This window comes from Cellulomonas sp. Marseille-Q8402, from assembly GCF_965119525.1.
Map to the genome: position 1 here is coordinate 791,677 of NZ_CBCPLX010000001.1, position 461,373 is coordinate 1,253,049.

The 461,373-nt window shown below is 75.2% G+C and carries 396 protein-coding genes, 3 rRNA genes, 1 other RNA gene and 2 pseudogenes (2 of these 402 cut by a window edge); 125 read left to right on the top strand and 277 right to left on the bottom strand.

Annotated features, from left to right (window positions below; translation table 11 throughout):
* From sufU to ACWPWW_RS03755, 7 genes are all read right to left on the bottom strand, one after another.
* A protein-coding gene (sufU, locus tag ACWPWW_RS03725) for a Fe-S cluster assembly sulfur transfer protein SufU (protein WP_454049000.1) crosses the window boundary here: on the bottom strand, positions 1-283 show its 5' portion. It extends 236 nt beyond the left edge of the window; 283 of the gene's 519 nt are visible here — the first part of the coding sequence; its start codon is at positions 281-283; the stop codon falls past the left edge of the window.
* 28 nt (positions 284-311) lie between these two features.
* Positions 312-1,637, bottom strand: a complete 1,326-nt coding sequence (locus ACWPWW_RS03730; RefSeq protein WP_454049001.1) for a SufS family cysteine desulfurase — start codon at positions 1,635-1,637, stop codon at positions 312-314.
* Positions 1,638-1,738: 101 nt separating this feature from the next.
* A complete protein-coding gene (sufC, locus tag ACWPWW_RS03735; protein ID WP_454049002.1) occupies positions 1,739-2,503 on the bottom strand; it encodes a Fe-S cluster assembly ATPase SufC in 765 nt (254 codons plus the stop codon).
* A 21-nt stretch (positions 2,504-2,524) separates the two neighbouring features.
* Positions 2,525-2,857: a non-heme iron oxygenase ferredoxin subunit gene (locus ACWPWW_RS03740; protein WP_454049003.1), complete on the bottom strand. Its 333-nt coding sequence runs from the start codon at positions 2,855-2,857 to the stop codon at positions 2,525-2,527.
* Entirely contained in the window at positions 2,854-4,212 is a 1,359-nt protein-coding gene (gene sufD / locus ACWPWW_RS03745; RefSeq protein ID WP_454049004.1) for a Fe-S cluster assembly protein SufD, read from the bottom strand. The genes ACWPWW_RS03740 and sufD overlap by 4 nt, the downstream gene beginning before the upstream one ends.
* Positions 4,212-5,657, bottom strand: a complete 1,446-nt coding sequence (sufB, locus tag ACWPWW_RS03750) for a Fe-S cluster assembly protein SufB (RefSeq protein WP_454049005.1) — start codon at positions 5,655-5,657, stop codon at positions 4,212-4,214. Before sufB ends, sufD begins: the two co-directional genes overlap by 1 nt.
* A 59-nt stretch (positions 5,658-5,716) precedes the next feature.
* A complete protein-coding gene (locus tag ACWPWW_RS03755; RefSeq protein ID WP_454049006.1) occupies positions 5,717-6,499 on the bottom strand; it encodes a helix-turn-helix transcriptional regulator in 783 nt (260 codons plus the stop codon).
* Between the two features lie 154 nt (positions 6,500-6,653).
* Here ACWPWW_RS03755 and ACWPWW_RS03760 point away from each other — a divergent pair, with 154 nt between their 5' ends.
* The 6 genes from ACWPWW_RS03760 to ACWPWW_RS03785 all read left to right on the top strand — a co-directional run bounded on the left by ACWPWW_RS03760 (position 6,654) and on the right by ACWPWW_RS03785 (position 12,420).
* Positions 6,654-7,604 (top strand): ABC transporter ATP-binding protein, encoded by a 951-nt coding sequence (locus ACWPWW_RS03760; RefSeq protein ID WP_454049007.1) that lies wholly within the window; start codon positions 6,654-6,656, stop codon positions 7,602-7,604.
* Positions 7,601-8,380: an ABC transporter permease gene (locus ACWPWW_RS03765; protein ID WP_454049008.1), complete on the top strand. Its 780-nt coding sequence runs from the start codon at positions 7,601-7,603 to the stop codon at positions 8,378-8,380. Before ACWPWW_RS03760 ends, ACWPWW_RS03765 begins: the two co-directional genes overlap by 4 nt.
* An 86-nt stretch (positions 8,381-8,466) precedes the next feature.
* The gene (locus ACWPWW_RS03770; protein WP_454049009.1) at positions 8,467-9,405 is read left to right on the top strand and encodes a COX15/CtaA family protein; all 939 of its coding nucleotides are present in this window, start codon (positions 8,467-8,469) and stop codon (positions 9,403-9,405) included.
* Positions 9,406-9,614: 209 nt separating this feature from the next.
* Entirely contained in the window at positions 9,615-10,493 is an 879-nt protein-coding gene (locus tag ACWPWW_RS03775; RefSeq protein ID WP_454049010.1) for an EamA family transporter, read from the top strand.
* A gap of 146 nt (positions 10,494-10,639) precedes the next feature.
* Positions 10,640-11,614 carry an ATP-binding cassette domain-containing protein gene (locus ACWPWW_RS03780; RefSeq protein ID WP_454049011.1) on the top strand — a complete coding sequence of 325 codons (975 nt, stop codon included), beginning with the start codon at positions 10,640-10,642 and terminating at the stop codon, positions 11,612-11,614.
* The gene (locus ACWPWW_RS03785; protein ID WP_454049012.1) at positions 11,614-12,420 is read left to right on the top strand and encodes an ABC transporter permease; all 807 of its coding nucleotides are present in this window, start codon (positions 11,614-11,616) and stop codon (positions 12,418-12,420) included. Before ACWPWW_RS03780 ends, ACWPWW_RS03785 begins: the two co-directional genes overlap by 1 nt.
* 1 nt (position 12,421) lies before the next feature.
* Here ACWPWW_RS03785 and ACWPWW_RS03790 read toward each other — a convergent pair whose 3' ends face one another.
* The 28 genes from ACWPWW_RS03790 to argC all read right to left on the bottom strand — a co-directional run bounded on the left by ACWPWW_RS03790 (position 12,422) and on the right by argC (position 47,245).
* Positions 12,422-13,375 (bottom strand): GGDEF domain-containing protein, encoded by a 954-nt coding sequence (locus tag ACWPWW_RS03790; protein ID WP_454049013.1) that lies wholly within the window; start codon positions 13,373-13,375, stop codon positions 12,422-12,424.
* 98 nt (positions 13,376-13,473) lie between these two features.
* Positions 13,474-14,085 (bottom strand): NUDIX domain-containing protein, encoded by a 612-nt coding sequence (locus ACWPWW_RS03795; RefSeq protein WP_454049014.1) that lies wholly within the window; start codon positions 14,083-14,085, stop codon positions 13,474-13,476.
* Positions 14,082-15,779, bottom strand: a complete 1,698-nt coding sequence (locus ACWPWW_RS03800; protein WP_454049015.1) for a CTP synthase — start codon at positions 15,777-15,779, stop codon at positions 14,082-14,084. The genes ACWPWW_RS03795 and ACWPWW_RS03800 overlap by 4 nt, the downstream gene beginning before the upstream one ends.
* 198 nt (positions 15,780-15,977) lie before the next feature.
* Complete coding sequence (locus ACWPWW_RS03805) at positions 15,978-17,066, bottom strand: glycosyltransferase (protein ID WP_454049016.1); 1,089 nt, start codon at positions 17,064-17,066, stop codon at positions 15,978-15,980.
* A complete protein-coding gene (gene murJ, locus ACWPWW_RS03810; RefSeq protein ID WP_454049017.1) occupies positions 17,063-18,727 on the bottom strand; it encodes a murein biosynthesis integral membrane protein MurJ in 1,665 nt (554 codons plus the stop codon). Before murJ ends, ACWPWW_RS03805 begins: the two co-directional genes overlap by 4 nt.
* Complete coding sequence (locus tag ACWPWW_RS03815) at positions 18,724-19,617, bottom strand: hypothetical protein (RefSeq protein WP_454049018.1); 894 nt, start codon at positions 19,615-19,617, stop codon at positions 18,724-18,726. Before ACWPWW_RS03815 ends, murJ begins: the two co-directional genes overlap by 4 nt.
* Positions 19,614-20,678 carry a copper transporter gene (locus tag ACWPWW_RS03820; protein ID WP_454049019.1) on the bottom strand — a complete coding sequence of 355 codons (1,065 nt, stop codon included), beginning with the start codon at positions 20,676-20,678 and terminating at the stop codon, positions 19,614-19,616. The genes ACWPWW_RS03815 and ACWPWW_RS03820 overlap by 4 nt, the downstream gene beginning before the upstream one ends.
* A gap of 70 nt (positions 20,679-20,748) precedes the next feature.
* A complete protein-coding gene (gene steA, locus ACWPWW_RS03825) occupies positions 20,749-21,939 on the bottom strand; it encodes a putative cytokinetic ring protein SteA (RefSeq protein ID WP_454049020.1) in 1,191 nt (396 codons plus the stop codon).
* A 6-nt stretch (positions 21,940-21,945) separates the two neighbouring features.
* Positions 21,946-23,676, bottom strand: coding sequence for a DNA repair protein RecN (recN, locus tag ACWPWW_RS03830; protein WP_454050389.1), 1,731 nt, complete (start codon positions 23,674-23,676; stop codon positions 21,946-21,948).
* Positions 23,677-23,681: 5 nt separating this feature from the next.
* On the bottom strand, positions 23,682-24,590 hold the full coding sequence (locus tag ACWPWW_RS03835) for an NAD kinase (RefSeq protein WP_454049021.1): 909 nt from the start codon (positions 24,588-24,590) through the stop codon (positions 23,682-23,684).
* The gene (locus ACWPWW_RS03840; protein WP_454049022.1) at positions 24,587-25,405 is read right to left on the bottom strand and encodes a TlyA family RNA methyltransferase; all 819 of its coding nucleotides are present in this window, start codon (positions 25,403-25,405) and stop codon (positions 24,587-24,589) included. Before ACWPWW_RS03840 ends, ACWPWW_RS03835 begins: the two co-directional genes overlap by 4 nt.
* A gap of 5 nt (positions 25,406-25,410) precedes the next feature.
* A complete protein-coding gene (locus ACWPWW_RS03845; RefSeq protein ID WP_454049023.1) occupies positions 25,411-25,554 on the bottom strand; it encodes a hypothetical protein in 144 nt (47 codons plus the stop codon).
* 86 nt (positions 25,555-25,640) lie between these two features.
* Positions 25,641-26,714 (bottom strand): HAD-IIA family hydrolase, encoded by a 1,074-nt coding sequence (locus tag ACWPWW_RS03850; RefSeq protein WP_454049024.1) that lies wholly within the window; start codon positions 26,712-26,714, stop codon positions 25,641-25,643.
* Positions 26,711-27,571, bottom strand: coding sequence for a hypothetical protein (locus ACWPWW_RS03855; protein WP_454049025.1), 861 nt, complete (start codon positions 27,569-27,571; stop codon positions 26,711-26,713). Before ACWPWW_RS03855 ends, ACWPWW_RS03850 begins: the two co-directional genes overlap by 4 nt.
* A gap of 2,220 nt (positions 27,572-29,791) precedes the next feature.
* Positions 29,792-29,909, bottom strand: a 5S ribosomal RNA gene (gene rrf / locus ACWPWW_RS03860).
* 101 nt (positions 29,910-30,010) lie between these two features.
* A 23S ribosomal RNA gene (locus tag ACWPWW_RS03865) occupies positions 30,011-33,135 on the bottom strand.
* A 373-nt stretch (positions 33,136-33,508) separates the two neighbouring features.
* A 16S ribosomal RNA gene (locus ACWPWW_RS03870) occupies positions 33,509-35,031 on the bottom strand.
* The 16S, 23S and 5S rRNA genes sit together here, the layout of an rRNA operon.
* A 794-nt stretch (positions 35,032-35,825) precedes the next feature.
* The gene (gene tyrS, locus ACWPWW_RS03875) at positions 35,826-37,097 is read right to left on the bottom strand and encodes a tyrosine--tRNA ligase (RefSeq protein WP_454049026.1); all 1,272 of its coding nucleotides are present in this window, start codon (positions 37,095-37,097) and stop codon (positions 35,826-35,828) included.
* A 53-nt stretch (positions 37,098-37,150) separates the two neighbouring features.
* Positions 37,151-37,915, bottom strand: coding sequence for a DNA-3-methyladenine glycosylase (locus ACWPWW_RS03880; protein WP_454049027.1), 765 nt, complete (start codon positions 37,913-37,915; stop codon positions 37,151-37,153).
* The gene (locus ACWPWW_RS03885; RefSeq protein ID WP_454049028.1) at positions 37,912-38,508 is read right to left on the bottom strand and encodes a uridine kinase; all 597 of its coding nucleotides are present in this window, start codon (positions 38,506-38,508) and stop codon (positions 37,912-37,914) included. The genes ACWPWW_RS03880 and ACWPWW_RS03885 overlap by 4 nt, the downstream gene beginning before the upstream one ends.
* A gap of 8 nt (positions 38,509-38,516) precedes the next feature.
* Positions 38,517-39,932, bottom strand: coding sequence for an argininosuccinate lyase (argH, locus tag ACWPWW_RS03890; protein WP_454049029.1), 1,416 nt, complete (start codon positions 39,930-39,932; stop codon positions 38,517-38,519).
* Complete coding sequence (locus ACWPWW_RS03895; protein ID WP_454049030.1) at positions 39,925-41,163, bottom strand: argininosuccinate synthase; 1,239 nt, start codon at positions 41,161-41,163, stop codon at positions 39,925-39,927. Before ACWPWW_RS03895 ends, argH begins: the two co-directional genes overlap by 8 nt.
* Before the next feature lie 56 nt (positions 41,164-41,219).
* Positions 41,220-41,768: an arginine repressor gene (locus ACWPWW_RS03900; protein ID WP_454049031.1), complete on the bottom strand. Its 549-nt coding sequence runs from the start codon at positions 41,766-41,768 to the stop codon at positions 41,220-41,222.
* Entirely contained in the window at positions 41,765-42,700 is a 936-nt protein-coding gene (gene argF / locus ACWPWW_RS03905) for an ornithine carbamoyltransferase (RefSeq protein ID WP_454049032.1), read from the bottom strand. Before argF ends, ACWPWW_RS03900 begins: the two co-directional genes overlap by 4 nt.
* Positions 42,697-43,983 carry an acetylornithine transaminase gene (locus ACWPWW_RS03910; RefSeq protein ID WP_454049033.1) on the bottom strand — a complete coding sequence of 429 codons (1,287 nt, stop codon included), beginning with the start codon at positions 43,981-43,983 and terminating at the stop codon, positions 42,697-42,699. Before ACWPWW_RS03910 ends, argF begins: the two co-directional genes overlap by 4 nt.
* The gene (gene argB, locus ACWPWW_RS03915; protein WP_454049034.1) at positions 43,984-45,000 is read right to left on the bottom strand and encodes an acetylglutamate kinase; all 1,017 of its coding nucleotides are present in this window, start codon (positions 44,998-45,000) and stop codon (positions 43,984-43,986) included.
* Positions 44,997-46,178 (bottom strand): bifunctional glutamate N-acetyltransferase/amino-acid acetyltransferase ArgJ, encoded by a 1,182-nt coding sequence (gene argJ, locus ACWPWW_RS03920; RefSeq protein WP_454049035.1) that lies wholly within the window; start codon positions 46,176-46,178, stop codon positions 44,997-44,999. The genes argB and argJ overlap by 4 nt, the downstream gene beginning before the upstream one ends.
* The gene (gene argC / locus ACWPWW_RS03925) at positions 46,175-47,245 is read right to left on the bottom strand and encodes an N-acetyl-gamma-glutamyl-phosphate reductase (protein WP_454049036.1); all 1,071 of its coding nucleotides are present in this window, start codon (positions 47,243-47,245) and stop codon (positions 46,175-46,177) included. The genes argJ and argC overlap by 4 nt, the downstream gene beginning before the upstream one ends.
* Before the next feature lie 66 nt (positions 47,246-47,311).
* Here argC and ACWPWW_RS03930 point away from each other — a divergent pair, with 66 nt between their 5' ends.
* From ACWPWW_RS03930 to ACWPWW_RS03940, 3 genes are read left to right on the top strand one after another with little or no spacing between them, the layout of a single operon-like run.
* Positions 47,312-48,100 (top strand): alpha/beta hydrolase, encoded by a 789-nt coding sequence (locus ACWPWW_RS03930; protein ID WP_454049037.1) that lies wholly within the window; start codon positions 47,312-47,314, stop codon positions 48,098-48,100.
* 40 nt (positions 48,101-48,140) lie between these two features.
* Positions 48,141-49,124, top strand: a complete 984-nt coding sequence (locus tag ACWPWW_RS03935) for a quinone oxidoreductase family protein (RefSeq protein ID WP_454049038.1) — start codon at positions 48,141-48,143, stop codon at positions 49,122-49,124.
* Positions 49,121-49,852 carry a DsbA family oxidoreductase gene (locus ACWPWW_RS03940; RefSeq protein ID WP_454049039.1) on the top strand — a complete coding sequence of 244 codons (732 nt, stop codon included), beginning with the start codon at positions 49,121-49,123 and terminating at the stop codon, positions 49,850-49,852. The genes ACWPWW_RS03935 and ACWPWW_RS03940 overlap by 4 nt, the downstream gene beginning before the upstream one ends.
* A gap of 70 nt (positions 49,853-49,922) precedes the next feature.
* Here the strand turns inward: ACWPWW_RS03940 and ACWPWW_RS03945 are convergent, their stop codons facing one another.
* The 3 genes from ACWPWW_RS03945 to pheS form a co-directional block, all read right to left on the bottom strand.
* The gene (locus ACWPWW_RS03945; protein ID WP_454050390.1) at positions 49,923-54,053 is read right to left on the bottom strand and encodes an ExeM/NucH family extracellular endonuclease; all 4,131 of its coding nucleotides are present in this window, start codon (positions 54,051-54,053) and stop codon (positions 49,923-49,925) included.
* A gap of 456 nt (positions 54,054-54,509) precedes the next feature.
* Positions 54,510-57,092 (bottom strand): phenylalanine--tRNA ligase subunit beta, encoded by a 2,583-nt coding sequence (gene pheT / locus ACWPWW_RS03950; RefSeq protein WP_454049040.1) that lies wholly within the window; start codon positions 57,090-57,092, stop codon positions 54,510-54,512.
* Positions 57,092-58,156 (bottom strand): phenylalanine--tRNA ligase subunit alpha, encoded by a 1,065-nt coding sequence (gene pheS / locus ACWPWW_RS03955; protein WP_454049041.1) that lies wholly within the window; start codon positions 58,154-58,156, stop codon positions 57,092-57,094. The genes pheT and pheS overlap by 1 nt, the downstream gene beginning before the upstream one ends.
* Before the next feature lie 299 nt (positions 58,157-58,455).
* Here pheS and ACWPWW_RS03960 point away from each other — a divergent pair, with 299 nt between their 5' ends.
* Positions 58,456-59,211, top strand: a complete 756-nt coding sequence (locus ACWPWW_RS03960) for a DinB family protein (protein WP_454049042.1) — start codon at positions 58,456-58,458, stop codon at positions 59,209-59,211.
* A 10-nt stretch (positions 59,212-59,221) separates the two neighbouring features.
* Here ACWPWW_RS03960 and thpR read toward each other — a convergent pair whose 3' ends face one another.
* The 5 genes from thpR to infC all read right to left on the bottom strand — a co-directional run bounded on the left by thpR (position 59,222) and on the right by infC (position 62,813).
* Positions 59,222-59,851 carry an RNA 2',3'-cyclic phosphodiesterase gene (gene thpR, locus ACWPWW_RS03965; protein ID WP_454049043.1) on the bottom strand — a complete coding sequence of 210 codons (630 nt, stop codon included), beginning with the start codon at positions 59,849-59,851 and terminating at the stop codon, positions 59,222-59,224.
* A gap of 40 nt (positions 59,852-59,891) precedes the next feature.
* Positions 59,892-60,809: a TrmH family RNA methyltransferase gene (locus ACWPWW_RS03970; protein ID WP_454049044.1), complete on the bottom strand. Its 918-nt coding sequence runs from the start codon at positions 60,807-60,809 to the stop codon at positions 59,892-59,894.
* A gap of 186 nt (positions 60,810-60,995) precedes the next feature.
* Entirely contained in the window at positions 60,996-61,382 is a 387-nt protein-coding gene (rplT, locus tag ACWPWW_RS03975) for a 50S ribosomal protein L20 (protein ID WP_454049045.1), read from the bottom strand.
* 61 nt (positions 61,383-61,443) lie between these two features.
* Positions 61,444-61,638 (bottom strand): 50S ribosomal protein L35, encoded by a 195-nt coding sequence (gene rpmI / locus ACWPWW_RS03980; protein ID WP_454049046.1) that lies wholly within the window; start codon positions 61,636-61,638, stop codon positions 61,444-61,446.
* An 89-nt stretch (positions 61,639-61,727) separates the two neighbouring features.
* Positions 61,728-62,813: a translation initiation factor IF-3 gene (gene infC / locus ACWPWW_RS03985; RefSeq protein WP_454049047.1), complete on the bottom strand. Its 1,086-nt coding sequence runs from the start codon at positions 62,811-62,813 to the stop codon at positions 61,728-61,730.
* Positions 62,814-63,142: 329 nt separating this feature from the next.
* On the opposite strand from infC, the gene ACWPWW_RS03990 reads away from it, so the two are divergent.
* The 3 genes from ACWPWW_RS03990 to ACWPWW_RS04000 all read left to right on the top strand — a co-directional run bounded on the left by ACWPWW_RS03990 (position 63,143) and on the right by ACWPWW_RS04000 (position 65,666).
* The gene (locus tag ACWPWW_RS03990; RefSeq protein WP_454049048.1) at positions 63,143-63,574 is read left to right on the top strand and encodes a Fur family transcriptional regulator; all 432 of its coding nucleotides are present in this window, start codon (positions 63,143-63,145) and stop codon (positions 63,572-63,574) included.
* A 107-nt stretch (positions 63,575-63,681) separates the two neighbouring features.
* Positions 63,682-65,184 carry a catalase gene (locus tag ACWPWW_RS03995; RefSeq protein ID WP_454049049.1) on the top strand — a complete coding sequence of 501 codons (1,503 nt, stop codon included), beginning with the start codon at positions 63,682-63,684 and terminating at the stop codon, positions 65,182-65,184.
* 125 nt (positions 65,185-65,309) lie between these two features.
* On the top strand, positions 65,310-65,666 hold the full coding sequence (locus tag ACWPWW_RS04000; RefSeq protein ID WP_454049050.1) for a DUF1844 domain-containing protein: 357 nt from the start codon (positions 65,310-65,312) through the stop codon (positions 65,664-65,666).
* Positions 65,667-65,717: 51 nt separating this feature from the next.
* Here ACWPWW_RS04000 and ACWPWW_RS04005 read toward each other — a convergent pair whose 3' ends face one another.
* On the bottom strand, positions 65,718-67,031 hold the full coding sequence (locus ACWPWW_RS04005) for an MFS transporter (protein WP_454049051.1): 1,314 nt from the start codon (positions 67,029-67,031) through the stop codon (positions 65,718-65,720).
* A 150-nt stretch (positions 67,032-67,181) separates the two neighbouring features.
* On the opposite strand from ACWPWW_RS04005, the gene ACWPWW_RS04010 reads away from it, so the two are divergent.
* From ACWPWW_RS04010 to ACWPWW_RS04020, 3 genes are all read left to right on the top strand, one after another.
* Positions 67,182-67,868 (top strand): hypothetical protein, encoded by a 687-nt coding sequence (locus ACWPWW_RS04010; RefSeq protein WP_454049052.1) that lies wholly within the window; start codon positions 67,182-67,184, stop codon positions 67,866-67,868.
* Entirely contained in the window at positions 67,865-68,614 is a 750-nt protein-coding gene (locus tag ACWPWW_RS04015; protein ID WP_454049053.1) for a trypsin-like peptidase domain-containing protein, read from the top strand. The genes ACWPWW_RS04010 and ACWPWW_RS04015 overlap by 4 nt, the downstream gene beginning before the upstream one ends.
* Positions 68,615-68,689: 75 nt before the next feature.
* Positions 68,690-69,286: a hypothetical protein gene (locus ACWPWW_RS04020; RefSeq protein ID WP_454049054.1), complete on the top strand. Its 597-nt coding sequence runs from the start codon at positions 68,690-68,692 to the stop codon at positions 69,284-69,286.
* Between the two features lie 7 nt (positions 69,287-69,293).
* Here the strand turns inward: ACWPWW_RS04020 and ACWPWW_RS04025 are convergent, their stop codons facing one another.
* The 6 genes from ACWPWW_RS04025 to ACWPWW_RS04050 all read right to left on the bottom strand — a co-directional run bounded on the left by ACWPWW_RS04025 (position 69,294) and on the right by ACWPWW_RS04050 (position 74,073).
* Positions 69,294-70,112 (bottom strand): SseB family protein, encoded by an 819-nt coding sequence (locus ACWPWW_RS04025; protein WP_454049055.1) that lies wholly within the window; start codon positions 70,110-70,112, stop codon positions 69,294-69,296.
* The gene (gene priA, locus ACWPWW_RS04030; protein ID WP_454049056.1) at positions 70,109-70,849 is read right to left on the bottom strand and encodes a bifunctional 1-(5-phosphoribosyl)-5-((5-phosphoribosylamino)methylideneamino)imidazole-4-carboxamide isomerase/phosphoribosylanthranilate isomerase PriA; all 741 of its coding nucleotides are present in this window, start codon (positions 70,847-70,849) and stop codon (positions 70,109-70,111) included. The genes ACWPWW_RS04025 and priA overlap by 4 nt, the downstream gene beginning before the upstream one ends.
* A gap of 81 nt (positions 70,850-70,930) precedes the next feature.
* Positions 70,931-71,578, bottom strand: coding sequence for an imidazole glycerol phosphate synthase subunit HisH (gene hisH, locus ACWPWW_RS04035; protein ID WP_454049057.1), 648 nt, complete (start codon positions 71,576-71,578; stop codon positions 70,931-70,933).
* Between the two features lie 76 nt (positions 71,579-71,654).
* The gene (locus tag ACWPWW_RS04040; protein ID WP_454049058.1) at positions 71,655-72,341 is read right to left on the bottom strand and encodes a hypothetical protein; all 687 of its coding nucleotides are present in this window, start codon (positions 72,339-72,341) and stop codon (positions 71,655-71,657) included.
* Complete coding sequence (gene hisB, locus ACWPWW_RS04045) at positions 72,338-72,952, bottom strand: imidazoleglycerol-phosphate dehydratase HisB (protein ID WP_454049059.1); 615 nt, start codon at positions 72,950-72,952, stop codon at positions 72,338-72,340. The genes ACWPWW_RS04040 and hisB overlap by 4 nt, the downstream gene beginning before the upstream one ends.
* Entirely contained in the window at positions 72,949-74,073 is a 1,125-nt protein-coding gene (locus ACWPWW_RS04050; RefSeq protein ID WP_454049060.1) for a histidinol-phosphate transaminase, read from the bottom strand. Before ACWPWW_RS04050 ends, hisB begins: the two co-directional genes overlap by 4 nt.
* A gap of 102 nt (positions 74,074-74,175) precedes the next feature.
* On the opposite strand from ACWPWW_RS04050, the gene ACWPWW_RS04055 reads away from it, so the two are divergent.
* On the top strand, positions 74,176-76,344 hold the full coding sequence (locus ACWPWW_RS04055; protein WP_454049061.1) for a RecQ family ATP-dependent DNA helicase: 2,169 nt from the start codon (positions 74,176-74,178) through the stop codon (positions 76,342-76,344).
* A 96-nt stretch (positions 76,345-76,440) separates the two neighbouring features.
* Here the strand turns inward: ACWPWW_RS04055 and hisD are convergent, their stop codons facing one another.
* Positions 76,441-77,763, bottom strand: a complete 1,323-nt coding sequence (hisD, locus tag ACWPWW_RS04060; RefSeq protein WP_454049062.1) for a histidinol dehydrogenase — start codon at positions 77,761-77,763, stop codon at positions 76,441-76,443.
* 63 nt (positions 77,764-77,826) lie between these two features.
* On the opposite strand from hisD, the gene ACWPWW_RS04065 reads away from it, so the two are divergent.
* The gene (locus ACWPWW_RS04065; protein ID WP_454049063.1) at positions 77,827-78,054 is read left to right on the top strand and encodes an RNA-binding S4 domain-containing protein; all 228 of its coding nucleotides are present in this window, start codon (positions 77,827-77,829) and stop codon (positions 78,052-78,054) included.
* A gap of 10 nt (positions 78,055-78,064) precedes the next feature.
* Here the strand turns inward: ACWPWW_RS04065 and ACWPWW_RS04070 are convergent, their stop codons facing one another.
* The 22 genes from ACWPWW_RS04070 to mraZ all read right to left on the bottom strand — a co-directional run bounded on the left by ACWPWW_RS04070 (position 78,065) and on the right by mraZ (position 104,165).
* Positions 78,065-78,607: an SRPBCC family protein gene (locus ACWPWW_RS04070; RefSeq protein WP_454049064.1), complete on the bottom strand. Its 543-nt coding sequence runs from the start codon at positions 78,605-78,607 to the stop codon at positions 78,065-78,067.
* Positions 78,600-78,977 (bottom strand): ArsR/SmtB family transcription factor, encoded by a 378-nt coding sequence (locus ACWPWW_RS04075; protein ID WP_454050391.1) that lies wholly within the window; start codon positions 78,975-78,977, stop codon positions 78,600-78,602. Before ACWPWW_RS04075 ends, ACWPWW_RS04070 begins: the two co-directional genes overlap by 8 nt.
* Before the next feature lie 345 nt (positions 78,978-79,322).
* Complete coding sequence (gene dnaE, locus ACWPWW_RS04080) at positions 79,323-82,904, bottom strand: DNA polymerase III subunit alpha (protein WP_454049065.1); 3,582 nt, start codon at positions 82,902-82,904, stop codon at positions 79,323-79,325.
* 86 nt (positions 82,905-82,990) lie between these two features.
* Positions 82,991-83,926, bottom strand: a complete 936-nt coding sequence (locus ACWPWW_RS04085; protein ID WP_454049066.1) for an RluA family pseudouridine synthase — start codon at positions 83,924-83,926, stop codon at positions 82,991-82,993.
* A complete protein-coding gene (locus ACWPWW_RS04090; protein WP_454049067.1) occupies positions 83,919-84,554 on the bottom strand; it encodes a signal peptidase II in 636 nt (211 codons plus the stop codon). The genes ACWPWW_RS04085 and ACWPWW_RS04090 overlap by 8 nt, the downstream gene beginning before the upstream one ends.
* Positions 84,555-84,648: 94 nt before the next feature.
* Positions 84,649-85,107, bottom strand: a complete 459-nt coding sequence (locus ACWPWW_RS04095) for a TraR/DksA family transcriptional regulator (protein WP_454049068.1) — start codon at positions 85,105-85,107, stop codon at positions 84,649-84,651.
* A gap of 120 nt (positions 85,108-85,227) precedes the next feature.
* Positions 85,228-85,908 carry a DivIVA domain-containing protein gene (locus tag ACWPWW_RS04100; RefSeq protein ID WP_454050392.1) on the bottom strand — a complete coding sequence of 227 codons (681 nt, stop codon included), beginning with the start codon at positions 85,906-85,908 and terminating at the stop codon, positions 85,228-85,230.
* 157 nt (positions 85,909-86,065) lie between these two features.
* On the bottom strand, positions 86,066-86,356 hold the full coding sequence (locus ACWPWW_RS04105; protein WP_454049069.1) for a YggT family protein: 291 nt from the start codon (positions 86,354-86,356) through the stop codon (positions 86,066-86,068).
* 24 nt (positions 86,357-86,380) lie between these two features.
* Positions 86,381-86,866: a cell division protein SepF gene (locus ACWPWW_RS04110; RefSeq protein ID WP_454049070.1), complete on the bottom strand. Its 486-nt coding sequence runs from the start codon at positions 86,864-86,866 to the stop codon at positions 86,381-86,383.
* Between the two features lie 123 nt (positions 86,867-86,989).
* On the bottom strand, positions 86,990-87,742 hold the full coding sequence (gene pgeF, locus ACWPWW_RS04115) for a peptidoglycan editing factor PgeF (RefSeq protein ID WP_454049071.1): 753 nt from the start codon (positions 87,740-87,742) through the stop codon (positions 86,990-86,992).
* Positions 87,743-87,747: 5 nt separating this feature from the next.
* Positions 87,748-88,989 carry a cell division protein FtsZ gene (gene ftsZ, locus ACWPWW_RS04120; RefSeq protein ID WP_454049072.1) on the bottom strand — a complete coding sequence of 414 codons (1,242 nt, stop codon included), beginning with the start codon at positions 88,987-88,989 and terminating at the stop codon, positions 87,748-87,750.
* Between the two features lie 149 nt (positions 88,990-89,138).
* On the bottom strand, positions 89,139-89,957 hold the full coding sequence (locus tag ACWPWW_RS04125; protein WP_454049073.1) for a cell division protein FtsQ/DivIB: 819 nt from the start codon (positions 89,955-89,957) through the stop codon (positions 89,139-89,141).
* A 308-nt stretch (positions 89,958-90,265) separates the two neighbouring features.
* Entirely contained in the window at positions 90,266-93,091 is a 2,826-nt protein-coding gene (murC, locus tag ACWPWW_RS04130; protein ID WP_454049074.1) for a UDP-N-acetylmuramate--L-alanine ligase, read from the bottom strand.
* A 74-nt stretch (positions 93,092-93,165) separates the two neighbouring features.
* A complete protein-coding gene (gene ftsW / locus ACWPWW_RS04135) occupies positions 93,166-94,398 on the bottom strand; it encodes a putative lipid II flippase FtsW (protein WP_454049075.1) in 1,233 nt (410 codons plus the stop codon).
* 11 nt (positions 94,399-94,409) lie between these two features.
* The gene (gene murD, locus ACWPWW_RS04140) at positions 94,410-95,879 is read right to left on the bottom strand and encodes a UDP-N-acetylmuramoyl-L-alanine--D-glutamate ligase (RefSeq protein ID WP_454050393.1); all 1,470 of its coding nucleotides are present in this window, start codon (positions 95,877-95,879) and stop codon (positions 94,410-94,412) included.
* Entirely contained in the window at positions 95,876-96,952 is a 1,077-nt protein-coding gene (mraY, locus tag ACWPWW_RS04145) for a phospho-N-acetylmuramoyl-pentapeptide-transferase (protein WP_454049076.1), read from the bottom strand. Before mraY ends, murD begins: the two co-directional genes overlap by 4 nt.
* The gene (locus ACWPWW_RS04150; protein WP_454049077.1) at positions 96,949-98,454 is read right to left on the bottom strand and encodes a UDP-N-acetylmuramoyl-tripeptide--D-alanyl-D-alanine ligase; all 1,506 of its coding nucleotides are present in this window, start codon (positions 98,452-98,454) and stop codon (positions 96,949-96,951) included. Before ACWPWW_RS04150 ends, mraY begins: the two co-directional genes overlap by 4 nt.
* Positions 98,451-100,064 (bottom strand): UDP-N-acetylmuramoyl-L-alanyl-D-glutamate--2,6-diaminopimelate ligase, encoded by a 1,614-nt coding sequence (locus ACWPWW_RS04155; RefSeq protein WP_454049078.1) that lies wholly within the window; start codon positions 100,062-100,064, stop codon positions 98,451-98,453. Before ACWPWW_RS04155 ends, ACWPWW_RS04150 begins: the two co-directional genes overlap by 4 nt.
* A gap of 82 nt (positions 100,065-100,146) precedes the next feature.
* Positions 100,147-102,018, bottom strand: a complete 1,872-nt coding sequence (locus tag ACWPWW_RS04160) for a peptidoglycan D,D-transpeptidase FtsI family protein (protein WP_454049079.1) — start codon at positions 102,016-102,018, stop codon at positions 100,147-100,149.
* On the bottom strand, positions 102,015-102,446 hold the full coding sequence (locus ACWPWW_RS04165; RefSeq protein WP_454049080.1) for a hypothetical protein: 432 nt from the start codon (positions 102,444-102,446) through the stop codon (positions 102,015-102,017). The genes ACWPWW_RS04160 and ACWPWW_RS04165 overlap by 4 nt, the downstream gene beginning before the upstream one ends.
* Entirely contained in the window at positions 102,443-103,525 is a 1,083-nt protein-coding gene (gene rsmH / locus ACWPWW_RS04170; protein ID WP_454049081.1) for a 16S rRNA (cytosine(1402)-N(4))-methyltransferase RsmH, read from the bottom strand. Before rsmH ends, ACWPWW_RS04165 begins: the two co-directional genes overlap by 4 nt.
* A gap of 205 nt (positions 103,526-103,730) precedes the next feature.
* Positions 103,731-104,165, bottom strand: a complete 435-nt coding sequence (gene mraZ / locus ACWPWW_RS04175) for a division/cell wall cluster transcriptional repressor MraZ (RefSeq protein ID WP_203669252.1) — start codon at positions 104,163-104,165, stop codon at positions 103,731-103,733.
* A 455-nt stretch (positions 104,166-104,620) separates the two neighbouring features.
* Here mraZ and ACWPWW_RS04180 point away from each other — a divergent pair, with 455 nt between their 5' ends.
* The 3 genes from ACWPWW_RS04180 to ACWPWW_RS04190 are packed head-to-tail and all read left to right on the top strand — an operon-like array spanning position 104,621 to position 109,076.
* On the top strand, positions 104,621-105,625 hold the full coding sequence (locus ACWPWW_RS04180; protein WP_454049082.1) for an AAA family ATPase: 1,005 nt from the start codon (positions 104,621-104,623) through the stop codon (positions 105,623-105,625).
* Positions 105,625-106,845, top strand: a complete 1,221-nt coding sequence (locus ACWPWW_RS04185; RefSeq protein ID WP_454049083.1) for a DUF58 domain-containing protein — start codon at positions 105,625-105,627, stop codon at positions 106,843-106,845. The genes ACWPWW_RS04180 and ACWPWW_RS04185 overlap by 1 nt, the downstream gene beginning before the upstream one ends.
* Positions 106,842-109,076 (top strand): transglutaminase family protein, encoded by a 2,235-nt coding sequence (locus tag ACWPWW_RS04190; RefSeq protein ID WP_454049084.1) that lies wholly within the window; start codon positions 106,842-106,844, stop codon positions 109,074-109,076. The genes ACWPWW_RS04185 and ACWPWW_RS04190 overlap by 4 nt, the downstream gene beginning before the upstream one ends.
* A 235-nt stretch (positions 109,077-109,311) precedes the next feature.
* Here ACWPWW_RS04190 and ACWPWW_RS04195 read toward each other — a convergent pair whose 3' ends face one another.
* The 3 genes from ACWPWW_RS04195 to ACWPWW_RS04205 are packed head-to-tail and all read right to left on the bottom strand — an operon-like array spanning position 109,312 to position 111,514.
* A complete protein-coding gene (locus tag ACWPWW_RS04195) occupies positions 109,312-109,695 on the bottom strand; it encodes a DUF3040 domain-containing protein (RefSeq protein ID WP_454049085.1) in 384 nt (127 codons plus the stop codon).
* Between the two features lie 32 nt (positions 109,696-109,727).
* Entirely contained in the window at positions 109,728-111,086 is a 1,359-nt protein-coding gene (locus ACWPWW_RS04200) for a DNA polymerase IV (RefSeq protein ID WP_454049086.1), read from the bottom strand.
* Complete coding sequence (locus ACWPWW_RS04205; protein ID WP_454049087.1) at positions 111,083-111,514, bottom strand: SAV_6107 family HEPN domain-containing protein; 432 nt, start codon at positions 111,512-111,514, stop codon at positions 111,083-111,085. The genes ACWPWW_RS04200 and ACWPWW_RS04205 overlap by 4 nt, the downstream gene beginning before the upstream one ends.
* Before the next feature lie 225 nt (positions 111,515-111,739).
* Here ACWPWW_RS04205 and ACWPWW_RS04210 point away from each other — a divergent pair, with 225 nt between their 5' ends.
* Positions 111,740-112,528 (top strand): spermidine synthase, encoded by a 789-nt coding sequence (locus ACWPWW_RS04210; protein WP_454049088.1) that lies wholly within the window; start codon positions 111,740-111,742, stop codon positions 112,526-112,528.
* Between the two features lie 90 nt (positions 112,529-112,618).
* Here the strand turns inward: ACWPWW_RS04210 and ACWPWW_RS04215 are convergent, their stop codons facing one another.
* The 3 genes from ACWPWW_RS04215 to ACWPWW_RS04225 form a co-directional block, all read right to left on the bottom strand.
* Positions 112,619-112,822: a cold-shock protein gene (locus ACWPWW_RS04215; RefSeq protein WP_146833414.1), complete on the bottom strand. Its 204-nt coding sequence runs from the start codon at positions 112,820-112,822 to the stop codon at positions 112,619-112,621.
* Between the two features lie 314 nt (positions 112,823-113,136).
* On the bottom strand, positions 113,137-114,438 hold the full coding sequence (locus ACWPWW_RS04220) for an MFS transporter (RefSeq protein ID WP_454049089.1): 1,302 nt from the start codon (positions 114,436-114,438) through the stop codon (positions 113,137-113,139).
* Between the two features lie 72 nt (positions 114,439-114,510).
* The gene (locus ACWPWW_RS04225; protein ID WP_454049090.1) at positions 114,511-115,440 is read right to left on the bottom strand and encodes a proteasome assembly chaperone family protein; all 930 of its coding nucleotides are present in this window, start codon (positions 115,438-115,440) and stop codon (positions 114,511-114,513) included.
* A gap of 251 nt (positions 115,441-115,691) precedes the next feature.
* Between ACWPWW_RS04225 and ACWPWW_RS04230 the strand changes: the two genes are divergently transcribed.
* The 4 genes from ACWPWW_RS04230 (at position 115,692) to ACWPWW_RS04245 (ending at position 122,066) form a co-directional block, all read left to right on the top strand.
* Entirely contained in the window at positions 115,692-117,935 is a 2,244-nt protein-coding gene (locus ACWPWW_RS04230) for a HelD family protein (RefSeq protein WP_454049091.1), read from the top strand.
* Between the two features lie 75 nt (positions 117,936-118,010).
* Positions 118,011-119,207: a phosphoglycerate dehydrogenase gene (gene serA, locus ACWPWW_RS04235; protein WP_454049092.1), complete on the top strand. Its 1,197-nt coding sequence runs from the start codon at positions 118,011-118,013 to the stop codon at positions 119,205-119,207.
* A gap of 29 nt (positions 119,208-119,236) precedes the next feature.
* Positions 119,237-120,286: an aldo/keto reductase gene (locus tag ACWPWW_RS04240; protein ID WP_454049093.1), complete on the top strand. Its 1,050-nt coding sequence runs from the start codon at positions 119,237-119,239 to the stop codon at positions 120,284-120,286.
* 85 nt (positions 120,287-120,371) lie between these two features.
* Positions 120,372-122,066 (top strand): AMP-binding protein, encoded by a 1,695-nt coding sequence (locus ACWPWW_RS04245; RefSeq protein ID WP_454049094.1) that lies wholly within the window; start codon positions 120,372-120,374, stop codon positions 122,064-122,066.
* Between the two features lie 67 nt (positions 122,067-122,133).
* Here the strand turns inward: ACWPWW_RS04245 and ACWPWW_RS04250 are convergent, their stop codons facing one another.
* The 3 genes from ACWPWW_RS04250 to ACWPWW_RS04260 all read right to left on the bottom strand — a co-directional run bounded on the left by ACWPWW_RS04250 (position 122,134) and on the right by ACWPWW_RS04260 (position 125,487).
* The gene (locus tag ACWPWW_RS04250) at positions 122,134-124,164 is read right to left on the bottom strand and encodes a S9 family peptidase (protein WP_454049095.1); all 2,031 of its coding nucleotides are present in this window, start codon (positions 124,162-124,164) and stop codon (positions 122,134-122,136) included.
* Positions 124,165-124,227: 63 nt separating this feature from the next.
* Positions 124,228-124,746: a transcriptional regulator NrdR gene (nrdR, locus tag ACWPWW_RS04255; protein WP_454049096.1), complete on the bottom strand. Its 519-nt coding sequence runs from the start codon at positions 124,744-124,746 to the stop codon at positions 124,228-124,230.
* Positions 124,747-125,181: 435 nt separating this feature from the next.
* Positions 125,182-125,487, bottom strand: coding sequence for a LysM peptidoglycan-binding domain-containing protein (locus tag ACWPWW_RS04260; protein WP_454049097.1), 306 nt, complete (start codon positions 125,485-125,487; stop codon positions 125,182-125,184).
* A 371-nt stretch (positions 125,488-125,858) separates the two neighbouring features.
* Between ACWPWW_RS04260 and lexA the strand changes: the two genes are divergently transcribed.
* Entirely contained in the window at positions 125,859-126,659 is an 801-nt protein-coding gene (lexA, locus tag ACWPWW_RS04265) for a transcriptional repressor LexA (protein ID WP_454049098.1), read from the top strand.
* A gap of 69 nt (positions 126,660-126,728) precedes the next feature.
* Here lexA and ACWPWW_RS04270 read toward each other — a convergent pair whose 3' ends face one another.
* The gene (locus tag ACWPWW_RS04270; protein WP_454049099.1) at positions 126,729-127,835 is read right to left on the bottom strand and encodes an aminotransferase class V-fold PLP-dependent enzyme; all 1,107 of its coding nucleotides are present in this window, start codon (positions 127,833-127,835) and stop codon (positions 126,729-126,731) included.
* Positions 127,836-127,916: 81 nt separating this feature from the next.
* Here ACWPWW_RS04270 and ACWPWW_RS04275 point away from each other — a divergent pair, with 81 nt between their 5' ends.
* Positions 127,917-128,909 carry a LysR family transcriptional regulator gene (locus tag ACWPWW_RS04275; protein ID WP_454049100.1) on the top strand — a complete coding sequence of 331 codons (993 nt, stop codon included), beginning with the start codon at positions 127,917-127,919 and terminating at the stop codon, positions 128,907-128,909.
* 7 nt (positions 128,910-128,916) lie between these two features.
* On the opposite strand, the gene ACWPWW_RS04280 is transcribed toward ACWPWW_RS04275, so the two are convergent.
* The 3 genes from ACWPWW_RS04280 to hflX all read right to left on the bottom strand — a co-directional run bounded on the left by ACWPWW_RS04280 (position 128,917) and on the right by hflX (position 133,735).
* Entirely contained in the window at positions 128,917-129,888 is a 972-nt protein-coding gene (locus ACWPWW_RS04280; protein ID WP_454050394.1) for an L-lactate dehydrogenase, read from the bottom strand.
* An 84-nt stretch (positions 129,889-129,972) separates the two neighbouring features.
* Positions 129,973-132,141: an ATP-dependent DNA helicase gene (locus ACWPWW_RS04285; RefSeq protein WP_454049101.1), complete on the bottom strand. Its 2,169-nt coding sequence runs from the start codon at positions 132,139-132,141 to the stop codon at positions 129,973-129,975.
* A 40-nt stretch (positions 132,142-132,181) separates the two neighbouring features.
* A complete protein-coding gene (gene hflX, locus ACWPWW_RS04290) occupies positions 132,182-133,735 on the bottom strand; it encodes a GTPase HflX (protein ID WP_454049102.1) in 1,554 nt (517 codons plus the stop codon).
* A gap of 150 nt (positions 133,736-133,885) precedes the next feature.
* On the opposite strand from hflX, the gene ACWPWW_RS04295 reads away from it, so the two are divergent.
* A complete protein-coding gene (locus tag ACWPWW_RS04295; RefSeq protein WP_454049103.1) occupies positions 133,886-134,500 on the top strand; it encodes a class I SAM-dependent methyltransferase in 615 nt (204 codons plus the stop codon).
* 7 nt (positions 134,501-134,507) lie between these two features.
* On the opposite strand, the gene ACWPWW_RS04300 is transcribed toward ACWPWW_RS04295, so the two are convergent.
* From ACWPWW_RS04300 to ACWPWW_RS04325, 6 genes are all read right to left on the bottom strand, one after another.
* The gene (locus ACWPWW_RS04300; protein ID WP_454049104.1) at positions 134,508-134,834 is read right to left on the bottom strand and encodes a thioredoxin family protein; all 327 of its coding nucleotides are present in this window, start codon (positions 134,832-134,834) and stop codon (positions 134,508-134,510) included.
* A 52-nt stretch (positions 134,835-134,886) separates the two neighbouring features.
* Entirely contained in the window at positions 134,887-135,855 is a 969-nt protein-coding gene (gene dapF, locus ACWPWW_RS04305; RefSeq protein WP_454049105.1) for a diaminopimelate epimerase, read from the bottom strand.
* On the bottom strand, positions 135,852-136,808 hold the full coding sequence (gene miaA / locus ACWPWW_RS04310; RefSeq protein ID WP_454050395.1) for a tRNA (adenosine(37)-N6)-dimethylallyltransferase MiaA: 957 nt from the start codon (positions 136,806-136,808) through the stop codon (positions 135,852-135,854). Before miaA ends, dapF begins: the two co-directional genes overlap by 4 nt.
* 861 nt (positions 136,809-137,669) lie before the next feature.
* Positions 137,670-139,625, bottom strand: coding sequence for a hypothetical protein (locus ACWPWW_RS04315; protein ID WP_454049106.1), 1,956 nt, complete (start codon positions 139,623-139,625; stop codon positions 137,670-137,672).
* On the bottom strand, positions 139,622-141,550 hold the full coding sequence (locus ACWPWW_RS04320; RefSeq protein ID WP_454049107.1) for an HSP90 family protein: 1,929 nt from the start codon (positions 141,548-141,550) through the stop codon (positions 139,622-139,624). Before ACWPWW_RS04320 ends, ACWPWW_RS04315 begins: the two co-directional genes overlap by 4 nt.
* A 10-nt stretch (positions 141,551-141,560) precedes the next feature.
* The gene (locus ACWPWW_RS04325; RefSeq protein ID WP_454049108.1) at positions 141,561-142,049 is read right to left on the bottom strand and encodes a YbjN domain-containing protein; all 489 of its coding nucleotides are present in this window, start codon (positions 142,047-142,049) and stop codon (positions 141,561-141,563) included.
* A gap of 340 nt (positions 142,050-142,389) precedes the next feature.
* Between ACWPWW_RS04325 and ACWPWW_RS04330 the strand changes: the two genes are divergently transcribed.
* Positions 142,390-142,839: a YbjN domain-containing protein gene (locus tag ACWPWW_RS04330; protein WP_454049109.1), complete on the top strand. Its 450-nt coding sequence runs from the start codon at positions 142,390-142,392 to the stop codon at positions 142,837-142,839.
* Positions 142,836-143,345 (top strand): YbjN domain-containing protein, encoded by a 510-nt coding sequence (locus tag ACWPWW_RS04335; protein WP_454049110.1) that lies wholly within the window; start codon positions 142,836-142,838, stop codon positions 143,343-143,345. The genes ACWPWW_RS04330 and ACWPWW_RS04335 overlap by 4 nt, the downstream gene beginning before the upstream one ends.
* A 3-nt stretch (positions 143,346-143,348) precedes the next feature.
* Here the strand turns inward: ACWPWW_RS04335 and miaB are convergent, their stop codons facing one another.
* Positions 143,349-144,953: a tRNA (N6-isopentenyl adenosine(37)-C2)-methylthiotransferase MiaB gene (gene miaB, locus ACWPWW_RS04340; protein WP_454049111.1), complete on the bottom strand. Its 1,605-nt coding sequence runs from the start codon at positions 144,951-144,953 to the stop codon at positions 143,349-143,351.
* Positions 144,954-145,088: 135 nt separating this feature from the next.
* Between miaB and ACWPWW_RS04345 the strand changes: the two genes are divergently transcribed.
* The 4 genes from ACWPWW_RS04345 to ACWPWW_RS04360 all read left to right on the top strand — a co-directional run bounded on the left by ACWPWW_RS04345 (position 145,089) and on the right by ACWPWW_RS04360 (position 148,452).
* Positions 145,089-145,862 carry an amino acid ABC transporter ATP-binding protein gene (locus ACWPWW_RS04345; RefSeq protein ID WP_454049112.1) on the top strand — a complete coding sequence of 258 codons (774 nt, stop codon included), beginning with the start codon at positions 145,089-145,091 and terminating at the stop codon, positions 145,860-145,862.
* A 74-nt stretch (positions 145,863-145,936) separates the two neighbouring features.
* Positions 145,937-146,815 (top strand): glutamate ABC transporter substrate-binding protein, encoded by an 879-nt coding sequence (locus ACWPWW_RS04350; protein ID WP_454049113.1) that lies wholly within the window; start codon positions 145,937-145,939, stop codon positions 146,813-146,815.
* Positions 146,816-146,905: 90 nt separating this feature from the next.
* Complete coding sequence (locus tag ACWPWW_RS04355) at positions 146,906-147,556, top strand: amino acid ABC transporter permease (RefSeq protein WP_454049114.1); 651 nt, start codon at positions 146,906-146,908, stop codon at positions 147,554-147,556.
* Positions 147,553-148,452, top strand: a complete 900-nt coding sequence (locus ACWPWW_RS04360) for an amino acid ABC transporter permease (RefSeq protein ID WP_454049115.1) — start codon at positions 147,553-147,555, stop codon at positions 148,450-148,452. The genes ACWPWW_RS04355 and ACWPWW_RS04360 overlap by 4 nt, the downstream gene beginning before the upstream one ends.
* A 164-nt stretch (positions 148,453-148,616) precedes the next feature.
* Here the strand turns inward: ACWPWW_RS04360 and rny are convergent, their stop codons facing one another.
* The 6 genes from rny to ACWPWW_RS04390 all read right to left on the bottom strand — a co-directional run bounded on the left by rny (position 148,617) and on the right by ACWPWW_RS04390 (position 156,300).
* Entirely contained in the window at positions 148,617-150,209 is a 1,593-nt protein-coding gene (gene rny / locus ACWPWW_RS04365; protein WP_454049116.1) for a ribonuclease Y, read from the bottom strand.
* A gap of 181 nt (positions 150,210-150,390) precedes the next feature.
* Positions 150,391-151,686, bottom strand: coding sequence for a RecX family transcriptional regulator (locus ACWPWW_RS04370; protein ID WP_454049117.1), 1,296 nt, complete (start codon positions 151,684-151,686; stop codon positions 150,391-150,393).
* Complete coding sequence (gene recA / locus ACWPWW_RS04375; RefSeq protein ID WP_454049118.1) at positions 151,686-152,726, bottom strand: recombinase RecA; 1,041 nt, start codon at positions 152,724-152,726, stop codon at positions 151,686-151,688. The genes ACWPWW_RS04370 and recA overlap by 1 nt, the downstream gene beginning before the upstream one ends.
* A 256-nt stretch (positions 152,727-152,982) precedes the next feature.
* Positions 152,983-153,822: an MBL fold metallo-hydrolase gene (locus tag ACWPWW_RS04380; RefSeq protein ID WP_454049119.1), complete on the bottom strand. Its 840-nt coding sequence runs from the start codon at positions 153,820-153,822 to the stop codon at positions 152,983-152,985.
* Positions 153,819-156,011, bottom strand: a complete 2,193-nt coding sequence (locus ACWPWW_RS04385) for an alkaline phosphatase family protein (protein ID WP_454049120.1) — start codon at positions 156,009-156,011, stop codon at positions 153,819-153,821. The genes ACWPWW_RS04380 and ACWPWW_RS04385 overlap by 4 nt, the downstream gene beginning before the upstream one ends.
* Positions 156,012-156,066: 55 nt before the next feature.
* Positions 156,067-156,300: a DUF3046 domain-containing protein gene (locus ACWPWW_RS04390; RefSeq protein ID WP_454049121.1), complete on the bottom strand. Its 234-nt coding sequence runs from the start codon at positions 156,298-156,300 to the stop codon at positions 156,067-156,069.
* 319 nt (positions 156,301-156,619) lie between these two features.
* Between ACWPWW_RS04390 and ACWPWW_RS04395 the strand changes: the two genes are divergently transcribed.
* Together ACWPWW_RS04395 and ACWPWW_RS04400 are read left to right on the top strand one after the other, a co-directional pair.
* Entirely contained in the window at positions 156,620-161,707 is a 5,088-nt protein-coding gene (locus ACWPWW_RS04395) for an Lhr family ATP-dependent helicase (protein ID WP_454049122.1), read from the top strand.
* 108 nt (positions 161,708-161,815) lie between these two features.
* Entirely contained in the window at positions 161,816-162,622 is an 807-nt protein-coding gene (locus ACWPWW_RS04400; protein ID WP_454049123.1) for a DNA-formamidopyrimidine glycosylase family protein, read from the top strand.
* A 181-nt stretch (positions 162,623-162,803) separates the two neighbouring features.
* Here the strand turns inward: ACWPWW_RS04400 and ACWPWW_RS04405 are convergent, their stop codons facing one another.
* From ACWPWW_RS04405 to ACWPWW_RS04420, 4 genes are all read right to left on the bottom strand, one after another.
* The gene (locus ACWPWW_RS04405; protein ID WP_454050396.1) at positions 162,804-163,142 is read right to left on the bottom strand and encodes a helix-turn-helix domain-containing protein; all 339 of its coding nucleotides are present in this window, start codon (positions 163,140-163,142) and stop codon (positions 162,804-162,806) included.
* Between the two features lie 215 nt (positions 163,143-163,357).
* On the bottom strand, positions 163,358-163,858 hold the full coding sequence (locus ACWPWW_RS04410) for a CinA family protein (protein ID WP_454049124.1): 501 nt from the start codon (positions 163,856-163,858) through the stop codon (positions 163,358-163,360).
* Positions 163,855-164,502: a CDP-diacylglycerol--glycerol-3-phosphate 3-phosphatidyltransferase gene (gene pgsA / locus ACWPWW_RS04415; protein WP_454050397.1), complete on the bottom strand. Its 648-nt coding sequence runs from the start codon at positions 164,500-164,502 to the stop codon at positions 163,855-163,857. Before pgsA ends, ACWPWW_RS04410 begins: the two co-directional genes overlap by 4 nt.
* A gap of 108 nt (positions 164,503-164,610) precedes the next feature.
* The gene (locus ACWPWW_RS04420) at positions 164,611-167,337 is read right to left on the bottom strand and encodes a DNA translocase FtsK 4TM domain-containing protein (protein ID WP_454049125.1); all 2,727 of its coding nucleotides are present in this window, start codon (positions 167,335-167,337) and stop codon (positions 164,611-164,613) included.
* Positions 167,338-167,497: 160 nt separating this feature from the next.
* Between ACWPWW_RS04420 and ACWPWW_RS04425 the strand changes: the two genes are divergently transcribed.
* Complete coding sequence (locus tag ACWPWW_RS04425; RefSeq protein WP_454049126.1) at positions 167,498-168,658, top strand: winged helix DNA-binding domain-containing protein; 1,161 nt, start codon at positions 167,498-167,500, stop codon at positions 168,656-168,658.
* Between the two features lie 93 nt (positions 168,659-168,751).
* Here the strand turns inward: ACWPWW_RS04425 and ACWPWW_RS04430 are convergent, their stop codons facing one another.
* The 6 genes from ACWPWW_RS04430 to ACWPWW_RS04455 form a co-directional block, all read right to left on the bottom strand.
* Positions 168,752-170,437 (bottom strand): ribonuclease J, encoded by a 1,686-nt coding sequence (locus tag ACWPWW_RS04430; protein ID WP_454049127.1) that lies wholly within the window; start codon positions 170,435-170,437, stop codon positions 168,752-168,754.
* A gap of 15 nt (positions 170,438-170,452) precedes the next feature.
* Positions 170,453-171,370 (bottom strand): 4-hydroxy-tetrahydrodipicolinate synthase, encoded by a 918-nt coding sequence (gene dapA / locus ACWPWW_RS04435; RefSeq protein ID WP_454049128.1) that lies wholly within the window; start codon positions 171,368-171,370, stop codon positions 170,453-170,455.
* A gap of 116 nt (positions 171,371-171,486) precedes the next feature.
* Positions 171,487-172,308 carry a glycerophosphodiester phosphodiesterase gene (locus tag ACWPWW_RS04440; RefSeq protein ID WP_454049129.1) on the bottom strand — a complete coding sequence of 274 codons (822 nt, stop codon included), beginning with the start codon at positions 172,306-172,308 and terminating at the stop codon, positions 171,487-171,489.
* A complete protein-coding gene (locus ACWPWW_RS04445) occupies positions 172,305-173,669 on the bottom strand; it encodes an ABC transporter substrate-binding protein (RefSeq protein WP_454049130.1) in 1,365 nt (454 codons plus the stop codon). The genes ACWPWW_RS04440 and ACWPWW_RS04445 overlap by 4 nt, the downstream gene beginning before the upstream one ends.
* Before the next feature lie 107 nt (positions 173,670-173,776).
* The gene (locus tag ACWPWW_RS04450) at positions 173,777-174,706 is read right to left on the bottom strand and encodes a carbohydrate ABC transporter permease (RefSeq protein WP_454049131.1); all 930 of its coding nucleotides are present in this window, start codon (positions 174,704-174,706) and stop codon (positions 173,777-173,779) included.
* Positions 174,703-175,659, bottom strand: coding sequence for a carbohydrate ABC transporter permease (locus ACWPWW_RS04455; protein ID WP_454049132.1), 957 nt, complete (start codon positions 175,657-175,659; stop codon positions 174,703-174,705). Before ACWPWW_RS04455 ends, ACWPWW_RS04450 begins: the two co-directional genes overlap by 4 nt.
* 213 nt (positions 175,660-175,872) lie before the next feature.
* Between ACWPWW_RS04455 and ACWPWW_RS04460 the strand changes: the two genes are divergently transcribed.
* A complete protein-coding gene (locus tag ACWPWW_RS04460; protein WP_454049133.1) occupies positions 175,873-176,619 on the top strand; it encodes an AzlC family ABC transporter permease in 747 nt (248 codons plus the stop codon).
* Positions 176,616-176,936 carry an AzlD domain-containing protein gene (locus ACWPWW_RS04465; RefSeq protein WP_454049134.1) on the top strand — a complete coding sequence of 107 codons (321 nt, stop codon included), beginning with the start codon at positions 176,616-176,618 and terminating at the stop codon, positions 176,934-176,936. The genes ACWPWW_RS04460 and ACWPWW_RS04465 overlap by 4 nt, the downstream gene beginning before the upstream one ends.
* Before the next feature lie 95 nt (positions 176,937-177,031).
* Here ACWPWW_RS04465 and ACWPWW_RS04470 read toward each other — a convergent pair whose 3' ends face one another.
* The gene (locus tag ACWPWW_RS04470; protein ID WP_454049135.1) at positions 177,032-177,859 is read right to left on the bottom strand and encodes a thymidylate synthase; all 828 of its coding nucleotides are present in this window, start codon (positions 177,857-177,859) and stop codon (positions 177,032-177,034) included.
* A gap of 60 nt (positions 177,860-177,919) precedes the next feature.
* Here ACWPWW_RS04470 and ACWPWW_RS04475 point away from each other — a divergent pair, with 60 nt between their 5' ends.
* The 3 genes from ACWPWW_RS04475 (at position 177,920) to ACWPWW_RS04485 (ending at position 181,855) form a co-directional block, all read left to right on the top strand.
* Positions 177,920-179,389: an NAD-dependent succinate-semialdehyde dehydrogenase gene (locus ACWPWW_RS04475; RefSeq protein WP_454049136.1), complete on the top strand. Its 1,470-nt coding sequence runs from the start codon at positions 177,920-177,922 to the stop codon at positions 179,387-179,389.
* 5 nt (positions 179,390-179,394) lie between these two features.
* Complete coding sequence (locus tag ACWPWW_RS04480) at positions 179,395-179,955, top strand: N-acetyltransferase family protein (RefSeq protein ID WP_454049137.1); 561 nt, start codon at positions 179,395-179,397, stop codon at positions 179,953-179,955.
* A 118-nt stretch (positions 179,956-180,073) separates the two neighbouring features.
* Positions 180,074-181,855: an EAL domain-containing protein gene (locus ACWPWW_RS04485; RefSeq protein ID WP_454049138.1), complete on the top strand. Its 1,782-nt coding sequence runs from the start codon at positions 180,074-180,076 to the stop codon at positions 181,853-181,855.
* A gap of 19 nt (positions 181,856-181,874) precedes the next feature.
* Here the strand turns inward: ACWPWW_RS04485 and ACWPWW_RS04490 are convergent, their stop codons facing one another.
* The 10 genes from ACWPWW_RS04490 to ACWPWW_RS04535 all read right to left on the bottom strand — a co-directional run bounded on the left by ACWPWW_RS04490 (position 181,875) and on the right by ACWPWW_RS04535 (position 193,068).
* Positions 181,875-182,411, bottom strand: coding sequence for a hypothetical protein (locus ACWPWW_RS04490; RefSeq protein ID WP_454049139.1), 537 nt, complete (start codon positions 182,409-182,411; stop codon positions 181,875-181,877).
* Positions 182,408-183,163 (bottom strand): 4-hydroxy-tetrahydrodipicolinate reductase, encoded by a 756-nt coding sequence (dapB, locus tag ACWPWW_RS04495; RefSeq protein ID WP_454049140.1) that lies wholly within the window; start codon positions 183,161-183,163, stop codon positions 182,408-182,410. Before dapB ends, ACWPWW_RS04490 begins: the two co-directional genes overlap by 4 nt.
* An 11-nt stretch (positions 183,164-183,174) precedes the next feature.
* Positions 183,175-184,029 (bottom strand): helix-turn-helix domain-containing protein, encoded by an 855-nt coding sequence (locus ACWPWW_RS04500; protein ID WP_454049141.1) that lies wholly within the window; start codon positions 184,027-184,029, stop codon positions 183,175-183,177.
* Positions 184,030-184,141: 112 nt separating this feature from the next.
* Positions 184,142-185,470, bottom strand: a complete 1,329-nt coding sequence (locus ACWPWW_RS04505; protein WP_454049142.1) for a M16 family metallopeptidase — start codon at positions 185,468-185,470, stop codon at positions 184,142-184,144.
* Position 185,471: 1 nt separating this feature from the next.
* Positions 185,472-187,700 carry a polyribonucleotide nucleotidyltransferase gene (locus tag ACWPWW_RS04510; RefSeq protein ID WP_454049143.1) on the bottom strand — a complete coding sequence of 743 codons (2,229 nt, stop codon included), beginning with the start codon at positions 187,698-187,700 and terminating at the stop codon, positions 185,472-185,474.
* A 244-nt stretch (positions 187,701-187,944) separates the two neighbouring features.
* Positions 187,945-188,214, bottom strand: coding sequence for a 30S ribosomal protein S15 (gene rpsO / locus ACWPWW_RS04515; RefSeq protein ID WP_454049144.1), 270 nt, complete (start codon positions 188,212-188,214; stop codon positions 187,945-187,947).
* Positions 188,215-188,349: 135 nt separating this feature from the next.
* Positions 188,350-190,014: a choice-of-anchor L domain-containing protein gene (locus ACWPWW_RS04520; protein WP_454049145.1), complete on the bottom strand. Its 1,665-nt coding sequence runs from the start codon at positions 190,012-190,014 to the stop codon at positions 188,350-188,352.
* A 270-nt stretch (positions 190,015-190,284) separates the two neighbouring features.
* Entirely contained in the window at positions 190,285-191,304 is a 1,020-nt protein-coding gene (locus ACWPWW_RS04525) for a bifunctional riboflavin kinase/FAD synthetase (protein WP_454049146.1), read from the bottom strand.
* 100 nt (positions 191,305-191,404) lie between these two features.
* Positions 191,405-192,361 (bottom strand): tRNA pseudouridine(55) synthase TruB, encoded by a 957-nt coding sequence (truB, locus tag ACWPWW_RS04530; protein ID WP_454049147.1) that lies wholly within the window; start codon positions 192,359-192,361, stop codon positions 191,405-191,407.
* Positions 192,358-193,068, bottom strand: a complete 711-nt coding sequence (locus ACWPWW_RS04535; protein WP_454049148.1) for a TetR/AcrR family transcriptional regulator — start codon at positions 193,066-193,068, stop codon at positions 192,358-192,360. Before ACWPWW_RS04535 ends, truB begins: the two co-directional genes overlap by 4 nt.
* A 72-nt stretch (positions 193,069-193,140) precedes the next feature.
* On the opposite strand from ACWPWW_RS04535, the gene ACWPWW_RS04540 reads away from it, so the two are divergent.
* Positions 193,141-194,583 carry a DHA2 family efflux MFS transporter permease subunit gene (locus ACWPWW_RS04540; RefSeq protein WP_454049149.1) on the top strand — a complete coding sequence of 481 codons (1,443 nt, stop codon included), beginning with the start codon at positions 193,141-193,143 and terminating at the stop codon, positions 194,581-194,583.
* A 120-nt stretch (positions 194,584-194,703) separates the two neighbouring features.
* Here the strand turns inward: ACWPWW_RS04540 and rbfA are convergent, their stop codons facing one another.
* The 5 genes and pseudogenes from rbfA to ACWPWW_RS04565 form a co-directional block, all read right to left on the bottom strand.
* Positions 194,704-195,159 carry a 30S ribosome-binding factor RbfA gene (gene rbfA / locus ACWPWW_RS04545; RefSeq protein ID WP_454049150.1) on the bottom strand — a complete coding sequence of 152 codons (456 nt, stop codon included), beginning with the start codon at positions 195,157-195,159 and terminating at the stop codon, positions 194,704-194,706.
* A gap of 97 nt (positions 195,160-195,256) precedes the next feature.
* Positions 195,257-198,170 (bottom strand): annotated as a pseudogene (gene infB, locus ACWPWW_RS04550) (translation initiation factor IF-2).
* Between the two features lie 176 nt (positions 198,171-198,346).
* Positions 198,347-198,715, bottom strand: a complete 369-nt coding sequence (locus ACWPWW_RS04555) for a YlxR family protein (protein ID WP_454049151.1) — start codon at positions 198,713-198,715, stop codon at positions 198,347-198,349.
* Entirely contained in the window at positions 198,712-199,866 is a 1,155-nt protein-coding gene (gene nusA, locus ACWPWW_RS04560; RefSeq protein ID WP_454049152.1) for a transcription termination factor NusA, read from the bottom strand. Before nusA ends, ACWPWW_RS04555 begins: the two co-directional genes overlap by 4 nt.
* A 1-nt stretch (position 199,867) precedes the next feature.
* Positions 199,868-200,446: a ribosome maturation factor RimP gene (locus ACWPWW_RS04565; protein ID WP_454049153.1), complete on the bottom strand. Its 579-nt coding sequence runs from the start codon at positions 200,444-200,446 to the stop codon at positions 199,868-199,870.
* A 769-nt stretch (positions 200,447-201,215) separates the two neighbouring features.
* Between ACWPWW_RS04565 and ACWPWW_RS04570 the strand changes: the two genes are divergently transcribed.
* The gene (locus tag ACWPWW_RS04570) at positions 201,216-201,896 is read left to right on the top strand and encodes a DUF4439 domain-containing protein (protein WP_454049154.1); all 681 of its coding nucleotides are present in this window, start codon (positions 201,216-201,218) and stop codon (positions 201,894-201,896) included.
* A gap of 128 nt (positions 201,897-202,024) precedes the next feature.
* On the opposite strand, the gene ACWPWW_RS04575 is transcribed toward ACWPWW_RS04570, so the two are convergent.
* Positions 202,025-203,836: a proline--tRNA ligase gene (locus tag ACWPWW_RS04575; protein WP_454049155.1), complete on the bottom strand. Its 1,812-nt coding sequence runs from the start codon at positions 203,834-203,836 to the stop codon at positions 202,025-202,027.
* Between the two features lie 56 nt (positions 203,837-203,892).
* On the opposite strand from ACWPWW_RS04575, the gene ACWPWW_RS04580 reads away from it, so the two are divergent.
* Both ACWPWW_RS04580 and ACWPWW_RS04585 read left to right on the top strand, forming a co-directional pair.
* Positions 203,893-204,786, top strand: a complete 894-nt coding sequence (locus tag ACWPWW_RS04580; protein WP_454049156.1) for a DNA-formamidopyrimidine glycosylase family protein — start codon at positions 203,893-203,895, stop codon at positions 204,784-204,786.
* A gap of 444 nt (positions 204,787-205,230) precedes the next feature.
* Positions 205,231-205,683 (top strand): annotated as a pseudogene (locus ACWPWW_RS04585) (LCP family protein); the annotation flags it as partial.
* Here ACWPWW_RS04585 and ACWPWW_RS04590 read toward each other — a convergent pair.
* From ACWPWW_RS04590 to ACWPWW_RS04610, 5 genes are all read right to left on the bottom strand, one after another.
* Positions 205,570-206,124, bottom strand: a complete 555-nt coding sequence (locus ACWPWW_RS04590) for a hypothetical protein (RefSeq protein ID WP_454049157.1) — start codon at positions 206,122-206,124, stop codon at positions 205,570-205,572. The pseudogene ACWPWW_RS04585 and the gene ACWPWW_RS04590 sit on opposite strands and share 114 nt — an antisense overlap.
* Positions 206,125-206,205: 81 nt before the next feature.
* The gene (locus tag ACWPWW_RS04595) at positions 206,206-207,114 is read right to left on the bottom strand and encodes a GNAT family N-acetyltransferase (RefSeq protein WP_454049158.1); all 909 of its coding nucleotides are present in this window, start codon (positions 207,112-207,114) and stop codon (positions 206,206-206,208) included.
* A 5-nt stretch (positions 207,115-207,119) separates the two neighbouring features.
* Positions 207,120-208,262, bottom strand: a complete 1,143-nt coding sequence (gene ispG / locus ACWPWW_RS04600; protein WP_454050398.1) for a flavodoxin-dependent (E)-4-hydroxy-3-methylbut-2-enyl-diphosphate synthase — start codon at positions 208,260-208,262, stop codon at positions 207,120-207,122.
* Between the two features lie 93 nt (positions 208,263-208,355).
* Positions 208,356-209,684, bottom strand: a complete 1,329-nt coding sequence (locus tag ACWPWW_RS04605; RefSeq protein WP_454049159.1) for a M50 family metallopeptidase — start codon at positions 209,682-209,684, stop codon at positions 208,356-208,358.
* Between the two features lie 43 nt (positions 209,685-209,727).
* On the bottom strand, positions 209,728-210,921 hold the full coding sequence (locus ACWPWW_RS04610) for a diguanylate cyclase (RefSeq protein ID WP_454049160.1): 1,194 nt from the start codon (positions 210,919-210,921) through the stop codon (positions 209,728-209,730).
* Positions 210,922-211,086: 165 nt separating this feature from the next.
* On the opposite strand from ACWPWW_RS04610, the gene ACWPWW_RS04615 reads away from it, so the two are divergent.
* Complete coding sequence (locus ACWPWW_RS04615) at positions 211,087-212,496, top strand: NAD(P)/FAD-dependent oxidoreductase (RefSeq protein WP_454049161.1); 1,410 nt, start codon at positions 211,087-211,089, stop codon at positions 212,494-212,496.
* 17 nt (positions 212,497-212,513) lie between these two features.
* On the opposite strand, the gene dxr is transcribed toward ACWPWW_RS04615, so the two are convergent.
* From dxr to rpsB, 8 genes are all read right to left on the bottom strand, one after another.
* Entirely contained in the window at positions 212,514-213,698 is a 1,185-nt protein-coding gene (dxr, locus tag ACWPWW_RS04620; protein ID WP_454049162.1) for a 1-deoxy-D-xylulose-5-phosphate reductoisomerase, read from the bottom strand.
* Between the two features lie 25 nt (positions 213,699-213,723).
* Complete coding sequence (locus ACWPWW_RS04625) at positions 213,724-214,284, bottom strand: DivIVA domain-containing protein (protein WP_454049163.1); 561 nt, start codon at positions 214,282-214,284, stop codon at positions 213,724-213,726.
* Positions 214,281-215,414 (bottom strand): 23S rRNA (adenine(2503)-C(2))-methyltransferase RlmN, encoded by a 1,134-nt coding sequence (gene rlmN / locus ACWPWW_RS04630; protein ID WP_454049164.1) that lies wholly within the window; start codon positions 215,412-215,414, stop codon positions 214,281-214,283. Before rlmN ends, ACWPWW_RS04625 begins: the two co-directional genes overlap by 4 nt.
* Positions 215,415-215,475: 61 nt before the next feature.
* Positions 215,476-216,330 carry a phosphatidate cytidylyltransferase gene (locus ACWPWW_RS04635; protein ID WP_454049165.1) on the bottom strand — a complete coding sequence of 285 codons (855 nt, stop codon included), beginning with the start codon at positions 216,328-216,330 and terminating at the stop codon, positions 215,476-215,478.
* The gene (gene frr / locus ACWPWW_RS04640) at positions 216,330-216,887 is read right to left on the bottom strand and encodes a ribosome recycling factor (RefSeq protein ID WP_454049166.1); all 558 of its coding nucleotides are present in this window, start codon (positions 216,885-216,887) and stop codon (positions 216,330-216,332) included. Before frr ends, ACWPWW_RS04635 begins: the two co-directional genes overlap by 1 nt.
* Positions 216,888-216,964: 77 nt before the next feature.
* Complete coding sequence (gene pyrH / locus ACWPWW_RS04645) at positions 216,965-217,687, bottom strand: UMP kinase (protein WP_454049167.1); 723 nt, start codon at positions 217,685-217,687, stop codon at positions 216,965-216,967.
* Positions 217,688-217,782: 95 nt separating this feature from the next.
* Complete coding sequence (tsf, locus tag ACWPWW_RS04650) at positions 217,783-218,622, bottom strand: translation elongation factor Ts (RefSeq protein WP_454049168.1); 840 nt, start codon at positions 218,620-218,622, stop codon at positions 217,783-217,785.
* Between the two features lie 46 nt (positions 218,623-218,668).
* Positions 218,669-219,652: a 30S ribosomal protein S2 gene (rpsB, locus tag ACWPWW_RS04655; protein ID WP_454049169.1), complete on the bottom strand. Its 984-nt coding sequence runs from the start codon at positions 219,650-219,652 to the stop codon at positions 218,669-218,671.
* 470 nt (positions 219,653-220,122) lie between these two features.
* On the opposite strand from rpsB, the gene ACWPWW_RS04660 reads away from it, so the two are divergent.
* Positions 220,123-220,755 carry a M23 family metallopeptidase gene (locus ACWPWW_RS04660; RefSeq protein WP_454049170.1) on the top strand — a complete coding sequence of 211 codons (633 nt, stop codon included), beginning with the start codon at positions 220,123-220,125 and terminating at the stop codon, positions 220,753-220,755.
* Here the strand turns inward: ACWPWW_RS04660 and whiG are convergent.
* The 30 genes from whiG to ileS all read right to left on the bottom strand — a co-directional run bounded on the left by whiG (position 220,673) and on the right by ileS (position 253,608).
* A complete protein-coding gene (gene whiG / locus ACWPWW_RS04665; RefSeq protein ID WP_454049171.1) occupies positions 220,673-221,692 on the bottom strand; it encodes an RNA polymerase sigma factor WhiG in 1,020 nt (339 codons plus the stop codon). The genes ACWPWW_RS04660 and whiG overlap by 83 nt on opposite strands.
* Positions 221,693-221,712: 20 nt before the next feature.
* Positions 221,713-222,600 (bottom strand): tyrosine recombinase XerC, encoded by an 888-nt coding sequence (locus tag ACWPWW_RS04670; RefSeq protein ID WP_454049172.1) that lies wholly within the window; start codon positions 222,598-222,600, stop codon positions 221,713-221,715.
* Between the two features lie 311 nt (positions 222,601-222,911).
* The gene (gene dprA / locus ACWPWW_RS04675) at positions 222,912-224,357 is read right to left on the bottom strand and encodes a DNA-processing protein DprA (protein WP_454049173.1); all 1,446 of its coding nucleotides are present in this window, start codon (positions 224,355-224,357) and stop codon (positions 222,912-222,914) included.
* A complete protein-coding gene (locus ACWPWW_RS04680; RefSeq protein WP_454049174.1) occupies positions 224,354-225,886 on the bottom strand; it encodes a YifB family Mg chelatase-like AAA ATPase in 1,533 nt (510 codons plus the stop codon). The genes dprA and ACWPWW_RS04680 overlap by 4 nt, the downstream gene beginning before the upstream one ends.
* Positions 225,886-226,251: a YraN family protein gene (locus ACWPWW_RS04685; protein ID WP_454049175.1), complete on the bottom strand. Its 366-nt coding sequence runs from the start codon at positions 226,249-226,251 to the stop codon at positions 225,886-225,888. The genes ACWPWW_RS04680 and ACWPWW_RS04685 overlap by 1 nt, the downstream gene beginning before the upstream one ends.
* Positions 226,252-226,431: 180 nt before the next feature.
* Entirely contained in the window at positions 226,432-226,755 is a 324-nt protein-coding gene (locus ACWPWW_RS04690) for a DUF2469 domain-containing protein (RefSeq protein WP_147793871.1), read from the bottom strand.
* Positions 226,756-226,789: 34 nt separating this feature from the next.
* On the bottom strand, positions 226,790-227,548 hold the full coding sequence (locus ACWPWW_RS04695) for a ribonuclease HII (RefSeq protein ID WP_454049176.1): 759 nt from the start codon (positions 227,546-227,548) through the stop codon (positions 226,790-226,792).
* Positions 227,545-228,279, bottom strand: a complete 735-nt coding sequence (lepB, locus tag ACWPWW_RS04700) for a signal peptidase I (RefSeq protein ID WP_454049177.1) — start codon at positions 228,277-228,279, stop codon at positions 227,545-227,547. Before lepB ends, ACWPWW_RS04695 begins: the two co-directional genes overlap by 4 nt.
* 104 nt (positions 228,280-228,383) lie before the next feature.
* Positions 228,384-228,752: a 50S ribosomal protein L19 gene (gene rplS, locus ACWPWW_RS04705; RefSeq protein WP_454049178.1), complete on the bottom strand. Its 369-nt coding sequence runs from the start codon at positions 228,750-228,752 to the stop codon at positions 228,384-228,386.
* A gap of 200 nt (positions 228,753-228,952) precedes the next feature.
* Positions 228,953-229,732 carry a tRNA (guanosine(37)-N1)-methyltransferase TrmD gene (gene trmD / locus ACWPWW_RS04710; RefSeq protein ID WP_454049179.1) on the bottom strand — a complete coding sequence of 260 codons (780 nt, stop codon included), beginning with the start codon at positions 229,730-229,732 and terminating at the stop codon, positions 228,953-228,955.
* 1 nt (position 229,733) lies between these two features.
* Positions 229,734-230,309, bottom strand: coding sequence for a ribosome maturation factor RimM (gene rimM, locus ACWPWW_RS04715; protein ID WP_454049180.1), 576 nt, complete (start codon positions 230,307-230,309; stop codon positions 229,734-229,736).
* A gap of 113 nt (positions 230,310-230,422) precedes the next feature.
* A complete protein-coding gene (locus ACWPWW_RS04720; protein WP_454049181.1) occupies positions 230,423-230,662 on the bottom strand; it encodes an RNA-binding protein in 240 nt (79 codons plus the stop codon).
* A complete protein-coding gene (gene rpsP / locus ACWPWW_RS04725) occupies positions 230,662-231,093 on the bottom strand; it encodes a 30S ribosomal protein S16 (RefSeq protein ID WP_454049182.1) in 432 nt (143 codons plus the stop codon). Before rpsP ends, ACWPWW_RS04720 begins: the two co-directional genes overlap by 1 nt.
* Before the next feature lie 200 nt (positions 231,094-231,293).
* Positions 231,294-232,379, bottom strand: coding sequence for an amidohydrolase family protein (locus tag ACWPWW_RS04730; protein ID WP_454049183.1), 1,086 nt, complete (start codon positions 232,377-232,379; stop codon positions 231,294-231,296).
* Positions 232,380-232,395: 16 nt separating this feature from the next.
* Positions 232,396-234,003, bottom strand: coding sequence for a signal recognition particle protein (ffh, locus tag ACWPWW_RS04735; RefSeq protein WP_454049184.1), 1,608 nt, complete (start codon positions 234,001-234,003; stop codon positions 232,396-232,398).
* 27 nt (positions 234,004-234,030) lie between these two features.
* Positions 234,031-235,797, bottom strand: coding sequence for a [protein-PII] uridylyltransferase (locus ACWPWW_RS04740; protein WP_454049185.1), 1,767 nt, complete (start codon positions 235,795-235,797; stop codon positions 234,031-234,033).
* A complete protein-coding gene (locus ACWPWW_RS04745) occupies positions 235,798-236,139 on the bottom strand; it encodes a P-II family nitrogen regulator (RefSeq protein WP_454049186.1) in 342 nt (113 codons plus the stop codon).
* The gene (locus ACWPWW_RS04750; protein WP_454049187.1) at positions 236,136-237,443 is read right to left on the bottom strand and encodes an ammonium transporter; all 1,308 of its coding nucleotides are present in this window, start codon (positions 237,441-237,443) and stop codon (positions 236,136-236,138) included. The genes ACWPWW_RS04745 and ACWPWW_RS04750 overlap by 4 nt, the downstream gene beginning before the upstream one ends.
* Before the next feature lie 184 nt (positions 237,444-237,627).
* On the bottom strand, positions 237,628-238,815 hold the full coding sequence (gene ftsY, locus ACWPWW_RS04755; RefSeq protein WP_454049188.1) for a signal recognition particle-docking protein FtsY: 1,188 nt from the start codon (positions 238,813-238,815) through the stop codon (positions 237,628-237,630).
* A gap of 22 nt (positions 238,816-238,837) precedes the next feature.
* A complete protein-coding gene (locus ACWPWW_RS04760; RefSeq protein WP_454049189.1) occupies positions 238,838-239,263 on the bottom strand; it encodes a hypothetical protein in 426 nt (141 codons plus the stop codon).
* Between the two features lie 99 nt (positions 239,264-239,362).
* Entirely contained in the window at positions 239,363-242,932 is a 3,570-nt protein-coding gene (smc, locus tag ACWPWW_RS04765) for a chromosome segregation protein SMC (RefSeq protein WP_454049190.1), read from the bottom strand.
* 48 nt (positions 242,933-242,980) lie between these two features.
* Positions 242,981-243,412: a nucleoside-diphosphate kinase gene (ndk, locus tag ACWPWW_RS04770; protein WP_454049191.1), complete on the bottom strand. Its 432-nt coding sequence runs from the start codon at positions 243,410-243,412 to the stop codon at positions 242,981-242,983.
* A gap of 10 nt (positions 243,413-243,422) precedes the next feature.
* Positions 243,423-243,848 carry a DUF4233 domain-containing protein gene (locus ACWPWW_RS04775; protein ID WP_454050399.1) on the bottom strand — a complete coding sequence of 142 codons (426 nt, stop codon included), beginning with the start codon at positions 243,846-243,848 and terminating at the stop codon, positions 243,423-243,425.
* A 15-nt stretch (positions 243,849-243,863) separates the two neighbouring features.
* Positions 243,864-245,543 (bottom strand): MDR family MFS transporter, encoded by a 1,680-nt coding sequence (locus tag ACWPWW_RS04780; protein WP_454049192.1) that lies wholly within the window; start codon positions 245,541-245,543, stop codon positions 243,864-243,866.
* 117 nt (positions 245,544-245,660) lie between these two features.
* Positions 245,661-246,272: a TetR/AcrR family transcriptional regulator gene (locus ACWPWW_RS04785; RefSeq protein WP_454049193.1), complete on the bottom strand. Its 612-nt coding sequence runs from the start codon at positions 246,270-246,272 to the stop codon at positions 245,661-245,663.
* 59 nt (positions 246,273-246,331) lie between these two features.
* A complete protein-coding gene (gene dhaM / locus ACWPWW_RS04790; RefSeq protein ID WP_454049194.1) occupies positions 246,332-247,057 on the bottom strand; it encodes a dihydroxyacetone kinase phosphoryl donor subunit DhaM in 726 nt (241 codons plus the stop codon).
* Positions 247,054-247,701, bottom strand: coding sequence for a dihydroxyacetone kinase subunit DhaL (dhaL, locus tag ACWPWW_RS04795; protein WP_454049195.1), 648 nt, complete (start codon positions 247,699-247,701; stop codon positions 247,054-247,056). Before dhaL ends, dhaM begins: the two co-directional genes overlap by 4 nt.
* Before the next feature lie 61 nt (positions 247,702-247,762).
* The gene (gene dhaK, locus ACWPWW_RS04800) at positions 247,763-248,758 is read right to left on the bottom strand and encodes a dihydroxyacetone kinase subunit DhaK (protein WP_454050400.1); all 996 of its coding nucleotides are present in this window, start codon (positions 248,756-248,758) and stop codon (positions 247,763-247,765) included.
* 141 nt (positions 248,759-248,899) lie between these two features.
* Positions 248,900-250,291 (bottom strand): bifunctional folylpolyglutamate synthase/dihydrofolate synthase, encoded by a 1,392-nt coding sequence (locus ACWPWW_RS04805; protein ID WP_454049196.1) that lies wholly within the window; start codon positions 250,289-250,291, stop codon positions 248,900-248,902.
* On the bottom strand, positions 250,291-253,608 hold the full coding sequence (ileS, locus tag ACWPWW_RS04810; RefSeq protein WP_454049197.1) for an isoleucine--tRNA ligase: 3,318 nt from the start codon (positions 253,606-253,608) through the stop codon (positions 250,291-250,293). Before ileS ends, ACWPWW_RS04805 begins: the two co-directional genes overlap by 1 nt.
* A 439-nt stretch (positions 253,609-254,047) precedes the next feature.
* On the opposite strand from ileS, the gene ACWPWW_RS04815 reads away from it, so the two are divergent.
* Genes ACWPWW_RS04815 through ACWPWW_RS04825 form a run of 3 tightly spaced genes read left to right on the top strand, consistent with a single transcriptional unit; the run spans position 254,048 to position 257,519 of the window.
* Complete coding sequence (locus ACWPWW_RS04815) at positions 254,048-254,791, top strand: hypothetical protein (RefSeq protein WP_454049198.1); 744 nt, start codon at positions 254,048-254,050, stop codon at positions 254,789-254,791.
* A 50-nt stretch (positions 254,792-254,841) separates the two neighbouring features.
* A complete protein-coding gene (locus ACWPWW_RS04820; RefSeq protein ID WP_454049199.1) occupies positions 254,842-256,866 on the top strand; it encodes a sensor histidine kinase in 2,025 nt (674 codons plus the stop codon).
* Positions 256,863-257,519 (top strand): response regulator, encoded by a 657-nt coding sequence (locus tag ACWPWW_RS04825; protein ID WP_454049200.1) that lies wholly within the window; start codon positions 256,863-256,865, stop codon positions 257,517-257,519. Before ACWPWW_RS04820 ends, ACWPWW_RS04825 begins: the two co-directional genes overlap by 4 nt.
* 2 nt (positions 257,520-257,521) lie before the next feature.
* Here ACWPWW_RS04825 and ACWPWW_RS04830 read toward each other — a convergent pair whose 3' ends face one another.
* The 9 genes from ACWPWW_RS04830 to ACWPWW_RS04870 form a co-directional block, all read right to left on the bottom strand.
* Positions 257,522-257,914, bottom strand: coding sequence for a hypothetical protein (locus ACWPWW_RS04830; protein ID WP_454049201.1), 393 nt, complete (start codon positions 257,912-257,914; stop codon positions 257,522-257,524).
* A gap of 40 nt (positions 257,915-257,954) precedes the next feature.
* Positions 257,955-258,461 (bottom strand): phosphoribosyltransferase, encoded by a 507-nt coding sequence (locus ACWPWW_RS04835; RefSeq protein WP_454049202.1) that lies wholly within the window; start codon positions 258,459-258,461, stop codon positions 257,955-257,957.
* Positions 258,462-258,513: 52 nt separating this feature from the next.
* On the bottom strand, positions 258,514-259,038 hold the full coding sequence (locus ACWPWW_RS04840; protein WP_454049203.1) for a DinB family protein: 525 nt from the start codon (positions 259,036-259,038) through the stop codon (positions 258,514-258,516).
* Positions 259,039-259,108: 70 nt separating this feature from the next.
* Complete coding sequence (gene dnaG / locus ACWPWW_RS04845) at positions 259,109-261,328, bottom strand: DNA primase (RefSeq protein ID WP_454049204.1); 2,220 nt, start codon at positions 261,326-261,328, stop codon at positions 259,109-259,111.
* A 170-nt stretch (positions 261,329-261,498) separates the two neighbouring features.
* A complete protein-coding gene (locus ACWPWW_RS04850; RefSeq protein WP_454050401.1) occupies positions 261,499-262,770 on the bottom strand; it encodes a deoxyguanosinetriphosphate triphosphohydrolase in 1,272 nt (423 codons plus the stop codon).
* Between the two features lie 28 nt (positions 262,771-262,798).
* Positions 262,799-264,718 carry a glycoside hydrolase family 13 protein gene (locus tag ACWPWW_RS04855; RefSeq protein ID WP_454049205.1) on the bottom strand — a complete coding sequence of 640 codons (1,920 nt, stop codon included), beginning with the start codon at positions 264,716-264,718 and terminating at the stop codon, positions 262,799-262,801.
* A gap of 2 nt (positions 264,719-264,720) precedes the next feature.
* Complete coding sequence (locus ACWPWW_RS04860) at positions 264,721-265,602, bottom strand: sugar ABC transporter permease (protein WP_454049206.1); 882 nt, start codon at positions 265,600-265,602, stop codon at positions 264,721-264,723.
* Between the two features lies 1 nt (position 265,603).
* Positions 265,604-267,223, bottom strand: coding sequence for an ABC transporter permease subunit (locus ACWPWW_RS04865; protein WP_454049207.1), 1,620 nt, complete (start codon positions 267,221-267,223; stop codon positions 265,604-265,606).
* A 106-nt stretch (positions 267,224-267,329) separates the two neighbouring features.
* Positions 267,330-268,574 (bottom strand): sugar ABC transporter substrate-binding protein, encoded by a 1,245-nt coding sequence (locus ACWPWW_RS04870; RefSeq protein WP_454049208.1) that lies wholly within the window; start codon positions 268,572-268,574, stop codon positions 267,330-267,332.
* Positions 268,575-268,787: 213 nt separating this feature from the next.
* Here ACWPWW_RS04870 and ACWPWW_RS04875 point away from each other — a divergent pair, with 213 nt between their 5' ends.
* The 3 genes from ACWPWW_RS04875 to ACWPWW_RS04885 are packed head-to-tail and all read left to right on the top strand — an operon-like array spanning position 268,788 to position 272,489.
* Positions 268,788-269,819, top strand: a complete 1,032-nt coding sequence (locus ACWPWW_RS04875; protein ID WP_454049209.1) for a LacI family DNA-binding transcriptional regulator — start codon at positions 268,788-268,790, stop codon at positions 269,817-269,819.
* Positions 269,816-271,561 (top strand): glycoside hydrolase family 13 protein, encoded by a 1,746-nt coding sequence (locus tag ACWPWW_RS04880; RefSeq protein ID WP_454049210.1) that lies wholly within the window; start codon positions 269,816-269,818, stop codon positions 271,559-271,561. Before ACWPWW_RS04875 ends, ACWPWW_RS04880 begins: the two co-directional genes overlap by 4 nt.
* A gap of 4 nt (positions 271,562-271,565) precedes the next feature.
* Positions 271,566-272,489, top strand: coding sequence for a carbohydrate kinase family protein (locus ACWPWW_RS04885; protein WP_454049211.1), 924 nt, complete (start codon positions 271,566-271,568; stop codon positions 272,487-272,489).
* Here ACWPWW_RS04885 and dusB read toward each other — a convergent pair.
* On the bottom strand, positions 272,470-273,654 hold the full coding sequence (gene dusB, locus ACWPWW_RS04890; protein ID WP_454049212.1) for a tRNA dihydrouridine synthase DusB: 1,185 nt from the start codon (positions 273,652-273,654) through the stop codon (positions 272,470-272,472). The genes ACWPWW_RS04885 and dusB overlap by 20 nt on opposite strands.
* A 60-nt stretch (positions 273,655-273,714) precedes the next feature.
* Between dusB and ACWPWW_RS04895 the strand changes: the two genes are divergently transcribed.
* A complete protein-coding gene (locus tag ACWPWW_RS04895) occupies positions 273,715-275,058 on the top strand; it encodes a YibE/F family protein (RefSeq protein WP_454049213.1) in 1,344 nt (447 codons plus the stop codon).
* A 29-nt stretch (positions 275,059-275,087) separates the two neighbouring features.
* On the opposite strand, the gene ACWPWW_RS04900 is transcribed toward ACWPWW_RS04895, so the two are convergent.
* Both ACWPWW_RS04900 and ACWPWW_RS04905 read right to left on the bottom strand, forming a co-directional pair.
* Positions 275,088-276,203 (bottom strand): YibE/F family protein, encoded by a 1,116-nt coding sequence (locus ACWPWW_RS04900; RefSeq protein WP_454049214.1) that lies wholly within the window; start codon positions 276,201-276,203, stop codon positions 275,088-275,090.
* 81 nt (positions 276,204-276,284) lie between these two features.
* Positions 276,285-277,670 (bottom strand): glycine--tRNA ligase, encoded by a 1,386-nt coding sequence (locus ACWPWW_RS04905; protein WP_454049215.1) that lies wholly within the window; start codon positions 277,668-277,670, stop codon positions 276,285-276,287.
* Between the two features lie 167 nt (positions 277,671-277,837).
* On the opposite strand from ACWPWW_RS04905, the gene ACWPWW_RS04910 reads away from it, so the two are divergent.
* From ACWPWW_RS04910 to ACWPWW_RS04925, 4 genes are all read left to right on the top strand, one after another.
* The gene (locus tag ACWPWW_RS04910; protein WP_454049216.1) at positions 277,838-278,785 is read left to right on the top strand and encodes a metal ABC transporter substrate-binding protein; all 948 of its coding nucleotides are present in this window, start codon (positions 277,838-277,840) and stop codon (positions 278,783-278,785) included.
* Positions 278,782-279,570: a metal ABC transporter ATP-binding protein gene (locus tag ACWPWW_RS04915; RefSeq protein ID WP_454049217.1), complete on the top strand. Its 789-nt coding sequence runs from the start codon at positions 278,782-278,784 to the stop codon at positions 279,568-279,570. The genes ACWPWW_RS04910 and ACWPWW_RS04915 overlap by 4 nt, the downstream gene beginning before the upstream one ends.
* A gap of 23 nt (positions 279,571-279,593) precedes the next feature.
* A complete protein-coding gene (locus ACWPWW_RS04920) occupies positions 279,594-280,487 on the top strand; it encodes a metal ABC transporter permease (protein ID WP_454050402.1) in 894 nt (297 codons plus the stop codon).
* Between the two features lie 73 nt (positions 280,488-280,560).
* Positions 280,561-281,130, top strand: coding sequence for a DedA family protein (locus ACWPWW_RS04925; RefSeq protein ID WP_454049218.1), 570 nt, complete (start codon positions 280,561-280,563; stop codon positions 281,128-281,130).
* An 89-nt stretch (positions 281,131-281,219) separates the two neighbouring features.
* On the opposite strand, the gene ACWPWW_RS04930 is transcribed toward ACWPWW_RS04925, so the two are convergent.
* The 18 genes from ACWPWW_RS04930 to ACWPWW_RS05015 all read right to left on the bottom strand — a co-directional run bounded on the left by ACWPWW_RS04930 (position 281,220) and on the right by ACWPWW_RS05015 (position 307,708).
* Positions 281,220-281,996 carry an isoprenyl transferase gene (locus ACWPWW_RS04930; protein WP_454049219.1) on the bottom strand — a complete coding sequence of 259 codons (777 nt, stop codon included), beginning with the start codon at positions 281,994-281,996 and terminating at the stop codon, positions 281,220-281,222.
* On the bottom strand, positions 281,996-282,727 hold the full coding sequence (gene recO, locus ACWPWW_RS04935) for a DNA repair protein RecO (RefSeq protein WP_454049220.1): 732 nt from the start codon (positions 282,725-282,727) through the stop codon (positions 281,996-281,998). Before recO ends, ACWPWW_RS04930 begins: the two co-directional genes overlap by 1 nt.
* Before the next feature lie 185 nt (positions 282,728-282,912).
* Positions 282,913-284,658 (bottom strand): 2-isopropylmalate synthase, encoded by a 1,746-nt coding sequence (gene leuA, locus ACWPWW_RS04940; RefSeq protein WP_454049221.1) that lies wholly within the window; start codon positions 284,656-284,658, stop codon positions 282,913-282,915.
* Positions 284,659-284,851: 193 nt separating this feature from the next.
* Positions 284,852-286,261, bottom strand: a complete 1,410-nt coding sequence (locus tag ACWPWW_RS04945) for a hypothetical protein (protein ID WP_454049222.1) — start codon at positions 286,259-286,261, stop codon at positions 284,852-284,854.
* Between the two features lie 35 nt (positions 286,262-286,296).
* Entirely contained in the window at positions 286,297-286,587 is a 291-nt protein-coding gene (locus tag ACWPWW_RS04950; protein WP_454049223.1) for an FHA domain-containing protein, read from the bottom strand.
* Positions 286,476-287,873 carry an RDD family protein gene (locus ACWPWW_RS04955; protein WP_454049224.1) on the bottom strand — a complete coding sequence of 466 codons (1,398 nt, stop codon included), beginning with the start codon at positions 287,871-287,873 and terminating at the stop codon, positions 286,476-286,478. The genes ACWPWW_RS04950 and ACWPWW_RS04955 overlap by 112 nt, the downstream gene beginning before the upstream one ends.
* Positions 287,870-290,431 (bottom strand): transglutaminase-like domain-containing protein, encoded by a 2,562-nt coding sequence (locus tag ACWPWW_RS04960; protein ID WP_454049225.1) that lies wholly within the window; start codon positions 290,429-290,431, stop codon positions 287,870-287,872. Before ACWPWW_RS04960 ends, ACWPWW_RS04955 begins: the two co-directional genes overlap by 4 nt.
* Positions 290,428-291,597 carry a DUF58 domain-containing protein gene (locus tag ACWPWW_RS04965; protein ID WP_454049226.1) on the bottom strand — a complete coding sequence of 390 codons (1,170 nt, stop codon included), beginning with the start codon at positions 291,595-291,597 and terminating at the stop codon, positions 290,428-290,430. Before ACWPWW_RS04965 ends, ACWPWW_RS04960 begins: the two co-directional genes overlap by 4 nt.
* A gap of 37 nt (positions 291,598-291,634) precedes the next feature.
* Positions 291,635-292,588: an AAA family ATPase gene (locus tag ACWPWW_RS04970; RefSeq protein ID WP_454049227.1), complete on the bottom strand. Its 954-nt coding sequence runs from the start codon at positions 292,586-292,588 to the stop codon at positions 291,635-291,637.
* Between the two features lie 97 nt (positions 292,589-292,685).
* Positions 292,686-298,562, bottom strand: coding sequence for an Ig-like domain-containing protein (locus ACWPWW_RS04975; RefSeq protein WP_454049228.1), 5,877 nt, complete (start codon positions 298,560-298,562; stop codon positions 292,686-292,688).
* A complete protein-coding gene (locus tag ACWPWW_RS04980) occupies positions 298,559-300,112 on the bottom strand; it encodes a protein kinase domain-containing protein (protein WP_454049229.1) in 1,554 nt (517 codons plus the stop codon). Before ACWPWW_RS04980 ends, ACWPWW_RS04975 begins: the two co-directional genes overlap by 4 nt.
* Positions 300,109-300,735, bottom strand: coding sequence for an FHA domain-containing protein (locus ACWPWW_RS04985; protein ID WP_454049230.1), 627 nt, complete (start codon positions 300,733-300,735; stop codon positions 300,109-300,111). The genes ACWPWW_RS04980 and ACWPWW_RS04985 overlap by 4 nt, the downstream gene beginning before the upstream one ends.
* Positions 300,736-301,578: 843 nt before the next feature.
* The gene (locus ACWPWW_RS04990) at positions 301,579-302,406 is read right to left on the bottom strand and encodes a PP2C family protein-serine/threonine phosphatase (RefSeq protein ID WP_454049231.1); all 828 of its coding nucleotides are present in this window, start codon (positions 302,404-302,406) and stop codon (positions 301,579-301,581) included.
* Positions 302,407-302,480: 74 nt separating this feature from the next.
* Positions 302,481-303,977 carry an alpha/beta hydrolase family protein gene (locus ACWPWW_RS04995; RefSeq protein WP_454049232.1) on the bottom strand — a complete coding sequence of 499 codons (1,497 nt, stop codon included), beginning with the start codon at positions 303,975-303,977 and terminating at the stop codon, positions 302,481-302,483.
* Between the two features lie 68 nt (positions 303,978-304,045).
* Positions 304,046-304,948, bottom strand: coding sequence for a GTPase Era (gene era, locus ACWPWW_RS05000; protein WP_454049233.1), 903 nt, complete (start codon positions 304,946-304,948; stop codon positions 304,046-304,048).
* A gap of 11 nt (positions 304,949-304,959) precedes the next feature.
* Entirely contained in the window at positions 304,960-306,252 is a 1,293-nt protein-coding gene (locus ACWPWW_RS05005; RefSeq protein WP_454049234.1) for a hemolysin family protein, read from the bottom strand.
* Positions 306,249-306,701: an rRNA maturation RNase YbeY gene (gene ybeY, locus ACWPWW_RS05010; protein ID WP_454049235.1), complete on the bottom strand. Its 453-nt coding sequence runs from the start codon at positions 306,699-306,701 to the stop codon at positions 306,249-306,251. The genes ACWPWW_RS05005 and ybeY overlap by 4 nt, the downstream gene beginning before the upstream one ends.
* The gene (locus ACWPWW_RS05015) at positions 306,698-307,708 is read right to left on the bottom strand and encodes a PhoH family protein (protein ID WP_454049236.1); all 1,011 of its coding nucleotides are present in this window, start codon (positions 307,706-307,708) and stop codon (positions 306,698-306,700) included. Before ACWPWW_RS05015 ends, ybeY begins: the two co-directional genes overlap by 4 nt.
* A gap of 193 nt (positions 307,709-307,901) precedes the next feature.
* Between ACWPWW_RS05015 and ppdK the strand changes: the two genes are divergently transcribed.
* On the top strand, positions 307,902-310,613 hold the full coding sequence (gene ppdK / locus ACWPWW_RS05020; protein ID WP_454049237.1) for a pyruvate, phosphate dikinase: 2,712 nt from the start codon (positions 307,902-307,904) through the stop codon (positions 310,611-310,613).
* 187 nt (positions 310,614-310,800) lie between these two features.
* Here the strand turns inward: ppdK and arfA are convergent, their stop codons facing one another.
* From arfA to ACWPWW_RS05065, 9 genes are all read right to left on the bottom strand, one after another.
* Positions 310,801-312,312: an arabinosylfuranosidase ArfA gene (gene arfA / locus ACWPWW_RS05025; RefSeq protein WP_454049238.1), complete on the bottom strand. Its 1,512-nt coding sequence runs from the start codon at positions 312,310-312,312 to the stop codon at positions 310,801-310,803.
* Positions 312,313-312,343: 31 nt separating this feature from the next.
* Positions 312,344-313,288 carry a carbohydrate ABC transporter permease gene (locus tag ACWPWW_RS05030; protein WP_454049239.1) on the bottom strand — a complete coding sequence of 315 codons (945 nt, stop codon included), beginning with the start codon at positions 313,286-313,288 and terminating at the stop codon, positions 312,344-312,346.
* Positions 313,285-314,229 (bottom strand): carbohydrate ABC transporter permease, encoded by a 945-nt coding sequence (locus tag ACWPWW_RS05035; protein ID WP_454049240.1) that lies wholly within the window; start codon positions 314,227-314,229, stop codon positions 313,285-313,287. Before ACWPWW_RS05035 ends, ACWPWW_RS05030 begins: the two co-directional genes overlap by 4 nt.
* 58 nt (positions 314,230-314,287) lie before the next feature.
* On the bottom strand, positions 314,288-315,541 hold the full coding sequence (locus ACWPWW_RS05040; RefSeq protein WP_454049241.1) for an ABC transporter substrate-binding protein: 1,254 nt from the start codon (positions 315,539-315,541) through the stop codon (positions 314,288-314,290).
* 63 nt (positions 315,542-315,604) lie between these two features.
* Complete coding sequence (locus ACWPWW_RS05045; protein ID WP_454049242.1) at positions 315,605-317,578, bottom strand: glycoside hydrolase family 127 protein; 1,974 nt, start codon at positions 317,576-317,578, stop codon at positions 315,605-315,607.
* A gap of 277 nt (positions 317,579-317,855) precedes the next feature.
* Positions 317,856-318,893, bottom strand: coding sequence for a LacI family DNA-binding transcriptional regulator (locus ACWPWW_RS05050; RefSeq protein ID WP_454049243.1), 1,038 nt, complete (start codon positions 318,891-318,893; stop codon positions 317,856-317,858).
* Entirely contained in the window at positions 318,890-319,894 is a 1,005-nt protein-coding gene (locus ACWPWW_RS05055; protein ID WP_454049244.1) for a LacI family DNA-binding transcriptional regulator, read from the bottom strand. The genes ACWPWW_RS05050 and ACWPWW_RS05055 overlap by 4 nt, the downstream gene beginning before the upstream one ends.
* A gap of 63 nt (positions 319,895-319,957) precedes the next feature.
* A complete protein-coding gene (locus ACWPWW_RS05060) occupies positions 319,958-321,391 on the bottom strand; it encodes a S1C family serine protease (protein ID WP_454049245.1) in 1,434 nt (477 codons plus the stop codon).
* A 229-nt stretch (positions 321,392-321,620) separates the two neighbouring features.
* A complete protein-coding gene (locus ACWPWW_RS05065; RefSeq protein WP_454049246.1) occupies positions 321,621-322,844 on the bottom strand; it encodes an amidohydrolase in 1,224 nt (407 codons plus the stop codon).
* Positions 322,845-322,911: 67 nt separating this feature from the next.
* On the opposite strand from ACWPWW_RS05065, the gene ACWPWW_RS05070 reads away from it, so the two are divergent.
* Together ACWPWW_RS05070 and ACWPWW_RS05075 are read left to right on the top strand one after the other, a co-directional pair.
* A complete protein-coding gene (locus tag ACWPWW_RS05070; protein ID WP_454049247.1) occupies positions 322,912-323,922 on the top strand; it encodes a ketopantoate reductase family protein in 1,011 nt (336 codons plus the stop codon).
* Positions 323,923-323,924: 2 nt separating this feature from the next.
* Positions 323,925-324,344 (top strand): RNA-binding S4 domain-containing protein, encoded by a 420-nt coding sequence (locus ACWPWW_RS05075; protein ID WP_454049248.1) that lies wholly within the window; start codon positions 323,925-323,927, stop codon positions 324,342-324,344.
* A gap of 124 nt (positions 324,345-324,468) precedes the next feature.
* Here the strand turns inward: ACWPWW_RS05075 and ACWPWW_RS05080 are convergent, their stop codons facing one another.
* Complete coding sequence (locus ACWPWW_RS05080; protein WP_454049249.1) at positions 324,469-325,356, bottom strand: DUF72 domain-containing protein; 888 nt, start codon at positions 325,354-325,356, stop codon at positions 324,469-324,471.
* Positions 325,357-325,442: 86 nt separating this feature from the next.
* Between ACWPWW_RS05080 and ACWPWW_RS05085 the strand changes: the two genes are divergently transcribed.
* From ACWPWW_RS05085 to mtnN, 5 genes are all read left to right on the top strand, one after another.
* Entirely contained in the window at positions 325,443-326,870 is a 1,428-nt protein-coding gene (locus ACWPWW_RS05085) for an MFS transporter (RefSeq protein ID WP_454049250.1), read from the top strand.
* Positions 326,867-327,838 carry an alpha/beta hydrolase gene (locus tag ACWPWW_RS05090; protein ID WP_454049251.1) on the top strand — a complete coding sequence of 324 codons (972 nt, stop codon included), beginning with the start codon at positions 326,867-326,869 and terminating at the stop codon, positions 327,836-327,838. Before ACWPWW_RS05085 ends, ACWPWW_RS05090 begins: the two co-directional genes overlap by 4 nt.
* A gap of 158 nt (positions 327,839-327,996) precedes the next feature.
* Complete coding sequence (locus tag ACWPWW_RS05095; protein WP_454049252.1) at positions 327,997-328,962, top strand: DNA-3-methyladenine glycosylase family protein; 966 nt, start codon at positions 327,997-327,999, stop codon at positions 328,960-328,962.
* A gap of 106 nt (positions 328,963-329,068) precedes the next feature.
* Complete coding sequence (locus ACWPWW_RS05100; protein ID WP_454050403.1) at positions 329,069-329,521, top strand: S-ribosylhomocysteine lyase; 453 nt, start codon at positions 329,069-329,071, stop codon at positions 329,519-329,521.
* A 14-nt stretch (positions 329,522-329,535) separates the two neighbouring features.
* A complete protein-coding gene (gene mtnN / locus ACWPWW_RS05105) occupies positions 329,536-330,282 on the top strand; it encodes a 5'-methylthioadenosine/S-adenosylhomocysteine nucleosidase (RefSeq protein ID WP_454049253.1) in 747 nt (248 codons plus the stop codon).
* A gap of 24 nt (positions 330,283-330,306) precedes the next feature.
* Here the strand turns inward: mtnN and ACWPWW_RS05110 are convergent, their stop codons facing one another.
* The 5 genes from ACWPWW_RS05110 to ACWPWW_RS05130 form a co-directional block, all read right to left on the bottom strand.
* Positions 330,307-331,950 (bottom strand): diguanylate cyclase domain-containing protein, encoded by a 1,644-nt coding sequence (locus ACWPWW_RS05110; RefSeq protein ID WP_454049254.1) that lies wholly within the window; start codon positions 331,948-331,950, stop codon positions 330,307-330,309.
* Positions 331,951-332,076: 126 nt separating this feature from the next.
* Positions 332,077-333,843, bottom strand: coding sequence for a glycoside hydrolase family 35 protein (locus ACWPWW_RS05115; protein WP_454049255.1), 1,767 nt, complete (start codon positions 333,841-333,843; stop codon positions 332,077-332,079).
* Between the two features lie 88 nt (positions 333,844-333,931).
* Positions 333,932-335,245 (bottom strand): ABC transporter substrate-binding protein, encoded by a 1,314-nt coding sequence (locus tag ACWPWW_RS05120; protein WP_454049256.1) that lies wholly within the window; start codon positions 335,243-335,245, stop codon positions 333,932-333,934.
* A 58-nt stretch (positions 335,246-335,303) separates the two neighbouring features.
* Positions 335,304-336,239, bottom strand: a complete 936-nt coding sequence (locus ACWPWW_RS05125; RefSeq protein WP_454049257.1) for a carbohydrate ABC transporter permease — start codon at positions 336,237-336,239, stop codon at positions 335,304-335,306.
* A gap of 4 nt (positions 336,240-336,243) precedes the next feature.
* Positions 336,244-337,173, bottom strand: a complete 930-nt coding sequence (locus ACWPWW_RS05130) for a carbohydrate ABC transporter permease (protein WP_454049258.1) — start codon at positions 337,171-337,173, stop codon at positions 336,244-336,246.
* 271 nt (positions 337,174-337,444) lie between these two features.
* Here ACWPWW_RS05130 and ACWPWW_RS05135 point away from each other — a divergent pair, with 271 nt between their 5' ends.
* Positions 337,445-338,479, top strand: a complete 1,035-nt coding sequence (locus ACWPWW_RS05135; RefSeq protein ID WP_454049259.1) for a LacI family DNA-binding transcriptional regulator — start codon at positions 337,445-337,447, stop codon at positions 338,477-338,479.
* Between the two features lie 9 nt (positions 338,480-338,488).
* Here the strand turns inward: ACWPWW_RS05135 and ACWPWW_RS05140 are convergent, their stop codons facing one another.
* The 3 genes from ACWPWW_RS05140 to ACWPWW_RS05150 form a co-directional block, all read right to left on the bottom strand.
* Positions 338,489-339,421 carry a universal stress protein gene (locus ACWPWW_RS05140; RefSeq protein ID WP_454049260.1) on the bottom strand — a complete coding sequence of 311 codons (933 nt, stop codon included), beginning with the start codon at positions 339,419-339,421 and terminating at the stop codon, positions 338,489-338,491.
* Positions 339,422-339,525: 104 nt separating this feature from the next.
* Positions 339,526-340,350, bottom strand: coding sequence for a M15 family metallopeptidase (locus tag ACWPWW_RS05145; RefSeq protein ID WP_454049261.1), 825 nt, complete (start codon positions 340,348-340,350; stop codon positions 339,526-339,528).
* Complete coding sequence (locus tag ACWPWW_RS05150) at positions 340,347-341,156, bottom strand: endonuclease/exonuclease/phosphatase family protein (protein WP_454050404.1); 810 nt, start codon at positions 341,154-341,156, stop codon at positions 340,347-340,349. The genes ACWPWW_RS05145 and ACWPWW_RS05150 overlap by 4 nt, the downstream gene beginning before the upstream one ends.
* 151 nt (positions 341,157-341,307) lie before the next feature.
* Here ACWPWW_RS05150 and ACWPWW_RS05155 point away from each other — a divergent pair, with 151 nt between their 5' ends.
* Positions 341,308-342,933: an endo-1,4-beta-xylanase gene (locus ACWPWW_RS05155; RefSeq protein ID WP_454049262.1), complete on the top strand. Its 1,626-nt coding sequence runs from the start codon at positions 341,308-341,310 to the stop codon at positions 342,931-342,933.
* A 6-nt stretch (positions 342,934-342,939) separates the two neighbouring features.
* Here the strand turns inward: ACWPWW_RS05155 and ACWPWW_RS05160 are convergent, their stop codons facing one another.
* The 3 genes from ACWPWW_RS05160 to ACWPWW_RS05170 form a co-directional block, all read right to left on the bottom strand.
* Positions 342,940-344,577 carry a PP2C family protein-serine/threonine phosphatase gene (locus ACWPWW_RS05160; RefSeq protein ID WP_454049263.1) on the bottom strand — a complete coding sequence of 546 codons (1,638 nt, stop codon included), beginning with the start codon at positions 344,575-344,577 and terminating at the stop codon, positions 342,940-342,942.
* 74 nt (positions 344,578-344,651) lie between these two features.
* Positions 344,652-345,035 (bottom strand): VOC family protein, encoded by a 384-nt coding sequence (locus tag ACWPWW_RS05165; protein ID WP_454049264.1) that lies wholly within the window; start codon positions 345,033-345,035, stop codon positions 344,652-344,654.
* 26 nt (positions 345,036-345,061) lie between these two features.
* A complete protein-coding gene (locus ACWPWW_RS05170; RefSeq protein ID WP_454049265.1) occupies positions 345,062-345,955 on the bottom strand; it encodes an LLM class F420-dependent oxidoreductase in 894 nt (297 codons plus the stop codon).
* A 255-nt stretch (positions 345,956-346,210) separates the two neighbouring features.
* Here ACWPWW_RS05170 and ACWPWW_RS05175 point away from each other — a divergent pair, with 255 nt between their 5' ends.
* On the top strand, positions 346,211-346,606 hold the full coding sequence (locus tag ACWPWW_RS05175; protein ID WP_454049266.1) for a helix-turn-helix domain-containing protein: 396 nt from the start codon (positions 346,211-346,213) through the stop codon (positions 346,604-346,606).
* A 109-nt stretch (positions 346,607-346,715) separates the two neighbouring features.
* On the opposite strand, the gene ACWPWW_RS05180 is transcribed toward ACWPWW_RS05175, so the two are convergent.
* The 12 genes from ACWPWW_RS05180 to ACWPWW_RS05235 form a co-directional block, all read right to left on the bottom strand.
* Positions 346,716-347,333 (bottom strand): ClpP family protease, encoded by a 618-nt coding sequence (locus ACWPWW_RS05180; protein WP_454050405.1) that lies wholly within the window; start codon positions 347,331-347,333, stop codon positions 346,716-346,718.
* Entirely contained in the window at positions 347,333-347,962 is a 630-nt protein-coding gene (locus ACWPWW_RS05185; RefSeq protein WP_454049267.1) for a ClpP family protease, read from the bottom strand. The genes ACWPWW_RS05180 and ACWPWW_RS05185 overlap by 1 nt, the downstream gene beginning before the upstream one ends.
* A 114-nt stretch (positions 347,963-348,076) precedes the next feature.
* On the bottom strand, positions 348,077-348,892 hold the full coding sequence (locus tag ACWPWW_RS05190; protein ID WP_454049268.1) for a PP2C family protein-serine/threonine phosphatase: 816 nt from the start codon (positions 348,890-348,892) through the stop codon (positions 348,077-348,079).
* 101 nt (positions 348,893-348,993) lie between these two features.
* Positions 348,994-350,193 carry an NAD(P)/FAD-dependent oxidoreductase gene (locus ACWPWW_RS05195; RefSeq protein ID WP_454049269.1) on the bottom strand — a complete coding sequence of 400 codons (1,200 nt, stop codon included), beginning with the start codon at positions 350,191-350,193 and terminating at the stop codon, positions 348,994-348,996.
* 77 nt (positions 350,194-350,270) lie between these two features.
* On the bottom strand, positions 350,271-351,026 hold the full coding sequence (locus tag ACWPWW_RS05200; protein ID WP_454049270.1) for a hypothetical protein: 756 nt from the start codon (positions 351,024-351,026) through the stop codon (positions 350,271-350,273).
* Positions 351,023-352,234, bottom strand: coding sequence for an amidohydrolase family protein (locus ACWPWW_RS05205; RefSeq protein WP_454049271.1), 1,212 nt, complete (start codon positions 352,232-352,234; stop codon positions 351,023-351,025). The genes ACWPWW_RS05200 and ACWPWW_RS05205 overlap by 4 nt, the downstream gene beginning before the upstream one ends.
* A 31-nt stretch (positions 352,235-352,265) precedes the next feature.
* Positions 352,266-353,465: an alanine racemase gene (locus ACWPWW_RS05210; protein ID WP_454049272.1), complete on the bottom strand. Its 1,200-nt coding sequence runs from the start codon at positions 353,463-353,465 to the stop codon at positions 352,266-352,268.
* Positions 353,462-355,054 carry an N-acyl-D-amino-acid deacylase family protein gene (locus ACWPWW_RS05215; protein WP_454049273.1) on the bottom strand — a complete coding sequence of 531 codons (1,593 nt, stop codon included), beginning with the start codon at positions 355,052-355,054 and terminating at the stop codon, positions 353,462-353,464. Before ACWPWW_RS05215 ends, ACWPWW_RS05210 begins: the two co-directional genes overlap by 4 nt.
* Positions 355,051-355,842: an ABC transporter permease gene (locus ACWPWW_RS05220; protein WP_454049274.1), complete on the bottom strand. Its 792-nt coding sequence runs from the start codon at positions 355,840-355,842 to the stop codon at positions 355,051-355,053. The genes ACWPWW_RS05215 and ACWPWW_RS05220 overlap by 4 nt, the downstream gene beginning before the upstream one ends.
* Entirely contained in the window at positions 355,839-356,624 is a 786-nt protein-coding gene (locus tag ACWPWW_RS05225; RefSeq protein ID WP_454049275.1) for an ABC transporter permease, read from the bottom strand. The genes ACWPWW_RS05220 and ACWPWW_RS05225 overlap by 4 nt, the downstream gene beginning before the upstream one ends.
* Positions 356,621-357,490, bottom strand: coding sequence for an ABC transporter ATP-binding protein (locus ACWPWW_RS05230; RefSeq protein WP_454049276.1), 870 nt, complete (start codon positions 357,488-357,490; stop codon positions 356,621-356,623). The genes ACWPWW_RS05225 and ACWPWW_RS05230 overlap by 4 nt, the downstream gene beginning before the upstream one ends.
* Positions 357,487-358,563, bottom strand: a complete 1,077-nt coding sequence (locus ACWPWW_RS05235; protein WP_454049277.1) for an ABC transporter substrate-binding protein — start codon at positions 358,561-358,563, stop codon at positions 357,487-357,489. The genes ACWPWW_RS05230 and ACWPWW_RS05235 overlap by 4 nt, the downstream gene beginning before the upstream one ends.
* A gap of 371 nt (positions 358,564-358,934) precedes the next feature.
* On the opposite strand from ACWPWW_RS05235, the gene add reads away from it, so the two are divergent.
* Positions 358,935-359,957, top strand: coding sequence for an adenosine deaminase (gene add, locus ACWPWW_RS05240; RefSeq protein ID WP_454049278.1), 1,023 nt, complete (start codon positions 358,935-358,937; stop codon positions 359,955-359,957).
* Between the two features lie 2 nt (positions 359,958-359,959).
* Positions 359,960-360,418, top strand: a complete 459-nt coding sequence (locus ACWPWW_RS05245) for a PPC domain-containing DNA-binding protein (protein ID WP_454049279.1) — start codon at positions 359,960-359,962, stop codon at positions 360,416-360,418.
* A gap of 20 nt (positions 360,419-360,438) precedes the next feature.
* On the opposite strand, the gene ACWPWW_RS05250 is transcribed toward ACWPWW_RS05245, so the two are convergent.
* A complete protein-coding gene (locus ACWPWW_RS05250) occupies positions 360,439-361,986 on the bottom strand; it encodes a PucR family transcriptional regulator (RefSeq protein WP_454049280.1) in 1,548 nt (515 codons plus the stop codon).
* 112 nt (positions 361,987-362,098) lie between these two features.
* On the opposite strand from ACWPWW_RS05250, the gene ACWPWW_RS05255 reads away from it, so the two are divergent.
* Both ACWPWW_RS05255 and ACWPWW_RS05260 read left to right on the top strand, forming a co-directional pair.
* Positions 362,099-363,445, top strand: a complete 1,347-nt coding sequence (locus ACWPWW_RS05255; RefSeq protein ID WP_454049281.1) for an NYN domain-containing protein — start codon at positions 362,099-362,101, stop codon at positions 363,443-363,445.
* Between the two features lie 43 nt (positions 363,446-363,488).
* Complete coding sequence (locus ACWPWW_RS05260; protein WP_454049282.1) at positions 363,489-364,310, top strand: matrixin family metalloprotease; 822 nt, start codon at positions 363,489-363,491, stop codon at positions 364,308-364,310.
* A gap of 10 nt (positions 364,311-364,320) precedes the next feature.
* On the opposite strand, the gene ACWPWW_RS05265 is transcribed toward ACWPWW_RS05260, so the two are convergent.
* The 5 genes from ACWPWW_RS05265 to ACWPWW_RS05285 form a co-directional block, all read right to left on the bottom strand.
* Positions 364,321-364,632: a hypothetical protein gene (locus ACWPWW_RS05265; protein WP_454049283.1), complete on the bottom strand. Its 312-nt coding sequence runs from the start codon at positions 364,630-364,632 to the stop codon at positions 364,321-364,323.
* A complete protein-coding gene (locus tag ACWPWW_RS05270; RefSeq protein ID WP_454049284.1) occupies positions 364,629-364,889 on the bottom strand; it encodes a hypothetical protein in 261 nt (86 codons plus the stop codon). Before ACWPWW_RS05270 ends, ACWPWW_RS05265 begins: the two co-directional genes overlap by 4 nt.
* Positions 364,890-365,082: 193 nt before the next feature.
* Positions 365,083-366,894 (bottom strand): BTAD domain-containing putative transcriptional regulator, encoded by a 1,812-nt coding sequence (locus ACWPWW_RS05275; RefSeq protein ID WP_454049285.1) that lies wholly within the window; start codon positions 366,892-366,894, stop codon positions 365,083-365,085.
* Positions 366,895-366,909: 15 nt separating this feature from the next.
* Positions 366,910-367,332 (bottom strand): VOC family protein, encoded by a 423-nt coding sequence (locus tag ACWPWW_RS05280; RefSeq protein WP_454049286.1) that lies wholly within the window; start codon positions 367,330-367,332, stop codon positions 366,910-366,912.
* An 88-nt stretch (positions 367,333-367,420) separates the two neighbouring features.
* Positions 367,421-368,263, bottom strand: a complete 843-nt coding sequence (locus ACWPWW_RS05285; protein WP_454049287.1) for a class I SAM-dependent methyltransferase — start codon at positions 368,261-368,263, stop codon at positions 367,421-367,423.
* Positions 368,264-368,411: 148 nt separating this feature from the next.
* On the opposite strand from ACWPWW_RS05285, the gene ACWPWW_RS05290 reads away from it, so the two are divergent.
* Genes ACWPWW_RS05290 through ACWPWW_RS05300 form a run of 3 tightly spaced genes read left to right on the top strand, consistent with a single transcriptional unit; the run spans position 368,412 to position 371,010 of the window.
* Positions 368,412-369,359, top strand: a complete 948-nt coding sequence (locus ACWPWW_RS05290) for a phosphodiester glycosidase family protein (RefSeq protein ID WP_454049288.1) — start codon at positions 368,412-368,414, stop codon at positions 369,357-369,359.
* A gap of 3 nt (positions 369,360-369,362) precedes the next feature.
* Positions 369,363-370,478: a glycosyltransferase family 2 protein gene (locus ACWPWW_RS05295; protein ID WP_454049289.1), complete on the top strand. Its 1,116-nt coding sequence runs from the start codon at positions 369,363-369,365 to the stop codon at positions 370,476-370,478.
* Positions 370,435-371,010, top strand: a complete 576-nt coding sequence (locus ACWPWW_RS05300) for a GNAT family N-acetyltransferase (protein WP_454049290.1) — start codon at positions 370,435-370,437, stop codon at positions 371,008-371,010. Before ACWPWW_RS05295 ends, ACWPWW_RS05300 begins: the two co-directional genes overlap by 44 nt.
* 157 nt (positions 371,011-371,167) lie before the next feature.
* On the opposite strand, the gene ACWPWW_RS05305 is transcribed toward ACWPWW_RS05300, so the two are convergent.
* Positions 371,168-372,412: a flavin monoamine oxidase family protein gene (locus ACWPWW_RS05305; protein ID WP_454049291.1), complete on the bottom strand. Its 1,245-nt coding sequence runs from the start codon at positions 372,410-372,412 to the stop codon at positions 371,168-371,170.
* A 37-nt stretch (positions 372,413-372,449) separates the two neighbouring features.
* A complete protein-coding gene (locus ACWPWW_RS05310; RefSeq protein WP_454049292.1) occupies positions 372,450-373,352 on the bottom strand; it encodes a LysR family transcriptional regulator in 903 nt (300 codons plus the stop codon).
* A gap of 154 nt (positions 373,353-373,506) precedes the next feature.
* Here ACWPWW_RS05310 and ACWPWW_RS05315 point away from each other — a divergent pair, with 154 nt between their 5' ends.
* A complete protein-coding gene (locus ACWPWW_RS05315) occupies positions 373,507-373,842 on the top strand; it encodes a CBU_0592 family membrane protein (RefSeq protein WP_454049293.1) in 336 nt (111 codons plus the stop codon).
* Positions 373,843-373,992: 150 nt separating this feature from the next.
* Here ACWPWW_RS05315 and ACWPWW_RS05320 read toward each other — a convergent pair whose 3' ends face one another.
* The 6 genes from ACWPWW_RS05320 to ACWPWW_RS05345 form a co-directional block, all read right to left on the bottom strand.
* Positions 373,993-374,295, bottom strand: coding sequence for a DUF1905 domain-containing protein (locus tag ACWPWW_RS05320; RefSeq protein WP_454049294.1), 303 nt, complete (start codon positions 374,293-374,295; stop codon positions 373,993-373,995).
* Positions 374,296-374,329: 34 nt separating this feature from the next.
* Positions 374,330-374,635 (bottom strand): type II toxin-antitoxin system PemK/MazF family toxin, encoded by a 306-nt coding sequence (locus ACWPWW_RS05325; RefSeq protein WP_454049295.1) that lies wholly within the window; start codon positions 374,633-374,635, stop codon positions 374,330-374,332.
* Positions 374,635-374,871, bottom strand: coding sequence for a YlcI/YnfO family protein (locus ACWPWW_RS05330; protein ID WP_454049296.1), 237 nt, complete (start codon positions 374,869-374,871; stop codon positions 374,635-374,637). Before ACWPWW_RS05330 ends, ACWPWW_RS05325 begins: the two co-directional genes overlap by 1 nt.
* Positions 374,872-374,938: 67 nt before the next feature.
* On the bottom strand, positions 374,939-375,874 hold the full coding sequence (locus ACWPWW_RS05335) for an aldo/keto reductase (RefSeq protein ID WP_454049297.1): 936 nt from the start codon (positions 375,872-375,874) through the stop codon (positions 374,939-374,941).
* 105 nt (positions 375,875-375,979) lie between these two features.
* A complete protein-coding gene (locus ACWPWW_RS05340; RefSeq protein WP_454049298.1) occupies positions 375,980-376,255 on the bottom strand; it encodes a hypothetical protein in 276 nt (91 codons plus the stop codon).
* A gap of 20 nt (positions 376,256-376,275) precedes the next feature.
* The gene (locus ACWPWW_RS05345; protein ID WP_454049299.1) at positions 376,276-376,563 is read right to left on the bottom strand and encodes a DUF1905 domain-containing protein; all 288 of its coding nucleotides are present in this window, start codon (positions 376,561-376,563) and stop codon (positions 376,276-376,278) included.
* A gap of 86 nt (positions 376,564-376,649) precedes the next feature.
* Between ACWPWW_RS05345 and ACWPWW_RS05350 the strand changes: the two genes are divergently transcribed.
* The 10 genes from ACWPWW_RS05350 (at position 376,650) to ACWPWW_RS05395 (ending at position 386,887) form a co-directional block, all read left to right on the top strand.
* The gene (locus tag ACWPWW_RS05350; RefSeq protein WP_454049300.1) at positions 376,650-378,020 is read left to right on the top strand and encodes an FAD-binding oxidoreductase; all 1,371 of its coding nucleotides are present in this window, start codon (positions 376,650-376,652) and stop codon (positions 378,018-378,020) included.
* Between the two features lie 14 nt (positions 378,021-378,034).
* The gene (locus ACWPWW_RS05355) at positions 378,035-379,123 is read left to right on the top strand and encodes a winged helix DNA-binding domain-containing protein (protein WP_454049301.1); all 1,089 of its coding nucleotides are present in this window, start codon (positions 378,035-378,037) and stop codon (positions 379,121-379,123) included.
* A 15-nt stretch (positions 379,124-379,138) separates the two neighbouring features.
* Entirely contained in the window at positions 379,139-379,531 is a 393-nt protein-coding gene (locus ACWPWW_RS05360; protein ID WP_454049302.1) for a nitroreductase family deazaflavin-dependent oxidoreductase, read from the top strand.
* Positions 379,532-379,656: 125 nt separating this feature from the next.
* Entirely contained in the window at positions 379,657-382,023 is a 2,367-nt protein-coding gene (locus ACWPWW_RS05365; RefSeq protein ID WP_454049303.1) for an arylsulfatase, read from the top strand.
* Between the two features lie 43 nt (positions 382,024-382,066).
* On the top strand, positions 382,067-382,501 hold the full coding sequence (locus ACWPWW_RS05370; RefSeq protein WP_454049304.1) for a type II toxin-antitoxin system PemK/MazF family toxin: 435 nt from the start codon (positions 382,067-382,069) through the stop codon (positions 382,499-382,501).
* A 67-nt stretch (positions 382,502-382,568) separates the two neighbouring features.
* A complete protein-coding gene (locus tag ACWPWW_RS05375; RefSeq protein ID WP_454049305.1) occupies positions 382,569-383,585 on the top strand; it encodes a siderophore ABC transporter substrate-binding protein in 1,017 nt (338 codons plus the stop codon).
* Positions 383,582-384,574: an ABC transporter permease gene (locus ACWPWW_RS05380; RefSeq protein WP_454049306.1), complete on the top strand. Its 993-nt coding sequence runs from the start codon at positions 383,582-383,584 to the stop codon at positions 384,572-384,574. Before ACWPWW_RS05375 ends, ACWPWW_RS05380 begins: the two co-directional genes overlap by 4 nt.
* Positions 384,567-385,610, top strand: coding sequence for an iron chelate uptake ABC transporter family permease subunit (locus ACWPWW_RS05385; RefSeq protein ID WP_454049307.1), 1,044 nt, complete (start codon positions 384,567-384,569; stop codon positions 385,608-385,610). Before ACWPWW_RS05380 ends, ACWPWW_RS05385 begins: the two co-directional genes overlap by 8 nt.
* Positions 385,607-386,368 carry an iron ABC transporter ATP-binding protein gene (locus ACWPWW_RS05390; RefSeq protein ID WP_454049308.1) on the top strand — a complete coding sequence of 254 codons (762 nt, stop codon included), beginning with the start codon at positions 385,607-385,609 and terminating at the stop codon, positions 386,366-386,368. Before ACWPWW_RS05385 ends, ACWPWW_RS05390 begins: the two co-directional genes overlap by 4 nt.
* Before the next feature lie 264 nt (positions 386,369-386,632).
* Complete coding sequence (locus ACWPWW_RS05395) at positions 386,633-386,887, top strand: nuclease (RefSeq protein WP_454049309.1); 255 nt, start codon at positions 386,633-386,635, stop codon at positions 386,885-386,887.
* Here the strand turns inward: ACWPWW_RS05395 and ACWPWW_RS05400 are convergent.
* On the bottom strand, positions 386,884-387,282 hold the full coding sequence (locus tag ACWPWW_RS05400) for an aldehyde dehydrogenase (RefSeq protein WP_454049310.1): 399 nt from the start codon (positions 387,280-387,282) through the stop codon (positions 386,884-386,886). The two genes, ACWPWW_RS05395 and ACWPWW_RS05400, sit on opposite strands and share 4 nt — an antisense overlap.
* Positions 387,283-387,441: 159 nt before the next feature.
* Positions 387,442-387,808, bottom strand: a transfer-messenger RNA (tmRNA) gene (gene ssrA / locus ACWPWW_RS05405).
* Between the two features lie 214 nt (positions 387,809-388,022).
* Between ssrA and ACWPWW_RS05410 the strand changes: the two genes are divergently transcribed.
* Positions 388,023-388,523 carry a DUF6328 family protein gene (locus ACWPWW_RS05410; RefSeq protein ID WP_454049311.1) on the top strand — a complete coding sequence of 167 codons (501 nt, stop codon included), beginning with the start codon at positions 388,023-388,025 and terminating at the stop codon, positions 388,521-388,523.
* Between the two features lie 4 nt (positions 388,524-388,527).
* Here the strand turns inward: ACWPWW_RS05410 and ACWPWW_RS05415 are convergent, their stop codons facing one another.
* Positions 388,528-389,334 carry a TetR family transcriptional regulator gene (locus ACWPWW_RS05415; RefSeq protein ID WP_454049312.1) on the bottom strand — a complete coding sequence of 269 codons (807 nt, stop codon included), beginning with the start codon at positions 389,332-389,334 and terminating at the stop codon, positions 388,528-388,530.
* A 155-nt stretch (positions 389,335-389,489) separates the two neighbouring features.
* Here ACWPWW_RS05415 and ACWPWW_RS05420 point away from each other — a divergent pair, with 155 nt between their 5' ends.
* From ACWPWW_RS05420 to ACWPWW_RS05440, 5 genes are all read left to right on the top strand, one after another.
* The gene (locus tag ACWPWW_RS05420; protein ID WP_454049313.1) at positions 389,490-390,449 is read left to right on the top strand and encodes an ABC transporter ATP-binding protein; all 960 of its coding nucleotides are present in this window, start codon (positions 389,490-389,492) and stop codon (positions 390,447-390,449) included.
* The gene (locus ACWPWW_RS05425) at positions 390,446-391,180 is read left to right on the top strand and encodes an ABC transporter permease (RefSeq protein ID WP_454049314.1); all 735 of its coding nucleotides are present in this window, start codon (positions 390,446-390,448) and stop codon (positions 391,178-391,180) included. The genes ACWPWW_RS05420 and ACWPWW_RS05425 overlap by 4 nt, the downstream gene beginning before the upstream one ends.
* Positions 391,181-391,201: 21 nt before the next feature.
* Positions 391,202-391,954, top strand: a complete 753-nt coding sequence (locus ACWPWW_RS05430; protein ID WP_454049315.1) for a histidine phosphatase family protein — start codon at positions 391,202-391,204, stop codon at positions 391,952-391,954.
* Positions 391,955-392,075: 121 nt separating this feature from the next.
* A complete protein-coding gene (locus ACWPWW_RS05435; protein WP_454049316.1) occupies positions 392,076-393,143 on the top strand; it encodes an ATP-dependent DNA ligase in 1,068 nt (355 codons plus the stop codon).
* Positions 393,144-393,221: 78 nt separating this feature from the next.
* Positions 393,222-394,595 carry an NAD(P)/FAD-dependent oxidoreductase gene (locus ACWPWW_RS05440; protein ID WP_454049317.1) on the top strand — a complete coding sequence of 458 codons (1,374 nt, stop codon included), beginning with the start codon at positions 393,222-393,224 and terminating at the stop codon, positions 394,593-394,595.
* A 51-nt stretch (positions 394,596-394,646) separates the two neighbouring features.
* Here ACWPWW_RS05440 and ACWPWW_RS05445 read toward each other — a convergent pair whose 3' ends face one another.
* Entirely contained in the window at positions 394,647-395,363 is a 717-nt protein-coding gene (locus tag ACWPWW_RS05445) for an esterase/lipase family protein (protein WP_454049318.1), read from the bottom strand.
* Positions 395,360-396,142, bottom strand: coding sequence for an alpha/beta fold hydrolase (locus ACWPWW_RS05450; protein ID WP_454049319.1), 783 nt, complete (start codon positions 396,140-396,142; stop codon positions 395,360-395,362). The genes ACWPWW_RS05445 and ACWPWW_RS05450 overlap by 4 nt, the downstream gene beginning before the upstream one ends.
* 251 nt (positions 396,143-396,393) lie before the next feature.
* Here ACWPWW_RS05450 and ACWPWW_RS05455 point away from each other — a divergent pair, with 251 nt between their 5' ends.
* Genes ACWPWW_RS05455 through ACWPWW_RS05490 form a run of 8 tightly spaced genes read left to right on the top strand, consistent with a single transcriptional unit; the run spans position 396,394 to position 406,688 of the window.
* Positions 396,394-398,067, top strand: a complete 1,674-nt coding sequence (locus tag ACWPWW_RS05455) for a carbamoyltransferase family protein (RefSeq protein ID WP_454049320.1) — start codon at positions 396,394-396,396, stop codon at positions 398,065-398,067.
* Positions 398,064-399,656, top strand: coding sequence for an HAD-IIIA family hydrolase (locus ACWPWW_RS05460; RefSeq protein WP_454049321.1), 1,593 nt, complete (start codon positions 398,064-398,066; stop codon positions 399,654-399,656). Before ACWPWW_RS05455 ends, ACWPWW_RS05460 begins: the two co-directional genes overlap by 4 nt.
* Positions 399,653-400,675: a glycosyltransferase family 9 protein gene (locus ACWPWW_RS05465; RefSeq protein ID WP_454049322.1), complete on the top strand. Its 1,023-nt coding sequence runs from the start codon at positions 399,653-399,655 to the stop codon at positions 400,673-400,675. Before ACWPWW_RS05460 ends, ACWPWW_RS05465 begins: the two co-directional genes overlap by 4 nt.
* Positions 400,672-401,652: a glycosyltransferase gene (locus tag ACWPWW_RS05470; RefSeq protein WP_454049323.1), complete on the top strand. Its 981-nt coding sequence runs from the start codon at positions 400,672-400,674 to the stop codon at positions 401,650-401,652. The genes ACWPWW_RS05465 and ACWPWW_RS05470 overlap by 4 nt, the downstream gene beginning before the upstream one ends.
* Complete coding sequence (locus ACWPWW_RS05475; RefSeq protein ID WP_454049324.1) at positions 401,649-402,866, top strand: glycosyltransferase; 1,218 nt, start codon at positions 401,649-401,651, stop codon at positions 402,864-402,866. Before ACWPWW_RS05470 ends, ACWPWW_RS05475 begins: the two co-directional genes overlap by 4 nt.
* Positions 402,863-404,911: a PfkB family carbohydrate kinase gene (locus ACWPWW_RS05480; protein ID WP_454049325.1), complete on the top strand. Its 2,049-nt coding sequence runs from the start codon at positions 402,863-402,865 to the stop codon at positions 404,909-404,911. The genes ACWPWW_RS05475 and ACWPWW_RS05480 overlap by 4 nt, the downstream gene beginning before the upstream one ends.
* A gap of 11 nt (positions 404,912-404,922) precedes the next feature.
* The gene (locus tag ACWPWW_RS05485; RefSeq protein WP_454049326.1) at positions 404,923-405,633 is read left to right on the top strand and encodes an SDR family oxidoreductase; all 711 of its coding nucleotides are present in this window, start codon (positions 404,923-404,925) and stop codon (positions 405,631-405,633) included.
* Positions 405,630-406,688 carry a glycosyltransferase family 9 protein gene (locus tag ACWPWW_RS05490; protein WP_454049327.1) on the top strand — a complete coding sequence of 353 codons (1,059 nt, stop codon included), beginning with the start codon at positions 405,630-405,632 and terminating at the stop codon, positions 406,686-406,688. Before ACWPWW_RS05485 ends, ACWPWW_RS05490 begins: the two co-directional genes overlap by 4 nt.
* On the opposite strand, the gene ACWPWW_RS05495 is transcribed toward ACWPWW_RS05490, so the two are convergent.
* Positions 406,621-407,592, bottom strand: coding sequence for an NAD-dependent epimerase/dehydratase family protein (locus tag ACWPWW_RS05495; RefSeq protein WP_454049328.1), 972 nt, complete (start codon positions 407,590-407,592; stop codon positions 406,621-406,623). The two genes, ACWPWW_RS05490 and ACWPWW_RS05495, sit on opposite strands and share 68 nt — an antisense overlap.
* Positions 407,589-408,512: a glycosyltransferase family 2 protein gene (locus ACWPWW_RS05500; RefSeq protein ID WP_454049329.1), complete on the bottom strand. Its 924-nt coding sequence runs from the start codon at positions 408,510-408,512 to the stop codon at positions 407,589-407,591. Before ACWPWW_RS05500 ends, ACWPWW_RS05495 begins: the two co-directional genes overlap by 4 nt.
* Positions 408,513-408,618: 106 nt before the next feature.
* On the opposite strand from ACWPWW_RS05500, the gene ACWPWW_RS05505 reads away from it, so the two are divergent.
* Positions 408,619-410,703, top strand: coding sequence for a thioredoxin domain-containing protein (locus ACWPWW_RS05505; RefSeq protein ID WP_454049330.1), 2,085 nt, complete (start codon positions 408,619-408,621; stop codon positions 410,701-410,703).
* Positions 410,704-410,725: 22 nt separating this feature from the next.
* Here the strand turns inward: ACWPWW_RS05505 and smpB are convergent, their stop codons facing one another.
* The 5 genes from smpB to prfB all read right to left on the bottom strand — a co-directional run bounded on the left by smpB (position 410,726) and on the right by prfB (position 415,538).
* Positions 410,726-411,196, bottom strand: a complete 471-nt coding sequence (smpB, locus tag ACWPWW_RS05510) for an SsrA-binding protein SmpB (protein WP_147794009.1) — start codon at positions 411,194-411,196, stop codon at positions 410,726-410,728.
* 77 nt (positions 411,197-411,273) lie between these two features.
* Positions 411,274-412,617: a peptidoglycan DD-metalloendopeptidase family protein gene (locus ACWPWW_RS05515; RefSeq protein ID WP_454049331.1), complete on the bottom strand. Its 1,344-nt coding sequence runs from the start codon at positions 412,615-412,617 to the stop codon at positions 411,274-411,276.
* A 1-nt stretch (position 412,618) separates the two neighbouring features.
* Positions 412,619-413,536, bottom strand: coding sequence for a permease-like cell division protein FtsX (gene ftsX / locus ACWPWW_RS05520; RefSeq protein ID WP_454049332.1), 918 nt, complete (start codon positions 413,534-413,536; stop codon positions 412,619-412,621).
* A 12-nt stretch (positions 413,537-413,548) separates the two neighbouring features.
* Positions 413,549-414,238: a cell division ATP-binding protein FtsE gene (gene ftsE / locus ACWPWW_RS05525; protein ID WP_454049333.1), complete on the bottom strand. Its 690-nt coding sequence runs from the start codon at positions 414,236-414,238 to the stop codon at positions 413,549-413,551.
* A 181-nt stretch (positions 414,239-414,419) separates the two neighbouring features.
* Positions 414,420-415,538, bottom strand: coding sequence for a peptide chain release factor 2 (gene prfB / locus ACWPWW_RS05530; protein ID WP_454049334.1), 1,119 nt, complete (start codon positions 415,536-415,538; stop codon positions 414,420-414,422).
* Positions 415,539-415,606: 68 nt separating this feature from the next.
* Between prfB and ACWPWW_RS05535 the strand changes: the two genes are divergently transcribed.
* Positions 415,607-416,530 carry an aldose 1-epimerase family protein gene (locus ACWPWW_RS05535; RefSeq protein WP_454049335.1) on the top strand — a complete coding sequence of 308 codons (924 nt, stop codon included), beginning with the start codon at positions 415,607-415,609 and terminating at the stop codon, positions 416,528-416,530.
* A gap of 218 nt (positions 416,531-416,748) precedes the next feature.
* Here ACWPWW_RS05535 and ACWPWW_RS05540 read toward each other — a convergent pair whose 3' ends face one another.
* From ACWPWW_RS05540 to ACWPWW_RS05550, 3 genes are all read right to left on the bottom strand, one after another.
* Positions 416,749-417,600: a M15 family metallopeptidase gene (locus ACWPWW_RS05540; protein ID WP_454049336.1), complete on the bottom strand. Its 852-nt coding sequence runs from the start codon at positions 417,598-417,600 to the stop codon at positions 416,749-416,751.
* A gap of 251 nt (positions 417,601-417,851) precedes the next feature.
* The gene (locus ACWPWW_RS05545; protein ID WP_454049337.1) at positions 417,852-418,898 is read right to left on the bottom strand and encodes a hemolysin family protein; all 1,047 of its coding nucleotides are present in this window, start codon (positions 418,896-418,898) and stop codon (positions 417,852-417,854) included.
* The gene (locus ACWPWW_RS05550) at positions 418,895-420,223 is read right to left on the bottom strand and encodes a hemolysin family protein (protein ID WP_454049338.1); all 1,329 of its coding nucleotides are present in this window, start codon (positions 420,221-420,223) and stop codon (positions 418,895-418,897) included. The genes ACWPWW_RS05545 and ACWPWW_RS05550 overlap by 4 nt, the downstream gene beginning before the upstream one ends.
* Before the next feature lie 201 nt (positions 420,224-420,424).
* Between ACWPWW_RS05550 and ACWPWW_RS05555 the strand changes: the two genes are divergently transcribed.
* From ACWPWW_RS05555 to ACWPWW_RS05570, 4 genes are all read left to right on the top strand, one after another.
* Positions 420,425-421,210 (top strand): response regulator transcription factor, encoded by a 786-nt coding sequence (locus ACWPWW_RS05555; RefSeq protein WP_454049339.1) that lies wholly within the window; start codon positions 420,425-420,427, stop codon positions 421,208-421,210.
* A complete protein-coding gene (locus ACWPWW_RS05560; protein WP_454049340.1) occupies positions 421,207-422,289 on the top strand; it encodes a sensor histidine kinase in 1,083 nt (360 codons plus the stop codon). Before ACWPWW_RS05555 ends, ACWPWW_RS05560 begins: the two co-directional genes overlap by 4 nt.
* Before the next feature lie 89 nt (positions 422,290-422,378).
* The gene (locus tag ACWPWW_RS05565; protein ID WP_454049341.1) at positions 422,379-423,380 is read left to right on the top strand and encodes an ABC transporter ATP-binding protein; all 1,002 of its coding nucleotides are present in this window, start codon (positions 422,379-422,381) and stop codon (positions 423,378-423,380) included.
* Positions 423,377-424,186, top strand: a complete 810-nt coding sequence (locus ACWPWW_RS05570) for an ABC transporter permease (protein WP_454049342.1) — start codon at positions 423,377-423,379, stop codon at positions 424,184-424,186. Before ACWPWW_RS05565 ends, ACWPWW_RS05570 begins: the two co-directional genes overlap by 4 nt.
* Here the strand turns inward: ACWPWW_RS05570 and ACWPWW_RS05575 are convergent.
* Entirely contained in the window at positions 424,179-424,691 is a 513-nt protein-coding gene (locus ACWPWW_RS05575) for a MarR family winged helix-turn-helix transcriptional regulator (protein ID WP_454049343.1), read from the bottom strand. The two genes, ACWPWW_RS05570 and ACWPWW_RS05575, sit on opposite strands and share 8 nt — an antisense overlap.
* Positions 424,692-424,801: 110 nt before the next feature.
* Here ACWPWW_RS05575 and ACWPWW_RS05580 point away from each other — a divergent pair, with 110 nt between their 5' ends.
* Together ACWPWW_RS05580 and ACWPWW_RS05585 are read left to right on the top strand one after the other, a co-directional pair.
* Positions 424,802-426,094, top strand: a complete 1,293-nt coding sequence (locus ACWPWW_RS05580; RefSeq protein ID WP_454049344.1) for a Bcr/CflA family efflux MFS transporter — start codon at positions 424,802-424,804, stop codon at positions 426,092-426,094.
* Positions 426,095-426,256: 162 nt separating this feature from the next.
* Positions 426,257-430,318, top strand: a complete 4,062-nt coding sequence (locus tag ACWPWW_RS05585) for a multifunctional oxoglutarate decarboxylase/oxoglutarate dehydrogenase thiamine pyrophosphate-binding subunit/dihydrolipoyllysine-residue succinyltransferase subunit (RefSeq protein WP_454049345.1) — start codon at positions 426,257-426,259, stop codon at positions 430,316-430,318.
* Positions 430,319-430,390: 72 nt separating this feature from the next.
* Here ACWPWW_RS05585 and ACWPWW_RS05590 read toward each other — a convergent pair whose 3' ends face one another.
* On the bottom strand, positions 430,391-431,380 hold the full coding sequence (locus ACWPWW_RS05590; protein ID WP_454049346.1) for a GlxA family transcriptional regulator: 990 nt from the start codon (positions 431,378-431,380) through the stop codon (positions 430,391-430,393).
* Between the two features lie 94 nt (positions 431,381-431,474).
* On the opposite strand from ACWPWW_RS05590, the gene ACWPWW_RS05595 reads away from it, so the two are divergent.
* Both ACWPWW_RS05595 and ACWPWW_RS05600 read left to right on the top strand, forming a co-directional pair.
* The gene (locus ACWPWW_RS05595; protein WP_454049347.1) at positions 431,475-431,630 is read left to right on the top strand and encodes a hypothetical protein; all 156 of its coding nucleotides are present in this window, start codon (positions 431,475-431,477) and stop codon (positions 431,628-431,630) included.
* 110 nt (positions 431,631-431,740) lie between these two features.
* A complete protein-coding gene (locus tag ACWPWW_RS05600; RefSeq protein ID WP_454049348.1) occupies positions 431,741-432,340 on the top strand; it encodes a GDSL-type esterase/lipase family protein in 600 nt (199 codons plus the stop codon).
* On the opposite strand, the gene ACWPWW_RS05605 is transcribed toward ACWPWW_RS05600, so the two are convergent.
* The 3 genes from ACWPWW_RS05605 to ACWPWW_RS05615 form a co-directional block, all read right to left on the bottom strand.
* Complete coding sequence (locus tag ACWPWW_RS05605) at positions 432,341-432,949, bottom strand: PadR family transcriptional regulator (protein WP_454049349.1); 609 nt, start codon at positions 432,947-432,949, stop codon at positions 432,341-432,343.
* Positions 432,949-433,815, bottom strand: a complete 867-nt coding sequence (locus ACWPWW_RS05610) for a DUF4097 family beta strand repeat-containing protein (RefSeq protein WP_454049350.1) — start codon at positions 433,813-433,815, stop codon at positions 432,949-432,951. Before ACWPWW_RS05610 ends, ACWPWW_RS05605 begins: the two co-directional genes overlap by 1 nt.
* A 90-nt stretch (positions 433,816-433,905) precedes the next feature.
* A complete protein-coding gene (locus tag ACWPWW_RS05615; RefSeq protein WP_454049351.1) occupies positions 433,906-434,994 on the bottom strand; it encodes a type IV pilus twitching motility protein PilT in 1,089 nt (362 codons plus the stop codon).
* Between the two features lie 138 nt (positions 434,995-435,132).
* On the opposite strand from ACWPWW_RS05615, the gene ACWPWW_RS05620 reads away from it, so the two are divergent.
* Positions 435,133-435,207 carry a 50S ribosomal protein bL37 gene (locus ACWPWW_RS05620; RefSeq protein ID WP_123371254.1) on the top strand — a complete coding sequence of 25 codons (75 nt, stop codon included), beginning with the start codon at positions 435,133-435,135 and terminating at the stop codon, positions 435,205-435,207.
* An 86-nt stretch (positions 435,208-435,293) separates the two neighbouring features.
* Here the strand turns inward: ACWPWW_RS05620 and rsrA are convergent, their stop codons facing one another.
* On the bottom strand, positions 435,294-435,596 hold the full coding sequence (rsrA, locus tag ACWPWW_RS05625) for a mycothiol system anti-sigma-R factor (protein ID WP_454049352.1): 303 nt from the start codon (positions 435,594-435,596) through the stop codon (positions 435,294-435,296).
* A complete protein-coding gene (locus ACWPWW_RS05630; protein ID WP_454049353.1) occupies positions 435,593-436,360 on the bottom strand; it encodes a sigma-70 family RNA polymerase sigma factor in 768 nt (255 codons plus the stop codon). The genes rsrA and ACWPWW_RS05630 overlap by 4 nt, the downstream gene beginning before the upstream one ends.
* Positions 436,361-436,474: 114 nt before the next feature.
* Between ACWPWW_RS05630 and ACWPWW_RS05635 the strand changes: the two genes are divergently transcribed.
* The 4 genes from ACWPWW_RS05635 (at position 436,475) to hisN (ending at position 440,369) form a co-directional block, all read left to right on the top strand.
* The gene (locus ACWPWW_RS05635; protein WP_454049354.1) at positions 436,475-437,053 is read left to right on the top strand and encodes a DoxX family protein; all 579 of its coding nucleotides are present in this window, start codon (positions 436,475-436,477) and stop codon (positions 437,051-437,053) included.
* Between the two features lie 61 nt (positions 437,054-437,114).
* On the top strand, positions 437,115-438,431 hold the full coding sequence (aroA, locus tag ACWPWW_RS05640; RefSeq protein WP_454049355.1) for a 3-phosphoshikimate 1-carboxyvinyltransferase: 1,317 nt from the start codon (positions 437,115-437,117) through the stop codon (positions 438,429-438,431).
* 16 nt (positions 438,432-438,447) lie between these two features.
* Positions 438,448-439,527 (top strand): ribosome small subunit-dependent GTPase A, encoded by a 1,080-nt coding sequence (rsgA, locus tag ACWPWW_RS05645; RefSeq protein ID WP_454049356.1) that lies wholly within the window; start codon positions 438,448-438,450, stop codon positions 439,525-439,527.
* Between the two features lie 47 nt (positions 439,528-439,574).
* The gene (gene hisN / locus ACWPWW_RS05650) at positions 439,575-440,369 is read left to right on the top strand and encodes a histidinol-phosphatase (RefSeq protein ID WP_454049357.1); all 795 of its coding nucleotides are present in this window, start codon (positions 439,575-439,577) and stop codon (positions 440,367-440,369) included.
* 125 nt (positions 440,370-440,494) lie between these two features.
* Here the strand turns inward: hisN and ACWPWW_RS05655 are convergent, their stop codons facing one another.
* Positions 440,495-440,980 (bottom strand): DUF6912 family protein, encoded by a 486-nt coding sequence (locus ACWPWW_RS05655; protein WP_454049358.1) that lies wholly within the window; start codon positions 440,978-440,980, stop codon positions 440,495-440,497.
* 188 nt (positions 440,981-441,168) lie between these two features.
* On the opposite strand from ACWPWW_RS05655, the gene ACWPWW_RS05660 reads away from it, so the two are divergent.
* Positions 441,169-441,852, top strand: a complete 684-nt coding sequence (locus tag ACWPWW_RS05660) for an Rv3235 family protein (protein WP_454049359.1) — start codon at positions 441,169-441,171, stop codon at positions 441,850-441,852.
* A 263-nt stretch (positions 441,853-442,115) separates the two neighbouring features.
* Here the strand turns inward: ACWPWW_RS05660 and secA are convergent, their stop codons facing one another.
* From secA to mtrA, 7 genes are all read right to left on the bottom strand, one after another.
* Positions 442,116-444,944, bottom strand: coding sequence for a preprotein translocase subunit SecA (secA, locus tag ACWPWW_RS05665; RefSeq protein ID WP_454049360.1), 2,829 nt, complete (start codon positions 444,942-444,944; stop codon positions 442,116-442,118).
* Positions 444,945-445,083: 139 nt separating this feature from the next.
* Positions 445,084-446,463 (bottom strand): winged helix-turn-helix domain-containing protein, encoded by a 1,380-nt coding sequence (locus ACWPWW_RS05670; protein ID WP_454049361.1) that lies wholly within the window; start codon positions 446,461-446,463, stop codon positions 445,084-445,086.
* 158 nt (positions 446,464-446,621) lie between these two features.
* A complete protein-coding gene (gene hpf, locus ACWPWW_RS05675) occupies positions 446,622-447,314 on the bottom strand; it encodes a ribosome hibernation-promoting factor, HPF/YfiA family (RefSeq protein ID WP_454049362.1) in 693 nt (230 codons plus the stop codon).
* 167 nt (positions 447,315-447,481) lie between these two features.
* On the bottom strand, positions 447,482-448,240 hold the full coding sequence (locus ACWPWW_RS05680; RefSeq protein WP_454049363.1) for a ComF family protein: 759 nt from the start codon (positions 448,238-448,240) through the stop codon (positions 447,482-447,484).
* A 111-nt stretch (positions 448,241-448,351) separates the two neighbouring features.
* A complete protein-coding gene (locus ACWPWW_RS05685; protein WP_454049364.1) occupies positions 448,352-450,064 on the bottom strand; it encodes an LpqB family beta-propeller domain-containing protein in 1,713 nt (570 codons plus the stop codon).
* Positions 450,061-451,902 (bottom strand): MtrAB system histidine kinase MtrB, encoded by a 1,842-nt coding sequence (gene mtrB, locus ACWPWW_RS05690; protein ID WP_454049365.1) that lies wholly within the window; start codon positions 451,900-451,902, stop codon positions 450,061-450,063. The genes ACWPWW_RS05685 and mtrB overlap by 4 nt, the downstream gene beginning before the upstream one ends.
* Positions 451,899-452,582, bottom strand: a complete 684-nt coding sequence (mtrA, locus tag ACWPWW_RS05695) for an MtrAB system response regulator MtrA (protein ID WP_454049366.1) — start codon at positions 452,580-452,582, stop codon at positions 451,899-451,901. Before mtrA ends, mtrB begins: the two co-directional genes overlap by 4 nt.
* A gap of 181 nt (positions 452,583-452,763) precedes the next feature.
* Between mtrA and ACWPWW_RS05700 the strand changes: the two genes are divergently transcribed.
* Genes ACWPWW_RS05700 through ACWPWW_RS05725 form a run of 6 tightly spaced genes read left to right on the top strand, consistent with a single transcriptional unit; the run spans position 452,764 to position 459,601 of the window.
* Positions 452,764-454,071, top strand: coding sequence for a glycerophosphoryl diester phosphodiesterase membrane domain-containing protein (locus ACWPWW_RS05700; protein WP_454049367.1), 1,308 nt, complete (start codon positions 452,764-452,766; stop codon positions 454,069-454,071).
* Complete coding sequence (locus tag ACWPWW_RS05705; protein ID WP_454049368.1) at positions 454,068-454,751, top strand: DUF4129 domain-containing protein; 684 nt, start codon at positions 454,068-454,070, stop codon at positions 454,749-454,751. The genes ACWPWW_RS05700 and ACWPWW_RS05705 overlap by 4 nt, the downstream gene beginning before the upstream one ends.
* Entirely contained in the window at positions 454,748-455,998 is a 1,251-nt protein-coding gene (locus tag ACWPWW_RS05710) for a DUF4350 domain-containing protein (RefSeq protein ID WP_454049369.1), read from the top strand. The genes ACWPWW_RS05705 and ACWPWW_RS05710 overlap by 4 nt, the downstream gene beginning before the upstream one ends.
* Entirely contained in the window at positions 455,995-457,089 is a 1,095-nt protein-coding gene (locus ACWPWW_RS05715; RefSeq protein ID WP_454049370.1) for an AAA family ATPase, read from the top strand. The genes ACWPWW_RS05710 and ACWPWW_RS05715 overlap by 4 nt, the downstream gene beginning before the upstream one ends.
* A 10-nt stretch (positions 457,090-457,099) precedes the next feature.
* A complete protein-coding gene (locus tag ACWPWW_RS05720; protein ID WP_454049371.1) occupies positions 457,100-458,392 on the top strand; it encodes a DUF58 domain-containing protein in 1,293 nt (430 codons plus the stop codon).
* A 36-nt stretch (positions 458,393-458,428) separates the two neighbouring features.
* Entirely contained in the window at positions 458,429-459,601 is a 1,173-nt protein-coding gene (locus ACWPWW_RS05725; RefSeq protein ID WP_454049372.1) for a winged helix DNA-binding domain-containing protein, read from the top strand.
* Positions 459,602-459,625: 24 nt separating this feature from the next.
* Here the strand turns inward: ACWPWW_RS05725 and ACWPWW_RS05730 are convergent, their stop codons facing one another.
* Positions 459,626-461,373: the 3' portion of an ABC transporter ATP-binding protein gene (locus tag ACWPWW_RS05730; protein ID WP_454049373.1), read on the bottom strand. It continues 145 nt past the right edge of the window; the window shows 1,748 of its 1,893 coding nt (coding positions 146-1,893); its start codon lies beyond the right edge, outside the window; its stop codon occupies positions 459,626-459,628.

Genomic DNA, 461,373 nt, shown 5'->3' on the forward strand with positions numbered 1-461,373 from the left:
CCAGGGCGCCCTCGACGCTCGCCCCGGACACGGCCTGCGACATCACCGAGGCCGAGGCCTGGGAGATGGAGCAGCCCTGGCCCGACCAGGTGAGCTCGCCGATCACCGGCGCGCCCGACTCCCCCGGCTCGAGGCGCACGCGCAGCGTGACCTCGTCCCCGCAGGTGGGGTTCACGTGGTGCACCTCGACGTCGTACGCCTCCTGCGCCCCGCGGTGCGCGGGGTGCTTGGCGTGGTCGAGGATCAGCTGCTGGTACAGCTGCTCCATGGAGCCGGTGCTCATCGGTGTCCGTCCTCGTGCATGCGTCCGCTCAGTCTTCCAGTCCGAAGAACGTCCGGACCCCCGCCAGTGCTTCCCGGAACACCGCGATCTCCTCGTCCGTCGTGTAGACGGCCGCCGACGCACGGGCGGTCGCCGCCACGCCGAACCGGCGGTGCAGCGGCTGCGCGCAGTGGTGGCCGACCCGCACGGCGACCCCGGCGTCGTCCAGCACCTGGCCGACGTCGTGCGCGTGCACGCCGTCCACCACGAAGGACACGGTGGCGAGCCGGTCGACGTTCTCGGTCGGGCCGAGCACCCGGACGCCCGGCACCGAGGCGACGGCGTCGAGCAGCAGCCCGGCCAGGTGCCGCTCGTGCGCGGCGACCGCGTCCATGCCGAGCTCCGCGAGGTAGGTCGCCGCGGCGCCCATGCCCACGGCCTGGGACACCATCTGCGTGCCGGCCTCGAACCGGCGCGGCGGCGGCGCGTAGGTCGTGGTCTCCATGGTGACGACCTCGACCATCGACCCGCCGGTCGTGACCGGGGGCATGGCCTCGAGCAGCTCGCGGCGGCCGTACAGCGCCCCGACGCCGGTGGGGCCGAGCATCTTGTGCCCGGAGAACGCCGCGAAGTCGACCCCGAGGGCCGCGAGGTCCACGGGCAGGTGCGGCACGCTCTGGCAGGCGTCGAGCACGGTCAGCGCACCCACCTCGCGGGCGCGGGCGACGAAGGGCGCGACGTCGGTGACGGCGCCGGTGACGTTGGAGGCGTGCGTGAACGCGAGCACCCGCGTGCGGTCGGTGACCACGCCGGCGAGCTCGTCGGTGCGGATCCGGCCGGAGTCGTCGACGCCCAGCCAGCGCAGCGTCGCGCCCGTGCGGGCGGCGAGCTCCTGCCACGGCACCAGGTTCGCGTGGTGCTCGGCCTCGGTGACGACGATCTCGTCGCCGGGGGCCAGGGCGAACCGGCGCGCGGCCGCTCCCCCGCGGCCCAGCGTGGCGTTGGACATCGCGTAGGCGACGAGGTTGAGCGCGGCGGTCGCGTTCGACGTCCAGACCAGCTCGTCGTCGGCGACGCCCACGAACGACGCGACCTGGGTGCGGGCCGTCTCGAAGGCCTCGGTGGCCTCCTCGGCGAGCTGGTGCGCGCCGCGGTGCACGGCCGCGTTCCGCTGCGTGTAGAAGTCCTGCTCGGCGTCGAGGACGACCTCGGGCTTCTGCGAGGTCGCACCGGAGTCCAGGTAGACGAGCGGCCGGCCGTCGCGCACCGTGCGCTGCAGCAGCGGGAAGTCCGCCCGCACCGCGGCCAGCTCGGCGGCACCCAGCGTCGCGGGGGCGGTCGGCGCGCCCTCGGCCCGGTCCAGCGTCTCGGTCATCTCGTCGTCCTGTCGGTCGTGCGGTCCGGCCTGCGCCGGAGGGTGTCGGGCCCGGGGCGGCGACGCTGCCGCCGCCCCGGGCCCGGGGCGGTCCTCGACCGTCAGGCGCTCGCGCCCGAGGTCAGGAACCGGTCGTAGCCCTCGTTCTCGAGCCGCTCGGCGAGCTCGGGCCCGCCCTCCTCGGCCACGCGCCCGTCGACGAACACGTGCACGAAGTCCGGCTTGATGTAGCGCAGGATGCGCGTGTAGTGCGTGATCAGCAGGACGCCGACCTCGGTCGACTCCTTCACGCGGTTGACGCCCTCGGACACGATGCGCAGCGCGTCGACGTCCAGGCCGGAGTCGGTCTCGTCGAGGATCGCGAACCGCGGCTTGAGGAGCTCCATCTGCAGGATCTCGTGGCGCTTCTTCTCACCGCCGGAGAAGCCCTCGTTCACCGAGCGCTCGGCGAACGCGGAGTCCATCCGCAGCTTGTCCATGGCGACGGTGACGTCCTTGATCCAGCTGCGCAGCGGCGGCGCCTCGCCGTCGATCGCGGTCTTCGCGGTGCGCAGGAAGTTCGACACCGACACGCCCGGCACCTCGACGGGGTACTGCATGGCCAGGAACAGGCCGGCGCGGGCACGCTCGTCGACGGACATCGCGAGGACGTCCTCGCCGTCGAGCGTGACGGTGCCCGAGGTGATCTGGTACTTCGGGTGCCCCGCCAGCGAGTAGGCCAGCGTGGACTTGCCGGAGCCGTTCGGGCCCATGATGGCGTGGGTCTCGTTGCTGTTGATCGTCAGGTCGACGCCACGGAGGATCGGCTTGGGGCCCTCCTTGGTCTCGACGCTGACGTGCAGGTCGCGGATCTCCAGAGTGGACATGCGTTCGTTCTCCTCGAGGCTTCAGGCAGCGCCGTCGACGTCGACGAGCACGCGCTCGCCGTCGACGGTCAGGGGGTAGACGGGCACGGGGCGGACGGCCGGGGGGCCCAGCGGCTCACCGGTGCGCAGGTCGAAGCGCGACCCGTGCAGCCAGCACTCCACGGTGCAGCCCTCGACCTCGCCGTCGGACAGCGACACGGCGCCGTGCGAGCAGATGTCGCTGATGGCGTGCAGCGCGCCGTCCTCGTCGCGGACGACCGCGACCTCGACGACACCCGACGGCCCCTCGAGCTCGACACGCAGGGTGCCGGCCTCGGGGACGTCGGAGGTCATGCAGGCGAGCTGTGCGGTCATGCGCGCTCGTCCTGCGCGGTGACCGAGGCCGGCTCGTTCAGGATGGCGCGCGCGCCGTCCGTCTCGGGCGTGATGTCGCTCGCCAGGTCGCCGCCGGTGACGACGGCCGCCGCGTCGGCGAACTCCGACATCGACTGCGCGAGCTCGCGCTCGATCGCGTCGATCAGGCGCTCCTCGATCTCCGGCACGCCGATCTGGTTGATCAGCTCGGCGAAGAAGCCGCGCACCACCAGGCGCCGGGCGTCCGTCTCCGGGATGCCGCGGGCGCGCAGGTAGAACAGCTGCTCGTCGTCGAACCGGCCGGTGGCGCTGGCGTGGCCCGCGCCCTCGATCAGCCCGGTCTCGATCTCCAGGTTCGGCACGGAGTCCGCGCGCGCCCCGTCGGTGAGGACCAGGTTCCGGTTGAGCTCGTAGGTGTCGGTGCCCTCGGCCGCCGCGCGGATCAGCACGTCGCCGACCCACACGGTGTGCGCGCCCTCGCCCTGCAGCGCGCCCTTGTAGGCGACGCGCGACTTGCAGTTGGCGACGGCGTGGTCGACGAACAGCCGCTGCTCCTGGTGCTGGCCGGCGTCGGCGTAGTACACGCCGAGCATCTCGACCGAGCCGCCCTCGCCCGCGAACTCCGCGTCGGGCGTGACGCGCACGACGTCGCCGCCGAGCGTGACGACGATGTGCTTGACCGTGGCGTCCCGGCCGAGCTTCACGCGGTGCGCGGCGGTGTGCACCGTGCCCGCGTCCCAGTCGTGCACGGAGACGACGGTCAGGTGCGCACCGTCCTCGGCCACGACCTCGACGGTCTCGGTCAGCAGCGCCGACCCGACGTGGTCGACGACGACCGTCGCCTGCGACATCGGCTTGGCGTGCACCAGCAGGTGGCTGCCGGTGGCCTCGAGCTGGCCCTCGACGCCCTCGACCCGCACCGAGGTGACCGTCGACGCGACGGCCTCGGCGGGGACGGTGACGACGGTCGCCCGCGGGAACGACGCCCACGCCACGGCGGCGGCGCGGTCGCCCGGCCGGCCCGCCGTGCCCAGCCGGCTGTCGTCGCGGTCGACGATCTCGACCTCGACCTCGGGCGCGTTCACGACCGTGGTGAGGACGCCGTGGCCGGTGAGCCGTCCGGTCTCCGGGGCGAACAGCGGGGCGATGCGGTCGACGGGCGAGAACCGCCACTCCTCCTCGCGCCCGGTCGGCACCGGGAAGTCCGCGACCTCGAACGAGGTGGCACGGGCCGCGCGGGACGACTGCGGGACGCCGCCGACGCCGTGGCTGTGCGCCCCGTCGGCCGTCGCGCGGGAGTGGTCGGTGGAGAGACCGGCGGACGCGCCGGACTCGGTCGGTGTGGTGGTCGACATCAGCCGACGGCCCCTTCCATCTGCAGCTCGATCAGGCGGTTCAGCTCGAGGGCGTACTCCATGGGCAGCTCCCGCGCGATGGGCTCCACGAACCCGCGCACGATCATCGCCATGGCCTCCGTCTCGGTCATGCCGCGGGACATCAGGTAGAACAGCTGGTCCTCGCTGACGCGGGAGACCGTCGCCTCGTGACCCATCGACACGTCGTCCTCGCGGACGTCGACGTACGGGTAGGTGTCCGAGCGCGAGATCTGGTCGACCAGCAGGGCGTCGCAGAGCACGTTCGACGCGGAGTGGCTGGCGCCCTCGAGCACCTGGACCAGGCCGCGGTAGGACGTGCGACCGCCGCCGCGGGCGACCGACTTCGACACGATCGACGAGGACGTGTGCGGCGCGGCGTGCACCATCTTGCAGCCGGCGTCCTGGTGCTGGCCCTCGCCCGCGAAGGCGATCGACAGCGTCTCGCCGCGGGCGTGCTCGCCCAGCAGGTAGATCGCCGGGTACTTCATGGTGACCTTGGAGCCGATGTTGCCGTCGACCCACTCCATCGTCGCACCCTCGGCCGCGGTCGCCCGCTTGGTCACGAGGTTGTAGACGTTGTTCGACCAGTTCTGGATCGTCGTGTACCGCACGCGGGCGTTCTTCTTCACGATGATCTCGACGACCGCGGAGTGCAGGGAGTCGGACTGGTAGATCGGGGCCGTGCAGCCCTCGACGTAGTGCACGTACGAGCCCTCGTCCGCGATGATCAGCGTCCGCTCGAACTGGCCCATGTTCTCGGTGTTGATCCGGAAGTAGGCCTGCAGCGGGATCTCGACGTGCACGCCCGGCGGCACGTAGACGAACGAGCCGCCCGACCACACGGCGGTGTTGAGCGACGCGAACTTGTTGTCGCCCGGGGGGATGACCGAGCCGAAGTACTGCTCGAACAGCTCCGGGTACTCGCGCAGACCCGTGTCGGTGTCGACGAAGATGACGCCCTGCGCCTCCAGGTCCTCCTGGATCTGGTGGTAGACGACCTCGGACTCGTACTGCGCGGCGACGCCGCCGACGAGCCGCTGCTTCTCGGCCTCCGGGATGCCCAGGCGGTCGTAGGTCTCCTTGATGTCCTCGGGCAGGTCGTCCCAGGTGGTCGCCTGCTTTTCCGTGGACCGCACGAAGTACTTGATGTTGTCGAAGTCGATGCCCGACAGGTCCGCGCCCCACCAGGGCATGGGCTTCTTGTCGAACAGGCGCAGCGCCTTGAGGCGGGTCTTCAGCATCCACTCGGGCTCGTTCTTGAGCGCCGAGATGTTGCGCACGACGTCCTCCGACAGGCCGCGCTGCGCCAGGGCGCCCGCGTCGTCGGTGTCGTGCCAGCCGTAGCCGTAGGTGCCGATCGAGGCGATGGCCTCGTCCTGGCTCATCGGCTCGGCGGCCGGGCGGCCGGGGTCCGTCGTCGTCATCTCTTCGTCCTTCCGCAGGAGCACGGGGTCGGGGGGGCTCGTCATGGTCGGGGAGCGGGTCACGCCGGGGCGGGCCCGTCGGGCGGTGCGGGGGCGCGCTCGCCGGTGGTGGCGCGGCGCACGGGGGTGATCGGGATGTTGGTCGTGCAGACGTGGCCGCCGCGGGCCGGCGGCGCGCGCCGCTGCACGTGCACGCCCAGCATGCGGGAGAAGGCGTGCGCCTCGGCCTCGCACAGCTCGGGGAACTCGCGGGCGACGTCCTGCACCGGGCAGTGGCCCTGGCACAGCTGGACCGCGTGGCCGCCGGGGACGGGCCGCGCGGTGGCCGCGAACCCGTCGATCGCCAGACCGTCCGCCAGCACCTGGGCGCGGCGGGCCGGGTCGTCGCCGGCCTCGGCGAGCGCGTCGGCGTGCCGGACCTCGAGGTCGCGCACCCGCTTCTCGGCGAAGCTGCGCACCGCGTCGGCGCCGCCGATCTCGGCGACGAACCGCAGGGCCTGCGACGCGAGCTCGGAGTACTGCTGGCTCAGCGCGGCCTGGCCGGCGGGCGTGACGACGTAGTGCTTCGCGGGCCGGCCGCGGCGGGCCGGGCCGGGGACGCCGCCGTCGTGCACGACGATCTGGTGCTCGGCCTCCAGGACCGACAGGTGCCGCCGGATCGCTGCGGCGGTCAGCACCAGGTCGGCGGCGAGCTCGGCGGCCGTCACGGGGCCGTCGGCGGCGATCAGGTCCAGCACGCGCCGGCGGGTTCCGGCCTCGGACTCGGCCTCGGCGCCGCGCACGGCCGGAGCCAGGTCCGGGAGCGTTCCGGCGGTCGCGGGCACCGGCGTGGTCGGGCTCATGCACACACCTCCGGTTCGCGTGGCGTCGGTCGCGGGCAGCCTGCCCCTGGGCCCGCGTTCTCCGGGTCCGATATCGGCAACATCCTTGTTGCCGAAATAAGTCCTGGCAAGCAAGGTTCGCCTCACCCGCCGGCGCGGCCCCTACACTCACGGGGTGCTCGGCCAGACCTCGTCCCCGCCGGCCGTCGAGGTCCGCGGGCTCGTCAAGCGGTACGACGGCCGCGCCGTCGTCGACGGGCTCGACCTGCACGCGTCGCCCGGACGGGTGACCGCCGTGCTCGGCCCGAACGGCGCCGGCAAGACCACCACCGTGGAGTGCTGCGAGGGGCTGCGCACCCCGGACGGCGGATCCGTGCGCGTCCTCGGGCTCGACCCCGTCGCCGACGCCCGCGCCCTGCGCCCCCGCGTCGGCGTGATGCTGCAGGACGCCGGCCTGCCGACCGGCGTGCCCGCGCTCGGGGTGCTGCGGCACGTCGCCGCCATGTACGCCCGGCCGCTGGACGTCGACGCGCTGGCCGAGCGGCTGGGCCTGACGCCGGTCGCCCGCACGACCGTCCGCCGGCTGTCGGGCGGGCAGCGGCAGCGGCTGGCGCTGGCCACCGCCGTGGTCGGCCGGCCCGACGTCGTGTTCCTCGACGAGCCGTCCGCCGGGATGGACCCGCAGGCGCGGCGCGCGGTGTGGTCGCTGGTGTCCGAGCTGCGCGCCGACGGCGTCGCCGTGCTCCTCACCACCCACCTGATGGACGAGGCCGAGGCCCTCGCCGACGAGGTCGCCGTCGTCGACCACGGGCGCGTCATCGCGCACGGCACGGTGCCCGGGCTGCTCGCGGGCGCCGACGGCTCGACGCTGACGTTCCGCGCACCCCCCGGGCTGCCCCTGGCCGACCTCGGCCGCGCGCTGACGCCGGCGGGCGCGCCGGCGCCCACGGCCGTGCGGGAGTCCGGACCCGGTACCTACGCGGTCGACGCCGCCGCCACGCCCGGGCTCGTCGCCGCGCTGGCCGGCTGGTGCGCCGACCGCGACGTGCTGCTGGCCGGGCTCGACGTCGGCCGGCGCACCCTGGAGGACGTGTTCCTCGACCTGACCGGACGGAACCTGCGATGACCGGCCCCGCCACCACCGCCGGCGCCGGGCGTGCGGCGCCGGCGGCGCGCCGCGTGCTCGCCCAGGCGCGGTTCGAGACCCTGGCCGTGCTCCGCAACGGCGAGCAGCTGCTCGTCACGCTGATCATCCCCGTGGTCGCGCTCGTCGCGCTGGGCCGCGGGTCGTTCCTGGACATCGGCACCGGCGACGACGCGCGGATCGACGTCGTGACGCCCGGGGTGCTGGGACTCGCCGTGATGGCCGGGTCGATGGCGTCGCAGGCCATCGCCACCGCCTTCGACCGGCGCAACGGCGTCCTGCGGCTCCTGGCCACGACGCCGCTCGGCCGCGGCGGGCTGCTGGCCGGGAAGGCGGTCGCGGTGCTGGCCGTCGCCGCGCTGCAGGTCGTGGTCGTGAGCGCCGTCGGGCTGGCGCTCGGCTGGCGACCCGACCCGGCGGGCGTCCCGGCCGCGGTGCTCGCGCTGCTGCTCGGGGTCGCGGCGTTCACCGCGCTGGCGCTGCTGCTCGCCGGGACGCTGCGCGCCGAGGCGGTGCTGGCCGTCGCGAACCTGCTGCTCGTGGTGCTCGCGGTCGTCGGCGGGGTCGTGCTGCCCGTCGACGACCTGCCCGGCTGGTGGGCGTCCGTCGCCGAGTGGCTGCCGCCGGGTGCGCTCGGCGAGGCGCTGCGGGGCGCGCTGCTGGACGGCGCGTTCCCCGCGGCGCACCTGGCCGCGCTGGCGGCGTGGACGCTCGCGCTCGGCTGGTGCGTGCGCCGCTGGTTCCGCTGGTCCTCCTGACCGCCCGCACGCGGGCCCGCGGCGCGTGACCAAGGCCTCGTGCGCGCGGGCACGAGGCGTCACGACCGGACCGTAGGCTGGAACCCGTGAGCTCCGACGTCGCCGCCGCCCCCGCCTCCCCCGCTCCGTCCGGGCCGTCCGGCCGGTCCCGGTCCGCGGCGTGGCGCGAGCGGCTCACCCACCCCGTGCTGGTGGCGAACCTGGTCGCGCAGATCGGGATCGTCGTCACCGGCGGCGCGGTGCGGCTCACCGGGTCGGGCCTCGGCTGCTCCACCTGGCCGGAGTGCGAGCCGGGCCAGTTCACCGCCGCGTTCCACGCGGAGACGACGTACCACCAGTTCGTCGAGTTCGGGAACCGCACGCTGACCGGCGTGCTCGGCGTCATCGCCCTCGCCCTCGCGGTCCTCGTGTGGTCCGCCCGCGACCGGAGCCGCTCGTACCGCTGGCTCGGCATCGCCCCGCTCGTGGGCGTCGCGGCGCAGGCCGTCATCGGCGGGGTCATCGTGCTGCTGCACCTGCACCCGGGCTGGGTCAGCCTGCACTTCCTGGTGTCGATGCTGCTGGTCGTCACCTCGACGCTCCTGGTGCACCGCGAGGGCGACGGTCCCCGCATCCCCGTCGTCGGGCCGGCCGCGCGCCGCCTGGCCCCGGTGCTTGGCGTGCTGCTCGCCGTCGTGCTCGCGCTCGGGGTGATCACCACCGGCGCCGGCCCGCACTCGGGCGACGAGGAGGTCGGCTACCGGTTCGCCGTCGACCCGTACCTGATGGCCAAGGTGCACGCCGCGGCCGTGTGGCTGTTCGTCGCCGCCCTCGCCCTGCTGATCTGGCTGAACCGCCGCGGGCCGTCCGTGCTGCGCCGCCGGGGCTGGGTCATGGTGGGGCTGGTCGCCCTGCAGGGCGTGATCGGCTACGTGCAGGTCGCGACCGACCTGCCGATCCTCCTGGTGCTGCTGCACATGCTCGGCGCCGGGCTGCTCGCCGCCGGGACGACGCGGTACCTGCTGACGTTCCGCACCCGGGCCTGAGGGTCGCGATCCGGACGCCGCCCGGCCGGCCCGCCGCCAGCACGTACGCTCCACCGCATGGATCCGATGAGCAACCGGGGCTGCGCCCCGCGCCGGGGGCCCGGGGCCTGACGCAGGCCGCCGCACCCACCACGGGTCGGCGTGCCACGCAGGCACCCTGACCGTCACCCCGCCGCGTCGTCGGCGGGTCGTCCCCTCGAGGACCCCTCATGCTCTCGTTCCCCCTCGGCGCGCGCCCGCGCGCCCTGTCCGCCGCTGCCCTCGTGCTGGCGGGCTCCGCCGCCGTGCAGCTCTCGGCCGCGCTGGCGACCGCCGCGTTCCAGCCGCTCGGCACGCTGGCGGTGTCCGGCTACCGCATGTCCGCTGCGGCGCTCGTCCTGCTCCTGCTCACCCGGCCGCGGCTGCGCGGCCGAACCCGCGGCGCCTGGGCGGCGGTCGTCCTGTACGGCGTCGCCATGGCCGCCATGAACGTCCTGTTCTACGCGGCGCTCGACCGCCTCCCGCTCGGGGTGGCGGTCACGCTGGAGTTCTGCGGCCCGCTCGCTGTCGCCGCGGTCGCCTCGGCGGGCCGCACCCGGCTGCTGCCGGCGCTCGCGCTGGTCGGCGTGCTGCTCGTCGTGGGCCGGCCCGACGGTGGTGTGGACCCGGTGGGCGTGCTGCTCGGGCTCGGCGCGGCCGCGGCCTTCGGCGGCTACACCGCGCTGGCCGGGCGGGTCGGCGCCGGGTCGAGCGGGCTGGGCGACCTCGCGCTGTCGGTCGCGGTGGGCGCCGTACTGCTGTCGCCGGCCCAGGTGGCGCAGGCGCCCGAGGTGACCGCCACGCAGCTGCCGGTGCTCGTCCTGTCCGGCGTGCTCGGTGTGGCGCTGGCGTTCTCGCTCGACCTCCAGGCCGTCCGCCTGGCCGGCACGCGGGTGGTCGGCACGCTGTTCGCGGTCGACCCGGCGATGGGCGCGGTCGTCGGCGCGGTCCTGCTGGGCGACCGGCTGCCGGCAGCCGCGCTCGGCGGGATCGCGCTGGTCGTGCTGGCCGGCGCGGGCGCCGTGTGGTCGGCCGGACGCCGGCCCGCACCGGTGCTGCTGCCGGACTGACCGGTCACGCCGTCGCCGGGGTCCGTCCGCCGTGCTGTGCTCGGCGGACGGATCCCGCCGCGGGGCTGCAGGTCAGGCGGCCTGGAGCGGATCGACCCGCCCCCTCCCCTTCTGGTGTGTCTTACGTCACATCTAGTCTCGACGGCATGGCACACGCGATCGAGGCCCGCGGGCTCGTCAAGCGCTACAAGGGCGTCACCGCCCTGGACGGCGTCGACCTCATGGTGCCGACCGGCACCGTGCTCGGTCTGCTCGGCCCCAACGGGGCCGGCAAGACCACCATCGTCCGGGTCCTGTCCACGCTGCTGCGCGCCGACGCGGGCACGGCGACGGTCATGGGCGTCGACGTCGCGACCCGCCCCGCCGAGGTCCGGCGCCGGATCGGCCTGTCCGGGCAGTACGCCGCGGTCGACGAGTACCTGTCGGGGTTCGAGAACCTCGACATGATCGGCCGCCTCTACCACCTGGGCGCCCGCCGGTCCCGGGAGCGGGCACGCGAGCTGCTCGCCGCGTTCCGCCTGGAGGACGCCGCAGACCGGCCCACCCGCACCTACTCCGGCGGCATGCGGCGCCGGCTCGACCTCGCGGGTGCGCTGGTGGCCGACCCGCCGGTGATCTTCCTGGACGAGCCGACCACCGGCCTCGACCCCCGCGGCCGCACGGAGATGTGGGAGGTCATCCAGACGCTGGTCGCCGGCGGCACCACCGTCCTGCTCACCACGCAGTACCTGGAGGAGGCCGACGTGCTCGCGGACGAGATCGTGGTCATCGACCACGGGCGGATCATCGCGCAGGGCACCGCCGACCAGCTCAAGCGCCAGGTCGGCGGGGAGCGGCTCGAGCTCACGGTGGCCGACGTCGCGTTCCTGGACCACGTCGGCGAGCTGCTGGCGCCCCTCGGCGTCGGGAAGCCCGCGCTCGACGGCGGCCGGCGCTCGTTCGTCATGCCGGTGTCCGGCGGCCCCGAGGTGCTGAGCGAGGCGCTGCGCCTGCTCGACGAGCGGCAGGTCCGCCTGGAGGACGTCGGCCTGCGCCGGCCGACCCTCGACGACGTCTTCCTCGCCCTGACCGGCAAGGCCACCGAGTCCGACGGCAGCCCCGACCCGAAGGCAGGTGCCTGATGGCCGTCCCGCACGTGATCGGCGACGCGGCGGTCGTCGCCAAGCGGAACATCATCAAGATCAAGCGGGTGCCCGACCTGCTGGTCTTCACCACGCTGTCCCCCATCATGTTCGTGCTGCTGTTCTCCTACGTCTTCGGCGGCGCGATCGACCAGGAGGGCGGCGGTCAGGCGTACCGGGAGTTCCTCATCGCCGGGATCTTCGCGCAGACCGTGATCTTCGGGGCGACCGTCACCGGGGCGGCGCTGGCGGAGGACCTGAAGAAGGGCATCCTGGACCGGTTCCGGTCGCTGCCGATGGCCCCGTCCGCGGTGCTGACCGGCCGCACGTTCTCCGACGTGGTCAACAACGTCATCGTCCTGATCGTCATGGGGCTGACCGGCCTGGTGGTGGGCTGGCGGATCCGCTCGTCGGCCCTCGACGCGCTGGCCGGCTTCGCCCTGCTGCTCGTCTTCGCCTACGCGATCAGCTGGATCATGGCGTGGATCGGCATGCTGGTCCCGAGTCCCGAGGTGGTCAACAACGCGTCGTTCATCGTGATCTTCCCCCTGACGTTCGTCGCGAACACCTTCGTGCCGCTCGAGACCCTGCCCGCGCCGCTGCAGACCTTCGCCGAGTGGAACCCCGTGTCCGCGGTGACGCAGGCGGCGCGGGAGCTGTTCGGCAACATCCCGCCCGGGGTGCCCGAGCCGACCGCGTGGCCGCTGCAGAACCCGGAGGTCTACACGCTGATCTGGTCGGCGTTGTTCCTCGTCGTCTTCGTCCCGCTGGCCAACGCGCAGTACCGGGTGTCGACGAGCCGCTGAGTCAGGCCCTGCCGCCCTTGCGGGCGTACATCGCGTCGTCGGCCCGGGCCAGCGCGACGCCGACGGGCTCGCCCGCCGCTGCCTGGGCCACGCCGTGGCTCCAGGTCGGGTCGCCCCCGGTCCACCGCTGCGACGCGGCGCCCGCCCAGTCCTCGGCCGCCGCCTGGTCCCGCCCGGCGAGCACGATCGCGAACTCGTCGCCGCCGATCCGGCCGATCAGGTCGTCGCCCTCGAGCTGCTCCCGCCACGTGGCGACCAGACGAACGAGCACCGCGTCCCCCGCGGCGTGCCCGAGGGTGTCGTTCACGGACTTGAAGTCGTCGACGTCCAGGCACACCACGCTGGCGGGCCGGCCCCGGCGCGCGGCGTCGTGCAGCAGGAGCCCGGCGCGCTCGTCGAAGGCGGCCCGGGTCAGCGCCCCCGTCAGGTCGTCGGTCGTCGCGAGCAGCCGCAGCCGGGCCACCAGGTAGGTCACGAGCGCGCTCATCACCACCGTCGTCGCCGACAGCACCAGCCAGGTCGGCGGCCAGAACGGCACGGGCGAGGCCAGCATCGCCGCCCCGAGGGTCACCACGACGAGCACCAGCACGCGGCGCACGGTGCGCGGCTCACCCAGCAGCGCCGCCGCCTGGCCTGCCACGACCAGCCCGAGGCCGGTCGTCACGACCCCGGCGAGAGTCTGGCAGCTGGCGACGAGCACGCCGCCGACCACGACCGCCGCCACGACCGCCGCCAGCGGGGCCCACGGACGGTGCCGCAGGACGAGGACGGCCACCGCCAGCAGCGCCAACGCGGCAGACCCGGCGTACCAGAACTCGACCAGCGCGAGCCGCGAGGGCGGCCAGACGGCGCTCACCAGGCAGAGCACGGCGCACAGCGCGAGCGCGCCCGCCGTGTGGGTCGCCGCGAGGAACAGGCGCGACGGGGTCCCGCCGGACCCGGGACGCTCGCGCACGCCCGCCTGATCGGCAGCAGGGTGCGGGCTGTGAGCGGTCCGTGCGCGGACCAGCCGATCGGGCGAACGCGTCGCCCGACCGGCTGAGGCCCGTCGCGTCAGCCGACCGGCCGGAGGGTCGACCAGCCGCGGTCGCGGGACGCCGCGGCCGCCAGCACGCCCACGGCGGCGCTGGGGCTCTGGATCCGCCCGGCCAGCACCGCCTCGACCGCCTCGTCCAGCGGGACCCAGCGCGGCACGATCCCGGCCTCCTCGTCCTCGCGGGTGAACCGCTCGGACTCGGGGACCTCGGAGACGTCCCGGGCCAGGTAGACGAGGATCTGCTCGTCGGACCCGCCGGGCGAGTTGTAGAACTCCGCCAGCAGGTGCCAGGTGCCGGCCCGCAGGTCGGCCTCCTCCTCGAGCTCCCGGGCGGCGGTGACGTGCGGGGGCTCGCCCTCGACGTCGCGCAGACCGGCCGGCGGCTCCCAGAGCTCGCTGCGGACCGGGTGCCGGTACTGCTGGATCAGCAGCACGCGCTCCTGGTCGTCGAGCGCGATCACCGCGACGGCGCCGGGGTGGTCGACGAACTCGCGCACCACCTGGGAGTCGCCGAGGTCGACCGTCTCCGAGACCAGGTCCCAGATCTTGCCGTGGTGCAGGTCCGTGTGCTCCAGCACCGGGCGCGGGGCGGGCCGGTCGGCCGGCCCGCCCTGCTCCCCGGTCGTCACGCCTTCGCCTTCGCGGGCGTCTTCACGCCGCCCGCCGCCTTGATCTCCAGCGCGGCGGCGACCAGGCCCGCGAACAGCGGGTGCGAGCGCGTCGGCCGGGACTTGAACTCCGGGTGCGCCTGCGTCGACACGTAGTACGGGTGCACCTCGCGCGGCAGCTCGACGAACTCGACCAGCGACGAGTCCGGGGAGACGCCCGAGATGACCAGCCCGGCCTCCTCCAGCCGGTCGCGGTACGCGTTGTTGACCTCGTACCGGTGCCGGTGCCGCTCGGTGACCCGGGTCGAGCCGTACGCCTCGGCCGCGACCGAGCCCTCGGCCAGCACCGCCTCGTACGAGCCGAGCCGCATCGTGCCGCCGAGGTCGCCCTCGCCGCCGACGATCGCCAGCTGCTCCGCCATCGTCGCGACCACCGGGTCGGCCGGGTCCGCGTCGAACTCGGACGACGACGCCCCCGGCAGGCCGAGGACGTTCCGGGCGTACTCGATGACCATCGTCTGCAGGCCGAGGCAGATGCCGAGCGTCGGCACCTTGCTCTCACGGGCCCAGCGCAGCGCGCCGAGCTTGCCCTCGATGCCGCGCACGCCGAAGCCGCCGGGCACCAGGACGGCGTCCACACCGCCGAGCGCCCGCTGCGCGCCGTCCGGCGTCTGGCAGTCGTCGGAGGGCACCCAGCGGATCTTCACCTTGGCGTCGTGGTGGAAGCCGCCGGCGCGCAGCGCCTCGGTCACCGACAGGTACGCGTCGGGCAGGTCGATGTACTTGCCGACCAGCGCGATCTCGACGTGGTGCGCGGGCTGGTGCACGCGCTGCAGCAACTCGTCCCAGCCGCTCCAGTCGACGTCCCGGAACTGCAGGCCCAGGCGCTGCACGACGTACGCGTCCAGGCCCTCCGCGTGGATGACCCGCGGGATGTCGTAGATGCTCGGCGCGTCCACGCAGGAGATGACGCCCTGCGTGTCGACGTCGCACATCAGGCCGATCTTGGCCTTGATCGACTGCGGGATCTCGCGGTCCGAGCGCAGCACGATCGCGTCGGGCTGGATGCCGATGCTGCGCAGCGCCGCGACCGAGTGCTGGGTCGGCTTGGTCTTCAGCTCGCCCGACGGGCCGATGTACGGCACCAGCGAGACGTGCAGGAAGAACACGTTGTCGCGGCCCAGCTCGTGACGGACCTGGCGGGCCGCCTCGAGGAACGGCTGCGACTCGATGTCGCCGACCGTGCCGCCGATCTCGGTGATGATGATGTCGACGTCGTCGGCCGCCTGCGACCGCATGCGGGTCTTGATCTCGTCGGTGATGTGCGGGATGACCTGGACGGTGTCGCCGAGGTACTCGCCCCGGCGCTCCTTCGCGATCACGTGCGAGTAGACCTGGCCGGTCGTGACGTTCGCGGAGCCGACGAGGTCGACGTCCAGGAACCGCTCGTAGTGACCGACGTCGAGGTCCGTCTCGGCCCCGTCCTCGGTGACGAAGACCTCACCGTGCTGGAACGGGTTCATCGTGCCGGGGTCGACGTTGAGGTAGGGGTCGAGCTTCTGCATGGTCACCCGCAGACCGCGGGACCGCAGGAGTCGTCCCAGGCTGGAGGCGGTCAGGCCCTTGCCCAGTGAGGAGGCGACGCCTCCCGTGACGAAGATGTGCCGGGTCGTGGAGTCCGACCGCCCGGAGAGTCGATTTGCGCGCTCTGCCACGGGCTTCCACCTTACCGGACGCGGAGCCGTCGTGCGGCGTGACCCGCACGACACGCGGCGACCCGGTCCCCGCACCCGCCCGCGCATCCCCCGGTTCCCCCTCGCCCCTGGGTGGCGAAGTGGAGAGTTCTGCCCGACACGCTTCGGCGTGTCGGGCAGAACTCTCCACTTCGCGGGGTCGAGAGCAGGGGCCGGGGCTCAGCGGGCGTAGGCCGCCGACAGCTGGGCCAGGACGTCGTCGATCGTCGGCAGGGTGGCCGCCCGTGCGCGCGCCGCCGCGCGGAGGGCCGCACGCCGCGGGGCGTCGTCCAGGACGTCGGCGACGGCCGTGCCGAGGGCCACGGCGTCGCCGACGGGGACCAGCACCGCGGCGTCGCCGGTGACCTCGCGGGTGCCGCCCGCGTCCGTCGCGACCACCGCCGCCCCCAGCGCCAACGCCTCCTGCACGGCCAGCGGCTGCCCCTCCCACACCGCGGCGGACGCGACGACGTCGGCCGCGGACACCAGGTCGGCGACGTCGGCGCGCCGGCCGAGCAGCCGCACCGGCGCACCGGAGGCCGCGGCGCGCGCGGTCAGCTCGTCGTGCAGCGGCCCGTCGCCCGCCACGACCCACACCAGCCCGGGGCGGGTGCGCGCGGCGTGCGCGGCGGCGTCCACGAGGGTGTCCAGGCCCTTCTGCGGGGCGAGCCGCGCGACGGTCACCACCAGGTCGTCGTCCGGCCCCAGGCCGAGCCCCGTGCGGGTCGTGGCGGCGTCCGCCTCCGGCGCCGGGCGGGCCGGAGCCGGCACCAGCGCCCGGGACGCCTGCCGGGCGCCCTGCGACCGCGTCAGCGCCACCAGGTCGCCGGAGACGCCGAGCACGACGTCGGACCCGCGCGCGACGACGACGCCGAGGGCGGACGCCACCGCCCGGACCGCCCGGCCGCCGACCGGCAGGTTGTGCAGCGTGACCACGACCCGGGGCCGGTGCCGGCGCGGCCGGCCCCGGACCGCCAGCACCGTCAGCGCGCCGGCGCGCAGGCCGTGGGCGTGCACCGCGTCGGCCTCCCCCGCCAGCGCCGCCAGCCGCGCGACCGCGCGCAGGTCCGAGGCGTGCGGGCGGTCGGCGATCTCGACGGCGGCGAACCGGACGCCGTCACCGGCCGCCACCACGTCGGCCAGCGCCGCGGGCCCGGCCACGACCACCCGGTCGCCGTCCGCGGCGAGCGCGGCGGCGACCTGCGCCACGTGCCGGGCGACCCCGCCCGCGCTCGAGCCGAGCACCTGCAGCACCCGTCGTCCCGTCATCGGTCGGCCTCCTGGGCGCTGGACTCCTGCTGGGCTGCGCCGCGGCGGACCAGCCCGGTGAGGGTGCCGCGGTCGAGCGCCGCGACGAGCGCGACGACCGCGGCCGTGGCGAGCGCGGCCCCGCCCGCCGCCGCGCCGAGCGCGCCGGGCAGGCCGTCGGTCAGGCTCTCGACGGCGTCGACCGTCCACCGGCCGACCACCGCGCCGAGCCCTCCGCCGACCACGAGCACCGCGAGCGTCCGGGTCAGCCCGGCGACGGCCGCGCCGCCGGCGGCGGACCGCAGCACGGCCAGGAGCGCGACGCCGGCGACGAGCATGCCGACGCTGTTGCCGATCGCGAGCGCGCGGAGCGTGGCGGGTCCGTCACCGCCGTCCGGCACGAGCAGCAGGCACGCGAGCCACGAGGCGACCACCACGGTCAGCCAGCCGCTGCTCGCCGCGAGCACCGCGAGACGCCCGCGCTCCAGGGCGTACAGCGCGCGGGACACGTGGAAGATCAGCCCCATGCCGAGCAGGCCCGGGGCGATCAGGGTGAGGGCGACGTCGATCGAGTCGATCAGGCCGGCGTCACCCGTGCCGATGGTGCGGTACAGGGTGGCGACGGCGGGCGCGACGGCGGCCAGCACCGCGGCGCCCACGGCCCCGGCGACCAGCACCGCGCGCGTGGTGACGGCCGCGAGCGGGGCGTACCCGGCGCGGTCGCCCGCCGCGGCGCGCGCCGCCAGCCGCGGGAAGGTGCTGGTGGCGAGCGGCACGGCGAGCACGGCGTACGGCAGCAGGTAGACCGGCTGCACCATCATCTGCCACGCGGTCAGGGCCCCCTCGCCGCCGAACCGCCGGGACAGCTGGATGGTCGCCAGCACCGCCGCCTGCTGCGCGACGAGCCCGCCGATGCCCGCCAGCGCCAGGTTGCGCGCGCGGACGGCCACCCCGGGCGGGAACCGCAGCGCGGGCCGCAGCCGGACGCCGGACCGCCACACGGGGACCAGCAGCGGCAGCCCCATGGCCAGCACGCCGGCGGTGGTGCCCCAGCCGAGCACGGCCGCGGCGCCCGGGGGCAGCGCACCGACGTCGGGGATCGACGGGTCCACGTCCGCGCCGGCCAGCACGCGCCCGTACGCGACGTACGTGGCGATCACGACGAGGCTGGACAGCACCGGCGCGAAGGCGGGCCAGACGAACCGGCGCTGGGCCTGCAGCACGCCGGACAGCACGACCGCGAGCCCGTAGAACGGCAGCTGCACCGCGAACACCCGGATGAAGAACGTGATGAGCTCGCGCCCGGCCGGGTCCGCACCCGGGGCGATCCCGGCGATCGGCGCGGCGAGGACCGCCAGGAGCACCGCGAGCAGGGTCAGCCCGGCGAGGGTCCAGCCGAGCATGGCCGAGGCGATGCGGGACACGTCCTCGCGCATGCCGCGGGCGAGCGGACCGGCGATCACCGGGATCAGCGCACCGGCGAGCGCGCCGCCGGCCGCGACCTCGAACAGCACGTTGGGCAGCGTGTTGGCCCAGTTGTACGCGTCCCCGACCGTGGCCGCGCCCACCGAGCCGGTGAACACCAGGGTCCGGGCGAACCCCAGCAGCCGGCTGACGATCGTCACGACCGAGATCAGGGCCGCCGCGCCCGCCAGACCGGACAGGACGCCCCGGCGGCTCACGTCGTGCGCACCCCGTCCGCGTCGTGCGCCGGCCGGCGGCCCCAGGCGTCGATCTCGCGCAGCACCGGGGTGCGGGCGATGACGGCCGTGAAGCTGACCTTCTCGGAGGCGACCGTCAGGCCCACCACGCCGGCCAGCAGCGCCAGGCGCACGGGGCGCGGGCAGGCCTGCACCGCGATCGTGCCGAGCGCGGCGCCGACGGCGTTCGCACCGGAGTCACCGAGCATGTCGCGCTCGGCCAGGTCGTCGGGGAGCTCCGCCGCGACGGTGCCCAGGACCGCGGCGGCCGCTCCCCCGCCCCGCCCGGGCAGCACGGCCGCCGGCACGGCGGCGAGGGCCGCGGCCTTGAGCGCGCGCCCCGGGCGCAGGTCGAGCAGGTTGACCAGGTTGGCGGAGGCGGCGATCAGCGCGCCGTCCAGGGCCACGTCGACGAGCCGGGTGGTGGCGGCCGCCCCGCGGCGCGCGGGCAGGGCGTCGTGCGGCCGGCTCAGCGCCGCGGCGACCAGCGCGCCCGCGCCGATGCCGAGCACCTTGAGACCGCCCGTGGTGACCTCGCCGCGGGCGAGCGCGCCCAGGTGGCCGCGCAGGCCCTTGCGCACCTCGCCCTCGCGGTCCTCGGTCAGGTCGTCGACCAGGCCGAAGGCGGTGGCGGACGTCGTCGCCACGGCGAGCGCGGCGGCGTCCCGGGCGCTCGGGGCCCCGACCAGGCCCCCGGCGAGGACACCCGCGGCGACCGCGGGACCGCCGAGCATGCTGACCGGCTCGCCGCGGTGGTTGGTGCGCTCCCAGAGCGGGGCACCGCCCGGCGGCTCGTCGTCGAGGAGCCCCCGCACCACGCTGGTGGTGAGACGTGCGGTGACCGCGGCCGTGATCCGGCGCGCGACGCTCACCCCTCGGCCCCGGTCTCGGCGCCGGCGTCACCCGCGCCCGCGTCGCCCGCACCCGCGTCGCCCGTCGCGACCGGCGTGCGGTCCGGGGGCGTGAGCGTGGTCGTCGTCGGCAGCGTGGTCAGGTCGTCCCCGTGGCCGTAGTGCCCGTTGGTGCCGCCGATGCGCGCGTTGAGCGCGAGCGGGACGTTGACCTGGCCGGCGACGGTGTCGCCGTCGCTGACGGTGGTGAGGTCCGCGGCGGCGTCCTCGTCGCCCAGGATCGCGGCGACCAGCGTGCCGTCGGCGACGGGGCCGTCGACCACGAGGGCGCCCTCGGACCGGTCCTGCGCGACGCGCGCCAGGGCGATCTGGGAGGTCAGGACGGCCTGCGCCTCGTCCTCGTCGGGCGTGGCGTCGGCGGGGACGGCGTCCGGGGCGATGGTCGGCGCCACCAGGACGACGGCGTCGGCCGGCGCGGTGATCTGCTCGTCGAAGGTGACCAGCGGCGAGTCGCCGGAGGCCATGAAGTCGAGCAGCGTCTGCGCGGAGCTGCTCAGCTGGTCCGGGTTCGCCGCGTCGGCGCCGGTGAGGCCCTGCACGAGGGCCTCGGCGAGCGCGGTGTCGTCGGACGCGTCGTCGGCCGGCTGCGGGCTGAGGTAGCTGAGGATGTTGCCGACCAGCGCCTGCCGGAACGTCCGCAGGTCGGTCGACGACCACGCCTCGTTCAGGGTCGCGCGGCCGCTGACGGTCGCGCCGGCGTCGCCCAGCTGGGCCTCGACGGCGGCGAGCGCGTCGCCGTCGACGGTGCCGAGCGAGATCACCGCGACGCGGCGGTCGGCGAGCGTGCCCTCGACCAGCTCGGCACCCGCGGCCGCGACGTACGCGTTGCTGGCGGCCAGGTCGGCGCCGGCCGCCTCGAGGTCGGAGCGCAGGTCGTCGCGCTCGCTCCGCAGCTGGTCGACCTGCCCGGTGAGGGTGTCGCCGATCGTCTCCTTCAGCGGGCCGGCGCCGAGCGCGATGCCGACGGCCAGGGCCAGGAACACCGAGATCAGGGAGACGAGGTGGTAACGGAAGTCGATCACAGCGGTCGCTCTCGGTCGGGTGCCGACGCGAGGGCGGCAGCAGGAAGGCGGGCGGGGCGGGGGGCGGGCGTCATGGCGTCCCGCCGAACAACGAGCCCAGCCAGTACGTGAAGTCGTCCCAGCGCGCCCCGGTGAGCCCGATCAGCGTCTGGCCCGCGGTCGTCGACGCGAGCGCGACGCCCAGCGCGAGCAGGCCGGCCAGGACCAGCAGGGTCAGCTGCAGGTTGGAGATCCGGTTGCGGTACAGCCGCGACACGCCCTTGGCGTCGACCAGCTTGCTGCCCACGCGCAGGCGGGTGAGGAACGTGCTGGCCATGCCCGAGCGGCCCTTGTCCAGGAACTCGACCAGGGTGGCGTGGGTGCCGACGGCGACGATGAGCTCGGCCCCCTTGTCGTCGGCGAGCAGCATCGCGACGTCCTCGCTGGTGCCCGTCGCCGGGAACACGATGTGCGGGACGCCGAGCTGGTCGACGCGCGCCAGGCCCGGGGCGCGGCCGTCGCGGTAGGCGTGCACGACGATCTCGGCGCCGCAGCGCAGCGCGCGGTCGGACACCGAGTCCATGTCGCCGACGATCATGTCGGGGGTCCAGCCGGCGTCGAGGATCGCGTCCGCGCCGCCGTCCACGCCGACGAGCACCGGGCGGTACTCGCGGATGTACGGCCGCAGCGTGACCAGGTCCTCCTTGTAGTGGTACCCGCGCACCACGATGAGCACCTGGCGCCCGTCGATCTGCGTGGTGATGTCCGGGACGCCCACGCCGTCGAGCAGCAGGTCGCGCTCCCGGCGCAGGTAGTCCATCGTGTTCGCCGCGAACGACTCGAGCTGCACCGACAGGCCCTCGCGCGCGGCCGCCTGGTCGGTGGCCACCGTCTGCTCGGTCTGCACGGTGCCCTCGGCGACCAGCTTGTCCCCGTCGTGCACGGAGCCGCCGTCGACCCGCAGCGTGCGGCCCTCGCGGATCGACATCACGTCGGGGCCGAGGTCGTCGACCAGCGGGATGCCCGCCTGCACGAGGATGTCCGGGCCGAGGTTCGGGTACCGGCCCGACGTCGAGCGGGCGGCGTTGAGCACCGCGGCGGGCTTGCAGGCGACGAGCGCCTCGGCCGAGACCCGGTCGATGTCGACGTGGTCGATCACGGCGATCTCACCCGGACGCAGCCGCTTGGTCAGCGACTTCGTGCGGGGGTCGACCCGGGCCGGGCCGACGAGCTCGCCCCCGGGGGGCGCGGCGGAGCGTCTACGCGAGGGCAGGAGTTTCATCGGTGTTCATGGTGCCACGCCTGCCAGGTCCAGAAGCTCCGCTGCGTGTGCGCGCGCCGTCCCGGATTCCTCCTGGCCGGACAGCATGCGCGCCAGCTCCCGGACGCGCTCCTCCCCGGCGACCTCCTGGACGTCCGACGCCGTGACGGCGCCGTCGCGGGACTTGGTGACGACCAGGTGCCGGTCGGCGAACGCGGCGACCTGGGCCAGGTGCGTCACCACCAGGACCTGCGAACCCCGTGCCAGGGCGGCCAGACGACGCCCCACCTCGGTCGCGGCGCGGCCGCCGACGCCGGCGTCCACCTCGTCGAACACGAAGGTGCCCGGCCGGTGGTCGCCCTGGTCCGGCGCCGTCGCGAGCGCGACCTCGAGGGCCAGCATCACGCGGGACAGCTCGCCGCCGGACGCGCCCTTGCCCAGCGGACGAGCCGGTGCGCCCGCGTGCGGGACGAGGAGCATCTCCACCAGATCTCCACCGTGCGGGCCCGGCTCCGACGCGGGCTCGACCCGCACCTCGAGGCTCGCGCCTGCCATCGCGAGACCGGCGAGCTCGGCGGAGACCGTCGCGGCGAGCCGCTCCCCCGCCTCGCGCCGGGCCGCGCCGATCCGCCCGGACAGCTCGGCCAGGCGCGCGTCGAGCGCGTCCCGCTCCGCGGTCAGCTCCGCGACCTTCTCGTCGCCGTCGCCGATGTCGAGCAGCCGGCGGCCGCTGTCCTCCGCCCAGCGCAGCACCGCGGCGACGTCCTCGCCGTAGGACCGGGTGAGCGTCGCGAGCTCCGCGCGCCGGGTCTGCGCCGCGTCCAGGCGCAGCGGGTCCGCCTGGAGGTCCTGCAGGTACGACGACAGCTCCGTCGCGGCGTCCGCGAGCAGGAAGCCCGCCTCCGCCACGCGGTCCCGCAGCTCCGCGAGCCGCTGGTCGTGCGCGCCGGCGCCGTCCAGCAGCCGCCGGGCGTGCTCGACCGCCCCGGCTGCGCTGGCCGTGTCGTCGGCGGTGTCGTCGTCGCCGGCCAGGGCGGCGTGCGCGCCCGACGCGGCCGTGCGCAGGTCCTCCGCGTGCTCCAGGCGCTCGATCTCCTGGGCCAGGGCGGCGTCCTCGCCGGGCTGCGGATCGATCCGCTCGACCTCGGCGAGCCCGAGGCGCAGCAGCTCCGCCTCGCGGGCCAGGTCCTGGCGACGGGCGACCAGGTCGTCGATCGTCGCCTGCAGCCGGCCGCGCTCCGCCCACGCCTGCCGGTACCCCGCGAGCACGCCGGCGTGCGCCGCCCCCGCGAAGGCGTCGAGCGCCTCACGCTGGTGCGCGGGCGACCGCAGCCGCGCCTGGTCCTGCTGGCCGTGCACGGTGATCAGCGCCTCGGCCAGCTCCCCCAGCACCGCCTGCGGGACCGACCGACCACCGAGGTGCGCGCGCGACCGGCCCGGGGCGCCGTCCGTCGCCGCGGCGACCGTGCGCACGAGCAGCAGCCCGCCGTCGTCGTCGACCGCGGCACCGGCCTCCTCGGCCCGCTCGAGGACGGGCGAGCCCGGCGGCACGAGGACCCGGCCCTCGACCACCGCCGAGGCCGCCCCGCGCCGCACCGTCGCCGGGTCGGCCTTGCCGCCGAGCAGGAGGTTCAGGCCCGTGAGCACCATCGTCTTGCCGGCGCCGGTCTCGCCCGTCAGCACCGTCAGCCCGGGGTGCAGCCGGATCTGGGCGCCGGTGATGACGCCCAGGTCGCTGATCGTGATCTCCTCGAACACGCCGGTCACCGCCCGTCCGTCAGCGCGTCGGGAGCCTCGCGGACCGCGGGCTCGTCGTCCGTGGCGCGCCCGCGCCAGCCCACCACGGGCAGCCCGAACTTGTTCACCAGCCGGTCCGTGAACGGCGCAGGCGTCAGCCGTGCGAGCCGGACCGGCACCGGCGACCGCCGCACCTCCACGCGCGAGCCCGGCGGCACCTCGATCCGGCGCCGGCCGTCGCACACCAGCAGCGCGGGTGACGGCGTCCGGGCGAGCACCTCGACCGCCACGACGCTGCGCGGGCCGACGACCAGCGGCCGGGCGAACAGCGCGTGCGCCGACAGCGGCACCACGATCAGGCTGTCCACCTCCGGCCACACCACCGGCCCGCCGGCCGAGAACGCGTGCGCGGTCGACCCGGTCGACGTCGCGAGCACCACGCCGTCGCACCCGAAGCTGGACAGCGGCCGGTCGTCGACCTCGATGACCACCTCGACCATGCGCGCCGGCTCGGACTTCTCCAGCGCGGCCTCGTTCAGCGCCCAGCCGGTCAGCGGCTCGTCCTGGCCCGGCACCTGGACCCGCACCTCGAGGGTGGTGCGCTCCTCGACCGTGTAGTCCCCGGCCGCGACCCGCCGGACCGCCTCCTTGATGTCGTCCCGCTCGCTCTCCGCCAGGAACCCGACGTGCCCCAGGTTGATGCCGAGCAGCGGGACGCCGGCGCCCCGGGCCAGCTCGGCGGCGCGCAGGATCGTGCCGTCGCCCCCGAGGACCATCGCCAGCTCGATGTCGTGGAACTCGAGGCCGGGCACGTCCTCCCCCGACAGCACGGGCGTGAACCCGGCGTCGGTCAGCGCCGCCGCGGCCTCCTCCGTCGCGGTCACCGCCTCCGCCCGCCCGCTGTGCGTGACGACCAGGACCCGCCTGCTGCTCATGCCCCTGCACCTCCCTCGTCCGTGACCGCCGCGTGCACCTCGGCCTGCAGCCCGGTGCCCAGCATCCCCGGACCGCGGCGCAGTCGCAGGAAGAACTCCACGTTGCCGTTCGGGCCCGGCAGCGGGCTCCGCGCCACGCCGACCGCCCCCAGGCCGTGCGCGGCCGCCGCCGACGCCACCCCCAGCACGGCCTCGGCGCGCTGCTCCGTGCTGCGCACCACCCCCGTCGAGGACAGCCGCTCGCGCCCGACCTCGAACTGCGGCTTCACCATCAGCAGCAGGTCCGCGTCCGGTGCCGCGACCGCGGCCAGCGCCGGCAGCACCAGCGTCAGCGAGATGAACGACAGGTCCGCGACCACCAGCCCCGGCGCCGGGTCCACGTCCCCCGCCGCCAGGTACCGGACGTTGACGCCCTCGCGGACGTCCACCCGCGGGTCGCTGCGGATCCGGTCCACCAGCTGCCCGTGCCCGACGTCCATCGCGACCACCCGGCGCGCACCCCGGCGCAGCAGCACGTCGGTGAACCCGCCCGTGCTGGCGCCGGCGTCCAGGCAGTCCCGGTCCGCCACCACGACGTCCGGGAACGAGGCCAGGGCACCCAGCAGCTTGTGCGCGCCCCGCGAGGCCCAGTCGTCCTCCGGGCCGTCGGCACCGGGCGCGACCCGGGCGTGCCCGCCCTCGGGGAGCGGTGCGGCGGGTCGCAGCACCGGACGGCCGTCGACCGTCACCCGGCCGGCCGCGATCAGCTCGGCGGCGTGCCGCCGGGAGCGAGCCAGGCCGTCACGCACCAGCGCGGCGTCGACGCGTGTCGCCACGCGCCTCAGCCCTCCGCGTCGGCGAGCCGGTCCTGCAGGGCCGAGTGCACGGCGTCGAACACGGCCAGCTGCTCCCGCAGCCCCAGCTCGGTGACCTCGGTCAGACGCACGAGCGTCTGGTCCACCGCCTGGTCGCCCGTCGGCTCCACGGCTCCACTCCCCACTCCGCCACCCGGGCGGCTCCACTGCTGCTGCACGCGACCGCACGGCCCCCTGCCCGTGCTCGCCGGACAGGCTACCGGCCCGTACCGACGCCGGCGGCGTCCTCGGGGGTGACACGCAGGTCCGGCACCGACACCGGGTCCAGCTCCGCACCGGCGTCGACCGCGGCCCACGCCGCGGCGCACGCGGCGCGCACCAGGTCGATCGACGCCTCCGCCGGGTCCGGCGCGCCGCCGGACGCCCGACCGAGGTCCAGCTTCCCGTCGACGACGCGGGCCGCGGCGTCGCCGCAGGTCCACCAGCCGCCGTCGGCGGGCACCGGCACCGCGTGCGGGACCAGCAGACCGCCCAGGTCCGCCGCGACGTAGTGCGGGCGCAGCGCGGGTGGCGCGAGCACGTCGTCCCGCGCCGAGCTCACGCCCGTCAGCACGTGCAGGCCGGCGAACCCGCCCGACCGTGCGCCGGCGAGGTCCGTGTCCAGGCGGTCGCCGACGACCAGCGCCTCCCGGGCGCCGAGCTGCCGTACCGCGATCTCGTACATCGTCGACGCCGGCTTGCCCGCGCTGTCCGGGACCACACCCGTCGCCGCCTGCACCGCCCCGACCAGCGCCCCGTTGCCCGGCGCGAAGCCCCGGGCGGTCGGCAGGCTCAGGTCGAGGTTGCTCGCCACGAACCACGCACCCGCCGACACCGCGTACGCCGCCTCCGCCAGCTGCGCCCAGCCCAGCTCGGGCGCGAACCCCTGTGCCACGGCCTCGGGCCGGTCGTCGGCGGACGTGACCACGGTGAAGCCCGCGACCCGCACCGCCGTGACCAGGCCCGCGCCACCGACGACGAGGACCTTCGCGCCCGGCTCGAGCCGCGTCGCCAGCAGCGCCGCAGCGGCCTGCGCCGCCGTCAGCACGTCGCCCGGCTCCGTCGGGATGTCGAGCGACGTCAGCTGCTCGGCCACGGACTCCGGCTCCCGCGACGCGTTGTTCGTCACGAACACCAGGCGCATGCCCGCCGCCCGGGCGCCGGCCAGGCCGGCCGACGCCCCGTCGATGGGCTCGTGACCCCGGTAGGCGACGCCGTCCAGGTCGACCAGCGCCAGGTCGTAGCGCTCCGCCAGCGGGATGTCGCTGCCGAGCAGTCGTGCGTCGGTCACTCGTCCTCCGTGTCCGTCGCGCCCGCGTGGGCGTCCTGAGCGGCCGCGTCCTCGGGATCGTCGAGGGCGGGCTCGCGCTCGTCGTCGGCGTGGTCGGCCTCGTCTGCCTCGTCGGCGTGGCCGGCGTCGTCGGCGTGGTCGGCCTCGGACTCCTCGTCGGCCCCGTCCGCGTCGGCGTCGTCCTCCCCGAGGTCGAAGACGACGACGTCGTCCTCCCCCTCGCCGCCGTCCGCGACCTGCGCGAGCAGCGCCGGCGGCACCGCGGCCTCCGTGGCGTCGGCCTCCTCCGTGCGGCCCGCGGCCCGGAGCGCGTCGGCCCGGGCCTGCGCGACCCGCGCCGCGAGGAGCGTGCGCACCGGACCGCCGGCGATCCCGGCGAGCGCGGCGATCGCCGCGTCCGGGTCGCCCATGTCCAGGCGCGCGCCGCTCACGACCATCGCCAGCTCCACGCGGGCCTCCGTGTCGAGCTGCTCGGCCTCCGGGGACGCGGCCAGCGTCAGGGCGCGCTCGGGGCGGCCCAGACCGCGCTCGCAGTCCGCCATCACCGCGAGGTGCTCGGACGAGCCGTTCAGGCGCCGCACCGTGCGCAGCTCCCGCAGCGCCTCGGCGAACCGGCCCGTGCGGTACGCCGCGAGACCGGCGGCCTCGCGCACCACGTCCACCCGGCCGCCGTGCCGCACCGCGGCCTGGGCGTGCTCGTAGGCGAGCTCCGGGTCCTCGTCGAGCAGGCGCCCGGTCATCACCAGGTGCCGGCCGACGATGCTCGCGTTGTCCTTGCTCAGCGTGCGCAGCCGGGCACGGACGTCGCGGTCCAGCATCCCGAACTCGACGTCCTCGGGGATGTCCGGACCGTACACGCGGACCGTCTGCGGCGGGCGGCTCGGACGACGCTCGTCGGCGTCGCGGCGCGGCCCGGAGCTCCGGTCGCCGAAGCCGCCACGGGCCGGACGGCCCTCGTCGCGACGGGCACCGCCGCGGTCGTCACGCGGGCCGCGCCGGTCGTCGCGGACGCCGCCGGACCGCTCGCCACCCTCACGACGGGGCGCCGGACGGTCGCCCGCGTCACGGCGGAAGCCGCCCGGACGCTCGCCACGGGAGTCCCCGTCCCGGCGGAACCCGGGACCGTCCGCGGAGTCACGTCGCGGCCGGTCCTGGTACGACCCGCGAGGACGCTCGCCGGGCCCCTGCGCGGGACGGCCGTACGAGCCACGCTCCCCGCCCTCGCGACGCTCGCCCCGGAAGCCGCCGCGGTCGTCCCGCGGAGCACCCCCGCGGCGGTCGTCGCCGTCACGCCGGAAACCACCCCGGTCGCCACCACGCGCGTCCCGGTCGTCCCGGCGGAAACCGCCGCGGTCGCCACCGTCCCGGCGGTCGCTGCGGTAGCCGCCTCGCGCGTCGTCCCGCTCCGGACGAGGCCCACGCGAGTCCGCCCGGTCATCTCGACGGAAGCCGCTCGGACGCCCGCCCGCACCCTCGGTGCGGGGACCGCGGTCGTCGCGGTCGCGCGAGCCGTAGCCCCGGCTCTGCGACGGACCCTGCTCCCGGCGGAAGCCGCCACGGTCGTCGCGCGCGCCGGCGTCCCGGGGACGGTCGCCCTGGTAGCCAGCACCCGAGGGACGACCGCCACGGTCACCCTGGTAGCCGCCACCCGTGCGCTCGCCGCGGTCGCGCCCGTAGCCGCCCTCGGACCGGCTGCTCTGGTAGCCGCCACCAGGACGACCACCACGGTCGCCGCCCTGGAAGCCAGCACCGGACGGGCGACCACCACGGTCACCCTGGTAGCCGCCACCCGTGCGCTCCCCACGGGCACCCTGGTAGCCGCCACCCGAAGGACGACCACCACGATCGCCCTGGTAGCCACCACCCGAAGGACGACCACCACGATCGCCCTGGTAGCCACCACCCGAAGGACGACCACCACGATCGCCCTGGTAGCCACCCGTGCGCTCCGCGCCACCGCGACCGTAACCGCCGCCCGCCCGGTCGTCGCGGTCTCCGCCGCTGCGCTCGCGACGATCGCCACCCTGGTAGCCAGCACCCGCCGGACGACCGCCACGGTCGCCCTGGTAGCCACCCGTGCGGCGCTGGTCCCGACCCTCGCCGGACCGGCCGGGGCGATCGCCCTGGAAGCCGCCACGCTCGGGGCCGGGGCGCGCACCGCGGTCGCCCTGGTAGCCGCCGTCACGCTGGTCACCGCCACGCGGGGCGCGGGCGTCCCGGGCGTCCGTCCGTCCGCCGCGGTCCGGGCGGGAGCCGGCATAGCCGCTCCGCTCGCCCGTGCCACGCGCGTCCCCGGCGCCGGTGCGGGCGCGCTGGCCCGCGACCCTCGGTGCACGTGCGGGTCGAGCACCGCCCGCGGGGCGTGCTCCGTTGGTGTTGCCGTAGCGTCCGACGCCACCGCCGCTACGGCGGTCACCTTCGTCCGCCGAACGCGTCCCGCGCTCGTCGCTGCTCATGTCCTGCGTCTCCTCGTCATTCGACCGCTGACCATCGTCTCATCCACCCGCCCAGGACCTCGCATCGGGAACGGCGGCACCATGTGTCGGTAGTGGACAGATCCACGCGTCAGAAGCTCGCGCGCCCGGTCCGCCGCTCCGCGTGCACGCCGCTGCGTGGTCGACCTCACGCCGAGATCAGTGGAATCCGCCGAGATCGGCGGTTCGGGTCGAGATCGGGGCGGGGAAACGCCCCTCTCGACGAGAAGCACCCACCCGCGGGCCTCGGCCTCGCACGAACCGACGCCCGCAGACGCAGTCGCCGGCAACCGCGTGCTGCGCCTGCTCCCACCAAGACATCCGCCGGCGCGACACCGGAACCCCCACCGACGCGGCGCGCCTGTCACCACCATCACGCGAATGAATGCGTCGACCTCGCCGGATCGTCGCGTCATCACGCCGGGACCCTCGCGTCACCGCGCCCGGATCCTCGTCCCACCACGCCCGGAACGTCGCGCCGAGTGAGCGGAAACGCTGCGGCGTCACAGCGGGGGCGTCGGGAGCCCGTCGCGACAGAATTCCCGAGTTTCCCCGGGAACGACGAAGAGCCACCCCTCGCGGGGTGGCTCTTCGTGAATGATGTTCCGGCGGCGTCCTACTCTCCCACACCCTGGCGAGTGCAGTACCATCGGCGCTGAAGGGCTTAGGCTTCCGGGTTCGGAATGGGACCGGGCGTTTCCCCTTCGCTATGACCGCCGTAACTCTGTCGAACTGTCAAGCACACGGGCCTGCACCGGTGTGGGTGCAGGGGTGCTCGTGGTTCGGGAACCGCACAGTGGACGCGTAGCAACAAAAAGTGTTGTGGTGAAGTTGTCGGCTTATTAGTACCGGTCGGCCTGCGGCAGTCTTGCGTCCTGCCTTCCACATCCGGCCTATCTACCCGGTGGTCTAGCCGGGAGCCTCTCACCCCTCGAGGGGGCGTGGAAACCTCATCTTGAAGCAGGCTTCCCGCTTAGATGCTTTCAGCGGTTATCCCTTCCGAACGTAGCCAACCAGCCGTGCTCCTGGCGGAACAACTGGCACACCAGAGGTTCGTCCGTCCCGGTCCTCTCGTACTAGGGACAGCCCTTCTCAAGTTTCCTGCGCGCGCAGCGGATAGGGACCGAACTGTCTCACGACGTTCTAAACCCAGGCTCGCGTACCGCTTTAATGGGCGAACAGCCCAACCCTTGGGACCTACTCCAGCCCCAGGATGCGACGAGCCGACATCGAGGTGCCAAACCATGCCGTCGATATGGACTCTTGGGCAAGATCAGCCTGTTATCCCCGGGGTACCTTTTATCCGTTGAGCGACGGCGCTTCCACAAGCCACCGCCGGATCACTAGTTCCGACTTTCGTCCCTGCTCGACCTGTCAGTCTCACAGTCAAGGCTCCCTTGTGCACTTGCACTCGCCACCTGATTGCCAACCAGGCTGAGGGAACCTTTGAGCGCCTCCGTTACATTTTAGGAGGCAACCGCCCCAGTTAAACTACCCATCAGGCACTGTCCCTGATCCGGATCACGGACCGAGGTTAGATATCCAGCGAGCGACCAGAGTGGTATTTCAACGTTGACTCCACCGACACTGGCGTGCCGGCTTCACAGTCTCCCACCTATCCTACACAAGCCGCACCGAACACCAATACCAAACTATAGTAAAGGTCCCGGGGTCTTTCCGTCCTGCTGCGCGTAACGAGCATCTTTACTCGTAGTGCAATTTCGCCGAGTTCGCGGTTGAGACAGCGGAGAAGTCGTTACGCCATTCGTGCAGGTCGGAACTTACCCGACAAGGAATTTCGCTACCTTAGGATGGTTATAGTTACCACCGCCGTTTACTGGGGCTTAAATTCTGAGCTTCGCCTTGCGGCTGACCCGTCCTCTTAACCTTCCAGCACCGGGCAGGCGTCAGTCCGTATACATCGTCTTGCGACTTCGCACGGACCTGTGTTTTTAGTAAACAGTCGCTTCTCCCTGGTCTCTGCGGCCCTCCACGCTTCCCGGGCAAGCCGGTACACGCTTCAGGGCCCCCTTCTCCCGAAGTTACGGGGGCATTTTGCCGAGTTCCTTAACCACGATTCTCTCGATCGCCTTGGTATTCTCTACCTGACCACCTGAGTCGGTTTAGGGTACGGGCGGCTAGAACCTCGCGTCGAAGGCTTTTCTCGGCAGCATAGGATCACCCAATCATCCAGCATACGCTGTCACCATCGGTTCTCAGGCTATGTGAGTGGCGGATTTGCCTACCACTCGCCCTACGGCCTTGGACGTGGACTACCATCGCCACGCTGGGCTACCTTCCTGCGTCACTCCTGTTAATACGCTTACCTACTACCGGATCGGGTCACGCGCTCCCCGCCGCGGTGACTCCCGAAGGAGTCGGTGCGGCGGCTCGGGCGTTTAGCATCACCGGGCTCGGTATGGGCGGTTCTTCGCCGGTACGGGAATATCAACCCGTTGTCCATCGACTACGCCTGTCGGCCTCGCCTTAGGTCCCGACTTACCCAGGGCGGATTAGCCTGGCCCTGGAACCCTTGGTCATTCGGCGGACGGGTTTCTCACCCGTCATTCGCTACTCATGCCTGCATTCTCACTCGTGTGGCGTCCACCACTGGGTTACCCCGCAGCCTTCACCCGCCACACGACGCTCCCCTACCCATCCACACGGCTGGACCACGAAGGCCTGCCTGAAATGTGAATGCCACAGCCTTCGGCGGTATACTTGAGCCCCGCTACATTGTCGGCGCGGAATCACTTGACCAGTGAGCCTATTACGCACTCTTTCAAGGGTGGCTGCTTCTAAGCCAACCTCCTGGTTGTCTGTGCAACTCCACATCCTTTCCCACTTAGCATACGCTTAGGGGCCTTACCTGGTGGTCTGGGCTGTTTCCCTCTCGACTACGGAGCCTTATCCCCCGCAGTCTCACTGCCACGCTCTCACTTACCGGCATTCGGAGTTTGGCTAACGTCAGTAACCTGGTGGGGCCCATCGGCTATCCAGTAGGCTCTACCTCCGGCAAGAAACACGTGACGCTGCACCTAAATGCATTTCGGGGAGAACCAGGATATATCACGAAGTTTGATTGGCCTTTCACCCCTAACCACAGGTCATCCCCCCGGTTTTCAACCCAGGTGGGTTCGGTCCTCCACGCGGTCTTACCCGCGCTTCAACCTGCCCATGGCTAGATCACTTCGCTTCGGGTCTAGAGCACGCGACTGTATCGCCCTATTCGGACTCGCTTTCGCTACGGCTTCCCCACACGGGTTAACCTCGCCACGTACCACTAACTCGCAGGCTCATTCTTCAAAAGGCACGCCGTCACCCCTGCTAGGGAGGCTCCGACGGATTGTAGGCACACGGTTTCAGGTACTATTTCACTCCCCTCCCGGGGTACTTTTCACCTTTCCCTCACGGTACTTGTCCGCTATCGGTCACTAGGTAGTATTTAGGCTTAGCAAGTGGTCTTGCCAGATTCACACGGGATTTCTCGGGCCCCGTGCTACTTGGGATCCCCTTCGGGAGGCCACGTCATTTCGTCTACGGGGGTACCACCCTCTGTGCCGGGCCTTCAATGCCCTTCGACTATAACGCGGCTTTCTGACTCCCTGACGACTCGGCAGAATCATCTGAAAGGTCCCACAACCCCGTACACGCAACGCCTGCCGGCTTGACACGCATACGGTTTGGCCTGATCCGCTTTCGCTCGCCACTACTCACGGAATATCTCTTCCTGCCGGTACTGAGATGTTTCACTTCCCGGCGTTCCCTCCACACACCCTATATATTCAGGTGCGGGTCACACGACATGACTCGTGCGGGGTTTCCCCATTCGGACATCCTCGGATCACGGTTCGTTTGCCAACTCCCCGAGGCTTATCGCAGGCTACAACGTCCTTCTTCGGCTCCTAGTGCCAAGGCATCCACCCTGTGCCCTTAAAAACTTGACCACAAAGACATTACTTTAAAAGATGCTCGCGTCCACTGTGCAGTTCTCAAACAACGAACGATCCCCGAGTCTCACGCCGGCGCCTACCCACCATCACAGCAGTGAGCGGTTCGACCGACCGACCGGGCCCGTCATGAAGCAACACCCCCAAAGCGGGCTGTTCCCTCAGGACCCAACAGCGTGCCCAGGCGACCCGGCGAGATCAGCGGTGCGAGGTTCCGACCACCCGAAGGCGGAGTACTGACGCGATGCCGACCCCACGAGGAGTCGCCGTAGTTGATGTTCCACCCGTGAGCACCACCCCGAACGCGTACGGTCCGGGCCTGGTCTCTGCACACCCACACACGAAGCGCAGGTGCCAGAAGGCTCCTTAGAAAGGAGGTGATCCAGCCGCACCTTCCGGTACGGCTACCTTGTTACGACTTAGTCCCAATCGCCAGTCCCACCTTCGACGGCTCCCCCACAAGGGTTGGGCCACCGGCTTCGGGTGTTACCGACTTTCGTGACTTGACGGGCGGTGTGTACAAGGCCCGGGAACGTATTCACCGCAGCGTTGCTGATCTGCGATTACTAGCGACTCCGACTTCATGGGGTCGAGTTGCAGACCCCAATCCGAACTGAGACCGGCTTTTTGGGATTCGCTCCACCTCGCGGTATCGCAGCCCTTTGTACCGGCCATTGTAGCATGCGTGAAGCCCAAGACATAAGGGGCATGATGATTTGACGTCATCCCCACCTTCCTCCGAGTTGACCCCGGCAGTCTCCTATGAGTCCCCGGCATGACCCGCTGGCAACATAGGACGAGGGTTGCGCTCGTTGCGGGACTTAACCCAACATCTCACGACACGAGCCTGACGACAACCATGCACCACCTGTACACCGACCTTGCGGGGCAACCATCTCTGGAAGTTTCCGGTGTATGTCAAGCCTTGGTAAGGTTCTTCGCGTTGCATCGAATTAATCCGCATGCTCCGCCGCTTGTGCGGGCCCCCGTCAATTTCTTTGAGTTTTAGCCTTGCGGCCGTACTCCCCAGGCGGGGCACTTAATGCGTTTGCTGCGGCACGGAACTCGTGGAATGAGCCCCACACCTAGTGCCCAACGTTTACGGCATGGACTACCAGGGTATCTAATCCTGTTCGCTCCCCATGCTTTCGCTCCTCAGCGTCAGTTGCGGCCCAGTGACCTGCCTTCGCCATCGGTGTTCCTCCTGATATCTGCGCATTCCACCGCTACACCAGGAATTCCAGTCACCCCTACCGCACTCTAGTCTGCCCGTACCCACTGCAAGCCCGAGGTTGAGCCTCGAGTTTTCACAGCAGACGCGACAAACCGCCTACGAGCTCTTTACGCCCAATAATTCCGGACAACGCTTGCGCCCTACGTATTACCGCGGCTGCTGGCACGTAGTTAGCCGGCGCTTCTTCTGCAGGTACCGTCACTTGCGCTTCTTCCCTGCTGAAAGAGGTTTACAACCCGAAGGCCTTCATCCCTCACGCGGCGTCGCTGCATCAGGCTTGCGCCCATTGTGCAATATTCCCCACTGCTGCCTCCCGTAGGAGTCTGGGCCGTGTCTCAGTCCCAGTGTGGCCGGTCGCCCTCTCAGGCCGGCTACCCGTCGTCGCCTTGGTAGGCCTTTACCCCACCAACAAGCCTGATAGGCCGCGAGTCCATCCCTGACCGATAAATCTTTCCAGACGCTTCAGATGCCCGAGCGTCTCGTATCCGGTATTAGACCTCGTTTCCAAGGCTTATCCCAGAGTCAGGGGCAGGTTACTCACGTGTTACTCACCCGTTCGCCACTGATCCACCCAGCAAGCCTGGGCTTCACCGTTCGACTTGCATGTGTTAAGCACGCCGCCAGCGTTCGTCCTGAGCCAGAATCAAACTCTCCGTTAATGTCTACATGGCAACCACCACCCGAAAGCGGCGATCCACCGACACACGAAACGACCACCCCCACGCTGACGAAGGGATGATCAGTTCAAAATGGCTGTGCGGGCCGACCCAGACGGAGCAGGGCCGAACCCACGACACCAACAAAGCACACCAACTACGAACCACCACCCCGAACGAGGCGACGACCCGAGCCGATGCACCGATATGGCATCAACTACTTAGGCACACTGTTGAGTTCTCAAAGAACAGACGCGCATCCCCCACTCACCCTTGCGGGCTCCTGGCCGGAGGCTCGTTCTCAAATCTAGCAGAGCTTGTCGGTCCGTCTGACCGGATGTTTCCCCGGCCCGACATTCCCACTCTATCGGACATTCCGAGTCGCACATCGCGGCTCTTCCTGCCCGGTCCGGCACGACGATGCAGACGCCGAGGCGTCGTCATGTCCTGCTGGGGGTCGTCGTCCCGCGGGACCAGCCACCGGGGTGAACCCTCGGTGTCCGTTCCTCCCTGCCGGGCGACTCAGAGAACATTACGCGGACGTTTCGGTCGTCGTCAAGCCAGCCGACCGGGGGGTGCCGACGACGGGGCACACCGCGCTGACCTGCAGGTTCGCCGCCGGTCGGCCGGGGTGGTGCCGTGGTTCTGCGACGGCCGCCGGTGCGACGCCCGTCACGTCCCGTTCAGACTGCCGTCGCCGGCCCGGTCCCGCAACCGGAGCGCCGGCCGGGGCCGTGCGCGACGGCCCGGGCCCCGCGCACTGCCCGGGCCCCGCGCGGGACCCGAGCCGGGGTCGCTCAGGCCGACGCGTCCGCGAGGTGCGCGACCGCGAGGGTCCGCTTGCCGCGGCGCAGGACGAGCCAGCGCCCGTGCAGCAGGTCCGCGGCCTCGACCACGGCGGCGTCGTCGGTGATCTTCCGGTTGTTCACGGACGCACCGCCCTCGGCCACCGCCCGGCGCGCGGCGCCCTTGCTCGCGACCAGGCCGGTCGCGGCCAGCACGTCGACGAGGGGCTCGCCCACCCGCACCTCGGCCGTCGGCAGCTCGGCCACCGCCGCCCCCAGCGTGGCGGCGTCGAGCGCGGCGAGGTCGCCGCCGCCGAACAGCGCCCGGCTGGCCGCGATCACCTTGTCGGTGGCCTCGGTGCCGTGCACCAGCGCGGTCACGTCGTAGGCCAGGGCACGCTGCGCCTCGCGCGCCGCGGGCTTCTCGGCGACGGCCTGCTCGAGCGCCTCGATCTCCTCGCGGCTCCGGAACGTGAACACCTTGAGGTACCGGACGACGTCGGCGTCGTCGGCGTTGAGCCAGAACTGGTAGAAGGCGTACGGGGACGTGAGGTCGGGGTCCAGCCAGACGGTGCCCGACTCGGTCTTGCCGAACTTGGTGCCGTCGGCCTTCGTGATCAGCGGCGTGGTCAGGGCGTGCACGGCGGCGCCCTCGACCTTGCGGACCAGCTCCACGCCCGACAGCAGGTTGCCCCACTGGTCGCTGCCGCCGGTCTGCAGCGTCACGCCGCGCCGCCGGAAGAGCTCCAGGTAGTCCATGCCCTGCAGGATCTGGTAGCTGAACTCGGTGAACGAGATGCCCTGGTCGGAGTTGAGCCGGCGCGCGACCGTGTCCTTCGCGAGCATGGTGCCGAGCCGGTAGTGCTTGCCGACGTCCCGGAGGAAGTCGATCGCCGACAGCGGCGCCGTCCAGTCCAGGTTGTTCACCAGCGTGGCGGCGTTGTCGCCCTCGAACACCAGGAGCGGGGCGATCTGCCGCCGGATCCGCTCGACCCACCCGGCCACGACGTCCGGCGAGTTGAGCGTCCGCTCCCCCGCCATCTTGGGGTCGCCGATGAGGCCGGTCGCGCCACCGACGAGAGCGACGGGCCGGTGCCCGGCGTCCTGGATCCGGCGCACGGTGAGGATCTGGACGAGGTTGCCGATGTGCAGGCTCGGTGCCGTCGGGTCGAACCCGCAGTACAGCGTCACGGGGCCGGCGTCGAAGGCCGCGCGCAGTGCGTCGAGGTCGGTGGTCTGGGAGACGAGGCCGCGCCAGGCGAGCTCGTCCAGGAGGTGGGTCACGTCGTGCTCCTTGCATCGCGCGGCCGCGGGGGCCGCACCGTCGGCGGTCGAGGTCATGCCGGCGTCGTCCCGCGCTGCGGGCTGCTTGTCGACGCCGGCCGGCGATACGCGGGCCGGAAGGCGGAGACCGTGGGCTCCCCGGTCAGCCAGAGCCGCCAGGGGAACCGGCCCGCGTCCCCTCCCGGCCCCGCCACGCCGACGCGCGGACCGCTGGCGTGCGCGGGGATGGCACCGGCCGGGTCGCGGTGCACGACCACACGGCCGCCGGCCTCGGTGAGGTCGGCCCCGTAGTCGCCCAGGTCGAGCCCCAGCGCGACGGCGAGCCGGGCGGGGCCGCGGGCGATCTGCCGGTCGGAGTCCACGACGCCGGACCGCAGCCGGCGCTCGCGCGCCAGGTCGACGCCGTCGACGACCTCGCCCGCCCGCAGCAGCACGGCCGACGCGCGGCCCGCGGTGCCGGTGACGACGTTCACGCAGTGGTGCAGGCCGAGGTGCCGGTAGACGTAGAGCCGGCCGCCTTCGCCGAACATGACCGCGTTGCGCGCCGTCCGGCCGCGGAACGCGTGCGACCCGGGGTCGGACTCGCCGTCGTAGGCCTCGACCTCGGTCAGCCGGATCGTCACGTCGCCCTCGGCGGAGCGGACGGTGACGTGCGCGCCGAGCAGGTCCGCGGCGACGGCGAGCACGGGCCGGGCGTACCAGCTGCGCGCGGGGACGACCCCGGGCACGTCAGGCACGTCAGGCACATCGGGCACGCCGGACGCGACGGGCGCACCCGCGACCGCGCCCACGCCGCTCCCCGGGTCCGCCTGGCTCACCGGGCCATCCTGCCCCATGCGTCCACCCGCACGTCGGCGCGTCCGCGCGTGCCCTCCCGCGCGTAGTGCGCGGCCTCGTCCTGCATCCACCGGTCCCAGTGCGGCCGGGCGTCCGCGCCGTCGCGCTCGAGGCCGCGCGCGAGCCGCGTCGCCGGGTCCGCCTCGACCCACACCAGCAGGCTCAGGTCGGGCGCCGCGGCCCGTCGGCCGGAGCCGCAGCCCTCGAGGACCAGCACGTCCGGCACCGGGACGTCGACCCAGTCGGCGAACCGCCCCGTGATCCAGTCGTACCGCTGGAACCGTCCGGGCCGTCCGCGGCGCAGCGGCTCCAGCACCTGGGCGGCCAGGCGCGGCCAGAGGTCCCCCTCGAGGCCGGACCAGCCGGCGTACAGGTCGTCCATGTGCACCACGTGCGCCTGCGCGCCCGCCCCGGTGCAGGCCGCCGCCACCGCCGCCGCGAGCGTCGTCTTCCCCGAGCCGGCCGGGCCGTCGACCGCGACGACCCGCACCGGCCCCAGCCGGGCGGGCGCACGCAGCAGCAGGGGCACGACGACGCCGGCAGCGTCGTCGTGCCCCTCCGCCTCCGGCCGCACGGTGCCGGTCAGGACGCCCAGGTCCGCAGCTCGGTGGCGCGGGCCCGGGCCCGCTCCAGCTGCTCCGCCACCCGGACGGGGGCGGTGCCGCCGTGCGCCGAGCGCGACGCGACGGAGCCCTCGACCGACAGCACCGACCGGACGGCCGGGGTGAGGGCGGGGTGGATCGCGGCGAGCTCGTCGTCGGTGAGGTCCCAGAGCTCGACCGGCGGCTGGTGCTCCTCGCAGGCCCGGACGCACGCGCCCGCGACCTCGTGCGCCACGCGGAACGGCACGCCCTCGCGCACCAGCCACTCCGCGATGTCGGTGGCGAGGGAGAACCCCTGCGGGGCGAGCGCCGCCATCCGCGCCGTGTCGAAGGTCAGCGTCGCGGTCATCCCCGCGAACGCCGGCAGCAGGACGGTGAGGGTGTCGACCTGGTCGAACACCGGCTCCTTGTCCTCCTGCAGGTCGCGGTTGTACGCGAGCGGCAGCCCCTTGAGCATCGTCAGCAGCCCCGTGAGGTCGCCGACCAGCCGGCCCGCCTTGCCGCGCGCGAGCTCCGCGACGTCCGGGTTCTTCTTCTGCGGCATGATGCTCGACCCCGTCGAGTAGGCGTCGTCCAGGCGGACGAAGCCGAACTCGTGCGTCGACCACAGGACGACCTCCTCGGCGAACCGGGAGAGGTCCACGCCGAGCATCGCGGACACCCAGGCGAACTCGGCGACGACGTCGCGGGACGCGGTGCCGTCGATCGAGTTCTCCACCGGGCCGTCGAACCCGAGGTCGGCGGCGACCGCCGCCGGGTCGAGGCCCAGCGACGACCCGGCGAGCGCGCCGGAGCCGTAGGGAGAGACGGCCGCGCGGCGGTCCCAGTCCACGTACCGGTCCACGTCGCGCAGCAGCGGCCACGCGTGCGCCAGCAGGTGGTGCGCGAGCAGCACCGGCTGCGCGTGCTGCAGGTGCGTGCGGCCCGGCATGATCGCGTCGCCGGCCGCGGCCGCCTGCGCGACCAGCGCGTCGACGACGTCGAGGGTCAGCCCGACGATCTCGCGCGCGGAGTCCCGCAGGTACATCCGCACCAGCGTGGCGATCTGGTCGTTGCGCGACCGTCCGGCGCGCAGCCGCCCGCCGAGGTCGGCGCCGGCACGCTCGATGAGCCCGCGCTCGAGGGCGCCGTGCACGTCCTCGTCGGACTCCGCGGCGACGAACGCCCCGGACGCGACGTCGGCCCGCAGCCGCTCGAGCGCGTCGAGCATGCCGGCGAGCCCCGCGTCGTCCAGCAGCCCGGCCGCGTGCAGCACGCGGGCGTGCGCCTGCGAGCCGGCGATGTCCTGGGGCGCCAGCCGCCAGTCGAACTGCGTCGACTTGGACAACGCCGCCAGGGCGTCGGCGGGGCCGCCGGCGAACCGGCCGCCCCACAGCGCGCCGGCCTGCTCAGGCACCGATGCCGCCCTGGTGGCCCAGGTCCTCGGCGTTGCCGAACTTCACGTCGCGCGCGGCGGCAAGCTTGGACGACAGGCCGTAGATCTCGATGAACCCGCGCGCGGCCGACTGGTCGAAGGTGTCCCCCGAGTCGTAGGTGGCCAGGTTGAAGTCGTACAGCGACGTCTCCGAGCGCCGGCCGGTGACCGTCGCGCGGCCGCCGTGCAGGACCATGCGGACCTCGCCGGAGACGTACCGCTGGGTGTCGTCGATGAAGGTGTCCAGCGACTTCTTCAGCGGGGAGAACCACTGGCCGTCGTAGACCAGCTCGGTCCAGCGCTGCTCGACCTGGCGCTTGAACCGGGCCTGCTCGCGCTCGACGGTGACGTTCTCGAGCTCCTGGTGCGCGGCGATCAGCGCCATCGCGCCGGGCGCCTCGTAGACCTCGCGCGACTTGATGCCCACCAGGCGGTCCTCGACGATGTCGATCCGGCCGACGCCCTGGGCGCCCGCACGGCGGTTCATCTCCTGGATGGCCTGGAGCGGGGTGACCGGCACGCCGTCCAGCGCGACGGGGACGCCCTGCTCGAACGTGATGACGACCTCGTCGGCGACCGGCGGGAACGTCGGGTCGTCGGTGTAGGTGTAGACGTCCTTGGTCGGCTCGTTCCAGATGTCCTCGAGGAAGCCGGTCTCGACGGCGCGGCCCCACACGTTCTGGTCGATCGAGAACGGGTTGTGCTTGGTGGTCGCGATCGGGAGCTTCTTGCGCTCGGCGAACTCGATGGCCTTGTCGCGCGTCAGGGCGAGGTCGCGGACCGGCGCGAGGCACTTGAGGTCCGGCGCGAGCGAGGTGATGCCGACCTCGAACCGCACCTGGTCGTTGCCCTTGCCGGTGCAGCCGTGCGCGACCGTCGTGGCACCGAACTGGCGGGCGGCGCGCACCAGGTGCTTGACGATGACGGGGCGGGACAGCGCGGACACCAGCGGGTACTTGTCCAGGTACAGGCCGTTGGCCCGCAGCGCCGGCATGCAGTACTCGGCGGCGAACTCGTCGCGGGCGTCGGCCACGTAGGCCTCGACTGCCCCGCAGTCCAGGGCACGCTGCCGGATGACCTCGAGGTCCTCGCCGCCCTGGCCGACGTCGACCGCCACGGCGATCACCTCGGCGCCGGTCGCCTCGGCGATCCAGCCGATGCCCACGGAGGTGTCCAGGCCGCCCGAGTAGGCGAGGACGACGCGCTCAGTCATGTGTCTTCTCTTTCGTGTCAGGGTGCTGCGAACGATGGGTGGGCGACGTGCCGGCGTCAGCCGGTGGTCGCGAGCTCGAGGAACCGCGCGGCCAGCGCGGTGCCCTCGGGGCCGTCGGCGCCCTCGCGGGCGATGACGAGGACGGTGTCGTCCCCGGCGATCGTGCCGAGCACGCCGGGGAGCACGGAGTGGTCGATCGCCGAGGCGAGGAACTGGGCGGCGCCGGGCGGCGTGCGCAGGACGACGAGGCTGCCGGACGCCTCGGCGGTGACCAGCAGCTCGGAGCAGAGCCGGGCGAGGCGGGAGGCGAGCGCCTCGGCGTCCACGACGGGCGCGGGCGAGCGGTCGCCGCCCTCCCCCGGCGCGGCGTACGCGAGCGACCCGGTGGGCGTGCGGATCTTCACGGCGCGCAGCTCGACGAGGTCGCGGGACAGCGTCGCCTGCGTGACGGACACGCCCTGGTGCGCCAGCAGGTCCGCGAGCTCGGACTGCGAGTGCACCGACTGCCGGGACAGCAGGCTGCGGATCAGCGCGTGCCGGCCGGCCTTAGTCGCGGGGACCCGCCCGGTGGTGGTCGGGGCCTCCTCCGCGTGCGCGCCGGTCACGACCGCTCCAGCAGCCAGGCCAGCAGCGCCTTCTGCGCGTGCAGCCGGTTCTCGGCCTCGTCCCAGACGACCGACTGGGGGCCGTCGAGGACCTCGGCGGTGATCTCCTTGCCGCGGTACGCGGGCAGGCAGTGCAGCACCAGTGCGCCGGGGGCGGCCAGGGCGAGCGCCGCGGCGTCGAGCCGGTAGGGCACGAACGGCTGCTCCCGCTCGGCGGCCTCGCCCTCCTGGCCCATCGAGACCCAGGTGTCCGTGGCGACGGCGTCCGCGCCCGTGACGGCCGCGGCGAGGTCGTCCGTCACCGTGACCGAGCCGCCGGTGCGGGCGGCGATCGCGGCCGCGGCCTCGACCACCGCAGGCGCCGGCAGGTACGCGGCCGGGGTGGCGATCCGCACGTGCAGGCCCGCGGTCGCCCCGCCCAGCAGGTACGAGTGCGCCATGTTGTTGGAGCCGTCGCCGGTGTACGCGAACGTCCGCCCGGCCAGCGCGCCGACCCCGCCCCAGTGCTGGGCGAGAGTGAGCAGGTCGGCCAGGATCTGGCACGGGTGGAAGTCGTCGGTCAGCGCGTTGACCACCGGCACGCCGGCGTACGCGGCCATCTCCTCGATCCGGGCCTGCGCGTGCGTGCGCCACACGACGGCAGCCACCTGGGGGCCGAGCACGCGGGCGGTGTCCGCCACGGACTCGCGCACACCGATCCGGGCCAGGTTGCCGTCGACGGCCAGCGGGTAGCCGCCGAGCTCGGCGACGCCCGCCGTGAACGACACCTGGGTCCGCAGCGTCGGCTTGTCGAAGATGATCGCGACCGCGCGGGGGCCGGCGAGCGGCTGCCGCGCGAACCGGTCGGCGCGCAGCGCGAGGCCGAGCTCGAGCACCTCGGCCTGCTCGGCGGGGCTCAGGTCGTCGTCGCGGAGGAAGTGCCGGGGGCTCATGCGGGCGGCTCCAGGTCGTGCGGCAGGTCCGCGAGGAAGTCGGTGAACGTCGCCGCCTGCTCGCGGGTCAGCACGTACGGGGGTGCGAGCCGGAGGGTGCTCGGCGTGCACGGGTTGACGATGAAGCCGCCGGCGAGGGCGCGGGACGCGACCTCCGCCGCGACCGGGGCGGTGAGCTGCACCGCGATCAGCAGGCCCTCGCCGCGCACCTCGGCGACCAGCGGGTGGCCGAGCGCCGCGATCTGCGACCGCCACCACGCGCCGAGGTCGGTGACGTGCGCCAGCAGCCCGTCGCGCTCGACGACGCCGATGGTCGCGAGGGCCGCGGCCGACGCGACGGGGTTGCCGCCGAAGGTGGTGCCGTGCTGCCCGCGCCCGAGCAGCGTCGCCGCCCGCTCGCCGTACGCGACGACCGCGCCGACGGGGAAGCCGCCGCCGAGCCCCTTGGCCAGCGTCACCGCGTCGGGGCGGATGCCGCCGCCGAGGTGCGGGTGCTGGTGCGCCAGCCAGACGCCGGTGCGGCCCATGCCGGTCTGCACCTCGTCGAGGATCAGCAGCGCGCCGTGCGCCGCAGTGAGCTCGCGGGCGCGGACCAGGTACCCGGGCGGGAGCGGGAGCACGCCGGCCTCGCCCTGGATGGGCTCGAGGAACACCGCCGCGACCGTGTCCCCCGCGCCGTCGGCGAACGCGGCCTCCAGCGCGGCGGTGTCGCCGAACGGCAGGAACTCGACGCCGCCGGGCAGCGGCTCGAACGGCTCGCGGTACGCGGCCTTCGACGTCAGGGCGAGCGCCCCCATCGACCGGCCGTGGAACGCGCCCTCCATCGCGAGGACCCGCGTGCGCCGGACACCGCCCGGTCCCTCGCTGTTCCGGCGCGCCATCTTGAAGGCGGCCTCGTTGGCCTCGGTGCCGGAGTTCGTGAGGAACACCCGCGAGCCCGCCGGCGCGTCCGCGACGGCCAGCAGCCGCTCGGCGAGCGCGATCTGCGTCGGGCTGGCGAAGAAGTTCGAGATGTGGCCGAGCGTGCCGAGCTGCGCCGAGATGGCGGCGGTCAGCGTCGGGTGCGCGTGGCCGAGCGAGTTGACCGCGATCCCGCCGAGCAGGTCGAGGTACCGCGCCCCGTCGGCGTCCCAGACGTACGGGCCCTCGCCACGGACCAGCACGCGCTGCGGCGCGCCGAACGTGTCCATGAGCGCGTGGCCGTACCGCTCGGTCCAGTGCGCCACGGAGTCGCGGCCCACCAGGTCGGGGGTCGGCTCGGGCGTCAGCTGCTGGTCGCTCACTCAGCTCACCTCGGGGTTCTGGTGCGTCGGGACGTCGGGCGGTGCGGGGGACGCCACCTGCGGGATCGGCGCGGTGAAGGGGGACGGCACGGGCTCGTCGTCGGGGAGCACCATCGTGCCGATGCCGTCCGAGGTGAAGACCTCGACCAGGATCGAGTGCGCCTGCCGGCCGTCGATGACGTGCGCGCGGCCGACGCCGCCCTGCACGGCCCGCCAGCAGGCCTCCATCTTGGGGCGCATGCCGGAGTCGAGGGACGGCAGCAGGTCGGCGAGCGCGCCGGCGCGGATCCGCCGGGCCAGCGACGTGCGGTCCGGCCAGGACGTGTACAGGCCCTCGACGTCCGTCAGCACGATGAGCTTGCGCGCGCCGAGCGCCACGGCCAGCGCGGCCGCCGCGGTGTCGGCGTTCACGTTGAGCACCTGCGTCGGGTCCTCGACGTCCGGCGCGACCGTGGACACGACCGGGATCCGGCCGGCGTCCAGCAGGTCGTGGACGGCGCCCGGGTTGACCTCGACGACGTCGCCGACCAGGCCGACGTCCACCTGCTCGCCGTCGACGGTCGCGGTCCGGCGGCGTGCGCGCAGCAGGCCGCCGTCCTCGCCGGACAGGCCGACGGCGTACGGGCCGTGCGCGTTGAGCAGGCCGACGAGCTCGCGGGACACCTGCCCCGTCAGCACCATCCGGACGACGTCCATGGCCTCCGGCGTCGTGACCCGGAGCCCGCCCCGGAACTCCGACTCGATGCCGAGCCGGTCCAGCATCGCGTTGATCTGCGGGCCGCCGCCGTGCACGACGACGGGGCGCAGGCCGACCTGGCGCAGGAACACCATGTCCTCGGCGAAGGCGCGCTTGAGGTCGTCGTCGACCATCGCGTTGCCCCCGTACTTGACCACGACGAGCGCGCCGGCGAACCGCTGCAGCCACGGCAGCGCCTCGATCAGCACCTCCGCCTTCTGGTCCGGGCGCAGGTCGGTGCGGGTGTTGAACACGAAGTCCTCGACGGGGATGTCGCTCATGTGGAGTACGCGCTGTTCTCGTGGACGTAGTCGTGCGTGAGGTCGTTGGTCCAGACGGTCGCGCCGGCGTCGCCCGCGTGCAGGTCGACGTCGACGCGCACCTCGCGGGCCGCGGCCAGGTCGACGCCCTCGCGCGGGTCGCCCACACCCCCGGCCCGGCAGACCTGCACGCCGTTGATCGACACGTCGAGGGTGCTCGGGTCGTACGGCGCGACGTCCTCGGGGACGGTGCCGACCGCGGCCAGCACGCGGCCCCAGTTGGGGTCGTTGCCGAACACGGCGGCCTTGAAGAGGTTGGACCGGGTCACCGCCCGGGCGACCGCGACCGCGGCCTCCTCGGTGGTCGCGCCGGTGACGGTGACCGCGATGTCGTGCGAGGCGCCCTCGGCGTCACCGACGAGCTGCCGGGCGAGGTCCGCCGACGCGGCCGCGACCGCCACCGCGAACGCCTCGGGGTCCGGGGTCACCCCGCTCGCACCGGACGCCAGCAGCAGCACGGTGTCGTTGGTCGACATGCAGCCGTCGGAGTCGACCCGGTCGAACGTCGTGCGGGTCGCGCCCCGCAGCGCGGCGTCGGCCTGCTCGGCGGTGACCACGGCGTCGGTGGTGAGCACGACGAGCATCGTGGCGAGGCCCGGCGCGAGCATGCCCGCGCCCTTGGCCATGCCGCCGACCGTCCAGCCGTCGCCGACCACCGCGGCCGTCTTGGCGACGGTGTCGGTGGTCATGATCGCGGTCGCGGCGTCGGGACCGGCCGTCGGGGACAGCGCGGCCGCCGCGGCGCCGACACCGGGGAGCAGGACGTCCATCGGCAGCCGCTCGCCGATCAGGCCGGTCGAGCAGACCAGCACGTCGCCGGCGGAGGTGCCCAGCACCTCGGCGACGTGCTCCGCGGTGCGGTGCGTGTCGAGGAAGCCCTCGGGCCCGGTGCAGGCGTTCGCGCCGCCCGAGTTCAGCACGACGGCGGTCGCGACGCCGTCCGCGACGGCCTGGCGGGACCAGACCACCGGCGCGGCGACGACGCGGTTGGAGGTGAACACCCCGGCGGCGACCTGCAGCGGGCCGTCGTTGACGACGAGCGCGAGGTCGGGCTTGCCGGAGGGCTTGAGGCCGGCGGTGACCCCGGCGGCGCGGAAGCCGGCCGGCGCGGTCACGCCCTGCGTCTCGACGGCGGTCACGGGGCGACTCCCTCGGTGGTGAGGCCGGTGCGCTCGGGCAGCCCGAGCGCGAGGTTCAGCGACTGCACCGCGGCGCCCGCGGTGCCCTTGACCAGGTTGTCCAGCGCGCACACGGCGACCACCCGGCCAGCGGCCTCGTCGACGGCGACCTGGACGAGTGCCGAGTTGGCGCCCGTGGTGGCGGCGGTGGCCGGCCACTCCCCCTCCGGCAGCAGCTCGACGAACGGCTCGGCGGCGTAGGCGGTCTCCCACGCGGCCCGGACGGCGGCGGCGTCGGCCCCGGGGGCGAGCGGCGCGGTGACCGTGGCGAGGATCCCGCGGGACATCGGCACGAGCACGGGCGTGAACGACAGGCCGGTGCGCGCCGCCCCGGCGACGCCGAGGTTCTGCGCGATCTCGGGGACGTGCCGGTGGGTGCCGCCGACGGCGTACGGCTGCGCGGAGCCGAGCGCCTCGGAGGCCAGCAGGTGCGGCTTGAGGGTGCGGCCCGCCCCCGAGTACCCGACGGCCAGCACCGCGACGACGTCACCGGGGTCGACCACGCCGACCGCGACGCCCGGCTGCAGCGCCAGCGTCACCGCCGTGACGTTGCAGCCCGGGACGGCGATCCGCCGGGCGCTGCTCAGCGCGGCGCGCTGGGCGGTCGCGGCGGACTCCCCCGCGTGCAGCAGCTCGGGCATGCCGTACGGCCAGGTGCCGGCGTGCTCGGTCCCGTAGAACCGGCGCCACGCGTCCGGGTCGGTCAGCCGGTGGTCCGCGCCGAGGTCGACGACGACCGCACCGTCGCCCCGGTCCGCGAGCGCCGCGGCGATCTCGCCCGAGGCGCCGTGCGGCAGGGCCAGGACGACGACGTCGTGCCCGGCGAGCTCGTCGACCGAGGTCGGCGTGAGCACGCGGTCCGCGAGCGCCCGCAGGTGCGGCTGGTGCGCGCCGAGGCGGGTGCCGGCGTTGCTGTGCGCGGTGAGCGCGCCGATCCGGGCGTCGGGGTGGCCGAGCAGGAGCCGCAGGGTCTCGCCGCCGGCGTACCCGGAGGCGCCCGCGACGGCGACGGAGAAGGACATGTGCATGATCATACATCCGAGTGCACACCGATTCATGCAGTGGCCCGGCGTGGCGCGGCTAGGGTCGGCCGCGTGACCTCCGAGCCCGTCGCCGCACCCGTCCCTCCCGCCGAGCGTGCCACGCTGCACGACGGCCCGCCCGTCGCCGGGCCGGGCCGGGGCGCCGTCCTCGTGCTCGCGGGCGGCGGCTACCAGGTGCGGTCGGCGGACGAGGACGCGCCCGTCGCCGCGTTCCTCGCCGCGTCCGGCGTCCGCGCGCACTGGCTCGACTACCCCGTCGCCCCCGCCCGGTACCCGGCGGCGCTGCACGAGGTGCTGCTGGCGGTGGCCGACCTGCGCGCCGGTCGACGCGGCGGCGCCCCCGTCGACGGGCCGGTCGCCGTGCTCGGGTTCTCCGCGGGCGGCCACCTGGCCGGCACCGCGGCGACCGCCACCGAGGCGGAGCTGCGGGCCGCCGCCGAGCTGGCGGGTCTGGATCCCGCCGAGGTGCGCCGGCCGGACGCCGCGCTGCTCTGCTACCCCGTCGTCTCCCTGGTGGACCACCCGCACCTGGGCTCGCGGCTCAACCTGCTCGGCGACCCGGACGACGCCCGCGCCCGGGCGCTGTCGGTGGAGCGGCGCGTCGACGCCGCCACGCCGCCGACCTTCCTGTGGCACACCGCCGAGGACCCGGCGGTCGGCGTGGAGCACGCGCTCGCCGCGACCGCCGCCCTGCGCCGGCACGAGGTGCCGGTCGAGCTGCACGTCTACCCGCACGGCCGGCACGGCCTGAACCTCGCCGTCGGGCACACGGCCGGCGAGTGGGCGTTCGCCGCCGTGCGCTGGCTCGGCGAGCAGGGCATCGGGTCCGTCGTCTCCTGACGACCGGAATGCCCGGCGGCAGCACGTCGTTCCAGGTCGCATGCACGCGATCCTCGCCACCGAGCCCGGTGGCCCCGACGTCCTGGTGCCCGACGAGATCGGGGACCCGCTGCCCGGGCCCCGCGACCTGCTGGTCCGGCTGAGCGCGGCGGGGGTCAACTTCATCGACGTGTACCACCGCAACGGCACCTACCCGATGCCGTTCCCGCACGTCCCCGGCTCCGAGGGCTCGGGCGTCGTCGAGGCCGTCGGGCGCGAGGTCCGCGACTTCGCGGTCGGGGACCTGGTCGCGTGGGCGTCGGCGCCGTCGTCCTACGCCGAGCTGGTCGTGGTGCCCGAGGTCGTGGCGCTGCACGTGCCGGAGGGCGTGCCCGACGAGCTGGCCGCCGCGGTGCCCCTGCAGGGCATGACCGCGCACTACCTCGTCACCTCCACCTTCCCGGTCCTGGCCGGCCAGGACGTGCTGGTGCACGCCGGCGCCGGCGGGGTCGGCCTGCTGCTCACCCAGCTCGCGTCCGCCCGCGGCGCGCGGGTGATCACCACGGTGGGCTCCCCCGACAAGGAGGCGCTGTCCCGCGCCGCCGGGGCCGCCGACGTCATCCGGTACACCGAGCTCGCGGACCTGACGACCGAGCTGCCCGCGCTGGTCCGCGACCTCACGGCGGGCCGCGGCGTCCACACGGTCTTCGACGGCGTCGGCCGGACCACCTTCGAGGCCTCGCTCGCGTCGCTGCGCCCCCGCGGCGGCCTGGCGCTGTTCGGCGCCGCCTCCGGGCCCGTCCCGCCGTTCGACCCCCAGCGTCTGAACGGCCTGGGTTCGCTGTTCCTGACCCGGCCCACCCTGGGCCACCACACCGCCACCCGCGACGAGCTGACCTGGCGGGCGGGCGAGCTGTTCGACGCCGTCGCCGCCGGCACGCTCGACGTGCGCGTCGGTGCGACGTTCCCCCTGTCCGAGGCCGCCGACGCGCACCGCGCGCTCGAGGCCCGGGCGACGACCGGAAAGGTGCTCCTCACCGCATGACCGACCTGCAGATCGAGATCTGGTCCGACATCGCCTGCCCCTGGTGCTACATCGGCAAGCGCCGGTTCGCCGCGGCGCTGGAGCAGTTCGAGCACCGCGACCGCGTCCGCGTCACGTGGCGGTCGTTCGAGCTCCAGCCCGACGCCGAGCCGTCGTCCGCGCACCCCGGGATGACCGAGGCCGTGATGCTGTCCGAGCGCAAGGGCATGCCCGTCGCGCAGGTGCAGCAGATGTTCGCGCAGGTGACCTCGGTCGCCGCGTCCGTCGGCCTGGCCTACGACTTCGACACCGTGGTGCCGGCGAACACCTTCGACGCGCACCGGCTCGTGCACGTCGCGGGCGACCTGGGCGGTGCCGACGCGGCCGCGGACGTCGTCGAGCGGCTGATGAGCGCGCACTTCGAGCACGGACGCGTCGTGGACGATCCCGAGGTGCTGGTCGCCGTCGCGGTCGAGGCCGGGCTGGACGCCGAGCCGGTGCGGGCCGCGCTGGCCTCCGACGCGGGCGCGGGCGCCGTGCGCGCGGACGAGGCCGAGGCCGCGGCGCTGGGCATCCAGGGCGTGCCGTTCTTCGTCGCCGGGCGCAAGCTGGGCGTGTCGGGCGCGCAGCCGGTGGAGGTGTTCGCGCAGCTGCTCGACCAGGCGTGGCGGGACGCGAACCCGCCGCTCGCGATCCCGACCATCGCGGGTGCGGCCGACGCGGAGGCGTGCGGGCCCGACGGCTGCTGAGCCGCCCCCGGGACGACGAAGGCCCCCGCCGCGGATCGCTCCGCGGCGGGGGCCTTCGTCGCTCAGCGCGTCAGCGCTTCACGGTGAACGTCAGCGGGGAGCTGGTGCTGCCCGCCACCGTGTCCGGCCGCGACGGCACGAACACCGCCGTGTACTGGTGCTGGCCGACCGACGCGGTGCGCGGCACCGTGCCGAGCGCCAGGCCCAGCACCACCGGCGACCGGCCGATCACGCGGTCGCCCTCGCGGAACTCGACCGTGCCGGACGGGAACCACGTGCCCTCGACCTGGACCCGCGAGACCAGCAGCGTCGGCAGCCACGTGCCGTACGACTGGCTGGACCGGCTGGCCGAGAGGGTCACGGAGGACTCCCGCAGCTCGGGCTCCGGCTCCTCGGCCGCCGCCACCGTGACCGGCAGCGTGACGGTGGTGCCGCTCGGGGCGGCGACCAGCGTGAGGACGTGCGCCCCCGCCGTGGTGCCGGCCGGGACCGTCACCGCCACCTGCGCCGCGCCGGCGGTGACCGCCGCGGTGCCGATCGACGTGCCGTCCAGCTGGACGTCGAGCGTGGTGTTCTCCGGTGCGCCCAGGCTGGTGAGGTTCAGCCCGGAGACGGGGAACGCCAGCTCGGTGCCGGCCGTGACCTCGTCCGGCAGCGCCGGGACGCCGACCGCCCGCTCGTCGAACTCGGGCGTCAGACCCGGGTGCGCCTCGAGGTAGGCGATCCACGCGTCCCGGTCGATGAGCCCGGAGTCCGCCGTCGCGCTGCCCTCGGCGAGCACCCGGAAGTTGTCCCCGCCCTGCGCCAGGAAGGAGAACGTGCCGATCCGGTACTCCGCCGCCTCGTCGATCGGGGCGCCGTCGACCGTCACCGACGTGATCCGCTCGCCCAGGGGCAGCGACTCGTCGTAGGTGTAGGACACGTTGTCCGACAGGCCGAGCTGCAGGTACGGGCGCGACGGGATCGTGCCGTCCGCGTTGGTCTGCCACTGCTGCTCGAGCATCGTCACCACCTGGTCGCCCGTGAGGGTCGTGGTCCAGAGGTTGTTCACGAACGGCAGGACCGCGTTGGCCTCGGCGTACGTGATGGTGCCGTCGGGCGCGTAGAGCAGCTCCGCCCGCAGGCCGCCGGGGTTGACCACGCCGATCTGCGCGCCGCCCCGCTCGTCGGACGCCAGGGTCTCCAGCAGCGAGTCCGCCACCAGGTTGCCGAGCGCGGACTCCTTGGACCGGTCGTCCCGGGTGCCGCCGGTGTAGGCGCCGTTCGTGTACGCACCACCGGCGTAGGCCGTGGTGATGTCGGCCGTGACCGAGCCCTTGGGCTGGTTGCCGACGACCGCGGCCTCGGCGAGCGCCGCGTCGACGATCGTCTTGACCTCGGCGACCCGCGGGTACTGCGCGACCAGGGCGGCCTGGAAGTCGGCCGGGGTCTGGCCTGCGGCGGGTGCGAGCCGGGCGACGTTCGCGCCCGTCAGCGCCGAGACGGCGTCGGTCGCCGGGTCGTAGGTCAGCGTGACCTTGCCGATGTTCTCGCCGTACGAGCCGGTCTGGACGAGGGGCCGGGTCCACTCGCCCGAGGCTTCCGGCTCCGCCGGGCCGTACCAGGCGTACTGCTTGTGGGTGTGGCCGGTGAAGACGACGTCCACGTCGCCCGAGGTGAGCGTCGCGATCTCGGAGAAGGCGCCGCCCGCGGCGATCTCCTCCTCCAGGGTCGCCCCGTCCGGCGTGCCGGCGCCCGCGCCCTCGTGGTACTCGGCGACGACCACGTCGGCCTCGCCGTTGGACTCGTCGCCGTCGGACAGCTGCGCCGCGACGCGGTTGACCGCCTCGACCGGGTCGCCGAAGTCCAGGTCGGCGATGCCCCCCGGCGTGACCAGCGTCGGGGTCTCCTGGGTGACGGCCCCGATCACGCCGACCTGCACGCCGCCGACGTCGATGACCGTGTACTCGTCCAGGGCGGGGGTCTCGGTGCCCTTCCGGTAGACGTTCGCACCGAGGTACGGGAACTCCGCGTTGCCGCCGCCGGCGATCACGCGGTCGACCAGGTCGGCGTACCCGCGGTCGAACTCGTGGTTGCCGACCGCCGAGGCGCTCAGGTCCAGGGCGTTGAGCACGTCGATCGTCGGCTGGTCCTCGGCCACCGCGGAGGCGAACAGCGAGGCGCCGATGTTGTCGCCGGCCGAGAGGAAGACGGCGGAGCCGCCCGCGTCCTCCGCTGCCGCGCGCTGCTGCTCGACCGTGCCCGCGAAGGCCACCGTGTTGGCGTCGATCCGGCCGTGGAAGTCGTTGATGTTCAGCAGCGTCAGGTCGACGGGCCCGGTCGGCGTGGCGTCACCTGCGGACAGCCCGACGAGCACCGGGTCGTGGTCCGAGGACCGGTAGGCGTCCGGTGCGTAGAACAGCGTGCCGTGCGTGTTGTAGCGGCTGTACTCCAGCGCCACCGACTCGCCCGCGTTGATGTTCCAGACGTCGGCGCCGGTCGCCCGGCCCAGCGCCGCCTCGTTCAGCAGCACGTGGTCCAGCGAGCCCGAGAGACCGGAGAACGAGTACGAGTACTCGCCCGCGTCCAGCGCGGTCGTCGCGTCGGTGTAGCCCGCGGCGTACAGCACCTGCAGCGGGTCCTCCTGGGTGTAGGAGTTGAAGTCGCCCACCAGCGCGACCGCCTCGGCGTCGCCCTGCACCGTCGGGACCCAGTCGCGCAGGGCCTCGGCCTGGCGCACCCGGGACTCGTTGGACGCGCCCTGGCCGTCGCCGGCGTCGGCGTCGCCCGGCCACGGACCGGCCGAGCCCTTCGACTTGAAGTGGTTGACCACCACGAACAGCTGCTCGCCGCCCCCGACCGGCGCGAACGCCTGGCCGATGGGCTCGCGGGCGTTGCCGAACGCCTGGTCGTCCCCGGACTGCGTGCCGAGCGCGCGGGCCTCGCCCACGGTCTCGACGGCCGCCGGCCGGTAGATCAGCGCGTTGGTGATGGTGTCCAGCTGGTCCGCCGGGGGCAGCTCGGCCGACGAGGGCACGAAGGCCCACGTCCCCGCGCCCGCGGCGGCGTTCAGGGCCTCGACCAGGGTGCCGAGCGCCTCGTCCGCGTCGCCGTCGACGCGCGCCGAGCTCTCGATCTCCATCAGGCCGACCACGTCGGCGTCGAGGGCGTTGATCGCCGCGACGATCTTGTCCTGCTGACGCCGCAGGTCCTCGGGGTCCCACGCGCCGCGCTGGTCGCAGCCCTCGCGGACCGTGACCGGGTCACCGGTGCGGTCGCTGTACGGCTCGCAGGTGGCGGTGTCCGCGCCGAGGGTCGTGAAGTAGTTGAGCACGTTGAACGACGCCACGGTGACGTCGGCCTCCCCCAGGCCCTCGGGCGCCGCGGTGCGGTCGTCCTCGAAGGTCGCGGGGTAGCCGGCGGGGTCCGCCGCGTCGAGCGGCAGCGTGGGGTTGAGCTTCCAGGCGTTGTTCCGGTAGTCGACGACGACCGGCGCGGTGAACGTCGCCGCCGCACCGACGCGCACCGGGTTCTCCAGCGACACGTACGGCGGCGTCAGACCGGAGTTCGACGCGGAGAGGAAGTTCGTGCTGGCGCCGTCGTCGAGCACCACGGCGCGGGCAGCGTTGTCCGCGACGACCGCGGCGTACTCCGGCGTGCCGGGCGCGGCGACCTCGGTGGGCTGCAGCAGCGGGGTCGTCCCGGTGGCGAGGCCGACCTCGCCGTACTGGTTGGTGCTGTACGTGTTGCTCACCGTCAGGTCGCCCGACGGCAGGTAGAGCATCGACTCGAGCGCCTCGCGGGACGTCGGGTCGGCCGGCCACGCTCCGGTGACGGGCTGCGGCGCCGCGGCGTCGCCGTCCAGGTGCACCAGGCCGGCCGCGTCGGCGACCGTGATCTCCGTCAGGCCCTGGTACTCCGACACGGCGCCGGTCACCTGGACCAGGTCGCCGACGGCGACGGCGCCGACGGTGGCCTGCGAGAACACGAACACCGCGTCCGACGCCGTCCGCGCCGCGGCGTCGGTGCCGCCGGTGCCCGGCGTCTGGATCGTGTACCCGCGGAACCCGCCGGTCGCGTAGACCGCCGTGACGACGCCGGACGTCGTGACCGTCTGGCCTGCCAGCGGCGACGCGTCGCCCGCACCCTGGACGTCCGCGATCGTGTGGGTGTCCTGCGCGGCGGCGGCAGGGACTGCGGCGGCCAGGGATCCCCCGACCATCGCCCCCACCGCGGCGACGCTCGCCGCCCATCTCGTGCGTGTGCGTAGACCGCTCACCGATGTCTCCGATCCCCCGGGGCGTCGTGCGCCCTCGTCACCTGGCCGCGTCACAGTCGTCACACAGCCGGTGACAACGTATGAGCGGTATGTCCGATTAGGCAACCACGATCGGCGGACCCGCAGGTTGCGCCCGGGTGAACGCCGCGGGTCGCCGAGATCGCCGGTTGCGCCGATCGGGGGCGCGCGGCTGCGGCGAGCGGCGGGCGATGCGCGGCCGAGGTCGTCACACCCGCACGAGGTCGTCCGGTCTGCGGGACGACCTCGTGCCGTCGTGACGACCTCGCGAGCGGCACCGGCGGAGCGCGGCCGGCGCGACGGCAGCCGGACCGGGGACGGCGACGGCCCCGGTGTCGCGACCCCGTCGGGGCGCGGCACCGGGGCCGTCGGGGGCGCGCGCTACGCGCGGAGGGTGGCGCCGAACCGGCGCGCGGCCTCCGCCACGACCGCGGCGCGCACGGCCGCGGTCTCGTCGGCGGTCAGCGTGCGGTCCGCCGCCCGCAGGCGCAGGGCGAACGCCAGGGACCGCAGCCCCGCGCCGACCTGCTCCCCGGCGTACACGTCGAACAGCCGGGCGCTCTCCAGCACGTCACCCGCGCTGCTGGCGGCGGCGCCGGTGCGGACGGCGTCGAGCACGTCGGCCGCCGGCACGTCGGCCGGCACCACCAGGGCGACGTCCTCCTTGGCGACCGGGAACGTCGACACCTCGCGCGCGACCGCCGCGGTGCGCGGGGCGGCGGCGAGCAGCACGTCCAGGTCCACCTCGAACGCGCACGCCCGGGCCGGCAGGCCGTGGGCCGCGACGACCGTCGGGTGCAGCTCCCCCGCGTACCCGACCAGCGCACCCTGGACCGTGCGGAACCGGGCGCACCGGCCCGGGTGCCACGGCGCCCGCTCGGTGTCCGCCTCGACGACGAGCTCGACGCCCAGGGTCTCGGCGACCAGGCGCACGGCGTCGATCGCGTCGGTGTGGTCGGCGGCGCGGCCGGGTCCCCACCAGCCCGCGGGCTCGCGGAGCCCGCTGAGCACGCCGGCGACGTGCCGCGGCTGGTCCGGCACCGCGGCGCGGATCGCGTCGAGCACGTCGGCCGAGGGCCGCTCGGCCACCGGCGGCACCGGCGCGGGCGCGGCGCCGGGTCGGGGCAGCGTCACGGAGCCGACCTCGTACACGGCCAGGTCGGTGGTGCCGCGGGCGGCGTTCCGGCGGGCCGTGTCGAGCAGCGTCACCAGCAGCGAGGTCCGCAGGAACGGCTTCTCCTCGGACAGCGGGTTGGCCAGCCGCAGCATGGTCCGGCGCGCGTCGTCCGCGGGCAGCGCGAGCGCGTCGTGCTGGGCGGCGGCGACGAACGGGTAGGACCAGGTCTCCACCCACCCGGCGTCGGCGAGCGCGGCCGACACCCGGCGGCGCCGGCGCTGCCCGGGCGTCAGCCCGAGCCCGACCGGCGAGCGGGGCACGACCGACGGGATCGCGTCGTAGCCGTGCAGGCGCGCGACCTCCTCGACCAGGTCGACCGGGGCCGCGAGGTCCGGGCGCCACGTCGGGACCGACACGCTGAGCACGGCGTCCGCGCCCGCGCCGACGACCTCGCCGACGGTGCAGCCGATCTCGCGCAGGTACCGGGACACCAGTGCGGCGTCCAGGTCCAGGCCGATCAGCCGGGACGGCAGCCCGACGGGCAGCGTGAGGACCGGGGGCGGCGTCGTCAGGTCGACGTCGGTGAGCACCGGGTCCGCCGTGCCGCCGCCGTGCTCGACCAGCAGCTCGACCACGCGGGCGGTCGCCACGCGCGGCAGCTGCGGGTCGACCCCGCGCTCGAACCGCTTGCTCGCCTCGCTCGGCAGCTTGTGCCGCCGGGCGGTGCGCGCGATCGTCACGGGGTCGAAGTGCGCGGCCTCGATCAGCAGGTCCGTGGTGGTCGCCGACACCTCGGTGTCCGCGCCGCCCATCACGCCCGCCAGCCCGATGACCCGGCCGGCGTCGGGGCCGTCGGTGATCAGCAGGTCCTCGGCGTCCAGCGCGCGGCTCACGCCGTCCAGCGTGGTGAGCTTCTCCCCCGCCCGCGCCCGGCGCACCACGATCGGCGCCGTCAGCGTCGCCAGGTCGTAGGCGTGCAGCGGCTGCCCGAGGTCGAGCATCACGTAGTTGGTGACGTCGACGGCCAGCGAGATCGGGCGCATGCCCGCCTGCGTGAGGCGCTGCTGCATCCAGGACGGCGAGGGCGCGCTCGCGTCGACGCCGCGGACGACGCGGGCGACGAACCGGTCGGCGCCGGCGGCACCGTGGATCGGGGCGTCGTCGCGGAGCTCGACGGGGAACCCGCCCGTGGTCGCGGTCCCCTGGTCGAGGCCGGGACGCGCGAGGCCGCGGTCGGTGAAGGCCGCGCCCGTCGAGTGCGCGTACTCGCGCGCCACGCCGCGCATCGCGAAGCAGTAGCCGCGGTCGGGCGTCACGTTGATCTCGAGGACCTCCTCGCCCAGCCCCAGCAGGGAGCGCGCGTCGGTCCCGGGCTCGGCGTCGATGCCCATCTCGGACAGCACGATGATGCCGTCGTGGTCGTCGCCGAGCCCGAGCTCCCGCGACGAGCAGATCATGCCGTCGGACACGTGGCCGTAGGTCTTGCGCGACGCGATCGGGAACGGCCCGGGCAGCACGGCACCCGGCAGCGCGACGACGACGTGGTCGCCCACGTCGAAGTTGTGCGCCCCGCAGACGATGCCGCGCGGGGTGCGCGTGCCGTCCTCGGCCGTGCCGTTGTGGTCACCCACGTCGACCTGGCACCAGTTGATGGTCTTGCCGTTCTTCTGCGGCTCGGGCACGCGCTCGACGACACGGCCGACCACCAGCGGGCCGGAGACGGCGGCCGGGTGCACGGCCTCCTCCTCGAGCCCGACCTTCACCAGGTCGGCCGCGAGCTGCTCCGCCGTGATGTCGCCGGGAAGCTCGACGTGCTCGGCGAGCCACGTCAGGGGGATGCGAGGCATCAGATCACCGTCCGGAACTGGGTGGAGAAGCGCACGTCGCCCTCCACGATGTCGTGCATGTCCGCGATCTCGTGCCGCAGCATGAGCGTGCGGTCGATGCCCATCCCGAACGCGAAGCCCGAGTACTCGTCGGGGTCGAGGCCCGCCGCCAGCAGGACGTTGGGGTTGACCATCCCGCAGCCGCCCCACTCGATCCAGCCGGGGCCGCCCTTCTTCTGCGGGAACCACAGGTCCATCTCGGCGCTGGGCTCCGTGAACGGGAAGTACGCGGGGCGCAGCCGCGTGCGCGCCTCCGGACCGAACATCGCCTGCGCGAAGTGGTCGAGCGTGCCCTTGAGGTGCGCCATCGTCAGGCCCTTGTCGACCGCGAGGCCCTCGACCTGGTGGAACACCGGGCTGTGCGTCGCGTCGAGCTCGTCGGTCCGGTAGACCCGGCCCGGGCAGGCGATGTAGATCGGCAGGTCCCGCTCGAGCAGGCTGCGCGCCTGCACCGGCGAGGTGTGCGTGCGCAGCACCAGGTGCGGGTCGGGCTCGCCGTCGGCCGCGGCGACGTAGAACGTGTCCTGCATCTGCCGCGCCGGGTGGTCCGGCTTGAAGTTGAGCGCGTCGAAGTTGAACCACTCCGCCTCGACCTCGGGGCCCTCGGCGATCTCCCAGCCCATCCCGACGAAGACGTCGGCGACGCGCTCCTGCAGCTGCTCCAGCGGGTGGCGGGCGCCACGGGGCGCGCGGTCGGACGGCAGCGTCACGTCGACGGCCTCCTCGACCAGCACCCGGGCGTCGCGCTCGGCGACGAGCTCCTCCTCGCGGGCGGCGAGCGCCGCGTTCAGCCGGCCGCGGGCCTGGCCGACGGTCTTGCCGGCGACCGCCTTGTCGGCCGGCGCGAGCCCGCCGATGGCGCGGTTGGCGAGCGCGAGCGCGCTGCGCTCGCCGGTGTGCGCGAGCCGGGCCGCCTTGAGCTCGTCGAGGTCGCCGGCCGCGGCGAACGCGGCCAGGGCCTCGGCGAGCGCGCGGGCGACCGCGTCGGCGTCGAGCGGGGACAACGGGGTGTCAGGCGTGGACATCTGGACCTTCCGGGCGGGGTCTTCGGCGGTGCGCGCTCAGCGCGGACGCACCGTCCGACGGGCGAGTCTAGTGGCGCCCGCTCCGGGACCGGGGACCGTCCGCCGCGGGGCGGGACGGGACCTGTGCGGCGGGTCAGCGCGCGCCGACGCCGGGCCCGGGAACGGGCCCGGGAAATCGGCGGGGCGGCCGGCTCGCTGCGAGGGAGGTCACGGACGCCATGCTGCCACGGGCGGGCGTCGACAGCCGCGCGCCCGCCCCGCGAGAATCGCGGTCCAGGCGGCACTGACGAGGAGGCACGATGGCGACGTTCACCGGTGGCGACGACCTGCGGGGCGCGCGGTTCGTCGACGCGGACCTCACCGGCTCCCGGTTCGTCCGGGCCGACCTGTCCGGGGTGGTCATGCGCGGCGTCGACGTGGACGGGGCGGACGTCGACGCACCGTGGCTGCTGGAGGGCGGCGCGCTGCGGGTCAACGGGGTGGACGTGGCCCCGTACGTCGACGCCGAGCTGGACCGGCGGTTCCCCGGCCGCGCCGACCGGCACGCGACCGACCCCGACGGGCTGCGTACCGCGTGGGCGGCGGTCGAGCGCACGTGGGCGGCCACGCTCGCACGCGCCGCGGCGCTGCCGGCCGGGACGGTCGACGTCTCCGTCGACGGCGAGTGGTCGTTCGCGCAGACGCTGCGGCACCTGGTGATGGCCACGGACACGTGGCTCCGGCGCGCGGTCCTCGGCATCGACCGGCCCTACCACCCGATCGGCCAGCCCCACACCGAGTACGCGACCGACGGGTACGACCCGGCCGTGTTCGCGCCGGGCGTGCCGCCGTACGCGGACGTGCTCGAGGTCCGTGCGGAGCGCGTCGCGATGGTGCGCGACCTGCTCGCGGCGGTCACCGCGGACGACCTCGCGACGGTGCGCGCCCACCCCTGGGCGCCCGAGCACCCGGTGACCACGCTGTCGTGCCTGCACACGATCCTCGAGGAGGAGTGGGAGCACCACCGGTACGCCGTGCGCGACCTGGACGTGCTCGCGGCGCGGTCCGCGACCTGACCGGCCGGCGTCACCCCGGGGTCGCGGCGCCCAGCGGCCACGTGCGGAGCGGCCGGTACAGCGGACCGCCCGCGCGGCCCTCGCCCGGGACCGACTCCGCGAGCACCAGCTCCCGCACCGGCCAGCGCGGCCCGCGGTACACCGCCAGGGCGTGCACCAGCACGTCGCCCGGGTCGGGCACGGCGAGGTCGCGACGCCGCCGGCCGCCCCGCGGCTGAGCCACGCGGCCGAGCGTCAGGTGCGGGCGGGACCGCACGCGGTCGTCCTGCCGCGCGCCGATCGCCTCCCCGGCGTCGCGGCAGCCGTCGACGAGCGCGTGCACGGCCGCCACGTCGCCGCCCACCCCGGCCCACAGCGTGCGGTGCGCGAAGACGCCGGCGCCCGTCAGCGCCAGGTCGAACGGCTCGCCGCCGGCGGCCACCTCGGCCAGGTCGTCGGCCAGCTGCTCCACGCGGCCCTCGCCGACGTCGCCGTAGAACGCCAGGGTCACGTGCCAGTTCTCGGCGGCCGTCCACCGGACGCCCTCCGGTCCGGACCGGCCGGGGGCTTCCTCGGGGTCCACCCCGACGGCCGTCACCAGCGCGGTGGCGAGGTGCCGCCGGACCTCCGGCGAGGGCCAGAGCCCGGCGAAGACGCGCATCGGACCAGCATGCCGGACGACGAGCGGGGAGGGGTCCCCCTCAGCGGTGCGCGCGGGACGACGCGTAGAGGCAGACCGCGGCCGCCGTCCCGAGGTTGAGCGACTCGGCCCGGCCGCGCAGCGGGACCCGCACGACGGCGTCGGCCCGGTCCCGGTCCTCCGGCGGCAGCCCCCACGCCTCGTTGCCGAACAGCCACGCGGTGGGGGCGCGCAGGTCGGTGCCCCCGGTCGGCTCGCCGCCGGCCGCGCGGGCGGCGGCGTCCTGCAGGTCGTCCAGGTCCAGCTCCCCCGTGCCGTCCGCCGCCAGGACCGCGAGCCCGGCGCTGCGCAGGGCGGCCACGGCGTCCTCGACCGGCACCCCGGAGACCACCGGCAGGTGGAACAGCGACCCCGCCGTCGACCGCACGACCTTCGGGTTGGTCGCCTCGACGCTCTCCCCCGCGACGACCACGGCGTCGGCGCCCGCGGCGTCCGCGACCCGGATCACGGTGCCGGCGTTCCCGGGGTCCCGGACGCGGGCGAGCACCGCGACCAAGGTCGGGCGCGCGGCCAGGACGGCGTCCAGCGCACCGGCGCCGAGCGGCCCCAGCAGCGGCTGCCCGGACGGCGCCGCGGCCGCGGGGGCGGCGTCGGCGACCGCCAGCACGCCCTGGGCGTCCGGCGACATCGCGTCGAGCACGTCGACCTCCCCGAGGTGCAGGTGCAGCCCGGCGGCCTCCGCGTCCGCGACGATCTCGGCGTACCGGTCGGCGGCCTCCGCCGTCAGGTAGACGTCCCGCACGAGGTGCGGCGCCCAGCGCACGACCTCGCGCACCGCCTGCGGGCCCTCGACCAGGTACCGGCCCGCCCGGCGGCGCCCGGCGCGGGTGCCGAGGGCGCGCACGGCGCGGACCCGGTCGGCGTGGGGGTTGGTCAGCGTGCTCAGCGGGGGGCGGCCGTCGGCGGAGGTGCGGGACACGCCCCCATCCTCCCGCACCCCGGCCCGTCCTCCGCGCCGTCGGGCCGCGCCGTCGGGCCGCGCCGTCGGGCCGCGACGAGGACCGGGCCCCGGACGCGCCGGACCCCCGGGAGCCTGGTGGCTCCCGGGGGTCCGGAGGTGCGGTGCGCGGGCCGGGCCCGCGCGGCGCGAGGTGCTGCTGGTGCGTCAGGCCGCGGCGCGCGGCGCGTTGACGTCCGCCGGCAGCGCGTCCTTGGCCAGCTGGACGACCGCGTTGAACGCGGGGGCGTCGTTGACGGCCATGTCCGCGAGGACGCGACGGTCCACCTCGATGCCCGCGAGCTTGAGGCCCTGGATCAGGCGGTTGTAGGTCAGGCCCTGCTCGCGCGCCGCAGCGTTGATCCGCTGGATCCACAGCTTGCGGAAGTCGCCCTTGCGCGCCTTGCGGTCGCGGTAGGCGTAGACGAGGGAGTGGGTGACCTGCTCCTTGGCCTTGCGGTACAGGCGCGAACGCTGCCCGCGGTAGCCGGAGGCGCGCTCGAGAGTTGCCCGGCGCTTCTTCTGGGCGTTGACCGCCCGCTTCACGCGTGCCACGTGATGCTCCTTGCGTTGTTCTCAGGTCGGCGTGCTGCCGCGGCGCTCGCGCGCCGGCGGGTCACTTGCCGAGCAGCTTCTTGATACGGGGGGCGTCGGCCGGGGTGACGACCTGGTCGGTGGCGAGACGGCGCGTGCGGCGGCTCGACTTGTGCTCGAGCAGGTGGCGGGCGTTCGCCTGCTCGCGCATGACCTTGCCGCTCCCGGTGATCCGGAAGCGCTTCTTCGCACCGGAGTGCGTCTTGTTCTTCGGCATGGCTGCCGTCTCTCCTTGTCGTCGCGCCGCGCACCGGGTGCGTGGCTCGTCCGTCCGGTCCCGGTGGGGTCCGGGCGTGGTGGTGCTGGTCAGGCGTTCTGCGACCCGCCGGACGACCGGGGTGCCGGTCGTGCCGCGGGACGCGGGCTCGGTGCCGGCCGCGGCGTGGGCCGGGGGGTCGGCGTCGCCGTCGGCCGGGGGGCCGCGGCGGGCTTGGGTGCGGCAGCCGGCTTCGGGGCCGCGGCCGGCGCGGGCGCCGTCGCGGGCTTCGCAGCGGCAGCCGGCTTCGACGCCGCGGCGGGACGCGGTGCAGCGGCGGCCTTCGGCGCGGCGGCCTTCGGAGCCGGCGCAGCCGCCGGAGCCGGTGCGGCCTCCTGGGCGGGAGCGGCGGGAGCGGTCTCCGCTGCCGGAGCGACCTCGGGCGCCGGGGCGGCCGGAGCCGCCTCGGGGGCCGGGGCGGCCGGAGCCGCCTCGGGGGCCGGGGCGGCGACGGGCGCGGCGGCCTCCTCCGGGACGGCGGACTCGTCCGGGGCGGCGGACTCGTCCGTCGGCCGCTCCTCGCGGGCGGGACGGGCGCGACGCTGCTCCTGGCGCTGCTCGGCCTTCTTCTTGGTCGGGCCGAGCACCATGATCATGTTGCGGCCGTCCTGCTTCGGCATGCTCTCGATGAAGCCGAGCTCCTCGACGTCCGCCGCGAGGCGCTGCAGCAGGCGCACGCCCATCTCCGGGCGCGACTGCTCGCGGCCGCGGAACATGATCATGACCTTGACCTTGTCGCCGGCCGCCAGGAACCGCTCGACGTGGCCCTTCTTGGTGCCGTAGTCGTGCGGGTCGATCTTGAGCCGGAACCGGATCTCCTTGAGAACCGTGTTGCTCTGGTTGCGCCGGGCCTCGCGCGCCTTCATGTCTGCTTCGTACTTGAACTTGCCGTAGTCCATGATCTTGCAGACGGGCGGGCGGGCGTCCGGGGCGACCTCGACGAGGTCGAGATCCGCGTCCTGGGCCAGGCGCAGCGCGTCCTCCACGCGGACGATGCCGACCTGCTCGCCGTTCGGGCCGACCAGGCGGACCTCGGCGACGCGGATCCGATCGTTGATGCGGGGCTCGCTGATGTGGTGCTCCTCGAAGTCGAAGTTCTGACTCCAGGAACGAGGACGGCCCCCGGACCTGGGCACAGGCGGGGGCCGACGGATCCACGGCACCCGGCCTCCAGGCCGTGCACCGTCGGGCCGCGCTCCCCGTCAGGGGCTCACGGCCTGGACCGAGACCTGGCCCCTGTTGCCGGCGAACCGGGCGGTCGAGACTCAGGTGGGATCGACTCCACTTGTGCACCTGGGTCGCTCGCTCGTCCTCGCGGACGCACGCCGACCCAGGCCAGTCGCGGACCACAGTACCAGAACCCCAGCCGGACCTCGCCCGACCCGGTGCCCGGGTCTCGCGACTGACGTGACACGCCGTCAGATACCTACTTGAACTGTTCCAGAAAGCATGTCAGGGTGTGGCCATGCCCGTCGACCAGCACACCGACCCCGCGGAGCTCCTCCGGGAACGGGGCCTGCGCGTCACCGCTCCCCGCCTCGCGGTGCTCGAGGCGGTCGACCTGCTGCCGCACGCCGACGCGGACGCGGTGCTGCGGCACGCGCGCTCCGCGCTGCCGACCGTCTCCGTGCAGGCCGTCTACGACGTGCTGCACGCGCTGACGGACGCGGGCATCGTGCGGCGCATCGAGCCGGCCGGGCACCCGGCGCGCTACGAGCGGCGCGTCGGCGACAACCACCACCACGTGGTGTGCCGCACGTGCGGTGCGGTCGGCGACGTCGACTGCGTCGTGGGCGAGGCGCCGTGCCTCACGCCCAGCGCCACGTCCGGCTTCACGATCGAGCTCGCCGAGGTGACGTTCTGGGGCCTGTGCCCCGACTGCCGCGCGACCGCCTGAGAGCCGCACCCGACCCGCACCACCCTCGACCCCCGGTCGGGCGACCCCGCCCGCCCGGTCCCCGGCGCGCCCTCGACCCGCGCGCCGCCGACCCGGAAGGACACCCTGTGACCCAGGTCCAGCCGACCACCACCAACTCCGGCGCCCCCGTCGCCTCCGACGCGCACTCGATGTCCGTCGGCGCGGACGGCCCGATCGTCCTGCACGACCACTACCTGGTCGAGAAGCTCGCGCAGTTCAACCGCGAGCGGGTCCCCGAGCGCGTCGTGCACGCCAAGGGCGGCGGCGCCTTCGGCACGTTCACCACCACGGGCGACGTGAGCCGCTACACCCGCGCCGCGCTGTTCCAGCCGGGCGTCGAGACCGAGATGCTCGCGCGGTTCTCCTCCGTGGCCGGCGAGCACGGCTCCCCGGACACCTGGCGCGACCCCCGCGGCTTCGCGCTGAAGTTCTACACGTCCGAGGGCAACTACGACCTGGTCGGCAACAACACCCCGGTGTTCTTCCTGCGCGACGGCATCAAGTTCCCCGACTTCATCCGCTCGCAGAAGCGCCTCCCGGGCTCGAACCTGCGCGACAACGACATGCAGTGGGACTTCTGGACGCTGTCCCCCGAGTCGGCGCACCAGGTCACCTGGCTGATGGGCGACCGCGGCCTGCCGCGCTCCTGGCGGACGATGGACGGCTTCGGCTCGCACACCTACCAGTGGGTCAACGCCGCCGGCGAGCGGTTCTGGGTCAAGTACCACTTCAAGTCCCAGCAGGGCATCGACAACCTGTCCGGCGACGAGGCGGCCCAGCTGGCCGGCTCCGACGCCGACCACCACATCCGCGACCTGTTCGAGCACATCGCCGACGGCGAGTTCCCGCGCTGGACGCTGTCGGTGCAGGTCATGCCGTACGAGGACGCGAAGACCTACCGGTTCAACCCGTTCGACCTGACCAAGGTGTGGCCGCACGCGGACTACCCGCTGATCGAGGTCGGCACGATGGAGCTGAACCGGAACCCGGAGAACTACTTCGCGCAGATCGAGCAGGCGACGTTCGCGCCGAGCAACTTCGTCCCCGGCATCCAGACCAGCCCGGACAAGATGCTGCTCGCGCGGATCTTCTCCTACGCGGACGCCCACCGGTACCGCGTCGGCACCAACCACCAGCAGCTGCCGGTGAACGCGCCGAAGTCGGAGGTGCACTCCTACTCCAAGGACGGCGCCGCGCGGTACTCGTTCAACGCGCCCGACGTCCCCGTCTACGCACCCAACTCGATCGGCGGCCCCGCGGCCGACCCGGCCCGCGCGGCCGAGTCGGGCGGCTGGGAGTCCGACGGCGAGATGGTCCGGTCCGCCGCGACCCTGCACCCGGAGGACGACGACTGGGGTCAGGCCGGCACCCTCTACCGCGAGGTGTTCGACGACGCCGCGCGCGCCCGGTTCCTGGAGACCATCACCGGTCACGTCGGCGGCGTGAAGAGCGACGTCATCCGCGCCCGGGCGATCCAGTACTGGACCAACGTCGACGCGGGCCTCGGCGCCGCGCTGTCCGCCGCGCTGGCGGGCACCGCGCCGCTCGAGACCGGTGAGCCGGCGACCGCGAGCACGCCGGTCGCCTGACCCGGCCGGCGCGCCCCCACGCGCCGACCGGACGCAGCGCCCGCCGCCCCGGCTCCCCCGCCGGGCGGCGGGCGCTCGTGCGTCATCCGCCGTCCGCCCGCGCGACGGATGAGAGGATCGCCCGCATGAGCGAGACCCCCGACCCCACGACCGCCACCCGCGACATCGCCGACGTGGCCGCGGTCGAGGTCATCACGACCGCCGCCGTGCACCTGATGAGCGCCGCCGCCGTCAAGTGCGGCCTGGCACCCGACGAGGACGGCCGCAGCGGCGCCGAGCACCTCGACCTCGACGAGGCCCGCAAGCTGATCACCGCGCTGGCCGCGCTGGTGACGGCGTCCGCGCCCGACATCGGTAACCAGCACGCCCGCTCGCTGCGGGACGGCCTGCGGTCGCTGCAGCTGGCGTTCCGCGAGGCGAGCCCGTTCCCGGACGCGCCGGGCGAGGGCCCGGGCGAGAAGTTCACCGGCTACGTGTCCTGAGCCCGGGGCACCTGTTCCGGCGCCGCTCCCGGGTGCACCGCGCGCCGGCGCTCACCGCCCGGTAGCGGCGTCCTCCGGCAGCGGCCGCGCCGGGACGTCGTCGGCGCCGACCGGGGCCGGCGTCGGGACGATCCCGCCCGGTGCGGCGGTGCGGCCCGCGGACGGCTCGTCCGGCACCACCGGCTGCGCGCGTCCCGCGACCCGGCGCCGGACGAGCGCCAGGACGGCGAGCCCGAGCACGGACAGCAGCAGCCCCACACCGCCGGTGGCGGCGAACCCGGCCCCCGGGCCGAATCCGTCGATCACGCCGCCGATGACCGGGGCGCCGAGCGCGGCGCCGACGGTGTTCGCGGTGCCGCTCCACCCCATGACCTCGCCACGCCGGTGCTCGGGGACCATGCGGACCAGCGAGGCGTTGATGGCCGACAGCGCCGCCGCGCACGGCAGGCCGGCGACCACGACGGCCACCGCGAGCTGCCACTGGGTCTGCGCGAGGGACGCGGGGATCGTCGCCGCGCCGAGCAGCGCCACCAGGGCGAGCGGGTGCAGCTCGCGCTTCTGCGCGCCGTAGACCAGGCCGCCGACCACGGAGCCGACGCACCACAGCGCGATCATCCAGCCGACGGCCGCCTCGTTCTCCCAGCCCTGCAACGCGGCGACGATGCCGACGTCCGTGCCGTTGAGGATGAGCGCGGCCGCGGAGGCCGCCGCGAGGACGACCAGCAGCGCCGGGGTGATCAGGCGCGGCCGGCGGCCGGTCTGCTCGGGCACGGCCGCGCCGTCGGCGGACCGCGTCGGCGGGTTGAACCACATGAGCAGCAGCCCCGCCGCGACGGTGGAGATTCCCACCACCGTGAGCGCCGCGGTGGTGGACACCTGGGTCGCCACGAGCACGCCGAGCGTCGGCGCCAGCATGAACGTCATCTCGGTGGCCACGGAGTCGAGCGCGAAGGCGGTGCGCTGCTGCTCCGCGGGCACGAGCACCGCGAGGGACTGCCGCACCACGGAGAACACCGGCACCAGGAACACGCCCGCGACGACCGCCGCGACCAGCAGCGCCTCGTAGCCGAGGCGCGGCGCGACCAGCCACACCGCCGACTCCACGAGCACCGACGGCAGCAGCGCCCGCCGCAGCCCCAGGCGGTCGACCCGGCGCCCGCGCCACGGCGAGCCGATCGCCACGCCCACCGTCATCGCCGCGGCCACCAGGCCGGCGCGCGCGTACCCGAGCCCGAGCGGGCCCACCACGTGCAGGGTGAGCACCACGCCGGTCATCGCGTGCGGGATGCGGGCGACGAACGCGACGAGGACCAGGGGCAGGACACCGGGCAGGCGCAGCAGGCGGCTGTAGGGGGCGAGGGACACCGGAGGATTCTCGCCTGCGCCCCCACCGGGCGACGACCGGATTCCACCGCGTGCTCGCACGCCCGGGCGTGACGTCGGCCACGTCGGTGCCGGTGGCGCGGTGCCGGCCGACCCGCCGCACGCCGCGCGCAGGACCCGTAGGGTGGAGCCGTGACGTCTACGACCGGGCCGAACGACCCGATCGGCTCGCCGCCGACCGGGTCCTCGTCGTGGGCCGGTCCCGGCGCCACCGCCACGGAGCCGCCGGCCGACCCGCCGCACGCCGGCTCTTCGCACGCCGAGCACGCGCACGTCGCCGTGCCCACGGCCAACCCCCGGCACCGTCGCCGCCCGTGGGCCGTCGTCGTGCTCGCCGTGCTGCTCGTGCTGGTCACCGCGCTGGCGGCGTACCTGTGGGTCCGCACCGACCGCTTCGAGCGGTACGCGGAGGAGATCGAGGCGCAGGCCCGGGTGATCGGCACCGACCTCGCGACGCTGCGCGCCGAGCACGACGGCACGGTCGCGGAGCTCGCCGCGGTGAACGACCAGCTGTCGACGGCCCAGACGCGTATCACCGAGCTCGCCGACGAGAAGGCCCAGGTCGGCGACGACCGCGAGGTGCAGCGCCAGCTGGTCGACTACCAGGAGCGGATCTCGCAGGCCGCCGCGAACGTCGCGTCTGCGCTCACCACCTGCATCGACGCGCAGAACCAGCTCATCACCTACCTCGGGGACGCGGCCGCGTACGACCCGGCCGACCTCGAGCGGTTCAAGAGCGACGTGCAGGGCGTGTGCGCCACCGCGACCGAGGCCAACACCGAGCTGCAGCGCCAGCTGGCCGCCGGGGCGACCGGGTGAGCCGCTCCGTCGCCCGCCGCGCCGCCGGTCCCGTCGCCGTCACGACCGCGCTCCTCGTCCTGGCCGGCTGCGGCGTGCTCCCCGCCATGCCCGCACCCGTCCCGACCGACCTCGTGCCGTCCAGCGCGCCGCTCGCCACGCCCGCGTCCTCCGGCAACCTGTCGCCCGACGGCTTCGACTCCGCGCAGCGGATGGCCGTGCGGATCCGCAACGTCGGCTGCAACTCGCTGTCCACGGGCTCGGGCTTCGCGATCGACGAGTCGACGCTGATCACCAACCGGCACGTCGTCGCGGACTCCTCGGACCTGCAGCTCAGCACGTACGACGGGCGCGACGTCGCCGTCACGGCGTCCTCCGCGGCCGCCCTGGCCGACCTGGCCGTCGTCCGCACGGCCGACCCCCTGCCGAGCGCCCCCGGCCTCGCCGACGCCGACCCGGACCCGGGCGACGAGGTGACCGTCGTCGGCTACCCGCAGGGCGGCGCGCTGACGGTCACCAGCGGACAGGTCATCGGCGCGACCACGGACCCGCTCAACGAGAACCTGGGCCAGGTGCTCGTGACCAACGCCGAGGTCGAGCCGGGCAGCTCCGGGTCCGCGGTCCTGGACGCCGAGGGCCGGATCGTCGGCGTCGTCTACGCGAAGAACTCCACGGGTCAGAGCTTCGTGGTCCCGGTCAGCACGCTCCGGCAGCTGCTCGCGGACGAGACGGCGTTCGCGGCGACCACGTCCTGCTCCGCGGGCTGACCGCCCGAACCCCTGGTGGAGCCGCGCGCGGTCGTGCCACGGTGGGGTGCGAGCCGCACCCACCGAGGAGTCACCATGGCCGACGAGAACCGCCCTGACCTGTCCGCGCTGACGAGCGCCGCGAGCGACATCTTCGCCGTGCAGCGCGTGTTCGGCACGGCGTACGAGCGCGAGGGCACGCTGGTCGTCCCGGTCGCGAAGCTCATCGGTTCGCACGGGGTCGCCGGGGCGCACGCGGACGCGCGCCTGGGCGTGCGGAAGGGCCGGCCGGGCGACGCCGGCGCGCACGGCGAGGCCGACGAGCACGGCCAGCACGGGCAGGGGCCGCGCACCGTCGGGGCCGAGGTCGCCGAGGACGTCCCTGCACCCGCCGAGGGCGGTCCCCCGAGCCCGTGGCACCACGGTCCCGGTCGCGGCTCCGGCGGCCGTGGCCCGCAGTGGCCGCAGTGGCCGTTCGGCTCCGGGCGGCCCGCCGGACGCAGCGGCGGTCAGGCGGACGCCGGCGCGTACGCGGGCCGGATCAAGCCGATCGGCGTGTACGTCATCTCCGACGACGGCGTCCGGTGGCAGCCGGCGCTGGACCTGAACCGGGTGATCCTCGGCGGGCAGGTCGTGGGTGCGGTGACGGCGTCCGTCGTCGCGCTGGCCTGGGCGTTCCGCCGCCGCCGCTGAGCGGCCGTCAGCGCAGCCGGACCTCGACCGAGTCCACGCGCTGGGTGACCGTCTCGTCCGCGCCCAGGGCGTCGCCGACGCGGCGCAGCACCGCGTCCAGCGCGCCGCGGTCCAGCCCGGGGACGAGGGTGAGGACCACGGCGACCTCCGCGCGCCCGCCGGGGACGGCGTCGACGTCGAGCACCGGGCCGGCCACGGGCGCGTCCGGCCCGCGGCGGCGGCGCAGCCACGTCCCGGCGCCGCGCTGCGGGGCCGCGGGCTCCGGGGACGGCAGCGCCGCGAGCACGGCGGCCCGCACGGCCGCGCGCACGTCGGGGTCGACGGCCGGTCCGGCGCCGTCGACGGCGACCGCCGGGCGCCAGGGCTGCTGCTGCGCGAGCGCCCACACGGCCGGCCGGGGCAGCAGCGCCGTCACGGGACCGCCGGCGTCGAGCACCAGCAGCTCCCAGCCCTCGCTGACGGCGGACAGCGCCGCGCGGACGACGTCCGTCGGCACGGGTCGCGCGTCCCGCCGCCACGCCGACATCGCCGCGACGGAGGAGAACACGGGCAGCGCGGTCCGGCCGTCCGGCGCCTGGAGCGCCACGATCCCCGCCGAGGCCTCCTTGTCGACGGTGTGGGCGTGGCCGCCGACCTCGACGGTCTCCGCCGCCTCCAGCTCGGCCAGCACCGGCACCAGCACGCGCGTGCCGGCCAGCGCCGCCACGACCCCCGCAAGGGTCCCGGAGCCGTCACCGAGCGCGGCGAGCGCCGTCGCCACCGCGGGGTCGGCGCTGCCGTCGTCCCCGGCGAACGCCGAGGTCGGGGGCAGCTCGCGCCCGGTCACGGACGTCCGGCGACGTCCAGGGCCTCGGGCAACGTGAACGCCCCCGCGTACAGCGCCTTGCCGACGATCGCGCCCTCGACGCCGACGGGGACGAGCTCCCGCAGCACCCGCAGGTCGTCCAGCGAGGAGATCCCGCCGGAGGCGACGACGGGGGCGTCGGTGCGGGCGCACACCTCGCGCAGCAGGTCGACGTTCGGGCCGCGCAGCGTGCCGTCCTTGGTCACGTCGGTGACGACGTAGCGGGAGCAGCCGACGGCGTCGAGCCGGGCCAGGACCTCCCAGAGGTCACCGCCCTCGCGGGTCCAGCCCCGGGCGGCGAGGGTCGTGCCCCGCACGTCCAGGCCGACGGCGATGGCCTCGCCGTGCCGGGCGATCGCGTCGGCCGTCCACTCCGGGTCCTCCAGCGCCGCCGTGCCGAGGTTGACCCGGGTGGCGCCCGTGCCGAGCGCGCGCTCCAGCGACGCGTCGTCCCGGATGCCGCCGGACAGCTCGACCTTCACGCCCTTACCCGACAGCACCTGCGTGACGTCCGCGAGCAGGTCCGCGTTCGACCCGCGACCGAACGCCGCGTCCAGGTCCACCAGGTGGATCCACTCGGCGCCGCCGGCGTGCCAGTCGAGCGCGGCGGCGAGCGGGTCGCCGTAGGAGGTCTCCGAGCCGGCCTCGCCCTGGACGAGCCGGACGGCCTGGCCGTCGGCGACGTCGACGGCGGGCAGGAGCTGCAGACGGTCGGACATGGATCTCCTCGTTCGGGTCGCGGCGGGTGCCGCGGGCTGGTGCTGACGGGTGCGGGGCGGTGCCGGGTGGCGGGCGCGGGCTCAGCCGAGCGAGCGCACCCAGTTCTCGAGCAGCTGCGCCCCCGCGTCGCCGGACTTCTCCGGGTGGAACTGGGTGGCGGCGAGCGGCCCGTTCTCGACGGCGGCGACGAACCGGCCGCCGTGGTCGGCCCAGGTCACGAGCGGCGGCGCGAGCCGGTCGGCGTCGACGGTGTCCGCGAGCGGGAACGTGCGCGCGGCGTACGAGTGCACGAAGTAGAACCGCTCGTCCTCCACCCCGGCGAACAGCCGGGACCCCTCCGGCGCGTCGACCGTGGACCAGCCCATGTGCGGCACGACGTCGGCCTCGAGGCGGTCCACCGTGCCGGGCCACTCGCCCAGGCCCTCGGTGCGCACGCCGTGCTCGTCGCCCTCGCCGAACATGACCTGCATGCCCACGCAGATCCCGAGCACGGGGCGGCCGCCGGCGAGGCGACGGTCGACGATCTGCTCGCCGCGGACGCCGCGCAGACCGGCCATCACGGCGGCGAACGCGCCGACGCCCGGGACCACGAGGCCGTCCGCGTCGGCGGCGTGCTGCGGGTCCGACGTCAGCTCGACCTCGGCGCCGACCCGCTCGAGGGCGCGCACGGCCGAGCGGACGTTCCCGAATCCGTAGTCCAGGACGACGACTGCAGGCTGGCTGGGCACCCGTCCAGGTTAACGGGCGCGGGGCACCCGGGCCGCCGGGCGTCCGCTGCGCGGACCGGACGCCCGCCCCGGCGGGTCAGTCCTTGCGCCGCCGGCCGCCGGACAGCGCGCGCATCGCCGCCCAGCGGGACATGCCGACGCTGGTCTCGACGCCGTCGACCTCCCCGGCGGGCCGGCCCCCGACGAGCACCTCCTCGAGCACGTCGGGTGCACCCGACAGCACGAGGCCCGCCGCGAGGTCGTCCTCCTTCTCCCCCGCGAGCCAGCGGCTGGCGGCGATGCGACCGGCGCGCCGGTCGAGCAGGACGACCGGCGAGGTGCGCAGCATCTGCGAGATCGCGGCCGCGGCCTCCGCGGCCCGCGCGGCGTCGGCCGTGTCGCGGAGCACGGCGAACGCGCCCACGGGCGAGGGCACCGCGTCGACGTCCACGCCCGCGAGCGAGCACGCGGCGGCCAGCGGCTTCGCGGCGGCGACCTGGGTCACCACGATCGTCACGACGGGCTCCTCCGGCTCCCCGGCGGCCGCGTCCAGGCCGGACAGGTCGTCCGGGACCGCGCTGCCGCCGGGTTCCGGCTCGCCACCGGGCCCCGAGCCGTCACCGGGGACCGGCCGGTCGCCGCGGACCGGCTCGCGGCCCGGGGCGTCCGGCTCCTCCGCGGCGGCGGGCAGGTCGTCCAGGCCCGAGAGGTCGTCCGGGATCTCGAAGCCGAGGTCGTCCGGCAGGTCGTCCGGGCGCTCGTCCCCGGGCCGGTCCCCGCTCACAGCGCGCCCTTGGTGCTCGGCACGCCGTCGACGCGCGGGTCCAGGGCCACCGCCGCACGCAGCGCGCGGGCCAGCGCCTTGAACTGCGCCTCCACGATGTGGTGCGGGTCGCGGCCGGCGAGCACCCGCACGTGCATGCCGAACGCGGCGTGGTGCGCGATGGACTCCAGCACGTGCCGGGTCAGCGAGCCGGTGAAGTGCCCGCCGATGAGGTGGTACTCCTGGCCCGCGGGCTCGCCGGAGTGCACCAGGTACGGGCGGCCGGACACGTCGACGACGGCCTGCGCGAGCGCCTCGTCCAGCGGCACGGTGGCGTCGCCGAACCGGGCGATGCCCCGCTTGTCGCCCAGCGCCTCGCGGAGCGCCTCGCCGAGGCAGATCGCGACGTCCTCGACGGTGTGGTGCGCGTCGATCTCGACGTCGCCCGTCGCGCGGACGGTGAGGTCGATGAGCGAGTGCTTGCCCAGCGCGGTGAGCATGTGGTCGTAGAACGGCACCGTGGTGCTGATGTCCGTCCGCCCGGTGCCGTCGAGGTCGATCTCGACGACGACGCTGGACTCGCTCGTCGCGCGCTCGATCCGGGCGGTCCGCCCGCCGGTCGTCCTGCTCACAGTCCCAGCACCTCCCACAGCGCGGCGGTGAACGCCGCGGTCTCCTCCGGGGTGCCGACCGACACCCGGAGCCATCCTTCCGGTCCGACCTCCCGGATCAGCACGCCCCGGTCCAGCAGACCCTGCCAGACCTCGTGCCGGTCCTCGTGCACCTGGAACAGCACGAAGTTCGCGTCGGACTCGGCGACCGTGAGGCCGCGACCGCGCAGGTCGAGCACGAGCCGGTCCCGCTCGGCCCGCAGGGAGCCGATCTGCGCCATCAGCTCGGGCGCGTGGGCGAGCGCCGCGCGGGCGACCGCCTGCGTCACGGCGGACAGGTGGTACGGGAGCCGCACGACCCGCAGCGCGTCCACGAGCTCGCGGGACGCCGCCAGGTACCCGACGCGCGCCCCGGCCAGCCCGAACGCCTTGGACATCGTGCGGCTGACGGCCAGGTGCGGGTGGTCCGCGAGCAGGGTGAGTGCCGAGTCGACGCCCTCGCGCCGGAACTCCGCGTACGCCTCGTCCACCACGACCACGCACCCGCCGGGCACCTCGGCCGCGGCCGCCAGCACCTCGCGCACCGTGTCGAGCCCCAGCGCGGTGCCGGTGGGGTTGTTGGGGCTGGTCAGCAGCACGACCGACGGGGCCTCGCGGGCGATGAGCGCGCGCGCCTCGGCGGGGTCGACGTCGAAGTCCTCCGTGCGGCGCCCGGCGACCCAGCGGGTGTGGGTGTCGCGCGCGTACTCCGGGTACATCGAGTACGTCGGCGCGAACGACACCGCGGTGCGACCGGGTCCGCCGAAGGCCTGCAGCAGGTGCAGCATGACCTCGTTCGACCCGTTGGCCGCCCACACCTGCTCCGGCGCCACGCGGACGCCGGACTCGACGGCGAGGTAGTCGGCCAGGTCCGCCCGCAGGTCGAGGAACTCGCGGTCCGGGTACCGGTTCAGGCCGGCGGCCGCGGCGGCGACGGCCGCGGCGACGTCGGCGACGACCCGGGCCGACGGCGGGTAGGGGTTCTCGTTGACGTTGAGGAGGACCGGCACGGCGAGCTGCGGGGCGCCGTACGGCGCGCTGCCGGCCAGCTCCGGGCGCACGGGCAGGACGGGGCGTGCGGGGTCGGGTGCGGGTGCGGTCACGGGCCGATCGTATCCGCGCGGCCGGGGAGGGCCGGCTCGTCGTCCACAGGCTGCGGGACCGGGTGGCGCGGGTGTGGGCGGCGGTGGCTAGGGTCGACCGCGATGACCGACACCCAGCAGCACCCCGCGACCGGATCCCTGCGCGACGAGGCGGAGGCCGTGCTGCGCCGGCTGGTCGGACGCGACGACGCCCGCCTGCGCGACGACCAGTGGCTGGCGGTCGACGCCCTGGTCTCGGACCACCGCCGCGCGCTCGTCGTGCAGCGCACCGGGTGGGGCAAGTCTGCCGTGTACTTCGTCGCCACCGCGCTGCTGCGTGCGCGGGGCGCGGGTCCGACCGTGCTGGTGTCGCCCCTGCTCGCCCTCATGCGCAACCAGGTCGCCTCGGCGCAGCGGGCGGGGGTCCGGGCCGCGACGCTGAACTCCGCGAACGTGACCGAGTGGGACGCGGTGCACCAGCAGATCGCCGACGGCGAGGTCGACGTGCTGCTCGTGTCCCCCGAGCGCCTCACGCACCCGCAGTTCCGGGACGAGGTGCTTCCCCGCCTCGCCGCCGACGCGGGCCTGGTCGTGATCGACGAGGCGCACTGCATCTCGGACTGGGGCCACGACTTCCGGCCCGACTACCGCCGGATCCGCACGCTGCTGTCCGAGCTCCCCGACGGCATCCCGGTGCTCGCCACCACCGCGACCGCGAACGCCCGCGTGACCGCCGACGTCGCCGAGCAGCTCGGCACCGCCGTCCGCGACGACGTGCTGGTGCTCCGCGGGCCGCTCGACCGGTCCAGCCTCGACCTGTCCGTCGTGCGGCTCCCCGACACCGCCGCGCAGCTCGCGTGGCTGGCGCAGAACCTGCCGGCGTTCGAGGGGTCCGGGATCATCTACTGCCTCACGGTCGCGGCCGCGCAGCAGGTCACGGAGCACCTGCGCGGCGCCGGGCTCGACGTCCGGACGTACACCGGTCAGACCGACCCGGCGGAGCGCGAGGTGGCGGAGGCCGACCTGCTGGCCAACCGCGTCAAGGCGCTGGTGGCGACCTCCGCGCTCGGCATGGGCTTCGACAAGCCGGACCTCGGCTACGTCGTGCACGTGGGCGCCCCGTCCTCCCCCATCGCCTACTACCAGCAGGTGGGTCGCGCGGGCCGCGCCGCCGAGGCCGTGGGCGGCCGGGCGACCGCCGTCCTGCTGCCCGGGCGCGAGGACCGCGCGATCTGGGAGTGGTTCGCGTCCACGGCCTTCCCGCCGGAGGACGACGTGCGGGCGGCCCTGCGCGCGCTGGCCCACGGCGGCACGCTGTCGACCGCCGCCCTGGAGACGCACGTGTCCCTGCGCCGGTCGCGGCTGGAGCAGATGCTCAAGGTGCTGGACGTCGACGGCGCCGTGCGCCGGGTCCGCGGCGGCTGGGAGGCCACCGGCGAGCCGTGGTCCTACGACGCCGACCGGTACGGCCGCGTGACCGCGACCCGCCGCGCCGAGCAGCAGTCGATGGTCGACTACGTCACCACCGACGGCTGCCGGATGGCGCACCTCCGGCGGGCGCTCGACGACCCCGAGCTGACCGGGGACGCGGGAGCGACCTGGCGCTGCGGGCGGTGCGACACCTGCACCGGCGAGTCCGTCGGCACGGCGCCGGACGCCGCGCACGTGGCGGGCGCGCAGGCGCTGCTGACGGCGGCGGGCGTCGAGGTCGAGCCCCGGCGGCAGTGGCCGTCCGGCATGGCGACGCTCGGCGTCGACCTGCGCGGGAAGATCGCCGAGGACGAGCGCGCCGGCACCGGCCGCGCCGTCGCCCGGCTGGACTCCGTGGGCTGGGGCGGCCTGCTGCGCGAGCTGTTCGGCGGCGAGGCCGACCCCGCGGCGGGGCTGCCGGTCGCGCTCCGGGACCCGGTGCTGGCGACCCTGGACGGCTGGCAGCCCGCGCAGCGCCCCGAGGGCGTCGTGCTGATCCGGTCCACGACGCGACCGACTCTCGTCGAGCACCTCGCGCAGGGCGTCGCCCGACACCTCGGCGTGCCGCTGGTCGGCGCGGTGGTCCCGCGCCCGGACAGCCCGCCGACGCGGCACGACGTGAACTCCGCGCACCGGCTCGCGGCCGTCGCCCGCCGGCTCGACCTGGACCTCAGCCCCGCGGCGGCGTCCGGCCTGCCCGGCCGCACCCTCCTGCTGGTGGACGACCGGACCGACTCGGGCTGGACGCTCACCGTCGCGGCACGTCTGCTCCGGCAGGCCGGTGCGGGCGCGGTGCTGCCGTTCGTGCTCGGCGTGGGCTGAGCGCCCCGGCGGAGCGACCCGCCAGGACGGCGCCCGTCGGGACCGCGCCCGTCGGGACCGCGCCCGTCAGGACCGCGCCCGTCAGGACCGCGCGCGTCAGAACCGCGCCCGCACCGCCTCGCCGTGGGCGGGCAGCCCCTCGGCCTCCGCGAACGACACGATCCGCCCGGCGACCTCGCGCAGCGCGTCGGCGTCGTACTCGATCACCTGCACCGCACGCACGAACGAGTGCACGCCCAGCCCGGAGGAGAAGTGCGCGCACCCGCCCGTGGGCAGCACGTGGTTCGACCCGGCCATGTAGTCCCCGAGCGACACCGGCGAGTACGCCCCGACGAAGATCGCGCCCGCGCTCGTGACCCGCTCCGCGACCGCCGCCGCGTCGTCGGTCTGGATCTCCAGGTGCTCCGCGCCGTACGCGTTGACGACCGCCAGCCCCGCGTCGAGGTCGTCGACCAGGACGATCGCCGACTGCGGGCCGGACAGCGCCTGCGCCACCCGCTCGGCGTGCCGGGTCGCCTGGACGCGGTGCACGAGCTTGGACTCCACGGCGCCGGCGAGCTCGATCGACGTGGTGACCAGCACCGACGCGGCCAGCGGGTCGTGCTCGGCCTGCGACACCAGGTCCGCGGCGACGTGGTCCGCGTCCGCGGTGCCGTCGGCCAGGACCGCGATCTCCGTGGGACCCGCCTCGGCGTCGATACCCACGGCGCCCCGCACCAGGCGCTTGGCGGCCGCGACGTAGACGTTGCCCGGGCCGGTGATCACGTCGACCGGCTCGCACAGCGTCTCGCCGTCCACTGCCTCGCTGCCCGCGGCGCCGTAGGCGAGCATCCCGACCGCCTGCGCCCCGCCCACGGCGTACACCTCGTCCACCCCGAGCAGCGCGCAGGTCGCGAGCACCACCGGGTCGGGCAGGCCCCCGTTCTCACGCTGCGGCGGGGACGTCACGACGAGCGACCCGACCCCGGCCTCCTGCGCCGCGACGACGTTCATGATCACCGAGGACGGGTAGACGGCGAGCCCGCCGGGCACGTACAGGCCGACGCGGCGCACCGGGACCCAGCGCTGCCGCACCTGCGCGCCGGGCGCGACGTGCACGGTGTGGTCCGCGGGCCGCTGCGCGGCGTGCACGAGCCGCACACGGCGGATCGTCTCGTCGACCGCGGCGCGCACGTCCGGGTCCAGGACGCCCACCGACGCGGCGATGGCCTCGGCCGGCACCCGCAGGTGCTCCGGGCGTACGCCGTCGAACTTCTCGGCCAGGTCGCGCAGCGCGGCGGCGCCACGGTCGCGCACGTCGGCCAGGATCGGCTCGACGGCCGCGGTGGCGGACTCGACGTCCAGCTCCGGCCGCGGCAGCGCCTCGAGGAGCTCACGACGGGACAGGGTGCGACCACGCAGGTCGATGCGGGAGATCACCCGTCCGATTCTAGGGCCGCGCACGGGCGGCGGGCGGCGCAGGGGCGGGCCGGCGCTGGCAGGATGGGGCGGGTGACCACCGTGCCGATCTCCGACGACTCCATCCGCCTCGGCCAGTTCCTCAAGCTCGCGGGCCTGGCGGACTCGGGCGCCGACGCGCGCACCCTGCTCGAGGAGGGCGAGGTCCGCGTCAACGGCGAGCTCGAGCAGCGCCGCGGCCGCCAGCTGCGCAAGGGCGACGTGGTCGAGGTCGACGACCCCCGGGGCAGCAACTCCGCCGAGGTCGGCTGACGCCGGGCGGCTACCGCCCGGTCGACCGCGCCGCGGCGTCGCGGTAGGCCGGGAGCAGCTCGCCGAACCGGGCGTCCCAGGCGCGGACGGCACGAGCCGCGACGTGGTCGTCGAGCTGGTCGAGCGAGGTGTGCCACCCCGCTCCGTAGCCGACCGCCTGGGCGATCTCGAGACGCGTGTGCACCAGGACCAGGTCCGCACCCCCGTCCCCGGCGCCCTCGACCTGCACCCGCACCTCGCTCGGCTGCTCGCCGGGGAAGCACCACTCGACCGTGAACGCGTGCGGCGGGTCGCAGGACCGCACCACGCCGGTGGCGTTCTGGTCGGACCCCGGCTCGTCGTCCCCCATCCGCAGCTCGTACCGCCCGCCCGCTGCCAGCTCTCCGTAGACCGGACCGAGCCAGCGCGCGAGGCGCTCCGGCGTCGTCACCGCCGCCCACAGGTCCCGCGCGTCCGTCGGGTACCGGCGCCGGAACGTCACCGAGGCCGCGCCAGGCTCCAGCCGCAGCGCGCCGAGCACGGGACCCTGGTCGGTCGTGGTCTCGTCAGCCATCACGTGCGTCCTCCGCTCGTTCCGCCCGGGCCCCGGCGGTTGCCGGGCCGGCATGGCCACGCTGTCGAGCTCCCCGCGCCACCTCCGTGCCCAGCGCGTCGAGGCGCTGGTCCCAGAACCTCCGCACCCCGAGCAGCCAGGCCTGGACCTCGTCCAGCGCCTCCGCCCGCACGGCGTACAGCCGCCGGGCGCCGTCGACCTCGGCGGTCACCAGTCCCGCCTCGCGCAGCACGCGCAGGTGCCGTGACGCCGCCGGTTGGGAGATGCCGAACTCCGCCCCCACCGCCGCCGCCAGCTCCCCCGCCGGGCGCGTCCCGTCGGCCAGCAGCTCCACGAGCCGCCGGCGCACGGGGTCGCCCAACGCGTCCATCACCTGCACGCGCCCTAGGATTCCACCTGGTGTTATATAACACAAGGGTTACATCATCCCGATGTCGGATCCCCGCAACCTCGCCAGTGCGCAGATCGAGGCCGTGCGCGGGTCGAGGCCGTGCGCGGATCGAGGCCGTGCGCGGGTCGAGGCCGTGCGCGGGTCGAGGCCGTGCGCGGGTCGAGGCCGTCACATGTGCTCGAGGTCGTCACTCCTGAGTGACGACCTCGAGCACATGTGACGACCTCGGGCGGAGCGTGACGACCTCGGGCGGAGCGTGACGACCTCGGGCGGAGCGTGACGACCTCGAGCGGGGCCTGACGACCTCGGGCGGGCGTCGCGCCGCTACACGCCGACCGGGGTCTGGGCCGACACGAGGCATCCCGGGCCGAGCAGCGCCTTGAGGTCCCCGTAGAGCGACGGGGACCGCTCGACCCGCAGCGCCTCCCCCGCCCGCAGCACCGTGGTCCGGCCGCCGGGTCGCGTGACCCGCAGGTGCAGCTCGACGATGCCCGGGTGCGTGGCGATGACCTCGCGCAGCCGCTCGACGACCGGCGGGATGCACCGGGCCTCGGACAGCGTGACGACGACGGGCGCGTCGGCCACGGCGGACAGGTCCGGCAGCGACACCTCCATCGCCTGCAGCTGCATGGCGTCGTCGCGACGTCGCACCCGGCCGCGCACGACGATGACGGCGTCCTCGGCCAGCACCGTGGAGTACGCGAGGTAGGTCTCGCCGAAGAACATGATCTCGACGGAGCCCTCCATGTCCTCCAGCGTCACCGCGGCCCACGGGTTGCCCTGCTTGGACATCTTGCGCTGCAGCGACGTGACCAGGCCGGAGACGACCACGGTCGACCCGTCGGGTCGCGCCTCGTCGGCGTTGAGCGTCGCGATCGACACGTCGGCCGCGGCGGACAGCACGTGCTCCAGGCCCGACAGCGGGTGGTCGGACACGTAGAGCCCGAGCATCTCGCGCTCGAACTGCAGGCGCTGCTTCTTGTCCCAGTCCGGCACGTCGGGCACCTGGACGGAGAAGCCGGGGCCGTCGTCGGTGCCGAGGTCGGCGAACAGGTCGAACTGGCCCTCCGCCTCCTTGCGCTTGACGCCGATCACGGACTCGACGGCCTGCTCGTGCACCAGCAGCAGGGCGCGCCGCGCGTGGCCCAGGGAGTCGAAGGCCCCGGCCTTGATCAGCGACTCGATGGTCCGCTTGTTGCAGACGACGGCCGGCACCTTGTCGAGGAAGTCGGTGAACGACGTGAAGTCGCCCTTCTCCTCCCGGGTCCGCACGATGGCGTCGACGACGTTGGCGCCGACGTTGCGCACCGCGGTGAGTCCGAACCGGATGTCGTCGCCCACGGCCGTGAACAGCGCGGACGACGAGTTCACGTCCGGCGGCAGCACCGTGATGCCCATGCGGCGGCACTCGCCGAGGTACAGGGCCGACTTGTCCTTGTCGTCGCCGACGGACGTGAGCAGGCCCGCCATGTACTCGGTCGGGTAGTTGGCCTTGAGGTAGGCGGTCCAGTAGGACACGACGCCGTAGCCGGCGGAGTGCGCCTTGTTGAACGCGTACCCGGCGAACGGGACGAGGACGTCCCAGACCGCCTTGATCGCCGCGGTCGAGTAGCCCCGCTCCTTCATGCCGGCCTCGAACGGCACGAACTCCTTGTCGAGGATCTCCTTCTTCTTCTTGCCCATCGCGCGACGCAGCAGATCGGCCTGGCCGAGCGAGTAGCCGGCCAGCACCTGGGCGGCCTTCTGCACCTGCTCCTGGTACACGATGAGGCCGTACGTGCCGTCGAGCACCTCCGCCAGGGGCTCCTCGAGCTCCGGGTGGATCGGGGTGTTCGGCTGCAGGCCGTTCTTGCGCAGCGCGTAGTTGGTGTGCGAGTTCATGCCCATCGGCCCGGGCCGGTACAGGGCGATGACGGCGGAGATGTCCTCGAAGTTGTCGGGACGCATCTGGCGCAGCAGGGCCCGCATCGGGCCGCCGTCGAGCTGGAACACGCCGAGGGTGTCGCCCCGGCCGAGCAGCTCGTAGGTCGGCCTGTCGTCGAGCTGGATGTCCTCGAGCTCGATCGGGTCCTTGCCGTTCATGATGATGTTGCGCAGCGCGTCGTCGAGGATCGTCAGGTTCCGCAGCCCGAGGAAGTCCATCTTGATCAGGCCGAGGCCCTCGGACGTCGGGTAGTCGAACTGCGTGATGACCGCGCCGTCCTGCGGCCGCTTCATGATCGGGATGATGTCGATCAGCGGCTCGCTGGACATGATCACGCCGGCGGCGTGCACGCCCCACTGGCGCTTGAGGTTCTCCAGGCCGCGTGCGGTCTCCAGGACGCGCTGGGCCTCGGGGTCCGCGGCGACGACCTGGCGGAACTCCTCGGCCTCGGCGTACCGCGGGTGCTCCGGGTCGTACATGCCCGAGAGCGGGATGTCCTTGCCCATCACGGCGGGCGGCATCGCCTTGGTGAGCTTGTCACCCATCGCGAACGGCATGCCGAGCACGCGCGAGGAGTCCTTGAGCGCCTGCTTCGCCTTGATCGTGCCGTAGGTGACGATCTGCGCGACCCGGTCGTCGCCGTACTTCTCGGTGACGTACCGGATGACCTCGCCGCGCCGGCGCTCGTCGAAGTCGACGTCGACGTCGGGCCAGGACACGCGCTCGGGGTTGAGGAACCGCTCGAAGATCAGGCCGTGCTTCAGCGGGTCGAGCTCCGTGATGCCCATCGCGTACGACGCCATCGACCCGGCGGCGGAACCACGCCCGGGCCCGACGCGGATGCCCTGCTCGCGCGCCCACCCGATGAAGTCGGCGACGACCAGGAAGTAGCCGGAGAACCCGAGCTGGACGATGACGCCCGTCTCGTACTCGGCCTGCCTGCGCACGTCGTCGGGGACCTGGCCGTGGTACCGGCGCTGGAGCCCCCGCTCCACCTCCTTGACGAACCACGAGTTCTCGTCCTCGCCGTCCGGGACGGGGAACCGCGGCATGTAGTTGGCGCCGGTCGGGAACTCGACCTCGCAGCGCTCGGCGATCAGCAGGGTGTTGTCGCACGCCTCGGGCAGCTCGGCCCAGGTGCGGCGCATCTCCTCCGCGGACTTCACGTAGTAGCCGTCGCCCCCGAACGCGAACCGCGACCCGCCCTGGTCGTAGGTGGGCTCGTCCAGCGTCGACCCGGACTGCACGGCCAGCAGGACCTCGTGCGCGTGCGCGTCGTCCTTGGTCGTGTAGTGCAGGTCGTTGGTGGCGACCAGGGGCGCGCCGATCGTCTCGGCGACGCGCAGCAGGTCCTTGATGGTCCGGCGCTCGATCTCCAGGCCGTGGTCCATGACCTCGACGAAGAAGTTCTCCTTGCCGAAGATGTCCTGCAGCTCACCGGCCGCACGCACCGCCTCGTCCCAGTGGCCGAGGCGCAGGCGGGTCTGGACCTCGCTGGACGGGCAGCCGGACGTCGCGATCAGGCCGTCGCTGTACGTCTGCAGCAGCTCCCGGTCCATCCGCGGCCACTTGCCCATCTGGCCGTCGAGCGACGCCAGCGAGCCGAGCCGGAACAGGTTGTGCATGCCCTGCGTGGTACGCGACAGCAGGGTCATGTGCGTGTAGGCGCCGCGGGCCGAGACGTCGTCCGAGGCCTGGTGCGCCTCGCCCCAGCGGACGCGCGTCTGGTCGAACCGGCTGGTGCCGGGCGTGACGTACGCCTCGACACCGATGATCGGCTTGATGCCGAGCTTCTTGGCCTGGGAGTAGAAGTCGAACGCGCCGAACAGGTAGCCGTGGTCGGTGATCGCCATCGCCGACTGGCCGAGGCGCTGGGCCTCGGCCAGCATCTCCCCCACCCGCGCCGCGCCGTCCAGCATCGAGTACTCCGAGTGGACGTGCAGGTGGACGAAGTCGGAGTCCTTGCGCGTGCCAGATGCCATGTCCGCCATCGTAGATGCCGCCTCCGACACCTCAGCCCGCCTCGCCGGGAGGCCGGCGGGTCGGGGCGGACGTCACACCGGAGGTGTCAGCGGTACCCGTCGCGCAGCGCCTCGAGCGCCGTGCTCAGGTCCTCCGGGTACTCGCTGGTGACCTCCAGCCACCGGCCGTCCGCGGGGTGCGCGAAGCCCAGCCGCATCGCGTGCAGCCACTGCCGGCCCAGGCCGACGCGCTGGGCGAGCGCCGGGTCGGCGCCGTAGGTGAGGTCACCGACCAGCGGGTGCCGCAGCGCGGCCATGTGCACGCGGATCTGGTGGGTGCGGCCGGTCTCCAGGTGCACTTCCACCAGCGAGGCCGCCGGCAGCATCTCGAGCACCTCGTAGTGGGTGACCGACGGCTTGCCGTCCGCGACGACGGCGAACTTCCAGTCGGAGCCGGGGTGCCGGCCGATCGGCGCGTCGATCGTGCCCGTCGTGGGGTCCGGGTGGCCCTGCGCGAGCGCGTGGTAGATCTTGTCGACCGTCCGCTCCTTGAAGGCGCGCTTGAGCTCGGTGTAGGCGTGCTCGCTCTTCGCGACGACCATCAGCCCGGAGGTGCCGACGTCGAGCCGGTGCACGACGCCCTGCCGCTCGGCCGCGCCCGAGGTGGAGATCCGGTAGCCGCGGGACGCCAGCACGCCGACCACGGTCGGCCCGGTCCAGCCCGGCGAGGGGTGCGCCGCGACCCCGACCGGCTTGTCGACCACGACCACGTCGTCGTCCTCGTACGCCACCCGCAGCGCGGGCACGTCGTCCTCCGAGGAGATGGCGCGCACGGGCGCGGGCGCGGGCATCTCGACCTCGAGCCACGCGTCGCCGGGCAGCCGGGCGGACTTCCCGACCGGCACCCCGTCGACGCGCACGAAGCCGCCCTCGGCGAGCTCGGCGGCGCGGGTGCGGGAGAGCCCGAGCATCCGGGAGAGCGCGGCGTCGACCCGCTCCCCCGCCAGCGCGTCGGGCACGGGGAGCGTGCGGACGTCAGCCATCGGCCCGCGCGCTCTCGCTCGTGCCGGTGCTGGTGCTCGTGCCCGCCGCCGCGTCCTCGTCCGGGGCGGCGCCCTCGCGGGTCCCGTCGAGCCGGACGCCGCGCAGCGACAGGATCATCAGCAGGCCGGCGGCCGCCACGATCGCGATGTCCGCGACGTTGCCGACGAACAGGTCGCCGTAGGCGATGAAGTCGACGACGTGCCCGCGCGCGACCCCGGGCTCGCGGATCATCCGGTCGGTCAGGTTGCCCAGCGCGCCGCCGAGCAGCAGCCCGAGTGCGACCGCCCACCCGCGCGAGCCCAGCCGGCGCGACACGCGCACGATCACCACGACCACGACGACCGCCACGATCGTCAGCAGCCAGGTCGTCCCGGTGGCGAGGCCCAGCGCGGCCCCGGGGTTGAACAGCAGCTGGATGCCCAGCAGGTCGCCCAGCACGGGGTGCCGGACGCCCTCGTCGAGCGCGGCGAGCGCCCACGCCTTCGTGACCTGGTCGAGGACCAGCGTGATCGCGGCGAGCGCGACGAGGCCGGTGACCAGGCGACGACGCGCGGCGGGGACGGGAGCGGGCGTGGGCTCGCCGGCGGGACGCGGGGCGTCGGGCGCGGGGCCAGGGGTGGCGGACATCGCGCAGGAGTCTACGCAGCGTGCACGGGCCGCCACGCACGACGGCCCCCGGCGAGCTGCTCGCCGGGGGCCGTCGCGGGGTGCTGCGGGAGGCTCAGCGCCGCTCCTCGCGCTGCTTGCACGCCACGCAGAGCGTCGCGCGCGGGAACGCCTGCACGCGGGCCTTCCCGATGGCCTCGCCGCACGAGTCGCAGCGCCCGAAGGTGCCGGCCTCGATCCGCGCGAGGGCGCGGGTGGTCTGCTCGAGCATGTCGCGGGTGTTGTTGACGAGCGTGAGCTCGTGCTCGCGCTCGAGCGCGCTCGAGCCCGAGTCGGCCTGGTCGTCGCCGGCCCCGTCGCCGGAGTTGCGCAGCAGCTCGGAGAGCTCCTGGTCGGCGGCGGCGAGCTCCGAGGTGAGGCGGTCGATCTCGCCGACGAGCTCGGTCGCGATCTCCTGCACCTCCTGCTCGGTCCAGGGCTCCTCACCGGCGCGGACGGGGAACCGGGTGGCCGCGTCCGTCAGGTCGGGGAGCGTGCGTGCCGCGGGCGCGCTGAGCGAGTCGTTGATGGCCACGGGGGTCCTCTTTCCTCAGATGAGTCCGCAGAGACTATGCGCCCTGCCGCTGACGCACAACACACCACGCCCGAGACCGGGCGTGGTGTGTCGTGGGTGACGAACGGGGTGGTGCTGGTGTCAGATGCGGTCGCCGGCCGGCGTCGCACCCTGGGCACCGCGCTGCGGGAGCGCGCTGGCCCGGTTGTCCAGGTCCCCGAGCAGGTTCTCGAGGTAGCTCTTGAGGCGCGTGCGGTAGTCCCGCTCGAACACCCGGAGCTCGTCGATCTTGCGCTCGAGGATCGAGCGCTCCTGCTCGAGCTCGCTGAGCGTGCGGGCGGACGTCTCCTCGGCCTCGCGGACGATGCGCTGCGCCTGGCCCTTGGCCTCGTTGACGATGCGGTCGCCCTCCTCCTGGCCGCTGCGCACGTAGTCGTCGTGCAGCTTCTGGGCCAGAGCGAGCATGCCGGTCGCCGACTCGGGCTCGCTCTGCCGCTGCGGCGCGACGGGTGCGCTCACGACGGGGGCGGGAGCCGGGGCGGCAGCAGCCGGCACCGGGGCCGGGGTCGGCGCGGGGGCCGGCTTCTCGGCCTCGGGCTTGGGAGCCGGCGCGGCCTGCGCACCCTGACGGCTCAGCTCGGCGATCCGCCGCTCCGCGGCCGCGAGCTTGGCCTTGAGCTCCTCGTTCTCGTTCTGGGTCTCCCGGAGGGTGTTCACGACCTCGTCGAGGAAGTCGTCGACCTCGTCCTGGTCGTACCCCTCGCGGAACTTGGTCGCCTGGAACTTCTTGTTCAGGACGTCGTCTGCTGTCAGCAGTGCCATCGTCGTCACCTCTTCGGTCGTACTGGGTCGAGCCGGTGGCAGTCCGCCGACCACCTCGGGCCACCGTAGCGGACATTCCGGGTTGTGCACGCGACCCGCCACGCGGGGCCCGTTTCGTGACCGGCCACCGGGCCGGCGAGCTGCTCGGACGCGCGGCTCACACCGCGAGCCAGCCGAGCAGGGAGAGCAGGAACGAGCAGCCGAGCATGAGCACGAGGAACGCCAGGTCGAGGCGCACCGAGCCCAGGGTCAACGGCGGGATCAGGCGGCGCAGCGCGCGCAGCGGCGGGTCCGTCACCGAGTAGGTGATCTCCGCGACGACGAGCGCGGCGCCGCGCGGGCGCCACTCCCGCGCGAAGTACTGCACCCAGTCGAGGACCAGGCGCACGAGCAGGACCAGGATGAAGGCCAGGACGACGATCTGCAGCAGGCCGAGGACGAGAGTCACGCGCCCCAGTCTCCCCTGTTCCCGTCAGCTCTGGTTGAAGAAGCCGGCACGGGAGGCCTCCGGGGCCCGCCCGTCGCCCGTGATCTCCACCGAGGACGGGGAGAGCAGGAACACCTTGTTGGTGACGCGCTCGATGGCCCCGTGCAGGCCGAAGATCAGGCCCGCGGCGAAGTCGACGAGCCGCTTGGCGTCCGCGTCGTCCATGTCCGAGAGGTTCATGATGACCGGGGTGTTCTCGCGGAACGCCTCACCGATCTTGCGCGCGTCGTTGTAGGAGCGCGGGTGGATCGTCGTGATCCGGCGCACCTCGCCGTCGTGCCGCGGCGTGGTCGGCACCGGCCGCTCCGCCGGCGCCGGCGCCGGGGTGCGGTGCAGCGGCGTGACCTCGGCCTCGTAGTCCTGTCCCACCACTGCCTCCGGCTCGTCGTACTCGTCGACGTACTGGTCGTGCTCGCCCCGGTCGTCGGCAAGGCCGAGGTACAGCATGGTCTTGCGCAGCGCTCCGGCCATCGCGATCACTCCATCCGAAATTGCTCATTTGTCCTGCGCGATCACGCTAGCAATGCGCCGACGTGCCACCGGGTTGCGACACGCGGCGTGTCGGCGGCGCCTGCCACGGACATAGAAGACATATCAGACAATTGTGAGAGCCACGACCCCAGCCGACCGGCCCGTGGTGGTCCCTGCCCGCTGCGCGCGGCGGTGCGAGAAGAACCGGTCGTCCGAGTCGGTGCACCAGCCGGTGACCAGGACGTCCGCGACGCCCGCCCGGCGCAGCACCGCCGCGACCCCGCCCGGCAGGTCGAGCCCCGGCGTCCCGGCGTCGGTCCGGCACGCCGTCTCCGGCACCACCGCGGCGACCTCGCGCTGCATCTGCTCCGGCACCTCGTACCGCGGGCCGCTGATCGCCGGGCCGACGGCCGCGCGGACCCGGGCCGGGGCGGCGCCACGCGCCACCATCTCGGCGAGAGCGGCCTGGACCACCCCCGCCACCAGGCCGCGCCGCCCTGCGTGCACCGCGCCGACGACGCCCGCCTGCGCGTCGGCCAGCAGCACCGGCACGCAGTCCGCGACCAGCACGCCGACACCCGCGCCGCGCACGGTCGAGACCAGGGCGTCGGCGTCGCCGACCGTGTCCTCCCCCGGGCCGGGCTCGCCGCCGAGGACGTGCACGCCGGTCCCGTGCACCTGCGTCGCCCACGCGAGCGGCGCCCCCGCCCACGCCGCGACCCGCGCGCGGTTCTCCCGCACGCGGGCCGGGTCGTCGCCGACGTTCAGCCCGAGGTCGAGCGTGTCCCACGGCGCGGCGCTGACCCCACCGGATCGGGTGGTGAACCCGGCGCGCACGCCGGGCCCGAGGTCGATCTCCAGGACGGGGACGGCCACGCGGCCTACTTGAGGAAGTCGGGCACGTCGAGGTCGTCGTCCTTGCGGCGGGCGACCTCCTCCTCGAAGATCCGCGGGACCTCGAGCTGGCTGGTGCCCGCCTGGTCCGGGGTGAGGAACGCCGGGACGTCGGCCGCCTGGCGGCGCTGCTCCTCGTCCGGCCCGACCGGGCGCGGCGGCACCGTGGCGTGCGCCGCGGTCGTGGTCGGCACCGCGGCCGACGGCGGGATGGCCGCCGGCTGCCCGGACGCGCTCCCGCTCACCTGACCGAGACCGCGTGCGTCGCGCCGGACCGTCGGGGCCCCGCTGTCGAAGCCCGCGGCGATCACGGTGACGCGCACCTCGTCGCCCAGGGCGTCGTCGATGACGGCGCCGAAGATGATGTTCGCCTCGGGGTGCGCGGCCTCCTGAACCAGGCGGGCCGCCTCGTTGATCTCGAACAGGCCGAGGTCGGAGCCGCCCTGGATGGACAGCAGCACGCCGTGGGCGCCGTCGATGCTGGCCTCGAGCAGCGGCGAGGAGATCGCCAGCTCGGCGGCCTGGACCGCACGGTCCTCCCCGCGGGCCGAGCCGATGCCCATGAGCGCGGAGCCCGCACCCTGCATCACCGACTTCACGTCGGCGAAGTCGAGGTTGATCAGGCCCGGCGTCGTGATGAGGTCGGTGATGCCCTGGACACCGGAGAGCAGCACCTGGTCGGCCGAGCGGAACGCGTCGAGCACCGAGACCGAGCGGTCGGAGATCGACAGCAGGCGGTCGTTCGGGATGACGATCAGCGTGTCGACCTCGGCGCGCAGCGCCTCGATGCCGGAGTCGGCCTGCACGGTGCGGCGCCGGCCCTCGAACGTGAACGGCCGGGTGACCACGCCGATGGTCAGGGCGCCGAGCGAGCGCGCGATGCGGGCCACGACGGGCGCGCCGCCGGTGCCGGTGCCGCCGCCCTCGCCCGCGGTGACGAAGACCATGTCGGCGCCGCGCAGGACGTCCTCGATCTCCTCGGCGTGGTCCTCGGCGGCCTTCTTGCCGACCTCCGGGTCGGCACCGGCGCCGAGCCCACGGGTCAGCTCGCGGCCGACGTCGAGCTTCACGTCCGCGTCGGACATGAGCAGGGCCTGGGCGTCGGTGTTGATGGCGATGAACTCGACACCCTTGAGGCCGACCTCGATCATGCGGTTCACGGCGTTCACGCCGCCGCCACCGATGCCGACGACCTTGATGACCGCCAGGTAGTTCTGCGGAGCTGCCACGGTGGGTGCCTCTCGTTGCGATGTCGACGAACCTTCACCCTCAACTAGAGGGTTATAGTTATGTCAGTTCTGTCTGGGGTTGACGGTATGGGGCGCACGGACGGTGTTCAAACACCGGTGCGCGCGTGTCGGCCGGAGTGTCGCCCGGATCACCCGACGACGGGCATGGTGGGCGCCGACACGTCGAACCGCGCGGACCCCGCCGTCTCGGGCGCCGCGCGCAGGGCCTGCAGCACCGCGACCTTGAGCGCCGGCTCCTGGGCGCTCCCCCACTCGACGGTCGCCCCGTCGCGCAGCGTGAACTGCACGGTGTCCTGCGTGCCGGCCGACACCTCGCCGATCGCCGCGAGCAGGTCCGCGGGCAGCGACTCGAGCACGCCCAGCGCCGCCGCGAGGATCCGCGCCTCCCCCACCGGCACGTCCACGACCGGCAGGCCCTCCGGCGGCGCGTCGGCCCGGCCGACCTTGACGCCCTCCTCGTCGACCAGCGCGAAGCCCGCGCCGTCGGCGGGGTCGTCGCCCTCGGCGGCCTCGACGACGTCCGCCGACTCCGGCACCGCGGCCACGGGCTCCCGCGACACGAGCCGGACGGCGAGGCCGTGCGGCCAGTCGCGGGTGACGGCCACGTCGCGCACGCCCGGCACGTCCAGCAGCCGCTGCCGCAGGGCCGCGGTGTCCAGCCGGGTCAGCGGGACGCCCGCCTCGGCGTCCACGACCGCCTCCACCTGGTCGACGGCCACGACGGTGCCCGCGCCGGTGACCGCCACCTGCTCCGGGTCCAGCGCCAGCACCGGGGAGAGCAGCAGGAGCCACGCGAGGGCTGCCAGGGCCACGACCGAGCCCGCGACGAGGAGGATCTGCCGCCAGGCGAGCCGGCGGCGGGCCCGGGCGCGCTCGGCGAACCGCGCCGCCGAGCCCTGGCTGACGACGGGCGGGCGCACGGGGAACGCACCGGTGCGCGGCGCCACGACGCCGGACCCGCTCGTGCGCCGAGCAGGCGTGGCCGGTGCGGCGGGGGCGCCGGGGGTGGCGGGGACCGCGCGCGTCGGCGCCGTCGGACCCGGCTCGCGGTCGCCGCGAGGCGCACCCGGCCCGGGCCGGGAGGTCGTGCCCGTCCCCGTCCCGGCGGACGTGCCGGCCGACGTCCCCGCCGACGTGCCCGCCGACGTGCCGGAGCCCCGCGTCCGCGCGGGCGCGGGGCGGGGCGTCGCGGGGCGCTGCGGCCCGGCCGGCCGCGGGGCGCCGCCGGGCTGCGGCGGACGGGGGCGCTGGGGCGTCACGCGGGCGCCACCCCGCCGTCGCCGGCGAGCGCGGCCAGCACCTCGGCACCCAGCTCGGTCACGTCGCCGGCACCGACCGTCAGCACCAGGTCCCCGGGCGCTGCCGCCGCGGCGACGGCCCGGGCCGCCTCGTGCCGGTCGACGACGAACCGGGCCCGGCCCGGCGTGGGCACGCGCTGCACGACGGTGTCGCCGGTGATGTCGGGGTCGAGGTCCTCGCGCGCGGCGTACACGTCGGTGACCACCACCGTGTCGGCCAGGTCGAGCGCCGCGCCGAACTCCGAGGCGAACGCGCGGGTGCGCGAGTACAGGTGCGGCTGGAACAGCACGTGCACCGCGCCGTCGCCCGCCACCCCGCGGGCGGTGCGCAGCAGCGCGGCCACCTCCGTCGGGTGGTGCGCGTAGTCGTCGACGACGCGGACGCCGCCCGCCGTGCCGCGGTCCTCGAACCGGCGGCCGGTCCCCCGGAACTCGCCCAGCCCGGCGGCCACCGTACCGGGGTCCGCCCCGACGGCCCACGCGGCGAGGTAGGCCGCGGCCGCGTTGGCGGCGTTGTGGTCCCCGGGGACGGCGAGCGTCAGGTCGGCGCCCGGCACCTCCGGGGTGCGGGAGGTCAGGGTGACGCGCCAGCCCCCGCCCGTGGCGTGCACCGGCCCCAGCACCAGGTCCGGACCCAGCTCGCCGATCGCGGTGTCGGAGCCGTAGGTGAGCACGCGGACGCCCCGGCGCGACAGCCGCTCGCCGACCGCCGCGACCAGGCGCGCGGCACCGGCGTCGTCCAGGCACGCCACGAGGGCGCCGCCGTCGAGCACGCGGTCGGCGAACTGCTCGAACGCCGCCTCGAACGCCTCGGTGCTGCCGTAGTGGTCCAGGTGGTCGGGCTCGACGTTGGTGACGACGGCCACCGCCGGCGCGTACGCGAGGAACGAGCCGTCCGACTCGTCCGCCTCGGCGACGAACACGTCGCCCGCACCGGTGCGGTAGCCGGGCGTGGCTCCGTCGGCCGTCAGCACCGTGCCGCCGATGGCGTACGACGGGTCGAGGACCGCGTCGTCCCGTCCGGCCGCGGCCAGGGCGGTCGCCACCATCGTCGAGGTCGTCGTCTTGCCGTGGGCGCCGGCGACGGCGATCCCGATCCGGCCCGCCATGAGCGCGGCCAGCGCCTCCGAGCGGTGCAGCACCGGCAGACCGCGCTCGCGCGCCCGGGCCAGCTCGGGGTTGGTCTCGCGGATGGCGCTCGACAGCACCACGGTGTCGACGTCCTCGACGTGGGCCGCGTCGTGGCCCACGTGCACCGTCACGCCGGCCGCCCGGAGCCCGTCGAGGGCCGGGCCCTCCTTCGCGTCGGAGCCCGACACCGTCAGCCCCCGGCCGACGAGCAGGCCCGCGACCGCGGACATGCCGGCCCCGCCGACGCCGACCAGGTGCACGCGCCCGAGGTCGGCGAGGTCGCGACCGCGCGCGGGGGCGGGCCCGGCGGGCGCCGCAGCGGCGGTCGGGGTCGTCTCCGGTGCGACACCGGGGACCGCGTCCGCCGGCTCCTGCGACTCCGCCTGCTCGGCCGCGAGCCGCTCCGCCTCCGCGCGCGCGGCGGCCTCCGCGGCGGCCTCGGCAGCGGCGCGCGCCGCCTCGGCCACCCGGCGCTCGCCCTCGGCCAGCGCGTCCTCGACCAGGTCCGCGACCCGTCCTGCGGCGTCGGGCACGCCGACGCGCGCGGCCGCCGCCCCCATCTCCCGGCGCCGCTCGGCGGCCTCCGGCGCGAGCAGGGGCAGCAGCTGCGCACCGATCCAGCCCGCGGAGAGCTCCTCGTCCGCGACCAGCAGGCCGCCGCCCTCGGCGACGACGGGCTGCGCGTTGAGCCGCTGCTCGCCGTTGCCGACGGGCAGCGGGACGTACACGGCGGGGATGCCGAGCGCGGCGAGCTCGCTGACGGTGCCCGCGCCGGACCGGCACAGCACGACGTCGGCGACGGCCAGCGCCTGCTCCATCTCCGCCAGGTACTCGCGCACGTGGTACCGCTCGGCGCCGGGCACGCCGCGCACCGCGGCACGGACCTCCTCGGCCTTGCCGGTCCCGGTCAGGTGCAGCACCTCCGCGCCGGTCTCCAGGATCGCGCGGGCCTGGGCGGCCACGGCGCGGTTCACCGAGACGGCACCGAGGGACCCGCCGGTGACGAGCAGCGTCACGCGCTCGGGGTCGAAGCCCAGCTCGGCCGCGGCCCGGCGGCGCGCGGCACCGGCGTCGGCGGCGCGCGCCGCCACCAGGTCGGCGATCTCCGGGCGCAGCGGCAGCCCCGTCACCTGGGCGCGCGGCAGGCGGGTGCCGGGGAACGTCACGGCCACCGCGGTCGCCGTGCGCGCACCGAGGCGGTTCGCCAGGCCCGCGCGGGCGTTCTGCTCGTGGACCACCACCGGCACGCCGCGCGACCGCGCCGCCAGGTACGCGGGCGTGGACACGTAGCCGCCGAACCCGACGACGGCCGTCGCCCCGAGCTCGTCGATCGCCGCGCCCGCGGCGTCCACGGCGGCGCGCAGCAGGCGCGGCAGCTTGAACCAGTCCGGGGTCGGGCGCCGCGGCAGCGGCACCTTCGGCACCACGAACATCTCGAAGCCGCGCTCGGGCACCAGCCGGGACTCGAGCCCCTCGGCCGTGCCGAGCACTGCGAGCCGGAGCTCGGGGTCGCGGGCGCGCAGCTCCTCGGCCACGGCCAGCAGCGGGTTGACGTGCCCGGCCGTGCCGCCGCCGGCCAGCAGGACCGCGCGGGGACGGGGCTCGGCCGTCTCGTCCCCCGGGGTGCCGGTCAGGTCGTCGGGTGCGGTCACGGGGTCCTCCGGTTCAGGGGCGGTGGCGCGGGCGGGCCGCGCGCGTGCGGTGCAGCAGGTGGTGCGGGCGCCGGTCAGGCACGGGTCCGGCCGATCACGGCGAGGGACCGGCGGACCACGCTCGGCCGCGCGGCGAGCGCCTCGGCCGCGCCGGGCTCGGTGCGGGCGAACGACGTGACGACCCCGAGCGCCACCAGGGTCGTGATGAGCGCCGACCCGCCGGCCGAGACCAGCGGGAGCGGCACACCGATCACGGGCAGCAGGCCGACGACGACCCCCATGTTCACCAGCGCCTGGCCGATGATCCACGCCGCCACGCCGCCGGTGACGATCTGCGCGAACGGGTCGCGGTGCCGGGCGATGATGCGGAACATCGCGAACGCCAGCACGCCGAACAGGGCCAGGACGAGCAGCGTCCCGATGAGGCCGAGCTCCTCGCCGATGATGGCGAAGATGAAGTCGTTGTGCGCCTCGGGCAGGTAGGACCACTTCTCCCGGCTCTGCCCGAGGCCGAGCCCGAACCAGCCGCCGGTCGCCAGCGCCTGCATGCCGTGCTTGGTCTGGTAGCAGCCGGCCATCGGGTCGCACTCGCCGCTGAACCAGTCCGTGATGCGGCCGACGCGGTTGGCGCTGCCGATCGCGAGGACCGCGACGGCGAGCACGGCGGCGGCGCTGGCGCCGGCGAAGATCCGCATGGGGACCCCCGCGACGAACAGCGCGCCGGCCACCAGGATCAGCATGATCATCGCGGTGCCGAGGTCGTGCCCGAGCAGCACCATGCCGACCGCGCCCGCGGCGATCGGCAGGGCCGGGACGGCGGCGTGCTTCCAGTCGTCGAACATCGGCTGCTTGCGCACGAGGATCGCCCCGAGCCAGACGACCAGCGCGAGCTTGAGGGCCTCCGACGGCTGCGCGGAGAACCCGCCCAGGTAGATCCACCCCTGGTTGCCGTTCCGGCCGCGGCCGAGCGGCGTGTACACGAGCAGCTGCGCGAACAGGCCCAGACCCAGCAGCGGCCACGCGAGCCGCCGGTAGGTGTGCGGCTTCACCCGCGACGCGAGCCACATCAGCGGCAGGCCCATCACGGCGTACTGCGCCTGGCTGAGGAAGACCGCGTACGGCGAGTCCCCGGACGCGAGCGACTCCACCGAGGACGACGACAGCACCATGACGAGCCCGAGGACGAGCAGCAGCATGCTGGCGCCGACGAGCAGGTAGTAGCTCGTGACGGCGCTGTTCCACTGCCCGAGGCGGGAGGGGGCGCGCGGCGTGGTGCCGGCTGCCGGCGGTGCGGTCGTCTGGGCCATCGGCGCCGGTGTCACCCCCTCGGGTGCAGGGCGCGGACCGCGGCGGCGAAGGCGTCCCCCCGCGCGGCGTACGAGTCGAACTGGTCCATCGAGGCGCACGCCGGCGCCAGCAGGACCGTGGTGCGACCCGGAGCAGCCGTCGCGCGCGCGTCCGCCAGGCGGCGGGCCTCGGTCACGGCGCGGGTCATCACCGACCCAGTGTCACCGGGATCGACGCGGACGACGGGGACCTGCGGCGCGTGTCGGGCCAGCGCGTCGGCGAGCGGCGCGGCGTCCACCCCGATGAGCACGACGGCGTGCAGCCGGTCGGCCCGGGCCGCGACGAGGCCGTCGAACGTGGCGCCCTTGGCGAGCCCGCCGGCGATCCACACGACGCTGCCGGCCTCGAACGAGGCGAGCGCGGCGGCCGCGGCGTGCGCGTTGGTCGCCTTGGAGTCGTCCACCCACCGCACGCCGTCGACCTCGGCGACCGTCGCGATGCGGTGCGCGCCCGGCCGGTACGCGCGCAGCCCCGCGCCGACCGCCTCCGGGGGCACGCCGTGCGCGAGCGCCAGCGCCGCGGCGGCGAGCGCGTCCTGGACCACGTGCGGCGCGAGCCCGTCGGGCCCCGCCAGGTGCGCGAGGTCGTCGAAGGTCGCGACCTCCGCCGCGTGCGTGTGCCGGAGCGCCGCGAACCCGCGGTCGACGAGCACCTGGTCGACCAGGCCGACCTGGCCGACCGACGGCGCGCCCAGGGTGATCCCGACGGCGACCGCGCCGTCCGCGACGTCCGCCTCGCGCACGAGGTGCTCGGTGGTGGGGTCGGCGGCGTTGTAGACGCAGGCCACCTCGACGCCCGCGTACACGCGCCCCTTGTCGGCCGCGTACGCGTCGAGCGAGCCGTGCCAGTCCAGGTGGTCGGCGGCGACGTTCAGCACGACCGCGGCCTGCGCGGCCATCGACTCGGTGTGGTGCAGCTGGAAGCTCGACAGCTCCACCGCCAGCACGTCCATCGCCGGGTCCGTCGCGGCCAGCACGACGGGCGTGCCGACGTTGCCGACGGCGGCCGCCCGGCGGCCCGCCGCGGTCAGCACCGACGCCAGCATCTCCACGGTGGTGGTCTTGCCGTTGGTGCCGGTCACGGCCAGCCACGGCGCCGGGCCGTCGCCGGTGTCCCGGTCGACGCGCAGCCGCCAGGCGAGCTCGACCTCGCTCCAGACGGGGACGCCCGCGGCCCGCGCCGCCGCGAGCAGCGGGTGCGACGGCGGCCAGCCGGGCGAGACCACGACGACGTCGGCGTCGGTGAGCCGGTCGCCCGCGAGGAACGCCTCGACGGTCGCGTCCGCGTCGTCGGCGCGGTCGTCCACGGTCGTCACGTGCGCGCCGAGGCCGGCGAGGACGTCGCGCGCCGCGCGCCCGGAGACGCCGAGGCCCGCGACGACGACCCGCGCCGACGCCAGCCCGCTCCGGTCGAGCTCGACAGGGTCGCCGGCCACGGTCAGCCCGTCACCCACTCGGCGTAGAAGATGCCGACGCCGAGCGCCACGAACAGCCCCGCGATCAACCAGAACCGGATGACGATCGTGACCTCGCCCCACCCCGACAGCTCGAAGTGGTGGTGCAGCGGTGCCATCTTGAACACCCGCCTGCCCGTCATCTTGAAGAAGCCGATCTGGATGACGTCGGACAGGACGATGATCACGAACAGGCCGCCGATGATCGCGGCGAGCACCTCGGTGCGCGTGACGATCGACATGCCGGCCAGCGCGCCGCCGAGCGCCAGGGAGCCGGTGTCCCCCATGAAGATCTTGGCCGGGCTGGCGTTCCACCAGAGGAACCCGAAGCACGCGCCGGTGATGGCCGCGGCCACCACCGCCATGTCGAGCGGGTCGCGGGTGGCGTAGCAGCGGGCGCCCGCGGTGAGGGCGCAGCGCTGGTTGAACTGCCAGACGCAGACGATGACGTAGGCGCCGAACACGATGAGGGAGGCGCCCGTGGCCAGCCCGTCGAGCCCGTCGGTGAGGTTCACCGCGTTCGACCACGCCGTGATGAGGAAGTTGGCCCAGATCACGAACAGGATCGCGCCGATCGTGGCCCCGGCGAACGCGAGGTCGAGCCCGGTGTCCCGGATGAACGAGATCTTCGTGGACGCCGGGGTGCGCGCGGTCACGTCGGGGAACTGCAGCGCGAGGACCGCGAAGGTGATGCCGACGAATCCCTGGCCGACGATCTTCCAGCGCGCCGAGAGCCCGAGGCTGCGCTGCCGGGAGATCTTGATGAAGTCGTCGAGGAACCCGACGACCCCCAGTCCCGTCATGAGGAACAGCACCAGCACCGAGGACGCGCTCGGGAGGTTCCCCGTGGCCAGCGCCGCGACGCCGAACCCGATCAGCGTGGCGCCGATGATCACGACGCCGCCCATGGTCGGCGTGCCGCGCTTGGTGTAGTGCGCGGTCGGCCCGTCCTGGCGGATGAACTGGCCGTACTGCTTGGTGACCAGGAAGTTGATGAACAGCGGGGTGGCGAGCAGCGCCACCACCATCGCGACGCCACCGGCGACGAGGACGGAGATCACGGGTGCACCTCCGTCGTCGGCCGGGCGGCGGTGAGCAGGTCGCCCAGCCGCCACAGGCCCGCGTCGTTGGAGGACTTCACCAGCACGACGTCCCCCGGGCGCAGCTCGGACTCCAGGAACGCCGCGGCGGCGTCGACGTCGTCGACCATGACCACCTCGTCGCCCCAGGAGCCCTCGCGCTGCGCGCCCGCCGCGATGCCGAGCGCGCCGCGCCCGACGACGACCGTCAGGCCGATGTTCAGCCGGACCACCTGGAGGCCGACCGCCTCGTGCTCGGCGCGCGAGTCGGCGCCGAGCTCCATCATCTCGCCCAGGACCGCGACCGAGCGGCGCTCCCGCCCGGCCAGGACGGCCAGGGCGCGCAGCGCGGCCCGCATCGAGTCGGGGTTGGCGTTGTAGGAGTCGTCGACCACGGTCACGCCGTCGGCGCGCTCCACGACGTGCATCCGGTGCGGGCTCAGCGCGTCCGCGGCGGACAACCCGGCCGCGACGTCCTCGAGCGGCAGGCCCACGGCGAGGGCCGCGGCGGCGGCACCCAGCGCGTTGTGCACGTGGTGCTCCCCGACCAGGCGCAGCGTCACCTCGGCCCGCTGCCGCTCCCCGGGCGCGTCCCCCTCGACGGGCGGCACGGGGCCGGCGTCGAGGGTGAACGCGGCGCGGCCCGCGCGGTCCACCCGCAGGTCCACGGCGCGGACGTCGGCGCCCGACGTCGTGCCGAAGGTCGCGACCGGTCCCGGCGCCTGCGCGGCCATGGCCAGGACGCGGTCGTCGTCGGCGTTGAGCACCGCGACGCCGCCCGGCGCCAGGCCGGCGACGAGCTCGGCCTTCGCGCGCGCGACCGCCTCGATGCCGCCGAAGCCCTCCAGGTGGGCGTGGCCGACGACGAGGACGACGGCGACGTCGGGCGGTGCGATGTCGGTGAGGTACTGCAGGTGGCCGATCCCGGAGGCGCCCATCTCGAGCACGAGGAACCGGGTCTGCTCGTCGGCGCGCAGCACGGTGAGCGGCAGGCCGATCTCGTTGTTGAACGACTTGACCGGCGCCACGGTCGGGCCGGCCGCGGTGCACAGCTGCGCCAGCAGGTCCTTGGTCGTGGTCTTGCCGACCGAGCCGGTGACGCCGATGACCCGCAGGTCCGTGCCGCCGGGCTCCACCGCGGCCTCACGGAGCTGCGCCAGCACGGCGCGCGCCAGGTCGCCCAGCGCCTTCTCGACGTCGTCGACGACGACCGACGGCAGCGTCACCGGGCCGCCGTCGTCGGGTCCGTCGTGGGTGACGGGATGCGCCGCGAGCACCAGGTGGGCGCCCGCGCGCACCGCGGCCCCCGCGAAGTCGTGGCCGTCGGCCTGCTCCCCCGGGAGCGCGACGAAGAGCGAGCCGGGCTCGACCTGCCGCGAGTCGACGACCACCGGGCCGGTGACCACGGTCGCCGGGTCGAGGTCCTCCGGGCACAGCCGTCCCCCGGTCGCGGCCGCCACCTGCGCCGCCGTCATCGCGATCACGCGTGCTGCTCCTGCGCCTCGCGCGCCGTGAGCGCGGCGTCCGCCGCGCGCAGCACGTCGCGGTCGTTGTACCGGTGGAAGACCCCGGCGATCTCCTGCGTCGGCTCGTGGCCCTTGCCCGTGATGATGATGGTGTCCAGCTCCGTGGCGAGGTCGAGTGCGTCGTGGATGGCCTGCGTGCGGCTGCTCGCCTCGTGCACGTCGGCCAGGTCGGGGCGCTCCTCGCGCACCCCGGACAGGATGGCAGCCCGGATGGACGCGGGGTCCTCCGAGCGGGGGTTCTCGTCCGTGACGACGAGCACGTCGGCCAGCCGCGCGGCGACCGACCCCATGATCGGGCGCTTGCCCTGGTCGCGGTCGCCGTCCGACCCGAACACGATGACCAGGCGGCCCGGCGTGATCGGGCGCACGGCCTCGAGGGCGAGCACGAGGGCGTCGGGGGTGTGCGCGTAGTCGACCAGGCACAGCGGGCGGCCGCCCGCGCCGCCGGAGCCCTCGCGGCGCTCGATGACGCGCTCCATGCGACCGGGGATCTGGTGGGCCGTGCCGACGGCGTCGATCGCGACGTCCAGCGGCACGCCCGCGCGGTACGCGAGGACGACGGCCAGCGCCGCGTTCGACACGTTCACCAGGCCGGGCAGCGGGCTGGCGGCGCGGTGCTCGGCGCCGTCCGGTGCCCGCAGCGTGAACGAGGAGCCCACGCCGTCCAGGCCCACGTCGGCGTCGGTCACCGCCCAGTCGGCGGTCTCGCCCTCGGGCGCGCCGACGTGCGTGGCGACGGTGTCGACCGGGATCTCGGCCTCGGTTGCGAGGCGGCGTCCCCACGCGTCGTCGACGACCACGACGCCCCGGCGCGCGTGGCCCGGCCGGAACAGCTGCGCCTTGGCGGCGAAGTAGCCCTCCATGTCGCCGTGGAAGTCCAGGTGGTCGCGCTGGAGGTTGGTGAACCCGGCGACGTCGAGCTCCAGGCCGGTCATCCGGCCGAGCGCGAGGGCGTGCGAGGAGACCTCCATCGCGGCGGCGGTCGCGCCGCGCTCGAGCCCGAGCGCGAGCATCGACTGCACCACGGGCGCCTCGACCGTCGTGCGCGGGCTCTCGATCGCCTCGTCGCCGATCCGCAGCTCGACCGTGCCCATGACGATCGTGCGCTCGTGCGCGCGGCGCAGGGCGGCGTCCACGAAGTAGGTCGTGGTCGTCTTGCCGTTGGTGCCGGTGACGCCGACCGTTGTCACCCGGCGGCCGGGGTGGTCGTGCAGCCACGCGGCGATCGGCCCGGCGGTGCCCCGCGGGTCGTCGGTGACGAGCACCGGCACCCCCGCCAGCGCCGCGTCGCCGGCGAGCAGCCGAGCGCCCGCGTCGTCCGTGACGACCGCCACCGCGCCGGCGGCGACCGCCTGCGCGCCGTGGGCCGCGCCGTGCGTGCGCGCCCCGGGGACGGCCACGAAGACGTCGCCGGGCGCGGCGTCGCCGCTGGCGACCGTGACGCCCGTGGTCTCGAGGTCCGCCGGGACCGGCGCAGCGGCGCTGACGAGGCCGAACGCGTCGGCGAGGTCGGCGACCCGGCGTCGGTGGGGGTGCTCCGGGCGCAGCCGGCCCTGCGGGGACGTCATAGGGAGAATCTACCGCGCGAGGCGGCACCCCCCGCGACCGCAGGGGTCCGCCGGGGGGTGCGCGCGGCACGCCGCACGGCCGTCACCAGGTCGTCGGGAACAGCTGCGCCGGCGCCCCGCTGGGGGCGACGCCGAGCTCGGTCAGGGCGTATCCGGCCACGTCGGAGAACACGGGACCGGCCACGGTGCCGCCCCACTCCGACGTCCGCGGGTTGTGCAGCACGACGCTCAGGGCGATCTCCGGGTCGTCCGCCGGCGCCACGCCGATGAACGACGCCGTGATCCCCTGGCTGCCGTCGCCGGCCCAGGACTGCGCGGTTCCCGTCTTGCCGGCGACGCGGTAGCCGGGGATGGCGGCGGACGAGCCGGTGCCTTCGTCGACGGCGCTCTCCATCATGGTCAGGACCGTGTCGGCGGTCGCCTGCGAGACGACCTGCGTCGTCTCGGGTGCGGGCGCCGGCGTGTAGGTGCCGTCCGGCTCCGTCCAGCCCTTCACCAGGTGCGGGGCGACGCGGACGCCGTCGTTGGCGATGATGGCGAACACGTCCGTCGCCTGCAGCGCCGTGACGGACACGGCCTGGCCGAACAGCACGGCGTACTTCGACCGGCCGTCCCAGTCCTCCGAGGGGTGCAGCAGGCCGGCGGACTCCTGCGGCAGCTCGATGCCCGTCCGCGACCCGAAGCCGAACTTGGCCAGGTAGTCGTACCGGACCTGCTGCGGGATGTTCTGGCCGATCATCACGGTGCCGGTGTTGGACGACTCGGCGAGGATGCCCGTCGTGGTCAGCCGCAGGCCGGCGTGCTCGTGCGAGTCCTTGAACGTCTGGTCGTTCGACGTCGTGTACTGGTACGGCACCTCGAACTGGTCGAGGGGGTCCACCAGGCCGGTCTCGATGGCCGCGGCCATGGTGATGACCTTGGCCGTCGAGCCGGGCTCGAACACGTCCGAGACGGCTCCGGAGCCGCCGAGCAGGTCGGTGGTGGCGCCGGGGTCGTTCGGGTCGACCGTGCGGGACTCCGCGATCGCCAGGATCTCCCCCGTCTTCGGCGCGATCGCCACGATCGAGCCCGAGTCCGACCCCGTCGCGGCCACCTGGGCCTCGATGGCCTGCTGGGCCTTCCACTGCAGGTCGGCGTTCAGGGTCAGCTGCACGCTGCGGCCGTCGGTCGCCGCGGTCGACTCCTGGAACCCGCCCGGGATCTGCTGACCGCCGGCCCCGCGCTCGTACGTCGTGGTGCCCGGCGTGCCGGAGAGCTCCTCGTCGAGCATCGCCTCGATGCCCTGCGCGCCCTCGCCGTCCCCGTTCACCCAGCCGAGCACGTTGCCCGCGAGGTTCCCGTTCGGGTACGTCCGCTCGGCGACCTGCTCGCCGCTGATGCCGTTGATCCGCAGCTCGCGGACCGCCTGCCACACCTCGGGCAGCACGCCCTTGACGATGTACTTGTACCCGGAGTCGCCGTCCAGCTTGGCGCCGAGCTCGGCCGCGTTGACCTCGAGCAGCGGCGCCAGGAGCTGGGCCGCCCCGGCCGCGCCCGAGTAGGACTCGCCGTCGACCTTGGCCGACCAGGTGGCGATCTGCTTCTGGTTCACGACGATGTCGTAGCGGTCCACCGAGGTGGCGAGGACCTCGCCCTGGCTGTCGGTGATCTGGCCGCGTGCCGCGACCAGCTGGGCCGTCGTGAGCCGGCTGCCCAGCGCCTCGGCGGCGATGGCGTCGCCCTCGATGCCCTGCAGCCAGACCAGCCGGCCGGAGAACACGGTCAGCAGCAGGGCGACCAGCACCACCAGCACGGTGCGCCGGCGGTTGAGCTGCGCGACGCTCGGGCCGCCGGGCCGCTGCGGACCCGACCCGCCGCGACCGCGCTGCGTGGGCAGGTGGCCGCCGGGAGCACCCGTCGAGCGCGACCGCACCGGGCGCGCCGGGGCGGCGGTGCGGCGCGTCGGCGTGCTCACTCGCCCGCTCCCGTCCCGCCCTGGACCGTGCCGTCCGACAGCCGCAGCCAGCCGGTGGAGCCGGCGGGCTGCATGCCCTGGGCGATCGCGCGCTCGGCGAGCCGCGCCGGGGCCTTGTTCGCGTCGATCTCCGCCGACAGCGCCTGCTCGGTGCGGGCCAGCTCGGCCAGCCGGACGTCCATCGTGCGGGTGGCGTAGGCGCCGGCGGCGAGCTGGGTGTTCAGCAGCAGGGCGGCCAGCAGCGCCGCGGCGAGGATCGCCATGCACGTGACGACGAACGGCACGTGCGTGCGCGCCTGCGCCGGCGGCCGGACGAGCCGCAGGCGCGGCTTCGCGGCCGGGGAGGACGCCGGCGCGCCCGGCGCGCCTGCCGGACGGGGGCGGACGCGCGGGGCGGACACCCGCGGTGCGGCCTGCTCGGCGCTCATGCGGTTCTCCTCGGGCCGTGGGTCGGGGTGCTGCGGTCGGGGCTGCGGGTGCTGCGGCCGTGGCGGGCGCCACGACCACCGGGACTGTCGTCGGTGCGGCCGGGCCGCAGGTGCTCGGGCGTCGGGCGGAGGCGCTCGGCGGCGCGCAGCCGCACCGACTGCGAGCGGGGGTTGCGGGCCAGCTCGGCCTCGTCGGCCTCCTCCGCACCCCGGGTCAGGAGGCGCAGGAACGGCTCGTGGGTGTCCGGCACCACCGGCAGCCCCGGCGGGGCGCTGATCTCGGCGCCCGCGGCGAACGCGCGCTTGACCAGGCGGTCCTCGAGCGACTGGTAGGCCTCGACGACGATCCGCCCGCCGACCACCAGCGACTCGATCGCGGCCGGCACGGCGCGCGCCAGCACGGCCAGCTCGTCGTTCACCTCGATGCGCAGCGCCTGGAAGGTGCGCTTCGCGGGGTTGCCGCCGGTCTGCCGGGCCGCCGCGGGGATCCCCGCGCGGACCAGGTCCACCAGCTCCCCCGACCGCTCGATCGGGGCCTTCTCCCGCGCCTGCACGATGCGCCGGGCGATGCGACCGGCGAACCGCTCCTCGCCGTACTCGCGCAGCACGCGGGTGAGGTCGGCCTCGGCGTAGGTGTTGAGCACCTCGGCCGCCGTCCGGCCGCGCGTCGGGTCCATCCGCATGTCGAGCGGGGCGTCCTGCGCGTAGGAGAACCCGCGCTCCGCCTCGTCCAGCTGCAGCGAGGAGACGCCGAGGTCCATGAGCACGCCCTGCACGCCGGGCAGCCCGAGCTCCTCGAGGACCTCGGGGATCTCGTCGTAGACGGCGTGCACCGGGGTGAACCGGTCGCCGAACCGCGCGAGCCGCAGCGACGCGAGCCGCAGGGCCTCGGGGTCGCGGTCGACGCCGACCACCCGCACGTGCTCGAACGCCGCCAGCACGCCCTCGGTGTGCCCGCCCATGCCGAGCGTCGCGTCGACCATGACGGAACCCGGCTCCGCGAGCGCGGGGCCGAGCAGGTCCAGGCAGCGCTGCAGGAGCACCGGCGTGTGCCGGGACGCGGCGTCGCGCTCGGTCATGGGGGCTCCTCTCAGTGCGGTCCGGGTGGAGCACGGTGGTGGTCGGGCGGCCCCTCCGCCGTCCGACCAGATCCCCCACCGGCCCTCTGACGCCGGGGAAGTGCGTCAGAGCTGCCGGGGGGAGGTCTCGCCGGGCGGTGGTGCTGGTGCTCGGTCGTGCTCCGGGTGGTGCTGGGTCGTGCTGGGGTGCTGCTCGGTCGTGCGGTCAGAAGGCGCCGGGGAACACCTCCTCGGCGGTCTCGGCGTAGCCGGCCTCCTGCTCCGCGAGGTACGTCTCCCACGCCTGCAGGTCCCAGATCTCGACCCGGGTGCCCGCACCGATCACGGCGACGTCCCGGTCGAGGCCCGCGTAGGCGCGGAGCATCGGCGGGATCGAGATCCGGCCCTGCTTGTCCGGCGTCTCGTCCGAGGCGCCGGACAGGAACACGCGGAGGTAGTCGCGGGCCTGCTTGCTGGTCACGGGGGCCTGGCGCAGCTTGTCGTGCATCCGCGCGAACTCGTCGAGCGGCAGCAGGAACAGGCAGCGGTCCTGGCCCCGGGTCATGACCAGGCCCTGGGCGAGCTGGGGGCGGAACTTCGCCGGGAGGATCAGGCGCCCCTTCTCGTCGAGCTTCGGGGTGTGCGTCCCGAGGAAGGGCACGGTGGCGCCGAGTCCGGCAAGTGCTTGCTCGAACCCCACGTCGCCCTCCTCCCCCGGACCGCGTGCTCGGGCACCCCTCGGCCCCCGATGTCTCCACGGTACTCCACTTCGCTCCACCGTCACGGATGGAATCGGCGGCATGCGGGTGAAGTTGAGGTGTCGCCGCAGGTCAGGACCGGTGGAGCAGGGTGGAGGAATCTCCGCGCCCCGTCAGGTCGCCCGCACCCCCCTCGGGCCACCGAGAACGGCCGGGCTCCGGAGCACGAACCGCATCGACGCAGGTCAGGGCTGGTGCGGCCGCGCTCGACCTCCGGGTGTCCCGCCGGGCGGGGAGGAAGGTGGAGGGCCGGGGCGCGGGCGCGGTGGGGGGATGTGGAGGAGCCGGGCTGCGGTTCACCTCCCGCCCGCGTGCACCGCCCTTTAGGCTTCCCCCAGTCGAACCAGAGGGGTCCCCCATGCCGCGAGCCGTGCCCGGCACGTCCGAGATGGACGAGCTCATCGATGTGTCGGACCGGATCCGCGCGGGGATCGACCGCGTGATCGCCGGCCGGCCGGAGCTGGTGCGCACCACGGTCGCCGTGCTGCTCGCCGAGGGGCACCTGCTGCTCGAGGACGTGCCCGGCGTCGGCAAGACCACGCTGGCCAAGGCGCTGGCGCGCACCATCGACTGCACCGTCGGCCGCGTGCAGTTCACCCCCGACCTGCTGCCGAGCGACCTCACCGGCGTCACGATCTACCGGGCCGCCACGCAGGAGTTCGAGTTCCGCCCCGGTCCGGTCTTCTCGCACATCGTCATCGGGGACGAGATCAACCGCGCGTCGCCGAAGACCCAGGCGGCGCTGCTCGAGTCGATGCAGGAGGCGCAGGTCACGGTCGACGGCACCACCTACCCGCTGCCGCGCCCGTTCCTGGTCGTCGCCACCCAGAACCCGGTCGAGATGGAGGGCACCTACCCGCTGCCCGAGGCGCAGCGCGACCGGTTCATGGCCCGGCTCACCGTCGGCTACCCGAGCGTGGAGGCCGAGCTGGCGATGCTCGACCTGCAGGAGACGTCGGACCCGCTGGCGCACCTGTCCCCCGTCACCGACGCCGCCCAGGTCGGGCGGCTGGTCGCGACGACCCGCCAGCTCTACGCCTCCCCCGCGGTCAAGCAGTACGTCGTCGACCTCGTGTCCGGCACCCGCGACGACGCGGCACTGCGGCTCGGCGCGTCCCCGCGCGCCGCGATCCAGCTGCTCCGCGCCGCCAAGGGCCTCGCCGCGGTCGACGGGCGCGACCACGTGCTCCCGGACGACGTGCAGCAGCTCGCCGAGCCCGTCCTGGCGCACCGCCTGATCCTCAGCGCCGAGTCGCGGCTGTCGGGCCGCTCCGGCCAGGACGTCGTCGCCGACCTCGTCGCGCGGACCGCCGTCCCCGCGCCGGCCCGCGTCGCCGTCCACGACCGGACCGCGGCGGGCTGATGCGCCTGCGCCCGACCCGCCGCGGCGTGGGCCTGGTGGTCCTCGGCCTGGTCGTCGGCGCCACGGGCACGGCCTTCGGGTCCACCGACCTCCTGACCATCGGCACGCTGCCGGTCCTGCTGGTGGTGCTCGGCCTGCTCGGCGTCGGCCTGGTCGACCCCGGGCGCGGCCGCGGGCTGCGCACCCGCCGCTCCCTGCGTCCCGACCCCGTGCACGTGGGCCGCACCGCCGACGTGCTGGTCGAGGTCAGCCTCGCCCAGGGCGCGGCCCGCGCGCGCCTCACCGACCTGCGGCTGCGCGAGCAGGCCGCGGTCGAGCTCTCCGGCGGCCGGCCGCTGCGCGCCACCGTGTCCCGCGAACCCCGCGCCGTGCGGCTGCGCTACTCGGTGCAGGCCACGCGCCGCGGCCGCTGGGCCCTCGGGCCGCTCGTCGTCACGCGCACGGACCCCTTCGGCGTCGCCCGGGTCCGCGCCACGCTCGGCGAGCGGGAGACGGTCACCGTCTGGCCGGCCGTCGTCGACCTGCCGGTCCCGCGCGAGCTGCTGGTCGCCGAGCCGGAGCGCTCCGTCGTCGGCGCCCAGTCCCCCGCGCCCGACGACGCCGCGCTGCGCGACTACCGGGTCGGCGACGACCTGCGCCGGGTGCACTGGCCCAGCAGCGCCCGCCGCGGCGAGCTCGTGGTCCGCTCCGACGAGCGTGCCGGCATGCGCCCCGTCACCGTGCTGCTCGACCAGCCCGTGCCCGGGGACGACCTGGAGTGGAGCATCTCGCTCGCAGCCTCCGTCGCCCTCGCCGTGCACGGCGCCGGGCACCCGACGCACCTGCTCACCGGGACCGCGGTCGACGACCCGCGCGCGACGCGCGCGGACGCCCCGAACGCCCAGCGGCTGCTCGACGCGACCGTCGACCTGGTCGGGCAGCCGGACGCCGCGACCGCGGAGCGCGCGCTGCTGGCGGAGATCCGCGGGCTCGACGAGGCCGACGGCGGCTCCGGGCTGGTCGTGGCCGTGCTCGGCCCGCACGGCCCCGCCGGCCGCGCCGCGCTCGCCGGCGTCAGCCAGACCCGGCCCGGCTGGGCCGTGGTCCGCGGCGGGGACCACGACGAGGCCGCCACCGCGACGGCACGCTCGCTGCGCCGCGCCGGGTGGCGCGTCGTCCAGGCAGAGCCCGGGGCCGACCTCGCCGCCACGTGGTGGCGCCTGACCGGGGGTGCCGCGTGAGCGGCGAGGCGACGCTGCGCCGCGGCTGGCGCTCGCCCGTCGCGACCGCCCTCGTCGCGCTCGCGACCTGCACCGCGCTCGGCGCGCTCGCCGGCCTGCTCGCCCCCGGCGCGTGGGGGTGGCACGCGGCCGTGGCCGTCGGCGCCACCGCCCTCGTCGTCGGCGGGGTGCGCAGCCTCACCGCCTCCGCCTGGCTGCCCTCGGGTGCCGGGCTCGTCGCCGCTGCCTACGGCCTGCTCGCCTGGTACGCGACGCCGCCGGGCGGCAACCCGCTGCTGGTCGGACCCGGCACCGTCGAGCACGCCGGCCAGCTCCTCACCCAGGCCGGTCAGCTGATCGAGACCTCCGTGGTCCCGATGGTCGTGTGGCCGCCCGTCGAGCTCGTCCTGGTCGGGGCGGCCGTGCTGGTGTTCCTCGCCGCGGACCTGCTCGCCGTCGGCTGCGGCATGCCGGCGCTCACCGGGCTCGCCTTCGTCGCCATGTGGACCCCGGCCGTCGTGCTGGGGTTCGGCGGCAGCACCTGGGCGCTGGCCGTCACCGCCTTCCTCTACCTGATCCTGCTGGCGCTGGCCCAGCCGCCCGTCCCCCGGGAACGCACGACCCAGCGCGCCGGGGTCGTCGTGGCCGGCGCCGCGGGCCTGGTCGTCGTCACCCTGGCCGCCGGCCCGGTCGTGGCCGCGGTGCCCGCGTGGTCGTGGGTCGACCTGCCGGACGTCGGCACCGGCGCCGTCGGACCGGTCCGCCTCGCCGACGACCTGGACCTGCGGGACAGCCTGCGGCAGCAGTCCTCTCAGGTCGTGCTGACCTACACGGTCGACTCCGGTGACGACGGCGACGGGCCCGCCGTCACCGCCGGCCTGGTCGGGCCGCTGCGGTCGTTCACGCTCCGGGACTTCGACGGCCGGTCGTGGCAGCGCGACGCCGACGCCGACGTCGACGACTGGGACCGCGACGGGCTGCTCGCGTCCGACCCGTCGCTGGTCGGCGCGACCCCGGACGCCGCACGCGGCACGCTCGCCGAGGTCGACGTCCGGGTCGGCGCCCTGCGCGAGCAGCGGCTGCCGGTCAGCACCTTCCCGCGGACCGTCGACATCGAGGGTCCCTGGGGCTACGACGCGGCCCGCGACGAGGTCGTCGGCCGCCAGCGCACCGACGTCGGCACCGCCTACGACATGCTCGTGGAGGTGCCGGACCTGACCCCCGCGCTGCTCCGGTCCGCCGCCGGGGACGTCCCCGACGACGTGCAGAGCTACCTCGGGGTCCCCGAGACCGACCACGAGGACGACCTGCGCGCGATCGCCGCCGAGATCACCGCCGGAGCCACCACCGTCTACGACCAGGCGCTCGCCCTGCAGTCGTACTTCCGCGACGGCACGCAGTTCCGCTACGACACGTCCGTCGACGCCGGCGAGAGCGACGACGCCGTCTGGGACTTCCTGCAGAGCCGCCGTGGCTACTGCGTGCAATTCGCGACCTCCATGACCGTGCTGGCCCGGGCGCTCGACATCCCCGCACGGCTCGGCGTCGGGTTCCTGCCGGGCGAGCTCGGCACCGACCGCGCGTACCGCGTCACCGGCGCCGACGCGCACGCCTGGCCCGAGCTGTACTTCCCCGGCACCGGGTGGGTCCGCTTCGAGCCGACGCCGGCCGTGCAGACCGGCCCGCCGCCGTCCTGGAGCAACCCGTTCAGCGCCGCCGCCCCCACCGCGACACCGTCCGCCGCGGCGCCGCAGAGCACCACCGCGCCGACCGCCGAGGCCAGCACCGCGCCCGGGTCGACCGGCGGCGGCCTGCCCGGCGACACCGTCGACACCGGCTCCCGGGGACCGCTCGTCGCCGTCGTCGTCCTGCTGGCCCTCGCCGCCGCGACCGCCGCCGTGCTCGCCTGGCTCCGCCGCCGTCCCGGACCCGAGCTCGCGCCCGAGGTCGCCTGGAAGCGGCTGCGCGACCGGCTCCGGCGTGCCGGCATCGTCTGGTCCGACGCCCACACCCCGCGCCAGGCCGTCGCGACCGTCCGGGAGCAGGTCACCGCCCGCCGTGGCCGGCCGCTCGGACCCGAGGGCGACGCGGCGCTGGTCGCCCTGGCCCACGCGCTCGAGCGTGAGCGGTACGCCCCGTCGCCCGAGGAGTACGACCCCGCGCAGCTCCAGGCCTGGGTCGGCGCGGTGCTCACCGACGTCAGCACCCGCACCCGGGACGACGCCGCCGGCCCCCTCCCCGCCGAGGCCTGACCGCGGGGCCCGCCCCGGGCGAGGGTCCCTGCGGGCGCGTGACCGACGTGCCGAAGCACGGGGGCTGCGGCCGGGTGGCCTGCGCGCGAAGCGTCCGGGCGCGACGGCGCACTCACCGTGCCCGGACGCCCGTGCCCGGACGCCGGTGCCCGGACGCCGGTACCCGGCGTCTCGCGCGCGGCTCAGCGCCGCGCGCGGTCGGCCGCAGCGCGAGAGGTAGCCGAACCGCGAACGGTCAGCGACCCTGCTCGCGGCGCCGGTCCCAGCGGTCCTCCATGCGACTCATGAAGCCCTTCTTCCGGGCCGGTGCCGGCCGCGTCGCGGTGCCGTCGGGACGGACCACGCCGACCGGTCCGCTGCTGCGGCGCGGACGCGTGAACGCGATCGCGACGGAGGCGAACATGACGACGAAGCCCAGGACCCCGAGCCACACCTCGGACGACGCGGCGCCGCCCACCAGCAGCAGCAGTCCAGCCACGGCACCGATGCCGCCCAGGACATACCGCAGAACCGGCTTACGACCACGCGATGTCAGCGTGTTCGCGAGCCGGGGGTCGTCAGATGTGAGCTGACGCTCCATCTGCTCCAGTACACGTTGCTCGTACTCGGAGAGAGGCATTCCAACCCCCGTGCTCCGCCGTCGGGACTACTTCACGTCAGGATAGATGGCGTTGGCCGATGTCGGTAGTCGGCGGGCTCCCCCGTACGGGGTGATCCACCCGACAGCCGCTCGCGGGAACCATCCGGGGAGACCGGGTCTGGCTCGACCGGCAGGCGCGCCGAGCGGCCGACGGCCGGCGTACCGGCTCCGATGGCGGTGCGACCGAACCGCTCACGCACGAGGTCCATGGCCCGCTCGGCCTCCCGGCGCGCGTCGGCGTTCCCGACGACGGCCTCCTCCAGCGTCAGCTGCCGGGGTCCGTCGTCCGCCGGGCCCAGCCCCTCGGCGCGCACGCCGACCAGCCGGACCGGCAGGCCGCCCAGGTCCACACCGGCCAGGAGGTCGCGCGCGGCCAGGTAGATCTCGCGCCCGACGTCGGTCGGCTGCGGCAGCGTGCGGGACCGGGTGAGTGTCCGGAAGTCCGAGGTGCGGACCTTGACGGCGACCGTGCGCGCCACCTGCCGCTGCGCGCGCAGCCGCCCCGCGCACCGGTCGGCGAGCTCGAGCGCCTTGCTCTCCACCACCCGCATGTCGCGGACGTCCACGGCGAAGGTCTCCTCCGCGCCGACGCTCTTCTCCTCGCGGCCGGGCAGGACGGGGCGGGGGTCCCGGCCCCAGGCGAGGTCGTACAGGTGCGCCCCGGACGTGCGCCCGACGGCACGCTGCACGGTGCCGACGTCGCTGCTCGCCAGCTCGGCGACGGTGCGGATGCCCCAGCGCTCGAGCGCCGCGGCGGTCCGCTCCCCGACGCCCCAGAGCGCGCCGACGGGCAGCACGTGCAGGAACGGCACGGTGGCGGCCTTCGGGACGAGCAGCACGCCGTCGGGCTTCGCGTGGCCGGAGGCGAGCTTGGCGACGAACTTGGTCGAGCCGATGCCCACCGAGCACGTGATGCCGTACGCGGCCTGCACCCGCTCGCGGATCAGCGCGGCGATGCGCGTCGGGCTGCCGAGCCGCCGCCGGGCCCCACTCACGTCCAGGAACGCCTCGTCGACGCTGACCTGCTCCACCAGGGACGTGACGCCGTGCAGGATCTCCATCACCCCGCGCGACACCTCCTGGTAGGCGGCGTGGTCGGGCGGCACGACGACGGCCTGCGGGCAGAGCCGGCGCGCGTGCGCCATCGGCATCGCGGAGTGCACGCCGAACGCGCGCGCCTCGTAGGTGGCGGCGAGCACGACCGACCGCTCCGACCCGCCGACGATCACCGGCTTCCCGCGCAGGTGCGGCCGCCTGGCGAGCTCGACGGAGGCGAAGAACGCGTCCATGTCGACGTGCAGGATCGAGCACCCGTCCTCCTCGGTGCCCCAGTCGCGTCGCGCGTCCTGCGACCGTGGGCCGCGGCTCATCCGGCGCGCGCCTCCTCGACGGCGCCCTCGAGCTCGGCGCGGACGATGTCCAGGAAGTCCTCCGCGTGGCAGAGCACCTGCTCGGCACGCTCGGGCGAGACGGCGTCGAACCGCCCGGCGTCGACCGCCGCGCGCAGGCCCGCACCACCGGCGAAGTAGCTGGACCACCGGCCGAGCTCCGGCGACACGGCGTCCAGCAGCTCCCAGACCGTCCGCGGACCACGCCGCCCGGACAGGGGCTGCCGCTCGGCGAGCACGGCGGCGCCCGCCCGGAGCGCAGCGAGGTGCGCGTGGGTGAACTGCTCCCACGGCTCGGACGAGAACTGCGCGGCGACCAGCTCCGCGTCGGCACGCTGCAGCAGCTCGGCAGCGCGGCCGGACAGTCCGGGCGCGGCGCTCCGCGGGGCACGAAGGGTGTTGACCGGCATCGCGCACCTCCCTCTCTCGACCAACCCAGTATCGAACACCTGTTCGAACGCGTCAACCCGTACGGTGGACGGATGGCGTCGCGCGACAGGTCCGGACGTTCCAGCCGGTCCGACAGACGTGCTCGACCTGCATCAGGCTCGCACCGACCACTGACACGCGGAGGCGACGGCGACGGCGAGCGCTGGCCCGACGGCCCGGTACCCATCGCGACCGGCACGGCCGAGGTGCAGCGCTCCCCGGACGACCCCGACGCGGTCACCCTGCTCGTCAACGGCGTGCCCAGCTCGCACCTGGACCTGGCCGACCCCGAGCGCCTCGACTTCGAGTACATGCAGCAGATGGCCGCGGTGCTCGACCACCTGCGGGTCGGCGACGGGCCCTTCCGCGCCGTGCACCTCGGCGCCGCGGGGTGCGCCATGGCGCGCTGGGCGGACTCCCGGTTCCGCGGCGCTCGGCAGGTCGCCGTGGACCTGGACCCCGTGCTGGTGCAGCTGGTGCGCGACTGGTTCGACCTGCCGCGCTCCCCCGCGCTGCGGCTGCGCGCGGGCGAGGCCCGCGCGGAGCTGGCCACTCTCCCGGACGCGAGCGCGGACGCGGTGCTGCGCGACGTGTTCGCCGGGGACCGCACCCCGCCGCACGTCACCACCGAGGAGTTCACGCGCGACGTCGCGCGGGTCCTGCGGCCCGGCGGCGTCTACCTCGCCAACTGCGCCGACCGGCCCCCGCTGGCCCTGGCCCGGACCGAGGCGGCGACGGTCGCCGCCGTGTTCGCGCACGTGGCCGTGGTGTCGGAGCCGGCGCTGCTGCGCGGGCGGCGCTACGGCAACATCGTCGTGGTCGGCACGGACGACCCCGGCCTGCTCGACGACCCGGGGCTGGCTCGTGCCCTGCGGTCGCTGCCCGTCCCCGCGCGGCTGCTGCACGGCGCGGAGCTGGCGGAGTTCGTCGGCCGGGCGGCGCCGCTGCACGACGCCGCTCCCGAGCTCGAGCCGGACGCCGGTGCGGACGTCTAGGGACGCGCGGCCCGCGCACGAACGAGGCCGCACCCCGGAAGGGATGCGGCCTCGTCGGCTCGGACGCTCCGAGGGAGCGGTCCGATCAGATCAGAGCGGGCGGACCTTCTCGGCCTGCGGGCCCTTCGGGCCCTGCGTGATCTCGAACTCCACGCGCTGGCCCTCCTCGAGGCTGCGGTAGCCCTGGGAGTCGATCGCGGAGTAGTGCACGAAGACGTCAGCGCCGCCGCCGTCCTGGGCGATGAAGCCGTAGCCCTTCTCAGCGTTGAACCACTTGACAGCACCCTGTGCCATGTTCTTGTCCTTCTGTCCATCCGGTGACGGACCGGGACCTCGTGCCCCGAACCGTGCCGCAATGCCTATCCCGCGTCCTGCACCGGGTGCACCAGCCGGATGGCTGGAAGGTACCGACACGGGGTTCCCGAGGGCCCCCGCACGGCGCCGGTCAAGCGTCAGTACGTCACTGCAACACGGCGATCCTCTCACGCAGGTCATCGCCGCGCCACGGTTCTCCACCAGGGCGATCGCCGCCGGAGACAACGATCCGATCACGGTCCGGTCACAGGACGACCACACCGACCGGGTGGTCGGGAGCGGGCGCCGGCCGGTCAGACGACCAGGTCGGGGTGGGCCCGGCGCGCGCTGCGTCGCCCCAGGAGCATGCCCGCGACACCCAGCACCCAGGGCACCGCGACGACCGAGAACGCCGTGCGGAACGCGTCCAGGTCGCGCGCCCCGCCCCCGACGCGGTCGAGCACGATCCCGACGACGAGCATGGTGAGGAGCGCCCCGACGAACCCGCCGGTGTTGACGAACCCGGTCGCGGTGCCGAGCCGGCTCGGCGGCGTGCAGGAACGGGCGACGTCGAACGCCACCAGCGAGGTGGGACCGCCGACCGCCACGACGACGACGAACACGGCGAGCACCCACATCGGCACGGGCGACGACGGCAGCGTCACCGACAGCCAGGCCAGGCCGATCGCGGCGGCGGTGCCGAGCGCGAGCGGCATCCGCGCGGCGGGGCGCCGGCCGACCAGCAGACCGATCAGCGGACCGGCGACGACCGCGGCGACGACGTTCAGCGTCAGCAGCGCGCTCGCCTCGCCGGCGGAGCGCCCCTGGCCCTCGACGAAGAACGCGTAGCCCCAGAGCAGCACGACGACGTGGTTGCTGAACTGCCCCGAGAAGTGCATCCAGAACCCGAGCCGGGCACCGGGGTCGCGCAGGACCGCGCGCAGGGCGCCCGGCTCGCGCGCCGCGCGGGAGCGGGCCGGTCGCCAGCGCAGCCGCAGCAGCCCGACGCCCCGGCCGCCGCCCGACGCCAGGACGACCGCGGCGGGGTCCGCGGGGGCGTCGCGCACGACGGCGAGCACGGCGATGGTCGCGACCACGCCCACCGCCGCGACGGAGAGGAAGGTGGTGCGCCACCCCTCGGCGTGCAGCAGCGCGACCACCGGCACGGCGGAGAGCACCTGCCCCAGCTGGCCGAGGCTGCCGGTCAGCTGCGTCATCACGGGGACCCGGCGCGCGGCGAACCAGGCCGGGACCAGCCGCACGACGGAGACGAACGTGAGCGCGTCACCGGCACCCACGAGCACGCGGCCGAGCAGCACCCAGCCGGCGGAGGGCGCGACGGCGAGGACCACCTGCCCGGCGGCCATCCCCGCGGCGCCGGAGGCGATGAGGACCCGCGACCCGTAGCGGTCCAGGAGCACGCCGACGGGCACCTGCAGCAGCGCGTAGACCACGAGCTGGGCGACGGCCATCGTCGCCAGCGCCGCCGAGGAGACCCCGAACAGCGCGCTCACCTCGAGCGTGGCGACGCCGAACGACGACCGGTTCATGATCGCGACGACGTACGCGCCGACCGCGACGGTCCAGACGAGCAGCGCGCGGCGGTCGGAGGTCACGTGGAGCCATTCTGCCTGCTCCCCGCGGCCTCCTCCGCCGCGCGCCGTCCCGCCCGGGCGGGACTCAGTGCGTCAGGAGCCGTCCCCGCGCTGCTCCGCCAGGAACCGCTCGAACTCCTCGCCGAGCTCGTCGGCGGTCGGCAGCTCGGACGTCTCGGCCAGCAGGCTCGGCCGGCCGATGTTCCGCGTGAAGGCGTCGTACTGCTGCTCCAGCGCCTGCACGACGGTCGCGACCTCGGGCGAGTCCTCCACCTGGCGCTCGACCTCCAGCATCGTCTCCTCCGCGGCGGCGGTCAGCGCGCCGAGGTCGAGCTCGAGGCCGGCGGCCCGCTGCACGTGCTCCAGGCCCGTGATGCTCGCCTGCGGGTACGGCGACTGCGCGAGGTAGTGCGGCACGTGCACGGCGAAGCCCATCGCGTCGTGCCCCGACTGGCCGAGCCGGATCTCCAGCAGCGACCCCGCGTCGGCCGGCACCTGCACGGTGCCGAACCAGGAGGTGTAGTCGGCGACGAGCTCGGGCCGGTTCGCGTGCGCGGTGACGGACAGCGGCCGCGTGTGCGGGATGCCCATCGGGATGCCGTGCAGGCCCACGGTCAGCGGCACGTCGAACCGCTCGACGATCTGGCGCACCGCGGCGGCGAACCGCTCCCACTGCACGTCCGGCTCGACGCCGTGCAGCAGCAGGAACGGCACCCCCGAGGTGTCCCGGACCAGGTCGATCGCCAGCTCGGGCTCGTCGTACTCGCCCCAGTGGTCGCCGTCGAACGTCACGGTCGGCCGCCGGGAGCGGTAGTCGAGCAGCTGGTCGACGTCGAAGGTGGCGAGCCGCTCGGTGGGGAGCTGCTCGGTCAGGTGCTCGGCCGACAGGCGCCCGGCACCGCCGGCGTCGACGAAGCCGCGCACGGCGTGCACGAGCACCGGCCCGCTGCCGCCCGCCGTCCGCGCCTCGACCTCGGCGGCGACCGCCGGGTCGACGGCGTAGATCTCGCTCGGGTCCAGCATGGGTCCTCCTGGTGGTCACGGATGCGTGCCGCCCGCCGGGCGGCTTCCGACAGGCACAACACCGCGAGCGCCCCGGCTCTTCCCGCAGGCCGGGGAGGAAATGCGCGCCGCTCGGTCGCACGTGACGCGGGACGCCCCGGATGGCGGATAATGGACGGCCGCTCGTGCCGGGAGACCGCGCCGGGCAGCGGGCGCAGGCGGTCGGACGAGCCGCAGCAGGGGCGCCGCGGGACGAGGCGACGGGAGCACGCGTGAGCGGGATCGAGGCGCAGCTGGCGGCCGAGCAGGAGGTCGTGGGCGCGCTGTACGCGCGGCTCGACGAGCTGCGGGCCGCCACCCGCGAGCGCCTGGCGGAGGTCCGCCGGGTGGGGCCGTCCGGCTCGCCGCAGAACCGGTCCGAGCGGGACGCCTTCGCCACCCTGTACGAGGACCGGCTGGCGCGGCTCGAGGCGGTCGAGGACCGGCTCGCGTTCGGGCGGCTCGACCTGACCGAGGGCGGCCGCCGGTACATCGGCCGGATCGGGCTGAACGACGACGACCACACGTCGATCCTCACGGACTGGCGCGCGCCCGCGGCGCAGTCGTTCTACCGGGCGACCTCGGCCCGTCCCGACGGCGTCGTGCAGCGGCGGCACCTGATCACCCGCGGCCGGCGCGTGACCGGGCTCGAGGACGAGGTCCTCGACCTGGACGTGCTGGCGGACGAGGACGCCGCCGAGCGGCTGGGCGCGCTGTCCGGGGAGGGAGCCCTGCTGGCGGCCCTGGCCGCGCGCCGCACGGGCCGGATGGGCGACATCGTCGCGACGATCCAGGCGGAGCAGGACGCGATCATCCGCGCCGACCTGGCGGGCGCGCTGGTCGTGCAGGGCGGACCCGGCACGGGCAAGACGGCCGTCGCGCTGCACCGCGCCGCCTACCTGCTGTACGCCCACCGGCGGGTTCTGGAGCGCTCGGGCGTGCTGCTGCTCGGCCCGAGCCGCACCTTCCTGCGGTACATCGACCAGGTGCTCCCCTCGCTCGGCGAGACGGGGGTGGTGTCGACGACGGTGGGTGAGCTGTACCCCGGGCTGGTCGCGACCGGCTCGGAGCCGGACGCCGTGGCCGAGATCAAGGGCCGGCTGGTCTGGCGCCGGATCATCGAGCGCGCCGTCCGGCAGCGGCAGCGCGTGCCCGAGCAGCCGACGTCGGTCACCATCGACGGCCGCACGATGGTCGTCCGGCCGAACGACGTCCGGTCCGCCATCGCGCACGCCCGCCGCGGGCACCGGCCGCACAACCAGGCGCGCGTGACGTTCGTGCGGGACATGCTCGGCCGTCTGGCGGAGCAGTACGTCAGCCAGCTCGGCTGGTCGGTCGCTCCGGACGAGCGCGGGGAGATCGTCGAGGAGCTGCGCAGCACCCGCGAGATCCGGATCGCGCTGAACCTGGCGTGGATGCCGCTGACCCCGCAGGGCCTGGTGTCCGCGCTGCTGTCCAGGCCGGCCCGGCTCGACGCCGCGGCACCGGAGCTGTCCGCGCACGAGCGGGCGGCGCTGCTGCGCGACGCCGACGCGCCGTGGACCGAGGCCGACGTCCCGCTGCTCGACGAGGCCGCCGAGCTCCTCGGCGAGGACGACCAGGCGTCGCGCGCCCAGGCGAAGCACGACGCCGCGCAGCGGGCGCAGGAGCTCGACTACGCCCGCCAGGTGCTGCAGCAGTCGGGCTCCGGGCTGGTCTCCGCGGAGCTGCTGGCCGACCGCTTCGCCTCGACCGGCCCGGCCCTCACCACGGCCGAGCGCGCCGCCGCCGACCGCACGTGGACGTACGGCCACGTGGTCGTCGACGAGGCGCAGGAGCTGTCGCCCATGGCCTGGCGGATGGTGCTGCGCCGGGTGCCGACCCGCTCGCTCACCGTCGTGGGCGACGTCGCGCAGACGTCGACCGCCGCCGGCACCCGGGACTGGTCGCGGACGTTCGACCGTATGCTCTCCGGCGGCTGGCGCATGGCCGAGCTGACCGTCAACTACCGCACCCCCGCGTCGGTGGCCCGCGCCGCCGAGCGCGTCGGCCGGGCCGCGGGGCTCCCGCTCACCCCGGCCACGTCGGCACGGGACGTCGACGACGCGCTGCGCACGGAGCAGGTCGACGCCGCCGCGGTCCCCGACGCCGTCGCCCGGCACGCCGCCGCGGCGCTGGACGCGGTGCGGGACGCGAGCGGCGCCGGCCGGGTCGCGGTCATCGCCGCCCCGGAGGCGCTGCCGGCGCTGGCCCGGGTGCTGCCGGGGGCAGGCGCCACCCGTGCCGGGTCGCCGGACCTGGACGCGCCGTTGACGCTGATGACGCCGACCCAGAGCAAGGGCCTGGAGTTCGACGTCGTCGTGCTGGTCGAACCGGCGGACGTGCTCAAGGGCGGCGCCGGCGACCTCTACGTGGCGATGACCCGGCCCACGCAGGCGCTGCACGTCGTGCACGCGGAGCCGCTGCCGGCGGGCTGGGACGGGCCGGACGACGTCTGACGGCGTCTGACGGCACAGGTGTCCGAGGACCGGGACCGGCTTGGAGCCCGGGGCGACGAGGCGCACCATAGGGGCGTGCTACGCGCCCTGCTCCTCGAGAACCTGCATCCCCAGGCCCGCGCCATCATGGAGGCGGCCGGCTACGAGGTCGTCACGCGCTCCGGCGCGCTCGACGAGTCCGAGCTGATCGAGGCCCTGCAGGGGGTGCACCTGCTGGGCATCCGGTCCAAGACCCAGGTCACCGAGGCCGTGCTCGACGCGGCGCACGACCTGGTCGCGATCGGCGCCTACTGCATCGGCACCAACCAGGTGGACCTGCACGCCGCCGCGTCCCGGGGCGTCGCCGTGTTCAACGCCCCCTTCTCCAACACGCGCTCGGTGGTGGAGATCGCGCTGGCCGACATCATCGCGCTGACCCGCCGCCTCACCGTGCTGGACCGCTCGATGCACGACGGCGTCTGGAACAAGTCGGCAGACGGCGCGCACGAGGTCCGCGGTCGCACGCTGGGCATCATCGGCTACGGCAACATCGGGACGCAGCTGTCGGTGCTCGCGGAGAACCTCGGCATGTCCGTCGTCTTCTACGACACCGCCGAGAAGCTCGCGCTCGGCAACGCCCGGCGCGCGGAGACCCTGGACGAGCTGCTCGACGTCGCGGACATCGTGACGCTGCACGTCGACGGCCGGAGCGGCAACGCCGGCCTGTTCGGCGCCAAGCAGTTCGCCCGGATGCGCGAGGGCGCGATCTTCCTCAACCTGTCCCGCGGGTTCGTCGTCGACTACGCGGCGCTGCGTGACGCGGTGCTCGCGGGGCACGTCGCGGGCGCGGCGGTGGACGTGTTCCCGGTCGAGCCGAAGCGCAAGGGCGACCCCTTCGAGTCCGAGCTGCGCGGCCTGCCGAACGTCATCCTGACCCCGCACACCGGCGGGTCCACCGAGGAGGCGCAGGAGGCGATCGGCCAGTTCGTGTCGAACAAGCTCCGCGACTTCATGACCACCGGCACCACGATGCTCAGCGTCAACCTGCCGAACCTCACGCTGGAGCACCGCCCCGGCGTGCACCGGCTCACGTACCTGCACCGCAACGTGCCCGGCGTGCTGGCGGCGGTCAACCAGACGCTCGCGGAGCACGGCGCGAACATCGAGGGCCAGCTGCTCGCGACGCGGGGCGAGGTCGGCTACGTGGTGACCGACGCCGTCGCCGTCGAGAGCGCGGTCGTCGAGGCGCTGCGCGCCCGGCCGGAGACCATCCGGCTGCGCGTCGTCGACTGACGCCGGGGACGGCCGATACGGTCGGTGGCGTGCACCTCGCCGCCACCGACCGCCACGACCGCCTCCCCCTGCGCCGCGCCGGCCGCACGGGCCTCGACCTGCCCGCGGTGACCCTCGGGCTCTGGCAGAACTTCGGGGACGCCACGCCGTTCGCCGACCAGCGCGCGCTGGTGCTGCGGGCCGTCGACCTCGGGGTCGTGCACCTGGACCTGGCGAACAACTACGGACCGCCGCCCGGTGCGGCCGAGGCGACGGTCGGGCGGCTGCTCGCCACCGACCTCCGGGCGTACCGCGACGAGCTCCTCATCGCGACCAAGGCCGGCTACCGGCAGTGGCCCGGGCCCTACGGCGAGTTCGGCTCCCGCAAGTACCTGCTGGCGTCGCTCGACCAGTCGCTGCGGCGGCTCGGCACGGACCACGTCGACGTGTTCTACAGCCACCGGTTCGACCCGGCGACGCCGCTCGAGGAGACGATCGGCGCGCTCCGGACCGCGGTCGACTCCGGCCGCGCCCGGTACGCCGGGATCTCGTCGTACTCCGCGCACCGGACGCAGGAGGCGCTGGCGGTCGCGGCGGCGATGGGCCTGCCGCTGGCGCTGCACCAGCCGTCGTACTCGATGCTCAACCGCTGGGTCGAACGGCCCGACGAGGTCGCCGGCGGGCCCAGCCTGCTGGACGTGGCCGCCGGAGCCGGGCTGGGCGTCGTCGCGTTCTCCCCGCTGGCGCAGGGCATGCTCACCCGGAAGTACCTGGGCGGCGTGCCCGCGGACTCCCGGGCGGCGCGCGGCGGACCGCTGCGGTCGGAGTACCTGAGCGACGAGAACCTCGCGCGGGTCCGCGCCCTCGCGGCCGTCGCGGAGGCGCGCGGCCAGTCGCTGGCGCAGCTGGCGATCGCCTGGGTGCTGCGCGACCCGCGGATCACGTCGGTGGCGCTCGGCGCCCGCACGCCCGAGCAGCTCGAGGAGAACCTCGCGGCGGTCCACGGGCCCGTGCTGACCCGCGACGAGCTCCTGGAGGTGGACCGGCACGCGGTCGACGCCGGGATCAACCTGTGGGGGTCGCGCTCGTCGGACCTGTGACGTCCTGCGCCGGTCCGGTGACGACCCTGCGGTTGCCTGGGGCTACGCCCGCGTAAGTTACGCCCGCGTAGGTTACGGTGACCTCGTGACTGCATTCACGCGACCGTGGCACGACTCCTACGCGCCGGGCGTCCCCACCGAGGTGACCGTCCCCGACGAGCCCCTGCTGGCCGCGCTCGACCGCGCCGCCGCGACCTGGCCCGAGCGCGTCGCCGTGGACTTCCTCGGCGCGGCGACGACGTACGCCGAGCTCGCCGAGGCCGTGTCCCGCGGGGCGACGGTGCTGCGGGACCTCGGCGTGCGCGCGGGCGACCGTGTCGCGATCGCACTGCCCAACTGCACGTCGCACATGGTCGCCTTCTACGCCACGCTGCGCCTGGGCGCGGTCGTCGTGGAGCACAACCCCACCTACACGGCGGCCGAGCTCGAGCACCAGCTCGCCGACTCCGGCGCCACGGTGGCACTGGTCTGGGAGAAGGCGGTCCCCGCCGCGCTCGAGGCGCAGCCCGCGACCGAGGTGCGCACGGTCGTCGCCGTCGACGTCTCCGCCGACCTGCCGCGCCTCAAGCAGCTCGCGCTGCGACTGCCGCTGCCCGCGGCCCGGCGCACCCGTGCCGCCCTGCGCGCCACCCCGCCCGCCGGCACCCCGGTGTGGCACCGGCTGCTCGGCGCCGCGGCGCCGCTGCCGGCCGACCACCCCCGCCCCACGGCTGAGGACGTCGCGCTGCTGCAGTACACCGGCGGCACCACCGGCACCCCGAAGGCCGCCGTCCTCACGCACCGGAACCTCGTGGCGAACGCCGTGCAGGGCCAGGCGTGGACCCAGGCCGAGGCCGGCACCGAGACGATCTACGGCATCCTCCCGTTCTTCCACGCGTTCGGTCTCACGCTCTGCCTCACCTACGCCACGCGGGTCGGCGCGACGCTGGTCGCCTTCCCGAAGTTCGACCCCGCCGCGGTGCTCGCCGCGCAGCGCCGCCGGCCCGGGACGTTCCTGCCCGCGGTCCCGCCGATGCTCGACCGGCTCGCGGCCGCCGCCGAGACGTCGAAGACCGACCTCACGTCGTTCCGCTACGCGATCTCCGGCGCGATGTCGCTCTCCCCGGAGACCGCGGCCCGCTGGGAGCGCGCCACCGGGGGCCTCGTCATCGAGGGCTACGGCATGACCGAGACCTCGCCGGTCGCGCTCGGCAGCCCGCTGTCCCCCGCACGCAAGCCGGGTGCGCTGGGGCTGCCGTTCCCGAGCACCGACATCCGCGTGGTCGACCAGAACGACCCGACGCGGGAGGTGGAGCCCGGCGAGCAGGGCGAGCTGCTCATCCGCGGCCCGCAGGTGTTCTCCGGCTACTGGGGCCGCCCGGACGAGACGGCGGACCAGCTGCTCCCCGACGGCTGGCTGCGCACCGGCGACGTCGTGCGGCTCGACGAGCGGGGCTTCGTCGTCCTGGTCGACCGCATCAAGGAGATGATCGTCACCGGCGGCTTCAAGGTGTACCCGTCGCAGGTCGAGGACAAGCTCCGCGGCATGCCGGGCGTCCGCGAGGTGGCGGTGGTCGGCCTGCCCGGCGGCGACCTGGGCGAGAAGGTGGTCGCCGCGATCGTCACCGAGCTCGGCGCCCACGTCGACATCGCCGCGGTGCGGGAGTGGTGCGGCGAGCGGCTCGCCCGGTACGCGGTGCCGCGCGAGCTGGTGATCCTGACCGAGCTGCCGCGCTCCCAGATCGGGAAGGTCCTGCGCCGCGTGGTCCGCGACGACCTGATGGCGGCCGGCACCGCCTGAGCCGCAGTCCGCAGCACGACGACGGGCCCGCACCCTCCGGGGGTGCGGGCCCGTCGTCGTCGGGCGGTCAGGCGACCGGGAGGTTCCGCGCCCACCAGTCGAGCACGTGCTCGAACCGGACCAGGCGGTGCTGGGGCCGACCGGACCGGGTGAGCTCGTGGCCCTCGCCCGGGAACAGCAGCAGCTCGGACGGCACACCGCGGCGCTTCAGCTCGACGAACCAGCGCTGACCCTGCTCGACCGGGCAGCGCCAGTCCTGCTCCGAGTGGATCACCAGGGTGGGCGTGGTCACCTGCCCGACGTGCGCCATCGGCGACTGCGCGGCCACCGCGGCACGCGACGCCTCGTCGTCACCGGCACCCAGGTACTCGATCCCGAAGAACCAGCCGATGTCGCTGGACCCGACGAAGCTGACCGGGTCGAGGAACCCGCGCTCCACGATCGCCGCGACGAACCGGTCGGTCCGCGTCGTCAGCCAGGCGGTGAGGTAGCCGCCGTACGAGCCGCCCATCACGCCGACCCGCTCGACGTCGAGCGCCGGGTCCGTGAGCGCGGCGTCCAGCAGCGCCAGGACGTCGTCGGTGTCCACGGTGCCGAAGCCGTGCCGGATCGCCGTGCCGTGCGCGGAGCCGTAGCCGGCCGAGCCGCGCGGGTTGCCGTAGACGACGGCGTAGCCGGCCTCGGCGAGCGTCTGCACCTCGTCGAACAGGCCGACCGTGTACTGCGCGTACGGGCCGCCGTGGATCATCAGGATCGTCGGGTGCGGGCCCGCGAACCGCTCCGGGTCCGGGGTGACGACCCAGCCGTGCACCGGGTAGCCGTCGGGCGCGGTGGCGTCGAGCTCGCGCGGCTCGCGCACCCGGCCGGTCGCCCGCAGCGGGGCGGACCAGTCGGTGAGCACGCGGGACTCCCCCGTCGCCAGGTCGACGACGTGCAGGTCGCCCGACGTGAGCGGGCCGGCCACCGTCGCGACGGCCACGGGCGCGTCCGCCGCGGCGGCGACGCCGTGCACCGCCACGGGGCCGGTGAGCAGGTCGCGGGTCGAGCCGTCCGCGCGGACCTCGCGCAGGACCACGGTGCCGCGGTGCAGGACTCCGGTCAGCACGCCGTCGGCGGTGACCGCGAAGGTGCCGGGGTCGAGGTCGACGGCCTCGGCGTCGGTCAGCCGGGTCGGGGCGCCACCGGCGGTCGGGGCGTCCGTGCCGGTGGCGAGCGGGAGCCGGTAGAGGCCGGTCTGCGCGGCGACGAAGTCGCGCCCCGTCGGCCCCATGTCCTGCGCGAGGAGCCACACGGTCGAGCCGTCCTGGCTCGGGAGCGCGGCGGCGACGGCCAGCGTGCTGCCGGCGTCGGCGTCCGTCAGCGGCAGCAGCGCGTGGTCGGCGTCCGGCGCGGTGTCCACGAGCACGGCGTCGCTGCGCAGGTCCGCGTCCTTGCCGGCGTGCCGGGCGGCGACGGCCAGCACGTGCCGGCCGTCCGGCAGCCACGCCAGCTGGTCGACGTCCGTGTCGCCCGAGGTGAGCTGCCGGGCGGCCGGGGCGGCGTCCTCGCCCCCGGCCGTGACCACCGAGCGCGCCTCCGGGTCGAGGGGGACGTCGACCACGAACAGCTGGCGCCGCTTGTCGCGGGTGAAGCCCACGCCGTCGTGGCGGTACGGGAGCTCGGTGATGTGCCGCGGCCGCTCCGCGCCCGCGTCGCCGCCGGCGGTGTACCGACCCTCTTCCGGGACGCGCGCGAGGAAGGCCAGCCGGGTCCCGTCGGGCGAGAACCGTGCCGCCTGCACGCCGAGGGGCGCGTCGGTCAGCCGGACCGGCTCGCCGCCGGCGGCCTCGACCAGGTGCAGCTGCGAGCGGCCCTTCGGCTCCGCGCGCACGAAGGCGACCCACCGGCCGTCGGGCGAGATCTGCGGGTCGGTGTCCCGGAAGCCGCGGGTCAGGCGCACCGGCGGCGCGGCGCCGTCGGTCGCGAGCCGCCAGAGCTGTCCGGTGTACTCGTCGGAGTCGAGATCGGGCGCGGTGCGCGCGACGACGGCGAACGAGCCGTCGGGGGCGAGCGCGGGGGCGCCGGGAGCGTGCAGGAGCGAGAGGTCAGCAGGGATCACCCTCCGACGGTAGTACGGCGGGCGGCCGCCGGGGTGGCAGCCCCACGCCCGTGCCCGTCGGCGTCAGGACGCGACGGGTCCCGCATCACCCTCGTCGCCCTGCGAGGAGGCAGCGCGCCGGGCGGCGTCCGCCACCTCGTTCTCCGCCCGCAGGACGGTGATCGCCGCCTCGAAGTCGTCGAGCGAGTTGAACGCCTGGTAGACGCTGGCGAACCGGAGGTAGGCCACCTCGTCCAGGTCGCGCAGCGGGCCGAGGATGGCGAGCCCGATCTCATAGGCGTCGAGCTCCGCGCTGCCGCTGGCCCGCAGCGTCTCCTCGACGCGCTGCGCCAGGACCGCGAGGTCGTCGTCGCTGACGGGCCTGCCCTGGCAGGCCTTGCGCACGCCGTTGACGATCTTCTCCCGGCTGAACGGCTCGGTCGCGCCGGAGCGCTTCACGACGGAGAGGCTGGCCGTCTCGATCGTGGTGAACCGGCGGTTGCACTGCGGGCACTGCCGCCGGCGGCGGATCGACAACCCGTCGTCGGACGTCCGGGAGTCCACGACGCGGGAGTCGGCGTGGCGGCAGAACGGGCAGTGCATGGGGCGCCTCCTGACGGGGGTGGTGTCGGGCGGCCGGGGACGGCGGCGGCGCTGCCGCGCCCGTCCGGACGACCGGGTCACGGTAGGACCCCCGTGCACCGCGGCGCAACACGGTTCCGCGACCGGGTGAACGGGCTGATCAGCGGACCGGTGGACCCACCGGGGAAGACGACGAGGGTGGCCGCTGATGCGGCCACCCTCGTGGGGACGCCCCCGTCCCGTCTCGTCCGGACGACTCGCCTCGTGCGGACGGTTGCTGCACGCCTCCGCGCCGGGCCCGAGAGCCACGACGACGACGCGTCCCTCGCGGCGAGCCCCCCAGCCAGCCGTTCGAGGTGGCACCACAGTAGAGGCGGCCGCGGCAATTACGCAAGCGTCGAGTGCCGTAATCCCGACCGGGGTGCTCAGCGGCCTGACCTGCAGGTCAGAGGTGGATCAGGAGTCGGCCGGGATCAGCAGGACCTGACCGGCCCGCAGCGACGCGTCGGCCAGTCCGTTGAGGTCCTGGAGCCGCAGGACGACGTCGCGGACGTCCTCCCCCGGGGCGGCCAGATCGGAGGCGATCTGCCAGAGCGTCTCGCCGGACATCACCGCGTGCGTCGTGACCTCGGTGGCGCGCTGGGGACCGTCGGCGACCGCGCGGCCGCCCATGATGCCGGCGAGCACCACGCCGAGCGCGAGCAGCACCAGCACGACACGGCCGCGCCGGGTGAGGTGGAGCCGCGTCTCCGGTGCCGCCACCGGCCCCGCCCGGCGCGCATCCCCGTCGCGCCGGACGGGCGCCTGCTGGCGCGCCGGACGGAGGGGGACGACACGGGCCCCCGAGGTGATCCCCGGGTGTGCTGCGACCGCGCTCATCTCCACCACTTCCCCTCTGGGCCGCCCTGCGACCCGGTCGAACGAGTGTTCGTTCGAACGTCTGTACGATGTAACCACGTCGTGCCGCCGATGTCGAGACACGATCGAACAGGTGTTTGATCCCACCGGCCCGGCGCCCTACGCTCGTCGACGTCGGGTACAGCGCACCACGAGGCACTGACACGCCCGCCCGACAGACCGCTCGCGACCGACGCACGGGCGGCCTGACAAGGGCGGACGAACAGGGAGTGGACATGGCGAGCGACGGAACGCAGGCCGCAGCACCGGAGCTGCCGGAGCTGCCCGGGCTGCCCGAGGCGGCCCCCGGCACGGCGACGGCGGTGACCGACCTCGGCGACGGCGACGGCCTGACCCCGCGCCAGCGCCTGGTGCTCGAGACCGTGCGCGCCTCCGTGGAGTCCCGCGGCTACCCGCCGAGCATGCGGGAGATCGGCGACGCCGTCGGTCTGACCAGCCCGTCGAGCGTCAAGCACCAGCTCACCGCGCTGGAGCGCAAGGGCTACCTGCGCCGGGACCCGAACCGCCCGCGGGCCATCGAGGTCGTGCAGCCGGACGACTCGCGCGGCGTCTCCGCGCTGCCGGGCGCGTCCGGCGGGCCCGGTCGGTTCGGTGCGACCGGCCTCGGCGACGAGGACTCGGCCGCCCGCGACGGCGCGCCGGAGGCCGCCTACGTGCCGGTCGTCGGCCGGATCGCCGCCGGCGGGCCGATCCTCGCCGAGCAGCTCGTCGAGGACGTGTTCCCGCTCCCCCGGCAGCTGGTCGGCGCCGGCGAGCTGTTCCTGCTCAAGGTGGTCGGCGACTCGATGATCGAAGCCGCCATCTGCGACGGCGACTGGGTGGTCGTCCGGCGCCAGCCCGTCGCGGAGAACGGCGAGATCGTCGCGGCGATGCTCGACGGCGAGGCGACGGTGAAGACGCTCAAGCGCGCCGACGGGCACGTGTGGCTGCTCCCGCAGAACGCCGCGTACTCGCCCATCGACGGCGACCACGCGCAGGTGCTCGGCCGCGTCGTGTCGGTGCTCCGCAGCCTCTGATCCGACCCGCCCGTCCGGCGACGACGGCCCCGCGCGCATCCGGCGTGCCGGGGCCGTCGTGGTCCGCGGTCAGCCCCGGGGCGCGCCCGCGCCCGGCAGGGCCGCGCCCGGAAGTCCGGCGCCCGGCAGGGCCGCGCGTCGCAGCGCCGACAGCGCGGACTCGACGTCCTCCACGTCGTTCCAGGCGTGGAAGGCCAGCCGCACCCGGCCGGCGCGCCCGGCGACCCGGCAGCCGGCCGCCTCCAGCGCACCCCGCAGCGCGCCGTCGGGGTCCGGCAGCGTGACGACCGCGCTGCCGCCGGGCGCGAGCCCGAGCCCGGCACGGAAGGCGTCGGCGAGCCCGACCGCGTGCGCGCGCACGGCGTCCGGGTCCACGTCGGCGAACGCGGCGAGCGAGGCGGCGGTGCCGAGCCAGGCCTGCCAGGCGGGCGACACGTCGAACCGCCGGGCGTCGGCGGCCAGGCGCATCGCCGGTCCGTAGCAGGACGCCCACGGGTCGTCACCGGCGTACCAGCCCGCCTGGCTCGGCAGCAGCGTGTCCTGCACCTCCTCGCTCACGGTGAGGAAGCCCGTGCCGCGCGGGGCGCACAGCCACTTGTACGCGGCGGTCACGGTGACGTCGTAGCGCCCGGCGTCGACGCGGCGCCACCCGGCCGCCTGGGTCAGGTCGCACAGCGTCCGTGCCCCGGCGGCGCGCGCCGCGGCCAGCACGGCGTCGTCGTCCAGCACGGCGCCCGTCGCGGACTGCACCAGGGAGTACGCCACGAGGTCGGCCCCGGCCGCGACCTCCTCGGCCAGCCCGCCGGCGGGAGCGTGCCGGACCCGCAGCCGCGGGCCCTGCGCCAGGAACGGGAAGACCACCGAGCTGAAGTCGCCCTCCACGCAGACGACGCGCGCACCGTCGGGCAGCGACCCCGCCACCACGGACGCCATCGCGGACACCTGCGACCCGATCGCCACCCGGTCCACGCCCACCCCGGCCAGCGCAGCGAAGCCGGCCCGCGCCTGGGCGACCGCGGCCTCGTAGCGGGGGACGTCGATGCCGCCGGACCCCCAGCGGTCGAGGTCCTCGCGGAGCGCCCGCACGGTACGGCGGGGGGCGAGTCCGGCGGTGGCCGCGTTCAGGTAGCCCGGGGCGGGGTCGAACTCGGCCCGGAGGTCGTCGAAGGAGCGCACCCCTCGACTGTCCCGAACGACGGTGCATGCGTGCAACGGCCAGTCGTCCACGAACCCATGCACCAGGCTTATGGTTCAGCCATGCCCGCCCGGACGCTCGACGCCGCCGCCCTCCGCCTCGTGCGCGCCGTGCACGAGACCGGGAGCGTCACGGCCGCCGCCCGGGCGCTGGGTCTGACCCAGCCCGCGGCCAGCCAGCAGCTCCGCGCAGTGGAGCGGGTCGTCGGCACGCCAGTGGTCCTCCGCGCGGGTCGCGGCGTGCGCCTGACCGACGCCGGGCTGGTGCTGGCACGGAACGCGGCCGCCGTCGAGTCGGCCCTGGACGCCACGCTGGAGGAGGTCGCCGCGGTGGCGAGCCTGCGCGCGGGCCGGGTCCGGGTGGCGGCGTTCCCGTCGGCCGCGGCGACGCTGCTGCCGGCAGCGCTCGCCGCGCTCCGGGCCGCGCACCCGAGCCTCGGGACCACGTTCGCGGAGGCCGAGCCCCCGGAGGCGCTGGCGGAGCTGGTCGCGGGTCGTGTCGACCTCGCGCTGACGTTCCGCGACGCCGGGTCCCCCGCGGGGTCGGCCCCCGGCAGCACCGCCGCGGGCGCCACCCAGCAGGTGCACCGGGTCCCGCTGCTCCGGGACGAGGTGCTCGTGGTGCTGCCCGTCACGGACGGGCGCGCCCCGGGGTCGCCGGTGGACCTGGCCGACCTGGCCGACCGCCCGTGGATCGCCGGCTGCCCCCAGTGCCGGGCGCAGCTGGTCGCGGCGTGCGCGCGCGCCGGGTTCGCGCCGCGGGTCGACTTCGCGACGGACGACTACCCGGCGGTGCTGAGCCTGGTCCGCTCGGGGCTCGGCGTCGCCACGCTGCCCGGCCTGGCGCTCGCCGCGCTCCCGCACCCGGGAGTGACCGTGCACCCGGCCCGGCCGGGCACCGCGCGGGTCGTGGAGGCGGTCACCGCGCCCGGCGCGACCCGGGTGCCCGCGGTCGCCGCGGCGCTCGAGGCGCTGCAGGAGGCGGCCGCCGCCCTGGCGCAGCCGCACGTGCGGCCGGCCCGGGTCCGCGGGACCCGGCCGGCCGGCGCCGGCTGAGCAGGAGTCAGAGGCCGAACCGGCGCGCCACGGCCCGCAGCTGCTCGCCCGAGCGGCGCAGGCCGGCCAGCTCGTCGGTGGACATGGGCACCTGCAGCCGCTCCCCCACGCCCGACCGCCCGACGATCGACGGCACGGACAGGCAGACGTCGCTGATGCCGTGGTACCCGTCCAGCAGGGACGACACCGGCAGGATCCGTCGCTCGTCCTTGACGATCGCCTCGATGATCCGCGAGCCGGCCAGCGCCACCGCGTAGTTGGTCGCGCCCTTGCCGGCGATGATCCGGTAGGCCGACTCGACGACCTCGCGCGCGATGGACTCGCGCACCTCGTGCGTCAGCGGCACGTGCCCCTCGATGGCGTTCCAGTCGAGGAGCGGCACGCCGCCGATGGTCGCCGAGGACCAGAGCGGCAGCTCGGTGTCGCCGTGCTCGCCGGCGATGTACGCGTGCACGTTCTGCACCGCCACGCCCGTGTACTGCGCGATGAGGTACCGCAGCCGCGAGGAGTCCAGCACCGTGCCCGAGCCGAACAGCTGCGTCGGCGGCAGCCCCGAGAACTTCAGCGCCGCGTAGGTGACGATGTCGACCGGGTTGGTCACCATCACGTACACGGCGTTCGGGGCGACCTCCACCAGCGACGGCAGGATCTTCTTGACCAGCGCGATGGTCGCCTCGGCCAGGTCGATGCGCGTCTGGCCCGGCTTCTGCTTGGCGCCCGCCGTGACCATGACGACGTCGGCGTCGGCGCACGAGGCGATGTCGTCGGAGCCGATCACCTCGGCCATCGGCATGAACTGGATGCCGTGTCCCAGGTCGAGGGCCTCGGCCTCCACCTTGGCCTTGTTGATGTCGTAGAGCACGACGCTGCGCGCGGCGCCACGCATGAGCGCGGCGTACGCCATCGTCGAGCCCACCGCGCCGGCGCCGACGACGGCCAGCTTGGTGGTGCGCCGGGGCGAGACGGCGGTCCCCGCCAGCCCGAGCTCGTCGCCCTCGACGTCGTCAGTCTGCTCGCTCACAGCGGTCCCCTTCGTTGCCCGCGCGCCGGATCGGCGCGCTGGTCACGAGGCTAGCGGTCCATCGGGCGGGGTCGCGAGGCGGCGCAGGGCCCCGAGCGCGACCTCGCGGTCCGTGGTGCGCCAGAACGCGGGCAGGGACCGCGCGAGGTACTCCCCGTACCGCGCCGTGGCGAGCCGCGGGTCGAGCACCGCGACCACGCCGCGGTCGGACGTCGAGCGGATGAGCCGGCCCGCGCCCTGGGCCAGCAGCAGCGCCGCGTGGGTGGCGGCGACCGACATGAACCCGTTGCCGCCCGACGCCGCGACCGCCTCGGAGCGGGCGGACTTCACCGGGTCGTCGGGGCGCGGGAACGGGATGCGGTCGATGATCACCAGCTGGTTGGCCCGGCCGGGCACGTCCACGCCCTGCCACAGCGACAGCGTGCCGAACAGGCAGGTCGCCTCGTCCTCGGCGAACGTCCGGACCAGGGTCGGCAGCTGGTCCTCGCCCTGCACCAGGACGGGCACGTCGAGCCGCTCGCGCATGGCCTCGGCGACGGCCACCGCGGCACGCCGGGACGAGAACAGCCCGAGCGTGCGCCCTCCGGCGGCCGTGACCAGCGCCTCGATCTCGTCCAGCTGCGCGTCGGTCGCCGGCTCGCGGCCGGGGGGCGGCAGCCGTCGCGCGATGTAGAGGATGCCCTGCCGCGGGTAGTCGAACGGGCTGCCCACGTCCACGCCGTGCCACGGCAGCGTGGCGGTCGTGGCGGCCGTCGAGGGACGCGTCGCGGGCACGTCGAGGGCGTCGTCACCGCCCTCGCTGCCGCCCGGGGCCGCGACCGCGACGGTGGCGGCGGAGGCGGTGGCCGCGGCAGCCTCCCCGGCGCCCTCGAGGCCGATGCTGCGGGCCATCGACCGGAACTCTCCACCCAGGCTCAGCGTCGCGGAGGTGAGGACGGACGCGCGGCCGGTCAGCAGGTTCGTGCGGATCAGCCCGTTCACCGCCAGCGGTGCGGCGTACAGCCGGGTGGCGCCGTCCCGCTCCCCGCGCGAGCACCAGAGCACCGTGTACCGCTGCTCGTCGGGGCCGGCGGCCATCCGCTCGGCGACCTCGAACAGCGCGAGGACGGCGGACGTGGCGATCTTCAGCCCCGAGTCGGCAGGCGACGCCTCGCCCGCGGCCGGCTTCTCGGGCCGCAGGTCCGACAGCAGCCCGCGCGCCGCGTCGCGGACCATCGCGACCGCCTGCCGGGTGCCCTCGGGCAGACCCTGCGTGAACCGGCCCTCGGGGAGGTGGATCAGCGCGGCACCCAGGGCGGACGCGGCCCCGTCGAGCTCCGTGGTCGTGATGCCGCCGTGCCGGCGTGCCATCCGCCCGGCGTGCTCGACGGAGCCGACGGACAGCTCCGCCGTCGACTGCGCGGTCACGCGGTCGGCCAGCTCGTGCGCCTCGTCCACCACCAGCACGTCGTGCTCGGGCAGCACGTGCGTCGACCCGGAGGCGGCGATGCCGAGCATGGCGTGGTTGGTGACGACGACGTCCGCCGAGCGGGCCGCGGCCTTCGCCCGCTCGGGGAAGCACTCCTCCAGCAGCGGGCACTTCTGCCCGAGGCACTCCAGCGAGGTGACCGAGACCTGGCGCCAGGCGCGGTCGCTGACGCCCGGGACGAGGTCGTCGCGGTCGCCGGAGTCGGTGGTGTCCGCCCACTCCCGCAGCCGCACCACCTGGGCGCCGAGCGCCTCCTTCTCCGGCGCGGCACCGTCGGCACCCTCGGCGGGCTCCGTGGGCGACGGGTGGTCCGCGGCACCGCGGTCCCCGAGGTCGAACAGCATGCCCTGGTCGTCCGGCGGGTAGCCGCCCGCCGTCTTGTGCACGCAGACGTAGTTGTGCCAGCCCTTGAGCAGGGCGACGCGCGGCGGACGCGGCAGCTCGGGTGCGAGGGCGTCGGCGACCAGCGGGAGGTCCCGCGTCATCACCTGCCGCTGCAGGGCGAGGGTCGCGGTCGAGACCACGACGCGCTCGTCCTGCAGGACCGCGTGCCGGACCGACGGCACCAGGTACCCGAGCGACTTCCCCGTCCCGGTGCCGGCCTGCACCATGAGGTGCTCGCCCTTCTCGATCGCCTCGGCGACCTCGCGGGCCATCCGGCGCTGCCCCTCGCGGGGCGAGCCGCCGAGCGCCGCCACCGCCACGTCGAGCAGGTGGTCGACGTCGGGAGCGGGATCAGGCACCCCGACAGGGTAGTCGGCGCGGGGCGGCCCGGCGGACCCCTCAGCGCACCTCGACGGCGGCGGCGGCGAGCTCGGTGGCGAGCCCCTCGTCCACCCGGCCGCGCAGCGCGGTGCCCTGCGGCGTGTGCTCCTCGAGGTCGATCTCGCCGGACTCGTGCACCCGGTGGACCAGGTCCCCGCGGTCGTACGGGATCACGACGTCGACGGTCACGCCCGGGCGCGGCAGCTGGTCGGCGATGACCGCCTGCAGCTGCTCGATGCCCTCGCCCGTGTGGGCGGAGACGACGACCGCGCCGTGCTCGCGGGACCGCAGCCGCGCGACCGCCTCGGGCTCGGCCAGGTCGGCCTTGTTCAGGACGATGATCTCCGGGACGTCCATCGCGCCGGGGATGTCGGCGAACACGTGCCGCACCGCGGCGATCTGGCCCTCGGGGTCCGGGTGCGACGCGTCGACGACGTGCAGCACGAGGTCCGCGTCCGCAACCTCCTCCAGCGTGGAGCGGAACGCCTCCACGAGCTGGTGGGGCAGGTTGCGGACGAAGCCGACGGTGTCCGCGAGCGTGTACACGCGACCGTCGGCGGCCTGCGCGCGCCGGACCGTGGGGTCCAGGGTCGCGAACAGCGCGTTCTCCACCAGCACACCGGCGTCGGTCAACCGGTTGAGCAGCGACGACTTGCCGGCGTTGGTGTACCCGGCGATGGCGACCGACGGGATCGCGTTCTTCCGCCGGGACGCCCGCTTGGTCTGGCGGGCCGGCTCCATCGCGGCGATCTCGCGGCGCAGCTTGGCCATCCGGTCGCGGATGCGCCGGCGGTCCAGCTCGATCTTCGTCTCACCGGGTCCGCGCGAGCCCATGCCCGCACCCGCGCCGCCGACCTGGCCACCGGCCTGCCGGGACATCGAGTCGCCCCACCCGCGCAGGCGCGGGAGCAGGTACTCGAGCTGCGCCAGCTCGACCTGGGCCTTGCCCTCCCGGGACTTCGCGTGCTGGGCGAAGATGTCCAGGATCAGCGCGGTCCGGTCGACGACCTTCACCCGCACCACGTCCTCCAGCGCGCGGCGCTGGGACGGGGCGAGCTCGCCGTCGACGACCACGGTGTCGGCACCGACCGCCGCGACGAGGCCCGCGAGCTCCGCCGCCTTGCCGGAGCCGAGGTAGGTGCTGGGGTCCGGGTTCTGCCGGCGCTGGAGCAGCCCGTCGAGCACCTCGGAACCGGCCGTCTCGGCCAGCGCCGCGAGCTCGCGCAGCGAGATCTCCGCCGACAGCTGCGTGGTACCCGCGGGACCCCACAGGCCGACCAGCACGACGCGCTCCAGGCGCAGCTGCCGGTACTCGACCTCGGTGACGTCCTGCAGCTCGGTCGACAGGCCGGCCACGCGACGCAGCGAGGTGCGCTCCTCGAGGTCGAGCTGCTCGCCGTCGTACGTCGTGTGGACGGTCCCGCCGTCCTGCACCGCCGTGCCCGCCCGCGCGAGCACGCGTGCCACGACGTCGTCGGCGACCTTCTGGGCGTCGCGCGCGGCCTGCTGCGCGTCCACCTCGGTCTCCTGGGCGTCCTGCTCGCGCGTCGAGGGGTTCTGGGGCTCGTTCAAGGGGTTCCTTCGGGGGTTCGACGATCGGTCCGGCGCCGCGGCGCCGTCGGTCCTACAGTGGCACGCGGACCCGCGCGAGGCGAGGCAATTCGCCACCGGCGGACGCGCGGACGCGGACGGCCGGGCGGGTCCGCCGATAGGGTCGCGGGCGTGACCGGCACCGAGCACTACTTCACCGCGGAGCCCGCCTCCCCCGACGAGCGCCGCACGCGCACCGTCCACCTGGCCGGACGCGACGTCGAGGTCGAGACCGCCGGCGGCGTCTTCTCCCCCGACCACCTGGACGGCGGCACCGAGGTGCTGCTGCGGCACGTGCCGGACCCCCCGCACCACGGCCCGCTGCTCGACCTGGGCTGCGGCTGGGGCCCCGTCGCGCTGAGCCTGGGCCTGCTGGCCCCGCACGCCCCGGTGTGGGCGGTCGACGTCAACGAGCGGGCGCTCGACCTCACCCGGCGCAACGCCGCCCGCCTGGACCTGGAGCAGGTGCACGCGGTGCGGCCCGAGCAGGTGCCGGACGACGTCCGGTTCGCCGCGATCTGGTCGAACCCGCCGATCCGCGTGGGCAAGGAGACGCTGCACGCGATGCTCCGGCAGTGGCTGCGCCGCCTCCTGCCCGGCGGCGAGGCGTACCTGGTCGTGGCGAAGAACCTCGGGTCCGACTCGCTGCTGCGCTGGCTCGCGACCGAGCTGGCCGGCGTCGCGGAGGTCGACCGGGTCGCGACCGACCGCGGGTTCCGGGTGCTGCGCGTGGTGGCCGCGGGCTGACGCGCGCTCAGCCCGCGAGCCCGGCGACGGCCGCGCGGGCCTGCGCCAGCGACGGCACGCCCACCACCTGCCGCACCGGGACGCCGGCGCCGTCGAGCAGCACCACGGTCGGGGTCTGCGTCACGTCGAACCGCGCGGCCAGGTCGGCGCGGTCGGCCACGTCGACCTCCACGTGCGCGATCCCGTCCTGGGTCGCGACGACGCGCTCCAGCACCCGGCGGGTCGCCCGGCACGGCGCGCAGAACCCCGACGACAGCTGCAGGAACGTCGCGTCGCGGCCCAGCGGGTGCCGCAGGACGTCGGACGTCAGCGCGGGGGTCTCGGTCGGGAGCACGTCGGTGCAACGCCGGGGCGCCGGGCGGTGTTCCGCCCCGGGGTGCTCCGCGTCAGAGCGCGGCGAGGTCCACGTCGAGGTCGGCCAGCAGCACGGCGGGACCGGCCAGCTCCACGTGCCCGTCGGGCAGCACGGCGACCCGGACGGTGCCGCCGGGCACGTCCACCAGCCAGACGTCGGGCGCCTCGGGACCGGCCCAGGCGCGCACCGCGAGCGCCGCCGCGCAGGCGCCGGTGCCGCAGGAGCGGGTCTCCCCCACGCCGCGCTCGTGCACCCGCATCCGGGCCCGGCCCAGCACGGTGCCGTCGGCGGCGCGCTCCTCGCCCAGCGGCACCACCAGCTCGACGTTGGTGCCGTGCGGCGGGACCGGCTCGACGACCGGGGCGCGGGTCAGGTCCGCGGCAGCCAGCTCGGCGTCGCCGGGCAGCGCGAGGACGGTGTGCGGGTTGCCGACGTCGACGCTCAGCGCGGGGCGCGCGACCTCGAGCCCGGCCACGTCGACCTGCGCGTCGTACCCCGCGGCGGCCGCCTCCGGTCCGCCCGGCAGGTGCCAGGGGCCCATGTCGACGGCGTACCAGGCCTCACCGGCCGGACCGGCGACCTCGCGCACCCGGCGCACGCCCGCGCGGGTGCCGAGCACGAGCTCGCCCTGCGCGGGGTCCCACAGCCCCAGGGCCCGCGCGTAGTCGGCGACGACGCGGACGCCGTTGCCGCACATCTCCGCGACCGACCCGTCCGCGTTGCGGTAGTCCATGAACCAGGTGGCGGTGGGGTCCTCGGCCAGGACCGCGGCGCCCTCCGGCAGGTCCGCGCTCGCCACCAGCCGGATCACGCCGTCGCCGCCGACGCCCGCACGACGGTCGGCGAGCGCGCGCACCAGTCCCGCGTCCAGCTCGACGCCGGCCCGGCCGTCGATCAGCACGAAGTCGTTCTGGGTGCCGTGGCCCTTCGTCACCCGGAGCACGCGGGCGGCGTCGGCGGTGGCGGGCGCGGGTCGCGGCGAGGTGGCGGGGGCGGTCATGAGCCCAGACTACGGCGCGGCGCCGGGTCGTCCGTGGCCGGCCCGAGCGTCCCCGCGTCGGCCGCGGCCACCAGCGCCAGCGCCCGCTCGACGAGCTCCGGGTCGCGCGCGTCCAGCCAGTGCACCCGCGGGTCGCGGCCGAACCAGCCCATCTGCTTGCGCGCGAGCCGGCGGGTGCCGGCCACCACCTGCGCGCGCGCCTCGTCCTCGGTGATCTCCCCGCGCAGGGCCGCCAGCACCTCCGCGTAGCCGACCGCCCGGGACGCGGTGCGGCCGATCCCCCGCTCGAGGAGGCCCCGGACCTCCTCGACGAGCCCGGCCGCCCACATCCGGTCGACGCGCGCAGCCACCCGCTCGTCGAGCACGGCGCGGTCGCAGTCCAGCCCGATCTGCACGGCGGGCACCGCGTAGTCGTGGCCCGGCAGGTTGGCCGAGTACGGCGCACCCGTGAGGGCGATCACCTCGAGCGCCCGCACGATGCGGCGGGCGTTGCGCGGTCCGATCCCCGCCGCCGCCACCGGGTCGAGCCGCTCGAGCTCCGCGTGCAGGGCGCGCGCGCCCTCCGCCTCCACCCGGGCCTCGAGCGCCGCCCGCACCTCCGGGTCCGTCCCGGGGAACTCGATCCGGTCGAGCAGCGCCCGGACGTACAGGCCCGAGCCGCCGACGACCACCGGACGGCGCCCGCGCGCCGCGATGTCCGCGACCGCCGCACGGGCGTCCCGCTGGTAGTCCGCGACGGAGGCGTCCTCGGCAGCGCCCAGCACGTCGAGCAGGTGGTGCGGCACACCGCGGCGCTCCGCCACGGTCAGCTTGGCGGTGCCGATGTCCAGCCCCCGGTAGAGCTGCAGGGCGTCGGCGTTCACCACCTCCCCGTCGAGGTGCTCGGCGAGCGCGAGCCCCAGGTCGGACTTGCCGGTCGCGGTCGGACCGACCACGGCGACGACGACGGTCAACGGGGCTCCTCGGGTGGTGCGGGGCGGGCGGGCGGGGCGGGGTGGGTGGTCCAGCCGACGACGGCGTGCTGCGCGCCGGCGAGCACCTGGGCATGGTGCACGACGACCTCGACCTCCGTCGCCTCGCCGATCAGCGCCAGCGCGAGGCGCCACGGCGCGACTGCGGAGACCGCCAGGCTCGTGGCCGGCGCCGGGGCCGAGGTCGTCCAGCGCCGCCACGAGCGCCGCGGGGCCGCTCGACAGCGCGTCGAGCAGGGCGGCGTCGGCGGCGGGCGCGCGCGGGTCGTCGGCGAGCGGGGCGTCGGGGCCGTGCCGCGCGCTGAGCGACCCGACGACGACCAGCAGGTCGACGCCGTGCGGACGAGGTCCCGGCGCCGGCTCCGCGAGGCGGCGCCCGACCTCCTGGACGTCGACGTCCCCGCGCACGCCCGCGGAGCGGAGCAGCGCCAGGGCGGTGGACGCCGGCACGTCGGCGCGCCGCTGCGGCTCGGACGCGGGGCCGGGGACCAGCGCGGGGACCAGCCCGGCGGCCCCGAGCCCGAGGCCCACCGGGTGCGGCAGGAACCGGCTCGCGCGTGCCGGGGCGATCACGAGGGCGCGAGCGGGTACCCCGGTCGCCGCGCCGGCGAGCGCGGCGAGCGCCACGGCCCGCAGCCCGGCGGCGGGATCGGCCCGGCCGGCGGCCCCGGGGACGAGCAGCGCGGTGTCGGGCAGGAACACCACGGCCAGGCTCACCCCCCGACCGTATCCCGCCGGAGGCGGCGCCCGAGGTCGTCACACGTGCACGAGGTCGTCCCGCAGGACTGACGACCTCGTGCACGTGTGACGACCTCGCCTGGCGGGCGGGCGGGGCGGGCGGGGTCAGGTCGTGAGGGTGCGGGCCAGGTCGTCGGCGCGGGCCTGCTGGCCCGAGCGGCGCAGGACGTCGACCAGCGCGTTGGCGACCTCGCCGTGCGGGGCGCGCTGCCGGGCGGCGGCGAACCCCTCCATCGCGGACTCCAGGTGCCACACCGACTCCTCGACGTGGCCGAGGTCGTCGTGCAGGCGTCCCGCCAGCCAGAAGGCGTGCGCGGCGTCCGCGAGCGCCCCCAGCCCGGCGTAGGCCTCGGCGGCCATCTGCGCACGGGCCGCGGCCGCCGCCGCCCGCTCCGGGCCGCCGAGCGTGGCGAGCAGGCGGGCGGCGGCGTCGTCGAGGTCGGCAGCGGCGCGCCGGGCAGCGGCCTGGTCGCGGGCGACGAGCTCGGGGGCGCGCTCGGCGTCCTCGGGCCCCGGGTCCTCCGCCAGCCGCGTGACCAGCGCGTCGGCCTCGGCCAGCACCGCCTCCGCGTCGCCGGTGACCGCTGCGGCGCGGGCCCACGCCGCGACCACCGGTGCCAGTAGCGGGGCGTCGACGTCGCCGGCCCGCATCCGCGCGACCGCCGCGGCGTAGCCCGAGGCGGCCCCGTCGTCGTCCCCGAGCACCTGCGCGCAGTGCGCGGCCTCGGCGTAGGCGAAGCCGGACTCGACCAGCAGGCCGGCCCCCTCGAACGCCACGGCGGCGTCCAGGTAGGCGCCGGCCGCGGCCTCCTGGTCACCCGTCCCGGACAGCTGCTCGGCCGTCGCCAGCAGGTCGGCGGGGTCGGCCGGTGCCGCGCGCCGTGCGCCCCCGGCCGCCAGGGCTGCCGCTGCGGCTGGTGCCGACGCGGCGGGCGCACCGGCGGTGGTCAGCGCACGCGGCAGCACGTCCAGGTCGAGCCGGGCCGGGGCGGGCTGGGTCGTCCACGCGCGCGCCACGGACTCGCTCTCCGCGGTCGTGCCGTTGCGGGCGTCGAACTGGGCCGCCAGCGCGTCCGCCTGCGCACGGAGCCAGTCGTCGAGCTCGGCCACCGTGCTCGCGGGGACGGCGTCGAGGCGCAGCGGCCGGTCCCCGTGCCCGCCGCTGCGCAGCACGTGGGTGGCGCCGCCGACGAGCCGGGCGAACGCCAGCCGAGAGTAGGGCGTGTCGCCGCCGGTCAGGTACTGCTGGTCCGCCTCGATCGCGCGGATCGCCCGGTCCACCTGCCCGCCGCGGGCCAGCAGGCGGACGCGCCGGCCGCGTGCGCCGACCATGTCCGACTCGGCCTCGGCCAGCGCGGCGACGGCGCGGCGGTGGGTGCGCGCGGCATCCTGCGGCCGACCGTCGTCGAGGTACGCCTCGGCCAGGTACGACAGCATGTCGGCGGGCTCCGAGGCGCACGACGGGTCCTCCGTCAGCGTGCGCTCGATCAGGCGCACGCCCTCCTCGGCCCGGCCGGTCGCGAGCAGCCACGCGGCGCGGTCGCCCGGGTCGCAGGCCTCGCACTGCGAGTAGTCGTCCCGGGGGGTGGCGACCCACGCCTGGTAGGCGCTCTCGGCGTCGGGCAGGCCCCGCTGGCGCGCCCACGCGAACCGCTCGTAGGCGACGGCGTCCATCCCGTTGCCCGCCAGCGCGTACCGGCGCTCCATGTCGGCGAGCGTGCGGTCGATCTGGTCGGCGGACACGGTCGGGAAGTCGGCCAGGCCGCTGATCATCCACTTGAACGACCAGAACAGCCCGTGCCGGTCGTGGGCGTCGAACTGCTCGGGGTGCTCGTCCCACCAGCGCAGCAGCCGGGCGAACGCGACGAACGAGCGGTCGACCTCGCCGCCCCACTGGTACGCCTCGACCAGTGTGCCGAGCGCGAAGGCGCGCGCCGCGTCGGGACCTTCCGCGTCGACCAGGCGCACCTGCCGCTCGGCCGCCTGGGTCCGGGCGAGCCCGTACGGCATCTGCCGCACCTTGCTGATCTCGCGGTTGGCCTCGTCCAGCGTGCGGCTCACGCGCGCTCCTCGTCGTGGTGGTCGTCGTGGTGGTCGCCGGTGGCGTCGCGGTCGCCGGTCCCCCGCAGGCCGGCCCGGAGCAGGACCGCCATCGAGCCGGTCATGAGCTCCGCGTCGCGCGCACGCAGGGACTCGCCCGACAGCAGCAGGGCGGAGACGTAGAGCGAGCGCAGCCCGGCCGCCGCGACCTCGCCGGGCGGGGCGGCGAGCAGCTCGCGGACCAGCGGGCTGGCGTCGTTGAGCACCAGCTGCCGCGCGGCGGCCGGCGCGGCGAACCCGGCCAGCACGTCGCCCCAGACGTCGTCGGCACCGGCCATGGCCGCCTGGAGGTCCCGCTGGTGGTCGCCGTCCCGGTCGTTCAGGAGCACGGCGGGCAGCTCGGCCGGCTCGAAGGTGCGCAGCACCAGCTCGGTGTCCAGGGGGCGCAGCACGTCGCCACCGGCGCGGACCGCGTCCAGCGTCGCCAGCTCGCGCTCCGGGGCGACCGGGGCCAGCACCTGCGCGATGTCGCCGGCACCGAGCGGGCGCACCTCGCCGACGGGGCCGGACCGCCCGCGCTGCGCCAGCCGGGCGAGCAGGTCGGCGTCGTACACGTAGCCGGCGTTGACCACCGCGACCCCCTGGGCCCGGGCCACCGGCGCGATCCGCCGGTACTCCTCGAGGGTCGGCGCGTAGACGACGCGGCCGTGCTGCTCCGCGACCTCCGCGAGCGTGAGGGTGCCGTCGGTCGTCTCGTACGGCAGGATCCGCGCCGCCAGGTCGAGCATCGTGTCGTCGGTCAGCGCCAGCGACCGGACCGCCAGGTGGTGCGTGGCGATCAGCTGCCGGGCCAGCGTCGTCGACGACTCGAGGGTGTCGAGCGTCCACGCGCGGACCGCGGCGGCGAGCGCCTCCTGCGTCGCGAGCAGCACCTCGTCGGTGTACAGCTGCTCGCGCGAGGCGGTCGGCCGCAGTCCCGAGGAGTCGATCACGCAGCGGACGAAGAACGCCCACTCGGGCAGCAGGCCCTCGACCCGGGGGCCGAGCAGCATCCGCTTGAGGAAGACCCGGTGCGACCCGCCGCCTCCGGGCGGCACCGCCGCGGGCAGCACGAACGCCACGCCCGACACGCCCGCGAGCGGGACCTCCAGGTCGACGTGCGCCAGCGGGGTGAACCCGAAGGTCTGCTCGCAGTACCGGGCCAGCGCCTGCGCGCGCGCCGCGTCGTCCGGGTACGCCCGGGCCCAGGGCAGCTCGGGCGCCGAGACCCGTCGCCACGCGTGGCCCGGACGCGGCGCCCCGCCGGGCGGCAGCCCGTCGTCGTCCGGCACCGCGGCGCCGAGCGGCACCTCGACCGCGACGTCGACGGGCAGCAGGGAGCCGAACTCCGCCGCGAGCGCCGCGACCGTCTCCCCCGCCAGCCAGTGCTCCATGTCCCGCCGGGGCCGCAGCCGCACGGTGCTCCCCGCCGGGAGGTCCGCGTCCGGCAGCTCCGCCAGGTCGTAGGACCCGTCGGCGTGCCCGCGCCAGCGCACGGCCGGCGCACCGGGCTCGCGCGCCGACCGGGACACCAGCTCGATCTCGTCGGCCACCATGAACGCCGAGAGCAGGCCGATGCCGAACTGGCCGAGGAACTCCTCGCGGCCGAGCCCCAGGTCCAGGTCGCGCTTGGACGACCGGCCCACGGTGGCGAGCAGCTCCTCCGCCTCGGCCCGGGTGAGCCCCACCCCGGAGTCGACGACCAGCAGCGAGCCGTCGGCGAGCGGCCGCAGCCGCACCGTCGCCGGGCAGCCGGGGTCCAGCGCGCGCCGCGCGGTGATCGCGTCGACGCCGTTCTGCAGCAGCTCCCGCACGTACACGCGGGGGCCGGAGTACAGGTGCCGGGCGAGCAGGTCGACGACGCCGTGCAGGTCGACCTGGAACGCCCTCGCGGCGGGCTCCGTCATCGGTGCTGCGTCACTCGCTCTCGAGCTCGGCCTTCGCGGCGGCCGCCTCGGCCGGGAACTGCTCGTCGAGGTGCTCGAACAGGCTCAGCGCGGTCGTGATGCCGCACGCGAGGTGCAGGTCCAGCTGCTCGTCCGTGACGCCGTGCTCGTAGTCCACGGTGTGCTCGGCGTACACGCCGACGACCTCGCCCTCGGCGCGCACGTAGCCCTTCGGCCACAGCTTCTCCGAGTTCCAGGTGTTCACCAGGTCGACCACGCGGGCGTACTGGTCGATCCCGACCTTGCGGTTCCAGCGGCCGCGGGTCTGCAGGTACTCCTGCTGGCCGCCCATCCGGAAGAAGTAGAAGAGGTGCCCGTCCCAGTACCCGCCGACGTCGCCGTCGTCGTCGACCGCGTAGTTCATCTCGCGCGCGTCGAGCACGTCGACCAGCCGCTGGTGGGACAGCGCCTGCGGGCCGGGTGCGGCCGCTGCGCCGTCCGGCTTGGTGAAGAAGCCCATGTCGTCCTGTCCTTCGGTGCGGGGTGCGTGTCGGTGCGCGTCGGTGGCTGTCGGTGGGTGTCGGTGGGTGTCGGTGCAGGTGGCGGGCCTGCCCGCCCCTCCGACGTCCGAGCCTAACCCGATCCGGGGCCGCTCCCGGGGGCCGTGGGTGTCCGTTCCGGTGAACATCTCGCGGCACGCTGGCACGCCCGGGCGCCGCGCGTATGGTGTGCGCATGGGTCTGTTCCGGAACCGTCGGCCACGCCGCGGACCCGACCGCCCGGCCACCGGCCACGAGACGGGGCCGGTGCCGCCCAACCCGGGCCGAGCGGGCCCGCGCGCGGTCCCCGAACCCGTCGGCGTGACCGTCGACGACGGCCGTCCCACCCCGCTGAGCTCCGACCGGGTGGTGCAGTGGTTCGAGCGCAACGACTTCCACTACTTCGTGGACAACGACGGGGACCTCGGCGGCCTGTGGCGCGGCCGGCTCTTCTACTTCTTCCTGTTCGGCGACCGCCAGGAGATCCTCCAGGTGCGCGGGCAGTGGCACCGCGAGGTCGCCATCGAGCGGCTGGAGGAGGTGCTGGACGCCTGCACCGAGTGGAACGCCGAGCGCATCTGGCCGAAGGCCTACGTCCGGGTCCGCGACAACGGCATGGTCCACGTCGTCGCAGAGGTGTCGACCGACCTGGAGCACGGCGCCACCGACGCGCAGCTGAGCCAGGTGCTGTTCTGCGGCCTGTCGACGTCGAGCACCTTCTTCGACGCCATCGACGAGCTCTACCCCGATCCCGCGGCGGTGGCACCGTGACGGCCCCGCGCACCCCGGGCTGGCTCTCCCGCGTGCTCGGCGACCGCGCGGTCCCGCCCGCGCCCGAGCGCCGCGTCCCGCTGCAGGCGCGTCCGACTCCGCTGACCCGGGACCGCGTCGCCTCGGCCCTGGCCGCGCGCGGGTACCACTACCGCGTGGACGAGGACGGCGACCTGACCGGCGTCTGGAACGACTCCCGGTTCTGGTTCCTGCTGCTCGGCGAGCAGCGGGAGATCCTCCAGGTGCGCGGGCGCTGGCACCGGCAGCTCCCCGTCGACAGCCGGCGGTCCGTGACGCTGGCGCTGAACGACTGGAACCGCGAGCGCATCTGGCCGAAGCTCTACGTCCGCGAGGAAGAGGGGCAGCTCGCCGTGTACAGCGAGGTGTCCACCGACCTCGAGCACGGCGTCACCGCCGAGCAGCTGGACCAGCTGATCTCCTGCGGCCTCGGCACGGGCGTGCAGAGCTTCGCGTCGTTCGACTCGCTGCTCCCGCCGCAGGTCTGAGGGTCAGCGGGGCCCGACGCCGATCGTCGGCAGGCCCAGCAGCACCGGCGCCGCGGGTCCGCCCGCCGCGCCACCGGTGCCGCACGCCTCCCCGGCCCCGCCGTGCGCGTGGTCGTCCGCGCCGGACTGCCGCCGCTCCCACGCGTCGCCCGCCCGGGTCCGCCGGACGGCGAACGTGCCGCCCTGCGCGCCGGAGTCGGCGACCAGGTGGTGCGGCGCGGCGTGCGTGACCTCCACGGCGACCAGGTCCCCCGGCCGGGGGACGTCGGCCGCCGGCAGGCCGGCCGGCAGCGCGAGGTGCACCAGGCGGTTGTCGGCCGCGCGGCCGGAGAGCCGGTGCGTGGCGCCGTCCTTGCGGCCCTCGCCCTCGGCGAGCAGCACCTCGACGGTGCGCCCGACCTGCCGCTGCGCCTCCGCCAGGCCGATCCGGTCCTGCAGCGCGAGCAGCCGCTCGTACCGCTCCTGCACGACCGCCTTGGGCAGCTGGTCGGGCAGGTCCGCGGCCGGGGTGCCGGGGCGCGGGGAGTACTGGAACGTGAACGCCGAGGAGAACCGGGAGGCCTCGACCACGCGCAGCGTCTCGGCGAAGTCCTCCTCGGTCTCGCCCGGGAAGCCCACGATGATGTCGGTCGTGATCGCGGCGTCCGGCATGGCCTCCCGCACGCGGTCCAGGATGCCCAGGAACTTCTCCGAGCGGTACGACCGGCGCATCGCACGCAGCACGCGGTCCGAGCCGGACTGCAGCGGCATGTGGAGGCTGGGCATCACGGCCGGGGTCTCGGCCATCGCGGCGATCACGTCGTCGGTGAACGACGCGGGGTGCGGCGAGGTGAACCGGAGCCGCTCCAGGCCCGGGACCGTCCCCGCGGCGCGCAGCAGCTTCGCGAACGCGCCGCGGTCGCCGAACCCGACGCCGTAGGAGTTCACGTTCTGGCCGAGCAGCGTGACCTCGATCGCGCCCTGGTCGACCAGCGCGGCGACCTCGGCCAGCACGTCGCCGGGCCGGCGGTCCCGCTCCTTGCCGCGCAGGTGCGGCACGATGCAGAAGGTGCACGTGTTGTTGCAGCCCACGCTGATGGAGACCCAGCCCGCGTAGACCGACTCGCGGCGGGTCGGCAGCGTGGACGGGAAGACCTTCAGGGACTCCTCGATCTCGACCTCGGCGGCCTCGTTGTGCCGGGCACGCTCCAGGAGCACCGGCAGCACGTCGAGGTTGTGCGTGCCGAAGACGACGTCCACCCACGGCGCGCGCTCGACGATGCCCGAGCGGTCCTTCTGCGCCAGGCAGCCGCCGACCGCGATCTGCATGCCGGGGCGTGCGCGCTTGGTCCCCGCGAGCCGACCCAGGTTGCCGTACAGCTTGTCGGCCGCGTTCTCCCGCACCGCGCAGGTGTTGATGACGATGACGTCGGCCTCCTCGGCCGCCGCCGCCTCGGGCGACGCGGCGACGTAGCCGGCCTGCTCGAGCATCCCGGCCATGTGCTCCGAGTCGTGCACGTTCATCTGGCAGCCGAGCGTCTTCACCAGGTAGGTGCGCGCGGGCGTGTCCGTCGCCGGGGTGGGGGCCTCGGCGACGGGCAGGACGGGGGGCGTGGTCGTCGTGCTCATCGCGGACAAGGGTACGTCCGCGCGGCGCGCGGACCCCGCGCCGCACGGCCCGGTCGACCAGCGCATGACCACAGCGTTTCCGTTTCGTGACCTGCGAGGCTGGCGCAGTTAACAAACGCCTCATAGGTTCCAGGGATGGCACAGCCCGATCCGGTACCGGCAGACCACCCCGGCGAGCCCCTCGTCGTCCTCGACCACGTCGACAAGCACTTCGGTGCGCTGCACGTCCTCAAGGACGTCAGCCTGACCGTGCGCCGCGGCGAGGTCGTCGTGGTCATCGGCCCCTCCGGCAGCGGCAAGTCCACGCTCTGCCGGACCATCAACCGGCTCGAGACCATCGAGTCCGGCACCATCACGCTCGACGGCGTCCCGCTGCCCGCCGAGGGCCGCGGCCTGGCGAAGCTCCGCGCGGACGTCGGCATGGTGTTCCAGTCCTTCAACCTGTTCTCGCACCGCACCGTGCTGCAGAACGTCACGCTCGGCCTGCGGAAGGTGCGCAAGATCGGCGGCGGCGAGGCGAAGGAGCGCGCGATGGCGCTGCTCGAGCGCGTCGGCGTCGCGAGCCAGGCCGACAAGCTGCCCGCGCAGCTCTCCGGCGGGCAGCAGCAGCGCGTCGCCATCGCCCGCGCCCTGGCGATGGAGCCGAAGGTGATGCTGTTCGACGAGCCCACCTCGGCGCTCGACCCGGAGATGATCAACGAGGTCCTCGACGTCATGATCGCCCTCGCCGCCGAGGGCATGACGATGGTCGTCGTCACGCACGAGATGGGCTTCGCCCGCCGGGCCGCGGACCGCGTGGTCTTCATGGACGGCGGCGCCATCGTCGAGGAGGCCGACCCCGAGACCTTCTTCACCGCGCCGCGCTCGGAGCGCGCCCGCGACTTCCTGTCGAAGATCCTCACCCACTGAGCCGCGCTCACCACGACCCGATCCGGGCGGGCACGTCCCGCCCGGGACCTCACACGCGACGCAAGGAGCTCCTGATGAGAACCCGCACCGCTGGACCGATCGCCCTGGCGGCCGCCGCCGTCCTCACGCTCGCCGCCTGCGGCGGCTCCGACGACACCGACGAGGGCTCGACCCCCGAGGTCTCCGAGGTCGAGGCCGCCGACTTCCCCGAGGGCTCGACGATGGCCGCGCTGGCGGAGGCCGGCGAGATCACCATCGGCACCAAGTTCGACCAGCCGCTGTTCGGCCTGGTGGGCCCCGACGGCACGCCCGAGGGCTTCGACGTCGAGATGGGCAAGATCATCGCCGGCGCCCTCGGCATCCCGGAGGACGGCATCACCTGGACCGAGACCATCTCGGCCAACCGCGAGTCGTTCATCGAGTCCGGCCAGGTCGACATCGTCATCGCGACGTACACGATCAACGACGACCGCAAGGAGGTCGTGTCGTTCGCGGGCCCGTACTACGAGGCCGGCCAGTCGATCCTCACGCTCGCCGACAACGAGGACATCCAGAGCGAGGAGGACCTCGCGGGCAAGAAGGTCTGCACCGTCGGCGGCTCGACCCCCGAGGCGAACCTCCTGGAGAACTTCCCCGACACCGAGGTCGTCGCGTTCGGCGCCTACTCCGACTGCCTCGAGCCGCTGCGTGGCGGCCAGGTGGACGCCATGAGCACCGACAACGTCATCCTCGCCGGCTTCGCGGCCGACGACCCGACGTTCGAGGTCCGCGGCGAGCCGTTCACCGCCGAGCCGTACGGCATCGGCCTGGCGCTCGACGACACCGAGTTCCGCAACTGGATCAACGACACGCTCGAGGCCAGCTTCGAGGACGGCAGCTGGACCGAGGCGTGGGAGTCCACCGCCGGCGCCGTGCTGCCGACCCCGGAGCCCCCGGCCGTCGACCGGTACTGATCACCCGGCGCCCGGCCCCGCGCACCCGCGCGGGTCCGGGCGCCCACCGCCGTCGCGCGCCCACCGCGCCCCCGACCCGAAGGACCCTGCGTGGACCTCTTCGCCGACAACCTGCCGGCCTACCTGAGCGGCTTCCTCGTCACGCTCCGCCTCACCGCCATCGCGGGCGTGATCGCCCTGGTCTGGGGCACCGTGCTCGCCGCGATGCGCGTCTCCCCCGTGGCGACGCTCCGCGGCCTTGCCGTGACGTACGTGGAGCTGCTCCGCAACACGCCCCTCACGCTGGTGTTCTTCTTCCTCGTCTTCGTCGCCCCGCAGTTCGGGGTGCTCCCGCCGCTCGGGTTCTGGACCGCCGTGATCGCGCTGTCCGCCTACACCTCCGCGTTCGTCGCCGAGGCCGTCCGCTCCGGCATCAACTCCGTCCCTCTCGGGCAGGCCGAGGCCGCGCGCGCGATCGGCCTGACCTTCGGGCAGACGCTCAACCTGGTCGTGCTGCCGCAGGCGGTGCGCTCGGTCATCCCGCCGATCATCAACGTGCTGATCGCGCTGACCAAGAACACCTCCGTCGCGGCCGGGTTCGCGGTCGTCGAGCTGCTCGCCTCCGGGCGCCGCATCGCGCTGGCCAACCCGTCCGAGGCGACCCTCGCGCTGGCCGGCGTCGGCATCTTCTACCTGATCATCACCATCCCGGCGGGCCTGCTCGCCGGGGTGCTCGAGCGGAAGGTGGCGTTCGCCCGATGAGCTCCGTCCTCTACGACGAGCCCGGCCCCGTCGCGCGCCGCCGCGAGCGGATCGGTTCGGTGATCGGCGCCCTGCTGATCATCGCCCTGCTCGCCCTCGCCTTCCGGTACGCCGACGGCCGCGGGCTGTTCGGCGCCGACCGCTGGGACGTCCTGTACGACCCGCCGAAGAACCAGACCGCCGAGGACGTGTGGCGCTCGATGGTGGTCCGCGGGCTCGGTGCCACGCTGCGGGCCGCCGTCGTCGCCGCCCCGCTCGCGCTGGTGCTCGGCCTGCTGCTCGCGATGTGGCGCACCACCCGGATCGCCTGGCTGCGCGCACCCGCCACCGCCGTCATCGAGCTGTTCCGCGGGCTGCCCGTCCTGCTCATGATGCTGTTCGGCCTGCTCGGCTTCGGGTGGGACGCGTTCGCGTCCGTCGTGTTCGGCCTCACCGTCTACAACATGGCGATCATCGCCGAGATCCTGCGCGCCGGGCTCGCCTCGCTGCCCAAGGGCCAGACCGAGGCCGCCTACGCCATCGGGCTGTCGCGCTGGCAGACGCTCCTGCTCGTCCAGCTCCCGCAGGCCGTGCGGACGATGCTGCCGAGCCTCATCGCGCAGCTCGTGGTGCTGCTCAAGGACTCGTCGCTCGGCTTCATCGTCGGCTACCCCGAGCTGCTCAAGGCCATGCAGAACAACGCGCAGTACTTCGGGCAGAAGTACTACGTCGCGCTGTTCCTGCTCGGTGCGGGGATCTACCTGGTGGTCAACATCTCGCTGACCCGGCTGGCCGTGTGGCTGCAGCGCCGGGGCTCACGCAAGGCCGGCAGGGCGGCAGCCGACCCGACGCTGGTCACGATGACCCTCGGCGGCCCGGGCAACACCGCGGCGGGCGGGTCGAGCACGCCGCTCTGACGCCCCGCGCGCTGCGCTCCCCCCGTCGCGTCCCCGGTTCCCTGGCCGAGGTCGTGGGTTCTCGCCGAGGTCGTGGGTCCTCACCCCCGTCGTGCGCTGAACCGCACGACCTCGCGGGGAACGCTCGACCTCGGCCACGTCGCGGCCCCCCGGGGGCGTCCGGGTCAGCCCGCGGTGGCGCTGGCGCGGACCTCGCGGACGACGGTCACCTTGATCTCGCCCGGGTAGGACAGGTCCTGCTCGATGTGCCGGGCGATCTCGACGGCGAGGCGGCCGAGGTCCGTGTCGGGCACCTGGCTGGGCTCGACGACGACGCGCATCTCCCGGCCGGCCGCCATCGCGAGCGCGCGCCGGACGCCGGCGTGGCCCGCCACGAGCTCCTCCAGCTGCTCCAGCCGCTCGACGTGCTGGTCGACGTCCTCCCGCCGGGCGCCGGGTCGCGCGGCGGACATCGCGTCGGCGACCTGCACGAGCACCGCCTCGACCGTCTCGGCGGGCACCTCGTCGTGGTGCGCGGCGATGCCGTTGACGACCACGTCGGACTCGCCGTGCCGGGCCGCCAGCGCCGCGCCGACCTGCGCGTGCGTGCCGGGCACCTCGCCCGTCAGCGCCTTGCCGATGTCGTGCAGCAGCGCCGCGCGGCGGGCCACCTCGACGTCCGCGCCGATCTCCCCGGCCACCTGCGCGGCGAGCAGCGCCGACTCGACCAGGTGCTCGAGCACGTCCTGGCCGAACGACGTCCGCAGCCGCAGCCGCCCGAGCACCCGCACGAGCTGCGGGTCCAGGCCGCGCACGCCGGCACGCTCGGCCGCGTCGTGGCCGGCCTCGTCGGCGCGGTCGTCCGCCCCGGCGAGCGCCTCGGCGTACGCGGCCTCGATCCGCTGCGGGTTGATCCGGCCGTCGGCCATCAGGGCCTCGAGCGTCACCTGGGCGACCTCGCGGCGGTCGGCGTCGAAGCAGGAGAGCACGACGGTGTCCGGGGTCTCGTCGACGAGCACGTTGACCCCGGTCAGCGCCTCGAAGAGCCGGATGTTCCGGCCCTCCTTGCCGATGATCCGGCCCTTCATCTCGTCCGAGGGCAGCGGGAGCAGCGTCACCGTGCTCTGGCTGCTGGTCGCGACGGCCGTCCGCTGGACCGCGGTGGCGAGCACGCGGCGGGCCCTGGCCTCGGCCGTGCGGCGGGCCTGTGCCTCGATGCGGCGGATCGACGCGCTGGCCGCGGTGGACGCCTCGGCGGTCAGCTGCCGCAGCAGCTCCGCGCGCGCCTCCGCGGCGGTGAGGCCGGACGTCGCCTCCAGCCGCTCGGCGGCCTCCTGCTCCGCGGCGGCGAGCCGCTCGGCCGCCGCGCGCTCGGCCGCGGCGACCGTCGCGGCTGCCGTCCGCTCCGCCGCGGCGACGGCCTCGGCCGCGGTCCGTTCGGCCGCGGCGACCCGCTCCGCGGCGGTCGACGCCGCGGTGCCGGCCTGCTCGGCGGCCTGCCGGCGGAGCTCGGCGGCGGCGTCCTCGGCGGCCCGGGCGGCGCGCTCGCGCTCTCCGGCGGTGCGCTCGGCCGCGGCGGCGTTCTCCTCGCGCTCCACGGCGCGGGCCTCCCGGCGCTGCGCGTCGGCGAGCGCGCTGCGCGCCTCGTCGCGGATGGACTGCACGTCCTCGAGCGCCTGCTTGCGGACGGCGGCGGCCTCGCGGCGCGCCAGCAGGACGAGGACCAGGGCGACGAGGCACGCGGCCAGCAGTCCGACGACGATCGCGACGTCCTGCATGCCTGTCACACTCCTGCTCGTGGCGCCGCCCCGGGCGGGCGGCCGTGGCGCGGCTCCGACCGCGCGGCGCTCGCGCGGTGGTCCGGCCGGGCGGGCCGGACGCCGTGACCTGCGGCGCCGACGTCCATTGTTCACCACGCCGACGCCCGCACCGGTCACCCGCCCGCCCCGGCGGGTCCCGTCAGTCCAGGTCGTCCGACGGGTCCGCCGCAGCGTCCTCGGCGTCGAGCTCCTCGCGCACCACCCGGGACACCAGCGAGCCGCCGTACCCGCGCCGGCCGAGCGCGCCGTACGCACGCCGCAGGCGCGTCTCCCGGTCGAGCCCGCGCGTCCCGCGCAGCTTCTTGCGGGCGAGCGCACGGGCCGCCTGCTCCTCGTCCGCGTCGTCGACCTGCTCGAGCGCCTCCTGCGCGATCTCGTCGTCCACCCCGCGCCGGCGCAGCTCCTGCGCGAGCGCCCGGCGGGACAGCCCGCGCTCGGTGTGCCGGCTGCGCACGAGCATCTCGGCGTACGCGACGTCGTCGACCAGCCCCACCTCCGTGAACCGGTCGAGCACCCGGTCGGCGACCTCCTCCGGCACCTCGCGCCGGGCCATCGCCTCGGCGAGCTGGGCGCGGCTCTTCGGGGCGCCGGTCAGCAGCCGCAGCGCGACCGTCCGGGCGACCGACTCGTGGTCCGGCTCGGCGTCCTGCGCGGCGGCACCGTCCTCGGGGGGCTCGGACGCGGGGGCGCGCCGTCGTCCGCCGCAGGTGCGCCGGGCCCCGGCCGGTCGGCCGCCGTACCCGCCGCGCGCTGCCGGTCGGCCGGTGCGGGCGGGCTCGTCCGCGGCCTCGACCGGGCGTGCGACGCCGCGGCCGGTGCGTGCGGCGATCTCGGCGAGTCGCGCCGCCACCGCAGCGACCTCGTCGGACGCGGCCGACGCCTCCGGCGAGTCGGCGGCGGACACCGTGGCCGCCGCACGCGACGCCCGTGGTCGTCGCGCCGGGGCGGCGTCCTCGTCGTCCGCCGCGTGCGCGGGCAGGGATCCGTCGTCCTCCCACGTGGAGGGCGGTGGCGGGGCGTCGTCGTCCCACACCGACGCCGGCGGGGCCGCCTCCCCCACGCCCGCCGGGGCCGGTGGCGGGGGCGCGACCTCCCAGCCCGCGTCCGGGACCGTCGCGGGCGCAGCCGCAGCCCACGAGAAACCCGCCCCAGCACCCGCGTCGCCGCCGTCGTCCCAGGCCGACCCGGAACCGCCGGCCTCCCGGTCCCACGCGGACGCGTCGCCGCCGGCCGCGTCGACCCAGGCCGAGCCGTCGGGCTCGGACGGCGCTGCCGGCTGGGACGGCGCTGCCGGCTCGGACGGCGTCCCCGGCGCGGCAGGCCCCCGCGGCGTGGACGACTCCCCCGGCGTCGCCGGGTGCGGCGCGGGGCCCGCCGGACGCCGTGCGTCCGTCGGGCCCCGCCCCTGCTCACTGCGGTCGTGCTGAGCCGACATCAGAAGTCGACCTTCACCTCCGCGCCGGCCGGCGCGTCGACCTTGGCCCCGATGCCGAGCTTCTCGAGGATCTTCTTCTCGATCTCCACGGCCAGGTCCGGGTTGTCCCGGAGGAAGCCGCGGGCGTTCTCCTTGCCCTGGCCGAGCTGGTCGCCCTCGTAGGTGAACCAGGAGCCGGACTTGCGGATGAACCCGTGCTCGACGCCCATGTCGATGAGGCCGCCCTCACGCGAGATGCCCACGCCGTAGAGGATGTCGAACTCGGCCTGCTTGAAGGGCGGGGCCATCTTGTTCTTGACGATCTTGACGCGGGTCCGGTTGCCGACGGCGTCCGTGCCCTCCTTGAGCGTCTCGATGCGGCGGATGTCCATGCGGACCGACGCGTAGAACTTGAGCGCCTTGCCACCGGTGGTCGTCTCGGGCGAGCCGAAGAACACGCCGATCTTCTCGCGCAGCTGGTTGATGAAGATCGCGGTGGTGCCGGACGCGTTGAGCGCACCGGTGATCTTGCGGAGCGCCTGCGACATGAGGCGGGCCTGGAGGCCGACGTGGCTGTCGCCCATCTCGCCCTCGATCTCCGCCTTCGGCACCAGGGCCGCCACGGAGTCGATGACGACGATGTCGATCGCGCCGGAGCGGATCAGCATGTCCATGATCTCGAGCGCCTGCTCACCGGTGTCCGGCTGGGAGACGAGCAGCGCGTCGGTGTCGACGCCGAGCTTCTTCGCGTAGTCCGGGTCGAGCGCGTGCTCCGCGTCGATGAACGCGGCGATGCCGCCGGCACGCTGGGCGTTGGCCACGGCGTGCAGCGCGACGGTCGTCTTCCCGGAGGACTCCGGGCCGTAGATCTCGACGACGCGGCCGCGGGGCAGCCCGCCGATCCCGAGCGCGACGTCCAGGGCGACCGAACCGGTCGGGATGACCTCGACCGGGGCACGCCCGTCGTCGCCGAGGCGCATGATCGAGCCCTTGCCGAACTGACGGTCGATCTGGCTGAGGGCGGCCTCGAGGGCCTTCTCGCGGTCCTGGGTAGCGGGCATGTCGTTCCACCTCGTGCGTCTCGTGCAGCGTCGCGCTGCGCCTGCGGGGGCTGGTCTGATGTGTCGTTGCAGTGACGCTATGCCCGACCACCGACATGCACCCCGACGCCGTCCACAACCCGCGCACCCGGCCCCGCCTGGGGACCGGCCGCGGATGGCACCCGGACCCGCGGCGCGTCACCGGGATCCACCCTAGCCGAACACCTGTTCGACCGGACACCACCGACACGCCGCGCGTCGGACCGCGTCGTCCGGCTCAGGACGCGGTCGCTGCGCCGGCGTCCTCCGGCCCGGCGATCCGCTCCGCCGTCGTACCGAGGCGCACCGCCTCCCCCGGCGCCAGCAGCAGCGGCTCCACCTGGCCGCGCCGTCCGAGCGCCCGTGCGAACGCGGGGCCGGCCCGGTCCATCCACCCGGGCGGCAGCCGGCGGGAGGCGGGCGGGTGCAGCGTGCCCCAGTGCACGGGCACCGCCCAGCGCACCCCCACCGCCTCGCACACCGCCGCGGCCTGGTGCGGGTCCATGTGCCCGCCCGACAGCCGCGGTCCCCAGCCGCCGACCGGCACCAGGGCCAGGTCGAGCGGCCCGCCGGCCAGGTCGGGCAGCCGCCGCATCTGCGGGTACGGCGCCGTGTCCCCCGCGAACCACACCCGCAGCCCCGGGGCGACGACCAGGAACCCGTGCGTGGTGTTGGGCCGGTGCGGCATCGGCCGGTGCCCGTGCTCGGCACGCACCGGGCGGACGCGGACCGCGGAGCCGGGCACCGTCCACCACTCCTGCGAACCGAGCCCGACCGCGGGCAGACCCTGACGGGCCAGCCAGTGCGCGTTGGCCCGGCCGGAGAGCACCGGGGCGCCGTCGAGCAGCCGCAGCGAGCCGACCTCGGCGTGGTCGTGGTGCAGGTGGGAGACCAGCACGGCGTCGGCCCCGTCCCAGTCCTCGCGGCGCGGCTCGGCCGGGCGGCGGCGCAGCAGCCCGGCGTGCGGCCGCAGCAGGGGGTCGGTCACCAGCCGCACGCCCGCGACGTCGAGCACGACCGTGGCGTGCCCGAGCCAGCGCAGCGTCGCGCCGGCACCGGACGGGTCCGCGGCGGTCACGGCCCCGGCTCCTGGGGCTCGGACACGACCCGGTCGGCGGCCTGCGGCACCGGCGGTCCCGCGCGCAGCCCCAGTGCGGCGGCCCAGCGCACCAGCTGCTCGTGCACGCGGTCGGCACCGACGGGCATCCGCTCCGCCCCGACCTCGTCCAGCAGGTCGTCGTCCACCGGCAGGTCGACCGGGTGCAGCAGGACCGCGAGGTTCTGCGCGCCGCCGAGCCCGCCGTGCGACCCGACCTGCCCCTCGAACGCGTGCACGCGGCCGTCCCCGTCGACGTCGGACAGCAGCACCAGGTCGCCCACGTGCGGCAGCCGCCCGAGCCGGCGCAGGTCGGCCGCGGCCCGCACGCCGTACCGCGCGACCGGGTCGGTGCCGTCGACCGGCGCAGCACCGTCGGCACCGTCGGCACCATCGGCACCGTCGGCACCATCGGCGTCGAGCCACGCGACCCCGCCCGGTCCGACGGCCGCGAGCCCGCGCGCGGCCGTGTCGACGACGACCAGGCCGACGCCCGGGGTGGCGGCGAGCCCCCGCACCAGTCCGGGCCACCGCTCCTCGACCTCCTCCAGCACCAGGCGCCGGCCGACGCGCGGGAACCACACCATGCCGAGGTTGCCGGACCCCGTCACGGCGACGTCGGGCAGCTCCGCGGTGCCGCCCGGCTCGCCGTCGGCGCGGCGGTCCTTGCCCTGGGGACCCAGCACCATGGACGTGTCCTCGCCGCGGCGGGCCGCCGTGCCGCTGAGGAACGCGTTCAGCGGGCCCCACTCCTCGTCGGTGGACGCCTGCACCGCGTCCACCGGGGCCGTCGCCGGCTCCGCCATGTGCGCGCGGACCACGTCGACGAGCGTCCGGCCTGTCACCTGGTCGAACGTCGCACCGAGCGACTGCCCGTGGTCGGACAGCACCACCACCCGGTAGTCGCGCGGCGCGGCCTCGGCGACCCGCACCAGCGTGTCGAGGACGCGGTCCAGCCCCTCGAGCGCGCGCAGCGACTCGGGCCGGGTGGGGCCGGCGTGGTGCGCGATCTCGTCGTAGTCCACCAGGTCGACGTAGACCACGGGGGCGCCCCGCACCAGCTGCTCGGCGACCAACGACGTCGCCAGGTCCCGCAGCAGCACGTTGGTGACGCCGCGCAGCACCACGTACCAGCCCCGCCGCGCCACCCGCGGACGCACGTCGCGCAGGCGCTGCCGCCGGCCCTGGTAGAGCTCTTTGACCATCTCGCCGATCGTGAGCGTCACGGCGCGCGCGAGCACGAAGGGGCTGGCGAAGAACCGGACGTACGACGTCCCCGGGCCGATGCCGCGCCGGGCCTGGCTCATCACGAGCAGCTGGCGCTCGGCGTCGCCGGAGAACATCGTCGCCACGGCCGCGCCGCCGTCGGCGAGCAGCCCCCGCCCGTCGGACAGCCGGCGCTCGACCAGGGCGGCGTCGTCCGGGTGGTTCGTCACGACCAGGCGCCCGGCGTCGCGGTCCCACCACCGGAACGACGGGATGGCGTCGGCCGCGCCGTGCAGCAGCCCCGCCTGGCTGGCCGGCGTCGTCGACGGGACCTGCGCCCACCACGTCCGCAGGTCGTGCGAGCCGTCGGCGACCCACCGGGCCATCGTCGGGACCAGCCCGGCCTCGACCGCCTGCGCCAGCACGGGCGCGGCCACGCCGTCGAGCTGGACGACCAGCAGGCCGGGCGGCCGGTCGTCGGGGACCGCGCCCCCGCCCTCGCCGGCCCGGCGCGCACGGGCCCGGGCCCGGCGGAGGACGTCGCCGACGACGTAGTCGGAGTCGGACGCGCCCCACACCCACCGGCCGACGGCCATCACGCAGCCGGTGATGACGAGCACCTGGACGACCGCCCACGCGTTCGTCGCCCGCACGCCCGGCACGACCGACAGGGCGAACCAGACGACCAGGACCTGGCCGGCGAGGCCGGCGACCAGCGCGCCCATCGCACCGGCGACCCGCGCCAGCACGCGCAGCGGCGGCCGCAGCACCAGGTCGCCGACCGCCACGACCAGCGCCGCCACCACCACGGCACCCGGGTTGCTGGCCTCGACGCCGTCGACCAGCGCGATGGCGACGCCCAGCCCCAGCGCGGTCGTCACCAGGCCCAGCAGGGCGTCCCCGACGTCGCTGAGCGTGACCGACCACCAGCCCGGCGGCGGGCGGCGCGGGTCGTGGGACGGCACCTGCTCAGACTGCCACGCGGGCGCGCAGGGCCGACAGGTCCGCGGCAGGCGGCCCTCAACGACGCGGCGGCGCCTGCCGGTGCTGGTCGTGGCCCCAGCGCTGCGGGTCGGGGATGTCGAGCTCGTCGCAGAGGGCGTGCCACACGTCGCGGGGGTCGGTGCCGGCGTCGAGCGCCTGCTCGGGGGTGCGGTCGCCCAGGGCCGGCAGGACGAGCTCGTGCACGAGCGCACGCCCGTGGGCGCTGCCGAGCACCTCGTCGACCAGCTGCCAGAACTCCCGGTACCGCACCGCGCCTCCTCGTCCCGTGTGGTGGGGCAACGAGCGTACGCGGGGCCGCGCGCGGACGTCCCGTCAGCGGCGGGCGACGGGGAGCGACACGATCCAGCCGGACAGCAGCACCCCGGACGCGACCGGCGCAGGGTAGGTCCGGGCATCGTCGGCATCGTCGGCACCGTCGGCACCGTCGGCACCGTCGGCAGAGCCGGCGACCGCGACCTCCAGGTCCGACCGCGCGGGGCCGCCCGGCGCGACGGCCAGCAGCGACGGGCGGGGCGACGGCGCCGCAGGTGAGGGCGCGCGTGTCGGTGCCGCGGGACAGAATGGCGCAGTGACCCCACCCCCGGCCGGCGGCCCCTCCGACCTCCCCGCGGGCGCCGACGTCCTCGCGCGGTTCTCGGAGCCGACGCAGGACTGGTTCCGCGGCGCCTTCGCGGAGCCGACCGCGGCGCAGGCGGGCGCGTGGGACGCGGTCTCGACGGGCCGGCACGCCCTCGTCGTCGCCCCCACCGGGTCGGGGAAGACGCTGGCGGCGTTCCTCTGGGCCCTCGACCGGATCACGGCGGCGGCGCCGGACGACGACGCGGACCCGCTCCAGCGGTGCAAGGTCCTGTACGTCTCCCCGTTGAAGGCGCTCGCCACGGACGTCGAGCGCAACCTGCGCTCGCCGCTCGTCGGGGTCCGTCAGGCGGCGACCCGGCGCGGCCTCACCCTGCCGGACGTGCAGGTGGGCGTCCGCACCGGCGACACCCCGCCGAACGAGCGCCGCGCGTTCGCGACCAAGCCGCCGGACATCCTGATCACCACCCCGGAGTCGCTGTTCCTGGTGCTGACCTCGGGCGCCCGGGCGGGGCTCTCCGGGGTGCGCACGGTCATCCTGGACGAGATCCACGCCGTCGCCGGCACCAAGCGCGGCGCGCACCTCGCGGTGTCGCTGGAGCGCCTGGACGCGCTGCTGGACCGGCCGGACGGCCCCGGCCCGGCGCAGCGCGTCGGGCTGTCCGCGACCGTCACGCCGGTGGACCGCGTCGCGGCGTTCCTGGCCGGCGGGCGCGCACCCGCGGACGGCGGCCGCGAGGTGGTGGTCGTGCAGCCCCCGTCCACCAAGGAGATCCGCGTCGACGTCGTCGTCCCGGTCCCCGACCTCACCGACCTCGGCGCGCCGCTGCCCGACGACGGCACCCGCCCCCAGCGCCCGAAGCCGGCCGGGGACCTGCCCGCGCTCGCCCCGGGCGAGGCCGACCTGACCGGGCAGGCCGCGGGCACCGGGGGCACCCGGCCGTCGATCTGGCCGCACGTCGAGGAGCGCGTCGTCGACCTGGTGGCCGACCACCGGTCGACGCTCGTGTTCACCAACTCCCGGCGCGGCGCCGAGCGGCTGACCGCCCGGATGAACGAGGTCTGGGCGGAGCGGCAGGGCGAGGACGTCCCCGACCCGAGCACGCTCTGGGCGGCGCAGGTGACGGCGCAGTCGGGGACCGCGGTCGGGGTCGACGCGCGCGACGCGGACACGGTCATCGCCCGCGCGCACCACGGGTCGATGAGCCGCGCGGAGCGCACCCGCACCGAGTCCGAGCTCAAGGCCGGGCGGCTGCCCGCCGTGGTGGCGACCAGCTCGCTGGAGCTCGGCATCGACATGGGCGCCGTCGACCTGGTGGTGCAGGTCGGCGCGCCGCCGTCCGCCGCGAGCGGGCTGCAGCGCATCGGGCGCGCCGGCCACCAGGTCGGTGCGGTGTCGCACGGCGTGGTGTTCCCGACGTTCCGCGGCGACCTGGTGCCGGCGGCGGTCACGGCGCTGCGGATGCGCGCCGGCCAGATCGAGCCGCTGCACGTGCTGACCAACCCGCTCGACGTGCTGGCCCAGCAGGTCGTCGCCATGGTCGCCCAGGAGGACTGGACGGTGACCGACCTCGCGGCGGTCGTGCGCCGGTCCGCGCCGTTCGCGACCCTGGGCGACGCGACGCTGCGCGCGGTGCTCGACATGCTCGCGGGCCGCTACCCCAGCGAGGAGTTCGCCGAGCTGCGGCCGCGCATCGTGTGGGACCGCGCCACCGACCTGCTGAGCGGACGGCCCGGCGCACTGCGGCTGGCCGTCACCAGCGGTGGGACCATCCCCGACCGCGGCCTGTACGGGGTGTTCCTCGCGACGGGGGCCGAGACCGCCGACGTCCCGGTCGACCCCGAGCGGTCGGGGGGCCGGACCCGCGGCGGCAAGCGGGTCGGGGAGCTCGACGAGGAGATGGTCTACGAGTCGCGCGTCGGCGACACGTTCACGCTCGGGTCGAGCACCTGGCGCATCGAGGACATCACGCCCGACCGCGTCCTGGTGACCCCCGCGCCGGGCGTGCCCGGGCGCCTGCCCTTCTGGAAGGGCGACTCCCAGGGACGGCCCGCGTCGCTCGGCCGGGCGATGGGCGCGTGGGCGCGGGAGGTCGCGGACCTGCCGGACGGCGACGCGCGGACCCGGGTGGCCGAGGCGGGCCTCGACCCCTGGGCCGCCGACAACCTGCTGGGGTACCTGCGCGAGCAGCGCGACGCCGCCGGCGTCCTGCCGAGCGACGTGACCGTCGTGGTCGAGCGGTTCCGTGACGAGCTCGGCGACTGGCGCGTCGTCGTGCACTCCCCGTACGGCGCCCGCGTGCACGCGCCGTGGGCGCTGGTGCTGGGCGCCCGCCTGCGCGAGCGCTTCGGGGTGGACGCCGCCGCGATGCACGCCGACGACGGCATCGTGCTGCGGCTGCCCGACATGCTCGCGGCCGCCGCCGACCCCGTGGGCGACCTGCTCGGCTGGTCGGCGCCCGACGCCTGGTCCGCCGACGGCTCCCCCGCGAGCCCCGGCGGCCTGTCCGACCCCGCGCCCGTCGACGCGGCGGACCTGCTGATCGAGCCGGAGGAGGTGGCCGAGGCCGTCCGCGCCGAGCTCGGCGGGTCCGCGATGTTCAGCGCGCGGTTCCGCGAGGCGGCCGCCCGGGCCCTGCTGCTCCCCCGCCGCCGGCCCGACCGCCGGCAGCCGCTCTGGCAGCAGCGGCAGCGCTCGGCGCAGCTGCTCGCCGTCGCGTCGCGGTACCCCGACTTCCCCATCCTCCTCGAGGCCGTGCGCGAGTGCCTGCAGGACGACTTCGACATCGACGCGCTGGTCGACCTGATGAAGGACGTCTCGGCCGGCCGGGTGCGCGTCGTCGAGGTCACCACGACCCGCCCGTCGCCGTTCGCGCAGTCGCTGCTGTTCGGGTACACCGCGCAGTTCCTCTACGACGGCGACGCCCCGCTGGCCGAGCGCCGCGCGGCCGCGCTCACGCTCGACCCGACCCTGCTGGACGAGCTGCTCGGCGGCGGGGGCGGGTCGCAGATCGCGGACCTGCTCGACCCCGACGCCGTGCTGCGCACCGAGGCGGAGCTGACCGGCACCGACCCCGACCGCCAGGCACGGACCGCCGAGCAGGTCGCCGACGTGGTGCGCCGGCACGGGCCGCTCCCCCTGGCCGGCGTCGAGGCCCGCACCCGCGAGGACGTCCGCGGCGAGGTCGCCGGCTGGCTGGCCGACCTGGAGCACGCGCGCCGGCTCATCCGCGTGCGGATCTCCGGCGTCCCCGCCGGCGAGGCCGAGCAGTGGGCGGCCGTCGAGGACGCGGGCCGGCTGCGGGACGCGCTCGGCGTGGCCCTGCCCGTCGGCGTCCCCGAGGTGTTCACCGAGGTGCTGCCGGACCCGCTCGGCGACCTGCTGCGCCGGCACGCCCGGACGCACGGCCCGTTCCCGGCCGCAGCCGTCGCGGCCCGGTTCGGGATCGGCACCGCCGTGGTGCAGGCCGCGCTGCGCCCGCTGGAGCGCGCCGGCGTCGTCGTGCAGGGCCGGCTGCGCCCGGACGCCCTGGGCGGGGTGGGCGACGAGTACTGCGACGCGGACGTGCTCCGGACCCTGCGCCGCCGCTCGCTCGCCGCGCTGCGGTCCGAGGTCGAGCCGGTGGAGCAGGTGGCGCTCGGCCGGTTCCTTCCGGTGTGGCAGCACGCCACCGGTCGCCCGGGGCAGCCCTCGACCGGCTCGCTGCGCGGGGCGGACGGTCTCGCGCGCGCCGTCGAGCAGCTGGCGGGCGCCGTCGTGCCCGCGTCCGCGCTGGAGTCGCTCGTGCTGCCGGCGCGGGTGCCGGACTACAACCCCGCCCTGCTCGACGAGCTCACCGCGGCGGGCGAGGTGCTCTGGGCCGGTCACGGCACGCTGCCCGGCAAGGACGGCCTGATCAGCCTGCACCTCGCAGCCACGGCGGACCTGACGCTGCCCCTGCTCGCACCGCCCGGGACGGAGGTCGCGCCCGCCGAGCACCTGGACACGCCGCTGCACCGGGCGCTCGTCGACGCGCTCCGGGGCGGCGGGGCGTACTTCGTCGGCGCGCTCGCCGGCCGGGTCGCCGAGGCGCTGGACCCCGAGCCGCCGCCGTCGCAGGCGGCCCTGGTCGACGCGCTCTGGGACCTGGTCTGGGCGGGGCTGGTCAGCAACGACGGTCTCGCGCCGCTGCGTGCGCGGCTCGCCGGCGGCCGCACCGCGCACCGCACGACGGCCTCCCCCACGCCGTCCCGCGCCCGCACGCTGACGATGGGCCGCTACGGCGGACGACCAAGCCTGCGCGGCAGCGGGCTCGGGCTGCGCAGCGCGGGCCTGGCGGGCGGTGGGCTGGGCGGCCTCGGCGCCGGGACGGCCACCGCGGGCGGCGAGGCCGGCGGCCGGTGGTCGATGCTGCCGAGCCGGGAGGGCGACCCCACCCGGCGGGCCCACGCGCTCGCGGCGCAGCTGCTGGACCGGCACGGCGTGCTGACCCGTGCGGTGGCGCCAGCCGAGGGCGTCGCGAGCCAGTTCGCCGGCGCGTACCGGGTGCTCGCGGCCCTCGAGCAGGCCGGGCAGGTGCGTCGCGGCTACTTCGTCGAGCACCTCGGCGGCTCGCAGTTCGCGCTGCCGGGTGCCGTCGACCAGCTCCGGGCCGACGCGCGGCAGCTCGAGCGGCTCGCCGAGCAGTCCGTGCCCGCGGACTCCGACCGGTCCGTGGTGCTGCTCGCCGCCACGGACCCCGCCAACCCGTACGGCGCGGCGCTGGCGTGGCCGACGCGGGCGGACACGCCCACCGGCCACCGGCCCGGGCGGAAGGCCGGCTCGGTCGTCGTGCTCGTCGACGGCACGCTCGCCCTCTACCTCGAGCGCGGCGGCCGGACCGTGCTGACGTTCAGCGACGACGACTCCGTGCTGCGCCTGGCCACCGAACGGCTCGCGGAGACCGTGCGCGACGGCCGGCTGGGCCGGGTCACGCTGGTGCGTGCCGACGGCGAGGAGCTGCTGTCCGGCGGCGTGGAGTCGACGGCCCTGGGCCGGGCGCTCGCGCTGGCGGGCTTCGCCCCGACACCCCGCGGGCTCCGGCTGCGAGGCGCCCGGTGAGCACCCGGGTGCACGCGGTCCTCCCCGCGCATGCGGTCCTCCCCGCGCACGCGGTCCTCCCCGCGCACGCGGTCCTCCCGGCCCCCACCACCGCCCCGGCACGGCGCCGTGCCTGAGGGCGACATCCTGGCGCGCACGGCGCGCCGGCTCGACGAGGCGCTCGCCGGCCGGGAGCTCGTGCGCAGCGACCTGCGCTGGCCCACGGCGGCCACGGTCGACCTGGTCGGGCGCACCGTGCTCGGCACCGCGTCCTACGGCAAGCACCTGCTGACCCGGTTCGACGACGGGCGGACCCTGCACACGCACCTGCGGATGGACGGCTCCTGGCGGATCGCCCGCACCGGGTCGCCCGGTGCCCGCGCCGCCCACCCCGCCGTCCGCACGGTCCTGGCCAACGCCACGTGGACCGCGGTCGGCGAGCTGATCGGGATGCTCGACGTCGTCCCCACCCGCGACGAGCACACGCTGATCGGGCACCTGGGCCCCGACCTCCTCGCCGACGACTTCGAGACCGCCGGCCTCCCCGAGACGCTCCGCCGCTGGGCCGCGCGCGGCGGGACCCCCGTCTGCGAGGTGCTGCTCGACCAGACCGTGGTCGCCGGCATCGGGACGATCTACATGGCCGACTCGCTGTTCCTCGAGCGGATCTGGCCGTGGACGCCTGCCGACGAGGTCGCCGACCCCGAGCGGCTGCTGCGGGTCGCCCGCGCGATCATGCTGCGCTCGGTCGGCACCGCGACGCCGTCGACGACGGGCGAGGTGTACCGGGGCCGGACCACCTGGGTGCACGGCCGCCTCAAGGAGCCGTGCCGCCGCTGCGGCGCACCCGTCCGCCGCGGTCTGGCCGGCCACCCGCCCACGGAACGCCCCGCGTACTTCTGCGGCGTGTGCCAGCGCCCCACCCCCGCCTCCTGACCACGCCGAGTGGAGACCTCTGCCCGACACGCCGAAGCGTGTCGGGCAGAGCTCTCCACCTGAGGGGCTGGGGCTGCCGGCGCGCTGGGGCCGGGCGCGACGACGCCCGGCCGCTCCGCCGAGCGAGGGCGGGACGACCGGGCGTGGCCGAGGTCTGGGGTGGAACTCCCGGTGTGGGGGCTCAGCCGATGGGGGCGAGCTCCGGACGCTGGCGGGTCCAGGTGCTCTCCTGGCCGGCCAGGGCCGACGCGAGGTCGGCCGGGACGGTGTCGGGGATCAGCAGACCCTCGGCCACCGCGATGCGGTCGCTCACCTCGCGCAGCACGAGCGACATGGGCACGGCGAGCGCGTCGCAGATGCTGGCGAGCAGCTCGGACGACGCCTCCTTCTGACCGCGCTCGACCTCGCTGAGGTAGCCCAGCGACACCCGGGCGGCGGAGGACACCTCGCGCAGGGTGCGTCCCTGCCGCTGGCGGGCATCCCGCAGCACATCACCGATCTCACGGCGCAACACGACCATCTGGCGTCCCCCTCTCATGTCCCGATCCTGCTCCTGCCGCGACGCCTGCGTGCCCGTGGGGGCGGTGCGGACGACGGCGGCACCCTTGTGGCCCCGCGTAGGGAGGCTCCCACCGTACATGTCGCCGCCACGACGGGCAGTGCCGGGGCGGGTGGACGGCTTGGTGTTCATCACGCTGGTTCCAACGCGCCCGGAGTCCCCCGTGTTCCCAGGGCTCACGCGGCACCGTCGCCGCGCACGGCGGTCTCGGCCTCGCGGAGCACGGCGACGCAGGTGGCGGACCGGATCTGCGCCCGGTCCCCGGTGAGCGCGAGCGTCCGCACGACCGTGCCCCGCGGGGTCGCCACGGCGACGTGCACCGTCCCGGGTGAAAACCCGTCCTGCTGGTCCGGGCCGGCGACCCCGGTGGTGCCGAGGCCGACGTCGGCACCCACCACGCCGCGGACGCGCTCGGCCATCTGCCGGGCGACCTCGGGGTGCACGGCCCCGTGCGCGTCGAGCAGGTCGGCGTCGACGCCCAGCAACGAGCCCTTGACGTCGGTGGCGTAGGCGACGACGCCGCCGCGCAGGGACCGCGAGGCGCCGGGGACGTCCACGAGCGTCGCGGCGACCTCCCCGCCGGTCAGGGACTCGGCCGTGGCCACCGTCCAGCCGCGCTCCCGGAGCGCGTCGAGCAGCGCGGCCGCGGCGGCCGTCCCGCTGCCCGGACCGGTCATCGCGGCGAGGCCATCGCGTCGGGCCCGGAGCCGTCCCCGTGCGACGAGGTGGTGCCGGTGGCGGCGGCGTGCCGGGCGACCTCCGGCGCGGCGCCGGCGACGTGCTCGCGGTGCACCCGCAGCGCCGTGCGCACGTAGTCCAGGCCCGTGACCAGGGTGACCACGACGGCCACGCCCATGAGCACGCTCGCCACGACCAGCGTCCAGGTGGGGAGGTGGTCGAGGGGCAGCAGGAAGGCGCCGACGGCGATCGACTGCAGGACCGTCTTGATCTTGCCCCCGCGCGACGCGGGCAGCACGAGGTACTTCAGCAGGAAGAACCGCATCACGGTGATGCCGATCTCCCGCACGAGGATCGCCGCGGTCACCCACCAGCTGAGGTCCCCGACGATCGAGAGGCCGACCAGCGCCGTGCCGATCAGCGCCTTGTCGGCGATCGGGTCGAGCAGCTTGCCCAGGTCGGTCACCAGGCCGAGGCGCCGCGCGAGGTAGCCGTCCAGGCGGTCGGTCGCGGCGGCGAGGGCGAAGATGCCGGTCGCCACGAGCCGCCACGCGACGTCCTGCCCGCCGTCGACGAGGAGCGCCCAGGCGAAGAACGGCACCACGGCGATGCGGAGCACCGTCACCACGTTGGCGACGTTCATCGGCGAGGGGCTGGTCACCCCGACAGCGTACGTGCCCCGGGTCCCGGGATCAGCCCGGGCGCCCGGGTCCGACCACCCCGCACCGGCGTCCGTGCTGGTCACGACGGGTCAGCGCAGGTCGTCGGCGTCGTCGTGGTAGTCGACGGCCTCCGGCGGCTCGCCGGGCATCCGGCCCTCGGGCGCGGCGTAGCGGTCGTCCGCGAACGCCCCGCCGGAGCCCACCGGCTCGGGCTCGGGCTCGCCGCGGAGCATCGCCAGCGTGCCGGGCAGGTCGTCCGGCTGGACGAGCACCTCGCGCGCCTTCGACCCCTCGGACGGGCCGACGATCTCGCGGGACTCGAGCAGGTCCATCAGCCGGCCGGCCTTGGCGAACCCGACGCGGAGCTTGCGCTGCAGCATCGACGTCGAGCCGAACTGCGAGGTCACCACGAGCTCGGCGGCCTGCAGGAGCAGGTCCAGGTCGTCGCCGATGTCCTCGTCGACCTGCTTCTTCACGGCCGCGACGGCGACGTCCTCGCGGTACACCGGCTTCAGCTGGGTCTTCACGTGGGCGACGACCGCGTGGATCTCGCTCTCGGACACCCAGGCGCCCTGGGTGCGCATCGGCTTGGCCGCGCCCATCGGCAGGAACAGGGCGTCACCCTGGCCGATCAGCTTCTCGGCCCCGGGCTGGTCGAGCACCACCCGGGAGTCGGTGAGCGACGAGGTGGCGAAGGCCAGGCGCGAGGGCACGTTGGCCTTGATCAGACCGGTGACGACGTCGACCGACGGGCGCTGCGTGGCCAGCACCAGGTGGATGCCGGCCGCACGCGCGAGCTGCGTGATCCGCTGGATCGACGCCTCGACGTCGCGCGGGGCCACCATCATGAGGTCGGCCAGCTCGTCGACGATCACCAGCAGGTACGGGTACGCGGCGATCTTCCGCTCGGAGCCCGGCAGCGGCTTCACCTTGCCGGCCTTGACCGCGATGTTGAAGTCGTCGATGTGCTTGAACCCGAACATCGCGAGGTCGTCGTACCGCGCCTCCATCTCCCGCACCACCCACTCGAGGGCCTCGGCGGCCTTCTTCGGGTTGGTGATGATCGGGGTGATGAGGTGCGGGATGCCCTCGTAGACGGTGAGCTCGACGCGCTTGGGGTCGACCAGCACCATGCGGACCTGGTCGGGCGTCGAGCGCATGAGGATCGACACGATCATCGAGTTCACGAACGACGACTTGCCCGCGCCGGTGGCGCCCGCGACGAGCATGTGCGGCATCTTCGCCAGGTTCGCGGTGACGTACCCGCCCTCGACGTCCTTGCCGACGCCGATGACCATCGGGTGCTCGGTGCGCCGTGCGGCGCTGGACCGCAGCACGTCGCCGAGGGAGACGGTCTCGCGGTCGGTGTTCGGGATCTCGATGCCGATCGCGGACTTGCCGGGGATCGGCGACAGGATGCGCACGTCGGCGCTGGCGACGGCGTAGGCGATGTTCTTGCTCAGCGCCGTCACGCGCTCGACCTTGACGCCCTTGCCGAGCTCGACCTCGTACCGGGTGACCGTCGGCCCGCGCGTGAAGCCGGTGACCTGCGCGTCGATCTCGAAGTTCTCGAGCACGCTGGTGAGGGCCTCGACCACGCGGTCGTTCGCGGCGGAACGCACCTTGTGCGGCGCGCCCTTCGCGAGCACCTCCTCGGACGGCAGCGTGTAGAGCACGTCGCCCTCGAGCATCGGCTGCTCGCCGCGCGGCACGCCCGTGGTCGGCGGTGCGACCGGCTCGGGACGCGCGGCGGGGGCCGCCGCGCTCGCGCCGACGGCCGTGACCGCCTGCGTCGGCGCGGTCGGCGCACGCGGCGCGACCTCCTCGTCGACGAGGTCGTCCGGGTCGAGGACCGCGGTCGCGTCCTCCTCGCGGCGCTGGCGCTCGACGAACGCGGCGCGCTCGAAGGCCTCGTCGCCCGCGTACTGCTCGAGCTGGTCCGCCTCGGCCTGCGCCGCGGCCTCGCGGTCCCGCTTCCGGCGCGCGAGCAGGCCGCGCCTGGGCTTGACCGGCTCCTCCTCGACGGCGGTGTGGCCGGCGTTGATGACGAGCGGCGCGTCCTCGTCCTCGACCTCCTCGTCCCGGTGGTTGCCGGTGAGCCGGTCGTAGACGCCGCGCAGGCGCGGGCCGATCTGGTTGACGGGCGTGGCCGTGACGACCAGCACGCCGAAGAACGCCAGCAGCACCAGCAGCGGCACGGTCGCCCAGACCGTGACCAGGCTGACCAGCGGCGTGCCGACGAGGTAGCCGACGATGCCGCCTGCGTCGCGCACGGCCTCGAAGCCGTCGGACGGGGCGGGCAGGCCCTGCTGCACGTGCACCAGCGCGCACGCCGCCAGGGTGATCGCGGTGACGCCGATGCCGATCCGCGAGTTGGCCTGGTTCCGGTCCGGGTGCCGCATCAGGCGCACCGCGATGCCGACCAGCGCGACCGGCACCGCGACGGACACCCGGCCGAACGTGCCGGCGACGACGACGTGCACGGCGTCGCCGGCCATGCCGTCCAGCCCCCACCACTCCCGGGCCGCGACGACGATGGCCAGCGCGATCAGGAAGAACGCGGCACCGTCGCGGCGCAGCGCGGGGTCGAGGTCGCGCGCGCCGTGCCCGACCCGCCGGGCCGCGCCGCCGAGCACGTGCGCGCAGCCCATCCAGATGCCGCGGACGATGCGCAGCGGCAGCGCGGGACGGGCCGGGGGCGGCGGGGCGGCGTTGCGCGAGCCGGACGCACGGGCCGCCGGCGCGCCGCTGCGGGCGCGCGAGCCGGCGGACGGCGCGGCACCACGCGTGGCGGTGGAGGACGGACGGGCGGCCATGCTCCTCACGGTAGCCGTCGGCACCGCGCGACCGGCGGACCTGCGGCTCCTGGTCGCGTGTCGGTGACCCGGACCACACCCGGCGACGCGTCCGTGCCGCGGCAGGGACCGGGGCACGGACGGCTGGTGGGTGTCGGAGGCCGGTGGGAGCGTGGTGGCCATGGGGATCCCCGCCGTCACCGCCGGCCAGGTGCGCCGGTTCCGGGTGCACGCGCAGCAGATCGACCGCGCCGTCGACCCGGACCGGGCCGTCACCGACGCCGCCGTGCTCGACCTCGGCGTGCAGGACACCGGCCCCGACGGCGCGCCGTGGGCGCTCGCCGTGCGCGGGGTGCCCGTGGGGACGCGCACGTGGACCGACGACCTCGGCCGCGGGCTGGCGCTCGCGTGGACCGTGCGCGGCGCGCCCCATGCCTACCGCCGGGCCGACCTGCGGGCGGTGCAGCGCGCGGTGCGCCCGTACTCGGACGCCGACGCCGGCAAGCGGGTGTACGACGCGGCCAAGCCGCTGCGCGCGGCCGGCCTCCGCCCGCTCGACGCCCTCGCGCACGCGGCCCGCACCATGCACGACGTGGTGCGGGAGCCCCGCTCCAAGGGGGACGTGTCGACCCGCATGACGCAGCAGCTGCCCGAGCCGTACCTGCGCTGGTGCCGGTCCTGCGGGGTGACGCACATGTGGGAGATGCCGTTCCGGCTCGCGGCGCTGCACGGCGGCCTCGAGCTCGAGCCGGCCACCTCTCCCCCGGTGCTGCGGAGGATCCCCCGGTTCCCGGCGAGCCAGGTCGGCGCGGTCGAGCGCCCCGACGACGAGGCCCCGGACGCCGACGGTGCGTTCGACCTGGTGCGCGGCGTGCTGCGCCTGCTCGGGCCGGCCCGCCCGCAGGACGTGGCCGCGTTCCTCGACGCCCCGCCGGCCGACGTGCGACGCCGGTGGCCGGACGACGCCGTACCCGTCGCGGTGGACGGGACCGAGGCCGCGGTGCTGGCCGCGGACCTGCCCGCCCTCCGCCACGACGGGCACGACGGGCACGACGGCGAGACGGTCCGGCTGCTCGGCCCGTACGACCTCTTCCTGCAGGCGCGCGACCGCGACGTGCTGGTCCCCGACCGCACCCGGCACCGGGCGCTCTGGCCCGTGCTCGGCCGTCCCGGCGCCGTGCTCGCCGGCGGCGAGGTGGTCGGCACCTGGCGGCCGCGGGCGAAGGGTCGCCGGCTCGGGCTGGAGCTCGACCCGTGGGTGCCGTGGGACCGGGACGTGACCGCCGGGGTCGAGGCCGAGCACGCCCGCCTGGCCGCGTTCCGCGGCGCCGAGGTCGCCTGACCGCGGCGTACCGCCCGCCGACGACGACGGCCCGGTCCCGCACGCCGTGAGGGGCGTGCCGGACCGGGCCGGGCGCGGGGCGCGAGGCGCGGTTCAGGCCTCGACGACCACCGGGATGATCATCGGCCGGCGGCGCAGCCGGTTGGACACCCAGCGGCCGACGACGCGGCGCACGACCTGCTGCAGCTGCTGCGTGTCGACGGCGCCGGAGCGGGTGGCGTCCTCGAGCGCGGCGACGACGTCCGGGAGGATGCCCTCGAAGACCTTGTCGTCCTCCGCGAAGCCGCGGGCCTGGATCTGCGGCGTGGTGAGCACCTTGCCGTCCGCGGTGCTGACCACGGCGAAGATCGAGATGAAGCCCTCGTCGGCGAGGATCCGCCGGTCCTTGAGGTCGGTCTCGGTGATGTGGCCGACGCTGGACCCGTCGACGAACACGTACCCGCAGGGCACGGCACCGACGACGCTCGCCCGGCCGTCGACCAGGTCGACGACGACGCCGTCCTCGGCCAGCACGACGCGGTCGGCCGGGACGCCCGACTTCACGGCCAGCGCGCCGTTGGCGACGAGGTGGCGCACCTCGCCGTGCACCGGCATGACGTTGCGCGGCTTGAGGATGTTGTAGCAGTACAGCAGCTCGCCGGCGCTGGCGTGGCCGGAGACGTGCACCTTGGCGTTGCCGCCGTGCACGACGCGCGCACCGAGCCGGGTCAGGCCGTTGATGACGCGGTACACCGCGTTCTCGTTCCCGGGGATCAGGGACGACGCGAGGATGACGGTGTCGCCGATGCCGACCGAGATCTTGTGGTCGTTGTTCGCGATCCGGGACAGCGCGGCCATGGGCTCGCCCTGCGAGCCGGTGCACATGAGGACGAGCTCGTCGTCGCGGATGTCGCCCATCCGCTTCTGGTCGACGAGCACGCCCTCGGGCACCTTGAGGTAGCCGAGCTCCGCGGCGATGGTCATGTTGCGGACCATCGACCGGCCGACGAGCGCGACCTTGCGGTCGTGCGCCGCGGCGGCGTCGAGCACCTGCTGGACGCGGTGCACGTGCGAGGAGAACGACGCGACGACGATCTTGCGGGCGGAGGTGGCGAACACGCCGTCCAGCACCGGGCCGATGTCGCGCTCCGGCGCGACGAACCCGGGGACCTCGGCGTTGGTGGAGTCGACCATGAACAGGTCGACGCCCTTCTCGCCGAGGCGGGCGAACGCGCGCAGGTCGGTGATCCGGCCGTCCAGCGGCAGCTGGTCCATCTTGAAGTCGCCGGTGTGCAGCACGGTGCCGGCCGGGGTGGTCACCGCGACGGCGAGCGCGTCCGGGATGGAGTGGTTCACGGCGACGAACTCGCAGGAGAAGGCGCCGATCTGCTCGGTCTGCCCCTCCTTGACCGCGAGCGTGACCGGGGTGATCCGGTGCTCCTTGAGCTTCGCCTCGACGAACGCGAGCGTGAGCTGCGAGCCGATCAGCGGGATGTCGTGGCGCAGCCGCAGCAGGTACGGCACGGCGCCGATGTGGTCCTCGTGCCCGTGGGTGAGGACGATGCCGTCGACGTCGTCCATCCGGTCGGCGATGTAGTCGAAGTCCGGCAGGATCAGGTCGACGCCGGGCTGGTGGTCCTCGGGGAACAGGACGCCGCAGTCGATGATCAGCAGGCGGCCGCCGTACTCGAGGACGGCCATGTTGCGACCGACCTCACCGAGCCCGCCGAGGGCCACGATGCGCAGGGCACCCTCGGGCAGGGCGGGCGGCAGGGCGAGGTCGGGGTGCGGGTGGGACATGCTTCTCCTGGTCGGTCAAGACGTGGCGAGGACGCCGGCGAGGCCCGCGGCCACGAGGCCCGCGCGCACCGCCTCGACGTCCTCGTCCGACGCGGCGACGTTGGGCAGCCGCAGGTGTCGGGACGGGATCAGCCCGAGGGACCAGACGGCGGCCTTGGCCGCGACCGCCTGGAACCCCTGGCCGTTGAGCGCGTCGATCGCCGGTGCGATCGACAGGAAGATCTCGAGCGCGCGGGCGTGGTCGCCCGCGTCGTGCGCCGCCGTCATCGCGGCGAGCTGCGGGCCGGCGACGTGGCCGACCACGCTGACGATGCCGGCCGCGCCGTGGGCGAGGAACGGCAGGTAGAGCGAGTCGTCGCCGCTGTACCAGGCGAGCCCGGTGCGGGCGGCGGCGGTGGCGGCGGCGTAGAGGTCGCCGGTGGCGTCCTTCATCGCGACCACGCGGTCGTGCGCGGCGAGCGCGTCCAGCGTCGGCTGGGCGAACCGCACGCCCGTGCGTCCGGGGACGTCGTAGAGCATGACCGGCAGCGGCGTCGAGTCCGCGACGGCCGTGATGTGCGCGACCAGCCCGTCCTGCGACGGGCGGGAGTAGTACGGGCTCACGACGAGCAGGCCGTCGGCGCCGGCCTCGGCGGCCTGCTCGGCCATCCGCACGGCGTGCAGGGTGTCGTTGGAGCCGGCACCCGCCACGACGGCGGCCCGGTCCCCCACCGCCGCGACGACGGCGCGGATGAGCTCGGCCTTCTCCGGCGCGTGCGTGGTGGGCGACTCGCCCGTCGTGCCGTTGAGCACGAGGCCGTCGTGCCCGTGGTCCACCAGGTGCGTGGCCAGCCGGACGGCCGTGTCGAGGTCGACGGAGCCGTCCTCCCGCATCGGCGTCACCATGGCGGTGAGCACCGCGCCGAAGGGACGCGACGGGGTGGCGGGGAGCATGCGCCCACGGTACCGCCCCGCACCGGGCCGCCGCGCACCCGGACCAGCGCCCGGGCACGCGCGAGGACGGCACGAGGCCGGCACCCGGGCGGGGTGCCGGCCTCGTGGGGCGTCGGTCAGGCGCGGGCGGCGAGCCAGCCCGCGAGCCGGTCGGGGCGGTCGGTGATGACCGCGTCCACCCCGAGCTCGACGGCGGCGGCCCAGTGCTCCGGCTCGTCGAGCGTCCACACCTGCACCTGCAGCCCGGCGGCGTGCAGGCGGTCGACGAGCTCGGGCTCGGCGATCAGGAGCGGCCCGTACGGGTTGACCGTCATGACGCCGAGGTCGCCCGCGAGCGCCACGAGGGCGTCGACCCCGCCGTCCTGCTCGTCCGGCACCTGGAACACCAGGAGCCCGCGGCGCAGTCCCGGGTCGACCTCGGCCAGCGCCCGGACGGACTCCGGCCAGAAGCTCTGCCCGATCACGCGGTCGGCGAGCCCGGCCGCGTGGATGGCCGCGACGACGGGCCGGACCTGCTCGGTGGTCCAGGGGCCCTTGAGCTCGAGCAGCAGGTCGATGCCGGGGCGCCGGACCAGCAGCTCGAGGACCTCCGCGAACGTGGGCACCCGCTGCCCGGCGTAGGCCGCGGCGAACCACGAGCCCGCGTCGAGCGCCCGGACGGCGTCGAGCGTCATCTCGGTGACCACGCCCTGCCCGTCGGTGGTCGCGTCGACCGTGTCGTCGTGGATCACGACGACCTGGCCGTCGGCCGTGGGCTGGATGTCGATCTCGATGCTGTGCGCGCCCGCACGCCACGCCGCCTCGAACGCGGCGAGCGTGTTCTGCGGGGCGACGGCCGAGTTGCCCCGGTGCGCGACCACGAGCGGGGCGCGGACCCCGGCGCCGGGGCCGCCCTCCTGGGCGACCCCGGCGACCGGACCGATGGCCGTGTCCGTCACAGGTACGGCTCCACGTTCTCCTCGTACGCCGTCTCGATCTGCGGGGTGACCGACTCGAACGCCTCGGCCGGGTCGGTGCCCTCGAGCACGATCTGCTCCAGCGCGTCGGTGAGCAGCGCGTCGGCGCCCGGGACGAACACGCGGATGTAGTCCTGCGGGCGCGCCTTCTCGGCCAGCTGGTCCACCGCGGTGCGGAACTGCGGGAACTGCTCGTAGACGGCCTCCATCGTGTCGGACTCGACGGCCGAGGTGCGGACCGGCATGTAGCCCGTCGCCTGGGAGAAGGTCGCGGTGTTCTCGGTGTTCGTGAGGAACTCCAGGAACATCGCCGAGGCCAGCTGCTCCTCGGGGGTGCTGGAGGACGAGATCGCGAGGCCGGTGCCACCGGTCGGGGTGCCACCACCCTGCGGGCCGTCGGGCAGGTAGGCCGTGCCGACCTCGAAGGACGCCGCGTCGAGCGCGCCCTTGAGCGAGCCGGTCGAGCCGATGGTCGAGGCGATGAGACCCGACGCGAAGTCGGTCATCGAGTCGTCGGCCGAGACGGTGGCGATGGCGTCGTCCCCGTGGAACAGGCCGCGCAGGAACTCGCCGCCGGCGAGCGCCTCCTCGGAGTCCAGCGTGACGTCGAACTCGTCGGAGTACTGGCCGCCCTGGCCCCAGATCATGTTCTCGAACCACCAGGCGGACCACGACGTGCCGAGCGACAGGCCGAAGGGCGAGCCCTCCGCCGGGACCTGGGCCTCGAGGGCGGTGCTCCACTCCTGGAGCTGCTCCCAGGTCTCGGGCCCCTCGTCGGGCAGGCCCGCGGCCGCCCACATCGTCTTGTTGTAGTAGAAGAGCGGCGTGGACCGGGCGTACGGCGCGGCCCAGTGCTGGCCGTCGTACTCGTAGTCGCCGTACAGGCCGGGCTGCAGGTCCTCGGCGTCCGCGTCCAGGTACTCGAACACGTCGTCGAGCGGCATGATCTGGTCGTTCAGGTGGTAGCGGAACCACCACACGTCGGACGCGATGACCAGGTCGGGCTTCTCCTCGGTCTGCGAGGCGGCCTGGAACCGCTGGGCGACCTCGTCGTAGCTGGCGCCCGCGGTCACCAGGTTGACCGTGATCTCCGGGTTCTCCGCCTCGAACGCGGCGATGAGCTGCTCCTCCACGGCCTGGGACTGGCCGGGGTGGTTGCTCCACCAGGTGATCTCGGAGGCCGGCTCGACCTGCGACCAGTCGGTCGACGCGGTCGACTCGCCGGCCTCGGAACCCGGGGCGGCGGTGCTCGGGCCGCCGCAGGCGGTCAGGGCGAGGGTCGTGCCGGCGACGACAGCGGCGAGGGCGGGAAGGCCGCGGCGACGCCTCTGGGGGTGGGACACGGTGGTGCTCCTTCGGGGGTTCGGCACCCGGGCAGGGTGCGCGGTGACGGCGTGCGGGGGCACGACCGTCGGGGGCGACCGGCGGACCGGCCACGTGGGCGGGCGGGTCAGCCGGTGACGGCCCCCGCGGTCAGGCCGTCGACCAGACGGCGCTGCAGGACCAGGAAGACGAGGAGGATCGGCAGGGTCACGACGACGGTGGCGGCCAGCAGCACGCCCCAGTTGGTGAGGCCGTCGATGTTCTGCAGCAGGGTCAGGCCGATCGGCAGCGTCATCTTGTCGGCGCGGTCGATGACCAGGAACGGCCAGAGGTAGTCGTTCCACTCCGTGACGACAGACACGAGCGTGACCGCCGCGATCGTCGGGCTGCTCATCGGGACCACGAACCGCCAGAGCTTGCGCCAGTGCCCGGCGCCGTCCAGCTCCGCCGCCTCGAGGATCGAGACCGGCAGCGACAGGAAGTGCTGGCGGAACAGGAAGGTGCCGAACGCGCTCGCCAGGCCCGGCACGAGGATGCCCTGGTAGGTGTTCAGCCAGCCGAGGTCGGCGACCAGGGTGTAGTTCGGGATGATCGTGACCTGCGGCGGGATCATCAGCGTCGCGATGACCAGGCCGAACACGAGCTTCTTCAGCGGGAGCTCGAGGAACACCAGGGCGTAGGCGCAGGTGAGGCCGAGGACGACCTTCAGGCCCGCGCCGACGACGGTCAGCCCGATGCTGTTCATCAGCAGCCGGCCGAGCGGGACGGTGTCGGCCGCCTGGGCGAAGTTGTCCAGGCTCGGCGCGCCCGGCAGCCACTGCACGGGGAACTGGTAGAGCTCGGCCGGGGTCTTGAGGCTCGCGAGGAGGAGCCAGACCAGCGGGGCACCGAGCACCACGGTCGCGAGGACCATCGCGACGTAGCTGCCGACGTGCGGGCGCTGCCGGTGCCCGGGCCGCGAGGAGGCGGCGGTGGGCCGGACGTCGCGCCGGGTGGGCACCGCCGGGGGCGGCTGCGTCGCGCCGGACGCCGGGCGACGGGGGGTCAGGACGCTCATGCGTAGTGGACCTTCCGCTGGACGAACCGCATCTGCACCGCGGTGACCGCCAGCAGCACGAGGAACAGGACCGTGGCGACGGCCGAGGCGTACCCGGCGCGGCCGTTGACGAACGACTCCTGGTAGACGGAGTACATGAGGGTCGTGGTCGACCCGAGCGGCCCGCCCTGCGTCATCGCCTTGATGATGTCGAAGGACTGCAGGGAGGCGAGCATCATCGTGACCAGCAGGAAGAACGACGTCGGCGTGAGCAGCGGCAGGATGATCGACCGCAGCGTCCGGAAGGACGAGGCCCCGTCGAGGGCCGCCGCGTCCTTGAGGTCCTGCGGGACGGCCTGCAGGCCGGCCAGGTAGATGAGGGCGACGTAGCCGAGGTTCTTCCACAGGTAGACCACGATCACCATGACCAGCGGCCAGGGGCGCTCGGTGTACCACTGGGGCGACGTCGCGCCGACCCAGCTCAGCACCTCGCGCATGAGGCCGTAGCGGGGGTCGAAGATGAACAGCCAGAGGATGCCGACGGCGAACCCGGACAGCACGTAGGGCGCGAACGCCACGGTGCGGGCGAAGCCGCGGCCCTTGAGCTTCTGGTTGAGCAGCACCGCCAGGCCGAGGCCCAGCAGCATCGCGCCGCCCACCGTCGCGACGGTGAACACCACCGTGGTCGTGACGATCTGGCCGAACCCGCGGGAGGTGAACAGCTCGACGTAGTTGCCCAGGCCGATCTGGCGGGCCACGGGCGAGCCGAGGTTCCACTGGAGCGTGGACAGGTAGAACGACTGGATCAGCGGCCGGTAGACGAACACCGCCAGCAGGGCCAGATTGGGCCCGGCCAGCAGCAGGAACCAGATCAGCGCCGACCGGCGGCGACGCGACTGGAGGGCTCCGCGCTGCCGCGGCGCGCGCGGGGGCGCGGCCGCCGGCGGCGGAGCGAGGACGTCAGCAGTGGTCACGAGGGAGGACCCGTTCAACGAGGGGGCAGGTGCACGGCCCGCGACGTCGCGGCCCGGACCACTCTCCGCTGCCGCGCGACCCGGATCGAGCCGTTCGAGCCGACGTTCCGCGAGCCTTCCCGGGTCGTTCACCTGGGGTTCCACCCGGCCACCCGCAGGTCAGCCGGCGGACAGCCGCGCAGCGGCCGGGGCGGGACGTCCTACCCTCGACGCGTGCCCGCCCGACCTCCCGCCGACACCGCCGTGCGCGCCGCCGTCCGCACCGCGCTGTCGGTGTCGCTGGCCACCGGCCTGTACGGCGTCTCGTTCGGCGCCCTGTCCGTGGCGGCCGGGCTGGACCTGCCGCAGACGATGGTGCTGAGCCTGCTGATGTTCAGCGGCGGCTCGCAGTTCGCGGCGGTCGGCGTGATCGGCGCCGGCGGGGCGGTCGGTGCCGTGGTCGCCACCGCCGGGCTGCTCGGCGCGCGCAACGGGCTCTACGGCGTGCAGGTGGCGCCGCTGCTGGGTGCCGGCGGGTGGCGCCGGCTGCTCGCCGCGCACCTGACCATCGACGAGTCCACCGCGGTGTCGACGGCGCAGCCGACCCGCGCCGCCGCCCGGGCGGGGTTCTGGTGGACCGGCGCCGGCGTGTTCGTGCTGTGGAACGCCTGCACCCTGCTCGGGGCGCTGCTCGGCGACGCGCTCGGCGACCCGCGGGCCTACGGGCTGGACGCCGCGGCGGCCGCCGCGTTCCTGGCGCTGCTCTGGCCGCGGCTGTCGGGCGGGGACCGCCGGGCCGTCCGCACGGCGCGCGTGGTCGCGGTCGCGGCCGCGGTGGTCGCGCTGGCGCTCACGCCCGTCGTGCCCGCCGGGGTGCCGGTGCTCGCCGCCGCCGCGCTCGCGATCGTCGTCGGGGCGCTGGAGCGGCCCGGGGACGACCAGGACGCGGTGGGCACGGCCGACCCGGTGGTGACCCCGTGAGCCGGCTGGCGGTGTGGTGGGCCGTGCTCGCGGCGTCGGTCGTGGTGCTGGCGACCAAGGTGCTCGGGCACGTCGTCCCGGAGCGGGTGCTCGCCCGGCCGCGCGTGACCCGCACGGCGGCCCTCGTCACGGCCGCGCTGCTGGCGGCGCTGGTCGCCGTGCAGACCGGCACCACCGACGGAGCGCTGGTGCTGGACGCGCGCGTGGCGGCGCTGGTCGTGGCGGCGGTGGCGCTGCTGCTCCGCGCCCCGTTCGTCGTCGTGGTCCTGCTGGCGGCTGCCACGGCGGCGGGCCTGCGCTGGCTGGGGGTGCCCTGACGGGCGGCGGGCGATCGCCGGCGCGTTCTCGCGTCGCCGGCCGATCTTCCGGCCTGCGACGCGAGAAAGAGCCGGCGACGGGCCGGTCCGCGCGCTCAGACCGCGACGGGGGCCTTGATCGCCGGGTGGTGCTGGTAGTCCAGGACCTCGACGTCCTCGAAGGTGTAGTCGAAGAGGCTCGCGGCCTGGCGCAGGCGCAGCGTCGGGAACGGGTACGGCTCCCGGGTGAGCTGCTCGGTCACCTGCTCGACGTGGTTGTCGTAGATGTGGCAGTCGCCGCCGGTCCAGACGAAGTCGCCGACCTCGAGCCCGACCTGCTGCGCCACCATGTGCGTGAGCAGCGCGTAGGACGCGATGTTGAACGGCACCCCGAGGAACAGGTCCGCCGACCGCTGGTACAGCTGGCAGGAGAGCCTCCCGTCGGCCACGTAGAACTGGAAGAACGCGTGGCACGGCGCGAGCGCCATGGACGGGATATCCGCGACGTTCCACGCGGAGACGATGTGCCGCCGGGAGTCCGGGTCGGCGCGCAGCGCGTCGAGCACCTGCGCCAGCTGGTCGACCGTGCCGCCGTCGGGCGTCGGCCAGGACCGCCACTGCACGCCGTACACCGGGCCCAGCTCGCCGTCCTCGTCGGCCCACTCGTCCCAGATCCGCACGCCGTTGGCCTGCAGCCACCGGACGTTGGAGTCGCCGCGCAGGAACCACAGCAGCTCGCCGACCACCGACTTCAGGTGCACGCGCTTGGTCGTGACCAGCGGGAAGCCCTGCGACAGGTCGAACCGCATCTGGTGGCCGAACACGCTGCGCGTCCCGGTACCGGTGCGGTCGCCCTTGGGGGTCCCGGTCGCGAGCACCAGCCGCAGCAGGTCCTCGTACGGCGTCGACGCGGGCGTGGTGGTCGGGCCGGCCGGGGTCGTCATGGACCCCATCGTAGGACGCACGGGGTGCCGATCCGGGAGGTGCGGGTCGACACTGGGCCCATGACCTCGCCGCTGCCGCCGTACGTCGCCGCGCACACCCCGACCGGCCTGCTGGTCGACGGCGAGTGGCGGCACGCCACCGGCGGCGGGACCTTCCCCGTGGTGGACCCCGCGACCACCGACGTGCTGTTCGAGGTCGCGGACGCCACCCCCGAGGACGGGCTCGCCGCGCTGGACGCCGCGCACCGGGCCTTCCCCGCGTGGCGCGACGTGGCGCCCCGCACGCGGTCGGACCTGCTCCGGTCCGTGTTCGACGCGATGACCGCCCGCTCCGAGGACCTGGCGGCGCTGATCACCGCCGAGGGCGGCAAGCCGCTGGCCGAGTCGCGGGCCGAGGTGCAGTACGCCGCCGAGTTCGTGCGCTGGTACTCCGAGCAGGCGGTCCGGCTCGACGGGCTCGCCCGGCGCGCGCCGGCGGGCACCCACCACCAGCTGGTCCTGCGCCGACCGGTGGGCCCGGCGCTGCTCATCACGCCGTGGAACTTCCCGATCGCGATGATCACCCGCAAGGTCGCGCCGGCGCTGGCGGCCGGGTGCCCGGTCGTGATCAAGCCCGCGCAGCTGACCCCGCTGACCACCGCCTACTTCGCGGAGCTGCTGCGCGCCGAGCTGGACGCGCGCGACCTGCCGGCGGGCGTGGTGAACGTGGTCCCCACGTCCTCGTCCCGGGCGCTGACCGAGCCGGTGCTCGCGGACCCGCGGCTGCGCAAGCTGTCCTTCACCGGCTCGACCGAGGTGGGGCGCACCCTGCTCAAGCAGGCGGCGGACGGCGTGCTGCGCACGTCGATGGAGCTGGGCGGGAACGCGCCGTTCCTGGTGTTCGACGACACGGACCTGGACGCGGCGGTCGAGGGCGCGGTCGCCGCGAAGATGCGCAACGCGGGCCAGACGTGCGTGGCCGCCAACCGGTTCCTGGTGCAGGAGTCGGTCGCCGCCGAGTTCGCCGACCGCCTGACCGCGGCGTTCGAGCAGCTGGTCGTCGGCCACGGCACCGAGCCGGACGTGACCGTCGGCCCGCTCATCGAGCAGTCGGCCGTCGAGCGCGTCGACGACGTCGTCACCGAGGCCGCCGACGCGGGCGCGCGGGTCCGCACCGGCGGCGACCGGCCCGGCGGGCGCGGGTACTTCTACCCGCCGACGGTCCTGGACCGGGTCCCCGAGGACGCGCGGGCCGTCACCGAGGAGATCTTCGGTCCCGTCGCGCCGATCGTGACGTTCGGCGACGAGGCCGACGCCGTCCGGCTGGCGAACGCCACCGAGTTCGGCCTGGTCGCGTACGCCTACACCCGCGACGTCGGCCGGGTCATGCGGCTGGCCGAGCAGGTCGAGACCGGCATGCTCGGCGTGAACCGCGGCATGGTGTCCGACGCGAGCGCGCCGTTCGGCGGCGTGAAGTCCTCGGGGATCGGGCGGGAGGGCGGCGAGGCCGGCATCGAGGAGTACTGCGAGCAGCGGTACGTGGCATTGTGACCGGCATGATCCCCCTGACCGACGTCACCGCCGACGTGTCCGTGCGCCCCGCGGTGCCCGGCGACGAGCAGGCCGTGGCGGCCGTCCAGCTCGCGGCCTGGCGCGCGACCCACGGCGAGCTGCTCGGTGACGAGGTGCTCGACCGCGTCGACCCGGCGCGGCTCGCGGAGCAGTGGGCCACCGCCATCGCCACGCCGCCCGGCCGCGGCTACCGGGTGCTCGTCGCGATGCACGGGCCCCGCCTGGTCGGGTTCGCCTCGGTCGCCCCCGTCGTCGCACCCCCGGGCTCCGGCGACGACACGCCCGGCGGCGAGATCCTGGCCCTCGAGGTCGACCCGGGCGAGCGCCGGCGCGGCCACGGCTCCCGCCTGCTGGCCGCCGTGGTCGACCTGCTCCGCGACGTGGACCACGCGACGAGCGTGCAGACCTGGGTCATCGCGGGCGACACCGCGCGCGAGCAGTTCCTCGGGTCGTCCGGCATGGGCGACGTCGGCGCCCGCCGGGTCCTCGGCGAGCAGGACGACCCGCGCGAGATCACCGAGCACCTGTGGGGCGCCGCGCTCTGACACGCACGGGTGAGCGGATCACCCGGACGGTCGGCCCGCCGGTGAACGCACGGCGAACTCGCGGCGACGACGCGCGGCGAACCCTCAGGCCGGCGTCGTGCCGGGCGATCGTGCCGGCGTGTCCTCCCCGACCCGCGCGCCCTGGCGGCGCGCCGACCGCGGCCGTGCTCTCGCGGACCTCGTGTCGCCCCCTGTCGTCGTCGCCCCCTCCGACTCCTGCGAGACGGTCGACGTCGGCTTCCGCACCCGGTGGACCGGGTCGTCGGTGCTCGTCGCGCCCCGCACCCCGGGCGGCCCGCACGGCATGGTCGCGCGCAAGGACTTCCTGACCACGATGACCGGGCGGTACGGCTTCGGGCGGTCGCTGTGGGGCCGGCGGCCGGTGGCGGACGTCGCGCGCTGGGACGTCCCCCGGGTCGACGTCGGCGCGTCGCTCACCGAGGCGGCCGAGCGGCTGGTCACCGGCGACGGGTACCACGACATGGTCGTCACGGGCGCGGACGGCTCCCCGGTCGGCATCCTCGACCCCACGACGCTGATGGAGGCGCTCGCCGCGGAGCTCGCGCACGAGGCGTCGCACGACCACCTCACCGGCGTGACGTCGCGGGCACGGTTCGTCGACGGCCTCCGCGACCTGTGCGAGCAGGCCCGGGCCGACGGGGGCGCCGTGGCGCTGGCGTTCCTCGACCTGGACCGGCTCAAGGAGGTCAACGACAGCCTGGGGCACTCGTTCGGCGACGCGCTGCTGCACTCCGTCGCGACGCGGCTCGCGGCGAGCGCCGGCCCCGGCGACGTGGTGGGCCGGCTCGGCGGCGACGAGTTCGCGCTCGCGCGGCTCCTCCCGCCGCAGACGCCGGACGACACCTGGCGGGTCCGGGCGCTCGAGCTCGGCGAGACCCTGCGGTCGACGATCGCCGCCCACGACCCGGCGCTCCCCGTTCCCGCGCACTCCCGCGCCAGCGTCGGCCTCGCGGTCGGCGCCGGCGCGCTGCTCGACAGCGACCGGCTGCTGCGCGAGGCCGACCTGGCGATGTACGGCGCGAAGAAGTCCGGCGGCGACCGGGTGCGGCTCGCCGGGGCGGACACCGCGCCGCCGACGGGGGCGGACACCCCCGGCTCCGTCGCCGACCCGGTCGTGGCGCTGCGCGGCGCCGGCCTGGACGTGGACGCCCTCGAGCTGCACTACCAACCGATCGCGGGCACGGCCGACGGCAGCGTGCACGAGGTCGAGGCCCTGCTGCGCAGCCGGGACGCGGACGGGCACCTGAGCGGACCCGTCGCGCCGCTGGACCGCGCCGCCCGTGCGGGCCTCTCGCTCGACCTGGACCTGTGGGTGCTGGCGCGGGCCTGCCGGGACCTCGCGGCCTGGGAGGACGACCTCGGGGACCTGGCGCCGGCCGTGGTGAACGTGAACCTGTCCCCCGCCGCGCTCGAGGAGGAGTCGCTCGCCGAGCGGGTGCTGGCGGTGCTCGACGGCTCCGGCACGGCCCACGGCGCCGTCCGGCTGGAGCTGTCCGAGGCCGCGTCCGACGCGCAGATCGCCCGCGCGCACGCCGCGCTGCGCGACCTGCGCGCCGCCGGGGTGCCCATCGCCCTGGACGACCTGGGCGGCGCGATGTCCGGGCTGCGGCACGTGACCCGGCTGCCGGTCGACGTCGTCAAGATCGACCGCTCCGTGGTGGCGGGCATGCTCCACGACCCGATGGACGCGCTGCTCGTCGAGCTGGTGCACCGGATGGCGACGGAGCGCGGCATGGCGGTCGTCGCCGAGGGCGTGGAGTCCGAGGCGCAGCTCGACGCGCTGCGCGCCGCGGGCGTCCCGCTCGTGCAGGGGTACCTGGTCGCGCGGCCGATGGCGTCGTCGGCCCTCGTCACGTACCTGACGCCGCTCGCGTCCTGACGCGCCCGACGCCCGGGAGTCAGCCGAGCCCGCGGGGGCCGTCGCCCACCGCGGTGCGGCCGCGGTGGATCCGGGACGCGTGCCGCAGCGTCGCGCGGGCCCGCTTGCGGTCCCCCGCGGCGTCGTAGGCGAACGCCAGGCGGTACCACGGGCCCCAGTCCCCCGGCGCGGCCGCCTCGGCCTCGGTCCGCGCGCCGTCGAACGCGGTCGTCGCCGCCGACCGGTCGATCCGGCCGCCCGGGCTGCGCGGCAGGTCGTCGACGGGCAGCTCGCCGCGCGCGGCCAGCTGGTCGGCCATCCGCTGCACGTCGACGGCCAGCAGCCACTCCCGCGCGACCAGCACCAGGACGAGCAGGGGCAGCACCGCGAACGCCACGCCGAGCACGACGCCGACCGGCTCCCCCGTCCGCATCAGCGCCAGCGCGCGCCCGGCCACCAGCCAGACGTAGAGGCCGAGCAGCGCGGTCAGCGCGATCGCGGCGACCAGCGAGGTCCGGGTGCGGCGCGCCGGACCGCCGGGCTGAACGGGTCCGTCGGAGCCGCCGGTGCTGGTCACCCGAGGTCCAGGTAGTGCTCGAGCCCGACCGTCAGCCCCGGTCGCGACCCGACCTGGCGCACCGCGTGCAGCACGCCCGGCATGAACGACACCCGGTCGAACGAGTCGTGCCGGATGGTCAGCTGCTCGCCGGCGTTGCCGAGCAGGATCTCCTCGTGCGCGACCAGGCCGCGCAGGCGGACGGCGTGCACCCGGACCCCGTCGACGTCCGCGCCGCGGGCGCCGTCCAGCGCCGTCGTCGTCGCGTCCGGGACCGGGCCGAGGCCGGCGGCGCGCCGGGCGGCGGCGATCGCCTGGGCCGTGTGCCGGGCCGTGCCGGACGGGGCGTCCACCTTGTCCGGGTGGTGCAGCTCGACGACCTCCACCGACTCGAACCACCGGGCCGCGCGGGCGGCGAACGCCATCGCGAGCACGGCGCCGAGCGCGAAGTTCGGCGCGATCAGCACGCCCACGCCGGGGCGGGCGGCCAGGTCGGCCTCGACTCGGGCGAGGGACTCCGCCGTCCAGCCGGTGGTGCCCACGACGGCGTGCAACCCCTGCGCGACCAGCGAGCGCACGTTCGACTCCGCCACGGCGGGCACCGTGAAGTCGATCGCCACCTGCGCGCCGGTCGCCCCGACCGCGTCGACGTCGTCGCCGTGCTCGAGGGCGGCCACCAGCTCCAGGTCGGGGGCGGCCTCCACCGCGTCGACGACGGTCCGTCCCATGCGGCCCGCCGCGCCCAGCACGGCCACCGGTAGTGCATCGCTCACGGGACGTCACCCTATGCGGTCGCGAGCAGGTCCTCCATGCCGCGGACCGCCCGCCGCAGCTCCAGCGCGCTGAGGCCCGTGAACCGCTCGACCTCGCGCTGCGGGTAGCCGGCCTCGCAGTAGCCGCGCAGCACCGCCACGACCCGCGCCGCGTCACCCCGGTCGTCGACGCCGAGCTCCCGGACCGCGCAGGACAGCCGCACCGTCGCGAGGAACGCGGACGGCGTCAGGCCGACGTGGGCGTGCAGGAGGGCGTGCAGCGACGCGAGCGACCGGTCGACCGACCGCGCCAGGTCGACGGACCGGACCAGCCCGCGCTCCTCGTCGGCGTACCGGGCGATCCGCTGCAGGTCCTCGCGGTCGGTGACCGGGAGGGGCCGGCGCACGGCGGCGGAGATCGCCTGCTCCAGCACCCGGGCCGCGGCCACGGCCGCCTCGTCCTCGCCGGCGCCCGCCCAGCAGGCGCGCAGCCGGTCCGTCAGCCCCTCCTCGTCCAGGCCGAGGGCCTCCCCCAGCGGCCGGTGGTCGTCCACCAGCGTGCCGGCGGGGTGCAGGGCCGACAGTGCCCACGGCGCGAGGCGGGCGCCGACCTCCCAGGACGGCTCCGCCGGGTCGGCCGGCAGCACCACGCGCGGCACGGTGCGCGGGCCCCGCAGCATGCCGGCGACCACCTCGGACTCCCGGGTCAGCGGGTCGACCCACCGCGCCGGGCCGCCCAGCCGCGCCACCGCGCACGGTCGCCCGTCGGGCAGCGCGACCCGGGGCGGCGCGCCGTGCGGGGAGCGGGCGACCCACAGCTCCTCGACCAGCCCCGGTGACACGGGCGGCACGGCGACGGAGCGGCGGGTGAGGGTGACGGCGGCCATGCCTCCATGATCGACCCGTCCCTCGCCGTGCGGGCAGGGACCTCCGGCCCGGGTACGGCGAGGAGCCGGGCCCCCGTGGGGACCCGGCTCCTGGTGGACGTGCCTGCGGCGCTCAGTCCCCGAAGGGGCCGACGCGCACCACGGACCGCGGCCGGCCGGCGAGGTCCGCCGCCAGCTCCTGGACCTCGCGCGCGGTGACCGCGCGGACCCGGTCCAGCGACTCCTGCGTGGAGAGCAGCTCCCCGTGCACCAGCTCGGACTTGCCGAGCCGGCTCATGCGGGAGCCCGAGTCCTCGAGGCCGAGCACCAGGCCCCCGGACAGCTGCCCGACCGACCGGCGCAGCTCGGCGTCGGTGATCCCGCCGTCGGCGAGCCGCTCGAGCTCGGCCACCATCAGCTCGGTGACCTCGTCGATCTTCGCCGGCGCGCAGCCCGCGTACAGGCCGAACACCCCGGTGTCGGCGTGGCCGGACGCGAAGGAGTACGTCGAGTACGCCAGGCCCCGCTTCTCGCGGATCTCCTGGAACAGGCGCGACGACATGCCGCCGCCCAGCACCGCGTTCAGCACCGACAGCGTGAACCGGCGCGGGTCGGTGGCCGTGAGGCCGGTGCCCCCCACGATGACGTTGCCCTGCTCGGTGGAGCGGCGCACCGTGATCTCGGACGACGTCGCCGTCACCGGCAGCGCCTCGGCCGCACCACGCCGGGCCGCGGGGGCGTCGGCGTCGGCCAGGGGCCAGCCGCCGTCCTCCAGCGCCCGCACCACCTGGTGGGCCAGGGCGTCGTGGTCGACGTTGCCCGCGGCCGTCACCACGAGGGTGGCGGGGCGGTAGTGCTGCCGGTAGTGCTCCCAGACGGCGTCCCGCGGCACGGCCCGGATCGTGTCGGGGGTGCCGCCGATCGGCCGGCCGAGCGGGTGCTCGCCCAGGACGACCGTGGCGAACCGCTCGTGCACGACGTCGCTCGGGTCGTCGTCGTTCATCGCGAGCTCTTCGAGGATGACGCCGCGCTCGGTCTCGAGCTCGTCCGCGTCCAGGCGTGCCGACGTGACCATGTCGCTGATGACGTCGACCGCCATCGGCAGGTCCTCGTCGAGGACCCGGGCGTAGTAGCAGGTGTGCTCCTTGCCCGTGGCCGCGTTGGCCTCGCCCCCGACCTCGTCGAACGCCTCGGCGATGTCCATCGCCGTGCGCCGCGCGGTCCCCTTGAACAGCAGGTGCTCGAGGAAGTGCGTCGAGCCGTGGTGGCCGTCCTCCTCGTCCCGCGAGCCGACCCCGACCCACGCCCCGACGGACGCGGAGCGCACGCCGGGGACGTGCTCGGTGAGCAGGCGGACCCCGCCGGGCAGGACGGAGCGACGGACGGAGCCGTCACCCGCCTGCCCGGCGGTCAGGTCGCTGCCCGGCTGACCGGGCGCGACCAGAGGGAGGTCCAGCGGCACGTCAGGCGTCGGCCGGCTCAGCGGCCGCGGCACCCTCGGCGGGCGCCTCGTCCTCGACCACCGCGTGCAGCGACAGCTTGCCGCGCGGGTCGATCTCGCCGATCTCGACCTGGACCTTCTGGCCCACGCCGAGGACGTCCTCGACGTTCTCGACGCGCTTGCCACCGACCAGGCGACGGATCTGCGAGATGTGCAGCAGGCCGTCCTTGCCCGGGGACAGGGAGACGAACGCGCCGAACGTGGTCGTCTTGACGACGGTGCCCACGAACCGCTCGCCGATCTCGGGCATGTGCGGGTTGGCGATCGCGTTGATCGCGGCCCGCGCCGCCTCGGCCGAGGGGCCGTCGGTCGCGCCGATGTAGACGGTGCCGTCGTCCTCGATCGAGATGTCGGCGCCCGTCTCCTCCTGGATCTGGTTGATCATCTTGCCCTTCGGGCCGATGACCTCGCCGATCTTGTCGGTCGGGACCTTCACCGTGATGACGCGCGGGGCGTTCGGCGACATCTCGTCCGGGACGTCGATCGCCTCGTTGAGCACGTCGAGGATCGCGAGGCGCGCCTCCTTGGCCTGGGTCAGCGCGTCGGCCAGCACGGAGGCGGGGATGCCGTCGAGCTTGGTGTCGAGCTGGATGGCCGTGACGAACTCACGGGTACCGGCGACCTTGAAGTCCATGTCGCCGAACGCGTCCTCGGCGCCCAGGATGTCCGTCAGCGCGGCGTAGCGGGTCTCGCCGTCCACGGTGTCGGACACGAGGCCCATGGCGATGCCGGCGACCGGCGCGCGCAGCGGCACACCGGCGTTGAGCAGCGACAGGGTGGCCGCGCAGACCGAGCCCATCGAGGTCGAGCCGTTGGAGCCCAGCGCCTCGGAGACCTGGCGGATCGCGTAGGGGAACTCCTCGCGGCTCGGCAGCACCGGCATGAGCGCGCGCTCGGCGAGTGCGCCGTGCCCGATCTCGCGCCGCTTCGGCGAGCCCACGCGGCCGGTCTCGCCGGTCGAGTAGGGCGGGAAGTTGTAGTTGTGCATGTAGCGCTTGCGCGTCTCGGGCGACAGCGAGTCGATCTGCTGCTCCATGCGGAGCATGTTCAGCGTGGTGACACCCATGATCTGGGTCTCGCCGCGCTCGAACAGCGCCGAGCCGTGCACGCGGGGCAGGACCTCGACCTCGGCCGACAGCGTGCGGATGTCCCGCAGGCCACGCCCGTCGATGCGGAAGCCGTCGGTGAGGATGCGCTGGCGGATGACCTTCTTGGTCACCGCGCGCACCGCCGCGGACAGCTCCTTCTCGCGGCCCTCGAACGAGCCGGCCAGGGTGTCGAGCACCTCGGCCTTGATCTCGTCCAGGCGGCCCTCGCGGGTCTGCTTGTCGGCGATCTGCATCGCCTCGTTGATCTTCGCCTGGGCGGCGCCCTCGACGGCCTCGTACGCGTCCGGCTGGTAGTCCGGGAACGTCGGGAAGTCGCGGGTCTCCTTGGCGGCCTGCGCAGCGAGCTGCTGCTGCGCCTCGACCAGGGAGCGGATGAACGGCTTGGACGCCTCGAGGCCCTCGGCCACGACGGCCTCGGTCGGGGCGACGCCGCCCTCGTCCTTGATGAGGTTCCAGGACTTCTCCGGGGCCTCGGCCTCGATCATGGCGATCGCCACGTCGTCGCCGACGACGCGGCCGGCCACGACGATCTCGAACGTGGCGCGCTCGCGCTCGGAGTAGCGCGGGAACGCGACCCACTGGCCGTCGATCAGCGCGATGCGGACGGCGCCGACCGGGCCGGAGAACGGCAGGCCGGAGATCTGCGTGCTGATGGACGCGGCGTTGATCGCCAGGACGTCGTAGGCGTCGTCCGGGTGGATCGCCAGGACGGTGATGACGACCTGGACCTCGTTGCGCAGGCCCTTGACGAACAGCGGGCGCAGCGGGCGGTCGATCAGGCGGCAGGCCAGGATCGCGTCGGTCGACGGGCGGCCCTCGCGACGGAAGAACGAGCCGGGGATCTTGCCGGCGGCGTACTGCCGCTCCTCGACGTCCACCGTCAGCGGGAAGAAGTCGAACTGGTCCTTGGGGTGCTTGCCCGCCGTCGTGGCGGACAGCAGCGCGGTCTCGCCGTCGAGGTAGGCCATGGCCGAACCGGCGGCCTGCTTGGCCAGGCGGCCGGTCTCGAAGCGGACGGTGCGGGTGCCGAAGCGACCGTTGTCGATCACGGCCTCGGCGAACTGGATCTCGGGACCCTCCACGGGTGCCCTCCTTTGGTCTCGAAGGCGCCGGACCGGTCACGGCGGTCTTCGATCGAGGTACCCGGATCGCGCAGGCGTTCCGGGCGCCACTACCGAGGACCGGACGCGTCGACCGGCGCGGAGTGAGAAGTGGTGCTGGGTGTTGCTCGGTGGTGCTGGGTGGTGCTGGTGGTGCCGTGGCGGGGCGCGGGGCCCCGACGCAGGACCAGCCCGGACCCTGTGCGGGTCCGGGCTGGTCACGCGGTCATCGACGCAGGCCGAGCCGCTCGATCAGGGTGCGGTAGCGCGCGATGTCGACCTTCTGCAGGTAGCCGAGCAGGCGACGACGCTGGCCGACCAGGAGCAGCAGCCCACGGCGGCTGTGGTGGTCGTGCTTGTGCGTCTTGAGGTGCTCGGTGAGGTCCTTGATGCGCTGCGACAGCATCGCGATCTGGACCTCGGGGGAACCGGTGTCACCCTCGTGGGTGGCGTACTCGGTCATGATGGACTTCTTGGTGGCGCTGTCGAGGGGCACGACTCTCCCGGTTTGTCTCGTTGCGCGGTGCTCCGGGGCAGGTCCACCCGGGCGCTCTCGTTCCGCGGCCGTTCTGACGGCTGTCCGAGACTACCAGGTCGGGCGTCACGACTCCCGCCCGGCAGCCGTCCGCGCTCACCCGCGGGCCCGTCGTGCCCGGTGCCGCAGCCCGAGGACCGCGGCGCCCGCCGCGACCAGCACCCCGGCCGCTCCCGCCGCGAGCGCGACGGGCGCCCCGGTGACCGCGAGGGGGCCGTCGCCGGCACCCGGGCCGGCACCCGCGTCCGGGACCGGGGACGGCGCGGGGGCGCCGGACGAGACCACCTCGAACGCCGCCGTGGGGGCCTGCGCGCTCTCGAGGCCGGTCATCGTCACCTCGTACATCGCGTCCGGCACCTCGGGGACGTCGAACGGGAAGACGACCGTGCCGGCGGCGTCGGCGACCCCCTCGCCGAGCGGCAGGTCGCCGAGCTCGACGGAGACGGGCTCGTGCGGCAGGAAGTCCTCGCCGGTGGCCACCTGCGCGGCGCCGACCGTGCGCACCGGGTGCTCAAGCTGCAGCGACGCGCGCACGAACTCCACGGTGGCGGCGAGATCCGTGGCGGCGCCGTCGATCTGGGCACGGAGCGTGGCGATCTCGGCGGTCGTGGACGAGGTGAGCACCGCGGCGTAGGTGCCGTCCCCGTTGTCCACCGTCGCCCCGATCGAGCCGGCGTCGGTCGTCAGGAGCACGTCACGACCCGCCACCGGCTGCGCGTGCTCGTCCTCGATCCGCAGCGTGACGTCCGCGGTCGTCGCCCCGTCCGCCACGAGCCGGCCCGGGTCGGCCACCAGGGTGGCGTGGGTCGCGCCGACCTCGACGGTGATCGTGCCGGGCTCCGAGCCCAGCCACCCGTCGCTCGCGGTGTAGGTGAAGGAGTCGGTACCCGTGAACCCCGGGTCGGGGGTGTAGACCAGGTCCGGCGCCGTCCCGCCGAGCGACCCGTGCGCCGGGGCGCCGGACGCGAACTCGAGGTCCTGCCCCTCCGGGTCGTCCCCGATCAGCGGCACCGCCACGGGCACCCCCGCGGGCGTGGTGACCTGGTACGACTCGACGGTCGGCGCGGTGTTCGCGACGAGGCTGTCCATCGCGATCAGGGCCCACGAGTCCATCAGGCGGTCGAACGTGTCCGCGATCGCGAGCCGGATGTGGTTCGTGGCGCCCTGGTCGACCGCGGCCTCGCAGCTCAGGAGGGACGTGAACCCGTGCATCGCGGTGTCGTAGCCGCCGGTGTTGGCGACGTAGAACTGCGCGTTGGTCAGATGGTTCACCGTGTCGATGGTGACCGGCTCCGAGGTCCCGGGGATCAGCGCGCAGTTGCTGCCGTTGACGCTCAGCGCGAAGACGTCGTTGACCCGCTGGAACAGGTACTCGGGGTACTCGGTCGAGCCGAACACGTACCGGAACAGCACCGACGTCGAGTCCGGCACGAAGTCGAACTCGAGGACCGCAGCGTCGTGGGTCGGGTGGCCCGCGAGCGCGGTGAGCTGGGCATCCCCCGCCTGTCCGTGGTTGGTGGAGGCGTTGGGAGCCGCGTACGGGCCTGTCATCTTCGCGGCGGACCCGCTCGAGAGCACCACCCCGGAGTCGACCTGCGTGACCGGCCCCATGCCCGAGAACACCCCGGCGGCGTCCGGGTGCCCGACGTACTGGGCTCCCGTCACGCTCGTGACACCGTCGCCGACGATCGCCTGCGCGAGCGCGAGCGCGGTCGTCCCGGTGAGCACCTCCTGCCCGGGCGACGGTGGCAACGACGGCATGGGTGACGCGTGGGCGGACGGCGCGCACCCCAGGGCGACCAGACCGACGGCGAGTGTGGTGGCGAGGACAGACCTCAACGCGAGCTCCTGCGGGTGGGTGGGGCCGACCGGCGTCGGCCTCGGTCCCCCCACCTTGCGAGGACCTGGCACACCCTCAGGACGCACGCAGGCGGGAGCGCGCGGACTGAGTGGTCCGGCGCCCCGGAATGGCGTGGCGCCACGCACACCGATGAGTAGCGGCGCGCAGGCGACAGCGCCGGCCCTCGGCGCTCAGGAGGAGGGCGAGGTCCCCGGCAGCACCCGGCGCACGCCCTCGACGTCCTCGTGCATCCGCTCGACGAGCGCCTCCACGGAGTCGAACCGCAGGGTCGGCCGCAGGCGCTCGACGAGCTCCAGCACGACCTCCTCGCCGTAGAGGTCCAGGTCCGTGCGGTCGAGCACGTACGCCTCGACCCGCCGCTGCAGGCCCTCGAACGTCGGGTTGGTGCCGATCGACACCGCGGCCGGCAGCACGGCGTCGGGGTCGCCGGCGGGGAGCGACGGGCGGCGCAGCCAGCCCGCGTACACGCCGTCGGCGGGCACCATGCCCGCCGCGTCGGGTGCCAGGTTGGCGGTCGGGAAGCCCAGGTCGCGGCCGCGCTTGTCGCCGTGCACCACGGTGCCGCGCATCCGGTGCGGGCGGCCCAGCACCCGCGCGGCCTGCCGCACGTCGCCCGCCACCAGCAGCTCGCGGACCCAGGTCGACGACCAGCGCCGGCGCAGCGGGTCGTCCAGCGCGGCACCGGCCGCCGGGTCGACGGGGGCCTCGCCGGCGCCGGGCGCCACGTCCTCGATCACCTCGACGCCGAACCCGAACCGCTCCCCCAGCTCCACCATCGTGGTGAGGTCGCCCGCGTTGCCCCGGCCGAACCGCACGTCCCTGCCGACCACGACCGTGCGGGCGTGCAGCCCGTCGACCAGGTAGCGGCGGACGAACTCCTCGGCGGTCTGCTGCGCGAAGTCGAGCGTGTAGGTGAGCAGCAGCACCGCGTCGAGGCCGGTCTGCTCGAGCAGCTCCAGCCGGTCGGCGTCGCCGGTCAGCAGCGGCGGGGCCTCGTCCGGCCGGTGCACCTGCTGCGGGTGCGGCGTGAAGGTCACCGCGACGGACCGGGCGCCGACGGCACGGGCGTCCGCGACCATGCGCGTGAGCACCCCGACGTGCCCCCGGTGCACCCCGTCGAAGTTGCCCACCGTCACCACCGACGGCCCGAAGTCCGCCGGGACCTCGGCGAGGTCCGTCCAGCGCTGCACACCCGCTCCCGTCGGTCGGCGCCTCGCGGCGCGTCGTGCGCCTGCCCGTGCGCGGCGCGGGGACAAGCCTGCCACGGCCCCGGCGATGCCCCGCACCGGCTCAGGCCGCCGCGAACACCAGGACCGGGCGCGCGTGCGGCCCGCGGTCCTCGAGCAGCGCGACGAGCACACCCTCCGGGGACAGCGCGGCGACCGTCACGTCGGCGCCCGCGCCGCCGGCCGGGATCCGCTGCCCGTACGACAGGGCCCGGGTCTCGTCGGCGGTGAGCTCGCGCACGGGGAACGTCGCGCGCGCCGCTTCGGCGAGCGGCAGCGTGTCCAGCGGCACGTCCGCCGGCCAGGCGTCGAGGTCGTCGAGCGAGCGGGCCACGTCCAGCGGGTAGCCGCCGACCCGCGTCCGGCGCAGCGCGGTGAGGTGCCCCCCGACGCCGAGCGCCGCCCCCAGGTCGCGCGCCAGCGCCCGGATGTACGTCCCGGAGGAGCACACCACCGTGACGTCGACGTCCTGCGCCGTCACGCCGTCGCCGAGCGGGACCGCCCGCACCTCGTGCACGTCGAACCGGGAGATCGTGACGGGCCGCGCCGCGAGCGCGACGTCCTCGCCGGCCCGCACGCGGGCGTAGGCCCGCTGCCCGTCGACCTTGATCGCGCTGACCGCGCTCGGGACCTGGCTGATCGGGCCGGTGAGCGCGGCCACCCCGGCGTCGACCGCCTCCCGGGTCACGCCCGCGGCGTCGGCCCGGGCGACCTCCTCGCCCTCGGCGTCGTCCGTGATCGTCGAGACGCCGAGCCGGATGGTCGCGGTGTACTCCTTGTCGGCACCCACGACGTAGGTCAGCAGGCGGGTGGCCCGGCCGACGCCCAGCACCAGGACCCCGGTCGCCATGGGGTCGAGCGTGCCGGCGTGCCCGACCTTCCGCGTCCCCGCCAGCCCGCGGGCCTTCGCGACCACGTCGTGGCTGGTCCAGCCGGCCGGCTTGTCGACCACCAGCAGGCCGTCGGGGGCGGTGGGGCGGCGAGGGCGGCGGGCCCGCTCGCCGCGCTCCGGCGCGCTCATGCCGAGGCCCCGACGCGCGCGGCGACCTCGGCGCCCGCTGCCGCGCCGGCCTCCACGCCGACGCACGCGAGCAGGGCGTCCAGCCCGCGGTCCTCGCGGACGTGCGCGAACGCGTCGGCGGCGAGCAGCACGTTGATCAGCATGCCGTCGGCGACGAACCGGCGCGCCGCCTCGTCGAGCGCGGCGGACCGCTCGGCTTCCGTCAGCGCAGCGCCGTCCACGTCCTCGGGCAGCTCCACCCGCTCCCGGAACAGGGCGAACACCTCCCCCAGCGTGTGCCGGGCGGTGGTGCCGATCTCGGGGTCGGACGCCGCGGTGAACCCGTGCATCAGCACCCGGAGCAGGTCGCGGTCCGCCATCAGGGAGACGTAGGCCTGCCCCGTCCGGTCCGCGGCACCGGGCCCCGGCTCGACGGCGGACATCACGGCGACGATCCGCGCCGCCACCGCGCGGTAGAGGTCGAGGAACAGCTGCTGCTTCGACCCGAACAGCCGGATGACGTACGGCTGGGACACCCCGGCGGCGCGCGCGACCTGGTCGGTCGTCGTGCCGGCGTACCCGCCCTCGGCGAACACCGGCAGTGCGGCGGCGAGGATCTGCTCGCGCCGCTGCTCCCCGGACATCCGCGGGGCGCGGGCGGTCGTGGGCGAGGACGACGACGGCGTCGGCGTCGGTCCGGTGGCGTCGGTGGGGTCGTCGGTCAGCACGGTTGACAGGTTATCAGCGGATAACTAGCGTCGCACGTGCTAGTTATCAGTCGATGCATACAGGAGCCCGCCATGTCGACGCAGACCCCCGCACCGCCCTCCCCGTCGGCGCCGGCGCGCGCCGTGACCGCCGCGCGCCCGGCCCGCCGCGCGGTCCCCGTGGCCGTGGCGCTGGTCGCCGCCTCGCTGCCGATGTTCATGGCGACGCTCGACAACCTCGTCGTGACCAGCGCCCTGCCCGTCCTGCAGAGCGAGCTCGGCGCCTCGATCACCGACCTGCAGTGGGTCGTCAACGCCTACACGCTGACCTTCGCCACGCTGATGATCGCCGCCGCCACGGTCGGTGACCGGTGGGGACGCCGCCGCACGTTCCTCGGCGGCATCGCCGTGTTCACGCTCGCCTCCGTCGCCGCGGCGCTCGCCGACTCCCCCGCCACCCTCATCGCGGCCCGTGCGGTCCAGGGCGTCGGCGCGGCCGCGATCATGCCGCTGTCGCTCACCCTGCTCGCCGGCGCGGTGCCCGCGGCACGCCGGGCCATGGCGATCGGCGTCTGGGGCGGCGTCTCCGGGCTCGGGGTCGCGCTGGGACCGGTGGTCGGGGGCGCCGTCGTCGAGGGCATCTCCTGGCAGGCGATGTTCTGGATCAACGTCCCCGTCGCGCTCGTGGCCGTGCCCCTCGTGCTCCGTGCGCTGCCGGAGCAGCACGGGCGCGCCCAGCGCCTCGACGTCCTCGGCCTGCTCCTGGCCGCGGCCGGCGTGCTCGGCGTCGTGTGGGGCGTGGTGCACGGCAACGAGGACGGCTGGACCTCCCTCGGGGTTCTCGGCCCGGTGCTGGGCGGGCTCGTGGCCCTCGTGCTGTTCGTCCGGCACCAGGCACGGACGCCGCACCCGCTGGTCCCCCTGCGGCTGTTCCGCGCCCGCAGCTTCGCCGTCGCCAACATCACCGGGTTCGCGTTCTCGCTCGGCGTGTTCGGCGCCGTGTTCCTGCTCGCCCAGTACCTGCAGGTCGTCCAGGGCCACTCGCCCTTCCAGGCCGGGCTGCGCACCCTGCCGTGGACGGCGGCGCCGATGGTGTTCGCCCCGCTGGCCGGGATGCTCGCGCCGCGGGTCGGCGTACGGCCGCTCCTCACCGCCGGGCTCGTCCTCCAGTCGGCCGGCCTGGTGTGGCTCGCGCTCGTCTCCACCGCCACCGGCGGCTACGGCGCCCTCGTCCCGGGGCTGCTGCTGGCCGGGATCGGCATGGGCCTGACCTTCGCGCCGAGCGCCACCGCCGTGCTCGCCGACATGGCGCCCGACGACCACGGGACCGCCTCCTCGACCAACTCCACCGTGCGGGAGATCGGCGTCGCGCTCGGCGTCGCCGTGCTCGCCGCGGTGTTCCAGGCCGCCGACGGCACGCTCACGCCCGACGCGTTCGCCGCCGGGCTGCGGCCCGCGGTCCTGGTCGGCGCGGGCGTCATCGCCGCCGCGGCGGTGGCGTCCCTGGCGATGCCCCGCGGCACCGGCCGGGCCTGACGGCAGGCGCGGCCGATACTCCCGCGAGGTCGTCACAACGGCACGAGGTCGTCACTCAGGAGTGACGACCTCGTGCCGTTGTGACGACCTGGCCGGTGCTGGCCGGTGCTGGGCCGTCCGTCAGCGTGCGGCGTCGGCCTCGGGCTCGTCGTCCTCGTCCGCGGGCTTGCGGTACGGGTCCGCCTCGCCCGCGTACTGCGCACCGGTCGCGAGCTGCGAGACCTCGCGGTCGCGGCGCGCGGCCTCGAGCAGCGCGGCGTCGAGGTGCGCCGCCGTCTCCGGCACCGCGTCCAGGTGGAACTCCAGCGTGGGGGTGAGCCGCACGCCGGTCTGCTTGCCGACCTCGGACCGGATCAGGCCCTTGGCGCTCTCCAGCGCCTTCGCGGTGCCCTCGCGCGACTCCTCGTCGCCGAGCACCGTGTAGAACACGCTCGCGTGCTGGAGGTCGCCGGTCACGCGCACGTCCGTGACGGTCACGAAGCCCAGGCGCGGGTCCTTGACCCGGGTGTCGAGCATCTGCGCGACGATCTGCTGGATCCGGTCCGCCAGCTTGCGGGCCCTCGGGTGATCCACCATGACTGCTCCTTCCTGCGCCCGCGCACGTGGCGGGCAGACGGCCGCGGGCCCGCCCCGACGCACGAGGCGTGGAGCGGACCCGCGGTTCGCGACCTGCTCAGGAGCGCGGCTTCTCGCGCATCTCCCAGGTCTCGATGATGTCACCCTCGTTGATGTCGTTGTACGACCCGAGGCCGATACCGCACTCGAAGCCCTCGCGGACCTCCGTGGCGTCGTCCTTGAACCGCTTGAGCGACTCGATGGTGAGGTTGTCCCCGATGACGTTGCCGTTCCGGAGCACCCGCGCCTTGGTGTTGCGGCGGATGTCGCCCGACCGGACGATCGAGCCGGCGATGTTGCCGAACTTGGAGGAGCGGAACACCTCGCGCACCTCGGCGGTACCGAGCTGCACCTCCTCGTACTCCGGCTTGAGCATGCCCTTGAGGGCCGCCTCGACGTCGTCGATCGCCTGGTAGATGACCGAGTAGAACCGGACGTCCACGCCCTCGCGCTCGGCGAGGTCCTCGACGCGCTCCCCGTACTTGACGTTGAAGCCGATGATGATCGCCGAGTCGACGGTGGCCAGGTTGACGTCGTTCTGCGTGATCGCACCGACACCGCGGTGGATGACGCGCAGCTCGACCTCGTCGCCCACGTCGATCTTGAGCAGCGCGTCCTCCAGCGCCTCGACGGCACCGGACACGTCGCCCTTGAGGACCAGGTTGAGGGTCTCGACCTTGCCCTGCTGCAGCGCCTGCGTGAAGTCCTCGAGGCTGACGCGCTTGCGGCGCTTGGCCAGGAGGGCGGCACGCTCGGCGGCCTCGCGCTTCTCCGCGATCTGCCGGGCGGTGCGCTCGTCCGGCGCCACCAGGAAGGTGTCGCCGGCGCTCGGCACCGACGCCAGGCCGAGGACCAGCACCGGACGCGCCGGGCCCGCCTCGGTGACGTTCTCGCCGTGCTCGTCGAACATCGCCCGCACACGGCCGTGGGCCGTGCCGGCCACGATCGCGTCGCCGACGTGCAGCGTGCCGGACTGGACCAGGACGGTCGCGACGGCGCCGCGGCCCTTGTCCAGGTTCGCCTCGATGGCGACACCGCGGGCGTCCTTGTCGGGGTTGGCCCGCAGGTCGAGCGCGGCGTCCGCGGTCAGCAGGACGGCCTCGAGCAGCTCGTCGATGCCCATCCGCTGCTTGGCGGAGACGTCGACGAACATCGTGTCGCCGCCGTACTCCTCGGCCACGAGGTTGTACTCCGTGAGCTGCTGGCGGATCTTGGCGGGGTTGGCCCCCTCCTTGTCCACCTTGTTGACCGCGACCACGATCGGCACGCCGGCCGCCTGGGCGTGGTTCAGCGCCTCGATGGTCTGGGGCATCACGCCGTCGTCCGCCGCGACCACGAGGATCGCGATGTCCGTCACCTGCGCACCACGGGCACGCATGGCGGTGAACGCCTCGTGACCCGGGGTGTCGATGAACGTGATGGCCCGGTCCTGGCCCTCGTGCTCGGTCCGGACCTGGTAGGCACCGATGTGCTGGGTGATCCCGCCGGCCTCGCCCGCGACGACGTCCGTGGACCGGATGGCGTCGAGGAGCTTGGTCTTTCCGTGGTCGACGTGGCCCATGACGGTGACGACCGGCGGGCGCGGGAACAGGTCCTCGTCGCCCTCGCCCTCGAGCTCGGCGTCCAGGTCGATGTCGAAGGCCCCGAGCAGCTCGCGGTCCTCCTCCTCGGCCGAGACCATCTCCACGACGTAGCCGAGCTCCGTGGCCAGCGTGCCGAAGGTGTCCTCGTCGAGGGACTGGGTCGCGGTCGCCATCTCACCGAGGTGGAACAGCACCGTGACCAGCGAGGCGGGGTTCGCGTCGATCTTGTCGGCGAAGTCGTTCAGGGACGAGCCGTGGCGCAGGCGGACGACGGTCGTGCCGTTGCCGCGGGGCACCTGCACGCCGCCGAGCGACGGCGCCTGCATCTGCTCGAACTCCTGGCGCTTCGCGCGCTTCGACTTCCGTCCGCGGACGGGACGACCGCCGGCGCGACCGAACGCGCCCTGCGTCGAACCACGACCACCGGCACCGGGACGGCCACCGCCGCCACCGGGACGACCGGCGAAGCCGCCGCCGCCGCCGGGACGACCGGCGCCACCGCCGCCGTAGCCGCCGCCACCACCGGGACGACCGCCGCCGCCACCGGGACGGGCCGGACGCTCGCCCGGGCGGCCGACGCCGCTCGCGGAGCGGCCCGGCATCATGCCCGGGTTGGGACGGGGACCGCCGGGGCGCGGAGCCGCGGGACGCGGCCCGCCCGGACGCTCGCCGGCACCCGCACCGGCCGAGGCGGCCGGTGCGTCGGAACGGCGCTCACCGGGACGCGGCATGCCCTGGGAGGGCGCGAACGGGTTGTTGCCCGGACGCGGCGGGCGCGGCCCGCCGGAGCGGGGCATGCCCTGGGAGGACGCGAACGGGTTGTTGCCCGGGCGGGGACCGCCAGGACGGGGGGCGCTGCCCGGACGCGGTGCGCGACCGTCGCCACCCTGGTCGCCCGAGGGGCGCGGGGCGGACGGACGGGCCGCGGGTGCGGCCGGACGCGACGGACCCGGGCGCGCCGCGGGGGCGGCCGGGGCCGGGGTCGCCGACGCGGCCGGGGCCTGCGCGGCGGGAGCCGCCGGGGTGGCGGCCGGACGCGGGGCGGCGCTCGGCGCGGCCGGTGCGCTCGGCGCCGGGGCGGCGGGCGCGGCCGGGGTCGCCGCGGCCGGAGCCGGAGCGGCCGGAGCCGGGGTGGCAGCGGGCGCAGCCGGAGCCGCGGGGGCTGCCGGAGCGGCGGGGGCCGGCTTCGCCGCGGCCGGGGCCGACGGACGGGCGGCGGGCTTGGCGCCGCCACCGGCCGGGTAGGTCCCGCGCCTTGCGGACCACCGGGGGCTCGATCGTCGAGGACGCCGAGCGGACGAACTCACCGAGCTCGTTCAGCTTGGTCATGAGGGACTTGCTGTCGACTCCGAGCTCCTTGGCGAGCTCGTAGACGCGGACCTTGGCCACATCTCTCCCTGTCTCGGTCCGCCCGGACAGGGTCGGACCGTCGTTAGTGCTGGGTACTCATCGCTGGGTACTCATCGGTGCGTGCTCATCGGGCAGCCATCGGCTCTTCGACCCGCTTTCCCTGTTCGACGGTGCACATGCCGGCCGGGCGGGCGCCCGGACGGCGACGGTCGTCCTCACACCCCGAGATGCGCCCGCACCGCGGACGTGTCCAGCGGACCTGCGAGACGCAGGGCACGCGGGAACGCACGACGGCGCTCGGCGAGCTCGAGGCAACGAGGTTCGGGGTGCAGCCACGCCCCCCGGCCCGGCAGCGCGCGACGTACGTCGACCACGACCGCGGGATCTCCCGCGTCCGTCGTCGCCGCCACCACGCGCAGCAGGACCGACCTCGGACCGGCAGCTCGGCACCCCACGCACGTGCGCACCGGACCCACGACGGCCTCCGCCGCGGGGTCCGCTGCGTGGGTGTCGGGGTGGCGCCTGCTCGGCGAGGAGAGCCGGGCGTCCGGCCCAGCCTCCACCAGTCTAGCGCGCGACCTCACCGGTCTCGACCGGGGCCCCGCCCGTCGGCCTCCGGAGCGGGCGAGCCGACGGCCTCGGCGCCCTGCTCGGAGCGGCCCTGCTCGCCGCCGTCGGCGCCGGCGGGCGTGCCGGGCGCCTCCTGCGCGTCGGAGCGGATGTCGATGCGCCAGCCGGTCAGCTTCGCGGCGAGGCGGGCGTTCTGGCCCTCCTTGCCGATGGCGAGCGACAGCTGGTAGTCCGGCACGACGACCCGCGCGGCGCGCGCAGCCGGGTCGACGACCGTGACCGACAGCACGCGCGCCGGGGACAGCGCGTGCGCCACCATCTCCGCCGGGTCGTCCGAGTGGTCGACGATGTCGATCTTCTCGCCGTGCAGCTCCGCCATCACCGCGCGGACGCGGGCGCCGAGCGGGCCGATGCACGCGCCCTTGGCACCCAGGCCGGGCACGCGGGAGCGGACCGCCATCTTCGAGCGGTGGCCGGCCTCGCGGGCCAGGGCCGTGATCTCGACGTGGCCGTCGGCGATCTCGGGGACCTCCAGCTCGAACAGCTTCCGCACGAGGTTCGGGTGCGTCCGGGACAGCGTGATCTGCGGGCCCTTGGAGCCGCGCGAGACGTCGAGCACGAGCGCGCGGATCCGCTCGCCGTGCACGTACTGCTCCGTCGGCACCTGCTCGTGCGCCGGCAGCACCGCCTCGGTGCCGCCCACGTCCACCAGCACGACGCGCGGGTCGCGGCCCTGCTGGATCACGCCGCCGAGGACCTCGCCCTCCTTGCCGCGGAACTGGCCGAGCACCTGGTCGTCCTCGGCGTCGCGCAGCCGCTGCACGATGACCTGGCGCGCCGTCGCGGTCGCGATCCGGCCGAAGCCCGCCGGGGTGTCGTCGAACTCGGGGCCGACCGTGGTCGTCGTCGGCGGGACCGCCGTGACGGTGCCGTCCTCGTCGTCGGTCGGCTCGGGGGCGTCCGGAGCCGGGACCACCGTGCGCTCGCGCGCCCAGACGGTCACGTGCCCGCTGCGCCGGTCCAGCTCCACCCGGGCGTCCTGGTGCGCGTCCGGCGTCCGGTGGTAGGCGGACAGGAGCGCCTGCTCGATGGCCGAGACGAGCACGTCCAGGCTGATCTCCCGCTCGCGCTCGATGAGCCGCAGCGCCTGCATGTCGATGTCCACGTCAGTCCTCCTGGCCCGTCGGCCCGTCCAGTGCGCCGTCGGCGCCGCCGTCGCCGGCCTTGTCCTTCACCATCTCCACCTCGACGCGGCCGTCGCGCACCCGCGCGAGCGGCACCCGCACCGGGTCGCCGACCTTGGCCGGCCGGCCCTTCACGCCCGGGGTCACCGGGGTGACCACGACGGCGTCGTCGTCGCCGTCGGCACCCCGCTCCACCGCCACGAGGCGGCCGGCGAGCGTGCCGCCGTCGGTCAGCGTCAGCGTGACCAGGCGGCCGACCGCGTGCACGTAGTGCCGGCGGGCGGTCAGCGGCGCCTCGGCGCCGCGGGTGGAGACCTCGAGCGTGTACCGGTCGGGCAGGCCGTCGACGTCGTCCAGGGCGGCGGACACGGCCCGGGACACGTCGGCGACGCCGTCCAGGTCGAGCGCGTCCTGCGCGTCCTCCGCGGCGTCGACCACGACGCGCACCACGTGGGCGGCGCCGTCGCGCGCGAGCTCGACGTCCTCCAGCCACAGCCCGGCGGCGGTCACCACCGGCTCGATGGTCTCCCGGATGCGCTGCGCACTGGTGGGCGCGGGCATGTTGACCTCCTGTGTCGGTCCTCGGCGGGGTGCGGCCTCGCCGCGCGCACGCGGCCGCCGGGGACGTCGACGCTGTGTGGTTGTCGGGTCCTGCGCGTGCTGCGGCGCGCGGCGGGACCGCGTGCTGCGACCAGGGTACTGACTGGCGGCGGCGCGCGCGGACGTACGCCGCCCGGCGGGCCCGCCGTGGGAGGATCCGACGCGATGTCCACCACGGCCCGCCGCCCCGTCGCGGCCCCCCGCTCCGCCCTGTCCAGCCGCTCCGCCGGCCCGTCCCGGGAGGTCCGCACGCCGGGCGACGGACCCGGCCGACGGCGGCGCGCCCGCGCGCTGGCCGGGCTGGCCGCCGCCGGAGCCGTGCTGCTCCTGTCCGGCTGCGGGCTGCGCTGGGAGACGGCGGCGCCGACGGAGCCCGTCCCCGACGCCGCGGAGGACGCCCGACGCACCGGCGTGGACGACGCGCTCGACCTGGCGGAGGCCGCGCGTGCCGCCGCGCCGGGCACGGAGGCGGCGGTCGCGGCGCTCCTGGCGCTCGTCGAGGGCACGTCCGCGACGCAGGTCGACGCGCTCGGCGGGGTGTACGACTCCGGGCTGGCCGCCGACGACGACGGGCCCACCCCGTCCGCCTCCCCCACCGCCTCCCCCACCGTCACCGGGACCGTGGCCACGCCGGCCGACGTCCTCGAGCCTGCTCGGCTCGGCCGCGTCGTCGGCCCGCTCCGACGCCCGGACGGCAGAGGACCCCGGCCTCGCCCGGCTGCTGGCGTCCGTGGCGGCGTCCCGCGCCCAGCTGACCGACCGCCTCGCCGCCGCCCTCGGGGCCGAGGCGCCCGCCGTCGACGCCGAGACCGGAGCCGGCTGGCCGTCCGGCGGCGCCGCCGACGGGTCCGGCTCCGGCGACGGCTCCGCGGCCGGCCCGTCGGGGTCCCCGTCCCCGTCGGCGACCCCCACGGGCACGCCCGGAGCCGGTGACGACGACGACCTCGGCGCGGACCTGGACCGGACGGAGCTGGTCGCGCTCACGCTCGCCGAGGACCAGGCGGGGCACGGGTTCGAGGTCGCCGCCGCGCGCCTGTCGGGGGACGCCCGCGCCCTCGCCCGGTCGGCCGCCGCGCAGCACCGGGCCGCCGCGACCGCGTGGGCCACCGCCGCCGGCGTCGCCGGCACCGCCGACGACCCGCGCCGGGTCGGCTACGAGCTGGACGGCGACCTGTCGTCCGCGGAGTCCGTGCGCACGTTCTGCGCGGGGCTGCTGTCCGACCTGGCGGCCGTGCACGCCGACGCCGTGCTCGCCACCTCGGCCGGGACCACCGACCGCACCGCGACCGTCGACGGGCTGCGCACCTCCGCCGTCGAGGCGCTGCGCTGGGGAGCGACCGCGACCGCCCTGCCGGGCATGCCGGCGGCCGCGCCGACCGCCGCCCCGACGCCCACGCCGACCGCGGGCTGACCCGGCACGGCGCCGGCACGTCGTCCGCGGGCTGACCCGGCACGGCGCCGGCACGTCGTCCGCGGGCTGACCCGGCGCGACGACGGGGCACGACCCGTGGTCGTGCCCCGTCGCCCTCGCGGGCTCGTTCAGCCGGCGAGCAGCGCGTCCACCAGCTCCGCCACGCGGTCCGCCGCGTCCGCGACCGGCACCTGCTCCGCCTGGGGGCCGCCCTCGGTGGCGACGCGCGGCCGCACCTCGACCACGCCGTCCGCCAGCCCGCGGCCGACCACGACCGTCAGCGGCACGCCCAGCAGCTCCGCGTCCGCGAACTTCACGCCGGGCGAGACCTTCGGGCGGTCGTCGTAGAGCACCTCGACGCCCCGGGCGTCCAGGGTCCGCGCCAGCGACTCGGCGGCCTCGAACACCGCCGCGTCCTTGCCCGTCGCGACGACGTGCACCAGCGCGGGGGCCACGCCCGCCGGCCACGCCAGGCCCTTCTCGTCGTTGTTCGCCTCGGCCAGCGCCGCGAGCACGCGGGTCACGCCGATGCCGTAGGAGCCCATCGTGACGACCTGCGTCTTGCCGTGCTGGTCCAGCACCGTCAGCCCGAGCGCCTGCGCGTACTTGCGGCCGAGCTGGAAGATGTGGCCGATCTCGATGCCGCGCGCGAGCTCCAGCGGGCCCGATCCGTCGGGTGCCTCGTCCCCGGCCCGCACCTCGGCGGCCTCGACCGTGCCGTCCGCGGTGAAGTCGCGACCGGCGACCAGGTCGAACACGTGCTTGCCGTGCTCGTTCGCGCCCGTGATCCACCGCGTGCCGGTGACGACGCGCGGGTCCAGCAGGTACCGGATCGCCGTGCGCGCCTCGTCGTCGAGGCCCAGGCCGTCGACGTTCGGGCCGAGCGCGGCCGGGCCGATGTAGCCCTTGACCAGCTCGGGGTGCGCGGCGAAGTCCGCCTCGACGGCCTGCTCGACCTCCGCCGGGGCCACCGACGCCTCGAGGCGCTTGAGGTCCACCTCGCGGTCGCCCGGCAGGCCCACCACGAGCAGCTCGCGCTCCCCCGTCGGCTGCACGAGCGCCAGCACGACGTTCTTCAGCGTGTCCGCCGCGGTCCACGCGCGGTCGGGGCGGGGGAACCGCTCGTTCGCGACCGCCACGAGCGAGTCGATCGTCGGGGTGTCCGGGGTGTCCTCGACGTGCGCGGCCGGCGCGTCGTCGAACGGCAGCGCGTCCGGGACCACGGTCGTGACCGCCTCGACGTTGGCCGCGTAGCCGCCGGGCGACCGCACGAACGTGTCCTCGCCGATGGCCGTCGGGTTGAGGAACTCCTCGGAGCGGGAGCCGCCCATCGCGCCGGAGGTCGCCGCCACGATCACGTACTCGAGGCCGAGGCGCTCGAAGATGCGCTGGTAGGCAGCCCGCTGCGCCTGGTACGAGGTCTCCAGGCCCGCGTCGTCGATGTCGAACGAGTAGGCGTCCTTCATGATGAACTCGCGCCCGCGGATCAGGCCGGCGCGCGGGCGGGCCTCGTCGCGGTACTTCGTCTGGACCTGGAACAGCGTCAGCGGCAGATCCTTGTACGAGGAGTACAGGTCCTTGACGAGGAGCGTGAACATCTCCTCGTGCGTGGGCGCCAGCAGGTAGTCGTTCTCGCGGCGGTCCTGCAGGCGGAACAGGTTCGGCCCGTACTCCGTCCAACGGCCCGTGGCCTCGTACGGCTCCCGCGGCAGCAGCGCCGGGAAGTGCACCTCCTGCGCACCCGCCGCGGTCATCTCCTCGCGCACGACCTGCTCGACCTTGGCGAGCACCCGCAGACCGAGCGGCAGCCACGTGTAGATGCCGGGGGCGGCACGGCGGATGTAGCCCGCGCGGACGAGCAGCTTGTGGCTGGCCACCTCCGCGTCGGCCGGGTCCTCGCGCAGGGTGCGGACGAACAGGGTGGACAGGCGTAGCAGCATGACCGGCAGCCTAGTGGCCGTGCGCGGTGTCGGACGCGTGCGCCACCATGGGTGCCATGCCCGAGCTGCCCGAGGTCGAGTCGCTGGCCGTCTTCCTCCGCGAGCGCGCCGTCGGGCGGACCGTCGCCGGCGTCGAGGTCGGCGCGATCAGCGCCCTGAAGACGTTCAGCCCGGCGCCCGCGGACCTCGCCGGCGGCACCGTCGCGTCCGTCGACCGGCACGGCAAGTGGCTCGACCTCGCGGTCCGCCCCGCGGCCGGCGGCGAGCCGCTGCACCTCGTGTTCCACCTGGCCCGTGCCGGCTGGCTGCGCTGGTCCGAGGCGCTCTCCCCCACGCCCGTCCGGCCGGGCAAGTCGCCGCTCGCGCTGCGCGTGCGGCTCGACGACGGGTCGGGCTTCGACCTCACCGAGGCCGGCACCCGCAAGCGCCTGGCCGTGCACGTCGTGGCCGATCCCGCAGACGTCCCGCCGATCGCGACCCTGGGCGTCGAGCCGCTGTCCCCGGAGTTCACCCCCGAGCGGCTCGCGGAGCTGATGGCCGCCCGGAACCAGCAGGTCAAGGGTCTGCTGCGGGACCAGGGCACCATCGCCGGCATCGGGAACGCGTACTCCGACGAGATCCTGCTCGTGGCCCGCACCAGCCCCTTCGCGCTCACCCGGTCGTTCGACGCCGACAAGGTCGCGCGGCTGCACGCCGCGACGCTGGGCGTGCTGCGCGAGGCGATCGCCGCCGCCGCCGGCCGACCGGCCGCCGAGCTCAAGGACGCGAAGCGACGCGGCATGCGCGTGCACGGCCGGACCGGTGAGCCGTGCCCCGGCTGGGACGGCGTGCCGTGCGGCGACACCGTGCACGAGGTGTCGTTCGCCGACTCCTCGCTCCAGTACTGCCCCACCTGCCAGACCGGCGGCACGCCGCTCGCCGACCGCCGGATGTCGCGCCTGCTGCGCTGAGCCCGGCCGCCGGCGCGTCGGGCTTCACGGGTCGCGCACAGGATCCGGCCACAGGGTCCACCGCTGCGGCTCCCGACCCGACCACGTCGTCCCTACGGTGGAGGGATGCCCGAGACCACCCGCGCCGCCGTCCGGCACTCGCGCGCCATCAGGCGCCCCGTCCGGCACGCCCGCCGCACCCGCGCCGGCCGCCGTGCCGCCCGCACGGCCGCGCTGACCGTCGGCGTCCTGGCACTCAGCGGCACCACGGGCGCCGCCGCGCTCTACGCCCAGGTGCAGAACGGCATCGAGAGCGCCGACGTCGACGCGTTCCTCGGCGACGACCGCCCCACCCAGGAGGCGCCGCCCGTCGACGGCTACGCGGGTCAGCCGCTGAACATCCTCGTCATGGGCACGGACAGCCGTGACGGCGAGAACGCCGCGCTGGCCGGCGAGGACGAGGGCATGCGGTCCGACACCACCGTGCTGGTGCACCTCTCCGCCGACCGCAGCCGCGTCGACCTCGTGTCCATCCCCCGCGACTCGCTCGTCGACATCCCCTCGTGCACCCTCGAGGACGGCAGCACCACCGCCCCGCAGGAGTCGGAGATGTTCAACTCCGCGTTCGCGACCGGCGCCGGCGACACCGAGAACCTCGCCGCGGCCGCCGCGTGCACCCGCCGGACCTTCGAGCAGAACACCGGTCTGCGGACCGACGAGAGCATCGTGGTGAAGATGGACGGCGTCCGTGACGTCATCGACGCCCTCGGCGGGATCCCCATGGACCTGCCGGAGGCCATGGACTCACCCAAGGCCGGCCTGCACGTCCCCGCCGGGCCGCAGACCTTCGACGGCACCACCGCCCTCGCGTTCCTGCGCGCCCGCACCGGCACCGGCAACGGGCTGGAGCTGGGGTCCGACCTGGCCCGGATCGAGCGGCAGCAGCAGCTCATCGACGCGCTGGCCGCGCGCGTGCAGGACGCCGACCTGCTCGCCGACCCCGGCACCCTGATGCCCGTGCTGACCAGCGTCACCCGCTCGTTGTCGATCAGCGAGGGCCTCGCCGACGTCCGCGACCTCGCCGGGCTCGCCCTCACGCTGCGCGACGTCGAGCCCGCCACGCTCAGCCCCGTGACGGTGCCCGTCATGACCGCGCCGCAGGACGAGGCCCGGGTCGTGTGGACCGACGAGGCCGACGACCTGTGGCAGCGGCTGGGCCAGGACCTCCCGCTCACCGACGCGCCGACGGTGGACGCGACGACCTCCCCGCCCCGTAGGCGCACCCGCGCCCCCGCGCGCCCCGATCGGTGGGCGACGCCGGGGAGCCGAGGACCCCGACCCCCGGGCCAGGCGCGTCACCGGCCGATTCTCGCGTCGCAAGCCGAGGTATCGGTCGGCGACGCGAGAATCGGCTGGCGGTGGCGGGCGGGAGGTGCTCGCCTAGAACAGCACCGTCGCGTACGTCCCGACCTGCCGGAACCCCACCGCCCGGTACGCGGCGAGGGCGCGCGCGTTGTACGCGTTGGCGTACAGGGACACGACGGGCGCGACGTCGCGGCGGGTCTGCTCGACGACCGCGGCCATGCCGCCCTCGGACAGCCGCTCGCCGCGTCGCAGCGGGTCGACCCACACGCCCTGCACCTGGGCGACGCCGCCGGCGACGGCCCCGAGCTCGGCCTTGAACACGACCTGCGGCTGCCCCAGGTCGCCGGGCTCGACGCGCACGAAGGACCGCCCCTCGCGGACGAGCGAGCGCACGCGCGCCTCGTAGGCGCCGCCGGTGCCCCCGATCGGGGAGTAGCCGACCTCCTCGGTGAACATCCGCACGCACGCGGGGAGCACGAGGTCGTACTCCTCGGGCACGGAGCGCCGCACGCCGGGGTCGACGGCGACGGACGGCTCGTGGTCGATCACCAGGGACGGCTGGTCCTCGCGGACCTCGCGGACGGCACCCCAGGCGGGCGCGAGCCGGCGCCACAGGGGCAGCACGGCCTCGGCGGCGCCGACGACGGAGGAGCACCGCCTCCCCTGGGCCCGGCCGAAGGCGGCGAACGCGTCGAGGGCGGCCGCGCGGTGCTCGGCGTCGGGCGTCACCGGCACGAGGTTGGCGCCGGCCCAGCACACGGCGGCCAGGGCGCCGTCGACCTCGTAGCCCCACACCTGCCCGGTCACCCGGTGCAGCCCGACGTGCCGCGCCTGCTCCAGCCGGGTGGTCGCCAGCACGGCGGCGACCGCGTCCCGGCCGCAGACCTCGAGGGCCCGCGGCAGGTCGTCGTCGGCCAGCACCCGACCCACGCCGGGGCCGACCCGGAGGTCGCCGCCGGCGAGGTCGTCCCGGACGCCGCGCACCGCGGTCAGCCGACCGTGACCACGGGGCCACCGGTGCCGGCAGCGCCGTCGGCCACCGTCATGCTGTCGGCGATCCGCATCGCCTCGTCGATCAGCGTCTCGACGATCGCCGACTCGGGCACGGTGCGCACGACCTCGCCTCGCACGAAGATCTGGCCCTTGCCGTTGCCGGACGCGACGCCGAGGTCGGCCTCGCGGGCCTCCCCCGGGCCGTTGACGACGCACCCCATGACCGCGACGCGCAGCGGGACCTCCAGGCCCTCGAGCCCGGCGGTGACCCGCTCGGCGAGGGAGTAGACGTCGACCTGGGCGCGTCCGCACGACGGGCAGGACACGATCTCGAGCTTGCGGGGCCGCAGGTTGAGCGACTGCAGGATCTGGATGCCGACCTTGACCTCCTCGACCGGCGGCGCGGACAGCGAGACCCGGATGGTGTCCCCGATGCCCTTGCTGAGCAGTGCGCCGAACGCGGTCGCGGACTTGATGGTGCCCTGGAACGCGGGCCCGGCCTCGGTGACGCCGAGGTGCAGCGGCCAGTCGCCGCGCTCGGACAGCAGCTCGTAGGCGCGCACCATGACGACGGGGTCGTTGTGCTTCACGGAGATCTTGAAGTCGTGGAAGTCGTGCTCCTCGAACAGCGACGCCTCCCAGACGGCGGACTCGACGAGCGCCTCCGGGGTGGCCTTGCCGTGCTTCGCGAGCAGGCGCGGGTCGAGGGAGCCGGCGTTGACGCCGATCCGCAGGGAGACCCCGGCGTCGGACGCCGCGCGGGCGATCTCCTTCACCTGGTCGTCGAACTTGCGGATGTTGCCGGGGTTGACCCGCACGGCCGCGCAACCGGCCTCGATGGCGGCGAAGACGTACCGCGGCTGGAAGTGGATGTCGGCGATCACGGGCAGCTGCGACTTGCGCGCGATGGCGGGCAGCGCGTCGGCGTCGTCCTGCGTGGGGACCGCGACGCGCACGATGTCGCAGCCGGCGGCGGTGAGCTCGGCGATCTGCTGCAGGGTCGCGTTGACGTCGGACGTCAGCGTCGTGGTCATCGACTGCACGCTGACCGGCGCGTCGCCCCCGACCTCGACCTTGCCCACGCGGATCTTGCGGGTCGGCCGCCGCGGCGCCAGCACCGGCGCGGGTGCCTCCGGCATGCCGAGGCTGATGGGGGTGCTCACGGAGTCATCATCGCACCGCGGGGCGAGACCGCACCCGAGCGCGCCGGGCGGCGGGGCGGGGATCGCCGGTCAGCCGATGGAGATCGGCGCGACGACGTCCGCGTACGCGAGCAGCAGACCCATCCCGCCGAGCACCACGAACACGGCGAGCGCCAGCGGCTGCAGCCGCGCGGCGTCCGCGGGCCGCGGCCGGGGCAGGCCGCGGAGCCGGGCCACCTGCCGCTTCAGCCCCTCCCAGAGCGCGGCGGCGACGTGCCCGCCGTCGAGCGGGACGAGCGGGATCAGGTTGAACACGAACAGCGCGATGTTGAGCGACGCGAGGATGCTCAGCATCGACGCCACCCGCTCGGCGACCCCGACGCCCGCGGTGTCCGTGGACGCCACGTCCCCGGCCAGCCGGACGACGCCGACCGGGCCGAGCACCCCGTTCGGGTCGCGCTCCGCCCCGCCGAACGCGCTCTCGGCGATGCCGACGAGGTTGGCGGGCAGGGTGACGACGGCCTTGCCGGTCTGCCAGACGGCGTCCGCGGTGACCGTGACGATCTCGGACACGGGCTGCCGCTGCAGCTCGGTGCCGGGGCTGATGCCGAGGAACCCGACGTCGGTGGTGACGGGCTCGCCGGAGTCGTCGAGGACGACGGCGCCGTCGTCGTCGGTGACGGGCCGCTCGGCCACGACCGGCGTGACGGACAGCTCGACGCGCTCGCCGTCGCGCTCGACGACGACGGGCACGGCCTCCTCGCCGGTGCCGCGGATCATGCCACTGAGCTGCTCCCAGGACTCGACCGCGACGCCGTCGTAGGACACGACCGTGTCACCCGGCTGCAGGCCCGCGGCGGCCCCGGGCGCGGCGGGGTCGCCGTCGGTGCACTCGGTCGAGGTGGAGCCGGCCGGCAGCACGCACTGGCTGACCGCGGAGAGCGTGGTGCTGGACCCGGGGGTGCCGATGCCGATGAACACGACCGCGAGCAGCACGACGGCGATGAGCAGGTTCATCACCGGGCCGCCGAGCATGACGACCAGCTTCTTGGGCGTCGACAGCCGGTAGAACGCGCGGTGGTCCTCGCCGGGACGGATCTCCTCGGCGCTCACCTCGCGGGCGTCGGCGGCGATGCGGCTGAAGAAGCCGCGGGTCGGCGGGTTCCCGACGGCCTCGGGGGTCGGGTACATGCCGATCAGCCGCACGTACCCGCCGAGCGGGATCGCCTTGATGCCGTACTCGGTCTCCCCCTTGGTGCGGGACCAGAGCGTGGGCCCGAACCCGACGAAGTACTGGCTGACGCGCACGCCGAACTTCTTGGCGGGGACCATGTGGCCGACCTCGTGCAGCGCGATGGACACGAGGATGCCCACCACGAGCACGATCACGCCGATCGCGTAGGCCAAGGTGAGCTCCATCCGTGCGGTGGTCGTGCGAGGTCGCCGGTCCGGCGGGCGCCCGTCAGCGCGGGACGCCCGACCCCCCATCCTGCCCCGTCACCCTGGACATCGGCTGGACGTCGCCACCACGCCCGTCGCCCTCGACCTCGACCCGGTCCCGACCGGCCCGCTTGGCCCGGTACATCAGGGCGTCGACGCGACCGATCGCCACGGCGGGGTCCTCCCCCGCCCGCAGCGCGGTGACCCCGAGGCTGGCGGTGACGTCGACGGGTGCCTCGGCCCGCACCGCGCCGGGGACGGCCGCCCGCAGCCGCTCGGCCAGCGCCCGCGCGTCGTCGAGCGTCATCCCGGGGGCGACCACGAGGAACTCCTCGCCGCCGAGCCGGGCCACCAGGTCGCCCGACCGGACGTGCTGCTCCAGCGCCCGTGCCACGGCGACCAGCACCCGGTCCCCCACCGTGTGGCCGTGCACGTCGTTCACGGCCTTGAACCGGTCGAGGTCGAGGTAGACCAGGGCGACGTCCAGCCCGGCCCCGACGACCCCCGACTGGTAGCCGAGCTCGTCCTCGAGCCGGCGGCGGTTGGCGGCGCCGGTCAACGGGTCGTTGTAGGCCATCTCGCGCATCGAGGCTGCCTCCGCGCTGGCGTGCTCCGCGACGAGGAACGCCCGGGTCGCGTGCTCCTTGGTCCGGGACAGCACCCAGACGAGCGCCGCGAGCACGGCCAGGTACACCGCGTACCGCACGAGGTCCACGACGTGGTCGGTGGTCGCGCCGTCCGACGGGCCGACCACCAGGCCGACGGTCCCGACGACGACGGTCAGGACGACCACGGCGCCGGCGTGCAGGACGGCGAACCGGTTCGGGTACACGAGGAAGCCGATCACCACGAACAGCGCCAGACCCATGAACGTCGTGGGGAACAGCGCGGCCCAGCCGCCGGGGTCCATCAGCAGCCGGCTGCCCAGCGTGACCAGCCAGAGGACGTCGAACCCGGTGAGCACGACGCGGGAGACGCCCACCGTGGCCTGCGGGCGCCGCAGCACCAGCCAGGCGAACAGCAGGACGACGACCAGCAGCACCGGCGACGCCAGCCGCAGCAGCAGGTCGTCCCAGCGGAGCACCAGCACGGCGACGATCGCGACCGCCCCGCCGAGCAGGCAGACGAGCAGCACCCGGCGGATCAGGCTCAGCGTCGGATCGCCCGCCCGGCGTGCCACGGGCAGGTCCCGGTGCGGCGGGGACGGTGCGGACATGGCGGCTCGCGATCGGGGGTGGGCTGGTCCCGGCACGGTACCCCGCGCGGCACGGGCGGACACCACCGGCGGCCCGGCTTCACCCGCTCGGGCGCCGGGCCGCGAGGGTCGTGGCACGATCGGCACGACGAGGGCGGGCGGACGCCGGACGGAGGGTGGTCCCTGGTGAGCGGCACGACGGGCGAGGGCAGCGGGACGGACCTGGACGGCACGACGACCCTGGCGTGGAGCTCGGGCGGGGACGTGCGTGCGGTGTCCCTGTGGTTCGACGAGGCCGAGGCCGAGGCGCCCGTGCCGCCGCGGGAGCCGCTCGACGGGGACACGACGGCGGACGTCGTGGTGGTCGGTGCGGGCCTGACCGGCCTGTGGACGGCGTACTACCTGCTCGAGGCCGACCCGGCCCTCGACGTCCTCGTGGTCGACGCCGCGGTCGCCGGGTACGGGGCGAGCGGGCGCACCGGCGGCTGGGCCTCGGCGGGCTCGCCGGCCACCGCCGACCGGGTGGCAGCGCTGGAGGGGCCCGAGGCCGCCCGGTCGCTGCGGGCGGCGCTGCGGGATGCCGTCGTCGAGGTCGGCGGCGTGGCCGCGGCGGAGCTGATCGACTGCGACCTCGCCGTCGGCGGCCTGGTCACCGTGGCCCGTACTCCCGCGCAGCTCGCCCGGCTCCGGGCCGAGGCGGCGTCCGCGCACGCCTGGGACGACGAGGTCGAGCTGCTCACGCCGGCGGAGGCCGCGACGCTCGTCCCCGGGGCGCTCGGCGGCACCTTCACGCCCGACGCCGCCCGCCTGCAGCCGGTGCGCCTGGTCCGGGGGCTGGCCGACGTCGTGACGGCCCGCAGCGCCCGCCTGGCCGAGGGCACCCGCGCGCTGCGGGTGTCACCACGGGCCCTGGTCACGGACCAGGGGACGGTGCGGGCGCGGTCGGTGGTGGTGACCACGGGCGCCGGCGTGCTGGACCCGCGCGTCCACCCGGCGTCGACGGGCCGGGTGCACGCGATCGCGACCGAGCCGCTCCCCGCGGAGACCTGGCGCGCCGTCGGGCTCGAGCGGGGCCGGGTCCTGGCCGACGCGACGCACCGGCCGGTGCGCGTCGTGCGCACGGGCGACGACCGGCTCGTCCTCAGCGGCCGGTCCGGGTCGTCCTCTCCGGGCCACGACCAGGACCCCGGCGCGACCCGGCGGCTGCGCGCCGTGCTCGCCGACCTGGTCCCGGCCGCGGCGGGCGCCACGATCACGCACGCCTGGGGCGGCGCGGCCGCACCGGCGACGGACGGCCGCCTGGCCCTCGGCCTGGACCCGGCGACGGGCATCGCGTGGGCCGACGGCCACGGCGACGACGGCGTGGTCGCCGCCAACCTCACCGGCCGGACCCTGGCCGACCTGGTGGTCGGCGCGGACACCGCGCTGACGCGGCTCCCGCGGGTCGGGACCCGGCCGGCGCCGGGGGTGCTCGGGCGCGCCGGCTCCGGAGCCCGGGCCGTGCTGACGGGCATCGCCGGGCGCACCGGGATCGCCGACGTCGAGGAGCGCCTGACCGGGCGGCCCAGCCGGCTCGCGGAGCTGCTGGGCCGCTGATTCCGGACCGGGCGGCCTCAGACCCTCGTGACCCGCTCCTGGGCCCGCGCCCGGGCCCACGCCTCGGCCGCCTGCACGTCCGCGACGTCCCGCACGGTCCCGCCGTCGTGCGCGCCGAGCACGGCCTCCACGGTGGCCACGATGTCGAGGAACCCGATCCGGCCGGCGAGGAACGCCGCGACGGCCTCCTCGTTGGCGGCGTTGTAGACGGCGGGGTGCGTGGGCGAGGCGGCGACGGCGGCCCGTGCCAGCGCGACGGCGCCGAACGTGTCCTCGTCGAGCGGCTCGAACGTCCACGACGCGGCGCGCGTCCAGTCGACCGGCGGCACTGCGCCCGCGAGCCGGTCGGGCCAGGACAGCCCGAGGGCGATCGGCAGCCGCATGTCGGGCGGCGACGCCTGGGCGATCGTCGACCCGTCGGCGAACTCGACCATCGAGTGCACGACCGACTGCGGGTGCACCACGACCGTGATGTCGTCGACCGGGACGTCGAACAGCAGGTGCGCCTCGATCAGCTCGAGGCCCTTGTTGACCATCGTCGCGGAGTTGATCGTGACGACGGGGCCCATCGACCACGTCGGGTGCGCCAGCGCCTGCTCGGGCGTGACGTCGGCGAGCTCGGCCCGGGTGCGGCCGCGGAACGGTCCTCCGGACGCGGTCAGGACCAGGCGGCGCACCTCGGCGCGCCGGCCGCCGCGCAGCGCCTGGGCGATCGCGGAGTGCTCGGAGTCCACCGGCACGACCTGCCCCGGCCGCTGCACCGCGGCGCGGACCAGCGGGCCGCCGGCGACCAGCGACTCCTTGTTGGCGAGCGCGAGGGTGCTGCCGGAACCGAGCGCGGCCAGCGTCGGGCCGAGCCCGACCGAGCCGGTGATCCCGTTGAGGACGACGTCGGCGCCGCGTGCCGCGAGCTGCGCGGCCGCGTCGGGGCCGGTGAGGACCTCGACGCCCATCTGCCGCAGCCCTGCGTCGGCCGAGGCGCGCACCAGCTCGGCGAACACGGTGCCCGCCGCGTCGGGGTCGGCCACGGCGACCGTCTGCGCGCCGAGCGCCACCGCCTGCCGGGCGAGCGCCGCGGGGTCCGCTCCCCCGGCGCTGAGGCCGGTGACGCGGAACGCGTCGGGGTTCCGGGTGAGGACGTCGACGGCCTGGGTGCCGATCGACCCGGTCGAGCCGAGCAGGACGACGGTGCGGGGGTTCATCCGCCCCATCCTGCCCGAGGGTGCGCTACTCGGCGGCGAGCAGGACGTCCACGGCGCGCTCGAGGAAGGCGTCGACGGGCGCCTCGGCGTACGCGCCGGCGCCCTTCTTCCGCGCGAACACGGCGGAGCGGATCTCCTGCGCGTTCAGCGGGGTGTTCTTGTCGAAGTAGTCGACGAGCCGGTGGCAGAGCGCGTCGACGTCGGCGGCGTCGTAGCCCGGCTGGCGGCCCTTCGGCGGGGCGAACCGCTCGCCGTCGGGGCGGGTGAGCCGGCCGTAGAGCGTGCGGGCCTGCTCGGCCAGGGACTCCATCCAGGCCTGCCGGCCCTTGTCGGCGATGAAGTCGGCACGGGCGCGGGCGACGAAGGCGGCCTCGAGCCGGTCGAGGGCGGCGTCGACTGCGGTGGTCGAGTAGCCGCGGCGCACGAGGTCGAACGCCACGGTGCGGACGTCGCGGCTGGACAGCGCGCCGGCGGGACCCTGCTCGTACACGCTGCGCGCGTGCGTGAAGAAGTCGTCGACCTCCTCGGGGTGGTAGCCCGTCCGCATCCCGGTGACCTTCCGGAACATGACGCCGCCGCTGCTCATCCCTCGTCCTCCTCCGCGGCGAGCTGGCCGCACGCACCGTCGATGTCGCTGCCGCGGGTGTCCCGGACGGTGGTCGGGATCCCGTGTGCGCGCAAGCGTGCCACGAACTCGGCCTCGACCGCGGGATCGCTCGCGGTCCACTTGGACCCGGGGGTGGGGTTGAGCGGGATCGGGTTGCAGTGCACCCAGCCGCGGCCGCGGCGGTTCAGCTCGGTGCCGAGCAGGTCGGCGCGCCACGCCTGGTCGTTGATGTCCTTCATCAGCGCGTACTCGATGGACACCCGGCGGCCGGTGGTCTGGAAGTACTCGTAGGCGGCGTCGATCGTCTCCTTGACGCTCCACCGGGTGTTGATCGGGACGAGCTCGTTGCGCAGCTCGTCGTCCGGCGCGTGCAGCGAGAGCGCCAGGGTGACCGGGATGCCCTCCTTGGCGAGCTTGCGCATGGCCGGCACCAGGCCGACGGTCGACACCGTGATGTTGCGCGCCGACATCCCGAGGCCCTCGGGCACCGGGGCGACGAGGCGGCGCACCGTCTCCATCACCGTCTTGTAGTTGGCGAGCGGCTCGCCCATGCCCATGAACACGACGTTGGAGAGCCGCGTCGGGCCGCCGGGCACCTCGCCCGCGACCAGCGAGGCCGCGGCGCTGCGCACCTGCTCGACCACCTCGGCCGTCGAGAGGTTGCGGGTCAGGCCCAGCTGCCCCGTCGCGCAGAACGGGCACGCCATGCCGCAGCCCGCCTGGCTGGACACGCAGAGCGTCGAGCGGTGCGCGTACCGCATGAGCACGGACTCGACCTTGGCGCCGTCGAACAGGTGCCACAGCGTCTTCACGGTCGTGCCGCCGTCGGCCTCCATGGTGCGCGCGGCGGTCAGCAGCGGCGGGAACAGCGCCTCGACCAGCTTGTCGCGGCTCGCCGCGGGCAGGTCGGTCATCGCCGCGGGGTCGGCGGTGAGGTGGCTGAAGTAGTGCGTCGCGAGCTGCTTCGCGCGCAGGGGCTTCTCGCCGAGCGCGGTGACGGCCTCGACGCGCTCCTCGGGCGTGAGGTCGACGAAGTGCTTCGGCGGCTTGCCGCGGGGCCCCCGGGTGCTGGGGGCCGACAGGTTGAGTGCGACGGGCGTGGCGCTCACGCGGTCCTCCTCGGGGTTCGTGCGGTGCGACGGGTGGGGTGGGGTGGTGCGGGTGCCGCGGTCAGGCGGCGACGGGCTGGAGGGCCTCCAGCAGCAGGTACACGACGGGCGCCGCGAGCAGCATCGAGTCGATGCGGTCCAGCACGCCCCCGTGGCCCGGGAGCAGCGTGCCCATGTCCTTGAGCTCGAGGTCCCGCTTGATCATCGACTCGCCCAGGTCGCCGAGCGTGGCCACGGCCACCGTGGCGACACCGAGCAGGGCACCGAGGGCGGGGTCGCCGTCCAGCATGAAGTGCACACCCAGGACGCCGACCACGCTCGCCAGGACGACCGAGCCGAGCAGGCCCTCCCACGTCTTCTTCGGGCTGACCGACGGCGCCAGCGGGTGCCGGCCGATCAGCACGCCGACGACGTAGCCGCCGGTGTCGTTCGCGACGCAGAGCAGGATGAACAGGGCGACGCGCATCGCGCCGTCCTCGGCCGCCAGCATCAGCATGACGAAGCCGGCCATCAGCGGCAGGTACGACGCCGAGAACACCCCGGCCGTCGCGTCCCGCACCGCGCGCGGCCCGCTGCCGTCCAGCACGCGCCACACGACGATGCCGCCGACCGTCAGGACGAACGCGACGAACAGCGCCTCCATTCCCGCGACGTACGCGGAGACGAGGATGCCGACGTCGCCGACCAGCAGCGGCAGCACCGGGATGCTGACCCCCCGCCGGGCGAACGCCTGCGCGAGCTCCCAGAGGCCGGCGCCGACCGCGAGGACCGCGATGGCGCCGAACACCTCCTTGCGCACGAACAGCGAGAGGGCGACGGCGACCAGCAGCGCCAGACCGACGGCGATGGCGACGGGCAGGTCACGCCCGGCACGCGAGGTGCCCGGCGCCGGAGCGACAGCGGGGTGGGACGACATCAGACCTCGAGCAGCTCGCTCTCCTTGGAGGAGAGCAGCTGGTCGACGAGCTCGACGTGGCGCTTCGTGAGGCCCTCGAGCTCCTTCTCCGCGCGCTGCACCTCGTCCTCGCCGGCGTCGCCGTCCTTGACCAGGCGGTCCAGCTCGTCCTTGGCGCGGCGGCGGACGTTGCGCAGGGAGACCCGCGCGTCCTCGGCCTTGGTCTTCGCCAGCTTCACGAACTCCTTGCGGCGCTCGGTGGTCAGCGCGGGCAGGCTGACCCGGATGACGTTGCCGTCGTTCGTCGGGTTCACGCCCAGGTCGGAGTCGCGCAGGGACTTCTCGATGCCCTGCATCGCGGACTTGTCGAACGGCGTGATGAGGATGGTGCGCGCCTCGGTCACGTTGAACGACGCCAGCTGCTGCAGCGGCGTCGGGCTGCCGTAGTAGTCGACCGTGATCTTGTTGAACATCGCCGCGTTGGCACGACCCGTGCGGATCGCGGCGAAGTCCTCCTTGGCGACCTCGACGGCCTTGTCCATCTTCTCCTCGGCCTCGAGGAGGATCTCGTCGATCACGGTGGCTCCTTCAGTCAGGTCCTGCTGGGGGTGTGCGGTCGCGTGCTGGACGGGCGGCGGGCGGGCGCGCCGAGAGGTCAGTCCTCGGTGACCAGCGTGCCGATCTTCTCACCCCGGAGCACGCGGGTGACGTTGCCCGGCTCCTCGAGCCCGAACACGCGCATCCGCACGCCGTTGTCGCGGCACATCGACAGGGCGGTGGAGTCCATGACCCCGAGCTCCTGGACGATCGCCTCGGTGTAGGTGAGGTGGTCGAGCCTCGTCGCCGTCGGGTCGGTGCGCGGGTCCGCGGTGTAGACGCCGTCCACGCCGTTCTTGCCCATCAGCACCTCGTCGCAGTGCGTCTCGAGGGCGCGCTGCACGCAGACGGTGTCGGTGGAGAAGTAGGGCATCCCGGCGCCGGCGCCGAAGATCACGACGCGGCCCTTCTCCAGGTGCCGGATGGCGCGCAGCGGGATGTACGGCTCCGCGACCTGCCCCATCGTGATGGCGGTCTGCACGCGCGTGTCCACGCCGGCCTGCTCCAGGAAGTCCTGCAGCGCCAGGCAGTTCATCACCGTGCCGAGCATGCCCATGTAGTCGGCGCGCGCGCGGTCCAGGCCGTTCTGGGCGAGCTCGGCGCCACGGAAGAAGTTGCCGCCGCCGCAGACGATCGCGACCTGCACGCCGTCGGCGACCGCCGCGCTGATCTCGGCGGCGACCCGGCGGACCACCACGGGGTCCAGGCCGATCGAGCCACCGCCGAAGGCCTCGCCCGAGAGCTTGAGCAGCACCCGCCGGGGCTGGGTCTCGTCCGTCACGGGGGAACCTCCAGGTCGTCGGCGGGGATGGTGCGAGAGGATCTCGCGCCGGTGGCCCCGGCCCTCACGGGCCGGGGCCACCGGGTGGTGCGTGGTCAGGCGCCGACGCGGAACCGCACGAAGCCGGTGACGGTGCCACCGACCTCGGCCAGCACCTGGGCGACCGACTTCTTCGAGTCCTTCGCGAACGGCTGGTCCAGGAGGACGACGTCCTTGAAGTAGCCGGTCAGCCGGCCCTCGACGATCTTCGGGAGCGCGGCCTCGGGCTTGCCCTCGTTGCGCGCGGTCTCCTCGGCGATGCGACGCTCGTTCTCGACCGTCTCGGCCGGGACCTCGTCACGCGTCAGGTACGACGGCGAGAACGCGGCGACGTGCGTCGCGATGTCGCGCGCCACCTCGGCGCCCTTGGCGTCGGTCGCGACGAGCACGCCGACCTGCGGGGGGAGGTCCTTGTTCACCTTGTGCAGGTAGACGGTGACCTTCTCGCCGGCGACGCGGGCGACGCGGCGGACGACGACCTTCTCGCCCAGCACGGCGGCCGTCTCGTCGACGACCTCCTGCAGGGACTTGCCCTCGGCGTCGGCCGCGAGCAGGGCGTCCGCGTCACGGGCGCCGCTGGCGACGGCCGTCGACAGGACCTTCTCCGACAGGGTGATGAACGTGGCGTTCTTCGCGACGAAGTCCGTCTCGGAGTTGACCTCGACGATCACGCCGACCTCGTCCTCGCCGTCGCCGGCGGTGACGACCTCGGCCGCGACCAGGCCGTCGGAGGCCGAGCGGCCCTCGCGCTTGGAGACGCCCTTCAGGCCCTTGACGCGGATGATCTCGAGGGCCTTGTCGGCGTCGCCGCCGGCCTCCTCGAGCGCCTTCTTGACGTCGAGCATGCCGGCGCCGGTCTTCTCGCGCAGCGCCTTGATGTCAGCCAGGTTTGCCATCTGTGCTTCCGTCCTTCTCGTCAGTGCGTGTGAGTGGCGGACCGGGTCACTCGGACTCGGCGTCGCCCTCGGACTCGGCGGCGGTCTCGGCAGCAGCGGCCTCGGCAGCGGCCTCGACGGCGGGCGCGGCGTCCTGGCCCGGCGTGGCAGCACCCTCGGCGGGGCCGGCCTCGCCCTCGGGGGCGACCGGGTCACCGGCGGCGGCAGCGACGGCGGCCGACTCGGGGGTCGCGTCGGAGGCCAGGCTCTCCTCGGCGCCGGCGAGCAGCTCGCGCTCCCACTCGGCCAGGGGCTCGGCCTCGGCCGGAGCGGCGTCCGCGCCCCCACCCTGACGGGCGGAGTGACGCTGCATGGTGCCCTCGGCGGCCGCGTCCGCGATCACGCGGGTCAGCAGCTGCACGGCGCGGATCGCGTCGTCGTTGCCCGGGATCGGGTAGTCGACGACGTCCGGGTCGCAGTTGGTGTCGAGGATCGCGACGATCGGGATGCCGAGCTTGCGCGCCTCGTCGACCGCCAGGTGCTCCTTGTTGGTGTCGACGATCCACACCGCGGACGGCGTGCGGGTCATGTCCCGGATGCCGCCGAGCGTCTTCGCGAGCTTGTCCTTCTCGCGACGCATGATGAGGAGCTCCTTCTTGGTGAAGGCGCTGCCCGCGACGTCGTCGAAGTCGATGAGCTCGAGCTCCTTGAGGCGCTGCAGGCGCTTGTTCACCGTCTGGAAGTTGGTGAGCATGCCACCGAGCCAGCGCTGGTTCACGTACGGCATGCCGACGCGGGCGGCCTGCTCGGCCACGGGCTCCTGCGCCTGCTTCTTCGTGCCGACGAAGAGGATGGAGCCGCCGTGGGCCACCGTCTCCTTGACGAAGTCGTACGCGCGGTCGATGTAGGACAGCGACTGCTGCAGGTCGACGATGTAGATGCCGTTGCGCTCGGTGAAGATGAAGCGCTTCATCTTGGGGTTCCAGCGGCGGGTCTGGTGCCCGAAGTGGACACCGCTCTCGAGCAGCTGGCGCATGGTCACGACGGCCATGGCACGTCCTTCCGGCGCGCCCCAGCGGGGGCGCGCACACTGATCGCGGGCCCGCCTGGGCGGACCCGCTCGTCCGGTTGTCGGCACCTCCCACCACGGGTGGTGCCCCTGGCGCCACACCCACGCCGACGCCGGGCGGACCCGGACCAGTGCCGGCGTCGGTCCTCCGCCGCGCACCCGGAACCGTCCAGCGGCTCGGGCTCGTGGCGTCGGTGATGACGCGCGATGTCGACCGGCACGTACCGGTCGCAGAAGGAAGTCTACCGGACCGCCACCAGCCCCCGGGACGCGGGCGACGTGACGGCGGGCACGCCCAGGGGCGGTGCACGGGGCCCGCGCGCGGTCGCGGAGGTGGGTAACGGCCCGGGGCGCGGGCGCCGGGACGTCCACAGGTCGGGGCCACGTGCGTCGTCCCCAGTCGCACCGTCCCCGGACGGCGAGCGAGGAGCGCGGGGCGGGAGGGTCGGTCCATGCCCGTCCCGCACCCGGCCCTGCTCCCCCGCTCACCGCGGCGGGCCGCTCTCGCGCTGCTCGCCGCGGCTGCCGCCGTCGCCGTGCCGGTCCTGGTCGCGGCGCTCCCGGCGGTCACAGGGGCCGCCTCCGGCCGCCACCTCGCGCCGCCGACGGCCGAGGCGTGGGCGGCGCCCGTGGAGCCCGTCGCGGTGGTGGAGCCGTTCGACGGACCGGCGGCACCCTGGGTGGCCGGGCACCGGGGCGTCGACCTGGACGCGCCCGTCGGCACCGCCGTGCGCGCACCTCGCGACGGCACCGTCACGTTCGCGACCGTCGTCGTGGACCGGCCGGTGCTGACCGTCCGCCACGACGACGGGCTGCGCAGCTCCGTCGAGCCGGTCGACGCGGCGGTGGCCGTCGGCGACCGCGTCGGCCGCGGCCAGGTGGTGGGCACCGTCGCGGGCGTGCGCAGCCACTGCGTACCGGCCTGCCTGCACTGGGGCGTGCGGGACGGCGAGGTCTACCTCGACCCGGTGCTGCTGCTGCGCGGCGGCCCGGTGGTGCTGCTCAGCCGCGGTCCGCCTCGGTCAGGCGCGCCCGCAGCCGCAGCATCGCCGCGGTGTGCATCTGGGAGATGCGGGACTCCGTGACACCGAGCACCCGGCCGATCTCCGCCAGCGTCATGCCCTCGTAGTAGTAGAGGACCAGGACGAGCTTCTCGCGCTCGCCGAGCTGGTCGATCGCGCGGGCCAGCAGGAACTTCGTCTCCTGCGCCTCGAACGAGTTCTCGGGGTCGGGCGTGCGGTCGTCGCCGAGGGTGTCGAGCAGCGACAGCCGGTCGCCGCGGTCCTCGCCGGCACCCAGCAGCTCGTCCAGCGCCGCGACGTTGACCGTCGACAGCTGGGTGAACAGCGCGCGCAGCTCGCGGACGTCGATCTGCAGGCGGGCGGCGACCTCGCTCTCGGTCGGCACCCGGTGCAGCTGGCTCTCGAGCTCCGCGTAGGCGCGGTCGACGGCGCGGGCCTTGGTCCGGACCGAGCGCGGGATCCAGTCCATGGCGCGCAGCTCGTCGATGATCGCGCCACGGATGCGCGAGCTCGCGTACGTCTCGAACTTCACGGAACGGCCGGGCTCGTACTTCTCGATCGCGTCGATCAGGCCGAACATCCCGTAGGAGACGAGGTCCGCCTGCTCGACCATGGCCGGCAGCCGCATGCCCACGCGGCCGGCGACGGCCGTCACCAGCGGGGCGTAGTGCAGGATCAGCCGCTCGCGCACCAGGCGGTCACCGCCGGACTTGAACAGCAGCCAGTCCTGCGCGACGGGGTCGGCGGGCGCCTCGGTGAGGTCCGACAGGTCGGCGGGGACGTCCGCGACCGCGGTGAGCGTGACGACGACGCCCTCCAGGTCGACTGCGGCGTCGAGGTCGATCTCGGCCTCGACCGTGCCGGCCGCGAGCGCGACGAGCGGGTCCAGGCCGAGCTCGCCCTCGAGCGTCAGCTGCCGGGGGATCACGCCGAGCGGCGCGCTGGACGCGCGTCGCTGCGAGGCAGCCAGCGGGACGGTGTCCTCAGCCGGAACTGACATGGGCGTCTCCATCTCGGACATCATGCTCGGGGGTGTGCTTGCTCGAACGAGGCGCGGAGGCGGTCCGCGGTCACGTGGGTGTAGCGCTGGGTGGTGGCGAGGCTGGCGTGACCCAGGACCTCCTGCACGCTGCGCAGGTCCGACCCGCCCTCGAGCAGGTGCGTCGCCACCGAGTGCCGCAGCGCGTGCGGCGCGACGTCGTCCACACCGGCCGACCCCGCGACATCATGCACGACCTGGCGTAGCCGGCGCTGGTCGATCCGCTTGCCCCGCTGCCCCAGGAGCAGCGCCGGGCCGGACGTCTCCGTGGCGAGCACCGGCCGGCCCCGGGAGAGCCAGGCCTGCACCGCGTCCACCGCGAGCTCGCCCACCGGCACCACGCGCTGCTTGTCGCCCTTGCCCGTCACCCGCAGCGTGCGCGTACCGAGGTCGAGGTCGTCCACGTCCACGCCGCACAGCTCGCCCACCCGGACGCCCGTGGCGTAGAGCAGCTCCAGCGCCGCCCAGTCGCGCAGGTGCACCGCGTCGCCGTCGTCCGCGCGCACGCGGGCGGCGTCGAGGAGCGTCGCGGCCGAGGCCTGGTCGAGAACGGTCGGCAGGTGGGACGCCGGACGGGCGCTCGCCAGCCGGAGCGCGGGGTCCTGCGGGACGCGGCCGGTCCGGGCCGCCCACGCGAAGAAGGTGCGGACCGCGGCGCCGCGGCGCGCCATCGTGGCCCGGCTGCGCTGCGTGGCCGCCATCGAGGCGAGCCAGCCGCGCAGCACGACGATGTCGACGTCCATCAGGTCGGGCACGCCGTGCCGCCGCGCGTAGCCGGCGAGGTCGGCGAGATCCCCCAGGTACGCCCGGACCGTGTTGTCCGCCAGGCCCCGCTGGGCGCCGAGGTGGAGCGCGAAAGCGTCGACCACGGGGGCGTTCCCCCGCGCCGTCGCTGCTTCGGCCCCCGTCTGCACGGGACTACGGTCACCCGTCACCCCTGCGGGCGACAAGGCATGTGTGGCGCGTTTCACCCACCCCTGTACGAATCAGGGTCGTATGTCCGATTCCGGGTGCCGTTTACAGGCGTTTTCATGGTGATTCCGTGGCACTCCTGTCCACCAGGCGGACACCGTCGTGATCACCGCCGCGTCCCCCGTGGGTGTGAAGACGCTTTCCTGGCGTGCGCGCGGCCGTGATCTGTGACACGGAGTCGTCGGGACGATGCCGTCCCCGCGGGCCGTCAGCGCCCGCGGGCATCACCCGCAGGCGCCCGCAGCCAGCGTCCCGACGCACAGCGGACGGCGCCCGCGAGCTCGAGCAGCCCGAGCTCGGCGGCCACCTCGCGCTCGGCGAGCCCGGCGCGGCGCGCGACCTCCTCGACGGCGAGTCCGCGGCGCGGGCCCAGCGCGTCGAGGACGGCGGACGCCACGCTGTCGGACCGGTCCGCCCGCTGCGTCGCGACGGGGTCACCGGGAGACCCGGCGGCGTCCGCGCGCGCCGCGTGCGTCCCCGCGCCGGGCACTACTCCCCCGTCCCCGCAGATGAGCTCGACGACCTCGTCGGCGTCGGTCACGCACACGGCCGCGCCGTCGCGCAGCAGCCGGTGGCACCCGGCCGACGCCATGGAGGTCACCGGCCCCGGCACGGCACCCACGGGCCGGAGCAGGTCCACGGCCCGCGCAGCGGTGCTGAGCGCGCCGGAGCGCCAGGCGGCCTCGACGACGACCGTGGCGCCGGCGAGGGCGGCGATGAGCCGGTTCCGGTGCAGGAACCGCGAACGGCTCGGCACGGTGCCGGGAGGGCACTCCGCGACGAGAGCGCCGCCCTCGTCGGCCAGGCGCTCGAGGACGTCGAGGTTCCCCGCCGGTGACGGCCGGTCGATCCCGCCCGCCAGGAGCGCCACCGTCACGCCGCCGGCCGCGAGGGTGCCGCGGTGCGCCGCCACGTCGATGCCGAACGCCCCGCCCGAGACCACCGCCACCGACCGCTCGGCGAGGCCCGCCCCGAGGTCGGCGGCCACCCGCTCCCCGTAGGAGGTGGCGGCGCGTGCGCCCACCACGGCCGCCGAGCGCTCGGTGGCGCCGCCGAGGTCGGGGTCGCCCCGGACCCACAGGCAGAGGGGTGCGGCCGGCCCGAGGTCGTCCAGCCGGCGGGGCCAGCCGGGTCGGCCGGGCACGAGCAGGGTGCCGCCGAGGCCCGCGAGCACCGCCACGGCGCGCTCCGGCTCCGCTCCGTCCAACCGGGGCGCCCAGCGCGGCAGCGCCCGCGCGAGCACGCGGGCGGTGGACTCGGGCCACGGGTCGGGCCACAGGCCGTCCTGGACCGGAGCGGTGAGCCCGCAGGCCGGAGCGCCGGACCCGCCGGACCCGCCGGCAGGAGCGCGTGGCCCTCCGGTGGGCGCCTCGTGTCCGCCGGCACGCGCCCGGCGCCCGTCGGCGTGCCGGCCCTCGTCCCGGCCGGCCGACGACCGCGCCATCCCGCGCAGCCGGGTCAGCGCGTCCCGGGCCGGGACGTCGACCGCCCATCGTGCCCACGCGAGCGCAGGTGCGGCACCGAGGGCCGCGACGACGGCGCCCGCCGTGGCGTCGCCCGGCTCCGCGACGAGGCTCCACGCGACGCGGGCCAGGATCTCTGCGCGTGCCGGCTCCTCGTCCGGAACCGGCACGGGACCTCGTGCGGCGGTCATGCGCCGGCCTGCCCGCGGGTGCGCAGGGCGACCGCCGAGCCGATGTCGCCGCGGTGCGGGGCCGTCCGCTCGGCCAGGTCCGCCACGGTCCACGCCAGCCGCAGCACGCGGTCGGCGCCACGCAGCGTGAGCGTGCCGCGGTCGATGCCGTCGTCGACGAGCTGCAGCAGCCCCGGGTCCGGTCCGAGCCGCTCCCGGAGCACCCGCCCCGGCACCTCGGCGTTGACCCGCCAGGGCGTCCCCGACCACCGGTCGGCCTGCGCGGCGCGCGCCGCAGCCACCCGGGCCGCGACCGTCGCCGTGCTCTCGCCGGTCCCGCGCAGCGCGGCCCGCCGGACGGCCGGCACCTCGACCTGGACGTCGACGCGGTCGAGCAGCGGCCCGGAGATCCGGCCGAAGTACCGCCGCCGGTCCCGCGAGGTGCACGTGCAGGCCAGGCCCTTGCCGACGGCCTGCCCGCAGGGGCACGGGTTGGCGGCGAGGACCAGCTGGAACCGCGCCGGGTAGCGGGCTGCCCCGCGGGCGCGGTGGATGACGACCTCCCCGTGCTCGAGTGGCTGCCGCAGCGTCTGGAGCACGGCCGCGGGGAACTCGGGGGCCTCGTCGAGCAGCAGCACGCCACGGTGCGCCCGCGAGGCCGCACCGGGCCGGGCGACTCCCCCGCCGCCGCCGATGATGCTGGCCGACGTCGCGGTGTGGTGCGGGTCCTCGAACGGCGGGCGGCGCAGCAGGCCGTGGTGCGGGTCGAACGTGCCGGCGACCGAGTGCACGGTCGTCACCTCGACGGCGGCGGCCTCGTCGAGGTCGGGCAGCAGGCCCGGCAGCCGGGACGCGAGCATCGTCTTGCCGGCCCCGGGCGGCCCGACCAGCAGCAGGTGGTGCGCGCCGGCCGCGGCGACCTCGACCGCGCGCCGCGCGTCCTCCTGCCCCAGCACGTCGGCGAGGTCGCCGGGTGGCGTGCGACGTGCGGGGGCGGCCCGCACGGGCGGCACCGCCGCGACGTCGGTGGCGGGTGCTGCTCCGCCGTACCGGTGCACGACCTCGGCCAGGGTGCGGCAGCCGACCACACGCGCCCCGGGCACGAGCGCGGCCTCGGCGACGTCGGCCTCCGGCACCACCACGTCCGGGTGCCCGGCGGCGACCGCGGCCGCCACCGCGGGCAGCACACCGCGCACGGGCCGCAGCCGCCCGTCCAGGCCGAGCTCGCCGAGGTGGACGGCACGGCCGGCTCTGTCGGGGTCGAGCAGCTCGGCGGCCGCCAGGACGGACACGGCGATCGACAGGTCGAACGCCGGACCGGACTTCGGCAGCGCGGCGGGCGACAGGTTGACCGTGATCCGGCGGTTCGGCCAGGCCAGGCCGGTCGACCCGACCGCTGCCCGCACCCGGTCCCGGGCCTCGGACAGCGACGCGTCGGGCAGGCCGACCAGCACGAAGGCAGGCAGGGCCGGCGCCAGGTGCGCCTCGACCTCGACCACGTGCCCGACGAGCCCCACCAGTCCCACCGCCCGCGTCCGGCCGAGCGCCATCAGCCGACGCTCACGAGGTGCTCGATCCGAGGCGGTCCGGACGGCGGCAGCTCGACCGCGACCACGTCCAGCCGCACCGCGTCCGCGTGCACGTCGTGCTGGGCGAGCCAGTGCGCCAGCAGCACCCGCAGCCGGTGCACCTTCCGGGGCGTCACGGCCTCGGCCGGGCTGCCGTACGCGGCGCTGCGCCGGGTCTTCACCTCGACGCCGACGACGGCGTCCTCCTCCACGTCGTACGCGACGACGTCCAGCTCGCCCCCGCCGGGGCCGTACCAGTTCCTCTCGAGCACCTGGAACCCGTTGAGCTCCAGGTACCGCGCCGCCAGGGCCTCGCCCAGCCGGCCGGTCTCGTTCCTCGTGCGCATCCGCGTCACCTCCGACCACGAGGCTGCCCGCGGCCGGGCTCGTCGACCCGCGGCCGTGGGTCGCGGCTGGGGACGACGCACGGCACCGGACCCTGTGGAGGACCCGGTGCCGCTCAGCACCCGGAACGGTTCGGCGCCGGTCCGGGGGTCACGCCCGCCGCTCCGGCCGGGCGCAGCCGGTCAGCGGCCGAAGCCGCCCCCGCTGCCGAGGTCGAGGTCGGCCTTGACCAGCTCCTCGACGTTGACGTCCTTGAAGGTCACGACGCGCACGGACTTCACGAACCGGGCGGACCGGTACACGTCCCACACCCACGCGTCGGCGAGGGTCAGCTCGAAGTACACCTCGCCCGCGGCGGACCGCACCTGCAGGTCCACGTGGTTGGCCAGGTAGAACCGGCGCTCCGTCTCGACGACGTACGAGAACAGGCCCACTGCGTCCCGGTACTCGCGGTAGAGCGCGAGCTCCATCTCGGTCTCGTAGTTCTCCAGGTCCTCGGCGCTCACCGAGCCATCATCCCCCATCCGGGCGGCGCACCGGTCACGCGCCGAGCGGCAACCGCCACGAACGCCGGTGCCACGGGCTCGGCCCGAGGGTGCGCAGGGCGGCGACGTGCTCGTCGGAGGCGTAGCCCTTGTTGGAGTCCCAGCGGTACTCGGGGTGCTGCGCGGACAGGTCGACCATGAGCGCGTCGCGCTCGCACTTGGCGAGGACGCTGGCGGCGGCGACGGTGGCGCAGCTGCGGTCGGCCTTGACCCGCAGGTGCACGACCGGGCCGGCCACCGGGGCGACGACGGCCTCGTCGAAGAGCGAGCCCTGCGCGGGCTCCGTCAGCCAGTCGTGGGAGCCGTCCAGCACGACGGCGTCGACGGGGCCGGTCACCGCGGCCACCGTGGCGAGCGCGCGCTGCCCGGCCAGGCGGAGGGCGGCGATGATCCCGACGTCGTCGATCTCGGCCGCGCTGGCGTGCCCGACGGCGCGGGCGACGCCCCACCGGCTGAGCGCGGGCACGAGGGCCTCGCGCGCGGCCGGGGTGAGCAGCTTGGAGTCGGCGACGCCGCGCGGTCCGCTGCGGGTCCGGGCGTCGACGACCACGACGCCGACGCTCACGGGGCCGGCCAGCGACCCGCGGCCGACCTCGTCCATCCCGGCGACCAGCAGCGCGCCGTCGCGCAGCAGCGCCCGCTCGTGCCGCAGGTGCGGGACGGGGCGCGGGGCGGCCGGCTTGCGCGGCGCCCGGGTAACGGCGGGGGCGACCACGCCGCCCAGTGCGGTGGTGTCGTCGTCGAGCAGGGTCATGACGGGTCCGGGACCTCGTCGAAGACGTCGCCCGGGTTCCGGAGCAGCCCCACCCGGTCCAGCGGCCACAGCGTGACGAAGGCCGTGCCGACGACGTCGTCCTCGGGCACCGCACCACCGCCGGCGTCGCCGAGGTGCCACCGCGAGTCGGCGGAGTGCTGGCGGTTGTCGCCCATCACCCACAGCGACCCCTCGGGCACGGTCACGTCGAACGCGATCTCGCTGGGGCTCGCGCCGGGCGCGAGGTACGGCGACTCGTCGATCGCGACGCCGTTGACGGTGAGCGCGGAGCCGTCGCCGGCCGAGGCGACCCGGTCCCCCGGCAGGCCGATCACGCGCTTGATGAGGTGGTCCTCGGACTGCTGCGGCATCAGGCCGATCGCGATCAGCGCGTCCTGCACGGCGTTGGTCTCGGGCACCGCCTGCTGGTCGAGCCACCCGCCCGGGTCCGCGAACACCACGATGTCGCCCCGGTGCAGGTCGAACGGGCCGGGCGCGAGCTTGCTCACCAGCACCCGGTCGCCCTCGAGCAGCGTGTCGTGCATCGACGCGCTCGGGATGAAGAACGCCTGCGCGAGGAAGGTCTTGACGACCCAGGACAGCACGATGGCGCTGAGCAGGATGATCGCGGTCTCGCGGACGAACGAGGCGACGGGCCCCCGCCTGCGCTCGGTCGCCGGCACCACGCCGGTGCGGGCCTCCTGGTGGGCTGCCGCGTCCTGGTCTGTCACCGCATCACTCTCCCACGTCCCCCTGCCCCTGCCCACCACCGCGCACGGCACGACGGGCGGCCACCCCGTGCTGGGGTGACCGCCCGTCGGCGTGCTGTCGGGTCTCAGGCCTTCTTGGCCGGGACCGTCTCGCGCTTCTCCTTGATCTTGGCCTTCTTGCCGCGGAGGTTGCGCAGGTAGTAGAGCTTGGCGCGACGCACGTCACCGCGGGTGGCGACCTCGACGGACTCCAGGGTCGGGGAGTGCACCGGGAAGGTGCGCTCGACGCCGACGCCGAAGGAGACCTTGCGGATGGTGAAGGTCTCGCGGATGCCGTCGCCCTGGCGGGCGATCACGACGCCCTGGAAGACCTGGACGCGAGAGCGGTTGCCCTCGACGACCTTGACGTTGACCTTCAGGGTGTCGCCGGCACGGAAGTCCGGGATGTCGGTGCGGAGGGAGGCCGCGTCGACCGAGTCGAGGATGTGGGACATCGTGTGTCGCTTTCCCGCCGTGCCACAGGTCACGCGCGTCGTCGTCGGCACCGTGCGGTGCCGGGTGGAGTCAGTGAGGTGAGCGGCCGATCTCTCGGCGGGTCGTGCTCGTCTCCCCTGTGGCAGAGACGTGACCGTGCGCGCACCGACGGACAAGTCTGCCACACGCGGACCTCCCCGGTCGAAACGGGTGGCCGAGGTCACGCCGGCGGCGCGACGCCCTCCTCGCCGACGGTCCACCCGAGCTCGGCCAGCGCGGCGCGGTCGGCCTTGTCGAGGTCCGCCGGGTCGAGCCGGCGCAGCAGGTCCGGGCGCCGGTCGGCGGTGCGGGCGAGCGCCTGGTCGCGGCGCCAGCGCTCGACGCGGCCGTGGTGGCCGGAGAGCAGCACCTCGGGGACCTCGAGGTCCCGCCAGGCCGGCGGCTTGGTGTAGACGGGGTACTCGAGGAGGCCGGCGCTGCCGTGCGACTCCTCGACCAGCGACGCGGGGTTGCCCACGACGCCCGGGAGGAGCCGGACCACGGCCTCGACCAGCACCAGCGCGGCCGCCTCGCCGCCGTTGAGGACGTAGTCCCCGATCGAGTACTCGCTGACCTGCACGCCGGGCCGGGCGGCGTAGTGCGCGGCGACCCGCGCGTCGATGCCCTCGTAGCGCCCGCAGGCGATCACCAGGTGCGTGTCCTGCGCCCACGCCTCGGCGTGCCGCTGGGTCAGCGGGGCGCCGGCGGGCGTCGGGAGCAGCAGGCGGGTGCCGTCGGTCACCAGGTCGTCGAGGGCCGCGCCCCAGACGTCGGGCTTCATGACCATGCCCGCTCCCCCGCCGAACGGGGTGTCGTCGACGGTGCGGTGCCGGTCGCTCGTCCAGTCGCGCAGGTCGTGCACCCGCAGGTCGAGCAGGCCGGTGGTGCGCGCCTTGCCGACGAGCGACAGCCCCAGCGGGCTCAGGTAGTCCGGGAAGATCGAGACGATGTCGATGCGCACGTCAGTCGTCGTCCCCCGCCGGGGCGCCGGACGTCTCGTCGCTGACGACGAGGTTCGCCGCGTCCGCCGCGAGCAGCCCCCCGGGCGGGTCCAGCACGACGCGGCCGCCCGGGACGTCGACCACGGGGACGATGGCGCGCACGAACGGCACGAGGGTGCGCGCCCCGTCGGGCTCGCGCAGCACGAGGACGTCGTGCGCGGGATGGTGCTCCAGTCCGAGGACCTCCCCCACGACGCGCCCGTCCACGTGCTCGGCGCGCAGGCCGGCCAGCTCGTGCGGGTACCAGGCGTCGTCCTCGTCGTCGTCGGTGGTCGCGTCGTCCGCGACCTCGACGACCAGCTCCACGCCGCGCAGGGCCTCCACCGCGGTCCGGTCCTGCGCCTCCGCGAACGTGACGTACCACCGGTCCTGCTGGACGCGGACCCGCTCGACGGTGAGGGGCCCCGCGTCGGCGGGCTCGGTGGGCAGGACGGCGCCGACGGCCAGGCGGGCGGCGGGGTCGTCGGTGCGCAGGTCCAGCGCGACCTCGCCGCGCAACCCGTGGGCGCGGCCGATCCGGGCGACCGTCAGCAGCATGGGGTTCCTCTCGGGGCGGTCCGGGTCAGGTGCGGACCAGCGTAGGGGCGGGCACGGCACAGGCCCGGTCCCGCGGGGGGACCGGGCCTGTGCCGGATGGTGCTACGCGCGGCTCACCGCCGGGCGACGTCCACGACGTCGACGCGGACCGGGCCCTCGGTCGACAGCGCACCGACGACGGTGCGCAGGGCACGAGCCGTCCGTCCGCCGCGGCCGATGACGCGGCCCAGGTCGTCCGGGTGGACCCGGACCTCGAGCAGGTCGCCGCGCCGCAGCGAGCGGGCGTCGACGTGCACGTCGTCCGGGTGGTCGACGATGCCCCGGACCAGGTGCTCCAGCGCGTCGGCGAGCATCAGGCCTGCTCGTCCTCGGACGACGCGTCGGCGGCGGCCGGCGCCTCGGCGGCGGCGGCCTTCTTCTCGGAGGCCTTGGCCTTGGCCTTCTCGGCGTCGGCGGCGACGGCGTCCACCGCGGCCTTGACGTCGGCCGGCGCGGCCTTGGTGCGCAGGGTGCCCTCGGCGCCCGGCAGGCCCTTGAACTTCTGCCAGTCACCGGTGATCTTGAGCAGCGCGAGGACCTGCTCGGACGGCTGCGCGCCGACGCCGAGCCAGTACTGCGCACGCTCGGAGGAGATCTCGATGAGCGACGGCTCCTCGGTCGGGTGGTACTTCCCGATCTCCTCGATGGCGCGGCCGTCGCGCTTGGTGCGGGAGTCCGCGACGACGACGCGGTAGTACGGCGCCCGGATCTTGCCGAGGCGCTTCAGGCGGATCTTGGTGGCCACAGTGTGGTCTCTCCTGGGTGTCTACGGGGCGGTCGTCGCGGTCCGCACGTGGGGCATGCGGTCCGGGTCGGACCTGAAGGACACGATCGCGTGCGGGTAGAGGGGCCGCGCGCGCCGAGTACAGCGAGCCATTCTGCCAGATGCGCGGGCCCGCCCGCGACCGTCCCGCGTGTGACCGGCACGACCTCGCCGGGCCGGCGCTACGCGACGCGCGTGCCCCGCAGCACCACGGCCCGCGGCGCCGCGAGCACGCGCACGTCGGTCCGCGGGTCGGCGTCGTAGACCACCAGGTCCGCGCTCTCCCCCTCGTCGAGCCCGGCCGCACCCAGCCACGCCCGCGTGCGCCAGGACGCCGCGGCGACCACGTCCCGCGCGGGGATCCCGGCAGCGACCAGCTCGGCGACCTCGTCGGCGATCCGACCGTGCCCGATGGTCCCGCCGGCGTCGGTGCCCACGAGCAGCGGGACGCCGGCGTCGTGCAGGTCCCGGACGTGCGCGTACCGGCGGTGGTGCATGCGCCGCATCCGCGCGGCGTAGCGGGGGTACCGGTCGGCGCGGTCGGCGATGGCACCGAACTGCGCGACCTGCAGCAGGGTGGCGGTGACGGGGATGCGGGCGGCGGCGATCCGGGCGATGTGCCGGTCCTCCGCGCCGGTGGCGTGCTCGAGGCCGTCGACGCCCGCGTCGAGCAGGCCGTCCAGCGCCTCGGCGGCGAAGGTGTGCGCCGTGACCCGCGCGCCGGCCGCGTGCGCCGCCGCCACGGCGTCCGCGAGCACGCCGTCCGGCCACAGCGGGCGCAGGTCGCCGTCGGCCCCGAGGTCGCGGTCGATCCAGTCGGCGACGAGCTTGACCCAGCCGTCGCCGCGGGCGGCCTCCTCGCGCACCGCGTCCGGCAGCTCCGCCGGCGACGCCAGCTCGCGCCCGTAGTGCCGCAGGTACCGCTTCGGCAGGGCGAGGTGGTGCCCCGCGCGGATCAGGCGCGGCAGGTCGGCGCGGTCGTGCACCCACGACGTGTCGGCGGGCGACCCGGCGTCCCGCACCAGCAGCACGCCGGAGTCGCGGTCGGCGACGGCCTGGGCCTCGGCGGTGGCGCGGTCGACGGCGCCCTCCGCGGCCAGGCCGATGTGGCAGTGCACGTCGACCAGGCCCGGGACGACCCAGCCGTCGAGGCGCACGACGTCGCCCGGCGACGTCGGCCGGGTGAACGTCAGCCGCCCGCCGACCACCCACGCCTCGCCGACCACCCGGTCGTCGTCGAGGACGACCGGGCCGGTCAGGTGCAGCACGGGGGCCACACGCACCTCAGCGCCCGAGGAACTTCTGCAGGTCCTCGAGGTCCGACGGGTCGAACGCGTCGGGCTGCTGGGGCGCGCCGCCGCCCAGGCCGAACGCGGACCCCTTGGCGGCGGCGGGCGCGGCGGGGAGGATCCCCGCGGCGCGGTCGGCGGCGGCCTTCTCCTGCTGGGCGCGCTTGGCCGGGTTGCCGGACTTGCCCTTGGCCTTCTTCGCGGGCGCGGCGACCCGTCCGCGGCCCTTCTTGCCCATGCCGGGCAGGTTGCCCATGCCGGGCACGGGCATGCCGCCGCCCTTGGCCATCTGCTGCATCATCTTCTGCGCCGCGGTGAACCGCTCGAGCAGGCCGTTGACGTCGGACACCTGGACCCCGGAGCCCGCGGCGATCCGCGAGCGGCGGGAGCCGTTGATGATCTTCGGGTTGTCCCGCTCGGCCGGGGTCATCGACCGGATGATGGCCTCGACGCGGTCGACCTCGCGCTCGTCGAAGTTCTCGATCGCCTCGCGCATCTGCCCCATGCCCGGGAGCATGCCGAGCATCTTCTTCATCGAGCCCATGTTCTTCAGCTGCTGCATCTGCTGCAGGAAGTCCGCGAGCGTGAAGCCCTGGCCCGAGGCCAGCTTGCCGGCCATCTCCTCGGCCTGCTCGGCGTCGAAGGCCTTCTCGGCCTGCTCGATCAGGGTGAGCACGTCACCCATGTCGAGGATGCGCGACGCCATGCGGTCGGGGTGGAACACCTCGAAGTCGGTGAGCTTCTCACCGGTGGAGGCGAACAGGATCGGCCGGCCGGTGACCGACGCGACGGACAGCGCCGCACCACCGCGGGCATCGCCGTCCAGCTTGGACAGGACGACGCCGGTGAAGCCGACGCCCTCCTGGAACGCGGTCGCCGTGGCGACGGCGTCCTGGCCGATCATCGCGTCGATGACGAACAGGATCTCGTCGGGGTCGACGGCGTCGCGGATGTCCGCGGCCTGCTGCATGAGCTCGGCGTCGACGCCCAGGCGGCCGGCGGTGTCGACGATGACGACGTCGTGCTGGCGCGCCCGCGCGGTGGCGAGGCCCTCCCGCGCGACGGCGACCGGGTCGGCCCCGGCGACGGCGTCGAGCTCGCTGCCCTGGTTGCCGGGGTGCGGCGCGAACACCGGCACGCCCGCGCGCTCGCCGACGACCTGGAGCTGGGTGACGGCGTTGGGCCGCTGCAGGTCCGCGGCGACGAGGACCGGCGTGTGCCCCTGGCTCTTGAGGTGCAGCGCGAGCTTGCCGGCCAGGGTCGTCTTGCCGGCACCCTGCAGTCCCGCGAGCAGGATGACGCTCGGCGGGTTCTTGGCGAGGTGCAGCGGTCGGGTCTCGCCCCCGAGGATGCCGACGAGCTCCTCGTTGACGATCTTGACGACCTGCTGCGCCGGGTTGAGGGCGCCGGACACCTCGGCGGAGAGCGCACGCTCCCGCACGGCCCCGGTGAACTGGCGCACCACGGGGACGGCGACGTCCGCGTCGAGCAGGGCCCGGCGGATCTCGCGCACGGTGGCGTCGATGTCCGCCTCGGACAGCCGCCCCTTGGAGCGCAGGTTCTTGAAGGTCGACGTCAGTCGGTCGGACAGGGTGGCGAACACCGCGCGATCCTCACGCTCTCTCGGCGGTCAGGGACGTCCCAGCGTACCCGCCAGCCGGGACGTCGACCGCGCCACGAGGTCGTCGACGAGCTGGGCGCGCCACGCCGTCCACGCGGTGGGCCCGGCGGACGACGCGTCCGCCTCGGTGAGCGCGCGCAGCAGCGTCAGGAGCTCGGGGCGGTGGTCGACGGCGTCGAGGACGGCGTCCACGGTGGCGGGGTCGTCGGGGTCGGCGCCGGTGGCGAGCTCCGAGAGGAGCAGGTGGTGCCGCACCAGGCGCGCGATGTCGGCGGCGTCGTCGGGCGCGAACCCCATCCGCAGCGCGATCGGCCCGGCGAGCCGCGCCCCCTCGACCGAGTGGTCCCCCGCGCCGGCGCGCTTGCCGATGTCGTGCAGCAGCGTGGCCACGAGCAGGACGTCCGGCCGCTCGACCGCGCGTCGCATCCCGGCGGCGCGCGCGACGGCCTCGACCAGGTGCCGGTCGACCGTGTGCCGGTGGATGGGCGAGCGCTGCGGGCGGTTGCGGACGCCGGCCCACTCGGGGATCCAGGTCGTGACGACGCCGGCCAGGTCCAGGGCTTCCCAGACGGGGACCTGCGCCGGCCCGGTGCCGAGCAGCTGCACCAGCAGGGTCCGCGCGGCCTTCGGCCACGGCGTCGGCAGCGCGGGCGTGTGCTCCAGGCTGGCCACGGTGATCGGCGAGAGCGTCAGGCCGGTGCGTGCGGCGGTCGCCGCGGCGCGCAGGGAGAGCAGCGGGTCGACGGCAGGCTGGGCGTCCGCGGCGAGCACGAGCTCGCCGTCGTGCTCGACCAGGCCCTCCCCCACGGTCCGCAGCCGCGGCGGCGTGCGCCGGCCGCGCACCAGGACGGGGCGCCGGGCGGGCCGGGCGAGCGCCTGCCGGGCGTTGCGGGCCGTGGTGTCCAGCGCGTAGGACACGATGCGGCCGGCCTCGGCGAGGCTGGCGAGCAGGTCGTCCCGGTCCCCCACGCCGAGCAGCGCGGCCACCTCGTCCTGGTCGGCGAGCAGCAGCCGGTTGGTGTGCCGGCGGCTGACCGTCTGCACGGCGTCGCGGACGTCGAGCAGGTGCGCGTGGGCACGGTCGACGGCGCCGTGCGGGCGGTCGGTCAGCCAGGTGGCGGCGAGCGCGGACAGCACGACGGCGTCGCGGATCCCGCCGCGGGCCTCCTTGAGGTCCGGCTCGATGAGGTAGGCGAGCTCGCCGTGCCGCTCCGCGCGCTGCCGCGTGGAGGCGAGCAGCTCCGGCAGGCGGCGGCGGGCGGCGGACCGCCAGTCGGCGAGCAGCGCGGACCGCGCGCGGTGCACGATCCCGGGGTCGCCGGCGACCGGCCGCAGGTCGAGCAGCCCGACCGCGGCGGGCAGGTCCTTGGACGCGACCTGGCGGCACTGCGCGAGGGAGCGCACCGAGTGGTCCAGGTCGAGCGCCGCGTCCCACACGGGGTACCAGAGCCGGTCGGCGAGCGTCGCCAGCTCGGCGGCGGAGTGCCCGCGGCCGTCGTGCACCAGCAGGAGGTCGAGGTCGCTGGCCGGGCTCGCGTCGCCGCGCCCGACGCTGCCGACGGCGCCGAGCCCGATGCCGGGCGTCTCCTGCCCGTCGGTGGCGATCTCCCACTGCTCGGCGAGGCGACGCAGCACCAGGTCGGACATCGCGCGGCGCCGCTCGGCGCCGTCCGCGTCCGGCCCGGACAGCCGGGTCGCGAGGTCGAGCCGCTCATGTCGGAGGTCCCGCACCCCCACGGGATCGCGGGGGTGCGGGACCTCGGGCAGTTCAGCCATTCAGAGCGCGTCGGGGCCGTGCTCGCCGGTGCGCACCCGGGCGACGTCCTCGACCGGGACGACCCAGACCTTGCCGTCGCCGATCTTGCCGGTCTGCGCCGCCTTGACGACCACCTCGACGACACCCGGGGTGTCCTCGTCGGCGACCAGGACGTCGATCTTCACCTTCGGCACCAGGTCGACGGTGTACTCGGCGCCGCGGTAGACCTCGGTGTGACCGCGCTGGCGGCCGTAGCCGCTGGCCTCGCTCACCGTCAGGCCGCGGACGCCGGCCGCCTCGAGGGCCGACTTCACGTCGTCCAGCCGATGCGGCTGGATGACCGCCGTCACGAGCTTCGTCATGCCTTCACCTCCGTCACCACGCGGGCGCCGCCCAGCGTCTCGTATGCGGTCTCACCGTGCACCGCGAGGTCGATGCCGCCGACCTCGGCCTCCTCGCTGACCCGCCAGCCCAGCGTGGCCTTCAGGATGAGCCCGATGACCAGGGTCGCCAGACCGGAGAAGACGACCGCGGCCAGGGCCACGATGATCTGCGTCAGCAGCTGGGTCGCCCCGCCACCGTAGAACAGACCCTCCATGGCGCCGTCCGGGAACCAGGCGGAGTCGCCGTCGGTCGCGAACAGGCCGATGAGGACCGTGCCGACGAGGCCGCCGACCAGGTGCACGCCGACCACGTCGAGCGAGTCGTCGTAGCCGAACCGGTACTTCAGGCCGACCGCCAGGGCGCAGAGCACGCCGGCGACCAGGCCGATGGCGATGGCGCCGAAGGTGTCGACGGCCGCGGCCGCCGGGGTGATGGCGACCAGGCCCGCCACGATGCCGGACGCGGCGCCGAGCGAGGTGGCGTGGCCGTCGCGGATCTTCTCCGTGATGAGCCAGCCGAGGATCGCGACCGCCGTGGCCACGAGGGTGTTCAGCCAGGCACGGCCGGAGACCGCGTCCGCGCCGAACTCGGAGCCGGCGTTGAAGCCGAACCAGCCGAACCACAGGAGCGCGGCGCCGAGCATGACGAACGGCAGGTTGTGCGGCCGCATGGGCTCCTTGCCGAAGCCCTTGCGCTTGCCGATCAGCACCGCGAGCACGAGGCCCGCGACACCGGCGTTGATGTGCACGACCGTGCCGCCCGCGAAGTCGATCGGGGTGGACAGGCCCGACGTGAGCCCGTCCGCACCGAGCGCGCCGCCGCCCCACACCATGTGGGCGAGCGGCACGTACACCACGGTGACCCACACGGCCACGAAGGCGAGCCAGGTGCCGAACTTGGTCCGGTCGGCGATCGCGCCGGAGATCAGCGCGACGGTGATGATGGCGAACGTCGCCTGGTAGCCGACCGCGACGAGCGCCGGGACGCCCATGCCGAGCATGAGGCTGTCGTCGTCGGTCATGCCGGCGAGGCCGAACCAGTCGAAGGGGTTGCCGAACAGGCCCGCCACGTCGGTCCCGAACACGCCGGAGTACCCGTAGAGCACCCAGATGAGACCCACGACGCCGATGGCGCCGAAGCTCATCATCATCATGTTCAGGACGCTCTTGCCGCGCACCATGCCGCCGTAGAAGAACGCCAGACCCGGCGTCATCAGGAGCACGAGTGACGCGGACGTGAGCATCCACGCGGTATTGCCGCTGTCGAGCGCGAACTCTTCCATGCAGGTCGCCTTTCCGCCTCGTCGGCCCGGTGGCCGGATCGGTGACCAGAGTCGTGCGCCTGGATTTCCGTGCGTGGCTGGGCGCGTTACACGCGTGTGACGAGCGGGTCCGCGACGTCAACATTGTGTTACGGAGTGGCGTGCGTCTCAGCCCGCGGGACCTGCACGGGAGCTCCCGGGTGCGTCAGCCGAGGATGCCGTCGACGAACTCCTCGGCGTCGAACGGCGCCAGGTCGTCGGGGCCCTCGCCCAGGCCGACGAGCTTCACGGGCACGCCGAGCTCGCGCTGCACGGCCACGACGATGCCGCCCTTCGCGGTGCCGTCGAGCTTGGTGAGCACGATGCCGGTGACCCCGGCGACCTCCGCGAACACCCGCGCCTGGTTCATGCCGTTCTGGCCGGTGGTGGCGTCGAGCACGAGCAGCACCTCCGACAGCGGCGCGGTGCGCGTGATGACGCGGGTGATCTTGCCGAGCTCGTCCATGAGCCCCGCCTTGTTCTGCAGGCGGCCGGCGGTGTCGACCAGGACGACGTCGACGCCCTCGGCCACCCCCTCCCGCACGGCCTCGAAGGCGACGGAGGCCGGGTCCGCGCCGTCCCGGTCCGAGCGCACGGTGCGCACGCCGACGCGCGAGCCCCAGGTCTCGAGCTGGTCGGCGGCCGCGGCGCGGAACGTGTCCGCCGCGCCGAGGACCACGGTGCGGCCCTCGGCGACGAGCACGCGCGAGAGCTTGCCCACGGTGGTGGTCTTGCCGGTGCCGTTCACGCCGACGACCAGGACGACGGCGGGCACGGTCACGCCGTCCTCGCCCGAGGTCGGCGCGGTGGCGAGCGAGCGGTCGAGCGACGGGTCCACCAGGGCGAGCAGCTGCTCGCGGAGCAGCGCGCGCACCTGCGCGGGGTCCTTGAGCCCCTGGACCCGGGCCTGGGTGCGGAGCGCCTCGACGAGGTCGGCCGACGGGCCGGCGCCGACGTCGGCGAGCAGCAGCGTCTCCTCGAGCTCGTCCCAGTCGTCCTCGGTGAGGTGGTCGCGGGACAGCACCTGCAGCATCCGGGCGCCGAGCGGCGAGCCGGACCGCGCCAGGCGGTCGCGCAGCCGGGACAGGCGGCCCGCGGCGGGCGCGGGGACCTCGAGCGCCGGCGCGGTGGCCGCCTGCTCCGGGGCGGGGACCGCGACCTCCGGCGCCTCGACCCCGGGGGCCTCCGGCGCGGGGCGCTCGAGCGTGGTGGTGCCGCCGGCCGGGCGGTCCGCGTCCCCGTCGGCCGGGTGGTCGCCGGAGCGCCGTCGCCGGAGGACCGCCGCACCGCCGCCCAGGATGGCCAGGGCCGGCACGCCGACGAGGAGCAGGTTCAGGAGGTCGTTCGAGTCCACGGGGACAGTGTGTCAGCCCGGGTCAGGCGTCGCCGCGCTGCGGGGGCACGTCCCGCTCCGCGGGCGGCGCCGCGACCGTGCCGAGCGGCAGGTGGCCGCTGCGGCGCGCGGCGTGCCGGTCGACGGCCCGCGGCTGCGGCAGGTGCTCGCGGATCCGGCTCGCGCGCTCCCCCGTGCGCCCGAGCACGTCCGCGAGCTCGTCGAGCTGCAGGTAGCCGTCGTCCGGCTGGGACACCTCGGCGAACAGCTGGTCGAACGGCACGTCGACCGGCTCGGGCTCCTCGTCGTGGTCGCGGGCGTCGTCACCGCGCCGGCGGCGCAGGCCGCTCCGCAGGTCGCGCCAGAAGCCACGCACGTCCGTCCGGCCGTCGCCTGCCGCGTTCGCCACCGCGATGACCCCGATCGCGGCCAGCAGCGCCAGCCCGACCACCCAGATGTACCCGCCCATAGGAGGATCATCGGCCGTCTTCCCGCGACCCGCCGGGTCGCCGCGCCCCTGCGGGCGGAACCGCTACGGGATCTCCACACCGGGCCACCGGCCGGGACGTCAGACGGCGACCTCGTCGCGCAGCCGCTGGCTGATCACCGTCGTGACCCCGTCACCGCGCATCGTCACCCCGTACAGCGCGTCGGCGATCTCCATCGTCCGCTTCTGGTGCGTGACGACGATGAGCTGGGAGTCCCGCTGCAGCTCGGTGAAGATCTCCAGCAGCCGGCCCAGGTTCGCGTCGTCCAGCGCGGCCTCGACCTCGTCCATCACGTAGAACGGGCTCGGCCGCGCCTTGAAGATCGACACGAGCAGCGCGACGGCCGTCAGCGACCGCTCGCCGCCGGACAGCAGCGACAGCCGCTTGACCTTCTTGCCGGCCGGCCGCGCCTCGATCTCGATGCCGGTGGTGAGCATGTCGTCCGGGTCGGTGAGGACCAGCCGGCCCTCGCCGCCGGGGAACAGCCGGGGGAACACGGTGTCGAACTGGGCGGCGGTGTCCCGGTAGGCCTCGGCGAACACCTGCTCGACCCGCTCGTCGATCTCCCGGACGATCTCCATCAGGTCGGCGCGGGACTTCTTGAGGTCGGCGAGCTGCTCGACGAGGAACTTGTGCCGCTCCTCGAGGGCCGCGAACTCCTCGAGCGCCAGCGGGTTGACCCGGCCGAGCTGCGACAGCGCGCGCTCCGCGGACCGCAGGCGCTTCTCCTGCTCGGCGCGGACGTACGGGACCTCCGCGGGCGGCGCGTCGTCGTCGCCGGAGGGCGGCGTGAGGACGGGCACCGTGCGGTGCGGCCCGAACTCCTCCACCAGCACCGCCGGGTCGATCCCGAGGTCCTCGACCGCACGGTCCTGCAGCTGCTCGATCCGCAGCCGCTGCTCGGCGCGGGCCACCTCGTCCCGGTGCGCGGAGTCGGTGAGCTGGGCGACCTCGCGCTGCCGCTCGTCGACCTGGGTGCGGACGGTCGCGAGCGCCGATTCCCGCTCGGTGCGCGCGGCCTCGGCGGCGTCCCGCTCCTCGGCGGCGTGCTGCAGGCTGTGCTCGATCGCGCCGAGCGCCTGGGCGGCGCCCTGCGCGACCGCGGTGGCGACGGTGGCGTGCCGGGCCCGGGCGCGCTCGCGCTCGGCGGCCTTCTCACGGGCGGCGCGCTCGGCACGCGCGGCACGGTCCAGCGACTCGGCGCGGCCCGCCAGCGCGCGGGCACGCTCCTCGGCGGTGCGCAGGGTCAGGCGCGCCTCGGTCTCGCGGGTGCGCGCGGCCGACGCCGCCGCCGCGCGGGCGTCCCGCTCGGCGGTGCGCTCCTCGACGGCGGTGTCGGTGTCGGCGGGCTCGGCCTCGGCCGCGGCCAGACGCTCGGTCAGCTCCGCGAGTGCGGCGGCGTGCTCGGCGAGCGCCTGCTCGGCGGTGGTGAGCGACGCCTGCACGCGCTCCGCCTCCGCGCGCGCGGCGCGGGCGGTCGCTCCCAGGTGGCCGAGCTGCTCGGCGACGGCGGCGAGCGCGGCGTCCGACTCGTTCAGGCGGTCCAGCGTGCCCTCGTACTCCGCCCGGGCGGTGGCCTCGGCCTCGCGGGCGCCGACGAGCGCGAACCGCGCCTGCTCCGCGCGGGCGGTCGCCGCGTCGGCGCCGCGCCGGGCGTCGTCCAGCGCGGACTGCAGGTGCAGCGCGCTCGGCGCCGTCGCGGAACCGCCGGAGGCCCGGTGGGCGGCCAGCACGTCCCCGGCGCGGGTCGCGACCACGAGGTCGGGACGGTCGCGGAGCACGCCGCGGGCGGCGACCAGGTCGTCCACCACGACGACGTCCCGGAGCAGCCGCCGGACGGCGGGCAGCACCGCGGGCGGGGCCTGCACCAGGTCGAGCGCCCAGGACGCGGTGCCCGGCGCGGGTCCGGTGGGCGCGTCCGCACCCGCCGCCTCGCCCGCGGCGACCACCAGGCCCGCCCGCCCGGCATCCTGGTCGCGCAGCCAGCGGATGGCGTCGACCGCGGCCTCGACCGACTCGACCGCCACCGCGTCGGCCGACGCACCCAGCGCCGCGACGATCGCGTCCTCGTCCCCCGGCGCCACGCCGATCAGCGCCGCGAGCGACCCGACGACGCCGGCGACGTCGTCCGAGGCGAGCAGCGCGCCGGCGCCGTCCTTGCGGGTCAGGCTCAGCTCGAGGGTCTCGATCCGCGACGTCAGCGCCGCGTGCTCGCGCTCGGCCTCCCCCAGCTGCCCGGTCAGCTCGGCGACGCGCGCGGCGGTGGTCTCGACCGCCTCGGCCGCGGCCTCGTGCGCCGCGTCCAGACCCTCCTCGCCCTCCTCGACGCCGGCGACCTGCGTCTCGAGGGCGGCGAACCCGACGGTCGCCTCCTGCCCACGGCGCTCGGCCTCGGTGAGGGTCGCGCGCAGGCGGCCGATCTCCGCCTCGGTGGCCTCCAGCCGGCTGCGCCGCGCACCGACCTGCCCCGCGAGCCGGGCCAGGCCCTCGCGCCGGTCCGCCGCCCCGCGCAGCACGGTGGCCAGCGCCTTCTCCGCGGCCGCGGCCGCCTCCTCCGCCTGCTGGCGCGCGGACTGCGTGCCCTCCAGACCGGCGCGGGCGACGTCGACCTCGGCGGCCAGCTCCGCCTCCGCGGCACGCGCGCGCCCGGCCTGGCGCTCCAGCTCGTCGGGGTCCTGACCGCGGGTCGGCTCGGGGCCGGCGGAGCCGAGCAGCCGCGCCCGGTCGGCGGCGAGCGACGCCGTGCCGCGCAGGCGCTCACGGAGCGCCGACAGCCGGTACCAGACGTCGGACGCCTCGCCCAGCGCGGGCGCGGCCTCGGCGGCCTCGCGCTCCAGCGCGGCCAGCCGGGCGCGGGCGGCGTCGAGCGCACGCTCGGCCTCGGCGCGGCGCTCGCGCAGCGCGGTGTCGTCGGCGATCTCCTGCTCGAGCGTCGCGGTGAGCTGCGCCAGGTCGTCGGCGAGCAGCCGGGCGCGGGCGTCGCGGAGGTCCGCCTGCACGGTCTGCGCCCGGCGGGCGACCTCGGCCTGCCGGCCCAGCGGGCCGAGCTGGCGGCGCAGCTCCCCGGTGAGGTCGGTGAGGCGCGTGAGGTTGGCCTGCATGGCGTCGAGCTTGCGGAGCGCCTTCTCCTTGCGCTTGCGGTGCTTGAGGACGCCCGCGGCCTCCTCGATGAAGCCGCGGCGCTCCTCGGGCGTCGCACGGAGCACGGCGTCGAGCTGACCCTGCCCGACGATGACGTGCATCTCCCGGCCCAGGCCGGAGTCGGACAGCAGGTCCTGGATGTCGAGCAGCCGGCAGGCGCGGCCGTTGATGGCGTACTCGGAGCCTCCGTTGCGGAACAGCGTCCGCGAGATCGTGACCTCGGTGTACTCGATCGGCAGGGCGCCGTCGGAGTTGTCGATCGTGAGCGAGACCTCGGCGCGGCCGAGGGGCGGCCGGCCCGAGGTGCCGGCGAAGATGACGTCCTCCATCTTGCCGCCGCGCAGGGACTTCGCCCCCTGCTCGCCCATGACCCAGGCGAGGGCGTCGACGACGTTGGACTTGCCGGAGCCGTTCGGTCCGACGACGCAGGTCACCCCGGGCTCGAGGTTCAGCGTCGTCGCCGAGGCGAACGACTTGAACCCGCGCAGGGTGAGCGTCTTCAGGTGCACGGGCCGCAGCCTAGTGCGGCTGCGGCCCGCGCCCCGGGAGGACCGGGGTCAGGCGGCCAGGGTCGGGAACCAGAGGGCGATCTCGCGGGCGGCGGACTCCTCGGAGTCCGAGCCGTGCACGAGGTTCTGCGTGACCTTCAGGCCCCAGTCGCGGCCGAGGTCGCCGCGGATGGTGCCCGGCGCCGCGGTGGTGGGCTCGGTGGCGCCGGCCAGCGACCGGAAGCCCTCGATGACGCGGTGCCCCTCGGCGACCACGGCGAGCACCGGGCCGGACTTCATGAAGTCGACCAGGGGCTGGAAGAACGGCTTGCCCTCGTGCTCGGCGTAGTGCTGCTGCAGCAGGGCGTCGTCGGCGGTACGGAGCTCGACGGCCACGAGGGTGTATCCCTTGGCCTCGATGCGGCGGAGGACCTCGCCGGAGAGTCCGCGGCTGACGCCGTCGGGCTTGACCAGGACGAGGGTGCGCTGGATGTCGCTCATGCGGGTGACTCTAACCGGCGGGCGGGTCCGTACGGTCGGGCAGCCCGCCCTGCGGCGTCTGGTCCGGGTAGGCCGCGTCGAACGCCGCGCGCTCGGCGTCGATCCGCCCGCCGAGCCGGAGCGAGACGAACCAGAGCACGGCGAACAGCAGGCCGAGCACGTACATGATCGGCAGCACGAACCCGCAGGTGATCACCAGGACCTGCGCCACAGACCCGGCGACGTACCCGCCGGGCCGCGTGACCATCCGGGACAGCGCCACCAGGACGAGGAACATCGACCCCGCCACGGTCCAGATGACGAGTGGCGGGGCCGACCGCAGCCCGTACGCCGTCAGCGCCGCGAACAGCACCAGCACGCCCTCGAGGACCAGGATCATCGAGGTGAACTGGGGCTTGGCGGGGCGCTTGGGGCGCGGCGGCCGCGACGCGTGCATGCTCACGGGCCGAGGCTACCTGGGCTCGTCCGTGCGACCGGCACCGGTGCCCGTGGCCGACGAGGAGCCGACGGAGACGGAGTCCTGGCCGGCGCCCGACGGCGTCGCGGCCGCCGACCCGCCCGCGGTCGCCTCGCCGCGCGCCACCATGCCGGCGACGTCGGAGAGCGTGACCTCGCGCAGGAACAGCGTCAGCACGAACCCGAGCGCGAGCAGCGGCACCAGGTACCAGAACGCCGGCGCCAGCGCCTCGGTGTAGGCGTTGACCACGCCGTCGTGCAGCTGCTCCGGCAGCTGGGCGACCACGGCCGGGGTCAGGGACTCCGCGGAGCCGGACGGGTCGACCGCCCCGCTCTGCGCGCCGGCGAACACCGACTCGAGCCGCTCGGAGAGCCGGCTGGTGAAGATGGTGCTGAACAGCGCCGTGCCGACGGCCGCGCCGATCTCGCGGAAGAAGTTGTTCGCGCTGGTCGCGGTGCCGAGCTCGTGCGGGTCGACCGAGTTCTGCACGGCCAGCACGATCGTCTGCATCACGAGGCCGAGGCCCGCGCCGAGGACGAAGATCATCGCGCCGAACAGCACCATCGACATGTCGCCGGTGATGGTGGTCAGCCAGGCGAGGCCGAGCGTCGCGATGCCCATGCCGGTGATCGGGAACGCCTTGTACCGGCCGGTCTTCGTGATCGCGATGCCGGACCCGATCGCGGTGAGCATCACGCCGACCGTCATCGGGAGCATGAGCAGCCCCGACTCGGTCACGCCGGAGCCGGTGGACATCTGCAGGAAGGTCGGCAGGAACGCGAGCGAGGCGAACATGCCCATGCCGATGACCAGGCCGACCCCCGTGGCCAGGGTGAACGTGGGGTTCTTGAACAGGCGCAGCGGCAGGATCGGCTCCTGCGCGCGCAGCTCGACGAGCACGAACGCGACGGCGGCGACGACGGTCGCGGCCAGCAGGCCGATCAGGCGGCCGTCGGACCAGTCGTAGCCGGACTCGCCCGAGACCGAGCTCCACGACGTGACCAGCACCAGGCCGGAGGTGGCCACGGTGAGCAGCACGATGCCGGCGACGTCGAGCTTGCGGCCCGAGCGGTGGCTGGGCAGCTTCAGCGTGAACCAGGCGGTGAGGAACGCGGCGATGCCGATCGGGATGTTGATCCAGAAGCACCAGCGCCAGTCGGCGTGGTCGGTGAACAGGCCGCCGAGCAGCGGGCCGGCCACGGCCGCGACGCCGAACATCGCACCCATCGGGCCCATGTACTTGCCGCGCTCCTTGGCGGGCACGATGTCGGCGATGATCGCCTGCGACAGGATGATCAGGCCACCGCCGCCGAGGCCCTGCACGCCGCGCCAGGCGACGAGCTCCCCGAACGACTGCGCGAAGCCGGCGCCCGCGGAGGCGACGGTGAACAGCGCGATGGCGACGAGGAACGGCCAGCGCCGCCCCCACAGGTCGCCGAACTTGCCGTACAGGGGCATGACGATCGCGATCGCCAGGATGTAGATCGTCACGACCCAGCCCTGGTGCTCGACGCCGTTGAGCTCGCCGACGATGGTCGGCATCGCGGTGCCGACGATCGACTGGTCGAGCGACGACAGCAGCATGCTGGCGAGCAGCGCGCCGAAGATCAGCCAGATGGTGCGCTGGTTCAGCTCCACCAGGGGCTTCTCGGAGGTGGGGGCAGCGGATGCCATGGGTACCTCGTCCGTTCTGGGTCGGGGCCGCGCGGGGCCGTCCGGCGACGGCCGGGTCGGCGCCGTCGTCGGCGGGGGTGCGGGGGTGCGTGGGGTGCGGGGCCGGGCGGCCCGGGCTCAGCGGGGCGGGGCCAGGATGCTCGCGAGGTCGGCGACCACCGCGGGCAGGTGCGTCTGCACGTCGCCCTCCCGTCCGGTGGTGTCCCACCGGACGAAGGTCGCGTGGGACAGGACCATCAGCAGGGCGCCGACCAGGAGGACGACCGACTCGTCGGCCGCGTCCCCCAGGCGACGCCGGACCAGGGCCTCGATCTCGTCGTGCAGGCCCTGCACGTGCGTGTAGGCGCGCATGAGCAGGTCCGGGTGGCTGCGGGCCACCGCGAACGCGCGCTCCATGCGCTCCTTGCCGAGCGGCGGGTGGTCGAGCACGCTGGCGACGAGCAGCTGCATGTCGGCCAGCAGGTCGCCGCCGGGGCCGCCCGCGGCGAACGCCTCCGCGGCCGCCGGGTCGAGCCGCCAGTGGGCGAGGCCGAGCACCGCGTCGTTCTTCGACTCGAAGTAGTTGAAGAACGTGCGGACGCTCACGCCGACCTCGGCGCAGATGTCCTCGACGGTGACCGCGTCCAGCCCGCGCTCGGCGGCCAGGCGGTGCGTGGCGTCGACCAGCGCCTCCAGGCGGGCGCGCTTCTTCCGGGCGCGCAGCCCCTCGGGCTCGGTCGATTCCTGCATGGCATGCATTCTTGCACGCTCTGCAGAGTTCGGTCAGGCAACGACCCGTGCGAGCCGGGTCACACCTCGCCGAACCCCTCCTCGACCGCGCCGACGAACGCGTCCACGGCCACCCGCGCCTGCGGGCCCGACGCGGCCACCTCCAGGGTGCGGCCCTGCGTGGCGCCGAGCTGCATCAGCTCGAGCACGCTCGCCCCGTTGACGCCGTCCACCTGCACCGCGGCGTCGAAGCCCGCCATCATCCGCGCGAGCACCGCCGCCGGGCGCGCGTGCAGGCCCAGCGGGTTCCGCACGACGACGTGCGCGGTGATGACGCCGGTGTGCTCCGCCGGGTGCGGCGCGGACGGCGCCGGGAGGTCGGGCGGCGCCTCCCCCGGTCCGCCCGCGTGCGGGAAGCCCGCCCCGGCCGCGACCGCCGCACCGAGCACCTCGCCCACCGGCGCGCCGCCGGCCGCCGTCACGCCGGCGGCCACCGCGGCCTCGACGAACGGGGCGTCCGCGAGGTGCACGCGGGCGGCGACGTCCTCGTCGAGCAGCTCCAGCACCGACTCCGTGGTGAGCACGGCCGAGCCCAGGTCGGTGAGCACCACGGCGGACCGGCCGTCGGCCGTGGCCTCGGTGAGCGCCTGCTCGACCAGGTCGAAGCTCGTGCCGAGCCCGCCCGCGCCGTCGCCGCCGGCCGCGAGGATCAGCACGTCCGGCGCCATCTGCGCGGCGAGCTCGCGCGCCCCCGCGGCCAGGGCCGCCGAGTGCGAGACGAGCACCAGCGCGACCGGCGCGGTCACGCCACCGCCTCCGCCGTGACGGCCGCGGCCTCGAGCACGAGGGCGGTGGACGTCGCGCCGGGGTCCTGGTGACCGGCGGACCGCTCGCCCAGGTACGAGGCGCGGCCCTTGGTCGCCACCAGCGGGATCGTGGCCTCGGCCCCCGCGCGCGCCGCCTCCGCCGCGGCCGCGAGCACCGCCGCGGGCGAGGCGCCGGCGTCGGCGGCGGCCACGGCCGCCTCGACCGCCGGGGTCCACGCGTCGACCATGGTCTTCTCCCCCGTGGTGGCCTTGCCGCGCACGACGATGCCCTCCAGGCCGGCCTCGAGCATCGCGACCACCGCGCCGCTGTCCAGCGCGGGCAGCCCCGTGACCTTGGCGGCGCGCAGGTACGCGGTGCCGTACAGCGGACCCGCGGCACCGCCCACGGTCGACATGAGCGTGGTCGCGACCAGCTTGAGCACGGCGCCGACCTCGGCCGGCGGCTCCTCGAGCGCGTCCAGCTTGGCCACCACCGCGGTGAACCCGCGCGTGAGGTTCTCGCCGTGGTCCCCGTCGCCGATCTGCCGGTCGAGCTCGATCAGCTCCTCACGGTGCTCGACGACCACCTGCGCCGTCCGGCGCGTCCACGCCACCGCCCAGGCCGCATCCAGGGATCCCGCCATGCTCCGCTCCCACCTCCGCCGTCGAAGCCGCAGTCCTGCGCCCGGGCGGGCGACGCGCCCGCTACCAGTGCAGCGCGGCCGTGCGCACCGGCGCGTCCCAGAGCGCGGTGAGCTCGTCGTCCAGCCGGAGGACAGTGACCGAGGCGCCCTGCATCTCCAGTGATGTCACATAGCTGCCCACGAGCGAGCGGGTCACCTGGACGCCGCGGCCCTCGAGCAGCCTGCGTGCCTGACGATAGACGACGTAGAGCTCGCTGAGCGGCGTGCCACCCATGCCGTTGACGAACAGCAGCACCTGCTCCCCCGACGCGAGCCCGAGGTCCTCGGCCACCGGGGTCAGCAGCATCTCGGTGATCTCGTCCGCGCTCTTCAGGGGGACGCGATGCCGGCCCGGCTCGCCGTGGATGCCGATGCCGATCTCGATCTCGTCGTCGGGGAGGTCGAACGACGGCTTGCCGGCGTGCGGGACCGTGCCCGCGGCGAGCGCCACGCCCATCGACCGCACGTTCGCGACCACCTTCTCCGCCACCGCGACGACGGCGTCCAGGTCGTCCCCGCGGGCGGCGGCGGCCCCGGCGATCTTCTCGACCGCGAGCGTGCCGGCGACGCCGCGGCGGCCCGCGGTGTACAGCGAGTCCTCCACGGCGACGTCGTCGTTCACGACCACCGTGCGGACCGTGAGGTCGTCGGCCTCCGCGAGCTCGGCCGCGGTCTCGAAGTTGAGGACGTCGCCCGTGTAGTTCTTCACGATGGCCAGCACGCCCGCGCCGCCGTCGGCCGCGGCGAACGCGGGGGCGATCTGGTCGGGCGTCGGCGAGGTGAACATCGCGCCCGGCACGGCCGCGTCCAGCATGCCGTCGCCGACGAACCCGGCGTGCAGCGGCTCGTGCCCGCTGCCGCCGCCGGAGACGAGGCCGACCTTGCCGCTCACCGGCCCGGACGCCCGGGAGACGAACAGCGGGTCGGTGTGCACCTGGACCACGTCCGCGTGGGCCTGGCCGAATCCCTCGACGGACTCGGCGACGACGGTCTGCGGGTCGTTGATGAGCTTCTTCACGTCGAGAGTTCCCTTCGCGGCGGGCGTCAACGGCTCCGTCGCCGCGACAGTCCTCACACTCGCGGTGCTGGTCGTGGACGTCAAGGGGCGAACGTGCGGCGGGGGTGCACATCGGTGCACCCCCGCCGTCCGCCGTCGGCGTCAGCCCCGGCCCAGGTACACCCGCGCCTCGGCCACGAGCAGGATCGAGCCGGTGACGAGCACGGCCGCGCCGCGCTCCACCTCCGCCTCCGCGAGGTCGGCGGCGAGCGTGATCGCGTCGTCCAGCCGCTCGCGCACGTGCACGCGGTCCTCGCCGAACACGTCGACCGCGATCTCGGCGAGGTCGTCCACCTCCATCGCCCGCGGGCCCGACGCGCGCGTCACGACCACCTCGGCCAGCGACGGCTCGAGCACCGCGAGGATGCTCTCCGGGTCCTTGTCGGCCATCACGCCGACCACCCCGACGACGCGCTGGAACGCGAACGCCTCCTCGACGGCGGTGACCAGCGCCTCCGCGCCCGCGGGGTTGTGCGCCCCGTCGACGAGGATCGTCGGGCTGGAGCGGACGAGCTCCAGGCGGCCCGGCGACTCGGCGTCGGCGAACGCGACCTCGACGACGGAGCCGTCCAGGGCCCCGCCGCCCGCGATCAGGGCCTCGACGGCCGCGAGCGCCGCCAGCGCGTTGTGCGCCTGGTGCTCGCCGTGCAGCGGCAGGAAGACGTCCGTGTACACGCCGCCGGTGCCGCGCAGGGTGAGCAGCTGCCCGCCGACGGCGACCGCGCGGTCGACCACGTCGATGTCGATGCCCTCGCGGACCACCCTGGCGCCGTGCTCGGCCGCGGCGTGCAGGATCACGCCCTCGGCGTCCTCCTGCTGCTGGGACAGCACCAGGGTGGCGCCGTCCTTGACGATGCCGGACTTCTCCCCGGCGATCTCGACGAGGGTGTGCCCGAGCCAGCGCTCGTGGTCGTACGCGACCGGGGTGATCACCGCGACCTCGCCGTCGGCGACGTTGGTGGCGTCCCAGCGCCCGCCCATGCCGACCTCGACCACCGCGACGTCCACCGGCGCGTCCGCGAACGCGGCGAAGGCCATCACGGTGAACACCTCGAAGAACGACAGCCGCGGACGGCCCTCCGCCTGCTCCTTGACGTCGACCATGTGCACGTACGGCGCGACGTCCTGCCACACCTCGACGAACCGCTCGTCGGTGATCGGCTCGCCGTCGATCGCGATCCGCTCGGTGACCCGGGTCAGGTGCGGGCTGGTGAACCGGCCCGTGCGCAGCCCGTGCTCCCGCACCAGCCGCTCGACCATGCGGGCGGTCGACGTCTTGCCGTTGGTGCCGGTGATGTGCACGACCCGGTAGGCCTTCTGCGGGTCGCCCAGCAGCTCGCACACCGCCGCGACCCGGTCCAGGGTCGGGTCGATGTCGTGCTCCGGCGCCCGGTCGAGGATGCCGGCGTACACCTCGTCGGCGGCGCGGCGGGCGGCCTGCGCCGCCTCGTCCTTCAGGTGGTCGGCCCCGCCGCGACCCCTCGCGGCGGCCATCAGGCGTCCACCCGCTCGACCGACACGGTCAGGTCGGCGCCGGGGGCCGGCTCCAGCACCACCGTCGTGGCCAGGGTCTCCGTGGCGATGAACTCCTCGTGCGTGCGGACCGCCTCCTCGTGCTCGGCCGGGACCCCCAGGGTCAGCCGGATCCGGTCGGAGACGACCAGGTCGGCCGCCTTCCGTGCGTCCTGCACGGCGCGGACGACGTCGCGGGCGTAGCCCTCGGCGCGCAGGGCGTCGTTCAGCGCCAGGTCGAGCACCACGAACCCGCCCGAGGGCAGCACGCCCGCGGCGAGCGCCGGCGCCTCGCCCTCGGCCGTCGCGACCTCGATCGCCGTCGTCAGCTCGTACTCGCTCGGCTCGAGCGGCACGTCGCCGTCAGGGGTGCGCACCACGACGGTGCCCGCGGCGTCGGTGTCCCAGTCGCCCGCCTTCGCGGCACGGATCGCCGCCTGCACGCCGCGGCCCAGGCGCGGCCCGGCGGCCCGCGCGTTGACCGCCAGGTTCCGCCGCACCGCGACGCCGCCCGCGGCGGCCTCCTCGACCGTCGACAGCGTGACCCGCTTGACGTTGAGCTCGGCGGCCAGCAGGTCCGTGAACGGGGCCAGCGCGTCGGGCGTCGCGGTGGCCACCCGCAGGTCGCGCAGCGGCTGCCGGACGCGCAGGCCGTTCGCCTTGCGCAGCGCCAGGGCCGCGGAGACCGCCTCGCGCACGCCGTCCACGGCGGCCACCAGGTCGTCGTCGGCCGCGAGCGCGGTGTCGTCCGCCCCGCCGTCGCCCAGGGTCGGCCAGTCGGTGAGGTGCACCGACCGCGCCCCGGTCAGGCCGCGCCAGACCTCCTCGGACAGCAGCGGCGCGAGCGGCGCCATCACCCGGGTCAGCGTCTCGAGCGCGGTCCACAGCGTGTCGAACGCCGCCTGGTCCTCGGCCCAGAACCGGTCGCGCTGCGTGCGGACGTACCAGTTGGTCAGCAGGTCCAGGTGCACCCGGACCGTCTCGCAGGCGCCGGGGACGTCGTAGGCGTCGAGCTGCGCGGTGACCGTCTCGACCAGCCGGCGCGTCCGGGCCAGGACGTACCGGTCCATCGTGCTGACCGGGGTCTCGGGCGTCACGCGCCTGCCCGTCAGGCCCGAGCCACCGTTCGCCGCGTTGGCGTACAGCGCGAAGAAGTACCAGGTGCTCCACAGCGGGAGCAGCACCTGGCGCACCTCGGAGCGGATGCCGTCCTCGGTCACCACCAGGTTGCCGCCGCGCAGGATCGGCGACGCCATGAGGAACCAGCGCATCGCGTCCGACCCGTCGCGGTCGAACACCTCGTTGACGTCCGGGTAGTTCCGCAGCGACTTGCTCATCTTGCGGCCGTCGGAGCCCAGCACGATGCCGTGCGACACGCTGGTCCGGAACGCCGGGCGGTCGAACAGCGCCGTGGCCAGCACGTGCAGCAGGTAGAACCAGCCGCGGGTCTGCCCGATGTACTCGGTGATGAAGTCGCCCGGGTAGTGGTGCTCGAACCAGTCGGCGTTCTCGAACGGGTAGTGCACCTGGGCGTACGGCATCGACCCGGAGTCGAACCACACGTCCAGCACGTCCGGGATCCGGCGCATGGTGCTCCGGCCGGTCGGGTCGTCCGGGTTCGGCCGGGTCAGGTCGTCGATGAACGGCCGGTGCAGGTCCGGCTCGCCCTGCGCGTTCAGCGGCAGGCGGCCGAAGTCGGCCTCCAGCTCCGCGAACGAGCCGTACACGTCGATGCGCGGGTACGCCGGGTCGTCGCTCACCCACACGGGGATCGGCGTGCCCCAGTACCGGTTCCGGGACACCGACCAGTCCCGGGCGTTCGCGAGCCAGTTGCCGAACTGCCCGTCCTTGATGTGCTCGGGCACCCAGGAGATCCCCTGGTTGAGCTCGACCATCCGGTCGCGGAACGCGGTCACCTTGACGAACCACGACGACACGGCCTTGTAGATCAGCGGCTTCCGGCAGCGCCAGCAGTGCGGGTAGGAGTGCACGTACGACGCCTGGCGCAGCAGCCGGCCGTCGGCGCGCAGCCGCTGGGTGATCGGCTTGTTCGCCTCGAACACCTGCAGGCCCTGGAAGTCGGGGACGAGCGACGTGAACTTCCCGCCCTCGTCCACGCTCAGCACGGTCGGGATGCCGACGGCCTCGCAGGTCTCCTGGTCGACCTCGCCGTAGGCGGGCGCCTGGTGCACCACGCCGGTGCCGTCCTCGGTGGTGACGTAGTCGGCGAGCAGCACCTGGAAGCCGTGCTCGGCCATGCCCGGCTGGTCGGCCAGGTAGCCGAACAGGGGCGCGTAGCGCACGCCGGCCAGGTCGGCACCGCGGATCTCGCGGGTCACGGCCGCGAGGGCGTCCTCGGCGGAGTCGTGGCCGAGGTCCTTGGCGTAGCCCGCGACCAGGTCGCGCGCCATCAGGAACGCCTCGCCGGCGGCGGAGGTGCCGTTCGGGCCGGCGGGCACCACCGCGTACGTGACGTCGGGCCCGACCGCGAGCGCCGAGTTGGTCGGCAGCGTCCACGGCGTCGTCGTCCAGGCGAGCGCGGCGACGCCGGTCAGCCCGAGCTCCTCGGCGCGCTCGCCCGTGAACGGGAACGTCACCGTGACGGTCTGGTCCTGGACGTCCTTGTAGACGTCGTCGTCCATCCGCAGCTCGTGGTTGGACAGCGGCGTCTGGTCGTTCCAGCAGTAGGGCAGCACGCGGTAGCCCTCGTACGCCCAGCCCTTGTCGTACAGGCGCTTGAACGCCCAGATGACCGACTCCATGTAGGACGGGTCGAGGGTCTTGTAGTCGTGCTCGAAGTCCACCCAGCGGGCCTGGCGGGTCACGTACACCTGCCACTCGTCGGTGTACCGCAGCACGGAGGTGCGGCAGGCGTCGTTGAACGCCTCGATGCCCATCTCCTCGATCTGCGACTTGTCCGTGATGCCGAGGATCCGCTCCGCCTCGAGCTCCGCGGGCAGCCCGTGCGTGTCCCAACCGAACCGGCGCTCCACGCGACGACCGCGCTGCGTCTGGTAGCGGCCGACGATGTCCTTCGCGTAGCCCGTCAGCAGGTGGCCGTAGTGCGGCAGGCCGTTCGCGAACGGCGGGCCGTCGTAGAACACGAACTCGTTGGCGCCGTCCTCGCCGGCGGGGCGCGCGTCGACCGACGCCCGGAACGTGCCGTCGGCGTCCCAGTACGCCAGGACGTCCTTCTCGAGGGCGGGCAGGTCCGGCGACGCCGGCAGCCCGAAGGACGCGCCGGGCGCGACGGGGGCGGCGTGCTTGCCGGACGGCGAGCGGTGCAGCGGATAGGCCATGGCGGCTGGCGCTCCTGTGGTCGGCGGCCCCGGGACGGGGCACGCGGTGCGTGGCGGACCCACGGGGACGACCTGGCGCTCGCTCTCTCGACCTCGCACCCTGCCGCGGTACCACCCCGCTTGCCGCGCGACCGCCCTGGCGGGGAGGTGTGCGACCACTCGCTGACGGCTGTGACGGGCCTACCCGTCCGGGTCTACTGCGGGCGCCGGTCGTGCTGGCGCCCGGTTCTTCCGGAGGCTCCCCGGTGATGGCCGGATCGGTGCCTGTGGGCACGAGTGTAGCGACGGGGCGCGGCGACCTGCACGGGGATACCGCGCCGCGCCGTCCCGGGCCGGTCGCCCGGGAGTCCGGGACGCCGGCCCTTCCGCCCGGGACGCGGGCCCGGCCAGCGTCGGGCGGAGCGGAGGCACGTCGCCTCCCGACACCGAGGAGAACGCGATGACCACGCACGACACACCCTCCGCCGCCCGCACGTCCGGGGTCGGTGCCGCCGCAGGGGGCGGCACCGGCACGACGACGCAGGCCGCCACGACGCCCGGGAGCCGGGTCCGGCCGCAGCCGCGGGGCTGGGCGCTCGCGGGGATCGGTGCCGGCCTGGCCGGCCTGGTGTCGATCCAGGCCTCGCTCGGCCTGTCCGTCGACTGGGAGCGGACCGCGGGCGACGCGGACCTGATGGTCGCCGACATGGCGGACACGATCCCGACGATGCTGCTGTTCCACACCGCGACCCTGATCACGATGGTGCTGGTCCTGGTGTTCGCGGCGGGGCTGGCCCGGCGGCTCGGGCAGCAGGCGCCCGCAGGCAGCCTGCTGCCCGCGGTGGCGTCCGGCGGGCTGCTGCTGGTCGCGGTGGCCGCGCTGATGGGCACGGGCCTGGACACCGAGTTCATGTTCGGGTTCGCCGAGCCCGAGAAGATGGTCACGGAGTCGGGGGCGTTCTACACCTCCTGGGTCGCGACCATCCCGTGGTTGTGGGTCGGCGCGGGCCTGACCGGGGTGGCCGTGGCGGTCGCCGCGCTGCGGCACGGCGCCGCCCCGCGGTGGATCGGCTGGGTCAGCGCGGTGCTCGGCGGGCTCACGCTGCTGCTCGGCCTCTCCCCGCTGCAGTACATGGCCGGGTTCACCGGGCCGCTGTGGCTGCTCGTCGCGGCGATCGGCTTCGCGGTGGGCGACCGCAGGTGAAGGTGCCCGACCCCTCCCCTCCCGTGGCGGTCAGCCCCTACGGTGACGCCATGGACCGGGAGGGGTCGGCGGCGCACCGGCGCGCGGACGGCGGCCTGCCCGTCGTCGCCGGCGCCGTCGCGCTGGTCTGCTGGCTGCTGGCCGGCACCGCGACGGTGCTGCACGTCGCGGCCGGCGGCGGCATGGTCCCCGGCGACCTGCTGTTCACGGCCGTCGACATCGCCGTGGCGGCCGTCTACGGCACCGTCGGCGCCGTGATCCTGTCCCGGCGCCGGCACGTGGTCGGCTGGCTCGTCGCGTTCACCGGAGTCGCGGGCGGGGTGTCCGCGGTCGGCGGCGCGTGGGGCGCGTTCGCGGCCTCCCGGCCGGGGCTGCCGGCCCTCGACTGGCTCGTGGCGACGTTCGGCTGGATCTGGGTGCCCGGCACCGTCGCCCTGTTCACGGTGGTGCCGTGGCTCACCCGCGACCGCGCCCTCGGCCCGTGGGCCCGGGCCGGGCTGGCGCTGGGCGTCGTCGCGGCGGGGCTGCTGACCGGGGTGCGGCTGGTCGCCCCGATGTCCGACCCCCGGCTCGCCCTCGCGCTGGTGGTCGTCGCCGGTCTGGTCACCGCAGCCGGCACGTGGTGGCGGTTCCGGCACGGGCCGGCCGACGAGCGCCGGGGCCTCGACGTCCTCGCCGCCGCGACGCTGATCATGGCGCTGTCGTTCGTCCCGCTGGTGCTCAGCGACCCCGGGCCCGGGCTGGTCCTCGCCATCCCGGTCAGCCACCTGCTGTGCCAGGCCCTGTTCCCCGCCGCCCTGCTCGTGACGGTGCTGCGCAACCGGCTGTGGGGGCTGGACCTCGCCGTCAGCCGTGCGACCGTGGCCGCGCTGCTCACGCTGCTGCTGGCCGGCGTCTACGCGGCCGTCGCCGGCACCGCGTCGGCGCTCGCGGGGACCAGCAGCACCGGCGCCCAGGTCGTCGCCGCGGTCGGCGTGGTGCTGCTCCTCCAGCCCGCGCGCGGGTGGTTGCAGCGCCGGGTCCGGCGGCTGGTCTACGGCGACGGCGACGACCCCGGCGGCGCGGCGCTGCGGCTCGGCCGCACCCTCGGCGCGCCCGGCAGCCCGGCCGACCTGCTGGACCAGCTCGTGGCCAGCGTGGGCGAGTCGCTGCGGCTGGAGTCCGTCCGGCTGGCGTCCGCCGACGCGGAGCCGCTGGTGGCGGCGTGGGGCGCGCCGACCGCGCCGCCGGTGCACCTGTCCGTCCCGCACGGCGGCCTCGCCGTCGGCCGCCTCGACGTCACCGCGCCGCCCGGGGAGCGTCTCGACGCCCGCACCCGCGCGGCGCTGGACCAGGTGCTCCCGGTGCTGGCCGCGGGGCTGGCGCTCGCCGCCGGGGCCCGCGACCTCGAGCGCGCACGGGACGCCACCACCAGCGCCCGGCTGCGGGAGCGCCGCGCGATCCGCCGCGAGCTGCACGACGGCCTCGGCCCGTGGCTCAGCGGCGTCCGGCTGGGGCTCCAGGGCGCGCTCAACCTGCTCGACGCGGGCACGCCGGCCGCCACCGCCGCCGCCCGCGACGCCCTGCGCGCCCTGGTCGACGAGGCGGAGCGCCGCGTGGAGGACGTCCGGGCGCTCGCCCGCAGCCTGCTGCCGCCCGTGCTGGACGAGGAGGGCCTCGGCCCGGCGCTCGCCGACCTCGCGGACCGGCTCGGCCGGGACGGCTTCACGGTGCACGTCGGCGGCGACGACCCCGGGGACCTCGACCCCGTCGTGGCCGCGGCGGCCTACGGGGTGCTCGCCGAGGCGGCGCGCAACGCCCGGCGGCACTCCGGGGCGCCGGGCTGCCGGATCGCCGTGCGCCGCACCGCCGGCACGCTCGAGCTGGTGTGCGACGACGACGGGTGCGGGCCCGGTGGCGTGGTCGGCGTCGGCACCCGGTCGATGCACGAGCGCGCCGAGGAGCTCGGCGGCACGGTCGAGGTCACGGACCGGTCCCCCGGCACGCGGGTGCGGGCGGTGCTGCCGCTCCTGCCGGGCGCGGCGCTGCGGCCCGCGCCCGCCCCGCACCCCGAGACGACGGCGGTGACCTCGTGACCGTCCGGGTCGCGCTCGTCGACGACCACCCGGTGTTCCGGATCGGCATGTCGGCGCTGCTCGGCTCCCTGGCCGGCGTCGAGGTGGTCGGGGCGGCGGCGGGTGCGGCGGAGGCGCGGGGGCTGCTCGTGCAGGACGGCGGTGCGGGACCGGTCGACGTAGTGGTGATGGACCTCGACCTCGGCGACGGGTCGGGGGTGGACGTGACCCGCGAGGTGCTGGCCGCGCGCCCCGGCGTCGCGGTGCTGGTGATGAGCATGCACGAGGACGACGACGCGGTCGTGGCCGCCGTCCGCGCCGGCGCCCGCGGGTACCTGGTGAAGTCGGCCTCCCCGGACCAGGTCGAGCGGGCGGTCCGGGCGGTCGCCGCGGGCGAGATGATCCTCGGCCCCTCCGTGGCCGCGCGCGCGATGGCCTACGTGCTCGGCGGGCGGTCGGCCGTGCGGGTGCCCTTCCCCCGGCTCACCGACCGCGAGCGCGAGGTCCTCGACCTCGTCGCCGCCGGGCACGACAACGTCGTCGTCGCCCGCCGGCTCGGCCTCTCGGCCAAGACGGTCCGGAACCACGTGGCGAACGTGCTGACCAAGCTCGAGGTGCCGGACCGGTCCGCCGCGATCGTGCGGGCGCGGGCCGAGGGGCTGGGCGGCGGCTGACGTCAGCGCCCGGGCGGCTCGGCCACCCGCTCGTCGAACACCGCCCGGGCCGACGGGTCGCCGCCGAGCAGGGCGTCGACGTGACCGGGGTCGTCGACCAGCGCGGCGTACCCCCACGCCGCGACCCGCGCCTCGCCCCAGACCGCGGACCCGCTGCCGCGCGCCACCAGCCCGAACCGCCAGTCCGCCGGCACGTCGACCGAGCCGGCGAACAGCTCCGCCGGCACGAACGCGGGCAGCCCGTCGTCGTCCCGGACGAGCAGGCTGAGGTGGTCCGCCAGCGCGACCACGCCGGCGACGACGTACGCCCGGCCCGGGCTCAGCGCGTAGCCGGACTGCGCGTCGGTGCCGGACGGGCGACGGTCCAGCGGCAGGAACGCCCCGCGGTTCGCCACGCACCGCAGGCGAGGGAGCGCCACGCCGCACCTCCCCCGGTCAGGCGGTGACCGGCGGCTCCGCCGACCACGGGAACGTGATCCAGCGGTCCGTGCGGCGCCAGACGAAGTCGGGAGCGACGATCGAGTGCGGCTTGGCGTAGAGCACCGCGGTCCGCGCCTCCTCGCAGTGCTCGGCGACCAGGCGCTGCACCAGGGCCAGGGTCTCCCCGGTGTCGGCGACGTCGTCCACGACGAGGGCCCGGCGGCCCACGAGCGCGGCGTTGTCGAGCAGCGGCGGGAGCACCACGGGCTCGGGCAGGCGGGCGTCGACCCCGGTGTAGAACTCGACGTTGAGGGTGCCGCAGGCCTTCAGGCCGAGGGCGTAGGACAGCGCGCCGGCGGGCAGCAGCCCGCCGCGGGCGACCGCCACGACCACGTCGGGCTCGAACCCCGAGGCCACCACGGCCCGCGCGAGCTCGCGCGAGGCCTCGCCGAACTGGTCCCAGCCCAGGATCTCGCGCTCGTCGGGCAGCTCCTGGCCGGGTGCGGCCTCCGCAGTCGTCATGCCGGTCAGGGTAGACGGCCCAGGTGTGCGGGAGGTTTCGTCATCCGGGCCCTCATCCGCCCGAGGCGGCCGCGTGCTCCACGGTGCGGCGCACGTCGTGCAGGTGGTGCAGGGCGTCGTGGGCGTTGTTCCGGGCGACGTCGGCGGCGGTCTGCGGGCCGCGCGTGGCGTGGTCCAGCACGACGTCGCCCGCGAGCGCCGCGCCGACGGCGTCGACCCAGCCGGGGACGACCCGCCGCAGGGCGAGCAGCGACGCGCCGACGGTGGCGTGCGCGTAGTCCTTCGCGTCGGCGAGCGCGTCGGGGTCGTAGCCGGCAGCGGCACGGCGGCCGTCGACGCGGGCGGCGTCGAGCCGGTACGCCCACATCTCCAGGTTGTCGGCCACGTGCCGGACGTACGCCGCCGTGCTCCAGCCGAGCTCCGGGTGCCGGAGCGGCTCCGGGGCGGTCACGAGCACCGCGGCGAACCGGCCCGGCACCTCGGCCACGGCGTGCACCGCCGCCTCCGGCGTGCGGTCCCAGGTGTACCCGCAGTCCCGGCACGGGTCCCCGTACAGCGCTGCGCCCCACAGCTCCATCCCGGCACCGTACCGCCGCCCGGCCCGCCGGCGGCAGCGGTGGGGTCGTCGGTCGGGTCGTGCGGCGGGGTCAGGCGCTCTCGCGGAGGGCCCGGCGCCGGCCCTCCTCCGCCATCAGCTGCACCGACAGCGAGCGGTAGCCGTCGGGGTCGGCGGTGGCGTCCATGCGCTGCAGCCGTCCCCGCAGGTCCGCGATGTGCCGGGTGATCTCCATCTCGACCAGTGCCATCACCAGCCCCCGGGCGTACCCCGGCAGCCGGTCCGCGCGGTCCTCGGGCAGCGGGGCGACGGCCAGCTGCGTGACCAGCCCGGCGACGGGCGCGGCGGCCTCCTCGCGGACGGCCTCGACCCACCCGACGGCCGCGCTCGGGCCCGCCGCCGCGGCGAGCCGGCGGGCAGCGGCCGCTCCCCCGGCGGCACGCACCGCCGCGTGCACCGCGCGGTAGGCCGGTGCGGTGAACGCGTCGGCGGCCAGGTCGTCGAACTCGGGGGGCACGACCTCGGGCATCTGCAGCACGGCCTCGAGCGCGCGGCGCTCGGTCGCTGCCACGGGGTCGCGGGGGTCCGGCATCGACATCCGCACCGCGGGCAGCGCGACAGTGCCCTCGCCGTGCTGGTCGAGGTCGTGCGGCGGCTCGTGCGACGGGTCGTACGGGGGCTCGCTGGTGCGGTCGTTCCAGCCGCGGTCGTCCCGCCGGTCGGGGCCGCCACGACCGCCGCGGCCGTTCGCGCCACCACCGCCGCGCTGGCGGTCCTCCCACCGGTTGCCGCCCGGGCCGCGCCCGCCGCCGGAGCCGCCGCGTCCGCCGTCACGGCGCTGCCAGCCCTGCTCGGGCCCGGGCGGGACGAAGGCGCCCCGGCCGCCGCCCGGCTGACCCGCACCGCCGGAGCCGCCCGAGCTGCCCGGACCGCCCGCCTGCCGCCCGCCGCCGCGCGTCGCCGACTGCACCGCGCGCTGCACGGTGCCGATGTCCATGCCGAGCCAGCCGGCGAGCATGCGCGTGTACTCGGGCCGGAGCGCGGCGTCGCGGATGCCGCCGGGGATCGGCGCCGAGGCGCGCAGCGCCGCGACCCGGCCCTCGGCGGTGCCCAGGTCGAAGCCCTGCAGCGTCGTGCGGATGACGAACTCGAACAGCGGCTGGCGGCCGCGGACCAGCGCGCGCACGGCGTCCGGGCCCTGCGCCTGGCGCAGGTCGCACGGGTCCATGCCGCCGTCGGCCACGGCGACGAACGTCTGCGCGCTGAACGCCTGGTCCTCCCCGAACGCGCGCATCGCCGCCTTCTGGCCGGCGGAGTCGCCGTCGAACGTGAAGATGACCTCGCCGCCCACGGACTCGCCCGACGCCAGCTGGATGCCGCTGCCCGCGCCGCCCGCACCCATCAGGCGCCGGACGACGCGCGCGTGGTCCGAGCCGAACGCGGTGCCGCAGGTCGCGACCGCGGTGCCGATCCCCGACAGGTGCATCGCCATCACGTCGGTGTAGCCCTCGACGACCACGACCTGCTTGTTCTTCGCGATCTCCCGCTTCGCCAGGTCGATGCCGTAGAGCACCTGGGACTTCTTGTAGAGCGGCGTCTCCGGCGTGTTCAGGTACTTCGGCCCCTGGTCGTCCTCGTACAGCTTGCGGGCACCGAACCCGACGACGTCGCCCGTCACCTCGCGGATCGGCCACACGAGCCGGCCGCGGAACCGGTCGTAGACGCCGCGGTTCCCCTGGCTCATCAGCCCGCTGGCCAGCAGCTCCGCCTCGGTGAACGACCGGCCGCGCAGGTGCCGCAGCAGGTGGTCCCAGCCCTGCGGGGCGTAGCCCACGCCGAACTGCTCGGCCGCCGACCGGTCGAACCCGCGCTCGGCGAGGAACGCGCGCGCGGTCGCCGCCTCCGGCGTCACGAGCTGCTCCGCGAAGTACTCCTCCGCGATCCGGTGCGCCTCGAGCAGCCGCTGCCGCTTGCCGGGCTCGTGCCCCGGCCGCGGCGCGCCGCCCTCCTCGTACCGCAGCGTCACGCCGGCGCGGCCCGCCAGGTACTCGACCGCCTCGGCGAACGGCAGGCCGTCGATCTTCTGGATGAAGTCGATGACGTCGCCGCCCTCACCGCACCCGAAGCAGTGGTAGAGCCCGACCTGCGGGCGGACGTGGAACGACGGCGACTTCTCGTCGTGGAACGGGCACAGGCCCTTCATGGACCCGACGCCGGCGGACTTCAGCGCGACGTGCTCGCCGACGACGTCCTCGATCCGGGCACGCTCGCGGACCGTCTGCACGTCCTCCCGCCGGATGCGTCCCGCCACGGGACGATCCTAGGCCGCGCAGCGCCTCCGCCGACCCACGCGGCCGGGTCCCTGGGCTCACCGCGCCGAGGTCGACGGTTCCGCTGCGGACAGGCCCGCCGAACCCACGACCTCGCGCGGAACCCTCGACCTCGGCGACGTCGAGTTCGGCCTCGGGGGCACGGGGGGGTTTAAAGGAGACAGAGGCGGGCGGGCCCGGCCGCGCCGCACGCGTCGGCCGGGCGCCCCCCCTGGCCGCCCCCCACGCGCAGCGGGGCGGCGGGGGCGGCGGCGCCCCGCCAGTCCGCGGCGAACGGCGGCTCCAGCGCGATCGGGGCCCGGTCGGAGAGCACGTGCACCAGGTCGGCGAGGATCTCCCGCTGCCGCTGGTAGAGCGGCTCGAGCTCGCGCGGGGCCATGACGTACGCGACGGCGAGGCCCTTCAGCACCAGGATCTCGGCGGTGGTGGTGTCGGGGACGATCAGGTCTGCGGCGTACCGCGTGAGCGGGCCCGGGCCGTACCGCTCGCGGGTCGCGAGCTGGGCGGCGCGCGCGAACCGGCCGATCAGCTGGCTGGTGGTGTCCTTGAGCGTGGCGAGGGCGCCGCGGGAGCCGTCGAACCCGGGCCGCCAGAGCTCGGCGGCGGCCAGGCGGTCCATCGCGGCCTCGAGCCCGGCGGCGTCGACGGCGTCGCCGTACCAGGTCTGGATCGCCTCGACGACGCGGGCGCGCTCGTCGGGGACGGTGAGCACGCTGAGGTCGAACCGGCCGCCCACGACGGCGTCCTCGACGTCGTGCACGGAGTAGGAGATGTCGTCCGCCAGGTCCATGACCTGCGCCTCGAGGCACTTGTGCCCGGCGGGCGACCCGTCACGCAGCCAGGTGAACACCGGCAGGTCGTCGGCGTAGACGCCGAACTTGTGCGTCGGCCGGCCGCTGGCGGACAGCGGTCCCTCGCCGACGCCCCACGGGTACTTGACCGAGGCGTCGAGCGAGGCGCGGGTCAGGTTGAGCCCGACCGCGACGCCGTCGGGGCCGACGACCTTCGGCTCCAGCCGGGTGAGCAGCCGCAGGGTCTGGGCGTTGCCCTCGAACCCCCCGATGTCCCGGGACAGGTGCGCGAGGGCGCGCTCGCCGTTGTGGCCGAACGGCGGGTGGCCCAGGTCGTGCGCCAGGCAGGCGGTGTCGACGACGTCGGGGTCGCAGCCGAGGGTCTTGCCGATCTCGCGGCCGACCTGGGCGACCTCGAGGGTGTGCGTGAGCCGGGTGCGCACGAAGTCGTCGCTCGACGGTCCGAGCACCTGCGTCTTGGCGCCGAGCCGGCGCAGCGCCGAGGAGTGCACCAGGCGCGCGCGGTCCCGCTCGAACGGGGTGCGGGCGCGCGACTTGGGGGCCTCGAGGACCCAGCGCTCCCGGTCGGCGTCGACGTAGCCGTCGGGGTGCTCGCTGGTCACGGGCCTCAGCCTATCGGCGCGGCGCCCCGCACCCGGCTCAGGCCAGGCGCCACACCTGCAGACCCGGGCCGTCGCCCGGCAGGTGCAGGCCGGCCTCGTCGACCGGCAGCTCGGCACCGCCGTAGAGCGACACGGGCCGCTCCCCCGCCGCCAGCAGCGCGCCGGGCAGCACCGCCCCGGACCACGGCGCACGGGCCGCGAGCACGAGCACCCGCTCGTCGGGCGTCTCGCGCAGGTAGGCGACGGCGTCGTCGTCGACCAGGACCCAGCGCAGTCCGCCCTCGCGCAGCGCGCGCGACGAGCGGCGCAGCGCGATCAGCGACCGGTACACGTCGAAGGTGGCGGCGTCCCAGCCCGCGCCACCGCCGGCGTCGATCGCCTGCCACGGCATCGGGACGCGCGCGTGCTCGCCGTTGCGGCCGGCCACCCCGCCCTCGTCGCCGGCGAAGACCACCGGCGTCCCCGGGTAGGTCAGGAGCAGCCCGGCACCGACCTCGACCCGCTCGCGGGAGCCGACGATCGTGCGGAACCGCGCGGTGTCGTGCGACCCGAGGAGGTTCCACTGGTGCGTGGTGACGGACCACGGCACGGCCGCGCCGAACTGCCGCATCGCCGCGACGGCGGCGGCGCCGGACCGCCGCGGGATCCCGGTGGGCAGCTCGACGTACCGCACGCCGGCGGCGGACTCCGGGTCGGTCAGCCAGGTCCAGACGGGCCGGGTGAAGGCCGAGTAGTTCATGGTCGCGTGCCAGCCGCCGGCGCGGAGGTCCTCGCCCGCGTCGTGGAAGTGCTCGGCGATCAGGGCGGCGTCCGGGTTGATCGCCTCCATCGCGGCGCGCATCCGGCGGGCGACGTCGTGCGTGAGGTCGTCGCCGCCCTGCCGGCCGGTCATGTTGGCGACGTCGACCCGCCAGCCGTCCATCCGGAACGGCTCGGCGAGGTACCGCCCGACGACGGAGGACGGCCCACCGAACAGGCGCTCGGCGAGCGCGGGCGCGTGGTGGTTGAGCTTGGGCAGCGAAGCGTGCCCGAGCCAGCCCACGTACCCCGGGGCCTCGTCCCGCCAGTAGTAGAAGTCGCGCTCCGGGGCACCCGGGTCCTCGACGGCGCGCCGGAACCAGTCGTGCGCGTCGCCGGTGTGGTTGGTCGTGAGGTCGCCGACGAGCCGCATGCCGCGGCCGTGCAGCGCACCGGCCAGCGACGCGAACGCCGCGTCGCCCCCGAGCAGCGGGTCGACGTGGTCGAACGTCCGGGCGTCGTACCGGTGGTTCGACCGGCCCTCGAACACCGGGGTCAGGTACAGCGTGTCGACGCCGAGCCGCTGCAGGTGGTCCAGGCGCTGCTCGATGCCGGCCAGGTCGCCGCCGTAGAGCTGGGTGCCCGTGCCGGGGCCGCCGCCGACCGGCTCGTCGGACCAGGACGCGGGCAGCGCCCACTCCGGCAGCGGGCCGGCCGGCGGGCCGTCGTGCCCCGTCGACCGCGCGAACCGGTCGGGGAACACCTGGTACACGACGGCGTCGCGCGCCCAGTCCGGTCCCGCCGGGGTCGTGCTGAGCCGGAAGTCGGACGCGTCCGGGACGTCGCGGGCGACGACGCCCTCCCCGTTCAGCCACGCCTGCCCGCCGTCGACGGCCTCGCCGGCCAGGAGGAACCGGTAGGACGTCACGGGGTTGGTCACCGGCACGTCGGCGGTGAACCAGCGTTCGTGGGCGTCGCCCCCGTCGGCCCGCGCCGGGTACACCCGCGGCTCGCCGTCCTCGACGACCCGCACCAGCACCTCCGGCGCCGGCCCGTCCCCGGGCACGCGCACCCGCACCGGCACCACGTCGCCGAGAGACGGGGTGCCGGGCGGGACGTGCAGCGCGGAGCCGTCGTGGTGCGCGCCGAGGCGCACCCGGCGGGCGCCGGGACCGGCGGCGTGCCGCCCGCGTGCGGAGGGGGTGGTGCCGGCGGTCAAGGTCAGCCCTTCACGGAGCCGGCGGTGAGGCCGCCGACGATGTACTTCTGCAGGAACAGGAACAGCAGCACCACGGGGATCGCGGCGAGCACCGCACCGGCGGCGAACAGCCCCCAGCGCGCGTTGCGCTCGTCGGAGGCCCAGTTGTAGAGCCCGAGCGCGAGCGTGAACTTCTCGGGGCGCTGCAGGACGACCTTCGCGATGATGAACTCACCGTAGGACGAGATGAACGCGAGCAGCCCGACGACCGCGAGGATCGGCGCCACCAGCCGCAGGATGATCGTCCAGAAGATCTGCGCGTGCGTCGCGCCGTCGATCTTCGCGGCCTCGTCCAGCTCGCGCGGGACGGTGTTGAAGAACCCGTACATGAGGAACGTGTTCACGCCGAGCGCGCCACCCAGGTACACGCAGATGAGCCCGAGCTGCGTGTTCAGGCCGATCGCCGGGAACACCTCGGACAGCGACAGCAGCAGCAGGAACAGCGCCACGAACGCGAGCATCTGCGGGAACATCTGCACCAGCAGCAGGGCGGTCAGCCCCGAGTGCCGGCCGCGGAACCGGAACCGCGAGAAGGCGTAGGCCGCGGCGGCGCCCATCAGCACCGTGCCGATCGCCGTGATGCTGGAGACCATCAGGGAGTTCAGCGCCCAGCTCCCGTACCCGCGCGGCCACAGGTCCGCGTAGTTCTGCAGGTCGACGGTGCGGAACAGCTGGTTGGAGCCGGTCAGCGTGCCGCCGGGGTTGAGCGACGCGGACAGGACGTACAGCAGCGGGAGCACGCAGATCGCGATCATCACGACGCCGACGACGTGCCGCCAGCCGATCTCGGACCACCAGCGGCGGCCGTGCACGGCGGTGTGCTGCTCGGTCGAGGGGCGGGCCATCTCAGATCTCCTCGAGGGTGCGGGTGCGACGGAAGCCGAGGTAGGAGATGACCCCGACGATGAGGAAGATGACGATCGACAGCGCGCTGGCGACGCCGTACTGCTTCACGCCGCTCTCGAACGCCACGGAGTAGACCATCGAGATCAGCAGGTCCGTGTGGCCGACCACGTACGGGGTGCCGACGAAGTTGGGGCCACCGCCGGTCAGCATGTAGATCAGCGAGAAGTTGTTGAAGTTGAACGCGAAGCTCGAGATCAGCAGCGGCGCCACCGAGACCATCAGCAGCGGGAGCGTCAGCGACCGGAAGATCCGCCAGCGGCCGGCGCCGTCGATCCGCGCCGCCTCGGTCATGTCGGACGGGATGCCCTGCAGCGCGCCGGTGCAGATGAGGAACATGTACGGGAACCCGAGCCAGAGGTTCACGCCGATCACCGCGGCCTTGGCCAGCCACGGGTCGCTCAGCCACCCGATCGACGCCCCGCCCAGCAGCACCTCGTTGATGAACCCGAACCGCTCGTTGAGCATGCCGCGCCACACCAGGGCCGACAGGAAGCCGGGGAACGCGTACGGGAGGATCAGCAGCGAGCGGTAGACCTTGCGACCGCGCACCCGGGGATCGTTGAACGTGATGGCCAGGAACAGGCCCAGGGCGAACGTCGTGGCCACCGACAGGAACGCGAAGACGAAGGTCCACAGGAAGATCTGCGCGAACGGCCCCGCCATCCGGGAGTCGGTGACCATCGCGGTGAAGTTGTCGAAGCCGACGCCCACGCGCCAGCCGGGCGTCAGCCGCTCCCCCTCGGGCGACACGAAGTTGCCGCCCTCGCCCGGCGCGTACACGGTGCCGGTCTCGGCGTCGGTGAAGGTGTCCGACGACGCGTCGTACTCCAGCGTGGAGCGGGACAGGTAGCCCGACGAGCCGTCCTGGGTGCGCACCGAGCCGTCGGCCGGGTCGTCCGAGAACGGCACCCGCAGCGAGGTGATCGCCTCCTGGTCCTCGGCCACCTGGGCGAAGCTCAGCACGTCCCAGCCGGGGACCTCGGTCACCCGCCCGGACTCGACGGTGGCGTCGACCTGCTCGAACGGCTCCTCGGCGGTGCCGACCTGGACGTCGCCGTCCTCGGTGACGACCGCGAAGCCGAGGTCCTCACCCTGCCGCACGACCGTGAGGGGCAGCGTCGGCGAGCCCTCGACCCGGCGCTCGTTCTGCGCCGCGATCTGCGAGATCGCGTCGGACTTGGTCGAGTTGTGGCCGTCGCCGTAGTTGGTGAACGCGACGTAGCCCGTGTAGCCCATGGCGTACAGCTGGTAGACGAGCAGGAACAGCAGGCCCGGGACCAGGTACTTGGCCGGGAGCATCCGCCGGGAGAAGTACGCCCAGTTCGCGACCACCAGCGCGATCACGAGGAACGCGAGGATGCCCCACGACTGCACCGCCCAGGCGGACAGCACCCCGTACACGCCGAGCGCGTCCACCGTGCCGATCAGGACCAGCTTGGCGAGGAAGCCCGGGGAGAACGAGCGGGCGTGCGAGGTCGTGCCGCGCAGCGTCCTCCGGCGCCGGCCCGCGGGGCCGAGGTCGTCGGGCGCGACCTCGGGCAGGGTCGTCTGGTCGGTCATGCGGGGCCTCCGGGCGCGCGGCGGTGCGGGGTCGTACGAGGGGGTCGGGTCGGACGTGCGCGACCGCCGGGGTGCCTGCGCGGCACCCCGGCGGTCGTGGTCGTGCTCAGGCGCCGTCGATCGCGCCCTGGATGTTGGCGACCATCGCGTCCCAGGCGCCGGCCGGGTCGCCGGTCTGGCCGCCGACGATCTGCGCCTCGGTCGCGCCCCAGAAGGACCACACCGAGCTCATCGCGGGGATCGCGGGCATCGGGGCACCCGTCGCGCCGGCCTCGTTGAAGCCCTGCAGGATCGGGTCGTCGACCTTGTCCGCGGCGGCGGTCAGGGCCGGGAGACGCCCGCCCTCCTCGTACAGCATGGTCTGCGCCTCCTCGGTGGTGAGGAAGTTCGCGACGAGCTCGTTGGCGAGGACCGGGTTCTCCGACTGCGCGGAGATGAACACGCCCTGCACGCCGACGAACGGCTGCGCGGGCTGGCCACCGGCCGACGGGATCGGCAGGACGGAGATGTCCATGCCGGCCTCCTCGAACGCCGAGGTGTTCCACGGGCCGGTGATGATGTACGGCGCCTGGCCGTCGAGGAACGCCTGCTTGGCCTTGTCGCCGTCCACCGACAGGTCGAGCACCTTCTCCTGGCCGAGCTTGGCCAGGTACGCGGCGTACGCGTGGCCGGCCTCGCCACCCATCGCGAGCGTGTCCGTGTAGGAGCCGTCGGCGGCCTGCTCGAACACCGGGGCGCCGAACGAGGTCTGCAGCGGGTACAGGTGGTACGGGTCCGACTCCTCGCCCTGCTGGACGACGACGGAGAACGGCTGGCCGACGCCCTGCGCCTGCGCGACGAGCTCGTCGAACGTCGTGGCCGTGGTCTCGGAGAGCAGCGCGTTGTTGCGGACCAGCGCGATGTTCTCGATCGAGATCGGCACGCCGTAGTTCTGGCCGTCGTAGGCCATCGCGGCGACGGCGGACTCGGCGAAGCCCTCCGCCTTCTCGCCCAGCTCCAGCGGCGCGACGACGCCGTTGTTGACCCACTCGCCGAGGCCGTCGTGCGCCGAGACGATCACGTCGGGGCCCTCGCCGGTCGGCACCTGGGTGACGAAGTCGGGGCCGATGTCGCCGGTCGCCTTCTGGACCAGCTCGACCTCGACGCCGGACTGCTCGGTGAAGGCCTCGACGACGGGGCGCATGGAGTCGATGCGGGTGTCGTCGACCCACATCGTCAGCGACCCCTCGGCGCCGGAGCCGGCGCTCGACGAGTCGTCAGTGGTGTCGGAGCCCGAGTCCGAGCCCGAGCACGCCGTGAGGGCGAGCGCGAGGACGGCGGTCGTGGCGAGGGCGGGGATGCTCCGTCGCATCAGGGTGTCTCCCAGCGTGAGAAAGGGGCGGTGCGAGCGTGCGACGGCACCGCCGGCGCTGGCTCGATGACCGGGACCGTAGCCGGATCCGCGACGCGTTTGCAAGCCGTTACGGTAACTTTCAGATCTCGGTTACAGTCCTGCACCGAACGACTTCGCGATACCCCGGACAACGACGACCAGGAGGCACCGGTGCGCCCTACGCTCGCTCCCGTGCGCACTCGCCTCACCGACCTCGCCGAGCAGGCAGGCGTCTCGACCGCGACCGTGTCGCGCGTCCTCAACGGCAAGCCCGGCGTGTCCTCGGACGCCCGCCAGGCCGTGCTGGCCGCGCTCGACGTGCTCGGCTACGAACGTCCCGAGCGGCTGCGGACCCGCCCCGCCGGGCTGGTCGGCCTCGTGGTCCCCGAGCTGTCGAACCCGGTGTTCCCCGCGATGGCGCAGGTGATCGAGGCGATGCTGACCCAGCGCGGCTACACGCCCGTGCTGTGCGCGCAGCAGCCCGGCGGCACCACCGAGGACCAGTACGTCGAGATCCTCCTGGAGCACGACGTCGCGGGGATCCTGTTCGTCTCCGGTCTGCACGCCGACACCCAGGCCTCCGTCGAGCGGTACCAGACGCTGCGCGCCCGCGGGCTGCCGATCGTGCTGGTCAACGGCAAGGCCGACGGCGTGGACGCCCCGACCATCGCGACCGACGACGCCGTCGCGATCGAGCTGTCGGTCCGCCACCTCGTCGCGCTCGGGCACCGGTCCATCGGCCTGGCCATCGGTCCCGAGCGGTTCGTCCCGGCCGCCCGCAAGCGCCGGGCGTTCGCCGACCAGCTGCGCGCCCAGCTCGGCGTCGAGGACGCCGCGCCGCACGTCAACACCACGCTGTTCACCGTCGAGGGCGGCGCCACCGCGGCGCACGAGCTCATCGACACCGGGCACACCGCGATCATCTGCGGCTCGGACCTCATGGCCCTCGGCGCGATCCGCGCCGCCCGGTCCCGCGGCCTGCACGTGCCCGCCGACCTGTCCGTCGTCGGCTTCGACGACTCGCCCCTGATCGGCTTCACCGACCCCCCGCTGACGACGGTGCGCCAGCCCGTCCAGGCGATGGGCCAGGCCGCCGTCTCCGCCCTGATGGCGGAGATCAACGGCACCCCGACCTCCCGCACCGAGCTCCTGTTCCACCCGGAGCTCATCGTGCGGGGCTCGACCAGCTCAGCACCCGCTGCATCTTCCGGAGGACCCGCGTGACCCTGCTCGACAACCGCCCCGCCGACCTCACCGCCCCGCAGGTGGTGCACGAGGCCGGTCCCGCCGACGGACCCTGGTGGCGCGACGCGGTCATCTACCAGGTCTACCCGCGCTCCTTCGCCGACGCGGACGGCGACGGCATCGGCGACATCCCCGGCATCACCGCACGGCTCGACCACCTCGCCGCCCTGGGTGTGGACGCCGTCTGGCTGTCCCCGTTCTACCGCTCGCCGCAGGCCGACGCCGGCTACGACGTCGCCGACTACCGCGACGTCGACCCGCTGTTCGGCACGCTGGCCGACTTCGACGCGATGCTCGAGCGCGCGCACGGGCTCGGGCTCAAGGTCGTCGTCGACCTGGTGCCGAACCACTCGTCCGACGAGCACGTGTGGTTCCAGGAGGCCCTGCGCACGCCGCCCGGGTCGCCCGAGCGCGCCCGGTACCTGTTCCGCGACGGCCGCGGCGAGGACGGCGAGCTGCCCCCGAACAACTGGCAGTCGATCTTCGGCGGCAACGCCTGGACCCGGCTCACGCCCGAGCAGCACGGCGTCGACGACGGCCAGTGGTACCTGCACCTGTTCGACTCCCGCCAGCCCGACCTGGACTGGACCAACCCCGAGGTGCGCGCCGAGTTCGAGGACGTGCTGCGGTTCTGGCTGGACCGCGGGGTCGACGGCTTCCGGGTCGACGTCGCGCACGGCATGGTCAAGGCCGAGGGCCTGCCCGACTGGGACGGCCACGTCGCGATGATCGACGGGTCCGACGACGCGGACGCCGTGAGCGGCTCCGGCAACCAGGGCCCGATGTTCGACCAGGACGGCGTCCACGAGATCTACCGCACCTGGCGCGCCGTGCTCGACGAGTACGACGGCGACCGCATGCTCGTCGCCGAGGCCTGGGTCGAGCCGCTGTCCCGGCTGGCCCGCTACGTGCGTCCGGACGAGATGCACCAGGCGTTCAACTTCGCGTTCCTGGCCACCGGCTGGGACGCGCCGGCGCTCCGCAAGATCATCGCCGCCTCCTACGAGGTCAACGACTCCGTCGGCGCCCCGACCACCTGGGTGCTGTCCAACCACGACGTCGTCCGGCACGCGTCGCGCCTCGGCCTCGCCGACCCCTCGTCGCGACCCAACGGCATCGCCGCCGAGGACGAGCAGCCCGACGAGGTGCTCGGCCTGCGCCGCGCCCGCGCCGCCACCCTGCTCCTGCTCGGCCTCCCCGGGTCGGCGTACCTCTACCAGGGCGAAGAGCTCGGCCTGCCCGAGCACACCGCGCTGCCCGCCGACGTCCGGCAGGACCCCGCGTTCTTCCGCACCAACGGCGCCGAGCGCGGCCGCGACGGCTGCCGCGTGCCGCTGCCGTGGGAGGCCGGCGCGCCCGGGTTCGGCTACTCCCCCACCGGCGACAGCTGGCTGCCGCAGCCGGCCGAGTGGGCCGCGTACGCCGCGGACGCCCAGGACGGGGTGCCGGGCTCGACGCTCGAGCTCTACCGCGCGGCCCTGCGGCTGCGCCGAGCCGAGCGCCTGGGCACCGGCGGTGCCGCGTGGGAGCCGGCGTACGCCGGCACCCCCGAGGTGATCGCCGTCCGCAACGGCTCGGTCCTCGTCGTCGCGAACCTCGGGTCGGCACCGGTCGCGCTGCCCGAGGGCGCCGAGGTGCTGCTCGCCTCCGGCCTGCCGGACGACGCCCCCGTCGGCGCGACCCTGCCCGGCGACACGACGGTCTGGCTGCGGGTCGGCTGAGGCCGTGACGCACGACGACGGGGCCGGCCCGGGCACGCACGTGCTCGTGGTCGGCCCCGCGTCGTGGAACACCCTCGTGCGGCTGGACCGGCTGCCCGAGGCCCGCTCGCAGACGCTGTTCGCGTCCGGGCACCACGACGGCCTCGGCGGGACCTCCGCCGGCAAGGCGCTCACGCTCGCGGCCCTCGGCGTGGACGTCCGCCTGCGGACGGTGCTCGGCGCCGACCGCGAGGCCGGGCTGGTGCGGGCCGCCCTGGACCACCCGCGCATCCGGCTGGACGCGCTCCCGGCCCGCTCGGGCGCGACCGAGCGGCACGTCAACCTGATGGCCGACGACGGTGGACGGGTGTCGCTGTACCTGGAGCTGCCCTCGCCCGGAGCGGACCTCGACCCGCGCGCCGGTCTCGCGGGCGCCCACGCCGCCGTGGTCGACCTGGCCGACCACGCCGTCCCGGTGCTCGCCGCCGCCCGGGCGGCCGGGGTGCCCGTGTGGTGCGACCTGCACGACGACGACGGGGTCGCCGGCTTCCAGCGCCCGTTCGCCGACGGCGCGGACGTGCTGCTGGTGTCCGACGCGCGCCTCGACGACCCCGCCGCCTACCTGCGGGCCCGGGTGGACGGCGGCGCGCGGCTGGCTGTCTGCTCGCGCGGGGCCCGCGGTGCGCTGGCGCTCGACGCGGACGGGTTCTGGGAGGTGGGAGTCGCGCCGGTCGCCGAGGTGGTCGACACCAACGGCGCCGGGGACGCGTTCCTGTCGGGGCTGCTGGCCGCGGAGCTCGCGGGACTGGGGCGTGCGGAGACGCTGGCGTGGGGCGCGGCGGCGGGTGCGCTGGCGGTGGGGACGACGGCGCTCGGCGCGCCGCACGCGACCCGCGAGGCGGTGGCGGAGCTCGCCCGCGGCGTCCGGGTCAGCCGCCCGAGACGCTGAGCTCCGCCTCGTGCAGGGCGCGGCGGAAGTCCTCGGACAGCTCGCGGGACGCCAGCCAGCCGTCGGGCAGGTGCGGGCGCTTCGGGCTGCCGGCGCGGCCGCGCTGGCCCTCGGCCGCCTCGCCCGGGTAGGGCTGGTCCAGGTCGAGGGCCGCGAGCCGGTCGTCCAGCTCCGCGAGCGAGGACACCAGGCCGAGCGCGGCGCGCTGCTCGCCGCCGACCACGTAGCCCTTCCAGTACCAGGCCATGTGCTTGCGCAGCTCGCGCAGCGCCTTGCCCTCGTCGCCGAACGCCTCGATCATCAGCTCGGCGTGCCGGCGGATCACCTGGGCGACGTACCGCGCGCCGGGCGTGACCCGCTCGTCGGAGCCGGCGAACGCCGCGGCCAGGTCGGCGAACAGCCACGGCCGGCCCTGGCAGCCCCGCCCGACCACGACGCCGTCGCAGCCCGTCTCCCGGACCATCCGCACCGCGTCCTCGGCGGACCAGATGTCGCCGTTGCCGAGCACCGGGATGTCGGTGACGGTCTCCTTGAGGCGGGCGATCGCCTCCCAGTCGGCCGTGCCCGAGTAGTACTGCTCCGCGGTGCGGGCGTGCAGGGCGACCGCGGCCACGCCGAGGTCCTGCGCCACGAGGCCGGCCTCCAGGTAGGTCAGATGGTCGTCGTCGATGCCCTTGCGCATCTTCACCGTCACGGGCACGCCGTACGGGGCCGCGGCGGCGACGGCCGCACGGAGGATCGAGCGGAACAGGTCGCCCTTCCACGGCAGCGCCGAGCCCCCGCCGCGGCGGGTGACCTTGGGCACCGGGCAGCCGAAGTTGAGGTCGACGTGGTCGGCGCGGTCCTCGGACGCGATCAGGTGCACGGCGGCACCGACCGTCGCGGGGTCGACGCCGTACACCTGCACGGACCGCGGCTTCTCGTCCGGGGCGTGCGAGATGATCCGCATCGACTCCTCGCCGCGCTCCACCAGCGCCCGCGACGTCACCATCTCCGCCACGTACAGCCCGGCGCCCGACTCCCGGCACAGCCGGCGGAACGCCGCGTTCGTCACCCCCGCCATCGGTGCGAGCACGACGGGCGTGTCGATCGTGAGCGGCCCGATCTGCAGCGGCGGCAGCACGTTCCCGGCGGGCGTCGCCGTGGCGGTGGAGGAAGCGGTCATGCGTCGATTGTCCCCCAGCCGGGCGGGTGGACCCGAGCGGGACCGGGCAGAATCCTGCAGGTGCCCGCTCCCGCCGCCCTGCGCACCCGCCGTGTCATCGCCGCGATCCTGCTGCCCCTCGTGCTCGCCGCCGCCGTCGGCATGGCCCTGACCTGGCCGCACGGTGAGCCGGTGACCTCCCGGACCGTCGAGGCCGTCGCGCTCGACTACCCGAAGGCCACCGTGACGGGGACCTCGCAGGAGCGGTGCGAGGGCACGGTCGAGGACCGCCTGCCCGACGGCACGATCCCCACGGAGGTCACCTGCCTGCGCGTGGCGGCGACCATCACGAGCGGCCCGGAGCGCGGCCGGGACGTCGACGTCTGGGCGACCGCGTCGCTCACCGCCGACGACGTGCCGACCGGGACCCGGGTCCTGCTCGAGCACTACCCGGCCACAGCGACGGACACCGAGGTGTGGGCGTGGCACGACTACGACCGCACGCTGCCGCTGGTCAGCATCGCGCTGGTGTTCGCGCTGGCGATCGTCCTGGTCGCGCGGAGCCGCGGCCTGCGCGCGCTGCTCGGCCTGGTGATCGCGTTCGCGGTGATCGGTGTCTACGTGCTGCCCGCGCTCGTCGCCGGGGAGAACGCGGTCGTCGTCGCGCTGAGCGCCTCGACGCTGATCATGGCCGTCGTCCTGTACCTGGCGCACGGGCTGTCGCTGCGCACCTCGGCGGCGCTCCTCGGCACCCTGGCCGGCCTGGCGGCGACGACGGCGCTGGGCGTGCTCGGCGCGGAGTGGGCGCGGCTGTCCGGGGTGAGCTCGGAGGACTCGTACCGGCTGTCGCAGCTGCTCGGGGAGAACGGGGCGACCTCGCTGCGGGGGCTGTTCCTGTGCGGGCTGGTGCTGGCGGGGCTCGGCGTGCTCAACGACGTCACGATCACGCAGGCGTCGGCGGTGTGGGAGCTCCGTGCCGTGTCACCCGGTGCGTCGCGCCGGGAGCTGTTCCGCGGCGGGATGCGGATCGGCCGGGACCACATCGCGTCCACGGTGTACACGATCGCGTTCGCGTACACCGGCGCGGCGCTGCCCGTGCTGCTGCTGCTCGAGATCTACCGGCTGCCGCTCGGGCCGACGCTGACCTCCGGCGAGTTCGCCGAGGAGATCGTGCGGACGATGGTCGGCTCGGTCGGGCTGGTGCTGGCGATCCCGCTGACGACTGCCATCGCCGCGCTGGTGGTGACCGTGGCGGGCGCGGCGCCGGCGCGGCACGCCGCAGCCGACGGGCACGGGCACGCCCACGTGCACGCCGTCACCGACGCCGACACGGACGGCACCGCCCACGGCACCGGCGACGCCGTCCGCGTCGGCGAGGTCGCCACGCCGGGCGGCGACCGGCCGGGAGCATCCGGCCCGGCCTGAGGAACGCGCCGTCGTCGCCGAGGTGGCAGTCAGGCGCGGGTGGGGAGCGGGTGCGCGTCCGGCGCGGCCGTGGGCGACGGCGCCACCGGGGCCGGGACCAGCGCCGCGGCGACCACCGTGGTGAGCGGGATCGCGAGCACGAGGCCGATCGACCCGACGAGCGTGCGGACGACCTCCTCCGCGATCTCGCCGCTGGTCAGCGAGTCGAGCAGGGTTCGGTCGGACATCGCCACCAGCATCACCAGCGGGAGCGCGGCCCCGAGGTAGGCGAACGCGACCGTGTACACGGTGGACGCGATGTGGTCCCGGCCGATGCGCATGCCGCCGCGGACGAGCTCGCGGCGGGACGTCGCCGGTGCCACGGCCCGCAGCTCCCACACGGCCGAGACCTGCGTGATGGTGACGTCGTTGAGCACGCCCAGCCCGGCCAGGACGATCCCGACGAGCAGGATGCCGCGCAGGTCGGCCTCGGGGGCGAGCGAGCGCAGGTCCAGGGCGTGCTCGCCGCTCAGCGCGTTCAGGTCGGCGGCTCCGGTCGCCCACGCCGCCAGCAGCCCGGTGGCCAGCAGCCCGCCGAGCGTGCCGAGCAGCGCGGTCGAGGTCCGGATCGACACCCCGTGCGCGAGGTAGAGCAGCGCGAACATCAGCGCCGATGCCGTGACCAGGGCGACGGGCAGCGCCGGCCGGCCCTCCAGCAGCGCGGGCACGGTGAACCAGAGGATGCCGCCGACGGACACGGCGAGCCCGGCCAGCGCGCCGAGCCCCCGCAGCCGTGCCACGGCGAGCACCAGCACGCCGAGCACCGCCGCGAGCAGCGCCATCGGCGGCCCGCGCACCTGGTCGACGAACACGTACGGCGCCGCGCCGGCGGCCTGCGGCAGGCTCAGCACCCGGATCCGGTCGCCCACCTCGAGCACCTCGAGGTGCTCGGGCGCAACCTGCACGGAGATCGGCTCCCCCGCGTCGTCCTCGGCCAGCAGCACCGGGCCGCTCGCGGCGTCGGCCAGCAGGTCGACGTCGGTGACGGTCACCTCGGAGTACGCCGACCCCGCGGGCGCGGTCTCGAGCGTCGGGGGGTCGTCGGAGCGGGGCCAGAGCACCACCAGACCGGCGACGGTCGCCGCCAGCGCGACGCAGAGCAGCACGACGACGACGGCGCGGGCGCGCCCGCCGACCCGGAGGTCGCCGGGGTCGCCCGCGCCGTGCGCGTGCTGGGAGCCCAGGGGTCAGGCCCCGAGCAGGCGCTGCGCGAGGTACCCGGTCACCTGGTCGAGCGCGACCCGCTCCTGCGTCATGTCGTCCCGGTGCCGGATCGTCACGGCCTGGTCGTCCAGGGTGTCGAAGTCGACCGTGATGCAGAACGGCGTGCCGATCTCGTCCTGGCGGCGGTAGCGGCGGCCGATCGCGCCGGCGTCGTCGAAGTCGACGTTCCAGTGCTTGCGGAGCTCGGCGGCGAGGTCCCGCGCCTTCGGGGAGAGAGCCTCGTTGCGGGACAGCGGCAGCACCGCGGCCTTGACGGGCGCCAGGCGCGGGTCGAGGCGCAGGACGGTCCGCTTGTCGACGCCGCCCTTCGCGTTGGGCGCCTCGTCCTCCGTGTAGGACTCGACGAGGAAGGCCATCAGCGACCGGGTCAGGCCCGCGGCCGGCTCGATGACGTACGGGACCCAGCGCTCGTCCTTGGTCTGGTCGAAGTACGACAGGTCCTGGCCGGAGTGCTTGCTGTGCGTCGACAGGTCGAAGTCGGTGCGGTTCGCGATGCCCTCGAGCTCGCCCCACTCGGAGCCGCTGAAGCCGAACTTGTACTCGATGTCGACGGTGCGCTTGGAGTAGTGGGAGAGCTTCTCCGCCGGGTGCTCGTAGTGCCGCAGGTTGTCGCGGGAGATGCCGAGGTCGACGTACCACTCCGTGCGCTGGTCGATCCAGTACTGGTGCCAGGTCTCGTCGGTGCCGGGCTCGACGAAGAACTCCATCTCCATCTGCTCGAACTCGCGGGTCCGGAAGATGAAGTTGCCGGGCGTGATCTCGTTGCGGAACGACTTGCCGATCTGGCCGATGCCGAACGGCGGCTTCTTCCGGCTCGTGGTCAGCACGTTCGCGAAGTTCACGAAGATGCCCTGCGCCGTCTCGGGCCGCAGGTAGTGCAGGCCGGACTCGTCCTCGACGGGGCCGAGGTACGTCTTCAGCATCATGTTGAAGTCGCGGGGCTCGGTCCACTGGCCGCGGGTGCCGCAGTTGGGGCACGCGATGTCGGCGAGGCCGTTCTCGGGCGCGCGGCCCTTCTTCTCCTCGTACTCCTCCAGCATGTGGTCCTCGCGGAACCGCTTGTGGCAGGAGAGGCACTCGGTCAGCGGGTCGGTGAACACGCCGACGTGGCCGGAGGCCACCCACACCTGGCGGGGCAGGATGACGGCGGAGTCGAGGCCGACGACGTCGTCACGGCTCTGCACGACGGTCCGCCACCACTGCTTCTTGATGTTCTCCTTGAGCTCGACGCCCAGGGGCCCGTAGTCCCACGCGGAGCGCGATCCGCCGTAGATCTCCCCGCTCTGGAAGACGAAGCCACGCCGCTTGGCGAGGGAGACGACGGAGTCGAGACGGGAGGGTGCTGCCACGGTGAGTGCTCCTGGTGCCGAGGTCCTGGCGCGCCTGGGTGACGCGCGGGGGTGGATCGCGGACCAGGCTACCGGGCCGGGGCCCCGGCGCGACGGCGCGTCCCGCGCGGGCAGCACGTGGGCCGGTGGTTTTGACACTCGTTCTCAACAGAGTGAGGATAGGGCGCATGCCCCCTCGTCGTCGCTCCCTGCCCGTGGCCGTGTCCGCGGGCCTGACCGTCCTCGCCCTGGCCGCCTGCTCCTCGGCCGGCGGCGGCACCGGTGGCGGCGGCGACCCCGAGGGCGTCGCGGTGCTCGCGTCGTTCTACCCGCTGCAGTACGTCGCGCAGCAGGTGGGCGGCGACCTGGTCGACGTGCAGTCGCTCACCCCGCCCGGCGCCGAGCCGCACGACCTCGAGCTCTCCCCCGCCCAGGTGGACGAGGTCGGCCGGGCCGACCTGGTCGTGTACCTCGCGGAGTTCCAGGCGGCGGTGGACGACGCGGTCGACGCCAACCCGCCGGCCCACGTGGTCGACGCCGCGCAGGACACCGAGCTGCACGCGGCGGTGCACGACAAGGACGGCGAGGAGCACGCCGAGGGCGACGAGCACGAGCACGGCTCCCTCGACCCGCACTTCTGGCTCGACCCCACCCGCCTGCCCGCGGTCGCCGACGACGTCGCCGCGCAGCTCGCCGAGGTCGACCCGGACAACGCCGAGACCTACACCGCGAACGCGGCGGCGTTCGCGCAGCAGATGGCGGACCTCGACCAGCGGTACGTCGACGGCCTGGCGACCTGCGAGAGCCGCACCATCGTGACCACGCACGAGGCGTTCTCCTACCTCGCCGAGCGGTACGACCTGGAGCAGGTCGGCATCGCGGGGGTCGACCCCGAGGGCGAGCCGTCGCCGGCGCGCCTCGCCGAGGTCGGGCAGGTCGTCGAGGACGAGGGCGTGAGCACGATCTTCTTCGAGACGCTCGCCAGCCCGAAGGTCGCCGAGGCGCTCGCCGACGAGCTCGGCGTGCAGACCGCGGTGCTGGACCCGCTCGAGGGCCTGACCGACGACACGCAGGACTACGTCTCGGTCGCGGATGCCAACCTCGAGACGCTCCGCACGGCACTCTCGTGCGCATGAGCGACGGACCGCAGACCCCCGCGGTGCTCGCCACCGGGGTCGACGTGACCCTCGGCGGGCACCAGATCCTGGCCGACGTCGACCTGCGCGTCGACCGCGGCGAGGTCGTCGCGCTGCTCGGTGCGAACGGCTCGGGCAAGTCCACGCTGGTGCGCGCGCTGCTCGGCATCGTCCCGCGCTCCGCGGGCGAGGTGCACCTGCTCGGCGGGGCCCTGGGCAACGGCGTGCCGTGGGAGCGGATCGGCTACGTGCCGCAGCGGCTGCCCGCCGGCGGCGGCGTCCCGGCCACGGCGGTCGAGGTCGTCATGTCGGGCCTGGTGCACGGGCGCCGGCTGCGCCCGCCGCGCGACGCCCGGCAGCGCGCGCTCGCCGCGCTGGACGAGGTCGGCATGGCGGCGCACGCCCGCCGGTCGGTGCTGCAGATGTCCGGTGGCCAGCAGCAGCGGGTCCTGATCGCCCGCGCGCTGGTCCGGCGGCCCGACCTGCTGGTGCTCGACGAGCCGACGTCCGGCATCGACCTGCCCACCCAGGACACCTTCGTCTCGACCGTCCGCCGCCTGCACGAGGCCGGTGGCACCGTGCTGGTGATCCTGCACGAGCTCGGCGCGTGGGGCGACCTCATCGACCGCGCCGTCGCGCTGCGGCACGGCCGCGTGGTCTACGACGGTCCCCCGCCCACGCCGCGCGGCGAGCACGCCCGCCCGGAGCACGAGCACACCCACCCGCACGCCGACCCGCCCCCGCCGGACGCGGGCACCGGGCTGTCGATGGAGGTCCTGCCGTGACGTGGTTCGAGACGCTCGGGCAGATGCTGTCCTCCCCGCTGATGCAGCGGGCGCTCCTCGCGGCCGTGCTGGTCGGCGCCGCGGCACCCGTCGTCGGGACGTACCTCGTGCAGCGCCGCCTCGCGCTGATGGGCGACGGCATCGGGCACGTCGCCCTCACCGGCGTCGCGCTCGGCTGGCTGGTCGGCACCTGGGCGGGTCTGGTCCCGGAGGACACGCTCGCCGTCCCCGGCGCGGTGGTCGCCGCGCTGATCGGGTCGATCGCCATCGAGTGGGTGCGCGCCCGCGGGCGCACCTCCGGGGACCTCGCGCTCGCGCTCATGTTCTACGGCGGCATCGCCGGCGGCGTGCTGCTGATCAAGCTGGCCGGGGGCACCAACGCCAACCTGGTCTCCTACCTGTTCGGCTCGATCTCCACCGTCTCGACCGGCGACCTCTGGTGGACCGCCGGCCTCGCCGCCGGGGTGCTGGCCGTCGGGATCGGGCTGCGGCACGTCCTGTTCGCGGTCAGCCACGACGAGGAGTTCGCACGCGGCTCCGGCCTGCCGGTCACCGCGCTCAACATCGTGGTCGCCGCGATGTCGGCGCTCACGGTGACCATCGCCATGCGCGTGGTCGGCCTGCTGCTGGTCAGCGCGCTGATGATCGTGCCGGTCGCGGTCGCCCAGCTGGTGGCGGGCTCGTTCGCCCGCGTGATGGCGCTCGCCAGCGGGATCGGCGTGGCGGTCAGCGTGGTCGGCCTGTCGATCACCTACTGGGAGGACGTCCCGCCCGGCGCCACGATCGTGCTGCTGGCGATCGCCCTGTACGCGATGGCGGCCGTCACGCGGCCCCTGTTCGCCCGGCGCGGCGGGGGTGCGCCGCACGACCCGCACCCGGAGCTCCCGGACGACGTGGACCTGCCCGTCGCGCGGTGACGCCCGTCTCAGCCGCGCCCGAACAGGACCCCGTCCCGCAGGTGAGGGTCACCTCACTCGTAGACTCGGGCTCGTGACGGACACGGCGGCGGCGTACGGGATGGGCGGGTGGCCCTTCTGGGCCGTCATCGCCGGGCTGTTCGCCGTCGTGATGGCCCGGTCGCACCTGTTCTACTGGCTCGGCCGCGGCGTCCTCGGGGGCGCCGCACGGCTCGCGGACCGGACGGCGGACTCCCCCGGCCCGGCCGACGACGCCGCCGCGGCGACCGGACGGCGCGCGCACGTCGTGCGGCTGATGCGGACCCCGACGGCCCGGCGCGGGCTCGCGATGGTGCACCGGTTCGGCCCGTTCGCCGTGACGCTCGCGTACCTCACCGTCGGCGTGCAGACCGCGGTTTTCGTCGGCGCCGGGCTGGTGCGCATGCCGTACCCGCGGTTCACGCTCGCGTCGCTGCCCGGCGCGGTCGCGTGGGCGTTCGTCTGGGGCACCGTCGGCCTCGGCGCGGTCTGGGCCGGGGTCCGGCTGGCGACCGCGTCCCCGTGGGGGCTCGGCGCGGTGCTCCTGGTCCTCGCGGCCCTGGTCGCGTGGGTGCTGCTCCGTCGCCGCGCCCACCGCGCGACCCCCGCGGACCAGCTCGTCTAGCGCGCTGCACCGGCCCCGAGACTGCAGCAGTCGCGGGGTTCCACCGTCGGGAACCCCACGGATCGTGCAGGCTCGGCGCTGGCCGGTCCCTAGGAGACGGCGGGCTTGTCGACCGCGGCGCCGTAGCGGCGGTCGCGCTTCGCGTAGGTCTCGACCGCGCGCCACAGGTGGCGGCGGTCGACGTCGGGCCACGGCTCGTCGAGGAACACCATCTCGGCGTACGCGGCCTGCCAGATCATGAAGTTCGAGATCCGCTGCTCCCCCGAGCTGCGCAGGAACAGGTCGACGTCGGGCAGGTCCGGCTCGTCGAGATAGCGCTGGATCGTCCGCTCGTCCACCTTGTCGGCCTTGAGCCGGCCCGCGGCGACGTCCTGGGCGATGGCCTTGGCGGCGTCCGCGATCTCGGCGCGGCCGCCGTAGTTCACGCACATCGTCAGCGTGCAGGTGCTGTTGCCCGCGGTCTGCCGCTCGGCCGTCTCCAGCTCGGTGATCACAGAGCGCCACAGCCGCGGCCGGCGGCCGGCCCAGCGCACGCGCACGCCCCAGGAGTCCATCAGGTCCCGGCGACGACGCAGCACGTCCCGGTTGAACCCCATGAGGAACCGGACCTCCTCCGGCGACCGCGACCAGTTCTCGGTCGAGAACGCGTACGCGGAGACGTGCTGGACGCCGATCTCGATGGCCCCCGCGACGACGTCGAGCAGCGACGCCTCCCCCGCGGCGTGCCCGGCGGTGCGTGGCAGCCCGCGGGCGTTCGCCCACCGGCCGTTGCCGTCCATGACGACCGCCACGTGCTTCGGGACGAGCTCCGGCGGGAGCACGGGCGGGCGGGCACCGCTCGGGTGCGGGGGCGGCGGAACCGGCATCAGATCCTCTCGACCATCGGCAGCGAGCGCAGCGTGCGCTCCAGGTGGAACTGGGAGTACGCGGAGACCAGCCCGTTGCCCTCCTTGCGGTGGCGCTCGGCCGATGCGTCGGCGACGGACCAGTCACCGACGAGCAGGGCGGAGAGCAGCTCCAGGGTCTGCGGTGCCGGGGCGGTCGCGCCCGGCGGGCGGCAGTGCCCGCAGACCGCGCCGCCCTGGGCGACCGCGAACGAGTGGTGCGGGCCGGGCCGCCCGCAGCGCGCGCAGTCCGTGAACGACGGTGCCCACCCGGCGATCGCCAGCGCGCGCAGCAGGTAGGAGTCGAGCACCAGGCCCGGGGCGTGCTCGCGCGTCGCCAGCGACCGCACCGCGCCGACCAGCAGCCAGTACTGCTGCAGCGCCGGCTCGTGCTCGGCCTCGACCAGGCGCTCGGCCGTCTCGAGCATCACGGTGCCGGTCGTGTAGAGCGCGTAGTCCTCGCTGAGCGCCCGCCCGTACGGGCCGAGCGTCTCGACCTGGGTGACGACGTCCAGGTTCCGGCCGGTGTTCAGCTGCAGGTCGATGTGCATGAACGGCTCGAGGCGCGAGCCGAACCGCGAGGTGGTGCGGCGGACGCCCTTGCCGACCGCGCGCACCTTGCCGTGGGTGCGGGTCAGCAGGGTGACGATCCGGTCCGCCTCCCCCAGCTTGTGGGTGCGCAGCACGATCGCCTCGTCGCGGTAGAGGCTCACACGGACCATTGTCCCCCTGCGCGGGTCGCCCGCGCGTCACCGCACGCGGACCGCGCGCCGCATCACCCCAGGTCGTGCACAGCCACCCGCACGCCGAGGTCGTCACCCGTGCACGAGGTCGTCAGTCCTGCGGGACGACCTCGTGCAGGACCGACGACCTCGGCAGCGGGCGCGGTGGGCGCGGGTCAGCGCTGGGCGCGGTTGACCGCCGAGATGATCGCCTTCAGCGACGCGGTGGTGATCGACGGGTCGATGCCGACGCCCCACAGGGTCTGGTCGCCGACGGCGCACTCGACGTACGCGGCGGCCGTGGCGTCGCCGCCGGCGGACAGCGCGTGCTCGGCGTAGTCCAGCACCTGCACCTGGACGCCGACCTCGCCGAGCGCGGCCACGAACGCCGCGATCGGGCCGTTGCCGGACGCCTCCACGGTGCGCTCGACGCCCCCGTCCACCAGGTCGACGGTGAGCGTGTCGGGGCCGTCCTCGACGGTGGTCTGGCGGGTGCCGCGCAGGGCGAGCCGTCCCCACGGCGCCAGGTCGGAGCCGGGCTCGACGGGCAGGTACTCGTCGGTGAAGATCCGCCACAGCACGTCGGCGGTCACCTCGGAGCCGTGCGCGTCGGTGTACCGCTGGACGACGCCCGAGAACTCGATCTGCAGCCGGCGCGGCAGGTCCAGGTCGCGCTCGGACTTCATCAGGTAGGAGATGCCGCCCTTCCCGGACTGCGAGTTCACGCGGATGATCGCCTCGTAGGAGCGGCCGACGTCCTTCGGGTCGATGGGCAGGTACGGGACGGCCCAGTCGATGTGGTCGACGTCGGTGCCCTCGGCCTCGGCCCGGACCGCCATCGCGTCCAGGCCCTTCTTGATCGCGTCCTGGTGCGAGCCGGAGAACGCGGTGAAGACGAGGTCGCCGCCGTAGGGGTGCCGCTCGGGCACGGCCATCTGGTTGCAGTGCTCCACGGTGCGGCGCACGTGGTCGATGTCGCTGAAGTCGATCTGCGGGTCGATGCCCTGGCTGAACAGGTTCATCCCGAGCGTGACCAGGCAGACGTTGCCGGTGCGCTCGCCGTTGCCGAACAGGCAGCCCTCGATGCGGTCGGCACCGGCCAGGTAGCCGAGCTCCGCGGCCGCGACGGCGGTACCGCGGTCGTTGTGCGGGTGCAGGGACAGCACGACGTGCTCGCGGTGCCGCAGGTTCCGGCCCATCCACTCGATCGAGTCCGCGTACACGTTGGGCGTGGCCATCTCGACGGTCGCGGGCAGGTTGATGATCACGGGCCTGTCGGCGCTCGGCTCGAACACGTCCAGCACCGCGTTGCAGATCCGTACGGCGAACTCGAGCTCGGTGCCGGTGTAGGACTCGGGGCTGTACTCGTAGAAGACCTCGGTGCCCGGGACGGTCTCCTCGTACTTCTTGCACAGGCGGGCGCCCTGGACCGCGATGTCGACGATGCCGTCCTCGTCGCTGCGGAACACGACCTCCCGCTGCAGGACCGACGTCGAGTTGTACAGGTGCACGATCGCCTGCTTCGCGCCCGCGATCGCCTCGTACGTCCGCTCGATCAGGTGCTCACGCGCCTGGGTCAGCACCTGGATGACGACGTCGTCGGGGATGCGGCCCTCCTCGATCAACATCCGCACGAAGTCGAAGTCCGTCTGCGAGGCGGACGGGAACCCGACCTCGATCTCCTTGTAGCCCATCTGCACCAGCAGCTCGAACATCGCCAGCTTGCGGGCGGCGTTCATCGGCTCGATCAGGGCCTGGTTGCCGTCCCGGAGGTCGACGGCGCACCACCGCGGGGCCTGCGTGATCTGCTTCGTCGGCCACGTGCGGTCGGGCAGGTCGACGGCGATCTGCTCGGCGAACGGGCGGTACTTGTGCACCGGCATGCCGGAGGCCTGCTGCGGGGTGCGGTCGTGGTAGCTCATCGGGGATCCTTCGCTTCGCGGGTGCTGGGGGTCAGCCGGCGCACCGAACTCCGCGACGAGGATCCGGCCTAGAGGGCCTCGTCGCGGCGGCGAAGAAGGAGGTCGCGGCGCGTGAGCACGTCTGCACCATACCCCGCGGCTCCGGGCGGCCCGCAAGCGCTCAGCATCCGGACGCGCCACCGGAGCGGTCGGCTCACTCCAGGAGGATCAGCTCGTGGCGCGACCGCAGCACCAGGTGCCCGCCGACCGCGGTCACCGACCGGACGCCGTCCTCCAGCGGCAGCGCCCACTCCAGGGCGCCGTCCGCCAGCCGGCGGCCCTCGATGGTCGGCTCCCCCGAGGTGGCGCGGCCGGCACCCACGACGACCTGGCCGTCCGTCAGCGGTGCCCACCACATCAGCACGCGGACGGGCGACTCCCAGCGCGTCAGCCCGGTCCGCACGTCCACCACCTGGTAGCCGTCGACGCCCAGCAGCAGCAGGTGTCCGCCGGACTGCAGCCGCGCGGCGCGGTAGGTGTCGAGACGCCACAGCTCGTCGCCGTCCGGCACCGACCGGCCGACGAGCGACCCGCCCTCGTCCATCACCAGGACGTCCGGCGGGTCCCCGTCGCTGGCGGTCACGGCCGGCGGCAGCGAGCGCGAGGCGAACAGCAGCTCCCCGTGCCGGTCGCGGACCGCCCCGCCCTCGCCGCTCGACCAGGTCCCGAACACGTCACGGGAGAGGGCCCCGACGACGAACACGCTGGGCGGGGTCCTGCTGAGCTCCGTGCCGTCGACGGCGTCGAGCACGGTGGCGGACCAGCCCTGCACCAGGACGAACGAGTCGTTCACCCGCAGCTCCGACCCGGACACGATGCCCTCGCGCAGCCGCAGCGTCCCCGGCGACCGGTACCCCCACCGGCGGGCACCGTCCGTGCCCGCGTACCGGCCGACGCGCGCGTGCCCGTCGCCGCCGACCTCCATCAGCACCAGGTCGTCGCCCAGCCGCTCCGCCGCCGCGAGCCGGCCGGTCCGCGACCACGAGCCGATGATCTCCCCGGTGCCCGCGGCCAGCGCGAAGACGCGTGCCCACCGCTCCTCGGGTGCCGGGAAGGGCATCGGGTCGCGGGTCCACGGCTCCCCGGACACGACCGGCGGCTCGACGACGCAGAGCACGACGCCGCCCACGTCCCGGCCGTCGTTCGGGCACCCGGTCAGCGGACGTGTCCCGGCGACCGGGCCGAGGTCCCGCTGCCAGAGCTGCTCGCCGGTGACCTCGTCGAACGCGGTGACGCCGAACCGCCGGTCCTGGATCGCCGACACCACGAGCACGCCGGTCGCGGCCAGGACGTCGTCACCGCGGTCCACGGGTGCACGCCACCGCACCCACGGCGGGCCGTCGAGCGGTGCCAGCATCCCCGGCGTGACGGCCGACACCGGCGCGTCGGGGCTCGCCGCCCGCCCCACGGCGACCGCACCGCCGACGAGCAGCGCGAGCACCGCCAGCACGGCGGACCACCGGCGCCGCCGCCCGTGGGGCCGGGACCCGGGAGGGACCCGCGCGGAACGTGCCGGGCGCGCGGACGGGACGTCAGCGACGTCGACCAGCTCGACGTCCTGCATCCTCGCAGCAGACCGCGGCCGGCCCATGCGTCACTCTAGGACCGCAGGCTCACAGACAGCGCGACGTCGCCGAAGGCCACCAGGGAGCCGTCCGAGAGCCGCACCCGGCGGTCCGGGAGGCAGACGATCCGCTGCCCGTCGGCGAGGGTGACGAGCGTGCCGTTGGTGGAGCCGCGGTCCACGACCCAGGGGCCGTGCTCGTCCAGGCCCAGCATCAGGTGGGTCTTGGAGACCGACCGGCCGGGGTCCGCCACCGGGACGCTGAGCACGCCGGGCTGCGGGTCCGGGTTGCGGCCCACCAGCAGCGGCAGCTCCAGCGGGACCACCGTGCCGTCGGGGAGGCGGACGGCCCAGCCGACGACGTCCTGCGGCCCCCGGGGGGCGGACGGAGCGGGCGGGGCGGGAACGCCTCGGGCGGCAGGGAGTGGGCCGGTGGCGTGGGTGCGGAGGGTGGGAACGGCGCCGCGCCGGGGACCGGCTGCGGTGCCGGGGCGGGCGCGAGCGGCCCCGGGACGGCGTCGGGGTGGACGGGCGGGTCGGCGGGGACCGCGTGCCTGCCGGTCCGCGTCGAGGCGGACCCGCCGGCGTCCGGCGCGGCCGGTGCGGGCGCCGACCAGCCACCAGGCGCAGGGGCCGCGGCCGGCCAGGCACCGGGCGCCGGGGCCGGCCAGGCACCGGGCGCCGGGGCCGGGGCCGGCGAGGCACCGGACGCGGGGGCGGAGGCCGGCCAGGCGGCGGGCACGGGAGCCGGAGCCATGGGCGGCGCGGGCTCGGACGCCGCGACGGGCGCGGGCGCGGGCGCCGGCGCGGGGACCACCGGGATCTGCCGCGTGTCGAGGTCCGGCCCGAGCCCCGGCGCCCGCAGGGGCGGCAGGACGAGCCCGGGCGCGTCGAGCTGGCGCTCCGCAGCGAGGGTCGACCAGCGCGTGCGCGCCGGCTCGTCGGGCACGGGTGCGGGCGCCGGTGCGGGTGCGGGTGCGGGCGCCGGTGCCAGGTCAGCGGGGGCCGCGGGCGCCGCGGCACCCGCGGGAGGCACGTCCGCCGCGCGGCCGCCGCGGTCCCACGACTCCACCCGGCGTGCCGTCACCAGGCCGCGGACGTCGACCACGACCGCCTCGCCGACGCGGTCGTGCCAGCCGCGGTGCCGGCCGGTGCCGTCGAACAGCGGCGAGAGCAGCACGACCAGCTGCCCCACCCCGCAGGCGAGGGCGCCGAGCGCCACGACCAGCGCGCGGACGAGCGCCCGTCCGAGCCCGATCGGGTGCCCGGTCCGCACGTCGACCGTGCGCAGGCCGACGACCCGGCGGCCCACGGTCCAGCCCCGGGTGCCCTGGTTCCACCACTGGAACCCGCCCCAGGCGAGCAGCAGCACGGCCCCGACCGCGAGCAGCACGGCGCTCGGCGCTGCGGACGCGGTCGCCGGGGCGGAGCCGGTCGAGCCGGCGCTCGACGCGGCGCGGGCGGAGGCGACGAGCGCGGGCAGCAGCGCGAGCCACAGCGGTGCCGCGGCGATCGCCGTCAGCACGCCGTCGACCAGCCACGCGGCCACGCGGCGGCCCAGCGGTGCCGGGGGCGCCCCGTACGTGCCGCCGCTGCCCGTGGTGGTGCTCATCGGTCTGCTCCTGTGCTTTCGCCTGCTCGTCGTGCCTGTCGCTGCTGCGCCGCGCCCGCTCGTGCCCCGCGTCGCGCCGCGCGGCGCAGGGACCGGGTCGTGACCCGTCCCCGCCAGCGCTGCTTGCGGGGCGTGGCGGCGCGCATCCGGGCCAGCGCCTCGTCCACCTGCGCCCAGTACGCCCGGGCGTCGGCGGCCGTCGGCTCGCCGGAGCCGAACACGGCGGCGTCGGCCCGGTCGGCCAGCGCGATGACGGCCGTCCCGGCCTCGGCACCCGCCGCCGAGGGGACGGGTGCCGGCGCCTTCTTCCGCTCGCGTCGGCCGGCCGGCTGCTCCGGCACGGGCACCGTGGTGAACCCGTCGTGCAGCGCGCGGGCGCCCTCGCGGCGGGTGGCGACCGGGTCGACGTCACGCCGCAGGTCGGTCGCGAGGTCGAGCACCTCCTGCCAGCCGCCGACCACGCGCCGGAGCGGCTGCGGGTCACGCCGGCGGCGCCGGCGACGGCGCGCCTTGAGCGCGGCGATCACCAGGAACGGAGCGAGCAGCAGCAGCACCAGGCCGGAGCCGGCTGCGACGCCGATGGCGATCCGCTGCCACAGCGCGACGGACGCGTCGTCCTGACTGTCCTGGGTCTGGCCCTGCTCGGTGTCGTCCTCCGGCGGGTCCACCGGGTCGGCGGGCGGCGGCGGGGGCTGCGCCACCTGCGGCTCGGGGTCGGCCTGGCTCGTCTCGGTCTCGTCCTGCGGCGTCTGGCTCTCGGGCGGGGTCGGGTCGAAGGTCACCCAGCCGTAGCCCTCGAACGCGATCTCCACCCAGGCCCGGACGTCGGCACCGGTCACGGCGACGGGCGCGTCGGGGTCGACGTCCGCGTCCGCGACGGGCTCGCCGTCCTCGTCCTCGTACGGCGCGAAGCCCATGACCACGCGCGCCGGCAGGCCCATCTCCCGCGCCATGAGCGCCATCGCGGAGGCGTACTGCTCGTCGTCGCCGACCATGAGGTCGCCGCCCAGCAGCGTCGCGACGCGGTCCGCGCCGTGCCCCGAGAGCGAGGGGTAGTCGCCCTGGTCGGCGAGGCCGTGCGAGAAGAAGCCGCGCTCGGCCAGCGTCTGCTCGAGCGCGCGGGCCACCGCGACCGGCGTCTCCGCGTCGCGGGCCGCGTCGGAGGCGGCGGCGACCACCGCGTCGGGCACGGCCTGCGGCTCGGGCAGGTCCAGGCTGCGGCCCGCGGCGGAGCCGATCTGCTCGTCGTCGGGCTCGGCCGGGACGACGGCGTCGAGCGTGTAGGTCATGCCCGGGTCGAGCCCGCCGGTCAGCACCGCGGCGCCCGTCGCGTCGTTGAACCGCAGCCGCGACTGGGCCTCGGTGTCGTCGAACCGGACGGAGACGGCCTCGCCGACGGTCGGCAGCCACACCCCGCCGAGCTCGCCGACCTGGACCTGGACGTCGACGCGCGTGCCGCCGCTGCCGGAGGCCGCCACGGCGTCCGCGGCCTCGGCGGCCTGCTCGCTGACGGTCTCCCCCACCCGGCGGAACTCGCCCGACGCGCGGGACGAGCCGTCGCCCGCGACGTTCCACACGACGCCGTCGAACCGGTCGAAGGTCGCGAGCCGGACGCGGGCGCCCTCGGGCAGCCCCTGGACGGTGAACAGCTCGACGGTGTCGTCGTCCTTGACGTAGGCGCGGAACGCGGACAGGGGGCTGGCGTAGTCGCGCGGGTCGAACGGCGGGACGAGGGCGTCACGCAGCACGTACCGGTCCCGCTGGGCCTCGACCACGGTCGCGGCTCCGACGCCGGCGCCGGCCGCGAGGGCGACCAGGACCACGACGGCGACCGGCCGGCGGGCGCGCAGCCGGCCCGAGCGCCACGACGCCCACACCAGCAGGGCCACCGCGACCGCCGTGCCGACGGCGGCGGGTGCCACGGTGGTGTGCGTGCCGAGCAGCACCGCGCCGGCCAGGACGACGGGCGGCAGCACGGCGGCCGCGGGCGCCGCACGACCGGTGCCGAGGGCGAGGCGGACGGCCACGGCGGTCCCGACCACGGCGAGCAGGTAGGGCGGGACCAGCAGCCAGCCCGAGCCGCCGAGCGGTGGCTGGAGCGTCAGGACGTCCTTCCAGCCGAGCGCCGAGCCGCGGACCACCGCGACGACGGACGCCGGGGTGGGCACCACGCCGCCGAGCGTGTCGGCCGGGGTCGCGAGCGGCCCGCCGGCCAGCACCACGGCGGCGAGCAGCACGGCGGTCGTCACCGGCGGCGACCAGCGCGCCCAGGCGGCCAGCACGCCGACGGCCACGCCGAGCAGCACGCCCCCGAGCACGGGGACCAGGAGGACGGCGCCGCCGTAGACGGGGACCAGGGGGGTCAGCGCGGCGAGCACCGCGCCGGCGAGCACGAGGACGTCGACCACGCCGCGCAGGCCGCGCGGGACGCCGCGGACGGTGCGCTCGGTGCGGGCGGGCTGCCCCGAGCCGCCGGTGCCGCGGCGCGGACGGGTCGGCGGCGGGGGCGGCGGAGCGGGGGCGGCCACGGGCGGCGCCGTCTGCGTGGTGGCGCTCATGCCGAGGCCGCCAGACGCAGGGCGCGGGGCAGGTCGTCCAGCGCCCCGAGGCGCACCAGGCTGAGGCCGCGCTGCGTGCGCACCTCCACCTCGGCTCCGGGGACGCAGCTGACGACCAGCGTGCGGGTGCCCTCGGGCACGTGCCGGGCCGCGGCGCGCAGGTCGGCGTCCGGGACGACCGAGCCGGTGACCAGGAACGCGAGCGTCACGTCGGGAGCCTCCCGGGCGATCCGGCGACCGAGCAGGCTCGAGGCGGTGCCGTCGGGGCCGCAGACGATGGCGGAGCAGTCGTCGAGGAACGGGCGGCGCGCGGTGGTGCGGACCCGGCCGGCGCCCGCGAGGACCTCGAGCGGGTGCTCGTCCGCGAGGACCTGCACGCCGAGCGAGGCGACGACGCTCACGGCCAGCTCCAGCTCGGCGTCGTCGTGGCCGTGCCGGTAGTCGCGGGCGTCGGTCGCGAGCGCGACGGCCGTCTGCGTGCGCCGGGTGTCCTCGTACTGCTTCACGGTCAGCTGACCCCGGCGGGCCGTCGACTTCCAGTGGATCGACCGCCGGTCGTCGCCGACGACGTAGTCGCGCAGCGCGTGGAACGCCAGGTCCATGTCGGACAGGTCGCGGGTGGACCCGCCCTCGAGGTCGCGCAGCAGGCCGGCGTTGGCGCCGGTGAGCATGACGACCCGCGGGTGCACGTACAGCTCCTCCGAGCCGGTGGTCACGGCGTGCCGCACGGCCAGCCCGAGCGGGTCGCCACGGACCGCGCGCACGGGCCCGACGGTCACGACGGCGCGCCGGTCGGTGGGCACGGCGAACAGCTCCTCGTGCTCCTCCCCGGGTCCGAGCGCGGGCACGTCGAGCTCGGCCCGCCCGGCACCCACCTGCAGCTCCAGCCGCACGGCGCGCGTGCGACGCGTGCCCGGCGCGGAGACGACGACGCCGCCGAAGGCCCGCTCCCCCACGCGTACGCGGCGGTCGGCGAGGTCCAGGCGCACGGACTGCGGCAGCCGGCCCCAGGTCATCGCGACCGCGACGAGCACCGCGACGACGCCGACCGCGCCCGCGGATGCGAGCTCCACCCAGCCGAGCAGCACGCCGACGACGGCGGCGGCGAGGCCCAGCAGCCCCGCACCCCAGCCGACGCCGGACAGCCGGGTCCGCGACCGCCTCACGCCGCGCCCCGCCGGTGCACCCCCACGTGGACCCTCCTCACGCGCGCGCCACCGGCGGCGGCGTCGCGGACAGGACGCGCTCGACGACCTGGGTCGTCGTCGCGCCGAGGAAGTCGGCCTCCGGGTCGAGCACCAGGCGGTGCGCGAGCACCGGCACCGCGAGCTCCTTGATGTCGTCCGGGATCACGTACGCCCGGCCCGCGGCGGCCGCCTGGACGCGCGCGCAGCGCACCAGCGCCAGGCCGCCGCGGACGCTCGCGCCGAGCGCGGTCTGCGGGTCCTCGCGGGTGCCCTCGATCAGGCGGGCGACGTAGTCGAGCACCGAGCCGTCGCAGTGCACGGTCTGCGCGAGCTCCGCCATCTCCACCATGCCCGCGGTCGTGACGACGGCGTCGAGCGTGCGGGTCCGGTCCCGGTTGCCCGACAGGATCTCCACCGTCGCCGTGCGGTCCGGGTAGCCGAGCGACGTGCGGACCAGGAACCGGTCCAGCTGCGCCTCGGGCAGCCGGTAGGTGCCCGCCTGCTCGATCGGGTTCTGCGTCGCGATCACCACGAACGGCCGGCCGACGGGGTGGGTGTCGCGGTCGACGGTGACGTGCCCCTCCTCCATCACCTCCAGCAGCGCGGACTGGGTCTTCGGCGAGGCGCGGTTGATCTCGTCCGCGAGCAGCACCGAGGTGAACACCGGGCCGGGGTGGAACTGGAACACGCGAGCGCCCTGGTCCCAGATCGTCACGCCGGTGACGTCGCTCGGCAGCAGGTCCGGGGTGAACTGGATGCGCTGGTGCGTGCCCTGCACCGACGCCGCGATCGCCTTGGCGAGCGACGTCTTGCCCGTGCCGGGCGCGTCCTCGAGCAGCACGTGACCCTCGGCGACCATCGCCGTCAGCACCAGCCGCACGGGGCGGTCGGCGCCCAGCACGGCGCGGGAGACGTTCGCGACCAGGTTCGTGAACGTCTCGGCGAACCAGGCGGACTGCTCGGGGGTCATCGGGTGCTCGTCTCCAGTCTGGTGCTGCGGGCGCGGTGCGGTGGTGCGAGTCGTGCTGGTGGTGCGGGTGCCGGTCATCCGATCGGCAGGGCGGGGCTCATCCCGAGGAACCCTCGCCGGGCGGCTGCGGGTCGGTCGGCTCCTCGGGTTCGGGCTGCGGCTCCGTCCACGACACCCGCTGCGTGACCTCGGACCACGGGCCCCACCCCGCCGAGGTGTGCGCACGGACGCGCAGCGTCAGGTCGACCGGGTTGGACACGTTCGCCGAGCCGGACAGCCCCACCGTCACGTTGGTCGCCGCACCCGGGTCCGGGCTGGTGATCGTCTCCCAGGGCCGGCCCCACCCCGACAGCGCGAACTCGTAGTCGTCCACGGCGTTCCCGCCCTGGTCGGTCGGCGGGTTCCACCCGAGCTGCGCCTGGTCCGGACGCCCGGAACCGCTCGACGCGGAGGTGCTGAACGACAGACCGGTCGGCGCAGCCGGCAGGGTGCGGGCGGGGCTCGACTGCACGCTCATCGCCGGCCCGGTCGGGCCGCACCCGCGCAGGTTGCAGGCCCGGACGCTCACCGAGAGCGACCCACCGCCGACCAGGCCGTTGATCCGCGCGGAGCGCTCGCCCCGCATCTCGACGGACCCCGCGGAGGTGGTGACCTCGTACCCGGTGATCCACGAGCCGTTGCCGCTGGCCGCGTCCCACTGCACGTCCACCCAGCCGTTCCCGGCCGCGGAGTCGGTCGACGAGCGGGTGATCTGGGGCTGGCCCGGAGCGGACGGCACGTCGTAGGCGCGTCCGGTCGTCGTCACCGTGGCCGACTCACCCGCCTTGTTCTCGGCCCGGAGCCGGAAGGTGATCTCCGTGTCGTTGGGCACCGAGAGCGAGTACTGCGTCTGCGTCGCGGGCAGCCGCTCCGTGCGGTTCGTGCCGCCGCCGGAGACCTGCAGGACGTACGTCAGCGGGTCGCCGTTGTCGGACGGCGAGGGGTTCCACGAGACCTGGAGCTGCTGGGACGCGGTCGACTGGACCGCCCCCTCGGAGAACGACGGCGCGTCGGGCTTCCCGGCAGGCACCTGGGTCGCCGACAGCGCGCTGAACGCGCTCGGCTCCGGCGCGCGGTTGTGCGCCCGCACCTGCACGGAGTACGCGGTGCCGTTGGTGAGGCCGCGGAAGGTGTACGAGGTCCCCGACGTGGTGACCGTCGCCGAGCCGCCCGCGGGCGCCGGCGAGAGCATCAGCGTGTACGAGGTCACCGGCGAGCCGGTGGTCTCCGGCGGGGTCCAGCGCGCGGTCAGCTCGCCGTCGCCGAACCCGTCCCAGACCGGTGCGGCCGGGGTCGACGGCACGGCGTCGGGCCGGGCGGTGGCGGACGGCGGGCTCGGGTCGGACCAGTCGACCGCGTTCCTGGCGGCGACGCTGAACGTGTACTCGGTGTTGTTGGTCAGCCCGTCGATGGTGCACGTGGTGCTGGCGCACTCGTACACGCGCCCGCCGGGCGTCGCGACCACGCGGTAGCCGGTGATCGGCTCGCCGCGGCCGTCCGGCGCCGTCCACGACAGCACCACGGTGGAGTCCCGGACCTCGCCGACCCGCGGTGCCGCGGGGGTCGCGGGCTTGCCGCGCACCCGCAGGGTGATGCTGGCGGCGACCTCGCGGGCGCTGTCGTCGGTGGCGTCCCGGACCCGCACCCGCACGACCATCTGCCCGACCAGGTCGGCGGTGGGCCGCACGACGACGTTGTCGCCCGCGACGCTGGCCGTGCCGGTGCCGGGGGTCTCGACGGTGACGCCCACGATGCGCAGCGGCTGGTCGGGGAACGGGTTGAACGCCCCGCTGAGGATGTCGACGACCGAGTCGCGGCCCTGCACGGCGTCGTTGACCTCGCGGCTCGGCACGGTCGCCGTGCGGCGCGTGCTGGCGATCGTCCGGAGGTCGACCTGCACGTCCATGGTCCCGGCGCGCCCGTAGCCGAGCTGGAGCTGGAGCGTGCCGCGGGTGCCCTTCGGGGTGCCGACGTCCGAGGCGACGCTCAGGCGCGTGCCGTCGAGCGTGGCGGAGAAGCCCGCGGGGACCGCCGAGGCGATCCGGTAGGTGAAGGTGTCCGAGCCGGACGCGCCCTCGACGCCGCGCGTGAAGGCGAGCAGGTCGACCGTCACCGGCGCCTCCCCGGGTCCGACCTCGAGCGTGGAGGGGACGAACGTCGGCGGGTAGTCGTCGAGCGTGTAGACGGTGATCGGCAGCGTGATGACCGACGTGCGGGCGGAGGTGTCCCCCGGCCCGGTCCGGTCGGTGACGGGCACGGTGATCGACGCGGGGCCGACGTAGCCGGCCGCCGGCGTGAACCGGACGGTGGTCGAGTCGGCCACGAGCGACGAGCCGTCGGACCGGGTGGCGGTGACGGCGGTCGGGTCCTCGACCTGCGCGGTGCGGCCGGGGGCGACCTGGACCTGCTCGCCGAGCGGGATGGTCAGCGTCTCGCCGCCCGCGACGCGGAGCTCGGGCGCGCGCGGCCGGGCCGTCGGCGGGAAGAACCCGAGCGCCGGCACGGAGATGAACGCGTACGCGCGGACGTTCTCCGCGGTGGTGTTGGTCAGCAGGTACGGGATGGTCTGCGCGGTCTCGGCCAGCGTGACGGTCACGGTGCCGTCGGCGCGGACCGTGGCCACGTCGGCGGCGCTGGCGGGGACCGAGACCCGCAGGTCGCTCAGCGGCCCGCTCGGGTTCTGCGCGACACCGAGCACGTCGACGTCGACGCTGGTCCGGCCGACGGTGTCGACCGGCGGCACGACGACGTCGCGCGGGACGGGCGCGAGGACCGGGGCCTCCGGGTCGACCGTGACGGACAGGGTCGCGCCGGCGCGCACGCCCAGCTCGTTCTGGGCGGTGTAGCCGACGTTGTGCACGCCGGCGGCCTCGCCCTCGACGACGACGCGGCTGCCCGCGACGGTCGCGCTGACGCCGGGATCGGCCTCCAGGTCCTCGAGGAGCGCGAGGTCGCCGCCGGAGACGTCGGTGTCGTTCTCCAGCACGCGGACCTCGACGGACTGGCCGGGGCGGACGGTGACGGCGTCGTCCCGGGCGACGACCCGGTTGCTGTCCCCGGGCCGCGCGGCGATGCCGACCCGGACGGTCGCGACGGCCCGCTGGCCGGTCCAGTCCTCGACGGCGTAGGTGAACTGGTCGGTGCCGGCCTCGCCGGGCAGCGCCTCGTACTCGAGGTAGTCGGCGCCGACGGTCGTGACCCGGCCCTTGGTGCCGGCGGACGCGACGCCCAGCAGCGTCAGGCCGTCGCCGTCGGAGTCGACGCCGACCAGCGGCACCGGGATCCGCACCGTCTCCCCGGCGAACACCCGGGCGGTGAGCGCGCGCGGCCGCGGCGGCGCCTTGGTGGCCGGGTCGGACTCGTGCACGCGCACGGTGACGGTGGCGGCGGTCTCGTTGCCGGTGGAGTCGCGCACCACGAACGTGGCGTGCACCGTCATCGGCTCGGACGGCGCCTGGTACCGCAGCACGTCGCCGGCGACGAAGAGCAGCCCCTGCCCGTCGCCCAGCGGCTCGGCGAACTCGGTCTTGAGCGAGATCAGGTCGCCGTCGGGGTCGTACGCCTCCTCCAGCACGGGGACGGTGACGACGCCGCCGGTCCGCACGTCGGCCGTGGCGTTCGGCACGACGGGCGGCTGGGAGGTCGACGACGCGGGCACCGGGGACACGAGGATCTCCCCCGTCGACGACGCGGTGCCGTTGGAGACGACGTACTGCAGGGTGACCGGCTCGGTCAGCGCGCCGACGGCGGAGATGGTGACGAGCTCCCGCTGCCGGACGGCGACGCGGAGGCCGTCGGGCGCGTCGACGCTCTGCAGCACCAGGACGCCACCGGCGGGGTCGGTGTCGTTGGCCAGCGGGTTCACGGTGGTCTCGCCGCCGGCGGGCAGCCACGCGCGGTCCTGCACGGCGACGGGCGGTTCGGGCTGCTCGGGCCGCTCCCGCACGTCGATGCGGGCCACGCCGATGACCTGCTGCGGCGCCGCGGTCACCGTGAACGTGACGTAGAAGGTGGCGGCCTGGGCGGCGCGGAACGTGAAGGTCCCCGCCTCGAGGTCCGGGCTGATCGTCGTGCCGGCGAGGTCCTCGACGCCCGCGAGCCGCGGCTGCTCGGCGCCGAACGACCGGACGGCGTCCAGCGGCCGCACGACGACGTCCTGGTCGACGTAGGTGACCGCGTGCACCGGGTCGATCTGCAGCGGGAGCGAGCCCGGCGCCCGGACGTCCACGTCCACCGTGCCCTCGGCGCTGGACACGCCGTCGGAGACGACGACGTGCACGACGGTCCGGCCCAGCTGCCCGCCGTCGGCGACGTAGGTCAGCGTGCCGTCCTGCCGGAACCGCGCCGTGCCGGACTCCGCGGCGGCGGACACCAGCGTGAGGGGGTCGCCGTCCGGGTCGGAGAAGTCGGAGAGCACCGGGTAGGTCGCGGTCGCGCCCTGCTCGACGCGGATCTCGCCCGTGCGCTCCTGGACCGGCGGCTCGTCCTGGCCCGGCGCGCGCACGGTCAGCGTGACCTGCGCGGTCGAGGGGGCGGTGGCGCCGCGGCCGTCGCTGATCGAGTAGGAGAACGTCACGGAGCCGGAGGCGCCCGCGGGGACGGTGATCTGCAGCGCCCGGCCGCCGTACACCTGCTGGAGCGTGCCGAACTCGGCCGGCAGCGGGTCGACCTCGCTCAGCACGAGGATGCCGCAGTCGGACGAGGTGTCGTTGTCGATGACCGGCAGGATCGTGGTGCGCCCGGCGCGGACGCCGAACGCGTCGTCGACGGCGCTGGGTGCGGCGCTGGTGGGCGAGCACTCGGGGACCAGCTCCTGCGTGGTGCGGTCGCCCTCGGCCTGGTCGGTCTCGTCCTCGGGCTGCTCCTCGGGGACGACGTCGGACCAGTCGGGCTCGCGCACCTCGGTGTCCTCGAGCGGCAGCCACAGCCGGCCGTCGACGGTCTCGTTCAGGGCGACGACCTGCCGGTTCACCCGGAACACCAGCCGGTCGGCGCTGGTGACGCCGGACAGGTCGAGGACCCGGGGCGCGCCGTCGGCGCAGAGCTCGAGGTAGTTCTGCGTCGCGGTCGGCCACGCGGCGTGCGCGCAGGTGCCGACCCGCACCGGGGCCGCGGGGGTGCCGCCGCCGCCGGCCTCGTGCTCGGCCGTCACCTCGCCGGAGGACAGGGCGACCTCGAGCAGGCCGGTGCTGCCCGCGACGAGGGCGGTGCTCGCCGTGGGGCCGGGCTGCTGCAGCACGGGCTGCCCGATCCCGAGGCTGCTGGAGCCGCCGGGCGTGCGGACGGTGTCCCCGTCGAGCGCGACCGGCACGTCGCCGACCGCGGTGAGCGCGTCCACGGGGCCGTCGAACGCCGGTGCCTCCTCGGCGTCGGCGGGTCCGCCGGCGGCCGGGGTCAGGCGCGTGACCTCGCCGGTCTCCCCCGCGACCGCGAACGCGACGCCGGCGGTGGACGCGACGACGAGACCACCGGGACCGACGTCGGCGTCCGGCTCGTCGGCGGCCACCTGCAGCAGCGGGAGGTCGTCGAACGAGCGGACCCACGCCTGCCCGTCGGTGTCCATGACGGCCACGGTGCCGCCGGCCATGGAGACCTGCGCGCCGGCGGGCACGGCGACCTGCGCGGCCGCGGTCACGCCCGCGGGGTCCACGACGGTCACGGTGCCGGCCTCGACGATCAGGACGTCGCCGCCGTCCTGGAGGACGTCGAACTCGGAGCTGCTCGCGACGAGCCCGGCGTTGAGCTCCTCGACCTGGGCGTTGTAGCGGCCGACCTGGAGCGTGCTCGTGGAGGTCAGCCACACGGCGCCGTCGTTCAGGTCGACCTGCGCGAGCGGGAACCCGGGGTTGACCAGGGCGAGCGTCGCGATCACGGCGGGCACGGTGACGACCGCCGCCGTCGAGGCGACGCGACGCCGGTTCCAGGTGGGCCTCACGGTGCGCACCCCTCGGCGGGCACGGCGGAAGCGCGCCGGTCGGCACGGACCACGGAGACCTCGATGCAGACCTCGCCGGTGCCGGCGTCGGCCGCGGGCACGGTCACGCGCTGCTCCTCGACCAGCTGCAGCACCGGCTCGCCCGTCGCGGTGCGCACGCCCCACAGGTACGTGTCGCCGTCCTGCTCGTCGGGGTTGGTCCACGTGAACGCGACGCTGCCGTCGGCCTGGCGCGCGCCGAACAGGTTGGTCGGCGACGGGACGGTCGCGGCGACGGTGCCCGCCGGTCCCGGGAACTCGGAGCCCGCGTCCGGCGCGGGCGCGGCGTCGGGACGGTTCGCCAGCACGACCACGGCGACGACCGCGGCCGCGATCGCCAGCACGGAGCCGACGGCGGCCAGCACGCGCCCGGTGCGGCCGCGCGCCGGTGCGCCCGGGCTGACCTCGTGCAGGACGGGCGGCGGGACGTCGGTGCCGGGGACGGGCGCGTCCGCCTGCACCGTCACCACCGGACGCAGGCGGGTGGCCTCGGGGCCCGCGCCGACGTCGAGCGGCGGGCCCACGGGCACGGTGGTCCGGACGACGGGTGCGGGCGCCACCTCGACGACCGAGCGGACCCGTGTGGCGTCGGCCGGGGCCGCCCCGCCCTGGGCCGCCGGACCGCCCGGCACGGTGCTGCCCGGGTCCTCGTCGACGTCGAGCGGGGTCAGCGGCAGGCCGAGGTCCGCCTGGACGGCGCGCAGGTCCTGCGCCAGGTCGACGGCGCGCGCGTGCCGCAGCTGCGGCTCCCGGGCCATCGCCCGCGCCAGCACGGTGCGCAGGCGGTCCGGCACGTCGTCGCGGGTGAACGGCACCGGTGCACCGCGCTCGATCCGGCCGACCAGGTCGGCGGCCTCGTTCCCGCCGCCGGGACGCTCGAACGGCGACCGGCCCGCGAGCGCGGAGAACAGCGTCGCCGCGAGCGAGTACACGTCAGACCGCGCGTCGCCGTGCGGCTCGGCCGCCAGCAGCTCGGGCGCGGCCCACGGGATGGACATGCCGACGGCCGGGCCGCCCGAGTCGACCGTCGACGCGATGCCGAAGTCCGTGAGCACGGGCCGGCCGAAGTCGTTGGTCAGGACGTTGCCGGGCTTGATGTCCCGGTGCAGGATCCCGGCGCGGTGCGCGGTCTCGACGGCGGACGCCAGCCGGACGCCGAGCTCGAGCACCTCGTCGACCGAGAACCGCTCGGCGCGGTACCGCTGCCCGAGGCCGGGCCGCGAGCAGTACTCCATCACCAGGTACGGCCGGCCGTCCGCGGCCACCCCCGCCTGGTAGACCGTCACGATCGACGGGTGGTGCGAGAGCCGCGCGGTCAGGTCCGCCTCGCGCTCGAACGCCTCGCGCGTGCCCGCGTCGACGCCCCCGAGCAGCACCTTGACGGCCACCGTGCGCCGCGGCAGCTCCTGGTCGTACAGGAACACGTCCGCGGATCCCCCCGCACCCAGCAGCCGCTGCACCGTGTACCCGGGGAGGTGCGGCGGCTGCGAGGCCTCACGACGACGACTCACGCACCCGGCTCCACGGTGAACGTCACGCCGTCGCCCAGGTCGACGAGGTCGCCCTCGGCGACGGCCACGGGCTCGCCGGCGGTGATGCGCCGCGGCGGCAGCCCGCCGCCGGCGACGGTGATGCCGTTGGTCGAGTACAGGTCGGTGACCAGCACCCGGCCCAGCTCGAGGCGCACCTCGGCGTGCGTCCGGGAGATGTCCTGCTCCGGGCTCGGCACGGTCACGAGGCGCGCGTCGGCACCGTCGGGCGCGCGGTCGGCCTGCGGCGCGCGGCCGATCAGGACGACGCCGTCGACGGGCACGCGGGCGCCGGTGGACAGGGCGAGGCGCGGCACCGGGGCGTGCGTGGTGCCGGCGGCCGGGCCGGTGCCCGTGCTCAGGGGCGTCGCGCCGAACGGGCCGGGCGCCGGCGCGGGCGACGGCAGGACGGGGCCGGACGGCCAGTCGCCGGTCTGCGAGACGGCCCAGGACGGCAGGTGCTGCCGGATCGAGGCGAGCTCGCCGCTGAGGATGGTCAGGCCGTCGTGGTCGTCCGCGGAGGCGGGTGCGGGCAGCGCGGGCGCCGGCGGGGCCGGCGGGACGAACGGCTCGCGGGCGGCGGGCACGTCGGCGGCCTCGGGCACGCCGGTGACGGGCGGGGCGGCCGGTGCCGCGGGGAACGCCGGGAACGACGGCGTGGGCGCGGGCGCGACTCGTCGTGCTCCACCACCTCGGCGGGCGCCTCGTCAGCGGGCGCCTCCTCGGCCGCGGTCTGCTCGGCGGGGGTCTGCTCGGCGGGGGTCTGCTCGGCGGGGGTCTGCTCGGCGGGGGCCTCCTCGACCACCTCGGCCTCGACCAGGCCCCCTCGACGACCTCGGCGGGGACGGGCCCGCCCTCGACGACCTCGGTGCCGACGGGCTCGTCGGACGCCTCGGGCTCGCGGGACCCGGCCACCGGCGGCACGGCGGCCACGGCCGGCGCCACGGCCACCGCGGTCGGGGCCGCCGGCAGCACGACGGGCGACGACGCGGCCGGGGCGTCGGCGGGTGCCTCGGCCCCGGTGAGCCGCACGCGCACGCGGGAGGCGCGCACCACGCCGCTGACGATGGGCAGGGCTCCGCCGCGGGTCGCGCCGGACACGCGGACGGTGACCTCCTCGGCGGAGCCGACCGAGCGCTCCGACCAGGACACGACCTGCGGCGCGGTGAGCACCTCGGCGCGCGTGCCGCGGACGACCTCGACCTCCACGTCGCCGCGCAGGGCGGTGTGCACCTGGCCGCCGGCCAGGTCGACGGCGGCGAACGGGTGCAGCCCGCCGATGCCGTGGCGGACGAGCGCGTCGAGCTGTGCGCCCAGGCCGGCCCCGCGCTCGGGCGCGCTGGCCCACACGTCGCGGACGACCTCGGGCGGGGTCGTGGGGGCGAGCAGCAGCACGACGCCGTTGGCGACGACGGCGTACCAGTCGCCGGGGGTGTACTCCGGCACGATCACCGCGGGTCCTCCTGATGGCTACGGGGTCGAGGGATGGTTGCCCCGTCGACCGTCTCGTCCCATGTCCTATCGGCAGGCTCGGCACCGAAAGCAAGCCATCCGGGTGAAAGTTCCGTGTCGGCTCGCACGTCCACGACGACGGCCGTGGCGTTGTCCCTGCCCCCGGCCTCGACGGCCCGGCGGACGAGCTCGGACGCCGTCGCGCCGCTGCCGGCGGTCCGGGCGAGGACCTCCGCGACCTCGGCCGGGGTGAGCTCGCCGGTCACGCCGTCGGAGCACACCAGCAGCCGGTCGCCGGGGCGGGCCGGGATCATCCAGTAGTCGGGCTCGGGGTCGGCACCTGTGCCCAGCGCGCGGGTCAGGACGTGCCGCTCGGGGTGCTGCTCGGCGGCGTCCCGGCTGAGGGCACCGGAGTCGACGAGCTCCTGCACGACCGAGTGGTCGACGGTCAGCTGCGCCAGCTCGCCGTCCTGCCAGCGGTACACGCGGGAGTCGCCCACGTTGAACACCAGCCAGTGCGCGGCGCCGTCGTGCTCGCCCAGCGCGACGCCCGCCACGGTCGTCCCGCCCTCCTTGCGCTCGAAGGCGGCGCGGATCCGCTGCGCGGCGCGGCGGAAGCAGGCGTGCAGGTCGGACGGGTCGACGACGGCCTGGCCGGCCAGCCCGGCGAACTCCTCGACCGCGAGGCGGCTGGCGACGTCGCCGGCCTCGTGACCGCCCATCCCGTCGGCGACCAGGAACACCGGAGGGTGCGCGAGCAGCGCGTCCTCGTTGAGCGCGCGCACGCGCCCGCGGTCGGTCGCCGAACCCCACGTCGTGCGCACCCTGGTTCCCCTCGTCGAAACGGTCGCGGACCATCTTGCCTGCTCCCGGGTGGGGCGCAGGCGTCGTCCCCAGATCAGATGCCGAGCTGGTACACGCCCCAGTAGGCGAGCACCACCAGCAGCGCGGTGCTGGCCGCGCAGGTGCCCCAGAGCACCGCGTGCCCGACGACGCCGTGCGCGAGCGGCTGGCGCGCGCGCCGCAGCTGCCGGAGCCGCTCGACGACGGCGGCCGCCGCGAGCACCGCGACCAGGCCGAGCAGCCGCACGCCGATCCACCCGCCCTGCACGACCCAGCCGTTGCGCTCGTACCCCAGCGCGAGCCGGGCCACCGCCACGAGGTACCAGGCCAGCGCGCCGACAGTACCCACGGACGCCAGGGACAGCAGCGCGAGCCGCCGGTCCAGCGACGCGTCGCGCCCGTGCGCCGCCCCGCGACCGCGCACGCGGCGGACGCCGGCCAGCGTCACCCGGCCGAGCGGGAGCAGCACGATCACGCCGACCGCGCCCACCACGAGGAACAGGAGCACGTCGCCGTCGCCGAGCCAGCCCGGCTGCGGGACGGGCGCCGCCCAGTACAGCTGCTCCGGCTGGTCGCCCGCGATCCGCGGCCACGCCGAGCCGGTGTCCGGCAGCCCCTGCACCCAGCCGGTGAGGTCGCGCAGGAACGCGGGCGCGACCTCGCCGTCGACCCGGATGCCGTGGTCCGCGCCGCGGTAGTACCGGATGGTGTAGTCGCTGTTCCCGGCGATCGCGGCGTCGCGGATGATCTGCTCGGCGCCCTGCACCGTCGGCATCGAGGCGTCGGCGGTGCCGTAGGCGACGAGGAGCGGCTGCGTCATCCGCCGCTGGAACGGCGCGACGTCGAAGTCCGCGTACTCGAACCCGCCGCCGGGCAGCGACATGCCCACCGCCCGCGGGATCGCCCGGAAGACCTGCTGCGGGACGCCGGTGTTGCGCAGGTAGGAGTCGACGGCGAACCCCGCCTGCTGCCGGGGCGGCACCACCGGTGCGGAGACGAGCACGACGAACGCGATGTCCGGGTCCTCGGCGGCCATCACCGGGGCGATCCAGGCGCCCTCGCTCTCGGCGTACACGCCGACCCGGGCCGGGTCGACCCCCGGGACTCCGCGCAGCAGGTCGAACGACCGCCGGTAGTCCTGCGCCATCGCCACGTAGTCGCGGTGCCGGAGCGTGTAGGTGTCGAGCCGCTTGTCCGGCACGAGCGTGGCGACGCCCGCCTGGGCCAGGACGCGCGCCTGCTCCACGAAGGCGTCGGTGTACAGCCCGGTGCCCGCGCCGTGCACGAAGAGCACCGCCGGCACGTCGCCCTCGACGCCGACGGGCATCAGGAGGCGGGCCTCGACGTCGGCGCCGTCCAGCGGCACGCGCACGACGGTCGAGCTCACGGGGTACGACGCGGCGGCGGGCGCACCCGGGATCGCCGTGGACGACGCCTGCACCGTCAGCGGGTCCGTCATCGGGACCGGCGTCCACTGGGGACCCATGAGCGCTCCGAGGACGGCGAGGACGATCGCCCCCACCACGGTCCCCGCGGCGGTCCGGTAACGCACGTCGCGATCATCCCAGACGTGCTGCGGGTGCTCCGGGACCTCCTGGTCGTCCCGGGTCGTCGTGGCGCTCAGAACCCCAGCCGCCCCAGCTGCTTCGGGTCGCGCTGCCAGTCCTTGGCCACCTTCACGTGCAGGTCCAGGTAGACGCGCGAGCCGAGGAGCGCCTCGATGCCGCGCCGGGCCGTCGTGCCCACCTCGCGCAGCCGGGAGCCGCCCTTGCCGATGATGATCGCCTTCTGGCTGTCCCGCTCGACGTACAGGTTGACCCGGACGTCGAGCAGCGGCGCCTCGCCCTCCGCGGCGTCGCGCGGCACGATCTCGTCGACGACGACGGCCAGCGAGTGCGGGAGCTCGTCGCGGACGCCCTCCAGCGCCGCCTCGCGGACCAGCTCGGCGACCATGACGGACTCGGGCTCGTCGGTGAGCTCGCCCTCGGGGTACAGCGCCGGCCCCTCCGGCAGGTGGGAGACCAGCACGTCCGCGACGGTCGGCACCTGGTAGCCCGACTCCGCGGACACCGGCACGATGTCGGCCCACTCGCCGAGCTCCTGCACCGCCAGCAGGTGCTCCGCGAGCCGCTGCTTGCCGACGAGGTCGGCCTTGGTGGCCAGGGCGACGACCGGCGTGCGCCGGCCCAGGGAGGCGAGCTGCTCGGCGATGAACCGGTCGCCCGGGCCGACCTTCTGGTCCGACGGCAGGCAGAACCCGACCACGTCGACCTCGCTCAGCGTGTCCCGGACGAGGGCGTTCAGCCGTTCGCCGAGCAGCGTGCGCGGGCGGTGCAGCCCCGGGGTGTCCACGAGCACGAGCTGCGCGTCGGGGCGGTGCACGATGCCGCGGATGGTGTGCCGGGTGGTCTGCGGGCGCCCGGAGGTGATCGCGACCTTCTGCCCGACGAGGGCGTTGGTCAGCGTGGACTTGCCGGCGTTGGGTCGCCCCACGAGGCAGGCGAATCCGGAGCGGTGGGTCACGGGGGTCTCCGTCAGTGGTCGGTGCGGGTGTCGGCGGCGACGGGCTCGTCGCGGGGCTGCGCGTCGGGGTCGGGCTCCGGGGCGCGCGACACGAGCACGCGGGCGACGCGCTTGCGCCGGCCCTCCGTGCCCTGCGCGACCAGCCGCAGCCCGTGGATCTCCCCCGCCGAGCCGGGGATCGGGACCTTGCCGAGCGCCTTCGCGAGCAGGCCGCCGGCGGTGTCCACGTCGTCGTCGTCGACCTCGAGGCCGACCAGCTCGCCCAGCTCGTCCTTGCCGAGCCGCGCCGGGACGAGGAAGGTGCCGCCGCCCAGGTCCTCGACCTGCGGGGCGGACGGGTCGTGCTCGTCGGTCAGCTCGCCGACGATCTCCTCGAGGGCGTCCTCGATGGTGACCAGGCCGGCGATGCCGCCGTACTCGTCGACGACCATCGCGATGTGCGACGCGCCGGCCTGCAGCTCGCGGAGCAGCTCGTCGACGGGCTTGGACTCGGGCACGAACACGGCGGGCCGCACCAGCGACCCCGCGGGCGCCTCGGCCGCGGCCGGGTCGTCCTGCATCCGGCGCACCAGGTCCTTGAGGTACAGCACGCCGCGCAGGTCGTCGACCTGCTCCCCGACGACGGGCACGCGGGAGTAGCCGGAGCGGAGCAGCAGGGAGAGCACCTTGCGCAGCGGGGTCGACTCGACGGTCGTGACCATGTCGGTGCGCGGCACCATCACCTCGCGCGTGAGCGTGTCGCCGAGGCCGAGCACCGACCGGACCATCGCGCGCTCGTCCAGGTCGACCCCGCCCGCGTCCCCGGCGCGCTCGACGATCTCGCGCAGCTCGTGCTCGTCCTGGTCGCCGCCGACGCCCGGCGCCACGCGGACCAGCGGCCCGGCGACGGCGCGCACGGCCAGCAGCAGCCCCGACGTGAGGCTCAGCACCTGGCTCGGGTAGCGGTGCCCGAGGGAGCGGGGGCTCAACCGGGCCAGCACGACCGTGAGGAACGCGCACGCGGCGACCGCGATGACGAGCTCGACCGACCAGACCAGGTCGGAGGCGGCGATCGCGAGCGTCAGGCAGACCGCGGCCAGCATCTCGCAGAGCAGGCGCAGCACGGCGGCGGACCCGGCGACGGCCGCGCGGTCCGCGGTGAGGCGGCGCACGCGCTCCGCGGCGGGGTTCCGGGCGGACAGCAGGTCGGCGACGGCGTTCCGGCTGATCCGGACCACCGCGGCCTCGCCCGCGGACAGCGCCGCCGCGGCCAGCACGGCCAGGACGGTCAGCGCCGCGAGCAGCCCGACGGGGACGTCGCTCATCGGCCGGCGAGGAAGGTCAGCAGCAGCTGCCGCTGCAGGCCGAACATCTCCTTCTCCTCCTCCGGCTCCGCGTGGTCGTAGCCCAGCAGGTGCAGGATCCCGTGCGTGGTGAGGAGCAGCATCTCCTCGACGGTCGAGTGCCCGGCGGTGCGGGCCTGCTCGACGGCGACCTCGGGGCACAGCACGACGTCGCCGAGCAGCCCCGCGGGCGTCGGGTCGTCGGCGCGGCCGGGCCGCAGCTCGTCCATCGGGAAGGACAGGACGTCGGTGGGGCCGGGCTCGTCCATCCACTTCACGTGCAGGTCCGTCATGACCTCGGTGTCGACGAACATGATCGACAGGTCGGTCTGCGGGTGCACGTGCATCTGGTCGAGCACGAAGCGCGCCAGTGCGGCGAACTCCGCCTCGTCGACCTCGTGGCCGGACTCGTTGTTGACCTCGATGCTCATTTTCCGGTGTGGTCCCAGCGTGCGTAGGCGTCGATGATGTCGCCGACCAGGCGGTGGCGGACGACGTCGGAGGAGGACAGGCGGCAGAACGCGACGTCGTCGACGTCCGCCAGGATCGACTCGACCACCCGCAGGCCGGACGTGGTCCCCGACGGCAGGTCGACCTGCGTGACGTCGCCGGTGACCACGACCTTCGAGCCGAAGCCCAGGCGGGTGAGGAACATCTTCATCTGCTCGGCCGAGGTGTTCTGCGCCTCGTCGAGGATGATGAAGGAGTCGTTGAGGGTGCGGCCGCGCATGTAGGCCAGCGGGGCGACCTCGATCGTCCCCGCCTCCATCAGCCGCGGGATCGAGTCCGGGTCGACCATGTCGTGCAGCGCGTCGTACAGCGGGCGCAGGTACGGGTCGATCTTCTCGCTCAGCGAGCCGGGCAGGAACCCGAGCCGCTCCCCCGCCTCCACCGCGGGACGCGTCAGCACGATGCGGTTGACCTGCCGCGCCTGCAGCGCCTGCACGGCCTTGGCCATCGCGAGGTAGGTCTTGCCGGTGCCCGCCGGCCCGATGCCGAACGTGACCGTGTTCCGGTCGATCGCCTCGACGTACTCCTTCTGGCCCGCGGTCTTGGCCCGGATCGTGCGCCCGCGGTTGGACAGGATGTTCATCGACAGCACGTCGGCGGGCCGGGTGGCGGTGCCGGCCGTGAGCATGGCGACGGAGCGGGTCACGACGTCCGGGGTCAGCGGGGTGCCGCCGGCGGCCATCTCGACCAGCTCGTCGACGAGGCGCGCGACCAGGGCGACGTCGCCGGCGGGGCCGGCCAGCGTGATCTCGTTGCCGCGCACGTGCACGTCCACCGTGCGGAACCCGGTCTCGACGGCGCGCAGGACCTGGTCGTTGAGGCCCAGCAGCTCGACCATGGACACGCTGGACGGGATCGTGATCCGGTGCTCGACCCGGGCTGCGCCGGGGAGCGGTCGACCGTTCCGGTCGGGTGTGGTCTCGGCCATGTGCTCGGCTTGCGCCGTCGCGCTCCTTCGTAGGGCGGGTGGGTGCACCCATCCTACCGACCGCCGCCCACGCACCGCCCGCTCATTCCCCCGACGCCGGAGGCCGCGCAGGGGTGGGCAAGCGCCGTCCCGCGCGGGACACTGGGGAGGCCGGGGGCGAGGGCGCCCCCGCAGGGCCGACGCGGAGGCTGACGTGGCGCGGTACGTCCAGGACTTCTCGGAGGGCGGGAAGGACCAGAAGGACCTGCTCGGCGGCAAGGGCGCGAACCTGGCCGAGATGACCCGGCTCGGCCTGCCGGTGCCGCCCGGCTTCACGATCACGACGGACGCCTGCCGCGCCTTCATGCGCACGGGGCACCTGCCGCCGGAGCTGCGCGTCGAGGTCACGATGGCGCTCCGCAAGCTGGAGGACGAGCTCGGCCGGCGGCTCGGCGACTTCCACGACCCGCTGCTGGTCTCCGTGCGCTCCGGCGCCAAGTTCTCGATGCCCGGGATGATGGAGACCGTGCTCAACGTCGGGCTGAACGACGCGTCGGTCGTCGGGCTGACCGAGTACTCCGGCGACGAGCGGTTCGCGTGGGACTCCTACCGCCGGCTGATCCAGATGTTCGGCAAGACCGTGCTCGACATCGACGGCGCGCGGTTCGCGGACACCCTGGACGAGGCGAAGGCCGCGAAGGGCGTCGAGCACGACGTCGACCTCGACGCCACCGACCTGCGCGCCCTGGTCGACGCCTTCAAGCAGATCGTCCGCACCGACGCGGGCAGGGAGTTCCCGCAGCACCCGCGCGAGCAGCTGGACCTGGCGATCGTCGCCGTCCTGCGCTCCTGGGACACCGACCGGGCACGGCTGTACCGGCGCCGCGAGCGCATCCCCGACGACCTCGGCACCGCGGTCAACGTCGTCAGCATGGTGTTCGGGAACCTCGGCCCCACGTCGGGCACGGGTGTCGCGTTCACCCGCGACCCCGCGACCGGGCGCACCGGCGACTACGGCGACTACCTGGTGAACGCGCAGGGCGAGGACGTGGTCGCGGGCATCCGGAACACGCTGAGCCTGGCGGAGATGGAGGAGGTCGACCCGCGGGCCTACGCGGACCTGCAGCAGGCGATGCGCCGCCTGGAGACCCACTACCGCGACCTGTGCGACGTGGAGTTCACGGTCGAGCGCGGCAAGCTCTGGATGCTGCAGACCCGCGTCGGCAAGCGCACGGCGCCCGCGGCGTTCCGGATCGCCACCCAGCTGGTGGACGAGCACCTGATCACCCTGGACGAGGCGCTGGCCCGGGTCAGCGGCGAGCAGCTGTCCCAGCTGATGTTCCCCCGGTTCGACGCGCACGCGGACCGCACGCTGCTGACCCGCGGCATGGGCGCCTCCCCCGGCGCCGCGGTGGGTCGTGCGGTGTTCGACTCGGCCGCCGCGGAGGCGCGGGCGGCCGAGGGCGAGGACGTGGTGCTCGTGCGCCGCGAGACGAACCCCGACGACCTCGGCGGCATGATCGCCGCCGTCGGGGTGCTCACCGCGCGCGGCGGGAAGACCTCGCACGCCGCCGTGGTCGCCCGCGGCATGGGTCGCACCTGCGTCGTCGGCGCCGACGAGCTCGACATCGACCCCACCGGGCGCTCGCTCAAGGTCGGGGGCCACGCCGTGGCCGAGGGCGACGTCATCGCCATCGACGGCTCCACCGGGGAGGTCTACCTCGGCGCAGTGCCCGTGGTGCCGTCCCCGGTCAGCACCTACCTGGAGGACGGGCTCGACGCGGCGCTCGCGCAGGCGGGCGACGACGCGCAGACCGCGGACCTGGTGCAGTCCGTGCACCGGCTGCTCGGGCACGCCGACGACACCCGGCGGCTGCGGATCCGGGCCAACGCCGACACCGCCGAGGACGCCCGGCGCGCCCGGGCGCTCGGCGCCGAGGGCATCGGGCTGTGCCGCACGGAGCACATGTTCCTCGGCGAGCGCCGGGTGCTGGTCGAGCGGGTCGTGCTGGCCGAGGACGACGACGAGCGGCAGGCGGCGCTCGACGCGCTGCTGCCCCTGCAGCGGGCGGACTTCGGCGCGCTGCTCGCGGAGATGGACGGGCTGCCGGCCACGATCCGGCTGATCGACCCGCCGCTGCACGAGTTCCTGCCCGACCTGACCGAGCTCGCCGTGCGGGTGGCGCTGGCGGACGCCCGTGGCGAGGCCGACCCGCGCGACGTCCGGCTGCTCGCCGCCGTGCGGCGGATGCACGAGGCGAACCCGATGCTCGGCCTGCGCGGGGTCCGGCTCGGCCTCGTGGTGCCGGGGCTGTTCGCGCTGCAGATCCGGGCCGTGTGCGAGGCGGCCGCGGACCGGCTCGAGGCCGGCGGGACCCCGCACGCCGAGATCATGGTGCCGCTGGTGGGCTCCGTGATGGAGCTGCACCTGGTGCGGGACGAGGCGCTGGCGATCATGGCCGAGGTCGGGGCTGCCCGCGGCGTGCCGCTGCAGCTGCCCGTGGGCGTGATGATCGAGCTGCCGCGGGCCGCGCTCACCGCGGACCGGATGGCCGAGGTCGCGGAGTTCTTCTCGTTCGGGACGAACGACCTCACGCAGACGACGTGGGGCTTCTCCCGCGACGACGTCGAGGGGGCCTTCTTCCCGGCGTACCTGGCGAACGGGGTGCTCACCGTGTCCCCGTTCGAGACCATCGACACGAAGGGGGTCGGACGGCTCGTCCGCATCGCCGTCGAGGAGGGCCGGGCCACCCGGCCGGACCTCAGCGTCGGGGTGTGCGGCGAGCACGGCGGCGACCCGGAGTCGATCCGGTTCTTCGAGGCGGTCGGGCTGGACTACGTGTCCTGCTCGCCGTTCCGGGTGCCGGTCGCGCGGCTCGAGGCCGGCAGGGCCGCGATCCGGGGAGCCGACGCCGACGCCCGGTGAGGGGGCGTGCGCGGCGTCGTCCGCCTGGTTGGGACACCGGGAGGGCGGCGACGCGGCGCCCGGTCCGCGCGGGCACCCCGCCCGCCGAGGTCGTCACGCGTGCACGAGGTCGTCCGTCCTGCGGGGCGACCTCGTGCCGGTGTGACGACCTCGTGCCGGGGTGACGACCGCGCGGGGGGCCGTCCGCTCAGGCGCGCGTCAGCTGGACGGTGCTGAAGCTGATCGCCGGGAGGGACATCGTCAGGGTGCCGTCCGTCAGGGCGACGTCGTCGCGCGCGCGGGGGGCGACCCGGTCGGGGTCGTCGGCGCTGTTGCGGGCGAACGGGTCCTCGTCGTGCAGCGTGGTGGCCGCCGCGACGCGGACGTCGCCGAGCCGGCTGAGGTCCACCGTCAGGTCCTGCGGCTCCTCCGGGTGGCGGTTGACCACGAGCAGCGCGCCCGTGCCGGTCTCCTCGTCCCACGTGGCGACGGCGTCGACGGCGGGGACGTCGCCGTGCTGCGCGGTCGGGAACGTGGCCGACTGCGGGGCGACCCGCAGCACGGAACCCTGCGCCAGCGACGACGCCTGCGCGAACGGGTGGAAGATCGTCTGCTTCCAGACCCGGCCACCGGGCTCGGTCATGATCGGCGCGATCACGTTGACCAGCTGCGCCTGCGACGCGGCCGTCACGCGGTCCGAGTGCCGCAGCAGCGTGATCAGCATGTTGCCGACCACGACCGCGTCGGCCGCCGTGTAGTGGTCCTCGAGCAGCGGCGGGGCGACCGGCCAGTCGTCGCCCGCCGGCGGCACCGACGCGGCACGGGACTGGTACCAGACGTTCCACTCGTCGAACGACAGGTTCAGCCGCTTGGTGGCCTTGAGCGCGGCGCGCACGCCGTCGGCGGTCGACACGACGTCGTCGATGAACGCGTCCATGTCGACGCACGAGCCGAGGAACGACGCGACGTCGTCGCCCTTGACCTCGTAGTACCGGTGGATCGAGATGTAGTCGACCTGGTCGTAGGTCTCGGTGAGCACCTCGCGCTCCCACGACCCGAACGTCGGCAGGTCGGGCGCGGACGAGCCGCACGCGACCAGCTCGAGCGTCGGGTCGACCTGGCGCATGGCGCGGGCGGTCTCGGCGGCGAGCCGGCCGTACTCGTGCGCGGTCTTGTGCCCCGTCTGCCACGGGCCGTCCATCTCGTTGCCGAGGCACCACATGCGGATGCCGTACGGCTCGGGCGAGCCGTTGGCCGCACGCTGCTGCGCCCAGGCCGTCGGCGCGGAGCCGTTGCAGTAGTCCAGCAGGTCGACGGCCTCGAGCACGCCGCGGGTGCCGAGGTTCACGGCCATCATCGGCTCGACGCCCGCCTTGCGGGTCCAGCGCATGAACTCGTCGACGCCGACGGTGTTCGGCTCGAGGGAGTGCCAGGCCAGGTCGAGCCGTGCGGGGCGCTCGTCGACCGGCCCGATGCCGTCCTCCCAGCGGTAGCCGGACACGAAGTTGCCGCCGGGGTACCGGACGGTGGTGACGCCGAGCTCGCGGACGAGCTCCAGGACGTCCTCGCGGAACCCGTCGGCGTCCGCGGTGGGGTGGCCGGGGTCGTGGATGCCGGTGTAGACGCAGCGGCCGAGGTGCTCGACGAACGAGCCGAACGTGCGGCGGTGGACCGGCGAGACGACGAGCTCGGGGTCGACGGTGAGGCGGGCGTGTGCCACGGGGGTCCTTCCTGGTGGTGGTGCGAGCGCGCTACTTGACGGCGCCGGAGAGCAGGCCGCTGACGTAGTACTTCTGGAGCAGCAGGTAGATCACGATGCACGGTACGACCGTGACGGTCACGCCGGCCTGCATCACGCCCCAGTCCACCTGGTTGTTCTGGCCCGACGCCAGCATCTGCAGGCTGACCGGCAGCGTGTACCTGTCCTGGTCGACGAGCAGGATCAGCGTCGCGAAGAACTCGTTCCACGCGGTGAAGAAGGTCAGCAGCGCGGTGGAGATGACGCCCGGGAGCGCGACGGGCAGCAGCACCCGGCGCATGGCCCCCAGCGTGCTGCAGCCGTCGATCATCGCGGCCTCCTCCAGGGAGCCGGGCAGCGCGGCGAACGTGTTCCGCATGAGGAACAGCCCGAACGGCAGGCTGAACGTCGCGATCACCAGAACCAGGCCGGGCAGGGACCCGAGCAGCCCGAGGTCGCGCAGGATCAGGAAGAGCGGCGTGATGATCGCCTGGAACGGCACCATGAACGCCACCAGCGCGAGGAAGAAGATGAACCCCGAGCCCCGGAACGGGAGCTTCGCGAACCCGTACCCGGCGAGCGTCGCCACCAGCGTGGTCAGCAGGGTCACCGACACCGACACCAGCACCGAGTTGCCCAGCGAGCGCAGGAGGCTGATGCCCGACGAGCTGTCGGCGAGCTGCGCGTAGTTCTCCAGCGACCAGGTCTGCGGGAACATCGTCGGCGGCACCGCGACGGCCTCGGCCGGCGACTTCAGGCTCTGCGTGAGCATGACGTACAGCGGGTAGAGGAACAGGACCGCCAGGCAGAGGCAGACGACCCACCACGCGAGCCGCGGCATGGACGCGCGCACCTCGGCGATCGTGCGGGGGACGCGGCCGCGGCGACGACGGGCCGCGCGGCGGGACGGGTCGGGCGTGGCGAGGGCCGAGGCGTCGGCGGCGACCAGGGTGCTCATGCGTTGTCCGTGTTCCTCAGCAGGAGCATCTGCAGGGCGCTCACGGCCGCGAGGACGACCATGAGCAGCACCGACATCGCGGCACCGGCGCCGAGCTCGAACTGGATGAAGGAGGTCCGGTAGGTCTGGAACACCGCGGTGATCGTCGAGTTGGACGGCCCGCCGGCGGTCATGATGAAGAACTGGTCGAACGCCAGCAGCGAGCCGGCGACCGAGAACACGAGCACCAGCGCGAGCGTCGGGCGCAGCAGCGGCAGCGTGATGTGCCGGAACGCCTGCCACCGGCCGGCCCCGTCGATGCGGGCGGCCTCGTCGACCTCGACCGGGATGGACTGCAGGCCCGAGGACAGCAGCAGCATCTGCAGGCCGACGACCTTCCAGGTGACCATCGCCAGCACGATGACCAGCGCGGAGGTGAACGTCGCGAAGGAGTTCTGCGACGCGTCCAGCAGCCCGGCGCGCTCCCCCAGCGCGCTCGCCGGGCCGAGGTCGGGCTGGAACAGGTACATCCACAGGTACGACGCCGCGGCCATGCCGATGACGACGGGGATGAAGAAGATCGTCTGGAACCCGCGGGCCGCGCGGCTGCCACCGCGGACCAGCAGCGCCAGCACCAGGGCCACTGCGAACAGCAGCGGCGTCGCGACCAGCGTGTACTGCAGCGTGAACCCGACCGCCGCGAGGAAGTCGGAGTCCGTCAGCGCGTCCGTGTAGTTCTGCAGGCCGACCCAGGTGTGCTCCCCCAGCATCGGCCAGTCGTAGAACGACATGCGGACGGTCTGGGTCAGCGGCCAGAGGAAGAACAGGCCGAGCATGACGACGGCGGGCGCCACCATCAGCAGGCCGAGGTACGTGCGCCGGCGGGCCAGCGTCGTGCGCCGTCGCCCCCTCGGCAGGGCGACGCCACCGGGCGCCGGTGGTGCCATCACAGGTGCGGTCATCGCTCAGAACTCCGTCGTCCTAGGGCCGGGCGGAGGTGCCGCCCGGCGTCGCGGTGGGTCAGTCGTTCGCCTTGTCGAGGATCGCCTGCGCGTCCCGCTGGGCCTCGGCCTGGGCGTCGGCGACGCTGCCGGGTCCGAACACGGCGTCCTGGATCAAGCCCGCCCAGACGCCGTTGTTGTCGTTGAACAGCTCGTTCTCGACGATCGAGTACGGCACGTGCCCCACGGCCAGCGCGTCCGCGAACACCTGGAACCGCGGGTCGCGCGGGACGTAGATCTCGTCCAGCAGGTCCATCCGGATCGGCAGGATGGCGTTGTCGGCGAGCACCTGCTGGGCGTCGCGGTCGGTCGCCCACTCGAGGAACTCCCAGGCGCCGTCGGGGTTGGCGGCGCCGGTCATCACGGACAGCACGTCGCCGCCCGCGAAGGACGCGGACCCGCCGTCCTGGCCGGGGATCGGCGCGACGCCGAAGTCGACGGCGCCGTCGCCGACCAGGGTCGACATGAACGACGTCCCGTCGAACCGGATGCCGACGGTGCCGCTCTGGAACGCGGTCGCCGCGTTCGGGCCGGCGTCGGTGCGGACCAGCTCGGGCATCGTGCCGGCGTCGTACAGGTCGCGGTAGAGCTGCAGGGCGCCGCCGACCTCGTCGGAGTCGAGCCGGGCCTGCGTCCCGTCCGCGTTCAGCACGTCGCCGTCGGACGCCCAGACCAGCGGGGTCAGCGAGAAGATGTTGCAGCCGCCGCACGCGCCGGAGAACACGAACCCGCTGGTGCCGTCGCCGATCGCGGCGACCGCCTCGGCGGCCTCCTGCACCTGCGCCCAGGTGGTCGGCGGCTGCTCCGGGTCGAGCCCGGCCTGCGCGAAGAGCGCCTTGTTGTAGAACATCACCGAGACGTCACCCGTGAACGGCACCCCGTACGTGCGGCCCTCGTAGGTCACCTGGTCCAGGTGCGCCGGGCTGAGGTCGTCCGCGTACGGCAGGGCCTCGACCCGGTCGGTCACGTCGGCCAGCACGCCGGCGGACGCGAAGTACGGCGCGAACACCAGGTCCAGCGACGCGATGTCGGGTCCCTGGTACGCGGCGACCGCCGTGCCGAGCTTCTGCACGAAGCTGGTCGCAGGCACCAGCGTGACCTCGACCTGCGTGTCGTGCGTGGCGTTGAACTCGTCCGCCAGCGTCCCCATGATGCTCTTCTGGTAGTCCCGGACCCAGAGCGTGACGGTGTCCTCGTCGCCGCTCCCGGGTCCGCTCGCGCACGCGCTCGCGCCGAGCACCACCGCCGCGGCGAGTGCTGCCGCCCTCCTCACCCGTCTGCGCATCGTCGCGCCGTCCCTTCGTCGTGGTGGGTGCTGCTGGGAGTTCCGTGCCGGTCAGGCGACCGGCAGCCAGACGCGCATCGCGCCGGGCGTCCGGTTGCCCCACTCGGCGTAGGGGATCGCCGTGAGGCGCACGGTGCGGCCCGCGGTCGGGGCGGCGTCGGCGCCGGAGCGGTACAGCGGGACCTCGCTCGCCTCCGCCGCGACGCCCTCGGCCTCGACCCGGGGCAGCGGGCCGTCGCCCGGGACGACGGTCAGCGCGGCGCCGGCGCGCAGCCGGACGTCCTCGACCGAGGGCCCGCCCGGGTGGTCGGCCTGCTCGACGCAGTACACGACCGGCCCGCGGACGACCGCGACCGAGCCGCGCACCGCGTCGACCCGCGGGTGCGCCGCGATGGTCCGGGCCGGCATGTCGAGGTCGAGCTCGACCTGCCGGGTCGCGGCGGGCAGGACCAGGTAGCCGTCCTCCACCGGGAGGTCGGTGCGCTCGGCACCGTCGACCACCACCCGGACGCCCTGGGCCCAGCCCGGCACCCGGAGCTCGAGGCGGCCGGTCAGCTCGCCGTCGACCTCGACCAGCACGCGCCCGTCGGCGGGGTACGCGGTGCCGACGCGGACGATCCCGGTGCCGAGGTGCGCGGGCAGGTCGATGGCGGCGGCGCTGTAGAGGTGCAGCCGCAGCGCCTCGTCGGTCGTCGTCGCCAGGTAGGTGTGCAGCGACGCGACGAGCCGGCCGATGTTGGGCGGGCAGCACGCGCAGGAGTACCACGGCGTCCGGCGGGACGGCGCGTTCTCCTCCTCGCGGTGGCCCTCCCGCAGGTGCAGGGGGTTGGAGTAGAAGAACGCGCAGCCGTCCGACGACACCGACGCGGCGACCGCGTTGTACAGCGCCCGCTCGATGGCGTCGGCGTACCGGGACCCGCCCTCGGCGAGGAGCATCCGGTAGCTCCAGTGCACGTCGGCGATGGCCGCGCAGGTCTCGGCGTACGCGCGGTCCGGCGGCAGCTCGTAGGCGTCGCCGAACGACTCGTCGAAGTGCCGCGATCCCATCGCGCCGGTGATGTACATCTTCTGGTGGTGCGCCGAGTCCCACTGCGCGTCCATCGCCGCGAGCAGCGTGTCGTCGCCCTGCTCGGTCCAGACGTCGGTGACGCCCGCGTTCAGGTAGAGCTGGCGCACCGCGTGGCCCGTGGCCTCGAGCGACGCGCGCACCGGGGCGTGGTCCTGGAAGTAGTGCGCGCCGAGCCGGTCCGGGCCCAGCAGCGCCAGGTCCTGGCCGCGCTCGTCGACCATCCGCCGGGCGGTCGCCAGGTACGGCTGGTGGCCGGTCTCGCGGTAGAGCTCCACCAGGGCCGTCTCCACCTCCGGGTGCCCGCAGTAGCCCGCGCGACCCTCGGGCCCGAACTCCCGCACCAGCAGGTCGGCGCTGCGGCGGGCCAGCGCGAGGTAGTCGTCGCGGTCCGCGCCGCGGTGCAGCGCGACCGCGGCCTGGATCAGGTGGCCGAAGCAGTACAGCTCGTGCGCCCAGCGCAGGTCGGCGAACCGCTCGTCCGGCCGGGTGCCCTGGACGAACGAGTTGAGGTAGCCGTCCTCGTCCTGCACGCGGGTCAGCAGGTCGAGGGTGTCCGCGAGGAAGCCGTCCCAGTCCTGCGTGCCGGTGCGGCCGATCTCCCAGCCGATGGCCTCCAGCGTCTTGTAGAGGTCGGAGTCGGCGAACTGGTACCCGACGTAGTCCGCGTCCGACTCCCCCACGACGCGCCGCAGGTTCGGCAGCACGCCGCTCTCCTCGAGCATCGCGACGGTGTGCGGCAGCGTGGCGTCGGCGTTCAGGCGCTGCCAGCGGCCGAGGTGACCGGCCGGGTCGAGACGGACGTCGGAGGCCGCGAGCGGGCGCTGCGCGAGGCGGTCGGTCGCGCGCGGCGCGACGGGGCCGGCGTGCGCGGGGCGCGGGGCCGGCGCGGCGGCGGGCGTCGTGCGCGTCGTGGGCGTGGGCGCGGTGGCCGGTGCGGCGGTGGTGGCGTGCGACATGGGCTTCCTTGCCTTCGTGCGGTGCGAGCGACGGTGCGTGCGCCGCCACTCTGCAACGTCGCTTACATCGATGTCAACCGCCGGGACACGACGCGACCGCGGGTTGCCGTCCTGCGAGGCCGGCCCGCCGGGCACGGTAGACGCGCGATCCGCGGCTTCCGCCGACGCGCGCCGCACTCCGGAACGTCATGCGCGAGATGACATCGATGCACCTCACCACCCACGGCGCCCTCCCCGTCCCGACGGGCCGGCGCCGAGGGGGTCCGGCAGCGGTGGGTCAGGCGACCGGGGTGCGCGGGCCGCCGCTGGACTCGCGGACCACCAGGTGGTGCTCGGCGACGACCACCTCCGGCGCGCCCGTCCGGCCCTCGATCCGCCGCACCAGCAGGTCGACGGCGGCGCGCGCGATCTGCTCCTGCCCCGGGTCGACGGACGTCAGCGGCGGCGTGGAGAACCGGGACTGCTCGGTGTTGTCGAACCCGACGACCGCGACGTCGTCCGGGACCCGCAGGCCGCGGCTGGCCAGCACGCGCAGCACGCCGAAGGCCATCGCGTCGTTGAAGCAGAACACCGCGTCGAACGGCGCACCGGAGGCCAGCAGCCGCACGGCCGCCGCGGCCCCGGACGCGCGGCGGTCCCAGTCGGGCGCCGTCAGCAGCAGCGCGTCGTCGACCGGCACGCCGAAGGCCGCGTGCGCGTCCCGGTAGCCCGCCTCGCGCAGGTCGGCCGACCCGCCGTCGGGCGTGGTGCCCACGGCGGCGATCCGCCGGCGACCGGCCGCCAGCAGGTGCTCGACGGCGGTGCGGGCGGCGCCGCGGTCGTCCATCGCGACCTGGTCGACGGGCGGCGCCTCGAGCCGGGGGCCGAGCAGCACCACCGGCCCCTCGACGACCAGTCCATGCAGGTCGTCCACGCCGAGCGCCGCCGGGGACAGGATCGCCCCGTCCACCTGCTGCGCCCGCGCCCCGGACAGCACCGCCCGCTCCCGCGCGGCGAGGGCGTCGGTCGGCTCGATGACCACCGTGTACCCGTGCCGCTCGCCCTCGGCGATCACCCGCTCGGCGACGTCGCCGAAGTACGGCTGGTACAGGTGCGGCAGGGCGAACGCGATCACGCCGGTGCGGCCCGAGCGCAGCCGGCTCGCCGCCGGGTTGAGCCGGTACCCGAGGGCGTCGACGGCGGCCAGCACCCGGTCCCGGGTACCGGACCGGACCTGCGGGTGGTCGGCCAGCACGTTCGACACGGTCTTCACCGACACTCCGGCGGCCTGGGCCACGTCGGCCATCGTCACCGCGCGGCGCGGGTCCTCGGTCACGCGACGCCCACCCCCATCGTCGACTCGCGCAGCCGCAGGTCCACGGCGGCGGCCCACGGCTCGTCCTCGCGCGGCGGCCGGCCCTCGATCCGGTCGGCCAGCAGCGCGACGGCGGTGCCGGCGATCTCGGTGGTGCCCTGCGCGATCGAGGTCAGCGACGGCACGGCGTACCGGGCGTCCTCGGTGTCCCCCGACCCGATCACCGCGAGGTCCTCGGGGACCCGCAGCCCGCGGTCCAGCGCCGTCCGCAGCGCGCCGAGCGCGAGCGCGTCGTTGTGCGCGAGCAGGGCGTCGAACGGCCGGCCCGCGTCGAGGAGCCGCGCGGCGGCCACGGCCCCCTCCTGCCGGCCCCAGCGCGGCCCGACGTCGACGAGCAGGGCCTCGTCGACGTCCAGTCCGTTGTCCGCCGCCGCCCGGCGGAACGCGGCCGTGCGCCGGGCGCCGGGCGACCCCGCGCGCGGGTCCGCGCCGAGGACGGCGATCCGCCGGCGGCCGGTCTCCACCAGGTGCGCGACCGCGGCCGCCACCGCGGGGTCGACGTCGACGGCCGCCGACGCGCCCGGCGCCACCCGCTCCCCCAGCAGCACGGCGGGCAGGGCGGCGACGGCCGCGTCCTCGGCACCGACGCCCAGCGCGTAGAGCAGCACCCCGTCCAGCCCGCCACCGCGGCCCCGCAGCAACGCCAGCTCGCGGTCCGGGTCGCCGCCCGTCGGGTCGACGAGCACGGTCAGCCCGCGGCGGCCCGCCTGCTCCAGCACCGCGTGCGCCAGCTCGGCGTAGTACGGCTCGCGCAGGTCCGGCAGCCCCAGGCCGATGACGCCGGACCGCCCCGTCCGCAGCGAGCGGGCCGCGGGGTTGAGCCGGTAGCCGAGCTCGTCGATGACGGCGAGCACCCGCGCGCGCTTGTCCGGGCTGATGTGCGGGTGGTCGTTGACCACGCGGGACACCGTCTTCACGGACACGGCGGCGCGACGCGCGACGTCCTGCATCGTGACGGCCATGGTGAGTGAGCGTAGGGCCTGGCGCCGCTGCCCAGCGCGGGCGCGGCGCGCTCGGTGACGGTGTCAGGCGGCGGGGCCCTCGACCAGGGTCACCGTCGCCGTGTGCGCGCTGCCGTCGGCGGCGGTCCAGGTCAGCGTGACCTGGTCGCCGGGGGCGTAGGTCGCGAGCAGCGCGCTGAGCGCGTCGGCGTCGGCCACGGCGGTGCCGTCCACCGCGGTGACCGTGTCGCCCGCGGCCAGGCCGGCCTGTGCCGCGGGGGTGCCCTCGACGACGCCGGCGATCGGGGCGCCGGAGGTCAGGCCGGGGGCGCTGCCGGTCGCGAGCTGCACGCCCAGGAACGCCGGGTAGCCGAGGGTGATCGTGTCCGTGTCCTCGCCGGCGACGATCTGCGTGACGACGTCCAGCACGTCCTCGACCGGGATCGCGTAGCCCGTGATGTCCGACGACCCCGACGACGCCGCCGTCGTGATGCCGATGACCTCGCCCTCGTCGTCCAGCAGCGGGCCGCCCGAGTCGCCCGAGACCACGTCGGCGTCGACCTCGATGAGGCCGGTCAGCGACTCGCCGGACGAGACGCCCTCGGCCTGGGTGGTGATCGACTCCTCGAGCCCCGTGACGGTGCCCGCGGCGGCGAGCAGCACGCCACCGCCCTCCGCGTTGCCGACCGCGGTGACCGCGTCGCCGACCGCCACCGCGGCGGCGTCGTCGTCCAGCGCGGCGGTGGTCAGGCCGGCGGCGTCCTGCAGCTGCAGCACCGCGACATCGGCCGTCGCGTCGGTGCCGACGACCTCGGCGGCGTAGGACTCGCCCGTCGATCCGATGGTCACGGTGATCTCCGTGGCGCCCTCGACGACGTGGTTGTTGGTGACGACCAGGCCGTCGGAGGTCAGCACGACGCCGGTGCCGGCCGCCTCGGCCGACTGGTAGCCCAGCACGGTGCTGATCAGCACGACCCCGGCCTGCTGCGCGTCGGACGCCGTGGTGGTGTCGAGCGTCGCCGTGCCCGACGAGGACGACGACCCGGGCGCCGTGCCCTCCGGGGTGGTGCCCGGGGTCGTGCCCGGGGTGGTGCCCGGGGTCGTGCCCGGGGTCGTGCCCCGGTAGCCGAAGGCGCTGCCCTGGCCCGTTCCCGGCGCCGCGGCCAGGCCCGTGCCGGCGGACGTGTCGTCGGGCAGGCCGAGCGCGAGCGCCGACCCGCCGAGCACCAGCCCCGCGGCGACCGCCCCCGACGCGAGCAGCGCCACGGCCGTGCGGCGCCGGCGCGAACGGCGCGGCGGGGAGACCGCGCTCGCGCCGGCGGGGACGGCGTAGGTGGACGCGGCGTACACCTGCTGCGGCAGGGCGGACCCCTCGGCGTACGTGGACGCGGCGTACGCCTGCTGCCGCGCGGCGTCGTCGGGCGAGACGGGCCGCGCGGCGTCGTCGGGCGAGCCGGACTGCGCGGCGTCGTGGGGCTGCGCGGGCTCGGCGGGCTGCTGCTGGTCGTGCTGGTTCATGCGGGACACCTCCTGCGGGCGGCACCGCGGTGGCGCCGACAGCACCCAGTGCACCCCGCACCCCCGGGAGTCCCCTGACCCCCACCTGAGCCCCACCCATGAACCCCGCCGCGGCACCCTTCCCCGGTGAGGTCGTCACGTACGCGCGAGGTCGTCACTCCTGCGGGACGACCTCGTGCAGGAGTGACGACCTCACGGCAAGGCGCGGCGCGGCGCGGCGCCGCGCGGGTCAGGCGGGGAAGCGGGCGGCGCGCTCGACGACGGTCGCCGTGGACGTCGCGGCGTCCCAGGTGTAGACGGTGCGGCCCTCGATGAGGACGTGCTCGGCGCGCGCGTGCACGTCGAGCGGGTCGCCCGACCAGATGACGACGTCGCCGTCGCGGCCGGGCTCGAGGGCACCCACGCGGCCGTCGAGGCCGAGGAACGACGCCGGGTTCACGGTCAGCGCCTCGAGGGCGGTCTCGCGGGGCAGGCCGTCCTTCACCGCGAGCGTCGCCTGGTGCACCAGGAAGTTGATCGGCACCACGGGGTGGTCGGTGGTGATCGCGACGCGGACGCCGGCCTTCGCCAGCGCGGCGAGGTTGGCGATCGCACGGTCCCGCAGCTCGACCTTGGACCGGGAGGTGAACATCGGGCCGAAGATGACGGGGATGTCCCGCTCGGCGAGGACGTCGGCGATCTTGTGCCCCTCGGTGCCGTGGTTGAGCACCAGCCGGTAGCCGAACTCGTCGGCCAGGCGGATCGCGGTCACCAGGTCGTCGTGCCGGTGCGCGTGCTGGTCCCAGACGAGCTCCCCGTCGAGGACCCGCGCGAGCGTGTCCAGACCCAGGTCGACCTTGAACGGCTCGCCCTTGGCCTCGGCGGCGGCGCGGGCCGCCCGGTAGTGCTGCGCGGCGGTGAACGCCTCGCGGATGATGAGCGCCGTGCCGAGGCGGGTCTGCGGCGTCTGCTTCTTCTCCGCGTAGACGCGCTTCGGGTTCTCGCCGAGCGCCGACTTCACGCTGACCGACGCGGAGATGACCTGCTCGTCGATCGTGCGGCCGCCCCACGACTTGATCGCGACGCTCTGGCCCCCGATCGGGTTGCCCGACCCGGGCTTCACGACGACGGACGTCACGCCGCCGGACAGCGCGTCGCGGAAGCCCTCGTCGTCGATGTTGATGCCGTCGACGGCGCGCACCGCCGCCATGTTCGGCCCGGTCATCTCGTTGGTGTCGTTGCCCGCGACGCCCTCGCCCTCCTCATGGATGCCCACGTGGCCGTGCGCCTCGACGAAGCCGGGGAGCACCCAGCGGCCTGCGGCGTCGACGACGGTCGCGCCGTCGGGGATCGCGACGTCGGCGCCGACGGCCTCGATGCGGCCGTCGCGGATGAGGACGGTGCCGCCGTCGATCGGGTCGGAGGAGACGGGGACGACATAGCCGCCGGTGACGGCGACGACAGAAGAGGTCATGCTCGCCACCGTACGTCGGGGCCGGGCCGGTGCGCCGCGCGGCCTCGTGATGTGGCACCGTGACCGGGTGCGATACGTGATCATCGGCGCCGGCGCGGTCGGCGGGACCATCGGCGGGCTGCTGGCGGAGGCGGGGCGCGCGGTCGTGCTCGTCGCCCGCGGTGCCCACCTGGACGCGGTGCGGGCCGACGGCCTGCACCTGACCACCGAGGCGGGCGCGCGCGTGGTGCACGCGCCGGTCGCCGCCGGTCCCGAGGACGTCGAGCTGCGGCCCGACGACGTGCTGGTGCTCGCGGTCAAGGGCCAGGACACCGCGGCCACGACGGCGCAGTGGGCCGACCGCCCGGTGGCCGGCGGCGGCACGGCCGGTGAGCGGCTGCTGCTGGTCTGCGCGCAGAACGGCGTCGACAACGAGCGCACGGCCCTGCGCCGGTTCGCCCGCGTCGCCGGGATGTGCGTCTGGCTGCCGGCGACCTTCCTCGAGCCGGGCCGCGTCTCCGCCGCCGGGAGCCCCGTCCCGGGTGTGCTGACCCTCGGTCCGATCCCCGCCGGCGACCCCGGCGCGGACCTGGCGACCGTCGGCACGGACCTGGAGGCCGCCGGCTTCCGCGCACCCGTCGTCGCCGACGTCATGGCGTGGAAGTACGCCAAGCTGCTCAGCAACCTGGGCAACGCCGTCGAGGCGCTGTGCGGGCCCGTCCGCGAGCCGGCGGCCCGCGAGCTGCTGGACGCGACCGTCGCCGAGGCCCGGGCCGTCCTCACCGCCGCCGGCATCGAGCCGACGTCCCCCGAGGAGGAGGCCGCGGTGCGCGGCGACTTCACCCTCGTCGACCTGCCGGGGGTGGACCGCCGCGGCGGCTCGTCCTGGCAGAGCCTGGTGCGCGGCGCCGGATCGATCGAGGCCGCCTACCTGAACGGCGAGATCGTCCTGCTCGGCCGCCTGCACGGGGTCCCGACGCCGCTGAACGCCGCGCTGCTGCGCCTCGCCGAGCGCGCCGCCGCGCGGGGCGAGCAGCCGGGCGGGCACGACGCGTCCGAGATCCTCACCGCCGCCCGGGCCGCGCAGGCCACGGTCTGAGCATGTCCGAGCCCGCAGCCCCGGCGCCGCGCCCGCTCCCCCCGGGACCGCCGACCACGCGCGTCGACCGGTGGGTGTGGGCGGTGCGGCTGACCAAGACGCGGGCCGCCGCGGCGACGGCGTGCCGCGCCGGTCACGTCCGGGTCAACGGCGACCGCGCCAAGCCGGCGACGTCCGTGAAGGTCGGCGACGAGGTGCGGGTCCGCGGCGACGGGCCCGAGCGGATCGTCGAGGTCGCGCACATCGTCGAGCGCCGGGTCGGGCCCGGGCCGGCCGCCACCGCGTACGTCGACCGCACGCCCGCTCCCCCGCCGCCGTCGCAGGTCGCCGTCGCCGCCCAGCGCGACCGCGGCGCGGGGCGGCCGACCAAGCGGGAGCGACGCGAGATCGACCGCCTGCGCGGCCGGCACCCGGACCTGTAGCTCGGGCCGCGCGCTGCGGGCCGCGAGGGTGCAGAAGCAGCGGCGACAGGTCCGGTGTGCCCGGGGATTTCTGCACCCTCGGCGCGGGCACGGGCACGGCCACGGGCACGGGGACGGGGCGGGGTCAGGCGGGGGCCGGGCCGACGCCGAGCCGGCGCGCGAGGGCCATCGCGTCGAACGGCGCCCGGACCTTCACGTCGTTGTCGAAGTACACGTACACGTCCCGGCCGCCCGGGGCCGGCGCGGCGGGCGGGCCGAGGCGGCGCCCGTCCGGGGGCTCGCCGCCGGCCGCCCACGCCGCGACCCGCTCCGCCCAGCGGTCGAGGGCCGGGTCGTCGTACCCGGAGACGTAGAGCTCGGAGTCGCCGTGCAGCCGCACGTAGACGACGTCCGACGTGACGTCCTCCAGGTACGGCCACTTCCCCGCGGTGTCGGCGACGACCAGGCCGACGCCGTGCTCGCGCAGCAGCGCCGGGAACTCCGGCGTCTCGAACGTGGCGTGCCGCACCTCGAGGACGTGCCGCAGCGGGCGGTCGGCGTCGGTCTCGGTCAGGGCGCGGCCGTCCAGCCGCTCGTCGTGCCGGGCCGCGAGCGCCGCGGCCTCCGTCGTGGTGCGGGGCAGCAGGTCGAAGAACCGGGCCAGCCGGTCGTGGTCGTACCCGAGGGTCGGCGGGAGCTGCCAGAGCACCGGTCCCAGGGCGTCGCCGAGCGCCAGCACGCCGGACGCGAAGAAGTTGGCCAGCGGCACCTCGACGTCGGCCAGCTTCTTCATGTGGGTGACGAACCGGCCGCCCTTCACGGAGAACACGAAGCCGGGCGGCACCTCCGCCTTCCACGTCCGGTAGGACTCCGGCCGCTGCAGCGCGTAGAAGGACCCGTTGATCTCGATGGTGCCGAGCTGCCGGGAGGCGTGCTCGAGCTCGCGCCGCTGGGCCAGGCCCTTCGGGTAGAACACCCCGCGCCACGGCGTGTACCGCCAGCCGGAGATGCCGATCCGGACGCTCGAGGTCATGGCAGGCGACGCTAGCAACGGGCCGCGTCGCCCGCCGTTCAGCGTGCCGACACGCGCCGGACGCCGAACGGCGGTATCCCTGGTCCGTGACCGCCGACGCCGCCCCGCCACCCGCCGCCGCTGCGCCCGACGCGCCCGACGCGTCCGCGGGTGCCCGCCCGGACGGTCGCACGACGCGCGGGCGGTGGCCCGTCGCGGCATGGGCGCTGTGGGACTGGGGCTCTGCCGCGTTCAACGCCGTCATCACGACGTTCGTCTTCACGCGCTGGCTCACGTCGGACGCCTTCGTCGACCCCGCCCTGGTCGCGGCCGGCGGCGACCCGCTCGAGGCCGCGCTCGCCCGGCACTCGACGTGGCTCGGCTGGGGTCTGACCGCCGCCGGCGTGCTCATCGCCGTGCTCGCGCCGATGACCGGCACGCGCGCCGACGGGTCCGGCCGGCGCCGGCGCGGCCTCGCCGTGCAGACCGCCGCCACGGTCGCGCTGTGCCTGGCGATGGTCCTGGTGCGGCCCGACCCGGACTCGCTGACCGCCAACCTGCTGCTCGGCATCGCGCTGCTGGCGGCTGGCAACCTGACGTTCGAGCTCGCGTCGGTGCACTACAACGCGATGCTCCCGCGGGTGTCGGCACCGGCGACCCTGGGCCGGATCAGCGGGATCGGCTGGGGTGCCGGCTACGTGGGCGGCATCGTGCTGCTGCTGGTCCTGTTCGTGGGGTTCATCAACCCCGAGGTGGGCTGGTTCGGCGTCACCGGCGAGGACGGCCTCAACATCCGCGTGGCCGTCCTGGTGTCGGCGCTGTGGTTCGGCGCGTTCGCGATCCCGGTGCTGCTCGCGGTCCCGGACGCTCCCGACGCCGGCACGGCCGCACGGCGCCGCCCCGGGGTCGTCGAGTCGTACCGGCGGATCGTCACCGACGTGCGCGCGCTGTGGCGGACCGACCGCAGCACCGTGCTGTTCCTGCTCTCGAGCGCGGTGTACCGGGACGGCCTCGCGGGCGTGTTCACGTTCGGCGCGGTCATCGCGTCGGGCACGTTCGGGTTCTCCGCCAGCGAGGTGGTCGTGTTCGCCATCGCGGCCAACGTCGTCGCGGGCGTCGCCACCGTGCTCGCCGGCCTGCTGGACGACCGTGTCGGCCCGCGGGCGCTGATCATCGGGTCGCTCGCCGGCCTGGTGGTCGCCGGCGTGGCGACGTTCGTGCTGGCGGGCGCCGGCACGTCGGCGTTCTGGGTGTGCGGGCTGCTGCTGTGCGTGTTCGTCGGACCGGCGCAGTCGGCGAGCCGGTCGCTGCTGACCCGCATCGCACCGCCGGGTCGGGAGAGCCAGATCTTCGGCCTCTACGCGACGACCGGCCGCGCCGCGAGCTTCCTCGCGCCGCTGGCGTTCTCCACGTTCGTCGCGGTCTCGGGGTCGCAGCGGTGGGGCATCCTGGGTCTCGTGCTGGTCATCGCCCTGGGTCTCGCGGCGCTGCTGCCGCTGCGCCTGCCCGCGGCCGCCGCGCGGGGGCGGGCGTGACGCCGGTCCTGTGGCAGCCCGACCCGCTCGGGCCCGGCTGGGAGCAGGCGACGCTCGCGCTGTCCGGCACCGACCCGGACCTGGTCGCGACCGTCGTCCGCCGGACGCCGGGCGCCGCGCCGACGGGCGGGCCCGCGGTCCTGCACGTGCACGGCTTCAACGACTACTTCTTCCAGACGCACCTCGCCGCGGCCTTCGAGGCCGCCGGGTCCACCTTCTACGCGCTCGACCTGCGCCGGTGCGGCCGGTCCTGGCGGGAGGGCCAGGTGCCGCACTACGTCGACGACCTCGCCGAGTACCGCGCCGAGCTCGGGCTCGCGGCGCGCCTGATCCGCGAGGACCTCGGCCACGACCGCCTCGTCGTGCACGGGCACTCCACCGGCGGACTGACCGCTGCACTGTGGGCCAACAGCCCGGCGGGGCGGGCCGCCGTCGACGCGCTGGTGCTGAACAGCCCGTGGTTCGACCTGGGCGCCCGGTGGTTCCACCGGGTCGTGTCCACGTGGGTGCTGGACAACCTGGGGCAGGTGGACCGGATGCGGGTGCTGGCCGACGGGCCGTCGGCGTACTCGTGGCACCTGCACGTCGCGAACGGCGGCCGGTGGGACTACGACCGCCGGCTCAAGCCCGCCGAGGGGTTCCCGGTGCGGGCGGGCTGGCTGCGGGCGGTGCGCCGCGGGCAGGCCCGGCTCGCGCGCGGGCTGACCATCGAGGCGCCGGTGCTGGTGTGCACCGCCGCGGAGTCCGGCCCGAACTCCCGCAGCAACCCGCTGCTCGACGCGCAGGACACCGTGCTGGACGTGGCGCAGATCTGGTCGCGCGCGCCGCGCCTGGGCGACGACGTCACGCTGATGGCCGTGCCGGGCGGGATCCACGACCTCGCGCTGTCCGCCGACGCCCCGCGCGCCGAGTACCTGGACGGCGTCGTCGACTGGCTGGCGCAGGTCGCCGAGCACCGCGCCGCCTGATCGCGCCCGGCGCCGCCGCGGCGCCTGTTCCCGCCGAGGTCGTCACACGTGGTCGAGGTCGTCCCGCAGGACTGACGACCTCGACCGCAGATGACGACCTCGCCGGACGCGCGGGGCGCGCGGGGCGGGGTGTGGGCGGGGTCCGGCATGCTGGAGGGGTGCACGACCCGTCCCTCCCCGCCGGCTCCGGCAGCGCCGCACCGCTCACCAGCACCTACGTGCCGGACGGCCCGCTGGACGTCCGGCTGACCCTGCGGATGGTCCGGCGCGGCGGGCTCGACCCGGCCGTCCGCCTCGAGGTCGACGGCACCGCCTGGCTCGCGCTGCGCACCCCGGACGGCCCGGCGACCCTGCACCTGCGGCCCGGCGCGGCCGGCGTCGCGGCCACCGCGTGGGGACCGGGGGCCGCACGCGCGCTCGCCGGGGTGCCCGACCTGCTCGGCGCGCGGGACGACCCGCGCACCTTCGACCCGGCCGGGCACCTCGGCCTGGCGGCGGCGCACCGGCGCCTGCGCGGGCTGCGGGTGCCGCGCACCGCCGACGTGCTGGGCGCCCTGGTGCCCGCGGTGCTGGAGCAGCGCGTCGTCACGGCGGACGCCCACCACGCGTGGCGCTGGCTGCTGCGGCGCCACGGGTCCGTCCCGCCGGGGCCCGCACCCGCCGGGATGCGGGTGCCGCCGGACGCGGTCGGGTGGCGGCAGGTCCCCGTGTGGGACTGGCGCCGGGCGGGGGTCGACGACCAGCGGTCGAGCACCATCCTGCGCGCCGCGGCCGTCGCCGGCCGGCTGCAGGAGGTGCTCGCGGTCGCCCCGGACGCTCCCGGCGCCGACGCCGAGGTCCGCCGGCGCCTGCTGACCGTCCCGGGGATCGGGGTGTGGACGGTCGCGGAGACCACCCGGCGCGCGCTCGGGGACGCCGACGCGGTGTCGGTCGGCGACCTGCACCTGCCGCGCCTGGTCGGTGCGGGCATCGCCGGCCGGAGGGTCGAGCAGGAGGAGGTCCTGGAGGTGCTGGCCCCGTGGGCGCCGCACCGCGGACGGGTCGTGCGGCTGCTCGAGCTCTCCGACCGCGGCCGTGCCCCGCGCACCCGGCCGCTCCCCCGCCGCGCCGTGCGTCCCGCCTGACACCTCCGTCCACGGCGCGACCGCCGGAATACCCGGCGCCACGTCGTCGCTGCACAATGGTCCGGTACGTCCGACCCACCCGAGGAGAGCCGTGAACCAGCCCCGCATGAACGTCGAGTCGTTCAACCTCGACCACCGGACGGTCGCCGCGCCGTACATCCGGCTGGCGGACAAGAAGGTCCTGCCGGCGGGCGACGTCATCAGCAAGTTCGACGTCCGGTTCACCCAGCCGAACAAGGCGCACCTCGAGATGCCGGTCGTGCACTCCCTGGAGCACATGTTCGCCGAGCACTCCCGCAACCACAGCGACCGGGTCATCGACTTCTCCCCGATGGGGTGCCAGACCGGCTTCTACCTGATCCTGCAGGGCGAGTGGGCCGAGGAGGACGTCGCGTCCCTGGTGCAGGAGACGCTCGAGGACATCACCACGGCGACCGAGGTCCCCGCCGCCAACGAGGTGCAGTGCGGGTGGGGCGCCAACCACACCCTCGAGGGCGCGCAGGGTGCGGCGCGGGAGTTCCTCGCGCAGCGCGCCGGCTGGAGCCAGGTGACGGCGTGACGGCGGCGTCCGGGATGACCGGGACGAGCGGTCTGGCCGGCGTCGACGTCGTCGTCCAGGTCGCGATGCCCGACGAGGCCGCGCCGTTCCTGGAGCGCGCCGACGCCGTGGGCGAGCCGAGCACGGTCGGCGGTGCGGAGCACCACGTGCTGACCGTCGGCGGCCGCGAGGTGCTGCTGGTCCGCGGCGGCATCGGGCTGGCCAACGCCGCCTCCGCCGCGTCCGCGGCGCTGGTGCTGGTGGCGGCGGCCCGCGGCGGCGCCGCCCCGGCCGCCCTGGTGAGCGCGGGCAGCGCCGGCGGCGTCCAGGCGGGGGTGCACGTCGGTGACGTCGTGGTCGGCACCGAGCACGTCTACACGAACGCCGACGCGCGCGCCTTCGGCTACGCGCTGGGTCAGGTCCCGGGCATGCCCGCGACCTACGCCGGCGACGCCGGCCTGCGCGGTGCGGCGCTCGGTGCCGACGCCGGCGACCTCACGGTCCGCGCCGGCCTGATGCTGTCGTCCGACGCGTTCGTGGACGCGAACCTGGTCGGCCCGGTCCGCGAGCAGTTCCCGGGCGGGCTGTCCACGGACATGGAGACGACCGCGCTCGCGCAGGTCGCGCACGTGTACGGCGTGCCGTTCCTGGCGGTCCGGGGCATCTCCGACCTGTGCGGCCCCGCCGGCGCGGACGACTTCCGCACGCACGTGGACGACGCGGCGGACCGGTCCGCCGCCGTGGTGCTCGGCATGCTCGCCCGGGTCGGGGCGCCCGCCTGAGCGACGCGACCGCCGCGCCCGGGCTCAGGCCCCGGCGCGGCGGTCGTCGGTCCGGCGCTCGCCCTGCGCGCGCCGGTCGCCCGCCGAGCGGCGGTCCCCGCCCTGCCGCCGGTCCGCGCCCTGCCGCCGGTCCCCGCCCGAGCGGCGCTCCTCGCCCGACCGGCGGTCGGACCGGCCGCGCCGGTCGCCGCCGAGCTTGGCCCGGTACATCACCTGGTCGGCGTCGTGCAGCAGCAGCTCCGTCGTGTGGAACCGGTCCGCGACGGCCGCGCCCACGCTCGCGCGGACCCGTGCGGTCTCGCCGGCCGCGTCCACGGTGACCTCGCCCATCGCCGACGCGGCCGCGATCGCCTTGCGCACGGCCGCCGGGGTCCCGGTGACCAGCAGGGCGAACTCGTCGCCGCCGAGGCGCGCCACCGCGCTGCCGGGCGGCACCAGCGCGCGCAGCCGCTCGCCGACCGCCACCAGCACCCGGTCGCCGACGGCGTGGCCGAAGCTGTCGTTGACCGCCTTGAAGTCGTCCAGGTCGACGTAGAGCACCGCGACGCTGCGCCGCGCGCCGAGCCGGCCGCCGGCCAGGGCCTCGTCCACCAGCCGGTGGAAGTGCGCGCGGTTGACCAGCCCGGTGAGCGCGTCGTGGTCCACCATGTGCGCGAGCCGCTCCTCGAGCGTCTTCTCCTGCGTCACGTCCAGCAGGACGCCGTGCAGCCGCGGGCTGCCGTCGCGGTCCCGGCGCAGCACGGCGTCGTCCCGCACCCACACGTCGTGCCCGTCGCGGTGCCGCAGCCGGTAGGTGATCGAGGGCAGCATCTCCCCGTCCGCGACCCCGGCGCGCAGCGCCTCCTCGTGTGTCCGCACCGGACGGTCCGCCGGGTGGATGGTGCGCGCCCACGCGCCCGGGTCCGCCAGCCACTCCTGCGCGGGGTACCCGAGCATCCACTCGAGCCGCGGGCTCACGTACTCGAAGCGGCCGCCCGGTCCGGGCTCGGCGATGTAGACCACGGCCGGCACGTGCTCGACCAGCAGGCGGTAGTGCAGCTCGGCGGCACGCAGCTCGTCGGCCAGCCGCTTGCGCTCGGTGATGTCCTGGGTCATCCCGATCGCGTAGTCGGGCCGCCCGTCGGCGTCGCGGACCAGCGAGACGGTGAGCTCGACCCACAGCGTGGTGCCGTCCTTGCGGACGAACCGCTTCTCCATCGCGAAGCCGTCGTCGGCGCCGCCCGTCCCGTCGACCATGGCGCGGAACAGCCGGTCGTTCTCGGCGACGTCCTCGGGCGCCGTGTACTGCCAGAACGGCATGGTCGCGAACTCCTCGGTGGAGTACCCGAGCAGCCGCCGCAGCGTGTCGTTGGTCAGCGGCGTGCGGCCGTCCAGCTGCACCAGTCCGATGCCGATCGGCGCGGCCTCGATCAGGCTCTGCAGCTGCCGGATCCGCTGCGCCTGGCGCGCGACCACCGCGGCGTTGTCCTCGGTCGTCCCCTCGCGCCGGCGCCGCCGGGGCAGGCCGGGCGTGCGCCCCGCGCCCTCGGCGGCCGAGGCCGGCGCGCGCGGCGTGACGCCGTCCAGCGGGAAGCCGCCGTCACGCGTCAGCGCCGCGAGCGCGCCGCTGAGCAGCCGGGCGCCTTCCGCGGCGTCCTGCCACCCGTCCTGCGGCCCTGCGCCGTCCACGTGCTGACCCTGCCTCGCTCGACCCACGGCCCGGCCGGCAGACCGGGCACCTGCTCGTGTCATCGGCGTCCCTGCAGGTCATCTGAGGGCCCGAGCGGGTGGACCGACGTCGCGAGCGGGTGAGTCTCAGACCTCCGAGGACCCCAGGTCGGGACCGGCGACGAACGCCACGCGCGCCTCGGCGGCCCCGTGCAGCTCGAGCACCACGATCTCGTTCCCCTCGGCGCGCAGCAGCGGCCCGGGGACGTACATCGTGCCGGTCGGGCCGGCGCTCCAGTAGCGCCCGAGCAGGAAGCCGTTGACCCAGACCAGGCCCTTGCCGAAGCCGTCGGTGCGCAGGAAGTGGTCCGCGCCGGCGACCGTGTCGAACGCGCCGCGCAGGAACGCCGGCCCCGCGACGGGGGCGTCCACCGGAGCGGCGGGCGCGTCGGCGAGCAGCTCTGCCAGGGCGGGCTCCACCTCGTCCAGCCGCAGGGCGACCGTCTCCCAGGCGGTGAGCTCCCGGTCCGCGGTGCGGGCGGGCCCGATCAGGCCCTTGGGCTCGCCGATCCGAGGCCCGTAGTTGACCCGGCCCTGGTCCTCGACGAGCAGCGTCAGCTCTCCCGCGCGGGCGGGCAGGGTGATCGTCCGGGTGTGCTCGGTGCGGCTCAGCACGCCCACCGGCTCGCCGTCCAGGGCGACGACCGCCCGGTCGCGCACCTCGGTGAACGTGACTGCGCGGTCGGCCGCCGTGACCTGCGTGCGGTAGAGCGTGAACCCGGACCAGTGCCCGAGCTCGTCGGTGGTCGGCAGGTGGTCCCAGGACCGGGCCTCGCCGAGCGCCGGCAGCGCGTCGGCGAACGGCAGGCGCCGGTCGAGGTCGACGGTCAGCTCCGGCGCCGGGGCCGGGTCCGCCGGGACCTCGTCGGGGACGGGGGCGTACCGGGCGATGACCTCGCGCATCGCGTGCCACTTGGGCGTGACCGCCCCGTGCTCCGCCAGCGGCGCGTCGTAGTCGTAGGACGTCGTGATCGGCAGGTACGTGCCCTTGTCGTTCGCGCCGTTGGTGAAGCCGAAGTTGGTGCCGCCGTGGAACATGTAGAGGTTCACGGAGCCGCCGGCCGCGAGCAGGTCGTCGAGGTCCTGGGCGTTCGCCTCGGAGGCGGCGACGTGGTGGTGCAGGCCCCAGGAGTCGAACCAGCCGTTCCAGAACTCCATGCACATCAGCGGCCCGGTGGGCTGGTGGCGGCGCAGCAGCGCCAGGCGCTCCGTCGACCGGGACCCGAAGGTCGCGGTGCGGTGCAGCTCGGGGATGCTGCCGCGGGTCTGCATGGTGTCGTCGGCCTGGTCGCAGCTGAGCAGCGGCACGTCGATGCCGCGGGCGCGGACCAGGGCGATGAGGGCGCGGAGGTACTCGTGGTCGTCGCCGTACGCGCCGTACTCGTTCTCCACCTGCACGGCGATGACGCTGCCGCCACGGGTGACCTGGCGCTCCGCGACGAGCGGGAGCAGCTGGTCGTAGTACTGCTCGATGGCCGCGAGGTAGCGCGGCTCGTGCCGGCGCACGCCGACGTCGGGGTCGGCCAGCAGCCAGCCGGGCAGGCCGCCGCCGTCCCACTCGGCGCAGATGTAGGGGCCGGGGCGCACGATCGCGTGCATGCCCTCGGCGGCGACCAGGTCGAGGAACCGGCCCAGGTCGCGGCGGCCGTCCAGGTCGAACCGGCCGCGCTCCGGGGCGTGGAAGTTCCACGCCACGTAGGTCTCGATGGTGTTGAGCCCCATGAGCCGGGCCTTGCGGATGCGGTCCGCCCACTGCTCGGGGTGCACCCGGAAGTAGTGCAGCGCGCCGGAGATCACCTGGTGCGGGCGGCCGTCGAGCAGGAAGTCGCGCTCGCCGATCTCGAACGTGGGCATGGCTGGGTGGTCCCCCGGGGTCTCGTGGTTCGGGACGGGCCGGCGGCGGGGTGCTCCCCCGCCGCCGGCCCTGGTGGTGCGGCGGGGCTCAGTTGGTGGTGAAGCCCTGCTCGTCGCCGTAGCTGATGGACTGCTCCTGCCAGGCCTCCAGGCCCTCGGTCAGCGTGGTGCCGCCGACGTACGCCTGACCGACCGTGTCGTTGAAGATGCTGTTCGCGTAGACCTGGAACGGCAGGTACTGCCAGCCCTCGACGACGTCGGCCGCGGACTGCGCCAGGACCTCGTTGATCTTCTGGCCGCCGAAGTACTCCGACTCCTTGTTGAGGAACTCGTCGGACTCGAGGTCGGCGGTGGTGGCCGGGAAGCCACCGGCGTCGATGCGGATCTGCGTGCCGTCACCGTTCGACAGGTAGCTGAGGAAGTCGTACGCGAGCTCCTTGTTGGGGCTGGCGGACGTGATCGACATCGCGCTGCCGCCGTTCTCGGACGACGCGGTCTGGCCGGCCTCCCACTGCGGCATCGGGGCGACGCGCCACTGGCCGGCGGCCTGCGTCACGCTCGCCTCGAGGTTGCCCGGCATCCAGGCGCCGATGGTCAGCGAGGCGAGGGTGCCGTTGCCGAGGCCCTGGTACCACTCGTCGCTCCAGGACGACGTCGGCGCGAGCAGGTCCTCGTCGATGAGCTGCTGCCACATCTCGGCGAACGCGGTCGAGCCCTCGTCGGTGAAGTCGACCGTCACGTCGGTGCCGTCGACCTGGTACGGCTGGCCGCCGGCCTGCCAGATCATCGACGTCGCGAAGCCCGCGTCGCCGGTGTCGTTGGTGATGTAGACGTTCGGGTCGGCGGCGTGCAGGGCACGCGCGGCCTCGAGGTACTCGTCCCAGGTGGTCGGGACCTGCACGCCGTACTTCTCGAACACGGTGGTGTTGTAGAACAGCGCCATCGGGCCCGAGTCCATGGGGAGGCCGTAGACGCCCTCGCCCTGCTGGACGGCGTTCCACGGGCCGGGGCTGTAGGTGCCGTCCAGGTCGGCGGCGCCGAACTCGGACAGGTCGGCCAGCGACTCGCCGATCGCGAACTGCGGGATCGCGTAGTACTCGATCTGCGCGAGGTCCGGCACGCCGGAGCCGGCGGCGACCGCGTTCTGCAGGGCGGTGTACTCGTCGGTGTTGGTGCCCGCGTTGACGACGTCGATCGTGACGTCCGGGTTCTCCTCCATGTACGCGTCCGCGATGGGCTCGACGGTGTTGTCCCAGGCCCAGACGGTCAGCGAGCCGCCGTCGGCCGCGGCGTCGCCGGAGCCCGAGCCGGAGTCGCCGCCGGAGGAGCAGGCCGTGAGGCCCAGGGCGAGCACGCCGGCGGTGGCGATGCCGCGCCAGAGGGTGCGGGAGTTGGTGGACATGCGGGGTCCTCTCACTTCGTCGTCAGATGGGATCGAGATCGGGGGTGCGGGCGCGCGCTCACTCCTTGACGGAGCCGGCGGCCAGTCCGGACTGCCAGAACCGCTGCAGCAGCAGGAACGCGACGATCAGCGGGATGATCGTGAGCAGCGCGCCGGTCAGCACGAGGTTGAAGATCGCCTGCCCGCCCGCGGTTGCGGCCTGCGCGTTCCACGCGTTGAGGCCGAGGGTCAGCGGGTACCAGTCGGGGTTCTTCAGCATGATCAGGGGCAGGAAGTAGTTGTTCCAGGTCGCGACCATCGTGAACAGCAGGACGGTGACGATGCCGGGGGCCAGCAGCGGCAGGCAGATCTGCGCGAACGTGCGCGCCTCGCTGGCGCCGTCCATCCGGGCGGCCTCCATGAGCTCCGTGGGGATCGCCTCGGCGGCGAACGTCCACATGAGGTAGAGCCCGAACGGCGAGATCAGCGACGGGATGATCACCGACCACGGGGTGTTGGTCAGGCCCATCTGGCTGAACATGAGGAACGTCGGGACGGCGAGCGCGGTTCCGGGGACCGCCACGGCGCCGATGACGGTCGCGAACACCGCCCGCTTGCCGGGGAACGCGAACTTGGCGAGGCCGTAGCCGCCGAGCACCGCCAGCAGCGTGGCGCCGCCGGCGCCGACCACCACGTACAGCAGCGTGTTGCCGAGCCAGCGGACGAAGATGCCGTCGTCGTAGGCCAGCGTGTCGCGGATGTTCGAGAACAGGGCGAAGTCGCCGCTGAACCACAGGCCGAACGAGTCGAACAGGTCCTGCTGCGTCTTGCTCGCGTTGATCAGGAGCCACGCCAGCGGGATCAGGCTGTACAGGCCGACGACCGCGGTGAGCACGGTCAGCAGGACGCTGCGGCGCGGCTTGTCGGAGCTGTAGGCCTTGCGGGACCGCAGGCGCGGGGCGCTCGTCGCGGGGCGTGCGGGCGCGCTCGCGGTCGGGGCGGTGGTGGTGGTCATCGCGTCACGCCTCCTTGCGCATGCCGCGCAGCTGGACCACGTAGGCGATGACCATGGTGATGAGGCCCATGATGATCGCGATGGTCGCCGAGTAGTTGTACTGCTGGCCGGAGAAGGACAGCGAGTAGGCGTACAGGTTCGGGGTGAAGTACGTGGTGATCGCGTTCGGCGCGAGGCTCTGCAGGATGCTCGGCTCGTTGAACAGCTGGAAGCTGCCGATGATCGAGAAGATCGTCGCGATGACCAGCCCGCCGCGGATCGCGGGGATCTTGATCGCGCGGATCACCTGCCACTGGCTCGCGCCGTCCAGCTCCGCCGCCTCGTAGAGCGAGGTCGGGATGGTGCGCAGCGAGGAGTAGAAGATCAGCATGTTGTAGCCGACGAAGCTCCAGGTCACGATGTTGCCGATCGACAGCAGGACCAGGTCCGGCGACAGCGGGTTGGGCAGCGAGATCCCGAAGGTGTCGTTGATGTTGCCGACCAGGCCGAACCGCGTGCCGTACATGAAGCCCCACATCAGCGCGGCGACGACCGCGGGGACCGCGTACGGCAGGAAGATCGAGATCCGGAAGAAGCTCGTGCCGTACAGCCGGCCGCTGTCGACGGCGAGCGCCACGAGCAGCGCGATGCCGAGCATGACCGGCACCTGGACCACGAGGAACGCGCCGACGCGGCCGACCGACTCCCAGAACTGCGGGTCGGAGAACGCGCGCTGGTAGTTGTCGAACCCGACGAACGAGTTGCCGCCCACCAGCTGCTTGCGGAACAGGCTCAGGTAGATCGAGTAGGCGATCGGGGCCAGGAACACCAGGGCGAACACGGCCATGAACGGGCCGACGAACCCCCAGCCGGTCCACCTGCCGCGCCGCGGGCGCTTGGCGGCGGCGACCCGGGGGGTCGCGACCACGGGCGCGGGGACGTTCTGCGTCGTCACAGCGAGCCACTCCTTCGGGGGTCGGGCGCCTGTCGATGTTCACGTCAACATCGAGCGGCGCGGGCGCCACGTTGCCACGCGGTCGGGATCGTGTCAAACCTGCGCCGCATGGCTGCGGAGTGCCGATGGCGACGTCACCATCTGCAGGATCACGCGCTCGACCGCTGAGGGTGCGCCGCGCGGCCCGTGAACGCGGCCCATGGGGTTCACCCCGCCCAGGAGCGTTCCCGAGCCGCGGATGGTGACGTCACCATCGCGCTACGATCACCGCATGACCGACACCGCACCGGCGCCCGGCCGCAGTCGCCCGGGCCCCTCCATCGCGGACGTCGCCGTGCTCGCCGGGGTGTCGTCCCAGACGGTGTCCCGGGTGTCGACCGGCGCCGACAACGTCCGGCCCGAGACCCGCGAGCGCGTGCTGGCGGCGATGGACCGGCTCGGCTACTCCCCCAACCACGCCGCGCGGGCGCTGCGGTACGGCAGCTTCGGCACCATCGGCCTCATCGCGCACCGCCTGGCCCGCACCGGCGAGTCCCGCACCGTCGAGGCCGTGGTCGAGGCCGCGCGCGCCGAGGGCTACACCGTCAGCCTGATCGACGTGCAGACCCCCTCCTCGGACGACATGGCCGAGGCGGCGCAGCGCCTGTCGCACCAGTCGATCGACGGGCTGGTGATCATCCGCGCGGAGACGGCGACCCCGGCCAGCCTGGCGCTGCCGCCGCGGATGCCGGTCGTGGTCTCCGACTCCCGGTTCGTCGGGCACCACCCTGCGGTCGGCGCCGACCAGGTCACCGGCACGCACCTGGCCGTGCAGCACCTGCTGGACCTGGGGCACCGCACCGTGCACCACCTCGCCGGGCCCGCGGACTCGGCGCCCGCCGAGATCCGCGTCGACACCTGGCGCGAGCACCTGGTCGGCTCGGGCCGGCCCGTGCCCGCCGTGCTGCACGGCGACTGGTCCGCGCGCTCCGGCTACGAGCAGGGCCGCCGGCTCGCGGACGCCCCTGACGTGACCGCGGTGCTCTGCGCGAACGACGAGATGGCCGCCGGGCTCGTCCGGGCGCTGCACGAGCACGGTCGCCGGGTCCCGGAGGACATCTCCGTCGTGGGGTTCGACGGCATCCCGCTCGCCGAGTTCCTCTGGCCGCCGCTGACCACCGTCCAGCAGGACTTCCACCAGATCGGCGACCGCCTGGTCGACCTGCTGCTCCGGCAGATCCGCGGCCGCGAGACGCTCACCGACACGCGGATCGTCGTGCCGACGCGGCTCGTGGTCCGGGCGAGCACGGCGGCGCCCCGGGCCTGAGGCGACGCCCTACACCGGGGCGGTCTCCCGCTCGGGTCGCGCGCCGTCCCCGGCTGGCACCGCGTCCGCGCCCCGGGTCACCAGCACCGGGCACTCGGCGTGCTGCACCACCGCGCGGCTGGTCGACCCGAGCACCAGGCTCGCGAACCCGCCGCGGCCGCGGGTGCCGACCACCACGAGGCTCGCGTGGTGCGAGCGCCGCACCAGCACGTGGGCCGCACGCCCCTCCGCGACGTCGCAGGACAGGGTCACGTCCTGCTGCGCCGCGGACCAGCTGCGCGCCCGCTCGGCGACCCGCTCCGCCTCCTCCAGCGCGACCTCCCCCGGCGAGCGCACCGGGTAGGACGTCGCCCAGTAGCGCGGGCTCGTGGTCTCACCGGTGGACGTCCAGGCGGTGACGGCGACGACCTCCGTGCCGAGCCGCCGGGCCTGCTCGCACGCCGCCTCGAGCGACCGGAACGCGCCGGGCGACCCGTCGAACCCCGCCAGCACCGGACCCCGTCCGGCACCGGCGTGCGACCCCTCGGGCACGACCACCACCGGGCACCGGGCGCGGTGCAGCACGCCCGTGGTCACCGACCCCAGCAGCGTCGCCCGCGCCGACCCCGCGCCCCGGCGCCCGAGGACGACCAGCCGCGCGTCCTCGGCGCGCTCCGCGAGCACGCGCGCGGGCGGGCCGTACGCGACCACGGCCCGCACCCCGACGCCGGGCGCCGCCTCCGTGGCCACGCCGCCGCCCTCGGCGGCCACGTCGTGCACCTGGGCCTGCACCTGGCGTCCGAGCCAGGTGTCCCCGGCACCGCCGCCCTCGCGCCCGGCGAACCCCCAGGCGTGCACCACGTCCAGCGCCCAGCCGCGGCCCGCGGCCTGCGTCGCGGCCCACCGGACCGCTGCCGCTGACTCCGGCGACGTGTCGTAGCCGACGACCACCCTGTCGTCCATGTCCCTGCACCCCCGGTGATGCTCCGTCCGGCGCCCGTCCGACGCCGTCGGACCTCCACCATGCGCCCGGAGACGGGAGACACGCCAGGGACCGTGGTCCCGGTTCAGCGACCGGTGGTGGAGAAGTGCTGGTAGTCCACCGGGGACGACCACGCGCCGCCCCACTGCCAGCCGTGCGCGGCGAACGCACGCACGACGGCGTCGCCCGCGTGCACCACACCGGGCGCGTCCGGGCGCGACGCGTAGGGGCCGCCCTCCGGGGGCAGCACGAGCGAGCCGCGCACGTACGGGTTCTCCACGGGGTTGAGGTCGATCGCGCGGCCGTAGGCGTGCTCCGACCAACCCGTCCCGCGGCTGATGGGCCGGCAGTTGAACGCCGAGGTGTTGTCCGCCGCCATCGAGGCGTCGTCGCTGCCGCCGAAGTCGTCGACCAGGCGCATCGACCGGACGGGGTAGCCGAGGGCGAACAGCTCGCCGAACACCGCGACCACGCTCTCCGCCACGTCCGCGTGCACGACCAGCTCTCCCGTCGCCGCGGCGCCGTCGAAGGTCCGGTACGTCACCGTGACGTAGCGCAGGTCCGCCAGGGGCACCGGGCAGCCCTCGCGCCAGGACGGCGCCATCCGGACCGCCAGCTCCGCGGAGACCGGCGCCACGGTGCCGGCGTAGCCGAGGGCGTAGGCGTCCGCCGCGACGGCGTCGTGGTCCGCCCAGGCGGCGTCGGGGGCGACGACCGCCTCGGCCGCGGGCACGCCGGTGGCGGGCCCGGCGGGGCTGGTCGCGGACGTGGCGCCCCCGACCGCCGGCACGGGGCTGCCGCCGGGCGACGGCGCCGGGTCGTCGGCCGGGGCGCAGGCCGCCACCCCGAGGACGACCGCGACGACCACCGCCGCCGCCGCAGTGCCGCGCAGGCGCAGACGCCGCCTCACGACGTGAGCTCCACGTCGACGACCACCGCGAAGTGGTCGGACGGGTACCGCCCGACCACCGGCTCCGTCCCCGCGAGCCGCGCGCCGGAGGCCAGCACCGCGGCGCGCGGGGTGCCCGGCCGTCCCGGGCGGGCGAGCACGTGGTCGATCCGCTGGTCGATCAGCTCGGTGACCTCCAGGGGCGCCTCGGGCACCACGGAGCTCAGCGTGACGGCCCGCGGGTCGCCGCCGCCGAGCGGCCACAGGTCGGTGAGCTGCCGGGTCAGCGCCGCGAGCTGCGGGCCCGCCGGCGTCGCGTTCAGGTCGCCCAGCACCAGCACCGGCAGGTCGCCGTCGAGCCCCGGGTCCGCCGCGAGGTCGGCGAGCGCCCAGGCCTGGGCCATCCGGTCCTCGTCGTACCGCGGCTCCCACTCCAGCGTGGCGACGAGCACGTGCAGCGGTCCGGCCGGGTGGTCCAGCGTCGCGAGCAGCGCGTGCGCCGGCGGGCCGGGGCGCTGCGACGCCGGCAGCGGCACCGTGCGCGTGGCGACCGGCGGCCAGCGGGACACGAGCGCGACGCCCATCTCGACGCCCGCGAGGTCGGGGTCGTCGGTGTCGCCCGGCACCGGGGGCAGCCCCGTCGGGACGAACACCGCCGACGGCAGCCCGAGGTGGTCGGCCACGAGGTCGGCCTGCGTCGTCGTGCCGTCGCGCCACGTCTCGACCAGCGCCAGCACGTCCGGGCGCACCTCGGCGAGCACCTGGAGGACGGCGGCCTCCCGCTCCCGCCACGCGTCCCCGAAGCGCCACCACACGTTCCACGTCATGGCCCGCACGTCGACCAGCGTAGGGAGCCGACCACCGTCGCGCCTTCCGGGCCGCGGACCAGCGGGGCTGGCGACGGCGCCCCGGGCATGCCTACGGTGGTGCCGCTCCCGCGGGTCCCGCCCGCCCCCGCCCGACCGAAGGACCTCCCGCGTGCGCCGACCCGCCCTGCTGATCGGCGCCGGCGCCCTCGTCCTGGTCCTCGTGCTGGTCGCGGTGCTGGTGCTGGTCACGCGCGACGACGGCTCCCCCGACCCCGCCCCGACCGCGTCCGCGCCGGTCAGCACGCCGCCGCCGGAGGCCATGGTGACGGTGCTGTCCAGCGGGTTCGACGAGGGCGACGAGGGCTGGACCCCCCTGGGCGACGACGTCGAGGTCGCGCAGGCCGAGGACGTCACGCACGCGGGCGCGGGCAGCCTGCTGGTCACCGGCCGGTCGGAGCCGTGGCAGGGCGCGGCCGTCGACCTGTCCGGCGCGGTGTCCCGCGGCCAGGTGCACACCCTGTCCGCATGGGTCCGCCTCGGCGACGGCGCCGACGACGCCGACGTGCAGCTCACCCTCGAGCGGGACCCCGGCGGCGAGGACCCCCTGTACGTGCACGTGGCACGCGGCACGGTGACGTCCGGCGACTGGGTGCACCTCGGCGGCACCGCCGAGATCCCGGAGGGCGACGGCGAGTGGCGGCTGTACGTCGAGACGCCCGAGTCGCTGGCGGACCTCCGCGTCGACGACGTGACGGTCGAGCGCCCCACCCCCGCGGTGCAGACCGACGTGCCGGCGCTCAAGGACGTCGCCGCCGCGCCGGTCGGCGTCGCCGCCGGCCCGCAGGACCTCTCGGGCCGCCCGGCCGACCTGCTGCTGCGGCACTTCGACCAGATCACGCCCGAGAACGCGATGAAGCCGATCACGGTGCAGCCGTCGGAGGGCGAGTTCGACTTCGAGCCGATGGACGAGGTGCTCGACTTCGCCGTCGAGCACGGGCTGACCGTCCACGGGCACACCCTCGTGTGGCACCGGTCGACCCCCGACTGGTTCTTCGAGACGGCCGACGGGCAGCCGCTGACGGACAGCCCCGAGGACCAGGCGCTGCTGCTGGACCGGCTGCGCGCGCACACGCAGGCCGTCGCCGACCACCTCGCCGAGCGGTACGGCGACGCGAACCCGGTGGTGTCGTGGGACGCGGTCAACGAGGCGCTCGACCCGCAGGAGCCGGACGGGCTCCGGCACAGCCGCTGGTACGAGGTGCTCGGCCCGGGCTACGTCGCCGAGGCGTTCCGCATCGCCCGCGAGGTGCTCGGCCCCGACGTCACGCTGTACCTCAACGACTATGACACCGACGCGCCCGACCGCCGCCGCCAGCTGGTGCGCCTGCTGATGGACCTGCAGGCGGCGGGTGCGCCGGTGGACGCCGTCGGGCACCAGATGCACGTCGACATCGACACCGACGTCGACCGGGTCGCCACCACCCTGGACGCGGTCGCCGCGCTCGGGTTCCGGCAGGCGGTCACGGAGCTCGACGTCGCCCTGTCCGACGAGGACGAGCAGCTCGACTCCACCCCGCAGGACCGCCTCGACCGGCAGGGCGCGCAGGTGCAGGAGCTCGTGGCCGCGTTCACCGCCCGGGACCTGGCGTTCGTCAGCGTGTGGGGGCTCTACGACACGCGGTCCTGGCTCCGGGCCTGGCCCGAGGAGCGCCCGTTCGAGGCGCCGCTGCTCTTCGACGACGAGCTGCAGGCGAAGCCCGCGTTCTGGGGCTTCGTCGACGGCGCCGGCGGCTGATGCTCCTCAGCCCTCGCCGTCCGCCTCGCCGGCGGCGCCGGCCTGGTACACGACCAGCGCCACGTCGTCGTCGGCACCGTGCGGGGCGAGCTGGCGCAGCAGGTCGTCCGCCACCGACGCCGTCCGCGCGTCCGCCGGCTGCGCCGCGACCGCGGCGGTGAGGCGCTGCATGCCGATCTGCAGGGACTCGTGCCGCCGCTCGATCAGTCCGTCGGTGTAGACCACCAGGAGGTCCCCGTCGGACAGGCGCACGACCCCCTCGGGCCGCGGCGTCCGCCCGACCGCGAGGGCGGCGCCGCGCGCACCGTCCAGGAGCTCGGCACCGCCGCCCGCGCGCCGGAGCACCGGTGGCAGGTGTCCCGCCGTGGCGTAGGTGAGCGTGTGGTCGACCTCGTCCACCACGGCGCAGAACACCGTCGTGCACTCGGCCCCGGGCAGCGTCCGCGCGAAGCGGTCCAGGCCGGCGAGGACGGCCGCGGGGCTGCGGTCCTCGAGCAGCAGGGCGCGCGTCGCCGCCCGCAGCTGCCCCATCCGCGCCGCCGAGTCGAGCCCGTGCCCGACGCAGTCCCCGACCACGAGCGCCCGCCGGCCGGGCCCGAGCTCGACGAGGTCGTACCAGTCGCCGCCGACGGCCAGGTCCCCGACGGCGGGCACGTAGCGGGCGACGACGCCGGCGATGCTCGACCCCTCGGGCAGGATCGCGGCCTGCAGGGTGTCGCTGACCGCTCGCAGCTGGTCGACCTCGCGGAGGTGCCGGCGCGTGCCGCTCACGGCCTCGCCGACGGCGGTCCCCACCAGCCGGAGGAACGCCCGGTACGGCTCGTCCCACGGCCGCCGGGGACCCGCGGTGAGCACGATCACCCCGGAGGTCGCGACGTCACCGGCCGCGAGCAGCGGCAGGGCCAGCGTCCGGCCGTGCTCCTCCGCCACACCCGTCCGCATGACGCGGTCCACCACACCCGTGGGCAGGACGGGAGCGCTCGACGGCCCCGTGGTCCACACCGGCGCCGGCCGGACGTCGTCCCGCAGGTGCAGCTCGGCCGCGACCACGTCGGGCGAGCCGGCGAGCAGGTCCACCACCGACGTGCCGATCGCGTCCAGGTCGCCGTGGGCGGCGGTCAGCCGCACCGAGAGGTCGCCCAGCAGCGCCATCCGCCGCCGCTCCACCACGCGCTCGGTGGTCTCGGTGGCGATGTCCAGCAGCCCGCGCACGACGTCCGCGGAGTCGCGGATGGGCGAGTACGAGTAGGTGAAGTACGTCTCCTCGTCGAACCCCGAGCGGTGCATCGCGAGGTGCTGGTCGACGGCCCAGGTCGGCGTGCCGTGCTCGACGACCTGGTCGACGGACGGCGCGAGGTCGTCCCAGATCTCCTTCCAGACCTCGCGGAGGGGCGCACCCATGGCCCCCGGGTGCTTGTCCGAGCCGAGCATGTCCCGGTAGCCGTCGTTGTAGATCATCGTGAGCTCGGGCCCCCACGTGACGAGCACCGGGAACCGGGTGGCGAAGCACATCTCCACCGTGACCCGCAGGGCCGTCGGCCACATGCTGGGCGCCCCGAGGGGCGTCGCTGCCCAGTCCACCTCGCGGGCGAGGGCGCCCGTCGCGCTGCCCGCCGTCACACGACGGAACCAGGGTGATCTCACGGGCCGACAGTACGCGTCCGCGGCCCCTCGCGTGCGCGCGCGGGCGCCGGCGTGCTCGCCGGGCACCGGCGTCGTCATCCGTCGCGGTACAGGCAGAACGGGTGGCCCGCCGGGTCCAGCAGGACCCGCAGCGACGCCGGCCCGTCCTGCTCGGGAGCGACCCGCGCGCCCAGCCGCACCGCGTCGGCGACCGCGTCCTCCAGCTCGACCACCTCGACGTCCAGGTGCAGCATCATCTGCTGGCGGCCCGGCTCGGGCGGCCACGCCGGCGCGACGTAGTCGTGGTTGCGCTGCACCGCGAGGTAGGCCACGCCGTCGGGCGCCGCGACGACGGCGTGCTCCGGGTCGTCGCCCACCACCTGCCAGCCGAGCACCTGCGCGTAGAAGGACGCGAGCGCGCCCGGGTCCGGCGCGTCGATCACCACGCCCCACCAGCCACCCTCGGCCCGCCCTCGCATGCGTCCATCCTGGCCGCAGGGCCGGGTCAGCGCGCGCCGAGCTCCGCGACCGGCCCCACGGCGGGAGCCACGTGGTCCCGGATCCAGGCGGCGAGGCCGGTGGCCGGCGGGCGCAGGATGACGGACTCGACGCCGAGGTCCGCGTACGGCCGGGCCGCGGCGACGAAGCCGTCGACGTCCCCGTCCAGCAGCTGGTCGCCGCCCATGAGCAGCGTCACCCGGATCTCCGCCATGTCGCGGCCGACCGCGTCGCAGTGCCCGCGCAGCACGTCGAGCTTGTGCGCGACCTCCTCGGGCGTGGTCTCGAACAGGTTGCAGGCGTCCCCGTACCGGGCGACCAGGCGGAGCGTCTTGCGCTCCCCCGCGCCGCCGACCAGGATCTCGGGTCCCCGGCCCGGGCGGCTGAGCGGCAGCGGGGAGCACAGCGTCTCGGCGAGCTGGTAGTGCGTCCCCGCGAACGGGCCGTCGTCGCCGGGCGTCCACATCTGCCGGCAGATCCGCAGCGTCTCCTCGAGCCGCTCGAACCGCTCCGCGAGCGCCGGGTAGGGCACGCCGAGCGCCCGGTGCTCCTTCTCGTACCAGGCGGCACCGATGCCGAGCGTCGCCCGGCCGGCGGACAGCACGTCCAGCGTGGCGACGATCTTCGCCAGCAGCCCCGGGTGCCGGTAGGTGACGCCCGTGACGAGGGCGCCGAGCTGGACGGTCTCGGTGCGCGCGGCCAGGAACCCGAGCGTCGTGTAGGCCTCGAGCATCGGGTCGCTCGCCGGGAACCCCGCGGGCTCCATCTGGAAGAAGTGGTCCATCACCGACAGCCAGGTCATCCCGGCCTCCTCCGCCGCCTCGGCGGTGTCGGCGAGCTCCTGACGCAGCTGCGCGGGCTCGACGCTGTCGAACCGCATGAGGTGGGCACCGAGGCGCATGGTGGCTCCTGACGTGGGTGGGGGCGGCGGGCCGTCCCCGCCACGTCGGACGATGCCCCTTGGAGCGCGCTCGAAGTCAAGGCCCGGCGCGGGGCTCGCCGGGCTCGGTCCCCTCAGGTGGATGCTCGCGACGGACTCGCCGTGGGCGTGTCGGTCCGGACCGTCCACCCGAGGTGCGTCTGCTGACGGCAGAACGCGCCGCGCCGCCGCGCCGGGGGTCGCGGGGATAGCGTGGCGGGACCCGAGGAGGTCCCCATGCCGCAGCCGCACGCCGCACGGCCCGACGCACCGCCCGTCGCACCGCCCGCCCGTCCGGAGCCGCCGCTGCGGGTGCTGGTCGGGGCCATCCTGCGCCGGCACCGCGAGCGCCAGGGCCGCACCCTGCGCGACGTCGCCGAGGCGGCCCGGGTGTCCGTGCCCTACCTGTCCGAGGTGGAGCGCGGCCGCAAGGAGGCGTCGTCCGAGGTGCTCGGCGCCGTGTGCCGCGCCCTGGGCCTGGGGCTGGTGGACCTGGTCGGCGAGGCGCACGCCGTGCTCGCCCGGGCCGACGGCCGCGTCGTCGTCGACCTGACCGCCCAGCCGGGCTCGGCCACGGTCACCGCGCTCCCGCACCGTGCACCGGCCCGGGCCACGGTCCAGCTCGCCGCCTGACCCTCTCCCCGCCCCACCCCGCCCGCCAGGTGGAGACTCCTGCCCGACACGCGCGGCGTGTCCCGGCAGGAGTCTCCACCTGGCGGCTGGTGGGCGACGGCCGGGCCGGTCAGGCCGCGGTGGCGGGGTCCGCGCGCTTGATCGTCGTCACCACCGTGTCCGCGATCCCGTAGGCCACCGCCTGCTGCGCCGTGAGGACGCGGTCCCGGTCGGTGTCGACGCGCAGCTGCTCCGCCGACCGCCCGGTGTGCTCGGCGAGGATGTCCTCCACCTGCGCCCGGAGCCGGAGGATCTCGGCCGCCTGCAGCTCCAGGTCGGCGGCCGTGCCCTGGCCGCCGCCCGACGGCTGGTGCAGCAGCACCCGCGCGTGCTCAAGCACGTGCCGCTGCCCCGGCGTCCCCGCGGCCAGCAGCACCGCGGCGGCCGACGCCGCCTGCCCGAGGCAGAACGTCGCGACGTCGGGCCGGACGTACCGCATGGTGTCGTAGATGGCGAGCAGCGCCGTCACCGAGCCGCCCGGCGAGTTGATGTAGAGGTGGATCGGCTTGTCGGGGTCGTCGGACTGCAGGTGCAGCAGCTGCGCGATGACGACGTTGGCGACGCCGTCGTCGATCTCGGTGCCGATGAAGATGATCCGGTCGGACAGCAGCCGGGAGAAGACGTCGGACGCGCGCTCCCCGGTCGGCCGCTGCTCGACGACCACCGGCACCGTGTACTGGCCGGCCATCACAGGCCCGCCCGTCGCTGCGCGGCGTCGGGGCGCACGTCGTCCAAGTGCTCCACCACCCGGTCGACGAACCCGTACGCCAGCGCCTCCTGCGCGGTGAACCACCGGTCCCGGTCGGAGTCGCGCTCGATCGTCTCGACGCGCTGGCCGGTGTGCTCCGCGATCAGCTGCTGCATCGTGCGCTTGGTGTGGGCCATGTTCTGCGCCTGGATGGCGATGTCGACCGCGGTGCCGCCGATGCCGCCCGACGGCTGGTGCATGAGCACCCGGGCGTGGGCCATGACGTTCCGCTTGCCCGGCGTGCCGGCGCTGAGCAGGAACTGGCCGGCGCTCGCCGCGAGCCCCATCGCCAGGGTCGCGACGTCGTTCGGGATGAGGCGCATGGTGTCGTACATGGCCATGGCCGCGGTGACCGACCCGCCCGGCGAGTTGATGTAGAGCGCGATGTCGCGGCGCGGGTCCTCGGCGGACAGGAGCAGCAGCTGCGCGCACACGCGGTTGGCCACCGCGTCGTCGACCTCCTGGCCGAGCACGATGATCCGCTGGTGCAGCAGCCGGGCGGCGAGGTCGTCGTCGAACGCCCGGACGGGTGGCGCCTCGGTGCGCGCGGTCGGGTGGGTGCTGTGCACGGGGTCCTCCAGGTGATCGGGTCCTCGCACGCTCGCACGCCGTGCCCGCGGCGGGGCCCCGGGTCTGCCGGGGGCAGATCTGCCCCGGGCAGACGCACCGCTCGGGCGGACCGCTCAGGCGGACCGGTCGAGCACCTGCGCGAGCGCCTCGTCGGCCGCCGACCCGGCCAGCCGCGCCCCGTCCCCCGCGCGCACGCCCGCGGCGGGCACGACGTCGGCGACGACGACGCTCACGTTGTCCCACGCGTCGGCCGCCAGCGCCGCCTCGACCAGGGCGTCCGCCACGACCTCCGGCCCGCCCGCGCCGCCGAGCAGCTCGAGCACGCGCTCCTCGCCGACGTAGTCCGTCAGCCCGTCCGTGGCCATCAGCCACCGGTCCCCCGGCCGGGTGTCGACGGCGAGCACCGTGACGTGCGCGGGGTCCGCGGCGTCCCCGGCCAGGCAGTGCAGGATCACGTTCCGCCGCGGGTGGTGCGGCGCGTCGGCGGCGTCGATCACCCCGGCCTCGAGCAGCAGCTGGACCAGGGAGTCGTCCCGGGTGACCCGCCGCGCCTCCCCGTCGCGCCAGAGGTACGCGCGGGAGTCGCCGATGTGCACGACCCGCGCCGCCTCGCCCGCGCAGAACACGCCGGTGAACGTGGTGGCCATGCCCTCCAGGTCCGGCTCGCTGCGCACCCGCCGCGCCAGGTCGGCGTTCGCGTCCGCGACCGCGGCCCGCAGGTCCGCGCCGGTGAGCTCGGGCGTCCGCGCGGCCGCGAGCGCCGACGCGAGCCGGTGCGCCACGGTGCCGGACGCGACGTCGCCACCCGCGTGGCCGCCCACGCCGTCGGCGACGAACGCGTACCCGGCGGCGGCACCCGCGGCGTCCTGGTTGCTCGCCCGGTGGGCGCCCGCGACGGAGCGCACGGCGGTGACGAGCGACAGCGGCATGACGGCACCTCCAGGGGGTCGGGCACCTCGTGACCCCACGATGCCACGAACGGGCGATCCCGGCTGATCGCCCGGACGGGGGACGTGCGGCCCGCCGGGCCTCAGCCGATCAGGCCCCGCAGCGCCTCCGGGGACACGTCCCGCTGCGTCGCGATCACCTCGCGCGCGCGGTCGGTCGCGTCCCACACGTTCCACAGCAGCACGCCGGCGACGGCGTCCCCGTCCTCGGAGAGGTAGTAGACGACGCCCTCCGCGAACCCCTCGCCGTGCCAGTCCTCCACCGTCGCGAGCGAGGCGGACAGCCGGCCGACCGCCTCGTACCCGTACTCGAACAGGTCCGAGTAGAAGAACGGCGTGTGCGTGTGCGGCTCCCCCGCGCCGGCCAGGTTCCGACCCGCCTGGCGGCCCGTCGTCGTGGCGTTGTCGACGTGCTCGACGCGGCGGCGGCCGAGGATCCGGTCGGGGTACTGCGCGGCGTCGCCGGCCGCCCAGACGTGCGGGTCGGACGTGCGCAGCTGCTCGTCGACCACGATGCCGTCGTCGACCTCGAGGCCGGCGGCCCCGGCCAGGCCGGTCTCGATCACGAGGCCGGAACCGACGACCACGCCGTCGGCCGTGATCTCCCGCCCGTCGTCGAGCACGACGGTCACCCCGTCCGCCTCCGAGGTCGCCGAGGTCACCCGGGCGCCGCGGACCAGGGTCACCCCGGCGTCCGCGTACCGCTGCTCGACGTGGGCGGCGAGCGCAGCCGGGAAGGTCGCGCCGGTCAGCGTGTCCTGCGGGAACACCAGAGTGACCCGGGTGTCGTGCTGCACCAGCGCCGCGGCGAGCTCCGTGCCGATGTACCCGCCGCCGACCACGACGACGTGCCGGCCGCCGCCCGCGAGGTCGCGCAGCCGCTCGTAGTCGCGGACGGTGCGGAAGTAGATCACCCGCCCCGAGTCCTCGACGCCGGCGACCGGGCGCGGGTGCCCGCTGGTCGCGAGGAGCAGCCCGCCGTAGCCGACCGTGATGTCGGCGTCGGTGGTCACCGTCCGCGCGGCGGTGTCGACCGCGATCACCGACTCGCCGAGCAGCAGCTCGGCGCCGGTGTCCTCGGCGGTCGGCAGCCAGACCTGGTCGAAGGTGAACTCCGGGTCGTTCCACAGCGCCTTGGTCAGCGCCGGACGGGTCACCGGGGCGGTCGGCTCCCGCCCGATCACCAGGATGCTCCCCGTCGGGTCGACCTCCCGGATGCCGTGCGCGGCGGCGTCCCCCGCCATGCCGGCCCCGATGATCACGTAGTCGTAGCGGTCCTGCACCGTGCGCCTCCCGGGTTCGCGTCCGTCCTGCTCAGCCTGGCGCGACGGCCCGCCGGCCGCCACCCCCGCGGGACGGCTCACGGCAGGGGCGTCACCGTCCACGACCCGCGGGTCCCGAGCACGACGACGCCCGGCATCCGCACGTCGACCCGCTCGCTGAACGGGACGTCGTCGCCGAGCGCCAGGGTCTGCGGCCCGCCCGACCCGGTCAGCTCCACGCCGGACACGACGCGGGCGAGCATCGCGTCGTCCGCGTCGGCCGGCGCGTAGTCGAGCCGGATCGCGCTCGCGTCGTCGCCGAGCAGGAGCACGGTGGCGCCGGTGCCCTGCTGGACTCCCGTCGCCACCGGCAGGTCGTTCCAGCTCTGCAGCTGCAGCGTCCACGGGCCCTGCGTGCGCACGACGAGCTCCTGCTGGGGTGCCGAGCCCGCGACGACGTCCACCAGGTACGAGCCGGTGAGCGGCGCCGGCCCCTCGCCCCAGGCCGACCCCCGCCCCTCGGCGGACAGGACGACGTGGCCGGTGCAGGCCGAGCAGTCCAGGTGCGCGACGACGCCGAAGTCGCCGTCCCGCGTGAGGGCGACGACCGCGTCCCCCTCGCCGGACACCGCCGCGGGGACGCCCTCGGCGACCGTGCCCGCCTCGAGCCGCTGCGCCGGGAGCGGCTCCTCGGCCGGGGCCGGCGTGGTGGCGGTGGTCGGCTCCGCCCCGGGGGCGGGCGCCGCGGCGGGCGTCCGCGCCGGCTTCGGTCCGGGGTCCGCGCCGCACGCGGCCAGCCCCAGCACCAGCAGGACGAGCAGGGCGGCGCGCGAGCGCGTCAGCAGCGGGTTCACCCCGGTAGCGTGCCCGCGACGACGACGCCCCGCGACACGACGGCCACGATGTTCTCCACCCGCAGCGCGTCCACGTCCTCCCACGGACGACCGCGCAGCACCACGAAGTCGCTGCCGAGCCCCGGGCGCAGCCGGCCCGTGACCGACCCCATCCGGATCGCGTCGGCGGCGTCGGAGGTGGCCGCGGCGAGCGCGCGCGCCGGCGTCCAGCCGAACATCGCCGCCATCAGCCGCACCTCCTCCATCTGGTCGCCGAACCCGACGAACTGCCCGGACGCGTCGGTGCCGAGCACGAACCGCACGCCGGCCTCGGCGGCGCGCGCGAACCCGGCGTCGCGCAGGGCGACGACGTCGCGGGCCTTGGCCTGCGCCTCGGCGGACACCGGCCGGCGGCCCTCGGCGATGATGTCGTTGATCAGCAGGGTCGGGGCGACGGGCAGGTCCCGCTCGACGAGCGTGGCCAGGTGGCGCTCGAGGATGGCCGTGCCGTGCTCGATGGAGTCGACCCCCTCCTCCAGCGCGATGTCGAGCCCGTCGGCGCTGTGCGTGTGCGCGGCGACCAGCATGCCGAGCGCGTGCGCCTCGTCGACGGTGGTGCGGATCTCCTCGCGGGTCTGGTTGCGCCAGCCCACCTTGTCCCCCATGGAGAGCACGCCGCCGGAGGTGTAGATCTTCACGCCGGCCGCGCCGGACCGCGCCCACACGCGCACCAGCTTGCGGCACTCGTCCGGGCTGTCGGCGGTCGGCGGGCGGTGCGGGTAGTGCGGCGGGACGAACAGGTCGCCGTGCCCCGCGGTCATGCCGACCTGGCCGTGGGACAGCAGCCGCGGGCCGGTCAGCACCCCGGCGTCGAACGCGCGGCCGACGGCCAGCTGGATCGAGTCGGCGGCGAGGTCGCGCAGGGTGGTGACGCCGGCGCGGGCGCAGCGCAGGGCGTTCGCGGCGAGGTGCAGCGACCGCTCCTCGGGCGGGGTGAGGATCGGCCACGCGGAGGGGTCGGCCGCCGGGGCGCCGGCCGGGTACCCGAGGTGCACGTGCGTGTCGACCAGACCGGGGACGACGCTGAGGTCGGCGTGCCGGGCGGGAGCCTCCTCGACGGCGAGGATGCGGTCGCCGGACCACGTCAGCCGGGCGGGTCCGACCTCGTGCTCGCCGTCCCAGAGCGGGATGCCGTCGAGGAGCTGCTCGGGGGCTGCGGTGGTGGTCATGCGGTGGTCCTTCGCGTGGTGAGGTGCAGGGCTACAGGCGCGGGGTGATCTCGCCGACGACCCGGTCGTCCGGGTCGACCAGCGGGAGGTGCCGCCAGCGGTCGAACGCGCCGCAGGGGTGGCTGATGCCGAGGCGCAGCACCGTGCCCGGCGGCACGCTCCGGCCCGTCCCGGCGGGCACCCGGACGAAGGCGTGGTGGTCGTTGACGCCGGTGACCTCCCAGGCGGACACGTCGAGGTCGGAGGCCACGGCACCGAGCACGACGGGCAGCCGGTCGTCGGTCGGCACCTCGCGACGGCCGAACCCGACGACGACCCGGTCGTCCTCCGGCGCGGACAGCACGGACGCGCGCAGCTCGAACGCCGGGCGCAGCGTGGCGTCCCCGCGGTCGGCGCCGAGCGGGGAGGTGCGGCGGTAGACGCCGTGGTCGTGGGTGACGTAGCAGCCGGACCGCAGCACCGTGGTGACGGGCCGGTCCCACATGGCCGGGCCGAGCTCGCGGACGACCAGGTCGAAGTACGACGACCCGCCGGCGGTGACGACGGGCACCCCGGCGACCAGCCCCTCCTCGGTGACGGCGGCGACCAGCGCACGGACGCGGGCCAGCAGGTCGACGGCGCCGCGCGGCGAGCCCGGGTCGTCGGTCGGCGGCATCAGGCCCTCGAAGGCCGCGACGCCCGCCAGCCGCACGTGCGGGCTCGCCGCCACCCGCCGGGCGAGGGCCAGCGCCGCGACGTCGTCCCGGATCCCGGTGCGCCCGCCCGGGAACCCGAGCTCGAGCAGCAGCGGCAGCGGGCGGGCCGGCGCGTGCCGCGCCAGCTCGTCCAGCAGCAGGTCCAGGCCGGGCTCGCTGTCGACGTAGCAGAGGTACTCGGTGGCCGAGTCCGCGCGCAGCAGGTGCGTGGCGACCCACGCGATCGCGGGCCGGTCGACCAGGACGTTGGCGTGCAGCACCCGCCGGACGCCCCAGTCGGCGAGCGTGCGCGCCTGCGCCGTCGTGGCCGCGGTGAACCCCCACGCCCCGGCGGCGGACTGCCGCCGCACCAGGTCGCGGGACATGTGCGTCTTGGCGTGCGGGGCCAGCTGGACGCCGGCGGTGCGGCACCAGTCGGCCATCACGCGGACGTTGTGGTCGATCGCCGCGTCGTGCAGCAGCATCACCGGCAGCTCCAGGTCGGCGGTGTCGGGCGTCGCGCCCGCGCCGGCTCCCGCGGCGTGCCGCCCGCTCACTCCGGCCGCCCCGCCCGCAGCACGCGCCCGGCGCGCGCCCCCGTGAACTCGCCGTCGTCGACGACGACCTCGCCGGCGAGCACGGTCCAGCGCACGCCGTCGGGCCGGACCCACGGCGCCTGCGGGGTCCCGGCGTGCCCCACGGTGGCGGGGTCGAGCACGGCGAGGTCCGCGACCGCCCCCGGGACGAGCCGGCCGCGGCCGGGCAGGCCCAGCGCGTCGGCGGTGAGCGAGGTCATCTTGCGGACCGCCTCCGGGAGGTCGAGGACGTGGTGGTCGCGCACGTACGGGCCGAGCACGGTCGGGAAGCAGCCCCAGCCCCGCTGGTGCGCGTTGCCGACGGGGACGGAGTTGTCCGAGCCGATCGCGATCAGCGGGTCCGCGAGGACCGCGCGGACGTCGGCGTCGGCCATCAGCTCGTAGACCATCATCGCGCCGGGGTCGGCGAGCACCAGGTCGCACAGGGCGTCCCACGGGTCCTGGCCGCGCCCGGCGGCGACCTCGGCCACGCTGCGGCCGAGCAGCGACGCGTCGGCGTGCATGCTGAGCAGCACGCCGGCCGGCGTGGTCTGCGTCCAGGCGCCGGCACCCGGCCCGCCGGCCAGCGCGCGGGCCGCCAGGGCGCCGCGGACCGCCGGGTCGGACAGCCGGCGCACCAGCTCGGTCCGCCCGCCGACCTGGGCCTCCGCAGGCAGCAGCGCGGTGAGGAACGACTCGCCGGTCGTGTACGGGTACGCGTCGCCGTGCACCTCGATCCCCTCGGCCCGCGCGACGCGCAGGGCGGCGAGCAGCTCCCCGGCCCGGCCGTGGTTGCGGCGCCCGGCGGCCTTGCAGTGCGACACCTGGACGCGCACGCCGGTGCGGCGGGCCACGTCGAAGGTCTCGGCGAGCGAGGCGGCCAGGCCGTCGCCCTCGTCGCGCATGTGCGTCGCGTACGGCCGGCCCCACCGCGCCGCCACCGCGGCGAGCGCGGCGACCTCGTCGGTGCCGGCGTACACGCCCGGGGCGTAGATCAGACCGGTGGACAGCCCGAACGCCCCCTCGGCGAACGCGGCCTCGGCCAGCTCGACCATCCGCTCCAGCGCGCCGGGCGCCAGCGCCTCGGCCATGCCGTTGGCGCTGATCCGCAGGGTGCTGTGCCCGACCAGCGACGCCACGTGGTTGGTCGGCCCGTGCGCCTCGACGGCGTCCAGGTACTCCCCGAACGTCCGCGGCCACGACCCGACCCCGGCGGCCACGGTGCTGGAGATCGGCCGGTGCAGGTCCACGGCGCGGTCGTCGACGAGCGGTGCCGCCGAGTTGCCGCAGTTGCCGACGACCTCGGTGGTCACGCCCTGCAGCACCTTGAACGGCTGCGGGTCGGCCATGAACGGCACGACGTCGGAGTGCGTGTGCGCGTCGATGAACCCCGGGGTGACGGTCAGCCCGTCGACGTCGAGCACCCGGACGCCCGCGGGGACGTCCAGGTCCGGCCCGACGGCGAGGACCCGGTCCCCCGCGACGACGACGTCGGCGCGCACCGCCGGCGCGCCGGTGCCGTCGAGCACCGACCCGCCGCGCAGCACGAGCGTCGCCCCGGGGCGGGTCACGACAGCTGCCCGATCCGCTCCTGGACGAGCGTGTCCACGATGCTGACCACGGCGTACACGGCCATGGTCATCGCGGCGACCGTGATGGCCGAGGCCCACATGGCGTCGTAGCCGAAGGACCCCGCCGCGCGGGAGATCGCGCCGCCCAGGCCCTGGCCGGTGGACAGCCACTCGGCGATCATCGCGCCGGTCACCGCGGAGGGGACGGCGATGCGCGCGGAAGCCAGGGTGGAGGGCACCGCAGCGGGCAGCGCGACCTTCCGCAGCACCGTCCAGGACGAGCCGCCGTACGCGAGCACCAGGTCCCGGTGCTCGCCGGAGACGCTGCGCAGCCCGTACAGGATGTTGGCCAGGGCGGGCAGGAACACCACGATGATCACGATCGCCGTCACACCGGTCTGGCCGATGCCGAAGATCAGGGTGATCAGGGGGGTCAGCACCACCAGCGGGATGGACCGCAGCACCATCGCGGTCGGCATCACGATCCGCTCGAGCACGGGCGACACCGCGAACACCACGGCCAGCGCGAACGCCGCCGCCAGGCCCACGAGGTAGCCGATGCCCGCGTCCCGCACCGTGACGGCCAGGTCGGCGGCGATGGTCGCGCGGTGCTCCGCGGCGCCGTCGGCGGTGAACACGTACTCGGCCACGTCCCACGGGCGCTTGCCGATGAGGGGGCTGACGTCGAACACCGCCAGCACGGCCACCCACACGGCCAGCGCCACGACGACGGCCAGCGCGAGCGTGCCCACCCGGCGGACGACGAACGCCCCCGTGCCGCCGCTCATGCGCGTCGCTCCTTCGCCCAGGGGGTGAGGACCCGGCCGACCAGGCCGACGAGGCCGTAGCCCGCCAGCGAGAGCAGACCGGCCAGGATGCTCATGCCCCACACGCGGTCGGGCTGGATCTGGCGCTGCGCCGCGTTGAGCGCGACGCCGATCCCGGAGTCGATGCCACCGAGGTACTCCCCGACGACGGCGCCGAGCAGCGCTGCCGGGACCGCCACCTGCAGGGCGGTGACGATCGCCGGCAGCGCCGACATGAGCTGGACCTTGCGGATCCGGGTCCACCGGCCGCCGCCGTACGCGGCCACGAGGTCCAGCGAGCTGCGGCCGGCGGAGCGCATCCCGAGGATGGCGCCGACCAGCGTGGTGAAGAACACGAGCAGGGCGCCGAGGAAGATCGCCGCGGCGCGGCCGCCGAAGATCACCATCACGATCGGGCCGATCGCGACGACCGGCAAGCAGGAGCTGATCACGCCGAGCTGGGTGATCACGTCCTCCAGCCGCGGCACGACGAGCACGACGGCCGCGAGCGCGAGGCCCGCCAGGTTGCCCCAGAGGTAGCCCTGCGCGGCGCGGGCGAGCGTCGGGGTGACGTTGGGGCCGTAGTACGACCAGCCGTCCTGGACCGCCGAGCGGGCGACGTCGACCGGGGACGGGAACGACGTGCTGTTCTCCAGGTTCGCGGTCATCGCCCACCAGAGGGCGATCAGCAGCACGATGCCCACGGTGCCGCCGACCCACGGGCGGGTCAGGGCGCCGCGGAACCGCGCGAGGGCGTCGCTCACGCGTCGGCCGTCCCGGCGGCGGCGCCCTCGCGCGCGAACAGGAGCCCGGACAGGTGGTCGACGACCTCGTGGAACTCCTTCGTGCGCATCATCTCCGGCGTGCGGGGGCGCTCGAACGGGATCTCGACGATCTCGACGATCCGGCCCGGCCGCGCCGACATCACGGCGACGTGGTCGGACAGCAGCGCGGCCTCGGCGATGCCGTGCGTGACCATCAGCGTGGTCGCGGACCGCTCGGTCCAGATGCGCTGCAGCTCGAAGTTCAGCCGCTGGCGGGTCATGTCGTCGAGCGCGCCGAACGGCTCGTCCAGCAGCAGGAAGTCCGGGCGCACGGCGAGCGCGCGGGCGATCGAGGCACGCTGGCGCATGCCGCCGGACAGGTGCGCGGGGCGGCTCTTCTCGAAGCCGGTCAGCCCGACCAGCTCGATGAGCTCGTCGACGATGCCGTCGTCCTTGCGGCCCTGGATCTCCAGCGGCAGCCGGATGTTCTTCTGCACGCTGCGCCACGGCAGCAGCGCGGGGTCCTGGAACGCGATGCCCATGCCCTCGGCGCGCTTGCCCGGCGCCACCGGGGTGCCGTTCACGGCGACGGTGCCGGCCGTCGGCGTCTCGAGCCCGGCGAGGATGCGCAGGATCGTCGACTTGCCGCAGCCGGACGGGCCGAGCAGCGACAGGAACGACCCGCGCGGGGTCGACAGGCTCACGTCCTCCAGCGCGGTCACCGTGCGGCGGCCGGACCGGAACTCCTTGTGCAGGCCGGTGATCTCGATGCCCGGGGCGGCCGCGGCCGACGTGGGCACGCCCGCCCCCGCGGCCGAGGGGGCCGGCATCGCGGGGGCGGGCGTGGACTGGGGGGACTGCGTCACGAGAGCAGGTCCGGGTTCTCGGCGTACACCTCGTCGAGCAGCGAGAGGTCGAACAGCTCGTCGGCCGTGATGTCGATGCCCGCGAAGCCGAGGGAGGCGATGGTGCCCTCCTGCAGCTCCTCGCTGATCGTGAGCAGGCCGCTCGCGGCGGTCTCGTCCGTCTCGATGAGCGTCGCCTGGCGGTCGAACGACAGCGTGATGGCGTCGGCGTCGTACTGCTGGTCCTTGCCGTACTCGTTCACGGTGAGGTCCACGGCGCGCGCCGGGTCGTCCAGCGCGGCGCGCCAGCCCTCGGCGGTCGCGAGCAGGAACGCCTTGACCTGCTCCGGCTGCTCGTCGATGGCCTGCTGCGACGTGACGACGACCTCGCCGACCATCGGCAGGCCCTCGTCGGCCAGGAGGAACTCCGTGGCGGCGAAGCCGGCGTTCTCCAGCGCGGCGGCACCGGTGGTGGTGTAGCCGATGAAGCCGTCGACCTGGCCCGTGGTCAGCATCGACGTGTCGGACAGCGGCACGGTCGTGAGGCTGGCCGGGTCGATGTCGTTCGCGGCGAGGAACGCGTTCCACACGAGCGTGTTGGAGTCGGAGACCGCGATGGTCTTGCCCGCCAGGTCGTCCGGGCCCTCGACCGGCGCGGAGGCGGCCGACACGAGCGCGAACGGGTTGAGCTGGTACGTCGCCCCGACGATCTTCAGCTCCGCGCCCCCCTGGATCGCGGGCGCCGTGATCAGCGGCGAGGACAGGCCGGCGAACGCCTGGCCGGTGGCGACGGCCGCCTCCGCGCTGGTGGCGGACGAGCCGCCCGCGGTCAGCGTGACGCCCGGGAAGCCCGCGTCGGTGTAGAGCCCGTCCTCGACGGCGAGGTACTCGCCGGCGAACTGCTGGTTCTTCAGCCACGACAGCTGGACGCTGATCTCGTCGAAGGACTCCGCACCCGCGCTGGCGCCGTCGCCGGAGCCGGCGGTGTCGTCCGAGCCCGAGCAGGCGGACAGGAGCAGGCCGGCAGCGGCCACGGCGGCGGTCAGGCCGGCGAACCGGCGCCCGGGGCGCGGGCTCGTGAAGGTGCGGGTCACGTCAACCTCGATCACGTCGTGCGGCCACCCGGGCATCGGGTGGCCGCGGTGCCAGGGGGAGGAGCCGCCGGGGCGACCCGGCGACGTGCTCCATCAGACAGGTCCGGCCGAGGTCGTCGCCATGTGGGATCCTCCGAACTCCCCCGCCCTCAGCGGTGCAGACCGTTGTGCGACCGCACCGTCGCGACACACGCCGGACACACCGGGAGCCCGCGGCGGAGCCGCTCCGGCGGATCGCCCAGCGCGGGGCGCACCGGCCCCCGCACGTCGTTGGTGGATCGCACGAGGCAGCAGGCCAGGGCCCTGTGGTTGGCTTCCGGACAAGCGTGGGCGAGTCCTGCGACACCCCTCCAGACGACCGGGAGCAAGACGTGTGGCCGACGGCTGAACTGCACGTGCACATCGAGGGCACGCTCGACGCCGAGCTCATCCGCACGCTCGCTGCACGCCACGACCTGCCGGTGCCCGCGGGCGCCGGCCGGGGCGCCCCGTACCGGGACCTCCAGGAGTTCCTCGACGTCTACTACGCCAACCTCGACGTGCTGCGGACCCGGCAGGACTTCCAGGACCTCGGCGCCCGCTACCTGGCGCGTGCCGCGGCGGCCGGCGTCCGGCACGCGGAGGTGTTCGTCGACCCGCAGTCGCACACGTCGCGCGGCGTGCCCGTCGAGGACGTGCTGCTCGGGCTGTCCGCGGCGCTCGCCGACGCCCGCGCCGCCCACGGCATGTCGGGCGGTCTGATCGTCTGCTTCCTGCGGCACCTCGGCCCGGACGCGGCGATGGCGACGCTCGAGGCCGTGCTCCCCCACCGCGAGCTGCTGCTCGGCGTCGGGCTGGACTCCAGCGAGGTCGGCTTCCCGCCGGCGCTGTTCCGCGACGTCTACGAGCGCGCCGCGGCCGAGGGCCTGCGCCGCGTCGCGCACGCCGGCGAGGAGGGCGGCCCCGACTACGTGTGGGAGGCGCTCGACATCCTCGGCGCCGAGCGGATCGACCACGGCAACCGCGCCCTGGAGGACGTCGAGCTGGTCGCGCACCTGCGGGAGACCCGCACCCCCCTGACCGTCTGCCCGCTGTCCAACGTCGCGCTGCGCACCGCGGGCCCGGACCTGGCCGACCACCCGATCGCCGTCATGCTCGACGAGGGCCTGCGCGCGTCGGTGCACTCCGACGACCCCGCCTACTTCGGCGGCTACCTGGACGACAACCTGCGCGCGCTGGTCGAGGCCGGGACCGTGACGCAGGACCAGCTGGGCGTGCTGGCGGCCAACGCCGTCGTCTCCTCGTTCCTGCCCGACGGCGCCAAGGCGGCGCTGCTGGCGGAGGTGCGCGCGTACGCCGAGGCGATCGGTGCCGCGGTGCCCGAGCCGGCCCGCGACCCCGCCGTGGTGAGCTGACCGTGCAGACCAGCGAGATCACCACCGGCCGCCGCGTCGCCGTCGTCCTGGAGCCCGGCGACGACGTGCTGACCTCCCTCGCCGAGGCGTGCCGCGCCCACGGGATCCGGCAGGGCTTCGTGCCCGTGTTCTCCGGGGCGTTCCGCACGGCACGGTTCATCGCCGCGGACGTGCCCGTCGACGACCAGGAGCCGCCGCTCCCGCAGGAGGTCACCGTGACCTACACCGAGGGCATCGGCAGCGGCACCGTCCTCTGGGACGAGGGCGCGCAGGAGGCCGTCCCGCACCTGCACCTGGCCGTCGGCGTGAAGAACGCCGCCGCGGCCGGGTTCGCCGGTCACCTGCTCGGCGCGGAGGCGCACTACACCGTCGAGGTCCTCCTCGAGGAGGTCGTCGCCCCGGCGCTGCTGCGCGTGCCCGACCCCCGGGCGTACGGCATCCCGACGATGCGCTTCGCCTGACGCCGGGGCGACGCCGCCGCTCAGTCGCCCGTCTCGTCCAGGCAGGTCATCGCGAGGAACAGGTCGACCCGGTCCGCCATCGTGCTCATGTCCCGGTTGGTGAGCTCCTCGATGCGGGCGATCCGGTAGCGCAGCGTGTTGGTGTGCAGGTGCAGCTGCCGCGCCGTCTCCTGCCACGCGCCCCCGCCGTCGAGGAACGCCCGCAGCGTGCCGACCAGGTCCGCGTTGTGCCGCTCGTCGTAGGACAGCAGCGGCGCCAGCACCTCGTGGGCGTACCCGGAGCGCGTGCTCGCCCCCAGCATCCGCAGCAGCGCGCGGTGCGTCTGGACGTGCAGCGCCGTCGACACGACCACCGGGCCCGGTCCCGAGGCGTTCGCCGCGCGCTCGACGGCCGTGGCGATCGCCGAGTTCAGGCGGCTGACCCCGCTCACCGGGTCGCTCATCCCGACGCGCAGCTGCCGGCCCGCCAGCAGCAGGTGGTGCTCCTCGGTCAGGTGCTCGGCGAGCGGCCGCTCGTCGTCGCCCGGGCCGTTCACCAGCAGGAGCACGAGGTCGTCGGAGCGGCAGCCCATGACGCGGTGGCCGCGCGCCGACAGCGTGCGCTGCAGCATCTCGAGCACCGCCGCCTGCGGGAACCGGGCGTCGTCCACCCGGGCCGCGACGATGGTCGTCTCGTCCTGCGGGCCGAGGCCCTCCAGCCGCATCCGGGCCGAGATCGCCCCCGGCGACGCCTCCTGGTCGCGGATCGACGTGATCAGCGCGGCGACCTGGGCGTCGCGGGTCTCCCGCCAGCGCCCGGCCAGCTCCATCTCCACCCGCAGCGCCCCGACCAGCGCGTCCATCGCGAGCGTCACCTCGTCGGAGAACGACCGGTGGTCGCCCCAGCAGCCGAAGAACCCGGACCGGTCACGCGCGCCCGTGCGGACGATCGTCGCCGGGCCCTGCTCGCCCGTGACCATGACCCGCCGGTCGTGCTCGCGGGCGATCACGGCGTTCCACTGCTCCGCCACCTGCGCCCGGTCCGGCGCCGCACCGACGGACGCGAGCAGCATCCCGGACTCGTCGATCACCCAGCAGCCGATCGCGAACTCGGCGCCGAACTGCGCGAGGAGCTCGGCGACGCCGCCGCCCCGCGACACGGTGTCCGCGATCCGGCGGCTGAACCGCATGGTGCGCGTCGCGAGCCCGGCCGCGGACCCCGGCTGGCCCGCGGCGATCTCGTCCGCGATCCGGCGGAACGACACGCCCGGCGACACGGTCAGCAGGGTCAGCCCGCGAGCGCGGCACAGCGCGATCACCTCGTCGGGGATCACCCCGATCTCGATCAGCCCGATGATCAGCGCCGCGACGTTCTGCTGCGCGAGCGCCCCGAGGAACGTCGCCGCGCCCTCCGGCCGGTCCAGCCACAGCCCGGAGGTGAGCACCACGTCGCCCGTCGACAGGAACCGCGAGGGGTCCGGCAGGTCCGTGATGTAGGCGGCGGTGACGGGCCGGTCGAGGGCGTCCGGCTCGGCGGCGACGACGCTCAGGCCGAGGTCCGCGGAGGCCAGGAGGTCACGGACGTCCACGGGTCACCACCCGCCTCCTGCTCGGCACCGGGACAGTCTACGAGGGCTTTCGTGCCGACCCGTCGGCCGCGCGCGGGGTGCAGGAGTCCCTGCGCACGGCAGGATGGGTCCCGTGACCGACCTGCTGCCCGACCGCCTCGACTCCGGCCGCCGCCTGCGCGCGGCCATGTTCGTCGACTTCGACAACGTCTACATCGGGCTCCGCCGGCTCGACCCCGACGCGGCCGAGGCCTTCGCCACCGACCCCGGGCACTGGCTCGCGGAGCTCGAGTCCGGCTCGGACGCCGACGGCGAGTTCAGCCGCCGGTTCCTCGTGCGGGCCTGCTACCTCAACCCGTCCGTGTTCTCCCGCTACCGGCCCAACTTCACGCGCGCCGGCTTCCAGGTGGTCGACTGCCCGTCGCTCACCCAGCAGGGCAAGAGCAGCGCGGACATCAACCTGGTGCTGGACGCCGTCGACGCGCTCGCCGCCGAGACCCGGTACGACGAGTTCGTCATCGTGTCCGCCGACGCGGACTTCACCCCGCTGGTCCAGCGCTGCCGCGCCGCGGACCGCCGCGTCACCATCATCACCGCGAGCCCCGCAGCCAGCGCCTACCGCGCCGTCGCCGACTCCGTCATCACCGCCGACGACCTGGCCGAGCTCGTCACCGCCGGGGACTCCGCCGCACCCGCGGACCTGCCCGACCCGGCCCCCGAGGTGGTCGCCGCCCCGGACGGGACCGCCGGCCCCGCCTCCTCGGCCGACGCCGCCGACGTGCCCGCGCCGAGGGGCGGCCGCAAGGAGCCCGCCGCGACGTCCTCTCCCGGCTCCCTCGCCGCGCGCCGCGCGGTGCTGCAGCGGGTCCGCTCCGCCGACCGCCCGGTGCCGACCGGTGCGGTCGCCCAGGCCGCGCAGAAGGCCGACCCCACGCTGCCGTCCACGCGCTGGGCGGGGACCGGCGGGTTCCTGCCGTGGCTCGCCCACGCCGTCCCGGAGCTCGGCGTCGCCGCCCGGCCCTCCCCCGGTTACGTGTGGGACCCGAAGCGCTTCGGCGAGGCCGACCTGCCCGGCGCCGGATCGGTCGGCACGGACCCGACCGCGCTGCAGCGCCAGGTGATCTCCGTGACGGACACGCCGGGGCTGAGCAAGGACAACTACCGCGTCCTGCTGACCGCGATCGCCGACGACGTCCGCGCGCACCCCTTCGACCGCTCCGCCACCGCCCGCCGGGTGCGCGACGCCTGCCAGGAGGCCGGCGCCGCCGTCGGGAAGTCGACCGTCAACTTCGTGCTGTCCGGCGTCCTCTACGTCGGGCTCGAGCTCGACTCGGCAGTCACCGCCGAGGACGTCGCGGAGGCCTGGGCGGACAACGTCGTGGGCCTGTGCCGCGGCGCCCGGATGGAGCTGACCGAGGCCGACGAGGCCGCCATCGACGACTGGGTCGGCGGCGGGCTGCTCGACGAGCTGGAGGACTGAGCAGCCGCTCGACCCGCGGGGTGCGCCGGCCGATGGAGCTGGGGTGACCCGACGACGCCCCAGCACGACCGCCGTGCTGACCTGTCTCGTGCTGCTGGTCCTGGGGGCGGTGATGGCGTCCGACTGGATCGCCGGGCGGACGGGCGCGACGCTTCCGTGGACGCCTGCCGACCTCGTCCCGGCCTCGGCCCGCGACCACCCGCAGCGCGGCTACGAGGAGGCCGGCGAGCGGCTCGCGCCACCGGTGAGCGTCGCGGAGGAGGACGCCTCCTACGCGTTCCAGCACACGGTGGTCGAGGATGGTCGCGAGGCGCCCGTCGCCTGGTCGCCGTGCCGTCCCGTGCACGTCGTCGTCGACCCCACCGGCGCGCCCGCGGACTTCCCCGCGCAGGTCTGGGCCGCTCTCGACGAGGTCGCCGCCGCGACCGGCCTGGTGTTCGCCGACGACGGCCTGGCCGACGAGCCCACGTCGCTGGACCGCGCAGCGTTCCAGCCCGACCGGTACGGCGACCGCTGGGCACCCGTCCTCGTCGGGTTCGCCGACGCGTCCGGCGTCCCCGACCTCTCCGGCGACGTCAGCGGCATCGCCGGCGTCCAGATGGTCGAGGCCGCGATGTCCCGCAGCGCGCACCTCGTCACCGGCACGGTCTACCTGGACACGGAGCTGCTCACGCCCGCACCTGGCCGCACCGGCCTCGAGTACCTGGCCGTCCTCCGGCACGAGCTCGGGCACCTGGTCGGCCTGGACCACGTCGACGACCCGACGCAGATCATGTACCCGTCGACGGGCGTGCCGACGTTCCAGCCCGGCGACCTGGCCGGACTCGCGGCGCTCGGCCGCGGCGACTGCGCGCCGGGGGTGTGAGGGCCCTCGGTCAGGCGTGGCCCGACGCGCGCGACGCCCGTGCGATCAGCCGCCTGAGCTCGGCGACGGGCACGACCGTGGTGTCGTCCACCCGCTCGGCGACGCGCTGCTCCACCCACTCGCGCAGCAGCGCCGTCACCTTCACGCCGTCGTCCCGCGCCATGGACCTCGCCGCCTCCAGCGTCGCCACGGGCAGCCGGATCGTGATGCCCACCATCGTCGCGCCGCCGCTCGGCTCGACCAGCTCGGCGCGCGCGAGCTCGTCCGCCAGGTCAGTGGTGTCGTAGTACTGCCGCAGCCGTTCGGTCTCGTCGTCCGTCATCGTCCTGGCTCCTTCCGTCGGTGCAGACGTCGCTCGGTCTGCGTCAGCTCGCGCGCCGTGACCACGCTCGCCGCGCCGCCCTCGGCCGGGGCGAGGACCACCAGCAGCGGCCGACCTGCGTCGGTGCGTCCGAAGACCAGCGTCCTGGCCGCACGTCCGGTCAGCCGCCGGAACCGGTTCGCCAGCACCTCGTGCACCTCGTGCGGCTCGACGCCGTGCCGCGCGATGTGGTCCTCCGCGCCCTGCGTCCAGGTCACCTCCACGACCGCCCATCGAATGTAACGCACATTGTCATGCATCCGCCATGCCCTCTCGCCGGGAGCAGTGACGCGAGGACTGCGCGCCCAGGAGGTCGGGGCACCGCGGTGCGCACCTGTGGAGGATCCACACCGGCGTCGCCTGTGGTCGACGCGGCGTCCCCAGATCACGCGCTGCGCCGGGCCCCCGCTCTCAGCTCGTGGCAGCGAGCACCGCAGTCAACGCGGGGTTGTCGATCCCCGCCACCAGAGCCGCGGCGTGCTCCGCGGCCCCCGGCTGCCCCAGCGCGGCGCGGTGCAGCGCGGCCCGCGCGACGAGCTCCCGCATCCCGCGGCGGGCCGCGAACGCCTCGAGGTCGTCGACCCACCCGGCCGCGCTGGGCAGCCCGCGCGGCACGGCGAACCCGCACAGCGCGTCCAGGCAGTGCGCCTCGACCCAGTCGTGCGCGTCGCGCTGGCGCCGGCACGCCCGGGGTGCCGACGTGAGCAGGTCGAGCGCCTCCCCGTCGTCGCCCCGCGCCGCGGCGAGCAGCCCGCGCCCGCGCAGCGCGTAGCTCTCCCAGCAGGGGTCCCCCACCTGGCACGCGAGCGCGTACGCGCCCTCCAGGCCGGCCTCGGCGGCATCCAGGTCGCCCGAGCGGAGCAGCACCTCGGCACGCTGGGACCGCGGGAAGGGCAGGAACGAGGTCCAGCCCAGGTCGCCCGCGACGGCGCACGCCCGGTCCAGGACCACGAGCGCCGCGTCCCGCTCGTCCCGCAGCAGCAGCAGGCGGCCCCACCCGGTGAGCGCGTACGCCTCGGCGCGGGCGTCCCCCGCGGTGCGGGCGTCGGCGACCGCGGCGTCCAGGACCGACACGGCCGCGGGGTACTCACCCTGGTCCGTGCGTCCGATGCCGTCGAACACCCCGACCCAGGCCCGGAGCCGGGGGTCCTCGCCACCGAGGCGGTGCGCGCGGCCGAACCACATGGCCGCCCGCGGGTACCGGCCGCGCAGCGTCTCGACGTGCCCGAGCTCCAGGGCGGCCCGCGCGGCGACGCCCGCCGAGCCGGACCGGCGGGACGCGAGCAGCGCCTCGTGCAGGACGGTGATGGCCTCCTCGTCGCTGCCGCGCACGCCGTGCACCAGCACCCGCCCGAGCGCGCCGAGCGCCTGCGCGAGCCGCGCGTCGTCGTCGAGCGCGCGGGCGCCGTCGACGCCGGAACGCAGCAGGTCGATCGCCCGGTCGTACGCGCCGACCTGGGCGGCGCCGTCCCCGCCCTCGACGGCCGCGTCCACCGCCGCGGGCGACCGGGAGGCGACGGCCGTGGCCACGGCACGAGGGTGCAGCGCGGCCGCGAGGCTGCGCGACGGCTCGACGCCCAGCTCCCGGCGGAACAGGGCGCGGCACTCGGTCACCCGACGCTCGGCTCCCGCCCGGTCACCTGTCGCGACCAGCGCGCGGACCCACAGCTCGTGCCCGCGCTCGGCGAGCGGCTCGGCGGCGACCAGGCGGCCGGCGAGGTCGACGGCCGAGGCGAGCTCGCCGCGCGCCAGCCGGCTGTGCGCGGCCTCGTGCAGGATGGCGGCGGTCAGCCCGGCGACGCGCTCGCGCTCGGCGGCGAGCCACAGCTCCAGCGCCGCGCTCCCGCGCGGGGTGACGCCCTCGAGCAGCCCGCCGCCGAACCCCGGCAGCGCGAGCGCCTCGGCCCACGCGCCGGAGGCGACCACCCGGACGTCGACGACGGTGCCGGGCCGGAGGTCCAGCGTCAGGGGGTCGCCCCCCAGCTCCGCGACGCCGTCGAGCGCGTGCCGGAGCTGCGACAGGTTCCACCGCAGCGCGGCGCCCGGGTCGTCGGCGTCGTCGACGAGCAGGCCCGCCAGCCGGCTGCGGGGGACGGGGCGCTCGGCGAGCACCAGGTACGCGAGCAGCAACCACGCCTTGCTGCCCCGCGGTGCGCGCGCGGGCGCGGCGGGCCCGGCCCGGCGGACGGCCGGCGGGCCGAGCAGCGTGATGCCGGCGCCCACCGCAGCCGCGCGACCTCAGGCCGCGCTCCCCGCGATGTTGACCAGCCACAGGGTGCCGAACTTGTCGGTGACCATCCCGAACGCGTCACCCCACGGGGCCGTCGCCAGCGGCTCGACGACCTTGCCGTCCTCTGCGAGCTTCTCCCAGTAGCCGCGGAGCTCCGCGTCGGAGTCCGGCCCGCCGCTCAGCGAGACGGAGAAGTTGTCGCCCGGCGTGTACGGCATCGAGCTCGGGGTGTCCGCCGCCATCAGGACGAACCCGCCGGGGGTCTCGAGCTGGGAGTGCATCACCTTGTCGACCTCGGCCGGGTCGTCGCTGGCCTGGAAGTCGCCGAACGTGCTCACGGTCAGCTCGCCGCCGAACACGGACCGGTAGAACTCCATCGCCTGCCGGGCGGTGTCGCGGAAGCCGAGGTACGGGTTCAGACGGGCGGGCATGGCGGCCTCCTGCGGCGGGACGGTCGGGCTTCGTGTGACGTCGATCACACTGCCGCCCGACCGCCCGGTGCGTCAAGGTCGCCCGCCCTCAGCGGACCCGGGCCGTCACGAGCAGGTACTCCCACTCGAGCACCGTCGGGCCGCCCGCCTCCCCCAGGTCTGCGCCGCGGGCCAGCTCGACCAGGTCCGTGTCGAGCGCCGCGACCCGCTCGGGGTCGGCGCCGACCGCCCGGTACACCGCGATCGTCGGCCCGTAGTGCGTCACGAAGTAGTCCCGGAACGCCTCGGGCGTCGCGAACGCGTCGACGGTCAGCCGGCGCTTCTCGACGCGCACGTCCGTCACCGCGTCGCCCAGCAGCGCCCGCACGTGCCCCTCGTCGCCCCACAGCGGCGGCGGCTGGGCCCCGGGCGGGGGCGGCGGCGCGTACGGCTTCATCGTCGCGAACATCTGCCCGATGAACCCGGCCGGCGTCCACGACAGGACGCCGATCCGGCCGCCGGGGCGGACGACCCGGACCAGCTCGGCCGCGGCCTGCGCGTGGTGCGGGGCGAACATGATGCCCACGCAGGACATCGCGACGTCGAACGCCGCGTCGTCGTAGGGCAGCGCCTCGGCGTCCGCCTCCTGCCAGTCCAGCGTCGCTCCGCGCGCCTCCGCGACCCGCCGCCCCGCCGCCAGCAGCGCAGGGGTCAGGTCGGAGGCCACCACCGTGGCACCGGCGAGCGCCGCGGGCACCGCCGCGTTCCCGGTGCCGGCCGCCACGTCGAGCACCCGCTCACCCGGCGCGACGCCGACGGCGTCCACGAGGGCCGGGCCCAGGTCGGCGATCACCTCGGCCGCGAGCGCCGGGTAGTCCCCGAGCGCCCACATCGTGCGGTGCTTGTCCTTCAGCAGGCGGTCGGCGTCGACCCCGCCGATCACTGTCATCATCTCGTCCACCTCGTCGTGCCGGCCCCGGCGGTCCCGGGGCGATGGGACGACGGAACACCGCGGCCGTGTGCGCGGGCGTGTGACGGTCACACCCGCCGCACAGCGCCCGCACCGGGCTCACCTCGGCCCGCTCCGTAGACCTGTCCGCATGACCCGACACCCCCGATCCCGGATCCGCCGCGCGGCGCTCGCCTCCGGCCTCGTCGTCGTCCTGACCCTGGGCGGCGGCACCGCCTGGGCCCTCGACCGGTTCGTCGTCGACCACGTGGAGATCGCCGACGTCGACGCCTACGAGGACGCGCAGGGCAGCACGTCGACCGCCTCCGGCGACGTGGCCGACGCGACCGTCACGGACACGACCTACGCGTCGGACGACGCGAGCATCAGCATCTCGACCGTCGTCACCGGCAGCGGCGACGACCAGGTGACGTACTACGTCGCCGACGTGACGCTCTCCGACGCGACCGTGCTGCGCTCGGCGTTCGCGCAGAACCAGTTCGGCACCAACATCACCGAGACCACCTCGGACATCGCGCAGGACAACGACGCGGTGTTCGCGATCAACGGCGACTACTACGGGTTCCGCGAGACCGGCATCGTCATCCGCAACGGCGTCGTCTACCGCGACGAGGGCGCCCGCGAGGGCCTGGCGTTCTACGCCGACGGCACGGTCGAGGTCTACGACGAGACGACCACCACGGCCGACGAGCTCCTGGCCGCCGGGGTGTGGAACACGCTCTCGTTCGGGCCCGCGATCGTCGAGGACGGCGAGGTCGTCGACGGCATCGAGGACGTCGAGGTCGACACCAACGTCGGCAATCACTCCATCCAGGGCGACCAGCCGCGCACCGCGGTGGGCGTGGTCGACGCCAACCACCTGGTGTTCGTCGTCGTGGACGGGCGCTCCCCCGGGTACAGCGCCGGCGTGGACCTGACCGAGCTCGCCGGGATCATGCAGTCCCTCGGCGCGACCACCGCCTACAACCTGGACGGCGGCGGCTCGTCGACGATGTACTTCGACGGCGCCCTGGTGAACGACCCGCTCGGCAAGGGCACCGAGCGCGGCACCTCCGACATCCTGTACGTCGCGGGCTGAGCCGTGATCGTCCTCATCCCGTCCTACGAGCCCGACGAGCGCCTGGTGCGGCTGGTCGAGGACCTGCGGGCCTCTGCACCGGACGCCCACGTGGTGGTCGTCGACGACGGCAGCGGCCCCGCCCACCGGCCGCTGTTCGACCGGCTGCGCCGGCCCGGGTGCACCGTGCTGACCTACCCGGGCAACCGCGGCAAGGGCTGCGCGCTGAAGACCGGGTTCGCCTACGTCCAGCGGCACCACCCCGGGCAGGACGTGGTGTGCGCCGACAGCGACGGGCAGCACTCGGTGGCCGACGTCCTGCGGGTCGCGGCCGCGCTCGCCGCCCAGCCGCTCGACCGGCCGGCGACCGTGCTCGGTGCGCGGGCGTTCACCGGACCCGTGCCGGCCCGGTCGGTCGTCGGCAACCGGGTCACCGCGCGGGCGTTCCACCTCGCGACGGGCCTGCGGCTGCGGGACACGCAGACGGGGCTGCGCGGGTACCCGGCCGCGCTGCTGCCCTGGCTGCGGTCGGTGCGGGGCGAGCGGTTCGAGTACGAGCTGAACCTGCTGATCCGCGCCGCCGCCGAGGGGCTGCCCGTCGACGAGGTCGAGATCGCCACCATCTACCTGGACGACAACGCGTCCTCGCACTTCCGGCCCCTCGCCGACTCTGCGCGGGTGCTGGCGCCGCTGCTGGCGTACTCGCTGTCGTCGCTGTCGGCGTTCCTGCTGGACACCCTCGCGCTGCTGGTGCTGCACGCGGTCACCGGGTCGCTGCTGGGGTCCGTGGTCGGCGCCCGGGTGCTCAGCGCGGCGGCGAACTTCGCCGTCAACCGGCAGGTGGTGTTCCGCCCGGGGCGACGACGACGGCCGCCGGTCGGACGCGCGGCCGTCCGGTACGCGACGCTGGCAGCGGTCCTCCTCGCGGCGAACTACCTCCTGCTCCGCGGGCTGACCGCGGTCGGCGTCGGGCTCGCGGTGGCGAAGATCGCGACGGAAGCGGTCGTCTACCTGGTCGGCTTCCCGGTGCAGCGCCGGTTCGTCTTCGCGCCGGAACCCGCTGCGCCGACCGCCGGGCCGCCCGTACCGTCGACCCGTGCCGACCGACGCCTCCTCGCCGCGCCCCGCCCCCCAGGCTGAACCCCACCTGCGCCCGTGGCGCGCGGACGACGCCCCCGACCTGCTGGCCGCGGTGCGGGAGTCGCCCGACCTGGACCGCCAGCTGCCCGCGGCGGCGCTCGACGGCGCGGTCGGCTGCGCGCAGGTCGCGTCCGCCCTGGCCGTCTGGGGCCCGCGGGAGCACCACCTGGCCGTCGTCGACGGCGGGCGGGTCGTCGGCAGCGTCGGCGTCGGTGCGGTGGAGCACCGGCACGGCACGGCGTGGCTGTCGTACTGGCTGACCGCCGGCGCCCGAGGGCAGGGGCTGGCGGCGCGGGCTCTCGCCACGGCGGCCCGGGTGGCGTTCGACCGGCTGGGCCTGTTCCGGCTGGAGCTGGGCCACCGGACGGAGAACTCCGCGTCGTGCGCCGTCGCGACGCGCGCCGGCTTCGCGCCCGAGGGCGTCGAGCGGCAGAAGCTCCGCTACGGCGACCGGCGGTTCGACGTCGAGACCCACGCGCGGCTGCGCACCGACCCCGCGCCGGGTGTCGGGCTGCTCCGGGTCGACGTCTGACCGGCGCGCCGCGTAGCGGATGCACGAGAGGAGCCCGACCCCTCGGGGACGGACTCCTCGCACGGCCACTCACGTCAGGCGGACAGGGACCCGAGTGGCTCAGAGGGCCTACCGCGACGAACTCGCTGATCACACGCTGCGCCTGCCGAGCGGCGGCTCAGGCCGCGAGCCGGCGGGCGACGGCCCGCGCCGCGCGGCGGCCCGACACGACCGCGCCCTGCTGCGACGGGGTGTCCCGGTGGTCGCCGCAGACGTAGCGGCCGTCGCCGAGGTCCACGGGCTGCCGCACGACCAGCGGCGGCGGGGTCGCCGGCAGCGCACCGTCGACCTCGTGCCGGGCGAGCTCGCGCCAGCCGCGCGGGTCGACGCCCAGCATCTCGCCGGCCTGCCGGCGGACGGTGAACGCGTCGGGGACGGCCGCGGGGTCCCGCTGCCCGGGGGCGAGCACCGACGTCGCCTGCACCAGCTGCGCGCCCGCGGGGGCGTAGGACGGCGCCGCCGCCGAGATCACGGCCGCGTTGACCAGCGGCCCGCGGCGACGGCCGTCGACGACCACGGCGTCGAGCCGGGGCAGCGCCTCCGCGGCCCACCAGGTCGTCACCAGGCCGCGCATCGGCGGTGCGGTCAGCCCGGTCAGGGACGCCGCCGTCACGGGGTCGGCCGCGACCACGACCGCCCGGGCCCGCACCCGGGAGCCGTCGACGTGCACCGCCTGGCCGCCCGGCACGGCCTCGACGGCCGTGACCCGCACCCCCGTGGTGACGTGCGGCAGCGACGCGGCCAGCTGCTCGGGCAACGCACCCATCCCGCCCACCGGCAGCGCGGGCGTGCCGCGCAGCATCGACCGCACGACCAGGCGCACGTACGTCGCGGAGGTCGCGCCGGACTCGTCGCCGAGCACGCCGGCCAGGAACGGCTCGAGCACCTCGTACCGGATCCGCCCCGACACCCCGGCGTCGGCGAACGAGTCGGTGAGCGTGGTGTCGGGTCCGCCCTCGAGCGCACGCACGGAGCCGAGCGCCGGGGCCGCCCACCGGGCGAGCGCCGCGAGCTCACCGGCCCGGACGTAGCCGCTGCCGAGCGTCTCGCGCAGCCGGGTGGGCGCCCGCCGGGGGTCGGCCAGCAGCGCCAGCCCGTCGTCCCGGCGCACCGCCACACCGGGCAGGAACGGCTGCAGCCGCAGTGCGTCCAGGTCGGCGACCTCGCGGAGCGCCGGGTACGCCGGGTTGAGCACCTGGAAGCCGCGGTCGAGCGTGAAGCCGTCGACCCGCTCGCTGCGGATCCGCCCGCCGACGACCGGTCCTGCTTCCAGGACCCGCACGTCGAGCCCGCGCGCGTGCAGGACCCGGGCACAGGTCAGGCCGGCGATGCCCGCGCCGACGACCACCACGTCGCAGTCCATGCGGCGAGCCTAGGGTCGTCGTGGACGACGCGCCTGGTCAGACGAGGTCCAGCCCCGACGCGACAGCCAGCAGCTCGTCGACGACCGCGACGACGGCCGGGCTCGGCTCACGCCGCGTCGCACGGTGCCGCGCGACCAGGCGCCGCGAGCCGAGGCCCGGCACCGTCGCCACCGTGACGCCGTCCGGCAGCTCGCCCTGCAGCGCGAGGGCGGGGAGCATCCCGACCCCCTGCCCCGCGGCGACCAGCGCCAGCGCGACGTCGAAGTCGTAGTAGACGTGCCGGGTCGTGAGGGGGCCCAGCGCGGCCGCGACGCGGTTCATGGCACGGGCGGCCGCGGTACCGCGCTCCGCGTCGAGCCAGGTGACCCCGGTCAGGTCCGACAGCTGCGTCGGCGTCGCGACCGCGGTCGGCAGCACGAGCCGCCAGGGCTCCTCCAGCAGCACGACGTCCCGCTGCCCGCGCGGCACGTGCGTGTCGGCGTCCTCGTCCCGCTCCAGCAGGACGACGTCGGCGTCCCCCTCGCGCAGCCGGCGCATCGACTCGCCCGGCTCCCGCTCCTCGACGACCAGCTCGACGTTCGGGTGGTGCTCGGCCAGCGACGCGAACGCCGGCGCGATCACCGCGCGGATGGCCGTCTGGAAGCCCGCCACCGTCACCCGGCCCGACAGCTCGCCACCGAGCGCCGCGAGCGACTTGCGGGCCTCGACCAGCTCGGACTCGATGCGCTCGGCGGCCTCCGCCAGGATGCGCCCGGCGGTGGTCAGCGTGGCGCCCCGCGGGCCGCGGTCGAGCACCGCCACCCCCTCCTCCGCCTCCAACCGGGTGATCTGCTGCGACACCGCCGACGGCGTGACGTGCAGCACGTCGGCGGCGGCGAGGACGCCTCCCGCGCGGTGCACGGCGAGCAGGACGGCGAGGCGGCGGGGATCGGTCGGCACCGTTTCATCCTAATTCAGATGCGCTACACCCCGGTCGCAACATCATTCGATTGTGCTGAACCCGTTTCGCGCCCACACTTCTGGGGTCGGCACACCCCGCACGCGGGGCGCCGGCCACCCTCCACCCACCCTTCTCGCCTGCCAGGAGTTTGTCGTGTCCGCTTTCGTCACCGCGCTCGGCTGGGTCGGCGCGGTCACGTGCCTCGTCGCCTACGTCCTCGTCACCCGCGGGACGTGGGCGCCGACGTCCGGGCGCTACCAGCTCGCGAACGTGGTCTCCGGGCTGTTCATGGGGCTGGTCGCCGCGAGCAGCGGGGTGTGGCCGTCGGTGGTCACGAACGCGGTGTGGGCCGTCGTCGGCGCGCACGCCGTGGCCGTCGTGCTGCGGGCGCGGCGCAAGCGGGCGCTGGACGCCGCGGCTGCCGTGCCCGCTGCGGGCGCGGGCGTGGCGGCGGACGCCACGGGCGACGTGGTGACCCTCGCCGCCTGACCTCGCACGTCGGCGGCGACCCGGCAGGCGAGGTCGTCACTCCTGCTCGAGGTCGTCCCGCAGGAGTGACGACCTCGGTCACGCATGACGACCTCGGTCCCGTATGACGACCTCGCGCGCGGCGCGCGGCGCGCGGCGCGCGGCGCGGGTTCAGACGTCCAGGACCCGCAGGGTCACCCGCACGGGTCCGCCGACCGTCAGGCCCTCGGCGGCCCGCACGGCCTTCTTGACCGGGAGCGAGTACGCCCGGCGCTTCCCGTCGGGGAAGATCGACGTCCGCCACGTCGTGCCGCCGACGGTCACCTCGACCCGCAGCGACCCGAAGCCGCGCGCGAACCCGCCGGCGCGCTCCAGGATCTCGTCGGAGGCGTCCTCCGGCACGCTGACGAACGTCCACCGCTCGGTCCTGCGCGCGTCCCACTCCCACAGCGGCGCCTCGAAGTCGAAGATCATGTCCCGATGCTGCCGCAGGGCGCCGACACGGCGCTCAGTCGAGGTCCAGGTCGAACGCCGAGACGAGCGCCCGCGCGAGGGCCCGCTCCTGAGCCGGCAGCAGCATGCCCACCTGGCGCCCCAGCCGCCCGGACTCGATCGTGATGAGGTTGTCGCAGCTCACGACGCTGTCGTGGTCGAGCCCGTTGGCGTCGCCCACCGGCACCTCGGTCGACAGCCCCCGTGCCGTCGTGGTGATGGGGGCGACGGTGACGCGTCCGAGGTAGGGGCGGACGACCTCACGTGTCAGGACGAGGACCGGGCGCGTCGTGTCCAGGGACGCGAGGTGGATCGGGCGCATCAGCCGAGGTCCGCCATCGGCGCGCGCGCGCCCCATGCGATCAGTGCGTCGAGGTCGTCGTCCCGGACGTCGCCGCGCAGGATCGCGACGTCGCGTTCGGCCTCGAGCCGGCGGATCTCGCGCGCGAGCGCGCGCTCGACGAGCGACGCTCGGCTGCGCACCTGACCGGACGAGACGAGCGAGTCGACGAGCCGGACCATCTCGTCCGGCAGCCTCACGGCGATCTGGGTGCTCATCCCGACACGGTATGCCCATCGGGATGCGATGTGAATCCCGACATCGCACTCTCGGGTTCAGCCCCCGTCACGGCACGACGTGCCCCGCCGCCCGGAACAGCTCGTACCACTCAGCCCGCGTCAGCGGCAGGTCCGACCCCGCGGCCGCCTCGGTGACGCGCGACGGCGTCGTGGTCCCGAGCACCACCTGCATCTGCGCCGGGTGCCGGGTGATCCACGCGGTGGCGATGCCGATCGGCGTCACGCCGTACTTCTCCGCCAGCCGGTCGATGACGTCGTTCAGCTCGGCGAACTGCTCCCGGTCGCCCAGGAACACGCCGTCGAAGAAGCCCTTCTGGAACGGCGACCAGGCCTGCAGCGTGATGTCGTGCAGCCGGCAGTAGTCCAGCAGCCCGCCGTCGCGGTCGATCGACTGGTCGAGCCCGGCCATGTTCGCGGACACACCGGCGGCGACCAGCGGGGCGTGCGTGATGCTGAGCTGCACCTGGTTCACCACCAGGGGCTGCGTGACGGACTTCTTCAGCAGCTCGATCTGCCGGGGCGTGTGGTTGGAGACGCCGAAGGCGCGGACCTTGCCCGCGGCGGCGAGCTCGTCGAACGCGCGGGCGACCTCGTCCGGCTCGACCAGCGCGTCGGGGCGGTGCAGCAGCAGGATGTCGACGTGGTCCGTGCGGAGCGCGCGCAGGGAACCCTCGACCGAGCCGACGATCTCGTCGTAGGAGAAGTCGAAGTACGGGCCGTCCTTGATGATCCCGGCCTTGGTCTGGATGACGAACTCGTCGCGCTGCGACGGCGTCAGGTCGAGCGCCTCGGCGAACCGCGCCTCGCAGCCGTGCTTCTCGTCGCCGTAGACGGCCGCGTGGTCCACGAAGGTCGTGCCCGCGTCGCGCGCGGTGCGGACCAGCTCGCGCACCTCGTCGTCGGACTTGTCCTGGATCCGCATCAGGCCGAGGACCACGTTCGGCGCGACGATGTCGGTACGGGGCAGGGTGAACGTCTTCATGTCAGGCAGCGTCCTTCGGGTCGACGGTGACGGCGAGGCGCGACCGGCGGGCCACGGCGCTCGTCACGAGCCTAGGAGCCCGGACCGACGCCCGCCCACCGACGATCAGCGGCGCGAGCGCCGGGACCACGCCAGCCGGAAGCCGGCCGCGCCGCCCAGCAGCGCCGCGCCGACCGCGAGCAGCGCCGCCCCGAGCCCGACGGGCCGTCCGGGACGGTAGGTGGCGTCGGTCAGCGGCGCGTACGCGGCCCACCCCGACTCCGGCCGCGTCAGGATCCAGAGGCCGACGGCCGCGAGCGCCGCCCCCGCCAGCGCGGCGAGCAGCAGCCACGCGGTCGCACGTCGTCGGGCCGGGTCCGGGCGCGGGTTCTCGTCGGGCACGCGCCCCACTCTGGCAGCGGTCAGGCCTCGACCGTGAGCACCAGGTCCACCGTGTCGCCCAGCTCCACGCCCTCCGCGCGCCGCACCGCGTCCTTCAGCGGCACGAGGTAGCCGCCGTCCTTCGGGAACAGCGACGTCTCCCACCGCGTCCGCCCGAGCGTCACCGCCACCGGGATCACACCCCACCCGTAGGACACCAGCGCCGACGCCGACCGCAGCGTCGCGGCCTCCGCGCCGGGCACGGCCACGAAGTGGAACGGCGCCGGACCGCGCCAGTGGATCACCTCGCCGCGGAACCCCAGGTCCATGCCGGCCAGCGTACAAACCCCTTGCCGCCGTGCGCCGGGCGGGAGAACGCTGGGGTCCTCAGCCGCGCCGTGCGAAGGAGCACCGCATGACCACCCTGGACAGCACCCCCGTGGACCAGCTGCGTGCCCGGGTGTCGGGCCGCGTCGTGGATCCGGGCGACCCCGACTACGACGCGCTCCGGGTAGTCGTCCTCGGCGGCGTCGACCCGCGACCCGCCCTGATCGTCCGCCCGGCCGACGACGCCGACGTCGCGGCAGCGGTCGGGTTCGCCCGCGAGCACGGCCTCCCGCTGGCGGTGCGCAGCGGCGGGCACAGCGGTGCGGGCCACGGCACCGTCGACGACGGTCTCGTGGTCGACCTGCGCGACCTGCGGGCGGTGGACGTCGACGTCGACGGCCGGTCCGCGTGGGTCGGGGCGGGCGCGACCGCGGGCGAGGTGACCGCGGCCACCGCCGCGCACGGGCTGGTGGTGGGGTTCGGGGACACCGGCTCGGTCGGGGTCGGCGGCCTCACGCTCGGCGGCGGGGTCGGCTACCTGTCGCGCGCGCACGGGCTGACCGTGGACAACCTGCTGGCAGCGGACGTCGTGCTCGCGGACGGGCGGGTCGTGCGCGCGGACGCCGGCCGGCACCCCGACCTGTTCTGGGCGCTGCGCGGCGGGGGCGGCAACCTCGGTGTGGTCACCCGGTTCCGGTTCCGCCTGCACCCGCTCGACGGCGTCACCGGCGGGATCCTGCTGCTGCCGGCGTCGGCGGCGGTGCTCGCGGGGTTCGTCGCGGCGCTGCAGGCGGCGCCGGACGAGCTCAGCGCGATCGTCAACGTGATGCCGTGCCCGCCGATGCCCTTCGTGCCGGCGGAGCACCACGGGCGCCTGGCCGTGATGGCTCTGGTCTGCTGGTCGGGGCCGGCCGAGGGCGCGGACGCGGTGCTCGCCCCGTTCCGGGCGCTGGCGGAGCCGCTGGCCGACCTGGTCCGCCCGGTCGCCTACCCGGAGCTGTTCCCGCCGGCCGACCCCGAGTACCACCCGACGGCCGTCGCCCGCACGCTGCTGCTCGACCACGTCGACCTGCCGCTGGCCGAGCGGCTGGTGGAGCGGCTGACCGCGATCGACGGGATGCGGGTCGTCCAGCTGCGCGCACTGGGCGGGGCGATCGCCCGCGTGCCGGCCGACGCGACCGCCTACGCGCACCGCAGCAGCCGGCTGATGGGCAACGTCGCCGCGTTCGTGACCGGCCCGGAGGACCGGGCGGCCCGGGCGGAGTGGGTGGCGGGGACGGCGGCCGTGCTCGACCAGGGCGACACCGGCGCCTACGTGAACTTCCTGGGCGACGAGGGACCGGAGCGGGTCCGCGCCGCCTACCCGGGCGCGACCTGGGACCGCCTGGCGGCGGTCAAGGCGACCTACGACCCGGGCAACGTGTTCTGCCGGAACCAGAACGTGCCGCCGGCCGTCTGAGCCCCGTGGTCCCCGTGACCGCGCCGCTGACGCTGCGCCGGCTGAACCGGACGCTGCTGCACCGCCAGCTGCTCGACGCGCGCGCGGCGATCGCACCCGCCGAGGCGGTGCGCCGCGTCCTCGCGGTGCAGGCCCAGGAGCCGAACTGGGTGTTCGCCGGCCTGTGGTCGCGCCTCGCCGGGTTCGAGCGCGCCGACCTGGAGCTCGCGGTGGCGGACCGCGCGCTGGTGCGGGGTCCCCTGCTGCGCGGCACCCAGCACCTCGTCGCCGCCGAGGACTACCGGTGGCTGCGACCGACCGTCCAGCCGGTGCTGAGCCGGCTCGCGCGCGGCGCCTACTACGCGGATCAGACGCGCGGGATCGAGCCGGAGCAGCTGGTCGTGGCGGCGCGGGAGGCGCTCGGCGACGGCCTGGTCCGGCGCCGCGACCTCGCGGCGGCGCTGGTGGCCCGGTGGCCCGGGAGGCGCGGCGCGGTCCTCGCGGCGGCCGTCGAGGCGGAGTCGCCCGTGGTGCACGACCCCGGCACGTCGGCGTGGGGCTCGTGGCGGAGCCGCCGGTCCATCTCGGTCGCGGACGCCGAGGCGTGGCTCGGCGGGCCGATGGCCGAGCCGGACCTGCCCCTGCTGGTCCGCCGGTACCTCGCGGCGTTCGGGCCGGCGGGCGTGATGGACGTGCAGACGTTCACCGGGCTGACCCGGCTCCGGCCGGTGGTCGACGGCATGCGCGCCGAGCTGCGGGTGCGGCGCGGGCCGGACGGCGCCGAGCTGCTGGACCTGCCGGACGCCCCGCTGGCGGACGAGGACGCCCCGGCACCGGTCCGGTTCGTCGCCGCCTTCGACAACGCCGTCCTCGGCCACCGCGACCGCACGCGGATCCTTCCCGAGGCGCACCGGACGACGACGATGCCGGGCTACTCGATGGTGCACGCCACCGTGCTGGTCGACGGGTTCGTCGCCGCGACCTGGCTGGTCGAGGACGGCGCGCTCGTCGTGCGTCCGCTCGAGCCGCTGCGCGCCGCCGTCGAGGACGACGTGCTCGGCGAGGGCGCTCGCATGGCCGCGTTCCTCGACCTCGACCCCGCCCGCACCACGATCGCCCGCTGACCCGAGGAGCCTCCCGTGCCCGTCTCCGCCCGCCGCACCGCCCCGCTCCGTCGCGTGCTGAACCCGGTGATGCTGCGGGTCGCCGGGCACGGCGGGTCGCTCGTCGTCCTCGAGCACGTCGGCCGCCGCACGGGGACGGTCCGCCGCACCCCGTTGATGGCGTTCCGGCACGGCGGCACCGTGACGGTCGCGCTGACCTACGGCCCCGACGTCGCGTGGCTGGCCAACATCCGGGCCGCCGGGCGCTGCCGGATGCTGCTGGGCGGCACGGTGCTCAGGCTCGGGGCCCCGCGGGAGGTGCCGCCGCAGGACGCCCTGCCCTGGGTGCCGCTGCCGCAGCGCGCGCTGCTCCGCTGGCCGATCCGGTGCCGCGACTTCGTCGAGCTGCCGGTGCTGGGACCCCGTTGAGGCCCGCGCGCCGCGACGGGCGCGCCCGGGGCCGCGGACGCGTGGTGCCCGCAGCGGGTGAGGCGCGCGCCGACCCCCGTCCCTAGCGTCGAGGCACGTCCGTGCCCGATCCGTGGAGGTCCGCGATGCGCCCCGACCCGCACGCCCGCTCGATCCTGCCGATCCCCGACCGGCCGCCGACCGGTCTGACGACGTACGACGCGAAGGACCCCGACACGACGTTCCCGCCGATCGAGCCGCTGCTCCCGCCCCCGGGCGCGCCGAACGTGCTGGTGGTGCTGCTGGACGACGTGGGCTTCGGGGCGTCCAGCACGTTCGGCGGGCCGTGCCGGACCCCGACCGCCGACCGGCTCGCGGCCGGCGGCCTGCGGTTCAACCGGTTCCACACCACGGCGCTGTGCGCCCCGACCCGGCAGGCCCTCCTGACCGGGCGGAACCACCACTCGGTCGGCATGGGCAGCATCACCGAGACGGCCACGTCCGCGCCGGGCAACTCCTCGGTCCGGCCCAACACGAAAGCCACCCTGGCGACCACGCTGCGGCTGAACGGCTACTCGACCGCGCAGTTCGGCAAGTGCCACGAGGTGCCGGTCTGGCAGACGTCGCCCATCGGCCCGTTCGACGCGTGGCCGACCGGAGGGGGCGGGTTCGAGACGTTCTACGGGTTCATCGGCGGCGAGAACAACCAGTGGGACCCGGCTCTGTACGACGGCACCACGCCCGTCGAGCCGCCCGCCACGCCCGAGGAGGGCTACCACCTCACCGAGGACCTCGCCGACCACGCCACCGCCTGGATCCGCACCCAGCGCGCACTGGCCCCGGACCGGCCGTTCTTCGTCTACTTCGCGCCCGGTGCGACGCACGCCCCGCACCACGTCGCGCCCGAGTGGATCGCCCGGTACGCCGGGGAGTTCGACGACGGCTGGGACGTCCAGCGCGCGCGCACCTTCGCCCGGCAGCAGGAGCTCGGGGTGGTGCCGCCGGGCGCGGAGCTCACGGCCCGGCACGAGGAGATCCCGGCGTGGGACGACGTGCCCGACGACCTCAAGCCCGTGCTGGCGCGCCAGATGGAGACCTACGCCGGCTTCCTGGAGCACACGGACGCACAGGTGGGACGCGTGATCGACACCCTGGACGACCTCGGCGTCCTGGACGACACGCTCGTGTACTACGTCATCGGCGACAACGGGGCGTCGGCCGAGGGCACCGTCAACGGCGCGTTCAACGAGATGGCGAACTTCAACGGCATGGCGGCGCTGGAGACGCCGGAGTTCCTCCGCAGCACGATGGACCAGCTCGGCTCCCCCAGCTCGTACAACCACTACGCGGTCGGCTGGGCCTGGGCGATGGACACCCCGTACCAGTGGACCAAGCAGGTGGCCTCGCACTGGGGCGGCACGCGCAACGGCACCGTCGTGCACTGGCCGTCGGGCATCGCCGAGCGCGGCGGGCTCCGGTCGCAGTTCACGCACGTCATCGACATCGCCCCGACCGTGCTCGAGGCCGCCGGGCTCCCCCAGCCGATCTCCGTGAACGGCGTCCAGCAGGCTCCGATCGAGGGCACCTCGATGCTGTACGCGTTCGGCGACGGCTCCGCGCCGGAGCGGCACGACCTGCAGTACTTCGAGATGTTCGGCAACCGCGGGATCTACCACCGGGGCTGGAGCGCGGTCACCAAGCACCGGACGCCCTGGATCATGGTCGGTGGCGTGGTCCCGCCGTTCGACGAGGACCTCTGGGAGCTGTACGACGGGAACGACGACTTCAGCCAGGCGCGCGACCTCGCCGAGAAGCACCCCGACGTGCTGGCGCGGCTGCAGCGCCTGTGGCTGATCGAGGCCACGAAGTACCAGGTGCTGCCGATGGACGACCGCACCGCCGAGCGCATCGAGCCGAGCATGGCCGGGCGCCCGACGCTGATCCGCGGCGACTCCCAGCTGTTCTTCGCCGGGATGGGCCGGCTGTCGGAGAACAGCGTCGTGTCGGTCAAGAACCGGTCGTTCGCGGTCACGGCCGAGGTCGACGTCCCGGCGGCCGGGGCGGAGGGCGTCCTCATCGCCCAGGGCGGCCGGTTCGGCGGCTGGGCGGCGTACTGCGGCGCCGGCCGGCTCGCGTTCGTCTACAACGTGCTCGGGATCCAGGAGTTCGTCGTCACCGCCGACTCCCCGGTGCCCGGTGGCCGGCACCAGCTGCGGGTGGAGCTGGCGTACGACGGGGGCGGCCTCGGCAAGGGCGGCGACGTGACGCTGTACGTCGACGGCGCCGTCGCCGGCGGGGGCCGGGTCGGGGCGACGCACCCGATGATCTTCTCGGCCGACGAGACCACCGACATCGGGCGCGACACCGGCACCCCGGTCGGCTCCGGGTACACGACCGCGACCAGCAGGTTCACGGGGCGGATCCACTGGGTGCAGCTCGACGTCGGACCGGCCGACGCCGACCACCTGATCAGCCCGGAGGAGCGGATGCGGGTGGCGATGGCGCGGCAGTAGCCGCCGCGCGCCGCGGCCCCGGGGGCTGGCACACTCGCGTCCCGTGACCGACTCGATCGTCCCCGCCGCGCTCGGCGACCTGCTCGCGGACCGCCCGTGGCTGCTCGCGCTCGTCGCCGGCGCCGTGCTCCTGGTGCTGCGCCTGCTCGGGCGCGCCGGGCTGCCGAGGCCGCGGCCCGGGGAGGTGTGGTTCGCGATGGTGCCCTTCCGGGACGGGACCGGCGCGAAGGACCGCCCGGTCGTCGTGCTGGCCACCCGCGGCCGGACCTGCACCGTCGCCCGGCTGACGTCCCAGGACCACGGCGCGCGGCCGGAGTACGTGCGCGCGCCCCACGTGCTGCCGGGGCTGCGCAAGCAGAGCTGGGTCGACCTCCGGCCGATGCGGATCCACCGCAAGGCCCTGCGCCGCCGCACCGGCGACGCCGGGAGGGCCTGGCTGGTCTGGTACGAGGAGCGGGCTCGACGCGCGGACGCTTGACGTGACAGGCTCCGGTAAGGATAGGTTGCCCTTACTTCAGCCGCGTCACTCCCCAGGAGCCAGATCCATGTCCTCGCGCACCTCCGCCCGCCGGGCCGCAGCCGTCCTGACGGCCGCCCCGCTCGCCCTCGTCCTCGCCGCCTGCGGCGGGACGGCCGACGCCGGCGGCACGCCCGGAACGGCGGCGTCGACCGGGTCCGCGACGGCCTCGACCGTCACGATCGAGGACAACCACGGCAGCGTCGAGGTCCCGGTGGACCCGGAGCGCGTCGTGGCGCTCGACAACCACGTGTTCGCGACGCTGTCGGCCTGGGACGTCCCGCTGGTCGCGGCGCCGAAGGGCATCATGGGCGACGGCCTGTGGCCGGAGTACACCGAGGACGAGGCCGTCCTCGACGTGGGCACGCACCGCGAGCCCGACCTCGAGTCGATCGTGGCCGCGGAGCCGGACCTGATCATCGGCGGCTACCGGTTCTCCGACCACTACGACGACATCGTGGCGCAGAACCCGGACGCGACCGTCGTCGAGATCGCCCCGCGGGACGGTGAGGACCAGTCCGCCGAGCTCGTCCGCCAGGTCGAGATCCTCGGCGAGATCTTCGACCGCGAGGACGAGGCCGCGCAGATCGTCGCGGACTACGAGCAGGCCGTCGCCGACGCGACCGAGGCCTACGACGGCGAGAGCACCGTCGTCGGCCTGATCACCTCGGGTGGCGAGATCTCGTACAGCGCCCCGGTGACCGGCCGCAGCATCGGCACCCTGTTCCCGACGCTCGGCCTGCAGCCGGCCATCGAGCAGGCGGCCGAGGACACCTCGCACGGCGACGACATCAGCGTCGAGGCGATCGCCGCGGCGAACCCCGACTGGATCATCGTGCTGGACCGCGACGGGGCAGGCGTCGGCGAGGGCGAGTACCGGCCCGCGGCCGAGCTGATCGGCGGCTCCGAGGCCCTGGCCGGCGTCACCGCCGTCGCTCAGGACCAGGTGATCTACCTGGACCCGGACTTCTACCTGACCGAGGACGTCCAGGCCTACACCGCCCTGTACGAGCAGGTCGCGCAGGCGTTCACCGACGCCGCGTGACGACGCTCGACACCACCGCCGCCGCCGTCCCGGGCACCCGCCCGGGGCGGCGGTCCGGTGTGCCGCTGCTCGTCGCCGCCCTGGTCACGCTCGCCCTGGTCGTGGTGTCCCTGCTGGTCGGGGTCTACGACCTGCGGGCCGAGGGCGGCGGCGAGATGTTCCTCATCACCCGCATCCCCCGCACGCTGGCCCTGGTGCTGGCCGGCAGCGCGATGGCGGTCAGCGGGCTGGTGCTCCAGCAGCTCACGCAGAACCGGTTCGTCGAGCCCACCACCAGCGGCACCAGCGAGTGGGCGGCGCTCGGCCTGCTGCTCTCGGTGATCCTGCTGCCGTCGGCGGGCATCGCGACCCGGATGGTCGTCGCCAGCCTGGCGGCGTTCGCCGGGACGATGGTGTTCATGGCGGTCCTGCGCCGCGTGCAGGAGCGCTCGACGCTCGTGGTCCCGGTCGTCGGGATCATGCTGGGCGCGGTCGTCAGCTCGCTCACCACGCTGATCGCGATCTCGACCAGCTACCTGCAGCTGCTCGGCACCTGGTTCATGGGCAGCTTCACCAGCGTGGTCCGCGGGCAGTACGAGGTGCTGTGGGTGGTCGCCGCCGTGTGCGCCGCGATCTTCGTGCTCGCCGACCGGCTCACCGTCGCGGGCCTGGGGCGCGACGTCGCGACCAACCTCGGGCTGGGCTACGACCGGCTGCTCCTGGCCGGCACGGCGCTGGTCGCCGTCGCCTCCGGGGTCACGACGGTCGTCGTCGGCTTCCTGCCGTTCCTCGGGCTGGTCGTCCCCAACGTGGTCTCGCTGCTGCGCGGGGACGACCTGCGGTCGAACCTGCCGTGGGTCTGCCTCGGCGGCATCGCCCTGGTCACGGTGTGCGACATCGTCGGCCGGACCGTGCGGATGCCGTTCGAGGTGCCCGTCGCGATGGTGCTCGGCATCGTCGGCGCGGCCGCGTTCGTTGCCCTCGTCCTGCGGGTGCGGCGCCGTGGCTGAGGTCGCGACGACGTCGCCCCGGGTGGCCGCGCCGACCCCGCCGGGCGCGGCACCGCGCCGTCGTGCGGTCACGGGCTCGTACGGGCTCCGGCTGGGCGTCGTCGTGCTGGTCGCGCTGGCGGCGGCGGTCGGCATCCTCACCTACGGCAACCCGGCGGCCCCCGGCTCGTCGGGGTTCTGGGTCATCGTGCGCAGCCGGTTCGCGTCCGTCGGCACGATCCTCGTGGTCGCGTTCTGCCAGGGCGTCGCGACCGTCGTGTTCCACACTGTGACCCACAACCGGATCCTCACCCCGTCGATCCTGGGGTTCGACGCCCTGTACCGGGTGATCCAGACCGCCCTGGTGTTCCTCTTCGGTGCCGGGACGCTCGCCGCGACCGACGGCCTCGGGAAGGTCGCGCTGCAGAGCCTGGTGATGGTCGCGTTCGCGTCCGTGCTCTACGGCTGGCTGTTCACCGGCACGAGGGCCGACCTGCACCTGCTGCTGCTGGTCGGCGTCGTGCTCGGCATGGGCTTCGGGGCGCTGTCGACCTTCATGCAGCGCCTGCTCACGCCCAGCGAGTTCGACATCCTGTCGGCTCGGCTGTTCGGGAACATCAGCGCCTCCGACGTGTCCTACCTGCCGTGGGGAGCGCTGGTGTGCGTGGTCGTGGGCGCCGTCCTGTGGCGGCGCCGGCACGTGCTCGACGTGGTCGCGCTCGGCCGCGAGACCGCCACCAGCCTGGGCGTGCGGCACCAGCGCGAGGTGGTGCTGACGCTCGTCCTGGTCGCCGTGCTGATCTCCGTGTCCACCTCGATGGTCGGGCCGATGACGTTCTTCGGGTTCGTCGTGGCGATGCTGACCTACCAGGTCGTCGGCGACAGCCGGCACGCCCGCACGCTGCCGATGGTCGTCGCCGTCGCCTGCGCGACCCTGCTGCTCGCCTACTTCGTGCTGCGGCACGTGTTCTACGGCGCCGGCCTGGTCTCCGTGATCATCGAGCTGGGCGGCGGCCTCGTGTTCCTCATCCACCTGCTGCGGAAGGGCCTGCGGTGATCACGCTCCAGGACGTCGCCAAGAGCTACGGGGACGTGCACGCCCTCGGGCCCGTCGACCTCGAGATCCCCGCCGGCGGCGTCACCGCCCTGGTCGGGCCGAACGGCGCCGGCAAGTCGACCATGCTCACCGTCGTCGGGCGGCTGCTCGGCGCCGACACCGGCCGGGTCACCGTCGGCGGCCTCGACGTCGTCACCGCGCACCCGCGCGAGCTGGCCCGGCGCCTGGCGATCCTGCGCCAGGAGAACCACTTCGTCGCGCGGCTCACGGTGCGGCAGCTCGTGCGGCTCGGCCGGTTCCCGCACTCGCAGGGCCGGGTCACCCGCGACGACGAGGCCGCGGTCGACACGGCGCTCGGGTTCCTCGACCTGGTCGACCTGCAGCACCGGTTCCTCGACGAGCTGTCCGGCGGGCAGCGGCAGCGGGCCTACGTGGCGATGGTGCTCGCCCAGGACACCGAGTACGTCCTGCTCGACGAGCCGCTGAACAACCTCGACATGCAGCACGCGGTGTCGATGATGGCGCGGCTGCGCCGCGCGGCCGACGAGCTGGGCAAGACCGTCGTGCTGGTCGTGCACGACATCAACTTCGCCTCGGCCTACGCCGACCGGATCATCGCGATGACCCAGGGCCGGATCCGGTACGTCGGGACGCCCGCGGAGGTGATGACGACCGAGGTGCTGTCCGACGTGTTCGCCACGCCGGTCACCGTCCTGGACGGGCCGGGCTACCCGCTGGCGGTCTACTACCGGGCGTGACGGCGCCCGTGACGATCGGCCACCATCCGGACGACGCGTTGACACCCCGCGGACGACTCCGCACACTCGTCCGCATGTCCGTCGTCCGGCACACCACGACCCCGCGCCCCGCGGGATACGCCGTCGTGCCGATGACGCGGTGCAGCTGTCGCCCCTGTCGCTGACGACCTCGTCGTCCGACCAGCGACCGGCCGCACGCGCCCCCGCCCGGGAGCCCGCCGTGCCGCCGCGACCCCGCACCGCAGGACATCCCAGGAGACTCCCGTGCCGCACCCCGCCCGTTTCGACGTCCTCCCCATCCAGGAGGCCGTCGCCTCCGCCTCCCCGAGCGCCTGGCGCGACGGCCTGGTCCGCGACCAGGGCGACGCCCAGGTGACGGTCGTGCTGCTCGACGGCCAGGTGCGCGTGCTGACCACGCGCGCGACGCCGCAGCCCGGCGAGCCGGTCGCGCTGCACCCGGTCGCCGAGCTGCTGGCGGTCGGCGGCGCCTGGTACGCCGCGCGACCCGCGTCCGACTAGGCCGGCATCGAAGCCATCGCCGACCGGCAGGCGTCCGCCATCGCCCGGCAGGCCTGCGCGCAGATCCGGCAGTGCTCCGACATCGACGCGTGCATGTCGCACTCCGCCGCGCACGCCTCGGCCATCGCGACGCAGGCCGTCATCATCGCGGTCGTCGCACCGGCGTCGTAGCCCACCGGGCGCATCATCATCCGCATGGTCGTGGTCGCGACGTCCGCGGTGCTGGCGCACATGGACGCACATCGGCCCATGCTCTCGGCGCCGTCCGCGTCGGCGCACATCGTCGCGGCCATCGCCGCCGCCGAGCACGCCTCGATGCAGGGCTGCATCGCCGTCATGTCCATGCCCGCGTCCGTCGCCGGCATCGACTTCATCATGTCCGTCATCATGCTCATGGTCCGTCCGCCTCCCGTGCCGTCTGGTGCTGCTGGCACGGGCGACGCTACGCCCGGCGCCCGCGGCGCCACCAGGGTGGGGCCCGGTGCACGCACCGGATCGGGGCCGGACACGCGTCGAGGCCCGCCCCGCGGACGGGACGGGCCTCGACGGACTCGATGTGGAGGTGGCGGGAATCGAACCCGCGTCCGATGACGTGGGACCAGGGCTTCTCCGGGCGCAGTCTGCTGCGATTTTCTCGGCCCCCACCATCACGCAGACGAGTGGTGGACAGGCCCAGTCACCTGAAAGTCCCCGCAGCCCCGGTGACGAGGGCTACGAGCAGTGGCTCCCTAGATGACGCCAGGAACTGAGTCGGAAGCTAGCTCAGGCTGACGGACTTCGAGGCTCGCTCAGGCGGCGAGGGCGAAGTCGGTGCGCTTGTTATCGGCACCTATTGGTTTACACGGATCGTTAACGAGATAACCGTGTGTCCTCGGCCCGCTTCTCCTGGTTCGACGATCACCGTCGAAACCGATCACCCCCGAGGGGTTGAAGCTTGTGGAGCTGTGGAGTTGTCAACCGCCGCCCTCGCCGTCCGGTCTCCCGTCCGCCGCGCGCGACGTGCCCAGCATACGGGTTCAACGCGGCGGGCCGCACGATGATTCCCGCCCCTCGACCTGCGACCGCACGTCATGCGCGGCACGATACGGACCTGCACGCCGCCGTCCCCCCGACGGCGCAGAGGACAGGACACGTGATGGACGAGCACCGCGACGACGACCCGACGGACGGCCGGCACGAGACCGCCACGGAGCGGATGGACCGGAACTGGAACGAGCTGCTGCAGGAGCTGCGCGTCGCGCAGACCGGCGTGCAGATCCTCACCGGGTTCCTGCTGACGGTCCCGTTCCAGCAGCGGTTCCTCGACCTCGACGAGTACCAGAAGACCGTCTACCTGGTCCTCGTGGTGCTCGCGGTGACCGCGACCGGGTTCATCGTGGCGCCGGTCTCCCTGCACCGGATCCTGTTCCGGCGGCACCTGAAGCGGGAGCTCGTCGACTCGGCCGACACGATGGCGCAGACCGGGCTGGCCGCGCTGGCCCTGGTGCTCGCGGGGTCCGCCCTGCTGCTGTTCGACGTGGTCGTCGGCCGGACCGCCGGCCTCGTCGCGGGCGCCGCGGTGCTGGTCGGGCTGGCGGTCGTCTGGGTCCTGGTCCCGGTCCGGCTGTCCCGGCGGGCCCGGAGCGAGGCCGACTGACGCGTCAGGGCGCGAGCAGGCGGGCGAGGACGCGTGCCGCGGCCTCGGGCGACGTGTCGGCCGAGCCGGTGAGCATCCCCTCGAGGGTGGCGATGTTGAGCACGCTGATGAGCACCAGCGCGTCGTCCCGGTCGTCCTGGGTCGGCTCGCCGCCGGGTCGCGGCCGGCCCTGGCCGGCACGGATGCGCGCGACCTGGGCCGCCACGACCTCGAACGTCGTCACGTGGAGCTCGGCGAGCTCGCCGCCCGCCTCCGGGTTGCGCAGCCCGTAGGTCAGGAACTCGAGCGACAGGAGCAGCCGCGGGTCGTCCTGCGCGCGGGTGAGCCAGCCGGTGACCTCGTCGACGTCCACCCCGTCGTCGGTGATGCCGGGCAGGGCGATCTCCGGGTCCGCCAGCGCGATCCCGAGGCGTTCGCGCGCGAGCGCCAGCATCACCTCGCTCTTGGACCGGAAGTGCGCGTAGAGCGCGCCCTTGGTGTAGCCGGCCTCGGCCGCGATGTCGCCGACGGACGCGCCCTCGTAGCCCTGCGCGGCGATGACCCGGGCGGCGGCGTCGAGCAGGTCGGCGCGGGTGCGGTCCACGCGCTCCCGGCGGCGCTCCTCGGCGCGGGCCGACCCGGCGCGCTTCGCGACGGTCTCGGAGGCGTCGGTCAGGCCGCGCGCGGCCTCCCGCAGGCTGCTCGCGAGCGCCTCGCCGACCTCGGGAACCACCTGCTTGCCCAGCATGCGGGTGAGCGCCGCCGTGGCGTCGGCGAGCGCGCGGGTGGCGGCACCGATCGACTCGTGGTCGTCCTGGTCGGATCGCGACATACGGCGATGGTAGCCGACATACCGTCCGGTATCCGCGGTGCCTTCGCCACCCAGCCGGAGTGCTGCGACCAGCGCACATACCTCCTGGTACTTCGGTACCATCGGTGCTACGTTCCGGCATGTACCGATCGGTATCTGACTGGAGGAGGATCGCGATGGGCTCGGACGACGTGCTCACCGTCCGCGGGCTGCGCAAGCGCTACCGCGGGCGCAAGGGCGTGCAGGCGAACGACGGGATCGACCTGGACGTGGCCGCCGGCCAGGTCGTCGGGCTGCTGGGCCACAACGGCGCCGGCAAGACGACCCTGGTCAACCAGGTCGTCGGGCTGGTGCTGCCCGACGCCGGCACCATCCGGCTGTGCGGCGTCGACGCGGTCGCGCAGCCGCACCTCGCCCGCGAGCGCACGTCGATCCAGGCGCAGGCGAACGTCCCGATCACGGGGCTGACCCCCCGCCTGGCCGTCGAGCTGGTCGGCCGGATCCGCGGCGGCGCACGACCCGCGGTGCGGGCCCGCGCCGCCGAGCTGATCGAGGCGCTCGACCTCGGGCCGTGGGCCGACACCCCGGCGGAGAAGGTGTCCGGCGGCATCGCGCGCCTCACCGCCTTCGCGATGACGGTGGTCCAGCCGGGTCGCCTCGTCGTCCTGGACGAGCCCACCAACGACGTGGACCCCGTGCGGCGCCGGCTGCTGTGGCAGCAGATCCGCGCGCTCGCGGACGACGGCCGCGCCGTGCTGCTCGTGACGCACAACGTGCGCGAGGCGGAGCGGGTCGTCGACGAGCTCGCGGTCCTCGACCGCGGCGTGGTGCTCGCGCACGGCACCCCCGCCGCGCTGACCGCGGCCCGCCGCGGCACCCTCACCGTCGAGATCGACCTCGCCCCCGACGTGCCCGTCGACTGGCACCCCGCCGTCACGCCCACCGGCGACTCGCGCGGGCGGCGGACCGGCAGCGTCCCGTCCGACGCCGCCGCCGAGGTCGTCCGCTGGGCGGAGGCCGAGGTCCGCGCCGGGGTCCTGGAACGCTACGCGCTCACCCCGGCGTCGCTGGAGGACGCCTACGTCGAGCTGGTCGGCGAGGGCCGCCCGGCCGTCGGGGCGGAGGTGGCCGCGTGACCGCCGTCCAGCAGACGCTGCTGCTGACCCAGTGGCAGTTCCGCCGCCAGTCGACGATGCTGCCGCTGCTCGTCCTGGTCCAGATGTTCATGTCCGTCGCCTCGGTCATCGGCTACGGCCTGCTGGTCGGCGACCCGGACCCGGAGTCCGCGCTCTACCTGGCGACCGGTGCCCCCACCATCACCCTGATCATCGTGGGCCTGGTCATGACGCCGCAGATGCTGTCCCAGTCGCGCACCGAGGGCAGCCTGGACTGGATGCGCACGCTGCCGCTGCCGCGGGCGCTGTTCCTGGTGAGCGACCTCCTCGTGTGGACGCTCATCGCCCTGCCCGGCATGGTGCTCGGCCTCGTCGCCGGGGTGCTGCGGTTCGACGTCGCGCTGTCGGTCACCCCGTGGTTCGTGCCGGCCGCGCTGCTGGTCTCCCTCACCGCCGCGGCCGTGGGCTACGGCATGGCGTCCCTGCTGAAGCCGACGCTGGCGATGCTCATGACCCAGGTGCTGGTGTTCGTGACCATGCTGTTCTCCCCCGTCAGCTACCCGGCGGACCGGATGCCCGGCTGGCTGCAGACGGCGCACGAGTGGCTGCCGATCGAGCCGATGGCGCAGCTGCTCCGGTCCGGGCTGGCGAGCGACGCCTTCACCATGCCGGCGCGGTCGCTGGTCGTGCTGCTCGCGTGGTGCGCCGCCGCCGTGGCCGGGGCGACCTGGGCGCTGCGCCGCCGCGTCTGAGTCGTGCCTAGGATCGCGGGCATGCCCTTCCTCGCGACCACCGCCGGGCAGGCGGAGCAGGGACCTGCCACGGCGCTCGACGACGAGCCCGCCCCGGACGGCACGACGACGCTGTACCTGGTCCGGCACGGCCGCACGGAGTACAACGCCACCCACCTGCTGCAGGGCTGGTGCGACTCGCCGCTGACCGACGAGGGGCTGGCCGGGGTGCGGGCCACCGCGCGGGTGCTGGCGGACCGGCGGTTCCACGCCGCGTACGCCAGCCCCGCCGGCCGGACCGTCGCCACGGCCCGCGAGCTGCTGACCCCGCACGACGGTGTCGACCTCACCACCGACGACGGCCTGCGGGAGATGCACTTCGGCGACCTGGAGGCCCGGCCGGAGGCCGAGCTGCTCGCGCTGGGCGATCCGGCGGAGCTGTTCGGCGGCATCCTCACCGGCGAGTACGCGGGGTTCCCCGGCGCGGAGCGCACCACCGACTACCTCGAGCGCGTCGCCGACGCCTTCGGCCGCATCGAGCAGGCGCACGCCGGCGGCGGCGAGGTGCTGGTGGTCAGCCACGGCGTCACGCTGCTCGCCTACCTGTCGATGGCGGGCACGGTGCCGATGGAGCCGCTCGCGAACGCCAGCATCTCGACGGTGCGCATCGGGCCGGACGGGGAGCGCGAGGTGCGGACCTTCGGGTTCGACCCCGCCGCGCAGGGCGCCCCCGGGCTGCCGGTCCCGGGCACCGAGTCGCCGGTGCGGTCCCCGGAGCGCCCCGCCGCGGGCTGAGCCGTCGCTGAGTGGAAGGTCCGGACGGACACGCCGTCGGCGTGTCCGTCCGGACCTTCCACCCGGTCGCGGGACGGGGTCCCTCTGGCCGCGCACGTCCCCGCCCAGCAGGATGGGCGCCATGGACCTGCCCGTGATGCCGCCCGTGTCGCCCATGCTGGCCAAGTCGGTGCCCGAGATCCCCGACCTCGGCCACACCGAGCCCAAGTGGGACGGGTTCCGGACGATCGTGTTCCGCGACGGCGACGACGTCGTGCTGGGCAGCCGCAACGAGAAGCCGATGACCCGGTACTTCCCGGAGCTCGTCGAGTCGATCAAGGCGCAGACCCCCGAGCGGTGCGTGCTGGACGGCGAGATCGTCGTGGTCGCGGGCGACCGGCTCGACTTCGACGCGCTGCAGCAGCGGATCCACCCCGCCGAGAGCCGGGTGCGGCTGCTCGCCGGGCAGACGCCGGCGTCGTTCGTGGCGTTCGACGTCCTGGCGCTCGGGGACGAGGACCTGATGGGCACGCCGTTCGGCGACCGGCGGTCCCGTCTGCTGGACGCGCTCGGCGACGCCGCGGGGCCGGTGCACGTCACCCCGGCGACCGGCGACCTCGAGCTGGCCCGGCAGTGGTTCACGCAGTTCGAGGGCGCGGGGCTGGACGGGGTCGTCGCCAAGCCGCTCGACGGCCGGTACCAGCCCGACAAGCGCACGATGTTCAAGGTCAAGCACGCCCGCACCGCCGACTGCGTGGTCGCCGGGTTCCGCTGGCACAAGACCGGCGGCATCGTCGGCTCGCTGCTGCTCGGGCTCTGGACCGACGACGGCCGGCTGCAGCACGTCGGGGTCGCCGCCTCGTTCCCGATGGCCCGCCGCCGGGCGCTCGTCGAGGAGCTGGCGCCGCTGCGCGCCGAGGACCTGTCGACGCACCCGTGGGGCGACTGGGCGGACCAGTCGGCGCACGGCGACAAGCGGATGCCCGGTGCCGTGAGCCGGTGGAACGCGTCCAAGGACCTGTCGTTCGTCCCGCTGCGGCCGGAGCTGGTCGTGGAGGTCGCGTACGACCACATGGAGGGCGACCGGTTCCGGCACACCGCGCAGTTCAAGCGCTGGCGGCCCGACCGGGACCCCGCGACGTGCACCTACGAGCAGCTCGAGGAGCCGGTGGGCTTCCGGCTGTCGGAGATCCTCGCGCCGCGGACCTGACACCCGCTCGCCGCGCGCGGGGCGGGACCCGCTCGTACTGTCGACCGGGTACCTCGACCGTTCCGCGGAAGGACCCCCATGAGCGCCTCCGTCCCCTCGCGCACGCCCGGCAAGCCGCACGACGTGGTGGTGATCGGCTCGGGCTTCGGCGGGCTGTTCGCCACGAAGGCCCTGGCCGACGCCCCGGTGCGCGTCACCGTCGTCGACGGCACCGCGACCCACCTGTTCCAGCCGCTGCTCTACCAGGTGGCGACCGGCGTGCTCTCGGTCGGCGAGGTCTCCCCGGCCACGCGCGACGTGCTGAAGAGCCAGCGCAACGCCCGCGTGCTGCTCGGCGTCGTGACCGACATCGACCTGGAGAAGCGCGAGGTGGTGTCGTCCTCGCCGATCGGCGAGACGCGGACGCGGTACGACAGCCTGATCGTCGCCGCCGGCTCGGGTCAGTCGTACTTCGGCAACGACCAGTTCGCCGACTTCGCGCCGGGGCTGAAGAGCATCGACGACGCCCTGGAGATCCGCGGCCGGGTGTTCGGCTCGTTCGAGCTGGCCGAGCTCACGACCGACCCCGCCGAGCGTGCCCGGCTCACCACCTTCGTCGTGGTCGGCGCGGGCCCGACGGGCGTCGAGATGGCCGGCCAGCTGGCCGAGCTCGCGCACCGCGCGCTGCGCGGGTCGTTCCGCAGCCTCGACACCACGCAGTCGCGGATCCTCCTGGTCGACCCCGTCCCGAAGGTGCTGCCGGGCAACCCGGAGAAGCTGCAGGACGCCGCCGCCCGGACGCTCGAGGGCCTCGGCGTCGAGCTGCTGATGGGGCACAAGGTGGTCGACGTGGACGCCGAGTCCGTGACCGTCGAGGACTCGGACGGCCGGCGGACGCGGATCGAGGCGCAGACCAAGGTGTGGGCGGCGGGCGTGCAGGCGTCCCCGCTGGGCCGGCAGCTCGGCGAGCAGACCGGTGCCGAGGTGGACCGCGCGGGCCGGGTCACGGTGGAGCCGAACGGCTCGCTGCCCGGGCACCCCGAGGTGTTCGTGGTCGGCGACATGGCGTCCCGCAAGGGCGTCCCGGGCGTCGCGCCCGCCGCGATGCAGACCGGCCGGTACGCCGCGCAGGAGATCGTCCGCCAGGTGCAGGGCGAGCCCAGCGCCGGACCGTTCCGGTACAAGGACAAGGGCAGCCTGGCGACAGTGTCGCGGTTCCAGGCGGTCGCCAAGATCGGGCCGGTCCAGACCGCCGGGTTCGGTGCGTGGCTCCTGTGGCTCGGCGTGCACCTCGTGTACCTGGTCGGCTTCAAGAACCGGATCACGACGCTGCTGCACTGGGCCGTGAGCTTCATCGGCCGCGGGCGGTCCGAGCGCACGGCGACGTGGCAGCAGGTGGTCGGCCGCGGCGCCCTGCGCAGCCGCGGCGTCGACAAGCCGACGGTGCCCACCCGCACGGTGCTGGGCGACTGAGCCCGGCGTCCGAGCCGGGCGCCGCAGGTTGCGGGCCGGGTCAGGCGCGGCTCAGGCGCGGGACGGGGGCGGGACGGCGGCGAACCGCGCCAGCTCCGTCAGGAGCAGCGGCACCAGGGCCGGGTCCGTGAGCGAGCGGAAGTGCCCGGGCGTGGCCAGGCGGACGAACCGCGCCCCGGGCAGCTCGCTGCCGCCCGGGATGTGCGGGTCGTAGCAGGTCGCCACCGACACGATCCGCTCGTGCTCGGCGCGCTGGGCGGCGAGCGCGGTCAGCACCTCGTCGTCCGGCAGGAACGCCCGCACCGAGCGCAGCGGCAGCAGCCGGGCGTACGGCGACCCCGAGAACGGGGTGTTCACCGCGACCATGCCGAGGACGCGGTCACCCACGTCCGCCCGGCCCATGACGGACTTGCCGATCAGCCCGCCCTTCGAGTGCGCCACGACCACGACGTCACGCAGACCCGTGTCGCGCAGGTGGGTGGCGGCCAGCTCGGCCATGTCCGGGACGCTGCCGCGGTTGAGGCCGAACGGCGCCACGACGTGCACGGGGTGCCCGTGGGCGTGCAGCGCGCGCGCCAGCGGCTCGAGGAACCGCCAGGTCTCGTAGACGCCGGGCAGCAGCAGGACCGGCGGCCGGCGCGCGGGCTCGGGGCGGGTGTAGCTGTCGGAGGTGGTGCGGGAGAGCAGGCCCTGCACCTGCCGCGCCGCGGCGTAGGCGTAGTCGGCGGCCCACCACCCCGCGTGGCGGAGCCGCGTCCCGGGCGTCACGCGCGCTCCCCCGCGCCGTCCCGCACCCAGCGGGCCACCAGCGGCGCGTGCGTGGCCATCGCCACGTGCCCGGCGCGCGGCACCTCGCGCGCCTCGCCCCGCGGCGCGAGCGCCGCCAGCCGCCGGTTCCACGGGCGGGACGACACCGGGTCGTGCTCGCCGCGGACCAGCAGCGCCGGCCCGGGCAGGCGCGCCACGGCCGCCTCGGTGTCGTAGGCGAACATGTGCGGCAGGACCGCCGAGTACCAGACCGGGCCCGTGCGCACGTAGTCGCTCGCGACCACCGCGTTGACCCCGAGCGGCTCGTGCAGGCCGTCCTTCGCGAGCCGGAGGCCCTGGTGCAGCACGCCGGGCGCGTCGCGGTCGACGACGGTGCCGATCAGCACCACCCGCTCGACGACCCCGGGCGCCCGCAGCATCGCCTCGGCAGCGACCTGCGCACCCATCGAGTGCCCGACCAGGACGGCGCGGCCCAGGCCGCGGTGCCGGAGGACGGCCAGCACGACGTCGGCGAGGTCCTCGACGGTCGGCACCCGCCGCGGCCGCGCACTGCGCCCGAAGCCCGGCAGGTCCGGCACGAGGACCCGGTGGTCGCGCGCGAGCGCGCCGGCGAGCGCGCGGAAGTACCGCTCCGACGTCCCGATGCCGTGCACCAGCACCACGACCGGCGCGTCGGCGGGCCCCACGTCCGTGACGACCACACCGGCCTCCGGGTCCAGCCCCCGCGGCCGGCCGCCGCCGAGCGTCCGGGCCAGCCACCGCCCGGGCGCCGGCCTCACGCGCCGGCGCCGGACGCCGGACCGGTGCGCGCGGTGGGATGGTCGGGGGGCGTCGCGGGCGTCGGGGTCATCGGCACTCCAGAGGTCGGTCGGACGAATCGGGACGAAGGGGAAGCACGGTTCAGGATGCGAACCGTGCTTCACCCGAGCACAGTGGCGGGGAGCAGCACGCGGGTCCGGACACGGGCTCGGCCCGTCCCTCGTCCGTCGAGCACCTCGACTCTGGACGACTCGGGGAAGGTCGGCCACTCATGCGCGTCCTCGGCGTGAACGCGATCTACCACGACCCCGCCGCGGCCCTCGTCGTCGACGGCCGGGTCGTCGCCGCTGCGGAGGAGGAGCGGTTCAGCCGGCGCAAGCACGGCAAGCGCCCCGTCCCGTTCGCGGCGTGGGAGCTGCCCGAGCTCGCGATGCGCTGGTGCCTGGAGGCGGGCGGGCTCCGCCCCGCTGACCTGGACGCGGTGGCGTACTCCTTCGACCCCGCGCTGTCCAAGCCGGCCGAGGAGCTGGGGCTGGACGACCCGTGGGACCACCTGCGGCTGATGTACGCGGAGAAGGCGCCGGGCTTCCTCGCGACCGCCCTGCCCGGGCTCGACCGGTCCCGGGTCCGCTACGTCCCGCACCACGTCGCGCACGCCGCCTCCGCCGCGCTGGCCTCGCCGCACCGGACGAGCAGCGTGCTGGTCCTCGACGGGCGCGGCGAGCGCGCCTCGCACCTGGCCGGCCGGTACGTCGACGGCCGGCTGGAGGTGCTGGGGAGCCAGGAGCTGCCGCACTCGCTGGGCCTGGTCTACGAGTCGCTCACCGAGCACCTCGGGTTCCTGCGGTCGAGCGACGAGTTCAAGGTGATGGCGCTCGCGTCCTACGGCGAGCCGCGGTTCCTGGCGGACCTGCGGGAGGTCGTGCGGACCACCGGCGACGGCGGGTTCGTCGCGGAGGCGCCCGACTGGACGCGCTGGGCGCCGCCGCGGGTGGACGACGGCACCTGGGGCGGCGACCACGCCGACCTCGCGTGCTCACTCCAGGCCCGCCTGGAGGAGGTGCTGGTCGAGCTCGCGCGGTGGCTGCACGAGCGCACGGGCGACCGGGTGCTCACGATGGCCGGCGGCACCGCGCTCAACTGCGTCGCCAACTCCCGCGTCTGGCGCGAGTCGGGCTTCGAGGAGGTGTGGGTGCAGCCCGCCGCGGGAGACGCCGGCACGGCGCTCGGCGCGGCGCTGCAGGTCGCGGCCGACGAGGGCGAGGCGGTGGCCCCGATGCCGTCCGCGGCGCTCGGCCGCTCCTGGACGGACGACGAGATCGCCGGCCGCCTGCGCCTGGCGCGCGTCCCGTTCCGCACGCCGGCCACCGACACGGCGTTCGCGGACGAGGTCGGCCAGGTGCTCGCCGACGACGGCGTGGTGGCGTGGTTCGACGGCCGCAGCGAGTACGGGCCGCGGGCCCTCGGGCAGCGCTCGCTCCTCGCCCACCCGGGCCACGCGGAGAACCTGGAGCGGCTGAACGACGTGAAGGGCCGCGAGCAGTTCCGGCCCGTCGCGCCGATGGTGCTGCTGGACCAGGCGGCGGAGATCTTCTCCGACGGGCCGGTCCCCAGCCCGTACATGCTGTTCACGCACACGGTCGCCGAGGCGTGGCGCGACCGGATCCCGGCCGCCGTGCACGTCGACGGCACCGCGCGGATCCAGACGGTCGACCCGGCGACCCAGCCGCGGCTGGCGGCGACGATCGCGGCGTTCCGCGACCGCACCGGGCTCCCCGTGGTGATCAACACCAGCCTGAACACGGCCGGCCGGCCGATGGTGGACGACCCGCGCGACGCCCTCGAGCTGTTCGGTTCCGCACCGGTGGACCTGCTGGTGCTCGGCCCGCACCTGGTGCGGCGCGCGGACCTGTTCGCGACCGCCCTCGCAGAGGCGCCCCGGTGAGGCCGGGGGCGGCCTGGTCCGTCGTCGTCCCGACGATCGGCCGGCCGCAGCTGCGGCTGCTGCTCGCCGCCCTCGCGGCGCAGCGGTTCGACACGCTGCCGCCGCCGGACGCCGTGGTGCTCGCGGACGACCGGCGGCTGACGGCGACGGCCCCGCTGGACCTGGGTGGGCTGCGCCTGCCCGTCCCCGTGACCGTGGTCCGCACCGGCGGGCGCGGCCCGGCGGCGGCGCGCAACGCCGGCTGGCGGAGCACCCCCGCGAGCTCCGCGTGGGTCGCGTTCCTCGACGACGACATCCTGCTGCCCGACGGCTGGGCCGACGCGCTGGCCCGGGACCTCGCCGCGTGCGCACCGGACGTGGCCGCGACCCAGGCGCGGCTGCACGTGCCGCTGCCGTCGCACCGGCCGCCGCTGGACTGGGAGCGCAGCACCGCGGGTCTCGAGCACGCGCGCTGGGCCACGGCCGACATGGCCTTCCGCCGGGACGCGCTGGAGCAGGTGGCCGGCTTCGACGAGCGGTTCCCGCGGGCCTACCGGGAGGACGCCGACCTGGCGCTGCGGCTGCGCCTGGCCGGGTGGCGGCTGGTCCGCGGCTCCCGCAGCACCACGCACCCGGTGCGGCCCGCCGACGACCGGGTGAGCGTCCGGGTGCAGGCGGGCGCGGCGGACGACGCCCTCATGCGGGCGCTGCACGGCCGGGCCTGGCGGGAGCTCGCCGAGACCGGGCGGGGGCGGTTCCCCTGGCACGTGGCGACGGTGGCCGCCGCCGGTGCCGCGGCCGGCGCGCTGCTCGCCCGGCACCCGCGCACGGCCGGGGTCGCCGGTGCCGTGTGGCTCGCGCTCACCGCCGACTTCGCGCGGCGGCGCCTCGCGCCGGGCCCGCGGCCGGGGCAGCCCGAGGGTGCGGCCGAGTGGCGCCGGATGGCGTGGACGAGCGCCGTCATCCCGTTCGCGGCGGTGCGGCACCGGGTCCGCGGCGCCCTCGCGCACCGGCGCGCGCCCGACCCGTGGCCGCTGCCCGTACGCGCGGTGCTGTTCGACCGCGACGGGACGCTCGTGCACGACGTGCCGTACAACGGCGACCCCGACCGGGTCCGTCCCGTCGCCGGCGCGCGCGAGGTGCTGGACGCGCTGCGCGCCGCGGGGGTGGCCGTCGGGGTGGTGTCCAACCAGTCCGGCATCGCACGCGGGCTGCTGGACCGCGCCGACGTCGACGCCGTGAACGCCCGGGTGGCGGCGCTGCTCGGCCCGTTCGACTCCGTGCACGTCTGCCCCCACGGCCCCGGCGACGGCTGCGCCTGCCGCAAGCCCGCGCCCGGCATGGTGCTGGCGGCCGCCCGGGCGATCGGGGTGCCACCCGCGGCGTGCGCGGTGGTCGGGGACATCGGCGCCGACCTCGGGGCGGCCGTGGCCGCGGGCTCCCGGGCGGTGCTCGTGCCGACCCCGGCGACCCGGCCCGAGGAGGTCGACGCCGCGACGGAGGTCGCCCCGGACCTGCGGTCGGCGGTGGCCCGGCTGGTGCCGGGCGTCGTGGCGGCGCGGGCGGCGCGGCCCGCACCGGCTCCGGTGGCTGCGGGCGCCGCCGCGTGAGCCGGGTCCTGGCCGTGCGGCTCGACAGCGACGGCGACGTGCTGCTGACCGGGCCGGCGATCCGGGCGCTCGGCGCGCTCGGGCCGGTGGACGTGCTCGCCTCCCCGCAGGGCGCGCACGCCGCGGCGCTGCTCCCGGGCGTCGAGGAGGTGCGGACGTTCGCCGCGCCCTGGACCGGGTACCGGCCCGCCCCGTTCGACCAGGGCGAGGTCGCCCGCGTCGTGGGCGCGCTGTCCGGCCGGTACGCCCGCGCGGTCGTGTTCACCTCCGACCACCAGAGCCCGCTCCCGATGGCGGTGCTGCTGCGCCTGGGCGGCGTCGGGTTCGTCGCCGCGACCAGCGAGGACTACCCCGGGTCGCTGCTCGACGTCCGGCACCGTCGCGGCGACGGGCTGCACGAGGTGCGGGCGGCGCTCGACCTCGCGCACGCCGCGGGCGGCCACCTGACGCCCGGCGACGACGGCGGCCTCGCCGTCCGAGACCCGCTGCCGGACGTCGCGCACCTGGTCCCCGACCGGCCCTACGTCGTGCTGCACCCGGGCGCCTCCGTCCCGGCGCGCGCCCCGCGCCCCGAGGACGCGGGCGCGTACGCCGCCGCGCTGGCCGCGGCCGGCTGGGCGGTGCTGGTCACGGGCGGGCCGGCGGAGCGCGTGCTCACCGCCCGGGTCGCCGCCGGCCGGCACGGTGTCACGGACCTCGGCGGCCGCACGGACCTGCCGGCGCTGGCGGCGGTGCTCGCCGGGGCGGCCGCGGTCGTCGTCGGCAACACCGGGCCGGCGCACCTGGCGGCGGCCGTCCGCACGCCGGTGGTCTCGCTGTTCGCGCCGGTGGTGCCCGCCGACCGGTGGGCGCCGTACGGCGTGCCGACCGTGCTGCTCGGCGACCAGCGGGCCGCGTGCGCCGGGACCCGGGCACGCGCGTGCCCCGTGGCCGGGCACCCGTGCCTGGCGTCCGTGGCGCCCGCCGCGGTGGTCGAGGCCGTGGCCCTGCTGGCGGCCCGGGCGGGGGTGCCGGCATGAGGGTGCTCGCCTGGCACGTGCACGGGTCGTGGATGACGTCGTTCGTCGAGGGCGACCACGAGTGCGTCATCCCGGTCGACGCGGCGCGCTCCCGCGACGGGCTGGGTCGCGCCCGCACCTGGGACTGGCCCGCCCGGGCCCGGGAGGTCCCCGTCGAGGCGCTGCGGGACGAGCCGGTCGACGTCGTGCTGCTGCAGCGCCCGCACGAGCTGGACCTGCTGCGGGCCTGGACCGGCCTGCGCGCCGGCGTCGACGTGCCGGCGGTGTACGTGGAGCACAACACCCCCGCCGGCCCGGCGGTCGCCACCCGGCACCCGCTGGCCGACCGCGACGACGTCCTCCTGGTGCACGTCACGGCGTTCAACGCCCTCGTCTGGGACAACGGGTCGGCGCCGACGACGGTCGTCGAGCACGCGGTCCCGGACCCCGGGCACCTCTACACCGGCGCGCGCGCCCGGGTGGCCGCCGTGGTCAACGAGCCGGTGCGCCGGTGGCGGGTCGCCGGCACGGACGTGCTGCTCGACGTCGCCGCCCGGGTGCCCGTCGAGGTGTACGGGGCCGGCATGGCGGCCCTCGCCGAGCGCGCCGCCGCCGACGGCGTCGACCGGTCCGGGCTGGCCGCCCACCTGCACGAGGACGTCCGGCAGGCGGAGCTGCACCCGCGGCTCGGCGCGGCCCGCGCCTACCTGCACCCGTACCGGTGGACCAGCCTGGGCCTGGCACTGGTCGAGGCGATGACGATCGGCATGCCGGTCCTCGCCCTGGCGACGACGGCCGCGCCGGAGGCCGTGCCGCCCGAGGCCGGCGTCGTGTCGTCCGACCCTTCGGAGCTCGCCGCGGTCGCCCGGCGCTGGCTCGCCGACCCGGACGAGGCCCGCGAGCGCGGGACCGCGGCCCGGGAGCACGCCCTGCGGCGGTTCGGCATGGACCGGTTCCGCGCCGACTGGAAGCACGTCCTGACGGAGGTGACCCGATGAGGATCGCGATGGTCTCGGAGCACGCCAGCCCGCTCGCCGTGCTCGGCGGCGTCGACGCGGGCGGGCAGAACGTGCACGTCGCCGCGCTGGCCACCGAGCTGGCCCGGCTCGGCCACGCCGTGGAGGTGTACACCCGCCGGGACGACCCCGGCCTGCCCGAGGAGGTCCCCCTCGCGCCCGGCGTGCAGGTCGTCCACGTGCCCGCCGGGCCCGCCGGACCGGTGCCCAAGGACGACCTGCTGCCGTACATGGGCGACCTGGGCCGCTGGCTGGCCGCCCGCTGGGCGCGGACCGCGCCGCCCGACGTGGTGCACGCGCACTTCTGGATGTCCGGGCTCGCCGCGCTGCAGGCGGCGCGGCCGCTGGAGGTGCCGGTCGTGCAGACGTTCCACGCGCTGGGCTCCGTCAAGCACCGGTACCAGGGCGCCGCCGACACCAGCCCGCCCGGCCGCGTGCGCGCCGAGTCGGTCGTGGCCCGGCGCGCGGACCTCGTGATCGCGACGTGCTCGGACGAGGTGGCCGAGCTCGAGCGGCTCGGCCTGCCCGCCGCCCGCACCCGGGTCGTGCCGTGCGGCGTGGACGTGGCTCGTTTCACGCCGGCCCGCGGCTCCGGCACGGGCCGTCGTCTGGTGGCGATCGGGCGGCTGGTCGAGCGCAAGGGCGTTGACACCGTCGTCCGGGCCCTGGCCGAGGTCCCCGGCGCGGACCTGCGCGTGGCCGGCGGCCCGCCCCGCGACCGGCTCGCCGACGACCCCGAGGCGCGGCGGCTGCTCGAGGTCGCCCGCGAGGCCGGGGTCGGCGACCGGGTCCGCCTGCTCGGCGGCGTCCGGCACGAGGACGTGCCCGCGCTGCTGCGCTCCGCCGACGTGGTCGTCGCGACCCCCTGGTACGAGCCGTTCGGCATCGTCCCCGTCGAGGCCGCGGCCTGCGGCGTGCCGGTGGTGGGCAGCGCCGTCGGCGGCCTGCTGGACACCGTGCAGGACGGGGTCACCGGCACGCTCGTGCCGGCCCGCGACCCGGCGGCGCTGGCCGCGGCCCTGCGCGTGCTGCTCGACGACGACGGTCTCCGGGCGGCCTACGGGCGGGCGGCGCGGCGGGCCGCGGTGGACCGGTACGCCTGGGACCGGGTCGCCGCGCGGACCGTCGCGGTGTACGCCACGCTGCTGCGGCCGGCCCTCGGCCGCGAGGCCGCACGGGCGGTGAGCGTCGGATGACGACGACCTGGTCGACGGGCGCGGGCTGGCTCCCCGGGCACCTCCGCGAGGTCCGCGCCGCCCTGGACGCCCTGGGGGCGGAGTCCGGCCGGGTGGACCGCTGGGCCGCGACGCTGGCCCGCGTGCTGGGCGGCGGCGGGCGGCTGCTCGCGGCGGGGAACGGCGGCAGCGCGGCCGAGGCGCAGCACCTCACGTCGGAGCTGGTGGGCCGGTTCACGGACGAGCGCCCGCCCTACTCCGCGCTCGCCCTGACGGCCGAGACGTCCAGCGTCACCGCGCTCGTCAACGACTACGGCGCGGAGGAGATGTTCGCCCGGCAGGTGCAGGCGCACGGCCGGCCGGGCGACGTGCTGGTCCTGCTGTCCACCTCGGGCGCGAGCCCCAACGTGCTGCGGGCCGCCGAGCGCGGCCGCGCGCTCGGGCTCACCGTGTGGGCGCTGACGGGCCCGGCGCCGAACCCGCTCGCCGCGCTCGCCGACGACGCCCTGTGCGTGCCGGCGCCGTCGACCGCGGGCGTCCAGGCGGTGCACCTCGTGGCGGTGCACGCGCTGTGCGCGGCGTTCGACGCGCGGGTGGCCGCTCCCCCGTCCGCCGCCCCGGTGCACGCGGCGGCGGAGCACGACCCGCCACCCGGACCGCGCGCGCACGTCGTGGTGGTCGGCGACCTGCTGCTCGACCGCGACGTCGACGGCCGCACCGACCGGCTGTGCCCGGACGCCCCGGCGCCCGTCGTCGACGTGGCGACGGTCCGGGAGAGCCCCGGCGGGGCCGGGCTCGCGGCGCTGCTCTGCGCGGCCTCCGGCGCCGCCGTGACGCTGGTCGCGCCGCTCGCCGCGGACGACGGCGGACGCCGGCTCGCCGGCCTGCTGGCCGGGGAGGTCGCGCTCGTCGCCCTGCCCCACGTCGGTAGCACCCGGACCAAGACCCGCGTGCGCAGCGGCGGCCAGTCCCTCGTGCGGCTGGACGAGGGCGGGCCCGGACGCCCCGGCGACCTCTCCGAGGACCTGCTCGCCGCCGTGCGCACCGCCCTCGCCGGCGCCGACGCGGTGCTGGTGTCGGACTACGGCGGCGGGACCACGACCGACCCGCGGCTGCGCGACCTGCTCGCCGAGGCGGCCGGCCGCACCCGCACGGTCTGGGACCCGCACCCGCGCGGCGGGCCGCCGGTGCCGGGCACCACCCTGGTCACGCCCAACCTCGCGGAGGCCGGCGGTGCGCTCGAGGTCCCGGCGGGCACGCCGCCGGAGACGCTGGCCCGCGACCTGCGGGACGCCTGGCGGGTCGGCGCGGCCGTGGTGACCGCCGGTGCGCGGGGTGCGTACCTGGCCGCGGGCGGCGACGCCCTCTTCGTCCCTGCGCCGCCCGTGCCCCACGGCGACCCGTGCGGTGCCGGCGACCGGTTCGCCGCGTCCGCCGCCGTCGCCCTGGCCCGGGGAACCGTCCCGTCCCGCGCCGTGACCGTCGCGGTCGCCGACGCCTCGGCGTGGGTGGCCGCGGGCGGCGCGGCAGGCTTCCGGGTCCGGCGCGACCCGCCGCCGGCCCGCCCCGCGGGCGACCACGCCCCGCCCGACCGCGGCGACCCGCTGGCGGGCCTCGCCGCCCGGCTGCGCGCGCGGGGCGGGACGCTCGTCGCCACGGGCGGCTGCTTCGACCTGGTGCACGCCGGGCACGTGGCCACCCTGCAGTCCGCCCGCCGGCTGGGCGACGCGCTGGTGGTGCTGATGAACTCCGACGCCTCGGTCCGCCGGCTCAAGGGCCCCGAGCGCCCCGTCGTCGGCGCCGCGGACCGCGCCCGGGTCCTCGAGGCCCTCGACTGCGTGGACGCCGTCGTCGTCTTCGACGAGGACGACCCCGGGGCGGTGCTCGACCGCCTTCGCCCCGACGTCTGGGCGAAGGGCGGCGACTACGGCGGCACCCGGCTGCCGGAGGCCGACGTCGTCGAGGCCCACGGCGGGCGGGTCGTCCTCCTGCCGTTCCTCGACGGCCGGTCCACCAGCGCGATCCTCGACCGCTCGGGCGCCGCCCGGGCGCGGACCACGACGTGAAGGAGCATCCCGTGACCACTCTCCCGCCGCCGTCCCCGCGCGACCTCGGCACCGTCTTCGTGACCGGCGGCGCCTCCGGCCTGGGCGCCGCCGTCGTGGACGCCGTCGAGGCCGCCGGGGGCAAGCCCGCCGTGCTCGACCGCGCCGCGCCCCGCCCCGGCGTCCCGTCCGTCCAGGTCGACCTGGCCGACTCCGCCGCCGCGGCGGCCGCCGTCGAGGAGCTGGCCCTGACCGTCGGCCCGCCCACCGCTGTCGTGACGGCCGCCGGCATCGACGCGTGCGGGGCGCTCACCGACATCGACCCCGCCGCGTGGGAGCGGGTGGTCCGGGTCAACCTGTTCGGCACGGTGGCCGTGGTCCGGGCCGCGCTCCCCCACCTGGAGCGGGTGCGCGGCACGGTCGTCACCGTCGGGTCGACGCTCTCGCTGCGCGGGATGGGCGACGCCACCGCGTACTCGGCGTCGAAGTTCGCCGTCCGCGGCTTCACCCACGCGCTCGCCGCCGAGTACGCCGGGCGCGTCGGGGTCACGCTGCTCATCCCGGGCGGCATGCGGACCCCCTTCTTCGACGGGCGGGCCGAGCAGTACCGCCCCGGGCCGGACGCGGACCTGAACGACCCCCGCGCGACCGCCGGCGCGGTCGTCACCGCGCTGACCCAGCCCGTCGGCAGCGAGATCCGCGAGCTGCTCGTCATGGCGTCGGGCGAGAGCTCCTGGCCGTGACCCGGACGGCGCGGACCGCCGGGGCGCAGGTCGGGCCGGACGACGTCCTGGTCCTGCGCGCGCTCGGGCTCGGCGACGCCCTGACCGGGGTCGCCGCGCTCCGGGGCGTCCGCCGCGCCTGGCCCGGCCGCCGGCTCGTGCTGGCGGCGCCGGCGGAGGTCGGCGGGTTCCTCGCGCGCCGGGGCGTCGTGGACGCGGTGCTGCCCGCGCACGGCCTCGCGCCCCTGGCCGGCGTCGGCCGGGGCGGGCACGTCGCCGTCAACCTGCACGGGCGGGGGCCCGAGAGCCACCGGCTGCTCGCCGCGACCCGGCCCGCGCGGCTGGTCGCCTTCGCCGGGCCCGGGGCCCGCGACGGCCCGGGCTTCCGGGCCGACGAGCACGAGGTCGACCGCTGGTGCCGGCTCGTCGCCGGGGCCGGTGGCCCGTGCGGGCCGGACGACCTGCGCCTCGACGTTCCCGGCGTGCCCGATGTGCCCGGCGTGCACCGGCCGCCGCGCTCCGGGGACGTGGTGCTGCTGCACCCGGGGGCGGCGTCCGGCGCGCGCCGGTGGCCGGCCGACCGCTGGGGCGCCCTCGGCGCCCGGCTGACGACCACCGGCTGGGCCGTCGCGGTGACCGGCGGGCCGGACGAGCGCGACCTGGCGGCCCGGGTCGCGAACCTGGCGGGCGCGGGCGCGCACGACCTCTCCGGCGTGCTGGACCTGGACGCCCTGGCGGCGCTCGTCGCCGGGGCGCGGCTCCTGGTGTGCGGCGACACCGGCGTGGCGCACCTGGCCACCGCCGTCGGCACCCCCTCCGTGCTGCTGTTCGGCCCCACGCCGCCGGCCGGCTGGGGGCCGCGGATCGACCCGGACCGGCACCGGGTGCTGTGGCGCGGCGAGCCGGGGTACGCCGGCGACCCGCACGGCGCGGCGGTGGACCCCGCGCTCGACCGGATCACCGTCGACCAGGCGTGGGACGCGGTCGGGCAGACGCTGGTCGCGGCGGCTACGCCGGTGCCCGCAGCGCCCCGGCGAACCACGCGACCGTCTGCTCCAGACCCGTCGCCCAGGTGACCTCGGGCGCCCAGCCCAGCACCCGGCCCGCGAGGGTCGTGTCGGGGCGGCGGACCTCCGGGTCGTCCACCGGCCGCTCGACGAGCTCGATCCGCGAGCGGGACCCGGTCGCGGCGACCACGTCCTCGGCGATCTGCCGGACCGACAGCTCCGTGGGGTTGCCGATGTTCATGGGGCCGGGGTGCCCCGACGCCGCGAGCGCCAGGATCCCGCGCACCAGGTCGTCCACGTAGCAGACGGACCGCGTCTGGCTGCCGTCACCCGCGACGGTGATCGGCTCGCCGGCCAGGGCCTGCCGGATGAAGGTCGGGATCGCGCGGCCGTCCCGCGGCCGCATCCGCGGCCCGTAGGTGTTGAAGATCCGCACGATCCCCGTGTCCACGCCCTCGGCGGTGCGGTACGCGGTCGTCAGCGCCTCGGCGTACCGCTTGGCCTCGTCGTAGACGCCGCGCGGGCCGATCGGGTTGACGTGGCCCCAGTACGACTCCGGCTGCGGGTGCACCTGCGGGTCCCCGTACACCTCGGAGGTCGACGCCAGCACGAACCGCGCGTCCTTGTCCTTGGCCAGGCCCAGGGCGTGCCACGTGCCGAGCGACCCCACCTTGAGCGTCTGGATGGGCAGGTGCAGGTAGTCGACGGGCGAGGCCGGGGACGCGAAGTGCAGCACCAGGTCCACGTCGCCCGGCACGTGCACGTAGTCCGTCAGGTCGCACCGCAGCAGCCGGAAGCCCGGGTCGTCCGCCAGGTGCGCGACGTTCGCGGGTTCGCCGGTGAGGAAGCTGTCCAGGCACACCACCTCCGTGCCGGCCGCGCGCAGCGCCGTGCACAGGTGGCTGCCGAGGAACCCCGCCCCGCCGGTCACGACGGCGCGGCGGAACGCGGGCAGAGCGGGCAGAGCAGTCATCGGCGCTCCTCGTGGACGGTGGGGGCGCCGGCGCCGGCGGGCGCGGGTGCCGCCGCGAGCAGCGCCCGCAGCCGCAGCACCTCCGGCGGCAGCACCCGCCGGCGTCGGAGCGCGCGGGGCAGGTCGGGCAGCGCGGCGCGGATCCCCCGGCGCCCGGCCCGCGTCCCCGCGGCGGCGCGCACGTCCCGGCCGACCTCGCCCCACGGCAGCCGCAGCACCGCGGTGAGCAGGTGCGCGCGGGTCACGGCGGCGACGCGCTGCTCCGGCGCGTGCCGGCGGGGCGAGGGGTGGTGGTGCACGACGGCCCGCGGCTCGTGCACGATCGCGTGGCCCCGGGCGGCCAGGTCCAGGGCCAGCCGCTCCTCCTCGCCGGGGAACCGCACGACGTCGTCGAACCCGCCGGCGGCGAGGAACGCGTCCCGGCGGACCATCGCCGCGCAGGCGATGAACCCGAGCGTCGTCGGCAGGTCCGTCCCGGCCGGCCGGGGCAGCGGCGACGCGGCGAGCACGGCGCAGAACGGGTCCGGCCGCTCCTCGGGGCCGACCAGCACGCGGGCCTGCACGACCGCGACCCCGGGGTCGGCCGCGAGCACGTCGGCCGCCGTCGTCAGCGACCCGGCCGCCCACCAGGAGTCGTCGTCCGCGAATGCCACGAACGGCGTCGTCGCGAGCCGGACGCCGAGCGTGCGTGCCGCCGCGCCGAGGTTGCGGCCGGCCTCCACCACCGCGACGTGCGGGTGCGCGGAGCGGACGGCCGCGGCGGTGCCGTCGGTGGAGCCGTTGTCGACCAGGACCACCGGCGCCCGGTGCCGGCCGAGGGAGCCGACCAGCTCGTCGCGCCGGTCGCGGCTCATGACGACGACCGTGACGCGGGCGTCCTCGACCGGGGGCCCGACCGGGGTGCCCGCGGAGACCGTCACCCCGCCTGTCTACCGCTCCCGCTCCCCGGTCGCGCGGTGAGCGCGCCGCCGGCGGCCCGGGTGCCCCGCGGGTGCGCACGCCCCGGCACGGCGCGACAGTGGGAGCATGCCCAACCGCCTCGCCCGCAGCACCAGCCCCTACCTGCGCCAGCACGCCGAGAACCCGGTCGACTGGTACGAGTGGGGCGAGGAGGCGTTCGCGGAGGCGCGCCGCCGGGACGTGCCGCTGCTGGTCTCGATCGGCTACGCCGCCTGCCACTGGTGCCACGTGATGGCGCACGAGTCGTTCGAGGACCCCGGGACCGCCGCGGTGATGAACAGCCGGTTCGTCAACGTGAAGGTCGACCGCGAGGAGCGCCCTGACCTGGACGCCGCCTACATGGCGGCCACGCAGGCGATGACCGGCCAGGGCGGCTGGCCGATGACCGTGTTCGCGACCCCCGAGGGCGACCCGTTCTTCTGCGGCACGTACTTCCCGCCGGTGCCGGTGGCCGGGCGGCCGTCGTTCGGGCAGGTGCTGGACGCCCTGTCCCGCGCGTGGCGGGAGCGGCGCGCGGAGGTGCGCTCGGGCGCGGACGAGCTGCTGGCGGCGCTGGGCGGCGGTGGCGCTCCCCCGCCCCGCCACGACGTGCCCGACGACGCCGACGGTCCCGCCCTGGACCTCGGTGCGGTCGCGCAGGTGTCGGACCTGGCCGTCGACGCGCTGGCCGGCACCTACGACGCCGAGCGGGGCGGGTTCGGCGGGGCACCCAAGTTCCCGCCGTCGACGACGCTCGAGTGGCTCCTGCGCCGGCACGCCCGCACGGGCGACGACCGGGCGCTGGCGATGGCGGAGGGCACGCTCGAGGCCATGGCCCGGGGCGGCATGGCGGACCAGCTGGGCGGCGGGTTCGCCCGGTACGCGGTCGACGGCACGTGGACGGTGCCGCACTTCGAGAAGATGCTCGAGGACAACGCGATCCTGCTGCGCGTCTACGCCCACTGGTGGCGCAGCACGGGCTCGCCGCTCGCCCGCCGCGTGGTCGAGGGCACCGCCGACTTCCTGCTCCGGGACCTGCGCACCCCCGAGGGGGCGTTCGCCTCGTCGCTGGACGCCGACACCGCGGGCATCGAGGGCGCGACCTACGTGTGGACGGCGGCGACCCTCGCCGAGGCGCTGGGCCCGGAGGACGCCGCCTGGGCCGCGGACGTGTTCGGCGTGACGGACGCGGGCACGTTCGAGGCGGGGACCTCCGTCCTGCAGCTGCGCGCGGACCCGGCACCGGAGGACGAGGTGCGGTTCGAGCGCGTGCGCCGCGCCCTGCTGCGCGCCCGCGCGGCCCGCCCGCAGCCCGCGCGCGACGACAAGGTCGTGGCCGCGTGGAACGGGCTCGCCATCGCGGGTCTCGCCGAGGCCGGCGCGATGCTCGAGCGCCGCGAGTGGGTCGCCGCGGCCGTGGACGCGGCGCGCGTGCTGGACGAGGTGCACGCCCTGGCGGGCGGCGACGGGCTGCTCCGGCTGGCCCGCACCTCCCGCGACGGAGCGGTGGGCACCGCACCGGGCGTGCTGACCGACTACGCCGCGGTGGCCGAGGGCTTCGGCGTGCTCGCCGGCGTCACCGGGGACCCGCACTGGGCGGCGCGGGGCTCGGCGCTGCTCGACACGGTGCTGGCGCGGTTCCGCGCGCCGGACCACGGGTTCCAGGACACCGCCGACGACCAGACGGACGCCGTGGTCGCCCGGCTCGCGACCCGCCCCGACGTGGCGGACGGCCCGTCGGCGGGCGGGCAGTCGGCGGCCGCCGGGGCGCTGCTGGCCCGCGCGGCCGTGACCGGCTCGGCGACGGACCGGCAGGCCGCGGAGCTCGCGCTGGCCGCCCCGCTGTCCATCGCGCACCGGCACCCGCGGGCGGTGGCGTGGGCGCTCGCGACCGCCGAGGCGGTGCTGGACGGACCACGCGAGGTCGCCGTGCTCGGCCGGGCCGACGACCCGGGCCGGGTCGCGCTGGTGCGGACCGCCGTGCGCTCCCCTGCGCCCGGGCTGGTGCTCGCGCAGGGCGACCCGGAGGAGGTCGCCGCGACGCCGTCGGCGGTCGGCCTGCTGCGGGACCGCGGCCTGGTCGGGGGGCGCGCCGCGGCCTACGTGTGCCGGGGCTTCGTGTGCGACCGCCCCACGACGGACCCGGGGGTGCTGCGGGCGTCGCTGGCCTGACGGGGCGCGGCTCCGGCCGACCTCAGCGGTCGCGCTTCTCCCGCATCGCCCGCACGGCCTCGAGGTTGTCCTGCCGCTCGCGCAGCGCCTGGCGCTTGTCGTACTCGCGCTTGCCGCGGGCGAGCGCGATCTCGACCTTCGCCCGGCCGTCCAGGAAGTACAGGGACAGCGGGATGATCGTCTGCCCCTTCTCACGGGTCTTCGCCTCGAGCCGGTCGATCTCCTCGCGGTGCAGCAGCAGCTTCCGCTTGCGGCGCGGCGCGTGGTTGGTCCAGGTGCCCTGCGAGTACTCCGGGATGTGCACGCCCTCGAGCCAGGCCTCCCCGCCGTCGACGGAGCACCAGCCGTCGACGAGCGACGCGCGGCCGGCGCGCAGCGCCTTGACCTCGGTGCCGCTCAGCACGACGCCGGCCTCGAAGACGTCCTCGATGAGGTAGTCGTGGCGCGCCTTGCGGTTGGACGCGACGAGCGACCGTCCGCTCTGCTTGGCCATGACCGTCCTCCTGAGGTTGGTGGGTGGGGCGACGCAGCAGCCTATCCGGCGTGCCCGGTCCCGCCCACCGGATTCCGCTAGAGGCCGAGCAGGGGCCGCGGGTTCACGGTGCCGCCGTTGACGTAGACCTCGAAGTGCAGGTGGCACGCCGCCGAGGTGCCGGTGTTGCCCGAGTAGCCGAGCAGCTGGCCCTGGGACACCCGCTGCCCGCCGCCGACCACGAAGCTCGTCATGTGGTTGTAGGACGTCATCAGCGAGCTGCCGTTGTACAGCCCGTGGTCGACCATCACCTGGTTGCCGAACCCGTTGCGCCACTGCGCCCACTGCACCGTGCCCGCGCGCGCGGCGTAGATCGGCGTGCCGCAGTAGGTGCGCAGGTCGATGCCGGCGTGCAGGCGGTAGTACCCGAGGATCGGGTGCAGCCGCATGCCGTACTCGCTGGTGACGTGGATCGGGTTGATCGACGTCGGGTTGCCGAACAGCGCGCCGCTGACGGGACCCGCCGCCGGCGCGGGCTGACCCGCCGGTGCGGCGGCCGCGGCCCGGGCACGCTGCTGCGCGGCGACCTCCTCGAGCTGCGCCCGGATCTTCGCGGTCTCCGCGTCGATCTTGTCGACCTCGGCCTGGGCGGCGGCCTTCTGGCTCTCCACCTGGGCCTTCTTGGCGGCCTGCTCCGCGATCAGGCGCTCGACCTCGGCCTTGCGGTCGGCCGCCTCCTGGCGCGCCCGCTCGGCCTCGGCGACCTTCTGGTCGGCCTCGGCCTTGAGCTCGGTGATCCGCTCGCGCACCGCCGTGAGCCGCGCCTGGCTGTTCCGGTTGGCCGCCTCGATGCCCGCCAGCTCGTCGAGCACCGCGCTCTGCGCGCGCTGCGCCGTGCTGGCCAGCCCGTACTGCTCGGTGAAGTCCTCGACGCTCTGCGCGTCCACCACGATGCTCAGCCCGGACAGGCCCGGCCCGCCCTGGTACGCCGAGCGCGCCATCTGGCCGATCTGCCCGCGGATCTCGTCGCTGCGCGCGGAGTCCGTCTGGATCGTCGCGGAGATCGTCGTCTCCTGGTCCTGGGCGTCCTCGAGCCGGGCGGCGATCAGCGCCGCCTCGCGCTCGAACCCGGCCAGCGCCGCCTCGGCGTCCGTGAGCGCCTGCTGCGCGCCCGGCAGCTGCTGCTCGACGGCGAGCAGCTCCGCCGCGGACTGCCGGAACTGCTCGCTCAGGCCCTCCAGCGCCGCCTCGGCGTCGGCCCGCTGCTGCTCCTGCTGCGCCTGCTGGTTCTGCAGCGCGGACCGCCGGTCGTCCAGGTCGTCGCCGACGGCGGGGCCTGCGGCCGTCAGGCCGACCAGGATCGCGAGCACGCCCGCCAGCGACCCGGCGACGAGCCGGGTGCGTCGGTCTCGGGCCGGGCGGCGGGGACGGGTCGTCGACATGTCAGACCTTCGTGTAGCGGCTGAGGGTCACCAGCGAGGAGATCGCGGCGAGCAGGATCGCGGCGGCGACCAGGAACGGCGCCACCTGCCACACCTCGTGGGTGGTCACGTACGGGATCCAGGCGATCTGCCCCCCGAGCCAGTCGGTGACGAGGTAGCGGACGCCCGCCCACAGGCCGACGACGGACAGCACGGCGCCGACGGTCGCGGCGATCGCGCCCTCGAGCATGAACGGCAGCTGGATGAACAGGTTCGACGCGCCGACCATCCGCATGATGCCGGTCTCCCGGCGGCGGCTCAGCGCCGACAGCCGGATCGTCGTCGTGATGAGCAGCACCGCGGCGAGCAGCATCACGCCGGCCAGGCCGAGCGCCAGCAGCGTCGCGCTGTTCAGCACCCGGAACAGCGAGTCGTAGAGCTCCCGCTGGTCCTGCACCGACTCGACGCCCTGGCGACCCTGCAGGACGTCGGCGACGACCTCGTACTTCTCCGGGTCCGTGAGCTTGATCCGCAGCGACTCGTTCATGTCGTCGACGGTGGTGACCTGCGCCCAGAACTGGCCCTCGAACTGCCGCTGGAAGGTCTCGAACGCCTGCTCCTTCGACTCCTCGAAGACCTCGGCGATGTACGGCGCGACGTCGGGCGCGGCCAGCGCGTCCTCGACGGCCTGCTTCTGCTCGGCGGTGACCTCGCCGCCGGCGCAGGTCGGCTCGGGCGAGACGCCGGCCGGGCACAGGTAGACGCTGACCTCGACCCGGTCGTAGAAGTCGTCCTGCATCTTGCCGATCTGCATCTGCAGCAGGGCGGCGGCGCCGACGAACGTCAGCGACACGAAGGTGACGAGGATGACCGAGACGGTCATCGAGAGGTTCCGGCGGAGGCCGATGCCGATCTCGGAGAGGATGAACTGGAGTCGCACGTCCCGGCCCCCTCAGCGGTCCGAGCCGTAGACGCCGCGCGACTGGTCGCGCACCATCTCGCCGCCGGACAGCTCCACCACGCGCTTGCGCATCTGGTCGACGATCTCGTCGTCGTGCGTCGCCATGACGACCGTCGTGCCGGTGCGGTTGATCCGGTCGAGCAGGCGCATGATCCCCAGGGAGGTCGTCGGGTCGAGGTTGCCGGTGGGCTCGTCCGCGAGCAGGATCGACGGCCGGTTCACGAAGGCGCGGGCGATGGCCACGCGCTGCTGCTCACCGCCGGAGAGCTCGTGCGGGCGGCGCTTCTCCTTGCCGGCCAGGCCGACCATCTCGAGCACGTCGGGCACCGTGGTGAGGATGTGGTGCCGCGGCTTGCCGATCACCTGCAGCGCGAACGCCACGTTCTCGAACACCGACTTGTTCTGCAGCAGCCGGAAGTCCTGGAACACCGCGCCGATCTGGCGGCGCAGGTGCGGGACCTTCCACGACGAGAGCGTCGTCAGGTCCTTGCCCGCGACGAAGACGCGGCCGGCGGACGGCCGCTCCTCGCGCAGGGCCAGGCGCAGGAAGGTCGACTTGCCCGAGCCGGAGGCGCCGACGAGGAACACGAACTCGCCGCGCTCGACGTCCAGGCTGATGTGGTCCAGCGCGGGGCGGGCGCCGCGCGCGTAGACCTTGGTGACGTTCTCGAATCTGATCACAGTCGGGGGCGGCCAGCGGTCGGGGAGCGGAGGGTGGTGCAGGCGGAGCTGCTCTGGCCGCGTCGAGCGTAGGCAGGCGCCGACCGTGACCCGACCGTGACACGCCGGTCCCGGACCTGTGAGTCCGGGCACCGGGGGCGGATCGGGCGGTGCGCCGGGCGGTTTCGCCCGGTATGCCCGCTCAGGCCTCCACGGAGGCCGAGCGCCGCCAGCGGATGCCCGCCTCGAGGAACCCGTCGATGTCGCCGTCGAACACCGCGGCGGTGTTGCCCACCTCGTGCTCGGTCCGCAGGTCCTTGACCATCTGGTACGGGTGCAGCACGTAGGACCGCATCTGGTCGCCCCAGGACGCCTTGATGTCGCCTGCGAGCTCCTTCTTCTTCGCGTCCTCCTCGGCCTTGCGGACGAGCAGCAGGCGGGACTGCAGGACGCGGAGCGCGGCCGCGCGGTTCTGGATCTGCGACTTCTCGTTCTGCATCGACACGACGATGCCGGTCGGGAGGTGCGTCATGCGGACCGCGGAGTCGGTGGTGTTGACCGACTGCCCGCCCGGGCCGGACGACCGGAACACGTCGACCTTGATCTCCGACTCGGGGATCTCGATGTTGTCGTCGCTCTGCTCGATGAGCGGGATGACCTCGACCGCCGCGAACGACGTCTGCCGGCGGCCCTGGTTGTCGAACGGCGAGATGCGCACCAGGCGGTGGGTGCCGGCCTCGACGGACAGGTGGCCGAACGCGTAGGGCGTCTTGACCTCGAAGGTCGCCGACTTCAGGCCGGCCTCCTCGGCGTACGAGGTGTCCAGCACCGTCGTCGGGTAGCCGTGCCGCTCGGCCCAGCGCAGGTACATCCGCATGAGCATCTCGGCGAAGTCCGCCGCGTCGACGCCGCCCGCGCCGGCGCGGATCGTCACGACCGCGTCGCGCTGGTCGTACTCGCCGTTCAGCAGCGTGCGGACCTCGAGCTCGCCCAGGTCCTTCTGGATCACGAGCAGCTCGGCCTCGGCCTCGGCGAGCGTGTCGGCGTCGCCGCCGTCCTCCGTCGCCATCTCGACGAGCGTCTCGAGGTCGTCGATCCGGCCGCCGAGCTTCGACACCCGGTCCAGCTCGGACTGGGAGGCCGACAGGGCGCTGGTGATCTTCTGGGCGGCGTCGGGGTCGTCCCAGAGGTCGGGCGCGGACGCCTGCTCGGAGAGGTCGGCGATGCGCTTGCGCAGGGCCTCGGGGTCGGACACCGCCTCGATCGTCGCGAGCGTGCTGCGCAGGTTGCGGATCTCGGCGGGGAAGTCGGTGGCTGCCACGACGGTCCAGGCTACCGGTTGGCGCGGGATGTGCGGGCACCGGCGACGCTCCGCACTACGGTGTGAGCGTGAACACGCCAGCACCCTCCGGACGTCAGCACCACCTCGCGCACGGTGAGCACCGCGCCACGATCGCCGAGGTCGGGGCCAGCGTCCGCACCTACGCCGTGGGCGGCCGCGACGTCGTCCTGCCCTTCGACGAGGGCGACCTCGCCCCCGCCTACTCCGGCGCCGTGCTCGCGCCGTGGCCGAACCGGCTGCGCGACGGGCAGTACACCTGGGACGGCACCACCTACCAGGTGCCGGTCACCGAGCCCGACCGCTCGACGGCCCTGCACGGCCTCGTGGCGCAGGTCCGGTTCGAGCGGACCGCCTCCGAGGCCGGCCCGGACGGGGACACCTCCGTCACCCTGCGGCACGACCTCGTCCCGGCGCCGGGCTACCCGTGGTCGCTGCGGATCGACGTCACCTACGCGCTGTCCGACGCCGGGCTGCGGGTGCACGTGGCCACCACCAACCTCGACGCGACCGCCGCGCCGTACGGCATCGGCTTCCACCCGTGGCTGTCCCCCGGCGACGCCGCCGTGGACGACTGCACGCTGCGCGTCGACGCCACCTCCCAGGTCACGGTCGACGACCGGCTCCTGCCGACCGGCACCCGCCCGTTGTCCGGCGCCGAGGACCGCACCACCCCCCAGCTGCTGGCCGGCGTGGCGCTGGACGACGCCTTCGTCGACGTGACGCGCGACGCCGACGGGCTGTCCTGGATCGTGCTCACCGCCCCCGACGGGCACGGTGCCGCGATGTGGATGGACGAGTCGATGGACACCTGGCAGGTGTGCACCGGCAACGGCATCCCGCGCATCGACCGCCGCGGCGTCGCCGCCGAGCCGATGAGCTGCATCGCGGACGCGTTCCGCACGGGCGAGCGCCTGGTCCGCCTCGAGCCCGGCGCCACCCACGCGGTCACCTGGGGCATGACCCTCTCCTGACCGCCCGCGTCCCCCTCCCTTCCGCCCCCCTCCTCCCCGCGAGGTAGTGCGACCGCGCCGAGGTAGTGCGCGATGACGCACTACCTCGCGCAGGTCGCACTACCTCGGCGACGGGCCGCTCGAGGCCGGCGGGCGGGCGGGAGCCGGGCCGGGGCGGGGCGGGACGCACGAAGGGCCCCGCCGTGCGGCGGGGCCCTTCGTCGTGTCGCGGGGGCTGGTCAGCCGTAGTACTCGCCGTCGGCCATGACGCCCTTGGTGTACTCCCAGTGCCAGCGCTCGTACGGGCCGCTGCCACCGGGCCGGGCCCAGGACGGGTTCTCCCAGCCGAACACGGGCGCGTTCTCGTTGAGCCACTCCCACTGCGCGCCGGTGGTCTGCGAGCTGCAGAGGTCGACGGCGAGGCCCCAGCCGTGGTTGCTGCGGCCGGCGGGGGCGGCGAGGCCGCCCTTCTGCGCCTTGACCGCGCGCTGCTCGGCGAGGGTGCGGTAGCCGCTGGACAGGCAGAGGTCGCTGCCGAACCGGGTCACCCACATCGCGTTCAGCTCGGCGAGCGCCTCGGCGGCGTCCGCGCGCAGCTCCGTGCCGCCGTCCCAGAGGACGCAGAGGTCGCCCTGCGGGAGCTGGCCGTTGGCGCTGGCGGTCCCGGCCTCGCCGTCGCAGCCGGGCAGGATCTCCCGCTCCTGGCTGCGGCTGACGTCGACCTGGGCACGCACCGCGGTGGCGTCGCCGGACACCAGCGAGGCCGGGGGCAGCACCGCGGACGTGGAGGACGTGAGGGCCTCGACCGTGCTGGGCAGGGTCGCGTCGGCCTGGACGTCGGCGACCTCCTCGCTCTGCGCGGACTGCTGCGAGAGCGGGACGGCGACGGTCACGGCGGCCAGCGTCACGAGGACACCGGCTCGGGTGCCCCAGCGGGCGAGCGGGTTGCTGCGGCGGTCGTGCGCGGCGCCGTCGGCCTCGACCGCGGGGGCCGGCGCCGCGGGGAGCGCGGTGGCCGAGCGGCCCGACTCCCGGAGCTGGCGTCGGGTGGGTGCGCCGGTGGCAGCAGGCTGCACGCGGTGCGACGCCACAGGGCCTCCGATGCTCGCTCACGGGTCTGACGGACGAGGGGTGTTCCACCCCCGTCCGGGCAGCGCGCACGTTCGCGACGACCGGGTCGTCCGGGGGGAGACGATCACGAAACTGTAACGGGCCGGGCGGCCGCCTCCAAGCCCCCGGTCGGGGGTAGTTGACGGATCATCGGCGTGTCGCCGCAGATCACCCACCGGGATCACCCGTCCGTGTGACGTAGGTCCCACGGATGGCGTACCCACCCCGGAGCTCAGTGACGGAACGCACCCCGCTGCATCGCGTCGCGGACCTCGCCGACCAGCTCCTCGAGGATGTCCTCCAGGAAGACGACGCCGACCGCGCGCCCGCCGTCCTCGACGCGGGCCAGGTGCACGCCCGAGCGCTGCATGGCGGCGAGCGCCTCCTCGACCTCGTCGCCCGGCGCGACGACCGCGAGCGCGCGCACCCGCCACGTCGGCACGGGCAGGCGGCGGGACTCGTCGTCCGCGTAGAGGACGTCCTTCACGTGCAGGTAGCCCGTGGGCGTGCCGTCCCGGCCCACGACCGGGAACCGGCTGTACCCGGTGCGCGCCACCAGCCGCTCGACGTCGTCGGGCGTGACGTCGGGCGCCACCGGCACCAGGTCGGCCAGCGGCACCATCACGTCGGCCGCGGTGCGGTCGGAGAACTCCAGCGCGCCCGACAGCAGGCCCTGCTCGTCGACCAGCAGGCCCTCGGCCTGCGACTGCTCGACGATCGACTGCACCTCCTGCGCCGTGAAGGCGGAGGCGACCTCGTCGCGGGGGTCGACCCGGAACAGCCGCAGGACGTGGTTCGCGACCCAGTTCAGCGTGAAGATGACGGGCCGCACGACGCGGGCCAGCCACACCAGCGGCGGCCCGAACAGCAGCACCGCGCGGTCCGGTCCCGACACGGCGAGGTTCTTGGGCACCATCTCGCCGAGGACCACGTGCAGGTAGACGACGACCAGCAGCGCCACGACGAAGGCGATCGGGTGCGTCAGCGACTCCGAGACGCCGAGCGCGTGCAGCGGGTCCTCGATCAGGTGCGCGATCGCGGGCTCCGCCACCAGGCCGAGGCTGGTCGAGCAGACCGTCACGCCGAGCTGGGCGCACGCGAGCATGAGCGACACGTGCTCCATCGCCCACAGCACGGTCGTGGCGCGCCGGTCGCCGGCCTGCGCCAGCGGCTCGATCGCCGAGCGGCGCGCGGAGATGATCGCGAACTCCGCCGCGACGAAGAAGGCGTTGCCGGCCAGCAGGGCGACCGCGAGCAGGAGAGCCACCTGGTTGCTCACGCGGCACCTCCCCCGGCCCGGTCGCCGGCCTCGGTGCGCTGCACGAGCACCCGCTCCACCCGGCGGCGGCTCATCGACTCCACCCGCAGGCGCGCGTCGCCGGCCACCACCTCGTCGCCCTCGGCGGGCACCCGGCCGAGGGCGGCCATCACCAGCCCCCCGAGCGTCTCGTACGGACCGTCCTCGGGGACGACCAGTCCCGTGGTCTCGGCGAGCTCGTCGGGACGCAGCAGCCCGGAGACGACCCAGGCCCCGTCGGCCCGGCGCGAGGCGGCGGTGCGGCGGCGGTCGTGCTCGTCCGCGACGTCGCCCACCAGCTCCTCGACGACGTCCTCCAGGGTGACGACGCCCGAGGTGCCGCCGTACTCGTCCACGACGACCGCCATCTGCATGCCGTGCTCCCGCAGCTCGACCAGCAGGGGGCCGAGGTGCACGGTCTCGGGGACGCGCGGGGCGTCGATCATCAGGGCGGCGGCCGGCACCTCGTCGCGGCGCTCGTACGGCACGCCGATCGCCCGGCGCAGGTGCACCAGCCCGACGATGTCGTCGGAGTCGTCGCCGATCACCGGGAACCGGGAGTGCCCGGTCTCGCGGGAGAGCCGGACGACCTCGGTCGCGGTGTCGTCGCGCCGCAGCACGACCACCCGCTGCCGGTCGGTCATCACGTCGACGGCGGTCAGCTCCGAGAACTCGATCGAGTTGGTCAGCAGGGTCGCGGTCGACTCGTCCAGCGTGCCCTCCTGCGCGGAGCGCTTCACCAGCGCGGCGAGCTCCTGCGGGGAGCGCCCGCCGGACAGCTCCTCGCGCGGCTCCACGCCGAACCGGCGCAGCAGCGCGTTGGCGCTCGAGTTGAACAGGGTGATCAGCGGGCGCAGCGCCGACGTGAACCCGGCCTGCAGCGGCGACACCCAGCGGGCGGTGCCGAGCGGGCGGCTGATCGCGAAGTTCTTCGGGACCAGCTCGCCGAACAGCATGGAGAAGCCGTTCACCAGCACCAGCGTCAGCACCAGGGCGACCGCGCCGCCGGCGGCCGCGCCGAGGAACGAGCCCTGCAGCGGCTCGGCCAGCAGCGCGTTGACGGCGGGCTGGGTCGTGTAGCCGAGCAGCACCGTGGTGACGGTGATGCCGACCTGGGCGCCGGACAGCTCCGTGGAGAGCCGGCGCAGCGACTTCAGCACGCTCTGCCCGCGGCGGTCGTCGGGGCGGGTCTGCCCCTCGACGACGCCCGGGTCGAGCGTGACGAGCGAGAACTCGCTGGCGACGAACACCGCGGTGCCGGCGGTGAGCACGACGCCGAGGGCGACGAGCAGCCAGTCGGTCAGCACGGGTCACCCCCGGCGCGGGCGGACCGGGCGGCGGACCCGGGTGCCGCGGCGAAACCGCACGCGAGGAGGGTCAGGAGGCAAGAGGGGCCGGCATGGTCGCCCCCGGGCTCGTCGGCCCGGGCAGGACGCCGGCAGCGACTTGAGCTGCTCATGGTGGCGCAATCATACGAAACCTCCACACCCGCGCTCTACGCTGGCCCGATGACGTCGACATCCCGTCCCGGCGGTGCGGCCGGCTCCCCCGCGGGCGCCCCCGGCGCCGCGTCCACCTCGGTCCTCGTCGTCGAGGACGAGCCCGCCATCGCGACCGCGGTCGCCCGGCGGCTGTCGGCCGAGGGCTGGCAGGTCGAGACCGTCGGCGACGGGCTGCAGGCCGTCGACGCGGCCGCGCGGCTGAACCCCGACGTGGTCGTGCTCGACGTGATGCTCCCGGGCATCGACGGCCTCGAGGTGTGCCGCCGGATCCAGGCCGACCGGCCGGTGCCCGTGCTGATGCTCACCGCGCGGGACGACGAGACCGACATGCTGATCGGCCTCGGCGTCGGCGCGGACGACTACATGACCAAGCCGTTCTCCATGCGGGAGCTCGTCGCCCGGGTGAAGGCCCTGCTGCGGCGCCAGCAGCGCGCCGCCCTGGCCGCCGAGCTGACCGCGGGGACCTCGGACGCCGAGCCGCCGGTCGCCGTCGGGGACGTCGTGATCGACCGCGCGCAGCGCCGCGTGCACCGCGCCGGGGAGGAGGTGCACCTCACCCCGACCGAGTTCGACCTGCTGCTCGCGCTCGCCGCGAGCCCCCGCACCGTCCTCACCCGCGAGCGCCTCCTGGCCGAGGTCTGGGACTGGGTGGACGCCTCCGGCACGCGCACCGTCGACTCGCATGTGAAGGCCTTGCGCAGGAAGCTGGGCGCCGACCTGATCCGCACCGTGCACGGCGTCGGGTACGCGCTCGAGCCCGCGGGCAGCAGCTCGGGGGCTGGCCCGGCGTGACGGTCCCGCGCCACCAGCGGCGGGTCGGGCGGCTGCCGGACGTCCGGCCGCTCGACCGGCTGCGGTCGATCAAGATCAAGCTCGGGGTCCTCGTGGCCGCGGCGGTGTTCGTGGCCGCGTTCCTCACCTGGATCGGCCTGAACAACGCGCTGGGCCCGACCCGCACGTTCCCGATCGTCATCGTCATCGCCCTGGTGATGACGCAGGTGCTGGCCCGCGGCATGACCTCGCCACTGCGGGAGATGACCTCGGCCGCCCGGGCGATGGCCGCCGGCGACTACAGCCGCCGGGTGCGCGCGACCAGCCGGGACGAGGTCGGCGAGCTGGCCACGGCGTTCAACCGGATGGCGGACGACCTGGAGCAGGCCGACACGGTCCGGCGCGAGATGGTGGCGAACGTGTCCCACGAGCTCCGGACGCCGGTCACGGCGCTGCAGGCGCAGCTGGAGAACATCGTGGACGGCGTCGACGACCCCGACCCCGAGGCGATGCGGGCCGCGCTCGCGCAGACGCAGCGGCTGAGCCGGCTGGTCGCCACCCTGCTGGACCTGTCGCGGCTGGAGGCGGGGGCGGTCGACCTGCAGGTGGCGGACGTCCCGGTGCAGCAGTTCCTGGAGGAGGCCGCGCAGGAGGGCCGCCTGGTCGGGTCGTCCAAGGACCTGACGTTCCCCGTCGTCGTCGACCCGCCCGACCTCACGCTGCCCGCCGACCGCGAGCGCCTGCACCAGGTGGTCGCCAACCTCGTGCAGAACGCGGTGCGGCACTCCCCGCGCGGCGCGGAGGTCCGGCTCGAGGCGCACCGCGCCGGCGGCTGGGTGCAGCTGGACGTGGTCGACGCGGGTCCCGGCATCGCCGCCGACCAGCGGCAGCGGGTGTTCGAGCGGTTCGCCCGCGGCAACACCCCGGCGATCACGGGCCAGATCTCCACGGGCGGCACCGGGCTGGGGCTGTCCATCGTCCGGTGGGCGGTCACCCTGCACGGCGGGACCGTCGAGGTCGCGGACAGCGACTCCGGCTGCACCATGCGCGTGATGCTGCCGTCGCGACGGCAGTCGAAGCCCGCGACCGGCGCGTTCTGACGCTCCGCCTGCCGACGGAGCCGCCGGCCGGGCCGGGTTCCACCTCGCGGCGGATCCGCCGCGAGGACCGCGGCTCCTAGGGTCGAGGCATGCCACCCGACGCCACGCACGCCATCGAGGTCAGCCACCTCACGAAGACGTTCGGCCAGGTCCGGGCCGTGGACGACCTCAGCTTCACGGTCCGCCCCGGCCGGGTCACGGGGTTCCTCGGCCCGAACGGGGCCGGCAAGACCACCACCCTGCGCATGCTGCTGGGCCTGGTCGCCCCCACCGCCGGGACCGCCACCATCGGCGGCCGCCGGTACACCGACCTCGAGCGCCCGATGCGCACCGTCGGCGCCGCGCTCGAGGCCGCCGACTTCCATCCCGGGCGCACGGCGCTCGACCACCTGCGCGTGTACGCGCCGCAGGCCGGGGTGCCGGACGCCCGTGCCGGCGAGGTCCTCGACCTGGTCGGCCTGGGCGCCGCCGCGAAGCGCCGCGTCGGCGGGTTCTCCCTCGGCATGCGGCAGCGCCTCGCGCTGGCGACCACGCTGCTCGGCGACCCGCCCGTGCTGCTGCTCGACGAGCCCGCCAACGGCCTCGACCCCGAGGGCATCCGCTGGCTCCGCGACCTGCTGCGCGCGCTCGCCGCGCAGGGCCGGACCGTGCTGGTCTCCTCGCACGTGCTGTCCGAGGTCCAGCAGACGGTCGACGACGTCGTCATCATCGCCGGCGGCCGCCTGGTGCACGCCTCGACCCTGGCGGAGCTCAGCGCGCTGGCCGAGCCCCGGGTCCGGGTCGTCTCCCCCGATCCCGCGGCGCTCGACGCCCTGGTCGCACGCGCCGGCTGGCAGCGCGCGGGCGGGGCCCCGGTGCCCGGCGTCGCCGAGCTGGTCGGCACGGACACGACGAGCGTGGGGCGCGCCGCGTTCGGCGCGGGCCTGGAGCTGCACGAGCTCGCCACCCACGGCGTCGGGCTGGAGGACGTGTTCCTCCGCCTCACCGCACCGGCGGCGCCGCACGGTGCGCACGCGGCCCACGCCGCACCCGCGGTTCCAGGCGTCCGCGCGCCGGCCGACACCACGACCGCCGCCGGAGGTGCGCGATGAAGGACACGCTCGTCTCCGAGTACCGGAAGATCGTCACCACCCGCACCTGGTGGGTGCTGCTCATCGTGATGGTCGCCTACATGGCGTTCCTGGGCGCCGTGATGGCGTTCACCTTCACGTTCGACGGGGCCGACGTCACGGGGGCGTCGGGCGACGCGGTCCAGCTGGACGCACCGGCCGTCGCGACCGCCGTGTACACGCTGCCCGCGTCACTCGGGTACGCGCTGCCGCTGCTGGTGGGCCTGCTCTCGGTCACCGCCGAGTTCCGGCACCGCACGCTCACGCCGACCCTGCTCGCCCAGCCGGACCGGAACCGGTTCGTCACCGCGAAGCTGCTGGCCAGCGTCCCCATGGGCCTGCTCTACGGCGTGGTGGGCACCGTGGCGACCGTGGGCGCGGGCGCCGCCGGGTTCGCGGTCAACGGCGCGGCCAACGCGCTCGACGACCCGGAGATCTGGGGCATCATCGCCCGCACCGCGCTGGCCCTGACGGTGTGGTGCGTGGTGGGGGTCGGCCTCGGGTTCGCCATGCCGAACCAGGTGGTCGCCATCGTGGTCGTCCTCGCGTTCACCCAGTTCGTCGAGCCGGTCGCGCGCCTCGTGCTGGGGCTGAACGACGCCACGGCGGGGGTCGGCAAGTTCCTGCCCGGCGCCGCCGGGGAGGCCATCAGCGGCGGGTCGTTCTACTCGGCCACCGGCGCGGGCGACCTGCTCGGTCCGGCCGCCGGCGCAGCCGTGCTGGTCGGGTACGCCCTGCTGCTCGCGCTGCTCGGACGCCTCACCACGCTGAAGCGCGACATCACCTGACGGGTCCCGGCGCGCCCCCGTCGCCGCCCCCGTCGTCGCCTCCGGTCCCCGGTGCGGCGGCGGGGGCGCGCGTGTGCCCGGCGAGGCGCGCGAGCGGGCCGGCCGCCCGGCGCACCGCCTCGGCATCGGCGGGCGCCAGGTGCGCGAGGGCCGCGGCGAGGGTCCGGGCCCAGCCGGCCTCCACCGGGTCCTTGTACCGCTCGGCGAGCTCGGTGGGCCGCAGCCGAGCGACCCGGGCGTCGGACGGGTCGGCCGTGCGCTCGACCAGGCCGCGCGCCACCAGCCCGCGGACCGCCGCGCTGACGTTGCTCTGCCGCAGGTCCAGCGCCGCCGCCGCACCGCCGACGCTCGTGCCCGGCTGCGCCGCGACGTAGCGCATCACCTCGAACTCGGTGGGCGGCAGCCGCGGCGGGCCGTCCTGCGTGCTCTGCGCCTGGCGCACCGCGCGGGACAGGTCGTGGAGCGCGACGGCGAGGCGGCGCAGGTCGTCGTCGGCGGCGGTCACCCGGGCAGCCTAGCAGGATGCATATGACTAGACATATATGAACTCATAGGTATGCTCCTCGGGTCGGCCGAGCGCCCCCGCGCCGCGCCCCGTCCGCTTCGGAGCACCCCATGACCACCACACCGGGCACCACTGCGCCCGTCGCGCCCGCTGAGCCCGTCGAGGCCGCCGAGCCCACCGCCGGGGCCACCCCGCCCCGGCACGCGCTGCCCCTCGCCACGACCGCCGTCCTCGCCGCCCTCACCGCGATCGCGCCCCTCGCGACGGACATGTACCTGCCGGCGTTCCCGCAGCTGGCCACGGAACTGGGCACCAGCGCCTCGGCGGTGCAGCTGTCGCTCACCACCTTCATGATCGGCCTGGCGCTCGGCCAGCTGGTGATCGGCCCGCTCTCCGACCAGCGCGGCCGCCGCGGCCTGCTCGTCGCCGGCACCGCCGTGTGCGCCGCCGCCGCCCTGGCGTGCGCGTTCGCGCCGTCGATCGCGTTCCTCGTCGCCGCCCGGTTCCTCCAGGGCTTCAGCGGCGCGGCGGGCATGGTCCTGAGCCGCGCGGTGATCAGCGACCGGGCGCGCGGGACGGCCGCCGCCCAGCTGTTCGGCCTGATGATGCTCATCCAGGGCGTCGCACCGGTCCTCGCCCCGCTGCTCGGCGGCAGCCTGGTCGGCGCGGTCGGCTGGCGCGGGGTGTTCGGGATCCTCGCCGGGCTCAGCGCGCTGATGCTGGTCGGCGTCCTCGTCCTGGTGCCGGAGACGCTGCCCCGCGAGCGACGCACCTCCGGCGGGCTCGCGGCGACGCTCCGGGACGCCCGCAGCGTCCTGACCAACCGCCGGTACCTCGGCTGGACCGGCGCGCTGGTCCTCTCGTTCGCCGCGATGTTCGCCTACATCTCCGCGTCCCCGTTCGTGCTGCAGAACGTGCTCGGCCTGTCGGTCGTCGGCTACTCGCTCGCGTTCGCCGCCAACGCGCTCGGCCTGTCCGTCGTCGCGGGGCTCAGCGCGCAGCTGGTCGCGCGGGTCGCCCCGCGCCGGCTCCTCGTCGCCGGGGTGACCGCGCTGGCCGCCCTCAGCGTCCTGCTGCTGCTCGACGTGGTCGTGCTGGGCCTCCCCCGCTGGCCGACGCTCGTGCTGCTCTTCCTCGCGGTCAGCTCCCTCGGCCTCGTGCTCGGCAACGCCACGACGCTCGCCACCGGCGAGGTCGCCCACGCCGCCGGCACGGGCTCCGCCGTGATGGGCGCCCTGCAGTTCGGGCTGGGTGCGGTGGTGTCGCCGCTGGTCGGCCTGGCCGGCGAGCACGACGCGCTCCCCATGGCGGTCACGATGGTCGTCGTCAGCGTCGGCGCCCTGCTGGCCCTGCGGCTGGCCCTCACGGCACGCCCGGAGTCGGGGTCCCCGACCGGCGCATGACCGAGTTGGTCTGCACCAGACCCGGGGCAGACGCGCAGATGGCACGCGTGACACCCCGGGCGGACCTCCCGTGTGACAAGCGTGTGAACCCTCGGCGAGCCGCCGCGCCCGAGGGGAGATGACGCCCGGTCAGGACGTAGGGTTGGAGAAACTGATCCGGCGATGACGCGGTCCGTGACCGCGGAGGAAGTGGGCGATCCTCGCGTGTCCCAGCATGCGGAGCCTGACGTGAACCGAGCCGACTTCGGCGCGAACACGTGGCTCGTCGACGAGCTGTACGAGCAGTACCTCCAGGACAAGACCGCGGTCGACCCCGCGTGGTGGGAGTTCTTCGAGGGCTACAAGCCCTCGTCGCCCGCTGCGACGACGTCGGGCGCGCAGGACGGGAGCAGCGACGGGCCGGCCGGTGACGGAGCCGCGGCGAGCGCACCGGCTCCGGCTGCGCCCGCGGCCCCCGCACCTGCGGCGGCCCCGCCGGCGCCCGCCCCGGCGCCCGCGTCCGCCCCGGCCGGCGAGCGCGCCGGCACGGTGCAGGGCACCGGCGCCGACCGGCCCGCGCACACCGGCGACGGCGCTCCCGTCCCGCCCGCGCCGACGCCCACGGCGACCCGGCCGCAGGAGCAGCCCGCGCCGCGGGACCCGGAGCCGAGCCCGGTCACCTCCCCCGTGGCCACGGCGCAGCCCGCCACGGCCCCGTACGCCCCGGCCGCCAAGGCCGCCCGCGAGGCGGAGCTGGAGGCCCCGGAGGCCGCCGACGAGGTCGCCCGCCTGCGCGGTCCCGCGGCCCGGGTCGTCACCAACATGGAGTCCAGCCTCGACGTGCCCACCGCGACGTCGGTGCGCGCGATCCCGGCCAAGCTCCTGGTGGACAACCGGATCGTCATCAACAACCACCTGGCCCGCGGCCGGGGCGGCAAGATCTCGTTCACGCACCTGATCGGCTTCGCGCTGGTCGAGGCGGTCGGCGAGATGCCGGCGATGAACAGCGCCTACACGCAGGTGGACGGCAAGCCCGCGGTCCTGACGCCCGCGCACGTCAACCTCGGCCTCGCCATCGACCTGGCCAAGCCGGACGGCACCCGCCAGCTGCTCGTCCCGAGCATCAAGAAGGCCGAGACCCTCGACTTCGCCCAGTTCTGGACCGCGTACGAGGACGTCGTGCGGCGCGCCCGCGGCGGCAAGCTCGGCGTCGACGACTTCGCGGGGACCACGCTCTCGCTGACCAACCCGGGCACCATCGGCACCGTGCACTCGGTGCCGCGCCTGATGCAGGGCCAGGGCACGATCATCGGCGTCGGCGCGATGGACTACCCGGCCGAGTTCCAGGGCACCTCCGACGAGCAGCTCAACAAGATGGGCGTCTCGAAGGTCCTCACGGTGACCTCGACCTACGACCACCGGATCATCCAGGGCGCCCAGTCCGGCGACTTCCTGCGCATCCTGGCCCGCAAGCTGCTGGGCGAGGACGGCTTCTACGACCGGGTGTTCGCGTCGCTGCGCGTGCCCTACGAGCCGATCCGCTGGGTCAAGGAGGCGGCCGACCCGGACGCCGAGGCGATCAAGCCGGCCCGGATCGCCGAGCTGATCCACTCCTACCGGTCGCGCGGCCACCTGATGGCCGACACCGACCCGCTGGCCTACCGGCTGCGCAAGCACCCGGACCTGGACGTGCAGACGCACGGCCTGTCGCTCTGGGACCTGGACCGGACGTTTCCGACCGGCGGGTTCACCGGCAAGCCGCGGGCCACGCTGCGCCAGGTGCTCGGCCTGCTCCGCGACTCGTACTGCCGCACGACCGGCTTCGAGTACATGCACCTGCAGGACCCGCGCCAGCGGCGCTGGCTGCAGGAGCGCCTGGAGGCGGGCTACGCCCCCACCCCGCGCGAGGACCAGCTGCGGATCCTGCGGCGCCTCAACGCCGCCGAGGCGTTCGAGACGTTCCTGCAGACCAAGTACGTCGGGCAGAAGCGGTTCTCCCTGGAGGGCGGCGAGTCCGTCATCCCGCTGCTGGACGCGATCCTGTCCCGCGCGGCCGAGGGCGGGCTCGACGAGGTCGCGATCGGCATGGCCCACCGCGGCCGGCTGAACGTGCTCGCGAACATCGCCGGCAAGTCCTACGGGCAGATCTTCAGCGAGTTCGAGGGCAACCAGGACCCGAAGTCGGTCCAGGGCTCCGGCGACGTGAAGTACCACCTCGGCACCGAGGGCGTCTTCCAGTCCGAGTCGGGCGCGTCCACCCGGGTGTACCTCGCGGCGAACCCGTCGCACCTCGAGGCCGTCGACCCGGTGCTCGAGGGCATCGTCCGGGCCAAGCAGGACCGGATCGACCTGGGCGGCGACGGCTTCTCCGTGCTGCCGATCCTCATCCACGGCGACGCCGCGTTCGCGGGGCAGGGCGTCGTGTTCGAGACGCTCAACCTCGCGCAGCTGCGCGGCTACCGCACCGGCGGCACCATCCACGTCGTCATCAACAACCAGGTCGGCTTCACCACCGGCCCGTCGTCCTCGCGGTCCTCGCAGTACGCCACCGACGTCGCCAAGGGCCTGCAGGTCCCGGTGTTCCACGTCAACGGCGACGACCCCGAGGCCTGCGTCCGCGTCGCCGAGCTCGCGTTCGAGTACCGCGAGCAGTTCGACCGCGACGTCATCATCGACATGGTCTGCTACCGCCGCCGCGGCCACAACGAGGGCGACGACCCCTCGATGACGCAGCCGCTGATGTACAACCTCATCGAGGCCAAGCGGTCGGTGCGCAAGCTCTACACCGAGGCGCTCGTGTCCCGCGGGGACATCACGCTGGAGGAGGCCGAGCACGTCCTGCGCGACTACCAGGCGCAGCTCGAGCGCGTGTTCGCCGAGACCCGCGAGGAGGGCTGGACGCCGCCGTCGCCGGACGCCGAGCCCGTCGCCGGCCTGGAGCGCCCGGAGTCCCAGCGCGAGGACGCCGGCGTCATCATCGGCTGGCAGACCGCCGTCCCGGGCAAGGTGCTGGAGCGGATCGGGGCCGCGCACGTCCGCGCCCCCGAGGGCTTCACCATCCACCCGAAGCTCGCGCAGCTGCTCGCCAAGCGGGAGCAGATGTCCCGCGAGGGCGGCATCGACTGGGGCTTCGGCGAGATCCTCGCGTTCGGCTCCCTGCTGATCGAGGGCACCCCGGTGCGCCTGGCCGGTCAGGACTCCCGCCGCGGGACGTTCGTGCAGCGGCATGCCGTGCTGCACGACCGGGAGACCGGCGCCGAGTGGACCCCGCTGCTGTACCTGTCGGCGGACCAGGGCAAGTTCTGGATCTACGACTCGTCCCTGTCGGAGTACGCGGCGCTCGGCTTCGAGTACGGCTACTCCGTGGAGCGGCCCGACGCCCTGGTGCTGTGGGAGGCGCAGTTCGGCGACTTCGTCAACGGCGCCCAGACCGTCATCGACGAGTTCATCAGCTCCGCCGAGCAGAAGTGGGGCCAGCACTCGTCCGTCGTGCTGCTGCTCCCCCACGGCTACGAGGGGCAGGGGCCGGACCACTCGTCCGCCCGCATCGAGCGGTTCCTGCAGATGTGCGCCGAGGGCAACATGACGGTCGCGCAGCCGACCACGCCCGCGTCGTACTTCCACCTGCTGCGCCGCCAGGCCTACGCCCGGCCGCGGCGCCCGATGGTGGTGTTCACGCCCAAGTCGATGCTCCGCCTGAAGGCCGGCGCGTCGCAGATCGAGGACTTCACCTCGGGCACGTTCCGCCCGGTGATCGGCGACCCGGTGGCCGCGGAGAACGCCGCCCGCGTCGACCGCGTCCTGCTCTGCTCCGGCAAGGTCTACTGGGACCTCGTCGCGCAGCGGGAGAAGCTCGGCGACGACCGCACCGCGATCCTCCGGCTCGAGCAGCTGTACCCGCTCGACCACGAGGGCATCCGGGCCTCGCTCGCGCCGTTCGACGGCGCCGAGCTGGTGTGGGTGCAGGACGAGCCGCGCAACCAGGGCCCGTGGGCGTACGTCTCGCTCGCGCTGCCCCCGGTCGTCGGTGCACCGGTGCGGTCCGTCTCCCGCCCGGCGTCCGCGTCCACGGCCGCCGGCTCCGCCAGGGCGCACCAGGCCGAGCAGGCGGAGGCTCCTGACCGCCGCGTTCGCCCGCTGACCCACCCGGCGCGTCACGCGCCCGCCCGCCCGCCTGCCCCCCACGGGCTCCGTCCGGCCCCCCACGGGCTCCGACGCCGAGGTAGTGCGAACCTGCCGAGGTAGTGCGACACCGCGCACTACCTCGAGCGGAACGCACTACCTCGGCGGCTCGGGCCGGGGGCGGCGGGGGTCCCGTCAGGCGACGGCCGGTTCAGCGCGGTCGGCGGCGGCCTCGGCCTCGTCCGTGCACGCGAACTGGCGGCGGTACGCCTGCGGGTTGGTGCCGAGCACCCGCGCGAAGTGGTGCCGCAGGATCGCGGCGCTGCCGAACCCGCTGACCCGGGCGACCTCGTCGACGCCGGCCGAGGTCCGCTCGAGCATCTCCTGCGCCCGCACCAGCCGCTGGCGGGTGACCCAGGCGGCGGGCGTCGTGCCGGTCTCGGCCCGGAACCGGCGGGCGAACGTGCGCTCGGACATCAGCGCACGCGCGGCGAGCTCGGGCACGGTGAGCTCGGCGTCGAGGTGCTCGACCATCCACGCGAGCAGCGGGGCCAGGGTGTCGGCGTCGCACGGCAGCGGGGTGTCGACGTACTGCGCCTGCCCGCCGTCCCGGTGCGGCGGCACGACCATGCGCCGGGCGACCGCCGCGGCCTGCTGCGCGCCGAGCTCGCGGCGGACCAGGTGCAGGCAGGCGTCGATCCCGGCGGCGGTGCCCGCGCTGCTGATCACGCCGCGGTCCTCGACGTAGAGCACGGCCGGGTCGACCTCGGCCGTCGGGTACCGGCGCTGCAGGTCGTCGGCGTACATCCAGTGCGTGGTGCACCGGCGGCCGTCGAGCAGCCCGGCCTCCCCCAGCGCGAACGTGCCCGAGCAGATGCTCATCACCCAGGCGCCCCGGTCGTGCGCGGCGCGCAGGGCGTCACGGGCGGCGTCGGGCAGCTCGTACGGCGCCTTGTACGGCAGGAACACGACCAGGTCGGCGTCGGCGGCGACCTCGAGCCCCGCCGTCACCTCGACGGCGAGCCCGGGCTCCATGGCGACGCGGCCGGGCTCGGGCGTGCACAGCGTGAAGTCGAAGACGGGGCCGCCGGTGTCCGAGCGGTCGATGCCGAACACCTCGCAGACCAGCCCGAGCTCGAAGGCCGACACCCCGTTGACCGCGATCGCGGCGACTCGCTGCAGCATGGGAGCGAGCCTGCCATGCGACTGGCGGGATGTCGATGGGATCGGACGGTTCTGCCACTCGTGGCGGCTCCTCGACACGAGCAGGATTTCTGCCATGACCACGTTGATCCTCGTCCTGGCCCTGCTGACCCTCACCGCCTGGCTCGGGGCCCGGCTGTACGACTGGCTGCGTACCGACGGCCTGGGGCACCGGAGCCCGCCCCGCGACCGCCACGACTGGACGGACGGCACCGGCTCCTACCTGCCCTGAGGCGCGCGTCGGTCGAGGCACCCCCGCCGTCCGGCTGCGAGACTGGGCGCGCACGCCGCCCGCAGCCGCGGGTCGTGCGCGATCGGTCGGACGACAGGACGGGGACGGACGTGGGCGAGCTGCCGCTGCGCCTGGTGGTGGTCGGGGACGAGCTGGCCGCGGGCGCCGGGGACCCCCGGGCGCTGGGCTGGGTCGGCCGGGTCGCCGCCCGCACGGCCACCCCGGTGCCGCCGACGGTCCTCACCCTGGCCGTCCCCGGCGAGACCACCTCGGGCCTCTCGGCCCGCTGGGAGGACGAGGTCGGCCGCCGCGCCTCCGCTGAGGCCGACACCCGGCTGGTCGTCGCGCTCGGCCGGGCGGACGCGCTGGCCGGGCTGTCCCTCGCCCGCAGCCGCCTCAACCTGGCGAACGTCCTCGACGCCGCCGAGCAGCGCCGGATGCCCGCCTTCGTCGTGGGCCCGCCGCCCGGCGCCGGCGTCGACCCGACCGCGCTCGCCGACCTGTCCGCCGCGTTCGCCGACGTCACCACGCGCCGCCGCGTGCCGTACGTCGACACCTTCGCGCCGCTCGCGGGGCACGAGCAGTGGCTGGCCGACCTCGCCGCCGGCGACGGGTCGCTGCCCGGCCAGGCCGGCTACGGCCTGATGGCGTGGCTGGTGCTGCACTCGCACTGGAACGCCTGGCTCGGCCTGCCGGAGGACGTGGTCTAGCTAGCGCGGCAAGGTCGACCGGATGGCGGCGCGGGCGCTGGCCAGCACCGTCCGGACGGTGTCGGCGGTGAGCGGCGAGGGCCCGCCCAGCGCCTCGGACTCCCGGACCGCGGCCCGGACCTCGGCCCGGAACGCCGCCAGCTCCGCGTCGATCTCCGACCGCCGGGCCCGCGCCGCGCCGGCGGCCCCCGCCCGGGCGTCCCGACCGCCGACCTGCGCGGTGGCCCGTGCCTGCTGCGCGGCCGCCGCCAGGTCCGCCCGCAGCCCGGCCATCGACCCGGCGACCTCGTCCCGCACCCGGGCGGCGAGCTCCCGCACCGTGGCGGCGATCTCCTGCTCCAGCGCCACGAGCTCCGCGCGGTGCGCGTCGACCTCCGCCCGGCCCCGCGCGGTGAGCGAGTAGAGCGTCTTGCGCCCCGCCGCGGCGCGCTCGACCAGCCCCTCCTCCTCGAGCCGGGCGAGCCGCGGGTACACCGTGCCCGCGCTCGGCCGGTAGGTACCGCCGAACCGCTCCGAGAGCGCGGTGATCAGCTCGTACCCGTGCCGCGGCCCGGCCTCGAGCAGGTGCAGCAGGTACAGCCGCAGCTGCCCGTGCGCGAAGACGGCCATCAGGCGCGGCCCGCCGGACCCCCTGCCGGCTCCCCCGCGTCCACCACGGGCTCCGCGAGCGGGGCGCCGTGCAGCACGGTGAGGTGGCCGGACACCGTCTGGGAGTACACGAAGCAGGTGGCGCGGTCGTCGCGCAGGTCGACGCTGGTCCGGCCGGGGCGACGGTCGCCGTGCTCGACGCCGTCGACCACCACGCGGCCGGAGACGCTGCGCGCCTCGACGCCCACCCCGTGCCCCGCGGGCAGCCGCACGGCGACGTCGCCGGAGACGGTCCGCACGTGGCAGACGGAGCTGGCGGACAGGCAGTCCAGCGTGACCTCGCCGGACACCGTGGTCACCGTGACCCGCGACAGCGCGCCGGAGGAGGTCGCCGCGCCGGAGACCGTGCCGACGGAGAGGTCGCCCGTGTGGTCGCGGACGGTCACGTCCGACGAGACGCTTTTCACCGACAGCGCCCCGTGGGTGCCGTCCGTGAGGATCGCGCCGCCCACGGTGGAGGCGGTGGCGTCCTGCGCGAGCCCGGCCAGCAGCAGGTCGGCGTTCACCGAGCTGACCGACGCGGCGACCGAGCGCGGCACGGCCAGGTGCACGTCCACGCTGTCCCGCTGGTGCGGGCCGCGGAGCCGGTCGAGGAACCCGTCGAGGCCGGTCACCGAGCGGACGCCCGCCCACAGCGCCCCGTCGGCGTAGGTGACCTCGAGCGGCAGGCCGTCGACCCGGTGCACCTCGAGCCGGGTCGTCGTCAGCGTCGGGTCGTCGTGCGCGACCACGTCGACGCGGCCGCCGTTGACCTGCACCCGCAGCGAGCGCACGTCCTCGAGCTCGATGATCTGCGGTCCGATGACGACCCAGGACTCCGTGGCCATGGCGCACTCCCTCTTCGTCGAGATATATCGCGTGTTGTCACGCTATAGCGCGACCCCGCTCCCGACAAGGGCAGGTCCCCGGGCCGGCCGTCAGGCGATGAGACCCACCGAACGCAGCTCGACGGTGAGGTCCTGCGGGTTCGTGGCCACCCCGAGCGCCTCGTCGTAGGTCACCGTGCCGTCCGCCACCAGGCGCACCAGGTGCTGGTCGAAGGTCTGCATCTGGTAGTAGTCGCCCTGCCGGATCAGGTCCAGCAGCGGCTCGCTCGACGACGGGTCGACGATGGCCTCGGCGGTGCGACCGGTGTTCACCATCACCTCGACGACGGCGATCCGGCCCTGCCCGTCGGCGCGGCGGGCGAGCCGCTGGGAGACGATCCCGCGCAGCGCCTGCGCCAGCGCGACGCGGATCTGCTGCTGCTCGTGCGGCGGGAAGAAGTCGACGATGCGGTTGATCGACTCCGCCGCGTCGATGGTGTGCAGCGTGGACAGCACCAGGTGACCGGTCTCGGCCGCGGACAGCGCCGCCCGCACCGTCTCCACGTCGCGCATCTCGCCGACGAAGATCACGTCCGGGTCCTGGCGCATCGCGGCACGCAGGGCGACCGTGAAGTCCGCGGTGTCCTGGCGGATCTCGCGCTGCGACACGATGCCGCGCTTGTCCGGGTGCAGGACCTCGATCGGGTCCTCGATCGTCACGATGTTGGCCTCGCGCGTCGTGTTGATCAGGTCGATCATCGACGCCAGCGTGGTGGTCTTGCCGGAACCCGTCGGGCCGGTGACCAGCACCAGGCCACGGGGCTCCAGCGCCAGCTCGCCCAGCACGGGCGGCAGCGTCAGCTCGGACAGCGACTGCGCGCCCATCCCGACCAGGCGGAACACCATGCCGTAGGTCCCGCGAGCCTGGTACGCGTTCACGCGGAACCGGCCGACGCCCGACAGCGAGAAGGCGAAGTCGGCCTCGTGCGTCCGCACGAACGTCTCCGTGAGGTCGTCGGGCAGCACCTCGCCCAGCATGTGCTCGGTGTCGCGGGGCGACAGCGACGGCACCTGCAGCCGGCGCAGGCGCCCGTCCACGCGCACGCGCGGCTCGGACCCGACCTTGACGTGCAGGTCGGACCCGCCCGCCTGGGCCAGGGCGTGCAGGAGGGGGACGACGGACTGGGGCTGGTCGCTCACAGGTTCTCCATCGGCCGGAACGAGCCGGTCCTTGAACGGTCGGTGCGGTCGGGCCGCCGGGATGTGGGACGATGGGGAGTCACTGGGCCGTCGGGGCACCTCCTCGTCCGGCCGGAATGCCTGACCAGGGAGAGATCGATGAGCAAGCGTGGTCGCAAGCGCCGTTCCCGTGCCGGGAGCTCGGCCAACCACGGCAAGCGCCCCAACGCCTGAGCGTCGGGCGGCGCAGCCGCACACGGCACGAAGGGCCCGGTGCGATCGCACCGGGCCCTTCGTTGTGCTCGTGGTCCTGCCGGGGGTCAGACCGTCCGGGTCACCCGCAGCGTCGTCAGCTGGGCGTGGATCTTCACCCGCAGGTCCGCCGGCGCCTGCTCCTGGCAGCACCGCTTGACCAGCTCCTTGAGCATCGTCTCCACGGCCATCTCGTCCAGGCACGGCCGGCAGTCCTCGATGTGCGCACGCACCTGTGCGGCGTCACCGGACTCCAGCTCGCGGTCGACGTAGGCGAACAGCCGGCCCAGCGCCTGCTCGCAGTTCGGGCCGCAGCCCTCCTCGACCTCGTCGGTCGCAGGGGTCCCCTCCGCGGCGTCCCAGCCCGTCATCGCGCCCTCCTCGCAGATCCCGTCCCGGTCGACTCCCCGCCGGCCGGAGCCGACGCCACCAGACCACGCCCGCGGGCGTAGTCGGCCAGCATGTCGCGCAGCTGGCCGCGGCCCCGGTGCAGCCGCGACATCACGGTCCCGATCGGGGTGCCCATGATCTCGGCGATCTCCTTGTACGCGAAGCCCTCGACGTCCGCGAGGTACACCGCGATCCGGAACTCCTCGGGAAGCCGCGCGAGCGCGTCCTTCACGTCGGAGTCCGGCAGGTGGTCCAGCGCCTCGGCCTCGGCGGAGCGCAGACCGGTCGACGTGTGCGACTCGGCGCGCGCGATCTGCCAGTCCTCGATCTCGTCCGCCTGCGACTGCTGCGGCTCGCGCTGCTTCTTGCGGTACGAGTTGATGAAGGTGTTGGTGAGGATCCGGTACAGCCACGCCTTGAGGTTCGTGCCGGGCCGGTACTGGTGGAACGCGGCGAACGCCTTCGCGAACGTCTCCTGCACGAGGTCCTCGGCGTCGGACGGGTTCCGGGTCATGCGCAGCGCAGCGCCGTAGAGCTGGTCCAGGTAGACCAGCGCCTCGGCCTCGAACCGCTCGCTGCGCGCCGCGTCGTCCTCGGACTCGGGGGCGCGTGTGGTGTCCTCGCTCATCACCTCGGAGCCTAGTCCGAGTACGGGGTGCGCGCCGTCGGCCACGGGGCGCGTCAGCACGGCGACGCCGCCCGGCGCGGCGACGGCCGCCGGTCGGTCGAGGGTGGAACAGCTCATGGCCTGCACAACGTCGTCCGCGGCCCCGTGCATTCCCGGGCAGCGCACAGGTTCGCGGCCCGATAGTTTGGGCGGCAGGCGTCCGTGCCCGCGGACGACCCGGAGGAGGACCCCATGCTGCTGCGCCGCATCGCCCGACCGCTCTTCGCCTCGTGGTTCCTGAGCGAGGGGGTCGACGCCCTGCGCCGGCCCGCCGCGCACGTCGCCGTCGCGCGCGGAGCCGTCGACCGGCTGACCTCGAGCGTCCCCTCCGGCGCCCTCGGCGGGGCGCTGGACGCGTACCGGCACCCGTCGGACGCGCAGCTGACCACCGTCGTGCGCGCGCACGGCGCCGCGACCGCGCTGGCCGCGCTGCTGCTCGCCACCGGCCGCGCGCCCCGCGCCGCCGCGCTGGCCCTCGCGGCGCTGACCCTGCCGCTGGCGGCCGCCGACGCACCGGCCTCCCGCAAGGAGCGGGCGCACCTGAGCGAGCAGGACAAGAAGGAGCGCAAGGCCCGGTTCCTGCGCGGGCTGTCGATGTCCGGCGGCGCGCTGATCGCCGCGGCCGACACCGCCGGGCGCCCCGGGGTGCGGTGGCGGGTGGAGCACGCGCGGGCCACGCGTGCGGCGACCGCGAAGGCGGCGGCCGCCGCGGCCACCGCCGCCGCGGCGAAGAAGGCCGCCTCGAAGAAGATCGCGGACACGGTCCGCTGAGCCGACCGGCAGCCGCGGACGGCGACGGGGCAGGACGGACCGGGCCGATAGCCTGGCCCTCATGAGCACCAGCCCCGACGTCGCCCCCGCGCCGGACGCGACCACGCCCGACTGGCCGGCACCCACCGCGGACCGTCCCCTCGACGCGACCGTCGAGGTGCCGGGCTCGAAGAGCCTGACCAACCGGTACCTGGTGCTCGCCGCGCTCGCCGACGGCCCCGGCCGGCTGCGGGGGGCGCTGCGCTCGCGCGACACGCTCCTGATGGCCCAGGCCCTGCGCGACCTCGGCACCGGCATCGAGGACGACCCCGCATCCCCCGGCGACTGGGTCGTCACGCCGGGCCCGTTCCGCGGCCCGCGCACGGTCGACTGCGGGCTCGCCGGCACGGTCATGCGGTTCCTGCCGGCCGTCGCCGCGCTGGCCGACGGCGCGGTGCGGTTCGACGGCGACGCCGGTGCCCGGGTGCGGCCGATGGGTCCGGTGCTCACCGCGCTGCGGGCGCTGGGCGTCGGCGTGGAGCAGCACGGCGCGCCGGGGTTCCTCCCGTTCACGGTCACCGGCACCGGCGCGGTGCGCGGCGGCAGCGTGGACGTGGACGCGTCGGGCTCGTCGCAGTTCGTCTCCGGCCTGCTGCTCACCGCCGCCCGGTTCGACCAGGGGCTGACCATCCGGCACACCGGCCCGACGCTGCCGAGCCTGCCGCACATCGAGATGACCGTCGCCGTGCTGCGGGCGGCGGGCGTCGCCGTCGACGACTCCCGGCCGACCATCTGGCGCGTCGAGCCGGGCCCGATCGCGGCCCGCGACGTCCGCGTCGAGCCCGACCTGTCGAACGCGGCCCCGTTCCTCTGCGCCGCGCTGGTGACCGGCGGCACCGTCCGCGTCCCGGGCTGGCCCGCGGCGACGACGCAGCCCGGCGGCCTGCTCCCGGGGATCCTCGAGCAGATGGGCGCGACGACGCGCCTCGACGGCGACCTCCTCGCCGTCACCGGCACCGGCCGCGTCCGGGGCGTCGACCTGGACCTGCACGCCGCCGGCGAGATCGCCCCGACCATCGCCGCGCTCGCCGCGCTGGCGGACTCCCCCACCCGGCTGCGCGGCATCGCACACCTGCGCGGGCACGAGACCGATCGGCTCGCTGCCCTGTCCGCGGAGATCACCCGCCTCGGCGGGCAGGCCGAGCAGACCGCCGACGGCCTCGTCATCACCCCGCGCCCGCTGCACGGCGGCACCGTCCGCACCTACGCCGACCACCGGATGGCCACGTTCGGCGCCCTGCTCGGCCTGGCCGTGCCCGGCGTGCTGGTCGAGGACGTCGCCACCACCGCCAAGACCATCCCCGACTTCGTCGGGCTGTGGGACGGCATGCTCGCGTGACCGGGGGTCGCTGACGATGGCACGCCGGGCGCTCGACGAGTCGGACGTGCGGGTCCGGCCGACCCGCCGCGGCTCGCGGCCGCGCACCAAGACCCGACCCGAGCACGCCGACGCCGAGCAGGCGCTGGTCACGGGGGTGGACCGCGGGCGGTACACCGTGCTGGTCGATCCCGACGGGCCCGGCGAGCGGATCGCGATCGCGATGAAGGCCCGCGAGCTCGGGCGGGAGCGCGTGGTGCCCGGCGACCGCGTGGACCTGGTGGGTGACACGTCGGGAGACGCCGGGTCGCTGTCGCGGATCGTCCGGATCGCCGAGCGCAGCACCGTCCTGCGCCGCACCGCGGACGACACGGACCCGGTGGAGCGGGTCATCGTCGCGAACGCCGAGCAGCTCGTCGTCGTGACCGCGCTCGCCGACCCCGAGCCCCGCACCCGCATGATCGACCGCTGCGTGGTGGCGGCCTACGACGCGGGCATGGAGGTCCTGCTCGCGCTGACCAAGGCCGACCTCGCAGACCCCGCCGAGCTGCGCGAGATGTACGAGCCGATCGGGGTGCGCGTCGTGGTGACCCGGTGGGCCGCCGACGACGTCGAGCACGGCACGGGCGAGCGGCCCGAGGACATCGCCGGCCTCGAGACCCTGCGCGACGCGCTCGCCGGGCGGACCTCGGTGCTGGTCGGTCACTCCGGGGTCGGCAAGTCCACCCTGGTCAACGCGCTCGTCCCCGACGCGTTCCGCGTCACCGGTGTCGTGAACGACGTCACCGGCCGCGGCCGCCACACCTCGACGTCCGCGGTCGCCCTGCGCGTGCCCGGCCCCCCGGGCACCTGGGTGATCGACACCCCCGGCGTGCGGTCGTTCGGCCTCGCGCACGTCGACCCGAACCACCTGCTCGGCGCGTTCGCCGACCTCGCCGAGGTGGCCGAGGAGTGCCCGCGGGGGTGCACGCACGCCGACGACGCCCCCGACTGCGCGCTCGACGACTGGGTCGCGGCCGCGGAGGACGACGTCACGCGCGAGGCCCGGACCGCCCGGCTCGACTCGTTCCGGCGCCTGCTGGTCAGCCGCACCGGCGCGGCCGACGCCGCGGGCTGAGCGGACGGCGGCGCGAGCCCCGCTCCGGCCCCGATAGGTTGGGGGCCATGACCCGGTACGACGACGACCTGCGCCTCGCCCACGTGATCGCCGACCAGGTCGACGGCGTCACCATGGCACGGTTCAAGGCCCAGGACCTCCGGGTCGAGACCAAGCCCGACCTCACGCCGGTCTCGGACGCCGACCGCACCGCCGAGGAGCTCATCCGCGGCCAGCTCGCCCGCGCCCGCCCGCGGGACGCCGTGCACGGCGAGGAGATGGCCGACACCGGCCACGGCCCGCGCCGCTGGGTGGTCGACCCCATCGACGGCACCAAGAACTTCGTCCGCGGCGTCCCCGTGTGGGCCACGCTCATCGCCCTGCTCGACGGCGACGAGGTCGTCGTCGGCCTGGTCAGCGCGCCCGCGCTGGGCCGCCGCTGGTGGGCAGCCACGGGCTCCGGCGCCTGGACGGGCCGGTCCCTCGCCTCGGCCAGCCGGATGCAGGTCTCCGAGGTCGGCCGGCTGCAGGACGCCTCGCTGTCCTACTCCAGCCTCAGCGGCTGGGAGGAGCAGGGCCGCCTCGAGCACTTCCTCGCGCTGACCCGGCGGGTCTGGCGCACCCGGGGCTACGGCGACTTCTGGTCGCACGTGCTCGTCGCCGAGGGCGCCGTCGACCTGTCCGCCGAGCCGGAGCTCGCGCTGCACGACATGGCGGCGCTGGTGCCGATCGTCACCGAGGCCGGCGGGCGGTTCACCTCCGTGCAGGGCGTCGACGGCCCGTTCGGCGGCAGCGCGCTGGTCTCCAACGGCCGCCTGCACCACGCGGCGCTGCAGGTCCTCGACCCGCTGATCGAGGACTGACCCGCCCGCGGCCCGTCCGCGCCCCCGACCGTCTGCGCGCATCGAGTGGAAGGTTCTGCCCGACACGCTTCGGCGTGTCGGGCAGAGCTCTCCACCCGGTGGGGGTCAGCCCCGCTCGGCGGGGCTCAGCGGGGGATGCGGTCGAGCTCCGAGACGTCGTACCAGAGCAGGTCCCGCTCGGCGAGCGAGTCGAGCGCCTCGTCCACGCCGTCCAGCGCCCGCGCGACCTCGGCCCGGGCGCCGGGCTCGTCGACGTGCGCGCACACGACGTCGTCGAGGGTCGCAGGGGCGGTCAGCGTGACCAGGCTCGCCGCCTCGTCGTCCACCCCCGCGCCGTCCTCGGGCGCGCCCTGTCGGACGTCGCCGTCGGGCACCTCGACGGTCACGACGAGCCGCAGGCCCGGGGCGTCGGGGCGGGACGCGAGCAGGACCAGCGCGTCGTCGGCAGCCATCAGCTGTGCCGCGAACTCCACGCCCTCCTCGTCCTCGTCGGGCAGCAGCGCGGCGAGCGCGGGGGTGACGGCGTGCGCGCGGCGCGGTGCCGCGAGCGGGGCGCGTCCCCCGAGGAGGTCGTCGAGCTCGTCCAGGGTGGCAGGCAGGTAGAGGCGCACGGGACCCAGTGTGCCTGTCCCCGGCCGTGCACGGCGCACATCACGGACGAACCGGGTCAAGGCGGGGCACCTCGGGCGCGACTCGCCGGGCGTTGTCCCCAGGCTGCGCCGCGGGGTGGACCGGGCCCGTGCCGCGCCGGTAGATGTGGGCGTCCGCTGTGCTGGCCATCCGACGACGGAGGACACCCATGAGCACCGAGACCGCCACCGCTGACCACGGGACCGCACCCGCGAGCACCCCGCGCGCGACCGCGGAGGTCCGCCTCGTGCCGACGCTCCTCCCCCGGCCGCCGCAGCCACGCCGTCCGCCGCGCGACGAGCGCCCGGCGCGTGCGGCACCCCACGACGGGACGCACGCCCCGGTGGTGGAACGGCTCGGCGGTGCGCGGCTCGCGAGCTACCGCCATCCCGCCCCGGCCGACGGACCCGCACGCACCGCGGAGGCGACGGCCGGCGGCACCACCCGGACCGGCGGGTCCCCGCACCTCGACCCGCGCCAGGCGTGCTGCATGGTGGCCGTCGCGGCGGTGGAGGTCCTCGCCGGGCGACGGCCCCTCGCCCAGCTCGCCCGGTGGCTCACCCCCGAGGTCTACGACGGCCTCGCCCGCCGGGCCGCCCTCACCGCGCCCGGCACCCGGGTCCTGGACCCGGCGGCCCACCGCGGCGACCTCGGCGACCCGCGGCGCACCGAGGAGGAGCGGGCCGCCGCGACCCGGCGACCCTCGGTGCGGCGGGTGCGCGCGTGCCGGATCGACCGGGACGTGGTCGAGGCCTCGGTCGTCGTGGCGCACGCGGACCGGGTGCGGGCGGTCGCGGTGCGACTGACCCGGACGTCGGGGTGGTGGCGCGCCAGCGCGCTCGTCGTGGGCTAGCGCGCCGGTCCTGGGCCCACGTGCCGGCTCCGGCCGCGTGCTGGCCCTGGCGTGCCCGGCTGGTCGTGGGTCACGGCGTGGGTCGTGGAACCACGCCGTGACGTGACCGCGCCTGCCTCAGCCGGAGGACGCGACGACGCCGCCCGCCCCCGGACGCGACGACCGCCGCCCGTCCCCGGACGCGACGACGCCGCCCGTCCCCGGCGGGGACGAGCGGCGTCGTGGTCCTGCGGTCGCGCCCGGTCGGCGGGACCGCCCGTGCGTCAGGCCTGGCGGCGCTGCTGCTTCGCCGCCTTGCGGCGCGCCTCGCGGTTGCCGGCGGCGTCGTCCGCGGCAGCACCGGCGTCGCCGCCTGCCGCGGCCGGCCGCGCCGACCCCGCCGGGGTGCCCGCGGACGGACCACCCGCGGCACGCCGGCCGCTGCGCGTCACCGTCGTGCCGCTGTCGCCGTCCACGCTGGGCGCCGAGTACTGCAGCGGCACCCGCTGCTCGGGGCCGTCGATGCCCTTCGCGACGAGCACGGGCTCGGCGGCACCGTCCGGCGCACCGTCCACGGGAGCCGGCTGGCCGTCGCTCCCGGCGGTGGCGGGCTCCGCGACCTTGACCTCCAGGTTGAACAGGAAGCCGACGGCCTCCTCCTTGATCGACCCGGTCATGGCCTGGAACAGCTGGTAGCCCTCGCGCTGGTACTCGATCAGCGGGTCGCGCTGGGCCATGGCGCGCAGCCCGATGCCCTCCTTGAGGTAGTCCATCTCGTAGAGGTGCTCGCGCCACTTGCGGTCCAGCACGGAGAGCACCACGCGGCGCTCGAGCTGCCGCATGTTCGGCTCGCCGAGCGACTTCTCCCGCTCCTCGTAGGCGATGCGCGCGTCGGACAGCAGCTCGGTCTTCAGCAGCTCGGGGGTGACCCGGCCGAGCCCGCCCGCCTGCTCGACGACCTCGTCGACCTCGATGGACACGGGGTACACCGTCTTCAGCGTCGTCCAGAGCTGCTCCAGGTCCCAGTCCTCCGGGTGGCCCTCGGCCGTCGCCGCGGTGACGTACTCGTCCAGGACGTCCTCGAGGAAGTGCTCGACCTGCTCCTGCATGTTCTCGCCCTCGAGCACGCGGCGGCGCTGCTCGTAGATGACCTCGCGCTGCCGGGACAGCACGTCGTCGTACTTGAGGACGTTCTTGCGGATCTCGAAGTTGCGGGCCTCGACCTGCGACTGCGCGGACCGGATGCCGCGCGTGACGATCTTCGACTCCAGCGGCATGTCGTCGGGGAAGCCCGCGCGGGTCATCATCGACTCGGCCATGCCGGAGTTGAACAGGCGCATGAGGTCGTCCTGCAGCGACAGGTAGAACCGGGACTCGCCCGGGTCTCCCTGACGGCCGGAGCGGCCGCGCAGCTGGTTGTCGATGCGGCGGGACTCGTGCCGCTCGGTGCCCAGCACGTACAGGCCGCCCAGCTCGGTGACCTCGTCGTGCTCGGCCGCCACGGCGTTCTTGGCCTTCTCGAGGGCGTCGGGCCAGGCGGCCTCGTACTCCTCGGGGCTCTCCTTGGCGTCCAGCCCGCGCGCGGCGAGGTCGGCGACCGCCATGAACTCGGCGTTGCCGCCGAGCATGATGTCGGTACCACGGCCGGCCATGTTGGTGGCGACCGTGACCGCGCCCTTGCGGCCGGCCTGCGCGACGATCGACGCCTCACGGGCGTGCTGCTTGGCGTTCAGCACCTCGTGCGGGACGCCGGCCTTGCGGAGCTTGCGGGACAGCACCTCGGACTTCTCGACGCTCGTGGTGCCGACCAGGACCGGCTGCCCGTTCGCGTGCCGCTCGACGATGTCGGCGACGACGGCGTCGTACTTGCCCTCCTCGGCCTTGTAGACGAGGTCCGGCTGGTCGATGCGCTGCATCTCGCGGTTGGTCGGGATCGGGACGACGCCGAGCTTGTACGTGCCCTGGAACTCGGCCGCCTCGGTCTCGGCGGTGCCGGTCATGCCGGCGAGCTTCTCGTACAGCCGGAAGTAGTTCTGCAGGGTGATCGTGGCGAGCGTCTGGTTCTCCGCCTTGATCGCCACGCCCTCCTTGGCCTCGATGGCCTGGTGCATGCCCTCGTTGTACCGGCGGCCCGGCAGGACGCGGCCCGTGTGCTCGTCGACGATGAGCACCTCGCCCTTGTCGACGATGTAGTCCTTGTCGCGCTTGAACAGCTCCTTGGCCTTGATGGCGTTGTTGAGGAAGCCGATCAGCGGCGTGTTCAGGGACTCGTACAGGTTCTCGATGCCGAGGTAGTCCTCGACGCGCTCGATGCCGGGCTCCAGGACGCCGACGGTGCGCTTCTTCTCGTCGACCTCGTAGTCGCGCTCCGGCTGCAGCCGGCGGACGACCTTGGCGAACTCGGCGTACCAGCGGTTCACGTCGCCGGAGGCCGGGCCGGAGATGATGAGCGGGGTCCGCGCCTCGTCGATGAGGATCGAGTCCACCTCGTCGACGATCGCGAAGTGGTGCCCGCGCTGCACGAGCTCCTCGGAGCTCCACGCCATGTTGTCGCGCAGGAAGTCGAAGCCGAACTCGTTGTTCGTGCCGTAGGTGATGTCGGCGGCGTACTGCACGCGGCGCTCGGCCGGGGTCTGCCCGGAGACGATGACGCCGGTGGTCAGGCCGAGGAACCGGTAGACGCGGCCCATCAGGTCGGCCTGGTAGCTCGCCAGGTAGTCGTTGACGGTGACGACGTGCACGCCCTTGCCGGTCAGCGCGTTGAGGTAGGCCGGCGCCGTGGCGACGAGGGTCTTGCCCTCACCGGTCTTCATCTCGGCGATGTTGCCCATGTGCAGGGCCGCGCCGCCCATCAGCTGGACGTCGAAGTGCCGCTGGCCGAGGGTGCGCCGGGCCGCCTCCCGCACCGCGGCGAAGGCCTCGGCCATGACGTCGTCCAGGGTCTCGCCGTCCGCGAGCCGCGCCTTGAACCGGTCGGTCTCCTCGCGCAGCTCGGCGTCCGACAGCGAGGTGAAGCTGTCCTCCAGCGCGTTGACCTGCTGGGCGACGCCCGACAGCTTCTTGAGGATCCGTCCCTCGCCCAGGCGGAGGACCTTCTCGAGGATCGCAGGCACGTGCACTCCCGACTCGCTGCGCCGCACGTGGCCACGTGCGGCGTCCTGGCGTCCCGACCGCACAGCCGGGCCCGGTCCATCGTAGGTGAGGCAGCAGCGGGGGCGGCAACCAGGACGCCCGCGCGCCGCCCCGGCCCGGTCAGCCCGTGGCGAGGGCTGCGGCGAGCACCGGCGCCAGCGTCCCGCGGGGCGCGCCGTCCTTGTCCCCCACCACGACGTCGTCCAGCCCGAGCCACCCCGCGAGCAGCCGCAGCTCGGCGGCGAGGTCCGTGGCGAGGTCCGTGGCGAGGTCCGTGACCGCAGCGGGCGTCCCGGCGGCGGCCGTCGTGGGTGCGGGGTGCGCGGCGTGCACGCGCAGCAGCCCGGAGCGCCGGTCGGCCTTGAGGTCGACCAGCGCCTCCAGCTGCTCGCCGCGCAGGAACGGCAGGACGTAGTAGCCGTGGACGCGCTGCGGCTCGGGCACGTAGATCTCGATGCGGTAGCGCAGCCCGAACAGCTCCTCGAGCCGGCGGCGCTCGAAGACCAGGGGGTCGAAGGGGCTGAGCAGCGCCCGGCCGCTGGCACGCCGAGGCAGGTCGGCCTCCGCGTGCAGGTAGGTCGGCCGCGCCCAGCCCTCGACCTGCACGGGGACGAGGGTGCCGTCCTCGACCAGCTCGCGCACCGCGGTCCTGGCCCGCGGGCCGCGGACCCGGAAGTAGTCGAGCAGGCACCGTTCCGAGGCCACGCCGTGCGCCCGGGCCGCGATCGCGACCAGCGCGCGCAGGGCGTCGGCGTCGTCGGGCTCCGGTGCGGCGAGCACGTGCGCGGGCAGCACCCGCTCGGGCAGGTCGTAGCAGCGCTCGAACTGCGGGTTCCGGCGCGCGGACGTCACCTGGCCGGTGAAGAACAGGTACTCCAGCACCCGCTTGGCGGCCGTCCAGTTCCAGCCCCACTCGGACCGGTCGCGGGGCCGGTCGCCCTCGATGCGCGCGTGCACCTGGCTCGCGGTCAGGGGGCCGTCCGCCGCGATCATCGCCAGCACGTCGTCCACCAGGGGCGACAGCGTCAGGGGCACCTCCCGGATCACGCCCCAGGCCTGGTCCCGGTACGCCCGGCGCCGCCAGCCGAGCAGCGCGTACGTCTCGGGCGGCACGTACGACGCCTCGTGCGCCCAGGTCTCGACCAGCCGGCGCGGCGCCCTGCCTGCCGCCCGGTCCAGCAGCGCGGTGTCGTAGGGGCCGACGCGGGAGAACGTGGGCATCAGGTGCGCCCGCGCGACGACGTTCACCGAGTCGATCTGCAGGAGGCCGACCCGGTCGACCACCTGCTGCAGCTGCCGCATCGTCGCCGGGCCGGTGCGCGCGGCGCGCGGCCGGTCCAGGCCCTGCGCACGCAGCGCGACGCGCCGCGCCTGGGAGAGCGACAGCGTGCCGGCGGCGCGGTGGGCGGTTCCGGTCCCGGTCCCGGTGCGGCGCGTGCCGCCGAGGGACGTGCCGGTGACGACGGGCGCAGGCGTGACGGCGACGGTGCTGGAGGCCATCGCCCCATCGTGCCGCCTGCCTCCGACACGCGCTCCGGCCGACCGCTCGCGGACGAGCACCGGCGAGCGCAGACGAGCGCGGGCACGACCGCGCCCGCCGACCGGAGGGTCGTCGGCGGGCGCGGTCGCCTCAGGCGGACGGGGTCGGACGAGGCCGGTCAGGCACGGGCTGCGGCCCCCACGGGCGCGGCGACGCCCCCGCTCGCGGTCACGGGCGCGGTCCCGTCGCCGGTCCCCATGCTCGTGACCGCGGCGTCGAGCTTGATCACGCCGTAGCTCCAGCCGCGCCGGCGGTAGGCCACGGACGGCTGGGCGGTCTCGGCGTCGACGAACAGGAAGAAGTCGTGGCCGACCAGCTCCATCTCGTAGAGCGCGTCGTCGATGGTCATCGGCTGCGCGAGGTGCACCTTCTCGCGGATGACCACGGGCGAGTCGCCCAGCGTGGTCTCGACGACGCCGTCCTCGGAGCGCGTGACCGGGGCGGCCTCCGGCTCGGGCTCGGGCGTCGGCGGCAGCTCGTCGACCGCGGGGGTCGGGATCTTGCCGCGGTGGTTCTTGCGGCGGTCGCGCGCCCGGCGCAGCCGTTCCGCCAGCTTGTCGATCGCCAGGTCGAACGCCCCGTAGCGGTCGTCCGCGCACGCCTCGGCCCGGATCACCGGTCCCTTGCCGACCACGGTGAGCTCGACCCGCTCGGCGGCCGCGGCCTGCCGGGGGTTGGGCTCGTGGGTCACCTCGACGTCGATGCGCTGCGCGCGGGGCGCGAGCTGCTCGAGCTTGGCGAGCTTGTCCTCGACGTGTCGACGGAACCGCTCGGGGACGTCGGTGTGACGGCCTGCGACGACGATCTCCATGGGATACCTCCTGGAGGTCCAGGGGCGGGTCCGAGCCCGCCCGGCAGCATGCTGTGGAACGCCCTCGGGGGGCGGGTCGACGGCATCACCTCCTCGCGCGGGCGGACCCGCGGAGAGCATCGGTCACCGGACGACGACTGCGTGCGTCCGACTGCTGTGGGACCACGCTAGCCCGGGTTCGCCCACCCTTCCAACCAGCCGGTCGGTGATCCTGGCGGACGGGTGACCGCGAGCACGAGCGCGCCCGCGACCAGGGCTCCTGCACCCTCGAGGGCGGTCCGGCAGGCGGCGAGCGTCGCCCCGGTCGTGAGCACGTCGTCGACGAGCAGCACCCGCGCCCCGGCGAGCCCGGGGACCCGCCGGCGGCGCAGCCGGACCCGTCCGGCCAGGTTCGCGCCGCGCCCGCGGACGCCGAGCCCGACCTGGTCGCGGCCGCCGCCCGCCAGCCGCAGCGCCGGCACCGCGACGGCCGGGTCCGGTGCCCACGCGGCCGCGCACGCGCCCGCCAGCGCCGCCACCAGGTCCTCGCCCCGGCGTGCCCGGCCACGGGGCGACGGCGGCGCGGGGACGACCAGCACCGGGCCGGGACCCAGCGCCGGCGCCACCCCGCGGACCGCCCGTGCGACGACCGCGGCGAACCACGGCGTCACGTCCGCCCGGCCGCCGTCCTTCCACGCGACCACGGCGCGCCGGACGGTTCCGTCGTTCTCCGCCGGCGCCCACACCGGCAGCGTCGTGCCGTCCATCCGGTCCAGCCGCCCCGCGGCCTGCTCGCACCGGCGCGGTGGCCCGGCCCAGCGGTGCAGGCACGCCGGGCACAGCGCCCGGCCCGGCGCGCCGCAGCCCGCGCAGGTCACCGGCAGCACCAGGTCGAGCAGGTCGCGGGCGAGGTCGGCGGCGAGGTCGGTGGCGGTGGTCGGGGGCACGGCCCCAGCGTCGCGCGGACGACCGGGACGCCGCGCGACCCGTCCCCAGGACGCGGGCCACCGGCACGCCCCGCCGCCCTGTGGACGTCGCGGCGCCCCGTCCCGGCGGGGTCAGCCCGCGAAGGACGGGTCGCGCACGTCCGCGCCGACCTGGCCCCACGAGGCGCCGGAGCGCGCGTAGAGGCCGCCGTCGGAGGTCGCCAGGTACAGCGCGCTCTCCCCCTTGCCCCCGGCGATGTCGATGGTGTCGACGATGGCCCGCCGCGCCTGCACCTGGCCCGCCAGCGGCACCAGGTGGTAGACGGGCGTCGTCAGCGAGCCGGACCGCGCGAGGACGCCGAGCGTCGACTCGTCCACCCAGACCACGCGGGTCGCGTCGAGCAGCGAGACGCCCGTGCGCCACGCCTCGCCCAGCACCTGCGGCGCACCCGAGTCGTCCCGGACGATGGCCGCGACGTCCACCCGCACGCCGTCGAACCCCGTCGACACCACCGCCACCCGGGTGGCGTCCCGGGCCACGCGCAGGGACAGCACGGACCGGCCCTGGAGCCACTCCGCCTCGACGCCCACCGCGGCCCCGTCGGCGTCCACCGCCAGCAGCCGGCCCGGCTCCTGCGTCGAGGCGGTCCAGACCCAGCCGAGGCGGTCGACGGAGGGGGCCACCAGGTCCGGCGCGCGCAGCAGCGTGCTCGACGCCGCGGAGGACGTGGGCACGGTCACCAGGGCGTCGCTGCCGGACAGCATCACCCGCAGGTCGCCGGTGCCGTCGCGCGCCGGGTCGTGCGCGTCGAGCCCGGCGAGGGACGCGATCCCCTCCACCGGCTCGAGCTCGCCGGCGGCCATCTGCACGAGCGTGTCGTCCTGGACGGCCTCCAGCGAGCCGCCCCAGTCCTGCCCGCGCTCGAGCTGGGCCGCCTCGGCGTCCATCGGCACGCCGCCCGCGGACACGTCGACGGTCCGGACCCGGGCGAGCCGCAGCGACGCCTCCAGCTGCGCCTGCATCAGCGCGCGGTCGTCGGGCTCGGCGGGCAGCCCGCCCGCCGCGAGGCTCACCGTCGCCACGCCCTCCTCGTCGACCGACACCGCGTCGGGCTGCAGCACCGCGCCCTCGGGGACGGCGCTGCGCGCGGCGTCCCGCAGCCACTCGGACGGGCCGGCGATCAGCGCGCGCACGATCGAGGTCGCGAGGTTGCGCAGCGGGAACCAGCGGGTCTCGGGCACCAGGAACGTCTCGTCCTGGGACAGGAAGTACAGGGTCGCCGACCGGTAGACGGCCTCGAAGTTCGGCTCGGACAGCACGACGCCGTCGTCCAGGCCCGAGATGCGCCACTGGCCCTCGCTGTCCTGGACCAGGTCGAACACGAGCGTCTCCTCGGCGTCCGCACCGCTCGCCGAGTACTGGCCGTCGGCGTCGATGCGCGCCGCGACGCGGACGTCCACCTCGACCTGCGACTCCCCCACCAGCCGGATGTCCGGGCTCGAGGCCGTCGCGTAGACGACGACGCGGTCGCGCGGGCTCCAGGCGCGACGGGTCTCCCCGGACAGGTACTCGCGGGCGTTGCGGAAGTCGTCCGCGGCGTCGGACGACGTGGTGTCCCGGGTGAACCCGGCGGCGCTCGCCCCGAGGAACCCGCGCACGATGTCCTCCGGGGTGCCGTCCTGCGGCGGCGGGTCCCCCAGCGGCTCGACGGCTCCCTGGTCGCTGACGCCCTCGACGCCGACCCCCACCGGGCCCGAGGTGGGGATGCCGACGCACGCCGTGAGCGCCGCGAGCACCAGGGCCAGCAGCGCGGCGAGCCGCGCCCGGCGGCGGTGGGTGGTCATCGGTCCTCCGTGGTGGTGCCGTCGCCGCCCGGGCGGACGGGCTCCGGGTGCTGCTCGCGCAGCTCCTGCTCGCGCCGGCGCGCCCGGGCGACCGCCTGCTGCGCCTCCCGGACCCGCTCGACCACGTCGAACGACCCGGTGGTCGGCGGCAGGTCGGGCAACGACGCGGGGTCGACCCGGTCGTCGTCGGGTCCGCGGTCCCGGAGCGCGGGCTCGTCCGGCGTCGGCGGCTCCAGCGGCAGCGGGGAGGACTCCAGCACGATCCCCGCGCGCCGGGGCAGCGTCAGCCGGAAGCAGGCGCCCTGCCGCGGCCGGCCCCAGGCCTCCAGCCAGCCGCCGTGCAGGTGCGCGTCCTCCAGCGAGATCGCCAGGCCCAGCCCGGTCCCGCCGGTGGTGCGCGCCCGCGCGGGATCCGCCCGCCAGAACCGGTCGAACACGTGCGCGGCCTCGTCGCGCGACATCCCGACGCCGTGGTCGCGCACCGTGATCGCGACCGCCCGCTCGTCGGCCCCCACGGTCACCTCGACGTCCGTGCCGTCCGCGTGCTCGATGGCGTTGACCAGCAGGTTCCGCAGGACGCGCTCCACCCGCCTCGGGTCGACGTCGGCGACGCAGCGCTCCGCCGGCTCGGTCACCGACAGCCAGGACCCCTTGCGTGCCGCGAGCGGCACGGCCTGGTCGACCGCGGCGGCGACGACGTCCCGCAGGTCCCGCGCCTCGGCGTCCAGCACCGCGGCGCCCGCGTCGAACCGGCTGATCTCCAGCAGGTCGCCGAGCAGGTCCTCGAACCGGTCCAGCTGCTGCTGGAGCAGCTCGGCGGACCGGCGCACGGCGGGCGGGAAGTCCTCGCGGGACTCGTACAGCATCTCGCCGGCCATCCGCACCGTGGTCAGCGGGGTGCGGAGCTCGTGCGACACGTCCGAGACGAACCGGCGCTGCAGGGCCGACAGCTCCTCCATCCGGACGATCTGGTCCTGCAGGCTCTCGGCCATCTCGTTGAACGACCGGCCGAGGCGGGCCATCTCGTCCTCGCCGCGGACCGCCATCCGCTCGGTCAGGCGGCCGTCCGCGATCCGCTCCGCGACGTGCGCGGCGAGCCGCACGGGGCGCACCACCTGGCGGGTGACCAGCCACGTCATCGACACCAGCAGCGCCACGAGCGCGGCCGCGCCGATCGACAGCACGCCCTGCAGGAACTCCAGGCGGTCCTGCTCGGCCTGCAGCGAGTAGAGGAAGTAGAGCTCGTACGAGCCCGCCGCGGGCACGGACACCACCTGACCGACCACCACCGCGGGCTCCTCGCGACCCGACTCGGAGGAGGACGCCGGCCACGCGACCGACTCCCACCGCTGTCCCTCGTTGCTGGCGGTGGCGTCCCGCAGGTCGTCGGAGACCAGGCCGACCAGGTTCGAGTCGGTGGAGGCGCCGGTGACGAGGATCGGCTGCTGCTGGCCTCGGGTGCGCAGGATGAAGACCTCGCGGCCGCCGCCCGACCCGCCCGAGCGCAGCGCCCGCACCATGTCGTTGAGCAGCAGCTGCACCTCCGGCCCGGTGGTCGCGGTCGAGGCGTCGAAGGTCTCCTGCGCCTGCGAGGCGCTGCGGGCCGACTCCGTGAGCACCTGGTCGACCCGCTGAGTGAACAGGCCGTCACGCACGCTCACCGACAGGTAGCCGCCGAGCACGACGAGCGCGCTCAGCCCGGCGACCAGCGTCCACGAGATGACGCGTGCCTGGAGGGAGCCGCGCCATGCCCGGGCCAGGCGGCGCACCCGCGCCGCGGTGCGCACCGTCGCGAGCCGCCAGGCGCGACCGACCGTGCCGGCACGGGGCGCGTTCACGACGGTGTCGCGCCCGCCTTGTACCCGACGCCGCGCACCGTCACGACGATCTCGGGCCGCTCCGGGTCGGCCTCGATCTTGGAGCGGAGCCGCTGCACGTGCACGTTCACCAGCCGGGTGTCGGCGGCGTGCCGGTAGCCCCACACGCGCTCGAGCAGCACCTCGCGGGTGAACACCTGCCAGGGCTTGCGCGCGAGTGCGACCAGCAGGTCGAACTCCAGCGGGGTCAGCGAGATCGGCGCGCCGTCGCGCGTGACCCGGTGCCCCGTGACGTCGATGGAGAGGTCGCCGATCCGCAGGTGCTCCGGCGCCGGCTCGTCGCTGCGGCGCAGACGGGCCCGGACGCGCGCGATCAGCTCCTTCGGCTTGAACGGCTTGGCGATGTAGTCGTCCGCGCCGGACTCGAGCCCGAGCACGACGTCGACCGTGTCCGCCTTGGCGGTGAGCATGACGATCGGGACCCCCGACTCGGCGCGGATCAGCCGGCACACCTCGGTGCCGTCCTTGCCCGGGAGCATGAGGTCGAGCAGCACGAGGTCCGGCTGGGAGGCCCGGAAGATGTCCAGGGCCTCGTCCCCGTCCGCGCAGAAGACCGGCTCGAACCCCTCGGACCGCAGGACGATGCCGATCATCTCGGACAGGGCGGTGTCGTCGTCGACCACGAGAACGCGTCCCTTCATCTGCCCATGATCGCATCCGGGGCGCACATGCAGGCCAGGCACGCCCGGATGACGCCCGGACGGACCAGGCGCCCGCTCCCGACCTGACGTGGCACGATGGCCGTCAGCCGCCGCTGGCGCCCGTGCGGGTGCCGGTGCGAGCACGTCCGAGCCGCCCCGCCCACGCACCTGGGAGCACCCGATGAGCACGCCGCACGACGAGGGTCGCCCCGAGGACGCGCCGCGTCCCGGCGAGGAGCAGCGCCCCGAGCCGCGGTACGGGCAGTACGCCCCGGCCGGGTGGCAGGCGCCGGGCAGCGCGCAGCCCGCCCAGCCGGCCAACCCGTGGGGTGACGCCGGCACCCATCCGGGCGGCGCCCGTCCGGGTGACGCCCCGCCGGCGTACGGGCAGCAGCAGCCCGGGCACCCGCAGCAGCCGGGGTACCCCCCGCAGCCCGGCTACCCGCAGGGCCCGGGCTACCCGCCCCCGGGCTACGGGCAGCAGTACGGCCAGCAGCCGGGCGCACCCGCCGGCTGGGGTCCCGCGCCGTACCAGCCGCCGGTCGCGCAGCCGGGCATCATCCCGCTGCGGCCGATCAGCATCTGGGAGATCTTCGACGGCGCGTTCCGGGCGATCCGGCACAACCCGAAGACGATGTTCGGCCTCACCGCCGTGGTCGTCGCGATCACCACCGCGATCGGCGCCCTCGTCCAGTGGTACCTCGCCGGGCTCCTGGCCGACGAGCTCAACACGTTCTTCACCGGCACCGCGGGCCTGACCACCGCGGAGACCGAGCTGTTCGGCGACTCCTTCGGCACGTCGCTCGCGTCGTTCGCGTCCGTCCCGCTGACGGCGCTCGCCACGACGATCCTCACCGGGCTGCTCATCCTGTCCGTCAGCCGCTCGGTGATCGGGCAGCGGGTCACGGTGGGCGAGGTCGTCCGGGGCTCCGGCAAGCGGATCCTCTGGGTGATCGCGTTCAGCCTGCTGCTCGGGCTGGCGGTCCTGGTGGTGGGGGCCGCGCTCGTCGGCCTGGTCGTGCTCGTGGCGTCGACGTCCGACAGCATCGGCCTGACGATCCTCACGCTGCTGGTGGTCGCCGCGGTCATGCTGGTCGGCGCCTTCTGGATCGCCGTGCGCACCCTGCTCGCGCCGGCGGCGCTGATGCTCGAGGGCGGCGGCTTCTGGGCCTCGATCGCCCGGGCGTGGCGCCTGACGCGGGGCAGCTACTGGCGCCTGCTCGGCCTCTACCTGCTGGTCAACATCCTGGTCAGCATCGTGGCGCAGATCGTCATCTTCCCGGTGACGATGATCGCGAGCCTGGCGCTGGACGACCCCTTCCTCACCAGCGGCCCGGCCATCGCGCTCACGGCGCTCGGGACGGCGGTCGCCACCACGATCACGACCGTGTTCATGGCGGGCGTGGTCGCCCTGGCCTACATCGACGTCCGGATGCGCCGCGAGGGGCTCGACGTCGAGCTCGCGCGGGCGGCGGACGCCCAGCGGTGACGTCCGCCTTCCTGGGCGCGGACCGGTCGGCGGCGGCGCTCGTCGGGGAGGTCCCCGTGGTGCCCGACGCCGACCAGGCGCGCCGCTGGCTCGAGCAGGAGCTGGCCGACCCGGTCTACCACCAGCGGCCCAGCCTCTGGCAGCGGCTGCTGGAGTGGCTGCAGGGGCTGTTCGAGGGCGTCGACGGCGTCCCGCTCGGCAACGTCGGGACCCTCGCGGTGGTGCTCGGCGGGCTGCTGCTGGTCGTCCTGGTCGCCTTCCTCGTCACCGGGCCCGTGCGGCGCAGCCGGCGGATCGCCGCGGCGGGCTCGGTCCTCGACGCCGACGACCGCCGCACCGCCGCCGACCTGCGCGCCTCCGCCGACGCCGCCGCTGGCCGTGCGGACTGGGCGACCGCGGTCGCCGACCGGTTCCGGGCCGTCGTCCGGTCGCTCGAGGAGCGGGCGTTGCTGGAGGAGCGCCCCGGCCGCACCGCCCACGAGGCCGTGGAGGCGGCGGGCATCCGGCTCCCCGCGCACGCCGTGGACCTGGCCGGCGCCGGCCACCTGTTCGACGACGTCGTCTACGGCGAGCGCACTCCCCGCGCGCAGGACGACGCCGCGCTGCGGGAGCTCGACGCCCGGGTGGCCGCGACCCGCCCCGCCGCGCCGGCCGTCGCGCGGGCGGGGGTGGACGCGTGAGCGCCCCCGCGCCGGCTGCCGCGGAGCCGCGCACGACCCCGGTCGCCGGCTCGGCCGACGGCACGGTCCTCGGTGACGGCACCACGGCCCGCAGCCGCGCGGCCGCGCGCTGGCGCCGGCTGCGCTGGCTCGCCGCGGTCGCGGGCGTGCTGCTGGTCGGCGTGATCGCGGCCGTCCTGCCCGCGCCGACCCGGTCGACCACCCCGCTCGCCCCGGACAACCCGCAGGAGAACGGCGGCCGCGCCGTCGCGGAGGTGCTGGGCGACCAGGGCGTCACGGTGGACTACGTGCGCACCGCCGCCGAGGCCGTCGACCGTGCCGGGCCCGGCAGCACGCTGCTCGTCACCACCGACTGGCTGCTGACCCCGGAGCAGGTCGACGCGCTCGCCGGCACCGAGGCCGACCTGGTCCTGCTCGACCCGTCCACCCTGCTGGCCGAGGCCGTCGACGGCCTCGAGTCCGGCTGGTCCGGCGGCACCGCCCCGACCGTGCTGCAGGCGTCGTGCACGGACCCGGACGCCGCGGCCGCCGGCACGGTCTCCGGCACCGGTGCGGGCGTCGTCCCCACGGGCGCCGACGCACCGGCCGGGACGACGCTCTGCTTCCCCCTGCCGGGCACCCAGCCGCAGGCCTACCTCTCCTCCGTGACCGAGACCGCCGGCCGCCGGGTGACCGTGCTCGGCGACGCCGGCATGCTCACGAACGGCCGGGTGGCCGACGACGGCAACGCGGCCCTCGTGCTGCGGGCGCTCGGCCGCGAGCAGCACCTGGTCTGGTACGTCCCCTCCCCCGCGGACACGAGCGTCGGGGAGCAGGCCGGCCCGGGTCTGGGCGACCTGCTGCCGCCGGCCGCGCGGCTGGCGCTGCTGCAGCTGCTGGTCGTCGTCGGCGCGCTGGCGCTGTGGCGCGGGCGCCGGCTGGGCCGGGTCGTCACGGAGGACCTGCCCGTCGTCGTGCGCGGCGGGGAGACGACCCGGGGCCGGGCACGGCTGTACCGCGCGTCCCGGTCCTACGGGCACGCGGCCGCCTCCCTGCGGGCCGGGACCGCCGACCGGTGCGCCCGGCGCCTCGGCCTGCCGCGGTCCGCGGGCGCGCCCGAGGTCGTCGCCGCGGTCGCCCGGGCGGCCCGGCGGGACGAGGGCGACGTCGCCGACCTCCTGTACGGACCACCCCCCACGTCAGACGCGGGCCTGGAGCACCTGGCCCGCCGGCTCGACCAGCTCGAGAGCGAGGTTCACCCCACGTGACCCAGGACCACCCCGCCCCGAACCCGTGGCAGCAGCAGCCGGCCCCGCAGCCGGCGTACGGCGCACCGCAGGCGCCCGCTCCCCACGTCCCGGCCCCGGCCCCGGCCCCGGCCCCGGCCCCGGCGACGGTCCCGGAGCCCTCGCCCGAGCTGCGCGAGGCGCTCGGCCACGTCCGCACCGAGGTCGGCCGCGCCGTCGTCGGCCAGGACGCCGCCGTGACCGGCCTGGTCATCGCGATGCTCTGCCGCGGCCACGTGCTGCTCGAGGGCGTGCCCGGCGTCGCCAAGACGCTCATGGTCCGCGCCCTGTCGGCGGCGCTGGACCTGGACACCAAGCGGGTGCAGTTCACGCCCGACCTGATGCCCGGCGACATCACCGGCTCCCTGGTCTACGACGCCCGCACCGCGGAGTTCTCGTTCCGCGAGGGCCCGGTGTTCACGAACCTCCTGCTCGCGGACGAGATCAACCGCACGCCGCCGAAGACGCAGGCCTCCCTGCTCGAGGCGATGGAGGAGCGGCAGGTGTCGGTCGACGGCACCCCGCGACCGCTGCCCGACCCGTTCCTGGTGATCGCGACGCAGAACCCGGTCGAGTACGAGGGCACCTACCCGCTGCCCGAGGCGCAGCTGGACCGGTTCCTGCTCAAGCTCACGCTCCCCCTGCCCGAGCGGCACGAGGAGATCGAGGTCCTCGCGCGGCACGCCGCCGGCTTCGACCCGCGCGACCTGGTCCGGGCCGGCGTGCGCCCGGCGGCCGGGAAGGACGTGCTGGCCCGGGCCCGCGAGGAGGTCGCCCGCGTCCAGGTCGCCCCCGAGGTGCTCGGCTACGTCGTCGACCTGGTGCGCGCGACGCGGCAGTCCCCGTCGCTGTCCCTCGGCGTCTCGCCCCGTGGTGCGACCGCGCTGCTGGCGACGTCGCGGGCGTGGGCGTGGCTGTCGGGGCGGCCGTACGTCACCCCGGACGACGTCAAGGCGCTCGCGCACCCGACCCTGCGGCACCGGGTCCAGCTGCGCGCCGAGGCCGAGCTCGAGGGCGTCACCGCCGAGACGGTCCTCGACACCGTGCTGGCGTCCGTGCCGGTCCCCCGCTGAGGGGTCGGGCGTGGCGATCACCTGGCGCGCGGTCGTCCTGACCGCGCTCGGCGTCCCGGCGGTGCTGCTCGTGCCGGTGCCCGGCACCGTGCTGGTCTGGGCGCTGCTCTGCGTCGCGCTGTGCGTGCTGGACGCCGCCCTGGCGGCCTCGCCGCGCGCGGTGGCGATCCGCCGGGAGACCACCGGGCCGGTCCGCCTGCACGAGCCGGGGCGGTCGCGGCTCACGCTCACGCACACCGGGCGGCGACGGCTGCGCGGCCTGGTGCGGGACGCGTGGCAGCCCTCGGCGAACGCCACGCAGAACCGGCACCGGGTCGACCTGCCGCCCGGGGAGTCGCGCCGGTTCGACACCCCCCTGCGCCCCTCCCGGCGCGGCGACCTGCACGCCGACCGGGTCACGATCCGCGCGCTCGGGCCGCTCGGCCTCGCCGGGCGCCAGGCGTCGCTCACCGTGCCCGGCACGCAGCGGGTGCTGCCGGCGTTCGCGTCGCGCCGGCACCTGCCCAGCCGGCTCGCCCGGCTCCGGGAGATGGACGGCCGCGCCGCCGTGCAGGTCCGCGGCGCGGGCACCGAGTTCGACTCGCTCCGCGAGTACGTGATCGGCGACGACGTCCGGTCGATCGACTGGCGCGCCAGCGCCCGCCGCGCCGACGTCGTGGTCCGCACCTGGCGCCCCGAGCGGGACCGGCGGGTGCTGCTCGTCGTCGACACCTCGCGGACCTCCGCGGCGCGCACCGGCGAGGAGCCGCGGCTGGACGCCTCGGTCGAGGCCGCGCTGCTGCTCGCGGCGCTGGCGTCGCGCGCCGGTGACCGCGTCGAGCTGCTGGCCTACGACCGCACGGTGCGGGCGCGGGTCGCCGGCGTCTCGGGGCCGCGGCTCATGCCGGCGGTCGCCGACGCGCTCGCCGGCGTCGAGCCGTCGCTGGTCGAGGCCGACTGGCCCGGCATCGTGGCGCAGGTGCAGGAGCGGCTGTCGCAACGGGCCCTGGTCGTGCTGCTCTCCGCGCTGGAGCCCGCCGCCGTCGAGCACGGCCTGCTGGGCGTCGTCGACCGGCTGACGTCGCGGCACCAGGTGGTGCTCGCCTCCGTGCGCGACCCCGAGGTCGAGGAGCTGCGGGCGGGGCGCGGGGACGTGGCCGCGCTGTTCGACGCCGCCGCGGCGGAGCGCACCGAGCTCGAGCGGTCGGCCGTGGCCCAGCGGCTGCGCACCCACGGCGTCGAGGTCGTCGACGCGCTGCCGGAGGACCTCGCGCCACGGCTCGCGGACACCTACCTGGCGCTGAAGGCCGCGGGCCGGCTGTAGCCCTGCCTGTGGGTGCGAGGCCCTACCGTGGGCCGCGTGAGCAGCGACGTCGCCAGCACCACCCGCGGGCTCGGCCGTGCGCTGCTGGCGCGGCAGCACCTGCTCGAGCGCGCCCCGGCCCCGGCGGTGGACGTCGTGGCGCACCTCGTCGCGCTGCAGTCGCAGAACCCGTCGTCGGCGTACCTGGCCCTGCACGCGCGGGTGGCGGGCTTCGCGCACGCGGACCTCGCCGACGCCGTGCTGGACCGCCGCGTCGGCCGGCTCGCCCTCCTACGGGACACCGTGCACCTCGTGACCGCCGACGACGCCCGGCGGCTCTGGCCGGTGCTCGCGCCGACGCTGCGCCGGCACCTCTCGGCAGGGGTCCAGTGGGCGCCGACGCTGCGCCGCCTCGACCTGGACGACCTGCAGGCAGCCGCCCGCGACGCGCTGGCGGACCGGGCGCTGACCGCCGGCGAGCTCGGCGCGCGGCTGTCGGCGACCTGGCCCGACCTCGACCCGAGGGCGCTCGCGCAGGGCGCGCGGGGACTGCTCCCGCTGGTGCAGGTCACCCCGCGCGGCGTGTGGGGCCGGAGCCTCGCGACGACGTGGACGACCGCGGAGCAGTGGTTCGGGCCCGGCCCGAGCCCCGCTCCCGACCCCGACGTCGTGCTCGCCGACCTGGTCCGCCGCTACCTCGCCGCCTACGGCCCGGCGACCGTCGCCGACGTGCAGCAGTGGTCCGGCCTGACCCGGTTGTCGACGGTGGTCGACCGCCTCCGGCCCGAGCTGGTCGAGGTCGTGCACACCGACCCGCCCACCGGGCGGTCGCGGGTGCTGCTCGACCTCCCGGACGCACCGCGCCCGCCCGAGGACGCGCCCGCGCCGGTGCGGCTGCTGCCCGACTTCGAGAACATGCTGCTCGGGCACGCCGACCGCAGCCGCGTGATCCCGCCCGAGGTCCGGCCGGCGCTGGCCAGCCGCAACGGCATGCCGCCGGGCACGGTGCTCGTCGACGGCACCGTCGCCGGCACCTGGGCGATCCGGCGCGAGCGGCTCCCCCGCCCGGCGGGGTCGAGCGGGAGGCGGGAGCTCGCGCGCCTCACGGTCACCCCGCTGCGCCCCTGGACCCGCGCCGACCGTGCGGCGGTGCTCGCCGAGGCCGAGCTCCTCGTCCGGTTCGCCGCGGACGACGCCGCCGAGCACGCGGTCGAGCTCGCCGCCCCCTGAGCCGGGCCCGGTCCCGGAGGCCGGTCAGGCCGCCGAGGCGTACTGGGTCTCGTAGAGCTCCGCGTAGAGGCCGCCGGCCGCCAGGAGCTCCTCGTGGGTGCCCTGCTCGACCACCCGGCCGCGTTCGAGGACCACGATCGAGTCGGCCTCCCGGATCGTCGAGAGCCGGTGCGCGATGACGATCGCCGTCCGGCCCTCGAGCGCCTCGCCGAGCGCGCGCTGCACGGCGGCCTCGGACTCGGAGTCGAGGTGCGCGGTGGCCTCGTCGAGGATCACGATCGGCGGTGCCTTGAGCAGCAGCCGGGCGATGGCCAGCCGCTGGCGCTCGCCGCCGCTGAGCCGGTACCCGCGGTCACCCACCACGGTGTCCACGCCGTCGGGCAGCCGCGTGACGAGGTCCCAGATCTGGGCCCGGCGCAGCGCCTGCTCGAGGTCGTCGTCGGACGCACCGGGCCGCGCGTAGAGCAGGTTGGCGCGGATCGTGTCGTGGAACAGGTGCGCGTCCTGGGTGACGATGCCGATGGCGTCACGGAGGCTGTCCTGCGACACCTCGCGGACGTCCTGGCCGGCGACGCGCACGGCGCCACCCGTCACGTCGTACAGCCGGGCGACCACCTGGGCGATGGTCGTCTTGCCGGCGCCCGACGGCCCCACCAGGGCCACGAGGTGCCCGTGCGGCACGGTGAACGAGACGTGCTCGAGCGTGGTGCCGGGCACCTCCGTCTGCAGCCGGGCGACGGACTCGAGCGACGCGAGCGACACCTCGGACGCGGCCGGGTACCGGAACGTCACGTCGTCGAGCTCGACGCTCGCCGTGCGCGGGAGGTCGTCGGGCAGCGGCCGGGCGTCGGGCGCGTCCGCCACGGTGGGCTTCAGGTCCAGGACCTCCAGCACGCGCTCGAACGACACGAGCGTCGTCATGACGTCGACCTGCACGTTGGACAGCGCCGTGATCGGGCCGTAGAGGCGGGTCAGGTACGAGGTCAGGGCCACGACGACGCCGACGGTCAGCGAGCCCTGGATGGCGAGCACGCCGCCGAGCCCGTAGACGATCGCGACGGCCACCGCGGCGACCAGCGTCAGCCCCACCCGGAACACCGCGGAGTACATCGCGCTGGTGATGCCGATGTCCCGCACGCGGGCGGCGCGGCCGGCGAAGACCGTGGTCTCGTCGTCGGCACGGCCGTACAGCTTGACCAGCTGGGCGCCGGCGACGTTGAACCGCTCGGTCATCGTCTGGCCCATCTCGGCGTTCAGCCCGTACGACTCGGCCGTCACCGCGGCGAGCCGCCGGCCCATCGCGCGGACCGGCAGCACGAACACCGGCAGCAGCACCAGCGAGATCAGCGTGATCTGCCAGGACAGCGACAGCATCGCCGCGATCACCAGCACGACGGTCAGGACGTTCGACACGACGTTGGACAGCGTGGAGGTGAACGCCTGCTGCGCGCCGAGGACGTCGCCGTTCAGCCGCTGCACGAGCGCGCCGGTCTGGGTGCGGGAGAAGAACGCCAGCGGCATCCGCTGGACGTGGTCGAACACCTGCGTCCGCAGGTCGAGGATCAGCCCCTCGCCGATGCGCGAGGACAGCCAGCGCGAGGCCAGCGTCAGGCCCGCGGTCGCGAGGGCGAGCAGCGCGACCACGCCGGCCAGGCCGAGCACCACGCCGGTGCGGCCCTGCGCGATGCCGTGGTCGATGATCCGCGCGTACAGCAGCGGGGTCGCGGCGCCGATGCCCGCGTCGACCGCGACGAGGACGAGGAAGATCGTGA

Coding starts and splice junctions, on each gene's coding strand:
- ACWPWW_RS04215 (WP_146833414.1), bottom strand. CDS start 112,822: ATGGCACAGGGTGCTGTCAAGTGGTTCAACGCTGAGAAGGGCTACGGC.
- ACWPWW_RS03940 (WP_454049039.1), top strand. CDS start 49,121: ATGACCGACCTGCAGATCGAGATCTGGTCCGACATCGCCTGCCCCTGG.
- ACWPWW_RS05335 (WP_454049297.1), bottom strand. CDS start 375,874: ATGAAGACGTTCACCCTGCCCCGTACCGACATCGTCGCGCCGAACGTG.
- dprA (WP_454049173.1), bottom strand. CDS start 224,357: ATGACCGCCGCACGAGGTCCCGTGCCGGTTCCGGACGAGGAGCCGGCA.
- rny (WP_454049116.1), bottom strand. CDS start 150,209: ATGCAGGACGTCGCGATCGTCGTCGGACTGCTGGCCGCGTGCCTCGTC.
- ACWPWW_RS04195 (WP_454049085.1), bottom strand. CDS start 109,695: ATGCCTCTCTCCGAGTACGAGCAACGTGTACTGGAGCAGATGGAGCGT.
- ACWPWW_RS03960 (WP_454049042.1), top strand. CDS start 58,456: ATGGCGACGTTCACCGGTGGCGACGACCTGCGGGGCGCGCGGTTCGTC.
- hpf (WP_454049362.1), bottom strand. CDS start 447,314: ATGGAGATCGTCGTCGCAGGCCGTCACACCGACGTCCCCGAGCGGTTC.
- rpsB (WP_454049169.1), bottom strand. CDS start 219,652: ATGGCCGTCGTGACCATGCGCCAGCTGCTCGAGAGCGGTGTCCACTTC.
- ACWPWW_RS04420 (WP_454049125.1), bottom strand. CDS start 167,337: ATGGCCGCCCGTCCGTCCTCCACCGCCACGCGTGGTGCCGCGCCGTCC.
- whiG (WP_454049171.1), bottom strand. CDS start 221,692: ATGTCAGTTCCGGCTGAGGACACCGTCCCGCTGGCTGCCTCGCAGCGA.
- sufC (WP_454049002.1), bottom strand. CDS start 2,503: ATGTCCACTCTGGAGATCCGCGACCTGCACGTCAGCGTCGAGACCAAG.
- dusB (WP_454049212.1), bottom strand. CDS start 273,654: ATGACCGCTTCCTCCACCGCCACGGCGACGCCCGCCGGGAACGTGCTG.
- ACWPWW_RS03935 (WP_454049038.1), top strand. CDS start 48,141: ATGCACGCGATCCTCGCCACCGAGCCCGGTGGCCCCGACGTCCTGGTG.
- ACWPWW_RS04920 (WP_454050402.1), top strand. CDS start 279,594: ATGCTGTCCTCCCCGCTGATGCAGCGGGCGCTCCTCGCGGCCGTGCTG.
- ACWPWW_RS04090 (WP_454049067.1), bottom strand. CDS start 84,554: ATGTCCGCCACCCCTGGCCCCGCGCCCGACGCCCCGCGTCCCGCCGGC.
- ACWPWW_RS04840 (WP_454049203.1), bottom strand. CDS start 259,038: ATGGAGCTGTGGGGCGCAGCGCTGTACGGGGACCCGTGCCGGGACTGC.
- ACWPWW_RS05120 (WP_454049256.1), bottom strand. CDS start 335,245: ATGTCCACCAACTCCCGCACCCTCTGGCGCGGCATCGCCACCGCCGGC.
- ACWPWW_RS04930 (WP_454049219.1), bottom strand. CDS start 281,996: ATGCCGGTTCCGCCGCCCCCGCACCCGAGCGGTGCCCGCCCGCCCGTG.
- ACWPWW_RS05350 (WP_454049300.1), top strand. CDS start 376,650: ATGACCACCCTGGACAGCACCCCCGTGGACCAGCTGCGTGCCCGGGTG.
- ACWPWW_RS05605 (WP_454049349.1), bottom strand. CDS start 432,949: ATGGCCGTCTTCGCGCACGGGCAGCTGCGGCTGTACCTGCTGCACCTG.
- ACWPWW_RS04625 (WP_454049163.1), bottom strand. CDS start 214,284: ATGAGCAGCGGCGGCGTCATGTTCCGGAAGGTCACCGGGATGCGGACG.
- ACWPWW_RS04225 (WP_454049090.1), bottom strand. CDS start 115,440: ATGCTGGACCCGAGCGAGATCTACGCCGTCGACCCGGCGGTCGCCGCC.
- ACWPWW_RS03945 (WP_454050390.1), bottom strand. CDS start 54,053: ATGGTCGGGGGATCCCTGGCCGCCGCAGTCCCTGCCGCCGCCGCGCAG.
- ACWPWW_RS04370 (WP_454049117.1), bottom strand. CDS start 151,686: ATGTCGGCTCAGCACGACCGCAGTGAGCAGGGGCGGGGCCCGACGGAC.
- ACWPWW_RS04910 (WP_454049216.1), top strand. CDS start 277,838: ATGCCCCCTCGTCGTCGCTCCCTGCCCGTGGCCGTGTCCGCGGGCCTG.
- ACWPWW_RS04750 (WP_454049187.1), bottom strand. CDS start 237,443: ATGGAAGAGTTCGCGCTCGACAGCGGCAATACCGCGTGGATGCTCACG.
- ACWPWW_RS04110 (WP_454049070.1), bottom strand. CDS start 86,866: ATGGCCGGAGCGCTGCGCAAGACCATGCTGTACCTCGGCCTTGCCGAC.
- leuA (WP_454049221.1), bottom strand. CDS start 284,658: ATGAGCTACCACGACCGCACCCCGCAGCAGGCCTCCGGCATGCCGGTG.
- ACWPWW_RS04180 (WP_454049082.1), top strand. CDS start 104,621: ATGCCGCGAGCCGTGCCCGGCACGTCCGAGATGGACGAGCTCATCGAT.
- ACWPWW_RS04020 (WP_454049054.1), top strand. CDS start 68,690: ATGGCCGACGAGAACCGCCCTGACCTGTCCGCGCTGACGAGCGCCGCG.
- ACWPWW_RS05045 (WP_454049242.1), bottom strand. CDS start 317,578: ATGTCGCACGCCACCACCGCCGCACCGGCCACCGCGCCCACGCCCACG.
- ACWPWW_RS04835 (WP_454049202.1), bottom strand. CDS start 258,461: ATGACGACTGCGGAGGCCGCACCCGGCCAGGAGCTGCCCGACGAGCGC.
- ACWPWW_RS04155 (WP_454049078.1), bottom strand. CDS start 100,064: ATGACGTCCCCGCAGGGCCGGCTGCGCCCGGAGCACCCCCACCGACGC.
- ACWPWW_RS04960 (WP_454049225.1), bottom strand. CDS start 290,431: ATGAGCGCCACCACGCAGACGGCGCCGCCCGTGGCCGCCCCCGCTCCG.
- pheS (WP_454049041.1), bottom strand. CDS start 58,156: ATGTCCACGCCTGACACCCCGTTGTCCCCGCTCGACGCCGACGCGGTC.
- ACWPWW_RS04430 (WP_454049127.1), bottom strand. CDS start 170,437: ATGTCCCACCCGCACCCCGACCTCGCCCTGCCGCCCGCCCTGCCCGAG.
- ACWPWW_RS05100 (WP_454050403.1), top strand. CDS start 329,069: ATGAACGTCGAGTCGTTCAACCTCGACCACCGGACGGTCGCCGCGCCG.
- truB (WP_454049147.1), bottom strand. CDS start 192,361: ATGAGCGCGCCGGAGCGCGGCGAGCGGGCCCGCCGCCCTCGCCGCCCC.
- ACWPWW_RS04470 (WP_454049135.1), bottom strand. CDS start 177,859: ATGACGACCCCGGCCGGCCCGACCACCACGCCCGCGTCGACGCCGTAC.
- ACWPWW_RS03785 (WP_454049012.1), top strand. CDS start 11,614: ATGGCCGTCCCGCACGTGATCGGCGACGCGGCGGTCGTCGCCAAGCGG.
- ACWPWW_RS05205 (WP_454049271.1), bottom strand. CDS start 352,234: ATGACCACCACCGCAGCCCCCGAGCAGCTCCTCGACGGCATCCCGCTC.
- recA (WP_454049118.1), bottom strand. CDS start 152,726: ATGCCCGCTACCCAGGACCGCGAGAAGGCCCTCGAGGCCGCCCTCAGC.
- ACWPWW_RS05515 (WP_454049331.1), bottom strand. CDS start 412,617: ATGTCGACGACCCGTCCCCGCCGCCCGGCCCGAGACCGACGCACCCGG.
- ispG (WP_454050398.1), bottom strand. CDS start 208,262: ATGCCGGAGGCACCCGCGCCGGTGCTGGCGCCGCGGCGGCCGACCCGC.
- ACWPWW_RS05005 (WP_454049234.1), bottom strand. CDS start 306,252: ATGAGCGACGTCCCCGTCGGGCTGCTCGCGGCGCTGACCGTCCTGGCC.
- ACWPWW_RS05125 (WP_454049257.1), bottom strand. CDS start 336,239: ATGACCACCACCACCGCCCCGACCGCGAGCGCGCCCGCACGCCCCGCG.
- ACWPWW_RS05170 (WP_454049265.1), bottom strand. CDS start 345,955: ATGCGCCTCGGTGCCCACCTCATGCGGTTCGACAGCGTCGAGCCCGCG.
- ACWPWW_RS03730 (WP_454049001.1), bottom strand. CDS start 1,637: ATGACCGAGACGCTGGACCGGGCCGAGGGCGCGCCGACCGCCCCCGCG.
- ACWPWW_RS04065 (WP_454049063.1), top strand. CDS start 77,827: ATGGGGCGGGTGACCACCGTGCCGATCTCCGACGACTCCATCCGCCTC.
- argB (WP_454049034.1), bottom strand. CDS start 45,000: ATGAGCGACATCCCCGTCGAGGACTTCGTGTTCAACACCCGCACCGAC.
- aroA (WP_454049355.1), top strand. CDS start 437,115: ATGAGCACCAGCCCCGACGTCGCCCCCGCGCCGGACGCGACCACGCCC.
- ACWPWW_RS04200 (WP_454049086.1), bottom strand. CDS start 111,086: ATGAGCCGCGGCCCACGGTCGCAGGACGCGCGACGCGACTGGGGCACC.
- ACWPWW_RS05060 (WP_454049245.1), bottom strand. CDS start 321,391: ATGAACCAGCACGACCAGCAGCAGCCCGCCGAGCCCGCGCAGCCCCAC.
- ACWPWW_RS05470 (WP_454049323.1), top strand. CDS start 400,672: ATGAGGGTGCTCGCCTGGCACGTGCACGGGTCGTGGATGACGTCGTTC.
- ACWPWW_RS05700 (WP_454049367.1), top strand. CDS start 452,764: ATGAGCACGCCGCACGACGAGGGTCGCCCCGAGGACGCGCCGCGTCCC.
- ACWPWW_RS05175 (WP_454049266.1), top strand. CDS start 346,211: ATGCCGCAGCCGCACGCCGCACGGCCCGACGCACCGCCCGTCGCACCG.
- ACWPWW_RS05190 (WP_454049268.1), bottom strand. CDS start 348,892: ATGCCGCTGTCGCTCGTCACCGCCGTGCGCTCCGTCGCGGGCGCCCAC.
- ACWPWW_RS05180 (WP_454050405.1), bottom strand. CDS start 347,333: ATGGCCGGCCAGTACACGGTGCCGGTGGTCGTCGAGCAGCGGCCGACC.
- dapF (WP_454049105.1), bottom strand. CDS start 135,855: ATGACCGCCCCCGCCACCTCGCCGCGACCCGCGCCCGCCACCGCCGAC.
- ACWPWW_RS05305 (WP_454049291.1), bottom strand. CDS start 372,412: ATGGACTGCGACGTGGTGGTCGTCGGCGCGGGCATCGCCGGCCTGACC.
- ACWPWW_RS05075 (WP_454049248.1), top strand. CDS start 323,925: ATGTCCGAGCCCGCAGCCCCGGCGCCGCGCCCGCTCCCCCCGGGACCG.
- ACWPWW_RS05135 (WP_454049259.1), top strand. CDS start 337,445: ATGACCGACACCGCACCGGCGCCCGGCCGCAGTCGCCCGGGCCCCTCC.
- ACWPWW_RS04320 (WP_454049107.1), bottom strand. CDS start 141,550: ATGACGGAGCCCGCCGCGAGGGCGTTCCAGGTCGACCTGCACGGCGTC.
- ACWPWW_RS05685 (WP_454049364.1), bottom strand. CDS start 450,064: ATGACCACCCACCGCCGCCGGGCGCGGCTCGCCGCGCTGCTGGCCCTG.
- ACWPWW_RS05555 (WP_454049339.1), top strand. CDS start 420,425: ATGACGTCGACATCCCGTCCCGGCGGTGCGGCCGGCTCCCCCGCGGGC.
- ACWPWW_RS04165 (WP_454049080.1), bottom strand. CDS start 102,446: ATGAGCGCCGAGCAGGCCGCACCGCGGGTGTCCGCCCCGCGCGTCCGC.
- ACWPWW_RS05455 (WP_454049320.1), top strand. CDS start 396,394: ATGCGCGTCCTCGGCGTGAACGCGATCTACCACGACCCCGCCGCGGCC.
- dapA (WP_454049128.1), bottom strand. CDS start 171,370: ATGCTCCCCGCCACCCCGTCGCGTCCCTTCGGCGCGGTGCTCACCGCC.
- ACWPWW_RS04085 (WP_454049066.1), bottom strand. CDS start 83,926: ATGGCTGACGTCCGCACGCTCCCCGTGCCCGACGCGCTGGCGGGGGAG.
- ACWPWW_RS04500 (WP_454049141.1), bottom strand. CDS start 184,029: ATGGCCGCCGTCACCCTCACCCGCCGCTCCGTCGCCGTGCCGCCCGTG.
- ACWPWW_RS04565 (WP_454049153.1), bottom strand. CDS start 200,446: ATGCCCGCGCCCACCAGTGCGCAGCGCATCCGGGAGACCATCGAGCCG.
- ACWPWW_RS05365 (WP_454049303.1), top strand. CDS start 379,657: ATGCGCCCCGACCCGCACGCCCGCTCGATCCTGCCGATCCCCGACCGG.
- ACWPWW_RS05015 (WP_454049236.1), bottom strand. CDS start 307,708: ATGGCCGAGACCACACCCGACCGGAACGGTCGACCGCTCCCCGGCGCA.
- ACWPWW_RS04865 (WP_454049207.1), bottom strand. CDS start 267,223: ATGACCGACCAGACGACCCTGCCCGAGGTCGCGCCCGACGACCTCGGC.
- ACWPWW_RS05400 (WP_454049310.1), bottom strand. CDS start 387,282: ATGAGCATGATGACGGACATGATGAAGTCGATGCCGGCGACGGACGCG.
- ACWPWW_RS05140 (WP_454049260.1), bottom strand. CDS start 339,421: ATGGACGACAGGGTGGTCGTCGGCTACGACACGTCGCCGGAGTCAGCG.
- ACWPWW_RS04540 (WP_454049149.1), top strand. CDS start 193,141: ATGTCGACGCAGACCCCCGCACCGCCCTCCCCGTCGGCGCCGGCGCGC.
- ACWPWW_RS05035 (WP_454049240.1), bottom strand. CDS start 314,229: ATGACCGCACCTGTGATGGCACCACCGGCGCCCGGTGGCGTCGCCCTG.
- ACWPWW_RS05065 (WP_454049246.1), bottom strand. CDS start 322,844: ATGACCTCTTCTGTCGTCGCCGTCACCGGCGGCTATGTCGTCCCCGTC.
- miaB (WP_454049111.1), bottom strand. CDS start 144,953: ATGAGCACGACGACCACGCCCCCCGTCCTGCCCGTCGCCGAGGCCCCC.
- rpmI (WP_454049046.1), bottom strand. CDS start 61,638: ATGCCGAAGAACAAGACGCACTCCGGTGCGAAGAAGCGCTTCCGGATC.
- ACWPWW_RS04760 (WP_454049189.1), bottom strand. CDS start 239,263: ATGGGCGGGTACATCTGGGTGGTCGGGCTGGCGCTGCTGGCCGCGATC.
- ACWPWW_RS04405 (WP_454050396.1), bottom strand. CDS start 163,142: ATGGTCGTGTTGCGCCGTGAGATCGGTGATGTGCTGCGGGATGCCCGC.
- ACWPWW_RS04520 (WP_454049145.1), bottom strand. CDS start 190,014: ATGCCGTCGTTGCCACCGTCGCCCGGGCAGGAGGTGCTCACCGGGACG.
- ACWPWW_RS04695 (WP_454049176.1), bottom strand. CDS start 227,548: ATGACCCTGCTCGACGACGACACCACCGCACTGGGCGGCGTGGTCGCC.
- ACWPWW_RS03990 (WP_454049048.1), top strand. CDS start 63,143: ATGCCCGTCGACCAGCACACCGACCCCGCGGAGCTCCTCCGGGAACGG.
- ACWPWW_RS05345 (WP_454049299.1), bottom strand. CDS start 376,563: ATGGACCTGGGGTTCCGCGGCGAGGTGATCCACTGGCGCGGTCCGGCG.
- ACWPWW_RS05375 (WP_454049305.1), top strand. CDS start 382,569: ATGTCCTCGCGCACCTCCGCCCGCCGGGCCGCAGCCGTCCTGACGGCC.
- ACWPWW_RS04945 (WP_454049222.1), bottom strand. CDS start 286,261: ATGCAGGACGTCGAGCTGGTCGACGTCGCTGACGTCCCGTCCGCGCGC.
- ACWPWW_RS04575 (WP_454049155.1), bottom strand. CDS start 203,836: ATGCTGCTACGCCTGTCCACCCTGTTCGTCCGCACCCTGCGCGAGGAC.
- ACWPWW_RS05595 (WP_454049347.1), top strand. CDS start 431,475: ATGACCACGTTGATCCTCGTCCTGGCCCTGCTGACCCTCACCGCCTGG.
- ACWPWW_RS04815 (WP_454049198.1), top strand. CDS start 254,048: ATGACCACGCACGACACACCCTCCGCCGCCCGCACGTCCGGGGTCGGT.
- ACWPWW_RS04635 (WP_454049165.1), bottom strand. CDS start 216,330: ATGTCGTCCCACCCCGCTGTCGCTCCGGCGCCGGGCACCTCGCGTGCC.
- ACWPWW_RS03780 (WP_454049011.1), top strand. CDS start 10,640: ATGGCACACGCGATCGAGGCCCGCGGGCTCGTCAAGCGCTACAAGGGC.
- ACWPWW_RS04580 (WP_454049156.1), top strand. CDS start 203,893: ATGCCCGAGCTGCCCGAGGTCGAGTCGCTGGCCGTCTTCCTCCGCGAG.
- ACWPWW_RS05570 (WP_454049342.1), top strand. CDS start 423,377: ATGAAGGACACGCTCGTCTCCGAGTACCGGAAGATCGTCACCACCCGC.
- ACWPWW_RS04055 (WP_454049061.1), top strand. CDS start 74,176: ATGACCGACACCCAGCAGCACCCCGCGACCGGATCCCTGCGCGACGAG.
- ACWPWW_RS04775 (WP_454050399.1), bottom strand. CDS start 243,848: ATGCACGCGTCGCGGCCGCCGCGCCCCAAGCGCCCCGCCAAGCCCCAG.
- ACWPWW_RS05280 (WP_454049286.1), bottom strand. CDS start 367,332: ATGCCCGCCCGTCTGAACCCGTACCTCGGCTTCCGCGACACCGCCCGG.
- ACWPWW_RS04325 (WP_454049108.1), bottom strand. CDS start 142,049: ATGGGCTTCTTCACCAAGCCGGACGGCGCAGCGGCCGCACCCGGCCCG.
- ACWPWW_RS03775 (WP_454049010.1), top strand. CDS start 9,615: ATGCTCTCGTTCCCCCTCGGCGCGCGCCCGCGCGCCCTGTCCGCCGCT.
- ACWPWW_RS04745 (WP_454049186.1), bottom strand. CDS start 236,139: ATGACGAAGCTCGTGACGGCGGTCATCCAGCCGCATCGGCTGGACGAC.
- ACWPWW_RS05630 (WP_454049353.1), bottom strand. CDS start 436,360: ATGAGCTGTTCCACCCTCGACCGACCGGCGGCCGTCGCCGCGCCGGGC.
- ACWPWW_RS04360 (WP_454049115.1), top strand. CDS start 147,553: ATGAGCTCCGTCCTCTACGACGAGCCCGGCCCCGTCGCGCGCCGCCGC.
- ACWPWW_RS05420 (WP_454049313.1), top strand. CDS start 389,490: ATGGGCTCGGACGACGTGCTCACCGTCCGCGGGCTGCGCAAGCGCTAC.
- mtrA (WP_454049366.1), bottom strand. CDS start 452,582: ATGAAGGGACGCGTTCTCGTGGTCGACGACGACACCGCCCTGTCCGAG.
- ftsW (WP_454049075.1), bottom strand. CDS start 94,398: ATGGCCCAGACGACCGCACCGCCGGCAGCCGGCACCACGCCGCGCGCC.
- ACWPWW_RS04685 (WP_454049175.1), bottom strand. CDS start 226,251: ATGCGCACGAGGAACGAGACCGGCCGGCTGGGCGAGGCCCTGGCGGCG.
- ACWPWW_RS05290 (WP_454049288.1), top strand. CDS start 368,412: ATGACCCGACACCCCCGATCCCGGATCCGCCGCGCGGCGCTCGCCTCC.
- ACWPWW_RS05660 (WP_454049359.1), top strand. CDS start 441,169: ATGAGCACCGAGACCGCCACCGCTGACCACGGGACCGCACCCGCGAGC.
- steA (WP_454049020.1), bottom strand. CDS start 21,939: ATGAAACTCCTGCCCTCGCGTAGACGCTCCGCCGCGCCCCCCGGGGGC.
- ACWPWW_RS04605 (WP_454049159.1), bottom strand. CDS start 209,684: ATGGAGCTCACCTTGGCCTACGCGATCGGCGTGATCGTGCTCGTGGTG.
- ACWPWW_RS05610 (WP_454049350.1), bottom strand. CDS start 433,815: ATGGCCACGGAGTCCTGGGTCGTCATCGGACCGCAGATCATCGAGCTC.
- ACWPWW_RS05265 (WP_454049283.1), bottom strand. CDS start 364,632: ATGACGGACGACGAGACCGAACGGCTGCGGCAGTACTACGACACCACT.
- sufD (WP_454049004.1), bottom strand. CDS start 4,212: ATGTCGACCACCACACCGACCGAGTCCGGCGCGTCCGCCGGTCTCTCC.
- ACWPWW_RS04740 (WP_454049185.1), bottom strand. CDS start 235,797: ATGGCTGAACTGCCCGAGGTCCCGCACCCCCGCGATCCCGTGGGGGTG.
- ACWPWW_RS04480 (WP_454049137.1), top strand. CDS start 179,395: ATGATCCCCCTGACCGACGTCACCGCCGACGTGTCCGTGCGCCCCGCG.
- ACWPWW_RS04970 (WP_454049227.1), bottom strand. CDS start 292,588: ATGACCCCCGAGCAGTCCGCCTGGTTCGCCGAGACGTTCACGAACCTG.
- ACWPWW_RS04660 (WP_454049170.1), top strand. CDS start 220,123: ATGCCCGTCCCGCACCCGGCCCTGCTCCCCCGCTCACCGCGGCGGGCC.
- nrdR (WP_454049096.1), bottom strand. CDS start 124,746: ATGCACTGCCCGTTCTGCCGCCACGCCGACTCCCGCGTCGTGGACTCC.
- ACWPWW_RS05410 (WP_454049311.1), top strand. CDS start 388,023: ATGGACGAGCACCGCGACGACGACCCGACGGACGGCCGGCACGAGACC.
- pheT (WP_454049040.1), bottom strand. CDS start 57,092: ATGCCTCGCATCCCCCTGACGTGGCTCGCCGAGCACGTCGAGCTTCCC.
- ileS (WP_454049197.1), bottom strand. CDS start 253,608: ATGGCCTATCCGCTGCACCGCTCGCCGTCCGGCAAGCACGCCGCCCCC.
- ndk (WP_454049191.1), bottom strand. CDS start 243,412: ATGAGCGACATCCAGCGCACCCTCGTCCTGGTCAAGCCCGACGGCGTC.
- ACWPWW_RS04350 (WP_454049113.1), top strand. CDS start 145,937: ATGAGAACCCGCACCGCTGGACCGATCGCCCTGGCGGCCGCCGCCGTC.
- ACWPWW_RS03835 (WP_454049021.1), bottom strand. CDS start 24,590: ATGAGCAGCAGGCGGGTCCTGGTCGTCACGCACAGCGGGCGGGCGGAG.
- dxr (WP_454049162.1), bottom strand. CDS start 213,698: ATGAACCCCCGCACCGTCGTCCTGCTCGGCTCGACCGGGTCGATCGGC.
- ACWPWW_RS05320 (WP_454049294.1), bottom strand. CDS start 374,295: ATGATCTTCGACTTCGAGGCGCCGCTGTGGGAGTGGGACGCGCGCAGG.
- ACWPWW_RS03755 (WP_454049006.1), bottom strand. CDS start 6,499: ATGAGCCCGACCACGCCGGTGCCCGCGACCGCCGGAACGCTCCCGGAC.
- ACWPWW_RS05670 (WP_454049361.1), bottom strand. CDS start 446,463: ATGGCCTCCAGCACCGTCGCCGTCACGCCTGCGCCCGTCGTCACCGGC.
- ACWPWW_RS04450 (WP_454049131.1), bottom strand. CDS start 174,706: ATGAGCGTCCTGACCCCCCGTCGCCCGGCGTCCGGCGCGACGCAGCCG.
- rimM (WP_454049180.1), bottom strand. CDS start 230,309: ATGCTGCTGACGGTCGCCCGGATCGGCCGCGCCCACGGGTTGCGCGGC.
- ACWPWW_RS04610 (WP_454049160.1), bottom strand. CDS start 210,921: ATGTCCGCACCGTCCCCGCCGCACCGGGACCTGCCCGTGGCACGCCGG.
- rsrA (WP_454049352.1), bottom strand. CDS start 435,596: ATGACGGGCTGGGACGCCGCGGAGGGGACCCCTGCGACCGACGAGGTC.
- ACWPWW_RS04785 (WP_454049193.1), bottom strand. CDS start 246,272: ATGCAGGAATCGACCGAGCCCGAGGGGCTGCGCGCCCGGAAGAAGCGC.
- argF (WP_454049032.1), bottom strand. CDS start 42,700: ATGAGCCCCCGGCACTTCCTCCGCGACGACGACCTGAGCCCCGCCGAG.
- lexA (WP_454049098.1), top strand. CDS start 125,859: ATGGCGAGCGACGGAACGCAGGCCGCAGCACCGGAGCTGCCGGAGCTG.
- sufB (WP_454049005.1), bottom strand. CDS start 5,657: ATGACGACGACGGACCCCGGCCGCCCGGCCGCCGAGCCGATGAGCCAG.
- ACWPWW_RS04475 (WP_454049136.1), top strand. CDS start 177,920: ATGACCTCGCCGCTGCCGCCGTACGTCGCCGCGCACACCCCGACCGGC.
- ACWPWW_RS04870 (WP_454049208.1), bottom strand. CDS start 268,574: ATGCGACGGAGCATCCCCGCCCTCGCCACGACCGCCGTCCTCGCGCTC.
- ACWPWW_RS05220 (WP_454049274.1), bottom strand. CDS start 355,842: ATGAGCGGCGGCACGGGGGCGTTCGTCGTCCGCCGGGTGGGCACGCTC.
- rsmH (WP_454049081.1), bottom strand. CDS start 103,525: ATGACCGAGCGCGACGCCGCGTCCCGGCACACGCCGGTGCTCCTGCAG.
- argC (WP_454049036.1), bottom strand. CDS start 47,245: ATGCACATGTCCTTCTCCGTCGCCGTCGCGGGCGCCTCCGGGTACGCC.
- ACWPWW_RS05080 (WP_454049249.1), bottom strand. CDS start 325,356: ATGACCTCGAGCGTCCGGATCGGCATCTCCGGCTGGCGGTACACGCCG.
- ACWPWW_RS04075 (WP_454050391.1), bottom strand. CDS start 78,977: ATGGACGCGTTGGGCGACCCCGTGCGCCGGCGGCTCGTGGAGCTGCTG.
- ACWPWW_RS04410 (WP_454049124.1), bottom strand. CDS start 163,858: ATGACCGGTCCGGGCAGCGGGACGGCCGCCGCGGCCGCGCTGCTCGAC.
- ACWPWW_RS04425 (WP_454049126.1), top strand. CDS start 167,498: ATGGGGATCCCCGCCGTCACCGCCGGCCAGGTGCGCCGGTTCCGGGTG.
- ACWPWW_RS05475 (WP_454049324.1), top strand. CDS start 401,649: ATGAGGATCGCGATGGTCTCGGAGCACGCCAGCCCGCTCGCCGTGCTC.
- ACWPWW_RS05115 (WP_454049255.1), bottom strand. CDS start 333,843: ATGCCCACGTTCGAGATCGGCGAGCGCGACTTCCTGCTCGACGGCCGC.
- ACWPWW_RS04860 (WP_454049206.1), bottom strand. CDS start 265,602: ATGGCCCGCCCCTCGACCGAGCAGCACACCGCCGTGCACGGCCGCCGC.
- ACWPWW_RS04955 (WP_454049224.1), bottom strand. CDS start 287,873: ATGAGCACCACCACGGGCAGCGGCGGCACGTACGGGGCGCCCCCGGCA.
- ACWPWW_RS05150 (WP_454050404.1), bottom strand. CDS start 341,156: ATGACGTGGAACGTGTGGTGGCGCTTCGGGGACGCGTGGCGGGAGCGG.
- ACWPWW_RS04100 (WP_454050392.1), bottom strand. CDS start 85,908: ATGGCACTGCTGACAGCAGACGACGTCCTGAACAAGAAGTTCCAGGCG.
- ACWPWW_RS04000 (WP_454049050.1), top strand. CDS start 65,310: ATGAGCGAGACCCCCGACCCCACGACCGCCACCCGCGACATCGCCGAC.
- ACWPWW_RS05165 (WP_454049264.1), bottom strand. CDS start 345,035: ATGCGAGGGCGGGCCGAGGGTGGCTGGTGGGGCGTGGTGATCGACGCG.
- dnaE (WP_454049065.1), bottom strand. CDS start 82,904: ATGGCATCTGGCACGCGCAAGGACTCCGACTTCGTCCACCTGCACGTC.
- tsf (WP_454049168.1), bottom strand. CDS start 218,622: ATGGCAAACCTGGCTGACATCAAGGCGCTGCGCGAGAAGACCGGCGCC.
- ACWPWW_RS03740 (WP_454049003.1), bottom strand. CDS start 2,857: ATGACCGCACAGCTCGCCTGCATGACCTCCGACGTCCCCGAGGCCGGC.
- ACWPWW_RS05430 (WP_454049315.1), top strand. CDS start 391,202: ATGCCCTTCCTCGCGACCACCGCCGGGCAGGCGGAGCAGGGACCTGCC.
- ACWPWW_RS04915 (WP_454049217.1), top strand. CDS start 278,782: ATGAGCGACGGACCGCAGACCCCCGCGGTGCTCGCCACCGGGGTCGAC.
- ACWPWW_RS05495 (WP_454049328.1), bottom strand. CDS start 407,592: ATGACTGCTCTGCCCGCTCTGCCCGCGTTCCGCCGCGCCGTCGTGACC.
- rplS (WP_454049178.1), bottom strand. CDS start 228,752: ATGTCCCACATCCTCGACTCGGTCGACGCGGCCTCCCTCCGCACCGAC.
- ACWPWW_RS05440 (WP_454049317.1), top strand. CDS start 393,222: ATGAGCGCCTCCGTCCCCTCGCGCACGCCCGGCAAGCCGCACGACGTG.
- ACWPWW_RS04185 (WP_454049083.1), top strand. CDS start 105,625: ATGCGCCTGCGCCCGACCCGCCGCGGCGTGGGCCTGGTGGTCCTCGGC.
- ACWPWW_RS05325 (WP_454049295.1), bottom strand. CDS start 374,635: ATGCGCCCGATCCACCTCGCGTCCCTGGACACGACGCGCCCGGTCCTC.
- ACWPWW_RS05580 (WP_454049344.1), top strand. CDS start 424,802: ATGACCACCACACCGGGCACCACTGCGCCCGTCGCGCCCGCTGAGCCC.
- ACWPWW_RS05415 (WP_454049312.1), bottom strand. CDS start 389,334: ATGTCGCGATCCGACCAGGACGACCACGAGTCGATCGGTGCCGCCACC.
- ACWPWW_RS04345 (WP_454049112.1), top strand. CDS start 145,089: ATGGCACAGCCCGATCCGGTACCGGCAGACCACCCCGGCGAGCCCCTC.
- ACWPWW_RS05030 (WP_454049239.1), bottom strand. CDS start 313,288: ATGAGCACCCTGGTCGCCGCCGACGCCTCGGCCCTCGCCACGCCCGAC.
- ACWPWW_RS04805 (WP_454049196.1), bottom strand. CDS start 250,291: ATGGCCGCCGCGAGGGGTCGCGGCGGGGCCGACCACCTGAAGGACGAG.
- ACWPWW_RS05435 (WP_454049316.1), top strand. CDS start 392,076: ATGGACCTGCCCGTGATGCCGCCCGTGTCGCCCATGCTGGCCAAGTCG.
- ACWPWW_RS05635 (WP_454049354.1), top strand. CDS start 436,475: ATGCTGCTGCGCCGCATCGCCCGACCGCTCTTCGCCTCGTGGTTCCTG.
- ACWPWW_RS03805 (WP_454049016.1), bottom strand. CDS start 17,066: ATGACGGGACGACGGGTGCTGCAGGTGCTCGGCTCGAGCGCGGGCGGG.
- ACWPWW_RS05480 (WP_454049325.1), top strand. CDS start 402,863: ATGACGACGACCTGGTCGACGGGCGCGGGCTGGCTCCCCGGGCACCTC.
- ACWPWW_RS04070 (WP_454049064.1), bottom strand. CDS start 78,607: ATGGCTGACGAGACCACGACCGACCAGGGTCCCGTGCTCGGCGCGCTG.
- ACWPWW_RS03895 (WP_454049030.1), bottom strand. CDS start 41,163: ATGACTGAGCGCGTCGTCCTCGCCTACTCGGGCGGCCTGGACACCTCC.
- ACWPWW_RS04275 (WP_454049100.1), top strand. CDS start 127,917: ATGCCCGCCCGGACGCTCGACGCCGCCGCCCTCCGCCTCGTGCGCGCC.
- ACWPWW_RS05055 (WP_454049244.1), bottom strand. CDS start 319,894: ATGGCCGTCACGATGCAGGACGTCGCGCGTCGCGCCGCCGTGTCCGTG.
- ACWPWW_RS04205 (WP_454049087.1), bottom strand. CDS start 111,514: ATGCCGGTCAACACCCTTCGTGCCCCGCGGAGCGCCGCGCCCGGACTG.
- ACWPWW_RS05590 (WP_454049346.1), bottom strand. CDS start 431,380: ATGCTGCAGCGAGTCGCCGCGATCGCGGTCAACGGGGTGTCGGCCTTC.
- smpB (WP_147794009.1), bottom strand. CDS start 411,196: ATGGCCAAGCAGAGCGGACGGTCGCTCGTCGCGTCCAACCGCAAGGCG.
- ACWPWW_RS05285 (WP_454049287.1), bottom strand. CDS start 368,263: ATGATGACAGTGATCGGCGGGGTCGACGCCGACCGCCTGCTGAAGGAC.
- dhaL (WP_454049195.1), bottom strand. CDS start 247,701: ATGGCGGGATCCCTGGATGCGGCCTGGGCGGTGGCGTGGACGCGCCGG.
- ACWPWW_RS05585 (WP_454049345.1), top strand. CDS start 426,257: ATGACGCGGTCCGTGACCGCGGAGGAAGTGGGCGATCCTCGCGTGTCC.
- ACWPWW_RS05565 (WP_454049341.1), top strand. CDS start 422,379: ATGCCACCCGACGCCACGCACGCCATCGAGGTCAGCCACCTCACGAAG.
- mtnN (WP_454049253.1), top strand. CDS start 329,536: ATGACCGGGACGAGCGGTCTGGCCGGCGTCGACGTCGTCGTCCAGGTC.
- ACWPWW_RS04680 (WP_454049174.1), bottom strand. CDS start 225,886: ATGGCGCTCGGCCGGACGCGGGCGGTGGGACTGGTGGGGCTCGTCGGG.
- priA (WP_454049056.1), bottom strand. CDS start 70,849: ATGTCCGACCGTCTGCAGCTCCTGCCCGCCGTCGACGTCGCCGACGGC.
- rbfA (WP_454049150.1), bottom strand. CDS start 195,159: ATGGTGGATCACCCGAGGGCCCGCAAGCTGGCGGACCGGATCCAGCAG.
- rsgA (WP_454049356.1), top strand. CDS start 438,448: ATGGCACGCCGGGCGCTCGACGAGTCGGACGTGCGGGTCCGGCCGACC.
- pgsA (WP_454050397.1), bottom strand. CDS start 164,502: ATGAACGTCGCCAACGTGGTGACGGTGCTCCGCATCGCCGTGGTGCCG.
- thpR (WP_454049043.1), bottom strand. CDS start 59,851: ATGCGCGTCTTCGCCGGGCTCTGGCCCTCGCCGGAGGTCCGGCGGCAC.
- ACWPWW_RS03765 (WP_454049008.1), top strand. CDS start 7,601: ATGACCGGCCCCGCCACCACCGCCGGCGCCGGGCGTGCGGCGCCGGCG.
- ACWPWW_RS05505 (WP_454049330.1), top strand. CDS start 408,619: ATGCCCAACCGCCTCGCCCGCAGCACCAGCCCCTACCTGCGCCAGCAC.
- ybeY (WP_454049235.1), bottom strand. CDS start 306,701: ATGAGCATCGAGGTCAACAACGAGTCCGGCCACGAGGTCGACGAGGCG.
- ACWPWW_RS04720 (WP_454049181.1), bottom strand. CDS start 230,662: ATGCTCGCCGACGCGCTGGAGCACCTGGTCCGGGGCATCGTCGACCAC.
- hisN (WP_454049357.1), top strand. CDS start 439,575: ATGACCCGGTACGACGACGACCTGCGCCTCGCCCACGTGATCGCCGAC.
- ACWPWW_RS04780 (WP_454049192.1), bottom strand. CDS start 245,543: ATGGCATCCGCTGCCCCCACCTCCGAGAAGCCCCTGGTGGAGCTGAAC.
- ACWPWW_RS05330 (WP_454049296.1), bottom strand. CDS start 374,871: ATGAGCACCCAGATCGCCGTGAGGCTGCCGGACGAGATGGTCCGGCTC.
- ACWPWW_RS04820 (WP_454049199.1), top strand. CDS start 254,842: ATGGACCGGGAGGGGTCGGCGGCGCACCGGCGCGCGGACGGCGGCCTG.